Origin of the sequence: Agrobacterium sp. LY4 (assembly GCF_001526585.1) — a bacterium.
GTDB classification, from domain to species: domain Bacteria; phylum Pseudomonadota; class Alphaproteobacteria; order Rhizobiales; family Rhizobiaceae; genus Agrobacterium; species Agrobacterium leguminum.
On sequence record NZ_ASYA01000043.1, the window covers coordinates 1 to 326,126 of the forward strand.

Below are 326,126 nucleotides of genomic sequence, written 5' to 3' on the forward strand. Positions count from 1 at the left end.
GATAGGTAACTGATTGTAAAAGGGAATTTCGTTTTCATGAGCTTATCGGCATAAAAAGACGCCAACGTGCTCCTGGTTTTGCACAGGAGAACAGGCCGCCGGGCATCAAGCCAGGGCTCGCGCCTTCTTTTAGCCCCCTTCCTCGCTAATTGCTTCGTCAACGAAGCGTTAATACGAGACATGCCTGCGCGTGTCCTTATATGGGCTGCTGCGACATGTCCCGCTGGTGCGTCGACCGATTTGACTCCCAGCTTTGAAAGTTGCACACCTTCGCCTGAAGTTTCTGGAGAGCGCATGACCGACGGGGCACAGCTGGTATGACTGCGGATCGCAATGTGATCCGGTCGCTAGGCACAGAACCGCCAATTCTGGCGGAAGGGCGCCGTGCACCCGATCGTCGCGAAATTTCGCTCCGATGGCTTTCCGGCACGTTCCTCACCGGCATTACCTCTTCCATATTGATGGGCGTGGCGCTGTTTGCCGCTCTTGACGGTCGCCAGCAGCTCGCCATTCCCGCCGAAGCCTTCGCCAAGGCGGATATGGGCAACAATGCCACGGAAGCCGCCCGTCGCGGAACGCGCCTCGTCGCACCGAATATCGCGGCCCGGCCGTCCGACCGGTCGATCATGGAAGTTTCCACCGTCATCAATGAAGGCGACAAGGAAGTGGTCCGCAAGGTTCCCTTCTCCCACGTCAAGATTCCGCTGGCGTCAAATTACGCCAAGCAGGATGACTATCCCGCCTTCGACCCCCTGAATATTTTTGCCAGCAACGAGGACAAGGACGCATCGGCACCCGCGCCTAGCCGGACGGGAACGATCTATGGCTCCGAAGTTGAATCCGAAGTCAGCCTGAAGACTGTCGCCTTTCCCGTACAGCATTCCAAATATGCCTTCGCCGGCTCATTGAGCTTCGACGAGGTCGAGGAGGCGGTGCGCTCGAACGGTTCGATCCTGACGGATGGCAACGAGCAGTTGGCAGCGCTCTATTACATCGACCCACGCCGTTTCGATAATGACGACGGCGATGTCGACATTACCGCGGGCCTTGCCGCCCGTGTCGTCGAACAGAACATGTCGGTCTCCACCCCGCAGTCCGCCTCGGTGCCTGTCAAGGAATATGCCGACGACGTGATCCCTGCCCGCCAGACCGAAACCATCGAGGCCGCCCTTTTCGGCGCCGGCTATTCGAAGGCGCAATCCTCGGAAATCGCCGGGCTGCTATCGCCGCAAATCCAGTCGAACAATGTCGAAAGCGGCGATGTGCTGCGCGTCGGCATTATTCAGGAAGACGAGAAAAGCGACATCGTGCGCGTCAGCCTTTATCGCAAGGGCCGCCACATGGTCACCATGGCCATCGATGACAGCAAGCGTTTCATCAAGGCCAGCGAGCCGCCGAAGCTCGATGCCGTGGCGACCGCCTTCGACAGCACCCCGGCGCCTGCCGCCGGACGCGATCTGCCGAGCGTTTATGACGGGGTCTACCGCGCGGCCCTTGCCTACGGCATGAACCAGGGCATGGTTTCGCAGCTCATCAAGCTTCTGGCCAGCAGCGTCGATTTTCAGGCGCAGCTCAAGCCGGCGGATACGCTCGAAGCCTTCTTCTCAGTGGAAGACGCGGATGGCAAGGCGACGGACAAGTCGGAACTGCTCTACGTCAACGCCAAGTTCGGCGACAACGAGACACGTTTTTATCGTTTCCAGAACCCGGACGACAACAGCATCGATTATTTCGATGAAAACGGCAAAAGCATCCGGCAGTTCCTGTTGCGCAACCCGGTTCCGAACGGCCGCATGACATCGGGTTTCGGTATGCGCCGTCACCCGGTTCTGAAATTCAGCCGCATGCATACCGGCACAGACTGGGCCGCCGCCCGCGGCACGCCGATCATCGCGACGGGCAACGGCACTGTCGAAAAGGCCGGATGGGCCTCCGGTTACGGCAACCAGACGCTGATCCGCCATGCCAATGGCTATGTCTCTTCCTATAACCACCAGAGCGCCATCGCCAAGGGCGTCACCGAAGGCGCAAAGGTCCGGCAGGGCCAGGTCATCGGTTATGTGGGATCGACCGGCCTTTCGACCGGCGCGCATCTGCATTACGAGCTGATCGTCAACGGCACCAAGGTGGACGCGATGAAGGTGCGCCTGCCGGGCGGCAAGTCGCTTTCCGGCGAGGCGCTGGCGCGTTTCTCCGATGAGAGAAAGCGCATCGACAATCTGCTGAATATTGACGAAAAGCCCAATCAGGTGGCGAGCCGCTGATCTGCGGAGAGACCCGAACGACAATCCCGGTCATGTGAAAAGGGCCCGGTCATATAAAAAGGGCTCCGTTTCCGGAGCCCTTTCATTTTATGCCGCATCGGCCGTTTCAGCTTCGGCCTCGCCCTTTGCGGGCTTGACCTTGAACAGCAGCCGGTCCGTGCCCGAGGTCACCTTGACCCGCGATCCATCCGGGACTTCGCCGCCGAGGATCATTTCGGCAAGCCTGTCCTGAACCGCCTTCTGGATCACCCGCTTCAGCGGACGTGCGCCGTAAGCCGGATCGTAACCCTTATTGGCAAGCCAGTTGCGGGCATCCTCATCCAGTTCGAGCGAAATCTTGCGATCGCCGAGCAGCGAGATGAGGCGCTTGAGCTGGATTTCGACAATCGCACCCATTTCGTCGCGCCGCAGGCGGTGGAACAGGATGATATCGTCGATACGGTTGAGGAATTCCGGCCGGAAATGCGACCGGACCCGCTCCATCACCAAATCACGAACCGAATCCACATCGTCATTGTCACCCATCTGCGTCATGAATTCCGAACCGAGGTTCGAGGTCATGATGATGATGGTGTTCTTGAAATCGACGGTGCGACCCTGACCATCCGTGAGGCGGCCGTCATCCAGCACCTGCAACAGGACGTTGAACACGTCCGGATGCGCTTTCTCGATCTCGTCGAACAGCACGACCTGATAGGGCCGGCGGCGAACCGCTTCCGTGAGCGCCCCGCCCTCTTCGTAACCGACATAGCCGGGAGGCGCACCGATCAGCCGGGCAACGGAGTGTTTCTCCATATACTCCGACATGTCGAGGCGAACCATCGCGGTTTCGTCGTCGAACAGGAAGCGAGCGAGCGACTTGGTCAGCTCGGTCTTGCCCACCCCCGTCGGGCCGAGGAAGATGAACGAACCGATCGGCCGGTTGGGATCCTGAAGACCGGCGCGCGAACGGCGAACCGCCTTGGAAACCGCCTGAACGGCCTCGCCCTGCCCGACAACGGACTTGGCAAGCTCGTCTTCCATGCGCAGCAGCTTTTCGCGCTGACCTTCCAGCATCTTGTCGACAGGAATACCGGTCCAGCGGGAAACGACATGAGCGATATTGTCCGCCGTCACCACTTCCTGAACCATCGAGCCGGCACCGCTACTATCGCGGGCTTCCGCCGCAGCCAGTTCCTTTTCGAGACCCGGAATGATGCCATAGGTCAGCTCACCGGCGCGCTGGAACTGACCGTTGCGCTGGGCAATCGCCAATTCGTTGCGGGCTTCGTCCAGCCGCTTCTTGAGGTCTGCGGCATGGCCGAGCTTCTGCTTTTCCGCCTGCCAGCGGGCCGTCAGCGCATCCGCCTTTTCTTCCGTATCGGCCAACTCGTCCTCGAGCTTCTTGAGGCGGTCGGCGGACGACTGGTCCGTTTCCTGCTTCAAGGCTTCGCGCTCGATCTTGAGCTGAATGATGCGACGATCCAGTTCGTCCAGTTCCTCCGGTTTTGAATCCACCTGCATGCGAAGACGCGAAGCGGCTTCGTCCATCAGGTCGATTGCCTTGTCGGGCAGGAAGCGGTCGGTAATATAGCGGTTGGAAAGCGTCGCAGCCGCAACCAGGGCCGAATCCGAGATGCGGACCTTGTGATGCTGTTCGTATTTTTCCTTCAGGCCGCGCAGGATCGAGATCGTGTCCTCAACGGTCGGCTCATCCACAAGAACGGGCTGGAAACGGCGGGCAAGGGCCGGGTCCTTTTCCACGTGCTTGCGGTACTCATCGAGCGTGGTGGCGCCGACGCAGTGCAACTCGCCACGGGCAAGAGCGGGCTTCAGGAGGTTGGACGCATCCATCGCGCCATCGGCCTTACCCGCGCCGACCAGCGTGTGCATCTCATCGATGAATAGGATGATGCCGCCATTTTCGGCCTGCACTTCATTGAGCACAGCCTTCAGACGCTCTTCGAACTCACCGCGATATTTCGCACCGGCGATCAGCGCGCCCATATCGAGCGCCATCAGCTTCTTGTCCTTCAGGCTTTCCGGCACGTCGCCATTGACGATGCGCAGTGCAAGGCCTTCGGCAATCGCCGTTTTACCGACGCCGGGTTCACCGATCAGGACGGGATTGTTCTTGGTGCGGCGCGAGAGCACCTGGATGGTGCGGCGGATTTCGTCGTCGCGACCGATCACCGGGTCGAGCTTGCCTTCGCGGGCCTCTTCCGTCAGGTCGCGCGCGAACTTCTTCAGCGCATCGAAGCCCTGTTCGGCATTGGCGCTGTCAGCCGTGCGGCCCTTGCGGATATCGTTGATGACCTGATTGAGCGCCTGCGCCGTTGCGCCGGCCTTCTTCAGGGAAGCCGAAGTGGTGGCGGAGCTTTCAATCGCAAGTGCCTGCAGCAGACGCTCGACAGTAACGAAACTGTCGCCGGCCTTCTTGGCGAAATCTTCCGCGGTCGAGAACACTTTGGCGAGCGGCGCGGTGAGCGAAAGGCCGCCATTGCCGCCGGAAACCTTGGGCAATTTCGCAAGCGCCGCATCATTGGCAAGACGCGCTTCCTTGGCGTTGCCGCCGGCGCGCTCGATCAGCGATGCCGCCATGCCCTGCTCGTCATCGAGCAGAACCTTCAGAACGTGTTCGGGTGAAAACTGCTGATGGTTCTCCGCCAGCGCAAAGGTCTGTGCCGATTGCAGAAAACCACGAACGCGCTCGGAGTATTTTTCAATATTCATAGTCGAACCTCCATAGACCGGCCCGCCCGCTTTCGGCACGGCTCCGGGTGTTAGGGTTGAGGCTCCCTCAAAAGGCAAGCCCCGCCACGACAGCCGTGTTTAAAGGATTTCACGATTGCCGCCTCTCGATGGTCGGTTGCCGGCGAATGCGGCTTCCGTCCGTTCTGCACGAATATGGGAGGCATTTTCATCGGTTTAAAGGGAGAAAAACCCATCATCCGGGAAATTTTCATATGATTTGACAGGCATCAATTCGCCACATGAAACCACGCCGATTGCTGGCTGAATATTTACCGCCAAGCACCAAAAGCAAAAAACTCCGGCAAGCCGGAGTTTTTCGATCGCAGAGTGGTTTGCAGAAGCTGCTTATTCGGCAGCGTTCTCAAGCGTGGCAGGTGCCGCCTCTTCACCGGCCGGCGCATCTTCGCCTTCGGCGCCTTCCGCAGCGGCGGTGCGGCGCGGGCGGCGCTGGCGCGGTCCGGTCGCACGGCGCGTCTTCGGTGCACGTTCGCCAGCCGGAGCTTCCGCCTGCTGCTGCTCTTCCTCGACGGCCACTTCCATGGGCGTGCCTTCGATGACGGGCTGCGGCGCCTGGCTGGCGTCGTAAACCGGCGGCTGCTGTTCGGCGGCTACCTGCGGCTGGCGCGGCTGACGCTCCTGCCGCTCGCGGCGGTCCGGGCGCTCACGACGCTCCTGACGCTGTTCGTTCCGCTCAGTACGCTCCTGACGTTCCGGCTGCTGCGCGCGCTCGGCCTGTTCGGCCTGCTGCTGCGGTGCAACGACGCCTTCATCGCCGTCGTTCACATCCATATCGTCGCCATCGGCAGCATTGTACTCGCCGCGGTCGTCGCGCTGGAAACGTTCCTGCATCTGGGCCTGAGCCGAAGCGATGATGCGGTTATAGTGTTCAGCGTGCTGCAGATAGTTCTCAGCGATCACGCGGTCGCCGGAACTCTGCGCGTCTCGCGCCAGAGCCGCGTATTTTTCCGCTATGTGCTGGGCTGTGCCACGGATTTTAACATCGGGGCCGGAACTGTCATAAGTCCTGGTGAGCGGGTTGCCGCCCTTGCGGTTGAAGTTGTTGTTACCGCCACCATTGTTATTGTTGTTGTTTCCACGCCCCCGGCCGCGCTTGTTTTGCTGTCCTGGCCTCATCAATTGCTCACCTGAATTCTGTTTTGCTGACAATCTGGTTGTTTTCATGCAATTCCGGGCGGAAAACCGCTGGAAATTTTTCCTGAAATTGCTCCATCACGCGCCTTGCCGAAGATAACCCCAGGGCAAGACCTCGCGTATGACGACCGGCTGCGCAAATGCTGCACCGAGCCGCCTGCGAACAAAGTTTACTGATTCACATGCCGGAAACGCCCAGCCTTTCAGGGCTCTTTAAAGAACCCGCTTCGGGACTGACCCATACCCTGACGAATCTGTGTTCGTCCTCAGCCACCCGGCATGTGGCCGCAAACTATCCCGCTTCCTGCGGAAATCCAAGCCTTTTCTTTTGCTGTGCAAAATATCCTTGCAAAAAATCCGCAGACATATCGCGAACAACTATCTCCGGAAGGTCAAAACTCTGTCGTTACCGCCATAATCCTTCACGGCGTCCAGAAGAGAGAAGCCGTGGGAAGCAAATATAGCGGAAACATCAAGCCTTTGATCGAAACCGATCTCCACACCGACAATCCCGTTTTCCACAAGAAAGCGGCCTGCATCGGCAGCGATGAGGCGGTACGGTGCAAGGCCGTCCTGACCTCCATCCAGCGCCGCCATCGGGTCGTGGATACGAACCTCCTGGTCAAGCGTTGCGACGATATCAGTCCTTATATAAGGCGGATTCGACACAATTATGTCAAAGCGGCCAGAGATTTTTTCAAACCAGTCGCTGCGGATGGCCTCGAAGCGCGCGCCGAGATCGTTTCGGGCCGCATTCCGGGCCGCCGTTTCCAGCGCATCGGCGGAAATATCGCTACCGATACCGGTTGCTTCGGGACATTCCTTCAACAGCGCCAGACAGATCGCGCCGGTCCCGGTGCCCATATCCAGAATGCGGGCGCTGCCCTTGGCGGAAACGGCTTTTTTCAGCGCCGGCAACAGCGTATCGACAAGAACCTCGGTATCCGGCCGGGGTTCGAGCGTCTCCTTCGACAAAAGAAGGTCGAGGCCATGAAATTCCCGGTGGCCGAGAATACGATGAACGGGCTCGCCATTCGCCCGTCTTTCGATCATGGTCGCGATACGGGCGCTTTCTTCCGGCGTAACGGCACGATCGGGCTTCATCACGAAATCGGTCAATGAAAAACCGACGACCTCCGCAATCAAAAGCCGCGCATCGAGAAACGGATCGGCGATCCCCGCCGCCTGCAGCCTTTTGCGGGCTGCGGCAAGCGCGTTCGCGACACTCGCTTCAGCCGCCGTGCTCAAAGCTGTTCGCCGAGCTGTGCAAGCTGCCCCGCCTGATAGTCGGCGATCAGCGCATCCACAAGTTCATCGATCTCGCCTTCGATCATCCGGTCCAGCTTGTAGAGCGTGAGGTTGATGCGGTGATCGGTAACGCGGCCCTGCGGAAAATTATAGGTGCGGATACGCTCGGAACGGTCGCCGGAACCAACCTGACTCTTGCGGTCGGCCGAACGTTCGCTATCCACTTTCTGGCGCTCGATGTCGTAAAGGCGCGAGCGCAGAACCTGCATGGCCTTGGCGCGGTTCTGATGCTGCGATTTCTCCGAGCTGGTAACGATCAGGCCCGTCGGCAGATGGGTGATGCGAACCGCGGAATCGGTGGTGTTGACGTGCTGGCCGCCAGCCCCCGAAGCACGCATCGTGTCGATGCGAATGTCTTCCGGGCGGATTTCGATATCGATATCTTCCGCTTCCGGCAGCACCGCAACGGTGGCAGCAGACGTGTGGATGCGGCCGCTCGCTTCCGTTTCCGGTACGCGCTGCACCCGGTGCACGCCGGATTCGAATTTCAGCTTGGAGAACACCCCGCGCCCGCTGATCGTCGCGATAATTTCCTTGTAGCCGCCCGCTTCGCCCTCGCTTGCGGAAAGCACTTCCACCTTCCAGCCCTTGGTCGAGGCGAAACGTTCATACATGCGGAACAGATCACCGGCGAAGAGCGCGGCCTCGGACCCGCCGGTGCCGGCGCGAATTTCGAGAATCGCGCTTTTTTCGTCCGCCGCATCCTTCGGCAGCAGCAGGACCTGCATGTCCTTTTCAAGCTCGCCGATGCGGACCTCGACATCCGGCAGCTCCATTTCCGCCAGGTCGCGCATATCCTTGTCGGTCGACTTGTCGGCCAGCAGCGCCTCTAGATCGGCGGCCTCGGAAACCGCCTTCTCGTAGTCGCGGATTTTCTTCACCACCGGCTCGAGTTCGGAATATTCCGAAGCCAGCTTCACATAGACATCCGCAGCAGGCCCGGCCGACATACGCGCTTCGATCTCACCAAAGCGTCTTTCCAACTCGCGCATTTTTTCGACGGGAAGCTTCGCCACCAGTCACTCCAATAATGAAACAGGTCTTTTAGAGCGTTTTCGCTTTTCTTCGAAAAGCGAAAACGCTCTAACTTTTTGCTTTAACGCATTTCCGGACGGAAAACCGGGGTCCACTTTTCCTGGAAATGCTCTAAACGGGAATGGAATGCGTCGCGGCAAAGCGTAACAACACCTCGCGCGCGCTTTCCAGCGAGTTATGGTCGTCCAGCGCCGCGTTCAGCTCTTCGGCCAGGCGCGCGGCATCGAGCCCGAGCAGCATGGCCTTGACCGGACCGATGGCCGTCGGCGACATGGAAACAGAACGGAAGCCGAGGCCAATCAAAGCCATGGCCGAAAGCGGCTTGCCCGCCATTTCGCCGCACAGCGTGACCGAGGTGTGGTGCCTTTCGCCGGCGCGGACGATATCGCGCAGAATGCGCAGGAACGGCTTGCCGAGATTATCGAAACGATCCGAAACACGCGCATTGCCGCGATCCACCGCCATCGAGAACTGGAACAGGTCGTTCGAACCGACGGAGACGAAATCCACCTCCTGCATCAGCTCATCGAGCTGCCACATCAGCGATGGCACTTCCAGCATGGCGCCGAATTGCAGCTTTTTCGGCAGCGCATGGCTGAATTTGGAAAGATGCTGCACTTCCTTCTGCAAAAGATCGCGAGCGGCGCGGATTTCCGACACTTCCGTCACCATCGGCAACATCATGCGCAGTTCAGCCCCGGAGGCGGCACGGAGCAGCGCGCGCATCTGCGTGCGCATCAGGCCCGGCCGGTCGAGCGACAGGCGGATCGCCCGCCAGCCCAGTGCCGGGTTTTCCTCTTCCTGACCGCGCATATAGGAAACGACCTTGTCGCCGCCGATATCGAGCGTGCGGAAGGTGACGCTCTTGCCCTTCGCCTGCCGCAGAACGGAGCGGTAGAACGCCTCCTGCTCCTCGCCCTTCGGCATGTTGGAGGCGATCATGAATTGCAGCTCGGTGCGGAACAGGCCAATGCCGTCGGCGCCGGATTCGTCGAGCTGCGGCAGGTCCACCAAAAGGCCCGCATTCATCTTCAGATTGACCTTCTGGCCATCCTTGGTGACCGGCTCAACATTGCGCAGCGCGCGGAACTGCTCCTGCCGCTTGGCGCGCAGGCGCACCTTTTCTTCATAGGCACGCTGCAAATCCGACATCGGGCGCAAATGCACCTGACCGTCATCGCCATCGATAATGATGGGATCGTTGTTTTCCGCCAGAGCGACGATACCGGTCGCCTGCCCGATGATCGGAATGCCCATGGCGCGCGCGACGATGACGACATGGCTCGTCACCGCGCCGTCTTCCAGCACCAAACCACGCAGTTTTTCACGCGGATAATCGAGCAGTTCGGCAGCACCCATGGCGCGCGCCAGAACGATGGCGTCGAGCGGGAAGTCCTGCTCCGGCCCACGACCGCCAAAACCGATCAACTGCCGCAGCAGCCGGTTGGCGAGATCGTCGAAATCATGCATGCGCTCGCGCAGATAGGGATCGGTCAGGCGCATCATGCGCGCCTTGGTGTCGCTCTGCACCTTCTCGACCGCCGCTTCCGCCGTCAGGCCGTTGCGGATCGCCTCTTCCATGCGCCGCACCCAGCCCTGATCGTGGGCGAACATGCGGTAGGTTTCCAGAACCTCGCGGTGCTCACCCTCGGTCGGCACATCGCGACGCTGCAGCATGTCATCGATGGAGAGACGCAGCGAGCCGATGGCATCGGCAAGACGCCGGATTTCCGTATCGGCATCTTCATTCAAGAGATTGGTGACGACGATGCGCGGATCGTGCAGCACGACGTGGCCAAGACCGATGCCTTCGCCATAGCCGTCGCCATCGATGGAAACGGCGCGCGTCAGATCCAGCTCCACCCCGGGGCGGGTGATCTTCTTCAACTCGCCGCTCGCCACTATTTCGGCAATGAGCATCGCGGTTGTCTCAAGCGCTTCCACTTCATCCTCCCGGTATGTTCGGCTGGCCTTGTTCTGGACCACAAGAACGCCAAGAGTGCGACCGGAACGCAAAATCGGCACGCCGAGGAAGGAATGATAAATTTCCTCACCGGTTTCAGGAAGATAGCGGAAAGCGGGATGCGCCTGCGCATCGGAAAGATTGAGAGGTTGGGCGGAAGCGGCGATGGTGCCGACAAGACCCTGCCCCATTTTCAGCTGGGCAAGATGCACGGCATCCTTGTTCAGACCTTCGGTAGCGTAAAGTTCCAGCACGCTGTCGGAGCGCAGCACATAGACCGAGCAAACCTCCGCCACCATGTTGCTGGCAATCTGACGGACGATCTGGTCCAGACGGTCCTGCGGTTCAAGGTGCTCCGCCATCATTTCGCGCAGCCGCTTGAGCAGGACGCGCGGACCTGCGGAAAGGTCTCTCATCGCGTTTGCTCCCCGACACTTCCGATCCGAATGTCATAATATTCGAGAATCAAAAGGTCATTTAAAAATTTATAGCGCGAGAAGCGCGTCCCGCAAGGGACACGCTTTCATGAAACGCCACATCGGAAGAACGCAACTCCGAAGAATCGGAGCATCGGGAACCGATGTCTCGGCTTAGCTCTTATCGAGACCGTAGGCGGAATGCAAAGTGCGAACCGCAAGTTCGGCATAGGCGCCGTCGATCAGGATCGAAATCTTGATCTCGGAGGTGGTGATCGCCTTGATGTTGATGTTCTTCTCGGCAAGCGCCTTAAACGCGCTGGCGGCAACGCCAGCGTGGCTGCGCATGCCGATACCGATGACCGAAACCTTGGCGAGACCGGTCTCGTTCTGCGCGACGTCGAAGCCGATCTGGGCCTTGTTGTCTTCCAGAAGCTTGATCGCCTTGGCAACGTCGCCCGAAGGAACGGTGAAGGTCATGTCGGTGCGCGAACCGTCTTCGGAGATGTTCTGCACGATCATGTCGACGTTGATATGCGCTTCAGCGAGCGGCCCGAAGATCGCGGCGGAAACGCCCGGACGGTCGGCCACGCGGCGCAGCGAGATCTGTGCTTCATCCTTGGCATAGGCGATGCCGGTTACGACTTCCTGTTCCACGATTTCATCCTCGTCACAAATCAAAGTACCGGGCGGGTTGATGAGGTCGCCCATGCCCGGCGCATCGGGATCCTCGAAACTGGAGCGAACGAAGGTGCGCACCTTGTGTACCATGGCAAGCTCGACCGAGCGAACCTGCAGAACCTTCGCGCCAAGAGACGCCATTTCGAGCATTTCCTCGAAAGCGATCTTCTTCATGCGGCGAGCCTTGGGCTCGATGCGCGGATCGGTGGTGTAGACACCGTCGACATCGGTATAGATATCGCAACGATCCGCCTTGACGGCGGCGGCAATCGCAACTGCGGACGTATCCGAACCGCCGCGGCCGAGCGTCGCGATGCGATTGTCCGGGCCGATGCCCTGGAAACCGGCGACAACGGCAACCTGCCCTTCACCCATGCGATGGATGATATCCGAACCGTCGATTTCAACAATGCGGGCGGCGCCATGCGCATTGTCGGTGCGGATCGGGATCTGCCAGCCCTGCCAGGAGCGCGCATTGATGCCCATGGATTGCAGCGTGATCGCCAGAAGTCCTGATGTCACCTGTTCGCCGGATGCGACAACCGCGTCATATTCGCGCGCATCGAAAAAGGAGGCGGCGTTGGCGCCGGCCACCTTCGCTGCGTTCTGCACCCAGTCCACCAGCTCATTGGTTTTGCCGGACATGGCGGAAACGACCACGGCCACTTCATGGCCGGCATCCACTTCGCGTTTCACATGCCGTGCGACATTGTGAATGCGTTCGAGGTTCGCGACGGACGTGCCGCCGAATTTCATGACAATGCGAGCCATAGCCTTGACCAGTACCATCCCATTTTCCCGCCGGCTCGTTCAAAGAGCGGACGGACAAGAACAAACCCAGTCGGCTCTTCCTGACAAAGAGCCTCAAGTTGCGGGTCTCTTAGCGAAAAGGCGGGGGGCACGCAATGCCGTTTATGAACCATGCGGTACGCCTTTTTCGCAGCATCGCTTCGGAACAATGGCGGGATGAAAACGTCGAGGGGATAAAGCACCCGCAAAAGAGCGTACCGCAGTGCACTGTACAAACCGGCCCATTCGCAGTATGAGCGCGGCAATGCAACCGGCCAGATGGCCGAAATGGCCCGTATCGGCTGCCCCGGAGACTTTAGGACCTATTGGTTTCGGGCGGATGCGGGCGGCTTCATATCCGAAAGACGGTAGATGACAGACACCCAGGGTATCGCCCCGGCGATCGCGCAGGCGTTGGAAAAACGCGGCTATAATGATTTGACCCCCGTGCAGCAGGCGATGCTTGCACCCGAACTGGCCGACAAGGATGCGCTGGTTTCCGCACAGACCGGTTCCGGCAAGACCGTTGCCTTCGGCATTGCACTGGCGCCGACGCTGCTGCCGGAAAATGGCCGCTTCGGTCAGGCTTCCGCACCCTTGGCGCTCGCCATCGCGCCGACCCGCGAACTGGCCATGCAGGTCAAGCGCGAGCTGGAGTGGCTCTATGAATTCGCCGGTGTCTCGATTGCCTCCTGCGTCGGCGGCATGGATGTGCGCAACGAGCGCCGTGCGCTCGAACGCGGCGCTCACATCGTCGTCGGCACGCCCGGGCGTCTTTGCGACCACATCAAGCGTGGCGCGCTCGATCTGTCGTCCATCCGCGCCGTGGTGCTGGATGAAGCCGACGAAATGCTCGATCTCGGTTTCCGTGAAGATCTGGAATTCATTCTGGAAGAATCGCCGGAAACCCGCCGCACGCTGATGTTCTCGGCCACCGTTCCGCGCAGCATCGCCAAGCTTGCGGAAAGCTACCAGAAGAACGCCGTGCGCATCGCCACCGCTTCCGAACAGAAGCAGCATGTCGATATCGAATACCGCGCCATGCTGGTGACGCCGGCCGACCGCGAGAACGCCATCATCAATGCGCTGCGCTTTTATGAAGCCCGCAACGCCATCGTCTTCTGCTCCACCCGAGCAGCCGTGAACCACCTGACCGCCCGCCTGAACAATCGCGGCTTTGCCGTCGTGGCCCTTTCCGGCGAACTGACCCAGAACGAGCGCACCCATGCTCTGCAGGCCATGCGCGACGGTCGCGCCCGCGTCTGCGTAGCGACCGACGTTGCCGCCCGCGGCATCGACCTGCCGGGCCTCGAACTCGTCATCCATGCCGACCTGCCGACCAATTCCGAAACGCTTCTGCACCGCTCCGGCCGCACCGGCCGCGCCGGTCAGAAGGGCGTCAGCGCCATCGTCGTGCCGATCAACCAGCGCCGCAAGGCAGAGCGCCTGCTGGAAGGCGCCAAGGTCAGCCCGGCATGGGTTCGTCCGCCTTCGGCCGAAGAGATCGTCGAGCGCGATGGCGCCCGGCTTCTGGCTGACCCGTCGCTGACCGAGGCCGTGGCCGAGGACGAGCGCGATTTCGTCACCAAGCTCCTGGAACAGCATGGCGCTGAAAAGGTCGCCGCCGCTTTCGTGCGCCTGTACCACGCCGGACGTTCCGCGCCCGAAGACATCGCCGAAGTCTTGCTTGATAACAATCGCAAGCCGCGCCGCGACAGCTTCGAGACGGTCGAGAACAATGCGCCGCGCCGTGAGCGTTCCGATTTCGCCGACAGCGCCTGGTTTTCACTGTCCGTCGGCCGCAAGCAGAGCGCCGAACCGCGCTGGCTGATCCCCATGCTCTGCCGTTTCGGCAAGATCACCCGCCAGGATATCGGCGCGATCCGCATGCAGCAGACGGAGACCTTCGTGGAACTGGCGGCCGATGCCGTCGACCGTTTCACCTCCGCCATCGGCAAGGATATGACGCTCGAAAAGGGCATCCGTCTGAGGGCGCTGGAAGGCAAGCCGGAAATGACCGGCGGTTTCCGCGAAGACACGCGCCCGGCCAAGGCGCAACGGAAATTCAGCAAATCGGACAATGCGAGCGGCCCCCGCGATGACCGCAAGGGCGACGACAAGCCCTGGAAGAAGAAAAAGCCCTTTGGCGACAAGCCGAAATACGAGGGCAAGAAGGACAAGCCCTTCGAAAAGCGCGGGCCGAAGCCGACGAAGGGCTGAGGACGTCCCGGCTTTCAGGCTTATCGAGATAAAGGTCCCGTTTGCGCGGGACCTTTTTTATTGCGCCATTCTACGACATGACCGCTGCTACCGCTCCTGAGGTCAGTCTTTGGTTGTCACTTCGACAAGCGCCGTGACCGGCTTGCCGTCGACCAGAACAGGCTGATGGTGATCATCTGCCAGCAGAATGCCGATGACGTGCCGACCGGCCGGACTTGGGCAATGTCCGAACCGTGCCTTGATGAGATCACCGCCGAAATCGCTGTTCATACTGTTATAGGCGCGGCCGGGAATGTTGCATGTATCGCCCGAAGGGTCGATTTTCATATGTACATGGCCGCATTGGCCGTCTCCTCCACACTGCCCGGCGGGAAGCAGCTTGAAGTTGCTCTTGACGACGACGCCGATAGCCCGTTCGGGATCATTGCCCAATTCGATCACATCACCGGCCTTTGGCCACACGATTTCCAGCTTCGGGCTGTCCTGCGCATGAGCGGCGGCGATCGGGAAAAATGCAAATGCGAGAGTGATTTTTAAAACCGGGTGCAACATTGAAATCTCCATATCTCAATGTAATCGATGATTACATAAAGCTTCATTCCGACGCAATAAAATAATCAGTGATTACATCCCAATTTGGTGCTACCCAATGGCCTATGGAAAAAGCTCAGGACAAGAAGACGGGACGCGACAGGCCCTACCACCACGGCAACCTTGTCGATGAACTTGTTGCGGCAACAATCGCAATCATCGAGGAACGGGGTGCTGAAAATGTTTCCGTCCGTGAGGCCGCCAAGCGTGCCGGCGTCTCGCCGGGAGCGCCGTTCAGGCATTTCCGTTCAAAAACGGCCCTGATGACTGCTGTCGCAGAGCAGGCGATGAACCGGCTGACCGAATCCGTCGAAACCGCGAGAGCGCAGGCCGGCAATGAGGACCCGCTTGTCGCCTTCGAAGCCATTGGCCACGGTTATCTGCGGTGGGCGCTGGCCAACCCGACACATTTTGAAGTCATAAGTTCGCGAACGCTGATCGACTTCAATTCGTCCGATATTTTACGCGAGCAGAACGATGCCATAAGGCGCTTGATGATAAATCTGCTGATGCAGGCGCGTGAAAACGGCCAGCTCCCCCACGGCCTCGATCTGGATCAGCTCGTACTGGGTGCCCGCGCGCTGGTCTATGGCCTTGCCCGCATGGCAATCGATGGACATTTTCCGGAATGGCATGTTGCCGAGCCCCCTTCGGAGGCAATGCATAAAGTGCTGCATCTATTCATAGGGCAACTCACCAAAAGCTGAGGCCGCCATTAAAAAAGCCCCGCTTTCGCGGGGCTTTCTATTTAACGCAATCACAACACCGGCAATCAGAATTCCAGCGCGCGGTCGCCGTTTTCGTCCTTGATGCGGTTCGGAAGGCCGATCCTGTTCAGGATGTTCAGGAACGGCTTCGGCGGCAATTCTTCGACATTGGCCATCTGCTTCACGTCCCATTCGCCAGTGGCGATGAGCATGGCAGCGGCGACCGGCGGAACGCCGGCGGTGTAGGAAATGCCCTGCGAGCCGACTTCTTCATAGGCTTCCTTGTGGTCGGCCACGTTGTAGATGAAGACTTCGCGTTCCTTGCCGTCCTTGATGCCCTTGACGATATCGCCGATGCAGGTCTTGCCGACGTAATCGGGCGCCAGCGAAGACGGATCGGGCAGCACGGCCTTGACCACCTTCAGCGGCACGACTTCGAGACCTTCGGCGGTCTTGACCGGCTTTTCGGACAGAAGGCCGAGGTTCTTCAGCACCGTGAAGACGTTGATATAGTGATCGCCAAAACCCATCCAGAAGCGCACATCGGCGCCGTCCATGTTCTTGGACAGCGAATGCACTTCGTCATGGCCGGTCATATAGGCCTTCTGCTTGCCGACGACCGGCAGGTCGAATTCCTGGCCGACTTCGAACATCTGGTTCGTCTGCCACTCACCCTTCTGCCAGGAGTAGACGACGCCGGTGAATTCGCGGAAATTGATTTCCGGGTCGAAGTTGGTGGAGAACCAGCGACCGTGGCTGCCGGCATTGATATCGACGATATCGACCGAAGTGACCTTGTCGAAATAATCATCCTTGGCAAGACGCGCATAGGCGTTGACCACGCCCGGGTCGAAACCGACGCCGAGAATGGCGGTAATGCCCTTTTCCTTGCACTCTTCAGCGCGCTTCCACTCGTAGTTTCCGTACCACGGCGGCGTCTCGCAAATCTTGGTCGGATCCTCGTGGATCGCCGTATCCATATAGGCAACACCCGTGTCCATGCAGGCACGAAGAACGGACATGTTGACGAAAGCCGAACCGACGTTGATGACGATTTCCACGCCGGTCTGTTTAATCAAGGCTTTCGTCGCCTCGATATCCATAGCGTCAAGCGCATGGGCCTCAAGTTTCACATCTGTCTTGAGGCTCTTCTTTTCGCGTACGGACTCGACAATCTTGCGGCACTTTCCCAAAGTCCGTGACGCAATATGAATGTCTCCCAATACATCGCTGTTCTGGGCGCATTTATGCGCCACGACCTGTGCTACGCCACCGGCGCCGATGATCAGAACGTTCTTCTTCATTTCAGGTGATGCCTCCTTTTCCCCGCAGGGATGAGCTTCGTTTCATGTTAAAAACAGGGTTTAAGACAGGCTTTGCTCGAAATCGGCAAAGTCGAATTCACGAACGGCGCGAACGGTGCCGTCCAGTTCCTTGATGGCGATGGTCGGCATCTTCACGCCGTTGAACCAGTTCTTCTTGACCATGGTGTAGCCGGCCGCGTCCTGGAAGGAGATGCGGTCGCCGACCTTCAATTCCTTGTCGAAGCGGAAGTCGCCGAAAATATCGCCCGCAAGGCAGGATTTGCCGCAGACCATGTAGGGATGCTCGCCCTCGTTCGGCGAAACCTTGGCGGTTTCGCGGTAGATCAGCAGATCGAGCATATGCGCTTCGATGGAACTGTCGACGATGGCGAGGTTCTTGCCGTTGAACAGCGTGTCGAGAACCGTCACCTCGAGCGTCGTGCTTCTGGTGATCGAGGCTTCGCCCGGCTCCAGATAGACCTGCACGCCGTATTTTTCCGAGAAAGCCGCCAAGCGGTCGCAGAACTGGTCGAGCGGATAATTGTCGCCGGTGAAATGAATGCCGCCGCCGAGGCTGACCCACTCCGCACGCGACAGAAGCGATCCGAATTTCTCCTCGATCTGCGTCAACATGCGGTCGAACAGGGAAAAATCGCTGTTTTCGCAATTATTGTGGATCATGAAGCCGGAAATGCGGTCCATGACCTTGTCGACCTTGGCCACATCCCATTCGCCGAGACGGCTGAACGGACGGGCGGGATCGGCAAGATCGAAGCTCGAGGAGCTGACCTGCGGGTTGAGGCGCAGACCGCGCGTGATGCCGGAGGCCTTGTCGGCGAAACGCTCGAGCTGACCGATGGAATTGAAGATGATCTTGTCCGCATTCGCAATCACCTCGTCGATTTCATAATCGGCATAGGCAACGGAATAGGCATGGGTCTCACCGCCGAATTTCTCGCGGCCGAGACGGACTTCATAAAGCGAGGACGAGGTGGTGCCATCCATATATTGCGACATGAAATCGAACACCGACCATGTGGCGAAGCACTTCAGCGCCAAGAGCGCCTTGGCGCCGGATTTTTCCCGCACATAGGCAATCTTCTCCATGTTGCGAAGAAGTTTTGTCTTGTCGATGAGGTAATAGGGCGTCTGGAGCATGTCGTTTCACATATTGATTGAAGTCAAGGTACGTCTCGATGATGGGCCTTATAGGATGCTTGTGACAGGAAAACAAATGTCCGGCACCGAATTCCTCGAAAATCGCCCCCGAGCCGAAGTGCCATCAAGAAAACCCGTCCCGTTGCGGAACCAAGCCGGCATCGGCGCGTTTGACTGACGGACAGGCGGGTGTTTCGGCCGCCGAAACGAAGCTTCACGGACGGCGGTGATGTGTCGTCGTTCCATCAATGATGTTCAGGAAGGACCTCCCCTATGGCAAGCGTGCGTAGCAGCGTCAGCGACAAGATCCAGCAATCCCTCGAAAACGGCGATGCGGCCGACGTGGCAGCGCAGCTCGCCCAGCTTCGCGAAGATCTGGCTGGTCTTGCCAAGAGCGTGAAGGCGCTCGGCGTCGGCGCTTCGCATGAGCTGAAGGCGCAGGCCGCCCGTGTGGCCGATGACGCCCTCACCGCATCCGGAGAAATGGCCGACAGCGTTCGCAATGAAATCTCCACGCTCAACGACAACCTCACCGACCACGTCCAGAAGAACCCGCTCCAGTCCCTCGGCATCGCCGTCGGCGTCGGTTTCGTGCTCGCCCTTCTGACGCGTCGATAAGGCCGCGCTCATGCTTGAGGCATTGCTGGTCTATCTGGGGGAGACCCAGCGCGAGGGGCGCGTCGTTACACGGCGATTGCGAGCGACCATAATCCTATCGGTTCTGACCGGGATATTCTTCCTGATCGCCTTCATCGCCGCTGTGGTGGCAGGGTCCATCTATCTTGCCCGGCATGTGGGTGCAGGCCCTGCGGCGCTCGTCGTCGCCGGGACCGCATTCCTGCTCGGCGTCATCATGCTGGTGGCGCTGGCGATCGTCAAACGTCCGAGGGTCTATGCCGCACGGCCCGCTGTCGCGCCGTTGACGGCGGCGCCGCTTGCCGCAGCGCCGCTCGCCCTGCAATCGCTGCTGACGCTGGCGATCCAGGCACGTCCCTATGCGACGCTCGCCGTGGCCGTCGCGGCCGGTTTCCTGGCCACAAGGGTCAATACGAAAAAGTCCAAGTAATTTCTTGGCGACACGACAAGGCAAACCGCGCGTCCAGACGATGGATGCGCGGTTTTTTTTATGTTACCCGCGAAGGATAGACTGGTTGATGGCGTTACCCGCCACGCCGCCCTTATTTGAACAAAGTGACATACAGTCTCGGGCAGTCTCGGCGCGTCCGTAATTTTCTGAAAGGCAATTGATGAAGAAGAAAGTCCTTGTCGTCGGCGGTGCCGGCTATATCGGTTCGCACACCTGCCTTCTCCTGTCTGAGCGAGGATATGAACCGGTCGTTTTCGACAATCTGTCCAACGGGCATGAGGAATTCGTCCGCTGGGGACCCTTCGAACAGGGCGATATTCGCGACCGGGCGCGGCTGGACGAAGTCTTCGCCAAACACCAGCCGGAAGCCGTTCTGCATTTCGCCGCGCTGATCGAAGTCGGCGAATCCGTAAAGCAGCCCGTGGCTTTCTACGACAACAATGTCATCGGCTCGCTCAACCTGCTCTCCGCCGCCATCGATGCCGGCGTCACGGCCTTCGTTTTTTCGTCCACCTGCGCAACTTACGGATTGCCGGAACAGGTGCCGATCGACGAGACGCACCGGCAGGCGCCGATCAACCCCTATGGCCGCACCAAATGGGTGGTGGAGCAGGCGCTGAAGGACTACAGCACCTATAAGGGGCTGCGCTCGGTGATGCTGCGCTACTTCAATGCCGCCGGCGCGGATTTCGAAGGCCGCATCGGCGAATGGCACAAGCCGGAGACCCACGCGATCCCGCTGGCCATCGAAGCCGCCCTCGGCCGGCGTCAGGGCTTCAAGGTGTTCGGCACGGATTACGACACGCGCGACGGCACCTGCGTGCGCGACTATATCCACATTCTCGATCTCGCCGATGCGCATGTGCGAGCCGTGGATTATCTGCTGGCCGGCGGGGAGACCGTTGAACTCAACCTCGGCACCGGCACCGGCACCACGGTGAAGGAACTGCTGGCGGCGATTTCGGACGTTTCCGGCCGCCCCTTCCCCGTCGAATATACCGGGCGGCGCGACGGCGATTCCACGACGCTCGTTGCCAATAACGACAAGGCGAAGGAGGTTCTCGGCTGGGAGCCGCGTTATTCCCTGTCGGACATCATCAAATCCGCCTGGGCGTGGCATTCCTCCCGCAACGCCGGGGATTGAACAGCCGGCGAACAAACATAAAAAGACACCGGCCTGTTGGCCGGTGCCTCCTGCGGGACAGCTGATTGAAGCCGGTCCCGCTCCTGCCTCCCAGGGACGGGAATTAGGGCTTGGTGGCGGACGTCGTCGTGCTGTCGGGAGCCGCCGGCATTGCCGCATTCTTTTCGCTGGCCTTCTGTTCCAGCGTCTTGAATTCGGGAGCGGCCTTCAGCGTTTCCGCCGTTTCGGTCGTTGTCAGGCGGATGGTGCCGTCCTGCGCGTTGCGCGTCATCGTTACCTTGTCCATCGGAACGGCGACGTCCTTTGCGCCGATGCCCAGGAAGCCGCCGACGCCGATCACGGCCGCAACCAGACCACCGTCTTCTTCCATAATGAGGTTGGTGACGTTACCGATGCTTTCATCGGCAGCGGTATAGACCGCCTTGCCGATATAATCGTTGGCGCTGACCTGCGTTTCGCCCTGTTCGGTGAGATAAGCGCCGCCTGTCGTTGTGGCCGCGCTGTCATTGGTCGCGGGAGCGGCAGGCGTCATCGGGGTGGCGGGCGGGGTTGCCGGCTCCGTCTGCGCACTCGGATTTGCCGGCGCAGGCTGGGTGGTGCCCTGAGCGATGGCCAGCGGCGCGAAAGCCGTCGTGCCCATCAGAGCGGCAGTGACGAGGATTGTAAGTTTCTTTGCCATTTCGTACCTTCCTTTCATCGTTCTCAACTGGCCGGCGGGGATGAATTTCATGTCCGCTTCTCGGCCGGTTCGTCTGGCAAACGGGTTGGTCGTTGAAATAGTTCCGATTTTTTCAACCGAGCCGGTGCAATTGTGACCTGCCGCAACAACCGAAGGTAAAAATCAGGCATTGCTAAAGGGGGACGGCACGGTATTATCCGTGTCGTAACAATGCCATAACTGCCGGAGTTTTTTGTATGCCTCGACCCGGCAACAGACTGAAAGACATGATCTCGGCTTTGCGTCGGCGCAGTGCGAATTTTTTCCCGACCGCCTCCATCGGCACCTATCTGGTGGTGATGGCTACCGTCATAACCCTGCCGCTCATTCTTTTCGGCGGCTATCTGATGCTGCGCCTCGAGGCGGAAAAACGCGACGACCTGCAACGGGAAACTATCGAGGACGTGCGCGTGGTCTCCCGCAACATCGACCGCCGCCTGCAGGAAATCGCCACCTCGCTCAATCTCCTGTCGCAGTTCCCGGAACTTGAGAGCGGCAACCTTGCCGCGTTTCAGGGGCGCGTCACCGACAGTCTGAAGCGGGAGGGTCTCTACGCCATTCTCGCCACAAAAGATGGCCAGCAGCGCCTCAATACGCGCGTGCCCTATGGCCAGCCGCTCGGCAAGGTGCCGGCGGAAGCCAATCTGGCCAAGGCGATCGACTCCCGCCGCATCACCGTCTCGGACATGTTTTTCGGCTCGACCAGCAAGGAATGGGTGTTCAACGTCACCATGCCGCTCGGCCCGGATCTGGACCCCGCCGGAGACGCCCTGATCCTGACGCAGAATACCAGCGACCTGAGCCGGCTGATCCCCACGGAAAACCTGCCGCGCAACTGGGCGGTCGCCATCATTGACGGCAACAACCGCGTTGTCGTCTCAAGCGCGCCCGAAGAGGCGGAAGTGGGTAAGCCGTTTGTCACCCCCGATGTCCTTTCGGAAATGCAGGCCTTCAGCGGCAATTTTTTCGACGGCAAGGGTAACCTCTATGCCTATGCTCAATTGCCGGGCTGGCAATGGAAGACGGTGATGTGGGGTCCGCTTGCCGCAAGCCAGGCGGCGCTGATAGACACCTGGCGGCAGATGATGATCGGCAGCCTGATGCTGGTGCTGATTGCCATTGGCGGCGCCTATCTGGTCGGCCGGCAATTGCGCAGCTCCATCCGTGACCTGACCCTGATGGCCGAGCGTATCGGCGAAGGCGAGATCGTCGCGCCCGTCGATACCAAGATAAAGGAGGCCAACCAGGTCGCCATCGCGCTCTCCAACGCATCCTTCGACAGAAGCCAGTCGGAAGAGCGCCTGCAATTGCTGCTGCACGAGCTGGTTCATCGCTCCAAGAACATTCTGACGCTGGTTCAGGCGATGATACGGCAATTGGGACGCGAAAATAAAAGCATTCCGGAATTCCAGAAGGAGGTGGATCACCGCCTGCGCGGCCTTGGAATGTCGATCCGGGCCCTGGCGGAGGTTCAATGGCAGGGTCTGCCGATCCGCAAGCTGATCGAGACCCACCTCGATGTTTTCGGAACCGTGGCGCAGCGCATCGTGCTGGTGGGAGACGATTTCATGCTTTCCCCGGAAGCGGCACAGAATTTCGGTCTGGTGATCCATGAGCTGACGACGAATTCCATCAAATATGGCTCATTGTCGGTTCCATCGGGAAAAATTACCCTGCGCTGGCAGTCGCTTGAAAAAGACGGGCGGCAGATGATCCATCTCGTCTGGACCGAAACCGGCGGACCGCCGGCGAGAGAACCGAGCCGCAAAGGCTTCGGCACCACGGTCATCAAAAGGCATGCGGAAGGCGCCTTCGGCGGGCAGGTGCTGACGGAATATCGTGAATCCGGCTTCGAGTGGTCGCTGGAAGCGCCGATGCGTTATTTCACGCCCAAACGATCGGAACAGACGGGCACGCATTGAGGCCGAGACTTGCGGACCTATCCGCCGTGCAGACGACAAAAAGCCGGGGCAAAAATGGCCGGTATTTTGCGCAATGTTAAAAAAATGCATTTTTTGGGAACCGAATCCGGTCGAGCGTGTTTTTACTGCAGGCCAAGCAATTCCCCCGTCCCCGCCTGAAGCTTGGCTGAAAATAAACAGGTTTCGCCCCTGAAAACCTGTCATAAAAATAGCACGGCTCTTTCATGAGCCGTGCTTTTTGTTTTGGTTTTCATGAAATGAAAGAGGAACCCGACGCTGCACGCGATCTTGAGATTTCAGGCATCCGCGCCGTCGCCGGAAGGAAATTTCAGCCGGTAGACGATCCGCTCCGGCGTCAACTCGTATTCGGCGCTTCCCCCCAATGCGGACGGAACCACCTTTTCCAGCACCACGCTGCCGAAACTGCCGCGCCGGGTCTCCGCCGGCTCTTTCGACGGCATCATCGGCTCATTCCATTCAACGATATAAAAATCACCCTCCTGACGACATTGCAGGGATATGGGCGGGTGATAGGCAAGATTGCCGCTATGACTGACGGTGTTGACGACCAGCTCATGGAAGGCGAGCCCGATATAAAGCGCGCCATTCGGATTGAGCAGCAGGTTTTCGCCTTCCATGTGGATGAGGTTCGGATATTCCGGCACGTAAAGATCGAATTGCTGGCGCAGCAACTCGAATATGCGCGCGCCCCGCCAGTCCGAATCCGTAATGAGATCCTGACTCTGGGCGAGAGCGTGCAGTCGGCCGCGGAACTTGCGCAGAAAATCATCCTTAGTCAGGCTGAAACGGGCCGTCTGGCCGGCAAGGCTCTGGATGATCGCCAGGAGATTCTTGGAACGGTGGCTGACCTCGCGCAGCAGCGAGCGCAGAAGCTGTTCGCGCCGCCTTTCCGCCGTTACCTCCCGGATGGTGGTTTTCAGCACCGTCTGGTTCGACTGGTTGAATGTGGAATGGACCTGAAACTGAAAAACCCGATCCTTGCCGGCGTTGACTTCCAGCATGCCGCGGCTGCCGGCCGTATTCATGTCCTTTTTAAGTTCGGCAAGCCTGGCGGAAAGGTCGTTACCGAACAGATTTTCATCGGTCGGATGGGAATCGGCCGGAAGTTTCCAGACATCCGGCAGATTGGCCACGAATATATAGTCGCGGTTCCAGTCCTGCAGCATGACTGTCTCACCCGAATCGAGCAAGGCGAGGACGAGCGAATCGTGAAGTTCGCTTTCGTCCCTCTCCGCGTTATGCCATGCCAGCCGATGCAAATTCGTCTCCTTGCAGAAAGCCGCGGGGCAGTCCCACGACCGTAACCGCCAACGCCCGGGCACCAGAGTGGTTCCCGGTCAGCCTGCGGTTTCGGCAAAATTCACGCCGCGACGCGTGAGCTTTCGTTGAAAAACAGGGCCTGGCTGATAAGCGCTTTCACCATGTCCGGATTAAACGGCTTCGTCACAAGGAAGGTCGGCTCCGGCCGCTCGCCCGTCAGAAGACGCTCGGGGAAGGCGGTGATGAAGATTACCGGCAGCGTGGTCATCTGCAGGATGTCCTTCATCGCATCGAGACCGGAACTGCCATCGGCGAGCTGAATATCGGCAAGGATCATCTTCGGCTGGGTGCGATGGAAGAGATCGAGCGCTTCCGTGTGGGTGCGGGCGATGCCCGTGACGCGGTGGCCGAGATCGGTGACCATCTGCTCGATATCCATGGCGATCAGAGGTTCGTCCTCGATGATCATGATATCGGTCGCCACCTGCCGGGCGATTTCAGACGCTGCCTCGTCGATCAGCTTGCCGACCTGATCCTCGGAGACTTTCAGAACCTCTGCGGTTTCCGAAGGCGTGAATTCTTCGACCGTGGTCAAAAGGAATGCCTGACGGGCCAGGGCCGGCACGGCGGAGAGGTTGGCCGAGGCGCGTTTTTCCCATCCCGAGAGATTTTCGTCGGTCTTAATATTGATCGTGACGGAACTAAAGATCGATACGAACAATTGATAGAGCGAAACGCGATCGCTGCTTGTCTGCGGAAAAATGCTGATATCGGCGATCAGAGCTTCGAGTGTTGCCGCAACATAGGCATCGCCCGTCGATTGTGAGCCGCAAACGGCACGCGCGAACCTGCGCAGATATGGCAGGTGCGGTGCGATGCGTGTAGAAACTGACATGGAATTCTCCCCTTTCATGCGGTCTGCAACGCAAACCCACGATAGCAACGTGCGCATTGCAAAAAAAGTTCCGGAGCGCCGGAACTATTTTTTTCACGGCGCATTCTTTGCCACGACGCAAAAGGAATACCGGACGTTATGAGCATATTTCAATCGGACCAAGATCAGCCGGACAATTCGGCCGCCCCCCAGGTTCCACACTCCGGGCGGGCGGTGATTTCCCGTAAGCTCAGGGAGCTTTATGATGCCGTTCAGGATGAAGGCATCCCTGACAAATTCCTCGACCTTCTCGAAAAACTCGATGAAGCCGAAAGCAGAGCCAAAATGAAGGCTTCGGAGGAATGATGGCGAAAGAGCCGGAGCAGACAGAATACAATTTCAAACGGGAAATGCTGGCGGCGCTGCCGAACCTGCGCGCCTTCGCGATTTCGCTCATCCGCTCGCGGGACCGTGCCGACGACCTCGTGCAGGACACGATCATGAAGGCATGGGCGAAACAGGACAGCTACCAGCCGGGCACCAATATGCGGGCATGGCTGGTGACGATCCTGCGCAACGAGTTCTACAGCCAGATTCGCAAATCCGGCCGTGAGGTGCAGGATACGGATGGCGTCTATACCTCGCGCCTGTCGGTGCCGCCGGAACAGCATGGCTCGGTCGACCTTCAGGATTTCCGCGCGGCACTGGCAAAACTGCCGGACGACCAGCGTGAAGCGATCCTGCTGATCGGGGCTTCGGGTTTTGCCTACGAGGAAGCCGCCGAAATCTGCGGTTGCCCCGTCGGCACCATCAAGAGCCGTGTCAGCCGCGCAAGGCTGCGCTTGCAGGAATTGCTCGGCATCGAAAACGAAAACGAGTTCGGCCCGGACGCGCAGATGAGCGCGGTCACCGCCGCCGCCACGGCGCGTTGAGAGCGCTGAATTCGGACAGTGGCGAACGGGCAGGCCTGCGTCTGCCCGTTAAAACGATGACAAGGGCCGCAAACCTCTCCTCCGTCATGCCGGACTCGATCCGGCATCCTTTCACGGCGCGTCTGCGCCGTGAAAGGACTCTCTCGCGATCAATGACTTGATCGCACTGGACCCCGGATCTAGTCCGGGGTGACGGTGTGCGGATGATACGGCAAGCGCGCGCCTGCCACTGTCTCCGTGTTTCCCCTTCAGATACCCGTTTCCTTGACCGATTGCATGACCACGAAGGTCGAGGTGTTGGCGACGGATGGCAGGCTTGAGATTTTCTCGCCGAGTACCCTTCGATACTTGCGGATATCGCTGGTGCGCACCTTCAGAAGATAATCGAAAGCGCCGGCGATCATGTGGCACTCCTCCACCTCCTTGATCTTGCGCACCGCCGCGTTGAATTCCTCCAGCGCCTTTTCGCGCGTATCGGAAAGCTTTACCTCAGCGAAGGCGATGTGATCGACACCGAGCTTCTGCGGATTGAGCATGGCGCGGAAGCCGAGAATATAGCCCTCATCCACCAGCCGTTTCAGCCGCGTCTGGCAGGGCGTCTTGGAAAGACCGACCCTTTTCGAGAGCTGCAGCACGGACATGCGCCCGTCTTCGCTCAGCGCCTCGAGTATCTTGAGGTCGAAGTGATCCAGATCGTCTGTTTTTTGACTATTTGCCATGTGATTTAACGCCATATCTCAAAAATAAAAGTTCATATAGCCTGTTTTATCCTGAAAATAGGGCCATAGCAATTTCTGCGGTGATGATATTGTCTGTGCCAGGATGACGAGCGGCGGGCGGAGGACACGCTGCCGCCGAAGGTCTGTCTTCAACAGCGTTTTCAGGATTTTCAGAATGGCCGATGGTGCAAGCAACGCCGGTGTAGTGGCGAACGGTATCTTCCAGAATTTTGCGCCGCCGGTGCGCGAGCAAAGCCTGCTGCGCAAGGCGATCACCGCCGCCTATCGCCGCCCGGAGGAAGAATGCCTGGCACCGCTGATCGAGGCGGCGACGGTGACGGCGGAAGAGACGAAAGCCATTCGCGACACGGCCCGCAAACTGATCGAGGCATTGCGCGCCAAGACCAAGGGCACCGGCGTCGAGGGGCTGGTGCAGGAATATTCGCTCTCCAGTCATGAGGGCGTGGCGCTGATGTGCCTTGCCGAAGCGCTGCTGCGCATTCCCGACACCGCTACCCGCGACGCACTGATCCGCGACAAGATCGCGCGCGGCGACTGGAAGTCCCATATTGGCGGCGGGCGCTCGCTTTTCGTCAACGCCGCCACCTGGGGTCTCGTCATCACCGGCAAGCTGACCTCGACGGTAAACGATAGCGGCCTTTCGGCGGCGCTGACCAAGCTGATCGCCCGCGCTGGCGAACCCGTCATCCGCCGTGGCGTCGATATGGCCATGCGCATGATGGGCGAGCAATTTGTCACCGGCGAAACCATCGGCGAGGCGATCAAGCGTTCGAAGCCGCTGGAAGAACAGGGCTTCCAATATTCCTACGATATGCTGGGCGAAGCCGCGACAACCGCGAAGGATGCGGAGCGCTATTACAAGGACTACGAAAACGCCATCCACGCCATCGGCAAGGCGTCTGCCGGGCGCGGCATCTATGGCGGGCCGGGCATTTCCATCAAGCTTTCGGCGCTGCATCCGCGTTACGCCCGCGCGCAGGCGGAGCGGGTGATGGCGGAGCTGCTGCCGCGCGTCAAATCCCTGATGCTGCTCAGCAAGAAATACGATATCGGCCTCAACATCGATGCCGAGGAAGCCGACCGGCTGGAACTGTCGCTCGATCTTCTGGAAGAGCTGGCGCTCGACAGAGACCTCGCCGGCTGGAACGGCCTCGGTTTCGTGGTGCAGGCCTATGGCCGCCGCTGCCCCTTCGTTCTGGATTATATCATCGATCTCGCCCGCCGCTCGGGCCGCCGCATCATGGTGCGTCTCGTCAAGGGCGCTTACTGGGATGCGGAAATCAAACGTGCGCAGGTGGAAGGGCTGGAAGACTTCCCCGTATTCACCCGCAAGGTCCACACGGACGTCTCCTACATTGCCTGCGCCCGGAAGCTGCTCGCCGCGCGCGATCTGGTCTTTCCGCAATTTGCGACCCACAATGCGCAGTCCATGGCGACGATCTATCATCTCGCCGGCCCTGGCTTCAAGCTCGGCGACTATGAGTTCCAGTGCCTGCATGGCATGGGCGAACCGCTTTACAGCGAAGTCGTCGGCAAGAAGAAGCTCGATCGGCCGTGCCGTTTCTACGCCCCCGTCGGCACCCATGAGACGCTGCTGGCCTATCTCGTCCGCCGCCTGCTGGAGAACGGTGCGAACTCTTCCTTCGTCAACCGCATTGCCGATCCCGCCGTGCCGGTAGATTCCCTGCTGGAAGACCCGGTTGCGGTGGTCAAGGCCTATGCCGTTCCCGGCGCGCGTCACGACCGCATCGCCGCACCCGAAGGCCTGTTCGGTCCGGAACGCAAAAATTCCGCCGGCCTCGACCTCTCCAGCGAAACGACGCTCGCCGCACTGGACAAAACCCTGAAGGTAGGCGCTGCGACGGAATGGAAAGCCACAGCACCGCAGGCGGGTGGCAACACGCGCCCGGTTCTCAATCCCGGCGACCACAATGATATCGTCGGCCATGTGACGGAGCCGACTGAAGGTGATGTCGAAGCCGCCATGCAGCGGGCCGCGGCCTCAAGCTGGCCCTCCACGCTGGTGGAAGAACGTGCCGCCTGCCTGGAGCGGGCCGCCGACGCGATGCAGGCCGAAATGCCCGCCCTGCTCGGCCTCATCATGCGCGAAGCGGGAAAATCCATGCCCAACGCCATTGCCGAGGTGCGCGAGGCGATCGACTTCCTGCGTTATTACGCAGCGGAAGCCCGCAGGAACTTCAAATCCGGCGAAACGCCGCTCGGCCCGGTCGTCTGCATCAGCCCGTGGAATTTCCCGCTTGCGATCTTCATCGGTCAGGTGACGGCGGCGCTGGTTGCCGGCAATCCGGTTCTGGCGAAGCCCGCCGAAGAAACGCCGCTGATCGCAGCGCAGGGCGTGCGCCTGCTGCATGAGGCCGGCGTTCCGCAGGATGCCGTGCAGCTTCTGCCGGGCGACGGCAAGACGGGTGCCGCACTTGTTGGCTCACCCCTTACAGCCGGCGTGATGTTTACGGGCTCGACGGAAGTGGCGCGGCTCATTCAGGGCCAGCTTGCCGGCCGGGTTCTGGCCAATGGCCAGCCGGTGCCGCTGATCGCCGAAACCGGCGGCCAGAACGCCATGATCGTCGATTCCTCTGCACTTGCCGAGCAGGTCGTCGCCGATGTCATCGCGTCTGCCTTCGACAGCGCCGGCCAGCGCTGCTCGGCGCTGCGCATCCTCTGCCTGCAGGAAGATGTGGCGGACCGCACGCTGACCATGCTGAAAGGCGCGCTGCACGAATTGCGCATCGGCCGCACCGACAAGCTTTCCGTCGATGTCGGCCCCGTCATTACCGCCGAGGCGAAGGGCATCATCGAAAAGCATATCGAGGGCATGCGCGGGCTCGGCCATGGCATCGAACAAATCACGCTTGCCGGCGAAACCGGCAAGGGCACCTTCGTGCCGCCGACAATCATCGAGATGAAATCGCTCGCCGATCTGAAGCGCGAAGTCTTCGGCCCGGTGCTGCACGTCATCCGCTTCAAGCGCGACAATCTCGACCGGCTGATCGATGAGATCAACGCCACCGGTTACGGCCTGACCTTCGGCCTGCATACCCGCCTCGACGATACGATCCAGCACGTTCTGTCCCGCGTCGCGGCCGGCAATCTTTATGTGAACCGCAACATCATCGGCGCGGTGGTAGGCGTGCAGCCCTTTGGCGGACGCGGCCTCTCCGGCACCGGCCCAAAGGCGGGCGGCCCGCTCTATCTCGGCCGTATGACGCAGACCGCACCGAAGATCGACCGCATCGCCAGCCAGCAGGATCAGGCCGCCGTCGATCTCGCCCGTTGGCTGGATGAAAACGGCGAGACTGTCGCGGCCGAAGCCGCACGGCAGGCGGCGGCACTTTCCGGCCTCGGCTTCGAAACCGAGCTGACGGGTCCCGTCGGCGAGCGCAATGTCTATGCGCTGCATCCGCGTGGAAAGGTTCTGCTGGTTCCGTCAACCGAACAGGGGCTTTACCGCCAGCTTGCGGCAGCGCTTGCGACCGGAAACGCAGTTGTCATCGATAATGCTTCGGGACTGGAGAAATCCATTTACGGACTGCCGGCAAGCGTGACCTCGCGCATCGTCTGGGCGGATGACTGGGAAAAATCAGCGCCCTTCGCCGGCGCGCTGGTCGAGGGCGATGCGGAGCGTATCGTGGCGGTCAATAAAAAGATCGCCGCCCTGCCCGGCCCGCTGGTTCTCGTTCAGGCCGCGGCAACGGAAGCGCTTTCCGGGGAAAGCCAGCCCTATAATCTCGACTGGCTGGTCGAAGAAGTCTCCGTCAGCGTCAACACCACAGCCGCCGGCGGCAATGCCAGCCTGATGAGCATTGGCTGATGATATCGTCCGGCGGGGTCTCGGCCCTGCCGGTTCACGCCTTATCCGTTGGTGTCGCCACGGCCGAAGAGCTGGTTCAGAACCTGCTCTTCCAGCCTTGCGAATTCCGCAGTGCCATGACGGCGCGGACGCGGCAGTTTCACATCGAGATCGAGCGCGATGCGCCCTTCGTCGATGACGACGATGCGATCCGCAAGCGCCACGGCCTCGGAGACATCATGGGTGACTAGTACGGCGGTGAATTTCTGCTTGCGCCAGATGCGCTCCAGCAGAAGCTGCATTTCAATGCGGGTGAGCGCATCGAGCGCGCCAAGCGGCTCATCCAGCGCCAGGATTTGCGGATGGGCCACCAGCGCGCGCGCCAGCGCCACGCGCTGCTTCTGGCCGCCGGAAAGCACATAGGGCCATTCGCCAGCCCGGTCTTTCAGACCGACCTCTTCGAGAATTGTAAGCGCCTGCTCCTGCGCCGCCTCGCCCTTGGCGATGCCGGTCAGCCCCACGGAGACGTTGCTCGCGATACGTTCCCACGGCAGAAGACGCGGCTCCTGAAACATCATGCGGGTGCGGCTCGATGCATCTTTCGAGACGGTTCCGGTGGTCGGCGTGTCGAGGCCGGCCAGAATGCGCAGGAGCGTGCTCTTGCCACAGCCGCTCTTGCCGATGATGGCCAGAAACTCACCTTCCCGCACATCGAGATCGATGCCGCGCAGAACCGGTTTATCGCCGAAGCTCTTCGCCACATTGCGGAAGCTGAAGGCAACCTTGCCTTCTGTCGTCTTCTCGCGTTGTTCGATTTTCCCTTGGGAAGGGAGGGATGGCGGGGCATCCGGGCGTCTCAGCGTCGTCACATTGCCGGTCGACATGGGTTACCTCAGACTTTCTTGAAGGCTGGATGCCATTGCAGGAAGATGCTTTCGAGGAAGCGGGCGAAACTGTCGGCCAGCTTGCCGAGAAGCGCATAGATGAGGATCGACAGTACCACGACGTCGATCAGCAGGAACTCGCGCGCCTGCATGGCCATATAGCCGAGGCCGGACGAGGAAGAGATGGTTTCGGCGACGATCAACGTCAGCCACATGATGCCGAGCGCATAACGCAGGCCGGTGAAAATGGCAGGCAGCGCACCGGGCAGGATGACCCGCCGGAACAGCGTGAAGGGCGACATGCCATAGGTGCGACCCATTTCCACCAGTTGCGGATCGACACCCTGAATGCCGAGCAGCGTGTTGATGTAGATCGGGAAAAACACACCGAGCGCGACGAGGAACAGCTTCGCCTCCTCATCGATGCCGAACCAGAGGATGACCAGCGGAATGAGCGCCAGATGCGGAATATTGCGGATCATCTGCAGCGTCGTATCGGTGAAGCTGCGGGAGAATTTGGAGAGGCCATTGGCCAGGCCGAAGATGAAGCCGATGGAGCCGCCAATGGCGAAACCGGCGAGTGCGCGGGCGGAACTGACGCCGATATTGGCGACAAGCTCACCCGAAAGCAGAAGCCGCCAGAAGGCTTCCGCAACGGCGGAAGGGGCTGGAAGGACATTTCCTGAAATAAGCCCGACGCGGGAGGCCGCTTCCCAGCCTGCAAGAATGATGGCGGGAAGCAGCCAGCCCGTGATGCTTCCAACCTCGATGCGCGTTCTGATGCTCATGGCGAAGTCTCCGGATCGGGGATCAGTTCGTCGCACCCGACCAGACGGCATCCTTGATGCTGATCTGTTTCGGGATCAGGCCGAGACGATAAAAGCGGTCGGCGGTTTCCTGCTGGCTGGCGACGATCTTGTCGTCGATTTTGGTAATGCCGAATTCCGAGCGGTTCGCGGCGAGCGTCTGCGCCTCCAGCGGCACGCCCGTCACCTCATGCAAAGCTGCGGCGACCTTGTCGCGGTTGGCAGCAGACCATTTCGCCGCCCGCCCAGAGCATCGATGGTGATGTTGATCGTATCCGCATTGGATTTGGCGTAATCACGATTGGCGAGGAAATAGGTGCTGACGGCGAGCACATCGCTGGTGCGGGCCAGAGTGACCGGCTTGTAGCGGGTTTCGGCAATCGCATAGAACGGATCCCAGACGGCCCAGGCGTCGATCTTGTCGCTGGCGAAGGCGGCGGAAGCATCGGCGGGGCTGAGATACACCACCTCGATATCGCTGAATTTCAGGCCGTTCTTCTCCAGCGCCGCCACCAGCAGATTATGCGCGCTGGTGCCCTTGCCGACGCCGACCTTCTTGCCCTTGAGATCGGCAACCGACTTGATGCCGCTTTCGGGCTTGGTGAAGATCGCCTCACCCTTGCCGTTCGAAGGAAGGGCCGCGACATAAACGATGGCGGAACCGGCCGCCTGACCGAAGATCGGCGGCGCATCGCCCGTCCAGCCGACATTGATGGAGCCGACATTCAGGGCTTCCACCAGCGGCGGGCCAGCGGTGAATTCGACCCAGGAAACCTTCACGCCCTTGGCCTCAAGCGCCTTTTCGATGACGCCCTGCTGGCGGGCGATCACCGGCAGGCCGGTTTTCTGATAACCGATCTTCAGCTCTTCCGCCGCCTGCACCTGTAGCGGCAGGACGGAGAATGCGGCGGCAACAAAAAGGCTGGCGGAAAGCGCGCGGCGGGTGATGGCTGGCATTTCATCTCCTTATCACCGGCGCTCTTGCCGGGTTGCGATATGGAGCAATGCTAGGATTTTCGATTAAAACGATAGAGAGACGATAATTCAATATCAGCAATATTGCGGGAATAAAATTCCGCGCAAATGCCTCTTTTCCGCAAATCGTCGCGGACCTTCCCGTCTGAGCCATCGAATAGAAATGCCGGCGCGGATGGAGCCGCGCCGGCATGATGGATCAATTTCTCTATAAAGGACGCGTTTATTCGATATCGAACGAAACGCCCTGCGCCAGCGGCAGCGCCTTGGAGTAGTTGATGGTGTTGGTGGCGCGGCGCATATAGGCCTTCCACGCATCCGAACCGGATTCACGGCCGCCGCCGGTTTCCTTCTCACCGCCGAAGGCGCCGCCGATTTCCGCACCCGAGGTGCCGATATTGACGTTGGCGATGCCACAATCGGAACCTTCCGACGACAGGAACCGCTCCGATTCCTGCATGTCGCGGGTGAAGATCGATGAGGAAAGACCAGCAGCGACGGCGTTATGGTCGTCTATCGCCTGATCGAGATCGCTGTATTTCATGACGTAGAGGATCGGCGCGAAAGTCTCTTCCAGCACAGGCCCAGCCTGCTTCGGCATTTCGACCAGAGCCGGCTTGACGTAATAGGCATCCGGCGCACCCGTATCCACGCGGCCGCCGCCATTCACCACGCCATCATGGGCTTTCGCCGCTTCGAGGGCCTTCTGCATGCCGTCGAAAGCCGCCTTGTCCACCAGCGGGCCGACGAGGGCGGATGTTTCCAGCGGGTTGCCGACGGAAACGGAGGCATAGGCCTTTTTCAGACGCGGCACGAGCTGGTCATAAACGCTGTCATGCACGAAGAGACGGCGCAGCGTGGTGCAGCGCTGGCCGGCCGTGCCCATGGCGCCGAAGGCGATGGCGCGCAGCGCCATGTCGAGATCGGCGGAAGGGCAGACGATGCCGGCATTGTTGCCGCCGAGTTCCAGAATGGCGCGGGCGAAGCGTTTCGCCAGACGCGGGCCGACATCGCGGCCCATGCGGGTGGACCCGGTGGCCGAAACGAGCGGCACTTTGGGATTGTCTACCAGAGCTTCACCCACGGCGCGGTCGCCGATCAGCAGCTGCGAAAGACCTTCCGGCGCATCGCCGAAACGGGCGGCGGCGCGCTCGAAGATGCCCTGCACGGCAAGCGCCGTGAGCGGGGTCTTTTCCGAAGGCTTCCAGACAACCGAATTGCCGCAGACGATGGCGAGCGCCGCATTCCACGACCAGACGGCGACCGGGAAGTTGAAGGCGGAGATGACGCCCACGACACCGAGCGGATGCCAGGTTTCCATCATGCGATGGCCGGGGCGTTCGGTGGCGATGGTGAGACCATAAAGCTGGCGGGAAAGGCCAACCGCGAAATCGCAGATATCGATCATTTCCTGCACTTCGCCGAGGCCCTCGGAGGGAACCTTGCCCGCTTCCAGCGAGACGAGACGGCCGAGATCGGCCTTGAAGGCGCGCAGTTCCTCGCCGAGCAGCCGGATCAACTCGCCACGGCGGGGCGCCGGCACATTGCGCCATGTCTTGAAGGCGGCATCGGCCCGGTCGATCACGGCTGCGACACCCTCGACCGAAACGGTCTTGAGATTCGCGACCTGTTCACCCGTCACCGGGCTGAAGGAGGCCATATCGCCGCCGGTATAAAGATCGCGGGCAACGCCCATCCTGTCGAGCAGGGCCGCAGCTTCCTGTTTCACGTCGAGCTTCGTGGTCGCATCCATGTCCATCGTCCTTTTGGCTTAAAAGGGGAGGAAAGGCCGTTTCGATACGGCGCTTTCAACTCCCGTCACTCTTCTTTCCCCGAATTTGCCATTCGTTATGTGAAACTGATGTTTTACACCGTTCCATTCTTTCCCGTAATCATATATGGCCATAATGACCCTTTTCCAATGAGGAAAGCGGGTAAGTTGATGCGAGAATGGAATGGATCCGCGCAGAAGACTGGTCCCCGACATCGTTACCCTGCAGGCGTTCGAATGCGCGGCACGGCATGGCAATTTTACGCGTGCTGCGGAAGAACTCAACCTCACGCAGAGCGCGGTGAGCCGACAGATCGGCGAACTGGAAGCGCAGACCGGAATGCAGCTTTTTGAGCGCATCCGCAGGCGGGTCGTGCTTTCGGAGGCGGGGCGCAAATTCCTGCCCGATGTGCGGCGCCTGTTGCAGCAATCCGAACAATTGATGGTGCGCGCGGTTTCAGCCGGAACATCGCACGCATCGCTTTCCGTCGCGACATTGCCCACCTTTGGCAGCCGCTGGCTGATGCCGCGCCTCCACCGCTTCATCGACGCCAATCCGGACATGACGATCACCATCGGCTCGCGCTCGCACCCTTTCGATTTCGACGAGGAAGGGTTCGATCTCGCCATTCATTATGGCCAGCCGGTCTGGGCGCATGGCACCTGCACATTTTTGTGCAACGAAGTGATCGTGCCGGTCGCAAGCCCCGCCCTGCTACGCCGCGCCAGCGTGAGCAAGCCGCAGGATCTGACCGGGCAACCGCTCCTGCATGTGACGACACGGCCGAAACTATGGACGGAATGGCTGGAGATGAACGGGGTGACGGCGGAGAATGCCTATCAGGGCAGCCGTTTCGACCAATTCTCGATGATCATCGAGGCCGCCGCAAGCGGCATCGGTTTTGCCCTTCTGCCGAAATATCTCATCGAGGCGGAACTTGCCTCCGGCCGCCTCGAAATCGTCTTCGACATCCCCTTGCAGACCGACAAGAGCTATTACGTCGCCCTGCCGGAAGGACGGCAGGACAATGCACTGGCCCGCGCCTTTCAGGCCTGGCTGCTCGATCAGGTCGGCAAGCCGGTCTAGTCCATCATCCGCTCAGTTCGATGGGCGGAGAGAAACGTCATACAGCCCCGGAAGGTCGGGACCGACGGGCACGATTCGGGTCGGGTTGAGCGCCTTGATGGAATAATAACCGCGCTTGATATGGTCGATATTGACCGTATCGCGCACGCCCGGAATGGTCAGCACCCGCATCATATAGGCCTGAAGGGCGGGATAATCGGCGATGCGGCGAAGATTGCATTTGAACAGACCATAATAGGCGGCATCGAAACGAACCAGCGTCACGAAAAGCCGGACATCCGTTTCGGTCAGCAGATCGCCGAACAGGAAAGGCCTGCCTGAGACGAGGCGGCTTTCGAGCTCCCGAAGCATCGCGAACACATCGGCGAAAGCCTCTTCATAGGCGATCTGCGTGGTGGCGAAACCGGTTCTGTAAACGCCGTTGTTGAGGCGCGGATAGATGCGGTCATTGAGAGCGTCGATCTCGTCCCGCAGACCTTCCGGATAGAGGTCCAGGCTATTATCGGCCAGAGCGCCGAAACCGGAATTCAGCATGCGCAGAATATCGGCGGATTCGTTGTTGACGATGGTTTTCGTCTTTTTGTCCCAAAGCACGGGCACGGTGGCGCGGCCGGTATAGTGCGGATCCGCGCTGGTATAGACCTCGTGCATATAGGTGAAGCCGTTGAGCGTATCACGATCCGCGCCCGGATAGTCGCCGAATTTCCAGCCCTCGTCGGAAAGCGCCGGCTCAACCACGGAAACGGAAATCACCTCTTCCAGCTTCTTCAGCTTTCGGCCGATCAGCGTGCGCGATGCCCATGGGCAGATCAGCGCGACGTAAAGATGATAACGGCCGCTTTCGGCCGCATAGCCGCCCTCACCCGTCGGCCCCGCCGAACCGTCAGGCGTCACCCAGTTGCGGAAGCCGGAGGTCTGACGAACGAAGCCGCCTTTCTTGTCGGTCGCCTGCACCGGATGCCATTCGGCGGTCCATTTTCCATCCACGAGCATTTGCGGCTCTCCGTTCATCTAAAGATGAAAGCCTTATGGGCTGGGTTGCCGCCGCTTCACAAGCCGCGCTTCGGTTGACGCACTGTTTCCGATCAAGGGTGAGTTCAAAGCCGGTTGCGGAAAAACGGGTTCCAGCGCACGGTGCCGAGCCTCACCTTTTCGCGGATCATCGTCAGCAGTCCCGATGCGGCGATGACGGCCAGACCAAGCACGGCGACCGCATCCGGATATTCGTGGAAAAAAGCCATGCCGATCGCCACGGCCCAGAGGATTTGCGAATAATGCGATGGCGCGATCTGGCTTGCCGGCGCGATGCGGGTTGCGACCAGAAGGGTGATCTGCCCCGTGGCCGTGCAAAGGCCGATGAAGGCGAAGGCCAGGAGCTGGTGCAGATTTGGCATAACGAATTCGGGGATGGAGGCAATACCGTTGAAGGTGAGGCCGTAGATGAGCAGCACGCCCATGATCGAGGTGCGCTTTTCCTTGCCCGCAAGCGAGCGCAGCAAAACGATGGTCATTGCCGCGAGGAACGCAACGCCGATGGCGGCGAAATGTCCGAGTTCCAGCGTCTTGAAGCCCGGCCGCACGACGAGGATCACGCCGACGATACCCGCCAGAACCGCCGCCCATCGCCATGGACCGATATTCTCCTTCAGCACGACGGCGGAAAGCACGGTCACGAAGAGCGGCGACAGGAAGATCAGCGCATAGGCTTCCGCCAGCGGAATGGTAGTGAAGGCGTAGATGCCGAAAATACCCGCGAAAAGGCCGGAGATGGCGCGCCCGTGCACGGCGAAGGGCCGGCTCATGCGCCAGAATTCACGCCACCTTTCCTCGCGCGGCTTGCTGAAGAAAATGAAGATGCCGGAAAACAGAATGCTGAAGAAGCCGATTTCGAAAACGCTGATCTGCGATCCAAGCGACTTGATGGTGGCATCGCCCATGGAAAAGGTCGCATAAGCGAACAGACCGAGCAGAAAACCCTTTTGCATTTGAACGTCCCCAAACACCGACCGCAATGCAAAGCATCCCCCGGCCGCGTGGAACGCGACCCGGACGCCCCTTCAAGGGACAGACAGTCTGGCAGATTTGATCCTCAGCCCTATGGCTAGACCCGGCTACCTATGAGTGCAAGCCGCAAAAGAAGTAAAATTGCCCGATTGGACCCGGCCAGTGCAAATGGCTGCAAGGTGCGGCAAATTTGTCCCGCCATGGCCATCACATCCCCGTCATGGAAAGAGGTTAGCCGGTGTTGATCGTGGCGCTTGGCGACGGGCATGAAGGCGGCTAAATATTATCGTGCGATTTTCATCCGCCGATTTCCCCGGCTGGTATTGCCGCGTTAACATGGCCTCGCTAACCGAAAGGAAAAAGAATGCGGATTGTGATGATCGGTTCGGGTTATGTCGGCCTCGTGTCCGGCGCGTGTTTTGCGGATTTCGGCCATGACGTGGTCTGTGTCGACAAGATGCCGGAGAAGATCGAAGCCCTGAAAAACGGCCATATTCCGATCTTCGAGCCGGGTCTCGATGTCATCGTCGCCAACAATGCCAAGGCCGGGCGGTTGAGCTTCACCACCGATCTTTCCGCAGCCGTTGCCAATGCCGATGTCGTCTTCATCGCGGTCGGCACGCCCTCGCGGCGCGGCGATGGCCATGCGGATCTCGGTTATGTCTATGCGGCGGCAAAAGAGATCGCCCATGCGCTGGACGGTTTCACGGTCATCGTCACCAAATCCACCGTTCCCGTCGGCACTGGCGACGAGGTGGAGCGTATCATCCACGAGGAAAACCCCTCGGCCGATTTCGCCGTGGTCTCCAACCCGGAATTCCTGCGCGAAGGGGCGGCCATCGAAGATTTCAAGCGGCCGGACCGCATCGTCGTCGGCCTTTCGGATGAGCGCGCCCGCCCCGTCATGACCGAGGTTTATCGCCCGCTCTATCTCAACCAGTCGCCACTGCTCTTCACCACAAGGCGCGCTTCCGAACTCATCAAATATGCCGCCAATGCCTTTCTGGCGATGAAGATCACCTTCATCAACGAAATGGCTGACCTCTGCGAAAAAGTCGGCGCCAATGTGCAAGACGTGTCGCGCGGCATCGGTCTCGATGGCCGTATCGGCCCGAAATTCCTGCATGCCGGCCCCGGTTATGGCGGCTCCTGTTTCCCGAAGGACACGCTGGCGCTCGCCAAGACCGCGCAGGATTATGACGCGCCGGTGCGGCTGATCGAAACCACCATCGCCATTAACGACAACCGCAAACGCGCCATGGGCCGCAAGGTCATCAATGCGGTGGGCGGCGATGTGCGCGGCAAGAAGATCGCCGTGCTTGGGCTGACCTTCAAGCCGAATACCGACGACATGCGCGACAGCCCCGCAATCGCCATCATCCAGACCCTGCAGGACGGCGGTGCGAAGGTGGTCGGTTACGACCCGGAAGGCATGGCGAATGCCCGCCACCTGATGGAAGACATCGAATACGCGGCCGGCCCCTACGAGGCGGCGGAAGATGCCGACGCCGTGGTGATCGTGACGGAATGGAACCAGTTCCGCGCGCTCGACCTGCCGCGCCTGAAGGCGATCATGAAAACCCCTGTTCTGGTGGACCTGCGCAATATCTACCGCACGGATGAGGTCGCCGCGCATGGTTTCATCTATGCCGCGGTCGGTCGTCCGCATGAAGGCGGTTCCGACAAGGGCGCATAGAGGTTTCGTTTTCGCCATTTCATTAAAAGGTTTTCTGCGCTTCGGTCAGACCGCAAACGCACCAAGGGATTCGGGATATAATCATCATGCGTTATCTGGTTACCGGCACGGCGGGCTTCATCGGCTTTTACGTTGCCAAGCGACTATTGGACGCCGGCCATTTCGTGACCGGCTTCGACGGCATGACGAAATATTACGATGTCAGCCTCAAGGAAAAACGCCACGCCATTCTCTCCCGGTCCAACGGCTTCCGGGCCGAAATCGGCATGCTGGAAGATACGGATGCGCTGAAGCGCGCGGCTGAGGCCGCCGAACCTGAAATCATCATCCACCTCGCCGCACAGGCGGGCGTCCGCTACAGTCTTGAAAATCCACGGGCCTATATCGATTCCAATCTCATCGGCTCGTTCAACATGCTGGAGCTCGCGAGAAGCTTGCAGGTCAAGCACCTGATGCTGGCGTCGACCTCTTCCATCTACGGCGCCAACGAGAAAATACCCTTCGCGGAAAGCGACAAGGCCGACGAACCGATGACGCTTTACGCCGCCACCAAAAAGTCGATGGAGCTGATGGCGCACAGCTATGCCCATCTACACAAGCTGCCCACCACCGCCTTCCGTTTCTTTACGGTCTATGGCCCCTGGGGACGTCCGGACATGGCGCCGATCAAATTCGTCGACGCCGTTTCCAACGGCCGGCCGATCGATATTTACGGACAAGGCAATATGAGCCGCGATTTCACCTATATCGACGATCTGGTGGAGGGCATCGTCCGGTTGAGCGCGGTCATCCCTTCCGAGGAAAACCGTGTTACGCAGGAAGGTGTCACCGACACGCTCTCACACCACGCGCCCTTCCGCGTGGTCAATATCGGCGGCGGCCAGCCGGTGGAGCTGATGCATTTTGTCGAGACGGTCGAAAAGGCGGTCGGCAAACCCGCGATCCGCAACATGCTGCCGATGCAGCAGGGCGATGTTCCCCGCACCTTCGCTTCGCCCGATCTTCTGAGGGCATTGACCGGTTACGTGCCGCAAACCCCGGTCGAGGAGGGCATCAAGGCCCTCGTCGCCTGGTATCGCGAGATGCACCCGGCCGAATTACGGGAATAACCTCACAGCGTCGCCAGCAGGCGGTTGGAGATGGTGCCGCCGGAAGCGCTCTGCATGGCGATCTTGGTTTCCACGGCCTCGATGATCGTGTCGCTGAAATCCATCTCCGTGAGATCGCGGATGTTGGAAAGGCCACCCGGGGAAAACACGTTCACTTCCAGTATCTTGTCGCCAACGATATCCAGCCCGACAAGGAACATGCCGTCCTCCACCAGCTTCGGCCGCACCATTTCGGCGAGCGCCACGATTTCATCGGTCACCGTCGCCGCCTCCGCCGTACCATGGGCATGAATATTGGAGCGCAGGTCTCCCTTGGCCGGCACGCGGCGAAGGGCGGCATATTTGCCTTCACGCATCAGCGGGCGGCCATTCATCATAAAGAAGCGGATGTCGCCATCCTTGGCGGCCGGCAGATAGGCCTGCGCGATCAGATAACCTTCGAGGCTCACCGCCTCGAAAATCTGGTTGAGATTGGTCTCCTTGCTGGAGCCGATCTTGAAGACGTTCTTGCCGCCGGAGCCCTGCAGCGGCTTGACGATGACGCCCTTGGGGTGCGCGTCGGCAAAGGCACGGATTTCCTCGACATTGCGCGAAATGATCGTGGTCGGGCGGACAATTTCGGGAAAGCTCTGGAAATATAGCTTGTTCTGCGCGAGCGCCAGACCTTCGGGATCGTTCAGCACCACGACGCCGCGCTGTTCGGCAAGCCGCCCGAACAGGATGCCGGCATGCACCGCCCATGGCCGCGTCGTCTGATCGAGCGAAGGGTCGTTGCGCAGCATCAGCGCATCGATCTCCTCGACATCCATGGTCCGCCGCTCCAGCGCCTTGTCCTGAAGCGTGGAATGGAACGTCTCGCCTTTCTTGACTTTACCCTTCGGCAGCACGGTGGCGTGAATGGTCAGGCTGTCGTCCGAGCGCAACGTGAAATCGCCGGGCGTCAGATAGACCACCTCATGGCCGCGATTGAGCGCCGCCATGGCAAGCAGCCCGGTGGCGTAGTTGGGTCCCTCTGTTTCGATGGAATTGACGAAAAATGCGATACGCATGAAGCCCCTCCTATAATGTCGCCAGTTCGGCAATGGATAATCCCGCCCGTATTTTTTCCAGCCGTTCGTTGGCCTTGGCGGGCAGCAGGAATGCGGGCCTGACACCCGGCGGACGAAGCAGGCCGCGCAGGGCCAGCTCCTGCATCACCGGGAAATGGGCGGCGGCGATCTTGCCCATCCAGAACGGATCGAGCGCCCCGCCCCTGCGCAGATGCTCCAGCACCTCCGCCAGCCCGCGCAGATAGATCGCATCCTTGGAAAGGCCGCCGCCGCGATAGATGCGCAGCACCATGTTGAAGGCCCCGGCCTCATCGAAACCGTGATCGCGGGTCATGATGCGGAAGGTCTCCACGAAGCTTGCCCCATCCAGCATGGCGGCGCAGCCGATAACACGGCCGGCGATCAGCCGCAGGCGCTCGCGCGTCATGCCTCCGGCCAGATGTTCCGCCAGCACCGCCAGCCCTTCCTGCACGCCCTCATAACCGGAAAGGCCGGTGCGGAAGAGGCGCAACCCCTGAAACGAGCCGTTGAAATAGGTGAGAAGATGCACGCCGATCTCATGCGACAACAGCGCCTCGACACGGCGTTGTTCCATGACGGTGTGGCGAGAAATCAGAAGCTTCTCGCCCGTCACCATCAGGCCCGGCGGCAGGTCGTCGCGGATTTCGACGCGCGCCTTGAATTCCGGATCTTCCGCAAGATAGGTCTCGACCATCTCCCGCGACTTCTTGGCGACCGCGTAACAATCGACCATGGCGATTTCACTGGTCTCCTCCCTACGCGGGCAATCCGCAAGCACCCGCAGCGCCAGCTGAAGGAGGGCCGGTTCGACAGCGCCATAAAGGGCGCGTGAAAAATCGGTGAAGGTGCGATGGTGCAGATTGGCGAGCATCGTCAGCTGCAGATCGATCTCCTGCTGTTTCTCCCGGTAGAGATTATAAAGCACCGGGTCTTCCAGATGATCGAAAACGACGGAATAAAGCTTGCGTTTCTGCTCCTCGACATCGACGCCGAGCGGCCGGTAGAGCAGGCGCGGCGCGAACTGAAAGCCGCCATCGCGAAACTCCTCGAAGGCCCGGCGGGCATTGATGGGCGTGACGGAAAGCAGAAAATCGAAGGATGAAACAATATCGTCGACGGACCGGTCGGCACGCCTGACCGCATCGACGAAGGCCTTGCGCCCCAGCGCCCGATGGCTGGTAACCTTGAGCGCGTCCTTGCCCGAAGCGAAGGATGAAAAAGCCTGCAAGCCGGCATCGAAAAGATCGGCGATCATCGTCACCCGCAGGCCCGGATAATCCGCACCGGATTCCGGCTGGCGGTAGATAGGCGCAAAACGCACGCTGATACAGGGAAAATCGAGGCCCGCTTTCTTGAAGCGCTGAACCGGATCGGCATCCGGTTCCGGCCGGGTGATGCGCGGCGTGCGAAAACGTACCTCGGCATCGCAAACCGCCTTGATGAAGACCCGGCGGGCATTCTGCGTTTCGGGTTCAGCCGTCGCCGAGACGGAAACCTCATAATGCGGCAGGAAAGGCGAATCGTCGGCCAGCAGGATGTCATGCTCCAGCTCGCCGATATCGAGGACCATGAAGGCGCCGAAACGCTGCCGCATGACCGTACCAACGGCCTCGATCAGCGGCGCAGCCTCCTGAATGGTCGACGCGATCAGATAGGAGGCATGGGCAGCGGCGATATCGCGGGCGGCTAGATTTTTCGTGCCGCCCGTCAGATGCAGGCAGAGAAACGGCAGCGGCCGGTCGATATGCAGACGGCCGTCTTTGCCGACATCGCGGCGAATGGCCTTGCCGGCCTCGAGGCAGGACACGACGTCATCGACCAGATCGGCGATGGGAGACGGTGCGCTGCGGGCGGGAGAGAGGTTCATCGCCGCGACCTCAGGCACTCTTCGAGTACCGGCTGGAGTGCTGCGATCGCTTGGCGGATATCCGCTACCACACGCGCATCCGGCTTTCCCGTCCACTCGTCCATGAAGAACTTCTTGAACTCGATTGCGATGGCGCAGCCATTTTCGGCGAACCTTTCGTGGATGAAACGGGTCTGCTCCCCCTTGCCCTGAAACGCCACGTTCTCGCGAACATCGAGGCGGCGTCCGCCGATGGTCGCTGACGCGAAATGGTGCCCGACCGCGCTCACGATATCTCCCCAGCGGCTGCGATCCATGGAAAAGGTGCCGATATTGATATCGGGCGCTTCCGCCTGCGCCGTCGGCGGCGCGGCGGCGCCCTGCCGGCGATGATTATAGCTGTGCACATCCAGCACCACGAAAGCGCCGTGCCGCCTTTCGATTGCAGAGAGCACGGTCTCCAGCATCGCATAATAGTCGGCGTGAAAATCGAGCGACTGCCGGATGGCTTCCCGCGCCGGCTCCTCTTTCCAGACCTCAAGCCCCCAGGATTGTTCCGGCTTCAGATAGATCGCCTGATCGGCCGCACGGTTGAGATCGATTTCGAATCGCGAATGGTGAACGACGAGACGGTTCGTCAGTCCCGCAACCATCTCACCGGTGAAAGGGTCTTCCTCCCGCAGCCGCTGTTCCGGGGAAAGGGCGATGAGCCCGGATACGTCCGGTCTAATGCGATGACCGTCGTGAATGGCCGTGCCGATAACCGGTGAATTGCCGAAATCGATCGACCAGAAACCCTTGTTTTCGTTGTTACCGTGGTATTCGCCGTCGCTCTGTCTGGCTGCCATGCTGCCTCCCCTGCATCGGGGATAAAACAGCGGGACATGCCCGTTTGTTCCGGTAAAAAATTGCGCGCGATACATTCGGCTTCGGCAACGACACCGCCGGAAAAAACTGCGGAACCTTACCGGAAAGCTCACGTTGTTCCAGCAGGAGGGGCCGCCGTGTCAAGCGGACGCGATGGCGCTGAAGAACATCGGGATTTTTCCGTTTTCTCCCGGTGGCCAACGAAATGGCAGCCGAGCTTCTTACCCATCCGGCACCCCTCCGTTCCCGCTTTCCACGCACAAGGAGCCGCGACATGGAAAAGACCGAAACACGCAAACTTGCGGAAGAATATTTGCGTCTCGGCGGCACGCGTCAGGTGATGATCGACGACAACAAGACCTTCGTGCGCCAATGGCAGCACGAACCGGCGGAAGCCGAACGGTTCTGGCAAACGCACATCGAAAATCTCGACGCGGAGCGCCTCAAGGACGTGGAATTTTTCCTGCCCTCCATGAATTCCGACAAGGGCAAGTGAACCCAGAAGGAGACAGACATGACTGCCATCAACGCTGCAAAAATCCTCATTCTCGCAACGGACGGCTATGAGCGTTCCGAATTGCGCGTGCCCTATGACCGGCTGAAGGCCAAAGGTGCGGACGTCAAGATCGCCTCCATCAAGGAGGGCGAGATCAGGAGCTGGGACAAGAAGAACTGGGGCGACAGCATCGCCGTCGACCTTCTCGCCAAAGCCGTAAAAACGGAAGATTTTGACGCGCTGGTTCTTCCCGGCGGCCAGATCAATCCGGACGTTCTGCGCCATGACGAGGATGCGATGCGGGTGGTGCGCGATTTCATCAAATCCGGCAAGGTGGTGGCCGCCATCTGCCACGCGCCATGGCTGCTTGTCGAAGCCGACGCCCTGCGTGGCCGCGACGCCACCTCCTATTGGTCCATCAAGACCGACCTCAAGAACGCCGGCGCCAACTGGAAGGATGAAAAGGTGGTGACCGACAAGGGGATCATTACCTCCCGCAGCCCTGACGATCTCGATGCCTTCGTCGCCAAGATCGTGGAAGAGGTCGAGGAAGGCCGCCACGAACGCCGCGCCGCTTAAGACACGCACCCTATTCCCGTGCCGCCGGTTTCCAGGCGACACTTCTATTTGGGAGGAAGACATGAAAAGCAGATTGCTGGCAAGCGGCGCGGAGCGTACCTTCATCCTCGTCATCGATCCCGAGGAAGAAGCATTCGAGGCCATCAGGCGCTTTGCCAAGGTCGAGAACATCAACGCCGCCTCGGTGAGCGCGATAGGCGCCTTCGCCACGGCAACACTCGCCTTTTTCGATCTTTCGACGCAGGACTATAAGGAAATACCGGTCACCGACCAGAGCGAGGTTCTGAGCCTGCTCGGCGATATCACCCTTGACGAGAACGACACGCCCAATCCGCACCTGCATGTGGTTCTGGGCTTTGCCGATGGCTCCACCAAGGGCGGCCATTTTCTAAAAGGGGTGGTGCGGCCGACGCTGGAAGTCGTCATCCGCGAAACACCTGCGGAATTGCGGCGCAGCTATCGCCCGGAATTCGGCATCGCTCTCATCGACCCCGCGAAATAAACCCACGGAACCGGAGAAACGCCATTGCGTTATCGCTCTGGACAGGGGGCGGCATGGTGGCGGCAATCAATCGAAGAGATGCGAACGATGACGAGGTCGGGCAATTTCTGATCGGCCTCGCGCGCGGCACGGCAGGTGCATTGCTGTTTGCCCTGCCCATGCTGATGACCATGGAAATGTGGTTTCTCGGTCTTTACATCAATTCCTGGCGGCTTCTGCTGCTCTGCATCCTCAACCTGCCGCTGCTGCTTCTTCTCGCCCGCCGCATCGGTTTCGAAAATGTTCACTCCTGGAGCCAGGCGCTGCGCGATGCGATAACGGCCTATGGGCTGGGCATTGCGGTCAGTGCCGCCGTGCTGCTGCTGTTCGGCATTCTGAACGACCAGATCACCGCCTCCAACATCGTTGCCAAGATTGCGCTGCAATCCGTTCCAGCCAGCATCGGCGCGCTGCTTGGGCGCAGCCAGCTCGGTCAGCATTCCGACGCGGAGGATGAAGAGGAGGGCGAATATTCCGGCGAGACGGGTTATCTGCACGAACTGTTCATGATGGTGGTCGGCGCGCTTTTCCTCAGCCTCAATGTCGCGCCGACGGAAGAAATGATCCTGATCGCCTATAAGGTGACGCCCTATCACATTCTGGCGCTTTGCCTGCTGTCGATCGCCATCATGCATGGCTTTGTCTACGCGCTTCACTTCAAGGGCTCGCACCAGCTTCACGAAGGGCAGATGTGGTGGCAATCCTTCATCCGCTTCACCCTGCCCGGCTATGTCATCGCCATCGCCATCAGCATCTATACGCTCTGGACCTTCGAGCGCCTCGACCACACCTCGCTGTCGCAGATCATGAATGCCGCCGTCATTCTCGGCGTTCCAGCCTCGATCGGCGCGGCCTCTGCCCGGCTGATCCTGTGAGGACAAGATGACGATATCCAAGGGCCGCAAACATACGGAAAGCCCCGAGCCCCATTGGGTGGAATGGCTGACGGGCGCCATCTGCACGCTTCTTGTCGCCGCCATGCTCGGCTGGATCGGTTATGATATTTATCGCTACAGGCCGGAGGATGCCCGCTTCGAAATCGCCGTTACCGGCGTGGAGGCGCAGGCCGGGCAATACCGGGTGCGGTTCGATATCCGCAACCTTTCCATGACGACGGCGGCGCAGGTGCAGGTGCGCGGCGACCTGCAGCAAAACGGCGCGACGCTGGAGAGCGCCGATGTGACATTCGATTACGTCGCCTCGGAGTCTCGCGACACCGGTACGCTTTTCTTCCGCAACGATCCCCGCAGCGCAACGCTCACCATCAATGTCGCCGGCTATATCGAGCCGTGACACCTTTCAGGATGATTTCATGCCGACATCGGAACTGACGAAAGAACGCGACCTCAGGGATTCAAAGCCCGTGTGGGCGGCTACGCCGCGCATCGGCGTCCGCAGCAGGCACACACCGGAGGCCGACCATTACGACACGATCGTCGTCGGCGCCGGCATCAGCGGCGCGCTGGTCTCCCACGCCCTGCAACGGCCGGGTCAATCCATGCTGATCGTCGACCGGCGCGAGCCGGTAATGGGCAGCAGCGTCGCCAGCACCGCGATGATCCAGCACGAAATCGACACGCCGCTGACACAGCTTCGAAAGATGATCGGCAGGCACGTGGCAGACAGGGCATGGCAGCGTTCCGCCCGCGCTGTCCTGCGGCTGGAGGAAATCGTTTCTTCGCTCGGCATTTCCTGCAGCATGAAGCGCAAACAGGCCCTTTATCTGGCTGGAGACGAAATGGGATCGCGCGCGTTGAAGGCCGAAGCGGCAGCCCGCAAAGAAGCGGGCATCGAGACCCGTTTTCTCACCGCCGCGGAACTGAGAGAGCAATACGGCTTGCACCGGACCGGGGCCATCCTCAGCGATATTTCGGCCTCCGCCAATCCCGCGCAACTGACGGCCGGCCTGCTGCGCCACACGGCGGGCGCCGGCGCCGAAATCGTCTCCCAGCTTGAGATCACCGATCTCAGGAACCTCGGCGACGGGGTTGCCCTTGCCACCGCCGGCGGCAAAATTCTTTCAGCACGCAATGTCGTTTTCTGCACCGGCTATGAATTCCTGAAAATGCTGGAGAGCCCGAAACACCAGATCATTTCCACCTGGGCGCTGGCGAGCAGAAAGGGGCTCGACCTCCCCGACTGGCTGGAGAACCATATCGTCTGGGAGGCCTCCGATCCCTATCTCTACCTGCGCACCGACCGGGAGGGGCGGATGATCGCCGGAGGCGAGGACGAGGAAAACCCCACCGCCTACCAGTCGGAACGCAAGCTCGCCGCCAAGGCCGAGACAATCCGCCGCAAGATCGAAAAGCTTCTCGGCATCGATATGGGAAAACCGGAATATCGCTGGGCAGCCGCCTTCGGCACGACCACCACCGGCCTGCCGCTGATTGGCGCGGTGCCCGGAATGAACAACGTCTATGCCGTGATGGGTTTCGGCGGCAACGGCATCACCTTCAGCCAGATCGCCGCTGAAATCGTGGCCACCGCCGTCAATGGCGGCAAGGATCCCGACGCCGATCTTTTCCGCTTCGGCTGATATCGTTCATTCCTCCTTGATGCCCGCCGCCACCTGTAAGCGGCGCAGCGTCCACAGGACGATAATGCCCATTCCCGAAGCGAGAAGGGCAAGCGGCCACATGCCAAGGCCGGCCGAGAGGCCGATTGCCGCCGAAAGCCACATGCTGGCGCCCGTCGTCAGGCCTTTGACATCGCCTCTGGTATAAACGACCACACCCGCCGCGAGAAAGGCGATGCCCGCCGTCACGGCCTCCACCAGCCGGATGGGGTCGAGCCGCGCGGCCTCATGGCCTTCCGCCATCGTCTCCATCATGTGAATGGTGATGACGCAGAAGGTGACGGCGGCAAGGCCGATCAGCATGTTGGTGCGCAGTCCGGCCGTGTTCTTGTGAAACTCACGTTCCAAACCGATCAGGCCGCACAGGATGACCGCGCCGAACACACGCACCAGCAGCACCTCGAAGGGGATGGAAATATTCATGGAAAATTCTTCTGCAAGGCTCTGGGGCACTGTGGCGTCTCCTCCCGAAATTTCTTCACACTAAGTTCGCAAGAGGCGTGTTGGTTCCGCGCGGCAATATAAACGTTGCGCGCAACCGAGCCGGAACCATGGGCGCAGCAAAGGGTTTGTCTCCCGTGCGCATGGGCGCACGTCATGGATTTTCACACATGGGAGAAGGAACAATGGCCGAGAAAAAGCTCGACGACCTGTTTTACGATACGCTGAAGGATATCTACTACGCCGAGAGGCAGATCCTGAAAGCCCTGCCGAAAATGGCGCGGGCGGCGACCGATCCGAAGCTGAAACAGGCCTTTGAAAAACACAAGGAAGAAACGCAGGGACACATCGAGCGCCTGCAGGAAGTGTTCGAGATCATCGGCAGGCGGGCGCAGGGCAAGACCTGCGAAGCGATCCAGGGCATCATTGCCGAAGGTGAGGAGATCATCGACGATTTCAAGGGCACCGCGGCTCTCGATGCCGGTCTCATCTCGTCGGCGCAGGCGGTCGAGCATTACGAGATCGCCCGCTACGGCACGTTGAAAGCCTGGGCGGAAAAGCTTGGACACGGCAATGTCGTTTCCCTGCTGGACGCCACGCTGAAGGAAGAGTCCAAGACCGATGACGCGCTGACTTCGCTCGCCAAGACTTCGATCAATGCGGCAGCCCAGAAAAAGGCGGCATGACGCTGTCTGCTATGACAACAAAAAACCGGAATGGGCGACCATTCCGGTTTTTTTAGTGTCTTGAAACCTGCGGAAGTTACGGCAGGGTATAGGCGATCACATAGTCGCCCGGCTTGGTTCCGACGGAGCCGTGACCACCCGCAACCATCACCACATATTGCTTGCCGCCATCCAGCGCATAGGTCATCGGCGTTGCCTGACCGCCGGCCGGCAGGCGCGCTTCCCAAAGCTGCCTGCCGGTCGTCAGATCATAGGCGCGCAGGTAGTTGTCGACGGCAGCACCGAGGAAGGCGACGCCGCCCTTGGTGATCATCGGCCCGCCAATGCCCGGCACACCCAGTTTGAAGGGCAGCGGCAGCGGCGTCATGTCATGGACCGTGCCGTTCTTATGCTTGTAGGCGATATCGCCGGTGCGCAGGTCAGCACCCGCGACGTAACCCCATGGCGGGGCCTGGCAGGGGATTTTCAGCGGGCCGAGGAACGGGCCCATGAACACGCCATAGGGCGCGCCGTCGTTGCGGTTCAGGCCCTGTTCGCTACCCTTTTCGTCCTGGCCCTTCGGCGGAATGTCGGCGCGCGGCACCAGCCGCGAGGTAAAGGCGAGGTAGGTCGGCATGCCGAACATGACCTGACGCTCGGGATCGACCGCGACGCTGCCCCAGTTGAAGGTGCCGAAATTGCCAGGATAGATGATCGAGCCATTGAGCGAGGGCGGCGTATAGCGACCCTTGTAGTTCAGCTGATGGAAGCGGATGCGGCAGGCGAGCTGATCGAACATGGAGACGCCCCACATGTCCTTTTCCTGCAAGGGCGCCGGTTTGAAGGACAAAGCTGTTGTCGGCTGCGTCGGAGAGGTGAAGTCCTCCGGGATGGCGCCGCCCGGCGCGGGCTCTTCGGTGATCGGCAGAAGCGGCTCGCCGGTGCGCCGGTCGAGAACGTAGATATCGCCCTGCTTGGTGGGGCCGACGAGAGCCGGCACGGTCTGGCCATCCTTGGTGATGTCGAGCAGCACCGGCTGGGCCGGCACGTCCATGTCCCAGAGATCGTGATGAACCGTCTGGCGCACCCAGCGATCCTTGCCGGTGTTTATATCCAGCGCGACGATGGAGGAGGAATATTTCTCCACATTCTCGCTGCGGCCCATGCCGAGCTGATCCGGCACCTGATTGCCGAGCGGGATATAAACGAGGCCGAGGCCTTCATCGTAACTGAAGACCGACCAGCTATTCGGAGAATTGGTGGTGTAGGTTTCACCCGCCGCAATCGGTTCGGTTTTCGCCGGGTTGCCGGAATCCCAGTTCCAGACGAGCGCGCCGCTGTTCACATCGAAAGCACGGATGACGCCGGACTGTTCCTGCGTGGAATAGTTGTCGTTCACTGCACCGCCGATGATGATCTTGCCCGCCACGATGACGGGCGGCGAGGTCGAATAATAGTAACCGGCAGGATTGTATTTCATGCCCTGCTCAAGATGCAGCACACCCTGATCGGCAAAGGACGTGCAGACCTGACCGGTGGCGGCGTCAAGCGCGATCAGCCGCGCATCCGAGGTCGGCAGATAGACGCGCTCGGCGCAGGCCGTGCCTTGAGCGGCATTCGGCTCGGCATAATAGGAAACGCCACGGCAGGTCTGGTGCTGGCGATCCGGATTGAGACCGACATTCGGGTCGTATTTCCACTTTTCCTTGCCGGTGGCGGCATCGATGGCAATCGCCCAATTATGCGGCGTGCAGATATAAAGCGTGTTGCCGATCTTGAGCGGCGTCACCTGATAGGTGGTTTCACCCACATCATCGGGCAGCTTCACATCGCCCGTCTGGTAACGCCAGGCTTCCTTGAGCTGCGAGACATTGTCCACATTGACCTGGGTGAGCGGCGAATAACGCTGGCCGTAGGGTGTGCGGCCATATTGATGCCAGTCACCGTCAGGCACATTGCCGCCATAGGCGGGCGTGGCGGAGGCCGTTTCCTGAGGCAGGGAACCTGCCGTATCGTGCGGATCCTGCGCCATGGAATATCCGGCCACGACGATGGAGGCGAGGACGGAAAGCGCAAGCGGCCAGGCATTCGGCCCATAGCTAAGCCCGGTCGGGCTCGAAAAACCGAGCGGCTTTCTGACCCATGGAACCAGAAGCCAGAGGCCGATGAGAATGATGATGCCGCCGCGCGGGCCAAGTTGCCACCAGTCGAAGCCGACTTCCCAGATGGCCCAGGCAAGCGTCGCGACAATGAAGACGGCATAGACGTGAAGGGCTGCGCGATTGCGCTTGAACAGCAGAATGGCCGTCAGCAGAAAGGCCAGTCCGGAAAGCACGTAATAAAAGCTCCCGCCCAGCATGACGAGCTGAGAGCCGAAACCGAACAGCGCAAGACCGATCAGCGTGAGAACAACTGCAGTGACGGTGACTGCCATGAATGAAACCCCCGATTCCTGTCACTTTGCGTGAAATGAAATCGGGCGCGATCTGGTTCCATGAAAATTATCACCGGTGCGAAAAAACTTCACGCCATGGTGGTCACGGGTTTTGCGGTGCTCCGGTCGAACCCTGCGGCGCGGGATTTGTCTCTGTCGATGACGGCGGCTGGGCGCGGCCATTCGCCGGATTATTGTCGAAGCTTCCGGATCCGGACGGCTGCTGCGGCACGGGCGCAGTCTCGGTCTGCGGGTTCTGCGGCAGGTTTTCGTCGGGTTCGAAAACCGAATATTCGACAACGGCCCACACCACCAATGCAAGAAGCACGCTGACGATCAGAATGACAAGGACGGGACGTCCGCGCGATCCCTGCCGCGCACGCGTTGCCGTTTCGCTTTTCGGCGCATTCCGACCGTCGAGATAGCTGGCATTTTCTCTGGCCATGTCGTTCACTCCCTGTAACCCTGTTGATCTAATCATTGAGGTCAGGGTTTTGTTCCAGACTTGGAAAAACGACGTTAGCCTCACTCGGCGGGCAAACGCGCCCTGTCACAGTCCGCCATATCCACCGCACTAAAGCTTTGCCCAAGGCCGAGCCAGGAAACCGGCCGCCGCGCTCCATCATCCGTTTCCGATGGATCGTCTGCGGGACTGTCTGAATTCGCCAACGGCAGGAGTGATGGCCGCCTGCGAAATCGGGGGCCGGAAAAGGAGAGGTGTTGTTTCAACGCATGGCGCCATTGGCGACACAGGTCCAGAAAAGCGAGGATTCTCAGCATCATGATTGTCAGGCAATATATTGATAAAAATAACCTGCCCTGTTTGCCACGTCTGGAAGATATGCGCATCCCTATCGCGCCGTAGCCTCAGCGAATGGTCGGATTGTGCCAACAAACCCGCATAAAGTGTCAGAAGGGCATCCGAAAAAGCGTGGTCAGCGGCCGAGCTGCACGATCCAGCGGGTCCATTCCGCGCTATCCGGCTTCACAATATCCGACGTGAGGTCGCGGTTCTCCGAAGCGAAATGCCGCATCTGACGCGGCGAAAGACCGAAGGTCTTCTTGAAGACGCGGCTGAAATTTTCCGGATTGGTGAAACCATAGGACGCCGCCACCTCGGCAATCGTCATATGCGCCGATTGCGGTGCCCGCAGGAAATCCATTGCACGTTCGAGACGCCGATGGGTGATGCAGGCCGAAAACCCACCCAGCGGCTCAAACAGCCGGTAGACGGTGCGTCGCGACACGCCAAATTCACCCATCACCTTTTCCACTGACAGGGCCGGATCGAGCAGGTGATTGTCGATATAGCGCCGGATGGATGCCCTGAGCGCCCGCTGCACGCCCTGCGCATTGTCGTGCCCGACGTGATTGTTGATGGCGGCCGCAGCAAGCTCCAGAAGCGGCGAGACCGTCGATGCGCCTTCACTGGCGTTCATCACGTCGAAATGGCGATAGATGCTCGTCATCGTTTCGCGCAGCAGCGATACCAGCGGCAAACCGGCCGGCAGAACACGTTCATGATGATTGCCGGAACCGACAAGCCTGCCCTCCAGCAGCCGGCGCGGCACGACGAGGCTGAGATGGTCGTGATCGGTCGTTGCAGTGGCAAGCGGCTGCGCCATGTCGATGAGATAGAGGTCGCCGGGGCCTGCGGTCTCGCCGGATCCGCGCCGCGACATGCTTTGTCCGCTGGCGTAGAATTGCAGGAGAAAACCGTCCATGCCGTCGCGGGCAAGCTTGTGGCGCGAACGGTCGAAATCCTGCGCCGAGGACTGGGTGCGGCCGAGCGCGACATTGCCGATGAAAGCCGCATCGACGCTGGCGAAGAAACCGTCATCCTGCGGGCGACGCAGCCGGGCATCGAACAGCACGTTGATCGAATCCCGCCAAAGCCCCATGGCGTCGCGTTTCGGCACCTGGCGCGTATCGAAGCGCGAGCGCGCCAGCGGCGCTTCAAAAGACCCTGTGTTCATCATGATGCTTTTCCGTGAACACGGCGCTGACCCCGCCGTTCACGAAAACTATACAGGATTGAAACCGCTCAACAATGCCGGAAGCCGATGAGACGGTTCGCTTCAAGCGCGTGCGCGAAAATTATTTCGCCGTCCAGCCGCCATCGATCGAAATGGTGGTGCCGGTGATGGAGCGGGCCATATCGCCCGCGAGATAAAGCGCCATTTCCGCCACTTCTTCCGGTTGCACAAACCGCCTGGTCGGCTGCGGCGCAAGCATCACCTTCTTCACCACATCCTCCTCGCTCATGCCATGCACGCGCGCCTGATCGGCAACCTGGGCGGCGACAAGCGGCGTCCAGACATAACCGGGGCAGATGGCGTTGCAGGTGATGCCGAGTTCGGCCACTTCCAGCGCCACGCTTTTCGTCAGGCCCACCACCGCATGTTTCGTCGCCACATAAGGCCCCTTGAAGGGCGAAGCGCGCAGGCCATGCGCGGAAGCGATGTTGACGATGCGGCCCCAGCCTCTTTCCTTCATGCCCGGCAAGGCCGCATGGATGGTGTGAAACGCGCTGTCGAGCGAGATGGCGACGATGCGGGAGAAATCGGCGAAATCGAACTCGTCGATCGGCGCGACCTTCTGAATGCCGGCATTGTTGACGAGGACGTCGATATGACCGAATTCGGCGATGACGGTTTCCGGCAGATGGGCGCTTTCATCGTAATTGGCGAGGTTGGCGGCAAAATAGACCGGCCTGTGCCGCGCCACCTTCGCGACCGCCTCCAGCGCCTGCGTCGCCTCCTCGGCCGTCTCTATGCCATGCACCGCGACCAGATACCCCGCCTCGGCGAAACGCCTGGCGATGGCAAGCCCGATGCCGCTGGTGGAACCCGTGACAAGCACGGTTTTCGGTTGATCCTCCATCGGCCTAGTCCTTCAGCTGCGGCAGGTTGCGGAAAAGTTCGAGCGCTTCGGGATTGGCGAGCGCATCGGCATTCTTCACCGGCCGGCCATGGATGGTGTCGCGCACCGCGATTTCGGAAATCTTGCCCGAACGGGTGCGGGGAATGGCGCTGACGGCAATGATCCTTGCCGGCACATGCCGCGGTGTGGCGCCCGAACGGATGCGGCTGCGGATGGTCTTTTCCAGCTCTTCCGTCAAAACCGCGCCGCCCTTCATGCGCAGGAAGAGGATGACCCGCTGGTCGCCCTCGATATCCTGCCCCACGGCTATCGCCTCTTCGACTTCAGGCACGGTCTCCACCTGCCGGTAGATTTCCGCAGTCCCGATGCGAACCCCGCCGGGATTGAGCGTCGTATCCGAACGGCCATGGATGACATAACCGCCGGAGGGGCGCAGTTCGGCGAAATCGCCATGCGCCCAGATGCCGGGGAACCGGTCGAAATAGGCGGCTCGATAGCGCGAACCGTCCTCATCGCCCCAGAACTTTACCGGCATGGACAGATGCGCATTGCGGCAGACGAGTTCGCCGGCAACACCGCGAACGGAACGGCCCTCATCGTCCAGCGTGTCGATATCCATGCCGAGCATCGCACCCTGCAATTCGCCGCGATGCACGGGCTGCAAAGGGTTACCGCCAAGGAAACAGGCGCAGATATCCGTGCCGCCGGAAATGGAGGCGAGGTGCACGTCGGCCTTCCAGTCGCGATAGATATAATCGAAGGATTGCGGGATGAGCGGCGAGCCGGTGGAAAGAATTGTCCTCAGCGATGAAAGATCGTGGCTTTCGCGCGGCTTCAGCCCGGCCTTCAGGCAGGCGTCGATGAACTTCGCCGACGTGCCGAAAGTGGCGATCCGTTCGGCGTCGACGAGATCGATCAGCCGCGCAGGGTTGGGATAACCGGGATTGCCGTCATAGGTGACGAGCGTTGCGCCGAGCGCCAAACCGGAGACCTGCCAGTTCCACATCATCCAGCCGCAGGTGGTGAAATAGAAAAAACGCTCCCCTTCCTGAATATCGCATTGCAGCTTCAGTTCCTTCATGTGCTGAAGAAGCAAACCGCCGCCGGAATGGGTGATGCATTTCGGCTTGCCGGTGGTGCCGGAGGAATAAAGGATCGCCAGCGGCGCCTTGACGGGCAGGCGGTTGAAGGCGATCTCGCCCGCCGCATAAGGCGCGACGAAAGCTGTAAGCGTCACGCAGCCGAGATCGGCAAGGCTATCGGGAACGGCGTCGCCGATCAGCACGATCTTTTCAGGAATAGCACTTTCCGCCACGGCGCGGATGGTCGGGCCGACATCGATGCGTTTGCCGGCATAACCATATTCCGGCACGGCGATGAGGATTTTCGGGTCAATCTGCGACAGGCGGTCGGAGGCTCCCGCCGGCCCGAAATCCGGCGAGCAGGAGGACCAGATCGCCCCGATGGCGCTGACAGCCAGATAGCTGACAATCGCCTCGATATCATGCGTGACGATGGCGCCGACGCGATCGCCTTCCTTCACACCGGCATGGGCAAGCGCCTGCACCATGCGGGACACTTCGTCGTAAAGCTCTCTGCGGGTAATTTCGCGCCTTGTGCCATCGTCGCGATGGGCGATGATAGCCAGCCGCTCATCGGCATCGCGCAGCAGGTTTTCGGCATAATTGAGCCTCGCGCCCGGATAGAACTCGGCCTCCCGGATCGTCGCGCCCGGTTTGAATGCGGTTTCGCCGCGCGTGCCGATAATGCCGAGTTCGTCCCACAGCGCATCGTAAAATTCATCCGGCGCGTCGATGGACCAGCGCAGCAGGCCGGTATAGTCATCGGCGGCCTGCCCGTGCAGCTTTGCCGTTTTCGTCGCGAAGGCGAAAAGCGCCGAGCGCTCCAGCCTCTTCTCCGGCGGCACCCATAAGATGTCGGATGGCGCGGCGTCCGTCATGCTTCGCTCCCGCGCAGCATTTCGACGATGGCGGAGAAATCACGTCCCCCGCTCCCCTCATCGACGAAGTTCTCATAAAGCGCCGCCGCCGCCGCACCGAGCGGGGTGGAGGCCCCGGCTCCATTCGCCGCCTCCTGCGAAAGCTTCAGATCCTTCAGCATCAGGGCCGCCGCAAATCCGGGCTGATAATCCTTGTTGGCGGGCGATGTCGGCACCGGTCCCGGCACCGGGCAATAGGTGGTGAGCGACCAGCATTGCCCGGAAGAGGTGGAGGCGACATCGAACAGCGCCTGATGCGAAAGCCCGAGTTTTTCGCCCAGCACGAAGGCTTCGGAAACGGCGATCATGGAAATGCCAAGGATCATGTTGTTGCAGATCTTCGCCGCCTGGCCGTTACCGCCCTTGCCGCAATGCACGATCTTCTTGCCCATCGCCTCCAGCACCGGCTTTGCTGCAGAGAAAGCCGCAGCCTCGCCGCCGCACATGAAGGTCAGGGTGCCCGCCGCAGCCCCGCCCGTTCCGCCGGAAACGGGCGCATCGACCGAGGGGCAACCGGCGGAAGCGGCCAGCTCGTGCGCCTTAAGCGCGCTTTCCATATCCACCGTCGAGCAATCGACGAGCAGCGTTCCGGCCGGGATTTTCCGAACCAGGTCGCCATAGACCGACACGACATGTTCGCCCTTCGGCAGCATGGTGATGATCACGTCAGCCGCTTCGATAGCCTCGGCGGAATCCGCCGCAACGGGAACGCCCGCCTCTTTCGCCGCCGCGCGGCAGGCTTCGGAAAGATCGTGACCCCTGACGGCATATCCGGCCTTGACGAGATTGGCGGCCATGGGCAGGCCCATATGTCCCAGCCCGATAAAAGCGACGGTCTTCATCGGAGCGCTCCTTTCAGCGATTATCCGCAAGGATCATGTCGGCGGCCTTTTCGGCAATCATGATCGTCGGGGAATTGGTATTTCCGGATGTGATGCGCGGCATCACCGATGCGTCGGCGACGCGCAGCCCGGCGAGCCGGCGGAATTTCAGCCGCGCATCAACCACGCTTTCCATATCCGACCCCATGCGCAGCGTGCCGACAGGGTGGAAGATGGTGGTGCCGATATCGCCGGCCGCCTTTGCAAGATCATTGTCGTTTTCAAAGGAGGGACCCGGCTTGTATTCCTGCGGCTTGAAGCGCGCGAAGGCCGGTTGGGCGACGATGCGGCGCGTCAGCCGCATGGCGTCGATGGCCACCTGGCGGTCGCCTTCGGTGGAAAGATAGTTCGGGCGGATTTCCGGCTGCATGGCGAAATCCGGTCCTTTCACATGCACTGAGCCCCGGCTTTCCGGCCGCAAATTGCAGACACTTGCGGTAATGGCCGGAAAAGTGTGAACCGGATCGCCGAACTTGTCGAGTGAAACCGGCTGGACATGATATTCCAGATCGGCGGTTTCCTTCTCGGGTGAAGAACGGGTGAAGACACCGAGCTGGCTCGGCGCCATCGACATCGGCCCCGAGCGCGTCAACGCATATTCGAGGCCGATGCGCGCCTTGCCGAACAGGGTGGAGGCCCTTTCATTCAGCGTCAGGACGCCGGAGACCTTGTAGACCATGCGCAGTTGCAGATGGTCCTGCAGGTTCTCGCCCACACCCTGAACCTCCGCCACCGTATCGATACCGGCCGCCTGCAACACATCGCCACGGCCGACGCCGGAAAGCTCCAGAATATGCGGCGAGCCGATTGCGCCGGCGGACAATACCGTCTCGCGCCGCGCCCGCATTGTTTTCAAGACGCCGTCATGGTGAAACTCGACGCCGGTGACACGGCCTTCTTCGATGATGAGGCGCTTGACATGGGCCTTGGTCAGAACCGTCAGGTTCTTGCGGCCGAGCGCCGGTTTCAGGAAGGCTTTCGCCGTGTTCCAGCGCCAGCCCGCCCGCTGGTTGACGTCGAAATAACCGGCGCCTTCATTGTCGCCCCGGTTGAAATCATCGGTCGCGGGAATACCCGCCTCGCCCGCCGCCTTCTGGAAGGCATCCAGCACATCCCAGCGCACGCGGGCCTTTTCCACGCGCCATTCGCCGCCGGCGGAATGCAGATCGCTCTTGCCGCGATAAAAGTCTTCCGACTTCAGGAAATAGGGCAGGATATCGTTCCACCCCCAGCCCTCGCAGCCTAGCTGCCGCCACATATCGTAATCGCGCGCCTGGCCGCGCATGTAGATCATGCCGTTGATGGAGGAGCAGCCGCCAAGCACCTTGCCGCGCGGATAGATCAGCGAGCGACCGTTCAGCCCCGGCTCTTCCGCCGTCTTGAAACACCAGTCGGTGCGCGGATTGTTGATGCAATAGAGATAACCGACCGGAATGTGGATCCAGTGGTAATTATCGTTGCCACCCGCTTCCAGCAGCAGCACGCGGTTGTTCGGATCTTTCGAAAGGCGGTTGGCGAGAACGCATCCGGCACTCCCCGCTCCGATGACGATATAGTCATATTCGCCCATGCTCTTCTCCATACGCCACCCTTGCCGCGTCGTCCCGGACGCGGAGGAGGCCTTGTCTGTGTTTTCAAAAATGTCTAGCTGCGGTGCTGAAAGCCGAGTTTTCTCCCGAGCCGCGACGCGTAAAATTCGCCGATCAGACCGCGCCGGAACACCAGAACGCAGGCCATGAAAACGAGGCCGGTGATGATGGTGACCGGGAAATCGGATGTCGCGAGATAATTCTGTAGCGTGACAACGAGACCCGCACCAAAAATCGGGCCAATCATGGTGCCGATGCCACCGAGCAGCGTCATCAGGATCACTTCGCCGGACATTTGCCAGGTCACATCCGTCAGCGTCGCGAACTGGAAGACCAGCGCCTTCAGACCGCCCGCGAGACCGGCCAGCGTCGCCGACATCACGAAAGCGCCGAGCTTGTAGCGCTGCACGCTGTAGCCCAGCGAAATGGCGCGCTGTTCGTTTTCGCGGATGGATTTCAGGATCATGCCGAAGGGCGAATTGACGAAACGCCAGATAACCAGAAGTGCGAGCACAAAGGCGGCCAGCACCGTGTAATAAATGTTGAGCGGCGCATTGAGATCGAGAAGGCCGAAGAGATGGCCGCGCGGCACGCCCTGCAAGCCATCCTCACCATGGGTGAAGGGCGCCTGAAGGCAGAAGAAATAAAACATCTGCGACAGCGCCAGCGTGATCATGGCGAAATAGATGCCCTGGCGGCGGATGGCGAAGAAGCCGATGACGAGACCGAGCAGCGCCGCACCCGCCATGCCGATGACAAGGCCGATCTCGGGCGTCACGCCCCATTCCTTCACCGAATAGGCGGTGAAATAGGCTGCACCGCCGAAAAACGCCGCATGGCCGAAGGAGAGCAGGCCCGTGTAACCGATCAGGAGGTTGAAGGCGCAGGCAAACAGCGCGAAGCACAGGAGCTTCATCAGAAAGATCGGATAAACGAACATCGGCGCGGCGATGAGGACGGCAAGCCCTGCGAGAATTAGTACGGTCTTGATGGTTCCAGCAGTCGCGGACACTTCCGTCTGCGGTATCGTACCGGCAGTGGGGCTATGGGTGGCTTTGGACATATCAGGCGTCCTTTCCGAAAAGTCCGGCGGGGCGGATGAGCAGCACAAAGGCCATGATGACGAAGATGACGATGTTGGAGGCTTCCGGGTAGAACACCTTGGTCAAGCCTTCGGCGACGCCCAGCATGTAACCGGTGACGATGGCGCCCATGATCGACCCCATGCCGCCGACCACGACCACGGCAAAGACGACGATGATGAGGTTCGTGCCCATCAGCGGCGAGACCTGATAGATCGGCGCGGCGAGAACCCCAGTGAACCCGGCAAGGCCGGCGCCCAGCGCGTAGGTCAACGTCAGGAGAACGGGCACATTGATGCCGAAAGCCTGCACCAGCGTCGGGTTTTCCGTCGCAGCGCGCAGATAGGAGCCAAGCCGCGTCTTTTCGATCAACGCCCAGGTGGCGATGCAGACGATGAGCGAAATGACGACGACGAAAGCGCGGTAATTCGGCAGGAACATGAAGCCGAGATTGGTGCCGCCGGCAAGCTCGCGCGGCACCGAATAGGGTTGGCCCGCCGCGCCATAAAGCCAGCGGAACGTGCCTTCCACCACCAGCGCCAGACCGAAGGTGAACAGCAGCCCGTAAAGCGGATCGAGATCGTAAAGCCGCGACAGCAGGAAGCGTTCGACGATCGCACCGAAAAGCGCCACGACGAAAGGTGTGACGATGAGCGCCACCCAGAAATTGATGCCGAAATATTGCAGGCCGAGGAAGGCGACGAAAGCGCCGAGCATATATTGCGCGCCATGGGCAAAATTGATGACGCGCAGCAGGCCGAAAATGACGGCAAGGCCAAGCGACAGCAGCGCATAAAACGACCCGTTGATAAGGCCCACCAGCAATTGCCCGAGCAGTGCCTGAATTGGAACGCCGAAGATCATCGTCATGGTTAAACTCCCAGCACCTTGTTGAGCTCGCCCATGCGGCCGGAAAGCTCGCTGACCGGAAAATTGCTGACCATGTGGCCGTGATCCATCAGGTAGAAACGGTCGGCGATACGGCTGGCAAAACGGAAATTCTGTTCGACCAGAACAACGGTCATGCCGCGGCTCTTCAGCTTTTGCAGCACCTCGCCGATGCGCTGGACGATGACCGGGGCAAGCCCTTCGGTCGGTTCGTCAAGCAGCAGCACCTTGACCCCGGTGCGCAGGATGCGCGCCATGGCGAGCATCTGCTGCTCGCCGCCGGAAAGCTTGGTGCCGGGGCTGGTGCGGCGTTCGTAGAGATTGGGAAACAACTCGTATATTTCATCGAGCGTCATGCCGCCGGATGCGACGACAGGCGGCAGCTTCAGGTTCTCCTCGACGCTCAGCGTCGCGAAGATGCCGCGCTCCTCCGGCACGAAACCGAGGCCGTATTTCGCCGTACGATGCAGCGGCACCGGCATCAGATCCTTGCCACCCAGCTTGATGGAGCCCTTGCGGTTGCGAATGATGCCCATGATGGTGCGCAGCGTCGTGGTCTTGCCCACACCGTTGCGGCCGAGAATAGTGATGGTTTCACCTTCGCCGACGGTCAAATCGACGCCGTGCAGCGCCTGGCTTTCACCGTACCAGGATTTCAGGTTGGAGACTTCGAGCATTGCCGCCATATCAAGCCTCCTCCGTGCCCATATAGGCCGTGCGCACACGCGGATCGGCGGCAACGGCGGCATAATCGCCCTCCGCCAGAATTTCACCGCGTTGCAACACCGTGACGTGGTGGCAGATATCGGCCACGACTTTCAGATTATGTTCGACCATCAGCACCGCGCGTGTCTTTGCCACCTCGCGGATGAGTTCGGCGACGTGGGAGACATCCTCGCCGCCCATGCCGGCCATCGGCTCATCGAGCAGCAGAACCTTCGGATCGAGCGCCAGCGTAGTGGCGATTTCGAGAACCCGCTTGCGACCGTAAGAAAGATCGGCCGCAAGCGCATGTTTTTCCCGTGTCAGGCCGACTATGGCGATCAGCTCCTCGGCGCGGGCGTTCAGCCTGTCGAGCGAGGAGAGCGGCAGCCAGAACTGCGTTGCAAGGCTGTTGGGCCGCTGCAACGCGACCCGCACGTTTTCCAGAACCGTCAGATGCGGAAACACCGCCGATATCTGGAAAGACCTGACGAGGCCGAGACGCGCCACCTTGTCCGGCGGCGTCCTTGTTATGTCCGTTCCCATGAAGGTGATCGCCCCGCCTGTCGGCTGGAGAAACTTGGTCAACAGGTTGAAGACCGTGGTTTTGCCGGCACCGTTCGGACCGATAAGCGCATGCACGCGGGCATGGTGGACGTCAAGATCGACGTTTTTCACGGCCGCGAATGCGCCGAAGGTCTTGGAGAGACCGCGCGCCGAAAGAACGACGCGAGGTTCGGCCTGCCCGGCAAGGGCGGGAGCGATCGTCATCAAGCTTTCCCCTTTTTATTCTTCTTTACTGCGTTACCAGCGGGCAGCCGCTCTTTGCGGGGTCCATGAAGGCTTCCTTGCCGGGGATGGTGGCAAGTACCTTGTAATAATCCCACGGCTGCTTGCTTTCGTCCGGCTTCTTCACTTCCATGAGATACATGTCATGGATCATGCGGCCGTTGGCGGCCACATGGCCGTCTTTCGAGAAGACGTCGTTGACAGGCATTTCCTTCATGGCCTTGGCGACGGCATCGGCATCGTCAGTGCCGGCCTTTTCGATGGCTTTCAGGTAGTGCAGCACGGCGGAATAGGTGCCGGCATGAACCATGTTCGGCATGGCGCCAGTGCGTTCCTTGAATCGCTCACCGAATTTACGCGATTCATCGTCGCGGTCCCAATAAAAACCTTCCGTCAGCGTCAACCCTTGAGCCGCTTCGAGACCGAGACCGTGGACTTCGGCGAGCGTGAAGAGAAGCGCCGCAAGCCGCTGGCCACCGGCCACGATGCCGAATTCGGCTGCCTGCTTGATGGCGTTGGAGGTATCGAGACCGGCATTGGCAAGGCCGATGACCTTCGCGCCCGAGGACTGCGCCTGCAGCAGGAAGGAGGAATAATCCGTCGTGGCGAGCGGATGGCGCACGGAACCCAGAACCTTACCGCCATTGGACTTGACGAAATTGGCGGTATTTTCTTCCAGCGAATAACCGAAGGCGTAGTCGGCGGTCAGGAAGAACCAGCTGTCGCCGCCCTGCTTGACGAGCGCGCCGCCGGTGCCGACCGCCAGCGAATAAGTGTCATAGGCCCAGTGGAAACCATAGGGGCTGCACTGCTTGCCGGTGAGCTCGGTGGTTGCCGCACCCGTATTGACGGTAATCTTCTTCTTGTCCTTGGACAGCGCCTGCACGGCAAGGCCGACCGACGACGAGGTCAGTTCCATGATCGAATCGACCTGTTCGGTATCGTACCATTGGCGGGCGATATTGGAGGCCACATCCGCCTTGTTCTGGTGGTCGGCGGTCACCACTTCCACCGGCGCATCGAGCACCTTGCCGCCGAAATCCTCGACCGCCATCTTCGCGGCTTCATAAGAGTATTTGCCGCCGAAATTGGCGTAGACGCCCGACTGGTCGTTCAAAATGCCGATCTTGACCTTGCCGTCCGAAATCTCGGCGGCATAAGCGGCGGTGCCAGCGGCCAGCGCCATGGCCGTGGATAAAAGAATACTCTTGCGCATGACTTCTCCTCCCAGAGATGATTGCGAGCCTCAGATTGTCTGTGCAACGGTGAACGAACCGCGTGGGGGACCTACATGCCCTTGCACCTGAACGGTCACACCGCTCTCCTCAAAGCGATGCATCCTGAGCCTAGACTTCTCGAATTCGGCCGTTGACACAAGAGCGGGGCATCATCAAATTGCGAACAGGAACTGTTCATTTTTGAACAGAACTCTTGATGGGAGACGAAAATGGCCACCCCTTTCACCTGGGACGACCTGCAATATTTTCTGGCCGTGGCCCGCACCGGGCAGCTCTCATCGGCAGCCAGAAGCCTGCGCACCAGCCACGCCACCGTCTCGCGCCATATCGACCGGCTGGAATTTTCGCTTAAAACCAAGCTGTTCGAGCGAAACCCGCGCGGTTATGAACTCACGACCGTCGGCCGGCGGCTGGTGGATACGGTCGAGCGTATCGAGGCGGAAGCCGAAAGGCTGCAATCGGATATTTCCGAAAGCGGCAGCCTGCTGCGCGGCGTGGTGCGGCTCAGCGCACCGGAAGGTTTTTCCAATTTTTTCTTCGTTGAAAGGCTGAAGGACTTCGCCATCACCCATCCCCACATCATGGTGGAAATGGTGACGATCCAGCAGATCATGGCGCTATCGAGAAAGGAGGCCGATGTGGCGGTCACGCTCGACCCACCGAAAGCCGGTCCCTATATCAACGAACAGATCATCGATTATACGCTGCATATCTATGCCTCGCGTTCCTATCTCGCCGGGCGGCCGAAAATCACCAAGCGCGAGGACCTGCTCGATCATTTCTTCATCGGTACGTGCAGGACCTGATCTTCTCGCCGGGTCTCGACTATATGCGCGACGTGCTGCCCGGCCTGCGTCCGGGCTTTCAGTCATCGAGTATTTTCGCGCAGCTGACGGCCACGCTGAGCGGCCGGGGCCTGTGCATCCTGCCGAATTTCATTGCCGCGCGTTTCCCGGACCTGCAGATGGTGCTTGCCGGTGAGGTGGAACTACGGCGCGGCTACTGGCTGACGAGCCATCAAGACCTTGCCAATGTGCCGCGTGTACGCTCGCTGATGGACTTCATTCTCACCACGGCGCGCGCGCATGAAAAACTCTTCATCCTCGACCGCAGGACGATGGTCTGAACAGCCATCGTTCACATTTCGGCGACACCGTGTCTACACGCGGCCGGTTGGAGGATGCGCGTGCCAGCCTATATGACTGACAACAACGAAGCCGGTTGGTGAAGACCGGCATCCTCCGACATCTGGAAGGTCATCATGAAAAAAATCGGATTCCTGTCCTTCGGCCACTGGACGCCCTCGCCCCAGTCGCAGACCCGCTCGGCTGCGGACACGCTGCTGCAATCGATAGACCTCGCCGTCGCGGCGGAAGAGCTGGGTGCCGACGGCGCCTATTTCCGCGTGCACCATTTCGCCCGCCAGCTTGCCTCGCCCTTTCCGCTGCTGGCTGCCGTCGGCGCGCGCACGAAAAAGATCGAGATCGGCACCGGCGTCATCGACATGCGTTATGAAAACCCGTTCTACATGGCGGAGGACGCCGGTTCGGCCGACCTCATCGCCGGCGGCCGCCTGCAGCTCGGCATCAGCCGCGGCTCGCCGGAGCAGGTGATCGATGGCTGGCGTTATTTCGGTTACCGCCCGGCCGAGGGCCAGAGCGAAGAAGACATGGCGCGTCAGCACACCGAAGTCTTTCTCGAGCTTCTGAAAGGTGAAGGTTTCGCTGAACCGAATCCGCGCCCGATGTTCCCCAACCCGCCCGGCCTTTTGCGGCTGGAGCCGCATTCCGAAGGGCTGCGCGAGCGCATCTGGTGGGGTTCGAGTTCCAATGCAACGGCGGTCTGGGCGGCAAAGCTCGGCATGAATTTGCAAAGCTCCACCCTGAAGACGGATGAGACGGGCGAGCCTTTCCATGTCCAGCAGGCCCAGCAGATCCGCACCTTCCGGGAAGCATGGAAGGAAGCAGGCCACACACGCGAGCCGCGTGTGTCGGTCAGCCGCAGCATCTTCGCTCTCGTCAACGACCGCGACCGGTCCTATTTCGGTTACGGCAACGAAGGCGACGACAAGATCGGTTATATCGACGACAAGACGCGCGCGATCTTCGGGCGCAGCTATGCCGCCGAGCCGGAAAAACTGATCGAACAGTTGAAAGCCGACGAGGCCATCGCTGAGGCCGATACGCTGCTTCTGACCGTACCGAACCAGCTGGGTGTCGATTACAACGCCCATGTGATCGAGACGATCCTGAAGCAGGTGGCGCCGGCTCTCGGCTGGCGCTAAATTTGGAAAAATTGCATCATCCACACTCCGTCACCCCGAACTTGATCCTGGGCCCAGCGCGATCAAGTCTTTGATCGCGAAAGACTCTTTTCACGGCGCAGACGCGCCGTGGCTGGATGCCGGATCTAGTCCGGCATGACGGAGGACGTGCTTTCCATCCCTTAAAATCCGGGCTGTATACCCCTGCTCATTTCACCGCCTTGCCATAACGGGCGAAGCTTTCAGCCAGCGGCGTGGTGCTGGCGCCGGGGCGCTCCGGGCGTTTGTAAACACCGTCCCGCACATGGATCGGCTCTTCGAAATGATCCTTGATCCACGGAATATATTCGAGAATGGTCGAAGCCGGGTGCCAGTAGCTCAGATGCACATGCACCTGGCTCATCTCACCGGCATGCGGCACCACGGGCAGGCGATGGGCGAGCGCGAGATCGGCAACCTGAATATATTCGGTGATGCCGCCAAGTCGGGTCACATCCGGCTGGACATAGGCAACCGCACCGGCATCGATGAATGAGCGGAACGCATCCACCGTGTAAAGCTGCTCCCCGAGCGCAATCGGAATCGACGTATTGCGCGCCAGCCGCGCATGGCTCGTCACATCGTCATACCAGAGAGGCTCCTCGAACCAGTAGATATCCAGATCTTTCGCCGCCGCGCAGAAACGCTGGCATGTGGGCAAATCCCACTTGCCGTTGCCGTCGATGGCAATGCGGATGGACGAACCGACACGCTTGCGCACTGCCGCAAGGCGGGCAATATCGATATTCGGGTCTTCATGCCCGACCTTGATCTTCAGCCGGGTGAACCCATCCTCCTCCACCGCCCTTGCGCTGCCCGCGAGCAAATCCTCCAGCGTGAAGGAAAGCCAGCCTATATCGGTATTATAGGCCTCCACCGCCGCCGTGCGCGCGCCGCCGAGATAGTGCCAGAGCGGCACGCCCGCCTTTTTCGCCTTCAGGTCCCAGAGCGCAACGTCAACTGCGGCCAGCGCCAGATGGGTGATGCCCGCCCTGCCGACCCATTGCAGCGCCGGATAACGGGCCAGTTTCGTCCACAGCCTCGAATGCTCCGACGCATCCTCCCCCAGAAGCAAGGGCGCGTAACAATCGCTGATGCAGGATGTGATCAGTCTGTCCGACGGCAGATGCGCGTGGGTGCCGGTAAAACCATAGCCCTCAAGGCCATCGCTGGTGGTGATCTTTGCACCGACGACGCCCCAATGGGTGATGCTGTGGGTGGAATCGGAAATGGATTCCGATGTCAGCGGCAGGTGCAGGATGAAAGGTTCGACGGCGGTAATTTTCATGATCGGTCATTCCTCGATTGCTGATTGCTTACGGGGAGGAATAGACGCCGCGTCCCCGCGACCATGGGCCGCGAAGATGGCTTTGGGGAAATTGCCAGACCGCCCTCCTCCAGCAGCCGGCTTCCGCTGACGGATAGAGCTAAAGCAAAAATGGCCTTTGTAAAATAAAAAATTTTTTATTTTTAATATTCAGCCATTGCCAGCCCTTTAAAGCTGGGCAATGATGCCGCCATGAACTCTCTGGTCAAAGTCACGCTCGCCGAACAGGCGCATCAGGAACTGCGCGCACGCATCGTCAGCGGCAGATTGCGCGGCGGCGAACGCCTGCTGCCCAATGAGCTTGCCGCCGATCTCGGCATCAGCCCCACGCCGGTCAAGGAAGCCTGCCTGAAACTCGAGGCCGATGGGCTGGTGGTCAATTCCTCCCGGCGCGGCATGGTGGTGCGCGATTTCACCGTGGAGGACGTGGAGGAACTTTACGCCGCCAGAATGCTGCTCGAAAAAGGCGCGGTGGAAGTGGCCTTCGACGCCGGGCAACTGGATGGAGCGCTGCACGCGGAACTGCTGGAAAGCCTTGCGAAACATCGCGAATTCGCCAAAGGCTCGACGCTCGACGAATTATCGAAAGCGCTTTTTTACGACCGCAGCTTCCATACGACCCTTGTGTCGGCGGCGCGCATTCCGGTCATTTCCGGCTCGCATGAGCGCATTCTCGACCAGACCCACACGGTTTTCGTCTCGATCCTCGGCGACTACGCCCGCTCGGTCGAGGAGCATCAGAATATCGCCGATGCCATCGCCGCCGGCAGCAAGGCCCAGATCGTCGATGCCCTGTGGCGGCATCTCGAGCGCAGCCGCCAGAATACGCTGCGCCAGGTCCGGCTGCTCAAAGAGGCCGGCGCCTGATCATTCCGCATATAGGGGAGGAACTGACATGATGCGCCACAAGCCGGACGTCGCAATGAGAGGGGCGCGAGCCACTATCGTCCCGTTCCGCATGGGGATTTCGCATCGATGACAGACCGGCTTTACGCTGCAACCCTGCCCCGCCTGCCGCAATCCGTCACGACACCCGCCTATAACCGTCAAAGCGTCACGCCCGGCATCGTCCATCTCGGCGTCGGGGCCTTTCATCGAGCGCATCAGGCGGTTTTCATCGACGATTGCCTTAATCGCGGCGAAACCCGATGGGGCATCGTCGCGGCATCGCTGCGCAGCCCGGATACGCGCGACGCCATCGAGCCGCAGGATAATCTCTACACCTTTTGCCTGCGAGACGGTGAGAGCGAGCGCCTGCGCATCATCGGTTCGATTCTCGAAACCATCGTCGCCCCGGAAGAGCCTGAACGGCTGGTGGAGCGGATGGCCGATCCGCGCGTCCTCATCGTCACCCTGACCGTGACGGAAAAAGGTTACCTGACCAATCTCGCCTCCCGCAGCCTGCTGCGCGATCATCCCGATATCGTCCATGATCTCGAAAACCCGGAGCGGCCGCGCTCCATCTTCGGCTTCATCCTTGCCGCCACACGGCGCAGGCGCAAGGAGGATTCCCGGCCCCTGACGCTCCTGTCCTGCGACAACCTGCCCGCCAACGGCCATGTGCTGCAAAAGCTGCTGCTGGAATTTGCGGAACTGGCCGATCCGGAACTGGCGTCCTTCATCGAAACCAATATTGCCTGCCCCTGCTCGATGGTGGACCGGATCGTTCCCGCCACCACGGATGCGGACCGCGAGCAGATTTCGACCACACTCGGCCTCAGCGATGCCTGGCCGGTGGTGGCCGAACCCTATTTCCGTTTTGTCATTGAGGACCGTTTTCCGCATGGAAGGCCGGCGCTCGAGAAATCAGGCGTGGAATTCGTCGGCAATGTCGAGCCATACGAGCATATGAAGCTCAGAATGCTGAACGGCTCCCACAGCGCCATCGCCGCCATCGGCCAGATTGCCGGCCTTGCGACGGTGGCGGATGCTTGGGGTGAAAAGCCCGTGCGCGATTTCATCGACGCCTATTGGCGCGAGATCAAACGGACGCTCGATCCCGCCGTCAACGGTGCGGAATTCGCAGCCGGCCTGCGGCAGCGTTTCGCCAATCCCTCATTGCAGCACAAGACCATGCAGATCGCCTCCGATGCATCGCAGAAAGTGCCGCTGCGCATTCTCGCCCCGTTGCGTGAATTGCTTGCGGAGAAGGCTGAAAGCCGGACGGTCATTTTCGCCGTCGCGCTCTGGATCAGGTCCTGCGCGGACAAGAATGAAAAGGGGCAGCCGATCACCATTCTCGATCCCGCTTTCAAGGAGTGGGATGCGCCGGATCAACTGGCAATGGCGCCGGATGCGGTCGTCGACCGTTTTCTGACTTTCGAGCGCACATTTGGCAGCGACCTGCCCAGGAACGAAACCTTCGTCCCAGCCCTGAAAGCCGCCTATCGTGACATTCGGGAACACGGCGCGCTTGCGGCAATCGCGCGTTTCCTGAAGTCCTGAAAAAGAACAGGCCGGAAATCCGGCCTGTTTTTAACCTCGGTCGTCAGTCTTCAGGCTGTCGCTGCCAGCCGTGCCGCCTTGCGGCGTTCCACGCGGGCGCGGATGGCATCGACATCCGTGATCGGTGTCGCGGCGAAAAGCTGGCGGGTATAGGGATGTTTCGGGTCGGCGAAGAGTTCCTCGCGCGTGCCCTGCTCCACCGCCACACCCTTCGAAATGACCATCACATCATCGGCGATGTAACGCACCACCGAAAGATCGTGGCTGACGAAAACATAGGTCAGCTCGAATTCTTCCTGAAGGTCGGCGAGAAGGTTCAGCACCTGCGCCTGCACCGAAAGATCGAGCGCGGAGACCGGCTCGTCCAGCACCAGCAGCGCCGGGTTCAGCATCAGTGCGCGCGCAATGGCGATGCGCTGGCGCTGGCCGCCGGAGAACATGTGCGGATAACGGTTGAAATGCTCAGGACCGAGACCGACCTTCACCAGCATGGCTTCGGCCCGCTCGCGGCGCTCGGAAGCCGGTATCTTGGTGTTGATGACCAGCGGTTCCATCAGCACGTCGCCCACCTTCTGGCGCGGATTGAGGCTGCCATAGGGGTTCTGGAACACCATCTGCACCTTGGAGCGCATCTCCGTATCGGGACGGCGCCTGGCGATATCGACCGGCTTGCCCTCGATCTTCAGTTCGCCGCCGGACGCCGGGTCGATCAGCGCGATGATGCGGGCAAGCGTCGATTTACCGGAGCCGGATTCACCGACGATGGCAAGCGTCTTGCCGCGCTCGACGGTAAAGTCGATGCCCTTCAGGGCCTGCACCGTCTTGGCGCCGCCGAACAGGCCGCCGGGAACATGATAGTCGCGGGTAATGCCCTTGCCTTCGACAACGATGCTCATTGAACGCCCTCCTTGCCGAAGAAATCGGAAACCGTGGGCAAACGGTCGCCGGTGGCATTTTCCGGCAGGGCCGAAAGCAGTGCCTTGGTATAGGGATGCTGCGGGGCTTCGAAGAGGCTCAAGACATCCGCCTCCTCCATCTTGCGGCCCTTATATTGCACGACGACGCGGTCGGCGGTTTCCGCCACCACGCCCATGTCATGGGTGATGAGGATCAGCGCCATGCCATATTCCGCCTGCAGGTTCATCAGCAGATCGAGGATCTGCTTCTGGATCGTCACATCAAGAGCGGTGGTCGGCTCGTCGGCGATCAGCAGGCGCGGTTTGGAGGCGATAGCGATGGCGATCATCACGCGCTGGCACTGGCCGCCCGACATCTGGTGCGGATAGGCCTTGAGCTTGGTTTCCGGCTCGGGAATGCCGACAGCCCGGAACAGCTCCAGGGCGCGGGCACGCGCAGCAGCGCCGCTCATGCCGAGATTGAGGCGCAGAACCTCCTCGATCTGGAAACCCACCGTGAAGGACGGGTTGAGCGAGGCGACCGGCTCCTGGAAGATCATGGTGATCTCGCGACCGATCACCCTGCGGCGCTCCTGCGGCGACATGGCCAAAAGGTTCTTGCCATCGAAGGTCATCTCGTCGGCGGTGATCGTCGCGGTATCGGGCAGAAGCCCCATGACGGCGAGCATCGATACCGACTTGCCGGAACCGGACTCGCCGACGATGGCCAGCACCTCGTGCTTGTCCACGGAAACATCGATGCCGTTGACGGCCGTGAACGCTCCGGTGGCGGTGGCGAATTTGACGGTGAGGTTCTTGATTTTCAGCAGGCTCATCGCTCAGCTCCGCTTCAGTTTGGGATCGAGCGCATCGCGCAGGCCGTCACCCATGAGGTTGATGGCGAGCACCGAGATCAGGATCGTCAGGCCCGGAAGGGTCACGACCCACCAGGCGCGCAGGATGAATTCACGCGCTTCCGCCAGCATCGTGCCCCATTCGGAAGCGGGCGGCTGCGCGCCCATGCCGAGGAAGCCGAGAGCGGCGGCATCGAGAACCGCGGACGAGAAGGAAAGCGTTGCCTGAACGATCAGCGGCGCAAGGCAATTCGGCAGGATGGTCTTGAACATCAGCCGGATATTGCCGGCGCCGGCCACGCGGGCGGCGGTGACATATTCTCGTCTCAACTCACTCATGACCGCAGCACGCGTCAGACGCGCGAAATGCGGCTGGTAGACGATGGCAATCGCGATCATGGCATTGGTGAGACCCGGCCCGAGGACCGCCACCAGAACCAGCGCCAGAAGCAGCGACGGAAACGCCAGGATGACGTCCATCACGCGCATGATGACGGTATCCACCCAGCCGCCGAAGAAGCCGGCGACGAGACCGATGACGATACCGCCGACAAGGGCGATGGAGACGACGACGACGCCGATGAACAGCGAATATTGCGCACCGTAGATCAGGCGGGACAGCATGTCGCGGCCCACCGCATCGGTGCCGAAGAAGAAGCCGGCGCGGCCGCCTTCCTGCCAGACCGGCGGGACGAGGAGCGCATCGCGATATTGTTGTGTCGGATCATGCGGGGCCAGGATGGGCGCGAAGATCGCCACCAGCACAAGCAGGATGAAGACGGCAAGCCCGATGACGGCGCCGCGGTTCTGGCGGAAATAGAACCAGAAATCGGCAAGCATCCGGCGGCGGATGGCGGCGTCCGAAAGGCGGACGCCGGGGGTGGTGGTCACATCGGTCATTTGTGACGGATCCTCGGATTGATGAGGCCATAGGTCAGATCGACGAGCAGGTTGACGATCATCACCAGACCCGCGATCAGGAGCAGGCCGCTCTGCACGACCGGATAATCACGGCGCGAGATGGAATCGATCATCCACTTGCCGATGCCCGGCCAGGAAAAGATGGTTTCAGTCAGGATGGCACCAGCCATCAGCACGCCGATCTGCAGGCCGATGGTGGTGATGACCGGGATCATGGCGTTGCGCAGCGCATGAATGCCGACGACGCGGGCGGACGACATGCCCTTGGCGCGGGCGGTGCGCACATAATCCTCACCCATGACTTCCAGCATGGCCGAGCGCGTCTGACGCGCAATCACCGCCAGCGGAATGGTGGCGAGCACGACGGAGGGCAGGATGAGATGCGAAAAGGCCGACGCGAAGGCGCCCTTCTGGCCCGAAATCAGGCTGTCGATCAGCATGAAACCGGTGACGGAGGGGAAGAAATACATCAGCGAGATGCGGCCCGACACCGGCGTCCATTGCAGGATGCCGGAGAACATGATGATGAGCAGCAGCCCCCACCAGAAGATCGGCATGGAGAAGCCGACGAGCGCGGTCGTCATGGAAATCTGGTCGAACCAGGAACCGCGACGGATGGCGGCGATGACGCCGACCGGCACGCCGATCAAGGTTGCGATGATGATGGCGACGAGACCAAGCTCGACCGTCGCGGGGAAGAGCGACAGGAACTCGGTGAGAACCGGCTTCTTGGTGACCAGCGAATTGCCGAGATCGCCCTGAAGCAGCCGTCCGAGGAAATGAAGATATTGCTGCCAGATGGGCTGGCTGAAGCCGAGCTGTTCGGCAAGCTGCGCATGCCGTTCGGGTGAAATGCCGCGTTCGCCCGCCATCAGCAGCACGGGATCTCCCGGCAGGACGCGCACGAAGGAGAAGGCGACAAAGGTGATCCCGAGAAATGTCGGAACGAGATAGAGAAGTTTGCCGAGAATGAACCGGATCATGGCTTTTTCCTGAAAAGACGCGCGGAAGAACAGGGTCCTTCCGCGCGTCCGTTGTTTGGGATTATTCCGCGATGTCGACGTTTTCGAAGGTGAAGTCGCCAAGCGGGCTCATGGTGAAGCCGGAAACCTTGGCGGACATCGGAACGAACTGCGTGGAATGCGCAAGCGTCGCCCACGGAGCCTGTTCCTTGAAGATCACCTGCGCCTGCTCGTAAAGCTTGGTGCGCTCGGCAACGTCAGTCGCCTGCTTCGCCTTGGAAATCAGCTCGGAGAACTCCTTGTTGCACCACTGCGCACGGTTCGTGCCGCCTTCGCCTGCCGAAGCGCAGGAGAGCAGAACGCCCATGAAGTTGTCCGGGTCACCGTTGTCACCGGTCCAGCCGAGGATGACGGCGCCGTCGCGGTTCACTTCGGTCGACTTCTTGAGGTATTCACCCCATTCATAGGAGACGATCTCGGCCTTGACGCCGACCTTGGCGAAATCCGCCTGGATGAGTTCGGCGGTGCGGCGTGCGTTCGGCATGTAAGGACGCTGAACCGGCATTGCCCAGATCTTCATCGACAGATCCTTGACGCCAGCGGCTTCGAGAGCCTTCTTGGCCGCTTCCGGATCGTACGCATCGTCCTTGATGCTGTCGTTATAGGACCACATCGTCGGCGGGATCGGGTTCTTGGCAACCTGACCGGCACCCTGGAACACGGCGTCGATGATCGCCTGCTTGTTCATCGCCATGTTCAGCGCCTTGCGGACTTCCGGCTTGTCGAAAGGCGCAACGGTCGTGTTATAGGCGAAGTAGGCGACGTTCAGACCCGACTGTTCATCGAGCTTGAGGTTGGAATCGGCGCGGATGGCGGCAAGGTCAGCCGGTGCCGGATAAGGCATCAGGTGGCATTCGCCGGCCTTCAGCTTCTGCAGACGAACGGCGGCGTCCGGCGTGATCGCGAAGATCAGGTCGTCGATCTTCGGTGCTTCACCCCAGTAGTCGGCGTTCTTCTGGTAGCGGATGACCGCGTCCTTCTGATAGGCGACGAACTTGAACGGGCCCGTGCCGATCGGCAGGTTGTTGAAGTCTTCCTTGGTGCCGGCCTTTTCCAGCGTATCGGCATATTCCTTCGATACGATGGAGGCGAAAGGCATGGCGATGTTGGCGAGGAACGGCGCTTCCGGACGCGTCAGCACGAACTTGACGGTGTAATCGTCGACCTTGACGATTTCCTTGATCAGCGACGGCATTTCCATGGAGTTGAAATATTCGTAGGTGATGCCTGCGATATACTGGTTCCACGGGTTCTTCGCATCGCGCTGACGGTCGTAGCTGAAGATCACGTCATCGGCGTTGAATTCGCGGCTCGGCGTGAACTTGTCGTTGGAGTGCCACTTCACGCCCTTGCGCAGGTGGAAGGTATATTCCAGACCGTCGCTCGAAACTTCCCATTTCTCGGCAAGGCCGGGCTCAACTTCGGTCGTGCCCTTCTTGAACTCGGTCAGGCGGTTGTAGACCGGATGCGCGGAAGCGTCGAAGGTGCCGCCAGCGGTGTAGGGCGACGGATCGAAGCCTTCCGGCGATGCCTCGGAGCAATAAACGAAGGTCTTCGCCATGGCGGGCATGGCGGAAGTGATCGCAATCGCAGAGGCGATAAGCAAACTGCGGGTCAGCGTTTTCATCTGGTGGTCCTTTCCCTCTTTTTCTGAGTTCCTGCGGCCCCATCCGGGGGCCTACCTCTTCTGGTCAGCAGCGACGCGGGAGCCCCGTGTCGCCGTTCGGTCCTTTGCCTCCCGACCAATTACCCGGCGACCGGCTGAAACAACCGGTCGAGGTTCTTCTCCGGTGGGCAGAACCAGCGCGGTCCCGCCTCCGTCATATAGGCTATATCCTCGAGACGGACGCCGCATTCGCCATAAACGCACAGCATCGGCTCGATGGAAAAACACATGCCCGGCTCCAGCGCCGTGGCATTTCCTGCAACGATATAGGGTTCTTCGTGAATATCCAGCCCAAGCCCGTGGCCGGTGCGGTGCGGCAGGCCGGGAAGCTGGTAATCCGGGCCGAAACCGGCCGCTTTCAGGCTGTCGCGCGCGGCCTTGTCCACATCCGAGCAGGCAGCGCCGACTTTGGCTGCGGCAAAGGCCGCCGCCTGCGCGTCGCGCTCGGCGTTCCAGAGGAAACGCTGCCGTTCCGTCGGTTTGCCGAAGACATAGGTGCGGGTGATATCGGAACGATAGCCGTGAAGAATGCCGCCGAGATCGACCAGCACCATATCGCCTTCGCTGAGCGTCTGCGCATGGGGCACGCCATGCGGATAGGCCGTCGCCTCGCCGAACTGCACCGCCACGAAAAGCGGCTTCAGGCCAAGGGCGATATGAGCCGCATTAACGAAATCAGCGACTTCCGTGGTGGAAACACCAGGACGCAGCCCCTCGAACACGGCCTTCTGCACGCCGTAACTCGCGTCCATCGCCGTCTGGATGATGGCGATCTCGGCTGCGGATTTGACCTGCCGCTGGGCGACGATCATCGGCTGGGCGGAAATGATGCGCCCTTCAAGACGCTGCATGAGGGCCGATGCGAAGACGAAGGGGGTAGCGGGATCGATGGCGACAAGATGACCGGGACAGCTCAAGTCACCGATACGTCTTGCCATCAGGTCGAAGGGACTTTCATCCTCTTCCCAGACGGCAACCTCACCCGCAATGCGGATGAGCGTCTGAAGCTTCGGCTCCTCGAAGGTCGGGCTGACATAGACCGGCACACCTTCCGCCGGTACCAGGGCGCCGTGAATGCGCTCGGAAAGGCCAAGCGACAGGCCGGTATAATAGGTCAGCGACGATGATGCATCGAGCCAGACCGCCTTGATATTTTGCTGGATCATTCGCGCCTGCAGGCCGCGTAGTCGCAACCTGAGCTCGTCTTCAGCGATCGATGAAACCGCGATCGGCTGAAACCGCTTCAGCGCCTCTTGAAAGTCTGCCATTCTCTCCCCGCCGCTTTCGGGTCGCAGACACAGGCGTGCCGACAACCTCCCAAGCGTTCTTTTGCCCATGCTTAAACACAGGGCGGGGGGTAAGCAATGGCCCGGCAGGGCACGCCACCACAAAACTGTGCAAATTTATCTAGACATAACGAAAATGTGATCGACGCACGCCTGATTTCAACATTCGTTGCCTTGACGCGGAAATTCAACCCCCCCCGGAAATCCAAGGGGAGACTGCGGACCGTCTTCAGCACCGAGCCGGTGCACGGGAAGTAAACGGCCAAAAATATTCAAGGAAAAGACGCCCAGAAAAGGAAAAAGCCTGCCGCGGGAGGAGGTGCGGCAGGCTTCAAACTTGATCGGTGATTGGGAGGAGGAGTACCACCGATCCACATCGAGCGACGCTGGGAGGAGGAGTGCGTCGCTTCGATGATTTGAATATAGCGGTATCCGTGATTTTTAACAGAGCAAGTCTCGCAATGCAGCATTGCATTTCTGCATAGCTCGAAAATTCCTGCCCGGTTTTTCAGCACTCCCCAAAATCGCGGGAAAATCAGCTGTCCCGATAGACCTGGAAACCGGCGAAGGACTGGTTGACCGGCATGAGTTCGAGGCTGTTGATGTTGATATGTTTGGGCTGCGAGGCGACCCAGTGGATGGTGTTGGCAATATCGTCAGCCGTGATCGGATTGACGCCCTTGTAGAGATTGTCCGAGGCTTCCTGATTGCCGCCGGTACGCACCAGCGTAAATTCCGTTTCGCACATGCCGGGCTCGATGGATGTCACCCGCACGCCCTTGCCATGCAGGTCGGAACGCAAGCCGAGCGAAAACTGCCGCAGGAACGCTTTGGTACCGCCATACACATTGCCGCCCGTATAGGGGTAGTGCGCGGCCACAGACGAGAGGTTGACGACAATACCCTTGCGCCCGATCAGCGTCGGTAGCAGATGGTGGGTGATGTTCAGGAGACCGGTGATGTTGGTGTCCACCATGATCTGCCAGTCTTTCAAGGGCACCTGCGGTGCGGGCGCGGTGCCAAGTGCAAGACCGGCATTGTTGACGAGAACGTCGATATCCCGGAAGCCTTCCGGCAATCCGGACAGCGCCTTTCCTGTCGCCTCCTCGTCGGTGATATCGAAGGCGAGGCCATGAAAGGCGGAACCGAGCTCGGCGGAAAGCGCCTCCAGCCGTTCCGCCCGCCGGCCCGTGCCGATGACCTTCCAACCCTCCTTGACGAAGCGCCGCGCCGTGGCCTGTCCGAAGCCGGATGTCGCGCCGGTGATGAGGATGGTTCCGCTCATGATGATGCCTCCACTCTATTGGTTTTTTCAGGGTCAATCGGTGTCAGTAACTTTTCCGCCGCCGCCGCGAGACAGCGCCTATAGGCCTCGAGATCCGTATACAAAGCCTCTTCGGGAGCATCGCCAACGATGATGATGCCGCCGCGCCGCAAAATCCCGCCATGCAGCATGAGATTGTCGACCATGTCGAAATTCTCGATCGACAGCCCGTCCGGCCCGCGATAACGGCCCGTTTCATCCAGGGTGGCGACGCCGCCATAATGCGCCTTGATGCGGGCGAAGTGATTGGCCGCGACATTGGTATAGGCGAAAACCGGCTTGCCCAGCGCGCACATGAAGCCCAGCTCATAGCTGGTTCCCGTATCGGCGGCGATGCCGCGGAACGGCGTGAGATTGGCGATCACCGCATCCGCTTCCAGCATCATCCGCTCATCGACGGCATTGATGTTGCAGCCGTGACCGACCCTGGTATCCGCCGGCGGAATTTGCAGATCGCCCGGCGAAAGCGGCGTGAAACCGGCTTCCCGCGCCAGCGAGGCCTTGAGGTCGAGCATTTCGCGCGCGTTCGGGAGGAAGACTTCCGGTCCGGCGAGATAGATTTTCTTTGTCATCGGGAATTCATGCGATTTGTCAGGAAAGGATTTCCCGACCCTAACCCGGGGACTTTCGCAAAGGCAAGTGCCAAGGGCATGCAGCGTGACGCACCGGACGAGCCGATAAAACGGTATCGTCCCGCCGCTCTTTCCGTTATAGCCGGAGCAAGAAACTGGAATTTCTGGAGCAGGACATGGCAGCACCCATCCGTTACCACGAAGGCGATATTTCCGCCGAAGATGCCGCGCGTTACACCGGCGCCATCGCAATCGATACGGAAACGCTGGGACTGGTGCCGCGCCGCGACCGCCTCTGTGTCGTTCAGCTTTCGCCGGGCGACGGCACGGCGGACGTCATACGCATCGCCGCCGGCCAGAGGCAAGCGCCGAACCTCGTGCGGATGCTTGCCGATCCCGCCCGCCAGAAGATTTTTCACTATGGCCGTTTCGATATCGCCGTCCTGTTCCACACCTTCGGCGTGACGACCACGCCGGTCTTCTGCACCAAGATCGCCTCGCGACTGACCCGCACCTATACGGACCGGCACGGGCTGAAGGATAACCTCAAGGAAATGCTGGAAGTCGATATTTCCAAGGCACAGCAATCTTCCGACTGGGCGGCCGAGACCCTGTCGCCGGCGCAGCTCGAATATGCCGCCTCCGACGTGCTGCACCTGCACGCGCTGCGCGACAAGCTGACAGGTCGTCTCGTGCGTGACGGCCGCCTCGACCACGCCGACGCCTGTTTCGCCTTTCTGCCGACGCGCGCGAAGCTCGACCTCCTCGGCTGGGAGGAAACCGATATTTTCGCCCATAGCTGAGCGAGCCCGCATCTGGTTTAAGCACTGATTTACCAGAATTGCCTATTCTCGGCCGCAACTTTGGCGGCCGGGGACTTTGAGGGATGATTACTCCGCTACAGCAGACGGCGGGCATTGCAGTCAGCGACCTCATGCGCTCGATGGTCCAAACCATCGAGGAACGCCAGCGCGAAGAGCAGGAAAAGGCCAACGGCACCAAAAAGGACGATGCGGTCAAGACAAACCCGCAGCCGGATGAAAGCCAGCGCGCCGCCAATGAGAAGATAAGCGCCTATCTCTTCGGCGTCATGAAGCCGGATGCCGATGCTTTCGCCTCGCTTGTCTCCCGTTTTTCCTCCGCGCTGGGCATCACACAGGAAAAGGACGAATCGAGCTTTTCCTTCGCACGAAGACTTCAGGATGCGCTGACCCTGACAGACAGCTTCGAAAAAACCGATGCGCAGGGGAAAGCCACGAAGATTTCCCTGAAATCCTTCGGTGTTTCGGAGGCTGAGGTCGTGGACGTGCTGAACAATGGCGTCAACAGCAAGACCGATCCCATGGCCGCCCTTGCCGCCCGCATCGCAAAGGGTGCAGGCCTCACAGGCACGGAAGAGGATTTCGGCGAGCAGATGTCGAAAGCCATCATGGCGGCACGCGCGACCCTGCCGAAAAACGTCGACGATCTGGAAGAATCGACCGGCCTCAAACAACTCGGCGTCTCCGCCCGTCAGATGATCTCCGCCATCGCCAACCCCTATGGCGATGAGGCGCGCGCCGTGAAGGAGGCCTTGGACGAACAGGCGCGGGGCACCCGCTTCATGACGCGTGAAACCCTGAAGGTCATTCAGCGTCTCGAAGATGTCGCCGATCCCAAAACCAGGGAAGAGTTGCAGGCCGAACGCGGCAAGGATCGTATCGGCGAAATCAACGATGCCGAGGTGAAGGCCGAGCGGGAACAGGATATCCAGGCGCGCGATGCGCAGGGCAAGCTTGAAGACGTGCAGGAGCTTCAGGACGTCGTGAAGGAGCATATCGATGCTTCCGGCGACGAAAAAACGGAAGGCGTCGATCCGCAGGCGCCGACCGACACATCGTCGGAAACGGCCCTGATCGCCGTGCTTGCGGCTGCGCCTGCTGAGCAAGCCGCCCCGGCGGAAAACGAAAATGAGCCGGCGGAGACAGACGCGGGCGCCGATCCGGCCGATGCGGAAGACGACGGCGAAAAACTGCTCGATGCGCAGGCGCTTGTCGAAGACACCCGCAACGCCATTTTGCCGATCTCGATCGACGACAATGGCCTTTATGAACTGCTGAAGAAAAAGGCGGCATGATTGCCGCTTCCGATCGTCACTTGAGCGAAACATGATGTGAGTTCAGACATGACCGATATTTCCGGCCTATCCGGCAGCGCCGTTTACGACACCGAACCCAATGCCGCGCAGGCGCTGCTATCCATGGCCGCCCCGTCGCTTATTCCGGATGATGCGGCCTTCACCGCGCCCGCTGAGGAAGACAGCCTCATCGACCCGGTGAACATTCAACCGGAACGAAATCTTCCCAAGGCAAGCTGGCTCGATGCCATGCCGCCGGAAGCTTTTGAGACGGCGCCCAGCGATCCCGACCATATTTCCTCGGTCAATTCCGACGATAACGGTCTTTACCGCATGTTCATCGGCGTTTCGCCCTGACCGGACGCGCAATTCCTTGGTTAGCCAAATCTTAATATCTGCAAGCCAAGATTGAGCTTGATGATTCTGTATGCGCTGCAACCGGCATTGCGGCCAGAGGCGTATACGGCGCTCCCGCATGAGCGGGCGAGATGACACCTGTCCATCACCGGCGCGGCGATTTTTCAACATTCAAGCCAGATGCGGATCACAGAGCCAATGGGGATTGGCCCTTTCGCAGCCAGCGGCGGTCACCGATAGAAACGGAGCGCAGCATGTTACCGCCTGTACCGAAAATTGCGGCAACCGATGCCGCCTATGGAACCACGGTTTCACTGACACCGCGCGAGCAGGTGAAACAGATTGCACCGCCGCAACCGAACACTCCCGCCCCTGAAAACAGCAGCCTTTTTGCCCGCGCGGCAATCGCCTCCCTTACCAGCGAATTTCAGCTCTCGCGCAGCACCGCCGTTCTGGCGGAAGCGCTCGGCAAGCTGATGAACCTGCCCCGGCGGGATGGCGAAGCCATAGAGACCTACGTGACGCGGCTGACGGAGGCGCTCCGCACCCTGCCCGCGCCACAACGCCTGGCGCTGGAACAGCAGGTCGGCAAGGCCCTGCAGGGCCTGACCCTTTCGATGCTTGCCGAAATCCTGAAACAGCCGACCGGACCGGATGCTGCCCGCCTCGCGTTGTTGATCGAGCTTTCCCGTTACAAGGGAACGGATCTTGCGGCAAAGGCGGTGGTTTCCTCCTATCAGCAGAACAATTCCTCCAATCCTGCCCCTGCGCAATCGGCCCAGCCGAAACAGCAGAACGCACAGAGCCAGAATGCGGAAGCTCGCCCGTCTCCGGCCGCGACAGCGCAGGCGGCAAATTCCGCCACCGTCAGCCGGCTCCTGCCGCTGCTCATCGGGCCGCTCGCCCTCAGTGGCGCAGCGATGAAAGCAACGGTGGCGGCGCTAACGGCGCAACTGGACCACCGGCCCACGCTTTCCACTCCGCCTGCCGACACACATGATACGCCGACCGTTGCCGCAAGGCCGGATGGAAGAGCCGAAAACGCGGTACGTCCGCTTCCGCCACAAACCGGCAGCGTGATGAAGGAAGTGTCGGCCGAGGCCCGCCCGGCAAATCCGCTCCGCGCTGAGACCGGCGAAGCCCGCCCTGCCCTTCCGCATCGGGAGACGATGAAGCCGGAGCAGAAAGAAACCCGCACGGGCCTTACCCCGCCATCCGGTTTGTTCGCAGACGACGCCGAGACCGTGAACAGCCTGCTGCTTGCCGCCACCGCCGGCAAACTTCCGCTCAAGCCGACCGGCACGCAAGAGCCTCCGCCCGCGCCGCAGGGTGTTACGCAGCAACCGTCCGATGATCAGCCCGCCGAAAAATCGGCCCTCGCAACAGCCGCTGCCCGCCCCTCGAGTGAGGAAACGGAAACTGCGGCCCATCGCCCCGAAACCCAACCGCTGCCGCGGGCCATGCTGGACCCGGAAGCGAGAATGGCGATGCTGGAGCAATCGGCTTCGCAATCGTTGATCGCCGCGGCTCTGGTAAAAGACGGCACACCGCTGCCGCTCGTCGCCTATCCGCCGGCGGATGAGGACTATGAATCGGAAACGCCGCCGCGCGGAGGCGGCCCGTTTTCCGAGGATGAGAAGGACGGCGAGGCCGAAGCCGGCGCTGATAATTCCGACGGTCAGGACGAAAAAGAAGAGCGCATCGCCGCCAATGACGGGATCGACACGCAGGAAAGCCCGGCGGCGGTGGCTTCCGACGACAGCGCGGAAAATTATTATCTGAAGATGAGCGGCATGCTCTGAATTCGGCGTGGTCAGATTGGAATGTAAGTCGCGCCAATCACGCCGACGCCATCCTCGGGCCTGTCCCGAGGATCTGCGACCGATTGATTTTATTCGACGTGATTAGATCCTCGGCACAGGGCCGAGGATGACGTCGAGAGAAGCCTTACCCTTCGCGCTCAAGCGGGCAAGGCCCGTTGAACCCAACAAAAAACCCGCCGGAAATTCCGGCGGGTTCTTCATTTCAAAGATAGGAGCGATTATTCGCCGCGGTTCTTCAGAGCCGCGCCGAGGATGTCGCCGAGCGAAGCGCCCGAGTCGGACGAACCGAACTGTGCGACGGCTTCCTTCTCTTCAGCGATTTCCAGAGCCTTGATCGAAAGCATGACCTTGCGGTCCTTCTTCGAGAAGTTGACGACGCGGGCGTCGACAACCTGGCCAACCGAGAAGCGCTCGGGGCGCTGCTCGTCGCGGTCACGGGAAAGGTCAGCGCGACGGATGAACGAGGTGAGGTCTTCGTGGTTGACGAGCTTCACTTCGATGCCGCCATCGTTGACGCCGATGACTTCAGCGGAAACGACTGCGTTCTTGCGCAGGTCGCCGGAAGAAGCGGCTTCGCCGACAGCATCCTTGCCGAGCTGCTTGATGCCGAGCGAGATGCGTTCCTTCTCGACGTCAACGTCGAGAACGACGGCCTTGACGACGTCACCCTTGTTGTACTCTTCGATGACCTGCTCGCCCGGACGGTTCCAGTCGAGATCCGACAGGTGAACCATGCCGTCGACATCGCCTTCGAGGCCGATGAACAGACCGAATTCGGTCTTGTTCTTGACTTCGCCTTCAACTTCAGTGCCGGCCGGATGGCTGTAGGCAAATGCCTGCCACGGGTTTTCCAGCGTCTGCTTGAGGCCGAGCGAGATACGGCGCTTGGACGGATCGACTTCGAGAACGACAACGTCGACTTCCTGGCTCGTGGACAGGATCTTGCCGGGATGTACGTTCTTCTTGGTCCAGGACATTTCGGAAATGTGGATCAGGCCTTCGATGCCCGGCTCCAGCTCAACGAATGCACCGTAGTCGGTGATGTTCGTGACCGTACCGGAGATCTTCTTGCCAACCGGGTACTTGGCGGAGATGCCATCCCACGGATCGGACTCGAGCTGCTTCATGCCGAGCGAGATGCGGTGGGTTTCCTGGTTGATGCGGATGATCTGAACCTTGACCTGCTGGCCAATGTTGAGGATTTCCGAAGGATGGTTGACGCGGCGCCATGCCATGTCGGTGACGTGCAGCAGGCCGTCGATGCCGCCGAGGTCAACGAACGCACCGTAATCGGTGATGTTCTTGACGACGCCGTCAACAACCTGGCCTTCTTCGAGGTTCTGAACGATTTCAGAACGCTGCTCGGCACGCGACTCTTCGAGAACCGTGCGACGCGAAACAACGATGTTGCCGCGACGCTTGTCCATCTTGAGGATTTCGAAGGGCTGCGGGTTGTGCATCAGCGGGGTAACGTCGCGGATCGGACGGATGTCGACCTGCGAACGCGGAAGGAAGGCAACAGCGCCGTCCAGATCGACGGTGAAACCACCCTTGACCTGGTTGAAGATAACGCCTTCGACGCGCTCGCCAGCTTCGAACTTGGCTTCGAGCTTGACCCAGCTTTCTTCGCGGCGAGCCTTCTCGCGCGACAGAACGGCTTCGCCGAGAGCGTTTTCGATGCGCTCGACGTAAACTTCGACTTCGTCGCCGACCTTCAGCGTGCCGTCCTTGGACTTCGCGCCGAATTCCTTCAACGGTACGCGGCCTTCAACCTTGAGGCCGACGTCGACGATGGCAACGTCCTTCTCGATTGCCGTTACGATACCCTTGGCAACATAGCCTTCGGCAAGATCGTTGGAGGCAAAGGATTCTTCGAGAAGCGCTGCGAAATCTTCGCGCGTGGGGGTAGATACTGACATGAAATCTCCTGATTGCATCCGCGCTATGGCGAATACAAAAGCGCCGGTGGGCTAGTGTTGTTGATACCCGACCCCATGCCCGCCTTTTCAAAAGGCTTTCCGGCGCAAGGACATGTCTTCGGGCAATTCCGGACTAAACGCAGACGGCAGGAAGCCGTTCCGCGAGAAACCTATCTCTTCAGGGCGGCGTCGATGATCGTCCGCGCGGCCTGAAACGCCGCCTCTATACTCATTTCCGACGTATCTAGCAAGTGCGCGTCTTCAGCCGGCTTCAACGGGCTGTCGGCGCGGCCCATATCGCGCTCGTCGCGTTTTTTCACTTCAGCGAAAATTGCATCATAATCGCCGCTGCCACCATTGGCCAGAATTTCATCGTAACGGCGTCGCGCCCGCACGTCCGCAGAGGCCGTGACGTAAAGCTTCACCGGCGCCTCAGGGCACACCACCGTGCCGATGTCCCGTCCGTCAAGCACCGTGCCCGGCTCCTTTGCGGCAAAACGCTGCTGCGCCTTCACGAGCGCACGCCTCACCGGCGTCATCACCGCGATTTTGGATGCGGCCTCACCGATATCGTGCCGGGAAAGAACGGCGCGATCGAGCCCCGCAAGATCGACTTCCAGCGCGATCTTCTCAGCCACGGCCTCATCATCGAGCGGCAGGCCCGCATCCAGAAGCGCCTTGGCGGTCGCCCTGTAGGTCAGGCCGGTATCGAGATGGTGGAAACCATAGGTCTCGGCAATCCTGCGCGACAGGGTTCCTTTGCCCGCCGCAGCCGGCCCGTCTATGGCGATCGTGAAGGTCATGAAGCTTTCCGCCTGTGCATTCGTCATTCATATAATTAGAGTGCGCAACACCTTCCTATTTATATCGGCATCCCCGCATAGGGGTTGCGCCGAGGCAGGCGGCACCCGAAGTTTGTCTTTGACACGAAAGAGCGCAACGATTAAGGGGACCGGCTATAAATTTTACCGTCTATGCCGGTTTTACGGCGTACACACCGAAACTCATTCGACAATTTGAGGCTTAGACAGTGGCAAAAGCGGAACTTGGTACCAAGCGCACAGACCCCGATACCGGCAAGAAGTTCTACGACCTGAACCGCGATCCGGTCGTTTCTCCCTACACCGGCAAGTCCTGGCCGCTCTCCTTCTTCGAGGAAAGCACCGCCCAGGCCAAGATGGAGCAGGCTGAAGAAGAGGAAGTGGCGGAAGTCGATACCGAAAACACGGAAGTCGAACTCGTCTCGCTGGAAGATGCCGATGGCGACAACAACGGCGACGATATCCCCGATCTCGGCGACGACGATGACGTCGAAATTGATGACGACGACGACACCTTCCTCGAAACCGACGACGAAGATGACGACGACGACATGTCCGGCATCATCGGCGTATCGGGCGACGACGAAGAAGCTTGATTTTACTTGATAATTCGGCCCGACGACAAAAAAATGACGCCGGGCCGTTTTTTATGCTTGCACTCGTCGGAAAGCCGCAGTAGTAAGCCGCCACCGAACGGAACAACAACCGCTTCGGTTCCCGGAACCGGAAGAAATGCCGGAACCCTTATGGGGCTATAGCTCAGCTGGGAGAGCGCTTGCATGGCATGCAAGAGGTCAGCGGTTCGATCCCGCTTAGCTCCACCAAACCTTCCCAGACAAAAATACCTTCCCTTCGGCCAGTGGCTCTTGCGCATCTCGCAAGCCGTTCGATCCGATCGCCTATTGCAGCAGCGCCCGCACATCCTGCCCGTTGATCCGGCACTCCACGGAACCGCCGGCACCACCTTCCTCCACCGTCCGACATTCCAGATATCTGCCGCGCAGCCGGTTCTCCAGCGCCTTGAAGGCGTTGAGGCCGCAGGCGTAACGGCGGCCGTCGGGGCCGGTGCAGACGCGGTTGCGCTCAACATCCTCCACGCCGGCGAGGCGGAATTCCTGGCCCTTGAAAGTGAAGCGGCTGCTGGAGATGACGCGCAGGCGCTGGTCCGCATGCATTTTCAGCGGATAAAGATCGGGAGGCGTCGGAATGCGCTCGTAATTTTGGCTACGCGGATCGACCCGCACCGGCGAGGTCGTCCAAAGCAGTTCCGTATTGGCCGCAAGGCCTGCTGGCGCCGGGGTTGCCTCGCCATTGATGAGCGAGGCGATGCGGATGCCGGCTATACCGAGGCCAATGGCCAGAACGATCTGAAACAGCAAAATTGCGATCTGCCGGACCATGTCACCGCAACATCAAAACAATGAACGAATTAAAATCGATCGGCCGCCGCCTCGCGAAGAGGTCCGCCGCTTATCACATCAATAAAATCTTGCCGGCACTGACATCACGCACCGTGCCCATGGCCATGATCGGGATCCGGTCGCCATCCAGGATCACCCGCCCCGTTGTCCGCAGCCAGCGGAAACCGCCAACTTTGAGCTCAATGCGGTATTCCTGATCATAAAACACGCCATTTGTCAGCGAATTATAGACCGCCTTGGCGACACGCGCCCGCGAGTCGCTTTCGATCTGCGCGATGAAATCTTCGACCGGAATGCCACAGGCGGCTTCTTCCGGCGAAAATTCGCGCAGGCGGGCGGCCACGGCATCCAGATAAACCAGATTTTGCCCGACATTCCAGGTGTAGTAACCCACAAGTGTCTCTTCGAGAGATATGTTTTCCAACATCGGCCTTCTACAGTCTGAAATGCTCGTGCGGGTCTGTAACATATCAGATGACGGACGACTAACCACAAGAATTCATCCTTTTGTCTGATGGCGTCCCGTTTTCAGTCAGACTACTTATCGACAGCCCTTTTCGGCCGCCATGTTGGCGAAGCAACCTTCCTGTGCCAAAGAAGATTGATCTTGCGCCAACGACCAGAGGAGCCGCCGTGACCATCGGGCTTGCCCATGCCGAACTCATCGCCGTCGTCACCGCCATCACCACGGATGAGCCGCGGGTCATGACCGTTCGGGAAGGCGCAGCGCTTCCGTCGGGACCGTTCGAATTCGGGCACAGAACGCTCCAGAGCGGCTTGCGGGAATGGATTCACGAACAGACCCATCACCCCGTCGGTTATCTCGAACAGCTCTATACTTTTGCCGATCGCGACCGCAACAACGACATTTTAGGCGGCAGAACCATCTCCATCGGTTATCTCGGGCTGGTTCGCGAACAGGAAGCCTCCGGCGGCAAACGCCCGCTCTGGCACGGCTGGTACGAATATTTCCCCTGGGAGGATCACCGTCAGGGACGCCCGGAAGTTCTAGGGGGCATCATCGACAGGCTGCGCGCCTGGGCGGATTCCGATCCCGCCTCAAAAAGCCAGCGCCATTTGCGCGCCGATTTCACATTCGGCCTCGATGGCGGCGGCTGGAACGAGGAATTGACCCTGCAGCGTTACGAGTTGCTGTATGAAGCCGGGCTGGTCGAAGAGGCGCAGGGCGAACCGCGGATCAATTTCGGCAGGCCGATGTTTGCCGATCACCGCCGCATCCTTGCCACCGGCATCGCGCGTCTGCGGGCCAAGATCAAATATCGACCGGTAGTGTTCGAACTGATGGCCGACGCCTTCACGCTCCTGCAGCTACAGCGCGCCATCGAGGCGCTGGCGGGGCTTACGCTGCACAAGCAGAACTTCCGCCGGCTGATCGAACAGCAGCAACTGGTGGAAGAGACCGGCGAGATGGCCACCGAAACCGGCGGACGCCCGGCAAAGCTCTTCCGCTTCCGACAGACCGTTCTCGATGAACGCGCCCTTTCCGGAACGAAACTGCCGCTCTCCCGCAATTGACATATGCTCACAATGAGAATATGTCTTTGTCCTAGATATACTCAAAAAGAGTATAAATGGGAGAGCACCGTGAACGAGCAGATTTCCGCCGCAAGCCTTTATGACCGCGTTGCCCGCGTCATTCCCAAGGCCGAATGGATGGGCTTTCAGGACGATGTGGAGGCGATCCTCGAGCTGAAGCGCAAGCGCAACGCCGTCATCCTCGCCCATAATTACCAGACACCGGAAATCTTCCACGGCGTCGCCGATATCGTTGGCGACAGCCTCGCCCTTGCCCGCAAGGCGATGGAGGTGGAGGCGGATGTCATCGTTCTGGCCGGCGTGCATTTCATGGCCGAGACGGCAAAGCTGCTCAATCCGGAAAAAACCGTGCTCATTCCGGATATGGCCGCCGGTTGTTCGCTGGCCGATTCCATCACGCCCGAGGACATCGCGCTTCTGCGCAAGGCCTATCCCGGCGTTCCGGTCGTGACCTACGTGAACACCTCCGCCGCGGTGAAGGCGGCGTCTGACATCTGCTGCACCTCCGGCAATGCCCGCCAGGTGGTGGAATCACTCGGCGTACCGCGCGTGCTGATGTTGCCGGATGAATATCTGGCGAAGAACGTGGCGCGGGAAACCAATGTCGAGCTGATCGCCTGGCGCGGCCATTGCGAGGTGCATGAACTGTTCACCGCCGATGATATTCGCGAATTGCGCGAAAGCCATCCGGGCGTCACCGTGCTGGCGCATCCGGAATGTCCGCCCGATGTCGTCGAGGCTGCGGATTTTTCCGGCTCCACCGCCGTCATGTCGGATTATGTCGGCCGCGAGCGCCCTGCCCGCGTGGTGCTTTTGACGGAATGCTCGATGAGCGACAATGTCGCCGTGCATCACCCGGATGTCGAATTCATCCGCCCCTGCAATCTCTGCCCGCATATGAAGCGCATCACGCTTGGCAATATCCGCGCGGCGCTGGAGGAAAACCGCCACGAAGTGACGGTCGACCCGGCCATCGCTGTCGCCGCCCGCCGCGCAGTGGAAAGGATGCTGGAAGTATGAGCGAACGCCTCCCGCTGCATACGGGCTGGACGGTCATTGTCGGCAGCGGCATTGCGGGCCTGATGGCGGCGCTGACGCTTGCGCCGCAACCCGTGCTGCTTCTGACACGTGGCGTTCTCGGCGGCGAAACGTCTAGCGCCTGGGCGCAGGGCGGCATTGCCGCCAGCCTCGGGCCGGACGATAGCGCCGCACTGCATCTTGCCGATACGCTCGCCGCAGGCGACGGCCTCTGCGACGCGGAAATGGCCGCAGAGATCGTTTCCGCCGCTCCCGCCGTCATCGAGGCGCTGGAGCGGGCCGGGGTGCGCTTCGACCGGGATGCCGAAGGCAGGCTCGTTTTCGGGCTGGAGGCCGCCCATGGCAGAAGGCGCATCCTGCATGCCGAAGGGGACGGGTCAGGCGCGGCCATCGTCAGGGCCCTCGCCGCCGCCGTTCTTCGCACGCCCTCCATAACCATTCTGGAAGGCACGGAGGTTCGCCGCCTGCTGACAGAAGACGGCGTCATCGTTGGTCTCGCCTGCATCGGGCCAAAAGGCTGCTTCACTTTGCCGACAAGCCAGGTCGTTCTCGCCACCGGCGGCCTCGGCGGGCTTTATGAGGCGACGACCAATCCCTCCGGCAATTTCGGGCAGGGCATCATGCTCGCCGCCCGCGCCGGCGCTTTCCTCGCCGATATGGAATTCGTGCAATTCCATCCGACGGCGCTTTCCTCGCCCAGACGGCCGCTGGCGCTGGTGAGCGAAGCGGTGCGGGGCGAAGGCGCACTGCTTCTCAATGAAAACGGCGAACGTTTCATGGCGGGAGTTCCGGGTGCGGAACTCGCCTCGCGCGATATAGTCGCCCGCGCCATCGACCGCGAAATACTGCGTGGCGGCAAGGTCTTTCTCGATGCCCGCAAGGCGCTCGGCTCCGGCTTTTCCGCCCGCTTCCCCTTGATCGACCTGCTCTGCCGCGAAGCCGGGATAGACCCCGCCCGTGAGCTCGTTCCGGTGCGCCCGGCGGTGCATTACCATATGGGCGGCGTCGCCACCGATGGTAAAGGCCGAAGCTCGGTGCCGGGTCTCTGGGTTGCCGGCGAAACCGCCTGCACGGGGCTGCATGGCGCGAACCGGCTTGCCAGCAATTCCCTGCTGGAAGCGGCGGCCATGGGCATGCGCGCGGCGCAAGACATTGCCGGCAGGCCGGCATATGCGGGAAAACAGGCAGCGGATATCGCAACGCTCCCCGTGCCCGATTTCCCGGCAGCCGACCTCTCCCCCGTCCGGCCCATCGTTTCCCGCCATCTCGGCATCGTAAGACATGCGGAAGGGCTGACGGGCGCGATCCGCGATCTTCTGCCACTGGCTGAGCGGAGCGGCCCGGCATCCGATCCTGCCCTTGTCGCGCTGGCCATCGCCGTCTTTGCGGCGCTGCGCACGGAATCGCGCGGCGCGCATTTCCGTGACGATTTCCCTGAAAAACATACAACGGCCACGAGGCGCAGGCTGAACCTCAGCGACGTCCTCACCATCGCCCATGAATTCTCCTCTTCCAGCCATTCTTCGGCCAGCCTTGCGCGGAGCGCCTGACATGACCCTTTCACCCCTGCCACGCCTCATCATCGAACCGCTCGTGCGCAACGCTCTTCTGGAAGACCTTGGACTGGCGGGCGACATCACGTCCGCCGCCGTCATTCCCGCCGATCATCGCTCGGTCGTCGTCATGGCCGCGCGCGAACCGGGCGTTATTGCCGGTCTCGACGCGGCGGAACTGGCTTTCCAGCTCGTGGATCCGGCCATCGTGATGAAACGGCATGTGCAGGATGGGGCCGCCGTGGCGCCCGGCGATATCATCGCAACGATCGAAGGCCCCTCGCGCGGCCTTCTGACGGCGGAGCGCACGGCGCTGAATTTTCTCGGCCACCTGTCGGGCATCGCTTCCGTCACCGCAAAAATCGCTGCCGCCATTGCCGGCACCAAGGCCTCGGTCGCCTGCACCCGCAAGACGACGCCGGGGCTGAGAGCGCTGGAAAAATATGCCGTGCGCGCCGGCGGCGGCATGAACCACCGGTTTGCGCTTTATGACGCCGTTCTCATCAAGGACAACCATATCGCCGTGGCCGGCGGCGTGCGCGACGCCATCCGCCGCGCCCGGCAGGGCGTGGGGCATCTCGTCAAGATCGAGGTGGAGGTCGATACGCTTGCGCAGTTGCGCGAGGTCATGGATGAGGGCGTCGATGCGGTCCTTCTCGACAATATGACATCCGAACAGCTGCGCGAGGCGGTGGGGATCGTCGCCGGTCGCGCCATTACCGAAGCGTCCGGCCGCATCAATCCGCAGACGGCCGCAGCCATCGCCGCAACCGGCATCGATCTCATCTCCGTCGGCTGGCTGACCCACAGCGCGCCGGTTCTCGATATCGGCCTCGACTTTCAAAGCCAGAGCTAAAGAATATGCGGCACACAGTTCGCCGCAGGGAACCAATCGCCCATATCATCGTTATTGCTAGGCCTGAGGTCTATTCAAGGCGGGGGGATCAGTGCGCGCAAAAGCCTGTCCATATGCCTGCGGACCTCTCTCACAAAGGAAAGGCTTGTTATGGAAGACGCACAAGTTGGCTGGATTGCAGCAATCATCATCGGCGGCGTAGCCGGTTGGCTCGCCGAACAGTTCATGAAAAGCAATATGGGTCTTTTCATGAACATTATCCTCGGCATTGTCGGCGCCATCGTCGCCAATTTCCTTCTGGGGCTCGTGGGCATTTCGCTCGGAGGCTGGATTGGCTATCTCATCGCCGGTTTCATCGGCGCCTGCATTCTCATCGCCGTCGGGCGGGCATTTCGCCGCTAAGGGGAGGACACCATGAGCTTTTTCGACAAGATCAAGAACGCCATTTTCGGCAAGGCCGAGGCCGCACCGCAGACTTCGGCTCCGGCCGGCACGCCGGCAGCCACGGCAAGCCCGGCCGCACCCGCTCCGACAGCCGCGGCTCCGGCCCCTACCGGCAATGTTGACGTCGCTTCGATTCTGGATGCGGCGGTCAAGCAGAACGGCCAGAAACTCGACTGGAAACATTCGATCGTCGACCTTCTGAAAGCGCTCAATCTGGACAGCAGCCTCAGCGCCCGAAAGGAACTGGCAGGCGAACTCGGCTATACCGGCGACACTTCGGATTCGGCGACCATGAACATCTGGCTGCACAAGGCCGTCATCAAGAAGCTGTCCGAAAACGGCGGCAAGGTTCCGGCCGACCTTCTGGATTGAACCGATAAACGGGAGCGCCGCGATGGACGACTATTCCAGCCTTCGAGAGCAGATCGGCCAGGACCTCGACACCCTGCACAGGACCGAGAATCCGAAATCGATCTTCGAGATCGCCGACGACTATCTTCTGGGAAATCCAAATCTCAAGAGGGCCATCGTCGAAGACATCATCAAGGAAGAAGCGGACAAGCGCGGCATCGCGATCCACTGACGCCGCGCGTCGCACGCACGGCTGTTTACCCAAAAGGGCGGCATCCCAACCGGATGCCGCCCTTGTATATTTGGCGGAGTTGCATCATCCGCACTCCGTCACCCCGGACCAGATCCGGCATGACGGAGGAGAGGCTTCCGCCGAAGCCCTATTTATCCAGCTTCGCTTCGGCCTTTTTCGCGTTTTCTTCCATCAACTCATACCACATGGCGTTCATGACGGCGAAGATGGCGGCAAGAGGCAGGCCGAGCAGCCAGGCGAAATACCACATGTTCGATCTCCTTCTTTCTCAATCAATAAGCATGACCGCTGTCGTCGCGGATCGCCTTTTCATCCACCTTGCCCCACAGCACGCGATAGACCCATGACGTATAGGCGACGATGATCGGGATGAAGATGAGGGCGACGACCAGCATGATGAACAGCGTCATATGGCTGGAAGATGCATCCCAGACCGTCAGGCTCGACTTCGGATCGACCGAAGACGGCAGGATGAAGGGAAACATCGTCAGCCCCACCGTTGCGATGATGCCGAAAATGGCGAGCGAGCTGGAAAGCAGTGCCAGCACTTCCCTACGGACCCGGAGCAAGACGAAAGCGACGAGTGGGAAGACAAGACCGAGCGCCGGCGCCAGCATCATCCAGGGATGCGCCGCATAATTGGCAAACCAGACACCGCCCGCAACCTCGACCGTCTTCGACAGCGGATTGGACGGACCGTCGGTCACGATCTCCGAGGTGAAACGATAGCCATCGATACCGAGCCACAGAAACACGCCGCCGAGCGCAAAAAGAACGGTGGTGGCAAGCGCCGCAATGCTGCCGAAACTGCGAGCGCGGGCCGCGACCGGACCATCCGTCTTCAGCACCAGCCATGCCGCGCCGTGCATGATAAGCATGGCGACGGAAACGAGACCGCAGAGGATGGCGTAGGGGTTCAGAAGCTCGAACAGCGTCGTGCCGTCATAGAAAATTCTGAGGTCGTCATTGAGGTGGAAGGGAACGCCCTGCAGCACATTGCCGATGGCCACGCCGAAGATCAGCGCGGGAACGAAGCCGCCGATGAAGAGCGCCCAGTCCCAGCCAGTGCGCCAGGCGACGCTTTCACGCTTGGAGCGATATTTGAAACCGACCGGCCGCAGGATCAGCGCAAACAGGGTGGCGAACATCGCCAGGTAAAAACCTGAAAACGACACCGCATAAAGCGGCGGCCAGGCGGCGAAGATCGCGCCGCCGCCAAGGATGAGCCAGACCTGATTGCCCTCCCAGACCGGGCCGATGGAATTGATGACGACACGCCGCTCAATGTCCGTTTTCGCCACGAAGGGCAAAAGCGCGCCGGTGCCGAGATCGAAACCGCCGGTCACGGCAAAACCGATCAGCACCACGCCAAGCAGCAGCCACCAGATAACGCGGAGAATTTCGTAGTCGATGAGTTGGTGCAATATCATGATCGTTTACTCCGCAGCGACGAGTTTTTCAGGAACGAGCGGCGCTTCCGGCTCATGGTCCGGCTCGGGGCCCTTGCGGATCGCCTTCAGCATCAGCCCCATTTCAACGATGAACAGCACCGTGTAGATGGCGATGAAACACAGGAGCGTGATGAGGACGGTGGAGGCGCTGAGGCTGGAGACGGCCGCGGCCGTGGGCAACACGCCCTCGATGATCCATGGCTGACGGCCGAATTCGGCCACCACCCAGCCCATTTCCGCCGCGATCCACGGCAGGGGAATGGCGAAGACCGCCACTTTCAGCAGCAACGGATAATGATCCAGCCGGCGGCGGGCCGAAAGATAAAAGAACGTCGCCGTCAGCAGGATGAAGAAGATGCCAAGGCCGACCATGATGCGGAACGCCCAGAACAGGGTCGGCACATGCGGAATGGTATCCGCCGCCGCCTTGGCGATCTGCTCTTCACTCGCCTGGCGCGGATCGTCGACATATCGTTTCAGCAGCAGGGCATAACCGAGCTCATGGCCGAGTTCGGCGAAGGTGCCGCGCACCTCTTCCGGCAACGCCGCGCCCTTGCCGGTGGCGCGTATCTGCATCAGCGCGTCATAGGCCTTGATGCCGTCGCGGATGCGGGTCTTGGCCTGCTCCACCAGATCGTTGATGCCTGGAATTTGCGTGTCGAGCGAGCGGGTGCCGATGAGGCCCATCACCCACGGAATCTTCACCGCGAAATGCGTTTCGCGCGCTTCCTGATCGGGAAAACCGATGGCCGTGAAGGGGGCCGGGGCCGGCTCGGTTTCCCACATGGCCTCGATGGAGGCGAGTTTCATCTTCTGGTGTTCTGTGGAGAGATAGCCGCTTTCATCACCCAGCACGACGACCGACAGCGCGGACGCCAGACCGAAGGAGGCGGCAACCGTCATCGAACGCTTGGCAAGATCGACATGGCGGCCTTTCAGCACATACCAGGCCGAAACGCCGAGCACGAAGATGGAAGCCGTCACGTAACCCGCAGACACCGTGTGGACGAACTTCGCCTGCGCCACCGGGTTGAACAGGACCTCGAAGAAGTCAGTCACTTCCATGCGCATGGTCTGGGGATTGAAAGCGGAACCCGTGGGGTTCTGCATCCAGCCATTGGCGATCAATATCCATAGCGCCGAGAAATTCGAACCGAGCGCCACGCACCATGTCGCGACGAGATGGCCGAGTTTCGACAGCTTGTCCCAGCCAAAGAAGAACAGGCCGACGAAGGTGGCTTCCAGGAAGAAGGCCATCATGCCTTCGATCGCCAGCGGCGCACCGAAAATATCGCCGACATAATGGCTGTAATAACTCCAGTTCATGCCGAACTGGAATTCCATGACGATGCCGGTGGAAACGCCGAGCACGAAGTTGATGCCGAACAGCGTGCCCCAGAATTTCGTCATCTGCCGCCAGACCGTGCGGCCGGTCATGACATAGACCGTTTCCATGATGGCGATCACCACCGATAGTCCGATCGTCAGGGGAACGAACAGAAAGTGATATAAAGCCGTCACTGCAAATTGCAGGCGCGACAGCGCCACTATGTCGAGTTCCATAGTCCTATCCACCTTTTCCGGAAGGCCGGCCTTCCATTTTCAAGACGACGCCGGCTCTCAAAAAAAATCAGTCCGGGCGCAGTGTCTCCAGTACTACGCCGTATTCCGGGGTGCCGCTTTGACATTCATCAAATTGACGCCCCTCTTTCAGCACGATGATGCGATCGGCAAATTCCGCCTCGCGGCGATTATGGGTGATCATCACGACAGTCTTTCGCTGCGCCCTCGCAAACAGCCGGGTGAGCACGTCACGGGCGGTCTCGCCGTCCAGCCCTTCCGTCACCTCATCGAGAAGCCAGAGCGGCCGGTCGGCGAGCAGGAAACGGGCGAGCGCCAGCCGGCGCGACTGGCCGCCGGAAAGCCCCTGGCCCGCCTCGCCAAGCCTTGTCTCCAGTCCGGCCGGCAAAGATTTGACGTGTTCGGCAAGGCCCGCCGCCTCGAGCGCGGCCCATAACTCGGCCCCGGTTGCGGTGGGTTTCGCCAGCCGCAGATTGTCGGCGATGCTGTCGCGGAAAAGCTGGCTTCGCTGCGTCATCAGGGTGGATGGCAGGGCGTTGACAGTGCCAGCAGCCGCCCGCAATTCACCCGCCAGAAGCTGGATGAGGCTTGTCTTGCCCGCACCGCTCTGGCCGATGATGGCAACCCGTTCCCCGGAGGCGATTGCAAGGTTGATATTCGTCAGGACCGGATTGTCGTTCCCGTCCCGCTCCAGACGCACGTTTTTTAGATCTGCCGCCATGCCGTCGACCGGCGAGGCGGGACAGCGGCCTTCAGCCGTTGCCGAAAGACGCGGCGTGATGCGTCTTGCAGAAAACAATGTGCGCCCAAGCTCCATCGCCCCACGACGCAGCGCCGTGAAAGGCTCCAGCGCGGCAAAACAGACAAGCAGCCCGAGCGCCGCGGCCGGCGCGCTCACCGCCCCCTGTTCCGCAAGCCAGGCCATGCCGAGAAGGGCTGCGCTCAAAAGAACGGCCGCTGAAACCCCGAAGGAAAAACTGGCACTGGTTTCGATACGGTTCAGGGTATCATCGCAGGCAGAGAGGTAATCATCCGCCCGTTTCACCGCCGCGACCTGCGCGGAAAGGCGGCCGGTGGTCAAGAGCTCCGTCTGCCCGCTCACGAGATCGGCCGTGCGGGCCCGAAGGGCCTCCAGCCCGATTGCCCGGCGGCGCGAGAATGTTTCCGCCCGCAAGGCGGCGCGAACCGAAATTCCAAGCCCCGCCGCAATGAGGAAAACCGCCGCCAGAATGCCCGCCAGAGGATGGAGAAAAGCAAGCCCGAGGCCTGTCGCGATTGCGGCAAGGACCGCCACGGCAGCGGGAACCAGCACGCGCAGATAAAGCGAATCCAGCGCATCGATATCCGCCATCAGCCGGTTCAGCAGGCGCGCAGGCCTCGCCTCCAGGGATTTCCGGCCTGCGGCGCGGCAAACCCGCGAAACAGCTTTTCCCGAAGTGCTGCAAGCACGGAAAGCGTGGCGTCATGGGTCGTCATGCGTTCGCCGTAACGGGCGGCGGTGCGCGCCAGCGCCAGAAGACGAATGGCGGCCGAAGGCGCAAAGACATCGAAGGCATAGGCCGTTGCGGGCAGAAGACCGGCAATTGCCGTTGCGGTGATGAACCAGCCGGAAACGCCGAGAAGGCCGATGCCCGCCAGCACCGTCGTTACCGCCAGAACCGCGCCCGCCATCAACATGCCGCGCCGTGCCGACCAGAACAGGCCGATAATGGGTCTCAATATCGCAAAACGCGCGATCATGGCTGCCCCCTCGAATGGATCGCCGTCATATCCACGATCCTGTCCATGCGCGCCGCAAGCACCGGATCATGGGTCGCGACGATCAATGTCCTGCCATTTGCCAGTTGCAGCAGGTTTTCCGTGACGAGAGCAGCCGTTTCCCGGTCGAGATGGGCTGTCGGCTCATCGGCCAGAACAAGCTGCGTTGCGGGGTCTGCGAAAGCACGCGCAATGGCAAGCCGCACCGCCTCCCCGCCCGAGATTCCATATCCGCCATCGCCGATCTGCAGATGCCGGCGTGCATGCGACAAGCCATCGAGCCCGGTGCGGCGCAGCGTCTCTTCCACCATACCATCACTGACAACCGAACGGCCGAAGCGAATATTCGCCTTCAGCGAACCGGCAAAAAAGAACGGCTTCTGGCTGACCCAGCCGATCGTCCTGCGCAGCCCATCCGCCGTCGCATTATCGAGATTGACGCCGCCGATCCTGATCGAGCCCTCTCCAGCCTCGGCCAACCCGGCAATCAAGGAGAGTACAGTGGATTTGCCACAACCGGAAGGCCCAAGAATTGCTACCCGCTCACCCTGCTGAACGGTCAGGTTGAGATTTTGGATGACAGGCGGGGCGTTCGGATAAGCGAAGGAGAGATTATCTATCTCCAGCAGGCCGGGTGTCGGGGATGGGACAGACGCCACATCCGCACCCTCGCCCGCGATGGCCGCACCGCCGGCCGTCAATTTGCCGAGCGCATCAAGCGCCGCTTCGCCGGCCGCGCGGTCGTGCCAGACGGCGGAGAGTTCCCGCAGCGGCTCGAAAAAGGCCGGCGCCAGCAGCAAGATGAAGAGGCCTTCGGCGAGGGTCAGCTTGTGGCCCCAGGCCCCGAAATCGAGAAAACCGAGCAGATGAAAACCGATATAGACGGCGGTCATGGCAACGCCGAGCGCTGCGAAAAGCTCCAGCACCGCCGAGGAGAGAAAGGCGATCCTGAGCACCGCCATCGTCCGCTTCTTGAGGTTCTGCGCATCGGCGCTAAGACGTTCCGCCGTCAGATCGACGGCTTCAAGCGTGCGGATCGTTTCCAGCCCGCGCAGGCGATCGAGCAGGAAGGCATTCATATTGCCCGTCTCGGCAAGCTGCTTTTCGCTGGCGGCCTTGGCCTGCCAGCCGATGAGCGCCATGAAAAGCGGGATGGTTGGCATGGCGAGCAGCAGCACCAGCGCCGCGATCCAGGTAAAGGGCAGGATCGCCAGCACGAAAACCAGCGGCACGAGGGTCGCCTTCATCCGCGCCGGCCGGAAACGGGAAAGATAAGGCACCAGCGCTTCCGCCGCCTCTGCCACGACGCCTGCTGCCTCACCGGAGGCGGTGCGCGACAGATCGAGCGGGGAAACCTTCGCCACAGCCTGCAGCGCTTCCAGCCGCCGCTGCGACAGCGCCGCGCGAGCGGCACGAAACGACAGCCGCGCCGCGATCTTTTCCAGCCATGCCTTGATGAGGCCGAGGATGAGAACCGCGGCCGCAGCCGGCACGATCGCCATCATCGGCGCGCCATCGGCAATTCTTCCGACTGAAAAGGCAAGCAAACCTGCCTGCGGCAGCCAGAGCAAAGCCGCCAGGACATGCAGCAGGGCAACGGATCTACCAACTGCCGGCGAGCGTGTCATTTTCGCCCGCCCGGCGGCTCTGTCGCGAGAGGTTTTGCGATTGGCATTGCTGAAGAAGCGCCGACTCGTCGCGTCGGATGAGACTCCAACCGAAGCGGGACAGACTACCCCGTCACCATCGGCCCCCTGACGGATTTCCACGGACATGCTCACGGCCGATTCTCCTCACCCGTCCTTCTTCGCGCCACGGGGTCTGGCGAGGGAGACGATCTTGTCCTTGGCCTCCAGAAGCTTCGTGACCTTCGAACCGAGCGCCAGAAGCGAAGCCAGCCTTTCCGTCTCCAGCCGCTTCACATCGTCATACCAGCCGGTGAGCTGCTCGATCAGCGTCTTCATCTCGTCGATGCGCTTTTGCGCATGCCGCTCATCTTCATTTTCCGGCGTCGCCATCAGAATTTCGCGCAACACGCTGAGCGTGGGATCGATCTCGCGCTTCTTGCGCTCTTCGGCAAGGGTGCGGAGAATCTGCCAGACATCGTCAGGCGTCGTGAAAAAATCGCGCCGGTCGCCGGGAAAATGCTTGAGAATTGCAAGGTTCCACGCCTGCAACTCCTTCAGGCTCATCGACACGTTGGAACGGGAAATGCCGAGCGCCTCCACAATCTCGTCCGCACACAGCGGCTGCGGCGAAATATAAAGCAAAGCATAGACTTGGCCGACGGTGCGGTTGATGCCCCAACGACTGCCCATCTCACCGAAATGCAGCACGAAGGACTGAACGAGCGGGGACAGGCTGGTCGGCATTTTTACGTTTCCTGAATTTTCAGTAATTTCTGAAATTGCGATAACGCAAAAAACGGCAGACGACAAATCACCTTTTTGACCTGCGTCAAAATGTGCAAATGGGCAGAGGCGACGCCGGTAAAGACGGTCGTGGGTGCAGCCCGGGGCAAAATATGCGGCAGTCGTGTTAGGGGGGATGACAGGCTGGGGCGTTTGCTGGCGTCCGTCACTTTCCCTCCGTCATTCCGGCCTTGAGCCGGAATCCAGCCAGCCCAAGTCCTTGGGCTGAAAGGACTCTCTCGCCGCGCAGACGCGCGCCGGCTAGATTCCGGCTCAAGGCCGGAATGACGTATCTAAAGCAGTTGATGATACCGATAACATCTTCACGAGTCGCCACGGGCAAGAACCCACCGAAAAAAATCGGCGGCGGGGATGACCCGCCGCCAATCGAAACGTCGGCACATTCGCGCGTAGAAACCTTGCTTACGAAAAAGCGATCTGCACCTTCATCGCACGGCTGCGGTCCGAGGCGAATTCGAAGGCCGAGATGGCGTCGGCGAGATCGACGGTCTGGGTGATGAACGGCTTGACGTCGATCAGGCCCTTGCGCATCAATTCGACCCCGGTGGCGAATTCCTCGTGGAAGCGGAAAGAGCCGCGCAGATCCAGTTCCTTGGCGGTGATCGCCATCATCGGCAGGCTCATATCGCCGCCAAGACCGAGCTGGACGATGATGCCGCGCGGACGAAGCGCCGCAATACCGCCGGCAAGCGCCACCGCCGCACCCGAGCATTCATAGAGAACATCGAAGGTTCCCTTGTTCGCGCCATAGGCGGCAAGTGCGTCGGGCTCATCCTTGCTGTTGATGACACGATCCGCACCCGCCTCACGCGCCTTGGCAAGCGTGAAATCGGAAAGATCGGTGGCGACGATCTCGGCCGCGCCGGCCCGACGCGCCGCCAGAATGGAGAGGATGCCGATCGGGCCGCAGCCTGTGACGAGCACGCGTTTCCCCAGCAAATCGCCGGCGCGGCGCGTGGCATGCAGCGTCACCGCCAGCGGCTCCGCCATGGCCGCCTCGCCGGCGCTCAGGCCATCGGCCGGCACGCATTGGAGGGCGTCGGCCACCAGAACCTCACGGAAAGCGCCCTGAATATGCGGGAAAGGCATGGCGCTGCCATAAAAGCGCATGTTGAGGCACTGGTTGTGCAGGCCTTCCTGGCAGAAGCGGCAGGTTCGGCATGGGCGGGACGGCGAAACGGCGACCAGACCGCCGACCTTCAACCCTTCCACGCCCTCGCCCAGTTCTTCGATGACGGCGGAGACCTCATGACCGAGCACCATGGGTTCGCGAAGCCGCACCGCGCCGAAGCCGCCATGGTTGTAATAATGCAGATCGCTACCGCAAATTCCGCCCCGGACCAGACGAAGCCGCACTTCTCCCGGCCCCGGCGCTTCCTCGGGCCGCTCCTCGATGCGCACATCCTTTGCCCCATGGGCAACAATCGCTCTCATAAATATCTCCCGTTCGACATCGCGCTTGAGCGGCGCGACAAAATAATCCGCATCCCTGTCACAGCCGCCTGCCGCGCATTTGCACGTCGTGCGGCCTCCCCGCCCGCCCGATCCGTACCGAAACCGGGCGTTTAAGCCTTGACATCCACGTCTGAAAGGGATGAATGTTATCGATAACATAAACCTGTATGAATGCAATGTCGAGAGACTGGAGGAAACAGTGGGCCTTAAATTGTTCGATCTTTCCGGCCGCCGCGCCCTGATCACGGGTTCGTCCCAGGGCATCGGCTTCGCGCTGGCGCAAGGGCTGGCGGAAGCGGGAGCGGAAGTGGTGCTGAACGGGCGCGACGAGGCGAAGCTGAAAGCTGCCGCCGCCGGCATCAAGGGTGCGAAAACGCTTGCCTTCGACGCCACCGATCATGAAGCGGTGCGCAAGGCCATCGACGGTTTCGAGGCGGAAGTCGGTCCCATCGATATTCTGGTCAACAATGCCGGCATGCAGCACCGCACGCCGCTTGAGGATTTTCCGGCGGATGCCTTCGAGCGCCTGCTGCAGACCAACATCGCCTCGGTGTTCCACGCCGGACAGGCGGCCGCGCGCCATATGATCAGCCGCGGTCGTGGCAAGATCATCAACATCGCCAGCGTTCAGACCGCCCTTGCCCGCCCCGGCATCGCGCCCTACACCGCCACCAAGGGCGCCGTCGGCAACCTGACGAAAGGCATGGCGACGGACTGGGCCAAATACGGCCTGCAATGCAACGCCATCGCACCCGGCTATTTCGACACGCCACTCAACGCGGCCCTGGTGGCGGACGAGACCTTCTCGGCATGGCTTGAAAAGCGCACGCCCGCCGGTCGCTGGGGCAAGGTCGAAGAGCTTGTCGGCGCCTGCATCTTCCTGTCGTCCGATGCCTCGTCCTTCGTGAACGGACATATTCTCTATGTCGACGGCGGCATCACCGCTTCGCTTTAAAAACACCGAAACCGGATGGCCGGCTGCGGCCGCCATCCGGTTTTGAACCGATGACACCACGACACTTTGGGAGGAGGCCGTGAACACCATGACCGAGAAGAACAAAGTCGCCCTGATCGGCGCCGGCGCCATGGGCGGGGCAATCGGCACACGGCTCATCGAGACCGGAAACCAGCTGACGGTTTTCGATCTGGATGCGGAAAAGGTGGCGGCGCTGACGAGCCTCGGCGCGCAGAGCGCGGGTACGGCGGCGGAAGCGGCTTCGGTTTCCGATGTGGTCATCCTCAGCCTCAATTCGCCGAAAATCGTTCGCATCGCCGTCTTCGGCAAGGATGGTGTCGCGGCGGGGGCGAAGCCCGGCACGCTCATCATCGACATGTCCTCCATCGACCCGGAAGCGACGAAGGAACTGGCGGCCGATGCCGCGGAAAAAGGCCTGCGCTGGGTGGACAGCCCGCTTTCGGGCGGCGCGCCCAAGGCGCTCATCGGGCAATTGACGCTGATGGCCGGCGGCAGCGAAACGGATGTGGCCGATGCGCATCGCGTGCTGCGGCATGTGGCCAGCAATTATACACACATGGGTCCCTGCGGCGCGGGGCAGACGACGAAACTCATCAACCAGGTCCTGTGCGGGCTGAACTTCCTTGCGGTGGCGGAAGCAACCCAACTTGCGCTGGATGCCGGCGTCGATGCCGCCAAAATCCCGCAGGCGCTGAAGGGCGGCCGCGCCGACAGCGCCATCCTGCAGGAATATATGCCGCGTTATGTGGCGAAGGATTACCGCCGCACCGGCCGCATCGACAATATGGTGAAAGACCTCAACGGCGCGCAGGATCTCGCCCGGCGCACCAACACGGCCATGCCGCTGACGGCGGTTTGCGCCGAGGTGCACCGCATGCTGACGGCTGCCGGGCTGGGTGGGGAGGATCAGGCCGCGCTGATGGAATATTTCAGCGGCGCGAAACGCACTTTTCCGGACTGATTGCCCGGCAGACATGGATGGCAGGAGCCTGTTGATACAGCCCTAGCGGGCCTTTAACGGCCATTGCGAAATTGTCCTTCAGCGAAGATGATCGGGCGAATCGGCACGGCAGCTGCCCCGATGACCGCAGACGCATGCATGCAAAGGACAATTTCCCGATGACACCCTCCACCACAGGCACGGGGATTGCCGGTCTGACCGTTTCTGGAAACGGTTTCACTGCCGAAATCGCTTACGAGGGCGCGACGCTTTTAAGCTGGCGGCCGGTCTCTGCCGATGGCGGCGAAGGCGAGAATCTTGTCGACGGATATTCGACGCCTGCCGAAATGCAGTCGCAAAACGGCGTGAGAAACGGCATTCTCGCGCCCTTCACCAATCGCATCCCGGATGGTCGGTTCAGTTTTGGCGGGCAGATGCACCGCATTGAGCCGGTGCTTGCCCATGAAGCCCTCGTCTTCCACGGATTTGCCAGAGCCCTGCCCTTCGCGCTTGCGCAGTCTTTCGAGGCAAACGGCGCTCACATTCTCGTCTTCCGCGCCGAAATAGCGCCTGCGGATTTTAAGGGTTATCCCTACCGTCTCGCCATCGAGGTGGAATATCGCTTTTCCAGCCATGAGGTCACCATCGACATACGCGGCATCAATCGCGATGAACGGCCCCTGCCTTTCGCCGCCGGCTGGCATCCCTATTTCCGCCTGCCCGGCACGACGTCTATCGACGACCTTCTTCTCACGCTGCCCTCGCGAACGGCGATTGAAACAGACGAAGACCTGATCCCCCTGCGCAACCCACAGGGCGGGGTGGTCAAACGGGACGACACCCGCTTTCTCCATGCGCCGCTGGCCGGCCATGTGCTCGATGTCTGCTTCACCGACCTCATCGCATCCGAAAACGGGCTTTACGAGACGAGGCTCGAAAACCGGCACGACGGTTCGGGCCTGACGGTCTGGCAGGAGCGCGGGCACATGCATGTCTTCACCGGCGATACGCTCGCCCGCGACAGGCGACAATCCATCGCGCTCGAACCGGTGGAAACGCCGACCAACGCCTTCAACCAGCCGGAACTCGCGGATGCGATTGCGCTGCAACCGGGCGAGACGCGAAGCTTCCGCTTCGGCGTTCGTTTCGAGACGGCGCGCTGATTAAGGCTTGATGATCGCTCAGATATGTGTCGTCGGCAGCGAAGACGACAGCTTCACCGTCTCCATGGAGATATAGGCGGACATGTCGTAAAGCTCGACGCGGCGCAGGATCTGTTTGTAGATCGTGTCGTAATATTCGACATTCGGTAGCACGAGTTTCAGAATATAGTCGAAATTGCCGGTCAGCCGGTGAACCTCGACAATTTCCGGTATGGTGCTGACGGCGGCATGGAACCGGTCCAGCCAGTCCTCTGCATGCAGGCCGGTTCTCACCAGCAGGAAAACCGTGGTCGGCAGGTTGATCTTGCGCCGGTCGAGCAGCGCCATCGTGCCCGTCACATAACCTTCCGCCCGCAGCCGCGTGATGCGGCGCGAACAGGCGGATAGCGACAGCGACACTTCCTCCGCAATGTCGGCGAGCGGCGTTTCTGCATTTTCCTGGAGAATCGCAAGGATTCGGCGGTCACGGTCATCAATCATCGGCAAAGAATGCACAGGTTAACGCAATGGCGCAAGAAATTTGCGACCTCTAGAGAAAGAACGCCCTAATTTTGCATCTACGCCGTGAAATCGCTGCAAAAACGCATGCCGTTTTCGTCCCGACGATGGCATCCTTATTTTCAATCAAACTTGATAAGGGAACTCTTATGAAACGGATCGGCCTGATCGGCGGCATGAGCTGGGAATCCACCGCAACCTATTACCGCATGATCAACGAGGCCGTGCGCGACAGCCGCGGCGGCCTGGTCTCTGCCGATATCGTCATGCATTCGCTCGATTTTTCCGAGGTCGTCGCCCTTCAGAAGGCCGATCGCTGGGATGAGGCCGGTGCGCTTCTGGGCGCTGCCGGCGCGCGTCTTGCCAATGCGGGCGCCGATTGCGTGCTGATCTGCACCAACACCATGCATCTGGTCGCTGACACCGTGGAGAAGATGTCCGGCGTGGCGCTGATCGATATCATCGATGAAACCGCCGCAGCCCTGAAGGCGGACGGACGCCGCAAGCCGCTGCTGCTCGCCACCCGCTACACGATGGAACATGGTTTCTACACCGACCGCATGCGCCGCCACGATGTCGAGGTGGTCGTTCCCGATGCGGAAGACCGGGTTGCGATCCACGACATTATTTTCGGCGAACTCTGCCAGGGCGAAATCAAGTCCTGCTCGCGCGAGCGCTATCTCGCGGTCATCGAGAAGGCCCGTGCACTTGGCGTCGATTCCGTCATTCTCGGCTGCACCGAAATTTCGCTGCTGATCGATCCCGATGCCCTGCCGCTGCCGGGTTACGATTCGACCGCCATTCACGCGAAGGCCGCCGTCGGCTTCGCGCTCGGAAACAAGGCCCTGAACAGAGCCGCATGAATGTGCCGCCTCTTTGCCTATTCCGGTAAACCGGTCTGGCTCGACAGTCTGCTGATCGAGCCCGAAGCATCGCTGGTCAGCCAGTCCATGGCCGCAAGGGAAGCGAAAACCGTCGTCAATGGCGATGGCTGCGGCCTTGGCTGGTATGGCGAACGCGGAACGCCCGGCGTTTTTCGCGATACAAGGCCCGCCTGGTCCGACGCCAATCTGGCGGCGCTTTGCCACCAGCTCCGCTCGGGCATGTTCATGGCCCATGTCCGCTCCGCCACATCAGGCGAAGTGTCCCGCGCCAATTGCCATCCCTTTGCGCATGGGCGATACCTGTTCATGCATAACGGCCAGATCGGCGGTTACGAGCAGATCAGGCGCGATATCGATTCCCTCATCCCCGACGATATCTATGCATCCCGGCGCGGCACCGGCGATAGCGAAGCCATTTTCCTGATTGCCGCCGGGCATGGCCTCGACACCGAACCGGTTCGCGCCATTTCCACCGCGCTGCGGCTTTGCCAGGAAAAGATGATGGCGGCAGGCGTCTCTTCCGCGCTGCGATTCAGTGCCGTTCTTATGGATGGCGATTGCCTGCATGCCTTCCGCTGGTCAAGCGACGACAAGCCGCCGACACTCTACTGGCGAGGGCTCGATGACGGCATCGCATTGAGTTCCGAACCCTTTTCCTTCGATTGCGCGCCCTGGTGCGCCGTTCCCCCCAATACCAGGGTGACGATCCGCGCCGGCGAGATGGCGATGGAACCTTTTCTCCTGCCGTAAACAGCGCCATTGGCGATGATCGCAGCCGGTTTTTACACCCGCGCCACCACAGGTCGGCGCGGCCGCAGCGCTGCCCTGTTTATTTTCATTGAATTTTCACAACCGCGAAGGCTAGTGTGTGATCCGATAGTTCGAAACAGATTTCAGGACCGGTGAACCATTTCAGAAGTATTGCAGCCTCTTCCCCTTTTCCGAGCGATGCCCGGCATCGCAAGGACCAAGAAAATCCGCTGAAGAACGGCGCAGACAGGGCGATCAATGCCTTCGGCGATCCTTTGGGCGCCGAGAAAAACACTTATTTTTCATTGCGCTAAGCTGTTCAATTTTCCGAAAAAATTGCTGTTGCCACGCCTCCATATCGATGCATAAACTGGCATCAGCAAAGGCAAGCCGGATCGACCTCATCAGACCCTCTCCTCCCACCAAGGTGCTGACCGACCAATGATCAATAATCTTAACGCCGCCGATCTTCCCCGTCCCGCCCCGCGCAGTTCCAACCCGGAAATCATGGCGTCGGAAATCATCGAACGCCTCACCTACCGTATCGGCAAGGATGTCAAGGTTGCCAAACCCCATGACTGGCTGACCGCAACCATCCTCGTCGTGCGCGACCGCATCATCGACAAGTGGATGGAATCCACCCGCAAGGCCTATGCCAACAATTCCAAGCGCGTTTATTACCTGTCGCTCGAATTCCTGATCGGCCGCCTGATGCGCGACGCCATCTCCAATATCGGCCTGATGCACGAAATCCGCGATGCCCTGTCCTCGCTCGGCGTCGATCTGGATGTCATCGCCGGGCTGGAGCCGGATGCGGCGCTCGGCAATGGCGGCCTTGGCCGTCTCGCCGCCTGCTTCATGGAATCCATGGCGACCGTCGACATCCCCGCCTATGGCTACGGCATTCGTTACGTGCACGGCCTCTTCCGCCAGCAGATGGCGGACGGATGGCAGGTGGAACTGCCGGAAACCTGGCTGGCGCACGGCAACCCCTGGGAATTCGAGCGCCGCGAAAGCTCCTATGAGGTCGGCTTCGGCGGCTCGGTGGAAACCATCGGCGGTTATGAAGACCCGCAGCGTTTCGTCTGGAAACCGGCCGAACGCGTGATCGCCATGGCTTACGATACGCCGGTCGTCGGCTGGCGCGGCACCCGCGTCAATACGCTCCGCCTGTGGTCGGCGCAGCCGATCGACCCCATTCTGCTGGCCGCCTTCAACGCCGGCGACCATATCGGCGCATTGCGCGAAAGCAACAAGGCGGAAAGCCTGACGCGGGTTCTCTACCCTGCCGATGCGACGCCGGCCGGTCAGGAACTGCGCCTGCGGCAGGAGTTCTTCTTCTCCTCCGCCTCGCTACAGGACATTCTGCGCCGCCATTTGCAGCAATATCCCGATTTCACCTCGCTGCCTGAGAAGGTCTCGATCCAGCTCAACGATACGCATCCGGCCATTTCCATCGCCGAAATGATGCGTCTTCTGTGCGATGTGCACGGGCTGGAATTCGAGGAAGCCTGGAAGATCACGCAGGGCACGTTCTCCTATACCAACCACACGCTTCTGCCGGAGGCGCTGGAGAGCTGGCCGGTGCCGCTGCTCGAGCGTCTTCTGCCAAGACATATGCAGATCGTCTATGCGATCAACGCCAACACGCTGGTCTACGCCCGCAAGGAAAAGAAGATGGCGGATCAGCAGATCCGTTCGATCTCGCTGATCGATGAAGGCGGCGAACGCCGCGTGCGCATGGGCAACCTCGCCTTTATCGGCTCGCATTCCATCAACGGCGTTTCCGCCCTTCATACCGACCTGATGAAGGAAACGGTCTTTGCCGACCTGCACAGCCTTTATCCTGAGCGTATCAACAACAAGACCAATGGCATCACACCGCGCCGCTGGCTGATGCAGTGCAATCCGGGCCTCACCAGCCTGCTGCGCGAGGCGATCGGCGACGATTTCCTCGACGATGCGGAAAAACTCACCGCGCTCGACCGTTTTGCCGACGATGCCGGTTTCCGCGAAAAATTCGCCGAGGTGAAGCGTCTGAACAAGGTGCGGCTTGCCAATACGGTGGCGCAGCGCATGGGCATCCGCGTCGATCCCTCCGCCATGTTCGACATCCAGATCAAGCGTATCCACGAATATAAGCGCCAGCTTCTGAACCTTGTTGAAACGGTCGCGCTTTACGATCAGATCCGTTCCCACCCGGAACTGGATTGGGTGCCGCGCGTTAAGTTCTTCGCAGGCAAGGCGGCGCCGAGTTATCACAACGCGAAGCTGATCATAAAGCTTGCCAACGATATTGCCCGGGTCATCAACAATGATCCGGCCGTGCGCGGGCTTCTGAAAGTGGTGTTTATTCCGAACTATAACGTCTCGCTTGCGGAAATCATGGTTCCCGCTGCCGATCTTTCCGAACAGATATCGACGGCCGGCATGGAAGCTTCCGGCACCGGCAACATGAAATTCGCACTCAACGGCGCGCTCACCATCGGCACGCTCGATGGCGCCAATGTCGAAATGCGCGATCATGTCGGCGCGGAAAATATCGTCATCTTCGGAATGACGGCGGATGAAGTGGCCAAGGCGCGCGCCGAAGGCCACAATCCCCGCGCGATCATCGAAGGATCGGCCGAGCTGTCGCAGGCGCTGTCTTCCATCGCCTCCGGCGTCTTCTCGCCGGATGACCGCTCCCGTTTCGCCGGCCTGATCGACGGTATTTACAACAGCGACTGGTTCATGGTCGCCGCCGACTTCGACGCCTATGCCAATGCGCAGCGCGAGGTGGACGCGATCTGGAGCGATCCGGACAGCTGGTATGCCAAGACAGTGCGCAACACGGCGCGCATGGGCTGGTTCTCGTCCGACCGGACAATCCGCCAATATGCCACCGAGATCTGGAGAGCCTGATGAAAAAACCGCTCAATTCGGCCGAAGAGAAAAAGACTGGCGACATCACGAAGGCTGAAATCGAGGCGATCAAGAGCGGTTTGCATTCCAATCCCTTTGCCCTTCTTGGCGTTCACGAAACGCCGGAAGGGTTTTCCGCCCGCTGTTTCATTCCCGGCGCCGAGGAGGTTTCCGTCCTGACGCTGGACGGAAATTTCGTGGGCGAATTGAAGCGGCTCGATCCGGATGGCTTTTTCGAAGGCCGGATCGATCTTTCGAAGCGACAGCCGGTGCGGTATCGCGCCAGCCGCGACGATGCCGAATGGGCGGTGACCGACCCTTACAGCTTCGGCCCGGTTCTCGGCCCCATGGACGATTATTTCGTCCGCGAAGGATCGCATCTCAGACTCTTCGACAGGATGGGTGCGCATCCGCTGAAGCTCGAGGGCGTCGAGGGCTTCCACTTCGCCGTCTGGGCGCCCAATGCGCGGCGCGTTTCCGTCGTCGGCGATTTCAACAATTGGGATGGCCGACGGCATGTCATGCGGTTCCGCAAGGATACCGGCATCTGGGAAATCTTCGCGCCTGACGTCTATGCCGGCTGTGCCTACAAGTTCGAAATCCTCGGCGCAAACGGCGAGCTTCTGCCGTTGAAGGCAGACCCCTATGCGCGGCGCGCCGAGTTGCGGCCGAAAAACGCCTCCGTTACCGCGCCGGAACTCACCCAGAAATGGGAAGACCAGGCTCACCGGGAACATTGGGCGCAGGTGGACCAGCGCCGCCAGCCGATCAGCATTTACGAGGTGCATGCCGGCTCCTGGCGGCGGCGCGAGGACGGCACGTTCCTGAGCTGGGACGAACTGGCCGCCCAGCTCATTCCCTATTGCACGGATATGGGCTTCACCCATATCGAGTTCCTGCCGATCACCGAACATCCCTATGACCCTTCTTGGGGTTACCAGACGACCGGGCTTTATGCGCCGTCCGCCCGTTTCGGCGATCCGGAGGGCTTTGCGCGTTTCGTCAATGGCGCCCACAAGGTCGGCATCGGCATCCTGCTCGATTGGGTTCCGGCGCATTTTCCAACCGACGAGCACGGCTTGCGCTGGTTCGACGGCACGGCGCTTTACGAACATGCCGATCCGCGTCAGGGTTTTCATCCCGACTGGAACACGGCCATCTATAATTTTGGCCGCATCGAGGTGATGTCCTACCTCATCAACAATGCGCTTTATTGGGCCGAGAAATTCCATCTCGACGGCCTGCGTGTCGATGCGGTCGCCTCGATGCTCTATCTCGATTATTCCCGCAAGGAAGGCGAGTGGATTCCCAATGAATATGGCGGACGGGAAAATCTCGAATCCGTCCGCTTCCTGCAGAAGATGAATTCCCTCGTCTACGGCACCCATCCGGGCGTCATGACCATTGCCGAGGAATCCACCTCCTGGCCGAAAGTATCCCAGCCCGTCCACGAGGGCGGCCTCGGCTTCGGTTTCAAATGGAACATGGGCTTCATGCACGATACGCTGAGTTATTTCTCGCGCGAGCCGGTGCATCGCAAGTTCCACCATCAGGAGCTGACCTTCGGCCTGCTTTACGCCTTTAGCGAAAATTTCGTGCTGCCGCTTTCCCATGACGAGGTGGTGCACGGCAAGGGATCGCTGATCGCCAAGATGTCCGGCGACGACTGGCAGAAATTCGCCAATCTGCGGTCCTATTACGCCTTCATGTGGGGTTATCCCGGCAAGAAGCTGCTGTTCATGGGGCAGGAATTCGCCCAATGGAGCGAATGGAGCGAAAAGGGCTCGCTCGACTGGAACCTGCGCCAATATCCGATGCATGAGGGCATGCGCCGCCTCGTGCGCGATCTCAACCTCACCTACCGTTCAAAACCCGCTTTGCACGCCCGCGACTGCGAACCGGAAGGTTTCCGCTGGCTTGTGGTGGATGACCACGACAATTCCGTCTTCGCCTGGCTGCGCATGGCGCCGGGTGAAAAGCCGGTGGCGGTCATCTGCAATCTCACGCCGGTCTATCGGGAAAATTATTATGTGCCACTTCCGCTTGCGGGGCGGTGGAGGGAGATTCTCAACACCGACGCCGAAATTTATGGCGGCAGCGGCAAGGGAAATGGCGGACGCGTTCAGGCGGTCGATGCCGGGGGAGACATCGGGACAATGCTCGTCCTGCCGCCACTCGCAACGATCATGCTCGAGCCGGAAAACTGACAGACAGAGAGGGAGGACACCATGTCGGAAAAAAGAGTTCAGCCTTTGGCACGCGATGCAATGGCCTATGTCCTCGCAGGCGGCAGAGGAAGCCGCCTGAAGGAATTGACGGACCGCCGGGCAAAACCCGCCGTCTATTTCGGCGGCAAGGCGCGCATCATCGATTTTGCGCTCTCCAACGCGCTCAATTCCGGCATTCGCCGCATCGGCGTCGCCACGCAATACAAGGCGCACTCGCTCATCCGCCACCTGCAGCGCGGCTGGGACTTCTTCCGCCCCGAGCGTAACGAAAGCTTCGATATTCTGCCGGCCTCCCAGCGCGTTTCCGAAACGCAATGGTATGAAGGCACGGCCGACGCCGTCTACCAGAACATCGACATCATCGAGCCCTATGCGCCGGAATATATGGTCATCCTCGCCGGCGACCATATCTACAAAATGGACTACGAATACATGCTGCAGCAGCATGTCGATTCCGGTGCGGACGTGACGATCGGTTGCCTTGAAGTGCCGCGCATGGAAGCAACCGGCTTCGGCGTGATGCATGTGAATGAAAAAGACGAGATCATCGATTTCATCGAAAAGCCGGCCGATCCGCCGGGCATTCCCGGCAATGAAGGCTTCGCTCTCGCCTCGATGGGCATCTACGTCTTCCACACGAAATTCCTGATGGAAGCCCTGCGCCGCGACGCCGCCGACCCGACTTCCAGCCGCGACTTCGGCAAAGACATCATTCCCTATATCGTCGAGCACGGCAAAGCCGTCGCCCATCGCTTCGCCGATAGTTGCGTGCGTTCGGATTTCGAGCATGGCCCTTACTGGCGCGATGTCGGCACCATCGACGCCTATTGGCAGGCCAATATCGACCTGACGGATGTGGTGCCGGACCTCGATATCTATGACAAGTCCTGGCCGATCTGGACCTATGCGGAAATCACGCCGCCGGCGAAATTCGTGCACGATGACGAGAACCGCCGCGGCTCGGCCGTGTCTTCGGTCGTCTCCGGCGATTGCATCATTTCCGGGGCCTCCCTGCAGCGCAGCCTGCTGTTTACCGGGGTGCGCGCTAATTCATACTCCCGCCTTGAGAATGCCGTAGTACTGCCGAGTGTGAAGATCGGGCGTCATGCCCAGCTCAGCAATGTCGTCATCGACCATGGCGTGGTCATTCCGGAAGGACTGATTGTAGGAGAAGACCCAGAACTGGATGCCAAACGTTTCCGCCGCACCGAAAACGGCATTTGCCTTATCACCCAATCGATGATCGACAAGCTGGACCTGTAGAGCCCATGAATGTCCTTTCGGTTTCATCCGAAATCTATCCCCTGATCAAGACCGGAGGGCTCGCCGACGTTGCCGGCGCGCTCCCCATCGCGCTGGAAGCCCATGGCGTCACGACGCGCACATTGATACCCGGATATCCGGCGGTGAAAGCCGCCGTGACGGACCCCGTCAAATGTTTCGAATTTACCGATCTGCTCGGCGAAAAAGCCGATGTGCTCGAAGTGCGGCATGAGGGGCTCGACCTCCTCATTCTCGATGCGCCCGCCTATTACGAGCGCTCCGGCGGCCCCTATCTCGACCAGACCGGCAAGGATTATCCTGACAACTGGAAGCGTTTCGCGGCGCTTTCGCTGGCTGCGGCCCGCATTGCCGCCGGTGCGCTTCCCGGCTGGCGGCCGGATATGGTGCATGCCCATGACTGGCAGGCCGCGATGGCGCCGGTCTATATGCGTTATGCCGAAACGCCCGAGATTCCGAGCCTTCTCACCATCCACAACATCGCCTTTCAGGGCCAGTTCGGTGCGAATATTTTCAGCAAGCTTGCATTGCCCGCCCATGCCTTCGGCATGGAAGGCATCGAATATTACAACGATGTGAGCTTCCTGAAGGGCGGCCTGCAGACGGCAACGGCGCTCAGCACCGTCAGCCCGTCCTATGCCGAGGAAATCCTCACCCCGCAATTCGGCATGGGCCTGCACGGCGTCATCGGCAGCCGCGCCCATGTGCTGCACGGCATCGTCAACGGCATCGATGCCGATGTCTGGAACCCGGCGACGGACCATCTGATCCACGACAATTATTCGGCCGCCAATCTCAAGAACCGCGCGCTGAACAAGAAGGCGGTCGCCGAACATTTCCGCATCGACGATGATGACAGCCCGCTTTTCTGCATCATCTCCCGCCTCACCTGGCAGAAGGGCATCGACCTCATGGCGGAAGCCGTGGACGAGATCGTTTCCCTCGGCGGCCGTCTGGTGGTGCTGGGCGCCGGCGATGTGGCGCTGGAAGGCGCGCTTCTGGCGGCGGCATCCCGCCACCATGGCCGCGTCGGCGTTGCCGTCGGTTATAACGAGCCGTTGTCGCATCTGATGCAGGCGGGCTGCGATGCGATCATCATTCCCTCGCGTTTCGAACCCTGCGGCCTCACCCAGCTTTATGCGCTGCGTTATGGCTGCATTCCGGTCGTCGCCCGCACCGGCGGCCTTGCCGACACGGTGATCGACGCCAACCATGCCGCCATCGCCAATAAATCGGCGACCGGTGTGCAATTTTCACCCGTCACGCTCGATGGTCTGAAACAGGCGATCCGCCGGACCGTCCGTTATTACCACGACCCGAAACTATGGACACAAATGCAGAAACTCGGAATGAAATCCGATGTTTCCTGGGAAAAGAGCGCCGGTCTTTACGCCGCGCTTTACAGCCAGCTTATTTCGAAAGGCCATTGAAACAATGATCAAGACCGTTCAGACGAAGCCCTATCAGGACCAGAAGCCGGGCACATCCGGCCTGCGCAAGAAGGTGCCAGTCTTCGCCCAGGAAAATTACGCCGAGAACTTCCTCCAGTCGATCTTCGACGCGCTTGAGGGCTTTCAGGGCCAGACGCTGGTGATCGGCGGCGACGGCCGTTATTACAATCGCGAAGTCATCCAGAAGGCGATCAAGATGGCCGCCGCCGCCGGTTTCGGCAAGGTATTGGTCGGTCAGGGCGGCATTCTCTCGACGCCTGCCGCCTCCAACGTCATCCGCAAATACAAGGCCTTCGGCGGCATCGTGCTTTCCGCCAGCCATAATCCCGGCGGCCCGAACGAAGATTTCGGCATCAAATACAATATCGGCAATGGCGGTCCCGCACCGGAAAAGATTACCGATGCGATCTATGCCCGCTCGAAGGTCATCGACAGCTATAAAATCTCCGACGCCGCCGATATCGATCTCGACAAGGTGGGCAGCTTCAAGGTGGACGAGCTGACGGTCGAGGTGATCGATCCGGTTGCCGACTACGCCGCCCTGATGGAAGAACTGTTCGATTTCGCCGCCATCCGTGCGCTGATCGCCGGCGGTTTCAAGGTCGTGGTCGACTCCATGAGCGCCGTCACCGGTCCCTATGCCGTGGAAATCATCGAAAAGCGTCTCGGCGCGCCGAAGGGCTCCGTCCGCAACGCAACGCCGCTGCCGGATTTCGGCGGCCATCACCCTGACCCGAACCTTGTCCATGCCAAGGAGCTTTATGACGACGTCATGAGCCCGGAAGGCCCTGATTTCGGCGCCGCTTCCGATGGCGATGGCGACCGCAACATGGTGGTCGGCAAGGGCATGTTCGTCACCCCGTCCGACAGCCTCGCCATCATCGCCGCCAATGCCAAACTGGCCCCCGGTTATGCCGCCGGCATTTCCGGCATCGCCCGCTCGATGCCGACCAGTGCGGCAGCCGACCGTGTGGCCGAAAAGCTCGGCCTTGGCATGTATGAAACGCCGACCGGCTGGAAATTCTTCGGCAATCTCATGGATGCCGGCAAGGTGACGATCTGCGGCGAAGAAAGCTTCGGCACCGGCTCCAACCATGTGCGCGAAAAGGACGGCCTGTGGGCCGTGCTCTACTGGCTGAACATCGTCGCCGCGCGCAAGGAAAGCGTGAAGGACATCGTCACAAAGCACTGGGCCGAATATGGCCGCAACTATTATTCCCGCCATGACTACGAGGAAGTGGATTCGGACGCCGCCAACACGCTGGTCGCAACCCTGCGCGAAAAACTCGCCACGCTTCCCGGCACCAGCTATGGCAATCTGAAGGTCGCGGCGGCGGATGATTTTGCCTATCACGATCCGGTCGATCAGTCGGTGAGCAAAAATCAGGGCATCCGCATCCTGTTCGAAGGCGGTTCGCGCATCGTGCTGCGCCTCTCCGGCACGGGTACTGCGGGCGCCACGCTTCGCCTCTATGTCGAGCGTTATGAGCCGGATGCGGCCCGTCACGGCATCGAAACGCAGGAGGCGCTTGCCGACCTGATTTCCGTTGCCGATACGATCGCCGGCATCAAGGCCCATACCGGCCGCAACGCACCGAGCGTTATTACGTAAGGGCTTGCCGCCCGCTCATGAGGGACGCACTGAAAGCGTCCCTCACTCGGCCTTGCCTCCCTTTTCCATTCTGGAAGAGAAACACCGTTCCCCGGAGAGACAGACCATGCAGACACCTTCCGTTTTCCCCAAAGGTGCAATCCAGACGGAAAACGGAACGGAATTCACGGTCTATTCCCGGCACGCCTCGCAGATCGATCTCTGCCTTTTCGATACCAAGGGCGAAAAAGAAACGGCCCGTTTGCCGATGACGCGCGGTGAAGATGACGTTCACCGGTTGATCATCTCCGACGCCGGCCCTAGCACAAGATACGGCTTCCGCGCTCACGGCATTTACGCTCCTGAACACGGCCTCTGGTTCGATCCTGCGAAACTGCTGCTCGACCCCTATGCCACGGAGATCGACCGCCCCTTCCGGCACGATCCCGCGCTTTACGCCTTTGGTGCGGAAACCGGCGGGATCATGCCGAAGGCGATCCTTTCGCAGCATGAGCCGGTCCGGCGTCAACCGCCGTTTTTTGCCGAAGGCGGACTGATTTACGAACTCGCCGCCAAATCCTTCACCCGGCTGCATCCTGAAGTGCCGGAAGAGATCAGGGGCACCGTTGCCGCCCTTGCCCATCCCGCCATTGTCGCGCACTTGAAAAAAATCGGCGTCGATGCGGTGGAGTTGATGCCGATCACAGCATGGATCGACGAGCGCCACCTGCCGCCGCTCGGCCTTTCCAATGCCTGGGGTTATAATCCCGTCGGTTTCATGGCGCTCGATCCGCGCCTCTGCCCCGGCGGCGTGCGGGAATTGCGGGATACGGTTGCGGCACTGCATGCGCAAGGCATCGGCGTCATTCTCGATCTGGTCTTCAACCATACCGGCGAAAGCGATATCGAAGGTTCTATCCTGTCGTTGCGCGGGCTCGATAACCTCACCGCCTTCCGCCACCCGCCGGGAAAGCCGGGCGTGCTGATCAACGATACCGGCACCGGCAACACGGTCGCCTGCGATCATCCCTATATTCGCCAGCTCATCGTCGATTCCCTCCGGCATTTCGTTCTGAATGCCGGCGTGGATGGCTTCCGTTTCGACCTCGCGCCCGTGCTCGGGCGAACGGCCAATGGCTTCGACATGACAAGCGAAACGCTCGCGGCCATGCATTCGGACCCCTTGCTTTACGACCGCCTGCTGATCGCCGAACCATGGGATATCGGCCCCGGCGGATATCAGCTCGGCAATTTCCCCGAAAGCTTTCTGGAGTGGAACGACCGCGCCCGCGACGATATGCGCCGCTTCTGGCGCGGCGACGCCGGCACCACCGGGGCGCTGGCCGACGCGCTTTCCGGGTCTTCGCCGATCTTTTCCCGCCATGGCCGGTCGAACAGCCGCAGCGTCAATTTTCTCGCCGCCCATGACGGTTTCACCCTGTTCGATCTCGTCAGCCACGAACACAAGCACAATGAAAAAAACGGCGAGAACAATCGCGACGGCCATAATGAAAACCACTCCTGGAACAATGGTTTCGAAGGCCTGACGGATGATCCTGCCATTGTCGCCGCCCGCATTGCGGATGTGAAGGCGCTGCTTTCCACCCTGTTCGTCAGCCGCGGCGTCTTGATGCTGACCGCCGGCGATGAGGGCGGCCGCAGCCAGCATGGCAACAACAACGCCTATTGTCAGGACAATAACATCACCTGGATCGACTGGTCTTCGCTTGCCCCCGAACTGATCGATCACACCGCATTTCTCGCAGCGCTTCGCAAACGCTTCGGCGTCTTTTCCGAGACCGGCTTCTTTTCCGGCAGCGGCGATGTGACATGGCTTGCCCCGGGCGGGGAACCCATGACGGTTGCGGACTGGGAAAACCCGAATGGACCGGCCTTCGCCATGGTGCTGTCAACGTCGGACAGGGAAACGGGCGACGAGGTCGAGCTTGCGGTTCTCATCAATCGCGGTCGCGAAGTCGTTCCTTTCACGCTGCCCGGCAATGGCTGGCATGCGATCGGCACGGATTTCGGCAATCCCGCCTTCCTGCCAGCCCGCTCCGTGGTGTTTTATCTGCGCAGTTGATCCCTTCGCGTCGCCAGCCGTATAAGTCCCTGGAAACAATGCGGACGAGGTAACATGACAAAAGAAATTGCGCTGGCGGAGATGAAAAATCTGGTCGGCACGGAAATGGGCGTTTCCGACTGGATTACCGTCGACCAGACGATGATTGACGCCTTCGGAAAAGCGACGCTGGACGAACAGTTCATCCACACCGATCCGGAACGCGCCAAAGCGGAAAGCCCCTTTGGCGGCACCATCGCGCATGGATTCCTGACGTTGTCTCTGCTTTCGGCGCTGAATTACGATGCCCTGCCCCGCATCCGCGAACAGACCATGGGCATCAATTACGGCTTCGATGCGGTTCGTTTCGTTACGCCGGTCAAAAGCGGTGCGCGGGTGCGCGGCCGCTTCACACTGGCGGAGGCGCGTTTTCGCGGCGCGGCCATGTTGATGACGACCTATGACGTGACGGTAGACATCGAAAACGAGAAAAAGCCGGCGCTTACCGCCCGCTGGACCACCATCAGCCAGTTCAACCCGGAGGACAGGCCGGAAGACGCCTGAAACCGCAGCAAGGGAGAGACCGCATGCATGACGAAGCCGTAAGGAATGCGTTTCTCGTGCAGGCAAGAGCCTGCGACAGCCTCGGCTCGCCCTTTACCGCGCGGCTCTGCCGCACCATGGCAGCAAGGCTCGACCGCCATACCGAGGTGGGCGAGCGGATTTTATCCTGGCCAGGCGATGTCGGCCCCTCGGGCGATTCCGTTCCCCTGCGACTGGCGGGCGCCCTGCATGCACTCGCCATCGAGGAAAAGATCGCGTCGCTTGCCAATATCCCGCCGGAAGACGAAGAAGCGCTCTGGCAGGCCTGCGCCAGCGCCCTGCGTTTTCATTCCGCCTTCATCCTCGAAAGGTTGAAATCACCGCCGCAGACCAACGAGGTTCGCCGTTCCGCCGTTCTGCTGCCGGGCTTTCTTTCGATTGCGGCACTGGCCGGCAAGCCGCTGGTGCTTTCCGAAGTCGGAGCGAGCGCTGGCCTCAACCTGCAGTTCGACCGTTACCGATATCGCCTCGGCGATCTCACCTGGGGTGAGCAATCCGATGTTTTCCTGTCACCGGAATGGCGCGGCGACACCCCGGCCCATGAGCGGATCGAAGTTATCGAGCGCGCCGGCTGCGATCTCAACCCGCTCGACCCGTCATCCGCCGAAGATCGCTTGCGGCTGATGTCCTATGTCTGGGCCGACCAGACAGACCGGCTGGAGCGAACCGCGGCCGCCCTGCGGATAGCGGTGGAGCATGGTCTGCATGTCGAAAAGGCAGACGCGGTCGACTGGCTGAAACGCCGCCTTGCCACGCAATATCCGGGTGCTGTCCACGTCGTCTATCACTCAGTCGCCTGGCAATATTTGCCCGATGGACTGAAACAGGCAGGCGAGGCTGTGATTGCCGAAGCTGGAACCCGCGCCACGCCGGATGCCCCGCTTGCCCGGCTGCAAATGGAAGCGGACGCGACACCGGGCAGCGCCGCCATTACCCTGCAGATCTGGCCGACCGGCGAGAAACAGGAAATCGGCCGAGCCGATTTCCATGGACGATGGGTGGAATGGCGGGGCTGGGTGGCGGGTTAAACCGCCACGTCCTCAGCCGCTTCCTGCAACAGCCCGCCGACATATTCGGCAAAGGAACGCCAGCATTCCACCCGGAACGTATCGTCCGCCGTGCGCAGCAGCACCACTTCCGCCTTGCCGAAAACGGTACGTGAGCAAGCGCCGACAGGGAACTTTGCGAGAGAAATATCCTGCGGGCAGCCGGCATTGAGTGCCGCTTCCGCACCGGCACCGGAGACGATGACGGCCGTATTGCGGTGGGAAATATCGGTTGCAGAAAACAGGCCGGAAACGCCGGAGAGAGCCGCCATCAGGTCGCTTTCGCCCTGATCGATCACCAGCCATTCATCCGGGCCGAGCCACAAAGCGGACCGCAGGCCCGAGGTGACGGAGCTTTTCGGGCGGACAGGCAGGGCAAGACCGAGCGCTTGCGAAAGTGCCGGCAGGGCGCTTTCCCGGGCGCGCAGCGACAGCCGCGATGCGGAAGCCGCGGGCTTCAGCGAAACGAAGGGAGAGCCGCCGTGAAAATCCTCGAGCACGGATTTACGTTTTGCGTGAAGTTTGTCAGCCATTGAGACGGGCTCCTTCCTTGTCGAGGAAGACCATGTCGGTCACTTCGACGGCAATGGTTTTATCGGCGAGCGGAATATAGAGCGTTTCGCCCATGCGCGCCCTGCCATCCGCCACCAGCGCGAAAGCGACGGAATGGCCGAGATTTTCCGACCAGTAGGCGGAGGTGACATGGCCGAGCATGGTCATGGGTTTCGGCTGGTTTGGATCGACAACGATCTGGCCGCCCTCGTCCGGAACGGTCAGCCGGTCTTTCGTCTTCAGCCCGACAAGCTGTTTGCGGCCGGAGCGCGTGAGATCGGGGCGTTTCAGTCCGCGAATGCCGACGAAATCCGTCTTCTTCTTGGAAACGGCCCAGGCAAGCCCGGCATCGTCTGGCGTCACCGTGCCGTCCGTATCCTGCCCAACGATGATATAGCCCTTTTCCGCACGTAGAATGTGCATGGTCTCGGTGCCATAAAGGCAGCCGCCGACGGCTTCCGCCCTTTCGCGGATCGCCGACCAGACGGCGGCGCCATAGTCCGCAGGAACGTTGATTTCGAAACCCAGTTCGCCGGTGAATGACACGCGGAAGAGCCGTGTCGGCACACTGCAGAATGTGCCTTCGGCCACCGCCATATGCGGGAAGGCCTCCGGCGAGAGATCAATGCCCTCGACGAAGGGCGCGATAACCTCGCGCGCCTTTGGCCCCTGCACGGCAATCACGGCCCATTGTTCGGTGGCCGAGGTGAGCCAGACATCGAGATCGGGGAATTCGGTCTGGAGATAATCTTCCATGTGCTGGAGAACGCGCGGCGCACCGCCCGTGGTCGTCGTCACGTGGAAACGGTCTTCGGCAAGACGTCCGACAACGCCGTCGTCGTAAACGAAACCGTCTTCGCGGGTCATGATGCCATAACGGCAGCGGCCGGGTTTCAGCGTATCCCAGGCATTGGTGTAGATGAGGTTCAGGAACTTCGCAGCATCCGGGCCGACCACTTCGATCTTGCCGAGCGTGGAGGCATCGAACACGCCGACGCTTGTCCGAACCGTCTTGCATTCGCGGTTGATCGCCTCATGCATGTCCTCGCCCGCCCGCGGGAAGAACCAGGCGCGCTTCCAGTTGCCGACATCCTCGAACACCGCACCGGCAGCCAGCTCTTCCTCGTGCATCGGCGTCTTGCGGGCCGGGTCGAACAGCGCGCCGCGCGAATGGTTGATGAGCGTGCCGAAGGTGACCGGCGTATAGGGCTGGCGGAAGGTGGTGAGACCGACCTTGGGCAAATCCCGGCCAAGCGCTTCAGATGCGATGGCAAGGCCGTGCATATTGGACATCTTGCCCTGATCGGACGCCATGCCATTGGTGGTGAAGCGCTTGATATGCTCGACGGAATGCATGCCTTCGCGCACGGCAAGGCGGATATCCTTGGCGCAGACATCGTGCTGGAAATCGATGAAGGCCTTGACGCCGGTGCCCTCACCCGCGCCTTCGGCCGCACCGATCATGCCGCCTGTCCAGGTCCTGGCATTCTCGCCGGAAAACTCCACGCCGCCGCCACCGGCGGCCGCGGCCTCGGCAATCAGCGCGGAAAGATCGTCCGTGCCGTTGCAGGCGCCGATGGAAACACCGTTCTGCACATGGATATCTGGCAGGAAACGCTGGTTAGCCGTGTCAAACTTCAGCTTGCCACGCGATTGCGAGAAGAGATGCACCGAAGGCGTCCAGCCAGCGGAAACCACAAGCGCGTCGATGGCGATCTTGCGCTTGTTGGAGCCGCCATTGCGGCCGACGGTCATCGAGGAGACGCGCAGGCGGCCGGCGGTATTGTAAACGCTATGGCCCGCCAGCACTTCGATGCCGAGCGCCCGCGCCTCATCCAGCAGACGCTGATCCGGGTTCTCGCGGCAATCGACGATGGCGGCGATCTTCACCCCGGCCTTTTTCAGATCGAAGGCCGTCTCATAGGCCGAATCATGGGCGGTGTAGACCCCGACATTTTGGCCCACGGCGACGCCGTAATGGTTGAGATAGGTGCGTGCGGCCGAGGCCAGCATGATGCCGGGGCGGTCATTATTGGCAAAGACCATGTGGCGTTCGATCGCACCCGCCGCCAGCACGACCTTTTTGGCGCGAACCTGCCACAGCCGCTCACGCGGCTGGTGTCTGGCGGGCGTGGCGAGATGATCGGTCACCCGCTCGGCCAGCGCCACGAAATTGTGGTTGTAATATCCAAAAGCGGTGGTGCGGGTCAGAACCCGCACATTGGGCAGGGACTTCAGTTCGGCAAAAACCTTCTGCGCCCATTCGTAACCGGGCAGACCGTCAATGACCGTGCCAGTGTCGAAACGCAGCGCACCGCCGACTTCGGCATTTTCATCGACCAGAATGACGCTGGCGCCGGTTTTCGCGGCAGCAAGCGCCGCGGTCAGACCGGCGACGCCTGCGCCGACCACCAGCACGTCGCAATGGGCATAACGGCCGGAATAATGATCCGCATCCGGCTCGCTCGGCGCCTTGCCGAGACCGGCGGCGCGGCGGATAAGCGGTTCGTAAATCCTGTGCCAGGCGGCCTTCGGCCACATGAAGGTCTTATAATAAAACCCGGCCGCGAACATCGGCGACAGGAGGTCGTTGATCGCACTCAGATCGAAGGATAGCGATGGAAAGCGGTTCTGCGAGGCGATGATCGCGCCATCGAACACTTCCTGCACCGTGGCGCGCACATTGGGCTGCTTGCGCAGGCTGTCGCGCGACACATCGATCAGCGCATTCGGCTCTTCCGGCCCGGCGGAAAGGAAGCCGCGCGGCCGGTGATATTTGAACGAGCGGCCGATCAGATGCACACCATTGGCCAGAAGCGCGGAGGCGACCGTGTCCCCCTCCAGCGCCTGATAAATCTTGCCATCGAAGGTGAAGCGCGCGGTTCTGGCCGGGGTGAGACGACCGGCCCCCTTGATACGATAATCGCCGCTCATTGCCCGGCTCCCTTTTCTGCGGAAAGGACCGTCTCAGTATCGGGTTTCGGCTCACCCGCCTTGTAGGTCATCAGGAATTTGTCGCTGACCGAATCGCGGGCGGCGTTGAAGAAGCGGCCGCAGCCGTGAATGTGACGCCAGCGCTCGAAAACGAGGCCCTTGTCATTGTCGCGAATGAAGAAATATTCGGCGAAGGCCTCGTCGGAAATATCGGCGATGTTTTCCGGCCGGGCAATATGGGCTTCGCCCGCCCAGCGGAATTCCAGTTCGGAACGGTCTTCCCCGCAATAGGGGCAATGGATCAGAAGCATCGTCGCTCCACCTAGAGAGAATTTTCCGGAAGCGCTGTTCCGGCGGGTTGGTCACACAGCCGCTTTCCCATGGCTACGAAAGGGGAAAGCCGCTTTAAAAGCTGCTCGAAATTATCGAAAGGGCGTAGCGCCGAGGCCCGGCCCATATTGACGATGGCAACCGCCATCATGTCGGTGTCGATTGCGAAGGGGTAATCCTGCTCGCCATCCTCCTTCTCGCCGACAAAATAAACCATCTTGTTCGCGAGACTCGGAGCACAGAGAAGCAGGCCTTTTTCCGCCACGAAAGGCCAGTCTTTCTCACCGTGCATCTTCGCAATCTTCTGGCTGCGAAAATCCCTGGCCTCGGGAATGACGCTGCCGACGGGCACGGCCAAGGCCGCGCCTGATATGTTGATCGCAAGCATGGCCGCCGCCAGCATCAATGCGCCACCGCGGCAGCGGCAGCCTCATCGATAAGACGGCCGGTACGGAACCGGTCGAGCGTCAGCCCCGCCGCCAGACGGTGCGGTTCACCGCGCGCGATGAGATGCGCGAAGAGGTTCGCCGAACCCGGCGTCGCCTTGAAGCCGCCCGTGCCCCAGCCGCAATTGACGAAGAGGTTCGGCACCGGCGTCACGCTCTGGATCGCCGAGCGGTCGGGCGTGTTATCGGTAATGCCGCCCCATTGCCGCATCATCTTGACGCGGCGGAAGATCGGGAACAGCTCGCAGATGGCGTCGAGCGTGTGGGTGATGATCTGCAGGCCGCCGGTCTGGGAATAGGAGTTATATTGGTCGGTGCCTGCGCCGATGACCAGCTCTCCCTTGTCGGATTGCGAAATATAGGCGTGGACCGTGTTGGACATCACCACGCAGGGGAAGATCGGCTTCAGCGGCTCCGAAACCAGCGCCTGCAGCGGGTTGGAATGCAGCGGAACGCGCACATCCGCCATCTTCATGATGACAGAGGAATGACCGGCGGCGGAAACGCCGATTTTCTTCGCACCGATGAAACCGCGATTGGTCTCCACACCCGTCACCGCCCCGTCCGGCCCACGGCGAATGCCCGTAACCTCGCAGTTCTGGATGATGTGCACGCCGCGGTCGGAGGCCGCGCGGGCATAACCCCAGGCCACCGCATCGTGGCGCGCCGTGCCGCCGCGGCGCTGGAGCGCTGCGCCATTGATCGGATACCGCGCATTGCCGGAAATATCGAGCGGCGGGCAATAGGCCTTCGCCTGCTCCGGCGTCAGCCACTCATTGTCGATGCCGTAAAGACGGTTGGCATTGATATGGCGGCTGAAGGACTGCCGGTCATGGATATTGTGCGACAGCATCATCACGCCGCGCGCCGAATACATGACGTTGTAATTGAGATCCTGGCTCAGGCCTTCCCACAATTTCAGGGAATGCTCGTAAATATCCATGCTCTCTTCATAGAGATAGTTGGAGCGGATGATGGTGGTGTTGCGGCCGGTATTGCCGCCGCCAAGCCAGCCTTTTTCCAGAACTGCGACATTGGTAATGCCGTGTTCCTTGGCAAGATAATAGGCAGCCCCCAGCCCGTGGCCGCCGCCGCCGATGATGATGACATCGTAATCCTTGCGCGGTTCGGGCGAGGCCCATTGCGCATCCCACCCCTTATGACCCCTGAGCGCCTCACGCGCCACGGCAAAAACGGAATATTTGCGCATTCGCAATCTGCTCCTCAAGAACCGGCCAGAGGCCGGAAACATGGCTCCGGCCCTTATCATACACATGGCAAATCGGGATGGGAGGCAATATCCATTTTGCGACGCCGCAATGATTTTGTTTCGACATCGCAGGCAGAATTCCGGGCAAGCCGCATTTTGCTGGGTGATTATGCGCTACCGGCTGGACTTGCTGCAAATGATCTGTTATTGCACGTCACCAATCGCCCGGCTCGACAGCCGAACGAACGATTTTTTATTTGCGTGCGAATGCCTTATTCACATAGCAAATTAACCAAACCAAAGGAACGGGATTCACGTGCAGGTACTAGTCCGCGACAATAACGTTGATCAGGCGCTCCGCGCCCTGAAGAAAAAGATGCAGCGCGAAGGCATTTTCCGTGAAATGAAGATGCGCGATTACTACGAAAAGCCCTCCCAGAAGCGCGCTCGCGAAAAGGCTGAAGCCGTTCGCCGCGTTCGCAAGCTGGCACGCAAGCGTGCACAGCGCGAAGGTCTGGTTGCAGGCCCCCGCGCAGGCCGTTAATAGGCCGTCTTTTGGACGTTTTTGAATGCTTGTTGGGCGGGGGCGATCAATTCGCCGCCGCTCTTTGTGTTTGTGGCCGGAGAACGCTCTTGAAAACGACCGTGAGACCGGCCTGCGAGGGAACCCACACCGAATGATCGCTGTCGACGCCTGTGTTGTGAAAAACTCCGATGCCTCCACGCGCCGGGTGCCATTGAAAAACAACAGAGGGTTCCGCGCTTCTCTGGTCGTCTGTACCGTCCTTGCCGGTCTTTCCGGCTGCGCGACATCCAACCAGACGGAAGATGTGTTCAGGATCGACCGTGCCCAGGGTTCGCAGGAAAACATCGCCTCGCTCACCTCGGTCATCAACGCCAATCCGCAGGATCCAGAAGGCTATAACGTCCGCGGCTCGGCTTACGGCCGCGCCGGCGATTCGCGCCGCGCCATCGAGGATTTCAACAAGGCGCTGCAACTCAACCCGCGCTTTTATCAGGCCTATGCCAACCGCGCGCTGGTCTATCGCAACTCTGGGCAGCAGCAGCAGGCCCTGCAGGACTACAACGCCGCCCTGCAGATCAATCCAAGCTACGATGTGGCGCTGATCGGCCGTGGCAATCTTTACCGCCAGTCCGGGCGTGTGAACGAAGCCTTCAACGATTTCTCCCGCGCCATCGAGCTTGAAACCACCGACGGACGCGCCTGGCACAATCGCGGCCTGATCTACCAGCTGCGCAACCAGCATGCCCAGGCCATCGAGGACTTCTCCAAGGCAATCTCGCTGTCGTCGACCTCGCCGGAGCCCTATAACGGCCGCGGCCTTTCCTATGTCGCCTTGAACGACGATGAAAACGCCTTCGCCGATTTCAACCACGCCATTTCGCTGGATGGCAATGTGGCGGAATCCTGGGCCAACCAGGCGCTAGTCTATGAGCGTCGCGGCGAGATGGCCAAGGCCGCCAAGTCCTATGGCCATGCGGCCCGGCTCGACCCGAAATACAAGCCCGCGCTTGACGGCGTTGCCCGCACGCGCGGCGCCGGCGCTTCCTGATCAAACGGGCATGAACAAAAAAGCCGGCAGGTTTGACACCTGCCGGCTTTTTTTATGGAAAACGCTGAAGCCTCAATGGCTGTCGCGGCGTGCCTCTGGCGTGGCATCGCCCGCCCACAATTCAGCCTGCACGGCGTTTTGAAATTCCATGACCTCGCGCCGCATGGCGGCGTCCTCATAGCCAAGCGCCATCAGACGGGCGGCCAGCTCACGGCACTCCCTGCGCCAGAAATCATTCGCCTCCACACCATGCAGCCGGTCAAGCATGGTTGCACATCTTTTTACGTCGGCAATACGGTTCTTTGCCGGAAAGGCGATTACTTCTGAACTCGTTGTCACGCGGGCACCTTGCTCTTGCTGAGGAATCAATACCGACTTTTTAAAGGCGAGATGGTTAACGAAGTCTGCAGAGGGCGTAAGACAGCCGACAATGGCCGCAAGAGAACGATCTTACGCCTCTCAAAAGCAGGAAATCGCCTGGTAAGGCAGCCCCGATTGGGGGAAGTCATCGATTACCGAGGAATTTACCAATCAAGATTACCGAAATTTCATGCCGCAACCGTTAGAAGAAGTATATGTGTGTTGAAACAGCACCGGTCTCATCGTATATTTCTTGCAAAGAAGAAAAATGCCGCAGCGCAGTCAAAAATGGAGAAATCGTTCTCGGGAGGAGAGCACCATGTATGCACCTCGTGTTTTTTTCAGCATGATCGGTGCATTGCTTACCTTTGCGGTTGCGACATATTTCATCCACGGCTCGTTCTACACGGCATTCATCCAGACCCTCATCTGCGCGGTCATTCTGCAAGTCGGTTATTTTATTGGGATTCTCGTTCTGGTCGCCCGGGAAAAGCGGCGGATGCGCGAAACCTTCGCGCGGGACCGTGGCGCCGAGGCAATGCAGCCGGACGCCGTAAAAAGCCCGCCGCCGCACGGTGCGAAACTGACCGATATGTGAGCTTTCACGCAGCTTCATTTATTGCGTCGCAAAAAAATCGCTTGCATCCACACCCGTGACACTTTCTGCTGGCCAAATCCTGACGGTTGGTCAAAGCAGAAGGACAATACATGGTGAGCGGTTCACAGCCCATTTGCGTCATCATCGCTGCGAAAAATGCATCCGAAACGATCGATATCGCCATACGTTCCGCCCTTGTGGAACCGGAGGTCGGCGAAGTCGTGGTGATCGACGATGGTTCCACCGACACGACGAGCGATGTGGCGCATGCGGCGGATGACGGCACGGGCCGTCTGCGGGTCGTGCGATTCGAGGTCAATCGAGGCCCTTCGGCTGCGCGCAACCACGCCATCTCGATTTCATCGGCGCCGCTCATCAGCATTCTCGATGCGGACGACTTCTTTTTCCGGGGCCGTTTCGCCGCCATGCTGGCCGATGACGACTGGGATCTGGTGGCCGACAATATCGCCTTCATCCAGCAATCGGTCCCCGGTGCATCCTCCATGCAGCCGGTCCGTTTCGAACCGCAGGCGCGGTTTCTGTCGCTGACGGAATTCGTGGAAGGCAATATTTCCAGGCCCGGCGTCGAACGCGGGGAAACCGGGTTTCTGAAGCCGGTCATACGCCGCGCTTTTCTCGACAAACATGCTCTGCGTTACGATGACGGCCTGCGGCTCGGTGAAGATTACGAGCTTTACGTGCGGGCGCTGGCCGCCGGTGCGCGTTACAAGGTCATCCGCCATTGCGGTTACGGCGCGATCGTGCGCGGCAACTCGCTGAGCGGCCGCCATCGCACCGAAGATCTTCGCCGCTTATATGAGGCGGACAAGGCCATTCTCGCCGGCTGCCGGCTTTCGGCAGAGGAAACGGCGATCCTGCGCGAACATGAAAAACACATCCGCGCCAAATTCGAGCTTCGCCATTTTCTCGATGCGAAAAAGCAGAAGGGCATGGGCGGCGCGCTGAGCCATGCCCTTGCGCGGCTCCCCGCCCTGCCCGCCATCACGCGCGGCATCTGGAGCGACAAGACCGCCCGGTTCCGTAAATCCCCGCCGGTGCGGGATGTGCGTTATCTGCTGGACGGTACGCCGGTTTCGTAGGGGAAAAGACGACCTGCGCCAATTCCTCGCCGTCATCCTCGGGCTTGTCCCGAGGATCTACCCGCGTATCGTATGATCGGCCGGTTGCAGATGCTCGAGACAGGCCCGAGCATGACGATAGAGACCCTAGAGGATGGCATCCTCAAGCGAAGGCGGCAGAAAATTCTCTGCCGCATCCACTCTTCGCCCTCAGAGATAGTCCCTCTTCACCGTTTCCAGAACGGCGGCAAAGCGCTCCTTGCGCTCTTCCAGCCGGCCATCCGGGCTGAGGCGCGGCTCCGCGCGGCTTGCCTGCCAGAGCGCCAGCGTGGAAGGCGCGGCCAGCACCTGCTTGGCCAATTTGCGCAATGACCGGGGCTGCGTTTCCTGCGGTCGCACCAGCACGTCACCCTCATGCGCCGGAACGGAACCGGTCTCGGCAATGACGGGGCCGGGCGGCGGCGGGAAGCTCATGCCCCAGAAGCGCGAGCCCTTTTTCGCCGCCTCGGCGCGGGTCGAAACCGGCACATAGCGCGGCTGATATTCGACACCCACGCTGCCGGCCCAGTCGCTCCATTTGAAGCTGTTGATCGACGGCGAGGTACTGACCGCGACCCATGGCACGCGGAAGGCATCGGCAAGGATTGCGCCATGCATGGATTCGGCAACGATGAATTCCGACTGGGCGATGGCGCGGATCACCGCTTTCGCCTCGCCGCGCGGGTCGAGATAGGTCAGTCCCGCCGGTTCGCAGACGGTTTCCCACATGCCGAATTCCGCCGATTCCCAGTGCGGAACGAAGGTCTTCTTGTAGAGCTTCGGCAGGCCTTTGAAATCGGGCATCTCGGTGACCATGACGGCCGGATCGACAATGCCCTTTTCGGGCGCGAGCCCCAGCTTGGCAGCGGTTTTTTCGCCGCGCACGCAGCGAATATCCCAGAACTCGGTGCTGGTATCCGGCACCGCGCCATAACCATAGCCGCTGCCGATCACCAGCTTGCGCTGCTTTGCGGGCAAAAGAACATCGTTCAGCACGGTGCCGACGCCCCGAGCATGACATCGTCATGCACATCGCGCAGGCCCGGAAGCAAAAAATCCCACAGCCACAGGTTGAGATCGTCACCGAAATTTCCGTGATGAGATTCCCAGTGGTAAGGTTTCATGAGGTCACTCCTGGGTGAAAAAACATATAAATTCTTGCGGGCGAGAATTCGCTCATCTGGAGCGGACGATTTTTCCAGCACCGAGCTCGAAAGCGGCGCGCAGCAGTGCCGGATCGCGCATCGCCCACTTCAGGAGCAGCCCGAATTCGGGCGCCTTGCGCCGTTTCAGATTGCCCGCCTGGCTCCACAGCGCCTGTTTGCGCGCCGTGTTTTTATAGGAAGCGATGGAGGCGACATCGTCCGGCCGGCGTGAGAAACGCCCCTCCAGCGTATCGAGCGCCACCCAGGTATTGAACTGCTGGCGCAGGAATTCCGGCGAGGTATTGTCGATGCTGTGGAAGATATTGACCCCCATGCCGCGCATCGCGCCGGCGTCGTCACAGAGAAGCGTGCGCTTCGATGCGAGGATGGAATCGCAGAAAAACAGCACGTCTTCCGCCGCCAGACGAAGCGCCGGGTCAAAGCGGATTTTCTCAAAAAGAGGACGGCCGATCACCATGCAGGAGAGATGCAGGAAGCTCCAGTTGCGCAGCATCACACTTGCCAGATCCGGCAGCTCGATCACCAGCGGCCTCTCGGAAAGCCTTGCCGCACCCTCATTCTTCTCGAGTTCGGAAATGGCAAAATGATAATAAAATTCGTCACTTGCCTGCATGGATGCCCAGTAGCACTCGCCGCCATAGGTCTGAAGCGCAAAGGCCGCATTCTGCAGATGATCGGGTGTCCAGATATCGTCGGAATCAAGAAAGGCGACATAGTCGGTGCCGTCAGGCACATTGTCCAGACCGGTGTTGCGGGCGCCGCCCGGGCCGGCATTGGCCTGTTTAATGACGAGAATCCGGTCTTTCTCACCCTGCGAAAGTTCCGCAAGTTCCTGATTGATCGGGTATGGCGATTCGTCATCGACGATGACAAGATCGAAATCCTGGTAAGTCTGCGCAAAAACCGATGCGAGTGCACGTCCCAAGACACCGTGTTGCTTTTGGTAGTAGGGAATGACGACAGTAAATCTTGCCATTGTTTCGCCCCTTGCGTTGATCAAGAAGTGTCGGGCCCGATCCTAAAAGCGGCCCCGATGGTATCGGCAACTCCCAACCGGCTTTCCTCCCGCCGGCCTCCAGAAACAGGATGCTTGTATGCCCCCAGCGCCAAATGTAAAGACCATCACCACGAATGTCGGCTGGAGCGTTTTATCAAAAACAGGGACATTCGGGCTTAAATTTGTCACGGTCCCAATTCTCGCAAGACTGCTTTCCCCGGAGGAATTCGGGGTGGTTGCGGTAGGACTAACGGTTGTACAGTTTCTGACCATGATCGCCGGCGCGGGGCTGACCTCTGCCCTCATCGTCGAAAAGGAAGAGGATATGGAAACGATCCATACCGTCTTCTGGGCCAATCTTGCCATCTCCTGCACCATGGCCGCCGTCCTCTACATCTTCGCGGAATTTTTCGGCGGGCTGCTGGGCGCGGTGGAAAGCGCTTACCTGCTGCGCATCATGGCCTTCCTCATTCCGCTGCAGCTTGCCGGCGATGTCGCCTATTCGCTGCTCGCCCGGCGCATGAACTTCAGCCAGGACGCGGTGTGGAGCATGGCGTCGGAAAGCATCGCCGCGGTTGTCGCTGTGGCGCTCGCCCTTCTCGGCTTCGGCGTCTGGGCGCTGATCATCCAGCTTTTTGCCGCGGCCCTCATCCGGCTTGTCGGGCTTTATGCCGTTTCGCGCTATTGCCCGCGCTTCGTCATGAAACCGCGCCGGCTGGTGCCGCTTCTCGGCTTCAGTTCGGGGCTGATGGGCTCGGAAATCGCCAATTTCGTTACCTTTCAGTCGCCGATGGTGGTCATTGCCCGACACCTGGGTCTGGCCGATGCCGGCGCCTATTCCGCCTCCAACCGCTTTGCCAGCATTCCCAATCAGGTGGTTCTGTCGGCCGTTATGGGTGTCCTGTTTCCCGCCTTCAGCCGCATGATGGACGACCCGCAACGCCGGCGCGATGCGCTGATGTTCAGTACGCAGGTGCTGACCGTGCTCCTGGCACCGATGATGTTTGGCCTCTGGGCCGTGGCGGAGCCGGCCATGCTTGTCATCTTCGGGCAGAACTGGGCCTATGCCTGGCCGGTCCTCGGTCTGCTCGCCCTCTCCAAAGCCATTCTGACGCCGTGCAGCACCTTCATCCCGTATCTGAAGGGAGCAGGTTACGGCCGCGTGCTGTTCTGGTCGGCGACCATTCGCGCCATCGTCACCACGGTGGCAGTGTGGCTCGCCGCGCTTTATGGCACCCTGATCGACGCGATGGTGTGGCTTTGCATCGTCAATGCGGTAACGCTGGTCGCCTATTCCTGGGCGGTGTTCAAGGCAAGCGATACCCCCTTCTTCCGTGGCCTTTATGTCAGCAGCCGGCCGATGATCGCGGCGCTGGTGATGGCCGTTGCGGTGCGTTATCTGCTTCACGTTCTGGCTGAGCGCGTTCCCAATGCCACGCTTCAGGTTCTCATCGGCGCTGCCGTCGGCGGGCTCATCTATGCAGTGCTGATCCTGCTGACCGAACGGGCGCTGCTCGGGAAAATTCTCGGAATGGTCAAATCGCGGCGCATGCGGGACACTGCAACCCAAGGTTAGTTCAACCGCAGAAAAACGCGCCTCATTTCCGCCGTTAACCGGCCTTTTCCGCGGTGATTTTCCTCGCCGCGGCAGGGCGGGATGGCGGCTCTTTTTGCAGCGCAATATCACGACAAATGACAATTTCACACGGTTGGGCGATTTTTAACGATGGCCAGATTTAGAAAAATACCAGTAATTTCAGATATTTGATTTTTTACAGCAACAGGAATGACCGGAACGCCAGACATTCACCCGCAAAATCTAAGCTTGTGTTTTTCCCGCGTCGCCACATTTTATCCCAAAGTCGAAACCAGACTTTCCAGTGCGGGCCTAAGTTCGCTCTGGTTGCAACGCGGCGTGGGTGGACGCCGCCCAATAGGGGTGACTGATGTGACTGTCGATCAGAACCTATCCTCCCGTATCAATTTGATGCGCATATTGCTGATATCAGGAATCGTGTTCGTCCATGTGCCGCACGATGCCGAAACCAGCCCTTTTCTCGGCCTTTACGGCTTCTTCGACTGGCTGCGGGTTTTTCTGGGCGATGCGCTGTTTCGCATCGGCGTGCCCTGTCTCAGCGCCATTTCCGGCTATCTGCTGTTTCGCCGCGGCATGAGCGGGTTCGATTATCCGGCGACGATCCGCTCCAAGTCGAAAACCGTGCTGCTGCCCTTCCTTCTGTGGAACGGCGCGCTGTTTGCGGCCGTATTGCTCATCCAGCTCTTCGATGTCGGTGTGGGCTATTTCCCCGATCTGTGGAATGCCAGCCCGCGTGAAATCATCAGCCATGGTACGGCGCTCGAAGAGCTGCCGGTGAATGTGCCGCTTTATTTCCTGCGCGACCTCTTCGTCTGCATCCTGCTGTCGCCGGTGCTCGCCTTTCTGATGCGCCGTTTTGCCCTGCCGACGCTCGCCATCCTGCTGCTCATCACAGCCATGCCCGACCTGACGATCTTCATCGTCCAGAAGAAATCCATCCTTTTCAGCTTCTCGCTCGGCATTGCGCTTGCGCTCCACCGCGTCGACGTCAAGGCGCTCGACCCTTACGCCCTGCCGATCATGGCGCTGACCTTTGCCGCCTCGGCCATGCTGGCGACAGGCCTCTATTTCACTGGGCCAGAATTCACCTTCTGGCTCAACATGTCGCGCAATCTGCTCGCTGTCTTCGGCGCGCTCGGCTTCTGGGCATCTTCCGCGCTTTTGATCCGTAGCAGGCTTGGCCGGCGGCTTGCGGAAACCGGAAGCCTGAGCTTCTGGATATTCTGCGCCCATTATCCGCTGCTCGTGATCATGTGGATGGTGTGGAACAAGGGCGGGCCGGATTTCTACCCCGCCTTCTATATCAGCGCCACGCTTTCCGCCTTCGTCATTCTGGTGGTCAGCAACGCCCAGACCCGCAAATACCTGCCGGCCGTCTATGCCGTGCTGACCGGAAGCCGTAGCGGCAAAGGCAAGACGAAGGCCGATTTTGCGGCAAAACGGGCCGCCATGATCGGTCCGCCGACATCCGAAACGCTTTATTCGCAACGACAGAGGTGAACCAATGACAACATTTGTCACCCGCGTTCAGACACGCATTCTTCTCGCCGCGGCCCTTCTGGCCGCACCTTTTGCGACGCCGGGCCAGGCACAGGAAGGCAATGGCGCATCCTTCATCGAGAACTTCGATTCCATGGACAGAAGCTTCTGGTACGTTTCCGACGGCTGGAACAATGGCGCGCATCAGAACTGCACGTGGTCGAAGAAACTGGCGACGGTGGAAAACGGCCAGCTGACACTCGGTTTCGAAGAAACCAAGGCTGGAGACCGCAAATTCGCCTGCGGCGAAATCCAGACCAAGGGCCGTTATCGCTACGGCACCTATGAAGCACGCATGAAGGCCGCCACCGGCTCGGGCCTGAACTCCGCCTTCTTCACCTATATCGGCCCGACCGACAAGAAGCCGCACGATGAAATCGACTTCGAGGTTCTGGGCAAGAACACGGGCAAGGTGCAGCTCAACCAGTATATTTCCGCCAAGGGCGGCAATGAGAAGCTGGTGCCGGTGGAAGGCGGCGCCGATGCCGGCTTCAACGATTATGCCTTCGTCTGGGAGCCCCAGCGCCTGCGTTATTACGTCAACGGCAAGCTCGTCCATGAAGTGACGGATGAGTCGAAAATTCCCCAGAATGCCCAGAAGATTTTCTTCAGTCTGTGGGGCACCGATACGCTGAAGGACTGGATGGGCGCCTTCTCCTATTCCGGCGCAACGCAAATGATCGTCGACCGGTTTGCCTTCACGGCGCTCGGCGACAAATGCCAGTATCCGGAATCCATTGCCTGCGCCCTCAACTGATTTTTTGAACCAAACCGTCATCCGCGGCGTCTCTGACGCATGAACCAACCGGACCCTTGCATGACCCATGTTCTATATCTCGCGCATGATCTGTCGGACCCCGCCATTCGTCGGCGGGTGCTGACCCTGCTTGCGGGCGGGGCGCGGGTGACGCTGGCGGGCTTCCGGCGCGGACAGAACCGACTGGCGGAGATCGAAGGCGTCTTACCCGTCGTGCTCGGGGAAACCGCCGACGGGCAGTTTTTGCAGCGCATGGCGGCGGTGGCGAAAGCCAGCCTTTCGCTCGGCAAGACATTGAGCGGCATCCCCGCCCCCGACGTCATTCTCGCCAGAAACCTGGAAATGCTGGCGCTGGCAAAGCGCGCCATGTCGATCTATGCCGGACAGCCGGCGCTGGTTTACGAGTGTCTCGACATTCACCGCCTGCTTCTCAATAAGGGCAAGCCCGGACAGCTACTGAATGCCGCGCAGCGTTATTTCGCCCGCGACGCCAAGCTGCTGATCACCAGCTCTCCGGCATTCGTGGAGCACTATTTCAAGCCCATGTCGGGCCTCAACCTTCCCGTCCTGTTGCAGGAAAACAAGGTTCTAGCGCTCGACGCCACCGTTGCCGCCACGCCGCAGCCACGCGCCCCCGCCTCCGGCGAACCATGGAAAATCGGCTGGTTCGGCGCGCTTCGCTGCCGCAAATCGCTGGAAATCCTCGCCGAATTCGCCCGTCGAATGGAAGGCAAGGTCGAAATCATCCTGCGCGGCCGGCCGGCCTATTCGGAATTTGCCGATTTCGACGGCTTCGTGGCCGCCGCCCCGCATGTGCATTTCCATGGGCCTTACAAGAACCCCGAGGACCTTGCCGCCATCTATAACGAGGTGCAGTTCACCTGGGCGATAGACTTTTTCGAGGAAGGCCAGAATTCCAGCTGGCTGCTGCCCAACCGGCTTTACGAGGGCTGCCTCTATGGCACCCTGCCGATTGCGCTTGCCGGCACGGAAACCGCCCGCTTCATCGAAAAGCGCGATATCGGCTTCGTCCTGCAACATGCCGGCGCTGACGATCTTGCCGCGCTGTTTAACCGGATGAACCCGCAAACCTATGCGGACGCCTTCAACACCCTCTCGGCACTCGACAGGAAACAATGGCTGACCGACCGCGACGATTGCCGTCTGCTGGTGCAGCAATTGTCCTCTCTCGCCAAATCCGCTTCCGGCCATGCCCGTGAAGCGCAGTTTTCACCCGTGTAGTGCGTAGGGGGCAAATCATGGAAGGTCTTGGTCATTCCGGCATCAGAACGCTGATCGTCATTCCCTGCCTCAATGAGGCGAAGACGATCGAGGGGCTGCTTGTCAAATTCACCGGCGCGATGCAGGGGCGTCTTTTCCGCATCGTGGTTGCCGATGGCGGCAGCACGGATGGAACCCGCGATATCGTTACCGCCTTTGCGGCGGCGGATGACCGCGTGACGCTTCTCGCCAATCCGAAGCGCATCCAGAGCGCCGGCATCAACCTTGCCGTCGCCACCTTCGGCGAGGATTTCGATTACCTCATCCGCATCGACGCCCATGGCGATTACCCGGATGATTATTGCCAGCGGCTGATCGAGGATGCAGAGCGCACCGGCGCAGATTCCGTCGTCGTCGCCATGGATACGGTCGGCCACGGCCTGTTTCAGAAGGCGACGGCCATCGCCCAGAATTCCAAGCTCGGCAATGGCGGCTCGAAGCACCGCGAAGGCGCGAAAGGCCACTGGATCGACCATGGCCACCACGCGCTGATGCGGATCGCCGCTTTCGACGCGGTCGGCGGTTATGATGAGAGCTTCAGCCACAATGAGGATGCCGAGCTGGATTTCCGGCTGCGCAAATCCGGTTTCCGCATCTGGATGACCGACAAGACCCGCATGACCTATTATCCGCGCGCGAGCGTCATGCCGCTGTTCAGGCAATATCTCGCCTATGGCCGCGGCCGGGCGAAGAACCTCCTGAAACATCGCTCGATCCCGAAAATCCGGCAGATGATCCCGCTCGCCGTGCTGCCGGTTTTCATCCTAGCGCTGCTGTCGCTTGTGCATTGGGCGGCACTTATTCCGCTCGGCCTCTGGATCGCCGCATGTGTGGGGTATGGCTTGTGGATGGCAATAGGTCAGAAAAACCCATACGGCCCGCTCGCCGCCTTTTCGGCAATGGTGATGCATCTGGCCTGGTCCACCGGCTTCTGGCTGGAACTCCTGAAATTCCGGGGAAGAAAGGCTGTCTCATGACCGACAACACCGTCACCCGCTCAGATGATTCGAAAACCGTCGATATCGGCATCTGCACCTACAGGCGCCCCGCACTTATCGCCACACTTCTGTCACTCTTCGAGCTGGAGGTGCCGGAAGGCGTGAAAGTTCGGCTGATTGTTGCCGATAATGACGAGGAGCCAAGCGCCAGGGCGAGCGTCGATCGCCTGCGCGAAACCGCCCCCTTCGAGATCACCTATGTCCATTGCCCGAAATCGAATATTTCGATTGCCCGCAATGCCTGCCTGTCGGAATGCAAGGCGGATTATCTGGCCTTCATCGATGATGACGAGACCGCCCCGCCGCATTGGCTCTCCGCCCTTCTGGAAAAGGCCGACGAGACCGGTGCGGAAACCGTTCTCGGCCCGGTAACGGCGGTTTACCGGGACAATGCGCCGGGCTGGATGAAACGCGGCGATTTCCACTCGACCGTTCCGGTCTGGGTCAATGGCGAGATCATCACCGGCTATACCTGCAACACATTGCTCAAGATGGATGCGCCATCGGTGAAGGGCCGGCGCTTCGCGCTGGCGCTCGGCCAGAGCGGCGGCGAAGACACGCATTTCTTCTCGCATCTTCACGCCGCCGGCGGCCGCATCGTTTTTGCGGAAGATGCCATGCTGTCCGAACCGGTGCCTGAAAATCGCGCAAGCTTCATGTGGCTTGCCAAACGCCGCTTCCGCTCCGGCCAAACCCATGGTCGCGTGCTGGCGGACAGGAAACCCGGTATACGCCGCGTGGTGCAGGTGCTGAAAGCGGGATCGAAAGTGCTTTATTGCGCCGTCTTCGCCGCCTTGAACGGTTTCAACGCCGTGCGCCGCAACCGTTATGCGCTGCGTGGCGCACTGCATATGGGCTCGATGAGTGGCGCCTTCGGCGTGCGTGAAATCCGCCAGTATGGCGCGGTGGAGGCGACCTGATGGAAAACCTCACAGCACCGCCCGATATCAGCTTCGTCATCGCCGCCTATAATGCCGCCGATACGATTGAAGCCGCCATTCAAAGCGCACTCGACCAGCAGGGTGTGACGTTGGAAGTGATCGTCGTCGACGACCGCTCCGCCGATGACACCATTGCGCTCGTGGAAGGTATCGCCATCATCGACCCACGCGTCCGCCTGCTTGCTCTTGCCGAAAATCTCGGTCCGGGCGGTGCGCGCAATGCCGGTATCGAAACCGCGACCGGACGCTGGATCGCCGTGCTCGATTCCGACGATGTCATCCGCCCCGAGCGTTCCGCCTGCATGATGTGCCGGGCGGAAGCCGCCAATGCGGCGATTGCGGTCGATAATCTCGATGTCGTCTATACCGACGGCAGGCCCATGGAGACGATGTTTCCGGAAGAATTTCTGGAGGAACGGCCGGTTCTCACGCTCGAGGACTTCATTTCCTCCAACATTCTTTTCCGCGCCACCTTCAATTTCGGCTACATGAAACCGATGTTCCGGCGCGATTTTCTCAATGTCGAGGGACTGCGCTTCCGCGAGGATATCCGCATCGGCGAGGATTATATCCTGCTCGCCTCGGCGCTCGCCGCCGGCGGTCTCTGCGTCATCGAACCGAAGCCGGGTTATGTCTACAATATCCGCGAAGGCTCGATTTCGCGCGTGCTCGAACTTCATCACGTCGAAGCGATGATGCGGGCGGATCAGGAGTTCCTGAGCCATTACACTTTGCTGCCCGCCGCCATGGATGCGCAGCAGGCGAGAGCCCGCAGCCTGCGGCTGGCGCATAATTTTTTGACATTGGTGGAAAACATCAAGAGCCGCTCGGTACTCGGCGCCTTGAAGACCACGATAAGGGATCCTGCCGTGCTGGGGCACTTAAGAATGCCGATAGCGGTGCGGCTGAGGAGGCTGCGGGACGCCATGTTTGCGCCCGCGGCGAATACAGGGGTGAAAAGACAGATTTCGTGAAATTGACGCGTGGACGAAATCTGCGCGGGACTGGGGACAGATCAAACCTTGATGAAGGAGAACGCGATGGACCTGAACAAAACTGTCAGAAAAGCCGTCATTCCCGTAGCTGGCAACGGCACACGGTTTTTGCCCGCCACCAAGGCAATGCCGAAAGAAATGCTGACGATCGTGGATCGTCCGGTCGTGCAATATGCCGTTGACGAGGCCATGCAGGCCGGCATCGAGCACATTATTTTCGTGACGAGCCGCAACAAGACCGCCATCGAGGACTATTTCGACAGCGCGCCGGAACTCATCAACACGCTCACCCGCTCCGGCAAGACCGTGCAGGTGCTGCAGCTGGAAAAGATGCTGCCGGTTGCCGGCACTGTCAGCTATACGCGCCAGCAGGTGCCGCTCGGTCTCGGCCACGCCGTCTGGTGCGCGCGCGAACTGGTGGGCAAGGAGCCTTTCGCCCTGCTTCTGCCTGATATGGTTTCCTATGGCGCACGCGGCTGCATCGCTGGGCTGATGGAGCTTTACGATGAAGTCGGCGGCAATATTCTCGGCGTCGAGGAATGCCTGCCGGAAGAAGTCTCGTCCTATGGCGTCGTCGGCGTCGGCCAGAAGGTCAATCACGGCTTCGCCGTCACCGAAATGGTCGAAAAGCCGGAACCTTCGAGGGCGCCTTCGAATTATTACCTGAATGGCCGTTACATCCTGCAGCCGGAAATCTTCGATATTCTGGCCAAGCAGGAGCGCGGCGCGGGCAATGAAATCCAGCTGACCGACGGTATGAAGCGGCTTGCCGAAAAGCAGTCTTTCCATGCGCAGAAATATAGCGGCCGCACCTTCGACTGCGGCAGCAAGCAGGGCTTCATTGCCGCTAACGTCGCCTTCTCGCTGATGCGCGCCGACATGGAAGCCCAGGTTCTCGCTTCGGTGAAGGAACTGGTGGCGAACCACGAAAGCCGCGTCCAGGCGGCCTGACTTTAATCGCGCCGCCGGGGGAGGCGGCCGGCGCACCAATAACGGGAGGCGGGAAGGCGAGCATTTGTTTGGCTTCCCGCGTACCATTTTAATTCACAAGGTAGGTCCATGCACCACAAGACCTTTAAATCCAATATCGGTTTTCCGGAGTCCGGCAAGGATTCCGACACGTTCATCGACCTCGACCGCCTGTGGGCCGCCGTGGTGCGTCGCGCCAATGTCATTGCCGCTTCGGTCATCGCCGCCGTGGTTCTGGCCGGCCTTTATCTGGTGCTTGCGACCCCCGTTTACACCGCGATGACGCAGGTGCTCCTGGATGAAAGCCTTTCCCGTTATGCGGAAGAGGAATCGCCGGTGCCCGCCGCGCAGATCGTCGACAACCGCATCGCCAGCGCCGTGGAAATTTTGAAATCCAAGGAAATGGCGCTGACGGTGGTCGACAAGGCCAGGCTCGATGAGAACGACACCATCGTCAATCCGCCGATGTCGCCGGTCGAACTCGTCAAATCCTCCGTGCGCGGCATTCTCGATCTCGTCCTGCCGGGCGATCCGCCGGTCTCCGAAGCCGCAATCCGCGCCGGACGCAGAGAAAAGGCCGCCGCCGTTCTGCAGCAGTCGCTGACGGTGGAACGTGTCGGCCGCAGCTCGGTCATCGCCATCTCCACCCGCTCGACCGACCGTCAGCTGGCCGCGCAGATCGCCAAGACCTATGCGCAGGCCTATCTCACCGAACAGCTGAACGCCAATTTCGACGCCAGCGAGCGCGCTTCGGTATGGCTGCAGGAACGCATGACGGACCTGAACCAGCGCGCCCAGGCAGCTGAACTGGCGGTGCAGAAATTCAAGTCGGACAACAACATCGTCTCTTCGCGCGGCGAGCTGATGTCCGAAGGCCAGCTTGCCGACCTGAACGGCCAGCTGATCGCCGCTCAGGCCGATGCCGCGACCGCCTCTGCCCGCTATAGCCAATATAAATCGATCATCGACCGGGGACCGGACGCGGCTGTCGACAATGCCGTGGTTTCGGCCCGCGACACCGATAATTCGGTCATTCAGGATCTGCGCAAACGCTACATCACCATTTCCGACCGACAGCAGGGCATCGTCCAGCAATTCGGCGCTGATCACCCGCAGGCGATCGCGCTGGATGCCGAGAAGAAAGAGGTTTCGCGGCAGATCTATCAGGAACTACAACAGCTGACCGGCAGTCTGAAGAACGAATACGACGTCGCCAATTCCCGCGTGCAGTCCCTGCGCGACAATATCGAAGGTGTTGCCGGCCGCAATTCGCAGGCCAACATCACCATGGTGCAGCTGCGCGAACTCGAGCAGCGGGCAACGGCGCTACGCACCCTCTACCAGTCCTATCTCGGACGCTTCGAGGAGGCTTCGCAGAAACAGTCGCTGCCCATCGCCAAAGCACGCATCATTTCCGAAGCGGGCCTGCCGACATCGCCTTCCAGCCCGAAAAAGACCATGACCATGGCGCTTTCGGTCGTTCTCGGCCTGATGCTCGGTGGCGGTATCGCAGCGCTTCTCGAATTCCGGGATCGCTTCTTCCATACCGGCAATGATGTGCGTGACAATCTGCGCATGCGTTTTCTCGGTTACCTGCCCTTCATCGGTGAAAGGGGCGTGGAAAACGCCAAGGCGGGCAACAGCGCCGCCACCCCCGGCGGCGAGAATGCGACGCTTGACGAAAGCGGGCAGGTCTCGTTCCAGAAAATGCTGCGCCTTGCCGTCGACAGCCCGCGTTCCAGCTTTGCGGAAACGCTGCGCAACGTGAAGCTGACGGCGGACGTCGTCATTCAGGAACGCCAGTGCCGGGTCATCGGCGTGATTTCCTGCCTGCCCAACGAAGGCAAGTCGGTCGTGGCGCTCAATCTCGCCGGGCTGATCGCCTCTACCGGCAAGCGCACGCTGGTGGTGGATGCGGATATCCGCAATCCCGGCCTCAGCCGCATGTTGACGACACGGCAATCCGCCGGTCTGGTGGAAGTCGTGCTCGATGAAGTTCCGTGGACGCAGGCGGTAAAGGTCGATACGCGCACGAAAATGGGCATCCTGCCGGTTTCGACCAGCAACCAGTTCGCCCATTCGAGCGAGCTGCTCTCCTCCTCCGGCATGCGCAAATTCATCGACTCCGCTCGCGAGGCCTGCGATTACATCATCGTCGACCTGGCGCCCGTGGTTCCCGTCATCGACGCCAAGGCCTTTGCGCCGCAGGTGGACGGTTTCGTCTTCGTCACCGAATGGGGCAAGACGCCGATCCAGATGGTGCAGAACCTGATGGCCAACGAACCGCAGATCGCCAACAAGACGCTCGGCATCGTGCTGAACAAGACCGACATGACGGAATTGCAGCGTTATGCCGGTCCCGGCGGTTCGGAGCATTATCACGAGAAATTCTCGGCCTATTACGGCGATGCGAAGCCGCCGGTAAAGGAAGATGCGTAATGGTGGAGATTTAACAGGCCGGTTGCATCCACACTCCGTCACCCCGGCCCCCGAGCCGGGGTCCAGCCAGCCCAAGTCCTTGGGCTGAAAAGAAGTCTTGGCGCCGCGCAGACGCGCGGCGGCTGGATGCTTGATCTAGTCCGGCATGACGGAAGAATCACAAATTCCCCCATTCCACCCATAGTATTGCCCGCCGAAATTGCGCATTGATGGCGTGAAGCTAAAATCGCAAGCAGGATCAGTCCCATGCCATCACCCATCGCCTTTGTTTCACGGATGAATGCGGAAACGGAAGCCGTCTGGAAACAGGCGCTGCGCGCCGCCATGCCGCAGGAGGACATCCTTTCCTTTGCCGAATTGACGGACGAACAGCGACAGGCGGTGGATTTCGCCATCGTCGCCAATCCCGATCCGGCCGATATCGCGGCACTTCCGGGCCTCAAATGGATCCACAGCCTGTGGGCGGGTGTCGAGCGGCTGGTGCTGGAACTGGGCGACAAGGCTCCCCCCATCGTTCGGCTGAAAGACCCGGAGCTTTCCCGCGTCATGGCCGAAGCCGTGCTGGCATGGACCTATTACCTGCAGCGCGACATGCCCGCCTATCGCGAAAATCAGCAAAAGGCGCTCTGGCAGGAGCTGGACTACCGCCACCCCAGCGAGATGACCATCGGTCTCCTCGGCCTCGGAGCGCTCGGCACGGCTGCGGCGGAGCGCCTCATCCATGCCGGGTTCAACGTCGCTGGCTGGAGCCGTTCAGCCAAGGCGATAGAGGGCCTGGAAACGTTGACCGGCGATGACGGGCTGCAGGCATTGCTGGAAAAGAGCGACATTCTCGTCTGCCTCGTGCCGCTTACCGATGCGACGCGCGGTCTTCTTGATTTCACCCGTCTCGCCGCAATGAAACCGGGCGCGGCACTCATCAATTTCGCCCGCGGCGCCGTCATCGTCGCCGATGACCTGATTGCGGCGCTTGATTCCGGCGGACTTTCGCACGCTGTTCTCGATGTCTTCGAGCAGGAGCCGTTGCCCACCGCTTCCGCCTTTTGGCAACACCCCAAAGTTACGGTCCTGCCGCATATTTCCGCGCCGACAAGCCGGGAAAGTTCTGCCCGGATCGTCGCCGGCAATGTTAGCACATGGCGGGAAACGGGCGGGCTGCCGGAGACGGTCGACATGGTCCGCGGCTACTGAACGGCGGGAAGGCGGCCTATTCGGCCGCCACCGACTTGCCCGTATGGGCCTGTTCAACGGCGGAGACGATCTGCTGTTCGTCATAGGGCTTGGTCAGGAGAACCGCGCTTGCCGGCGCTCCTTCCGGCAAATGGCTGTCTCCCGTCGCAAACACAATGGCAAGCCCCGGCTTGCGGCGCAGGGCCTCCACCGCCAGTTCGCCGCCCTTCATGTCAGGCAGGCCGATGTCGGTGACAAGAACGTCGATCTGATCCGCTTCGATAGCCCTCAGCGCCTGCGCCGCATTTCCGGCCTCGACGACGGCAAAGCCGCTCTCCGAGAGCATCTCCGTCGAATTCATCCGGATCAACTCGTCATCCTCGACCAGAAGAACGCGTATGGACCGGTTTTGATTTTCGACCGCCCTGACCGGTTCGGAAGGTTTCGAAGAACCCGGCGCCGATGTCGGCCGCGCTCTCGACAGCGACACCTGTTTGCGGTTGGCGATCACATGGCGAATGCGCCGCGCCAGCGCTTCGCGCGTATAGGGTTTGGAAAGCAGTTCCACCCCGGCATCCAGCTTGCCGCCATGCACGATGGAGTTTTCGGTGTAACCCGAGGTGAAGAGAACGGCGAGATTGGGCAGCCGCTCCTGCGCGCGGCGCGCCATTTCCCGGCTTTTCAACGGTCCGGGCATCACCACGTCGGTGAAGATGACATCGATCGGAATGCCGCTTTCCACCACCGTCAAACCGGCCTGCGCATCGCGGGCGGTCAGCACGCGGTAGCCGAGATCGCTCAAGGTCTCGACGACGGTGTTGCGCACTTCCTCGTCATCTTCCACCACAAGAATGGTTTCCGTGCCGCCCTCCACGGGGCCGGTCGGCATCACCACTTCCCTGTCCTCATCGGCGGCGGAGCGCGGCAGATACATCTTTACCGTCGTGCCCTGCCCCACCTCGCTATAGATGTTGACGTGGCCGCTGGACTGTTTCGCAAAACCATAGACCATCGAAAGCCCAAGACCGGTGCCCTTGCCTTCCGGTTTTGTCGAGAAGAACGGCTCGAAGACTTTTTCGAGAATTTCCGGCGACATGCCCGAACCCGTATCGGTGACTGCGAGCATCACATATTGCCCCGCCGAAACTTCCGAGTGCTTGCGGGCATAATCGCGGTCGAGAACCGCATTTCCGACCTCGATGGTCAGCTTGCCCTGCCCTTCCATGGCGTCGCGCGCATTGATGGCCAGATTGAGAAGAGCGTTTTCCACCTGGTTGGGGTCGGCATAGGTGTTCCAGAGACCGCCCGAGGTGATGACCTCCACCTCGATCGCCTCGCCGAGCGAGCGGCGAAGCAGATCGTCCATGCCGGTTACGAAACGGGCGATGTTGATGACGCGCGGCTCCAGCGCCTGGCGGCGGCCGAAGGCCAGAAGCTGGCTGGCCAGCTTTGCGCCGCGATGAACGCCGGCAAGCGCGTTTTCCAGCCGCCGCTCCGCACGTTCATTGCCGATCACATCCTTTGACAGCAATTGCAGATTGCCGGCGATCACCTGTAGCAGATTGTTGAAATCATGCGCCACGCCGCCGGTGAGCTGGCCGATGGATTCCATTTTCTGCGCCTGCTGTAGCGCCTTTTCGGTCTGGCGGCGCTCGGCCATTTCCGCCTCGACACGCGCCTCGAGGCTCTCGTTCAATTGCCGAAGCTGCTCTTCCGCCCGGATGCGGTGACGAATTTCGCGCTCGAGATTGCTCGCATGTTCCTTGAGGGTGTTTTCGGCCCGCCGCTGTTCGGTGACATCCGTATGGACGCCGACCCATTCGGCAATGGCGCCGGCCTTGTCGAAAATCGGCACGCCACGGATCGCGAAAGTGCGGTAGACGCCGTCATGGCGGCGCACCCGATGTTCCCAGATATAGGTCGACTTTTCCGCGACCGCTTTGTTCCAGCTGTCGACAGACCCCTGCCTGTCCTCGGGATGAACCGCATCCGCCCAGCCAAAACCCTGATAGTCTTCCGGAGTCTGGCCCGTCAAAGCGCTCCAGGCGGGTTGCTCGCCCAGCATCATTCCTTCGGCGCTGTTGGTCCACAGCACGCCGTGCACGGCATCCACCGCAGCACGGAAACGATTGTTGCTGATGAGGATTTCCCGCTCCGAGCGTTTCCGCTCCTCGATATCGATGATCAGCACATAGATGCCGTCGATGGAGCCATCGGCAATGTAACGCGGAACATAGCGGATTTCGGCGGCGCGCGTGCTGCCGTCCGGTCTGCTGATCATGGTATCCGAGACGATCTTCTCGCCGCTGAGTGCACGGTCGAGATAGGTCCTGCGGGCCTCGAAAAACGCCTCGCCGACGATTTCGGGAACGCTGCGGCCGATCACCTCCTCGGCGCGGCGACCGAACCATTCCAGATAGCCGTCATTGGCGAATTTATAAACGTAATCACGGTCGACATACCCAACCAGAATGGGCAGGGCATTGGTAAGCCGGCTCAGTTCCTTGCGGCTCTGTTCCAGCGCCTCCACGGCCTTCACCTTGTCGGTATTTTCAAGCACGGTGCATAAAACGCCGTCTACCGTGCCGCCCTCGTTATAGATCGGCGTGTAGAACAGATCGAAGATCACCTCTTCCGGCAGGCCATGCCGCATCAGCGTCATCGGCTGGTCGCGATAGGCCATGACCTCACCGCGAAAACCGGCTTCGAGAATGCGGCTGTTCCAGTCCCATATTTCCGGCCAGATGCCGGGCACGGTTCCGCCCAGCGCCTGCGGGTGATAATTGCCGGCGATCTCCGCATAGCCGTCATTATAGATCATCACATGATCCCTGCCCCACATCAGCACCTGCGGAATGGGGGAATTGACGACGGAATTGGCTTTCTGCCTCAGATTTTGCGGCCAGTCGCAAATAGGACCGAGCGATGTCTTCGACCAGTCGAAGCGGCGCACAAGCTCACCCGTTTCACCGCCACCGATCGGCCATACCGGGGCAGCACGAAGATTGGTCATTCAACATCACCACAAAAATCGAGAGAAAGTCTCCCGTAATACAGCACGGGATAAAAGTCCAAGAAAACAAAAACTTCCCTTTATTGTTCCCGGCCTTTTTTTTAAATTTCGAAAAAGTTCCATTCGCGCGAAGTATCCGGACGCACTGCCGGAACCGTGACGCGAATTCGGTATCCCGACACCGCAGATCTGGAGATCACATCCGCCAGACCGGATAATTGATTGATAATTGCCATCCTCAATACGCCAGAATCTGCCGCAAACGGAACGGCCACAAAGGAATTATTAAGCCTCAATACGGGCGCTGGCGGTCGCGGTGCCGTCAGCGCCCGGGTCTTCGCCACACCGCGACCAGAGGGAACAACAATGAAAATACTTTTGGGTGCCACAATTCTTTCCGCCGGCTTCGCCTTTTCAGGCGGCGCGGCCTATGCCGCCGACTGTGGAAACGTGACGATCGCCAGCATGAACTGGCAATCCGCCGAAGTCGCCGCCAATCTGGACAAGCTCATTCTCGAAAAGGGCTACGGATGCTCCGCCGAAATCGTCACCGGCGACACCGTGCCGACTTTGACCTCCATGGCCGAAAAAGGCCAGCCGGATATCGCGCCTGAGGCATGGGTCAGCCTGCAGCCGGAAATCGTCAAGCAGGGGCTGGAAGGCGGCAAGGTCGTCGCGGCCGCCAAGATCCTCTCGGATGGCGCGGTCCAGGGCTGGTGGATTCCGAAATATGTCGCCGACGCCAATCCCGATCTCAAGACCATTCCGGACCTCTTCAAACATCCCGAACTCTTCCCCTCGCCCGAAGACAAGTCTAAGGGCGCCGTGTTCAACGGCCCGCAGGGCTGGGGCGGCACTGTCGTCACCGCGCAGCTTTTCAAGGCTTTCGGCGGTGAAAAGGCCGGCTTCACCCTCGTCGACACCGGCTCCGCGGCAGGTCTCGACGGCTCCATCGCCAAGGCTTACGAAGCCAAGCAGCCTTGGGTCGGTTATTATTGGGCGCCCACCTCGCTGCTCGGCAAATATGAGATGGTGAAGCTCGGCTTCGGCGCCGACTACGATGCGGCTGAATGGAAGCGCTGCACATCCGTCGCCGACTGCGCGGACCCGAAGCCGAACGCATGGCAGGTGGATGACGTGCAGACGCTGGTGAGCAAGACCTTCGCCGATCGTGCCGGCCCGGCCATGGACTATCTGAACAAGCGCGCCTGGACCAACGACACCGTCAACAAGCTGATTGCCTGGATGACGGACAACCAGGCGACCGGTGAAGACGGCGCCAAGCACTTCCTGAAGGAAAACGAAGCGCTGTGGACGGGCTGGGTATCTCCTGACGTCGCGGAAAAGGTCAAGGCCGCCCTTTAAAAGCCGGTCCCTGCATATCTGCCCGGCAAACGGCGTCCGCCAGCGGCGACGCCGCGCCCGCATCGGCCCTGGAATGCCTCCCGGCTTTCCGGTGACGATGCGCCGGTTCAACAGAGCGTTCCGCCCTGCGTCCTGACGGATGCGCGGCGCTCTGACGATTTTACTCCCGGAGTGCGGAGGATATCGATCCCCGCCTCCGGTTCGTCATGGAGAACAGGATATGGAATGGCTTTTCAAATTTCCGACCATGAATGACGATGCTCTGCGCGCGCTGAAAAAAGTCATCGACGAGGGGTTCCGGGCTTTCACCCGAACCTATGGCGGCGCAATCGAGGGGTTGTTTACTCCCCTTCAGAGCTTCCTCATCTGGGCGGAAAGGCTTTTGATCGGCGCACCCTGGCCGGTCGTTATTCTTATTGTCGGCGCGCTTGCCTGGTTCGGCAGCCGCAGCGCCACCATTGTTTCGCTCTGTTGCGGCATTCTCTTCGCCATCGGCTGGTTCGGCATGTGGGAAGACACGATGAAGACGGTCTCGATGATCTTCGTCTGCGCCGTGCTGTCCATCGTCGTCGGCCTGCCCATCGGCATCGCCATGGCGCGCTCCAACCGCCTGCAGAGCGTGGTCAATCCCGTTCTCGACGTGATGCAGACGATGCCGAGTTTCGTCTATCTCATTCCCGTCGTCATGCTGCTCGGCATCGGCCGCGTGCCCGGCGTCATCGCCGTCGTCATCTACGCCATTCCGCCGATGATCCGGCTTACCAATCTCGGCATTCGCATGGTCGACCGCGACGTGCTGGAGGCTGCCGATGCCTTCGGCTCTTCGAAGCGCCAGAAGCTTTTCAAGGTGCAGCTGCCGCTCGCACTGCCCACCATCATGGCCGGCATCAACCAGACCATCATGATGGCGCTCGCCATGGTCGTCATCGCTTCCATGATTGGCGTGCAGGGCCTCGGTCAGCCGGTGCTGAAGGCCATCGCCAACCAGTATTTCACGCTCGGCGTGTTCAACGGGCTTGCCATCGTCGGCATCGCCATCATCTTCGACCGCATCAGCCAGGCCTATGGCCTTCGCCTGCAAAAACACCGGGAAGTGGCGCATGGCTAGTCAATCGATCGAAATTCGCAGCCTCTACAAGATTTTCGGCTCCAAAGCGGCCGACTATGTCGAACCCGTCAAGGCCGGCATGTCCAAGGCGGATCTCAATGCCAAACATGGTCATGTGCTCGGCCTGCGGGATATCAACATCACCATGCCGGGCGGGCAGATCACCGTCATCATGGGCCTTTCCGGTTCCGGCAAATCGACACTGATCCGCCACGTCAACCGGCTGATCGACCCGACCGCCGGCGAAATCCTCTATGGCGGCACGGACGTGTGCCGCCTCAACGAAGCGGATTTGCTGGAGTTTCGCCGCCACAAGACGGCGATGGTGTTCCAGAAATTCGGCCTGCTGCCCCACCGCAACGTGCTGCAGAATGTCGTCTACGGTCTCGAAGTGCAGGGTGTCGACAAGCGCGAGCGGGAGGAAAGGGCGGAAGTCTGGATCAGGCGCGTGGGGCTGGAAGGCTTCTCCAGCCATTATCCGAACCAGCTTTCCGGCGGCATGCAGCAGCGTGTGGGTCTGGCGCGGGCGCTCACCAACAATGCCGAAATCCTGTTGATGGACGAAGCCTATTCGGCGCTCGATCCGCTCATTCGCGTCGACATGCAGACGGTGCTGCTGGAACTGCAGAAAGAACTGAAAAAAACCGTGGTCTTCATCACCCACGATCTCGATGAAGCGCTGCGGCTGGGCGACAAGATCGCCATTCTGCGCGACGGCGAGATCATCCAGCAGGGCACGGCGGCCGAAATCGTCATGTCGCCGGCCGACAGCTATATCGAAGCCTTCGTGGAGGAGGTCAATCGCGGCAGGGTCATTCGCCTCGGCGCCATCGTCCAGCCGGAATTTTCCGGCCAGTCGCGGCTTCAGCTCGATGCGGATATGACGGTTGAAGAGGGCCTGCGTGCGCTCGTCCGGGAAAATGTCAGCAGCGCCACAGTCGTCGGAGAAAACGGCAAACCGCTTGGCGCCGTCACCACCGATGCCATCATGCGCTGCCTCGTCAGGACCGCACATGGTGAGGAAGCAGGCGCGGCTGAACGCTTGTCAGGCTGAGCTTTCAAGCCACGCGGCCATGCCCTTTGCGGCGGCCCTGCCGGTGGCGAAACAGGCGGTCAAGAGATAACCGCCGGTCGGCGCTTCCCAATCCAGCATTTCCCCGGCAGCAAATATGCCGGGGAGCTTTTCCAGCATGTAGTTTTCATCAAGGCCGCTCCACGCGATACCGCCGGCCGACGAAATTGCCTCGGCAATCGGTCTCGTCCGCAAAAGCGGTATCTCCGCATGTTTTATTCTCGCGGCGACGAACTCGTCCGGCATGGCCGCGATGTCGGGAAAGATTTCCCGAAGAAGCCCGACCTTCACCGCCGATAAGCCGGCCGCCTTGCGCATGCGGTTTGCAAAACTCTCCTTCCGCCCGAGTTTCGCCAGATCGCGGCTGAGGCGTTCCACCGTACGTCCCGGCGCAAGATCGATTGCAAGCGACACTTTGCCCACCTCTTCCAGCCGGTCGCGCAGCGCGGCGGAATGAGCATAGATCACGCTGCCTTCAATACCATGCTTCGTGATCACGAATTCGCCCTGAAAGGCTCCGGCCGGCGAAATGGTGATGGTGGATTTCACCGCTTCACCCGCAAAACGCGCGCCGAAGATATCGCTCCAGTCAACGTCGAAACCGCAATTGGCGGGGCGGAACGGGGAAAGCACCACGCCTTTCTCCGCCAGCGCCGGAACCCATGCGGCATCGGAGCCGAGACGCGGCCAGCTTGCGCCACCGAGCGCCAGAAGAACGGCATCGGCCTTGATGGCGATCTCGCCCTCCGGTGTCGCGAAAACCAGGTGCTCACCGGAAAAACCCGTCCAGCGATGCCGCGTCCTGATGGTCACCCCCTGCGCCTCCAGCCGGGCGAGCCATGCCCGCAACAACGGCGAGGCTTTCATGACGGAGGGAAACACCCGGCCCGAAGTGCCGACGAAAGTTTCCTGCCCCAGCCTCTGCGCCCAGTCGCGCAGCATATCCGGCGTAAAATCATCGAGAGCGGCGCGCAGCCTCGGTTCCGCATCGCCGAACCGGTGACGGAAGCTGTCGTAATCTTCGGCATGGGTGATGTTGAGGCCGGATTTTCCGGCCATCAGCAATTTGCGCGCCACGGTCGGCATCGCCTCGAACACCGTCACGGCATGGCCTGTGGCCGAAAGCATCTCGGCCGCCATCAGACCAGCCGGTCCGCCGCCGATAATCGCGACCTGCCTCGCCTTTGCCAAAACCCTCTCCATCGCTATCTTCGCCATTCCGAGCCTTATACCGATTTCCGCATGCGAATATATGCGATATTGAAACGCCCATGTTCACGCTCGACAGACCCGTCACCTTTTCGCAGGATATCAAGAAAAGCCGCTTCATCGCCTTTGCCGCGCCGGTGACGGGCGAAGAGGATGCGAAAAACTTTCTGGCGGCGCATTCTGACGTCGACGCGAACCACAATTGCTGGGCCTGGCGAACGGGTCAGACCTATCGTTTCAGCGATGACGGCGAACCTTCCGGCACGGCGGGAAAACCAATCCTTCAGGCGATAGACGGTCAGGCGCTGGACAATGTCGCCGTTCTCGTCATCCGCTGGTTCGGCGGCATCCTGCTCGGCAGCGGCGGGCTGATGCGCGCCTATGGCGGCACGGCGGCAGCGTGTCTCCGGCTTGGAGAAACCTCGCCGGTCATCGCTTATGTCAGCGCGACTTTGAGCTGCCCCTTTTCCGATCTGGCGCTGGTGAAATCGCGCCTTTCCGCCACACAGAACCTGCGGGTGGAAAAGGAAGATTTCACCGGCAGCGGCGCGGATATGCTGCTTTCGGTTCCGGCGGAGGAAGCCGAACGGCTCACCCGGCTTTTAAGCGACCTGACCAGCGGTCGCGTCAATCTCCACATTCCCGACTAGAGTTTTTTCGCTTTTCTTCGAAGCGCGAAAACACTCTAACTCTTTGTTTTGGCGCATTTCCGGACGGAAAACCGGGGTCCACTTTTCCTGGAAATGCTCTAGCGCCTGTCCGAATGCGCAATTCGTGCTAAGGAAGCGACATGTCATCCGAGCTTTCCAATCCCGTCTATCATCCGCCACTCGACCCCTGGCTCACCATCGTGCACCGGGACGACGATCTGCTGGTGCTCGACAAGCCAAGCGGGCTTTTATCGGTGCCGGGGCGCGATCCGGCGCTTTCGGACAGCCTGATGACGCGGGTGCAGAAACAGTTTCCGAAAGCGCTGATGATCAACCGTCTGGACAAGGACACGTCAGGCATCGTGCTGATGTCCCTGAACCGCAAGGCGCATGCGACGATTGCGTCGCAGTTTGAAAACCGCCAGACGCGCAAATCCTATGTCGCGATTGTCTGGGGAGAGGTTGCCGGAGAAGCGGGAGAAGTGGACCTGCCGCTCGCCATCGATCCCGAAAACAAGCCCCGCCACCGCGTCGACCGCGAGAACGGCAAGCCGGCGCAGAGCCTCTGGCGGGTGCTGGAGCGATTGCCGCTTCCGGCAACGCGGCTGGCGCTGACCCCCCTCACCGGCCGCACCCACCAATTGCGGGTGCATATGAAGGCGCTTGGCCATCCGATCCTCGGCGATGAATTTTATGCCGAAGGCGAAGCGCTTGCCGCCGCGCCGCGCCTGATGCTGCATGCGCAGGAGGTCGGGTTCCGCCATCCCGATGGCCGGGACGTCACCTATACCGTACCCTGCCCGTTCTGAGGCCTGCGATGAAAGAAAAAGACGAAAGCTTCGTGGTGGATTTTGTCGGCGGTGCAGTCGGACACCGTTTCCGTTCCGGCGAGGGGCGCGGACAGGCTCTGCCGAAAGCCGCGGGTTTCACGAAGGGCCGCACGCCAAAAATCGTGGATGCGACCGCAGGCCTCGGGCGCGACGCTTTTCTGCTGGCTTCACTGGGAGCAGAAGTAACGCTGATCGAACGCTCGCCGGGAATGCATGCCCATCTTGCGGACGGCATTCGCCGCGCATTGGAGGCGGGCGGCGCCTATGCCGAGGCGGCGGCGCGCATGACGCTGCTTCACGGAGATTCACGCCAGTTGCTGAAAGAGCTTTCACCGGAGGTGGTGATTGTCGACCCCATGCATCCGCCGCGCCATAACACGGCGCTGGTGAAAAAGGAGATGCGGGTGCTGAGGGAACTGGTTGGCTCCGACCCGGATCAGGTGGAGCTGATGGAGGCTGCGTTGGAGAATGCGACGAAGCGGGTGGTTCTGAAATGGCCCCTGCGCGCCGAGCCGATGCCGGGCATTCGCAAGCCTTCGCATCAGATAATGGGCAAGAACACCCGTTATGACGTCTTCATGATATTCGGAAAATCTCTCGACCCGGAGGAGTGATCAGCGGAAGCTCGGCTTGCGCTGCGCATTCATCAAAAGCTCGTGCCGCGAAGCGAACTCGCCGAACAGCTTTCTGAGCCGCGTTTCCTCGGCCTTGTCCAGCCGGTAACGCCGGCAGAATTCCGCGACGTTGAGGATCGGCTTGGTTCTGTTCCCGTCTATGGTCTTGTTGTCGATGATCTGCATGGCGCCCTCCGTGTAACCAAAGGGAAAACGTGACCGCAGGCCGGCGGTTCCTTATGAATTCGCATGGATGAGAAAAGGGCGTGCAGCCTGCACACGGCGTGATCAAGTTTTCTTGAAACTATCGCAGGAAACGAAATCCTCCCCAAATGGTTCTCTGCCTGACGTAAACGATGGAAGGGAGACCCATGTTCCATAACAACCGATTTCTGAGTTCGACGATCCTGTGTGCGCTGCTCGCCATGCCGCTTGCCGGCGTTGCACAGGCCCAGGCCCCGGCCGCCGAAACGAAACGGCCGAATGCGCCGGATCAGAAACCGGCTTTTGAGGGCCAGACCCGCGCGCCGCAGGCCGCCACCCAGCCAAGCGTCGAAAAAACCGTTATCGCGGACGGCCTGCCGCATCTGTGGTCGATGGAGTTTCTGCCCGATGGCCGCATGATCGTCGCAGCCAAGGAAGGCGCCATCCATATCGTCGCCGACGGCAAGGCCGGCCCGGCGATCGCGGGCGTGCCGGAGGTGGCATCCGACGGACAGGGCGGCCTTCTCGACATCGCGCTGGCTCCCGATTTCGAAACGTCGCGCACCATCTTCTTCTCCTTCTCCGAACCGCGCGATGGCGGCAACGGCACGTCGGTAGCCTCGGCGAAACTGACCGAGGAAGGCGGCGCGGCAAAGCTGGACAATGTCTCGGTGATTTTCCGCCAGATGCCGACCTATGACGGCGACAAGCATTTCGGCTCCCGCCTCGTCTTCGGACCGAACAACGAGCTTTACGTCACCGTCGGCGAGCGTTCCGACTCAAAGCCGCGCGTGCAGGCGCAAGACCTGTCGAGCGGGCTTGGCAAGGTCTTCCGCATCGATGCGCAGGGCAAGGCCTTTGAAGGCAATCCTTTCGCCAGCCGACAGAACGCCCTCCCCGAAATCTGGAGCTATGGCCACCGCAACCTGCAGGCGGCAGCGCTGGACGGAGAAGGCAGGCTCTGGACCGTGGAACACGGCCCGCGCGGCGGCGATGAGCTGAACATGCCAAAAGCCGGCCTGAACTACGGCTGGCCGGTCATCACCTATGGCGTCGAATATAGCGGAAGGTCGGTCGGCGAAGGTGTTACCGCAAAGGAAGGCATGGAACAGCCGGTTTATTATTGGGATCCGGTCATCGGCCCCTCCGGCATGGCCTATTATGACGGCGACCAGATTCCCGAATGGAAGGGCGCTTTCATCGTCGGCGGTCTGGTAAGCCAGGGTCTCGTCATCCTGCATATCGATGGCGACAGGGTTGCCACCGAAAGCCGGCTGCCGCTGGAAGCGCGCATTCGCGACGTGAAGGTCGGTCCGGATGGCGCGATCTATGCCGTGACCGAAGAGCGCGGCGGCGGTGAATCGCAGATACTGCGGATCGCCAAGGCCGGCTGATTAAAAAGACCGGCTGAGAAAACTCACGACTGGAACGACAGGCCGCCGGAACGAAGGCGGCCTGTTTTTCGTTTGCCGCAGCGTGAAACCTGCCGGAAAAAACCATGCCACAGCCGCCCACCCGCCTTCTTGCCAAAATCGGACTTGCCTATGTCAACGATCAGGAGCCGGGTATTGCTCGCGAGAAACGCGGACGCGGTTTCTGTTACCGCCTTCCGGGCGGCGAGCTTCTGTCCGACAGCGTCGAACTGAAGCGCATCAAAGCGCTCGGCGTGCCGCCCGCCTATAAGGATGTGTGGATCTGCATCGACCCCGCCGGCCATCTGCAGGCTACGGGTTTCGATGCCCGCGGGCGAAAACAGTATCGTTATCATCCCGACTGGCATGCGCTCCGCGGCGAGACGAAATTCTTCCAACTCAAAAGCTTCGGCAGGGCGCTGCCCGCCATTCGCCGCCGCGCCATCGCCGATATAGAAAAACAGGATCATGGGCAGCAAATGACGCTCGCGGCGCTCACACTGCTGCTCGATGCCGCCTATCTGCGCGTCGGCAACCGCTCCTATCTCGAAACCAACGGCACCTATGGCGCAACGACATTGCTCAAGCGGCACGTCTCCTTCGGTGAAACCATCGAGTTGCGATTTGCCGCCAAGGGCGGGCAGAAGGTGAAACGGCAATTGCGCCACCCGCGCCTGCAGAAAATCCTCGAGGAGATCGCCGATCTGCCCGGCAAGGAACTCTTCGTCTGGCAGGATAGCGAAAACCGCGTGCATTCCGTCGATTCCAGCGATCTCAACGCTTACCTCTCCCGCATCGGCGGGCAAGGCATTTCCGCCAAGACCTTCCGCACCTGGGGCGGAACGCTCGCCGCCTTCTGCAACGCGATGGAACATGTGGCGGCGGGCGACAAGCCGAGTATGAAGGGCATGTGCGAGGCAGCGGCGGCGGAGCTTTCCAACACGCCCGCCATCTGCCGCAAGAGCTATGTGCACCCGGCCGTCCTCGATATCGCGACGGAAGAGAAAGCGCAGAAAAAGCTTGGCCGCATCTTGAAAGTCGGGGCAAAGCCCGTCTCCGGCCTCAGGGCGGATGAAAGACGGCTGCTTGCCTTCCTGCCCTGAAGATCAGCGGCTGCCCGCCCATTCCGCCAGTTCCCGCTCGGCCCTTTCCAGCGCGCTGTAATTCAACAGCTTGCGCAGGAAAGCGACGGTAACGGCGCGGGTTCTGAGATTATATCGGCCTTCCGCCTCGTCATCGCCGGCGGCCTGATGCACATTCAGCTTCTCATAGAGACTTTGCAGCCGGTTCTGTACGCTGCGCAGCGACAGGTTGCGGCGGCGGGCAATCGCCTTGTCGGTAAGGCCGAGCGCGACATCGACAAGGATTTCATATTCGGAATCGGTAAAGCCATGGGCTTTGCCGAGGCTCTTTTCCTGCAGGCCGCGCACTTCCCGGTCGATCACGCATTGCGCCTCGATGAAGATGCTGCGCAGCGCCAGCCGCAGGCGGTCATCGGAGGCGGATTTCAGCACGTAGCCATAGGCGGCCCCTTCCGGCACGATGCGGGAAACACCGCGCACATAGGCCTCGTCGGAATAGTTGGACCAGAACAGGATGCGGGTATCGGGCCTTTCCTTCCAGATGGTGCGTGCCGCCTCGATGCCGTTGCGCTCGTTCATCTGCAAATCCATGACGATATGGGCGGCGCGATTTTCGCGCGCGAGCTTTTCGCCGGTTCTGCCGTTTGCCGCTTCCAGCACCTTGTCGCATTCCGGCAGCGCGGCTCTTACCGCCTCGTTCAGATAGGCGCGGTGCAGCGCATCGTCCTCGACGATCAGCACATCCATGTCACAACTCCTCCCGCCGGTCGAAAGCGCCTGCCGGCAAGGTGACGGTGATGCGGGTTCCTGCTCCCGTGCCATTGCCGCCGATATCGAATTTCGCCGAAATCAGCCGCGCCCGCGTCTTCATATTGCCGATGCCGAGGCCGCCGGAGGCCTCGCCTTCGCCGCCGCCGCTGCCGTCGTCGCTGACCGTCACCCGCAAGCCGCCGTCGATTGCGGTCAGTTTCACGGCAATCGCTTCGGGCTGGGCATGGCGAATGGCGTTATTGACCGCCTCCTGCACGATGCGGAACAGCGAGATGGCCACCGTCTTGTCCAGCCTTTCCACCAGCCCGTCCGTCTCATCCGTCACCGACCAGTCGATTGCAGACCCGCTGTCGCGCACGGAGCGGTCCACATAGGTCTCGATGGCCTCAACGACGCCGAACAATTGCAGGATCGAGGGTTTCGCCTCCTCGATGATCTCGCGCAAATCCTGCATGCAATGCTGCAGGCTGCGCACCACCGGCTCCAGCATCTCGCCCGACAGGTCAGGGGTATGGCTCATGCGCTCGATGCGCCGCGCCAGCCGCGTCAAATCCGCGAGCGTCTGGTCGTGCAGATCCATGCCGATACGCTGCCGCTCGGCCTCAAGCGCCTCGGTCAATTGCAGGGCACCCAGCCGCAGGCCCTCCTCGCGGGCATTGGCGCGCGCCTCCTCGATGGCGGAGCGTTTGGCCTGCTCGGCGGCGCGGATGGCGTAGAAATAGGGCGCCAGCAAATCCGCGACCGCGCGGGCATTCGCCACATCCTCCATCGTATAGGCGTCCGACCGGTGGGAGGAGCAACTCAGCGCGCCGATGATATCGCCATGCACCTTCATCGGCACATGCAGCCGGCTATGCAGATTAAGCTCGATGATCGGGCTTGAAAACGACCCTTCGAAATGAAAGCGCGGATCGGAACAGGCATCGCCGCTCAAGAGGTATTCGACCTCGCCTGACAGCAGTGTCCGGATCGGACTACCGGTCAGAAGGGCGGGCGGCTGCCGGCTCCAGGCGCTGACGAGACCGCTCTCATAGGCAATGTGATATTTGTCATCCAGCTGCTTGATGCAGACATCCATATGGTCATGCGGGATGATATGGCTGATCTCGGTGGCGACCGCCTGGATGATGGCATTAAATTCGAGCTGCCCGGCAAGCAGCCGCGAAATGCCCATATAATGATGAAAAAGAGCGCTTTTCGGCGTATCCAGCATGTGCGGACGCCCTCCCAAGCGCCTGCCTTCGACCATCGCGGCGAAGATTCAATCCCTTGGGCGCCGCATCATTCATTCTGCGCCCGGCAGTGGCGTTTCGTCCTGCGGGTTCCCGCATGCTTTCTGCGGAAACCCGCAGGAAGATTGCCGCGATCCGCCTATACAAGCCAAATCTTCTTGGTCATTCTCGCTTCTACTGGGGAAAGGAGCTCCAGTGCAAAGGAATTCCACCTGCCGCCGAGGAGATTTGCGGCGTGCGAGAATTCCGGGCTCGAAAAGGGCAAGCCACGAGGGAGGAAATCAAATGGCTTTCAGGAAGATGCTTCTGGCATCGGCCGCTGTCGTATGCGCAGCTTTGCCGATCACCGCTCATGCCGATACGTCGGCCAAAAAAATCGCGCTTTCAAACAATTATGCCGGCAATTCCTGGCGTCAGGCGATGCTGACGAGCTGGGACAAGATCACCAAGCAGGCGGTTGCCGACAAGCAGGTCGCCGCCGCTGACGCCTTCACCACAGCCGAAAATCAGGCGACCGAACAGGCCGCGCAGATCCAGAACCTCATTCTTCAGGGTTACGACGCCATCGTCATCAATGCCGCTTCGCCCACCGCCCTTAACGGCGCGGTAAAGGAAGCCTGCGATGCCGGCATCACCGTCGTATCCTTCGACGGCATCGTCACCGAGCCCTGCGCATGGCGCATCGCGGTCGATTTCAAGGCGATGGGCGAAAGCCAGATCGATTATCTCGCCAAGGCCATGCCAAAGGGCGGCAACCTGCTCGAAATCCGTGGCCTCGCGGGCGTTTCGGTGGATGATGAAATCCACGCCGGCATCGCCGCCGGCGTCGCCAAGAACCCGCAGTTCAAGATCGTCGGTTCCGTCAACGGCGACTGGGCGCAGGATGTGGCGCAGCGCGCCGTCGCCGGCATCCTGCCGAGCCTTCCCGAAGTCGCGGCTGTCGTGACGCAGGGCGGCGACGGTTACGGCGCGGCACAGGCTTTCGCCGCCGCCAAGCGCCCGACACCCACCATCGTCATGGGCAACCGTGAAGACGAGCTGCAATGGTGGAAACAGCAGAAGGACGCAAGCGGTTACGAGACCATGTCCGTCTCCATCGCCCCCGGCGTCTCGACGCTCGCTTTCTGGGTGGCGCAGCAAATCCTCGACGGCAAGGATGTGAAGAAGGACCTGACCGTGCCCTTCCTGCGCATCGACCAGGCCAATCTCGAGGAAAACCTGAAGACGACCCAGAAGGGCGGCGTGGCGAATGTGGAATATTCGCAGGAAGACGCCCAGAAGGCCATCGCATCGGCCAAATAGGCCGGATCGGCCCAGAGCCTGACTATTGCGGCGCTCCCGGAACGGGCGCCGCAATAGCCACCATATTATCCGATTTTCACATCACTGGCGTATTTGCTCATGAATGACATCATCGAGGCGGAAGAGGTCGTCGCTGCGCGCGGCGTGAAGGTCGTGTTCGGCGCGGTAAGGGCGCTGGATGGGGCCGATCTCGTCATCCGCACGGGGGAATGCCTCGGGCTCGTCGGCCATAACGGCGCGGGAAAATCCACCATCGTCAACGTCATCAATGGCGGGCTGACGCCGCATGAGGGTTCCATTTCCTATGGCGGCAACGAAAACCGCCACGGCATTGCCGCCGCGCGCGCGAACGGCGTTCGCTGCGTGTTTCAGGAACTGTCGCTCTGCCCGAACCTGACGATCAGCGAAAATGTCCGCATCATGCATGCCGCCACGGGTGGGCGAAACTGGCGCGGCCGTGCGCTGACGACGATCGGCCAGACACTGGATGAAATTTTCCCCGGCCACGGCATCGATTGCGAACTGACCATCGCTGAACTTTCCATCGCCGAACGCCAGATGGTGGAAATCGCCATCAATTTCTGCCGCATACCGCGCGCACCGAGACTGGTGATCCTCGATGAGCCAACGTCCTCGCTCGATGCCGGTCTCGCCGAGCAGCTGATGGATTACGTTCGCCGTTTCGTGCGTGAGGGCGGCTCGGTTCTGCTGATCTCGCATATTCTCGGCGAAATTCTTTCGACGGCCACCCGTATCGTGGTGATGAAGGATGGCCGGGTGGTTGCCGACCGGAAGGCCGCCGACTTCACCACCCGCTCGCTGGTTGAGGCCATGGGCAGCGTCGTCAAGGAACAGGACAGACGACGGGGTGAAAGCCGCAAGGCGGGCGAGAAGGTGCTTTCCATGCCGGCACGCCGGGGCGAAGGCCTTGCGTTCGAAGCCTTTCGCGGCGAGATCGTTGGCCTTGCCGGTCTCGGCGGCCATGGCCAGACCGAAGCGCTTCTCGATCTTTACCTTGCCCGCAACAATAGCTGGCTGCCCGCGCGCAAGACCGATCTCGCCTTCGTGGCGGGCGACCGCAGCCTGAACGGCACTTTTCCGCTGTGGAGCATCCTCAAAAACCTGTCCATCGCCTCGCTCAGGGATATTTCAGCCGCAGGCATGGTGGACAGAGCCAAGGAAACCGAGCTTGGGGCGCAATGGAAAAAGCGCATTGAAATCCGCACGCCCGACATGGGCAACAAGATCCTTTCGCTTTCCGGCGGCAACCAGCAGAAGGTGCTTTTCGCCCGCGCGCTTGCCACCACCGCCAGCACCGTCTTGATGGACGACCCGATGCGCGGCGTCGATATCGGCACCAAACAGGAGGTCTATGACATCTTGAGAACCGAAGCCTCCCACGGCCGCACCTTCATCTGGTACTCCACCGAAATGGACGAAATCCGTCTCTGCGACCGGGTCTATGTGTTCCGCGACGGCGCCATCCAGGCGGAACTCGTCGGCGACGATATTACCGAGCAGAATGTGCTGGCGGCCTCCTTTGCCGGAGAAGACCACGCATGAAACTCTCGGCAAACGCGCTCCGCCTCATCATTCCCGCCGCCTCGCTCGCCTTCCTGCTCGCCGCCGTCTTCTACATGCAGCCGCGCGCCATGAGCTATACCGGCATGAACCTGCTGTTCAATCTGGCCGTGCCGATTGCGCTCGCCACCATTGCGCAGATGCTGATCATGTCGGTCAACGATCTCGATCTGTCGATGGGCACCTTCGTCAGTTTCTGCGCCTGTGTGACCGCCACTTTCCTGCAAACCACGCCGATCCTCGGTATTGCGATTTTTGCCGGTGCGATTGCGGTCTATGCATTGCTGGGCGCCATCATCCATATCCGCGCCCTGCCCTCCATCGTCGTCACGCTCGGCATGAGCTTCGTCTGGGGCGGCCTCGCCGTCCTCATTCTTCCCTCGCCCGGCGGCCAGGCCCCCGCCTTCATCCGGGCGCTTATGACGGCGAAGCCACCGCTCGTGCCGATCGCCATCGTCGCCAGCATCCTGATCGCGGTGGTCGCCCATTACATCGTCATGCGCTCTTCCTTCGGCGTACTGATGCGTGGCGTCGGCGGCAATTTCCGCTCGGTCGAACGCTCCGGCTGGTCGGTCGTCGGCATTCGCGCCGCTACCTTTGCGCTGGCCGGTTTCTTCGCGGTGCTGTCCGGTATCGCCCTTGTCGGGCTAACGACATCGGCCGACGCCAATATCGCGCTGCGTTACACGCTGCTCTCGATTGCCGGTGTCATCCTCGGCGGCGGTGAATTCGTCGGCGGAAGGGTATCGCCCATCGGCGCCGTCATCGGCGCGCTGACGCTGACGCTCGCCGGTTCGTTCCTCTCCTTCATGCGCATTTCGCCGGACTGGCAGATCGGCGCGCAGGGGGCGATCCTCATCATCGTGCTGGCGCTGCGCATTCTGCTCAACCGTCTTGAAAAGCGGGAGAAAAACCAATGAACGGGCTCTCTTCCCTCACCAGAAAACCATGGATCTGGTCCTTTGCCGCAACTATTGCGGTCTGGATCGTCACCGTGCTCTTCACCGGCGGCGCAAGTTCCTTCGGCCTGTCGCATGCCGCACTCACCTTCGCGGCCTTTTCGGTCATCGTCGGCATCGGCCAGATGTTCGTCATCACGCTCGGGCCGGGCAATATCGACCTCTGCGTTCCCGCCACGATGACGCTGTCAGGCACGCTGGCGCTCAAATTCATGGATGTGTCCGATGGACTTATCCTGCCCGGACTGCTGATCGCCATTCTGATCGGCATCGCCATCGGCATCGGCAATTATGCGCTGATCAAGCTCCTGCGCATCCCGCCAATCATTGCGACGCTCTCCATGAGCTTCATCGTGCAGTCCATCGCCATCTGGTCGAACCGCGGCCTGCGCATCAAGCCGCCGGAAACATTGGCCACATTCACCACGTCAAGTTTCTTCGGCATTCCGAACGTCGCCCTCGTGGCCCTGCTGCTGTCCGTCATCGCCTGGCTGCTGCTCGACCGCTCGTTTTACGACGCTGGATTTCCGCCATCGGCCAGAGCACCTTCGCCGCCCGCATGACCGGCATTCCGGTGGACGGTGCACGTTTCGTCACCTATGTGCTCTGCGCGGTGCTGGCGGCGATTGCCGGTTATCTGCTCGCCAGCTTCTCTGGAGGTGCTGCGCTCAACATGGGCTCAGAATATCTGCTGATGTCCATCGCCGTTGTCGTCATCGGCGGAACGGCGGTGGCGGGCGGCGATTCCAATGTTCCCGGCATCTGGGGCGCTTCGCTCTTCATGTTCCTGGTGGTATCGATGCTGAATACCTATGGTTTCGGCGCCGGCATCCGCCTCATTCTCACCGGCCTCATCATCATCTCCGTCATTCTTCTGGCAAGCGGCCCCAAAGCCACGCGCTGAACCCATAACGACAAGCCCCCAAGCGGACCACGCTCATGACCACAGACAAGACCTCCCCTTACGAAATCCACGATGACCGCTTTCGCCATCTGATCGTCGGCAATGCCGAGCTGGAAGAGCTTTATTCCGGCTGCCGCTGGGCCGAAGGCCCGGTGTGGTTTGCCGATCTGAACTGCCTGCTGTTCAGCGATATTCCCAATCAGCGCATGCTGCGCTGGGTGCCGGATGGCGGGATCTCGGTGTTCCGTCAGCCCTCCAATTTCACCAATGGCAATACCCGCGACCGGCAGGGACGGCTCGTTTCCTGCGAACATGGCGACCGCCGCGTTACCCGCACCGAAGTCGACGGCTCGATCACGGTTCTCGCCGACAGCTACGGCGGCAAACGGCTGAACTCACCGAATGACGTGGTGGTCAAATCCGATGGCAGCGTCTGGTTCACCGATCCCACCTACGGCATTCTTTCCGACTACGAGGGCTACAAGGCGGAACCCGAACAGAAGACGCGCAATGTCTACCGGCTCGATCCCGCAACCGGAAAGATCGACATCGCCATCGATGATTTCGTGCAGCCGAACGGGCTTGCGTTTTCGCCTGATGAGACGAAGCTCTACGTCGCAGACAGTTCCTACAGCCACGATGTCTCCCGCCCGCGCCATATCCGCGTCTTCGACGTGGTGGATGGCGTAAAGCTCGCCAACGGCCGGGAATTCTGCAACCTCGACAATGGCCTGCCGGACGGTTTCCGTCTGGATACGGCCGGCAACCTCTGGACCAGCGCCGGCGATGGCGTTCACTGCTTTTCCCCCGAAGGTACGCTCCTCGGCAAGATCAGGGTGCCGCAGACGGTCGCGAACCTCACCTTCGGCGGCCCGAAAAAGAACCGCCTGTTCATCACCGCGACGAAATCGCTTTATTCGGTCTATGTCGCCGCAACCGGCGCGCAAACGCCTTGAGCTACTGAAAAACCGGAGGAAACGGGCCGGGAAGGAACTGGCAAGACGGCTTCACCGCGCTATAAAAGCGGAATGAACGACGATTCCAGCCCCTTCCTGACCGATGACATGGCCGAGGACGGCGACGCGCCGGCCATTGAACCCACCAGCCGGATGCTGTCCTGGGCGCGCAATTCCGCTCTCTACCGGCTGGAACAGCGCATGATGACGGAAAAGCAGCTGCGCGACGCCATCATGCGCAAGGCGCGGGAAAAATTCGAGGATATCAGCCCGGCGCAGGTCAGGGCACTCGGCGAATTTGCCGTAACCTTCGCTTATGGCATCAAGGCGCTCGACGACACGGCTTTCGCGGAAATTACCGTGCGGAGCGGCCAGCGCAGCGGCAAGTCGAAACGCGGGCTCGCGCAGAAACTTCAGATCAAGGGTATCGCCCGGGAAACGGCTGCGGTCGCGTTGCAGGAAACAAACGATCTCGTCGCGGCCGTCATCTTCGCGCGCAAGCGCGCCTTCGGACCGTTTCGCCGTGTAGAACTGGACGAGAAGCGCAAGGCCAGGGAATTCTCCGCTTTCGCCCGTAACGGCTTCGGCTTTGAGATCGGCGCGAAGGTGATGGCGATGACGTTCGAAGAGGCGGAAGAGATTATCGCTGAAGCACCGCTCTGACCGCTATTGCGGCATGGGATGCGTTTTCAGATAGGCGATCAGATCCGCAATATCGGTTTCGCTCCACAGCCCGAAAAAACGCATCGCATTTCCCGGTATCGCCTTCTTGGGGCTGGCGATGAATTTTTGCAGTTCCTCCTCCGACCACACCCCGCCAGCCGCGCCGGCATCCTTCAGCGCCTGCGAATAGTGGCCGTAATCGGTCACGGAAGCCATCGGCCTGCCGACGACACCCATCAGATGCGGCCCCATGCGGGTGCGTGGCGTGTCGACGCTGTGACAGGTGGAACAGCGGCTGAAGACCTTCTCCCCATGGGCCGCATCGCCCTCGGCAAAAGCGGCTGTCGCCAAAAGGAAAGAACAGGCGGTAACCGCCGCGACACTTCTGAATGTGAAAATCATGGCCCGGATAATACAACGCCCTCTCCGTCTGACAACGAAGAGGGCGTGTTTTGAGATGCGACAGAATGCCCGGCCGGGGCCGGGCACTTTGCCGATCAGTTCATGGCCGTGAGCGTCACGGAGGTGCCGGTGGCGGCGAGGTTGAGACCAACCTGACCCGTCACGCTGACCGTCTGCAGCTGGATGGAGCCGGACGTGCCGCCAACGAGAACGTTGGTGCCGACGCCGAGACCGACGGTGACTTCAGCCGTTGCGCCCTGATAAAGGCCGCCGAGCGAACCGCGGTGGTAACCGGCGGTCGGGGCGAAAACGGCCCAGACCAGACGGCCCTGCGTGGTGAAGCCGAGGTCGACACCCATCTTGCGGATGGCGCCGGTGTAATGGTCGGTGCGACGGGCGCCCATGGTGGACTGGAAGGTGCAATCCAGTTCCTTGGCCGAGCCGAGAACGTAACCGACGCCGCCGCCGATATCGCAGGTGAGGTAACCGATCTTGACGCCGTTGCGATCGTCCTGCTCCTGCGGAGCCGGCTCATATCTTGCAAGGTCGGCAGCGAGGACGGATGCGGTTCCGCCGAGGCCCATCGTCAATGCGGCAAAAGTTACGGCAACAGCCTTTTTCATCTGATTTTCTCCTGTTTTATTCCTACCCGCAGCAGCCCTTCTTGCCCTCTCCGGATATTGAATTCCGCACTGTTAACGTTTGTTCCCTGAAATCGATCCAAAACAACTTAATTGGAGGCGATGAAAGCGGAACGGTTAACAATGTCTGATGGCGGTAGGATGCCATTAAGACATTGTTAGGGCGGGAAATGCGTGCGGAATCGCCATCAACAGCCAGCGTTGCCGGCCGTTGTTTTGCTGCAACAACCTCAAAGCGGCAGGGCGACGGGAAAGCCGGTGGCGGCATGGGTCATGACATCCATGCGAACGCCATAGATGCGCTGCAGCGTCTCCGGCGTCATGATCTCCTGCGGCGTTCCCCGTGCAATCAGCTGGCCGGAATGAAGCGCGACGATCTCATCGCAGAACCGTGCCGCCATGTTGACGTCGTGCAGCACAACGATGACGCCGAGACCCTTTTCGCGCGACAATCTCTGCACCAGCGAAAGCACCTCGATCTGGTGCGCCATGTCGAGTGCGGAGATGGGTTCGTCGAGAAGCAGGCTTTCGGCATTCTGGGCCACCAGCATGGCGAGCCACACGCGCTGGCGCTCACCGCCCGAAAGCGTATCCACCAGCCGGTCGCGGAAGGCGACGGTGTCGGTGAGTTCGATGGCTTCGTCCACTTTCTCCTGATCGGCTTTGGTGAACTGCCCAAGCGCGCCGTGCCAGGGATAACGGCCGAGCGCCACCAGTTCCTTGGCCAGCATGCCGGAAGCGGCCGGCGTATATTGCGGCAGATAGGCAAGCTTTCGCGCAAATTCCCGATTGCCCCAGGCGCCGAGCGCCTTACCCTCGAATGAGACCCTGCCCGCCGTCGGCTCCTGAATCCGCGCGAGAATCTTGAGCAGCGTGGATTTTCCCGAACCGTTATGACCGATCAGACCGATGGTCTTGCCGGTCGCAAAACTGGCCGTCAGCGGCTGGAGCAATGTCCTGCCCGGCACTTCCATCGTCACGCCGTCGAGAGAAAAAAGCGGAATATCGTCATAATCGACGGCAAGTGCTGCCTGACCCATGGTTCTCATCTCCGTACATCGTTCAAAAAATTCATCATCGCCTGCCTGAAAGCCAGATCAGATAGGGCGCGCCTGCGAGCGCCGCAAAAAGCCCGAGCGGCAGCTCATAAGGAAAGGTGACTGTCCGTGCGCCAAGATCGGAAAGCGCCATCAGCACCGCGCCGAACAGGAAGGAGGCGAAGAGATGGTCGCGCGGCGTGGTGAAACCGGCGCGAAGCGCAATATGCGGCGCCATCAATCCGACGAAACTCAATGGACCGACGAGCAGCGAGGCAGCCCCGGTGGCAATGCCCGCCACCGCGATGACGGCGATGCGCGCCGCGCCGAGCGGCAGTCCGAGGGAGAGCGGCACATCGCGTCCGAGCGGCAGGATCGTCAGCCAGCGCGTGACCGATAGCGCGCCCGCCAGCAGCACGGTGGAAAGAATGGCGAGAAAGATCGCCGAAGCCGGCGTCGCCGTCGAACCCGAGCCGCTGAGCCAGGCGAGGATCTGCCATGCCCGCTGGTCGCCAATCGCAAGCAGCGCCGAGAGAACGGCCGAGCAGAGCGAACTGATGGCAATGCCCGCGAGCAGGATTTTTTCCGGCGCGAGGTGCCGGCGCATGGAAAACAGCAGGACGAGGATCATGACGGCCGCAGAGCCGATGCCGGCGCCGCAAAACAGTTCGAAAAGACCGGCGGCCGGAAAAATCGTGATGGCGGCGGCAAAACCGAGACCTGCACCGCCGCTGACGCCGATTACTTCCGGGCTTGCCATGGGATTGCCGGTAAGCCGCTGGAGAAGCGCTCCCGCCATGGCCAGAAGACCGCCTGCGGCCACGGCCGCCACCAGCCGCGGCCAGCGGAACGGCAGCAGGCTTTGCAGATCGTCAGCCTTCAGCACCGTCCAGCCATCGGGCCCCTTGCCGATGGCGAGCACTGCAAAAACCAGCCCCGCCATGACGGCCAGTACCGGCAGCAGGGCCGTAAGCCGGCGTCTTGTCGCCAGCTCGACGCCTTCACCGCGATGCACATCGGTCGGCCGGATTTTCGGCAGCAGCCACAAAAGCAGCGGGCCGCCGATCAGGGCCGTTACCGCGCCGGTCGGGAAAACTTCGGCCGTCGTGCTTGCCAGAAGCTGCACGAGACCGTCGCAGAACCACAGCAGCAGACCGCCCAGAAGCGGGGAAACCAGGAGCACCGAAGACGAACGCCGCACACCGAGCGCCCGGGTGAGCGCAGGTGCTGCAAGGCCGATGAAGCTGACGAGACCGACCGCCGAAGCAACGAAGGCGGCCAGCATGACTGCGACGGCGGCGACCGCCAGCCTGATCGAAAACAGCGAGACGCCGAGCGATCGCGCACCGGCATCGCCGAGACCGAGGACCGTCAGCGGCTTAATCAGCAGGCCGGTCAGAACGAGCCCGGCAACAAGCTGAAACGCGAGAGACAAGGCGTTCGACCAGTCCTGCTGGCTGAGCGAGCCGCCGTTCCAGACGACCAGCGACATCAGATATTCGCCCTGTGCCAGCGTCAGCGCGGCGGAAACGGACGCGGCGGTGATGCCGACCAGCAGCCCCGACACCACCATGGTCACCGGTTCGAAGGAGCGTCGCCAGCCAAGAAGAAACACGATGCCGGCCGCACCGGCCGCGCCAGCGAGCGCCACCAAGGCGCGGTTGCCATCCAGCACCGAGGGAAAGAACAGCGTGGCGATGACAATGGCCAGTTGCGCGCCGGCCGAGATGCCGAGCGTCGAAGGATCCGCAATCGGATTGCGCAGCAATTGCTGGAACAACGCACCCGACAGGCCGAGCATCGCCCCCGCCAGAATGGCGACCGCCACGCGCGGCATCAGGCTGAAGGCGAAAATCACCTGATCCATCGACATGGTGGCGGCATCGAACGGCAGGCCGGGCCATGCACCGAAAGGCAGCCGCAACAGCCCGGCATGCAGGGAAAGCCCGCAGGCCAGAACGAACAGCAGCCCGAAGAAAAGCTGGAGAGGCCGCGCCGTCACAGGGCTTCTCCCTGCGCCGAGAGCGCTTCGCTCAGAAGCCGCGCGAAGCGCATGCCGGCGGTGATGCCGCCATAGGGGCCGACATTGCCGAGCGTGACTACCCGGTTTTCCCGCACGGCAGGCAGCGCGCGCCATATGGCGCTGCTGCGCAGGGTTTCCCGCGCCTCGACCGGAATATCGGAGACGATGACGATGCGCGCATTGGGCGAAGCGGCGAGGTTTTCAAGCGGCACCGGGGCCGCGAAGGTGAATTGCGAACGATCCACCCAGGCATTGGCGAGTCCCAGCCGGCCAAGAACATCCCCGAACATGCTATCCGCACCGAAAGCGCGAAAATGCCGGGCGTCGCCGATGTTTATCACATAGGTCGGCCGCGCCGCAAAACCGGCAAGGCGGGTCCGCATGGCTTGCAGCGCCGCTTCCGTTTCGCCCAGAACCCTGCGCGCCTCATCGCCCTTGCCGAGCTTGTCGCCAAGGGCGGAGACCGCCGCCAGCGCCTTTGCGAAAGGCGGCTCGCCCTTCACGTAAAAGGGCAGCGAGAAGACCGGGGCAATCGCTTCCAGCCTGCCGGTATAGCGGGTGTAGAAGGGCGAAATCAGAATGAGATCGGGCCGGGTCAGTTGCAGAAGCTCGAAATTCGGCGCACCGCGCAGGCCGAGATCGGCGACGGTTGCAGGGATTTCCGGCTCGACCGCATCCACCCGGAACTGGATGAGCTCGGTCGCCGCCACCGGCATGACGCCGAGCGCAACGGCGGTTTCCAGCATGGCCCAGTCGATGGCGGCAAGGCGTGGCGTGACCGCCGCGCGCGCCTTGCCAGCAAGAGCCGAAGCAGCGAGCAGGCCTAAAAATTCCCGCCGCCCCCAAAGGGGGGACATCCATCGATCCTTGCGCGTCATGCCCCTGCTGCTTCACTTTGATATGGCGTCACCAACGGTAGGTCAGCTTGCCCATAACCGTTCTTCCGTCACCGTAATAGCATCCGAAAGTGGAGCAACTAGAAATATATTCTTTATCAGTCAAGTTTTGCACCAGAAGCGAGGCGCGGTAGCCGTTCTTCTCGTAATGCACGCCGAGATCGAGCAGGGCGAGGCCCTTCATCTCGAAGGTATTGGCGGCATCGCCATAACGTTTTCCGACATAACGCACACCGCCGCCGATGCCGAAACCCTCAAGGGCGGTATCTTCCGGGAAAGTGTAATCCAGCCAGAGGCTTGCGGCGTGCCGGGGCGTGCTGTCCAGCTCCTTGCCGTTATTCACGCGGCCGGAGACCTCGCTGTCCATGTAGGTATAGGCCGCGCGCAGGTCGAGCCCGTCGGCAAGGCTTGCGACGCCTTCAAGCTCGAGGCCTTTCACATGCGCCTCGTCCATCTGCTGCGTTACGCCGCCCACCGTCGTCGTGACGTTTTTCTGTGTCAGATCGTAGACTGCGGCGGAAAAGAAACCGTCGAAACCCTCGGGCTGGTATTTGACGCCCGCTTCCCATTGTTCGCCGGTGGTCGGTTTCGGCGCATCGCCGACAGCCGGCTGCGGCACCGGTTCGAAGGAGGTCGCGTAGCTGACATAGGGCGCGATGCCGCCATCGAACAGATAGCTGACGCCGACGCGGCCGGTCAGCTTGTGATCGTCCTTGTCGAGCGAACGGTAGGCGGTGCCGTTGAAGGTCGTGCCGCTGGTGCTTGCCCAGTCCTGCCGCAGGCCGGCGGTGATGCGCCAGTTCTCGAAGGCCATCTCGTCCTGCGCATAAAGGCCGATCTGGGAAATATCCGTCTTCACATCGGCATAAAGCGTGCGCGAGGTGAGGCTGATCGGCCCGCCATAGACCGGATTGACGGGATTGAGCGGCGTCGCGGCCCAGAATTCGGTTTTGACGTTATTGTCGAAATAACGGTAGTCCAGCCCGACAAGCAGGGTGTGGTCGATCGGCCCCGTGGAGAACTCCGCCTGCAGGCTGTTGTCGATGTTGAAAGTGTTCAGCAGCTCGTCCTGGAACGTCGCATTGCGGCGGATGAGATTGCCGATCATGCCGCCGCTGGTCGAGGACATGCCGAGCGCGCGGTAGGACCAGTCGAAATTGGAATAACGCGCATTCTGCCGGAAGGTGAAGGTCTCGTCGAAACGGTGCTCGAATTCATAGCCGATATTGGTGAATTTGCGGCTCGACGTATCGAAGGACGGATCGCCGACATAAAAGCTGCGGTCCAGCATATTGCCGGGTCTGAGATAGGTCAGCGCCGGCGGCAGGCCGGAGGGCGAACTCGGATTGTCGTGCTGATAGGAGGCAAGAACCGTCAGCTTCGTATCCTCGTCCGGCTGCCAGGTCAGCGCCGGTGCGATGAAATAACGGTCGTTCTGCAAGTTGTCCGTCTGGGCATGGGCGTTGCGCGCAAGGCCGGTCAGGCGATAGGCGAAACTGTCGCTATCCGCCACCGGGCCGCCAATATCGAACATCGACTGGTAATAGTCGAAGCTGCCGATCTGCACACCGACTTCGCCGAACCGTTCGAAGGTCGGCCGCTTGCTGATGAGATTGATGAGGCCGCCGGGATTGCCCTGACCGAAAAGAACGGAAGCAGGCCCGCGAATGACTTCCACGCGCTCCAGACCGTAAACCTCATAGGAGGGCGCACCGGCGGTGCGCATCAGCCGCAGACCGTTCAGGAACTGCAACTGGTTTCCCTGGAACCCGCGAATGCGCGGCGCATCGAAACGCGGATCCGCCCCAAACGGCTGCGCGACGACACCCGGAACATAATTCAGCGCCTCGCTGAGATTGCGAACGTTCTGAGCATCCATCTGGTCCTTGGTGATGACGGATACGGATTGCGGCGTCTCGATCAGGGATCGCCCGGTCTTGGTGGCGCTGGCGCTGGTTTTCGCCACATAGCCTTTCACGGGCGCCTTGGGATCTTGATTTTTGGCGCCCTCCACGGTGATGGTCTGCAGCACCGTCGTACCGGCCTCCTGCGCAAGGGCGGAAGACGGGGCCAAAAAGGCCACATAGGCGACGACGGCGCAACCGCCAGCCAGAATGGAAATGTGTTTGGTTTTTCCCTGCACCCCAAGACCCTTCATTACCCGCGCCACCATAAGGCGGCATTTTTCTGGAGAATTTAAGTCATCTTATTACGCAAGGGACGGATTGTGATCCAATAAGCGCAGCCGGTTTTTTTCAGAACTATTGATTATGAAAACTCGCAGCGATAATAGCTTGGAATTATTCAAATCTGCCGGAAAGGCCGTGACGATGGGCAGGAAACCGGCAAGCCGGGCAGAAACGTTCGAATTGCGCCACCTGCGCTATTTCACCACGCTGGTGGATGAGCGCAATTTCGAGCGCGCCGCCGCCCGCCTCGGCATTGCCCAGCCGGGTTTGAGCCAGCAGATCATGGCGCTCGAGCAGATTGTCGGCATGCCGCTTCTCGACCGGACGCGCCGCTCGGTGAAGCTGACCACGCCCGGCCAGCTTCTCTACGAGGACGCCCGGAAGATCCTCGCCAATGCCGAGGCGACGCTTGCGGCGCTCAAACGCGTCGACCGCGGCGAAACCGGGCGCATTTCCATCGGTTATGTCGCCTCGGCCGCCTATTCCGGCCTGATGATCCGGTCCATCGCCAGTTTCCGCGCTTCCCATCCCGATGTGGAGCTGCAATTGATCGAAATGGAGATGCGGCTGCAACTGGCCAAGATTGCCGACGGCAATCTGGACTTCGCCTTCATCCGCCCGCCCGCGCCTGTTCCGGAAGGTGTGACAACCCATGTGGTGCTGCGCGAACCGCTGATGGCCGCACTTCCTGAAAACCATCCCCTGGCCTTTGCGCTGCAGGTCGATCTGAAAAACCTTGCCGGTGAGACCTTCATTACTCCTCGGCAACCGCCGGATGTCGGCTTTCATTACAATACGATAGAGGCCTGCAATGAAGCCGGGTTCCAGCCGACGATCACCCCGGAAGGCAGGGACTACACCACGATTGCCAGCATGGTGGCCATCGGCCTCGGCGTCGCGCTGGTGCCGCGCTCGCTTAATTGCCTGAGGCTGCCCGGCGTGCGCTATGTGCCGCTTGCGGCCAGTTCCACGACCTCGGACCTCGCCATCGCCCACCGGAAAACGGAAGCCTCTCCCGCCGTCAGGGCCTTCATTCTCCATATGCGCAATTGAAGCGGGCATCATCCGCCTGCCCGCCGATCCCGTGGACGAAAAATCCGCCATCACCCGTTTGCGCCGCATCGGTAGCAACAGGCGGGGGCGGCGTAACCGCATGGGATTGCGAAAAGAATGACGCGCTTGCGGGCCGGCCGAAAACAGGAACGAAATCCTGTCCGGATATTTCCTGTCCCCGCTTTTCCCCGCGGCCGCAGCGCACCCCATAATCGCGGCAGATTTTAATTTACGGGAGACAGCAATGGCTGAGACTTACGAACACCACGCCGCCGGCCTCGAATCCCCGGCATTCCACGCTTTCGATGTGGTTCCGGACGATACGAGCCCGCTTCCTTCCCCCACCCGCGCCATCTATGTGGGCAATGGCGGCCATATCTGCCTGACCCTGCTTTCCGGGGCGACGGTGACCTTCCAGAACCTGCCCGCAGGCAGCCTGCTGCCGGTCAGGGCCACGCGCATATTTGCAACGCGCACCACCGCCACAGGCATCGTGGGCCTCAATTAAGGCCTCTATCGTCTCGACAATCTCAAACACCACCACCGAACGGCCACGACGGAGTGTGACACTTCCATGACAAGCTTTCAGGTTGATGTCAGCAAAATGACGCATCCGCCATTGATCGGCCCATGCGGCAGCCTGGACGACGGCATTTTCGCCCCGTCTCCGTTGCCGCCGGCCTATTGGAAATCTGGTGGATCTGACAGTGGCTCTTTTTACCGCGAAAGCGACGGGAACAGTAACATATCGTCCGGAAATCGGCAGCGTGCCGCTCAGCCTGCTGACGGCTGCCTATCTGCTGTTTTTCACGAACCGGACATTCTGGTCGAAGGTTCACACCTATCTTTCCGCCTATCCGGTCGCCATTGTCGCGCTTTATGCCGCCATGGCCGCCCTTCTCGGCGCCATGATCATCATTTTTTCCGCCAAATATCTCATCAAGCCTTTTCTGATCGCCCTTATCTTCGCGGCGGCCGCCGCTTCCTGGTTCATGGATCGCTACGGCATCGTCATCGACAGCGACATGATCCGCAACGCCATGGAGACGACACAGGCGGAAGCCGGCAATCTGATCACGCCCGGCTTTCTCTGGCACATGGCGATTTACGGACTGGTGCCGTCCCTCGTTATCGTCGCCGTGCGTGTGCGCCATCGACCGATCCTCGACAAGCTTTTGTGGAACACGATCAGCATCCTGATCTGTCTTTCCATCGCCGGCATCATCAGCTTCGCCAATTCCAAGACCTTCACCACCGCCGTGCGCCAGCACAAGGATATCGTCAAAAGCGTCAATCCATTGTCGCCGATCATGTCGGCCATTCACTATTTCACGCTGGCAGGCAAGGAAGTCGATATTCAGGTCAGCCCGGTCGGCGGGGATGCAAAGGTCCTGCCTTCATTGGGCGGCGTCCGCAAACCTCGCATCACCGTCATCGTTGCGGGCGAGACGGCGCGGGCCGCGAACTTTTCCCTGAACGGCTATGGGCGCGATACCAATCCCGAACTCGCAAAACGCGGCGTGATCTATTTTCCGAACACGACCAGCTGCGGCACCGCGACGGCGATTTCCATTCCCTGCATGTTCTCGAAGTTCCCGCGTTCGCAATATAGCCACAAAAAGGCGCTCGCCAATGAAAACGTCATGGATGTTCTCGTCCATGCCGGGGTCAGCGCGACATGGCTGGACAACAATACCGGCAGCAAGAACGTGGCCGACCGCATCCCCTATTTCGACCTGCCCTCCACCAATGACAGCCGCTTCTGCACCGGCGGGGAATGCCGCGACGATATCTTTTTCGACAAGCTCGACTCCTGGCTCAATAACGTCACCAGGGACAGTGTCATCGTGCTGCACCAGATGGGCAGCCACGGGCCGACTTATTATCTGCGCTATACCGACGAATTCCGCAAATTCACCCCGGATTGCCGCACGGCCGAGCTTGGCAACTGCTCCGACGCGGAGATCGTCAACTCCTACGACAACACGCTTCTTTATACCGACCATTTCCTTTCGACCGTGATCGACAAGCTGAAGGCCCGTTCCGACAGGCTGGCGACGGGCATGATCTATGCGTCTGACCACGGCGAGTCGCTGGGCGAGAACGGCGTCTACCTGCATGGCGCGCCCTATCTTTTGGCGCCCGACCAGCAGACCCATGTGCCGTTTCTCGTCTGGTTCGACGACGACTTTGCGAAATCCATGGGGCTCAACAAAGCCTGCCTCGCAAAAACCGCGGCGGAGGGCGGGCGCTCGCACGACAATTATTTCCACAGCATCCTTGGCATGATGAACGTCTCCACTTCGGTCTACGATCCCTCGCTCGATGTCTTCGGCGGCTGCTCCCAGCGCCAGAACAGCTGAAACACCGTGCTTGACGCTTATCCGGAGAAAGAGATACGCAGGACGAAGCGATAGAGGGAGCTGTCTTGCGGGTTCTGCTTGTTGAAGACGATCATGTGCTGGGCGAAGCGCTGCGGGACCATGTCGCGGCGGCGGGTCATGCTGTCGACTGGTTCAAGACGCTCGGCGACGCCATGGCGGCGACGCTGACGATGGGTTACGGCCTCATCCTGCTCGACATGCGCCTGCCGGATGGCGAGGGCATCACCCTTCTGCAAAGCCTGCGCCAGCGCGACGACGCGACGCCGGTGATCATTCTGACGGCCCATGACCAGGTCTCCGACCGGATCGCCGGGCTGAACGCCGGTGCGGACGATTATCTCGTCAAACCTTTCGATCTCAACGAGCTTTCGGCCCGCATGCTGGCGGTCTCGCGCCGTTACGAAGGACGTTCCGCTCCCGTCATCCGCCTGCCCGGCATCGAGATCAACCAGGTGGCGCGCAATATCACGGTCGATGGAACGGCGCAGACGCTGAGCGCCCGGGAATGGGCCGTGCTGGAAAAACTCGTCGAACATCCCGGCGCGGTCGTCTCGAAAGCACAATTGCACGACACGCTTTATGAATTCGGCGCGGAAATAGAAAGCAACACGGTCGAGGTCTATATCAGCCGGCTGCGCAAGAAAATCGGCCATGACCGCGTCGAGACCGTGCGCGGCGTCGGCTACACCATCCGATAGTCAGAATTACAAGCAGGCAGAAATGGCCAGACCGACCAGCATGACCCGCAAGCTCGTGACGGCGCTGACCAGCGTTGTCGCCATATCCTGGCTTCTCGCCTGCGGGCTGGGCGTCATGGTGATGCAGGACGAATTCGCCGAGATTTTCGACGCCGGCGTTGAGGAAACCGCCGAAAGACTGCTGCCGCTATTGGTGGACGACCTCAGGGAAAACAACACCGCGCCTGCCGCGCAAAAGCTCAACCAGACGTCGGAACGGGCGGAATATCTGACCTATCAGGTGCGCGACCGGGAAGGACAGGTGGTGCTGCATTCGCATGACAGCTCGACGGAGCCTTTCGAGGTTTCGCTCGAACCCGGTTTTTCCGAAACCGCAACCCAGCGCATCTTTACGGTTGCGACACCGGACGGAAACTATTTCCTGCAGGTTGCCGATGCCTTCGCCAATCGCCGCGAGGCAATCGAAGAGGCGGGCACCGCGCTGCTGCTTCCCGTTCTCATCCTCATTCCCGCCAGCATTTTCGCCGTCATTGTCGTGGTGCGCAGAACGCTGCGACCGATACAGACCCTGCGCGACGACATCGGCAAAAAGGACGGCGGCAATCTCGCGCCGCTGCCGACGCAACCCTTTCCGGGCGAACTCCATCCCATTGCCCGTTCGGTCAATCTGCTGCTCGGACGATTGCGATCGGCAATCGAGGCGGAACGGGAATTCACCGCTAACAGCGCCCACGAATTGCGCACGCCGATTGCCGGCGCGCTGGCGCAGGCGCAGCGGCTGCATGCCGACATTCCGCCGGAGCTTGCACCGCGTGTGGAAAACATCGAAAAATCCCTGCAGCATCTCGCCCACCTGGCCGAAAAACTGCTTCAGATGTCGCGCGCGGAAGCGAGGATCGGGGTCACCGACACGGCAAACGATCTCATTCCCGTTCTCGAACTGGTTATCGATGACATGATGAGAACGGCCATCGGTTCATCCCGCATCCGCTTCACCAATCGCTGTGAAGGCGGCCTGTCCTGCAGGATCGGCGCGGATGCCTTCGGCATCATCGTCCGTAACCTCCTCGAAAACGCGCTGATCCACAGCCCGGCGGAAAGCCCGGTGCAGGTCGTCGCCGAAGCGGACGGCACGATCCGCATCGTCAATTCCGGGGCGACAATCGACGCGGCGCTTCTACCCAAGCTGACGACGCGTTTTACCAGGGGCCAGACCACGGCGGACGGAACCGGGCTCGGCCTTGCCATCGTCAAGAGCCTGGTGGAGCAGGCTGGCGGAGAGCTGGTGCTTTCCTCGCCGGCGCCGGGCCGGCAGGACGGTTTTGAGGCCCGCATCGTCCTTCCCGCCGAAACCGCCTGAATGCCGAAAGAAAAAGCCCCGTCGGAAGGACGGGGCTTTTGCCGGTCTGGATGGCGGTCGCTCAATCCTCGTGGATATGGCTGTGATCCCGCGTATCGCGCATCTTCACATAAACCACCAGCGACAGGGCGATCATGATCGTCACATACCAGAAGAACCAGTTTTCGTGGCCGATCTGCTTGAACTTCAGGGCCACGAATTCCGCCGTTCCGCCGAATATGGTGTTCGCCAGCGCATAGGGCAGAGCCACGCCAAGCGCGCGGATATGGGCGGGGAACATTTCCGCCTTCACCACCGCATTGATGGAGGTATAGCCGGTAACGATCAACAGGCCGACCAGCACGAGAGCGAAAGCCATGATGGGATCGGTCGTCGTCGCAAGCGTGCTGAAGATCGCATAGGTGAACAGCGTTCCGAGAATACCGAAGCCGACCATCAGCGGCTTGCGGCCGATCCTGTCGGACAGCGCGCCGGCAATCGGCTGGCACAGCATGAAGACGAAGAGCGCCGCCGTGGTGATTTCCGTGGCGCTTTCCTTGCTGAAGCCGGAGGTGTTGACGAGGAATTTCTGCAGATAGGTCGTATAGGCATAAAAGGCGAGCGTGCCGCCGGAGGTGAGCGCCATGACCATCAGCGCTTCCCTTGGATAGTGCTTGAACAGCGCCCATCCGCTGGACTTCGGCTTGTCGGCAGCGCCGGTCTTGGCATTTTCGAAGGACTGCGTCTCGACAAGGCCACGGCGGATATAAAACACCGCAATCGCCAGAAGGCCGCCAATGAAGAAGGGAATGCGCCAGCCCCAGGAGCCGAGCTGTTCCGGCGTCAGAACCCGCTGCAGCACCAGAAGCACCGCCAACGCCAGAAGCTGACCGGAAATAAGCGTCACATATTGGAAGCTGGAGAAGAAACCGCGGCGGTTCTTGCCGGCCATTTCGCTGAGATAGGTTGCGCTGGCGCCATATTCACCGCCGACGCTGATGCCCTGCAGAAGCCTTGCGAAAACCAGAATGGCCGGCGCGGCAATGCCGATCGCCTCATGGCCGGGCGTAATCGCGATCAGCAGCGAACCGAGACACATCAGCGTGACGGACAAGGTGAGACCGGCCTTGCGGCCCTTGCGGTCGGCATAGGTGCCCATGAACCAGGCCCCGATGGGCCGCATCAGAAATCCGACGGCGAAAACGGCGGCTGCACTCAGGAGCTCGGCGGTCTGGTTTCCGGAAGGGAAAAACACCGGCGCGAAATAAAGGGTGAAGGCCGAATAGACGTACCAATCGTACCATTCGACGAGGTTGCCCGCCGATCCGCCGATAATGGATTTCAAACGGGTTTTCTGGTCCGGCGCGGTGGCGGGACCATTTGCCATAATATTCACGGGTAAACTCCAATTCATCTTCGTCTGGAGATGGAAGGGCGAACGGAAGGTGTGATAATTTGTCGCTCTCGGTGGGGGTATATACCCGTCATGTTGCGGTGCGCAAGTTTATACCGCACCGCGATATTGCCGAAAAACCAGCCATGGCGGCTGAAGCCCTGCCGATTCCCGGCCTTCCGCCACCCTTTTTTCAGCGGATTTTCGGGTGGAAACCTCAAAAGTAAAACCGCCCGACTGTGATCCGCCTTGTAAGCCGCCCGCGCTTAAACTAAAAAATATCAATGATTTACGATATATCGGACGTCCAGATCGAAAAGCTTCTCATTGCCGCCGCCCGTGCCGGAGAGGCGCTGGCGCGGCTGGACGAGCGGATCGACCGGTCACCGATGAAACACGGCTTCATCGAAAGACAGGATTTCACCGATGCGATTTCCTCCATGTGGGTGGATGGCGAGCTCGTCCACATGGAAGATCTGGTGCTGCATGACGCGCATATGGATGTGCGCGCACCAACCCATGAAATGACGGCGGCGCACCGGATTCTCCGCTCGAGACGGCTGATCTTTTCCAATGCCCCCGGCTGGGCGTTTACCGCGCCAGGCCTTTCAAGGCTACGCGGCAGGGCGGCACTTGCCGAAGAGCCAGCGCCTCCCAGACAAGCGCTCGACCACTCCCGCGATGAAGACACCGACACGGAGGAAGAAACATCGCTGGATGGCGCTTTTTCCGAGTTGGACGCGCTTCTGGCGCGAAGCGCCGCAACGCTCGATGCGATCACCACCGGCAGCGCGCTTCCGCCAATGCACAGGGAGGAAAGCCATGCGATCATCAACGAACCCGACTGGGACGAGGATGAGCGGCTGAAAGAATGGTGGGACGTCCATGCGCGGACGGAGGAACTGCCGACGATTCTTCGCACCGCCATCCTTCTCGACGCGTGGAACATGATCGAGGTGCTGCAACGCAGCCCCTGGCTCGGCCGGCTTCTGGCCTCCGCCTTTCTGCGCGACGGCGCCGTCACGCCAGATCACCTGCCGGCCCTCAGCGCCGGTCTTCGCGCGGTCCCACGGGAGCGCCGGCACGCTCGAAACCAGACGCAGCGCGTTCTCGCACTTCTCGACAGCTTTTACGAAGCGGCGCAGGCCGGCATGAAGGAACATGACCGGCTGGCCCATGCGCGAGAACGCATGATGCGCAAGCTGGCAGGCCGGCGTTCCTCCTCGCGCCTGCCCGAACTCGTGGAGCTTGTCGTCTCCCGACCGGTGGTTTCGGCGGCGATGATCGTCAAGGAACTCGGCACCACGCCGCAGGGCGCGATCGGGCTCGCCAACCAGCTGGAACTGCGGGAAGTGACGGGTCGCGGCCGGTTTCGCGCCTGGGGCATGCTGTAGCAAAAGCCGCCACCGCCCCTCGCAAGAGCCCCGAAAAACGGCGGTATCTCGGCCTTTTTCCGGCAGAGGCGTGCCGCAGGAATGCAGCGATCACGAATCTTAACAAAATTTAACTATTGCGTAGGTCGATGAAGCCGCTATGTTCCTCGCTGCGTTGCAGCACCGATTTTCTTCTCCGGCAACGCGGTCGCATTCGGCCCCGGCAACTTTTTTTTGCCGCCCGCATTTAAGTGTCCATTCTGAGGGAGATGCAATAATGACAATTTCAATCTCACAACCCGATTCCGATCACGAAACCGATGCTCCTTTTGCCAAAAAGGTTCTCACCGCGCGCAATCTCGCCGGATATACGGTCGAACAGCTTGCCGTGACCTGCGGCCTGACGACCAGCGAAATACGCGCGCTCGAAGACGGCACGGACAGCGATCCGCTGCGCATCAGACGCGTTGCCGCAGCACTTCATATTCCTGTCGAAACCGTTATCTGATCCGCCTTAGCGATCATCAAAAATCTCAGCGCCGCCGGGGACGATGTTCCAGGGAACATCCGGGCGGCGCGCGTGGCCCGATGCCGCCAGTCCCTTCCGGAACATTTTCCGCGCCCCTCTCTTAACATTTTCGTTATCCGGCACCACATGGGGTTCACGAGCGACCATGTTCGGCCGAGTGCGACATGTGCCCCGCTTGTGCGAGAGCAGCAACAACCTCCGGAATCCTGCCATGACACTAAGTCTCGACACCGAAGAACGGGTTTCTTCAGCATTGGATGAATTGTGGCCAGCGGAAAAGACGGAAATTCTCGACTGGCTGATCACCGGCACCAAGGACGAACGCTTTATCGACGAGATATTCGTCGAGCTCTGCAACAGGCTGCGGGCGAGCGGGATTTCCGTGGCGCGGGGCGTGCTCGCTTTCCGCATTCGCCATCCGCAATGGCTTGGCGCGCGCATTCTGTGGAAAGCCGGCCTGTCCTCCGCCGAGATCGCCACCTATGGCTATGGGTCTGAAAATACGCCCGAATATCTGAACAGCCCCATCAACGACATTCATCAGGGCGCCACCGAAGTTCGTCACCGGCTGAACGGAGAGGACATCGATGAGCCCGGCTATACGATCTACGAAGACCTGCGGGCCGAGGGGCTGACGGATTATTGCGCCTGGCCGATCAAGCACACCTTCGGCAAGCGCCACGTCGCCACCTTCTCCAGCGACCGTCCCGGCGGTTTTTCCGACAGCGAAATCCTCGCCTTGAAAAACCTGCTTCCGGCGCTCGCGCTCGTCAGCGAAATACGCCTGAAAAACCGCATGACGCGCACCCTTCTGGAGACCTATGTGGGGCCGCATGCCGGCGAAAAAATCCTCAACGGCGCTACCACGCGCGGCAGCGGCATGACGGTGGGTGCGGCGATCCTGATCTGCGACCTGCGCAATTTCACCCATATTTCCGACCTTTGGCCGCGTGACGATGTCATCGAGCTTCTGAACGGTTATTTCGACGCCATGTGCGATCCCATCGAGGAATTCGGCGGCGAAATCCTGAAATTCATGGGCGACGGGCTGCTGGCGATTTTCCCGCTCAGCGACCCGCAGGCCTGCGAAAACCTGCTGAAAGCCATCGCCAGTGCGCAGAAGAGCCTCGTTGCGCTGAATGAAATCAATTGCCGCAAGGGCCACGATCCCCTGGGTTACGGCATCGGCGTGCATGTCGGCGATGTCATGTATGGCAATATCGGCTCGAAAACCCGCCTCGATTTCACCGTCATCGGCCCCGCCGTCAATATCGCGTCACGGCTGGAAACGCTGACCAAGGAGACCGGGCGCAATGTGCTTTTCTCCGAAGAATTCGTGCGCATGGCCGGATATCAGGGAAAGCTGGAAAATCTCGGTCCATGGCTGCTGCGCGGCCTTGAAACCCCGGTCGAGGTATATGCCCTGCCCCACAATGCGGCCCTGACAGCTTCGGCCGATTGATTATCGCGAAGGGCTTTAACGACACCGGCCATCCGCGCCGCATGACCTTCCCGAAGGAGTGATTTCGGCCGTCTGGATCATCGTCAAAACGCTTGACACGTCTGCGATGTCGATCTAGCAAAATGGAACATATATTCCATATCGAAACATTGCTTGCATTCATATTCTGTCTTTCCGGGAGTGAGGGACGGGTGTGAGAAACCGGAGGAAAGATGGTTACGAAATTGGCACTGCTCGGCGCTGGACGGATCGGCAAGGTCCACGCCAAGGCGATCACCACCGACAGCCGTGCGCAGTTGGTGGCCGTTGTGGACGCCATGGCCGGTGCTGCGGAAGCAATCGCCCGCGAGGCGCAGTGCAAGGTCAGCACGATCGATGAGGTTCTGGCCGACAAGACGATCGACGCCGTCATCATCTGCACCCCGACCAACACCCATGCCGACCTGATCGAGCGTTTCGCCCGCGCCGGCAAGGCGATCTTCTGCGAAAAGCCCGTCGATCTCGATGTCGCCCGCGCGGAAGCCTGCGCCAAGGTGGTCGAGGAAACCGGTGCGAAAGTGATGCTCGGTTTCAACCGCCGTTTCGACCCGCATTTCCAGGCCGTTCACAAGGCAATCGACGATGGCCGCATCGGCAAGGTGGAAATGGTGACCATCACCAGCCGCGACCCCGGCCCGCCGCCGGCCGAATATATCAAGGTCTCCGGCGGCATTTTCCGCGACATGACCATTCATGATTTCGATATGGCCCGTTTCCTGCTCGGCGAGGAAGTGGAGAGCGTATTCGCCACCGGTTCCGTTCTCGTCAATCCGGAAATCGGCGCGCTGGGTGACTTCGACAGCGCCAGCATCATCCTGACGACGAAAAGCGGCAGGCAGGCGATCATTTCGAATTCACGCCGCGCGACCTATGGTTACGACCAGCGCATCGAAGTGCACGGTTCGCTCGGTTCGGCAGCGGCCGAAAACCAGCGTCCGGTTTCCATCGAAATCGCCAATGCGGATGGCTACACCCGCCCGCCGCTGCATGATTTCTTCATGACGCGTTACACGGCCGCCTATGCCGCGGAAATCACCGCCTTCATCGACAGCATCGAAAACAATGTCGCGCCGTCGCCTTCCATCAAGGACGGTCTGATCGCGCTGAAACTGGCCGACGCCGCGCTGAAATCCGCGACCTCGAAGACGGCCGTGAAGATCGGCTGAAGTTAAGCGCGACGCTGAGCGTCTTGCTGAACCTTCTGTCCGCCGCGCAATCGTTGACGGCGGACAGCCCTGCCTGTCCCAAAGCCCTCGGCAACGGGCCAATATCATCAAGGCTTTACGTCGACTCGAAGCGCGTCGCACCTTTCAGATTCCACAAGTCGCGCCTCTAAGATTCCATAATAGGTCGGCACACCCCACCGCCCTCATTCCTGTGCTTGTCACAGGAATCCAGCCGACGCGTGTCTGCGCGGCGAGAAAAACTCCTTTCAGCCCAAGGACTTGGGCTGGCTGGATCCCTGTGACAGGCACAGGGATGAGGAGAGAATGCAGCAAAAGCATGTACCAGCAATCGCCCCTTTAAAAGGCAGCTTCCACACTTGCATGGCAGCTATTCGGAAAATAAGGTTGTCTGACAAGGTACGGCCGTAACATATGGCTGTTACCCACCTCATTCACCCCGAATACTCTTTTGCCGGCGGCAGTCGGATAGCGGTTTTTTCATGCCATCACCCAGGACCGGCTTTCTTTATGCGCTTGTCGCTTTCACGATCTTTGCGGCGCAGGATGGCATATCGAAACATCTGGGCAGCGCCTATCCGCCGGTTTTTATCGCCATGCTGCGATACTGGGCCTTTGCCGTCTTCGTTCTTTTGATGGCCGCAAGGTCTGCGGGCGGCATTCGGGGCGCCGTCATGGCCAATCGTCCCTGGCTGCAGATCGGCCGCGGCGTGCTTCTCGCCGTACAGATCGTTATTTCGATCTTCTCCTTCGCCGTCGTCGGGCTGGCGCACAGCCATTCCATCCTTGCCTCCGCACCGCTGATCGTTGCGGCGCTGTCCATGCCTTTGCTGGGAGAACATGTGGGCTGGCGGCGCTGGAGCGCCATTTTTGTCGGCTTCATCGGCGTTCTCGTCATCCTCAAGCCGGAGGGCGACGGTTTCGATAACCGGCTGATGATCACCTTCGTGGCCACCTTCATGCTGGCGCTCTATAGCGTCCTGACCCGCCTCGGCAGCAAAAGCGATTCGGCGATGACAAGCTTCTTCTACACCGGCGTGGCCGGTGCGGCGGCCCTGACGCTGGTCGGTCCGTTTTATTGGGTCAGCATCGAGCCGCAGGATTGGGGCTGGATGCTGGCGCTGTGCATTACCGGCATGAGCGGCCATTATTGTCTGATAAAGGCGTTCGAACTGGCGGATGCAGCCTCCGTGCAGCCCTTTTCCTATTATCAGCTGGTGCTCGTCTCCATCATCGGCGTCACCGTCTATGGCGAGGTGGTGACGTCCAACATGGTCATCGGTGCAGCGATCGTCATTGCCGCCGGCCTCTTCACCATCTGGCGCGAACATGTGGTTGCCCGCAAGAACCGCCGGGAGACGAAATAGGCAGCCGGCGCTGGAAAGACCCTAGACGAGCGCCGCCTCACACCGCAGCAGCATCCCGAACAAGTCACGCGGCTCATCCGGGTCGGCCAGCAGATCGAGCTCCGTATAAAGCCCGGTGGATGGCAGCTTCGAGCGCACGTAACGCAGTGCCGAAAAATCTTCCGTCGCGAAGCCGACGCTGTCGAACAGCGTGATCTGTCGATCACTTGCCCGCCCCTGCTTTTCACCGGTTATGACCTGCCAAAGCTCGGTGACGGGATAATCCGCCGGCAATTGCTGGATTTCACCTTCAATGCGCGTCTGCGGCGGATATTCGACGAAAATATCGGATCGAAGCAGAATATCCCGGTGCAACTCCGTCTTGCCGGGACAATCGCCGCCGACGGCGTTGATGTGAATGCCGGGACCGACCATGTTGTCGGTCAGGATCGTCGCATATTGCTTGTCGGCAGTAACGGTGGTGATGATATCCGCGCCTTCGACCGCCTCCTGCGCACTATCGCAAATCTTGATGGCAAAACCCTGCCCGGCGAGATTGCGGGCGCATTTTTCGCTGGCGGACGGGTCGATGTCGAATAGCCGCAGCGTGTCTATGCCAAGAATCGCCTTGAAGGCGCGCGCCTGGAATTCGCTCTGGGCGCCATTGCCGATGATGGCCATGGAGCGGGAATTCTTGCGGGCGAGATATTTCGCGGCGACGGCAGAGGTGGCGGCGGTGCGCAGCGCCGTCAGGATGGTCATCTCGGTCAGAAGCAGCGGATAACCGTTGCCGACATCGGAAAGCACGCCGAAAGCCGTCACCGTCTGGCGGCCTTCCCTCATGTTCTTCGGGTGGCCGTTGACATATTTGAAGCCGTAAAGCGTGCCATCGCTGGTCGGCATCAGTTCAATGACGCCTTCCTTCGAATGCGAGGCGATGCGCGGCGTCTTGTCGAAGCTTTCCCAGCGGCGGAAATCCTCCTCCACCGCATCGGCAAGCTCGCGCAGGAACGTATCGATGCCCACGCGCAGCACGAGTTTCATCATGTGATCGACGCTGACGAAGGGCACGATATTGAGGTTCGGTATCACGGTCATCGCATCACCCCTTTCAGCCGGCCCGTGTCGGGCGGTCCATAACCCGCTTGCCCATCAGGCTGGCGGCGAGATCCACCATCAGCGTCGCGGTTCTGCCGCGCTCGTCGAGAAACGGGTTGAGCTCCACCAGATCGAGACTGCAGACCAGCCCGCTATCATGCAACATTTCCATGACCAGATGCGCCTCGCGGAACGTCGCGCCGCCCGGAACCGTGGTGCCGACGGCCGGCGCGATGGACGGTTCGAGAAAATCGACATCGAGGCTGACATGCAAAAGCCCGTTTGCCGCCTGAACCCGCGCCAGAAACGCCCGCAGCAGAACGGCGACGCCATGCTCGTCGATCGAGCGCATGTCGTGCACGGTGATGCCGCTCTTTTCCAGTGCGGCCCTCTCCGCCGGATCCACACTGCGGATGCCGATCATGCCGATATTGTCTTCCGGAACCGCATGGGAAAGCGGCGGGAAATAACCGGCAAATCCCTCACGACCACTGAAATAGGCGACCGGCGTGCCGTGCAGATTGCCGCTGCGCGTCGTCTCAAGCGTATGATAATCGGTATGGGCATCGAGCCAGAGCACGAAAAACGGCCGGCCGGTCTCGGCCACCCGGCGCGCCATGCCGGCGACCGTCCCAGCGGAAATCGCATGGTCGCCGCCGAGAAAGATCGGCACGGCATCCGCGCTTTCACGATAGGCAGCCTCCGTCAGCGCCTCGGTCCAGGCCACGGTTTCAGACAGATGGTGCACGGCGGGATTGGGATGGTTAAATTCGCGGAAGGTCGCCGGCGTCACATTGCCGGTATCGACAACGCGATGCCCCAGTTCTTCAAGGGCATGAGCAAGCCCCGCGACGCGATAGGCGCTCGGCCCCATTTCGCATCCCAATTGCCCGGCCCCGATCTGCAGCGGCGCACCGATCAACCTGATTTCCATTCCCGTCCTCGCTTTCCTGCCAACAAGCCCAGTTCACCACAGTGATCTGGCGAAATGAACATCAAATATTGGCAATATTATCGAAATAAGCTATCGATCTGGTAAAATTGATTTATCGAATTGGTCATCATGGATAATCTCGACGAACGGCTCATCACCCTTTTGCGACACAATGGCAGGCGCAGCATTTCCGATCTCGCAATCGAGACGGAAACCTCGCGCGCCACGGTGCGCTCACGCATCGAAAGAATGGAGAATGACGGCACCATCATCGGTTACACCGTCATTTTGCGCGCTGATGCGGTGGAGGCCGCGATCCGCGGCATCATGATGATCGAGATTGAAGGCCATGTGACGGACCGCGTCATCCGCACCCTTGGCGGTTTTCCGGAAATCTCCGAAATCCACAGCACCAACGGCCGCTGGGATCTCATTGTGGAACTCAACGCCGCCACGCTCAGCGATTTCGACGCGGTATTGCGCCGCATCCGCCTGGTGCCCGGCATCACCGGCAGCGAGACCAGCCTTTTGCTCTCCACCCCGCGCTCCACCCGGGCACGGCTCTGAACCGGGGAGCAAAACGCAAAACAGGGATAAAACGCATTTTTCGATTTTTTCGACTTGCGCCCCGGAATAAATCATCTATATGACGACCCACCAAAGCGAACGCGCCACGCGCTTTAAAGCTTTTGGGGAATAGTTCAATGGTAGAACAGCGGACTCTGACTCCGTCGATCTTGGTTCGAATCCAGGTTCCCCAGCCAAATTTCTCCAAATGAAATCAGCTTCTTGAGTTTTGAATATTGTACGGCATCGGGACGTCCCGTGCCCGGCATCGTTCACCCACGATAAACGATCGCTCCACCCGTCATACCAGCGCCGGCGGCCGTCAAAAGCAGGGTTTCGCCTTCCGCGAGAGGCCTTTCGGCATTGGTGACGGAGAGCGAAAGCGGAATGGTGGCGGCGGAGGAATTGCCGAAGCTTTCTATGGTGCGCACTGTCTTTTGCCTGTCAATGCCGAGATTGCCGCAGACGGCGTCGAACATGCGGGCATTGGCCTGATGGGGCACGAAACGGTCGATATCGGCTGCCGTCATTCCGGCTTGATGCAGCACCCTTTGCGAGGTCTCGGTCATCAGCGTCACGGCACGGGAGAAGACTTCGCGGCCGTCACGCATCGTCATCAGCGCCTCCTCGGCGGATGTCTCGGCTGAGAAGGGCTGGCTGCTGCCTCCTGCCGCTATCTGGATCAGATCGTAACCGCCGCCATCCGCAACGAGATCGGCCGACAAAAGCCCGCGCTGCGCCTCGCGGCAGGGCTTGAGTACGACGGCGCCGGCGGCATCGGCGAACAGGACCGCGCTTGCCCTTTCCGCCGGATTGATACGACGGCTCAATATATTGGCGGCAACGATGAGGACGGCGCGGCCGTGGGTGCGGACAAAGCCATCCGCAAGGGTGAGCGCATAAAGAAAGCCGGAACAGGCCCCGGCGAGATCGATCGCACCGGATCGGGCGAGGCCCAGCCTGTGGGCGAGCAGCGGCGCCGAGGGCGGCAGAAGGTGATCCGGCGTGGAAGTCGCAAGCAGCGTCAGCGCGATCTCGTCGGAGTCGATTTCCGCATCTTCCAGCGCCATGCGGCCGGCTCTCACCGCAAGGCCACTCAGAGTGTCACCCTCTTGCGCCCAATAGCGCGTGCGGATGCCGGTGCGCCGCTCGATCCAGCCGGCTTCCAGCCCGAGGCTGTTCTCTATCTCGGCATTGTCGACGCATCGTGACGGAACGGCATGACCAAAACCGGCCATGCGGGAAGAACGGGTCTGCATTGTCAGGACTTTCGGAGACGGTTCTGGAACAGGCTGAACATGACCGCACCCCGTTTTCACGCGATGCCGAGCGCGCGCGATTTTAGCGAAGCGGTTTCGGTGACGATCCCGGCCACTTCATCGATGGTGTCAAACGCGCTGGCCAGATCTTCCGCCGTCGAACAATAGGGCGGCATCAGGTAAAGCACATTGCCGAGCGGGCGGATGACGAACCCGCGCTCGCGGAACAATTGCCGCATGCGCGGCCCCGCCTCGGCGAGATAACCGCCGGCGGGCACCACGAGATCGAGCGCCGCGATGGTTCCCATTTGCCGGATGCCGGTGAAACGCCGGTCCTCCGCAAATCGCCGGAGATTGTCGCACAGCACCTGTTGCAATTGCCCGATGCGTTGAAGCACGGGCTCATCCCGCCAGACCTGAAGATTGGCGACAGCGGCAGCACAGGCAATCGGATTGGCCGTGTAGGAACTGGAATGGAAAAAGGTCTTGCGGCGATCCGTCGAAAAATGGGCATCAAAGATTTCCGCGCTGCACAGCGTTGCCGCCAGCGGCAGGGAGCCGCCGGTCAGGCCCTTGGAGGTGCAGAGAATATCCGGTGAAATGCCGGCCTGTTCGCAGGCGAATATGGTTCCGGTTCTGCCCCAGCCCGTCATCACCTCGTCTGCAATGACGAGGCAGCCATGGCGTTCGGCGATCTGTTTCATCCCGGCTAGAACATCCGCGCGGTAAGTTCTCATGCCGCCCGCCCCGAGCACCAGCGGCTCGACCAGCAGGGCGGCGATACGGCCTGAACGGCAGAAATTTTCGAACATGTCCAGCGTGTGCTGTTCGCTGCCCGCTTCCGGAAAAGCCAGCCGGTCGACGCCGAAGAGCAGCGGTTCGTAAGCGGCATTGAAGACACCGCGCTCACCGGTCGACATGGTGCCGATAGTGTCGCCGTGATAGCCATGCTCCATCACCACGATACGGTCGCGCTTTTCTCCGCGATTGTGGAAATATCCCAGCGCCATTTTCAGCGCCACCTCAACCGCCGTCGAGCCGCTATCGGAATAAAACACATGGCTTAGCCCGGCGGGCGCAAGCTCGATCAGCCCGCGCGCCAGCGTTTCGGCGGGTTCATGGGAGAACTCGGCGAAAATGATCTGATCGAAGGCCTCTGTCGCGGCGCGGATGGCCGCCATGATCGCCGGATGCCGGTGCCCGTGGGTGATGACCCACCAGGAGGAAATGGCGTCAAACAGGCGATTGCCGTCCTCATCGACGAGAAATGCGCCTTCCGCAGAAACGACGCGTTTCATCGGCAGTTCCAGCCCATGCTGGGTGAAGGGATGCCAGACAGGGGAACGGCTCATGCCGGCGCCTCCAGAAAATCAGCGAGATTGAAGTGTCGGGCAAATGCCCGATGCAGCGCCTCTGATGTCATCTCCGGCAGGCGCGGCAGGCGGCCGAGCGGGCGAACGGCGCCGATATTGGCGATGACGCGCTCATTTTCCCGGTTCTCGTCGCCGATGAAGACCACGCCCTGCACGGGAACGGCGCGGTGCCGCAACGCCTCAAGCGAGAGCAGCGTGTGGTTGATGGTGCCAAGCGATGTCCTTGCGCACAGCACAAGCGGAATTTGCCAGATGGCGAAGATATCGGCGAAGAGCACCGTGTCCGTCAGCGGCACCAGAAGTCCGCCCGCCCCCTCGATCACCAGCGGTCCATCCGTTTGCGGCGGCAGCAGCAGCGTGGGATCGATCGTTACATTCTCGAGGCGGGCCGACAGATGCGGCGAAGCCGGCATTTTCAGGCGATAGGCCTCCGGCAGAATGCGCCCGCGCGGCACGCCACCCAGCCGTTCCACCGTCTCGCTGTCTGTTTCTTCCTCCAGCCCGGATTGCACGGGTTTCCAGTAACAAGCCTGCAGGGCATGGGTCAGCGCTGCGGAAAAAACCGTCTTGCCGATGCCCGTATCGGTGCCGGAGATGACGAAACGAGGGCTCATCTCCGCTCCTCCGCCAGCGAAAGGGCAAGCAGCCCGATCATATCGGCGATCTGGCTCTCATCCACATTGAGCGTGATGGCGATGCGCAGCCGCGCCGTGCCCTCCGGCACCGTCGGCGGGCGGATCGCGCGCACATCGAAACCGCCCTCCCGCAGATGCGCGGCGATACGAAGCGAACGGGCATTGTCGCCGATCATCACCGGCAGGATCTGCGAACCGCTGGGCGCAACGCCGAGCCGGGAGCGAAGCTCCTCGCCGGCAAAGTTTACCAGTTCCGCCAGCCGCAGGCGTCGCCATGGTTCATCGGCAACGATGCGCAGGGCTTCCCGCACAGCGGCCGCCATCAGCGGCGAAGGCGCGGTCGAATAGATGAAACCGCGGGCGCGGTTGACGAGGTAATCGGCAAGCACCGCCGGCAGGCACAAAAGCGCGCCTGAAAGACCGAGCGCCTTGCCGCAGGTGTGCAATGCCACCACATTGCCCCGGCCTTCCAGCTCCGCGGCAAGGCCACGCCCGCCGGGCCCGAAAACACCGGTGGCATGGGCCTCATCGACGACAAGGAAACCTCCGTGTTTCCCGGCAAGATCAGCCAGGGCCGAAAGCGGCGCACGGTCGCCATCCATGGAATAAAGGCTTTCGACGGCGATCCACGGACGGCCCCGGCCACCCTCCTGCCGCCAGCGGATTATTTCCCGTTCGAATGCCTCGACCTGATTATGCGGCACGGCGATCGCCTTCGCCTTGCCGGCTGCAATGCCGTCATGGACGCTGGCATGGATCAGGGCGTCGTAAAGGACAAGGTCTTCCCGCAGCGGCAATGTGGAGAACAGCGCGACATTGGCGGCAAAACCGCTGCCGAAATAGATCGCTTTTTCCGCCCCGAAAAGCGCCGCCGCTTCCGCTTCCAGCGCCTCATGTTCGCGGTGGTTGCCACGCAGCAGCCGCGAGCCGCCGGCCCCCACCGGCACGCCCCTTCCGATGGCGTCGGCAATTGCCGCCTTCAGCCGGGGCGAATCGGCAAGGCCAAGATAGTCATTGGAGGTGAAATCGATCCCCTGTTGAGGAGCGAGCGCGCGCAGCCGCGATTTACGTTGCAGGCCGGCAAGCTTCGCCTCATAGGGGGAGAACGCCGCGAGGTTCACCGGCACCCTCCCGCCTCCCCAGACTGCAATTCCGTGGACTGCAGTTCCATCGGCTTCAGCCCCAGACGGCGGAAAAGCGCCGTGTCGTGGTCCTCACCCGGATTATCCGCCGTCAGCAGCGTCTCGCCGATGAAGATGGAGTTGGCGCCGGCCAGGAAACAGAGCGCCTGTGTCTCATCGCTCATCTCCGTGCGTCCGGCCGAAAGCCGCACATGCGAACGCGGCATGAGGATGCGCGCCAGTGCGATGGTGCGGATGAAATCGATCGGATCGACGGGATCGGCCTTGGCCAGCTTCGAGCCGGGGATCGGGATCAGCATGTTGATCGGCACGCTTTCCGGCGGTACCGGCAGATTGGCGAGCGTCACCAGCATCGAGATCCGGTCTTCCACCGTTTCCCCCATGCCGAGAATGCCGCCGGCGCAGACCTTGATGCCGGCATCGCGGACATTGGCAAGCGTTTCCAGCCGGTCCTCGAAGGTGCGGGTGGTGATGATCTGCGAATAGAACCGCTCGGAAGTGTCGACGTTGTGGTTGTAGTAGTCGAGGCCGGCATCGGCCAGCCGTTCGGATTGCTCCGGCGTCAACATGCCGAGCGTCATGCAGGTTTCCATGCCGAGCGCCTTCACGCCCTCGACCATGGCCACCACGGCCTCCATGTCGCGCTCCTTGGGATTGCGCCATGCAGCACCCATGCAATAACGCGTCGCGCCGCCCTCCTTCGCCTTGCGCGCTTCAGCCAGCACCCGCTCCACTTCCATGAGTTTGGAGGCCTTGAGGCCGGTGGGGTTGCGGGCGGACTGGCTGCAATAGCCGCAATCCTCCGGGCAGCCGCCGGTCTTGATGGATAAAAGCCGGCTCATCTGGATGGCATTGGGATCGAAATGACAGCGATGCACCTGCTGGGCGCGGAACAGGAGATCGTTAAAAGATAAATTATAGATAATTTTGGCTTCTTCGAGCGACAAGCCGTTGCCGAAACCCGCAATCGGAGCTGGATTTCTGTCTATTTGCGTGACGATCTGGTCCATCTGTCGATCTTTCCCTCAAAATAAATAGATAGAAGTTCTTTTTATCTATTTTTTTCGAACTGCTTTTTGCAAGCGTTTTTTTCGAGAAAAATTTTCTGACAGGGGAGATGGCGGCATATGCGGGGATCGGAATCGCCGGCTTTAAACGCTGAAATTCATTGAATACGCACGTGCTCACGGAAAAGATCGGGCCGGCCCATGGCGTGAAAAGTCCGCACTTGCTAAGGGTGAGGCATGATCACACTTCGTCCCTCCGAGAGCCGCGACGCTTCCCGCATCCTCGACATATGGAGCAGAGCAGTCGACGCCACCCACGGGTTCCTTCTGCCGGCGGATCGCGTCGCGATCGGGGAGGAAGTCGAAGCTTTTCTGCCGCAGGCGTCGCTCACGCTGGCGGTCGATGTTTCTGACCGCCCCCTCGGTTTCATGTTTCTGCATGAAGGGCATATGGAGGCGCTTTTCATCGATCCGGACCATCATGGCCAGGGCATCGGCAAGGTTCTGGTCCGGCGGGCGCTTGCGCTCCACCCCGCATTGACCACGGACGTCAACGAACAGAACGCCGGGGCCATGGGTTTTTATCGCCGGCTGGGATTCGAACCGACGGGACGCTCCGACCTCGACGGACAGGGGCGACCCTATCCGCTCGTCCATCTTCGATTTCGCGCAACGGAAAAATAGGCCGCCGGGATCGTCGGGGAGGATCAAGCCACGAACACCATAGTCCGCTTCGCAACCGACGATTTTCTGCCCAAACACCGCTTCGACCAATGGCGCGAAGTGCGTGGCAAAAGCCTGTTTGGTGTGACGATCGAGCTTGCGCGGGACCTTCGCCACAGCTTCCGGGGTTCGTTTCAGGCGCGCGCCGTCGCCGGCGCCGTGGTGACCGAGATGCGCGCTTCCTCTTACCGGGTGAACCGCACCGAAGCAGATATTGCCCGCATTGCCGGCGACAGCCTCTGCATCGGCCTGCAGGTCAGGGGCTCCGGCTTTCTGCATGCCGGCAAAAATCAGGTTCACGCGGTCGGCGGCGGCGATATCACCATCAACTATTCCGACTTGCCCTATGATGCGATACCGGGAAACGAGGCGGATTTTCACTACAGGATGCTGAAGATTCCCGTGGATTACGAGGTCATGCTCGGTCAGGCCACCGATGACCTGTTTGCGACGCGTTATGCGGAAAACAACAGTTTCTCCCTGCCCTTCCGGGCCCTTTTCAACGCGCTGAACGCCGACCCCGGCAGACTCATCGATCCCGCCCGCGATGTCACCCATATCGCCCGGCTTGCCATGACGGCGCGCGGGCGGCTTTCGTCCGCCATGCCGGAGGTGCGCGCCGCGCTGAGGACCGGGCTCTGTTATGCGGCACAGGACATCATGATACGGAAAAAATCCCGGCAGAACCTCACCCCTGCCGCCGTCGCAAGGGAACTGGGCATTTCGCTTCGGCAATTGCATGTGGTTTTCGAGGGTGCGGAACTGTCGTTTTCCCGCACGCTCTCCTCCATGCGGATCGAGGAGGCGAGACGGTTGCTGCTGGCATTCCCCGCCCTGCCGGTCACGCAGATCGCCTATGGCTGCGGCTTCGACAGCCTCGCTACTTTCTACAGGATCTTTGCCGGCACCTATGGCATGACGCCCGGCGACGCCCGCGCTGCGGATATGCCGCCGGCTTAAAATTTCACCTCTGCGCGCAATGAGAAGACGCGCCATTTCAGCTCCTGTAAGGCCGATTGGATCATCCCATCCCGGAGCGCGGCCCATGACCAATTTTTTCGACTTTGCGATTTCCCGGTTGCCGACCGCGACAGCCGATTGCCGCAGGCCAGCGCCCGGCGAAATAGAGGCGATGCTGCAAAAAGAACCCTTCGCGGCGGCGCTGCGTCTGCTGGCGGGAAGTTTCATCGCCCTCTACGAAGGCTCGCCCGAGATGACCGCGCTTTTTGCGACGCGCCAGAGCCGGCTTCTGTGTCACGCGCTTCTGGCGCTCTATTTTCAGAAATGCGGCGCCTGTGAAACAGGAGAGGGAGAAGCCGTGCTGACGCGGGAAGATTTCGGCCATCTGGCGCTTCGGCATGGCCTCGCCAGCCATAGTGTCGCTCATGCCTTCTTCAGAGAGGCGCTGAAACGCGGAATGACACGCCCGGCAGACCGGTCCAGCGACGGGCCGGACAATGGGCCTGGCAATGGGCCCGGCAAAGGGATCGTGCCGTCAGCCCCGGCGCTGGCGATGCTCGCCCAATGGTACGACGTGCATTTTCAGGCGCTGGATCTGCTGGATGAGGGCTTCAGGGCATCACGTTTCATCAAGCGGTCAGAGGCCATGCTTCCCCATATCCACCCCCGCGTATCGCAGGCGTTTCTGTCGCATCCGGAGGTGCGCTGTCCCGGCCCGCTTTCCATCATCTTCAACTGGTTCGATGCCGGCGGACTGTTGATGGACCGCCTTATCGCCGGCATCGACTGGGAAAGGCCGGCCGAACAGGGCAGGCGCCTGACCGATGTGGAAACCGTGACGCAACTGGCGACATCCCTCTCCCTGTCGCGTATCCACATCGGCCGCAAGCTTGCGGCGGCCGAACTGATCGGCGGCATCGGCTGGAGCGGACGACGCGGCCGTTCCGCACTCTGGATTTCGCAGGGTTTTTACGAGGAATATGCCCGCATGCAGGCCCGCAAACTCCTTATTCTCGATGAAGCCTTCATCGACTTCGTGTGAGGTGCGGGCAGGCTGCAGCCCGTCCGTTGCGCGTGCCGGCCTCGCTACGCGTGAATGCGACATAACGGCTTTCGTCGATGGTTATGAGGGATATCCATTGACAAATCACAGGACTACAGCTTTTCTACGCAACATGCGTGAGATGTTGCGAACATCGAAATTGCTGGCCCTGTTGTTTAGACTGGTGATGATACTGTCACTGGCTGGCTATAGTGTTTCCACCGTCAATGCCGCAATGCATCCTGCCGAAGCCGGCGGAATGCAGCACGATCAGTCCGCCATGATGGATCACGGCGCGACGATGGACCATGGCGGCTCGGCCATGATGTCCGACAGTCACGATCACAACGATATGGCCGAACAGGACGGCGGCGTCAAAAAGCCCGTCAAGCCGCAATGCTGCGGCGATTTCTGTCTCGGCATGGCGGTTCTGATCGGCCACGACACCATTGGCAGACCCGTCGTCAACAGCATCCGTTCCTTCCTCGACGACAGCAAGGCGCTGGGCGAGACCCCGCTCCTTCACCGCCCCCCGAATATCTGAACAGGCAAAGCCCGCCTTTGGGCAATGACCGTGCGTGAGCGGCTTTAGCGCCGTCGCGCCGTTGCATCTCCTGTTCGGAAAATACCCATGAACCCAATTTACATTGTGGTTGCGGCGCCCCTGCTTCTGGGCGGCTGCACAGCCACATCCATGATGAACGACGCCGCCTCCTATGACGACGCGGCAAACCCGTCGCTCGGCGCGGCCCCCATCCGCTATCAGACCCCGGTCGCGGGTTACACGCACCGCGCGCCGGTGGACCCGAAGCCCTGGCGTAACCAGAACGATGCGCAGGCTCCGAAAGGAGACGCATCATGACGATACTTACCTTCAAACTCGGAGCGAAAATCGCGACCGCCCTTTGCCTGCCGTTTCTTCTCGGCGGCTGTGTCACGGCCGCCCAATATGCGTCGCGTGACGCCGGTTTCACCAATGTTTCGGCCAGGACATCCGAGGCGACAGGCAAGCAGGCGGTCTGGGTGCAGAACCGGGCCGAGGCGCAGGCGACGCAGGCCCGCGTCAAATCGCTGATGGCCGCCGGCAAAAGTCTCGATGTCGAGACGGCGGTGCAGGTTGCGCTCCTGAACAACAAGGGCCTTCAGGCAGCCTATGCCGATCTCGGCGAATCCGCCGCCACTGCATGGCAATCGACCATGCTGGTCAATCCGCGGGTCGGCATCGGGCTGACGGGGATCGGCACGCCGGGGCTCAGGGCCTATCAGGCGATCGAGGGTGTCGTCGTCACCAATATTCTGGCGTTGGCTACCCTCAAGAAAAATGTCGAGATCGCCGATACCGGCTTCCGCAAGGCGCAGCTTGGCGCCGCGCTGAAGACGCTGCAACTGGCGGCCGATACCCGCCGCGCCTGGATTACCGCGGTGGCGGCATGGGAAAATGTCGGCCAGCTGGCGCAGGCGCAGACCGCGGCGGATGCCGCCTCCGAACTTGCCGTGAAACTTGGCGAGGCGGGTTCGCTCAACAAGGAGGGCCAGGCCCGCGAGCAGGTCTTTTACGCCGAGTTGACCGGCCAGATCGCCAGGGCGCGGCTTGAGGCCCGTCTTGCCAAGGAGGAACTGACCCGGCTGATGGGGCTGTGGGGAGCGGATATCGAATATACCATTCCCAACCGTCTGCCCCCGCTTCCGAAGGCGCTTACCAAACGGGACATGATCGAGGCCGAAGCGCTGCAGCGCCGCGTGGATCTGCAGATGGCAAAGCTCGATCTGGAGGCGACCGCCCGGTCGTTCAAGCTCACCGAAGCCACCCGATACGTGACCGATCTCGAAATCCGTTCCGGCTTCGAGACCGAGCGCGAGCTGGAAGACGGCGAAATCCACAAGCAGACCACCGGCAATGCCGAGCTGGAATTCGTCATTCCGATCTTCGATTCCGGTCAGGCGCGCATGCGGGAATCCGAACTCGCCTATATGCGCGCGGCGAACCTGCTGGCGGAAAAGGCGGTCAATGTCCGCTCGGAAGCCCGCTCCGCCTACCAAGCCTATCGCTCGAACTATGACATCGCCCGGCATTACCGCAACAGCGTGGTGCCGCTGCGCACCAAAATCGAGGAGCAGTCGTTGCTGACCTATAACGGCATGATCACCAACACCTTCGAGCTTCTGGCCGACAGCCGGGAAAAGGTCAATTCAAGCCTGCTCGCCATCAACGCGAAACGTGACTTCTGGCTCGCCGAGGCCAGCCTCGCTCCCGCCATTTACGGCGGCGGCACGGGTGCTGCGGCGGGCGCGGAGACCGAGGTTGCCGCCGCTGGCGGCGGCGGTGGCGGACACTGAGAAAGGAAACGACCATGTTTAACAGAAGAAACTTTCTGGGTGTCGGCGCCGCAATGGTCTCCTCGGCGGCCTGGGCGAAAACATCCAATACCAGTCTGCCGGAAGCGGCAGTGATGGAAACAGCTGCGACCCAGGCCCCGGTCAAGCCCACCACCGGCCCGGATTATAACCCCGTCGTCACCTTGAACGGCTGGACCCTGCCCTTCCGGATGAACAACGGCGTCAAGGAATTCCACCTTGTCGCCGAGCCGGTGGAGCGCGAAATGGCGGAGGGCATGACCGCCCGCCTCTGGGGTTATAACGGCCAGTCGCCCGGCCCGACCATCGAGGCCGTCGAAGGCGACCGGGTGCGTATTTTCGTCACCAACAAGCTGCCGGAACATACGACGATCCACTGGCACGGCATGATCCTGCCGTCCGGCATGGACGGCGTCGGCGGGTTGTCGCAACCGCATATCCCGGTTGGCAAAACCTTCGTCTACGAGTTCGATCTCGTGAAATCCGGCACCTTCATGTACCACCCGCATTCGGACGAGATGGTGCAGATGGCGATGGGCATGATGGGCTTCTTCGTGATCCATCCGAAGGACCCGGCCTTCATGCCGGTGGACCGCGACTTCGTGTTCCTCATCAATGCCTTCGACATCGATCCCGGCTCCTATGTGCCGAAGATCATGACCATGACCGACTTCAATCTGTGGTCATGGAACAGCCGGGTGTTTCCGGGCATCGATCCGCTGGTGGTTTCCAAGGACGACCGGGTGCGCGTGCGCGTCGGCAACCTGACCATGACCAACCATCCGATCCACATGCACGGTTACGATTTCGAAGTGACCTGCACGGACGGCGGCTGGGTGCGGCCCGAGGCGCGCTGGCCAGAGGTGAGCATCGATATCCCCGTGGGTGCGATGCGGGCCTATGAATTCGACGCCAAATATGTCGGCGACTGGGCGATCCATTGCCACAAGTCGCACCATACGATGAATGCGATGGGACATGACGTCCCGACCTTCATCGGCGTCGACAAGAAGACCGTCGCGGAGAAAATCCGCAAGGTGCGGCCGGAATATATGCCGATGGGCACCGCCGGCATGGCCGATATGGGCGCGATGGAAATGGAAATCCCTGAGAATACCGTACCCATGATGACGGGTTGGGGTCCGCACGGCCCCATCGAGATGGGCGGCATGTTCTCCGTGGTGAAGGTCCGAGAAGGCATCTCCGCGGGCGATTACTCAGATCCCGGCTGGTACGAAAACCCGCCCGGAACCCAGGCCTGGGAATGGACCGGCGAGTTGCCGGATACGACCAAGACCAATGACCCCAAAACACAGATCACGCCGAAACCGATGAAACACGGCTGATCGCGCAGACCCAACCCCCACAAGAACCCCCACCAAAATCAAGGAAATATGGAATGACCAAACTGAAACTTGCACTGCTAATTGCCGCTCTCGCCACGCCCGCCCTTGCATCGGGCACCCACGGCGGCGGCCATGAGGCGATGGCGATCGGCGAACCGGGCGACAAGGCCAAGGTGACCCAGACCATTCAGGTGACGATGAAGGAAACGCCTGACGGCAAGATGCTGTTCACGCCCGCCAAGTTCGACTTCAAGAAAGGCAAGACGGTTCGCTTTGTCGTGAAGAATGTCGGTGAACTGGACCATGAATTCATTCTCGACGAACAGAAGGCCAATCTGGAGCACAAGGCCGCCATGGAGAAGGCTCCGGAGATGGAGCATGACAATCCGAACGCGATCAGCCTCGCGCCCGGCGAAAGCGGCGAAATCATCTGGAAATTCACCAATGACGGCATGTTCGAATTCGCCTGCCTGAAACCCGGACATTACGAGGCCGGCATGCGCGGCGATCTCAAAGTTTCTGCAAAGTAACCCGGCAACAAAGGAATCTGACCATGAAGACCATCGTTAAAATCACCGTTGCAGCAGCACTCCTGCTCACCGCTCCCCTCAGCGCATTCGCAGAGGAATTCACCAAGGGAACGGTAAAGAAGGTCGATGCCGCAGCCAAGAAAGTCACCATCATCCATGAAGAACTGAAAAACCTCGACATGCCGGCCATGACGATGGTGTTCCGCGTCAAGGACGATGCGATCCTCGCCAAGCTCAAGGAAGGCGCCAATATCGAGTTCGTCGCCGAACGCGCCGACGGCAAACTGGTCGTCGCCCAGGTGAAATAAGGCCATCTGGCCGCTCGGCAAGAAGCAGTAGGGGCAGCGGTTTTCCGCTGCCCTTTTTGATATTGGGCGGAGGGGATTCCCCTCCGCCTTATTGTTCCGCAAATGGCCTTGTTTCCGCAGCGGGCGGTATCCCGTCGACCTTGCGCGAGAAGGCGGCGTCTATCGCCTGCCGGTTGTTCATGAACGGTCGCTGGAGCAGAAGGAACACCGCGAGCATCAAGGGCCATGCAATCAGGACATCGGAGAGAAAGTGAGCGCCCATTGCCACCCTGTTCAGGGAGACAATCACGATAAATGGCGCCAATATCGCGATGCCGATCAGGCGAAATTTCTCTGGCAGGAGAATGGTGAAGGCCAGAAGGGCGGCTGCGGAAGCGCTTTCACCGGAAGGAAAAGAGCAATTTCGGGCGCAGCCACCGTCAAGGGAAAGAACCGGTGTAAACAACAGGTCTCCCCCGAACTCGCCAAGATGGCGCGGTCTTGCCCTGCCAAACGCGTTTTTCAATATATGAACCGAGGCGCCCGGTCCCAGAGCAAAAAAGACGCCGATAAACAGCAGCTTGTGCGGTGGAAAAACCCGGAGCAGGCCGCCCGAAAATGGCATGAGGACAAGCATGCACACCAACCCGGACAATAAAACCGGCGGAAGCATGCGGTTCAGATCTCGGACGGAAACGAGGAACTCGTCCTCGCCAAGGTGGAAACGGTCCGTCCAGAATTGCCGGCTCACCTCAAGATCGATATCCGACCTGATCGTGAAGACGATCATCATCGCAAGAGCGACCAGAAGAGCCAGCAGGGAGGAACTGCCGGAGGCACGTAAAAAAGCCTGACGGGCGACATGGATGGCGCCTGCGCGAAATTTCGACCTCTGGGTCCAATTCCGCTTTTTCCGGTCGGTTTTACTGGCGAGAGGCTGGTGCATGGCCAGTTCTCTTCCGCAGAAATGTCAAGGCTTTGCGGAGAAAGAGACAAGACTGCAAGGAAAGCGGCACCGATAGTGTTTATTCGGGGATGGAGGCTCTTGCCCGATGTTTCGCATCCGCTTAGCGTCCCCGCGTTACCACGGCTTACAGAAGCAGATTTGCGGATCGAGTATGGACAAAGGGCTTATTCTGATCGTCGAAGACGACCCCGATATTATTCAGATTCTGGACGCCTATCTCATTCGCGAAGGATACAGAACCGTCAGGGCGAGCGACGGAGAAATAGCGCTGACGCATTTCTCCATGTTGAGACCGGATCTGGTTCTGCTCGACATTCGCCTGCCGAAGTTCGATGGCATCGAGGTGTTGAACCGCATCCGGCGGGAACGGGATACGCCTGTCATCATGGTCACCTCCCTTGCGGAGGATATGGACAAGCTGACCGGCCTTCGCCTCGGCGCTGACGATTACATCGTCAAACCTTTCAATCCCCACGAATTGATCGCGCGGGTGAATGCCGTGCTGAAACGCACGCGACAGCCGGCCGCCGGCGGGGTCTTGCGCTTCGGGGCCATCGAAGTGGACACCGAAGCCTATGTCGCGGCCGTTTGCGGCGATGGGGGACGGACCGTTCTGCCCCTGACGCTGAGCGAGTTCAGGATACTCGCCCATATGACGCGCCGCCCCACCCACGCCTTTCAGCGCGCCGATATTCTGGATGCCTGCCTGCCGGAAAGCGATGCGCTGGCGCGCACCATCGACACGCACATCGCCAATCTGCGCAAGAAACTGGCGGATCATGGCGCCTGCGGTTATCTGGTCTCGGTGCGCAGCGTCGGTTATCGGCTGGCCGGGGAGCAGAAACCATGAAACTCTGGCGACTGCGCCTGCGCACGATGACGGCGATCACGATCACCACGATGCTCATCTTTGCCGTCGCGTTGGTCTATTTCGGCGTTTCCTGGTATGCGGACAATATTGAAGAGCGCATCATCGCCCAGCTTTCGCCCGATGCCTCCAAGGCCTTCTCGGATATCGACCGGGGCGTGATGCCGGACCAGCGCCAGCTTGAGGCCCTTATCGAGGTTTTGCCGGGTCTGGAGGACGAGGCGGATAACGAGCTTATCAAATCGGTGTTCGTCTTCGGATTGCTCGGTGTCCTTCTGTGCAGCCTGCTCGGTTACTTCATCTCGCGGCGCATTGCAGCACCTCTCGGCGAACTTGCAGACGCTGCGCGGCGCATGGCGACCGGCGATTTCAGCGGAGGCGCAAAGATCAAGGCGAACCCCATCGCCGAAGTCGCATTTCTGGTCGACAGTTTCGAGAGCCTGACGCGGGAGCTCCAGATGATGGAGCGCCGGCTGAAGTTCAACACGATGGCGGTGGCCCACGAATTGCGCACCCCGCTGACGATCCTGCAGGGCCGTTTGCACGGCATCGCGGATGACGTCTTTCCCCTCGACAAGCAAGCCATTCGCCACCTCATCGTCCATGTGGAAGGGCTGGCGCGTCTTGTCGATGATTTGCGCACACTTTCCCTGGCGGAAACCAACAGCCTCGTCAAAGACACGCAGCCGCTTGATCTTGCCGCCGAATGCGCGGCCGTGGCTGAAGCGGCGCGGCCGCTGATGGATGAGGCCGGCATTGATATCGATATGTCGCTGGAGCCCGCACCCATTTGCGGCGACCGTCAACGCCTTCGGCAGCTATTGCTGATCCTGATGGACAATGTGCGCCGCTATGCGGCGAGCGGCAAGTTTCTGCGCTGTTCGACCGGGCTTCAGGATGGGCGTCCCTTCGTCACGATCGAGGATAAGGGGCCGGGCTTTCCCCCTGGCGTCGAGGCGCACGGCATCGAACTCTTCTGGCGAACGGAGCCGTCACGCGCGCGCAAGACCGGCGGCACCGGGCTCGGCCTGTCGATTGCCCGCGCGATCGCACGGGCGCATGACAGCGATCTGCAGATAAAGACGCGACCGGACGGCGGAACCATCGTGACGGTTCTCTTCGCGCAAACGCCCTGAAAAATTTCCGCGGGCAATCCGCTGCGGCAACGAACCGGTCTTCATGGAAGACAGGCTGTTTCTCGACAGAATCTCGACAATTCCGGCGCATGCCCCGGCTGAACGCTCATGTTCTGCCGGAAGCCCATGTATGTCGCGCATTCAAGATGCTGCCGTTCTGGCAGCGAAACGCCCGGTCACCGATGAGGTGGTCCAGACGGTTTCGGAAACACCTCATTTTTTGTTGTTCCGGAGAATTGTTACCTTTGCCGGACGTGCCCACTGGAAGCGGGCAGTCCTTTTCTGGATGCGTTTTGCAGCCAATCCATTGGTCACCTTTCGGTGGTGGTGGTTTCTGGCCGGGTTTTCAGCGGAACGAGAATTACCGCTCCCGCATGACGACCTTCTGCAAAAACCCCTGTCGAAATTCCTGATCAATAAAGTTTCCCGGAAGAGACGGCTGGCTTTTCTCATGAATAATTTCGCAATTGCGGACCGGCATTTTCCCGGAAGCACCATGGCCGGGCTGTGGGCGGGAAAAACCATGGACATGGGTACCGTTCGCGGCCGGAACGATGAATATCGATGCATCCTGGCGTTGGCGGATCGTTGCGGCGGCCGGCACGAGGGCGCTTTGGCTGTCAGGCTCGTGCGCGACCATGACAACGCTGTTCTGTGGACGGCGACATTTACTTTTCTGGAAGGATGCGAAACGCAACACCACACGATTGTCGTCGGAGGCATGCAGGGTCCGCGCGCCGCAAAAGAGCAAATGGTGTCGGTGACGCGCGATCTCTCGGGACTTCGCCCCAAGGAAGCAGCGCTGATGGTTCTGCAAGGTCTCGCCTGCGAGGGTGCGCTCAGCTACTTCGCTGTCGCCCATTCCAGACACCCCATCCGCTACCGTCGCGCCCGGCGGCAAAAAATGATGGTTTCAGACATCGATGCCTTCTGGCGGGAACGCTCCGGCGAACCGGACAAGACATTCGGTTTCAAAGTGCCATTCTCCAGCCTCGAGGGGAGAGACAAGCGCAGCCACATGAAATTGTCTTTTTTCAACCTCGGCAAACGCTTCCGAGAGGGCAAGGCAACCGAAAGCGCCTAGGGATATCGTGGAGAAAGTCTTGCGGGGAAGGGTCGGGAGGCTCCGCCCATGCCCATATTTTCGCGCCGCATCGTGGTGCGAAAGTTACAGCCGATAAATATGATAAAAAAAATCATCTTTATCGGCTCGGCCGTCTTGCTGCGCGCGGATGGCCGGTGTTATCCAGAGACCATGCAGCAAATTGACAGCCCGGATCTTCTGGACGCGTTTTTGAATGTGAAGAGCAAGCTTGCCGCGGCGATCTATCACCGCGTACGTTGCCACGCGACCACCTTCGATCTCGTGCAGGACACGTTCCTGCGATTGTGGGAGCGGCGGAAGCTGCTTGGCCTCACGGGCGATCTTTGCGGTTATGTCATCATCACCGGCAGAAACCTTGCCATAGACCATGAGCGGCGCAAGCGTATCGCCCCGGTCTTTACCGGCATCGAACATCTTGCTTTCGTCGCCGATCCCTCGCCCACGCAGGAAACCTGCATGATCGGGCGGCAGGAGCTGGAACGCCTGCAAATGCTTGTCGATGCCCTGCCGCCGCGATGCCGGGACGTATTTCTGCTTTCGCGCATCGAAGGCCTGACCTTCGTGGAAATCGGCCAGCGGCTGCATATTTCGCCGAAAACCGCTTTCGGCCATATGGTCACCGCTCTTGAAAAGCTGAAGACCGGCATGACGCCGCCGGGCGAGAGATGAAGGTGGCCGGAGGCAAAGATGCGACTGCGGAGACGCCGGCCGGCCGCGAAACCGCAGCCCAAGGTGACGAAGCCGCAATAGCGCATGCGGCGGCAAGCTGGTTTGCGCATTTTCTGGAGCCCGGTGCAACCGCAGCCGACGAAAGCAAATTCCGTCGCTGGATCGAGGCCGACGAGCGGCATGCTCGCGCCTATGCCGATATCGAGCGCATATGGCTTGGCGCCGGCATGGCGCCGCAGCTTGCACAGGCGCAGCCGCTTGGCCGCCGTCGGTTGCTGAAAAACGGCGCGGCGGGACTTCTGCTGATCGGCGGCATCGGAGCGGCAGCCTGGCAGACGACACGCCCGGCGGGTGACTATGAAACCGCGATTGGCGAGACCCGCAGCATCGCACTTTCCGACGGTTCGACCGTTGAGCTTTCCACATCGAGCGCCATTTCCGTGAATTTCACCCCGCAACGGCGGCAGATCACGCTGCTGTCGGGTGAGGCGTTCTTCCGGGTCGCGCCGGATCGGAACCGGCCATTTTCCGTCATTACGGAAGACCTGGTGACCACGGCGCTCGGTACCGCCTTTTCCGTCTGTCGCGCGGGTTCCTCCGTCTCGGTTTCGGTGGCCGAACATGCCGTCGAGGTCGCCGCCAGACAGTCGCGGCAGGCGGTGGAGGCCGGTTACAGCATCTCCTACCGCGACGGTGTTCTCTCGCGACCCGAAGCAACCGATATCGAAACACGGCTTGCCTGGCGGCAGGGCAAGCTGGTCTTCATCTCGACGCCCCTCAAAGAGGTCGTCGCGCGACTGGAGCAATGGCGTCGCGGCCGCATGATCGTTCTGGGCGATGCGCTCGGCAGACAGCCGGTGACGATGATCGTCGATGTCAGACGCCGGGAAAAAATCGGGCAAATCCTCGAAGAGGGCCTGCTCGTCACGGTCACCGATTACTCCCCCTGGCTGTCGGTCATCCGCCAGCGCTAGAGCATTTCAAGGAAAAGCGGCGCGCGGTTCTCCGTCCGGAAATGCGAAAACACTCCAGGGGCATTGCCTGCACACGCGCTTAAAAAAATTTTGTCCGGGGACCGAGGTTTTGCGCAAACGGAATCGTACTCGTGTTTTGAGGCCGTCATTGCGGCAACAGGAGCAGGGGAAGGTATATTACCGTGTCTAAGCGTAAAAATCATTTCAGCCACCGTCATTCAGCAACCGGATCATTTCGTATCCTGCTTCTCGCCACCGTCGCCGGCCTTGCCCTGACCGGCCCTCTGCCGGCGGCCGCACAGACGGCGACGCAGGCAAGCGCGCTGCAATTTTCAATCGCGCCGCAACCGCTCTCGAGCGCGCTGGTGCGTTATTCCTCCATCACCGGCGTCGATGTCGTGTTTAACGGCGAAATTCCGGCGACGGTAAGGACGGCGGGTGTCACAGGTGCGTTCAGCCGCAAGGATGCCCTCACGCGCCTGCTTGCCGGAACCGGCCTTTCCTACACCTTCACCAGCGCCAACACCGTGCGGCTCAGCAACCCTGGCGCCGCCGCAGCGCCGGTTGCGGGCTCCACCCTGCTCCAGCCCATCGAACTGACAGGCAACAGGAGCGGTGGTGACAACGCCACCGTGGCGGCCAAGAACAGCTCCGGCGCCACCAAGCTCGATACGCCGCTCATCGAGACGCCCCGCTCGGTCGCGGTCGTCACCAAAAAGGAAATGCAGCAGCGCGGCGTGCAGGACATTATCGAGGCCGTGCGCTACTCCGCCGGCGTCACCACCGGCACCGCCGCCGGCTTCGATCCGCGCTTCGACCAGATCTATATTCGCGGCTACGACGCCACCACCATGGGCGACTACAAGGACGGGCTGCGTCAGCCCTATTTGAACTACGGCATGTTCCGCACCGATCCCTATTCGCTGGAGCGTGTGGAAATCGTCCGTGGCCCGATCTCGGTGCTTTATGGCGCAGGCACGCCCGCCGGCATCGTCAACAAGACATCGAAGCTCGCAAACGGCACGCGCATTCGCGAGGTTGAGGCGCTTTACGGCACGGAAACCCGCAAGCAGGCCGCCTTCGATATCGGCGACACGATAGACGCTGACGGTACATTGTCATACCGCGTGGTCGGACTGGCGCGCGCCGGCGACACCAATTTCGATATTGCCGACGACCGCTATTTCCTTCAGCCGTCCTTTACCTGGAAGCCGTCCGACCAGACCAGCCTCACCGTTTACGGGCTCATCCAGTCCACCGAAACCGACGCTTCGGTCGCAGCACTGACCGATCCGGCCGGCAATGTCCTGCGGCTGCGTGGAAGCGATCCCGACTACGACTATCAGAAGATCCGCCAGCAGCAGGTGGGCTATAATTTCGAGCACGAATTCAACGATACCCTGACCTTCAGGCAGAATCTGCGTTATTCGCATATGGATCTGCGCAGCCGTTATCTCGGCGTATCGAGCTGGACTGGCACCGTCGCCCATCGCGATCCCTGGGCGATCCGCGACGACATGAAGGCCTTCCAGGCCGACAACCAGCTTGAATGGAGCTTCGACACCGGCCCCGTTTCCCATACGCTGCTGACCGGCCTCGACTACAGCAATGTGAAGTCTTCATTCGCCTATGGTTATGCATCCGGCGGCTCCGCCTTCGACTTCGATATCGCCAATCCGCGCTACGGTTTCTCCGGGCCGACACCCGCCTACAGCGCCTATCAGTCGGAAGCCGATCTGCGGCAGGTCGGGCTTTACGCCCTCGACCAGATGGAACTGGACAAATGGCGTTTCACCCTCGGAGGCCGGCAGACCTGGGTGGACCAGACCCGGCAGGGACCGGTGACGGAAGACGTGCAGAAGGACGCCTTCACCGTTCAGGCAGGCGCACTCTATGCCTTTGACAACGGCGTTTCGCCCTTCTTCAGCTATGCCACCTCCTTCGATCCGGTTACCAAGCTTTCCGCCACCGGCGAAACGCTGAAGCCCACCGAAGGCGAACAGTTCGAACTGGGCGTGAAATATCAGCCGCCCGGAACCGACATCATGCTTTCGGCGGTCGCCTATCATCTGGCGGAAAAGAACAAGCCCGTGGCGATCGATCCCGCCGGCCTGATATTCCGCTCGCTCGGCGAGGTGACCAACAAGGGCTTCGAACTGGAGGCGAAGGCCAATATCGCCACCGGCTGGGATGTGATCGCCGCCTATAGCTACACCCACTCCAGGATCACGGCGGGCGACGATGCCGGCAATACACCTTCCTCGGTGCCGACCCATGTGGCCTCTCTCTGGGCGAACTATACCTTCCAGGAAGATACGCCTCTCCATGGCCTCTCGGCCGGAGCAGGCCTGCGCTATGTCGGTGAAAGCTATACCAGCACCAAAAACATCGCGAAGAACGATGCCGCCATCTATCTCGACGCCGCTCTTTCCTACGATTTCGGCGCGCTCGACAAAGACTATGACGGCCTCGTCGCGTCCTTCAACGTCCGCAACATCGCCGACGACCGCAATGTCGCCTGCACGGACGGCTATTGCTATCTCGGACAGGGCAGGAACATCACGGCGTCCCTGAAATATCGCTGGTAACCGTGGCGACCGCAGGCGGCAACCCGGTGGCGGGGCGCATGGCGAAGACCATTGCGCCCTGCCCGCAATCCGCGCATGAAGAGCTGCCGGACTTCGCGTCCGTCGGCTCTTTCGGCTATTGCACGGACAAGTTCCTGCTTGCACCGCCCTGCGGTGCGGAGGTTCTGCCCTGCCGGCAGCTTGTCTGCGAAGATGTTTTTTGCGGCTTGATGACCCGCCACAACGCTGCCCATCCGGACGCCGACCCGAGAGCCACGGCATCGCTCTGGACACTTTATTATTTCAGCCTGCTGACCATCACGCCCACCGTCTGCCGCCTCGTACACGGCCGCCGCCTGCCCCTGGCTCTCGGCGATCTGAGCGTGATCATCGATGCGGAAAACGCCCTGCCGGTGGCATTCCTGCTCCCCCACGCCGGCGATCAGGCCGGCAAGGCATCCGCGCCCGAAGATTTGCATGGGCTTTTGCGCGATCACCTCGCGGCACTCATTCCCTCCATCGCCAGGGCTTCGAAACTTGCTCCCAAATTGCTGTGGAACAATGCCGCCGTCTATCTGTCGTGGATCATCGGGGAAATCGAGACGCAGGCCGATCCGGCGCTCGCACGCGCCTGCCGGGCGGTTATCGACGATGCCCTGTGGCCGGATGGCAGCCGCAATCCCATGTCCGGCATAGTGGTTAAAGGCAACAGGCGCATTTGCTGCCTGCGATACATGATCCCCACCATTGGCGGATGCGGCGCAAGCTGCCCTCTACCCTGCGGACAAAACCGGGACACGCATGATGCCTGACCATTCGCCCACTCGCCGGCTGCTGATGGTCGCAGCGCTGACCCTGCCATGGCAGAGCGTGGCGAAAGCGGCGATGCCGAAGGGTGGCATCGTCTCGCTCGATTACGGGCTTGCCTCCACCCTGCTCGCGCTCGGCACCGCGCCGACGGCCATCGCCGCACGCGCGGACTGGGACACATGGATGGTGGAGCCTGCCATGCCGGAAGGCGTGGCCGACCTCGGCTTGACCGCCGAAATCAATTTCGAAGTGCTGGCGAGGCTGAAGCCCGACGTCATCCTGTCAACGCCTTTCCTTGCCTCGCTTACCCCGAAATTACAGTCGATCGCTCCGGTGATGGAGTTTTCCATCTATACACCGGAGAGCGACGCCCTGACGGCGTCCTACGCCGCGACCCGCAAGCTTGCCGCGGCCCTCAACAGGGAACAACGTGGAGAGGATTTCCTCTCACGGGCCGAAGCCTGCTTTGCCGATTGCCGCCGCCGGCTTGAAAAATTGCGGCCGCCGCCGGTCGCCGTCATCAATTTCATGGATGAGCGCCATGCGCGGGTCTATGGCGGCCCCGGTCTTTATCAGGGCGCCATGGAAAAGATCGGTCTGGCCAATGCCTGGCCGGGAAAGACCAATTATTGGGGGTTCGAAACCATTGCGCTGGAGGCGCTGGCCGCCCTTTCGGCGGATGCCCGGCTCATCGCCTTCGAACCGCTGACACCGCCCGACATTCTCTCGCGGCTCGATCAAAGCCCGCTCTGGAGCAATCTGCCCTTCGTCCGGGCGAGCCGGGTCTCCACCCTTCCCGGCGTGCTGATGTTCGGCATGGTGCAGGAAGCCATGCGGTTTGCCCGTCTGGTGACCGAGCATCTGGAAAGCCACGCCTGATGCCGCCGGTCCTCCTGCGCCTCCTCACCCCCGCTGGTGTTGCCGCCAGCCTCTTCCTCCTCGGCGCCATCTTTGCCGTCAGCGATATCTGGCCGGATCTGCATCGATTGAGCGGCGACGGTGCGCAATATGATGTTGAGCGGCTCATGCTGCTCTATTCCACCCTGCCGCGCATGGCGACGGCGCTTCTGGCGGGCGCTGCACTGGCTCTGGCCGGCGCATTGTTGCAGCAGGCCTTGCGCAACCCCCTCGCCTCGCCCTCGACGCTCGGCATTTCAGCGGGCGCCAATCTTGCCGTTGCCGCAACCATGTTCGCCTTTCCCACCCTGGAAGGCATCAGCCGCGATGTGGTGGCGATGGCAGGCAGCGCATTGGCCGCCCTTGCGGTGTTTTCCATCGGCGCAAGACGCGGATTCTCACCGCTGTCGCTCGTCCTCGCCGGCCTGATGATCGGCATCTGGTGTGCCGCCGCCTCGGCCATTCTCGTCCTTCTCAACGAACGGTATCTGAGCGGCCTGTTCATCTGGGGTGCGGGGTCGCTGTCTTTGCAAAGCTGGGCCGTTCCCGTCACCCTCTTTCCGAAAATTGTGGTCCTGGCCGCGCTTGCCGGGCTGATCATGCGGCCTTTATCGCTGATGGAACTGGGGGATGTCAGCGCCGGAGCGCTCGGCCTTTCCGTCGTGCGGCTGCGGGTTCTTGCGGTATCGATCGCGGTCTCCTTGGCCGCGCTTGTCACCAGCGCCGTCGGCGTCATCGGTTTCGTCGGCCTTGTCGCACCCGCCATAGCGCGGCTTGCGGGCGCCCGGCGCATCGCCCAGCAAATCCTCTGGTCTCCGCTCATCGGCGCAGGGCTGCTGCTTCTGACGGACGAAATCGTCAAACGCCTTTCGGATATCACCGGCGGGCTGATACCGACCGGCGCCATGACGGCCCTGTTCGGCGCGCCGCTGGTGCTGTTTCTGCTGCCCCGCCTGAGAGCCATGCAGAGGGAATTGCCCGCTCCGCCGCCGGGCATCGTTAAACAGCGTCGCCTTTCCCCCATCATGGTCCTGTCTTTCGTTAGCCTGCTGGCTGCGGGCGTAACGGCCGCCATTCTTTTCGGCCGCGCGCCGGATGGAAGCTGGGGTTTGCTGCCCGTCGGTGAATGGAGCGAAATCCTACCCTATCGCTGGCCGCGGGTCGTCGCGGCCTTCGCAGCCGGGAGCCTGCTTGGTGCAGCCGGCGCCATTCTCCAGCGCCTGACCGGCAACGAGATAGCAAGCCCGGAAGTGCTTGGCGTTTCAGCCGGTGCGACGCTGGGCATGGCCGTCGCGCTTTTCGCCTTCACCGCTTCCGGGCCGATGCTGCAACTGGGTTTTGCGAGCGCCGGCGCCGCCGCGGTTCTTTTCGCCATCCTGTCGCTCGGCCTCAGGTCAGGCTTCACGCCCGAGCGTGTTCTTCTGACCGGCGTGGTGCTGACGGCCATGCTCGACGCCGTGATCGGCGTGCTGGCGGCCGGCGGAGACCCGCGCGCCATGATGATCATTCGCTGGATGGGAGGCTCGACCTATCTCGTCGATGGTTTCACCGCCCGGATCGCGGCCGTCTGCGCGGTGGTTTTCGCAACCATGGCCATTCTGGCGCATCGGTGGCTTACCCTGCTGCCGCTCGGCGCGGGCGCAGCGCGGGAACTCGGCGTCCATGTTCCTTCAGCACGGGCCGCACTGTTCATTCTCGCGGCCGCCATGACGGCGGCGGCGACGCTCATCATCGGCCCCTTGAGTTTTGCCGGGCTGATGGGGCCGCACCTTGCCCGTGAAATCGGATTTCGGCGCGCCGGCCCGCATCTCATCGCCGCGGCACTCGCCGCCGGCTGCCTGATGGTGCTTGCCGACTGGGTGGGGCGGATGGCAGCCTTTCCCTACCAATTGCCCGCCGGCCTGGTTTCCGCTCTCGTCGGCGCACCGCTGCTCATGCTCCTGCTGGGGCGAAGGAAATAGCCTTCCCTTTGCGGCCGTCGCCCTAACCTTGGGCAGGCTTTCGCGCCGGGCCGAAGATCATGAAGCTGATGGCGGCGAGCAGCCAGACACTGATGCCGGCATAGAGCATGACGAGGCCGAACCCGTCCGCAAGCGCCCGATGGACGAGTTCTTCCGAAACGCCCTGCGCCGAGGCGCCGGCAGTTCCCGCCGCGATCTTTTCCGCCAGCGACTGTAATTCATGCACATCCGCACCGGGCTGCGGGTTCGCCCGAAGCGAAGCCCGGACGCCCTCCACCAGAATAAAGCCCATGATCGGGATGTTGATGGCGAGCGAAATCATCCGTGCGCTCATGTCGATGCCCGAGGCCATGCCGGAACGGGCGGGGGAAACCGCTCCCGTGGTGGTGTTGGTAACAGGCGTATTGGTCAGCCCGAGCCCGATACCGGCGAGGATGCAGCCGGGCTGCATGGTGAGCCAGTTCGCATTTTCGATGCCGCTTCCCAATTTCATCAGCATGAAACCGAGGCCGATGGTGAACAGCCCGGCCGGAATGACGAGGCGCGGCTGGTAGCGCAGCGACAGGCGCTCCGCCAGCGGCGGTATCACCAGCGCCGGCAGCGTATAGGCAAGCAGGCCAAGGCCGGCGGTGACGCTGTCATAACCGAGGCCCGCCTGAAACCAGATCGGCAAATAGATCATGAACGGCCAGAAGCTGATATTCATCGCCGCCGAACCGATGATCGCCCCGGAAAAAGGCCGAATGCGAAACACGGAGAAGTCGAACATCGGTCTTGAACTAAGCTTTTCAGCAATCACGAAGGCAATGAAGCTCGCAGCCGCGACGCCGAGGATCAGAAGCGCCGCCGGGCTCACAAAACCGAGCGCGGGTCCCTGCGTGATGAAAAAGGCAAGGCAAAAAACGGCGGCCGAAAGGGTGACCATGCCGGCAAGATCGAGACGCGCCGCCTCCGGATCGGGCGATTCTCCGACGCCACCCGTGGCAAGCAGCCATGTTCCCGCGCCAAGCACGACGTGAACGAGGAACACCCATTCCCAGCTCCACAGCGCAACGATGGCGCCGCCGATGATCGGGCCGAAGCCCAGCCCTACGCCCGAGACGATGCCCCACCAGCCGAACGCCATGCCGCGTTCGCGGGCCGTGCGAAACTGATGCGACAGGATGGCGATCTGGCACACCAGCATCGCCCCGCCGCTCAGCCCCTGAAGGAAACGGGCGCCGATCAGCACCGAGACGTTTTCCGTCATTCCGCAGGCCAGAGAGGACAGCGCGAAAGCGACGATGCTGGCGATAAAGACACGTTTGCGGCCGAAGCGATCTGCCAGCGCACCCGTCGCCATCAGCACCATCGTCACGCCGATGGTATAGGCGTTCATGATCCACTGAAGCTGGCGGAAATCCGCATGCAGCACCTGTTCGAGTGTTGGCAGGATCGCCGGAACGCTGGAAATTTCCAGTCCGAACATCAGGGCGGAGAGACAAACGGCAGCGAGCGCCATGGCGCTTCTGCTGCTTGCTGGTGCGGCAACGGCAAGGGTCATTCTTCAGCCTTTCATGGGTCGGTTCGCACTTGCGAAAACCGATCTGTGGAGGAGGCACGCTAGACAAAGCTTGACCATAACTGAATTGGATGATTGGCTATTTCAGAGACAACAAGTTGGAATAATCGACATGAGCACGCTGGATGTGGAGGCGGTCGAAGCCTTCGTCACCATCGCCGATATGCAGAGCTTCACCCGCGCTGCCGAAGCGCTTGGCACCACCCAGGGTGCTATCAGCGTCAAGCTCAAACGACTGGAAGACAGGCTCGGCCAGCGGTTGCTCGAACGCACGCCGCGCTCAGTACGGCTTTCAGCACAGGGCGCGGTATTTCTGGCGCCCGCCCGCGAGTTTCTCGCCGCGCATGACCGGGCGCTGGCGGGTCTTTCCTCCCCGCGCCGCCGCTTCGGCCTTGGCATCGCTGCCCATGTGGCGGGACCGGAGGTTCCGACCCTGCTTGCACGCCTCAACGACCATGACCCCGGGCTTACGATTGAAGTCCGCATGGATCATTCCCGATCCCTGCTTGATGCCTTCGACCGTGGGGAGATCGATGCGGCAATCATCCGGCGCGAGGACGACCGGCGCGACGGCGAGGTGCTCGGGCCGGAACATTTCGGCTGGTATGCAACCCCGCAATTCGAACACCGTCAGGGTGAACCGCTGCGGCTGGCGGCGCTCTCGCCCGCCTGTGGCGTGCGTGACATCGCCACCCGCGCCCTGGATGCGGCTGCGATTGCGTGGACGGAGGTGTTTCTTGGCGGCACATCGTCGATGGTGACCGCCGCCGTCTCGGCCGGGCTTGCGGTTTCCGCCTTCTCTTCCCGCCTTGCACCGCCCGGCACCGTGGAGGTCAGCCAGCGTTTTGGCCTGCCGCCCCTGCCCTCCACGGAAATCATCATGTTCTCGACCCTGACGGACAGCAGATCCCGGGAAGCCTTACGCACGCTTGCCGCCGCTTTTCGCGAACATCGGCCGGGATCGTGACGCAATCCCGCCTGACACCGGCTAAACGCCGAACGCTTCCGGCGTCAGTTTTCCGCCCCTCAGCAGATGTTGCAGCGTATAGGAAACCGAAAGCGCATCATCGAGCGCATCGTGCCCCTGCAATGGCGGATGCTCGACGCCGTAATAATCGGCCAGCCTGTTGCTCGGCGTTTTTGCCAGGTCCTCCACCGGCATTCCCGCTGCAAGCAGAAGTTTGACGGCATTGTCGAAACGCCCGGCAGGGATGGGCGGCTGGATGCCGGCGACATAACAGCTGATCGCCACCATATTCAACTCGTCCTTGCCCCATGACCAGCATTGGGCACCTTCCGTGAAACTGTCGAAGCTTGAAAGGGCCTCCTGCAAGGGCACGCCTTCCGCATCGATGATCTCCCCGGTGATACCCGTCAACCCGGTGAAGAACGGATCGATCGCATATCTTCCGCCATGACGGTCGACCGGACATATATAGGCCTTATAGGTCCCCAGAAGCGGAAAATCGCCCTCCAGCCCAAGCCTGACGGCACCAATCTGCGCAATAACCGGATCGGGATCATGAGCCGCACACCAGAACCTGCGCTGGGAACCTTCCAGGCAGAGGAACTCGCAGTCAAATATGATTGCTTTTTTCATGAACCAACCTCTCCTTTCGCAAGGGTCATACCTTGAAAGCACAAATGAAGTGCTTTATATATTTCGCATGAGCACGAAGCTTTTGTCCAACGTTGTCCTCGCACTGAATCTCTCGGAGGGGAACCGCTCTTCTCTCGAAGAGACGCTCCTTGCCTATCGGCGGGCGATGGCGATCCTTGACCGGACTGAAGGCGCCAATCTCGTAGCCTTGCATGCGGCAGCTTATGAAGAGATCAGGGTCAAGACCAGCCTTCCTTCCCGCATGGTGACGCTGGCTCTGCGCGACCATAGCCAGCGCGATCCACAGGAGCCGGTGCGGGACATTCCGCTCGACAGCAAGCTCTTTTCGGTCAAGGGGCCGGATACGGTGAGCATCGCCACCCTCTCGGGCCGCGTCGTGGTGCCCTATACCGTCCGTGGCTATCACGACGGCTGGAATGACTTTTCAGAAGCGCGCCTCGTGTTCGAGGGCGAAACCATCAGCATCCATGCCGGAATAAAAACCGGCTTTCAACCAAACAGGGAGGCTTCGATGAACAATGAAGGTATTCTTGGGCGACTCGGGCGTGTCATCGCCGGTGTCATGAACAATGCTGTCGATGCGGCGGAGGCGTCCAATCCGGTTGCGGTAGCGCAGCAGGCGGTGCGGGAAATCGCTCAGATCGCCGATGAGGCCCGATCCGCGCTTGGCGTGGCGGTCGCAGCCGGCCATCGCTTGAAAGCCAAGGCCGCCGATCTCGACGAAGAAATTCGCGACCTCGACGACAAGATCAGGATCGGACTTGAAAACGGCCGCGAGGATTTGGCCCGCGCGGCAACCGGGCTGCAGATCGATCTGGAAGCGCAGCGGGAAGCGCTGAACAAGGCGATACTCGAGAACGCTGCCGAAATTGCCGAGGCGGAAACCACATTGCGTAGCATCGCTTCCGCAAAGGCGGATGCGCAAAAGCGGCTTGAGGACGCCAAGCGCGCCGAACGCATCGCACCGGCAACCGATACGACCCCATCCCAGCGCAACGACCGCCGTCTGGCTGATGCGCTCGACGCCATCGAAAGAGTAACCGGCACCCCCGCCAAGCCCAATAATGGAACGGCGGAGGTTGAAGAACTCGGCCGGATGCAGCGCCAGAGCGCCATCGAAGCACGACTCAAGGCATTTCGTGAGGGGCAGCGCTGATGGAGAGCATTGTCCAGCCAGGCACTGCTCCCTTCTGGATCGCCTTGCTGACGGTCTTCGGCCTCGGCATCGTCGAACTCGTCTCGGTCCTTCTTGGTGTATCGGCTTCGGGACTGCTTGACGACAACTTCAGTTACCACGCGCCCGGCGATGCCGAGGCGGGGTTACTCGGCAGCTGGATGTCCTGGCTTAATGCGGGCGGCGTGCCGCTTCTTGTTCTGGCAGTCATCCTGCTCTCGGCTTTTTCCGTCGCCGGGTTCTTCATTCAGGGGATCGCTTCCGCAACGCCGCTCGGGCCCTTGCCACCCTATCTGGCCATGACCGGTGCCATTGCCGCCGCCCTGCCGGCCACGCGGTCACTCAGCCGCGCTGTTGCGAAGGTCATTCCACGCGATGAGACAAACGCGCTCGAGCAGACCGATTTTCTGGGACTTGTGGGCACGGTCACCATCGGGCCTCTCGATCAGGGCAAGCCCGGCACCGTGCGGGTCAAGGACCGGCACGAGAATATTCACTTCCTGCGCACACAGGCTGCATCCGGTCACACGATCGATACGGGTGCGCAGGTATTGATCGTCGACGGTGCGGACGGGCTTTTTCAGGCCATTCCCGTACCGACGGACCTGGAAATTCACCATAGCGGGCATCATAGGGGCTAACTCACCATGGATTTCTTTTCTCTGGGCCTGATTGCGGGGGCCATCGTCACGGCCATCGTCGTCATCGGCATCATCATGACATCGCTCTACACGCGGTCGACACGCGACAAAGCCTATGTAAGGACCGGCCTCGGCGGTAAGAAAGTCGTTCTCGATGGCGGCGCCATCATCCTGCCGATCTTCCATTCCTATTCCTGGGTCTCTCTCAGCACATTGCGGCTGGAAGTGAAAAGATCCGAACATGAATCCCTGATCACCAAGGATCGCATGCGAGCCGACATCACTGCCGAATTTTACGTGCGGGTTAAACCCGATGCAGAAAACATCGCACTTGCCGCCCAGACACTCGGCGACCGGACAAATGATGCCGATGCGCTGAAGTCACTGGTCGAAGCGAAATTTGTCGACGGTTTGCGCTCGGTTGCCGCGACCATGTCGCTGCGCGATCTTCAGGAGCAGCGTGCCGAATTCGTCAAATCCGTACAGGCGGCCGTCGCGCACGATCTGCAGTCCAACGGTCTGGAACTGGAATCGGTCTCGCTGACACGGCTCGATCAAACCGATATCAAGCACTTCAACCCCAACAACTCGTTCGACGCGGAGGGCCTGACGGCGCTCACCCGGATCACCGAAGAGCGTAAACGCGAACGCAACCAGATTGTCCGCGACAACGAAGTCGAAATTGCCACGAAGGACCGCGAAGCGGTGCTGCGGCGCTTGACCATCGAACGCGAACAGCGCGATGCGGAGCTGACGCAGGAGCGCGATATCGCCAACAAGACGGCGGAAACGCGGGCGGAAGCGGCAAGGGCCGAGCAGGCGGCCCGCCTCAACGAGGAAACGGCAAAGCTCGATACGGAACGCGGCATCGCCGAACGGGATGCTCAAGCCCGCCAGGCGCGTGAAACTGCCCGCATCGAAGCCGAGCGCGGTATTGCCGAACGCGAGGCGGAAGCGCGCAAGATTACCGAAACGGCGCGAATCGAAGCCGCTATCGCCGTGGCACAGAAGGTGGAGCAGGAACAGGCCGCCCGCGCCAAGGCGGACGAAGCCAAGGCTTCCGCCATCACTGCGGAAGAACAGGTGGCAACAGCCCGCGAAGTGGAAATCGCCGAACGCGCCAAGCGCATCGCCGTGATCGACGCACGCAAGGCGGCAGAGCAGGAGGCGACGGCCATCACGGTAAAGGCGGAAGCCGAACGGCAAGCCGCCGAAAACCTGGCTGCCGCCACCAAGATCGGCGCCGAAGCTGAGGCACAGGCCGCGAAAATCCGTGCCGAAGGCGTCATCGCTCTCGGCGATGCAGAGGCGCAGGCGGAACGTGCAAAGAACGATGCTCGCAATGCGCTATCGGGCGACATCATCGCATTCGAACTCGCCCGTGCAAGGATCGCCATCATTCCCGAAGCACTTTCCGAGGCGATGAAACCCATCGAGAAGATCTCCGATATCCGCATCTTCAGCGCCGGTAATCTGGCCGGCGCCCTCGGTGGCGGCGGCGACGTCAAAAACGGCAATGGCCTCGGCGATCTTTCGAGCCAGCTTCTCAGCTTCACTGCGCAAAAGCCGGTTCTTGACGAAATCCTTGCGCAGGCCGGCTTCAAGGGTACGGACCCGACACAGGCTTTGTTGGCTGCATCAATCGCGAACGCCACGGATCAGCCGGCATCGGGAAAAAAGCAACCTAAAGAGACGTAAAACAGTCCTGTCTCTCCTACGGCAACGACAACAAGCGCAGCCAGCCTGAAGGCGGCCGCGCTTTTCATTTACTCCGCAGCATTCAGTAATCAGAAGCACCGATGGCTCCGATCAGGCCTCTGCGTGAAAACGCGCCGGCATACGCCTAGGCAGACTGACGCAGGCTGCTCTCCAGCGTTTCGAACGATGTCAGGTCCTGACGGGCCAGCGAAACAACCCAAGCGCCCTGCAGCCCGATCACCAGTCTTTCGGCATCGGTCTGCGGATCGTGACTGCCCAGACGCCTTGCCTGAGCTGCGATCCTTGCGGTCCAGTCGCTGAGCACATCCGCACCGATCTGGCGCAAATCGGGCTTTTCATCGCCGGCCTGAATGATGCTGAGCACCGGGCAACCCATGATGCGGCCACTTTCCTGCGAGAGGCGGACGATCGCACGGCACAGCGCCACCGAGCCCGAAGCGAAGCTCTCCGCGCCCTCGAAACTCGCATCGATCAGCTCTGCCACCTTCCGGCCCGCCCATCGCGTCGCCTCGGCGGCAAGCTGCTCCTTGCCACCGGGAAAATGATAATAGAGAGAGCCTTTCGGCAGGCCTGTCTCCGCAAGAATTTCAGCCAGTCCCACACCCGCATAACCGCGCCGCCGAAACAGCGCGGAGGTGGCCCGTATCAGAGCGTGGCGGTTCTTGCTTTCGTCCATTCGCCTGTTTTAAGCGCTGTAGACCGTTTGGTCCAGAGATGTTATTAGACCAAACGGTCCAGGAGGAGGAGGAAGGGATGGATGACTGATATTGCAGAGAGCCGGGAGATCGACATTGTTTCGGAAGGGCACAGGCTCGCCGGCCGGTTCTTTCCGCCCAGGGGGCCAGCCCGCGCGCATCTTGTCCTTCACGGGGCAACAGGTGTTCCGGCGCGCTATTATCGCGCCTTCGCCACATGGGCGGCCGCTCAGGGCGTCGGTGTCCTGACCTATGATTATCGCGATTTCGGCGCATCCCGACAACGCCCCGTTCGCGAAAGCCGGGCCACGATGGCCGACTGGGGAATTGCCGATCAGACAGCGGCCGAGGCCGCACTTTGCCGGATAGCACCGGAAGGCCCCCTCTGGCTGCTCGGCCATTCCCTCGGCGGGCTGACATTTCCTTTTCGACGCCATGACGAACGGCTTGAGCGTGTCATCACCATCGGCTCGGGCTTTGCCCATGTCAGCGATCACCCATGGACCTATCGGCCCACGGTCATCGCCTTCTGGTATCTGCTCGGGCCTGTCAGCACGACACTCGCCGGCTATCTTCCAGGCCGAAGGCTGCTGCTGGGTGCGGATCTGCCCGCCGGAATCTACTGGCAATGGCGGCGCTGGTGCACAAGCCGGGATTTCTTCCGGCACGATATCGGCAAATCATTGCCAGAACCGGATTTTTCCGCCACCCGCTTCGATCTGCGCATGATGACGATGGCGGACGATGTGGTGGTGCCGCCCGCCGCCGTCTGGCGTTATGCAGATGTTTTCCCGCAGGGAAGCGTCAACCGCAGAACCCTGCGCCCGGAAGAATTCGGTCTCACCTCGCTGCGCCATATCGAGGTCATGTCAGAGCGTGCAGCACCGGCATGGCCGGCGATATTGGGGCTGGAAGAAACGCCCACCGGGAAGGATACGCATTGATTTTACGGCGCCCGAATAGCCGTGTTCCGGTCCGCGACCGTATCGTCCAGCCGGCATAAACCGGGCGTGGCTCCGCCTCGACCGCAAATTTACCCCTCTGCTTGTCGACAATTCCGGACGGAAAAATTAGCATCACGCGAAACACCGCAGCGGAGCAATCATGTCACTTCCCCAGAAAATCGGTTTTATCGGAACAGGAGCCATCACCGATGCGATGGTCAGGGGCCTGCTCGCCAGATCTGCCGCCGTGCCGCATGTCATGGTGTCCCAGCGCAGTGCCGATATCTCGGCGAGGCTTGCCACCGATTTCCCGCAGGTGATCGTCTCCGGCGATAATCAGGCAATCGTCGATGGCTGCGATACCGTCATGCTGGCTATCCGGCCGCAGATCGCTGAAGAAGTCATCCGGCCCCTGCGGTTCCGGGACGGGCAGAAGATCGTCAGCGTCGTTGCCGCAACCGGCCGCGAGGCGCTTCTGGACTGGATGGGCGCGGATGTGCGTCTCAGCCAGGCGATCCCGCTGCCCTTCGTTGCCCGGCGCAAGGGCGTCACCGCCATTTATCCTGCCGATACGGATACGGCTGCCATCTTCAACGTGCTCGGCAATGCGGTGGAATGCGAGACCAAGGCGGAATACGATCTTCTGGCCGCCGCCAGCGCTTTGATGGCCACCTATTTCGGCATCATGCAAACGACGACGGAATGGCTTGCCGAGAAAGGTCTGCCGGAAGAAAAGGGGCGCGCTTATCTCGCGCCCCTCTTTGCCGGCCTTTCCGAGGTGGCCCTGCTTGCCGGCAGCAGGACGGATTTCATCGATCTCAGCCGTGAATTCGCCACCAAGGGCGGCCTCAACGAGCAGGTGCTGCTGGATTTCGACGGCAAGGGCGGATCAGGGGCGCTGAAAGATGCGCTGAGCCGTGTATTGGAGCGGATCACGCAATAATCGGACAATCGCATGGCAACAACGAAAAAGGGGCCTTTTCGGCCCCTTTCCGTTTTACGCCTTCCCCGGCCGGTTGATTGTGAGGAAGTGCCGCACCACCGGCTTTTCCAGCCCAGAATGATAAGCCAGCACCTTGCCCTGCAAATCCGCATCCGCGTGGGAAACCCGCTTGTGCTGGCGCAGGTGCTCGGCCCAGGATTCCACCATGAACCATTCGACGATCTTCTGCGGATCGGCGGAGTCCTCCGTCACGCCCCAGCCATAGGCGCCGTCGCGGCGACGCTCCTGGGAAAGCTCATCCAGTGCATGCAGGAAAGCGGAGCGGTGATGTTTTTCGACATTATATTCGATGAGGATCAGAACCGGGCCGCGATCATGGGCTACCGGCTCGGCCACGAGCGGTTCGGGCCAATGGTTGGACGGCACCATATCCGCATCGCCCGCAGGCAGCTTCAGGCGGTGCATGACGAGACCGGCAATGAAAAGGCCTGCCGCACCGATGAGCAGCGTGCCCGGCACGCCCGCCGCTTCACCCACCGCACCCCAGCCGATGCTGCCCGCTGTCATCGCGCCGTTGAAGACGGTGAGATAGACGGCGAGACCGCGGCCGCGCACCCAGTTCGGCAAGATCGCCTGGGCTGCGCCATTAAGCGTCGTCAGCGCCGTGATCCAGGCACCGCCGAGAAACAGCAGGATGACGATGGCAAGCCATTTTGGCGGCGCGAAGGACAGGCCGGCCATGACGAGCGCGGTGGTGAGAGCCGCACCCAACAGCAGGGCATCGGCATCGAAACGGTCGCGCAATTTCGGCATGACCAGCGCACCGCCGATGGCGCCGGCCCCGACAGCGCCGAGCAGGATACCGTAGAAGCTTGCGTCTCCGCCGAGCAATTGCCGGGCGACCAGAGGCAACAGCGCCCAGACGGCACTGGCGAATGCAAAGAAGATCGCAGCCCGCAACAGGACGACATGCAGCGGCCGGCTGGCGCGGGTGTAACGGAGGCCCGCCCGGAATGCGCCGAAGAAACCTTCCGCCAAAGCATCATTGGCGTTCTTTGCCCGCGGCCACCATAGAAGCGCGGCGATGACCACGAAATAGCTTGCGACATCGGCACCATAGGTGAATGCCGCCCCGAAAGCTGCAAGCAGGATGCCGCCGGCGGCAGGACCGATGGAGCGGGCGATATTGATGCCCAGCGAGTTCAGCGCCACGGCGCTCTTGATATCCTCACGCTTCACCAGTTCCGGCACGATGGCCTGCCAGGTCGGCCCCATCAGCGCAGCGCCGATACCGCCGAGGAAGGTTAGCCCGATCAGCGCGCTGACGGACAACAGGCCGGTATGGGAAAGAACCATGAGGGTGACGCTGACCGAGGCCAGCAGAAGCTGCACGGCGATCAGGAACTTGCGGCGGTCGAGAATATCAGTCAGCACGCCGGCCGGGATCGCCAGAAGAAAGATCGGCAGGGTTCCGGCCGCCTGAACCATGGCGACGGCCGCCGGCGAGGCCGAAAGATCGGTCATCAGCCATGAACTGGCGACATCGCGCATGAAGCTGCCGGTATTGCCGAGCACCGTCGCCGCCCAGAGGACCGCGAAAACCGGTTGTGCAAGGGGAGCAAAGCTGCTCGCGGAGGATTTTGCAGCACTCATTTGCCTGTTCCTTTCGTGAGATCGATTGCGGCGACGATGATGAAGGCACCGGCAAGGCCAAGATGCTCGAAGAAGGCGTTGGTGGCCATCATGCGGTCCATGCCGGGCGCCATTTCCCAGAAGCGGAGAGCGATGAAGGTCGCGAGAAGCGTGAAGCCTGCAAGCGCCAGAGCACCGACCCAGCGCAGGAATCCCGACACCACCAGAGCGGAGGCGGTGAGTTCGAACAGGATGACGACGACAGCGAATGCGACCGCCGGCTGAAGGCCAAAATGGTTCATCTCGGCAATCGCGCCGGGGAAGTCGAAGATCTTGGTCAGCGGCCCCTGAATATAGGCCGAGCAGAGCGCCAGAAGCGCAAGGGTTTTTGTGGCGGGTGCGGCAACGATATCGGCGAGAAGCCCGCGAAGGCGAAGGGTTGAAGACGGCTCAGTCATTTTCTGCTCCTGCGATCTGGCCGGTCGGTTCGAGCGGCGCTGCGTTCATCTGATGGAGCGATATTGGCGCAAAGGATTATCGCCAACAATTGCATCAATAGTTTCGATATAATTGCGTATTTCGCAATATTCTCGAGTGCACCGGGCATCGGCGATCCGCTGCCCGGTGGATTTTTCTGCTGGCCGGGCTCAGACTGCCCAGCAGGAGCAGCCCAGCGCTCCGAAGAAGCCCTTCAGATCGGCAATCGGCAATTTCGACGTCCATGCGCCGGCATGGTCGTGGCCGTGAACGCCGCAATCATTGTCGCAGCCGCATGAGGAGATCGCAGCCCGTCTGAGCGAGTTCTTTCCAGCGCCCTGCGGCTCCCCCCAGGCGGCATAACCGCCGAAGGTTCGCACAGGCGACCAGTCGGGCATCGCCGGCGGAATATTGCTTTCATCCAGCGTTCTGAAGTCGCCGGCGCCATAAACGACCTTGCCGCCCACCATGGTCAGTTCAGAGGTGAGGAAGGAAATCTCATCTTCCGCGCAGGAGAAATAATCCTTGTCCGGCACCACGAGATCGGCGAACTGGCCTTTTTCGATGCGGCCCTTCTTGCCTTCCTCATTCGAGAACCAGGTGACTTTTTCGGTCCACATGCGCAGCGCCGTCTCGCGGTCGAGGCAATTGGCGCGCGGATAAAGCTGCATGCCGCCGACCGTCTTGCCCGTCACCATCCAGAACAGCGACACCCATGGATTATAGGAGGCGACGCGCGTTGCATCCGTGCCGGCCGAAACGTTCACGCCCTTTTCCAGCATCCGCGCAATCGGCGGTGTGGCTTCCGCCACGCCCTGACCGTAACGCTCGACGAAATATTCGCCCTGATAGGCCATGCGGTGCTGGGTGGCGATGCCGCCACCGAGGGCGGCAATGCGGTCGATGGAGCGGTCGGAGATGGTTTCGGCATGATCGAAGAACCAGTTCAAGCCTTCGAGCGGGATATCCCGGTTGACCTTTTCGAAGACATCCAGCGCCCGCGAAATCGTCTCGTCATAGGTGGCGTGCAGACGCCACGGCCAGCGGTTTTCCGCCAGAATCCGGACGACGTCTTCGAGCTCACCTTCCATTTCCGGCGGCATGTCCGGCCGCGACTGGCGGAAATCCTCAAAATCGGCAGCGGAAAAGACCAGCATTTCGCCTGCGCCATTGTGCCGGAAATAGTCGTTGCCCTGCTTGTATTTGACCGATGACGTCCAGTTGAGGAAATCTTCCTTCTCCTGTTTCGGCTTCTGCGTGAAGAGATTGTAGGCCAGCCGAACCGTCATCTGGTTCTCATCCGACAGTTTCTGGATCACCTCGTAGTCATCAGGATAATTCTGGAAGCCGCCGCCCGCATCGATCACGCCGGTCACACCCAGCCGGTTCAGCTCACGCATGAAGTGGCGGGTGGAATTGACCTGATAATCGAGCGGCAGCTTCGGCCCCTTGGCAAGCGTCGAATAAAGAATGCCGGCATTCGGCTTGGCGAGCAGCAGGCCGGTCGGATTGCCGTTCGCGTCGCGAGTGATCTCGCCGCCGGGCGGGTTCGGCGTGTCCTTCGTGTAGCCGACGGCGCGAAGGGCTGCGCCATTCAGTAGGGCCCGGTCATAAAGATGCAGCAGGAAGACCGGCGTATCCGGCGCTACCGCATTGATCTCCTCGATGGTCGGCAGGCGCTTTTCGACGAATTGATGTTCGGTGAAGCCGCCGACGACCCGCACCCACTGCGGCGCCGGGGTGATCGCCACCTGACGCTTCAGCATGTCCATGGCATCGGCAAGCGAGCGCACACCGTCCCAGCGCAGTTCCATGTTGAAGTTCAGGCCGCCGCGCACGACGTGGGTGTGGTTGTCGATCAGGCCGGGCAGAACCCGCTTGCCCTTCAGGTCGATGATCTTCGTGTCCGGCCCGGCAAGGGCCATGACTTCGGCATCGCTTCCCACCTCCAGAAACAGGCCGTCCTTGATGGCGACTGCCGTTGCATTCGGATTGCCGCGGTCGAGCGTCGTGAAGCGGCCATTGTGCAGGATCGTATCTGGATGCATGGAAGAACCTCCGGTCTTGATGGGATCAGCGGCCTTAGCCGGTGAAAACAGATTCGGAAAGGCAAGGCTCGAAGCCGCGCCAAGGAAGGTGCGTCGTGTCGGCATCAGCTTCTCTCCCGCTCGGTCGGCTGTTTGACTTCGGCGAGACCCGTGGTTTCAGCGCCACCCTTCGGCATATGGCCGAACATGTGCGGCTTGATCTGGTTGATCCACGAAACGACGGCCGGTTCCTTGCCGGCGATCGTCTTCGCGAAAGGAATGATCTGCTCCCCAACCAGGATGCCGAGCAGGCCGACGAGAGCGATGACGGGCGGTGCGGGAGAACGCACATTGAGCAGGCTGTAGACGATGCCGACCAGCAGGCCGGCGCCGAGGGACAGAAGATAGACTTTCATGGGAACCTCCTCGATGGGTGAAAGCCGCACCGGGCTGGATATCGATCCTGCCGGCGCGGCGCGGTTGAAAGCTTATTTCTTGGCCGGGTTGGGGCCGATGCGCTTGCCGTGCTTGACGCGCTCTTCGCCGCCATGGACATGGGTGACGGCATAGTCGATGCCCATGCCGTAGGCGCCGGAATGTTCCTTCACCAGCGAGGTGACGGCGTCATAGGTTTCCTTGCGTGCCCAGTCGCGCTGCCATTCCAGCAGCACCTGCTGCCAGGTGACGGGAATGATGCCGGCCTGCACCATGCGGTCCATGGCATATTTGTGCGCATCGACAGAGGTGCCGCCGGAGGCGTCCGCCACCATGTAGATCTCGTAGTCTGCGACATCGTGGAGCGCGGAGAGCGCAAAGGTGGTGTTGCACACTTCCGTCCAGAGGCCGGAGACGACGATCTTCTTGCGGCCGGCCGCCGCATTCTTCGCCAGCGCATCGCGGACATTCTGGTCATCCCAAGAATTCATCGAGGTGCGCTCGAGAATGTCGTTTTCCGGGAAGACCGCGAGCAGCTCCGGGAAGGTGTTGCCGGAGAAGCTTTCCGTTTCGACCGTGGTGATGGTCGTCGGGATATTGAAAATCTTTGCCGCCTTGGCGAGGCCGACGACATTGTTCTTCAGGGTTTGCCGGTCGATAGACTGCACACCGAAAGCCATCTGCGGCTGCTGGTCGATGAAGATGAGCTGGCTGTTGGCGGGGGTAAGGACTTCGAGCTTAGACATTTTCAGTTCTCCGTTCAGGTGGTGGTTGCCGATCTGCGGCGGTGGAAATTGAGAAGGCTTCGCCGGCCGGCTCCCCGGCAGGGGCAGCCGTCTTGAAAAGCGAGGATCTATCTTGGTCAGTGGATGCGGATCAGAGATCCGCTTTATGCCGCAAGCGGCGCAAGGTTCGCCTCGATCTGATTGCGGAAAGGCTCGTAGCGGTTCGGCAGCTTGAGCGCTTCGCCCAGATGCGCGGTATCCTCGTCACGGTCGAAACCGGGTTCATTGGTGGCGATCTCGAACAGGATGCCGCCCGGCGTGCGGAAATAGATCGCCCAGAAATAATCGCGGTCGATGACGGGGGTGACCTGATAACCCGTATCCATCAGCGCCTTGCGCACTTCCAGTTGCTTCTCGCGGTTTTCGACTGCGAAGGCGATATGGTGGACCGAGCCTGCTCCCGACCGGGCAAAGGGTGTCTTGGGCAAGGCTGCAAGATCGATCGTATCTGCCCCGTTGCCGCCGGGAATGACGAAGCGCGTCACATTGCCTTCAACGTCAGTCCGCTCATAACCCATGAAACGCAGCAGTTCTTCGGTTGCGGCAGTGTCATGCAAATTAAAACGTGCGCCGGTGAAACCGCGTATGGCGTTGTCTTCGGAAATTCCCTCGGCCAGCCAGGCAGCACGGGCGTCATCGCCTGTTTCGATCAGTGCAAGGCCATCGCCATCGGGACCGGTGAAGCGCAGGCGATTGGCGCCGAAGACCGTGTCGGCCTGAATGCCGGCGGCGCCTTTGGCAAGGAGACGCTCTTTCCAGAAACCCAGCGAACCCTTCGGGATGGAAAACTGCGTCTCGCCCACTTCGCCGACGCCGGGACGGCCGGCCATCATGTTGGCGAAGGGAAAATAGGTCATGACCGTGCCGGGCGTTCCCTTTTCGTCGCCGTAATAAAGGTGATAGACGCTGGGTTCGTCGAAGTTGACGGTTTTCTTCACCCGGCGCAGGCCGAGCGTATCGGTGAAGAAACTGTTGTTCTGCCGCGCATCCGACGCCATGGAGGTGACGTGGTGCAGGCCCTTGATATCCTTGATCATCGTCGGCGCCTTTCGTCTTCGGTGTGTCCGTTTCGATGGACAAAGATGTAACCCGCTTGATTGCATCGCGGAATTGCAATATTTTTCTCGAATGAATTGCGATTTTTGAAATAATGGCGATGAACGATCATAAAGCTCTCAAAACCTTTCTGATGGCGGCCGAAAAGCGCAACTTCGCGCAGGTCGCCCGCGAACTGGGCATGACGGCGGCTGCCGTCACCCGTGCGATTGCCGCGCTTGAAGATGATCTGGGTGTGCAATTGTTTGTCCGCACCACCCGCCAGGTGTCGTTGACGACCGACGGCGCCGTCTTCGCCGCACAGATCCAGCCGGCGGTCGAGGCGCTGGAGAACGCCCGGCGCGATGTCCGCAACGCCCATAAGGCCGATGAGGGGCGTCTGAGGATCAGCGCGCCGACATGGCTCGGCAAGACGGTGCTGCCGCCGATCCTGTCCGGGTTCCGGGAACTCTATCCGAAAATGTGCTTCGAGATTTCGCTCTCGGACGGCCTGATCAATATCGTGGATGACGACTACGATCTGGCGATCCGCATTTCGTCGGCCCCATCGGACAAATTCACCATCTGGCGCAAGATCAGGGCCGTGCCAAGAATATTGGTGCGGCCCCGGGCAGCCGGTTTACGCAGATGGGACATCCGAGCGAACTGACCCCTGACGATTGCCTTGCCTATAGCGGTGAAAGCCGGCGGGAGAACTGGGTGCTGTCGGACGGCGGATCGAGCATCGCCATCTCGGCCGGCCGCGCATTCAGCGCCAATAGCGGTGAGGTTCTGGCCGATATGGCGGCGGAAGGCGCCGGTGTGGCCATGCTGCCAGGATTTAATATCGCCGAACATATCCATAGCGGCCGGCTCGTTCATGTGCTGCCCGGCTGGGCGCCGCCCGAACTCTGGCTGACGCTTTATTATCCGCCCTATCAGGCGCTGCCACCCCGCATTGCGACTTTCTCGAAATTTTTCGAAGAACAATTGCCGGCGCATATGGTGATGCTGGATTAGAGCCGGCAGCCTGACACTGCCGACGCGCACGAGCGCGCCGGCCTGAGGCATGAAATAATGTGACGGCAGCAAAGGCTGGCAACAGCCACGGCTGCCGTGACGTTTTATGGTCGTCTTCTACGCCAGATGCTGGTTGAAGAAGGCGGCGATCCGGTCGAACGGGATCTTGTCGGCGCGATCATAAAGGTCCGTATGGTTGGCATCCGGAATGATCACGAGCTCCTTCGGTTCGGCAGCCGCAGCGAAAGCGGTCTCGCTGAAATAGCGGGAATGCGCTTTTTCCCCATGGATGAACATCACCGGGCGCGGCGATATTTCGGCGATATAGGTCAGGATTGGCATGTTCATGAACGACAGGGGTGTCGTCTGCGTCCAGGCATTGCCGGAGTTGACGGCACGCGCATGGTAACCACGCGGCGTCCGGTAATAGTCGTGATAGTCAATCAGGAACTGCGCTTCGCCACCCTTGAGATCGTTATAAGGGGGTTGATAGGCGGGGCTTCCCTTTTCCGCATCCTGCCAGCGCTGCCGGCTCATCTGCTCCAGCGCCTGCGTGCGCTGTTCGAGGGTAACGCTGTCGTTGTAGCCTTTGGACATCATCCGCGTCATGTCATACATGGTGGTGGCCACGACTGCCTTCACGCGCTTGTCCACCGCGACGGCATTCAGCGCCATGCCTCCCCAGCCGCAGATGCCGATGACGCCGATGCGCTCGCGATCCACATAGGATTGCAGCCCGATATAGTCGACCGCGGCACTGAAGTCCTCGGTATTGATATCCGGCGACGCGACGTTTCGGGGCACACCCCCGCTTTCTCCGGTATAGGACGGATCGAACGCCAGCGCGGCAAATCCGCGCTCTGCCATGGTCTGTGCATAAAGGCCGGACGACTGTTCCTTCACGGCACCAAAGGGACCGCTGATGACAAGAGCAGCCAAAGGCGCAGCTCCGCGGTTCTTTGGCAGGTAGAGGTCGCCTGCCAGGGTAATGCCGTATCGGTTCCTGAACGAGACCTTCTGGTGGTCGACATTGTTGCTCTTCGGGAAGACCTTGTCCCACGAAGAGGTTTGGGCGAAGGCCTGTGTCGCACCCGCCACCTGCACCATGCCCATTGCGGCGACGGCGATGCCCGTTGCCTTCATCAGGTTGCGCCTGCCGGTATTGCAGGTTTCACTCGTTTCGATTGGCTTGCTCATGCTGGGAACTCCTGTGGTTCGGTTCAATGGACGCGTTCAATGCGCAGCGGAAATTCCCCAGGGATATGAAGCGCTTCATAGCCTTGATCGAAGCGTCCCAGCCGGATGAGGCCGGGATGCCTGTAGTCGGCATAGAACATCGCGAGATTGCCCCAGGGCATGTAATAACAGAGGTCGTAAGGCCGCTCGTTGTCGAACGGGCCATGGCCTTCGACTGTCAACTTTCGAGGGAGATAGGCGATCTTCTCGTTGGAGCCGAAGTCGGCGATCTTGAGATCGAGCGGAAGCATGGATGCAAAATCGCGCGCCGACGGATTGTCGTAGAGCGTCGCCATCATCGTGTATTTTCCGAAAGTCAGTTTGATCTTCAAATCGGTCTTCTCCTGATTGTCGGCACCGCTTTTGCTGAGGGCTCGCCCGGGCAAGATGAACGCAGTGGCCATCGCCAGCAGGGTGCGTCGGGCAGGAACCAGCGGGCGAACATTCATGATGGCCTCCGCGCCAGCCGCCAGGCGATAAAAGACGCAAGCGAGGAGCCGCAGAGCAGCAATGCGCTCAACGTGAAGGCGGACCACCAGCCGAAACTGTCGAATAAAATTCCACCGATCGAGGCCCCCGCTGTGATCGCCAGTTGAATGACCGCAACCTGCAGGCCGCCGCCGGCCTCGGCATCATCGGGCAGAATGCGGCTCAGCCAGGTGCCCCAGCCAACCGGTGCGGCGGTTCCAAGAAAACCCCAGCCGACAAGGGCGGCGACGACTGGACGTTCCGCTTCGCCAAAGACGACCATGGAGAGCGCGATACCGGCCATCATCATCGGAATGACCACAAGAATGCTGAAGAGACGGCGTTGCAGCAGTCGACCGATGACCCATGTTCCAACCGCCCCGGCCAATCCCATAATCAGCAGCAGCAGTGACAGCACCGTGATTTCGACCCGCGTGATCTGTTCGAGAAAGGGCCGCAGATAGGTGAAAAGTGCGAACTGGCCCATGAATAACAGCAGGATCGCGATCATGCCCGCTGCGACGGCTGGACGTCCAAGCAGCCTGAAGACATTCGTGGATGCGCGGTCGCGCCGCGGCGGGAGTTCCGGCAGGACGATCCATTGCCATAGGAGTGCAAGCAGGCCGATCGGCACGACAAGAAAGAAGGCGCCGCGCCAGCCGATATAGGCGCCCAGCAGGCTGCCGAGCGGGGCGGAAACCGTTGCCGCAACCGCATTGCCGGCATTCAGCAGGGCAAGCGCCTTCGGCACCTGAGCATGGGAAACGAGACGCATCACGATGGCGGTGGACATTGACCAGAAGCCGCCGATCGAAATGCCGAGCAAGGCGCGGCCAAGCATCAAAACCGGGAAAGACAGTGCAAGGGTGACCACGATCCCGGACAATATCAGCAGCGCCGTCAGGCCGAGCACGACAACGCGCCGGTCGAGCCGCCGGGTCAGGCCGGCAATGAACAGGCTGGTGATGACCGCAAAGATGCCGGAGACGGAGATCGCCTGCCCCGTATTACCTTCCGAAACACCGAGATCGGCGGCGATCGGCGTCAGCAGGCTGACGGGCATGAATTCCGAAGCGATCAATACGAAGGCGCAGAGCGTCATGCAAAGCACGGCGCTCCATGCCGCGCGCCTGCTGCCCATCTCTTCGTCATAAGTGAGTGCCATTCGCCCAGATCCCACTAAAATCCCGGTTTCTTTCAATGGCGGCAAGATATTGCCGGGCGACTTTGCGGACAATCCGTGCTAATCCGCATGAACTTATCGAAATTCAATATTAATCAGGGAGGTTTGATGCAGCGAGAGGACATGAAGAATCTCCTCTGGTTCATGGAGGTTGCTAAAGAGCGGAGCTTCACAAAGGCTGCGGCAACGCTTGGAACATCGCAGTCGACATTGAGCTACACAATCAAGCAGCTGGAAGCCCGGCTGGGCGTGCGGCTCCTGACGCGGACGACACGCAGCGTGGCCACCACGGAAGCCGGCGAGCGCCTGTTTTTGTCCATCGCTCCGCGATTTCAGGGGATCGAGGCGGACCTGGCGAACCTCGTCGCCTTTCGTGAAAAACCCTCAGGCACCGTGCGCCTCACATTGTCCGATCACGCCCTGCAAACGACCGTCTGGCCGAAGCTGAGCCGCGTGCTCACCAACTATCCTGACATCCATGTCGAACTCTATAGCGACAATGGCATGCGCAATATTGTCGAGGAACGCTTCGATGCCGGCGTGCGACTGGGCGAGAGCGTCGACAGGGACATGATTGCCGTCAGGATCGGTCCGGACTGGCGTCTCCGGGCCGTGGCTTCGCCGGACTACTTCGCCAGACACGGCGTCCCTGCCACACCCCAGGATTTGGTCGGCCATGTCTGCATCAATACGCGTCAAGCTACCTGGGGTGGATTTTACACCTGGGAGTTTGAAAAAGACGGGCGGGAACTGCGGGTCAGAGTTGACGGGCAACTCAGCTTCAACTCATCGATCTCCCAGATCGACGCGGCGATGAAAGGCTACGGGATTGCATATGTTCCGGAAGACCTTGTCGAGGCGCACATCGCCGAGGGGAGATTGCAGGCGGCTCTGGACAATTGGAGCGCGCCCTTCACCGGCTATCACCTCTATTATGCCAGCAGGCGTCAGATGTCTCCGGCAATGAAGGTAATAATCGACGCCCTGCGCCATCATGCCTGATACCGGGGATTGAGTCTTACCAGGTCAGCTGGGTCAAACCAAACCAGCCCGTCATTGATGGCGGGTCATCGCGCGTTGGACACACGTTTTCCCCCATAGACACATCGCCGAATCATCGCTCGACCCGTGCCCGCCCGTCCGAAGCATTGCCGTGGCCCGGAAACCGGAATAACAGCTTCCGTTTCAAAAAAAACAACTACACGGCACCCGAAATAAAGGCGACAAAGCAAAGCATTGTCCGATTCTGGCAGCCGTTACATAGGTGGGTCAGCTCCCGGCAAGAATCGCGGGACAGTTTTAGACGAAAATAACGGTCAAACCCTTGCGCTCTCGCCCCTCCAAACGGATACTACTTATCCGGGAGCGGTCACGTCTGATTGCCCGCAGTGGAAGCTGATCGAATCGATAGTTAGCTTCGTAATTTTATACTCTATAAGACTCTAAGATACGCAAACATCAAGAATAAAATGCACCGCCTCCAAATATTAACTAGGCTTTAAATGTTGGCCTGATATGACACGCACGTCGCGAAAATCTTAAGCGGCAGAAATTATTAAGCGGCATTCGCACAAGCTAGCGTGGAAAATCCGGGCCCCCTTCTCCGGCTCGAATTGCATGATGCGTTTCCAGCGCAGGTTCACATGAGCCATGTTCTCCACAATTTCGCTTTATTTGCGGATGTCGGACCGCTGTCATCACGGGCAGTGTCTGGCAGCAGATAGGCGTGACCAGTCGCCATCCGGTAAAGGACACGTTCATGACTTCGATTCTCTCCTCACTGTCTGCTGTGCAGATTTCCAAGCTTTCCACCTCCACGATCGCCAGCCTAACCTCGGAAGACGTGAATGCGCTGGACAGCACCAAGATCAAGGCCCTCTCGTCGTCTCAGATCGCTTCTTTGAGCACAGATAACCTTGCTCTTTTCAGCTCTGAAGATCTCCGGGCCATTTCGGTAAGCGCCTTCAAGGGCCTGACGCTGACCCAGATCGCAAAGCTGAGCTCCGCTCAGATCAGCGGCCTGTCGGCGTCTCAGGTTACGGCGCTTTATACCAGCCAGATCGACGCCCTCTCGACCGACCAGATCAAGGCTCTCAACTCGGCTCAGGTCGCCGGTCTCAGCTCCGCACAGGTTGCGACCCTGAACAGCAGCGAACTGGCACTCTTCTCCTCCGACGAGATCAAGGCCATCAGCGCCAACGCCATCGCCGGCCTGTCCGCAGCAGCGCTTGCTGCTCTCAGCACCGAAAACGCCGCCGCCCTGACAAAGTCTCAGATCGCCGCCCTGTCTTCGACGCAGCTTAACGCCCTGTCCTCCGATAGCCTTGCCACCTTCTCCGCCGACGAGATCAAGGCCATCAGCACCAAGCTCCTCGCCGGCCTCGACGTCACCAAGCTGAGCACCGGCAACGTCGCCGCCCTGAGCAGGACGCAGATTTCGGCGCTTTCCTCGGCACAGTTCGCAGCCCTGTCGACGGACCAGATCAAGGCCCTCAACTCCGATCAGGTCGCCGGTCTCAGCTCCGCTCAGGTCGCAACCCTGAACAGCAGCGAGCTGGCATTGTTCTCGACCGATGAAATTAAGGCCATCAGCGCCAATGCTGTCGCCGGCCTTTCCCTGGCTGGTCTCGGCACTGAAAACGCCGCCGCCCTGACCAAGACGCAGATCGCCGGCCTGTCTTCGACACAGCTGAACGCCCTGTCTTCCGAGAGCCTTGCCACTTTCTCCACCGATGAAATCAAGGCGATCAGCACCAAGGCCCTCGCCGGCCTCGACGTCACCAAGCTGAGCACCGGAAACATAGCCGCCCTGAGCAGAACACAGGCCGCAGCACTGTCCTCCGCACAGTTTGCAGCCCTGTCGACCGACCAGATCAAGGCCCTCAACTCCGATCAGGTTGCAGGCCTCAGCTCCGCGCAGGTTGCGACCCTGAGCAGCAGCGAGTTGGCACTCTTCTCGACCGACGAGATCAAGGCGATCAGCGCTAACGGCATTGCCGGTCTTTCCGCAGCAGCGCTCGCTGCTCTCAGCACCGAAAATGCCGCTGCCCTGACAAAAACGCAGATCGCTGGCCTGTCTTCGACGCAGCTCAACGCTCTGACTTCCGATAGCCTTGCCACCTTCTCCACCGACGAGATCAAGGCCATCAGCGCCAGAGCCCTTGCCGGCCTCGACGCCAGCAAGCTGAGCACCGGCAACGTCGCCGCCCTGAGCAGAACACAGGCAGCGGCCCTGTCCTCGGCACAGTTCGCAGCCCTGTCGACCGACCAGATCAAGGCCCTCAACTCCGATCAGGTCGCCGGCCTCAGCTCCGCGCAGGTCGCGACCCTCAGCAGCGCTGAACTGGCTCTGTTCTCGACCGATGAAATCAAGGCGATCAGCGCTAACGCCGTTGCCGGCCTTTCCGCAGCAGCGCTCGCTGCTCTCAGCACCGACAATGCCGCTGCACTGACCAAGACGCAGATCGCCGGCCTGTCTTCGGCACAGCTCAACGCCCTGACTTCCGATAGCCTTGCCACCTTCTCGACCGATGAAATCAAGGCCATCAGCACCAAGGCGCTTGCCGGCCTCGATGTCACCAAGCTGAGCACCGGCAACGTCGCCGCCCTGAGCAAAACGCAGATCACGGCACTCTCCTCGGCACAGTTCGCAGCGCTGTCGACCGACCAGATCAAGGCCCTCGGCTCGGAGCAGGTCTCCGGTCTTAGCTCCGCTCAGGTCGCGACCCTGAGCAGCGCCGAACTGGCTCTGTTCTCGACCGACGAAATCAAGGCCATCAGCGCCAATGCTGTCGCAGGCCTTTCCCTGGCTGGTCTCGGCACTGAAAATGCTGCCGCGCTGACCAAGACGCAGATCGCCGGCCTGTCTTCGACGCAGCTTAACGCTCTGTCCTCCGACAGCCTTGCCACCTTCTCGACCGACGAGATCAAGGCCATCAGCACCAAGGCGCTTGCTGGCCTCGACGTCACCAAGCTGAGCACCGGCAACGTCGCCGCCCTGAGCAAAGCACAGGCAGCAGCGCTCTCCTCTGCACAGTTCGCAGCCCTGTCGACCGATCAGATCAAGGCCCTCGGTTCCGAACAGGTATCCGGTCTCAGCTCCGCTCAGATTGCGACCCTGAGCAGCGCCGAACTGGCTCTGTTCTCGACCGACGAGATCAAGGCCATCAGCGCCAACGCCATCTCCGGTCTTACCCTGGCCGGTCTCGGCACTGAAAACGCCGCCGCTCTGACCAAAACCCAGATCGCCGGCCTGTCTTCGACGCAGCTTAACGCTCTGTCCTCCGACAGCCTTGCCACCTTCTCGACCGACGAGATCAAGGCCATCAGCACCAAGGCTCTCGCCGGCATCGACGCCACCAAGCTGAGCACCGGCAACGTCGCCGCCCTCAGCAAAGCACAGGCGGCAGCGCTCTCCTCGACGCAGTTCGCAGCCCTGTCGACCGACCAGATCGCAGCTCTCAACTCCGATCAGGTCTCCGGCCTCAGCTCCGCGCAGATCGCGACCCTGAACAGCACTGAACTGGGCCTCTTCTCGACCGACGAGATCAAGGCCATCAGCGCCAATGCCATCGCAGGCCTTTCCACCGCTGCCATCGCTGGTCTCAGCAGCAGCCAGGCCGGTGCGCTCTCGGCCCAGCAGCTGAAGGTCATGAACGATGCACAGGTCGAGGCGGTCATCAAAGCCTACAAGGCAGTATAAGCCTTAAACGACCCGACAAAACCTACGACGCGGCTCAGGCCGCGTCGTAACATTTTAATTGCAGAATGCCCCAGAGGACATTCAGTATCCGTCATGGCAAAAATATCCGTCATCATCCCGGCCTACAACATGGCCAGTCTTATCGGCGAGACACTCGACAGTGTTCTGCGCAATGAAACCGATATGGATATCGTCGTCGTCGACGATGCCTCCACCGACAATACCTGCGACATCGTCGAGCAATACATCGCGCGGCACGCCAATATAAGGCTGATGCGCAGCGAAACGAACACCGGGCCGGGCGTTGCCCGCAACAGGGCGCTGGCGACCATCGACAGCCAATATTGCCTGTTTCACGATGCTGACGACCTCCTGCATGAGGGAGCCGTCGATACCGTTCTGCCCTTGATGGATGAGACGAATATCGATGTCGCCGCATTCAGATATAGCGTGCTGAGAACGGCCGATGGCCCTGCCGGCGAAATGCCGCCTATCGACAAGAATATCTGGGATAGCGTCCTCGGCAGCCGCGACAGCGCAATGATCGACCTCGACTCGACCGCGCAATTCCTGGTGACGATCAATTACCCATGGAACAAGATACTGCGGACATCTTTCATTCGCCGGACGAACTGGCGTTTCTCCACGGCGCGGATCAACGAAGATATCCTGCCGCATTGGGCGGCCTATATGAATGCCGGACGGTTTCTGGCCATTAACACCAGCCTGACAACACACCGCCTCGTCCCGGGGCGGGAGCAGCATACGAGCACGTTCGACGAGCGCCGGCTTGAGATGTTCGCGGCGCTGAAAGACATCGAGAAGCTTTTCCTGGACAATCCGATCTTCAGGGCAAAATATTACCCGATCTTCATCGTCTTCAAGGCGGGTTTGCTGGAATGGGCGGCCAAGCAGATGCGGCAGGACCTGCACGGTCTTTTCCGCGAATATGTCGCACATTCATATCAATACTTTACAGATGAAGACTTCGACAGTGTCTATCGGATCAACCCGTCGATCGCGCTGGCGAGCTACAGGATGAAATACTCTCATCGCTAGACATGAGAGCGACCCTTACTGCGGCATGACAGCATCAATCTCTCGGAAGCCGACGCCTGATCGGGAGGAAACTTCCCTCGGCCACGCCACCGGCTGATCCGGGCAAGCAACCCCGCTTCAAACACATCCAGCCACAGGCAAGTTACCTGCGATAGCTAAGGACGGCCCATCAACAGGCTGTTCTTATCTTCGACCCTTTGTCGCTTGCCGCAGGATGTCATGACCGCCAATCCCGTCTCACCTTCAAACGACGCCGCCGCTCCCAGCGCCCTTGATCTTGCGCGGAACCAACGGATGAGTCTCATGGATCTGCTGAGCGTAACCGAAGCGCTCAGTGCCGCCGGTCAGCGAGCCGCGGCTGCGGAACTCTACAAGACCTGGGTTGCGTTCAACGACAACAATCCCGTCATTCATCTTGCCTATTTCAACTATGCCGTTGCGCTCAGCCAGCTTGGCGACCGTGCGGGCGCTGTGCAGGCGTTCCGCGCCTGTTTGAAGGCCAATCCGCAATTCGCTCCCGGTTACATCAATCTCGGTCGTGTCCTCGAAGATAGCGGGTTGATCGGTCAGGCCGTGGAACAGTGGTCGCATTATGCCGAAACGACGAAGCACCTCGACGCCGAAGCGATTGGCCACCGGCATATGGCCCTGCAGAACATCGGCCGGGTTCTCGAAGGCGCCGGAAAGCTCGAGGACGCTGAAACCGCTCTGCTGCAGGCATTCGAGCTGCGGCCGGAATTGCCGGAGGCAGGCCAGCACTGGGTGTCGTTGCGGCAGCGCCAGTGCAAGTGGCCGGTGCTTGCTCCTTCAAACCACGTCCCCGCCCGCAAGATGCTCGATGCGATGTCCTCGCTGACGCTGAGCTGCTATGCCGACGATCCGATGTTCCAGCTGGCCAAGGCATATCGCTACAGCAAAACGGTGGTCGGCACGCGGCCGGACCTCAGCCGTTTTCCGCGCAGGTCGCCGAAGCTAAAATCCGGAACCGGTGAGCGGCTGCGCGTCGGTTACCTATCGTCGGATCTTCGCGATCACGCCGTGGGCTTCGCTCTCTGCGAGGTTCTGGAGTTGCATGACAAGGACAGCCTTGAGGTCTTCGCCTATTATTGCGGTAATGTCCGCAACACGGACAGCACGCAGGAGCGGATCAAGGCAGCAGTCCATTGCTGGCGGGATATCCACGGCCTGGACGATGCCGCAGCGGCATCGCAGATCATCTCCGACGAAATCGATATTCTGATCGACGTGAACGGCTACACCAAGGACGCGCGCACGAAGATTTTCGCCTATCGCCCCGCGCCGGTCATCGTCAGTTTCTGCGGTTACCCCGGATCGATGGGAAGCCCGTTCCATCAGTACCTGATTTCGGACGGTTACATGATCCCGCCGGAGAACGACATCTATTACTCCGAAAAGGTCCTGCGTATCGCCTGTGACCAGCCGCTCGACCGCAAGCGGCCCATCGCCGCCCGGCCAAGCCGGGCCGAGGTCGGATTGCCGGAAGATGCGTTCGTCTATGCCAGCTTCAACGGCATGCAGAAGATTACCGAAAGCTGCTTTGCGCGATGGATGACGATCCTGTCGCAGACGCCGGGCAGCCTGTTGTGGCTGCTGGCGGGCGATGAAGACGTCAATCAGCACCTGCACGCCATCGCAGAAAAAAGCGGCGTCTCACCTGACCGGCTCGTCTTTGCGCCGAAGGTTCCGAACCCGCAGCACATCGCCCGTATCGGCGTTGCCGATCTGTTTCTGGACACGTTCCCCTATGGCGCTCACTCCACGGCCGCGGACGCCATAACATCCGGCCTGCCCGTCCTCACCATGTCCGGCAAGACATTTGCGGCGCGCTTCTGCGGCAGCATCGTCACCGCAGCGGGTGTTCCGGAAATGATTTGTTCTTCGCCGGAAGACTATGTCGCCCGCGCCATCGGCTTCGAACGCGACCGGAAGAAGCTTCTGGAGGTCAGAGAATCGATCGCCCGGCAGCGGGATACCAGCGTATTGCGGGATATTCCCGCTCTGGCGCGCCGTCTGGAAGAGCTGTTCTGGCAAATGCAGGGCGAATGCGAACGCGGCGAGACGCCGGTGCCGGATCTCAGCAATCTCGATCTTTATTACGAGCTAGGCGCGGAATCCGTGTTCGAGAACGTGGAGTTCGAAGACGAGCAGAGCTATCGCAATCGCTATCTCAAGAAACTCGCCCAGTGGCACGACTATTCGCCAATTCCCTATGACAATCGCCTCTGGCGGAAACCGGATAACTGAGCACGCGATAGTCTCAACCGGCCGGGGCATGCGCTGCACGGCACCTCTTCGATGCAAATCTCGACCGCCCGCCGGGCGACATATGAACGGGACTGATTGCCAATGTTCGCGGACGAAAGAATTGTGATTGTGGGCGCCGGGCTTTCCGGCGCGGTCATCGGCCGGGAACTGGCGCTGGCAGGCCACAGGGTCGATATCGTCGATGCCCGCGATCACATTGCCGGCAATTGCCACACCGAACGCGACGGTGAGACCGGCGTTATGGTGCATGTTTACGGTCCGCATATTTTCCACACCGACGACAAGGAAGTCTGGGACTATGTGAACGGCTTTCAGACATTCATGCCTTACAAGAACCGGGTCAAAACGACGAGCGGCGAGCGCGTCTATTCGCTGCCGGTCAATCTGCACACGATCAACCAGTTCTTCGGCAAGAATTTCCGGCCCGATGAAGCCAGAGCCTTCATCGAGGAAAAGGCCGACAAGTCGATTACCGATCCACAGACTTTCGAGGAGCAGGCGCTGCGCTTCGTCGGCCGCGATCTCTATGAGGCCTTCTTCAAGGGATACACCGAGAAACAATGGGGCTGCTCGCCGACGGAACTGCCGGCCTCGATCCTGAAACGCCTGCCCGTGCGCTTCAACTATGACGACAACTACTTCTTCCACAAATATCAGGGCATGCCGGAAACCGGCTATACCGACATGATCGAACGCATCCTCGATCATCCGAACATCAGCGTCAAACTTGGCACACATTTCCAGCGCGCCGAAGCGCCGGCCTCTGCACACGTCTTCTATTCCGGTCCGCTCGACGGCTATTTCGACTTCGAATTCGGCCGTCTGGCATATCGGACGCTCAACTTCGAACGCTTCACCTATGACGGCGACTACCAGGGTTGCGCGGTGATGAATTATGGCGACGTTTCGGTGCCCTTTACCCGCATCACCGAACACAAGCACTTTTCTCCGTGGGAAGACCATGCCGGCTCCGTCTGCTACAGGGAGTTCTCCCATGAATGCGGCCCGCAGGACATTCCCTACTATCCCATCCGGCTGGTCGAGGACAAAGAACAGCTCGCCGAATATGTGGCGCGTGCCGAACGGGAAGCGTCGGTAACCTTTGTCGGGCGGCTCGGGACCTATCGTTATCTCGACATGGATGCGACCATTCGCGAGGCGCTCGATACCGCCCGGCTCTATCTCGCCCGGCGAGCGGAGGGCGCTCCCATGCCGGCATTTCTGCATTCACCCGTTTGAGCCGGATACGTTCGTTCTCTTCCATGAATGCAGGCAATTAACGCTCCGGCGGGCGAAGCGTAGCAACTTCAGGTTCAGGCAAGCCCGATTGCGTACTCAACATCTGAAAAATGGTGGACCTGAGTAACCGATGCCCCTCCGGGGGCTCGGGCGGAAAATCCACCTGTTGGGCCTGGACTTTAGGATTTTTCAGACATGACGTCGATCATCTCTTCCCTGAACGTCAATCAGATCAGATATCTTTCGACAGAGGCGGTCGCAGCCTGGACAACCGACGACGTGGCGTCGCTTTCCACAACGCAGATCAAAGCGCTCTCGTCGGCCCAGATCGCGGCACTGGATGTGGAGGATGTCAAAGTCCTCAACTCACAACAGTTGAGCGCCATTTCGCAGGGCGCCATCGTTGGCCTGACGCTGGATCAGCTCAATATTCTCGATCAGTACGCCATCAAAAGCCTGAATTCGAGCCAGATTTCTGCGCTCACCACCACGCAGCTCCATGCCCTGACGACGGAACAGGCGGAGGCTTTGACCTCGTCTCAGGTGCGCGCCCTCAATGCGACGCAAATTGCCGCGCTGAGCGCGGAAGATATAGCGACATTCTCAACCGCCGACATCGCCGCAATCACGAGCAAAGCCATGCCGGGCTTGAGCACGGAGGTGATCGCAGGGCTGACCCCGGATCAGATCGCGGCCCTGAGCACGAGCGCCGTTGCGAGCCTGACGACCGACCAGATCGCGGTCCTGAACCCGGATCAGGCCGAAGCCCTGTCGCCGGCGCAGGTCAAAGTGCTGAGCTCGATGCAACTCGCTGCTCTCGGCACGGACGATATAGCGACATTCTCGACTGCCGACATCGCGGCGATTACCGTCAAGGCCATGCCGGGCCTCAGCACCGAGGCAATCGCAGCGTTTAGCCCGGATCGGATCGCCGCCCTCAGCGCAAGCACGATTGCCGGTCTGACGATCGACCAGATCGAAACCCTGAGCACCGCCCAGATCGCCGCATTGACGACGGCGCAGATTGCCGCACTCAAGACGACGCACATTGCCGCCTTAAGCACCAGCCAGGTCGAAGCCCTGTCGCCGGAACAGGTGAGGTCGCTGAGCGCGGCGCAATTCGTGGCCTTAAGCGCGGAAGACATCGCGACATTCTCAACCGCCGATATCGCGGAGATCACCGGCAAAGCCATGCCCCGTCTGGGCACGGAGACGATCAGCACGCTTACCAAGGAGCAGATCGCCGCATTGACGACGGCCCAGATGAACGCCCTCGGCGTAGCGCAGTTCCAGGCCTTGAGCGCTGCTCAGATCGAGGCCCTGTCAACCGCTCAGATTGCCGCCCTCAGCACCGGCGTGGTCGCAAACCTGATAGCCGACCAGATCGAAGCCTTCAGCACCCAGCAGGTCGAGGCCCTGTCCTCGGCACAGGTGAAGTTACTGAGCTCGATCCAGCTTGCGGCCCTGAGCGCCGAGGATATAGCAACATTCTCGACCGCCGATATCGCGGCGATCACCGGCAAAGCCATGTCCGGCCTGAGTGCGGACGCAATCGCGGCGCTGTCCACCGCCCAGATCGCCGCCCTGACCACCAGCGCCATTGCCGGCCTGACGGCCGATCAGATCGAAGTTCTGAGCACCGAGCAGGTCGAGGCCCTGTCTCCGACGCAGGTGAAGTCCCTGAGTTCAGCGCAGCTCGCAGCCCTGAGCATCGAGGACCTGGCGACATTCTCGACCGCCGATATCGCAGCGATCACGAATAAAGCCATGTCGGGCTTGAACACCGATGTTATCGCGGCCTTCACCACGGCTCAGATCGGCGCTCTCACCACCAGCGCCATTGCCGGCCTCACCTCCGATCAGATCGAAGCCCTGAGCGGCAATCAGGTCAGCCTTCTATCCACCGCGCAGATCAAGGCGTTGAGCTCGGTTCAGGTCGCCGCCCTGGGCAACGATGTGGCCGCCCTGTCCACCAGCCAAACGGCCATGTTGAGCACATCGGGTATCAAGGGCCTGACCAGCGATCAGGTTGCGGCCCTCAGCATCGATCAGTTCGCGGCCCTGACCACGGCCCAGATCGCGGCTTTCGGCTCGGGGCAGATTGCGGCATTGAGCACGGACAATATAGCATCGCTTTCCGTGGCCCAGCTTGCGGCAATGAGCACCTCCGGCATCCTGGGACTTTCGACCGGTCAGATCGCCGCCCTCAGCACCGATCAGGTTTCCAAGCTGTCGACCAAGCAGATGGCGCGGTTGAGCGCGGCACAAATTGCCACCCTCGGCACAGACGACATAGCCGCTCTTTCGACAGCCCAGATCGCCTCCCTGAGCGCTGCGGGCATTACGGGACTAAGCGCGCAGCAGCTGGCGACCCTCACCACCAGCCAGGCCGAAGCCTTGACGAGCGCGCAGATCGTCAATCTCGGCTCCACACAGATTTCGCAGCTGGGGACGGACGATCTGGCGAAATTCACGACCAAGGACATCGCCGCGATCACGTCCAGCGCAATCGCAGGACTGTCGGCAGAAACCCTCGCTTCCCTGACGACAGCCCAGATTGCCGCCCTGAATGTACAAAGCATCGGTGCGTTGAGCACCGCGCAGATCGCCGCCTTGAGTATCGCCCAGGTCGAAGCCTTGACCACCGCCCAGGTCGGCGCGCTCAGCTCGAAACAGATCGCCGCCTTGAGCGCGGATAACATTGCGACATTCTCGACCAAGGATATCGCCGCGATCAGTTCCAGTGCGATCGCCGGATTGTCGGCAGAGACCATCGCCTCCCTGACGACAGCGCAGATTGCCGCCCTGAACGTGCAAAGCATCGGTGCGTTGAACACCGCGCAGATCGCCGCCCTCAGCACCGCGCAGGTCGAGGCCTTGACGAGTGCTCAGGTAAGCGCTCTCAGCTCGACGCAGGTAGCGGTCCTGAGCGCGGAGGATATGGCGACGTTCTCGACCAAAGACATTGCCGCCCTCAGTTCGAATGCCATCCCGGGCCTGTCCGCGCAAACCATAGCGTCGCTGACCACGGCCCAGGTCGCAGCGCTGAGTACGGCTGGCATTGGTGGGCTGAGCACCGGACAGGTCGCAGCACTGACAGGCGATCAGGTGGACGCCCTGACCAGTACCCAAATCGCGGCACTCACCTCCAAACAGGTTGCGGCCTTGAGCGTGGCTGACATCGCCTCGCTGTCAGCAGCCCAGATAGCCGCCCTCAGCACGGCGGGCATAACGGGCCTGACCACTGACCAGATCGCGGCCCTCGACACCGCGCAGGTCGAGGCTTTGACCGATACACAGGTCGGTGCTCTCAGCTCGAAACAGATTGCGGTCTTGGGCACGGACGACATGGCAACGTTCTCGACCAAGGACATTGCCGCGATCAGTTCAAATGCCATCCCGGGCTTGTCAACGGAGACCATAGCGTCGCTGACCACGGCCCAGGTCGCAGCCTTGAGTGCGGCTGGCGTTGGAGGGCTGAACACCGGGCAGGTCGCAGTCCTGACAAGCGATCAAGTCGACGCCCTGATCAGTATCCAGGTCGGCGCCCTCACCTCCAGACAGGTTGCCGCCCTCAGCGTGGCCAGCATCGCCTCGCTTTCGGCAACCCAGATAGCCGCTCTCAGCACGGCGGGCATAGCGGGCCTGACCACCGATCAGATCGCCGCTCTCAACACCGCTCAGGTCGAGGCCTTCACCAGTGCTCAGATCGGCGTCCTCAGCGCAAAACAGATTGCGGCCCTCAGCGCCGGTGGCCTTGATACATTCACTGCCGCCGAGCTGGCTGTCATCAGCTCGAGTGCGATCTCGGGCCTGTCGACAGCGGCGATCGCTTCGCTGACGACGGCGCAGATCGCAGCCCTCGGCGCGGCGGCGGTACCCGGCCTGACCACCGCCCAGATCGCGGCCCTCGGCACCGGTCAGGTAGATGCCCTCACCAGCGCCCAGATCGCCGCCCTCACCTCCAAGCAGGTTGCGGCTCTGAGCGTCGCCAGTATCGCCTCGCTCTCGGCAGCCCAGATAGCCGCCCTCAGCACGGCGGGTACGGCGGGCCTGACCACCGATCAGATCACGGCCCTCGACACCCTTCAGGTCGAGGCCCTGACCAGCAGTCAGATCGGCACTCTCAGTTCGAAACAGATCGCGGCCCTCAGCGCCGGCGATCTCGATACATTCACTGCCGCCGAGCTGGCCGCCATCAGTTCGAATGCGATCTCGGGCCTGTCGACAGCGACCATCGCCTCGTTGACGACCGCTCAGATCGCCGCGCTCGGCGCGGCGGCAATACCGGGCCTGACCACGGATCAGATCGCGGCTCTCGGCACCGATCAGGTAAGCGCGCTGACCAATGCCCAGATCGGCGCCCTCACCTCCAAACAGGTTGCGGCCCTGAATACGGCCGACATCGCCTCCCTTTCCGTCAGCCAGATAGCGGCTCTGGACGCCAAGGCGATTGCAGGCCTTGGCAGCGCACAGACCGGCGCGCTGAACATTGAACAGGTCCAGACATTATCCACCCGGCAGATAGCATCGCTGAATTCGGATGCACTCAAGGGCCTGTCCGCGGAGATGCTGGAGACCTTCTCGACGGAGGAACTCGCGGCTATCGGCTCAAGCGCGATAAAGGGACTGTCCACGGACTTTATCGCCGCTCTTTCCACCGCCGAGGTTGCGGCCCTGAGCACGGCTGGCGTCGCCGGATTGACCGGCGATCAGATCAATGCCCTCGGCAAGGACCAGATCGAAGCACTCTCCACCAGCCAGATCGCTGCATTGAGTTCGGCTGGACTTGCGGGATTGACGGCGGATGATCTGGATACATTCTCGACCGGGGAACTCGCCGCCATCAGTTCGACGGCGATAAAGGGACTGTCCGCCACGGTCGTGGCCTCCCTGTCTTCTCAGGAGATCGCCGCTTTGACGACAGGCCAGGTGGCTTCGCTGAGCTACGGTCAGGTCGCGGCCATGGGGTCCGCGCAAATCGGAGCGCTGTCACTGTCACAGGTCAGCGTCCTCAACGCGCTGCAGGCAGCCGCGCTTGGCGGCGACGACCTGACGGCATTTTCCACCGAACAGATCATCAGCCTGAGTTCGAGCGCGATCTCGGGATTGGGCACCGGTACGCTCGCTGCCCTGACGGCATCCCAGGCGGCAGCCTTCACGCCAGGTCAGGTCGCCGCCATGACATCGGCGCAGGTTACGGCCTTGAACAGCGCCAAGACCACCAACAGCTCTGTCCAGGATATCGCCTCCCTGATCTCAACCACCGATGAGACGACTTCGACCCAGGACAGCGCGACCAGCACCTCAGTGGAGGCTTCGAGTGAAACGCAGGAGGCGTCCGACGTCGCTGCAACCATTTTGTCCTATCTGGACGTCTGACTTTAGCCTGCGAATAGAGGGAAATAACCGGGCCGGGATAGCTGCCATCGCCTGATGGCAGCTGCCATTTCGCCGGCTCATCAACGCCGCGTCAGTGTGCGTTCAGACCGGGGCCGGGCTGCTCGTCACTGGCGCAAGGCTCCGTGCGATTTCTCCGGCAACGAAGATCGCGTGCTCGGTAACCTGGGGCAGGCCCATCAGCTCACCGAAGGTTCCGCGCGCCAGCGGACCGCCGATCAGCAGCGTTTCAATGGTCTGGCCGCGGCTGTCGATGGCGCGCGATCGCTCGTCGCAGTGGATGCCAAGCCCTGTCGGGCAAAAGGTCAGAAGACCCGCCTGCTCCAGACCGGAAAGAAAAGCCTGCGATTTCAGAATTCCACCATGGGCGGGACCGGTCGTCACGATAATCGCATCGACGTCGAGCCGCGCGATGTCCCTTTTGCCACGAAACCGCAGATCGACATGCAACGAACCGTCTTCGCCAGCCTTTGCGGACACAAGCGATCCGGCGACGATCTGTAGCTGGCCCGAAATTATGGCCTCATCCAGAAGTTTCTCCACCTGCGGCGCGATCCTGAACCGGTGCGCGTCCCAGAAGGGCCGCAGCCACCGCACCACCCTTCGCTTTTCGATCAGCGGAAGGTTCCGCCATATGTCGCGTCCCTGCAGGCGAACGGCGTCCAGAACGCCATGCCAGCTCGCACCGCCCGCTTGCGACACTCGCACAGCCTCTCGAATCCGCCGTAGCAGTTCCGACGCGCTTTTGGACGGCGGATCGACAAAATCGCCGTAGGGTTCCTGCGGCAAGGCCGGATGGCCACGCGACCGCAAGCCGCGGCGCGACAGCGAAACGACCCGCGCATGATGGCCGCGCCGGTGGAGCGCGGCAAAGGCATCAGCCGCGGTCAAGCCATTGCCGACGATCAGAATGCGGTCACCCGCGACGATATTTTCCAGCGCAGCGTCCGCATTCAAGTCCGCCACCAGTTTCGGATGACCGGCAAGCGGTTTCAACACCTGCGGAAGCGCCGGCGGCGGATGGCTTGTCGCAACCACCACGATGTCCGCGAAGTGGCTATCGCCGTCTGCGGTTTGCAACTCCCAGCCATCCGCATGGCGGGCCACATGTTCCACCGTGCTGCGCCTGTGCTCAACGATGCCAGCATCCAGCAAAGGCGCGATTTCGGCCGCGACATAGGCGCCGAAGACCCTGCGTTGCGGATAGGCCTGCCCATCAGGCAAAACCGCTGCTGCATCGCCCGCAAGCGCGTTCGACCTGTCGAGATAATGGAGGAAATTATCCGGATCATCAGGATAAAGCGTCATGCGCCCGGCCGGTACGTTGATCCGGTTGGCCGGCTCCGGCGTGGAATAGGCAAGCCCCGCACCCAACACCGCTCTCGGCTCGAACACGACGATCCGCACATTTTCGAACGCCCCAGCGGCTCGATGGAGATGAAGGGCAATCGCTGCCCCGCTAAATCCACCGCCTATGATGGCGACAATGGCATTCTTCCGGCTCACTGACATTTCAACTCACGCGATCTCGGCGGCACGCCCCGAATAACGTCCAATTTTAGCAGCCGGGATGAAAAATTGACAGCGATGCGTGTCAGGCCGCGCAGGTTCGAACGCATGCGTCCAGTCCGGTTCGGCTGCGGCACTTTCGGCGGATCAGCGGCAAAGGCCGCCGCTCCACCTTTTCTGCCTGCGTTATTCGGCTGCAATCGCCGCGCTTTCTTCGGCCTCTTCAAGTGCGCGCACCAGCGGAATGACGTGCTTGCCGAAATACTCGACCTCCTCCTGGAAATGCAGGAAACCGAGCAGGATGAGATCGGCGCCGGCGCGCTTCAGGCGCACGATGCGTTCCGCCACCTGTTGGGGGGTGCCGATGAGGTTTGAGCGGAAACCGTCATTGTACTGAACGAGATCTTCGAAGCTGGATTTCGCCCAGTTGCCCTCTCCTTCCGGGGAGGCCTTACCGGCATTCTTCACCTCATGGCCAAAAGCGTTGACCGCTTCCGGATTGGCCTTCTCGATGATTTCGGCAAGCACGGCCTTTGCCTCTTCCTCCGTCTCACGCACGATGGCGAAAGCATTTACGCCGACCTTGACCGAATGATTGTTCTCAGCCGCCTTGGCACGGATGTCATCGACCTGCCTTGCGATCTCTTCCGCGGTGTTACCGTTGGTGAAGTACCAGTCGGAAACGCGGGCCGCCATATCGCGGGCTGCGCGCGAAGAACCGCCCTGAAAGATTTCAGGCTGCGGATCGATCGGCTTCGGCTTCAGGGAATAATTGTTGAAGCGATAGAAATCGCCGCGGAAGGTGAAGCTGTCTTCCGTCCAGATGCCGCGCAGTGCCCGGATGAACTCCTCCGAGCGGCGATAGCGCTCGTCGTGGTCGAGCCACGGTTCGCCAATGGCATGGAACTCGCCGCGAAACCAGCCGCTGACAATGTTGACCGCAACGCGACCATTGGTGAGGTGGTTAATCGTGGCGATCTGTTTTGCAGCGAGCGCCGGGTTCCACGGCCCCGGCAGAATGGCGGCGATGACCTTCAGCGTCTTTGTCGACTCCAGCAGGGAATGGCTGAAAGACACGGATTCATGCTGGAACTCGGCGCCGTAACCAGCCGTGAAGCGAATCTGGCTCAGCGCATAGTCAAAACCGCTCGCCTCAGCGATCTGCGCGAGCTTGCGGTTATAGTCGATGGTCCAGCTGGTGCGTTGCTCGATATTCGAGATGACGAGGCCACCGGAAACATTCGGTACCCAATAGGCGAATTTAACGGGCTCGGCTGTGCGTGCGGTCATGATAAATTCCTCTCTTGCAATCTCAGTTGGCAGCCGCTTCGCGTGAAACGACGGAAAGGGTCGGATGGTGATCGCCGCCACCAAGCGCTTTGGCGGGCAGAAGCTCGAACAGATCGGCGACGGCGCGCTCAATGCGCGCTTCGACGGCCGGGTTTGAAAGCGTGTATCCGGTAAAATCCGCCTCGACGGCATAAACCGTGGTCGGCACGGTGACAGCACCGAAGAAGCCAAACAGCGGACGGAACTGGTGTTCCAGCATCAGGCCATGCAGCGGCGAGCCGCCGGTCGCGGCAAGGATCACGCGTCGACCCTGCAGGGCACGGAAATCGACGAGATCGAATAAATGCTTGAGCGCGCCCGTATAGGAGGCGCGATAGACCGGCGAACCGACGACGAGCACATCGGCAGCCTCGACGGCATCGACAATCGCACGCCCGGCTTGGTCGAGCTCATCTGCGCGCAATGCCCGAAATAGAACCGGCGCGGCATCGGCAAGATCGATGAGGTCGGTTTCAACCTTCGCCGTCCGCCCGATCGCGGCAACAATTCGTTCAACGACATGCGCCGTGCGGGATGGCCGCTTCACGCTACCGGAAATGCCAAGGATCTTCATATCCGTTCGCCCTTCTTTTGTGTGTATTTTCTATGTTTTTAATAGGCTATCAAAGACGCTCATTCCAAAAGCCGCATATTTTGAGAAATGCTTTCGCGTATTTGGGCCAAAGCGCCGACTGTTTCACACGGGGCAAGGCGGTCGCTGCAAGTGCCGAAGGGGAAAGCACTCATGCCCTCAACGGGCGGATATTGCCAAAAAGCAGGACACCGGGGATCGGAGTCCAAAACCTCCGATCCCCGGTGCCAATATTTAGAGCGATGCTTTCAGCGCCTCAATTGAAGGCGACGTAAAGGCAGGGCAAGGATCAAAACTCCTCCCAGTTGTCGGGGGCGGTATTCAACGCGGCATTCCCTGAAAACGCCGCCCTTATCCTGCCGCCAAGCGCACGCGCGGGAGATGCTGCGGGCCTGTCGGCAACCGATGCCGTGCGCACGGGGACAGAAGCCTCGCCATAACCGCCTTCGGACAGTTTGAACTGTGCGATCAGCCCGTTCAGCGAAGACGCCTCGCGTGCAAGCCCGTGGCTGGCGGCCGTGCTTTCCTCCACCATGGCGGCGTTCTTCTGGGTGTCCTGATCCATCTGGTTCACGGCCGTATTGATCTGCTGAAGACCGGAGGATTGCTCCTGTGCCGATTCCGCGATGGCGGCGACGTGCCGGTTGATTTCCTGCACTTCCGTCACGATCAGTTCCAGCGCCTTGCCGGTTTCACCAACCAGCTGCACGCCCTGCTGAACCTGACCGTTGGATGTCGTGATCAGGTTCTTGATCTCCTTGGCCGCACCGGCGGAGCGTTGCGCCAGTTCGCGAACCTCCTGCGCAACGACGGCAAAGCCCTTGCCCGCCTCACCCGCACGGGCAGCTTCAACGCCGGCATTCAGCGCCAGAAGGTTCGTCTGGAACGCGATCTCGTCGATCACGCCGATGATGTTGGAAATCTCATTGGCGGATGTCGCGATCTGCTCCATTGCCGCGACGGCCTGCTGCACCACTTCTCCGGATTTTTCAGCGCCGACTTTAGCACGGCCGACGAGGTGACCCGCTTCCTGCGCCCGTTTCGTGGCGTCCTTCACCGTCGTGGTGATCTCTTCCAGCGCAGCCGCAGTCTCTTCAACGGCGGCAGCCTGCTGCTCCGTGCGCCTCGCCAGATCGTCCGCCGCAGACCTTATCTCGTTGGCGCCGGCGTCGATGCCGCGCGCGTTCTGCGCCACCTGGCTCAAGGTCGACTGCAACTGTTCCGCAGCCCGGTTGAAATCGCCGCGGATACCGTCAAGACCGGAAACGAACGGCTGAACGATCCGGTAAGTAACGTCGCCCTGGGCGATCTTCGAAAGGGCCGTGGCAAGATTGTCGACGGCAAACTGCACGTCGGCAGCTTCCCTGGCCTTCTGTTTCTCGCGCTCGATCCGGTCCTTTTCGGAAGTCGACCGGTTGGCCTCCGTTTCATTCTCAAGCCGGAGGCGTTCGATTGCGCTTTCGCGAAACGCCTGAACCGCAGCAGCCATCTGGCCGACTTCATCCCTGCGATCCATCCCGGAAATTTCGCTTGCCGTATCACCGGCCGCGAGCGACTCCATGCGCGCGCGAAGCCGCGCAATCGGGGTGGTGATGCCCCGGGAGGAAATGAGCAGGCCAAGTGCGATCACGGCCAGCGAAACGAGCGCGAGCGTAATCAGGCCCGTCCAGATCGTCGTATTGGTGCTGGCTGTAAGGCGTTCTCTCCCCTCATTCATCACCTGGATGAGCTGCTCATTGCCGGCGCTGATCTTTGGCGAGACTTCGGCAATTTTCCGAAGCACGTTGAGCGCCATCTGTTGCGCTTCAGCGCGTTGCCCTGCCTGCATGAGGGCGATGACCTGATTGCCGATCTCCTCGACTTCGACAACACCCTTGAGGATATCGCGGGCGGCATCCGTGCGCGCCGGCACCAGCTCCATGATCTTGTTCTGGCGTTCCTCGAGCTGCTTACGGTCGGCTCTGAAGGTCTTGACGGCAGCTTCGAAATCAGCGCTGGCCGGATCGTTAAGGCTGGCGCGAAGCATCTGCATGCCGAGTGCATTGAGGTTCCCGCTGGTTCTGGCGTTCAGAACCGCAGCAAGGGCCTCATGGCCGATGAAATCGCTATAGACGCTGTCGGTGCCTTTATATTGCAGGCTGACGTAGCTTATTCCGGAAAGCGACATCAGGCTCATCAGAGAGATGACAAAAACGACCTTCGTTTTTATCTTGGTATTGTTCAGGAAAGACATGAATGGCCTCAAGGCAAGCACTCCTCCAGCCGCCCTCTCGGGAGGCCGGGGAATATATAATGAAACATCGCGGGTAGCTGTTGCCCCTCCTCATAGGGCGACAAGCGGATGCCTTTTTCGAGCCGCCGCCGGGCGGGTCGTCATGGGTCCGCTTGTTCTACCGGCTCCGCCGATGAAACCTTGGAACCTGCGTATTTTAGATTTCACAAAATCACTAAATGAAGTGTTACCCGGGATAGGCAAGTGCTGACAATTCGCCGCGCCGCAGACCGGTTCGAGCATCGTTTTCAAGCCTGGCAGCAGCCGGTGCCGTTATGCAAACCTGTAACCTACGCGACAACGGCCGTGCCCGCTCGGGCAATCAGGCTATCATGCCTGCAATGGGCCGGGACTGGATCGTTCGGCCCGATAAAACGAAGCTGCAGATGAAGATGCAGCCGCGCCTGCAAACGCTCAAACAGCCGCTTGCAGGCGGAAGCGTTCCTGTCCTCCTCGCCGGTCAATTTGCCGACGAGGCGCATGAACCAGCCGTCATAGGCCTGCACATAAAGGAACCATCGTGTCGGGTCCGGCGCACCGGGCGGCGTGTCGCGGCAGAGCCAGATGGCATGCGCATGCTGAAACAGCGGATGAAGGGTGCCTTGCAGCAGGGTGAGTTCGGATGCTTCCAACCCGTGAGGATGGAGACCGGTATGGTTAGCGGCGGATCGGACGGCATCTTCGCTTGTCCACAGGCGGTCGGCGATCTGCCGATGCTGTTCTGCCGCCGGCCTGTCTCCCACTCGCAGGCAGAGTTCGCAGAGGTGGCGATGGAGCCGATACCTGGAGAAAGAGGGATTCCGGCCGATACGGTGCCACAAGGACATTGCTCCGTGTATGTCTCCGGCTTTCTCCATATCCTCTGCCCGTAGCTGTAGAAGCGTCGCCTCTTCAGGCGAATACCGCAATCCTTCCGCGATCGCCTCGGCGCGCAGCATGCCTGACGGATCGAATTTCTCTGAAAGCAGCGCCAGTTGCAGCCAGTCCTGCTCGTCGAACATCTGTTGTTCGCGACGCTGCAGGAGCCTTGAGAAGTCGCTGTGCTGACGGATATGCCAGTCTTTTGCGTCCTGCCAGCCTCGTGCGGCATTGTCGCGCCAGTCTGCATCAAGCCGTGCAGCGATGCCGGGGGCTTCTTCCCCCAACCATTCGGCGGCGGCGGAAGTCTCTTCGAGACGCCAGGGCAGATGATCGGGAAGCGGGCCTGCCGGATCAAACCCCGTCGCGGCAATGCGCTCCGACAAAACGGGATGGGTGCTATGACTATCCGGTTTCTGGCAGAGGTCTTCATGCAGCCAGACGGCCGCCTGCGCGCTATCTCGCGGGCGGCTGTTCTCCGGTTCCGCCAACATCAGGGCAAAGGGTCGCGCCTGGGCGATGTCATCCTTGTCTGCCCCGGCAAACATATCCCGCCAGAATTGGCTGGACAGGGCTCTTTGCCGCAATGTGAGAGCGATTTCCGTCTCAAATGCGATGTCGGCGCCGCAAACCGTGATCGCCCGAGCATCGGCAACCGCCTCGCAGCGACGGGAAAACTCCAGCGTCTCGCGCATCATGCTCGGCACATACCAGGCAAGAAACAATCTGAGCGGCGCGGTGACCAGCCGATGATTGCGCTCATGCAATTTACCGAGTGCCGCCCAGCGTTGGCGAGCCACATAGGCCCAGCGCGCGAAATGACCGTGCAACCGGGAAATATGGGCGTATTCATGCACGATGACGGCCGCGGCCTGCCGTCCCGTCAACAGGGCGAGAAGCGGCAGGCCGAGCACCAGAACATGCCTCGGCTGGCCGCCACGGGAGCCCGTCTGATAGATCGACGCGTTAAGCTCTGCATTGATATAGACGGCCGTGAAGGCTGGCGCATCGCAAGCGAGGCGCAGTCGTTCAAGCTCTTCGGCAAGGGCGGGAACCTTGTCGGCCTCCAGCAATATTCCATCCGAAACCGGTGGGGGCGGCACCGCCGCATAGGCTCGCAGGACCATCAGCCCGTAAAAGACCCATGACAGCGCCGGCAAGGCAAGAAGCACCAGCAGAAGCCGCGAAGGCACCAGCAACACAAACAAAAGAGGCGACAGGATCAGCGCAAGGCTGCAGGCGAGTAAGAACATGTCGCCAAAGGCGAGCCAGGCCAGGGCTCGCCATCTGCCTTCGCGCGGTGACTGGAGGGGGCTCGCCATGCCGACGCTTATTTCGGTGGGAGATGGTCGCTTGAAAGTTTCTTGCCGAGGAAGAAGGCCTTCAACGCCCGCCCGGCCATCTGCAATCCGCTCGATCCATAAACTTGCGTTTCCATCCACTCCAGTGACGAATGATCGGGGAAGAGTTCCTTGTAACGGTCGAACCATTGCATGGCGATAAACTCGCTTTTGGGAACGCCATCGCCATATTTATAGGCGAGAACGACCTGGCCATAAGCCTCTCCGGCAATGTGGTCGTCATGATAGTCGATGAGGGATTTCATATTGGCGACGGCCTGCTGTTTTTCCTCCGCAGTGCCATGCCGGCGATCAACGCTCGCCAGTCGAATGAGGGATATATCCACGCCGCCTTCCATCGCGCCACGGTAATATTCCTGAACCCGTTCGAAATTTTCCCGCAGCGACAGATCGAGATTGTCGACATTTTCCAGCCGCCAGGCATAGTTATAAAGTGCGACCGGTTCACCCTCTTCGACGGCCTGCTGAAGCCAGCGCCCCGCTTCGTCGCCGTCGAGCAGTTGCGGGTCTGTATCGGGCCGGAAGCCCGTTGCGATGTCATACATGCTTGCCGCGGCCGAATAGACGCGCCGTTCAGCGAATGCGCGGGTCAACCAGGCCGACTCCTGCTGGAATCCTCCATCCCAGATCATCCGGCAGGCATGCATCGGCGTGAACTCATCGGGCTCGTAGAGCGGTTCGAGTTGCGCGACCCGGTCGACCAGCTGCGTGGCGATGGCCGGGTTCGCCTCTATTCCCCACATGCCGAACTGCCAGGCGAATGCCGCCATTGTCAGCATGGTCGGCTCATCAAAACGACGGACGGCCGTTTGCAGCACGTTTGCATAGGCGCCGTCGTGATCCTCGAAATGCTGGATCAGCATCAGATTGGTGAAGTCCCGGAACGGGCCGTCAATGGCCGGATAGGTTCCCGGCGCCTTGCAGTAACGGATGGATTCGACATGGCGCTGGTGCGCCAGTTTTTCGTCCTGGAGAGAATAATGGGTGAAATTGGCGTATTTTCCGAGGGAAACGAAACGCAGGCGATCTGTGAGATCCCGCGCCAGCCAATTCTTGAAAATCCTCTCCCGGGCGGCAATTTCGCGGGTATCGCCGGGTTCGGGATAATCGGGTATGGTCAATGCATCCTGCACCCCCGGCCAGCGCACGGAATTGCGCTCCTGTTCGCTCAGCGCGGAACATAAGGGACCTTTGGCGAATTTTTCGACCTCGCCATCATCGCCACCCCATCGCGGGCTCAAATATTGCGCGTAAGAAACCAGAATTTCCGGCCAACGGGGCCGAAGCGAAAGGCAGTAGCGCAACCAGTAATAGCCGGGATTTTGGGCGTCCCCGTGCTGCAGGGGTGGAAGCGAGGCAGGAAGCGTCGCCGTTATGATACCGGGCGGTGTCAATCCGTGTCTGGCAAGCCAGGCGCATGCGGCTTCGTAAAGCTCCGGTTCCAACTCATCGCTCGTTACCGTCTTTTCAACCGGCGTACCCAGAAACAGCGCATCGACGAAATCCGGCTGCCCGAGATACTGGCTCATCTCCATCATGGTTTCCGCAGCAAGAGCAGGCCGCGCGGAAAGGGCCATCGCCTTCAGCAAATGCTCTGCCGCAATTATGCAGGCCATGTGGGCGGCGGTCCACTGGTCTTCCCCAACATCCGATGCCCAGGTCGCCGTTCGGATGTCGCAGGCCCGGCGGAAATAATAGTGACCGGCGACCTGCCTTGCATGATACGAAGCCGGGTATGCCTGCCTCCAGGCATCGAGCAGTTCCAGTCTGAGGGCCGCATGCACGCTGGCGCTGTCGAACAGGCCCGTGTCGGTCGAAAGATGGATATAGTGATCGTCCGCCAGATCGTCGGACTGCCACCATGCCGCCTCAAGCGCCGCGAGTATACGCTCGACCTCGTCAAAGCGCCGTTCAAGCATCGCCTTTCGCAATTCATCCTGCTGACGGAATCTGCCCCATTGCGGACCATCCAGTGGCAGGGGAGACGAACTTGTGACTGTTTTCATGAATGGCTCCTCAGCGGATACGTCCTTCCTTGGAGCACCAAAGAACCCCCCGTGTCGAGATATGTCAGGAGACTTTTCCCGGCACTTTTACAAATCTCACCGCCAGGAACACAACACCGACCCGGCACTCAATCAGCAAAAGCCACAAGCCCCACGCCTCGCTTCGCAGCCCGTTCCAGGAGATCACGCATCGAATTGAACGCGGCCAGCGCGTGTTCGTTACCTTCAAGAACATATTCGTTTGTCAGGAGGATGCTCAGCAATATCACGACCTGCTCCGGTTCAAGCAACGTATCGTCGAAATATCTGAGATCGGCGCCGGCCTGCCGGGCCTTGTCGAACGGGGCCGCAAGTAAACGGTGCGCATCAAGATCGATGGAGCCGGCGAGTTCCAGGCAGCCCGGATCCGAGGGTATGACGGTGGTGTCGAAATCAGCGTAGTAGATATCCAGCATGTGCAATTTGTCCAACGAATGAAGGATTTGGACGTCCCCATTTCGCTTGCAAGGCTCAGCCATTTAAAAAGGGGCGATCACGGACCGCCCCAACGGAAATAGTCTTGTTGCAGTCCGCTTACGCGGGACGCTCCTCGCCTGCATTGGGTCGCCAGGTAATCAACCTCTTCTCCGCAAAATCCAGAATGAGGTCAATAACAAGAACGAAGACCGCCAGAATGATGATGCCTGCGAAGACGCCGACCGCATCGAAGTTGCCTTCCGAGCGGGCGATCAGATAACCGAGGCCGGCGGAAGCTCCCAGATATTCGCCGATGATTGCGCCGACCACTGCAAATCCGACGGAGGTGCGCAGCGACGACAGAATCCAGCTCGCCGCCGCCGGGAAATAGACGTGACGCAGCAGATCCGAACGCTTGGCGCCAAGAATGCGGGTATTGGAAAGCACGACCGGGTTCACTTCGCGCACGCCCTGCATGGCATTGAAGAAGGTGACGAAGAAGACGAGCGTAACCGCAAGCGCAACCTTCGACCACAGGCCAAGACCGAGCCAGAGCACGAAGATCGGAGCCAGAACGACACGCGGAATGGCGTTCACGGCCTTGATGAACGGATCGAGCACCCGCGCGACGAAGGGGCTGAGGCCCAGCCAGACGCCGGCGCCGACACCGAGACCTGTACCGATGAGATAGCCCAGCACCGTTTCGCTCAGCGTGATGCCGACATGCTTGTAAAAACCGGCATCGGCAACCCAGTCAATCACCTGTTTGACGATGTCATAGGGTGCCGGAAAGAAGAAGCGGTCGATGGCGCCCGAGGTCACACCGAGCTGCCACCCGCCCAAAAGCACGACCAGAAGAGCGATCTGGATGATACGAACATTAACGGCTTGCATAGCTTTTCTCCACTTCGCCACGCAGGGACGCCCAGATATCGCGATAGAGCGTCATGAATTTTGGATCGAGTTTGATTTCCGCGACGTTGCGGGGCCGCTCGAGATCGACAGGGAAGCTCTCGATGACGCGGCTCTTCGGGCCGGCAGCGAGAACGACAACCCGGTCTCCGAGCGCAATCGCCTCTTCCAGATCATGGGTGATCATGACCACCGCACGGCGGTCCTCCTGCCACAGGCGCAGCAACTCGTTCTGCATGAGGTGGCGGGTGTGGATATCCAATGCCGAGAAGGGTTCGTCCATCAGGATGACCTTCGGCTCGGTGATGAGAGCCTGCGCCATCTGCACGCGTTTGCGCTGTCCACCGGAGAGCTGGTGCGGAAAGCGGTCTCCGAAGCCCTTCAGGCCAACTTTTTCAAGCCAGGCCTGAACCTTGGCGCGCCGCTCATTTTCGGGAACGCCGCGGAACATCAAGCCAAGCTCGACATTCTGAAACGCTGTCTTCCAGGGAAGAAGCGCATCCTGCTGGAACAGATATCCGATGTTGTTCTGTACGCCCTTGACGAGCGAACCGTCGATGGAAACCCTGCCCTGCGCTGGCTTCAACAGGCCCGCGATAGCGTTGAGAATGGTGGACTTTCCGCATCCCGTCGGCCCAACGATGGAGAGAAACTCGCCATCGCCGACCTTGAGATTGACGTTTTGAACCGCAACAAACGAACCGAACGCCATGGTCACGTCGTCGATTGCCACCATCGGCTGGGGTTCGAGTTCCGTCACGGGTTCTAGCTTTCTGGCTGGCGAAGACATGGCGGCCTCTCAGTTTGCGGCCTTCGAGGCTGCGGCCTCGACGAACTTGTTGGTGTAGGTGGTGTTGAGATCGATCGTCGCCTTGGCGACCGCATCATTGAAGCTTTTCAGAACGGCGAGCGGCGTTTCGAGATCGGCAGGCTCAAACTTGCCATCTTCGGAGAAGATCGCCTTGGCCGCTTCAACGGCCTTGATGTAGGTCTGCTTGTCGCCGGACACGAAATCATCGGGAAGCTTTGCGACGATTTCCTCCGCAGAATGCTGCTTCATCCAGTGCAGCGCCCGAACCGTCGCATTGGTGACCTTCTGGATCACTTCCGGATTGGCATTGATATAGTCCTGCGTGGCGTAAAGGACCGAGGTGGGATAGATGCCGCCATAGACATCCCTTGCGCCCTGGTCGCTACGGGCATCGATGAGGATCTTGCCCAGCCCGCGCTCCACGACGATGGTTGCGGCAGGATCGTAATTGACGAGCAGATCGATCTTGCCCTGCTGCAGGGCGGCAACGGCCGCAGCGCCCGAACCGACACCGATGATGGAGATGTCATTGTCGCTGAGATTATGCTGCTTCATGTAGTAGCGAATGAAGAAGTCCGAAGAGGAGCCAGGCGACGTGATGCCGACCTTCTTGCCCTTGATCGTCTCCGGCTTGGCCGGATCGAAATCCGTGTCGTTCTTGCCGGCGAGAACCAGGCCCGAGTTGCGGGCAAGCTGCACGAAGCCGACCACGTGCTTGTTCTGCGACTGCATCTGGATCGTATGATCGTAGAAGCCTACGGCAACGTCCGTGGAACCGGCAACAAGCGCCTGCAGAACCTTCGATCCGCCCTGGGCAAAGTTCTCGGTCGTTACATCAAGGCCCTCCTCCCTGTAGAAGCCAAGGCTCGCCGCCACGGGGAAAGGCAGGTTGTTGAGGTTGTACGAGCCAACGCTCATCCTGACGGATTCGGCATTGGCAGATGCCGCCAGCGCACAGAGCGCCGCGGTTGCAAGCAGATATTTACGCATAAGGGTTCTCCTCCCGGTTTGACTATATTTTGCGCCACTATGGCCGCGTCTAGGCTGCGTCTTCAATCGCAGCGGTTGGTTTGGCGAAGGCGAAGCCTTCGAAAAGCCTGCGCGCCGTTCTCACGAGTCCGGCCGTTATTGCGCCGTTTCGCATCTCCAGCTGCACATCGAGGCAGCCTGCGGGATGTTCGATGCGGATCTGGGTCGGCACCGAAAGGCCTCCGGCCGCATCATAAGCGATGGAGCCTTTGGTGACAGCCGCGGTTGCGATGCCAACGGCACCAGTCGTCGCCAGTGCAGGATGACACTCGTTGGGCATGAAATACCGTACCGAGAGAGTGCCGCCTCTGCGGGCCGGTGCAATGAGCACCGGTTTCGGAATGACCATGTCTTTCACATCACCCATTCCCATCAACTTTCCGGCCTCGATGCGGATGCGGGTCATCCGTGCGATGAGATCCTTGTGAGCGCTCAAGGTTTGCGGATCCTCGTACCCCGTCACGCCGAGATCGGCTGCGCAGATGAGAACCATCGGAATGGCGCAGTCTATGGCCGTCACATTGACGCCATCGATCAGATCAACCGGCTTTCCGGTGGGCAACAGCTTGCCGGTTTTCGCACCTGCCGCATCCATGAATGTCAATGCGATGGGCGCCGCCAGACCCGGAACACCGTCGATCGAGGCGTCGCCGAGATAAATAACCTCGCGGCCGCGTGTCGGAACCTTCGCCTCGATCAGCTTGCCGGTATTCACGTTATGGATCCGCACGAGAGTATCGCTGCCCTGCGCTTCGACAAGCCCCGCTTCGATGGCAAAGGGCCCAACGGCGGCCAGCATGTTTCCGCAGTTTGGCGAATAGTCGACATACTGCCTGTCGGTGCGAACCTGTGCGAACAGATAGTCGATGTCAGCGCCCCTGACCGTGGAAGGGCCGATAATCGCAACTTTGGACGTGACCGGATTGCCCCCGCCAATGCCGTCGATCTGCAACGGATGGCCAGACCCCATGATGGAAAGAAGGGCCGCGTCCCGGTCTGCCCGATCACGGGGAAGATCGGATGCGAGAAAGAACGGTCCACGCGACGTTCCACCGCGCATCAGCACACAGGGTATCTTCAGCAGATCGTTCATGGGTTGCCTCAATATTGCATTTGGCGGATCAATGCGCCGTGTTGTTGCAATATGAGCAAAAGAGTCTAATCTGTTAAATGCAATTTTTTGGAGTTTTATTGCGGTATGAGCATCAATTGTGAAATTCTGGATTTGCGAGCGTTTCAAGCGGTGGTTGAACTGGCCAGTTTCCACAGGGCCGCCGAGGCACTACATATCTCGCAACCGGCGCTCACCCGCCGTATCCAGAAACTGGAGCAGGCCATCGGCGCGCCACTTCTGGAAAGAACGACGCGCCACGTCGCACCCACCGCCATGGGGCAGGAAGTCATGCCGCTCGTTCGGCGCATGCTCGAGGAATTTGACGGATCGCTTTTTGCCATGAAGGACGGCGCGCAACGGCGCGGGCTTATCACCATGGCCTGCGTTCCCACCGCCGCCTTTTACTTTCTTCCCACCGTCATCAAGACCTTCAGCCAGCAATATCCCCATATAAGGCTGCGGATCAGGGATCTGACAGCCAATGAGGGTCTGCAGGCGGTCGCCAGAGGCGAGGTGGAATTCGGCATCAACCTGATGGCAATTCCGATCCCGAGCTTTCATTCGAGCCCCTCATCGATGACCCCTTCGTGCTGGCAATGAGGAAAGACCACCCTCTGGCAGCTTTCGAAACGATCGAGTGGGACCAGCTGGAGGCCTATCCGCTGGTCGTCGTGGACCGTTCGAGCGGCAACAGGACGCTTCTCGACAGCGCGCTTGCACGGCACAATTTAAAATTGAACTGGTTTTATGAAGTGACGCATCTCAACACGTCGCTCGGTCTCGTCGAAGCCGGACTTGGCATTTCCGTCCTGCCGCGGCTGGCAACGCCGCAGGACGATCACCCATTCCTTATCACCCGGCCAATCGTCAACCCGGTGGTCTCCCGTACGATAGGCATCGTGCAAAGGCGAAGCAGCGCTCTTTCCCCAGCCGCCGAAAAATTTGTGCGGATGCTGCTCGAGACCTGGAAAACACAGTGATCGCTTGAGAGAGATGCTTCTAGAGCATGCTACAGCCAGTGACGGCGCGAACCGCAGGCGCAGGCAAACAGTCTCTGATTTGCAGATCGCTCGAATGAAAGAACTGCGCCAGAAGCTAAAGACGGGCCTCGATCTCCAGCACCAGCTTTTTCAGCAGCGCCGCGAGGTTATCGCGCTCCTCCGGACTGAGCCCCTGCAGGAAACTCAGTTCGCTTTTCATGTCCTGGCGAAACGCCTTTTCCGCCAGCTCGATGCCCGCAGGCATGAGGCACACAACGACACTGCGCCCATCGAGCTTCGATTTTCTGCGCTCGATGAGGCCGGCCTTTTCCAATCGATCAAGCCGGTGCGTCAGGCCGCCTGAGGAGAGCATCAGCGTCGTATACATTTCCGTCGGCGTCAGCTGGTAGGGTGGTCCGGACCGGCGCAATGTCGCGATGACATCGAACTCGCCGCGGTCGAGACCGAAGACGGCAAATGTCTCTTCGATTGATGGCGCGAGAAGGTTGCTGAGCCGTTTGGCGCGCCCGAAGATGGCCATCGGTTCCGTGTCGATATCAGGCAGTTCCCGCGCCCACTGGGCACGGAGACGGTCGACATGATCTTCCCTGTCAGCTTCCATCGTCCGATCCGTCGTTGTGTCCGGCATCGCCTGCTTCATCTCATCACCCCATCAGCACTTCGAAAACCATATACGGCTTTGCCTGCTCCGTGAATATATCTTTGCGAGAAGATAGATGTCTTGACAGGAAGATAAATCGCTCATATATCTTCTCGTGAAGATAGTTTTATCTCAGGGAGGAGACCAGATGTTTTCCATTCGCCGTCATCAGGAACCGAATCCGGGCCAGAGCCGGACGGTGCGTTATGAAGGATGCGAATACGGAAGCGCCGTATCCATCTTTCTCGTCAATGCCGATCCGGGTCGCGGCCCTGATCTGCACGTCCACCCCTATGCCGAAACCTGGGTGGTGCGCAAAGGCGAGGCCGAGTTCACAATCGGCGATCAGCGGGCACGTGGCTCGTCGGGAGACATCGTCGTTGGGCCTGCCAATGTCCCCCATCGCTTCGAAAATATCGGCACTGACCGGCTGGAGATCATCTGCATCCATCCGAGCGAGACCTTTCAGCAGACCTTCCTGTAACCCCGTTCCACCATGAGGAGAAAGACAATGGCCAAGATGATTTTCCTGAACCTGCCGGTGAAAGACCTGGCCGTTTCGACCGCCTTCTATGAGGCGATCGGCTGCGTGAAGAACGAAGAGTTTTCCAACGAAGACGCAAGCTCGATGGTGTGGTCGGAGACCATCACCTTCCAGCTTCTGCGGCACGATTATTACAAGACCTTCACCGCCAAACCGATCGCCGATGCCCATACGACAAACGGCATGCTGATCGCCCTTTCGCGCGACAGCCGCGAAGAGGTCGACGCCATGGTTGGCGCCGCCGCAAAAGCGGGCGGGCAAGCGGATGTCCGGGAACCGCAGGATCTGGGCTTCATGTATCTCCGCACCTTCGCCGATCCCGATGGCCACGAATTTGAACCCGCTTACATGGATTTGAGCAATGCGGGCTGACGTCATCATTCACGCGCGCGACGAGGCGAACTTGTTGATGGGCTGGAGCGGAACTGCCCAAAAGCGACGGGGAACCGCTACTCAACCTAGTCGCCGGTGCCGGATACGGCTGCGGCCAGGGCTCTGATCGCCGATGCATGTGCGGGCGTTCTTGCGCGGGAAAGAAGAACGATATCGGAAGGCGGCAATGAAGGCAGCCCCAGTTCCACACCCCTGTCGGGCAGGCCACGGGCGCTAATATCGCCCATTGGCGCGACACCCGCGCCTGCAAGAATTCCTTCATGGAGTACCGAACAGCTTCCGGCGGTGAAAGCATCGCGCCACTCCACGCCAGCTCTTCTAAGCTCCGACACCGCAATTTCCCGGACACCGCACGCAGACCCCAGCGACACCAGCGGAATGGCGCTGTTGGAGCGTGGCCGCCAACCCGGGGCGGCCCGCCATCCCAACCTGTCGGTACGCAGGATTTCGCCGTCTGAGCCACCGCCGTTACGACGGATAATGGCCGCGTCGGCCTGTCCGGACGCGAAACTTTCCTTCACGTACCGGGAAAAGCCGATATTCACGTCAATCACCGCATTGGCGGGGAGTGCCGCGCGCATCGCCCGTATGGCCGTCGAAAGGCGGCCCCCAATCGCGTGGTCACTGGCGGCCAGGCTAAAGTGCAGCGGCGGTTCATGACCGAAGGTCAGTGCTTCCTCGTGTTTGGCGAGCAGCTCGCGAGCCTTCGGCAGGAACACCTGGCCATCCTCCGTGAGCCGCAGATGCCGCGGCGAACGGTCGATCAGCCGCCTGCCGACACGCTGCTCCAGCATCTTCAATTTTTGGCTGACGACCGGTTGCACGGTTCCTGCCGCCTCTGCCGCCTTTGTCAGGCTGCCTAGCTCGACGGAGAAAATGAACAGGCGAACGCTTTCGAGGTCAATCATATAAAATCGCTATGTATGGAATATCCAATACCATATTCTCATTATGAAGAAATTTGCGCAAGGTGTCTCGGCAACAAGGAGACAAGACCATGCCCATGATCAAAGCGCGCTACACCAAACCCCGGAACGGACGCGACCCAAAGCTGGAAATCGCGGCTCTGCTTTCTCGCCTCACGGCGGAAATCCTGCACAAGGACCCCGCTGTCACCGCGGTTCTCGTCGAGAGCGCCGATCCCGATGACTGGATCATCGCCGGAGCGAGCGTCGCCGACCAGAAGGTCGGCAGCTTCTATGTCGAGGTTTCGATTACAGAACACACCAACATAAAGGACGAGACGACGGAATGGGTCCGGCGGGTCTATAAAGAGATGAACACCCTGCTGGGGCCTGTGCACGAGGCAAGCTATGTGCTGGTTCACGCCGTCGATGGCGATGCCTACGGTTATGGCGGGCAAACCCAGAATCTGCGGTGGGCACGCAAACACGGCTAGTATTGGCAGGCGTCAGGCGAAACTGCCCGACGCCGCTCGTCCAGGGATATTTGCTATGCCTGCATCAAATCCGCGCACCGCCCGTCGCATCGATCATCTGTCCAGTCGTCCAACGGGCATCGTTCGAGGCAAGGAATGTGATGACGTCCGCAATATCGTCGGCGCGTCCGACACGTGAGAAGACGGACAGGGCTTCAGCACCTGCGCGGGCTTCCGGCATTGCCAGCCATTCGGCGTTCATGTCGGTTCCAGTGACACCCGGCAGAACCGAATTGACCGTAATTCCGCGTCGGCCGAATTCCGGGGCGAGCGCCAGTGTCAATGTCTCAAGCGCCCCCTTGGACGCCGCATAGGCGGGATGTGTCGGCGCCGCGATGCGCGTGAAACCGGTCGAGACATTGATGATGCGGCCATTGTCGCGGAGATGATCGGCAACGGCCTGAATGAGAAAGAATGGCGCCTTGAAATTGATCGTCATCAACTCGTCGAACGCGGCTTCCGTTGTTTCCTTCAACGGTGTCGCCGGGGCAATGCCCGCATTATTGACGAGAATATCAAGCGATGGCGAGCCGGTGAAAGCGACAGCGGCTTCCCTGAACTGCTCCCACAAGCTGTCCGTCGCCGCTTTCCCGGCCCGCAGATCGGCATTGAGAGCGACCGCCTTCGAACCGAGAGCCTCGATCTCGCGGACCGTTGCCTGTGCCGCCTCGGGGTTCGCGCCATAATGGACGCCGATAAGACCTGCACCCTCTTTGGCAAACGCCAGGGCTGTCGCACGGCCGATGCCGCGGGAACTGCCCGTTATGAGGGCGACTTTGTTCGATAGTTTCTGAGACATGGATCACTCCGTTGCGATTTAACTAGCGATCGTTATAATAAAATCCGGCCACAACCTGTCAATATTTTTATAGTGATCGATATAAAAATGTCTGAAATGACGCGAAAACAACGCGGTAGACCGCGCCTGCTTGATCGGAATGCCGGGCTCGACGTCGCAGCCCGGCTGTTCTGGGAACACGGCTATGAGGGAACCTCGATAGCGGACCTCACCCATGCGATGGGCATCACCCCGCCGTCCCTCTACGCGACATTCGGTTCAAAGGAAGAATTGTTCCGGCTGGCGCTTGATCATAGCATTGCGCAGCAAAGCGAACGCCGCGCCGAAGTGCTGCAGGCGCAAATACCCGCCTATGAGGCGCTCGCCTCTTACCTTTACGATATTGCTGAAGGACATACCCAGCCCGACAAGCCGCGCGGATGCATCGTTTCCACCGCCGTTCTCCAGCATTCGGAAGCAAACGCCTCTGTCGCCCGCACAACGGCAGGATTGCGCGAGGCGGCAATACAGATTCTCAAGACACGGTTCGACCGCGCCGTCAGCGAGGGCGAACTACCCACGCAAACCGACACGGATACGCTCGCACGCTTTTACGGCGCCATCATCCAGGGCATGTCTGCGCAGGCTTGCGACGGCGCATGTACGGCCAGGTTGAAGGCTTTGGTCGACGTCGCGCTGACAGCCTGGCCCGGAAAGCGTGGAGCCGCTGGCCCTCAAGGTTGAATCGCAACCTCTTGAACGGATCGTCCGAGGACCGGAGACGAGCAAAACGGCATTCGATCATGGGGACTTAGGCGTATATTTACACATCATGCGGTGTTGACCCAGCCGTCCAAAAGTTCTCGACGTGCCTGAATGCGCGTGTCACCGCATCTCTCGGCGGCGCTGCGGCCGGGTCCTGTTCGGCTTCCACCACCAGCCATCCCTGATAACAGCTGTCCCGCACGAATGCAGCAACGGGCTGGAAATCGATCACGCCGTCGCCCGGAACGGTAAACATCCCGCTTCGCACCGCGGCATTGAAACTGAGATCGTGGTTCCGGACATTTTCCATGACAGCGCCGCGGACATCCTTGAGATGTATGTGAGCGACACGGTCACCGAAACGCTCGATGAGACGTTGATAGTCAAAGCCCGCAGCAACAGAATGGCCGGTGTCCAGAAGGAGCCCGGTCTCGCGACCAACCCTGTCGAACAGAAGAGAAATCTCATCGAAAGTTTCAGCAACCATCATGAGATGATGGTGATAGGCGAGCTGCAGGCCGAAATCCCCCGCCAGGCGTTTGGAAAATTCCGTGAGGCGCAGGGCATATGCCGGAAAATCCTCTCTGGGCATGACCAAGCGCTGTGACATTGGCGTGTCCAGCGGTGAGCCTGGAGACATCATCGCCACCTCTCCGTAAACCATCACCTTGCAACCCATCAGGCGCAATAATTCCGCATGAGAGAAAACGTCCAGCATCTCCTCTCCGGCGCTTTGCTCGGCAAGCTTGCCCGAGTACCAGCCAGACGCCAGAGCCAATCCGTGATGCTGAAGCAAAGGTCGCAGAACAGCCCCATCACGCGGAAATTTCCGCCCGAGTTCGATGCCCTGATACCCCGCATCCGCAGTGTCCGTCAGGCAGCTCTCCAGTGAGATGTCCGCTCCAAGATCCTCAAGAACGTCATTCGACCAGGAAAGTGGGCTGACGGCGAGCCGAACCCCCGCCGGCAAAATCTCGCCAATATTCATTTTCTTCTCCACCGCGCAAAACCTGCGACGTTCACTTTCACAGGGCAAAATCTATAGAAAATTCTTTATGTTACGCCCCTTTCCTTCCGACAGTACGTGCGTGCGAAAAACCCGCCTGAATTGGCTGAACCTATCAAAGCCCAGCGAGTTGGCGACACGGACGACGGTGGATGGAGACACGGCGCATTCGCTGGCGAGGGAACCGATCGTTCCAAAGGCGACGATATGCGGACGAGCCAGAATGGTTCGCGCGACATGGTCCTGCTGCTGCGACAATCGCAGGCTCCCCGTTACGATCAGACCTTTCATGTCCTGAATGCTGGTCGGCGTTTTAAAGGTCTGCCGCGTACGCATGGAGCCTGCTCCTCGTCGATCGAAAAGCACGCCGGCAAGCCAGCGCGCATGGGGTTCAGTTCAGGGCAACCGGCTGTTTCCGGGATACCGATTGAATAGCGGCAAGGGCGACCGCCAGTGCGTTGCGTGCATCCTGGCCCGTCGGCCCTTCACTCATTGCCCCCTGACGGACGGCGGTTATGAAAGAGGCGAGTTGCGCCGTGTAACCATGGACAAAGTGATCGGTATCGCGACGCCAGGTCTCATTCGAGACGCCGCAGCCATCGAACAGCGTCATGCTTGAACGACGCACATCGCCCATCGTCACCATGCCGGCCGATCCAAAAACCTCACCGCGAATGTCATAGCCGTAGAGCGCCGAAAAATTGGCTTCCGCAACGGCTATGGAGCCGTTGTCGAAACGGATATTGACCACCGCCGTATCCAGAAAGCCTTCACCTTTTGCGTCAGGGCGGACAAGCGCATCCGCCATGGCGAAGACTTCGACGGGTCTGGCGCCGGGGTTCAGCCATAACAGCGTGTCGAAATCGTGGATGAGGGTCTCGTAGAAAATCGTCCAGAGCGGAATACGGCCAGGGTCTGCGGCGAATGGGCCGGGATCACGCGTCAGCGAGCGGATGAGCTGCGGCGCGCCGACCTTGCCGGCGTCGATCGCGGCCCGGCCTTCCGCAAAGGCCTGATCCCACCGGCGGTTAAAGCCCACCTGGAGGGGAACACCGGCCGAGCGTGCCGCGGCAATCGCCCGATCGGCATCCTCCAGCGTTAGCGCCATCGGCTTTTCGCAGAAAATCGCTTTTCCCGCCTCGGCAGTCTGAACAAGAACATTGGTATGGAAACGGGCCGGCGTTGCGATGATGACGGCGTCGAGACCGGGATGTGCAAGCAATGCAGCAATGTCGGTATAGGCGGCGTCGACGCCGAGTTTTTCCGCAAGACCTGCTGCCGCACCCGGTGCGGGATCGGCAATGGCGACGAGTTCGGCATCGACCAGTCGCCGGGCGACGGTTTCACCGTGGAAAGAGCCGATGCGGCCGGCGCCGATGAGACCGACATTGACGGGTTTTATCTTGGGCATGGGGATCGTCCTATGGGTTTATGTTGTCAGATTGTGAATGCAGCGCGGAAAGCCGAGAGCGCTGCGTCGGCATCGCTGGATGCCCAGGCCTCCATGCCGACCGGCCCGGCATAGCCCATCGCTTTCAGCGCCCGGGCAATGCCGTTCCAGTTGACTTCGCCCGTACCGGGCTCGCAGCGGCCGGGCACGTCGGCAACCTGAATCTCCCCGATCCACGGCAGGGCCCTGCGGCAGAGTTCGATGAGGTTTCCTTCGCCGATCTGGGCGTGGTAAAGATCGAGATTGAGGCGCAGACGCGGGTGGTTGATGCTGGAAACCAGCGCCAGCGTATCTTCCGCGCGCGCAAACGGAACGCCGGGATGATCGACGGGAAGGTTGAGGTTCTCCAGGGTGAAAACCACATCCTCTTCTTCCGCCAGGTCAACGATACGGCAAAGCGTGTCACGCGCCTTGAGCCACATGGCGCCCGTAACCACCTCGACAGGCTGCACCGGCAGCCCGCGATCTCCAAGGCCCGTGCCATGCAGGTTCAGCCGCTGAACGCCAAGGCGTTTGCCCACCCGGGCGGTCTGGCGGGCCGTGCTGAGCAGTTCCTCCGCGCCTTCGTCATCCGTAAGCCGGCCGGTGAGATAGCCGTTCATGATGGTGAAGGTCGCACCGGTCGCTTCAAGTCTGCTGATATCATGTTCCGGCCAGTTCCACAGGCCGACACCGAAGCCCAGATCCTTGAGCCGGGAAGCGCGCCATTCGATGGGCTTGTCACGCCACAACATCTCGGCGCACGCCGCCAGTGGGAAGGAGTTCGCAGAAGCGCTCATGGGTAATACCTTGCTGATGAGTATGAGGGGTCGTGGCGCGGCGCGATCGCGCCGAACCGGATATTCGTTCGGGAATGTCTAGTCAGATGGTTCCGCCCAGCTCCTCGGAGATAGACTGCAACTCCTTGCCGCCTGCCATCAGGTTCTGCAGATCGTCGATGCCAATTTCACTCTTCGAATAGGTTCCGAGGGTCTTGCCGCGATTCAGCGCCGTGAAGCGGTTACCGACGGCATAGGCGTGGCGGACATTATGCGTGATGAAAATGACACCGAGCCCGTTATTGCGGACCTGGTTGATATATTTGAGAACCATCGAGGTCTGCGCGACGCCGAGCGCCGACGTCGGCTCATCGAGGATGAGCACCTTCGCCCCGAAATAGACAGCGCGCGCGATGGCGACGCATTGCCGTTCACCGCCCGACAGGGTGCCCACCGCCTGATCCGGCTCACGCACATCGATGCCGATCTTGCGCATCTCCTCACGCGTGACCCTGTCGGCAAAATCCATGTCCATGCTTTTGAAGGGGCCGAAACCCTTCAGAGGTTCGCGGCCCATGAAAAAGTTCCGCGTCACCGACATCAGGGGGATCATCGCAAGATCCTGATAGACAGTCGCGATGCCAGCATCGAGCGCATTCCGCGGACCGTCGAATATGCGTGGCTGACCTTCGACGAGGAATTCTCCCGATGTCGGCTTGAACACACCGGACAGGGTGTTGATGAGGGTGGATTTGCCGGCGCCATTGTCTCCGAGAAGGCAGAGAACCTCGCCGGCATTGACACTCAGCGATACACCGTTGAGCGCGATGATGGAGCCGAAATATTTGACGAGGTTCCTTACCTCGACGATTGGCGTCTGAGATGTGCTCATCAGCGTTCTCCCGTGACGCGTTTGCGGATCACATTATTGAAAATGACGGCCGTCAGCAGCATGCCGCCGAGGAACACGAGATACCAATCCTGATCTATCGACGTGTAGGTAAGACCGATCAGCACCATGCCAAAGACAATCGAGCCGAAGAACGCGCCGATCGCCGAACCGTAACCGCCTGTCAGAAGGCAGCCGCCGATGACGGCCGCGATAATGGCCTCGAATTCCTTCTGAAACCCACGGCGGGCATCCGTGGAGCCGGCATCCAGCACGGTGAGGATCGCTACGAGCGTGGCGCACATGGCCGTTATAATAAAAAGGGTGGTTTTCACGCGCGCCACTGGCACGCCCGACTTGCGCGCCGCACGCGGGTCACCGCCGGCGGCAAATATCCAGTTGCCGAAACGCGTCCGCAGAAGCATCCAGGTAGCAAGCAGGGCGATCAGGACGAACCACAGGATCTCCACCGGAATGCCGGGGACCTTCGGTGTTCCATTTGGAAATGTCTCGATGATGCCCCGGCTGCCGAGCCAGGAGAACAGGCCGGTAAAGGCGTCGCCGGAAAAAATCGGGGCAAGCGGGCTGTCGGCGGCGGCTTCCTTCATGCCGCGAAGCTGTGTCGCTCCGCCGCTTGCCCATTTGAGGCCAACCAGCGTGAGGCCACGCAGAATGAAGAGGAATGCAAGCGTGACGATGAATGAGGGAAGACCCGTTCGCATCGTGAGCTGGGCATTCGTGACGCCGATGACCACGGCAAATCCAAGCGCAATCAGGATCGCCACGCTGAGCGGAAGATTGAGAACCACCAGCGCCGTGCCAAATACGAGACCGGCAAAGGCGACCATCGATCCGATCGACAGATCAAATTCACCGCCGATCATCAATAAAGCGGCGCCGATGGCAAGAATGCCGAGCTGGGCAGCCGGGGCCATGAAATTGACCACGCCGGCCAGCGTGAACATAGCCGGATTGGCGGTGAAGAAAAAGAAGATGGTGACGAGCACCAGCCCGGCAACAGCGCCGAGTTCCGGACGACGCAGGAGAGCGGTCATCATCGAAACCTTTTTTAGCCGCTCGTCGGATCGGGTCTGGGACCCGTTCTGTTCGTTGGCCAGCGTCATGGGTTCGTTCCTCAGATTGGGTGTCAGCTTTGCGCGCAACGGCGTTCGGCCGAAAAGATCGCGCATCGAGGCAAAAGTTGCGTTCGGAGTGGTTCCCGCTTTGGCGGGAGCCACGCTTCCATCCGGCCTAGCGGATGCCCTGGGAGGATTTTTCGATGACTGCGGCGGCCGTGTCCTTCTCGACGAAGCTTGGGCCGGAGGCAACGTTGCCCGCCGGAATGGTGCCGTAACGTGCGTTCAGCGCAAGAAATGTCACAGGTAGATAACCTTGCAGGAAAGGTTGCTGATCAACCGCAAAGAGTGCCTTCCCGTCCGCGACCGCCTTCAGAAAACCCGCCGACAGATCGTAGGATGCAACCTTGACCTTGTCGCCGACACCCAGCTTTTCGACGACTGCAACCGCGCGTTCGCCGACCAGCGGCGCAGAAAGGCCGAGAACAACGTCCACCGAGGGATCTGAGGTGAGCGCCGCCTGAATCTTGGCTTCGATTTCCGCCGGGTCGGCTGTCGTCGGCAACACCGTTACCTTGCCGCCTGCAAAACCCTTTTCCGTTCCAGCGCAGCGCTGGTCCAGAGCCGCATTGCCCACCTCCTGGTTGACGCAAAGAACATGCTTCAAACCGAGAGACTTCAGCTTCTCCCCAACCTTGACACCGGCAGGCAATTCATCCTGACCGACATGCAGCCTGATGCCGAGCTTTTCCGTGGCCGAAATGCCGGAGTTCATCGAAATGACCGGAATACCCGCGGCAACTGCTTTTTCAATCGCTGGACCAAGGGCATCTGGGTCCGGATTGGAAATCACTATCCCTGCCGGGGTCTGGTTTGCAGCCGCATCGATGAGTTGACCCATCGCGACCATGTCGAAGGTCTCGGGCGCGCGATAATCGACCCGGACATTGCTGTCCTTGCCCGCCTGCATCATGCCATTTTTGACGATAGACCAGAAAGGATCGGACGCCTGACCGTGGGTGACCGCGATGATGGTCAACTGATCCTGCGCCCTGGCCGTTGCAGAGCATGACACGGCTATTCCGGCGACGAGCGCGCCATGGGCGAGTTTCCTGAGAATAGATTTCATGTGGTTCCTCCTCCTTGCACCGGCCCACTCCTCAAGCCGGCAAAATGTGAATGCTACCGGGTGCAAATATCTTGCTACCGGGTGCAAGCAGGTGCATCATAGCCGCGAATGGGTTAAAAGCAAGCGTTCATTTCATCGGAATCCAAAATGGAATGTTCGTTCCATTTCGGTTGGAGGCACTATGCGCAAGCGGGAAACTACCAGGAGAGCGACGGCGAAAGAGGTGGCGACCGCAGCAGGCGTATCGAAATGGACCGTTATCCGGGCTTTCACACCCGGTGCGTCGATCACCGAGGAAAGCAAACGGCGCGTGCTGGAATCGGCCGCTGCCCTGAATTACTCGCCAAATCTTCTTGCCCGGAGCCTTGCCACCAATCTGACTCATCAGGTCGCCGTCTTCGTCGATGATTTCGCCAATCCCCAGAAACTACCGTTTCTTGAAACACTGACGGAGCGTCTGCAGGCCGCCGGCCTCGTTGCCATGCTCATCAACATCAATAACCACTTCGATCACGTGCACGCCCTGCTGCATGCCGACCAGCGTCAGGTTGACGCCATCATTCTTTTTGGCACCGCATTTCGCGATGAAACGCTGACGGACCGCCAGCTTGGCCACGGACTGCCGCCCATGTTCGTTCTGGCACGAGATAGCCAGATCGACGGCGTGCCCGCCGTCGTATGTGACGCCGAACTGGCGCTGAGAGACATCGTCAACCATTTATACGAACGGGGATATCGAAGGCCCGGCTTCATGAGCGGCGCGACGGCGCTTTCGACGGCGCTCAGACGCCGGCAGCACTTTACAGATTCCTGGGCGGAAAAAGGCGTCGGCGAGATCGAGCTCCTGTCTGCCGAAAAATACAGCGCCGCAGCGGGAGCAGCCTCCGTCCGCGAATATCTCTCGCAAACTGCACCTTCCGAACGCGTCGACGTCCTTATGTGTGAGAACGATATCCTGGCTTTCGGCGCCATGGATGAAATTCGCGGTAACTTCGGCCTGAGAGTGCCTGAAGACATGGCTATCGTCGGCTTCGACAATTATGAACTCGGAGGTTCACCCGCATACGGTCTCACCACGTATGAACAACCTCGCCACGAAATGATCGAGGCCATCATCGGAATGATCACCGGAGCCATTGAAGCCGAAACAGTCACCTTGCCCGGTAAAATGATCGTCCGGAATTCCACGTGACAACAAAAAAACTCCCGGCGCGTTTGCTCCGGGAGTTTTGGATGTTTGGTTGCAGGCGCCTGAGTCCACAGAGACTTGTGAATTCGCAGCGAGGGCTTAGATATACAGTCGCTCTAATGAATTGCGGTCGGAAACGGCAAACTAACCATGCAAAAAATAATCCCATCGGAGGCAGAACTCAGCAAATCGGCTTATTGATCTGCGTGTTTTCGGGATTGCCTGATCAGCCAATCCCTGAACAACACGACATTGGGGTTGTTCGCTTTTCTTTCCGGGTAAACGACATAATAGGAATCGTCGGAATGCGTGGCATCACCGAAAGGCATGTGCAATAAGCCATTTTCAAGTTCGTGCTCGATGTAAAATGTTGGTACGACAGCGACGCCAAGTCCGTTTACGGCTGCATTGATGATCGTCTCATAGTGAGAAAATCTTATTCCCTGAATGCGTCCGCTATAGGATAGTCCGGCAAAACGCAGCCAATTCAGCCAGAGGCTGGGCCGGCCGGCATTTTGGATCATCGGGAAATTCGAAAATTCGAGTGGTTCAAGTTTCTCACCCAATGGGATAAGGCTCGGTGCGGCCACAACAGCAAGTTTCTCAGGGAAGAGTTCAATTGCACGGGCATGGAGCCACGTACCAGCCCCCCGCAATACCGCAATGTCCAAACGTGTCGTTTCGAAGTCGGTCGCGGGCGTTGCTAACGTGAACTCCAAGGGTATGTCCGGAAATGCCGAAATGAAAGTATAAAGCCGTTGAGGCAACCAACGAGATGCAAAAGTTGGATGCGTTCCCACCATCAAGGAGGAATCAACACTACGGCCACGGACCGCATCGATAGAGATTTCTTCAAGCCGGTCCAGCGTGAAAGCAAGATCGCGATAGTAGTTGGCTCCAACTTCTGTCAGCACCAAACGTGGGCCTGAACGGTGAAAAAGGGTAGTCCCCAGAAAATCCTCCAGATTACGAATCTGCCGACTGATCCCGCTCTGCGTGAGACCGAGATCATCAGCGGCGCGCGTGAAGTTCATATATCGGGCCGCAGCTTCGAAGGCATGCAGCGCCGAAAGTGATGGAAGATACCGCCTCATTGCCCAAACCCCTCATCATGACTAAAACTCATGCAAGGCGGATTATTCGATGTTTTGTTTTAAATGCAAGATCGTCAAGACTGACTCATCCGGCGAACGTGCCTGTAACCCGAAGGGAAAAGGCAATTGCCGAGACTGCGACGCGGATAACTGGGAACCCGCAGAAGCAAGAGTACCGTCAAATAATGTAAAAAAGGGGATGACATGAACAGACGTAATTTTGGAAGCCTCCTTGGACTCGCCGGCGCGGGCGCGGTTGCAACCGCTCTTGCTACACCTGCAGTCGCTCAGGCACCCGCTGCTGGTTCGACATTTGAACGCATACGCAGCAGCAAGAAACTGCGTGTCGCCGGGATCGTTGGAACCGAACCATATTATCATAAGGATATCGCGACTGGTGAGTGGTCTGGCTTTTGTATGAGCATGGCCCGCGATCTCGCGAAGTCGCTCGAGGCTGAAGTCGAAATCAGCGAAACCACCTGGGGCAATGCGGTTCTCGATCTTCAAGCCAACAAGATCGACATCATGTTTGGCCTTAGCCCCACACCGTCACGTGCACTGGTGGTCGAATTCACCCGTCCGATCATGCAGAATACCTTCACCATCATCGCCAAGCCGGGCCTTGAACCGAAGACCTGGGAAGAGCTGAACAAGCCGGAGGTCCGCATTGCGGTCGATATCGGATCGACACACGATCTTTTCGCCCGTCGCGTTCTGCCAAAGGCAACACTCGTCGCGCTGAAGACTCCCGACGAGGCAACGCTCTCGGTTCAGACCGGTCGCGCTGACGCTGTCATCCAGGTCGCAATGCTGTCACTGGTAACTGTCAAGAAGAACGCGAATGTCGGCAAAATCGTTGTCCCCGGACCAATCGTGCGTCAACCGACCTGTGCTGGCGTTCGTGCAGAGGACAGCTCACGATTCCGGACTTTTGTAGACAACTGGCTTGAATTCAATCGCTCTTCCGGCGTGGTGACGAGCTGGATTACCTCAAGTCTCGATCTGGTCGGCGTCCAGAAAGAGGATATTCCGGCCGATATTCAGTTCTGATGATCGGGTGTGGACAGGGTCACCCGTGATCCTGTCCCTGTTTCCAACAGGAGCTACCGTTGCGTGACGCACGGCGGCCATTGTATTTTTCGGTGAAACCATGGCCAGCTCGCTTGGTATCATGATGCTTGACACGACGTTTGAGCGTCCTTTGGGTGACGTGGGTAACGCTGGCAGCTGGCCGTTCCCCGTCGTCTACAAAACTGTCAATGGCGCAAGCGCCAGAACGATCGTCAATGGCGAAGACGATGCGGTTTTGCTCGATGCCTTTGTGGCTGCCGGTGAAGAGCTGGCGAGAGAAGGCGCCTGTGCATTGACGACATCATGCGGTTTTCTGGTGCTGCGGCAAAGCGCACTCGCAAGCCGCCTCACGCTTCCTGTTGCAACGTCCAGCCTGCTGCAAATTCCGCAGATCACCGCCTTTCTTCCCGCTGGAAAGAAAGTCGGAGTGATTACATATGATTTCAACTCTCTGACGGACTGTCATTTCCGGGAAGCGGGCGTCATGGATGTCCCTCCGGTTGCCGGACTGCCCAAAGGCGGAGCGCTTCACCAGTTGATCGAGGGCGACAAGCCCTATGACCGCGAGGCCCTCAGCAACGAGTTATTGCAGACCGTTCAGGATCTCGTCGACAAGCAGCCTTCCATCGGCGCGCTCGTATTTGAATGCACGAACTTGCCGCCTTTTTCAGCGGAGATATCGAAGCGTTTTGGCCTTCCGGTGTTCGATATCCTCACACTTGGCCGGTGGCTTCATGCAGGAGCCTCGATTGGTGAAGCGCGATAAATAAAAAAGTGGGAACGATATGCAATATCAATGGGATTTCAGTTTTCTCATACAGTACCAGAGCCTGATCTGGACGGGTGTACTTTATACAATCGGGTTTACGATTGGCACTGCGGTTTCAGGCTTGATTGTCGGTTGTCTGGTCGCCCTTGCTCGCCTCTCAAACGTAAAAATCCTCGGCGCGCTTATCACGGGCTTCATCGAGATATTCCGTTGTACGCCGGTCCTGGTCCAGCTTGTGTGGTGCTATTATGCGTTGCCGATCCTGACCGGAATAGAATTGTCTCCGGGTTCGGCAGCCTTCATCACGTTGACGCTTTACGGCGCATCATTTTTCGGCGAAATCATCCGCGGAGGCATCATTTCGGTTGATCTTGGCCAATGGGACGCGGGACGCGCACTCGGCATGAGGCGACATCAGCTCATGGCGCGCGTGGTTTTACCCCAGGCATTTCGCCGCATGATCCCGCCCTTGATGAACCAGACAGTTCTACAGCTGAAAAACACTTCGCTTCTGTCGGTTCTGGCCGTTCCGGATCTGCTTTACCAGGGCCAGTTGATCACGTCCGCAAGTTATCGGCCGCTGGAAACCTACACGATGATCGCAGTCATCTATTTCATCCTCCTTTTCCCGCTGACACGCTTCGCTCACAGGCTTGAAGCGCGTGCAGGCCGCTGATCACGAAAGGCTTATCATCATGTCAGAACACAATATGATCGAGCTTTCCGGCGTGAAAAAATCCTTCGGCGACTTCGAGGTCCTGAAGGACATCACGCTGAACGTGAAGAAAGGAAACGTCGTTGCACTCATTGGCCCCAGCGGCTCAGGAAAATCGACGTTGCTGCGAAGCGTCAATCTGCTGACGGTTCCGGAGCAGGGCTTCATTCGCGTGGGTGATCAGGCAATTGACTTTTCCAGCACGCGGAAGCTGCCCGGGGACAAGGCGCTTGCCGCCTTCCGCGCAAGGACAGGGATGGTTTTCCAGAGCTTCAATCTTTTCCCGCACATGAACGTCGAGCAAAATGTGATGGAAGGGCCGATCACGGTTCTGCGAAAATCCAAAGCCGAGGCGCGGGAGATCGCCCGCGGACTGCTGGAAAAGGTAGGGCTCGCCGATAAGTCAACGGCTCCCCCCGACAGTTTGTCCGGTGGACAGAAGCAACGCGTCGCAATCGCTCGGGCATTGGCGATGAAGCCTGAAGTCATGCTGTTCGATGAAGCGACCTCGGCGCTCGACCCCGAGTTGGTGGGAGAGGTTCTATCCGTCATCCGCTCTCTTGCCGCCGAAGGCATGACGATGCTGCTGGTCACGCATGAAATGGCATTTGCCCGCGACGTGGCGGACCGTGTCGTCTTCATGCGTGATGGATGTGTCGTTGAGGAAGGCGAGGCGCGCCAGGTGATCGACAATCCCGTTCAACCGGCGACGCGATCCTTCCTGAGCCATTTCCATAATGGTCTTGGTCCGAACTGATTGTGCCGACCGCCCCTCCTGCCGGGTCCTGGTTGGTACGTAAACTGAAAAACAGGTCATCCCGGTTCTGCCCCGGGGTCCATTAAAGTGATCGACAAGCGATGAACCCAACTCCCGCGTCACAGCAGGAGACGAATTTTTGCGCCCATCGATCAGCAATCGTCTAACCGTTGTAATGCTCGGGAATGATAGACATGCACGTAATCGTAATTGGCGCAGGCATAGTGGGTGCAAGTACGGCGCTGGAATTAATCCGTGACGGCCATCAAGTTACAATTCTGGAAGCCGGCGAGCCGGGCGGGCGTCAGAGCGCCAGCTATGGACACGGCTGCTGGATCAGCCCTGCGTCGGTCGTACCCATGTCGATGCCGGGTCTGTGGAGACAGATTCCGAGCTATTTGTTGAATCCCAAAGGCCCACTCGTCATCCGTTGGCGGCATATTCTCAAGCTCCTGCCATGGCTGGTGAGATTTCTCATCGCAGGCTCGACGGTCGCGCGGGTCGAAAAAACCGCGCATGCGCTGGCAACCCTCCTTGGAGACAGCCCGCAACGACACCTCAAACTGGCTGAAGAACTGGGCCTCAGCCATCTCATTCGTCAGGAAGGCCTGCTGTATGCTTATCCGGGCAGACAGGATTTCGAGGCGGAGAAATTATCATGGCATCTGCGCTCCATGACAGGCTTGCGCTGGAAAGAACTGGATGCTGGGCAACTGCACGCACGGGAACCACAGCTTTCCCATCGCTACAACTTCGGGGTTCTGGCGGAAGATGGCGCCCATTGCGTCGATCCCGGCGCTTACGTTGCAGCGATCGTTTCGACCGCAATCGCCCGTGGGGCCACTCTTATGAAAGCGCAAGCCAACGGTTTCGTTTTTGACGATAACAGTCTGATTGCAGTCGAGACGGATAACGGCCGCCTCAACTGCGACAGGGCCGTGATCGCATCCGGTGTCTGGTCCAAAGCCCTCGCACGCGAGGCTGGCGACCGTATCCCGCTCGAAGCCGAGAGGGGCTATCATGGCGTTGTTGTTTCCGAGGAGAACGGGCCTTCGCATCCAGTCATGCCAAGCGACGGCAAGATGGCGAATACGCCGACCTCGAAAGGTCTGCGCCTCTCCGGACAAGTCGAACTGGCATCGGTGGAGACTCCCCCCAACTGGAAGCGCGTCGACATTCTGATCGAGCACGCCATTGCCACATACGATCACTTGACTCCACGCACGGAGATGAAGCTGGACCGCTGGATGGGCCATCGCCCGTCCACACCGGACGGTTTGCCGGTCATTGGCACGTCCTCCCGCTCGAATAACGTTTTCTACGCCTTTGGACACGGACATGTCGGCTTTGCATCCGGTCCGATCACTGGCCGGATCGTCGCAGACATGGTTAGCGGCAAAACACCCACCTCTGGTATCGAGGCGTTTTCGCCAAGGCGTTTCGCCTGAGTGAGGCCGGCTCATGAAAGTTGGGAGAACATCCCATCATGCTTCCCGCAGCATGGGCCGGTCACAGTGATCATCCTCAAAACCACTGTCAGGTTGTGATTGAATTTTAAAGTAACGAAAGGAGACCGTCGTGCGCGGCGCAGATATTCTGGTGGACATGCTGATCGGATATGGGGTCGAAGTGATATTCGGCGTACCGGGGGACACCAACGTTCCTTTTTATGAGGCCTTGCAGGAGCGAGAAGACAGGATTCGCCACGTTATGGCACGCGACGAACGCTCTGCCGGTTACATGGCGGATGCCTATGGGCGCTTTACCAGCAAGCCCGGCGTCTTCGAGTGCCCATCGGGCGCAGGCGCCATGTATTCACTGCCTCCGGTAGCTGAATCGAACTCCTCCTCGGTTCCGGTCATTCTGCTGACGATCGACATTCCCCTCCCCGGTGAAGGCCGTGGCGTCTTGACCGAGCTGGATTGCGCTCGCCTGTTCGATCCGATCACCAAAATGTCAGTGCAAGTGAAATCGGCGGAAAAATTGCCGGAAATCATTCGTCGTGCATTCCGCGTTGCGTGCTCTGGCAAGCCAGGTGCGGTCCATCTCCAGATTCCAGAGGACATGCTTATCGCTGAGGTGGATCCGGCACGTGTATCGCTTCACGTCGAGGCCGAATGCAGGCAGTTCCCTGCATATCCTACGCTTCCGCCTCAGGACAAGTTGGATGCCGTGATGTCGATGCTGACGAGCAGCAAGAAGCCGTTGATCGTTTCGGGTGGTGGCGTCAACCGCTCTTGCGCCGGACCGGAGGTGACGGAGCTGGCTGAACGGCTGAATATTCCGGTCTGCACCACGATGACGGGCCAAGGTACAATGCCTGACGATCATCGGCTGGCGGTCGGCGTTATTGGCGACAACGGATTTCATCCACATGCCAACTGGTCTCTGGAACATGCCGATTTCGTCCTTTTTGTAGGATCAAGGATGGGCTCGGTCGTTACCATTGGCTGGACCTTCCCGAAAATTACGCTCAACAAGCGTGTGGCCCAGATCGATATCGATCACGAGATTATGGCCAACAACTACGAGAATGTGCTGTCGGTTCAGGGCGACGCCCGCCTGGTCCTTCAACGCCTCATTGAAATGGCACCTGCTGATAATGATGCGGCCCGGACACAGGAATGGGTCGATGAATTGAACGACTTGCGCGCTAACTTCTGGGAAAATGCCGAGAAGCTTTTAAGCTCTGAAGCCGCCCCGTTGCGACCCGAACGCGCAGTTCGATGCTTCAACGAAGCGCTCGAAGCTTACGGCAAACCGGCTCATATTTATTCTGACGCCGGAACGCCAACGCCGCATATGACACGTTTTCTGAAGTTGAAAGATCGCAGAATCCGCTTCGCGATACCACGCGCTTTCGGCGGATTGGGTTCTGCGCTGCCCGCTACGGTTGGTGCGTGGTTTGCCAACAAGGATCGCCGACCTATCGGCATGTTCGGCGATGGGTCATTCGGGATGACGGTCGGCGAACTGGAAACACTCGTTCGCCTTCAGGTTCCGGCCATTCTCCTGCTGTTCAACAACGGCACCTTCGGCTGGATCAAGGGGCTGCACCGGCTGAAGGGACATAACCAGTGCTTCGGCGTGGATTTCATGCCACCGCGTGGGCAGGCAATTGCGGAAGCATTTGACGTCAAGGCCTGGACCGCCACCAATTCGAAAGAGCTCGACAGGGCGCTCGCTGAAGCCTTTGCCTACACATCCGGCCCATGCCTGATCGACATTCACGTTGAATCAATTGCCGATCGCGTACCGCCGGTCTATTCGTGGCTGACCAAGCGCGGTAAAGACCCGCTGAGCATCGAGGCCGAGGAAGTTCGTTACTTTTGAGCGAATAACAATAATGGAGCGTCAGCTTTTCGCTGGCGCTCTATCAAGGTGATGTATTCACGGTCAAAGAATGGTCGAGGACAAGCTCGCGCCTTACGCCCTTCCCACATCAATCTGTGCACAACACCTCAAGAAAAACCGAAACGCCCGGATGAGCGCATCCGGGCGTTTCGCGTTACAGTTCGTCAGCCCAACTTTATTGGTCGGTCAGACGGTCTATGACTTCAAGCGGGTGTGGCAGGAATTTCCCGTCTATTGCCTTCGCCTGCGAACGACAGGAATAGCCAGTGGCCATAACCACGTTATCCCCGTTTGCCTTCGCTACGGGCGCGGCCCAACTCATGTCATAGAGTTTTTCCGAGGTGGCGCGGTTGCGAGCCTCATGACCAAACGTTCCCGCCATGCCGCAGCAACCGGCATTGACGATATCCAGCCTCACGCCTAGCCGTTCGAACACCTGTTTCCAATGACCAGCCGATGCCGGAACGTTGCTGCGCTCCGTACAGTGGAGCAGCAGCCCAAAGCTGGCATGTTTTATTGGCGATATGCTGGCGGAAAGCCGCTCCGACTGCGTGGCCAGCCACTCCTGTGGCAGCAGGACGGTCGCTTTCAATGGCGCATCAGACAGAGATTTGTATTCGCTGCGAAATGTCAGGGTCATCGAGGGATCAAGCCCCACAAGGGGCACGCCAAAATCGGCAATGGACTGGAGACTATGGGCCGTGCGCGCTGCCGCCGCCTCGAAACGCCGCAGATACCCATGCACATGCAGCGCCTTGCCATTGACATGCGGCTCGGCCAGAAGAGGCACCAGCCCTATTTTGCGGGCCAGCCTGATAGCGGCAAGTGCTACAGCCGGTTCGAATGAGGCGGTAAACGCATCGGTTACGAAGACCACCGCCCTTTCACGCTCGGATTGCGTCATCTTTCGGATGTTTTCAATGGTTGCTATGGTGGCACCAAGCTTGCGCGCATGGTCGGCAAGAGAAACAGCAGGCAGCAATGGCAATGCCGTCAACCCGGCAACACGCATCAGCCTGCGACCCGGTCCTGTTCCTGCAAGGAGATTATAGAGTGGCCTTGCCCGCCTCATGAGCGGCAATGTGGTCTCGATAGCGGCAACCAGCGGGTCTTTCAGCGGGCGCAGATAACGACCGTAATACATCTCCAGAAATCTAGCGCGGAAAGCAGGAACACTCACTTTGACAGGACATTGACCTGCACAGGCTTTGCAAGCCAGGCAATTGTCCATCGCCTCTCGAACTTCATGGGAAAAGTCGTACCTGTTTGCCGGATCGAGCGAGTTCAGCACCCGACGACACAGCGCCAACAGACGTTTGCGCCCGATACGCAGCGCCTCCGCCTCGTTGCGTGCGTCCCTTCCATTTTCTGCAAGCAGCCGCAACCATTCACGCATCAGCATCGCCCGGCCTTTGGGCGAATAGCGTCTGTCGCGTGTAGCCTTGTAGGAAGGACACATCGGACTGGTTTCATCGAAATCAAAACAGGCACCATTCCCGTTGCAATAGGCGGCATTGTCGAAGGCGGAACGAATGTCGTTACCGATGATCCTGTCAACTCCCCCTCTCAGTGGCACCTCGTCAATTTTCAGCAGGGACTTTGAAGCCGGAGCCGCGATCTTGCCCGGATTTAGACGATAATCGGGGTCAAAGACCTGTTTTATACGCTGCAAATCCGGGTAAAGATCCTGAAAAAACTCCGGCACATATTCCGAGCGCACGCCCTTGCCGTGCTCTCCCCATAATACGCCACCATATTTGCGGGTCAGCGCCACCACCGCATCACTGATATGACGGACCATAGGTGTGTGGTCATCACGGCTGAGGTCGAGTGCCGGGCGTACATGCAGAACGCCCGCATCCACATGACCGAACATGCCATAGGACACACCTGCATCATCAAGCAAAGCGCGAAACTCACGAATGTATTCCGCAAGGTTCTGCGGGGGTACAGCGGTATCTTCCACAAAGGCCACTGGCCTCACCGGCCCTTCGACATTGCCCAAAAGGCCAACAGCACGCTTACGCATGGCCCATATTGCTTCCGCATCGTGATGTCCACGGGCAATGGTGTATCCACGGTGACTGCTATCTGCGTCTAGCGCTGCGATCACCTGCGCCAGATGACGCTTCAACTCATCCTCGTCGTCGGCAAGCAGTTCGACAATATTGATACCGTTGGCTGAACCGGCTGTATCGTCCGGAAAGAAACGGGCGATGCCGTTCCAGACAATATCGCCCTTCGCCAGACCCAAAACCTTCTCATCAACTGTCTCGACGGAGGCGACTTTAAGTGCCGTCAACGCACGTGCGTGTTCCAGCGCGGTGTTGAAATCGCCATAGCGGATATTTACCAGCGCCACATGGCCAGGAATGGGAAGCAGGTTGAGTTCCGCCTCGCCGATCATCGCCAACGTACCTTCCGAGCCGCACAAAATAGCGTTGAGGTCGAAATCACCGTTATCACGCCGCACATGAGCGAGGTCGTAGCCGGTCATATAGCGATTGAGATCGGGAAAAATCTCGCGGATACGATCTGCCTTTTCACGGGTAATCTTCTCGACCGTGCGGTAAATTTCTCCTGTAAGGTCACTCCGGGCCATGGCCTCATTCAACGCCGCGCTGTCCAGCGGGCGTGACCACAGGTCCGAGCCATCCATCAGCAAAACGCGTAGGCCAAATACGTGGCCGGAAGTCTTGCCATAAAGGCATGAACCCTGACCGCAGGCGTCGGTGGAAATCATGCCACCGATCGTTGCGCGGTTCGATGTTGAAAGCTCAGGCGCAAAAAACAGGCCATAAGACTTGAGTGCGCGGTTCAACTGATCCTTGACCACGCCCGCCTCGACACGGGCCATCCGGCGGACCGGATCGATTTCGAGGATACGGCACATGTGCCGGGAGCAATCGACAACTATGCCGGTTGTCAGCGACTGGCCGTTGGTGCCGGTGCCTCCGCCACGCGGAACAATGACGACTTTCCGAAATGCAGGCTCCGATAAAACCCTTGTAATTGTCTTCAGATCATCGGTATCTTGTGGAAAAAGCACCCCGGCAGGTTCCATCTGATAGATGGAATTGTCGGTAGCGAGAACGATGCGCGAGGCCGCGCGTGTCTCGATGTCGCCCCTGAACCCAGCCTCGATGAGACGCTCAAAAAAACCGGGTGACAGGCATGGTTCTCCGCAAGATGACTTCAGACGGGGGATCATCGGCTTTTAAATCCCATGCCTGATCAATCTTGCAGGGCAGCACATGCCCGCGCGATGCGGTCAAGCGCCTCTGTCAGTTCCGCCTCTGAGGTCGCGTAGGAAATCCGGAAGAACGGCGAAAGACCGAATGCCGAGCCGGGAACCACCGCCACATGGACCTCTTCCAACAGATAATCCGTGAAGTCGTGATCGGCCTCTATCCGTTTGCCCTTCGGTGTTACCTTGCCGATGACACCCGCACAGCCAGAAAACGCGTAAAAAGCTCCCTCCGGCGTGCGGCACTCCAACCCCTCGATAGTGTTTAGACGTGACACGACGAGATCGCGGCGGCGGCGGAAACTTGCCTGCCTTTCCTTCAAGAATTCCTGAGGGCCGTTAAGCGCTTCGACAGACGCCGCCTGTCCAATGGACGAAGGGCATGATGTCGCCTGACTTTGGATAACGGCCATGGCCTTTATCAGCGCCTTCGGGCCACCGGCATAACCGATCCGCCAGCCGGTCATGGCATAGGCTTTCGATACGCCATTTATCGTCAACGTCCGTTCCTTCAGGCGCGGCTCCATCGCCACCGGCGTCACGAAGCGGAAATCGTCGTAAACGATGTGCTCATACATGTCATCGACCATCAGCCAGACATGCGGGTGGCGCAAAAGCACATCGAGCAATGGCCGGTAATCGGCTTCGCTATAGGCTGCACCCGAGGGATTGGAAGGCGAGTTGAGAAGTACCCAGCGGGTTTTAGGCGTAATCACCCTCTCAAGCTGCTCTGCCTGCAAACGGAACCCAGCGCTTGCATCGCAGGGGATCAGGACGGAGGTGCCGCCGCAAATTTCGACGATATCGGAATAAGATGTCCAATAGGGCGTAGGGATAATCACCTCGTCGCCCTTATCGAGCGTCGCCATGAAGGCATTGAAGAGTATCTGTTTGGCCCCCGTCCCTACCGTCACCTCGTCAACAGCGTAGTCAACGTGGTTTTCACGGCTGAATTTCGCAACGATCGCCTTTTTTAGAGCCGGCGTTCCGTCAAGTGCCGTGTATTTCGTCTCGCCCGCATCGATGGCTGCCTTGGCGGCATCCTTGATACTCTGCGGCGTATCGAAATCCGGCTCGCCGGCACCGAGCACGATGACCGGGTGCCCATCGCGCTTCATCGCCGCAGCCCTTGCACCGATCTGAAGAATTTTCGAAACGCCGACCGAGGCGATCCGCGAGGCGGGTCTGAAGCCCGCCTCCACTATGGCGGTGGAAATTGTCATGAGCACACCTCAGTCGATATCGAACGAAACGCCCTGCGCGAGCGGCAGTGATTTCGAATAGTTGATGGTGTTGGTGGCGCGGCGCATGTAAGCCTTCCACGAGTCCGAGCCGGATTCACGTCCGCCCCCGGTTTCCTTTTCGCCGCCGAAGGCTCCGCCGATCTCCGCCCCCGATGTGCCAATATTGACGTTGGCGATACCACAATCTGAACCATCGGCCGCAAGGAAGCGTTCCGCTTCGCGCATGTCGAGCGTGAAGATCGATGACGAAAGACCGGCGCCAACGGCATTATGGTCTTCGATCACCGCATCGAGATCGCTATATTTCATGACATAGAGGATCGGTGCGAAAGTTTCTTCCAATACCGGGCCTTCGTGTTGCGGCATTTCGACCAGCGCAGGCTTGACATAAAATGCCTCCGCGGAATCGCAATCGACGCGCTCGCCACCATGAACCACGCCGCCATGCTGGCGGGCCTCGGCCAATGCCTTCCGCATTCCATCAAACGCCAGCCGGTCGATCAGCGGACCGACAAGGGCAGAACCATTCAGCGGATTACCGACAGAAACACTGCCATAAGCCCTTTTCAGACGCGGAACGAGCTGGTCGTAGACGCTTTCATGTACGAACAGGCGGCGAAGCGTGGTGCAACGCTGACCGGCCGTGCCCATGGCACCAAAAGCGATGGCCCGTAGCGCCATGTCGAGGTCGGCGGAGGGGCAGACGATACCGCCATTGTTGCCGCCAAGCTCCAGAATGGCGCGGGCAAAGCGCGCCGCCAGACGCGGACCGACAGCCCGCCCCATACGCGTGGAGCCGGTGGCGGAAACCAGTGGCACCCTGGGGTGATCCACGAGGATTTCACCGATTTCGCGATCACCAATCAGCACTTGGGAAAGACCCTCCGGCGCGTCGCCGAAACGGCTGATCGCCCGCTCCAGCACCGCATGCGCCGCAAGCGCGGTCAGCGGAGTTTTTTCCGAGGGCTTCCATACGACGCTGTTACCGCAGACGATGGCCAGCGCCGCGTTCCACGCCCAGACGGCGACCGGGAAATTGAAAGCCGAAATAATGCCGATAACACCAAGCGGATGCCAGGTTTCCATCATACGGTGACCGGGGCGCTCGGTGGCAATCGTCAGGCCATAAAGCTGACGGGACAGCCCGACGGCGAAATCGCAGATATCGATCATTTCCTGCACTTCGCCAAGGCCCTCAGAGGGGATTTTCCCGGCTTCGATGGAAACGAGGCGACCGAGATCGGCCTTGGCGGCACGTAGTTCCTCGCCCAGCAGACGGATCAGTTCGCCGCGCCGTGGGGCCGGGACCAACCGCCATTGGCGGAATGCTTCATCAGCCGTGTCGATTGCCGTCGCCGCTTTGGCCGGCGTTACGGTTTTCAGCTGACCTGTTTTCTCGCCGGTTACCGGCGAAAACGAATCCATGTCGCCTGCGGTGTACAGCGACTTTTCGACACCAAGGCGTTCGAGAATGGCGGCGGCTTCTGCTGCAACGGATGTGGATTTCACGGTGATGTTCATGGTTCAAAACTCCGGTTCGGAAATCTGGAAACTGCGGGCGCGGCTGGTCAACCGGCCATGGCACGTCCCGCCAATGCGGTAAGGCAGGCATCGACAGACGCCCTTTCGATGCCTGCGTAATGGTCAAACTCGTTGAGCACGCTTGCCCCGAGGTCGGCCTCAAACCGTGTCTGGTTGGGGCTTGCGACAAATTCCTGCTGCGCACCATCGCCGAGATTGGACTGGAATATACCCGCCGCGCTCACCGGCAGAAAGTCTTCATAGACAATCGGGTCGAAGCGAACGAGCCCGTCTGCGATGAGCGTCTCAAGATCAGGCGCGGAGGCAGACACGGCATCTGTTGCCCTGGGGGCCAGAGAGTAGCTGAAATATCCCAGACCGTCCTTGCGGATTTGTGCCCAATTATCGGGGAACGCCTCAAACGTCTTTGCCAGGGCAGCCTCGTATTCGCGCGCGTTGGAGCCATCGGCAGCCGGGCGAACCACTTTTCGCGTTTCATCGAGCAACCGGTCGTAGAGCCCTCGTCCCTTCGGGGTCAGCGCAATACCACGCTGCTCTATCTCGCCGAAGCGTGCGGTATGCGAACCGGTTTTCCACGCGCCCTTGCCATCGGGGAACGAAACGGCCTCTTCGAGCGCCTTGAAAGACGTCTGGCGCAGCAGAATGGGGCATTCGCGGGTCGGCGGCCCCTCGACAACGGCCTTGGGGGCGATATCGTAGGCCGGCATCAGCGCCTGCACCGCATCAATATCCAGCGTGCGTGGCGTGAGATGGTTGATGTGCGGTCCCCGGAAGGAAACCACGTCTGCAATCAGGCGATGCGCATCGTGCAGTCGATGGTACATGTCCACATCGACATTGGCCTTGTCATGCCAGCGAAATGTTTCCAGCACTTCCGATACGAAACGGTCTGCATCCTCTTTCGACAGGCCGCCGTCACGCTCCGCCTTCTCCGTAAGTGCGATAGCTCCGACAGTAAATATCCGGCGTTGCTCCAGAATACGGGCGGCTTCAGTGCGTAACACCTCATCGGGTATCAGGTCGAGCCGCAGCAGCGAGGTGAATACACGAAACGGGTTACGCTTCAGCGCCTCGTTACCGACCGGCCGAAAAGCGGTGGAATGAACCGGCACACCCGCCGTCGAAAGGTCATAATAGCCGACCGGATACATGCCCATGACAGCGAAGACGCGGCGCATGGTCGCCAGTTCCTCTGCGCTGCCAAGGCGAATTGCCCCATGGCGCTCCTCGGAAATGCGCTCGAGACTATCGGTTGCAGCAAGGCGCTCCTTAAGCTCCGGCTTCTTCGCCAGCGCCTCATTATTGACCCGGGCAACCAGTTCCATCAGCGTGCCGTAGGCCGGAACCTCATCACGGTACATTTCCGACATGGCGCCCGAGAAGATTGCGCGGATTTCGTTGGTAGAGACATAACTGGACATGCTGGCACGATCCTCTGAAATTGTGCGACATCATTCTTGAAATGCACTATAACCGGTTAATTCTTGCCGCAGTTGTGAGAGATTTCGCTAAGTTGATGCTAAATTGGAATAGATATGCGTAGAAGCTTGATACCGGACATCGTCAATCTCCAAGCGTTCGAATGTGCCGCACGCCATCAGAATTTCTCCAGGGCTGCGCAAGAGCTGAACCTTACGCAAAGCGCTGTGAGCCGCCAGATTGCCGAACTCGAACAGCAGACCGGCTTACAGCTCTTCGAGCGCATTCGCCGCCGGGTGATCCTTTCGGAGGCGGGGCAGCGTTTTTTACCGGAAGTGAAGGAATTACTGCTTAGATCGGAACGGCTGATGATCGGCGCAGTCGCTGCGGGACAGATGAAATCCTCGCTGCGGATAGCCACATTGCCGACATTCGGCACCAAGTGGCTGGTGCCCCGCCTCGGCCGCTTCCTGCACAAGTACGCTGACGTGGCAGTTACCATAGAATCCCGTTCAAAACCTTTCAGCTTTGCGGAGGACAATTTTGATTTGGCTATTCACTACGGCCAGCCAGCCTGGGCGGGTGGAGTTTCTACATTTCTCTGTCACGAAACGGTGATGCCGATGACAAGTCCCGAACTTGCACGCGCGATCAGCGCCGATAGCCGCCCGCCGCCGGGCAATGCCCGGCTTCTACATCTGACGACCAGGCCGAAACTATGGGCGGAGTGGTGCCGGTTCCATGATGTTGCGGTGGACAACGCCTATCCCGGACCGCGCTTCGACCAGTTCTCGATGCTCACAGCCGCTGCCGTCGCCGGGCTTGGCGTCGCCCTGTTGCCGACATATCTGGTGGAACACGAAGTCCGTTCCGGAGCGCTGGCTCCGATCACAGATGCGCCCATGTCGACAGAGAACGCCTACTACATCGTGCGCCCCGAGCAAAAGCAGACCCACCCGAACGCCGATCTTTTCCAACAGTGGCTTGAATCCGAAGTGGGAACCGCTGCACCATCATCGGAACTCCTGACATAAAAACGAGCTTCCTCTCAAGTACAGAGCCTATGGTGCCGAATGCCCTGGAAAGAGATGCGCCGCCGGCCGGAGCCGGATCATCGAATTTAGGAGCTATGAAAGTGGATCAGATCCTTCTTTGGAGTTTCAATCTATCTGACAGATCAATGCACTGGCAAATGCCGAATAGGGGCATCGAGGGAATTGACCTGCTGGATTATCTTGGAGTTACCGAACCCGAGCCCGTAATAGAGACAGGTGATGGATTCGGGGCGATCAAAATCGGGGCCTTATTATCATCGGCATACACTCGAAGGCATTTTTCCGGAAAGATATTAACATGGTCCGGTCAGCATATATTCGATGGAGCTGTGATCATAGGCTGCCTGGACGGGAACATGGCGAGCGGTGCCGTGCACTACAAAGCGCCGGCTGGAACTCACTTGAATGATCCAATCGCCTCTCACCCAATTTACGCCGGCGATCCGGACAAGCCCGAACCCAGTGGGGACCAGATAGCAACGCTCGAAAAAGCGCAACAAACGGATCCGAATTTTACCCGCGTCCTCATCGAGGCAATTGAAGCATTGCCGGAGGCTTTCGTACTTTATGGCCCAGATGACCGGATGGTCGTCTGTAATGAACAATATAGAAGACTTTATCCGACGGTGGCCGATATGATGGCTCCGGGTTTGAGTTTTCACGACGTCATGCGCGAAAGCCTGCGACGCGGCGTTTTCCAGTTGAACGAGGATGCCGAACAATGGTCTCGAAAACGCCTGTCATTTCATCACGCGAATATCGGTTTCTTCGAGCAGCACCTTTCCGATGGGCGGTGGATACAGGTCAGTGAGCGAAAAACACCGTCGGGCGCGATCAGCAGTATTCGCGCCGACATCACCATATTGAAGGAGAGGGAAGCCGATCTTCGTGCGGCCCTGGATGAGGCAAAGAACGAACTCGCCGCGCGTACCCGCTTCGTCGCCAAAGTTGGCCACGAGCTGCGCAATCCTCTAAATATCGTCTATAACATTGCACAGCTGTTGAAGGACGAGAGAGGCTCGGCATCGCAGCAGCAAACATTCGACACACTGTTTGGCGCAGCCAGTGCAATGCGCGATGTGCTGGGCGATTTTCTGGACGTTACCAGTTTGCGTTCGGGACAGTTCAACATTGACACAAGGCCAACGGACACCCGCGCCCTCCTGCGGGAAATAGTGGATTTCGCTCGTCTGATGGGACGACAAAGCATGGTCTCGTTTCGGTCGCACACGGCGCGAGACATTCCCCGCCAGGTGCTGACGGATCCGCGTCGGATTCGGCAGATCATGTTCAATCTTCTAGGTAATGCCTTCAAGTATGCACCGGGCGGTTCGGTCGTGCTGGATACCTTCACACTGGAGGTCGATGACCTGCCAGTCCTGCGCGTGAGCGTGACCGATACTGGCAAGGGAATCGGTGGTGAGCTGGGTGCACAGTTATTTACCCCCTACACACGAAATCGCGAGCATCGTTTGTCAGGAATAGAAGGGCTTGGTCTCGGCCTTGCCATAAGCGAGGAGCTGGCGGCGGCCCTTGGCGTCTCACTCGGCGTGGCGCCTGTTGTGGAAGGTGGCACCCAGGCATGGATCGATATTCCGATCGTCAGCGCTGACCGGCTCGTGCAATCGGCGCCGCGCGGTTCGGAGCCACCAGTTTCGACAGGTATCGGGCCGACGATGGACGTCCTCGTGATCGATGACGAACCGGCGAACCTGATCGTCGCCGAATCGGTGCTCAAGCGTCTGGGACACAAGGTAATGACGGCTCAAACCGGGCAACATGCACTGTTCCTGTTGACGGAGCATAACTTCGATGCGGCCTTGCTGGACATATCGATGCCAGAAATGTCCGGGGTGGAACTCGCTCATGCGATCATTGCCGGAGGCTTTGCCTCGAACGGCATGGGGATAATTGCAATGACCGGCAATGTGATGCCGAATGACATACGGCACTACTTTGATGCCGGCATTACCGGATTTGTAGAGAAGCCCGTGGATATCCAGTCGCTCGCGGAAGCCTTGTCCGCGGTGCGCAAGGGGGGCGGAGGCCAATCCTCGCTCGAGCCGCAGGAGCGCGTTCGGTTTTCGCGGCGAGAAAAGACCAGCACGTTCGATCGAGGTGGGCTCGACCGCATGCTCGAGGACATCGGTCATGAGAATGTCATGGCGATCGTTTCGTCGAGCGTCGTGACCATGCAGGCGGCCCTTGCCATTGTGAAGCGCGGCAGTTTCAGCACCGACGAACTCTATCGGGCGCTTCATAAAGTCGAATCTGTTGCGGGCCTGCTCGGCTTTGAACAGTTGGCACGGTCGACTCATACCGAGACGCCGACAGCTTCCCCCGGAAGCTTGCAACTGGCGGAATTGCGAGAGGAACTGGCATCTGCGATCATGCAACTCAAAAGTTATACCGGAGAGCTTGGTTCCGAACCCATAAGCCGTTAATTCAACAAGGCGGCGGGGCCTCTCAGGACGCAAGCTTGTAGCCGCTCCCATGAACGGTCCGCAAATCCTCCGGCTTCAGGCCGATCATCGCGAACCTCTTGCGCAGCCGTGAAATGCGAATATCTATGGCCCGCTCGGAATCGGGAGGCTCCGATCCGGCGATCGCGTCGATAATCTGTGCGCGGGTTATGACGCGATTTGGGTTTGAGGCTAGAAGACGGACAAGTCTGTAGTCCTTGGCTGCCAGCTCTAGCATTTGGCCCGACGGCGATACCAGTGTGTGGCCGGCAATATCCAGTACACCGCCAGCGATGGGAAGATGTGTTCTATCCGTACCATCCTGGCGACCGCTGCGGCGCGCGAGATTATTCAATCGCAACACGAGTTCCTGAGGCTCGAAAGGTTTGAGAATGAAATCGTCAGCTCCGATCTCGAGAGCGGCCAGCCGATCTTCGCGGGCGTGGCGACCGGTCACCACAATGATCGGTACCATCGTTCTGGCTCGCAACATACGTATCAGTACCAATCCGTCTTCATCCGGAAGAGTAAGATCAACGATGATGGCCACCCAGCCCGAGGTGGACAAATATTGCAGCCCATCGCGCGCGGAGGCAACGCGGACCGTCACATAGCCTGCCGTGCGAAAATAGGCGGTGAGCAACACTGAAAAGGTCTCGTCGTCTTCTATCAGAAGAATCTTTTTCATACCACCGCTCCAAACACCGGCATATAATCGCATGAAATATAGATGAAACATTTTTGAAACAACACGGAAAAACATTGCTCATATAGAAGGCAGTGCCCTCGAAAGGGCAAAATAAACAGAAGTGCGGCCATCGACTCCTGGCTGCTAGAAAACAAAGAGGTGGACATTGAGCGAGCATAATAAATTCGGCTTTCAGCCGACCCGCCGTCAATTCATGGCCAGCACTGCGGCATTAGGGGCCGCGGCGCTGATGCCATCCCTGGCTGTTGCAGCGCCGTCCGGAGATTTGGTGGTCTCCAACTGGGGCGGCGACTGGAACAATAATATCGTGACGGGTTTCGAAGCGCCAGCCTTCGGCACGTCTGGCCTGAACATCATTCACGATCTGGCACCCGCGTCAGAGCGCAAGACCAAGCTTCTGGCCGAGCGTCGCCTGCCACGCAGCAGCGTCGATGTCACCTGGCTTACGGATGCCGATGCCTTCGAGATGAACAGCCAGGGCGTTCTCGAGGAGATTGACGCCTCCCTGATCCCGAACAGCCCCCACGTGCTCGACAAGCTCAGGACCCCATACATGGTGCCTGCGATCTACGGTGGCCTTGTCATCCTCTACAATCCGGCGAAAATTCCTGAGCCGCCGAAGAGCTTCGCGGAACTCTGGAACCCGGCCTATGCCGGCCGCGTCGGCGTTATCGATGCTCTCCACTTCAACTATATCTACGCGGCCTCCCTTTCACATGGCGGCTCGATGAGCGATGTCAGCAAAGCTTTCCCTGCCCTGCTGGAGATGAAGAAAACCGTGCAACCGCGCCTATATCCATCGCTCAGGCACTGGCAGCAGGCTTCCAGTCCGGCGAAATCTGGATTTCCGCCAACTACAGCGCGCGTGCGATCCAGTGGGGCAAGGATGGTCTGCCGATCAAATGGTCCTACCCCGACGAAGGTGCGGTATTCATCGCTTTCGGTGCAGCGATCACCAAGCGTGCCCGCAACCGCGAAGCGGCCTATGCCTATCTGAACGCCATGCTGGAACCCGCGCATATGGGGGCGATCGCCGAATCCACGTCCTATACCGTCTCCACGGATAACGCCGCTCTCTCGCCCGAGAGCAAGCGGTTGCTGGAATTCACGCCTGAACAGATCGATAAGCTACATATGGTCGACTATCCCTATGCCGCGAAGAGCGACCCTCAATGGCTCGACTGGTGGAACAAGGAGTTCAAGGGGTGATCGGGCTGGCCACGACATCGAAAGGAGAGCACCGGAATTCCGGTGCCTCCCCGCTCCTCCGGTCAGCCGAACTGCTGCTCCCCTCGATGCTGCTCATTCTCTTCGGCCTGGGGCTCCCGCTCGTTCTGATGGCGCGCTACAGTCTGGCGATCTTCGAGCCCGGCGCCTACGACATTTCCGGCTACAGTCTTATAAACTATACTTCCTTCTTCTCGGACCCGTTTTATCTGCAGATACTTGGGCGCACATTGCTCGTGGCCTTTTGTTGCACCGTGCTCTGTCTGGTTTTCGGCGTTCCGGCAGCCTATCTGATTTCGCGCATCGGAAGTCGGTTCCTGCGCACGATACTGCTTCTGGCCATGATCATCCCGCTGTTGCTTGGCAACGGCGTCCGTTCCGCCGGCTGGATGATGCTTCTATCCGACGGCGGTATGATCAACTCGCTGCTGCGAGGGATCGGACTGGTCGATGAACCTATCCGCATGCTTTACACGGGTTACGCCGTCGTCATAAGCCTTCTTGCCCTGACATTGCCTTTCATGATCATCAGCCTGCAAAGCGTCTTCGAATCGCTCGGACGGGCCTATGAGGAGGCGGCGCTGACAATGGGTGCCGGACCCTGGCGCACGTTTTTCCGCGTGACCCTGCCGCTGGCCATGCCCGGCATTTTCTCCGGCTGTCTGCTGTGTTTCGTGCAGGGCATGAACGCCTATGCCAGCCCGGTTCTCCTTGGCGGCCCGCAGTTTCAGATGATGGCGCCGAAAGTCTATGAGCAGGCCATCAAGATCAACAACTGGCCGCTTTCGGCGACGCTCGCTTTCGTCCTGATGGGTGTAACGCTGATCCTCACCGTCATCTCCAGCCTGCGCCTGCAAAAACGCTACGGAGCCCTGTGACATGAACGGGAATTCCTATTTCTCCGCCCGGATATTCTGGCCGATCATGATTGTAGTGGCAGTGGTAGCCGTCGTGCTTGTTCTGTTGCCACTCGTGACGATCATATGGGTGAGCTTCTTCGACAACGCAATCATCAGCTTCCCGCCACAGGGCTATACGTTGCGGTGGTACGAGGCCGCCTGGACTATGACGCGTTTCAGGGAAGGCCTGATCGCCAGTCTCGAACTCGCGATCTCAGCCACCGCTATCAGTCTGCTGGTCGGCATTCCGGCATCCTTCGTTCTGGCGCGCGGGCCTTTTCGCGGACGCGAGATGATCCAGTCGATACTGATCGCTCCGCTGATTGTACCGGGCATCGTCGCCGGTGCTGCTCTCTACATGTTTCTGATCGAGGTCGAGATCACAACTGAATGGCCGCTCTCGGGTTCGTTCCTTGGCTTGTTGATCGCGCACAGCCTGATCGCCGTGCCGTGGACCGTCCGCCTGGTGACCGCATCTCTCATCGGCATGGATCGACAGCTGGGGGAAGCCGCATCCACCATGGGCGCACGTCCTTGGACGACCTTCCGCCGCGTGACATGGCCGATCATTCGTCCCGGAGTGATGGCAGGCGCGCTGTTCTCGTTCATCATATCCTTCATCGACCTGGAAAAATCGCTCTTTCTGGTGGCACCCGGCGAGACGACACTGCCCATTGAGATCGTAAACTATCTCGAATGGAGCGTGGACCCGACCATCGCAGCAGTTGCCGCGGCGCAGATCGCGTTGATTACCGCGGCACTGCTCGTCACCAATCATTATTTCAAGCTTACTCGCGCGTTCTGACGCGTTCGGAGTCAAACATGTCTGCAATCACTCTTGAAAACATCGTCAAGCGGCACGGGGCGCTGACCACCGTAAGCGACGTATCGCTCGACATTCGCCAAGGCGAATTCATCGCTTTCCTCGGCCCGTCCGGTTGCGGGAAAACGACGACGCTGCGGATGATCGCCGGCCTTACGGATGTCAGCGAAGGCCGCATCTTGTTCGGCAATCGCGACGTAACGGCCATGCCACCTTACCTGCGCAATGCGGGGCTGGTGTTCCAGGGCTACGCGCTCTTTCCGCACATGACCGTCGCGCAAAATGTCGCCTTCGGCCTCGAAATGCGCAAGGTCGACAAGGCCGATACCGAAAAGCGGGTGATGGATGCGCTGAAGCTCGTCAAGCTCGACCATCTCGCCACCCGCATGCCCTCGCAGCTTTCTGGCGGCCAGCAGCAGCGCGTCGCCCTGGCACGCGCTATCGCCTACGAGCCGGATGTCCTCCTGCTCGATGAACCGTTGTCGGCGCTTGATGCCAAGCTGCGCTACGAAGTCCGCACCGATCTGCGTCGTCTGCAGTCCGAACTCGGCCTGACGACGATCTTCGTAACCCACGACCAGGACGAAGCACTCAGTATCGCCGACCGTATCGTGGTGATGTCTTCAGGTCGTATCGAACAGGTGGGCACGCCGGAAGAAATCTACGACCGTCCCGCAACCCTTTTCGTGGCGGAATTCATAGGCGCGACCAATATCTTTACCGGCAGCCTCGAAAGCACGGATCTGTTCCGCACCGGAGACGGCATGACCTTTGCCGTGCCGGCAGGCACTCGCACCCACGCCTCGGTTGCCAACATGGCGGTGCGCCCCGAGCATGTGCGCCTGGTACCGGTCAGCGATACCGCGCCGGACGCACCGTCGATCGAGGTTTTGGTGGAGGACATCGTCTATCGCGGCGCGCTGACGGAATATGTCCTGCGTAGTGCCTCAGGCGCCTCGGTTCTTGCCCATTGCCAGAATGTCGAGGGCGGTCGATCTGACTTCAAGCGGGGAGATAAGGCCCTCGCCAGCTGGCCGGCCTCGGTCACCATGCTTTTCTGAAATTGGTGGCTCCTGGCGGAGCTGCGGATAGCGACAATGGAACGACATCCAGGTTACTGTACCCTATGCCGCTCGCGGTGTGGATCATACACGCTCGTCGAAAATGGCCGGATGGTCGGTGTGGAACCCCGCCCCGACCACCCGACCGGTGGAGCACTTTGCGCCAAGGGACGCGCCGCACCGGAAATGGTGCATAGTCCGCGCCGCCTGACCGTGCCGTTGAGACGGACAAATGGCAGGACGGAGCCTGTTGCAGAATGGAAGGAAATCGGCTGGGACGAGGCGCTTGACGAGATCGTAGAAAAACTCCTGGGCATCCGTGGCCAGTCGGGTGCGGAGGCCGTCGCCTTTGCCCTCACCACACCCAGCGGTACCCCGATCATTGACAGTTACGAATGGGTCGAACGGTTCATCCGCGTTTTCGGCAGCCCGAACCTGCTTTATGCGATTGAGGTCTGTGGCTGGCACAAGGATTATGCCCATGCCCTGACATTCGGTCGGGGACTCGGTGTTCCCGAATACGACAAGGCCGATGTCATCGTCCTGTGGGGGCACAACCCGGCGCGCACATGGCTGGTGCAGGCCGGACGTGTGGCTGATGCGAAGGCCCGCGGCGCCAAGGTGGTCGTTATCGACCCAAAACCCGATGGCTCGGGGCAGCAATCCGACCTGTGGATGCGCATCCTGCCCGGCACCGACGCGGCATTGGCCATGGGTGCCATCCGCCATCTTCTCGAAACCGGCCGGTTCAACGACGCCTTCGTGCGCCATTGGACGAATGCCGCTTTCCTCATCGACAGAGCGACCGGGCGTTTCCTGACCGCAGCCCAGCTGGCTCCGTCTCAAATCGATGGCGACTTCCAGCCCTCCGACTGGCTGGTTGCCGGCGAAGACGGACGAGTCATAGCCTGGGATACGCGGCGCGCCATGCCCTCCCCGGAACGGATTGGCTTACAGGCCGAGCTTGCCCTTGAAGACAGCGACGGAAAACCGCGCCAGGCGGCAAGCGCGCTTGCCCTTCTGCACCAGCGGGCGGCAAGCTTCACGCCGGAACGTGTGCGGGACATAACCGGCGTGGCGGAGCCCGAGCAGGCGGCATTCTATGCCCTGCTCGAGAACGCTCCAAAACTTGCCTATTACAGCTGGACGGGGGTAGGCCAGCAGACCAATGCGACCATGACCGAGCGCGCAATCGGCAGCCTGATGGCCCTGATCGGCTCATGTGACAGCGAGGGCGGCAATATCTGGACTGTCGCACCACCCTGGCGTTCGTTGGGCGACTATTCACTCCTGTCAGATACCCAAAAGTTCAAGGCGCTCGGCTTGCGCGATCTTCCGCTCGGCCCACCGGCATATGGCTGGATCAATGGCCGCGACTTCGCGCGCGCGGTCTTGCAAAAGGAGCCCTATCAGGTGCGCGCCCTGATGAGCTTCGGTACCAATTTTGCCGTGTCGCAGATCGACACGCCGCGCAATCTGGCGGCACTGCGAGCGCTCGAATTTCATGTCCATGCGGACATGTATATGAACCCCACGGCCGAATGCGCCGACATCGTTCTCCCGGTCAACATGCCCTGGGAACGCGATGCATTACGGCCAGGCTTCGAAATCACTCAGGAAGCGGCGGAAACCGTTCAGCTGCGACGCCAGATGCTGAAACCGGCCGGAGAGAGCCGCGCCGACTACGACATCGTCATGGCCCTTGCCCGGCGGATGGGCATGGAGGACGCATTCTTCGGCGGCAACGTGGAAGCCGGCTGGAACTGGCAGCTTGAACCGCTCGGCATCACCGTCGATAATCTTCGTGATCTGCCGGATGGCATGCGTTTTCCCCAGGCCTTCTCCTACCACAAGTTTGCGGCAGAAAATGCCGATGGTGACATCAGCGGCTTCAACACCCCGACACGCCGGGTGGAACTTTATTCACAACAATTGCTCGATCATGGTTACGATCCGCTTGCCGATTTCATCGCGGCGGCGGATGCGCCGGGTGGCATGAATGCACTGCCGCTGGTGCTGACGACGGCCAAAAGCGGCTGGTTCGTGCACACGTCCCACCGTCATATCGCCTCGTTACGCAAGAAGTCACCGGAACCTTCGGTGGAAATCTGTGGCGAGCTGGCCCGCGCGCGCGGGTTGGCGGAAGGTGAATGGGCGGACGTACGCACCCATCAGGGTGTCGCCCGGCTCCGCGTCCACATCAACGACCGGCTCGATCCGCGCACCGTGATCGCCGAATTCGGCTGGTGGGAGGCTTGCGAGCCGCTCGGCCGCGACGGCAAGCCTGCCGAGGGTAACGGAACCGCCAATATCAATGCGATCCTGAGCGACGAGGCGCGCGATCCGATCAGCGGTTCGGTCCCCCTGCGAGCAGTCACCTGTGACATTGCCCGTGCTGTGTCCGTCAATAACGGTCTCTGGAATGGCAAGAGGCGCTTTCGCGTGGCCGAGATACGCGGAGAAGGGCTCGATACCTCGGCATTATCCCTTTCACCCTGCGATGGCGGTCATGTGCCAGATTTCCTGGCCGGCCAACATGTCTTGTTCGAAATACCGGGAGTGGCAGTTAGCCGGGCCTATTCCCTGACGGCGTCGCCGATCTCTGCATCCATGCTTTCGGTTGCCGTCCGCTGGGACAGCTCGCGCGGCAATCCGCCAGTCTCCCTGTCGCGTGAAATCCAGCAGCTGAAGGTCGGTGATGAGGTGACGCTTGCGCCTCCGGGCGGTAATTTCACCATTCCACTCAAAAGCAGCCGGCCCATTCTGCTGCTTGCCAACGGCATCGGCATCACGCCTTTCATCAGTTATCTCGAAGGGCTCGCCAAGCTCAAGGGAGAAGCGATACATCCGGTATGGCTCATGCATGGGTGCCGCAATGGCCACGAACATCCGTTTGCCGGCCGTCTCGCAGAACTGGCGTTGCACATCCCCTCCCTTAACTGGATCACCGCCTATTCCGCGCCCACCGAGGTGGATCACCGAAACGCAAACTTTCAGCAGACCGGGCGCCTCAATCTATCACCTCTCGAAGTGGCTGTCGCCCAACGTCCCCTCGCCTATCTCTGCGGCTCACCGTCCTTCAACAGCACGATGATCGCCCGGCTGATCGCAATGGGGATACCGCGCTTCGACATTTTCGCAGAGTCCTTTTCCGCAGCCGCATCCGTACCGCAAAAACTGGAAGCACAGACAGTGACCGTCGCCGGCAGCGGCCAGAGCTTCCGTTGGGATGCATCGCAGGGTTCCCTTCTCGATGCCGCATTGGCCGCTGGCGTGGCACTGCCCAGTGGCTGCCGTGTTGGCCAATGTGAAAGCTGTGTCGTGCGCGTGGTTGAAGGACATATCGTCCATCTGGTGGAAACCGAACTTGAGGACGGGCATTGCCTGACCTGCCAAGCCGTACCACTATCCACCCTGAAGATTACCGTTTAGGGAAACGAAGTTGCCCGCGGCATCTTCACCGCTGGAAAATAAGGTGTTGGTTTTCACGCGACATCGCCCAGCTTTTGAACAAGGAGGGCGTCCGGGTTCGCGCGGCCGTAAGTGGCGTGACATCGCCATCCGCGGCCACGTCAGCCGTGGCACCGGAATTCTCAACAACGAGAGCTACATCGGCCGCATGGTCTGGAACAAGCGTAACTACCGCAAGAACCCGGAGACCGAACGCCGCACCACGCGCGTCAACGATGCAAGCGAATGGGTGCTGATTGATGTGCCCGAGATGCGCATCGTCTCCGACGACCTATGGCAGCGGGTGAAGGAGTGTCAAAGGAGATCGGTGAGCTTTGCGATTTCGGGCAGAGTAACCGGCTGAACGCAACGCACCGCCCAGGATACCTGCTCAGTCGCCTGCTTGAATGCGCGGAATGTGGCGGCCCCTACGCCATCAGCGACAAGGATCGCTATAGCTGCACCAACCGCAAGAAGCGCCTCCCGATTGACGAGCTTGGTGGCTCCTACTGCGGCAACAGCAAGACGATCACCCGCCAGGAACTGGAGAGCCGCGTTCTCGATTGTCTGCCGGTTTCCGTAACTCGCACGATGCCACTACGTCTGGTCGGCGAGATAGCCGCGTACTTCAGAGACCTCCGTGCGCGAATCCATGATCACGCCGACCCGCTGGTGAATCCCGGTCGGATCGATGGCCAGGATGCGCTTACCTCCATCGAACGCTAATCCTCCAGCGGCCTCTAGGATCATGCTCATGGGGTTGGCTTCGTAGAGCAGCCGAAGTTTCCCTGGCTTCGCATCCGAGGTGCTTGGGTACATAAGCAAACCGCCACGGAGTAGAATTCGGTGAACCGACCATGGAGCCGACCCAACGCATGTTGTATCGTCTTCCAAGCGGCCCGGCTTCACCAAGCTCGCAATCGCGGACAAAGTCCTGGATGGCTTGTGGCCACTCTGATCTACGGCTGCCATTGATCGAATATTCGCCGTTGCTTTCCGGCATGATGTGCTTTCGGCTGTGCTCGTCCCCCCGCGGGTGATCAGCCCGCTCCTTAGCCCCAGCCGGCCGCCGACCTGAGCGCCGTAAAGGTCTACTCCAGCACGGCCGATGGTGATGACGTCGAGCGCTTTCTGCATGTTCGCGTCTCTGATACGTGTTGAACCGCGCCCGCCTAGGCGCAGACGACCTTCTGACGGAAGCGTGCCGCCGGCAGCGAATTGATCTTGAGCAGGGGCCCGATTGGCGGCTACTAGATCGCCTGCGGTTTGAAGTCGCTCTTGGCGACTGGCATGACGGCTTGGAGCAGCGCCACAGACTTCTCCAGACCCTCGAGGCTGTTCAGAAGCACGTCCTCATGCTCGATCGACAACCAGCCGTCGTCGTAGCCCGCCATCTTCAGCCGGTAGCAGAACTGCCGCCACCATTCCTCGCCGTGGCCGAAACCGAGAGTGATATAGGACCAGCTCCTGGCGGGAATGTCCATCAGGCTCCCGTTCTCTAGGAGGCTGCCTACGGCCTGTTTCGGGGAGTTCAGGAATGTGTCCTTGGCATGGACGTGATAGACGGCCTCGCCTAGCGCTTCCGCCGCCACAAGAGGATCGGCGCCCATCCAGAAAAGATGGGAGGGGTCCAGGTTTGCACCGATGACCGGGCCCACCGCCTCCCGCAGTCTGAGCAGGGACGGAACGTTGTAGACACACTGGTTGCCATGAAGTTCCAGCGCGATGCGTTCGACCCCGTGTTCCTTTGCCAGCGCAGCGATCCTCGTCCAGTACGGGATAAGTTTCTCCTCCCATTGATACCGGAGTATGGCCTGCGTTTCGGGAGGCCAGGAGGAAACCACCCAGTTCGGCATGGTGTCCGTTGCGTTTCCGGCGGGGAGGCCCGACATGGAGCAGACAGTACTAATCCCGAGCTCGCCGGCCGCTCGGATCGTATCCTCAAGGCCCTGCCCTTGCGCGGGGTCAGTCGGATGCAACGGGTTTCCGTTGGCGTTGAGGCTGATGACCTCCAGTCCACGGTCGGTGAAGGACGCGAGGAAGTCCTTCCGCACGTTGCCGTCCTTCAATATCCTCGGCAGGTCAAAGTGCGGAGCGGTGGACCAGCCGCAGGTGTTGACTTCCACTCCGGAAACCCCGAGCCGGCGGGCATGGTCGAGCATCTCGTCGAACGGCAGACCACCCAAACTGTCTGAAACAAAACCCAGCTTCATGCGTAGAACTCCGGTTTCATGATCATCTCCACGGGCATCTTGTGTCCCTTGTTCAGCGCTTGCACTCCCGCCTCGGCGACGACTGCGGCGCAGTACCCGTCCCAGCTGCTGGACGCCGTCTCTGGGAACAAGCCGCTCTCCGCGAAGCGCAGGAATGCCCTGTTCTGACGCCGGTAGGCCTCATGGTAGCGGCCACGCCAGTCGGCCTCGTAACTCGTGCTCTGTCCCAGATCGCGGTCCACCCGCGTGTAGTTCACCGGGTTCATCGCTATGGTCGCCTTTTCGCCCACCAGTTCGGCACGAACATCGTAGCCATAGGCTGCGTTGTTGTTGATCTCGATGTTGACAAGCTGGCCATCCGCCGTCTCAAGCACCATATGAACGGGCGCGACGAGGGAGTCGGAGCGCTTCGGCTGGAACGCAGAAATCGAAATGTATTCGGTGCCAAGGACATGGCGCACCACGTCGAATTCATGGGGTGCCGAATTGGTAATAGCCATCGCACCGGTAAAGTCGGCAGCCGGGGTCGCCACGTTGCGGTGGAAGTTGTGCATAATGAGGGCTCGGCCGATCGCGCCATCCTGCACGGCTCGCTTCATCTCGACATACGACTGATCGAAGCGGCGCATGAAGCCAAGCATGATGAAACGTTCGCCAGCCTGCTCCTCCGCCTTGAGGATATCGAGGCACTCCGATGACGATTGTGAAAGAGGTTTCTCACAAAGGACCCGCTTGCCCGCCTTGATGCAGGACAACGAAAGGGTCGCGTGGGTAAAGTCCGGGCTCGCGATGATGATCGCATCGACGTCCGGTCGTGCCGCGATACGATCCGGGTTTACGTCCACATCCTGAGCGCCGTAGCGGTCAGCGACTTTCCTCGCCCGATCAGCGTCCATGTCGCACACGACCTGGAGCGTTGCGCCCGGCAGATCTTCCGCCACGATCTTTGCATGGTCTGCCCCCATCAGTCCCGCCCCGATGATTGCGATCCTGGTACCCATTTTCTATGATCTTCCTGTAACTGATGAAAGGGATGGCCTGCGCCAGCAGAGCACCGGCCTGTGTCGTTGCGTGCCGGGCCTCGTTTCCCGACACGCTTCCCTTGGGAGGGTTATTTCTTTGCGTACTGATCGACGTTTTCCTTTGTGATCGAGGCAAACGGAACCAGCTTTTCCGCCGGCGCCTGTTCGCCCTTCTTCAGACCCTCAACAACCTCAAAGGCAGCCTTGGCCTGCCCTGCTGCGTCCTGGAAGATCGTCTGGGACATCGTGCCGGCCTTGATGGCGTTGCGCGCGTCGGCCGTGCCGTCGACGCCCGAGATCAGTACGCCCTTAAGGCGATTGGCTCCCTGGAGTGCTTCGAGAGCACCAAGCGCCATCTGATCGTTGGCAGCAACGATGGCATCGAAGTTCGGGAAGCTCTGAATCCAGTCTTCCGTGACCTTCATGCCCTCGGCGCGATCATAGTTGCCCGAGAGGCTCGCGAGCGTCGTAACATCCGATCGGCCGAGCGCATCCTCAAACCCCTTCTTCCGCTCCTGCGTGTGGGAGAGACCCGGCGTGCCTTCGAGATAAAGAATCTTCGCATCTTTCGGCAGATTCGCCTTCATGTATTCGCCCTGAAGACGGCCAGCATCGATGTTCTTTGAGCCCACAAATGTATATTTGCCGCCAGCAGACTGGATCCCGAGAGCGATCACGGGAATGCCCGCCTCATTGGCCTTTTCAACTCCAGGCACAATGCCCTGATAGTCGACCGGCACGACAACGATGGCATTGACCTTCTGCGCGATGAAATTATCGATCTGGTCGAGCTGCTTGCTGACATCGTTATTCGCGTCAGAGAAATTGACCATCACTGCCGGGTCAGATTTGGCAGCCTCGATGAAAGCGTTCTTACGTGCCATGACGAACACGTCGGTGTCGGCCATGTTGGCATAACCAACGACGAACTTGTCGGCTGCTGTTGCGGCGGTTGCGGCGGTTGCGGCGGTTGCGGAAAGCGCGGCCAGAGAGACTGCGCAGGCGAAAGCAAATTTTGCGATAACTTTCATGGTTTCCTCCCAATGGGTGTGTGTTGGTGCAGGGGCGGAAATCCCGCCGACACAGAGTTATTTCCGGGACCGGAGGTCCCTGGAACGGGTTTATGCCTTCTTCTTGCCGCGGGCTGATTTCGTCCAAACATCAAGGATCACCGCGATCGCAATGATCAGGCCCTTGATGATCTGCTGCCAGTAGGAGCTGACATTCATGAGATTGAGGATGTTGTTAATAACGCCGATGATCATGGAGCCAATGATCGTACCGGTGATGGTTCCGGTCCCCCCCATCAGACTGGTGCCACCGACAACCACGGCCGTGATCGCGTCAAACTCGTAGCCAACGCCGCCTGCGGGCTGGCCAGAATTGATGCGCGACATCAGAACGATGCCGGCAACGGCACAGAGGACGCCATTGAAAATGAACGCCTTGATGACGATGCTGTCGGGGTTGATTCCGGAGGCAAGTGCGGCGCGCTGATTCCCGCCGACGGCATAGACGTATCGACCAAACTTGGTTTTGTTGAGCAGAAGCCACGACAGGACGACCACTACCGCCAGAATGAGCACGGAGATGGGGACTGGGCCTAATGTACCCTGTCCTATGACCTTGAAATCACCGAGGCCAGTTACGGGCGACCCGCCCGTATAGAGCAGAACGGTTCCGCGTGCGACCGTCGTCATGGCAAGCGTCATAATGAACGAGGGGATTCGGAAGAACGTGATTACGAAGCCGTTGATCGTGCCGGTTATGACACCCACGACAAGACCGGCTGCCACCGCAAGTACGATGCTGCCGGTCATCGACATCACACTTGCCGCGATTACCCCGCAAAGAGCAAGAACCGAGCCGAGGGAAACGTCGATATGCCCCAGGATGATGACGAAGGTGATGCCACACGCCAAAAGACTGACAACGACCACCTGTCTCAGGACGTTAGTGAGATTTGCTTCCGTCAAAAACGTCGGACTCAACATCGAGGCCAGGATGCAGATGCCGACGAAGATCAGGACGGTGCCGTACTTGCGGTAGATCTGGGAGAAGCTCATCTCCCGCACACCCCGCAACACCCGTCCCTCCCGCTTTTCTGCTCCTGCTACTGGATCTATACTCATCAATGTCCTCCCGTGGCGAGGCGCATGATGCTTTCCTGCGTCGCCTCGCTCCTTGTAAGTTCACCGGTCAGCCGGCCTCCGCTCATCACCACCACGCGGTCGCTCATCCCAAGAATTTCAGGCAGCTCGGATGAGATCATGATGATCGCCAGCCCTTGGCGGGCGAATTCGGTCATGAGCCTGTGAATTTCCGATTTGGATCCCACGTCGATCCCGCGCGTAGGCTCATCGAGAATGAGAAGCTTCAGATCGCCCAGCAGCCATTTCGCAAGAACGATCTTTTGCTGGTTGCCGCCGCTCAAGTTCTCCACAGTCATCGCTGTGTTGGGCGTCTTGATCTGCAGCATCTTGATCATGCGCTGCGCAGCGCTTTCCTCCTGCCGTTCGCTGATGAACAGCCGCGAGGTGAACTTCTTGAGGTTTGCCAGAGAGATATTTTCGCCCACAGACCGGCACAGAACCAGGCCCTCCGACTTGCGATCCTCCGACACCATGGCAATGCCGCTGGCGATCGCGTCCCTCGGCGAGCCAAGCTTCAAAGCAGCGCCGTTCAGTCGGACCACTCCGGCGTCGGCGCCATCAAGTCCAAAAATCACGCGCGCGACCTCGGTTCGGCCGGCACCTATGAGACCCGATAAGCCGACAATCTCGCCAGCACGAACATTGAAGCTCACGTTTTCGAAGACGCCGTGGCGAGTCAGGTTTTCGACCGACAGGACGACCTCGCCGATCGTCACTTCTTCTTTGGGAAATACCTCGGAAATCGTCCGCCCGACCATCTGAGAGATAAGCGTGCCTGTATTGTATTCGCTAGCCGGTCCCGCAGCGATATATTGACCATCGCGCATGACGGTAATGTCGTCGGCTATCTGGAAGATCTCATCCATCTTGTGCGTGATATAGATGATGGCAACACCAGCGGCTTTCAGCTCGGCGATCTGCCGGAAGAGCATCGCGACTTCGGTGTCGCTGATTGCTGATGTCGGCTCGTCCATGATGACGAGAGAGGCTTCGCGCGAGATTGCCTTGACGATCTCGACGAGCTGCATGGTCGCGATCGACAGTTCGCGCATTTTCGTTTCGGGGCTGTAACGCAGGCCTACACGGGCGAGCAGGACCTTTGTTTCGTTGTTCATCCTGTCGAAGTCGACGAACTTGGAAAGGAGCCCGGTTTCGGCGCGGACAGGTTCGCGACCGAGAAAGATGTTTTCGGCGATCGTCATATCGAGCACCGGGCTGAGCTCCTGATGAATCATGGAAATACCGCGATCGAGTGCCGCTGCGGCATTCTGATGATCGAGCTTTTCACCCCGAAAATAGATCTCGCCGCCATCGATCGCGTACATACCGCTCAGAATCTTCATAAGGGTCGATTTGCCCGCGCCGTTCTCGCCAACGAGCACGTGCACGGTGCCGGCACGGACTTGAAGGTTCATCTCGTCAAGCGCGAGCACACCGGGGAAGGCCTTGGTGATCGACCGCATCTCAAGGACAAAGTCGTTTTCGTCATTTATAGGCGCGCGAGCGCCGTCGCCGCCCGATAGCGGCGCCACCTTCAAGGTTGCGGACATGAAAGGTTTTCCTCCAAATGAAAGGACTCTCCCAAGTCCTCTCTGCCTTAACGGCCGTATTTCATGAGGAACAAATCACTAAAACTGGCCTAGTTGTCAACTTAGGGATGGATTTTACTCTCAAATACTCTCATAATTAATTTCATTTTATGAGAGGCTTCGATGTCCCGACCGACTATCCCAGATCTTGCGAAAGCTGCCCGCGTGAGTATTTCAACGGTCGATCGCGTTTTGAATGGCCGCGACCCAGTCCGCTCGCAGACCGCCGAACGGGTTCTCAATGCCGCCCGGGAGATAGGCTATCACGGAGTCACGGCGATTGAGCGGCGGTTGGAACACGACAAGCCAGTTATCAAGTTCGGTTTCCTTCTCAAGCAGTCGCATCGAAAGCTTTACCAGATGTGGGGGGAGCTGCTGACGGCGGCCGTAGAAGCTTTTCCGGATGCGCATGGGCGACCGATCGTGAGGTTTATTAACGATCTCGCACCAGACAAAGCTGCAGAGGCAATTTACTCCCTCAGCCGGGAGGCAGACGTGATTGGGATAATTACGTCAGATCATCCGCAGGTGAACCACGCCGTAGACGGTCTTGCCGCCGAAGGCATTCCCGTCGTGACGATGATCTCTGACCTCTCAACTGCCGCGCGCGCGGCCTATGTCGGCAACGACTGCGTCAAGAAGGGCCGGACCGCCGCTTGGTTCATAGCGGGACTCAATGCCAACGGCGGCAAGGTCGCTGTCTTCGTTGGCAGCCATCGGTATCTGGCCCAGGAGCTCAACGAAATGGGATTCCGGTCGTATTTTCGAGAAAGCGCGCCCGGCTTTCAAATGCTGGAAACGGTCGCCACTCTTGAGGAACCCGAGATCGCATATGAAGCCACTTGCCGTCTTCTCCAAACCGAACAGGATTTGGTCGGACTTTATGTCGCCGGCGGCGGCATCACCGGCGTGATGCAAGCCCTTCGCGAGAACGGCGGGCCTGTGGCAAAACGCCTTGTCGTCATTGCTCACGAGTTGACGAACGAGACGAGGGCAGGTCTTGCGGAGGGGTTGATCAAGGTGGTCCTATCCCATCCTGCAAGGTTACTTGCGGAGACTCTGGTCCGAGCCATGGCAGAAGCGCTTGACGCTGATAGACCAACTACTCTTTCTCAGCACATTCTTCCCTTTGAGTTTTATTCAGCGACAAACATCTAGTGCAACATTCATTGCTGGCGCCGGCGATGATCCGTCCGCGTTGCAATCCGCGGGATGCATGGGAGACTTTTTTTATGCAAGCGCGTGACCATCGACGCCAAAGCGGTAAACCGGGCCCTTTGGGCCGATCGCCTCGACGTTTCAGGGTCCGATCGGTGTCTTGCCCTTCAGGCGCACAGTCATCGACTCTCCGCCCTCGGAGCTAAAGGTAAGCAAATGTGTCCGAGACAAGCCGTGAAGTTTCCGAATACCGTACGCACTACTTTCTGTTTGTGGCGCGCAAGCTCCGCGAATGCTTACAGCCTGGAGAGCCCAAACGTCTTCCTGATGCCGCTATCCAATGCCTTGGCTGGAACAAACCGCTTCAGGCGACTGAGAAGCGTAGCCTGTTTTCCAACCGGCCTGCGCATTTTGTGAGGGCCTGTGATTGCTGCCATGATTTCGGCAGCGACAGTCTGAGGACTGCTTGCTGTCTTAATGGCGGAAAGAACGGCCTGATTGGATTTGGCTAATTGATGAGCGTAGTCGTCAATGCGCGTCTCCGTCTGCTTCGCATTGACATCGAGACTTGTCCTCGTGAACGTTGGCTCGACCAGGACAGAGCGAATATTGAATTGCCGAACTTCATGGTCAAGCGTTTCAGATAGTCCCTCCAAGGCATGCTTGCTGCTGGCATAAAGGCCCATATAAGGTGCGGGGAGGAAGCCGAGGACCGAGCTGACATTGACGATCAGACCGGACTTTTGCTGCCGCATCGCGGGCAATACCGCTCGTATCATGCGCAGTGGGCCAAAGAGATTGGTTTCAAAAAGGGCCTTCGCCTCATCGTCCGACGTGCTTTCGACCGGCCCGACAAGAGAGACGCCTGCATTGTTCACCACGACATCAATCCGGCCTGAACGGGACAGAACCCAATCGACGAATTGCCTCACCGACTCGTCATTGTCCACATCGAGACGTCCGTACTCGACACCAGGTACCGGTCCACTTTTGTCCGGATTGCGCGATCCTGCAAATACCTTGAACCCATTCTGTGACAGCAACCTCACGGTCGCCTGCCCTATACCGGAGGATGCTCCGGTCACCACAACAATCTTGTCTGTGGACATCTACGCTCTCCAAAATTAGCGTTGGATTAGAAATCAATTTAGATTTCGTTTGTAATCTATAAATCCGTTAGATTGCAAGCGAAATAAAACGCATTTGCAGAAATTGAGGAGGCGGATGGTCAGTCCCCACGACACGTGGGTTAGTCGCCTCGACGCGGGAAACATCGGTTGAGTTAATGCGGCGGTTCTTGCCTGAGGAGTGACAGGTGTGACGGATGCTTATGCCGTCAAGTCACGCCGTTCGCCTGTCCGCTGGTGGATTGCCGAGCGCGCGCTGGAATGCGGATCGTTGCTCGCCTCTTTCGACGTAATCCTGCAAGCCTGGGCTATCCAGCAGGATATCCGAGTGCTTGAGCGGCCGCAGTACGCTCACCATCATAAGATCACCGGCGCCGAATTGAGCCCCCTCAAGCCACTCTTTCCCTCCAAGCGCATAGCTCAGTTGCTGGAGCCGCTGACTGAGATGACCCACGCTGCCAGAGGCGATACAGGGTTCGATCGTATTGACCGCTGCAAACATCCACATGATGGAACGCGAGCGCGCATTCGCTTCATCGGGAAGGAGGCCGGCGAAACGCTGTGCTATGTGAAGCACGATCGCACCGGATTCGAAAAGAATGAGATCGCCCTCCTGGTAGATCGGCATCTGGCCGAATGGCTGCATTTCCAGATATTCGGGGCGGCGCATCTCGGAAAAAGTCAGGTGCCGTAGAGTGTAAGGCTGGCCGACTTCCTCGAGAGCCCACCTGACGCGCATATCCCGGTGATATCCTCTACCCCCGTCCGGAGGATGTTTGAAAATGGATACGACAGGGTTCATGTCAAGGCCTCCTCATTGGCAGGATTGAAGCGGGACGAAGGCATGGCTTCCGGAAGGGTCCAGTAGACACGCAAAACACACGCCACCGCTCGCCAAGCAGTATGATCCCTCCGCAGCATCATCTGCTGCGGAGGGACGAGTTGGCTATTCCGCAGCAAGCGAATGCTGAGCTGTTTCCGCGTTTCCGTGCTCCGTCGAATCCATGTCTGTCTTGGGTGGCTTGATGCGGAACCATGCAACATAGAGTGCCGGCAGGAAGAGCAGGATGATGAGCGTGCCCACCGCGGTTCCGCCAATAAGTGTGTAGGCCATCGAACCCCAGAAAACCGAATGCGTCAGAGGAATGAAGGCGAGGACCGCGGCAAGCGCCGTCAGGATGACGGGCCTTGTTCGCTGCACCGTAGCCTCAATCACGGCATGATAGTCGTCCAGACCCGCGGCCTTGTTCTCCTTGATCTGCTCGGTGAGGATCAACGTGTTGCGCATGAGGATGCCCGCCAGGCCGATAAGACCCAGGATCGCGTTAAACCCGAAAGGCTGGTTGAACAGGATCAGGGTGGGCACGACGCCTGCAAGACCGAGCGGTGCTGTCAGCATCACCATCGTCATCGTCGACAGACTGCGTACCTGAAGGATGATGACGATCAGGGTCGCTGCGATCATCAGTGGGAACACCTTCACCAAGGCAGTATTCGCCTTGAGGGACTCCTCGATATTGCCGCCCATCTCGATTGTGTAGCCAGCAGGCAGAGATGCAACGAGTGGCTGAAGAGCGGTCATCACCTGTTGCGAAACCTCCGGCGGTTGGGTCGCCTCGTTAATGTCGGATCGGACCGTCACCACAGGCGTTCTGTCACGACGCTTGAGGATCGGCTCTTCGAAGCGCACCTCCGTGTGGCCGATCTGATCGAGCGGGATCGCACGGCCGTCTCTTGTCACGAGCGAGAAGTCGGCGAGTCTTGCAGGATCGAGGCGGATTTCACCGGCACTTCTCGCCACGACAGGAACGTTTCGGATGTTCTCACGAACTTGCGTGACGGGAACACCACTTAGCAGGAGCTGTATCTGCTGGGCAGCCTCGGCGGACGACATGCCGATGAGGTTCAGGCGATCTTGATCAGGAACGAACCGGACAACGGGTGTGCGGTTACCCCAGTCACGGTTAGCATTTCTGACGTCAGGTACCGAGCTCATGAGAGCAAGTGCCTGTTCGGAGATTTTGTACAGCTCTTCGGCGTCCGGTCCTTTGATCCGAAACTCGACGGGGAATGGAGTGTAGGGGCCAAAGACGAGTTGCGTCACACGGACGAATGCCTCGGGCGCCAGCCCTTGCGCAACGGCTTCCCGCAGACGAAGTTTCAGCACCTCACGCTCATGTGCGTCAGATGTCAGCACAACGATCTTCGCAAAGGCAGGATCGGGTAGTTCTGGCGCCATGGCGAAGAAGAAGCGGGGCGCACCCTGGCCGATGTAGCTGGTCGCGATCTTCGTTTCAGGCTGCTGCTTCAACCACGCCTCGAGCTTCTTGACCGTGGCTGTCGTCGTTTCGATGCTCGTGCCTTCTGGCATGCGGACTTCGACAAGAACCTCAGGACGGTCCGATGTCGGGAAGAACTGCTGCTTCACCGCGCCCATTCCGACAACGGAGAGAGCCATGACAACGCCGACAATGGCGCAGGTCAGGAACTTATGCTTGACGGTGAATTCGATCGCACCGCGCAGGCGTCTGTAATTCGGCGTATCGTAAATCGCATGATGGCCGCCTGCCACCGGCTTGATATCGGGCAACAGCTTTACGCCGAGATAGGGCGTAAAGATCACCGCCACGAACCAGGAAACAATCAGTGCGAAACCGACGATCCAGAAGATATTGCCCGCATATTCACCCGCTGCAGAGGCGGCAAAACCGACCGGCATAAGGCCGATAATGGTCACGAGCGTCCCCGACAGCATCGGTGCCGCAGTGTGGCTCCAGGCATAGGCAGCCGCCTTGATGCGGTCCATACCCTCTTCCATCTTCACGACCATCACCTCGATGGCGATGATTGCGTCGTCGACAAGCAGGCCAAGTGCCAGGATCAATGCACCGAGCGTGATGCGGTCGAAGAAGCGCCCTGTCTCGAGCATGATGATGAAGACGACAGCCAGCGTCAGCGGAACGGCCAGAGCCACAACGATGCCCACCCGCCAGCCGAGCGCAATGAGGCTCACAAAGAGCACCACGCCGAGGGCCATGGCGAACTTCACCATGAATTCACCCACCGCCGCGTCAATGTTGACAGCCTGATCACTGACCTTCGTCAGCGTTATGCCAAGGGGTAACGACTGTGCGATCCGGCTGGAGCGCTCCTCGAGAGCCTTGCCAAGCTCCAGACCATTCCAGCCCTGTTGCATAACCACACCGAGCATAATGGCAGGCTCGCCGTCATGACGGATGACATAGCTTGCCGGCTCCTGATAACCCCGGCGTACCTCAGCAATGTCGGAAAGCTTCAACGCACGACCGGAAGCGACGATGGGCGTATCAGCGATAGACTGAACACTGTCATAGGCACCATCGAGACGAATAAAGACCTGCGGACCCTGCGTATCTATCGAGCCAGCGGGCGTAACGGTATTGCGCCGTTGAAGGGCTGCGGCAATGTCCTGAGGAGATATGCCGAGCGTGGCGAGCTTCTCATAGGAGAACTCTACGAATATCTGTTCCGGCTGCTCACCCAGAATATTGATTTTCTTTACGCCGGGAACATGAAGCATGTCCTGCCTGATCTTTTCGGCTTCCCGGACGAGATCGCGCATCGGCATGCCCTGCGCCTTGAGAGCGTAAAGGCCGAAGCTGACGTCGGAATATTCATCGTTCACGAATGGTCCCAGAACACCCTGCGGCAGGTTTCTGGCTTCATCGCCGAGCTTCTTGCGCGCCTGATAAAATTCTTCGGCGACGGCGCTTGGCGGCGTATTGTCCTTGAGCGTGACGGTAAGATAGGCGAAGCCCGGGCGCGTCGTTGTCTCGACACGGTCGTACCAGGCCAATTCCTGAATGCGCTTCTCCAGCGGCTCGGCAACGAGATCCTGCATCTCGCGTGCGGTTGCGCCCGGCCAGACAGTCGTGACAGTCAATGTCTTGATGGTAAAGGAGGGGTCTTCAGCGCGTCCCAGCTTGACGAAGGCATAGACGCCGGCGAGAGACAGAAGGACGATAAAGAACAGCGTGACGGCGCGTTCGCGAACCGCAAGGGCGGACAGATTGAGGTTCATCAGTTTGCCGCCTCTCTTGTCCCAACACTGGTGCGAACTTGCGCTCCATCCTTCAGAAGATGTGCGCCAAGCGCAACGACCTCCTCTCCCGGCTTGACGTTAGTGACGACCACTTTCTCTTCGCTTACCCGCTCTACTTTCACATCACGAAACTTCACGACGGACGATTGCTGATCGATCACCCAGACGCCAGTGCGCGCCCCGTCATCCAACAGAGCACCTATCGGCAGTTCGGCATGATTCTGCACATCCCTGTTCTCGATTTCGATGGTGACGGTCGCCCCCAGGGGCGCATTTGCAGCCCCCCCTTCAAGCACCCAGCGCGTTTCATAGGTGCGGGTCTGCTGATCGGCAGAATCGGAGATCTGGCGCAGCTTGGCCTTTTCCGCATTGTTTCTGCCATAAACCGATGCGGAAGCCTGAACTCCAATGTCAGGACGCATGGTTTCGGGAAGCCAGACAATGGCTTCGCGCGGACCAGACTTCGCGAGCCGGACAACCGGCTGCCCAGCGGTTACCACCTGGCCCGGTTCACCGAGCGTCTCGACAATGGTTCCATCTGCATCGGCAACAAGAACCGTATATCGGGCCTCGTTTTCGGCAACATTCGCCTCAGCCTGAGCGGCGGCCAACTGTGCCGTCGCCGTATCCAGCAGGGCTTTCGATCGTTCATATTGCTGCGTCGAGGCAGCAGAGGTCTTCACCAGAATGGCAAAGCGTTTCTCATCGGCTTTCGCTTGGACAAATGTCGCCTGTGCTGCAATGACAGCGTTTCGCTTGGCGGTCAGAGCAAGACGAAGGTCAGTCTCGTCAAGCCTCATCAATGGCTGTCCAGCGCTTACCTGCTCCCCGACGTCGACAAAACGTTCAACGATCTTACCGGGCACGCGAAACCCGAGATTGCTCTGGACCCGGGCACCAACGGTTCCCGTAAAGCTGCTGCTCGAATTGCCAGGAAGCCTGGCCGTCGCGAGGTTGACCAGTGGCGCCAGGGTCCGGGGATCGGCAGCCTTTGCCTCAGGCGCCTGCGCCGGAAGCAGCAGTGCTGCGGCTCCGCCTGCGGCCAGCGCCAGCACTGCTGCTGCAGTGACAACAAGTTTCCGTTTCATTTCATCGTCCCTTCTTGACGGCCTATCCAAAAATATTAGATTGCATCTTAACTCTAAAAGACATATAGATGTCAAATGAAATCTAATTGGAGGTCCACATGAGAGTGAGCCGCGTGCAGGCAGAGGAAAACCGGGAAAGGGTGATCAACGTCGCCAGCCGGTTGTTTCGAGAGCATGGTTTCGACGGAATCGGCCTGAAAGACCTGATGAAGGGTGCGGGCCTCACCCAGGGTGGGTTCTACAAGCAGTTCGCATCCAAGGACGATCTTGCGGCGCTCGCATCACGGCGTGCTCTCGAGAGCGCCACCAGGAGGTGGTCTGATGCCGCAGCAGACACGTCAGATCCGCTGGAATCGATCATCAGCTTCTACCTCTCCAAAGATCATAGCGGCGAGAAGGCAGAAGGATGCCCGCTTGTTGCTCTCGGCTCCGACGCTGCGCGTCAAACTGCCGAAGTTCGGCGCCCGTTTGAGGATGGTACCCGGGCGCATTTCCAGGTGCTCGAAGAACTCATCGGAGATGGTGACGATAGAGCTCGAAGCGAAAAGGCCATGGCAATATTGTCCATGATGGTCGGTGCGGTGACGCTGTCCCGGATCATCGAGGATGAACTGCTGTCGACGAGTGTACTCGATGCGGCAGCGAGCGAGGTCCGGCGCATTGCTGGCCGCGATGGCAGCGACTAACAGGCAGTTTTGGATATTCGTCGCCGATAGCTGGCAAAGCTCAGCGCCGCACGCGTATCAGAAGAGAATAGCGCGAACCGCATGTCCAAAGTTCACGACCAGTCATTCGGTCGGACGCCGAAGGCATGCCAAATTTTTGATCCTAAACAGGTGGAAATGCAAATGCGTCGTGTCGTTGTCACGGGAATGGGAGCCGTCAGCCCCCTTGGTGCGAATGTCGATATCTCCTGGTCCCGGCTCCTTGCTGGCAAAAGCGGGATCCGGCGACTGGGTGACGACATCGTCGGGGATTTGCCTTCAAAAATCGGAGGCGTGGTCCCGTCACTGGCAGAAGATCCTGAAGGAGGATTTGATCCGGACAAGACCCTGCCCTCGAAGGATCAACGTAAGGTTGACCGCTTCATCATCTTTGCGCTGGCAGCGGCGGAAGAGGCTCTCGCGCAGGCGAACTGGAAGCCAGCTTCCGAAGAAGAAAAACTGAGAACGGCGACAATCATCGCATCGGGCATTGGTGGCTTTCCCGCGATAACGGAGGCGGTGCGTACCGTCGACCAACGCGGCGTCCGCCGCCTCTCGCCCTTCACCATTCCATCCTTTCTCGTGAATCTCGCTGCCGGACAAGTCTCTATCCGGCATGGCTTTAGAGGCCCGCTGGGAGCGCCGGTGACGGCATGTGCTGCCGGCGTTCAGGCGATTGGCGATGCAGCGCGACTGATCAGGTCCAATGAAGCCGACATTGCGGTTTGTGGTGGCACTGAGGCCTGTATGAACATTGTCAGCCTTGGTGGTTTCGCAGCGGCAAGATCACTATCGACAGGCTTTAACGAGACCCCGGCCAAAGCGTCACGTCCTTTCGACACCGCCCGCGACGGCTTCGTTATGGGTGAAGGCGCAGGCATCCTCGTCATTGAAGCGTTAAGCCACGCCCTTGCTCGTGGTGCGACGCCGATAGCAGAACTCGTTGGATACGGAACGACGGCCGACGCCCATCATATTACCTCCGGCCCGGAGGACGGAAGCGGCGCCCGCAGGGCAATGCAAATAGCCATCACCCAGGCGGGTATCGCGCCCCACGAAATCGGCCATCTGAACGCGCATGCGACATCGACCCCGGTTGGAGATCTCGGAGAGCTCAGAGCGATCAAGAGCCTCTTCGGCCAAAGGAAGTCGATCGCGGTCAGCGGGACGAAGTCGGCGACGGGGCACCTGCTGGGGGCCGCCGGCGGCCTTGAGGCTATTTTTACGATCCTGGCGCTCCAGCACCAGATCGCTCCCCCGACCTTGAATCTCAGTTCACCGGACCTTGAGGCCAATGGCATCGACTTTGTCGCAAACGATGCCCGACCCCTCGATGTTGAATATGCGATATCCAATGGCTTCGGCTTCGGTGGCGTCAATGCCAGCGCAGTGTTTCGACGCTGGCCGAGGAGAGGCAGTCGTACGCCACTAGCTGATTAACCCCCGCGCGTGGTCCCCTTTGAACAAAGTCTCCACCAGGACGCTCCCACTATGCAACCAACGACTGTCGTTTCACCGCCCAGCATAACACTTCTCAAGCCAAGGATTGCCGTCATCGGCGTCGGCGGTGGCGGCGGCAATGCTGTCAACAACATGATCATGCACGATCTCGAGGGCGCGGAGTTTATCGTTGCGAACACCGATGCCCAGGCTTTGTCCATGTCAAAAGCGCCACGGCTTATCCAGCTTGGCCCGACCGTCACGGAGGGACTTGGTGCCGGATCATTAGCCGATATTGGACAGGCGGCAGCCGAAGAGTCGATTGACGAGATCATGGATCACCTCCACGGAACCCATATGTGTTTCGTGACGGCGGGCATGGGGGGCGGAACGGGAACAGGTGCCGCACCCGTTATCGCCCATGCTGCGCGCAAGGCAAGCATACTGACGGTCGGCGTCGTCACCATGCCCTTCACATTCGAAGGTACCCAGCGAATGCGAACAGCTCGGCAGGGGATCGAGCGTCTTAGCGAATGCGCAGACACGGTGATCGTCATCCCCAATCAGAACCTGTTCCGGGTTGCCGATGCGAAGACGACCTTCGCGGATGCATTCGAAATGGCAGATCATGTGCTGCATGCCGGGGTCAGTTCCGTCATAGATCTGATCGTCAAGGAAGGATTGATCAATCTCGACTTCGCCGATGTAAGGTCAGTCATGCGTGACATGGGCCGAGCGGTCATGGGCACGGGCGAGGCAACGGGAGACGCCCGCGCCCGACATGCCGCCGAGGCAGCGATTGCCAATCCGCTGTTCGATGAAGCGTCCGTCAGGGGAGCGAAAGGCCTTCTCGTCTCGATCTCCGGCGGACCGGACATGACCCTTTTTGATGTCGACGAAGCTGCAACACGTGTTCGCGAGGAAGTCGATGACGACGCCAATATCGTCGTCGGCGCGACATTCAATGACGCGCTTGAGGGGCGGCTGAGAGTCTCTGTTGTCGCCACCGGATTGAGACAACCGGCAGAGGTGATCCACCTTTCGGAGCGAATGGCGTGATGCTCGCTCATACTGTGGGGCCTGCAAGCGCCGATTTGTAAAATTGATGGCCATGGAGATTTGAAATGTTGAAGCGTTTTCGAGAAAAATGGCGATCGTGGGAAGATGCCGTCCTGGGTATCGACGATCCGCAGGGAGACTACCTCATCGCGCTGGAAAAACGGCTGGATCGGCTGGAGACGGAAGTGGCTGGATTAAAGGCACAGCCCCGCGAAGAGGTAGTGTGGGAAGAAAGCTCCGAAAACAAGGGGTGATGGCTGTATCCTTGCAGTCGGCCGCGCGGCCTACGTCAAGCGCACGCTGTTGATAACTCGCTAAGCGTCCGGCACAGGCTAAGAGTATTCTGCGTCCCGCCAACCTTTTTCATCAGCGCGTCTCCAAGTTCCTGAAGACGCTCAAATGCCATTCCAAGCCGCGCGCTCCCGTTGTCGGTGAGCAGAAGTCTTCGTGCCCTGCGATCATAGATATCCACGGACATCGTCACCCAGTTCTTCCTCACAAGGGGTTTAATATTTGAAACGACGGTTGAGTGGTCGAGGCCAAGAAGTAGCGAAACCTCCGATATTCTAGGGGAACCTGCCTCACCAATCGCTGAAAGAAGAAATATCTGCTCCGCGGTTAGTCCTATCGAACGCAATGCATCGTTGATCTGGCGGGAAATGATGCGGTTTGTCCGCTGCACAGCAAAGCATAGATTCCCGGCAAGCGGGTTTTCCACCATTTCAGCTTTTATCGATCCTTGATCGGAAACATGGGTTTTGAACACCTGCACGGGCTCCGGTCTCACGCTCGGAAATGATATTTTAGATTGCGTATGAACTCTATATAATTTAGATTTTAAAAACAATCTATTTTCAAATTCTGAGAACCGGTTGCGAGCCCATGGCCTTGGGAACGGAGCAGAGCCTCGGAGAACTTTTTAGGATCAGCCATGGCCGATATGCCTGACAGCAAAAATTCTCATGTCTCAACAATTTCACAGAAGACACCACATGGAATTCTTTATGGACCAATTACAGCCACGCTGTTCCGGCTGGCATTGCCCACAGTCGTCGTTCTCGTCGTCCAGACCTTTGTTGGGGTCGCCGAAACCTACTTCGTCAGTTTCCTTGGGACTGAGGCTTTAGCAGGTGTGACCCTCGTCTTTCCCGTCCTCATGCTGATGCAAATGATGTCGAATGGCGGGATTGGAGGCGGAGTTTCCTCGGCTGTGGCCCGAGCGATGGGAGCCAACCGCCACGCTGATGCCGATGGGCTTGTCTGGCATTCGATTGTTCTGGCTACGGCATTCGGAGCCATTTTCTCAGTCGCTGCAATCCTCTTTGGACCCCTGCTCTACCGCTCAATGGGAGGGACTGGAGAAACCCTTAGGGCCGCCCTCATCTATTCAGGAATTGTGTTCGCAGGCTCTATTCCCATCTGGATCACGGCTTTGCTTTCGGCAGCCCTGCGGGGCGCTGGCAACGTGAACGTGCCTGCTCTCGTCATCATCTCCGGCGCGTTCCTTCTCCTCGTCTTGTCGCCGCTGTTGATTTTCGGCTGGGGCCCCTTCCCGGAGCTCGGCGTGGCAGGCGGAGGCGCTGCGGTCTTCATTTATTATCTCATCGCGGCACTGGTGCTTGCCCTATACCTGCGCTCGTCAAGCAGCCCGCTAAAGTTCAAAATTGTTCCGCTGCAAGGTCGACTGTTCAAGGACATTCTGGGTGTCGGCCTGCCTTCCGCAGTCGGCACGATCCAGGTCAATCTGACGGTTACGTTCGTAACGGCAGCCGTCGGCCATTTCGGCGCAGACGCGATTGCGGGGTTCGGCATTGCATCGCGGCTTGATTATCTGCAAATTCCCATCATCTTCGGTCTTGGAACCGCTATCGTCACCATGGTTGGGATTAATATCGGAGCGGGCCAGATCGAACGCGCCCGCCGGGTCGCCTGGGTTGGCGCAGGTATCGCATTCGGCATCACGCAGACAATCGGCATTCTCGCCACTCTGTTCCCCATGACCTGGATGAGATTATTCACGGCGGACCCGGATGTGCAGCAGCTAGGCTCCCAGTATCTGCAAATTGTCGCACCGGCTTATGGCGCAGTTGGATTGGGACTGGCGCTTTATTTTGCAAGCCAGGGACTGAAGCGCGTTTTACTCCCGGTTCTTGCCGGAACAGTCAGGATGATCCTGGCAGCTTTTGTCGGATGGGCTTCGGTGATCTGGTTTCAGGCAAGTCTCAATTCCCTTTTCCAGATCGTGGCGGTGGCGGCCATCGCATACGGGGCACTAACGGCCCTTGCCGTGCTGCCACGCCGGATATTCCATCGTGGCAGGCAACAGAATGCTCAAACTGACGGGTAGAGACTTCGACTGTCCAAAAAATCGCCGTCGCACAGGCATCAACCGCCTGATATCCCCGAGGATGTCGAAAATCGTATCGAGATAAACGGAATTTCACCGCTGATGAACTGTCGACAACACGTGCCACCCCAGTCAACGAGCTTGCCTGTACTGCTCCGCCTGCGCCAGGCAAACCGCTACGTAGTTGTCGTTCGGAAAGACGAACGCACGATAAGCTCGAAACCGTTCTGGAACGAGTTGCAAGCGCTTTTGACATTGGGAATATCCAACGAATTTTGGCCATACGTCCGAACGGAGGTGCTCTCAATGATCCACCACAACGACCTACCGCCTGGAACGGTTCTCTTTGCCAGAAAAAACAGGCGCGGCGATGTCCTTAGCGCCGTCGCCTGGCTCGCTGAAGGCATCGATACTGAGATTTACACTTCAATTGAAGAGGCTTTGGCTGCCGTGAATGTTAAAGATGCCGCGAAGAGGCCATACGCCAAGACTTTGGCCAACGATATTGTCCGGTGAGAATGTGTGCTTCTATACGAGCGGCGAGACACGGGCCAAAAAATTTGGCAATAGCAGCTTCCCCTCGCGGTAGGTGCGCGGCGAGAATCAAGAATTGATACCCTATCTGTGGGTTGCGTTGACTTTCACGTGCTGCCAGAAAACGCGTCTGAACTCGCGATAACTCTCAAACCCAAGAGAGATTGCCAACCGAACCACCGTCGACTGGGTGACGGAACAACGAACAGCAAGGGAATTGGCTGTATCGAAGGCGACGACTTCCGGGCAGGCGACAGCAGTTTGAACTGATCGGGTGGATGCCCTCCCCCTCCCCCAAGCTCGCACAATCATTAAGGAAGTAGCTACCTCCACAGCGTCAAACCACAAAGGCGCCCGGTACGCGTCCAGTTGAGATCAACCGTATGGCCAGTACATTCGAGCACGATGATTTGCAGCGAGCGCGAGCCTTGTGACGAAAACCTTCCTCGACAGTTTCGATTACCAGCTCCGCCCCGGCATCCAGAACTTGATGGCGCATGTGAAGCGCGACCGCATTGATGTCGTGCTCTGCGTGACCGTCGATCGACTGTCGCGCGACATCGAGCACAGCCACAAGATTCTCAAGGATTTGCGCTATCGCGATGTCGACCTCTGGACGGTCCACGCTGGCTCGCCGGTAACGGACATGGAGATGTCGTTCCGCGCAATGCTCAGTCACGAGCTTGTCGGGCAGATCCGCTACCGGACCCGGGAGGGAATGAAGACCGCCGTGCGCAAGGGCAAGGCATCCACTTGCCTGGCCTATGGCTACATGATCTCGCAGCAGCGCGATGTGAATAGTGATCGCATCAAAGGCCTGCGCGAGATCGATCCTGCGAAGGCCGATATCGTTCGCCGCATCTTCACGCTTTATGCCGACGGCATGTCACCACGCGACATCGCCCAGCTTTTGAACAAGGAGGGCATCCCGGGCTCGCGCGGCCGCAAGTGGCGCGACACAGCCATCCGCGGTCACGTCAGCCGTGGCACGGGCATTCTCAATAACGAGAGCTACATCGGCCGCATAGTCTGGAACAAGCGCAACTATCGAAAGAACCCGGAGGCCGCCGGGTTTGAGGACGCGGTACATCTCGGCAAAGGCGGGTTTCAGCCAGTCGCCGTTATCATCGTTGGCGACGGTTCGCCCCCGGCGATCCTGATAGCGGACAACATACGGCGGGTCGGTCAGGATGAAGTCCACGGCCCCGCCCGGAAGGCGCTGCATCAGGGAGACGCAGTCGCCGTAGAGGACGGTGTTGCGAACGGGACGCATTACGCGTCATCCCGTTCGGTTTTCGGCTTACGAATGGTCAAGCGCCCGTTGAGCGGCACGGCTGCAAGCGTGATGTTAAAGCCCTCGCCATCGCTGTGTGACCAGCCCGCGCCTATTTTCGTCCAGTGGGCTTTGTCGCCCTCGCCTTCCACGACGTAAACGGCGTAATCGGGTTTGCTCTTTTGGGTCGGTTTCATGATCGGTTCTCCCGTTGGTTATCCGGCTGCGCCTGTCGCGGCCGGTCGGGGGATTTTTGCGAACGTGTTTGCGAGCCGAAGGCGACCGCAGGCAACGGCAACACGGGAGCGCAGCGAAGGAGCGGGCAGCCGATTGCCGGCGGCGAAAACCGGGCGCATACCCCGACCGTTCCGGCCGTGTAGCGCAGCCGGTAACGGGGACCGACACGAACACGCTCAAGGCAAACGCGCGTGTCTTTAGGCTGGGAAGAGCACCAACGACAGTTACCCATCTGGCCGGAATACCGCCGGATTTGTCAAAAGCACGGACTGATGTACAGCCCTTCTGTCAAAGACACTAATGAATGGCGTCTTCTGCCGTGACGGCTGAGAGAGCATGCGCGGCAACATCAATGTTCAACGCCATCGACAGAACCCTAAACGCGGTCTTCGAGCAGGCTTTGGGCATCACGCCCGCCATAAAAGACACCGAGGATGTGAACCACATCCTTTTGCACCACAAAAGCGATGCTTACGCGCCGACGGTATCCGATGATACGAAGGTCCGGTACTTTGCCTTGGCGGAGACTGCCACGCTCGGGAAACATGCGAAGCCCGTCAATCAGATCGTAAATGCCGCCGACGTAGGTTCCGGCAATGGCGGGACCAGCCTTGTCACGGAGCAGCTCATAAAGTTCATCGATCTCGGCTTCGGCTCGCGCGTGGAATGCAATGCGATGAACCATGTCCTACTTGGCTTTCGCCAAGTCTGATTTGTGCTTCGCCTCGAACCGGGCACGAGACGTCTCAAAGGGGATGCCCTTGGAAGGGTCACGCTTCAATTCCTCGTACCGGCTCGGAATCTCCTCGTTCAGCCACTTCTCGCGGGCATCTTCGTAGTCTTCCAGCATTCGCAGTCCAGCACGGACAACCTCGCTGGCATTGTTATAGCGGCCGGATTCGAGCTGCTTTTGAATGAACTTCTCATAGTGTTCGTTGAGCGCATAACTTGGCATGGCATGGGACCTCCTGTTACTAGGATTATAAGTCTCGCCATCAAAATTAACAACTGTTATCAATTATTGATACTTTTCTTGTTACTAAAACCGGCCGACCACGCCGGAGGCGTGGCCGGTCTTGAGAAGGCTAAACCTTCTATGAGCGCCCCGCCAAGCGGGCGCTTCGAACCGCCAAGCGGTTCGTTTGGACACCCGCTCGGGTGTCTTTACGAGGCTGTGGTGCCTCGTGTCCGTGGAGGGGCGGCGGTGCCGCCGCCCTCGGCATCTTCCGTGCACGGCCCGCCCGCTGCTTGGGCTTGCGGGCGTTGATCACGGAAGCGTCCAATGTGGTCTTGATATGCGCCGCATAGAATTTCTCGATCATCTCGACGCTCGTGCGGCAGTTTTTGGCAATGGCGTAAACATCTGCCCCTTCCATGAGCCGAAAGCAGATATAGGTGTGACGTAGGCTGCATGCTGTTCGGGGCTTGCCGTCCCGGTCCAGCTTGAGATGTTGTGCTTCAAGAAGATTGTTGAACATCTTGAGATAACTGCCGGGGAACAACAGATCGGTCGGAACAGGAAGCGTCGCGGCCACCTCACCATCCCCTTTCCCCCGCACAGGCTTCGCCCGCTCACACAGACGCTCATAGGGTTTCACCGCGCCGGGCATGGATTTGCACCAGCCGATGCCGCGCTTACCACGCACTTCGATCTCAAGGATGCGCTGACGCGACTCCGGGTCTTCCACGATCGTCACGTCACGATGCTGGAGCTGCTTGGCCTCATCCGGCCGCAGGCCGGTATTGCCCATGAACAGCACAAAATCGTGAAGTTGCTCGGCCTCCCACCGGAAGTAAGGGTTCTTCGGCTCCTTGGCGTTCTGGCGGGTAGCCTCGTAAAGCTGCTTGTACTCGGCCGGGCTGAACCACGGCCGACGGGTAATCTTGCCTTGCGTCTTGTAGGGCGGCGACAAATCAGGAAGGTGGCCCAGCCACTTGTGGCGGATGGCGGTTTTGAGAACCTGCCGGAGCGTGCCAACCTCATCATGAAGCGTGCTGCGCGCGGGAGCTCTACCCGTCGTGGACGTGCTAATGCGGTGAACGCGGTAATCCTGCACGGTCCCGGCCGTAATCTCGGAGAGCCCCATCTTGCCGAAGAACGGGATTAAGTGGAGCCGTAGGCGGATACTGTGGCCCTCAACCCATTTGGGACTGCGCTCACCTTCAGTGATAACGGCGTACTCCTGCTCGAACTTCTTGGCGGCCTCGGCAAGGGTCTTTTCGGTTTTCAACAGCCCGGCGGCCAGCTTGCCGCGAAGCCCGAGATACCAGTCTTCCGCAAATGCCTTGGCCTGCGCCAATCCAGTTTCCTTGGTGCTGGTGCGGTACTGCTGGCCATTTACCGATGCCGAGCAATGCCATGTGAGACCCCCGCGCCGGTAGACATTGACCTTTCCTCCGAGGATTTCATGGCTCGCCATACCGGCCCCCTGTTTGTTTCCGTCTTCGATATGGGAACAGGGAATCACGGCCTCAAGGGAACAGTCAAATCGGCCTCGATATTTGTGCTAGCGTTGTGTTAGGCCCAAAACGCACGAAAGCCCTCTGCGATGAGAGGGCTTTCGTGTTGAATTTCTTCGTAAATTTTGGTTGCGGGGGCAGGATTTGAACCTG

278 protein-coding genes, 2 tRNA genes and 9 pseudogenes are annotated in these 326,126 nt (G+C 60.1%); 150 read left to right on the forward strand and 139 right to left on the reverse strand.

The genetic code is table 11. The features are described from left to right. Nucleotides 1-317: 317 nt before the first annotated feature. Entirely contained in the window at nucleotides 318-2,264 is a 1,947-nt protein-coding gene (locus tag L904_RS22030) for a M23 family metallopeptidase (protein WP_020811299.1), read from the forward strand. A gap of 87 nt (nucleotides 2,265-2,351) precedes the next feature. Here L904_RS22030 and clpB read toward each other — a convergent pair whose 3' ends face one another. The 6 genes from clpB to L904_RS22060 form a co-directional block, all read right to left on the reverse strand. Next, complete coding sequence (gene clpB / locus L904_RS22035) at nucleotides 2,352-4,976, reverse strand: ATP-dependent chaperone ClpB (protein WP_020811300.1); 2,625 nt, start codon at nucleotides 4,974-4,976, stop codon at nucleotides 2,352-2,354. Between the two features lie 366 nt (nucleotides 4,977-5,342). Continuing rightward, entirely contained in the window at nucleotides 5,343-6,131 is a 789-nt protein-coding gene (locus L904_RS22040) for a DUF4167 domain-containing protein (protein WP_003522542.1), read from the reverse strand. A gap of 396 nt (nucleotides 6,132-6,527) precedes the next feature. Further along, nucleotides 6,528-7,397, reverse strand: coding sequence for a peptide chain release factor N(5)-glutamine methyltransferase (gene prmC / locus L904_RS22045; RefSeq protein WP_059762679.1), 870 nt, complete (start codon nucleotides 7,395-7,397; stop codon nucleotides 6,528-6,530). Next, on the reverse strand, nucleotides 7,394-8,473 hold the full coding sequence (gene prfA, locus L904_RS22050; RefSeq protein ID WP_020811675.1) for a peptide chain release factor 1: 1,080 nt from the start codon (nucleotides 8,471-8,473) through the stop codon (nucleotides 7,394-7,396). Before prfA ends, prmC begins: the two co-directional genes overlap by 4 nt. Before the next feature lie 130 nt (nucleotides 8,474-8,603). After that, nucleotides 8,604-10,871 carry a phosphoenolpyruvate--protein phosphotransferase gene (gene ptsP / locus L904_RS22055; RefSeq protein ID WP_059762677.1) on the reverse strand — a complete coding sequence of 756 codons (2,268 nt, stop codon included), beginning with the start codon at nucleotides 10,869-10,871 and terminating at the stop codon, nucleotides 8,604-8,606. A gap of 174 nt (nucleotides 10,872-11,045) precedes the next feature. Continuing rightward, nucleotides 11,046-12,323, reverse strand: coding sequence for an aspartate kinase (locus L904_RS22060; RefSeq protein WP_035263550.1), 1,278 nt, complete (start codon nucleotides 12,321-12,323; stop codon nucleotides 11,046-11,048). A 390-nt stretch (nucleotides 12,324-12,713) separates the two neighbouring features. Here L904_RS22060 and L904_RS22065 point away from each other — a divergent pair, with 390 nt between their 5' ends. Continuing rightward, nucleotides 12,714-14,561: a DEAD/DEAH box helicase gene (locus L904_RS22065; RefSeq protein ID WP_035263546.1), complete on the forward strand. Its 1,848-nt coding sequence runs from the start codon at nucleotides 12,714-12,716 to the stop codon at nucleotides 14,559-14,561. A 102-nt stretch (nucleotides 14,562-14,663) separates the two neighbouring features. On the opposite strand, the gene L904_RS22070 is transcribed toward L904_RS22065, so the two are convergent. Next, nucleotides 14,664-15,113: a hypothetical protein gene (locus L904_RS22070; RefSeq protein ID WP_020811605.1), complete on the reverse strand. Its 450-nt coding sequence runs from the start codon at nucleotides 15,111-15,113 to the stop codon at nucleotides 14,664-14,666. Nucleotides 15,114-15,217: 104 nt separating this feature from the next. Between L904_RS22070 and L904_RS22075 the strand changes: the two genes are divergently transcribed. Further along, complete coding sequence (locus L904_RS22075) at nucleotides 15,218-15,859, forward strand: TetR/AcrR family transcriptional regulator (protein ID WP_020811604.1); 642 nt, start codon at nucleotides 15,218-15,220, stop codon at nucleotides 15,857-15,859. 65 nt (nucleotides 15,860-15,924) lie between these two features. Here the strand turns inward: L904_RS22075 and L904_RS22080 are convergent, their stop codons facing one another. Then, on the reverse strand, nucleotides 15,925-17,163 hold the full coding sequence (locus L904_RS22080; protein ID WP_035263547.1) for a saccharopine dehydrogenase family protein: 1,239 nt from the start codon (nucleotides 17,161-17,163) through the stop codon (nucleotides 15,925-15,927). Nucleotides 17,164-17,223: 60 nt separating this feature from the next. After that, complete coding sequence (gene nspC / locus L904_RS22085; protein ID WP_020811602.1) at nucleotides 17,224-18,321, reverse strand: carboxynorspermidine decarboxylase; 1,098 nt, start codon at nucleotides 18,319-18,321, stop codon at nucleotides 17,224-17,226. Nucleotides 18,322-18,594: 273 nt separating this feature from the next. Here nspC and L904_RS22090 point away from each other — a divergent pair, with 273 nt between their 5' ends. The 3 genes from L904_RS22090 (at nucleotide 18,595) to galE (ending at nucleotide 20,552) form a co-directional block, all read left to right on the forward strand. Further along, entirely contained in the window at nucleotides 18,595-18,939 is a 345-nt protein-coding gene (locus tag L904_RS22090; protein ID WP_020811601.1) for a YqjD family protein, read from the forward strand. Nucleotides 18,940-18,949: 10 nt separating this feature from the next. After that, nucleotides 18,950-19,387 carry a hypothetical protein gene (locus tag L904_RS22095; protein WP_003508754.1) on the forward strand — a complete coding sequence of 146 codons (438 nt, stop codon included), beginning with the start codon at nucleotides 18,950-18,952 and terminating at the stop codon, nucleotides 19,385-19,387. Nucleotides 19,388-19,568: 181 nt separating this feature from the next. Beyond that, nucleotides 19,569-20,552, forward strand: coding sequence for a UDP-glucose 4-epimerase GalE (galE, locus tag L904_RS22100; protein WP_020811600.1), 984 nt, complete (start codon nucleotides 19,569-19,571; stop codon nucleotides 20,550-20,552). 103 nt (nucleotides 20,553-20,655) lie between these two features. Here galE and L904_RS22105 read toward each other — a convergent pair whose 3' ends face one another. Further along, entirely contained in the window at nucleotides 20,656-21,231 is a 576-nt protein-coding gene (locus tag L904_RS22105; RefSeq protein ID WP_035263548.1) for a PRC-barrel domain-containing protein, read from the reverse strand. 236 nt (nucleotides 21,232-21,467) lie between these two features. Between L904_RS22105 and L904_RS22110 the strand changes: the two genes are divergently transcribed. Then, nucleotides 21,468-23,192 (forward strand): sensor histidine kinase, encoded by a 1,725-nt coding sequence (locus tag L904_RS22110; RefSeq protein ID WP_020811598.1) that lies wholly within the window; start codon nucleotides 21,468-21,470, stop codon nucleotides 23,190-23,192. A gap of 296 nt (nucleotides 23,193-23,488) precedes the next feature. Here L904_RS22110 and L904_RS22115 read toward each other — a convergent pair whose 3' ends face one another. After that, nucleotides 23,489-24,472 carry a sensor histidine kinase gene (locus L904_RS22115; protein ID WP_020811597.1) on the reverse strand — a complete coding sequence of 328 codons (984 nt, stop codon included), beginning with the start codon at nucleotides 24,470-24,472 and terminating at the stop codon, nucleotides 23,489-23,491. A 101-nt stretch (nucleotides 24,473-24,573) separates the two neighbouring features. Beyond that, the gene (locus L904_RS22120) at nucleotides 24,574-25,368 is read right to left on the reverse strand and encodes a response regulator (RefSeq protein ID WP_003522529.1); all 795 of its coding nucleotides are present in this window, start codon (nucleotides 25,366-25,368) and stop codon (nucleotides 24,574-24,576) included. Nucleotides 25,369-25,506: 138 nt separating this feature from the next. On the opposite strand from L904_RS22120, the gene L904_RS22125 reads away from it, so the two are divergent. Continuing rightward, complete coding sequence (locus L904_RS22125) at nucleotides 25,507-25,713, forward strand: NepR family anti-sigma factor (RefSeq protein WP_003522527.1); 207 nt, start codon at nucleotides 25,507-25,509, stop codon at nucleotides 25,711-25,713. Next, the gene (locus tag L904_RS22130) at nucleotides 25,713-26,279 is read left to right on the forward strand and encodes an RNA polymerase sigma factor (protein ID WP_003508744.1); all 567 of its coding nucleotides are present in this window, start codon (nucleotides 25,713-25,715) and stop codon (nucleotides 26,277-26,279) included. Before L904_RS22125 ends, L904_RS22130 begins: the two co-directional genes overlap by 1 nt. A gap of 248 nt (nucleotides 26,280-26,527) precedes the next feature. Here the strand turns inward: L904_RS22130 and L904_RS22135 are convergent, their stop codons facing one another. Further along, a complete protein-coding gene (locus L904_RS22135; RefSeq protein ID WP_003522526.1) occupies nucleotides 26,528-26,998 on the reverse strand; it encodes an Lrp/AsnC ligand binding domain-containing protein in 471 nt (156 codons plus the stop codon). A gap of 175 nt (nucleotides 26,999-27,173) precedes the next feature. Here L904_RS22135 and putA point away from each other — a divergent pair, with 175 nt between their 5' ends. Beyond that, on the forward strand, nucleotides 27,174-30,848 hold the full coding sequence (putA, locus tag L904_RS22140; protein ID WP_020811556.1) for a trifunctional transcriptional regulator/proline dehydrogenase/L-glutamate gamma-semialdehyde dehydrogenase: 3,675 nt from the start codon (nucleotides 27,174-27,176) through the stop codon (nucleotides 30,846-30,848). 41 nt (nucleotides 30,849-30,889) lie between these two features. On the opposite strand, the gene L904_RS22145 is transcribed toward putA, so the two are convergent. From L904_RS22145 to L904_RS22160, 4 genes and pseudogenes are all read right to left on the reverse strand, one after another. Beyond that, complete coding sequence (locus L904_RS22145) at nucleotides 30,890-31,711, reverse strand: ABC transporter ATP-binding protein (RefSeq protein ID WP_020811555.1); 822 nt, start codon at nucleotides 31,709-31,711, stop codon at nucleotides 30,890-30,892. Nucleotides 31,712-31,719: 8 nt separating this feature from the next. Further along, entirely contained in the window at nucleotides 31,720-32,499 is a 780-nt protein-coding gene (locus L904_RS22150; RefSeq protein WP_020811554.1) for an ABC transporter permease subunit, read from the reverse strand. Nucleotides 32,500-32,521: 22 nt separating this feature from the next. Beyond that, nucleotides 32,522-33,474 (reverse strand): annotated as a pseudogene (locus tag L904_RS22155) (aliphatic sulfonate ABC transporter substrate-binding protein). Nucleotides 33,475-33,715: 241 nt separating this feature from the next. Beyond that, complete coding sequence (locus L904_RS22160) at nucleotides 33,716-35,245, reverse strand: aldehyde dehydrogenase family protein (protein ID WP_031234134.1); 1,530 nt, start codon at nucleotides 35,243-35,245, stop codon at nucleotides 33,716-33,718. A 202-nt stretch (nucleotides 35,246-35,447) separates the two neighbouring features. Between L904_RS22160 and L904_RS22165 the strand changes: the two genes are divergently transcribed. Beyond that, the gene (locus L904_RS22165; RefSeq protein WP_020811550.1) at nucleotides 35,448-36,350 is read left to right on the forward strand and encodes a LysR family transcriptional regulator; all 903 of its coding nucleotides are present in this window, start codon (nucleotides 35,448-35,450) and stop codon (nucleotides 36,348-36,350) included. Nucleotides 36,351-36,362: 12 nt separating this feature from the next. Here the strand turns inward: L904_RS22165 and L904_RS22170 are convergent, their stop codons facing one another. After that, nucleotides 36,363-37,343, reverse strand: a complete 981-nt coding sequence (locus L904_RS22170) for a glutathione S-transferase family protein (protein WP_020811549.1) — start codon at nucleotides 37,341-37,343, stop codon at nucleotides 36,363-36,365. A gap of 104 nt (nucleotides 37,344-37,447) precedes the next feature. Next, on the reverse strand, nucleotides 37,448-38,335 hold the full coding sequence (locus L904_RS22175) for a DMT family transporter (protein ID WP_003522518.1): 888 nt from the start codon (nucleotides 38,333-38,335) through the stop codon (nucleotides 37,448-37,450). Nucleotides 38,336-38,718: 383 nt separating this feature from the next. Between L904_RS22175 and L904_RS22180 the strand changes: the two genes are divergently transcribed. Continuing rightward, nucleotides 38,719-40,050, forward strand: a complete 1,332-nt coding sequence (locus L904_RS22180) for a UDP-glucose/GDP-mannose dehydrogenase family protein (RefSeq protein WP_020811547.1) — start codon at nucleotides 38,719-38,721, stop codon at nucleotides 40,048-40,050. An 86-nt stretch (nucleotides 40,051-40,136) separates the two neighbouring features. After that, entirely contained in the window at nucleotides 40,137-41,159 is a 1,023-nt protein-coding gene (locus L904_RS22185; protein ID WP_020811546.1) for an NAD-dependent epimerase, read from the forward strand. Nucleotides 41,160-41,161: 2 nt separating this feature from the next. Here L904_RS22185 and L904_RS22190 read toward each other — a convergent pair whose 3' ends face one another. The 3 genes from L904_RS22190 to L904_RS22200 are packed head-to-tail and all read right to left on the reverse strand — an operon-like array spanning nucleotide 41,162 to nucleotide 44,923. Next, complete coding sequence (locus tag L904_RS22190) at nucleotides 41,162-42,208, reverse strand: glutathione synthase (RefSeq protein ID WP_020811545.1); 1,047 nt, start codon at nucleotides 42,206-42,208, stop codon at nucleotides 41,162-41,164. Nucleotides 42,209-42,218: 10 nt separating this feature from the next. Beyond that, nucleotides 42,219-44,096 (reverse strand): flavohemoglobin expression-modulating QEGLA motif protein, encoded by a 1,878-nt coding sequence (locus tag L904_RS22195; protein WP_020811544.1) that lies wholly within the window; start codon nucleotides 44,094-44,096, stop codon nucleotides 42,219-42,221. Beyond that, the gene (locus tag L904_RS22200; protein ID WP_020811543.1) at nucleotides 44,093-44,923 is read right to left on the reverse strand and encodes an N-formylglutamate amidohydrolase; all 831 of its coding nucleotides are present in this window, start codon (nucleotides 44,921-44,923) and stop codon (nucleotides 44,093-44,095) included. The genes L904_RS22195 and L904_RS22200 overlap by 4 nt, the downstream gene beginning before the upstream one ends. A 293-nt stretch (nucleotides 44,924-45,216) precedes the next feature. Between L904_RS22200 and L904_RS22205 the strand changes: the two genes are divergently transcribed. From L904_RS22205 to L904_RS22230, 6 genes are all read left to right on the forward strand, one after another. Beyond that, nucleotides 45,217-45,438, forward strand: coding sequence for a hypothetical protein (locus L904_RS22205; protein ID WP_020811542.1), 222 nt, complete (start codon nucleotides 45,217-45,219; stop codon nucleotides 45,436-45,438). An 18-nt stretch (nucleotides 45,439-45,456) separates the two neighbouring features. Next, a complete protein-coding gene (locus L904_RS22210) occupies nucleotides 45,457-46,017 on the forward strand; it encodes a type 1 glutamine amidotransferase domain-containing protein (RefSeq protein ID WP_020811541.1) in 561 nt (186 codons plus the stop codon). A 61-nt stretch (nucleotides 46,018-46,078) separates the two neighbouring features. Further along, the gene (locus L904_RS22215; RefSeq protein ID WP_020811540.1) at nucleotides 46,079-46,519 is read left to right on the forward strand and encodes a PPC domain-containing DNA-binding protein; all 441 of its coding nucleotides are present in this window, start codon (nucleotides 46,079-46,081) and stop codon (nucleotides 46,517-46,519) included. 53 nt (nucleotides 46,520-46,572) lie between these two features. Further along, nucleotides 46,573-47,433 carry a TIGR02587 family membrane protein gene (locus L904_RS22220; protein ID WP_020811539.1) on the forward strand — a complete coding sequence of 287 codons (861 nt, stop codon included), beginning with the start codon at nucleotides 46,573-46,575 and terminating at the stop codon, nucleotides 47,431-47,433. 7 nt (nucleotides 47,434-47,440) lie between these two features. Continuing rightward, on the forward strand, nucleotides 47,441-47,851 hold the full coding sequence (locus L904_RS22225; RefSeq protein ID WP_020811538.1) for a TIGR02588 family protein: 411 nt from the start codon (nucleotides 47,441-47,443) through the stop codon (nucleotides 47,849-47,851). A gap of 19 nt (nucleotides 47,852-47,870) precedes the next feature. Continuing rightward, nucleotides 47,871-49,097, forward strand: coding sequence for an FAD-binding oxidoreductase (locus L904_RS22230; RefSeq protein ID WP_031234132.1), 1,227 nt, complete (start codon nucleotides 47,871-47,873; stop codon nucleotides 49,095-49,097). Between the two features lie 6 nt (nucleotides 49,098-49,103). Here L904_RS22230 and L904_RS22235 read toward each other — a convergent pair whose 3' ends face one another. After that, nucleotides 49,104-49,589, reverse strand: coding sequence for an MgtC/SapB family protein (locus tag L904_RS22235; RefSeq protein ID WP_020811536.1), 486 nt, complete (start codon nucleotides 49,587-49,589; stop codon nucleotides 49,104-49,106). A 173-nt stretch (nucleotides 49,590-49,762) separates the two neighbouring features. Between L904_RS22235 and L904_RS22240 the strand changes: the two genes are divergently transcribed. Then, nucleotides 49,763-50,263 carry a ferritin-like domain-containing protein gene (locus L904_RS22240; protein ID WP_020811535.1) on the forward strand — a complete coding sequence of 167 codons (501 nt, stop codon included), beginning with the start codon at nucleotides 49,763-49,765 and terminating at the stop codon, nucleotides 50,261-50,263. Between the two features lie 76 nt (nucleotides 50,264-50,339). On the opposite strand, the gene L904_RS22245 is transcribed toward L904_RS22240, so the two are convergent. The 12 genes from L904_RS22245 to L904_RS22300 form a co-directional block, all read right to left on the reverse strand. Further along, nucleotides 50,340-52,676 carry a glucose/quinate/shikimate family membrane-bound PQQ-dependent dehydrogenase gene (locus L904_RS22245; protein ID WP_035262702.1) on the reverse strand — a complete coding sequence of 779 codons (2,337 nt, stop codon included), beginning with the start codon at nucleotides 52,674-52,676 and terminating at the stop codon, nucleotides 50,340-50,342. A gap of 103 nt (nucleotides 52,677-52,779) precedes the next feature. After that, nucleotides 52,780-53,121 (reverse strand): hypothetical protein, encoded by a 342-nt coding sequence (locus tag L904_RS22250; protein WP_020810492.1) that lies wholly within the window; start codon nucleotides 53,119-53,121, stop codon nucleotides 52,780-52,782. A gap of 490 nt (nucleotides 53,122-53,611) precedes the next feature. Beyond that, nucleotides 53,612-54,655: a helix-turn-helix domain-containing protein gene (locus L904_RS22255; protein ID WP_020810491.1), complete on the reverse strand. Its 1,044-nt coding sequence runs from the start codon at nucleotides 54,653-54,655 to the stop codon at nucleotides 53,612-53,614. A gap of 118 nt (nucleotides 54,656-54,773) precedes the next feature. Next, the gene (locus L904_RS22260) at nucleotides 54,774-55,559 is read right to left on the reverse strand and encodes a 3-hydroxybutyrate dehydrogenase (RefSeq protein ID WP_020810490.1); all 786 of its coding nucleotides are present in this window, start codon (nucleotides 55,557-55,559) and stop codon (nucleotides 54,774-54,776) included. A 4-nt stretch (nucleotides 55,560-55,563) separates the two neighbouring features. Next, nucleotides 55,564-57,519, reverse strand: coding sequence for an acetoacetate--CoA ligase (locus tag L904_RS22265; protein WP_020810489.1), 1,956 nt, complete (start codon nucleotides 57,517-57,519; stop codon nucleotides 55,564-55,566). Continuing rightward, nucleotides 57,516-58,400: a 3-hydroxyisobutyrate dehydrogenase gene (gene mmsB / locus L904_RS22270; protein ID WP_020810488.1), complete on the reverse strand. Its 885-nt coding sequence runs from the start codon at nucleotides 58,398-58,400 to the stop codon at nucleotides 57,516-57,518. Before mmsB ends, L904_RS22265 begins: the two co-directional genes overlap by 4 nt. A 13-nt stretch (nucleotides 58,401-58,413) precedes the next feature. Continuing rightward, nucleotides 58,414-60,009, reverse strand: a complete 1,596-nt coding sequence (locus L904_RS22275) for a GMC family oxidoreductase (RefSeq protein WP_031233946.1) — start codon at nucleotides 60,007-60,009, stop codon at nucleotides 58,414-58,416. A 74-nt stretch (nucleotides 60,010-60,083) separates the two neighbouring features. After that, the gene (locus tag L904_RS22280) at nucleotides 60,084-61,091 is read right to left on the reverse strand and encodes a branched-chain amino acid ABC transporter permease (RefSeq protein WP_020810486.1); all 1,008 of its coding nucleotides are present in this window, start codon (nucleotides 61,089-61,091) and stop codon (nucleotides 60,084-60,086) included. A gap of 1 nt (nucleotide 61,092) precedes the next feature. Beyond that, nucleotides 61,093-61,980, reverse strand: coding sequence for a branched-chain amino acid ABC transporter permease (locus tag L904_RS22285; protein WP_003522496.1), 888 nt, complete (start codon nucleotides 61,978-61,980; stop codon nucleotides 61,093-61,095). A 2-nt stretch (nucleotides 61,981-61,982) separates the two neighbouring features. Beyond that, the gene (locus L904_RS22290) at nucleotides 61,983-62,684 is read right to left on the reverse strand and encodes an ABC transporter ATP-binding protein (protein WP_020809105.1); all 702 of its coding nucleotides are present in this window, start codon (nucleotides 62,682-62,684) and stop codon (nucleotides 61,983-61,985) included. Between the two features lies 1 nt (nucleotide 62,685). Further along, nucleotides 62,686-63,471, reverse strand: a complete 786-nt coding sequence (locus tag L904_RS22295) for an ABC transporter ATP-binding protein (RefSeq protein WP_020809104.1) — start codon at nucleotides 63,469-63,471, stop codon at nucleotides 62,686-62,688. A 25-nt stretch (nucleotides 63,472-63,496) separates the two neighbouring features. Next, on the reverse strand, nucleotides 63,497-64,705 hold the full coding sequence (locus tag L904_RS22300) for an ABC transporter substrate-binding protein (protein ID WP_020809103.1): 1,209 nt from the start codon (nucleotides 64,703-64,705) through the stop codon (nucleotides 63,497-63,499). Between the two features lie 231 nt (nucleotides 64,706-64,936). On the opposite strand from L904_RS22300, the pseudogene L904_RS22305 reads away from it, so the two are divergent. Together L904_RS22305 and L904_RS22310 are read left to right on the forward strand one after the other, a co-directional pair. Continuing rightward, nucleotides 64,937-65,853, forward strand: a pseudogene (locus tag L904_RS22305) (LysR family transcriptional regulator). Nucleotides 65,854-65,988: 135 nt separating this feature from the next. After that, the gene (locus L904_RS22310; protein ID WP_003522491.1) at nucleotides 65,989-67,011 is read left to right on the forward strand and encodes an LLM class flavin-dependent oxidoreductase; all 1,023 of its coding nucleotides are present in this window, start codon (nucleotides 65,989-65,991) and stop codon (nucleotides 67,009-67,011) included. Between the two features lie 187 nt (nucleotides 67,012-67,198). Here the strand turns inward: L904_RS22310 and L904_RS22315 are convergent, their stop codons facing one another. Then, a complete protein-coding gene (locus tag L904_RS22315; protein WP_020809101.1) occupies nucleotides 67,199-68,317 on the reverse strand; it encodes a mandelate racemase/muconate lactonizing enzyme family protein in 1,119 nt (372 codons plus the stop codon). 231 nt (nucleotides 68,318-68,548) lie between these two features. Here L904_RS22315 and L904_RS22320 point away from each other — a divergent pair, with 231 nt between their 5' ends. Both L904_RS22320 and L904_RS22325 read left to right on the forward strand, forming a co-directional pair. After that, nucleotides 68,549-69,223, forward strand: a complete 675-nt coding sequence (locus L904_RS22320; protein WP_020809100.1) for a GntR family transcriptional regulator — start codon at nucleotides 68,549-68,551, stop codon at nucleotides 69,221-69,223. A gap of 108 nt (nucleotides 69,224-69,331) precedes the next feature. Further along, nucleotides 69,332-70,801 carry a mannitol dehydrogenase family protein gene (locus L904_RS22325; RefSeq protein WP_020809099.1) on the forward strand — a complete coding sequence of 490 codons (1,470 nt, stop codon included), beginning with the start codon at nucleotides 69,332-69,334 and terminating at the stop codon, nucleotides 70,799-70,801. A gap of 50 nt (nucleotides 70,802-70,851) precedes the next feature. Here the strand turns inward: L904_RS22325 and L904_RS22330 are convergent, their stop codons facing one another. The 8 genes from L904_RS22330 to L904_RS22365 form a co-directional block, all read right to left on the reverse strand. Continuing rightward, entirely contained in the window at nucleotides 70,852-71,697 is an 846-nt protein-coding gene (locus L904_RS22330) for an ATP-binding cassette domain-containing protein (protein ID WP_003522486.1), read from the reverse strand. After that, entirely contained in the window at nucleotides 71,694-72,533 is an 840-nt protein-coding gene (locus tag L904_RS22335; protein ID WP_003522485.1) for an ABC transporter ATP-binding protein, read from the reverse strand. Before L904_RS22335 ends, L904_RS22330 begins: the two co-directional genes overlap by 4 nt. A 3-nt stretch (nucleotides 72,534-72,536) precedes the next feature. Beyond that, entirely contained in the window at nucleotides 72,537-73,451 is a 915-nt protein-coding gene (locus L904_RS22340; RefSeq protein ID WP_003522484.1) for an ABC transporter permease subunit, read from the reverse strand. Continuing rightward, the gene (locus L904_RS22345) at nucleotides 73,448-74,455 is read right to left on the reverse strand and encodes an ABC transporter permease subunit (RefSeq protein ID WP_003522483.1); all 1,008 of its coding nucleotides are present in this window, start codon (nucleotides 74,453-74,455) and stop codon (nucleotides 73,448-73,450) included. The genes L904_RS22340 and L904_RS22345 overlap by 4 nt, the downstream gene beginning before the upstream one ends. 61 nt (nucleotides 74,456-74,516) lie before the next feature. After that, complete coding sequence (locus L904_RS22350) at nucleotides 74,517-76,121, reverse strand: ABC transporter substrate-binding protein (protein ID WP_020809098.1); 1,605 nt, start codon at nucleotides 76,119-76,121, stop codon at nucleotides 74,517-74,519. A gap of 119 nt (nucleotides 76,122-76,240) precedes the next feature. Continuing rightward, entirely contained in the window at nucleotides 76,241-77,428 is a 1,188-nt protein-coding gene (locus tag L904_RS22355; protein WP_020809097.1) for a Xaa-Pro peptidase family protein, read from the reverse strand. A 553-nt stretch (nucleotides 77,429-77,981) separates the two neighbouring features. Further along, nucleotides 77,982-78,731 carry an SDR family oxidoreductase gene (locus L904_RS22360; RefSeq protein ID WP_031233481.1) on the reverse strand — a complete coding sequence of 250 codons (750 nt, stop codon included), beginning with the start codon at nucleotides 78,729-78,731 and terminating at the stop codon, nucleotides 77,982-77,984. Next, the gene (locus L904_RS22365; protein ID WP_035263277.1) at nucleotides 78,728-79,342 is read right to left on the reverse strand and encodes a nucleoside 2-deoxyribosyltransferase; all 615 of its coding nucleotides are present in this window, start codon (nucleotides 79,340-79,342) and stop codon (nucleotides 78,728-78,730) included. Before L904_RS22365 ends, L904_RS22360 begins: the two co-directional genes overlap by 4 nt. Before the next feature lie 176 nt (nucleotides 79,343-79,518). Between L904_RS22365 and L904_RS22370 the strand changes: the two genes are divergently transcribed. From L904_RS22370 to L904_RS22385, 4 genes are all read left to right on the forward strand, one after another. After that, a complete protein-coding gene (locus tag L904_RS22370; protein ID WP_035263279.1) occupies nucleotides 79,519-80,145 on the forward strand; it encodes a ribonuclease D in 627 nt (208 codons plus the stop codon). A gap of 83 nt (nucleotides 80,146-80,228) precedes the next feature. Then, complete coding sequence (locus L904_RS22375; protein WP_035263281.1) at nucleotides 80,229-81,458, forward strand: hypothetical protein; 1,230 nt, start codon at nucleotides 80,229-80,231, stop codon at nucleotides 81,456-81,458. Between the two features lie 48 nt (nucleotides 81,459-81,506). Continuing rightward, on the forward strand, nucleotides 81,507-81,815 hold the full coding sequence (locus L904_RS22380) for a hypothetical protein (protein ID WP_035263283.1): 309 nt from the start codon (nucleotides 81,507-81,509) through the stop codon (nucleotides 81,813-81,815). A gap of 254 nt (nucleotides 81,816-82,069) precedes the next feature. Next, the gene (locus tag L904_RS22385) at nucleotides 82,070-83,617 is read left to right on the forward strand and encodes a hypothetical protein (RefSeq protein WP_035263285.1); all 1,548 of its coding nucleotides are present in this window, start codon (nucleotides 82,070-82,072) and stop codon (nucleotides 83,615-83,617) included. 239 nt (nucleotides 83,618-83,856) lie between these two features. Here L904_RS22385 and rpsA read toward each other — a convergent pair whose 3' ends face one another. Together rpsA and cmk are read right to left on the reverse strand one after the other, a co-directional pair. Continuing rightward, on the reverse strand, nucleotides 83,857-85,557 hold the full coding sequence (rpsA, locus tag L904_RS22390; RefSeq protein WP_003522474.1) for a 30S ribosomal protein S1: 1,701 nt from the start codon (nucleotides 85,555-85,557) through the stop codon (nucleotides 83,857-83,859). Nucleotides 85,558-85,727: 170 nt separating this feature from the next. Beyond that, nucleotides 85,728-86,387: a (d)CMP kinase gene (cmk, locus tag L904_RS22395; RefSeq protein WP_035263287.1), complete on the reverse strand. Its 660-nt coding sequence runs from the start codon at nucleotides 86,385-86,387 to the stop codon at nucleotides 85,728-85,730. Between the two features lie 200 nt (nucleotides 86,388-86,587). Here cmk and L904_RS22400 point away from each other — a divergent pair, with 200 nt between their 5' ends. Further along, on the forward strand, nucleotides 86,588-86,974 hold the full coding sequence (locus L904_RS22400) for a TIGR02300 family protein (RefSeq protein WP_003522472.1): 387 nt from the start codon (nucleotides 86,588-86,590) through the stop codon (nucleotides 86,972-86,974). A 152-nt stretch (nucleotides 86,975-87,126) separates the two neighbouring features. After that, nucleotides 87,127-87,202: transfer RNA gene (locus tag L904_RS22405), tRNA-Ala, on the forward strand. A gap of 75 nt (nucleotides 87,203-87,277) precedes the next feature. Here the strand turns inward: L904_RS22405 and L904_RS22410 are convergent. Together L904_RS22410 and L904_RS22415 are read right to left on the reverse strand one after the other, a co-directional pair. Then, nucleotides 87,278-87,778 (reverse strand): hypothetical protein, encoded by a 501-nt coding sequence (locus L904_RS22410; RefSeq protein WP_035263289.1) that lies wholly within the window; start codon nucleotides 87,776-87,778, stop codon nucleotides 87,278-87,280. Between the two features lie 73 nt (nucleotides 87,779-87,851). After that, nucleotides 87,852-88,226 (reverse strand): PAS domain-containing protein, encoded by a 375-nt coding sequence (locus L904_RS22415; protein WP_035263291.1) that lies wholly within the window; start codon nucleotides 88,224-88,226, stop codon nucleotides 87,852-87,854. Nucleotides 88,227-88,432: 206 nt separating this feature from the next. On the opposite strand from L904_RS22415, the gene L904_RS22420 reads away from it, so the two are divergent. From L904_RS22420 to L904_RS22450, 7 genes are all read left to right on the forward strand, one after another. Further along, nucleotides 88,433-89,335 carry a membrane protein gene (locus tag L904_RS22420; protein ID WP_035263305.1) on the forward strand — a complete coding sequence of 301 codons (903 nt, stop codon included), beginning with the start codon at nucleotides 88,433-88,435 and terminating at the stop codon, nucleotides 89,333-89,335. A gap of 69 nt (nucleotides 89,336-89,404) precedes the next feature. After that, nucleotides 89,405-90,376: a quinolinate synthase NadA gene (gene nadA / locus L904_RS22425; RefSeq protein WP_035263293.1), complete on the forward strand. Its 972-nt coding sequence runs from the start codon at nucleotides 89,405-89,407 to the stop codon at nucleotides 90,374-90,376. Continuing rightward, nucleotides 90,373-91,944 carry an L-aspartate oxidase gene (locus L904_RS22430; protein WP_035263295.1) on the forward strand — a complete coding sequence of 524 codons (1,572 nt, stop codon included), beginning with the start codon at nucleotides 90,373-90,375 and terminating at the stop codon, nucleotides 91,942-91,944. Before nadA ends, L904_RS22430 begins: the two co-directional genes overlap by 4 nt. 1 nt (nucleotide 91,945) lies before the next feature. Beyond that, nucleotides 91,946-92,803, forward strand: coding sequence for a carboxylating nicotinate-nucleotide diphosphorylase (gene nadC, locus L904_RS22435; protein ID WP_035263296.1), 858 nt, complete (start codon nucleotides 91,946-91,948; stop codon nucleotides 92,801-92,803). Nucleotides 92,804-92,953: 150 nt separating this feature from the next. Then, on the forward strand, nucleotides 92,954-93,205 hold the full coding sequence (locus L904_RS22440; protein ID WP_003522465.1) for a GlsB/YeaQ/YmgE family stress response membrane protein: 252 nt from the start codon (nucleotides 92,954-92,956) through the stop codon (nucleotides 93,203-93,205). Between the two features lie 12 nt (nucleotides 93,206-93,217). Continuing rightward, nucleotides 93,218-93,619: a DUF3597 domain-containing protein gene (locus L904_RS22445; protein WP_035263298.1), complete on the forward strand. Its 402-nt coding sequence runs from the start codon at nucleotides 93,218-93,220 to the stop codon at nucleotides 93,617-93,619. Nucleotides 93,620-93,641: 22 nt separating this feature from the next. Beyond that, nucleotides 93,642-93,830, forward strand: a complete 189-nt coding sequence (locus tag L904_RS22450) for a hypothetical protein (protein WP_003522463.1) — start codon at nucleotides 93,642-93,644, stop codon at nucleotides 93,828-93,830. A gap of 148 nt (nucleotides 93,831-93,978) precedes the next feature. Here L904_RS22450 and cydX read toward each other — a convergent pair whose 3' ends face one another. The 8 genes and pseudogenes from cydX to L904_RS22485 form a co-directional block, all read right to left on the reverse strand. Next, nucleotides 93,979-94,101 (reverse strand): cytochrome bd-I oxidase subunit CydX, encoded by a 123-nt coding sequence (gene cydX / locus L904_RS22455; protein ID WP_003508602.1) that lies wholly within the window; start codon nucleotides 94,099-94,101, stop codon nucleotides 93,979-93,981. Nucleotides 94,102-94,123: 22 nt separating this feature from the next. After that, nucleotides 94,124-95,281, reverse strand: coding sequence for a cytochrome d ubiquinol oxidase subunit II (gene cydB, locus L904_RS22460; RefSeq protein WP_035263300.1), 1,158 nt, complete (start codon nucleotides 95,279-95,281; stop codon nucleotides 94,124-94,126). Nucleotides 95,282-95,287: 6 nt separating this feature from the next. Then, nucleotides 95,288-96,865 (reverse strand): cytochrome ubiquinol oxidase subunit I, encoded by a 1,578-nt coding sequence (locus tag L904_RS22465; protein ID WP_035263302.1) that lies wholly within the window; start codon nucleotides 96,863-96,865, stop codon nucleotides 95,288-95,290. A 67-nt stretch (nucleotides 96,866-96,932) separates the two neighbouring features. Continuing rightward, nucleotides 96,933-98,623: pseudogene (gene cydC / locus L904_RS22470) on the reverse strand (thiol reductant ABC exporter subunit CydC). Next, nucleotides 98,620-100,416 carry a thiol reductant ABC exporter subunit CydD gene (gene cydD / locus L904_RS22475; RefSeq protein ID WP_035263417.1) on the reverse strand — a complete coding sequence of 599 codons (1,797 nt, stop codon included), beginning with the start codon at nucleotides 100,414-100,416 and terminating at the stop codon, nucleotides 98,620-98,622. Before cydD ends, cydC begins: the two are co-directional and overlap by 4 nt. An 18-nt stretch (nucleotides 100,417-100,434) precedes the next feature. Next, nucleotides 100,435-101,013, reverse strand: a complete 579-nt coding sequence (locus L904_RS22480; RefSeq protein ID WP_035263416.1) for a GbsR/MarR family transcriptional regulator — start codon at nucleotides 101,011-101,013, stop codon at nucleotides 100,435-100,437. 2 nt (nucleotides 101,014-101,015) lie between these two features. Next, nucleotides 101,016-101,222, reverse strand: a complete 207-nt coding sequence (locus L904_RS27930; protein ID WP_155272879.1) for a hypothetical protein — start codon at nucleotides 101,220-101,222, stop codon at nucleotides 101,016-101,018. A gap of 253 nt (nucleotides 101,223-101,475) precedes the next feature. After that, the gene (locus tag L904_RS22485; RefSeq protein ID WP_003522159.1) at nucleotides 101,476-102,507 is read right to left on the reverse strand and encodes an L-idonate 5-dehydrogenase; all 1,032 of its coding nucleotides are present in this window, start codon (nucleotides 102,505-102,507) and stop codon (nucleotides 101,476-101,478) included. A 220-nt stretch (nucleotides 102,508-102,727) separates the two neighbouring features. Here L904_RS22485 and L904_RS22490 point away from each other — a divergent pair, with 220 nt between their 5' ends. The 3 genes from L904_RS22490 (at nucleotide 102,728) to L904_RS22500 (ending at nucleotide 105,607) form a co-directional block, all read left to right on the forward strand. After that, the gene (locus tag L904_RS22490; RefSeq protein WP_003522158.1) at nucleotides 102,728-103,483 is read left to right on the forward strand and encodes an SDR family oxidoreductase; all 756 of its coding nucleotides are present in this window, start codon (nucleotides 102,728-102,730) and stop codon (nucleotides 103,481-103,483) included. A gap of 88 nt (nucleotides 103,484-103,571) precedes the next feature. Beyond that, nucleotides 103,572-104,465 (forward strand): NAD(P)-dependent oxidoreductase, encoded by an 894-nt coding sequence (locus L904_RS22495; protein WP_035263414.1) that lies wholly within the window; start codon nucleotides 103,572-103,574, stop codon nucleotides 104,463-104,465. A 158-nt stretch (nucleotides 104,466-104,623) separates the two neighbouring features. Next, entirely contained in the window at nucleotides 104,624-105,607 is a 984-nt protein-coding gene (locus L904_RS22500) for an aldose 1-epimerase (RefSeq protein ID WP_035263421.1), read from the forward strand. Nucleotides 105,608-105,625: 18 nt separating this feature from the next. Here L904_RS22500 and L904_RS22505 read toward each other — a convergent pair whose 3' ends face one another. Next, nucleotides 105,626-106,087 (reverse strand): Lrp/AsnC family transcriptional regulator, encoded by a 462-nt coding sequence (locus tag L904_RS22505; protein ID WP_003522155.1) that lies wholly within the window; start codon nucleotides 106,085-106,087, stop codon nucleotides 105,626-105,628. Nucleotides 106,088-106,254: 167 nt separating this feature from the next. On the opposite strand from L904_RS22505, the gene L904_RS22510 reads away from it, so the two are divergent. The 10 genes from L904_RS22510 to L904_RS22555 all read left to right on the forward strand — a co-directional run bounded on the left by L904_RS22510 (nucleotide 106,255) and on the right by L904_RS22555 (nucleotide 120,887). Next, on the forward strand, nucleotides 106,255-106,968 hold the full coding sequence (locus L904_RS22510; protein WP_035263412.1) for an aspartate/glutamate racemase family protein: 714 nt from the start codon (nucleotides 106,255-106,257) through the stop codon (nucleotides 106,966-106,968). Continuing rightward, complete coding sequence (locus L904_RS22515; RefSeq protein WP_035263410.1) at nucleotides 106,969-107,739, forward strand: class II glutamine amidotransferase; 771 nt, start codon at nucleotides 106,969-106,971, stop codon at nucleotides 107,737-107,739. It begins immediately after the preceding gene. A 441-nt stretch (nucleotides 107,740-108,180) separates the two neighbouring features. After that, on the forward strand, nucleotides 108,181-110,643 hold the full coding sequence (locus L904_RS22520; protein ID WP_035263409.1) for a glycogen/starch/alpha-glucan phosphorylase: 2,463 nt from the start codon (nucleotides 108,181-108,183) through the stop codon (nucleotides 110,641-110,643). Beyond that, nucleotides 110,643-112,850: a 1,4-alpha-glucan branching protein GlgB gene (gene glgB, locus L904_RS22525; protein ID WP_035263407.1), complete on the forward strand. Its 2,208-nt coding sequence runs from the start codon at nucleotides 110,643-110,645 to the stop codon at nucleotides 112,848-112,850. The genes L904_RS22520 and glgB overlap by 1 nt, the downstream gene beginning before the upstream one ends. Nucleotides 112,851-112,871: 21 nt before the next feature. Then, entirely contained in the window at nucleotides 112,872-114,134 is a 1,263-nt protein-coding gene (gene glgC / locus L904_RS22530) for a glucose-1-phosphate adenylyltransferase (protein ID WP_003522150.1), read from the forward strand. Between the two features lie 5 nt (nucleotides 114,135-114,139). Next, nucleotides 114,140-115,582, forward strand: a complete 1,443-nt coding sequence (glgA, locus tag L904_RS22535) for a glycogen synthase GlgA (RefSeq protein ID WP_035263405.1) — start codon at nucleotides 114,140-114,142, stop codon at nucleotides 115,580-115,582. Nucleotides 115,583-115,586: 4 nt separating this feature from the next. Then, the gene (locus L904_RS22540; RefSeq protein WP_020809756.1) at nucleotides 115,587-117,215 is read left to right on the forward strand and encodes an alpha-D-glucose phosphate-specific phosphoglucomutase; all 1,629 of its coding nucleotides are present in this window, start codon (nucleotides 115,587-115,589) and stop codon (nucleotides 117,213-117,215) included. 106 nt (nucleotides 117,216-117,321) lie between these two features. Continuing rightward, on the forward strand, nucleotides 117,322-119,277 hold the full coding sequence (glgX, locus tag L904_RS22545; protein WP_020809755.1) for a glycogen debranching protein GlgX: 1,956 nt from the start codon (nucleotides 117,322-117,324) through the stop codon (nucleotides 119,275-119,277). A gap of 54 nt (nucleotides 119,278-119,331) precedes the next feature. Then, on the forward strand, nucleotides 119,332-119,820 hold the full coding sequence (locus L904_RS22550) for a MaoC family dehydratase (protein WP_020809754.1): 489 nt from the start codon (nucleotides 119,332-119,334) through the stop codon (nucleotides 119,818-119,820). A gap of 23 nt (nucleotides 119,821-119,843) precedes the next feature. Next, the gene (locus L904_RS22555; RefSeq protein ID WP_020809753.1) at nucleotides 119,844-120,887 is read left to right on the forward strand and encodes a DUF2332 domain-containing protein; all 1,044 of its coding nucleotides are present in this window, start codon (nucleotides 119,844-119,846) and stop codon (nucleotides 120,885-120,887) included. On the opposite strand, the gene L904_RS22560 is transcribed toward L904_RS22555, so the two are convergent. From L904_RS22560 to L904_RS22580, 5 genes are read right to left on the reverse strand one after another with little or no spacing between them, the layout of a single operon-like run. Beyond that, entirely contained in the window at nucleotides 120,884-121,438 is a 555-nt protein-coding gene (locus L904_RS22560) for a sarcosine oxidase subunit gamma (protein WP_020809752.1), read from the reverse strand. The genes L904_RS22555 and L904_RS22560 overlap by 4 nt on opposite strands. After that, complete coding sequence (locus L904_RS22565; RefSeq protein ID WP_020809751.1) at nucleotides 121,431-124,391, reverse strand: sarcosine oxidase subunit alpha; 2,961 nt, start codon at nucleotides 124,389-124,391, stop codon at nucleotides 121,431-121,433. Before L904_RS22565 ends, L904_RS22560 begins: the two co-directional genes overlap by 8 nt. Then, the gene (locus L904_RS22570) at nucleotides 124,388-124,702 is read right to left on the reverse strand and encodes a sarcosine oxidase subunit delta (RefSeq protein ID WP_003508553.1); all 315 of its coding nucleotides are present in this window, start codon (nucleotides 124,700-124,702) and stop codon (nucleotides 124,388-124,390) included. Before L904_RS22570 ends, L904_RS22565 begins: the two co-directional genes overlap by 4 nt. Before the next feature lie 11 nt (nucleotides 124,703-124,713). Then, nucleotides 124,714-125,124 carry a hypothetical protein gene (locus tag L904_RS22575; RefSeq protein WP_020809750.1) on the reverse strand — a complete coding sequence of 137 codons (411 nt, stop codon included), beginning with the start codon at nucleotides 125,122-125,124 and terminating at the stop codon, nucleotides 124,714-124,716. After that, a complete protein-coding gene (locus L904_RS22580) occupies nucleotides 125,124-126,377 on the reverse strand; it encodes a sarcosine oxidase subunit beta family protein (protein ID WP_003522141.1) in 1,254 nt (417 codons plus the stop codon). Before L904_RS22580 ends, L904_RS22575 begins: the two co-directional genes overlap by 1 nt. Nucleotides 126,378-126,693: 316 nt before the next feature. On the opposite strand from L904_RS22580, the gene rpsU reads away from it, so the two are divergent. Both rpsU and L904_RS22590 read left to right on the forward strand, forming a co-directional pair. Further along, nucleotides 126,694-126,921 (forward strand): 30S ribosomal protein S21, encoded by a 228-nt coding sequence (gene rpsU, locus L904_RS22585; protein WP_003508541.1) that lies wholly within the window; start codon nucleotides 126,694-126,696, stop codon nucleotides 126,919-126,921. 133 nt (nucleotides 126,922-127,054) lie between these two features. Continuing rightward, on the forward strand, nucleotides 127,055-127,951 hold the full coding sequence (locus L904_RS22590) for a tetratricopeptide repeat protein (protein WP_003508539.1): 897 nt from the start codon (nucleotides 127,055-127,057) through the stop codon (nucleotides 127,949-127,951). Between the two features lie 72 nt (nucleotides 127,952-128,023). Here the strand turns inward: L904_RS22590 and L904_RS22595 are convergent, their stop codons facing one another. Then, nucleotides 128,024-128,290 carry a DUF6074 family protein gene (locus L904_RS22595; protein ID WP_035239160.1) on the reverse strand — a complete coding sequence of 89 codons (267 nt, stop codon included), beginning with the start codon at nucleotides 128,288-128,290 and terminating at the stop codon, nucleotides 128,024-128,026. 340 nt (nucleotides 128,291-128,630) lie between these two features. On the opposite strand from L904_RS22595, the gene L904_RS22600 reads away from it, so the two are divergent. Continuing rightward, nucleotides 128,631-128,909 carry an exopolysaccharide production repressor protein gene (locus tag L904_RS22600; RefSeq protein ID WP_003522139.1) on the forward strand — a complete coding sequence of 93 codons (279 nt, stop codon included), beginning with the start codon at nucleotides 128,631-128,633 and terminating at the stop codon, nucleotides 128,907-128,909. 110 nt (nucleotides 128,910-129,019) lie between these two features. Next, complete coding sequence (locus tag L904_RS22605) at nucleotides 129,020-130,009, forward strand: glycosyltransferase family 2 protein (protein WP_020811960.1); 990 nt, start codon at nucleotides 129,020-129,022, stop codon at nucleotides 130,007-130,009. Nucleotides 130,010-130,198: 189 nt separating this feature from the next. On the opposite strand, the pseudogene L904_RS22610 reads toward L904_RS22605, so the two are convergent. Together L904_RS22610 and L904_RS22615 are read right to left on the reverse strand one after the other, a co-directional pair. After that, a pseudogene (locus tag L904_RS22610) lies at nucleotides 130,199-131,151 on the reverse strand (polysaccharide pyruvyl transferase family protein). Between the two features lie 52 nt (nucleotides 131,152-131,203). Further along, nucleotides 131,204-132,169, reverse strand: a complete 966-nt coding sequence (locus tag L904_RS22615) for a glycosyltransferase family A protein (RefSeq protein ID WP_031234228.1) — start codon at nucleotides 132,167-132,169, stop codon at nucleotides 131,204-131,206. Between the two features lie 118 nt (nucleotides 132,170-132,287). Here L904_RS22615 and L904_RS22620 point away from each other — a divergent pair, with 118 nt between their 5' ends. The 10 genes from L904_RS22620 (at nucleotide 132,288) to L904_RS22665 (ending at nucleotide 144,897) form a co-directional block, all read left to right on the forward strand. After that, nucleotides 132,288-133,766: a lipopolysaccharide biosynthesis protein gene (locus tag L904_RS22620; RefSeq protein WP_035260307.1), complete on the forward strand. Its 1,479-nt coding sequence runs from the start codon at nucleotides 132,288-132,290 to the stop codon at nucleotides 133,764-133,766. A gap of 372 nt (nucleotides 133,767-134,138) precedes the next feature. Continuing rightward, nucleotides 134,139-135,287, forward strand: a complete 1,149-nt coding sequence (locus tag L904_RS22625; RefSeq protein WP_035260310.1) for an acyltransferase — start codon at nucleotides 134,139-134,141, stop codon at nucleotides 135,285-135,287. Nucleotides 135,288-135,291: 4 nt separating this feature from the next. After that, nucleotides 135,292-136,083: a glycoside hydrolase family 16 protein gene (locus tag L904_RS22630; RefSeq protein ID WP_035260305.1), complete on the forward strand. Its 792-nt coding sequence runs from the start codon at nucleotides 135,292-135,294 to the stop codon at nucleotides 136,081-136,083. Nucleotides 136,084-136,143: 60 nt separating this feature from the next. Next, nucleotides 136,144-137,325: a glycosyl transferase family 1 gene (locus tag L904_RS22635; protein WP_035260302.1), complete on the forward strand. Its 1,182-nt coding sequence runs from the start codon at nucleotides 136,144-136,146 to the stop codon at nucleotides 137,323-137,325. A 17-nt stretch (nucleotides 137,326-137,342) separates the two neighbouring features. Then, nucleotides 137,343-138,341, forward strand: a complete 999-nt coding sequence (locus tag L904_RS22640; RefSeq protein WP_035260301.1) for a glycosyltransferase family 2 protein — start codon at nucleotides 137,343-137,345, stop codon at nucleotides 138,339-138,341. Continuing rightward, nucleotides 138,338-139,282 carry a glycosyltransferase family 2 protein gene (locus L904_RS22645; protein WP_059762673.1) on the forward strand — a complete coding sequence of 315 codons (945 nt, stop codon included), beginning with the start codon at nucleotides 138,338-138,340 and terminating at the stop codon, nucleotides 139,280-139,282. The genes L904_RS22640 and L904_RS22645 overlap by 4 nt, the downstream gene beginning before the upstream one ends. Next, on the forward strand, nucleotides 139,282-140,277 hold the full coding sequence (locus tag L904_RS22650) for a glycosyltransferase family 2 protein (RefSeq protein ID WP_035263635.1): 996 nt from the start codon (nucleotides 139,282-139,284) through the stop codon (nucleotides 140,275-140,277). Before L904_RS22645 ends, L904_RS22650 begins: the two co-directional genes overlap by 1 nt. Nucleotides 140,278-140,343: 66 nt before the next feature. Next, nucleotides 140,344-141,249, forward strand: a complete 906-nt coding sequence (locus L904_RS22655; protein ID WP_035263633.1) for a UTP--glucose-1-phosphate uridylyltransferase — start codon at nucleotides 140,344-140,346, stop codon at nucleotides 141,247-141,249. Between the two features lie 108 nt (nucleotides 141,250-141,357). Beyond that, nucleotides 141,358-143,706 carry a polysaccharide biosynthesis tyrosine autokinase gene (locus tag L904_RS22660; RefSeq protein ID WP_035263631.1) on the forward strand — a complete coding sequence of 783 codons (2,349 nt, stop codon included), beginning with the start codon at nucleotides 141,358-141,360 and terminating at the stop codon, nucleotides 143,704-143,706. A gap of 246 nt (nucleotides 143,707-143,952) precedes the next feature. Further along, nucleotides 143,953-144,897 carry a glyoxylate/hydroxypyruvate reductase A gene (locus tag L904_RS22665; protein WP_035263629.1) on the forward strand — a complete coding sequence of 315 codons (945 nt, stop codon included), beginning with the start codon at nucleotides 143,953-143,955 and terminating at the stop codon, nucleotides 144,895-144,897. 16 nt (nucleotides 144,898-144,913) lie between these two features. Here L904_RS22665 and L904_RS22670 read toward each other — a convergent pair whose 3' ends face one another. Further along, nucleotides 144,914-147,889 carry a PAS domain-containing protein gene (locus L904_RS22670; protein ID WP_035263627.1) on the reverse strand — a complete coding sequence of 992 codons (2,976 nt, stop codon included), beginning with the start codon at nucleotides 147,887-147,889 and terminating at the stop codon, nucleotides 144,914-144,916. Nucleotides 147,890-147,990: 101 nt separating this feature from the next. Then, nucleotides 147,991-148,278 carry a hypothetical protein gene (locus L904_RS27935; RefSeq protein WP_155272883.1) on the reverse strand — a complete coding sequence of 96 codons (288 nt, stop codon included), beginning with the start codon at nucleotides 148,276-148,278 and terminating at the stop codon, nucleotides 147,991-147,993. Between L904_RS27935 and L904_RS22675 the strand changes: the two genes are divergently transcribed. From L904_RS22675 to L904_RS22685, 3 genes are all read left to right on the forward strand, one after another. Continuing rightward, a complete protein-coding gene (locus L904_RS22675) occupies nucleotides 148,256-149,254 on the forward strand; it encodes an ABC transporter substrate-binding protein (RefSeq protein WP_035263625.1) in 999 nt (332 codons plus the stop codon). The genes L904_RS27935 and L904_RS22675 overlap by 23 nt on opposite strands. A gap of 220 nt (nucleotides 149,255-149,474) precedes the next feature. Then, the gene (locus L904_RS22680; protein ID WP_035263623.1) at nucleotides 149,475-150,362 is read left to right on the forward strand and encodes a proline/glycine betaine ABC transporter permease; all 888 of its coding nucleotides are present in this window, start codon (nucleotides 149,475-149,477) and stop codon (nucleotides 150,360-150,362) included. Beyond that, complete coding sequence (locus tag L904_RS22685) at nucleotides 150,355-151,416, forward strand: glycine betaine/L-proline ABC transporter ATP-binding protein (protein ID WP_035263621.1); 1,062 nt, start codon at nucleotides 150,355-150,357, stop codon at nucleotides 151,414-151,416. Before L904_RS22680 ends, L904_RS22685 begins: the two co-directional genes overlap by 8 nt. Here L904_RS22685 and L904_RS22690 read toward each other — a convergent pair. After that, nucleotides 151,408-152,652, reverse strand: coding sequence for a TIGR03862 family flavoprotein (locus tag L904_RS22690; RefSeq protein WP_051671904.1), 1,245 nt, complete (start codon nucleotides 152,650-152,652; stop codon nucleotides 151,408-151,410). The two genes, L904_RS22685 and L904_RS22690, sit on opposite strands and share 9 nt — an antisense overlap. Before the next feature lie 53 nt (nucleotides 152,653-152,705). Here L904_RS22690 and L904_RS22695 point away from each other — a divergent pair, with 53 nt between their 5' ends. From L904_RS22695 to L904_RS22705, 3 genes are all read left to right on the forward strand, one after another. Continuing rightward, nucleotides 152,706-153,293 carry a YigZ family protein gene (locus L904_RS22695; protein WP_035263619.1) on the forward strand — a complete coding sequence of 196 codons (588 nt, stop codon included), beginning with the start codon at nucleotides 152,706-152,708 and terminating at the stop codon, nucleotides 153,291-153,293. A 140-nt stretch (nucleotides 153,294-153,433) separates the two neighbouring features. Then, nucleotides 153,434-154,102, forward strand: coding sequence for a pseudouridine synthase (locus L904_RS22700; RefSeq protein WP_035263617.1), 669 nt, complete (start codon nucleotides 153,434-153,436; stop codon nucleotides 154,100-154,102). Between the two features lie 8 nt (nucleotides 154,103-154,110). Further along, a complete protein-coding gene (locus tag L904_RS22705) occupies nucleotides 154,111-154,737 on the forward strand; it encodes a class I SAM-dependent methyltransferase (protein ID WP_003522119.1) in 627 nt (208 codons plus the stop codon). On the opposite strand, the gene L904_RS22710 is transcribed toward L904_RS22705, so the two are convergent. Next, a complete protein-coding gene (locus L904_RS22710; RefSeq protein ID WP_003508485.1) occupies nucleotides 154,738-154,923 on the reverse strand; it encodes a hypothetical protein in 186 nt (61 codons plus the stop codon). A gap of 185 nt (nucleotides 154,924-155,108) precedes the next feature. Here L904_RS22710 and L904_RS22715 point away from each other — a divergent pair, with 185 nt between their 5' ends. Together L904_RS22715 and L904_RS22720 are read left to right on the forward strand one after the other, a co-directional pair. Next, the gene (locus tag L904_RS22715; RefSeq protein ID WP_035263615.1) at nucleotides 155,109-156,335 is read left to right on the forward strand and encodes a PQQ-dependent sugar dehydrogenase; all 1,227 of its coding nucleotides are present in this window, start codon (nucleotides 155,109-155,111) and stop codon (nucleotides 156,333-156,335) included. A gap of 104 nt (nucleotides 156,336-156,439) precedes the next feature. Further along, nucleotides 156,440-157,456: a DNA topoisomerase IB gene (locus L904_RS22720; protein ID WP_035263614.1), complete on the forward strand. Its 1,017-nt coding sequence runs from the start codon at nucleotides 156,440-156,442 to the stop codon at nucleotides 157,454-157,456. Nucleotides 157,457-157,459: 3 nt separating this feature from the next. Here the strand turns inward: L904_RS22720 and L904_RS22725 are convergent, their stop codons facing one another. Together L904_RS22725 and L904_RS22730 are read right to left on the reverse strand one after the other, a co-directional pair. Continuing rightward, nucleotides 157,460-158,182: a response regulator transcription factor gene (locus L904_RS22725; protein WP_003522116.1), complete on the reverse strand. Its 723-nt coding sequence runs from the start codon at nucleotides 158,180-158,182 to the stop codon at nucleotides 157,460-157,462. Between the two features lies 1 nt (nucleotide 158,183). Continuing rightward, nucleotides 158,184-159,419 (reverse strand): sensor histidine kinase, encoded by a 1,236-nt coding sequence (locus L904_RS22730; RefSeq protein ID WP_035263612.1) that lies wholly within the window; start codon nucleotides 159,417-159,419, stop codon nucleotides 158,184-158,186. 304 nt (nucleotides 159,420-159,723) lie between these two features. On the opposite strand from L904_RS22730, the gene L904_RS22735 reads away from it, so the two are divergent. From L904_RS22735 to recX, 6 genes and pseudogenes are all read left to right on the forward strand, one after another. After that, nucleotides 159,724-160,740, forward strand: coding sequence for an ABC transporter substrate-binding protein (locus L904_RS22735; RefSeq protein ID WP_035263610.1), 1,017 nt, complete (start codon nucleotides 159,724-159,726; stop codon nucleotides 160,738-160,740). A gap of 99 nt (nucleotides 160,741-160,839) precedes the next feature. After that, a complete protein-coding gene (locus L904_RS22740) occupies nucleotides 160,840-162,303 on the forward strand; it encodes an ATP-binding cassette domain-containing protein (RefSeq protein ID WP_035263608.1) in 1,464 nt (487 codons plus the stop codon). Continuing rightward, nucleotides 162,300-163,241 (forward strand): ABC transporter permease, encoded by a 942-nt coding sequence (locus L904_RS22745; RefSeq protein WP_035263606.1) that lies wholly within the window; start codon nucleotides 162,300-162,302, stop codon nucleotides 163,239-163,241. Before L904_RS22740 ends, L904_RS22745 begins: the two co-directional genes overlap by 4 nt. Beyond that, nucleotides 163,238-164,184 (forward strand): annotated as a pseudogene (locus L904_RS22750) (ABC transporter permease). The gene L904_RS22745 and the pseudogene L904_RS22750 overlap by 4 nt, the downstream one beginning before the upstream one ends. Nucleotides 164,185-164,219: 35 nt before the next feature. Next, nucleotides 164,220-165,140, forward strand: a complete 921-nt coding sequence (locus L904_RS22755) for an SMP-30/gluconolactonase/LRE family protein (protein WP_035263602.1) — start codon at nucleotides 164,220-164,222, stop codon at nucleotides 165,138-165,140. A 72-nt stretch (nucleotides 165,141-165,212) separates the two neighbouring features. Further along, a complete protein-coding gene (gene recX, locus L904_RS22760) occupies nucleotides 165,213-165,803 on the forward strand; it encodes a recombination regulator RecX (protein WP_035263600.1) in 591 nt (196 codons plus the stop codon). Nucleotides 165,804-165,806: 3 nt separating this feature from the next. Here the strand turns inward: recX and L904_RS22765 are convergent, their stop codons facing one another. The 6 genes from L904_RS22765 to L904_RS22790 form a co-directional block, all read right to left on the reverse strand. Beyond that, nucleotides 165,807-166,205, reverse strand: a complete 399-nt coding sequence (locus L904_RS22765; RefSeq protein WP_035263598.1) for a cytochrome c family protein — start codon at nucleotides 166,203-166,205, stop codon at nucleotides 165,807-165,809. Between the two features lie 95 nt (nucleotides 166,206-166,300). After that, entirely contained in the window at nucleotides 166,301-166,828 is a 528-nt protein-coding gene (locus tag L904_RS22770) for a DUF992 domain-containing protein (protein WP_035263596.1), read from the reverse strand. Nucleotides 166,829-167,076: 248 nt separating this feature from the next. Further along, nucleotides 167,077-167,886, reverse strand: coding sequence for an ATP-binding cassette domain-containing protein (locus tag L904_RS22775; RefSeq protein WP_035263594.1), 810 nt, complete (start codon nucleotides 167,884-167,886; stop codon nucleotides 167,077-167,079). Between the two features lie 34 nt (nucleotides 167,887-167,920). After that, a complete protein-coding gene (gene fhuB, locus L904_RS22780; RefSeq protein WP_020809225.1) occupies nucleotides 167,921-169,885 on the reverse strand; it encodes a Fe(3+)-hydroxamate ABC transporter permease FhuB in 1,965 nt (654 codons plus the stop codon). Continuing rightward, nucleotides 169,882-170,784, reverse strand: a complete 903-nt coding sequence (locus tag L904_RS22785; RefSeq protein ID WP_020809224.1) for an iron-siderophore ABC transporter substrate-binding protein — start codon at nucleotides 170,782-170,784, stop codon at nucleotides 169,882-169,884. Before L904_RS22785 ends, fhuB (L904_RS22780) begins: the two co-directional genes overlap by 4 nt. A 28-nt stretch (nucleotides 170,785-170,812) precedes the next feature. Then, the gene (locus L904_RS22790) at nucleotides 170,813-172,975 is read right to left on the reverse strand and encodes a TonB-dependent siderophore receptor (RefSeq protein WP_020809223.1); all 2,163 of its coding nucleotides are present in this window, start codon (nucleotides 172,973-172,975) and stop codon (nucleotides 170,813-170,815) included. Nucleotides 172,976-173,132: 157 nt separating this feature from the next. Here L904_RS22790 and L904_RS22795 point away from each other — a divergent pair, with 157 nt between their 5' ends. From L904_RS22795 to L904_RS22815, 5 genes are all read left to right on the forward strand, one after another. Then, the gene (locus L904_RS22795) at nucleotides 173,133-174,044 is read left to right on the forward strand and encodes a LysR family transcriptional regulator (protein ID WP_031233533.1); all 912 of its coding nucleotides are present in this window, start codon (nucleotides 173,133-173,135) and stop codon (nucleotides 174,042-174,044) included. 244 nt (nucleotides 174,045-174,288) lie between these two features. Beyond that, complete coding sequence (locus L904_RS22800; protein ID WP_020809221.1) at nucleotides 174,289-174,552, forward strand: hypothetical protein; 264 nt, start codon at nucleotides 174,289-174,291, stop codon at nucleotides 174,550-174,552. Nucleotides 174,553-174,739: 187 nt separating this feature from the next. Further along, nucleotides 174,740-176,407, forward strand: coding sequence for a phosphoethanolamine transferase (locus L904_RS22805; protein ID WP_035264551.1), 1,668 nt, complete (start codon nucleotides 174,740-174,742; stop codon nucleotides 176,405-176,407). 65 nt (nucleotides 176,408-176,472) lie between these two features. Further along, the gene (locus tag L904_RS22810) at nucleotides 176,473-177,126 is read left to right on the forward strand and encodes a response regulator transcription factor (RefSeq protein WP_020010073.1); all 654 of its coding nucleotides are present in this window, start codon (nucleotides 176,473-176,475) and stop codon (nucleotides 177,124-177,126) included. Nucleotides 177,127-177,148: 22 nt separating this feature from the next. Then, entirely contained in the window at nucleotides 177,149-178,486 is a 1,338-nt protein-coding gene (locus L904_RS22815) for a HAMP domain-containing sensor histidine kinase (RefSeq protein WP_020809220.1), read from the forward strand. Between the two features lie 61 nt (nucleotides 178,487-178,547). Here the strand turns inward: L904_RS22815 and L904_RS22820 are convergent, their stop codons facing one another. After that, a complete protein-coding gene (locus tag L904_RS22820; RefSeq protein ID WP_020809219.1) occupies nucleotides 178,548-179,852 on the reverse strand; it encodes an MFS transporter in 1,305 nt (434 codons plus the stop codon). Nucleotides 179,853-180,142: 290 nt separating this feature from the next. Here L904_RS22820 and L904_RS22825 point away from each other — a divergent pair, with 290 nt between their 5' ends. From L904_RS22825 to L904_RS22845, 5 genes are all read left to right on the forward strand, one after another. Then, on the forward strand, nucleotides 180,143-181,252 hold the full coding sequence (locus tag L904_RS22825) for an RHE_PE00001 family protein (RefSeq protein WP_020809218.1): 1,110 nt from the start codon (nucleotides 180,143-180,145) through the stop codon (nucleotides 181,250-181,252). Between the two features lie 256 nt (nucleotides 181,253-181,508). Then, nucleotides 181,509-181,739: a helix-turn-helix domain-containing protein gene (locus L904_RS22830; RefSeq protein ID WP_003522093.1), complete on the forward strand. Its 231-nt coding sequence runs from the start codon at nucleotides 181,509-181,511 to the stop codon at nucleotides 181,737-181,739. Nucleotides 181,740-181,971: 232 nt separating this feature from the next. Next, nucleotides 181,972-183,222: an adenylate/guanylate cyclase domain-containing protein gene (locus L904_RS22835; RefSeq protein ID WP_035264547.1), complete on the forward strand. Its 1,251-nt coding sequence runs from the start codon at nucleotides 181,972-181,974 to the stop codon at nucleotides 183,220-183,222. 212 nt (nucleotides 183,223-183,434) lie between these two features. Next, the gene (gene iolG / locus L904_RS22840) at nucleotides 183,435-184,427 is read left to right on the forward strand and encodes an inositol 2-dehydrogenase (RefSeq protein WP_003522091.1); all 993 of its coding nucleotides are present in this window, start codon (nucleotides 183,435-183,437) and stop codon (nucleotides 184,425-184,427) included. 500 nt (nucleotides 184,428-184,927) lie between these two features. Then, on the forward strand, nucleotides 184,928-185,812 hold the full coding sequence (locus L904_RS22845) for a DMT family transporter (RefSeq protein ID WP_035264546.1): 885 nt from the start codon (nucleotides 184,928-184,930) through the stop codon (nucleotides 185,810-185,812). 21 nt (nucleotides 185,813-185,833) lie between these two features. Here the strand turns inward: L904_RS22845 and L904_RS22850 are convergent, their stop codons facing one another. Together L904_RS22850 and rocF are read right to left on the reverse strand one after the other, a co-directional pair. Further along, the gene (locus L904_RS22850; protein WP_035264544.1) at nucleotides 185,834-186,889 is read right to left on the reverse strand and encodes an ornithine cyclodeaminase; all 1,056 of its coding nucleotides are present in this window, start codon (nucleotides 186,887-186,889) and stop codon (nucleotides 185,834-185,836) included. Nucleotides 186,890-186,902: 13 nt separating this feature from the next. After that, entirely contained in the window at nucleotides 186,903-187,823 is a 921-nt protein-coding gene (rocF, locus tag L904_RS22855) for an arginase (protein WP_035264543.1), read from the reverse strand. 129 nt (nucleotides 187,824-187,952) lie between these two features. Between rocF and L904_RS22860 the strand changes: the two genes are divergently transcribed. Continuing rightward, complete coding sequence (locus tag L904_RS22860) at nucleotides 187,953-188,390, forward strand: Lrp/AsnC family transcriptional regulator (protein ID WP_003508428.1); 438 nt, start codon at nucleotides 187,953-187,955, stop codon at nucleotides 188,388-188,390. 123 nt (nucleotides 188,391-188,513) lie between these two features. Then, nucleotides 188,514-188,587 (forward strand) — tRNA-Gln (locus L904_RS22865). 75 nt (nucleotides 188,588-188,662) lie between these two features. On the opposite strand, the gene L904_RS22870 is transcribed toward L904_RS22865, so the two are convergent. The 5 genes from L904_RS22870 to bioB are packed head-to-tail and all read right to left on the reverse strand — an operon-like array spanning nucleotide 188,663 to nucleotide 193,809. Continuing rightward, nucleotides 188,663-189,649, reverse strand: coding sequence for a beta-ketoacyl-ACP synthase III (locus L904_RS22870; protein ID WP_035264541.1), 987 nt, complete (start codon nucleotides 189,647-189,649; stop codon nucleotides 188,663-188,665). A gap of 56 nt (nucleotides 189,650-189,705) precedes the next feature. Further along, complete coding sequence (locus tag L904_RS22875; RefSeq protein ID WP_035264539.1) at nucleotides 189,706-191,001, reverse strand: adenosylmethionine--8-amino-7-oxononanoate transaminase; 1,296 nt, start codon at nucleotides 190,999-191,001, stop codon at nucleotides 189,706-189,708. Continuing rightward, a complete protein-coding gene (gene bioD, locus L904_RS22880) occupies nucleotides 190,998-191,636 on the reverse strand; it encodes a dethiobiotin synthase (RefSeq protein ID WP_035264536.1) in 639 nt (212 codons plus the stop codon). Before bioD ends, L904_RS22875 begins: the two co-directional genes overlap by 4 nt. Beyond that, nucleotides 191,633-192,778: an 8-amino-7-oxononanoate synthase gene (locus tag L904_RS22885; RefSeq protein WP_035264560.1), complete on the reverse strand. Its 1,146-nt coding sequence runs from the start codon at nucleotides 192,776-192,778 to the stop codon at nucleotides 191,633-191,635. Before L904_RS22885 ends, bioD begins: the two co-directional genes overlap by 4 nt. Continuing rightward, nucleotides 192,775-193,809, reverse strand: a complete 1,035-nt coding sequence (gene bioB / locus L904_RS22890; protein ID WP_035264533.1) for a biotin synthase BioB — start codon at nucleotides 193,807-193,809, stop codon at nucleotides 192,775-192,777. Before bioB ends, L904_RS22885 begins: the two co-directional genes overlap by 4 nt. Before the next feature lie 234 nt (nucleotides 193,810-194,043). On the opposite strand from bioB, the gene L904_RS22895 reads away from it, so the two are divergent. From L904_RS22895 to L904_RS22935, 9 genes are all read left to right on the forward strand, one after another. Then, on the forward strand, nucleotides 194,044-194,490 hold the full coding sequence (locus L904_RS22895) for an acetyltransferase (RefSeq protein ID WP_035264531.1): 447 nt from the start codon (nucleotides 194,044-194,046) through the stop codon (nucleotides 194,488-194,490). A gap of 99 nt (nucleotides 194,491-194,589) precedes the next feature. After that, a complete protein-coding gene (locus L904_RS22900) occupies nucleotides 194,590-195,489 on the forward strand; it encodes an AraC family transcriptional regulator (protein ID WP_035264528.1) in 900 nt (299 codons plus the stop codon). An 85-nt stretch (nucleotides 195,490-195,574) separates the two neighbouring features. Then, entirely contained in the window at nucleotides 195,575-196,531 is a 957-nt protein-coding gene (locus tag L904_RS22905; protein WP_035264527.1) for a hypothetical protein, read from the forward strand. Between the two features lie 133 nt (nucleotides 196,532-196,664). Beyond that, a complete protein-coding gene (locus L904_RS22910) occupies nucleotides 196,665-197,075 on the forward strand; it encodes a hypothetical protein (protein WP_035264526.1) in 411 nt (136 codons plus the stop codon). 87 nt (nucleotides 197,076-197,162) lie between these two features. Continuing rightward, nucleotides 197,163-197,393, forward strand: a complete 231-nt coding sequence (locus tag L904_RS22915; RefSeq protein WP_003522077.1) for a hypothetical protein — start codon at nucleotides 197,163-197,165, stop codon at nucleotides 197,391-197,393. Beyond that, complete coding sequence (locus tag L904_RS22920; RefSeq protein ID WP_035264524.1) at nucleotides 197,390-198,868, forward strand: TolC family protein; 1,479 nt, start codon at nucleotides 197,390-197,392, stop codon at nucleotides 198,866-198,868. Before L904_RS22915 ends, L904_RS22920 begins: the two co-directional genes overlap by 4 nt. A 14-nt stretch (nucleotides 198,869-198,882) precedes the next feature. Continuing rightward, a complete protein-coding gene (locus L904_RS22925; RefSeq protein ID WP_035264521.1) occupies nucleotides 198,883-200,232 on the forward strand; it encodes a multicopper oxidase family protein in 1,350 nt (449 codons plus the stop codon). Nucleotides 200,233-200,285: 53 nt separating this feature from the next. Continuing rightward, nucleotides 200,286-200,762 carry a plastocyanin/azurin family copper-binding protein gene (locus L904_RS22930; protein ID WP_020809423.1) on the forward strand — a complete coding sequence of 159 codons (477 nt, stop codon included), beginning with the start codon at nucleotides 200,286-200,288 and terminating at the stop codon, nucleotides 200,760-200,762. A gap of 23 nt (nucleotides 200,763-200,785) precedes the next feature. Next, nucleotides 200,786-201,070 (forward strand): copper-binding protein, encoded by a 285-nt coding sequence (locus L904_RS22935; RefSeq protein WP_003522073.1) that lies wholly within the window; start codon nucleotides 200,786-200,788, stop codon nucleotides 201,068-201,070. A gap of 88 nt (nucleotides 201,071-201,158) precedes the next feature. On the opposite strand, the gene L904_RS22940 is transcribed toward L904_RS22935, so the two are convergent. Next, nucleotides 201,159-201,722: a phosphatase PAP2 family protein gene (locus tag L904_RS22940; protein WP_245267280.1), complete on the reverse strand. Its 564-nt coding sequence runs from the start codon at nucleotides 201,720-201,722 to the stop codon at nucleotides 201,159-201,161. Nucleotides 201,723-202,167: 445 nt separating this feature from the next. On the opposite strand from L904_RS22940, the gene L904_RS22945 reads away from it, so the two are divergent. The 9 genes from L904_RS22945 (at nucleotide 202,168) to fhuB (L904_RS22985) (ending at nucleotide 213,003) form a co-directional block, all read left to right on the forward strand. Next, nucleotides 202,168-202,866 carry a response regulator gene (locus L904_RS22945; RefSeq protein ID WP_003522071.1) on the forward strand — a complete coding sequence of 233 codons (699 nt, stop codon included), beginning with the start codon at nucleotides 202,168-202,170 and terminating at the stop codon, nucleotides 202,864-202,866. Beyond that, nucleotides 202,863-204,020, forward strand: a complete 1,158-nt coding sequence (locus L904_RS22950; RefSeq protein WP_020809421.1) for an ATP-binding protein — start codon at nucleotides 202,863-202,865, stop codon at nucleotides 204,018-204,020. The genes L904_RS22945 and L904_RS22950 overlap by 4 nt, the downstream gene beginning before the upstream one ends. 130 nt (nucleotides 204,021-204,150) lie before the next feature. Further along, nucleotides 204,151-205,104, forward strand: a complete 954-nt coding sequence (locus tag L904_RS22955) for a DUF535 family protein (protein ID WP_020809420.1) — start codon at nucleotides 204,151-204,153, stop codon at nucleotides 205,102-205,104. Between the two features lie 171 nt (nucleotides 205,105-205,275). Then, nucleotides 205,276-205,794, forward strand: a complete 519-nt coding sequence (locus L904_RS22960) for an RNA polymerase sigma factor (protein WP_035264557.1) — start codon at nucleotides 205,276-205,278, stop codon at nucleotides 205,792-205,794. Then, nucleotides 205,791-206,768 (forward strand): FecR domain-containing protein, encoded by a 978-nt coding sequence (locus L904_RS22965; RefSeq protein ID WP_020809418.1) that lies wholly within the window; start codon nucleotides 205,791-205,793, stop codon nucleotides 206,766-206,768. Before L904_RS22960 ends, L904_RS22965 begins: the two co-directional genes overlap by 4 nt. Nucleotides 206,769-206,950: 182 nt before the next feature. Further along, the gene (locus tag L904_RS22970) at nucleotides 206,951-209,356 is read left to right on the forward strand and encodes a TonB-dependent siderophore receptor (RefSeq protein ID WP_020809417.1); all 2,406 of its coding nucleotides are present in this window, start codon (nucleotides 206,951-206,953) and stop codon (nucleotides 209,354-209,356) included. Nucleotides 209,357-209,394: 38 nt separating this feature from the next. Beyond that, nucleotides 209,395-210,147: a siderophore-iron reductase FhuF gene (gene fhuF / locus L904_RS22975; RefSeq protein ID WP_245267279.1), complete on the forward strand. Its 753-nt coding sequence runs from the start codon at nucleotides 209,395-209,397 to the stop codon at nucleotides 210,145-210,147. Continuing rightward, on the forward strand, nucleotides 210,137-211,024 hold the full coding sequence (locus L904_RS22980; RefSeq protein WP_020809415.1) for an iron-siderophore ABC transporter substrate-binding protein: 888 nt from the start codon (nucleotides 210,137-210,139) through the stop codon (nucleotides 211,022-211,024). The genes fhuF and L904_RS22980 overlap by 11 nt, the downstream gene beginning before the upstream one ends. Further along, nucleotides 211,024-213,003 (forward strand): Fe(3+)-hydroxamate ABC transporter permease FhuB, encoded by a 1,980-nt coding sequence (gene fhuB / locus L904_RS22985; protein WP_020809414.1) that lies wholly within the window; start codon nucleotides 211,024-211,026, stop codon nucleotides 213,001-213,003. Before L904_RS22980 ends, fhuB (L904_RS22985) begins: the two co-directional genes overlap by 1 nt. 22 nt (nucleotides 213,004-213,025) lie before the next feature. On the opposite strand, the gene L904_RS22990 is transcribed toward fhuB (L904_RS22985), so the two are convergent. Next, complete coding sequence (locus L904_RS22990) at nucleotides 213,026-214,546, reverse strand: MFS transporter (RefSeq protein ID WP_035264519.1); 1,521 nt, start codon at nucleotides 214,544-214,546, stop codon at nucleotides 213,026-213,028. 130 nt (nucleotides 214,547-214,676) lie between these two features. On the opposite strand from L904_RS22990, the gene L904_RS22995 reads away from it, so the two are divergent. After that, a complete protein-coding gene (locus L904_RS22995; protein WP_003522061.1) occupies nucleotides 214,677-215,531 on the forward strand; it encodes a LysR family transcriptional regulator in 855 nt (284 codons plus the stop codon). A gap of 21 nt (nucleotides 215,532-215,552) precedes the next feature. On the opposite strand, the gene L904_RS23000 is transcribed toward L904_RS22995, so the two are convergent. Beyond that, nucleotides 215,553-216,164, reverse strand: coding sequence for a 3'-5' exonuclease (locus L904_RS23000; RefSeq protein ID WP_020811312.1), 612 nt, complete (start codon nucleotides 216,162-216,164; stop codon nucleotides 215,553-215,555). 82 nt (nucleotides 216,165-216,246) lie between these two features. Between L904_RS23000 and L904_RS23005 the strand changes: the two genes are divergently transcribed. From L904_RS23005 to L904_RS23015, 3 genes are read left to right on the forward strand one after another with little or no spacing between them, the layout of a single operon-like run. Beyond that, nucleotides 216,247-217,341, forward strand: coding sequence for a PspA/IM30 family protein (locus L904_RS23005; RefSeq protein WP_137396280.1), 1,095 nt, complete (start codon nucleotides 216,247-216,249; stop codon nucleotides 217,339-217,341). Further along, complete coding sequence (locus tag L904_RS23010) at nucleotides 217,341-218,000, forward strand: OB-fold-containig protein (protein ID WP_020811314.1); 660 nt, start codon at nucleotides 217,341-217,343, stop codon at nucleotides 217,998-218,000. Before L904_RS23005 ends, L904_RS23010 begins: the two co-directional genes overlap by 1 nt. A 6-nt stretch (nucleotides 218,001-218,006) precedes the next feature. Beyond that, entirely contained in the window at nucleotides 218,007-219,698 is a 1,692-nt protein-coding gene (locus tag L904_RS23015; protein WP_020811315.1) for a flotillin family protein, read from the forward strand. Between the two features lie 145 nt (nucleotides 219,699-219,843). On the opposite strand, the gene L904_RS23020 is transcribed toward L904_RS23015, so the two are convergent. Further along, nucleotides 219,844-220,395, reverse strand: coding sequence for a TetR/AcrR family transcriptional regulator (locus L904_RS23020; RefSeq protein WP_020811316.1), 552 nt, complete (start codon nucleotides 220,393-220,395; stop codon nucleotides 219,844-219,846). 81 nt (nucleotides 220,396-220,476) lie between these two features. Here L904_RS23020 and L904_RS23025 point away from each other — a divergent pair, with 81 nt between their 5' ends. Next, nucleotides 220,477-221,358: an alpha/beta fold hydrolase gene (locus tag L904_RS23025; protein ID WP_020811317.1), complete on the forward strand. Its 882-nt coding sequence runs from the start codon at nucleotides 220,477-220,479 to the stop codon at nucleotides 221,356-221,358. Between the two features lie 160 nt (nucleotides 221,359-221,518). After that, complete coding sequence (locus L904_RS23030; RefSeq protein ID WP_020811318.1) at nucleotides 221,519-222,301, forward strand: pyrroline-5-carboxylate reductase; 783 nt, start codon at nucleotides 221,519-221,521, stop codon at nucleotides 222,299-222,301. A 54-nt stretch (nucleotides 222,302-222,355) separates the two neighbouring features. Here L904_RS23030 and L904_RS23035 read toward each other — a convergent pair whose 3' ends face one another. From L904_RS23035 to L904_RS23060, 6 genes are all read right to left on the reverse strand, one after another. Further along, nucleotides 222,356-223,954, reverse strand: a complete 1,599-nt coding sequence (locus L904_RS23035; protein WP_020811319.1) for an MFS transporter — start codon at nucleotides 223,952-223,954, stop codon at nucleotides 222,356-222,358. After that, nucleotides 223,951-224,391 carry a DoxX family protein gene (locus L904_RS23040; RefSeq protein WP_020811320.1) on the reverse strand — a complete coding sequence of 147 codons (441 nt, stop codon included), beginning with the start codon at nucleotides 224,389-224,391 and terminating at the stop codon, nucleotides 223,951-223,953. Before L904_RS23040 ends, L904_RS23035 begins: the two co-directional genes overlap by 4 nt. 189 nt (nucleotides 224,392-224,580) lie before the next feature. After that, nucleotides 224,581-226,563 carry an amidohydrolase gene (locus L904_RS23045; RefSeq protein WP_020811321.1) on the reverse strand — a complete coding sequence of 661 codons (1,983 nt, stop codon included), beginning with the start codon at nucleotides 226,561-226,563 and terminating at the stop codon, nucleotides 224,581-224,583. Beyond that, on the reverse strand, nucleotides 226,563-226,853 hold the full coding sequence (locus L904_RS23050) for a XapX domain-containing protein (RefSeq protein ID WP_003523921.1): 291 nt from the start codon (nucleotides 226,851-226,853) through the stop codon (nucleotides 226,563-226,565). Before L904_RS23050 ends, L904_RS23045 begins: the two co-directional genes overlap by 1 nt. A gap of 72 nt (nucleotides 226,854-226,925) precedes the next feature. Further along, nucleotides 226,926-227,618 carry a hydrolase gene (locus L904_RS23055; RefSeq protein ID WP_020811322.1) on the reverse strand — a complete coding sequence of 231 codons (693 nt, stop codon included), beginning with the start codon at nucleotides 227,616-227,618 and terminating at the stop codon, nucleotides 226,926-226,928. Between the two features lie 143 nt (nucleotides 227,619-227,761). Beyond that, on the reverse strand, nucleotides 227,762-228,694 hold the full coding sequence (locus L904_RS23060) for a VOC family protein (protein ID WP_003523923.1): 933 nt from the start codon (nucleotides 228,692-228,694) through the stop codon (nucleotides 227,762-227,764). Nucleotides 228,695-228,813: 119 nt separating this feature from the next. Between L904_RS23060 and L904_RS23065 the strand changes: the two are divergent. Beyond that, nucleotides 228,814-229,712, forward strand: a pseudogene (locus tag L904_RS23065) (LysR family transcriptional regulator). A 117-nt stretch (nucleotides 229,713-229,829) separates the two neighbouring features. Here L904_RS23065 and L904_RS23070 read toward each other — a convergent pair. Genes L904_RS23070 through L904_RS23080 form a run of 3 tightly spaced genes read right to left on the reverse strand, consistent with a single transcriptional unit; the run spans nucleotide 229,830 to nucleotide 232,581 of the window. Further along, nucleotides 229,830-230,909: an alpha/beta hydrolase gene (locus tag L904_RS23070; RefSeq protein WP_020811326.1), complete on the reverse strand. Its 1,080-nt coding sequence runs from the start codon at nucleotides 230,907-230,909 to the stop codon at nucleotides 229,830-229,832. Nucleotides 230,910-230,932: 23 nt separating this feature from the next. Continuing rightward, on the reverse strand, nucleotides 230,933-231,397 hold the full coding sequence (locus L904_RS23075) for a cyclophilin-like fold protein (RefSeq protein WP_020811327.1): 465 nt from the start codon (nucleotides 231,395-231,397) through the stop codon (nucleotides 230,933-230,935). Next, nucleotides 231,394-232,581, reverse strand: coding sequence for an MFS transporter (locus L904_RS23080; protein WP_020811328.1), 1,188 nt, complete (start codon nucleotides 232,579-232,581; stop codon nucleotides 231,394-231,396). The genes L904_RS23075 and L904_RS23080 overlap by 4 nt, the downstream gene beginning before the upstream one ends. 126 nt (nucleotides 232,582-232,707) lie before the next feature. Here L904_RS23080 and L904_RS23085 point away from each other — a divergent pair, with 126 nt between their 5' ends. From L904_RS23085 to L904_RS23110, 6 genes are all read left to right on the forward strand, one after another. Then, nucleotides 232,708-233,601, forward strand: coding sequence for a LysR family transcriptional regulator (locus L904_RS23085; RefSeq protein WP_031234086.1), 894 nt, complete (start codon nucleotides 232,708-232,710; stop codon nucleotides 233,599-233,601). 757 nt (nucleotides 233,602-234,358) lie between these two features. Next, complete coding sequence (locus tag L904_RS23090; RefSeq protein ID WP_059762671.1) at nucleotides 234,359-237,301, forward strand: hypothetical protein; 2,943 nt, start codon at nucleotides 234,359-234,361, stop codon at nucleotides 237,299-237,301. Nucleotides 237,302-237,394: 93 nt separating this feature from the next. After that, entirely contained in the window at nucleotides 237,395-238,360 is a 966-nt protein-coding gene (locus tag L904_RS23095; protein ID WP_020811331.1) for a glycosyltransferase family 2 protein, read from the forward strand. Nucleotides 238,361-238,663: 303 nt separating this feature from the next. Next, entirely contained in the window at nucleotides 238,664-240,625 is a 1,962-nt protein-coding gene (locus L904_RS23100) for a tetratricopeptide repeat protein (RefSeq protein ID WP_035260209.1), read from the forward strand. Nucleotides 240,626-240,727: 102 nt separating this feature from the next. Then, nucleotides 240,728-241,885, forward strand: coding sequence for a UDP-galactopyranose mutase (gene glf / locus L904_RS23105; RefSeq protein WP_020811333.1), 1,158 nt, complete (start codon nucleotides 240,728-240,730; stop codon nucleotides 241,883-241,885). A gap of 195 nt (nucleotides 241,886-242,080) precedes the next feature. Continuing rightward, nucleotides 242,081-247,267, forward strand: a complete 5,187-nt coding sequence (locus L904_RS23110; protein WP_020811334.1) for a hypothetical protein — start codon at nucleotides 242,081-242,083, stop codon at nucleotides 247,265-247,267. A 102-nt stretch (nucleotides 247,268-247,369) separates the two neighbouring features. On the opposite strand, the gene L904_RS23115 is transcribed toward L904_RS23110, so the two are convergent. The 11 genes from L904_RS23115 to L904_RS23165 form a co-directional block, all read right to left on the reverse strand. Further along, nucleotides 247,370-248,797 (reverse strand): FAD/NAD(P)-binding protein, encoded by a 1,428-nt coding sequence (locus L904_RS23115; RefSeq protein WP_031234087.1) that lies wholly within the window; start codon nucleotides 248,795-248,797, stop codon nucleotides 247,370-247,372. A gap of 183 nt (nucleotides 248,798-248,980) precedes the next feature. Beyond that, nucleotides 248,981-250,084 (reverse strand): dimethylsulfone monooxygenase SfnG, encoded by a 1,104-nt coding sequence (gene sfnG / locus L904_RS23120; RefSeq protein ID WP_020811336.1) that lies wholly within the window; start codon nucleotides 250,082-250,084, stop codon nucleotides 248,981-248,983. Nucleotides 250,085-250,106: 22 nt separating this feature from the next. Next, nucleotides 250,107-250,697: an FMN reductase gene (gene msuE, locus L904_RS23125; RefSeq protein ID WP_020811337.1), complete on the reverse strand. Its 591-nt coding sequence runs from the start codon at nucleotides 250,695-250,697 to the stop codon at nucleotides 250,107-250,109. 307 nt (nucleotides 250,698-251,004) lie between these two features. After that, the gene (locus L904_RS23130) at nucleotides 251,005-252,948 is read right to left on the reverse strand and encodes a methyl-accepting chemotaxis protein (protein ID WP_020811338.1); all 1,944 of its coding nucleotides are present in this window, start codon (nucleotides 252,946-252,948) and stop codon (nucleotides 251,005-251,007) included. Nucleotides 252,949-253,277: 329 nt separating this feature from the next. Beyond that, nucleotides 253,278-255,167, reverse strand: a complete 1,890-nt coding sequence (locus L904_RS23135; protein ID WP_020811339.1) for a M48 family metallopeptidase — start codon at nucleotides 255,165-255,167, stop codon at nucleotides 253,278-253,280. Nucleotides 255,168-255,175: 8 nt separating this feature from the next. After that, nucleotides 255,176-257,212 carry a DUF4034 domain-containing protein gene (locus tag L904_RS23140; RefSeq protein ID WP_035263436.1) on the reverse strand — a complete coding sequence of 679 codons (2,037 nt, stop codon included), beginning with the start codon at nucleotides 257,210-257,212 and terminating at the stop codon, nucleotides 255,176-255,178. Nucleotides 257,213-257,340: 128 nt separating this feature from the next. Beyond that, nucleotides 257,341-257,667 carry a hypothetical protein gene (locus L904_RS23145; RefSeq protein ID WP_020811341.1) on the reverse strand — a complete coding sequence of 109 codons (327 nt, stop codon included), beginning with the start codon at nucleotides 257,665-257,667 and terminating at the stop codon, nucleotides 257,341-257,343. A 118-nt stretch (nucleotides 257,668-257,785) separates the two neighbouring features. After that, nucleotides 257,786-258,562, reverse strand: a complete 777-nt coding sequence (locus tag L904_RS23150) for an ABC transporter permease (RefSeq protein ID WP_003523941.1) — start codon at nucleotides 258,560-258,562, stop codon at nucleotides 257,786-257,788. Continuing rightward, a complete protein-coding gene (locus tag L904_RS23155; protein ID WP_035263442.1) occupies nucleotides 258,549-259,316 on the reverse strand; it encodes an ABC transporter ATP-binding protein in 768 nt (255 codons plus the stop codon). Before L904_RS23155 ends, L904_RS23150 begins: the two co-directional genes overlap by 14 nt. Before the next feature lie 63 nt (nucleotides 259,317-259,379). Beyond that, the gene (locus L904_RS23160) at nucleotides 259,380-260,381 is read right to left on the reverse strand and encodes an ABC transporter substrate-binding protein (protein ID WP_020808390.1); all 1,002 of its coding nucleotides are present in this window, start codon (nucleotides 260,379-260,381) and stop codon (nucleotides 259,380-259,382) included. A gap of 49 nt (nucleotides 260,382-260,430) precedes the next feature. After that, nucleotides 260,431-261,513, reverse strand: a complete 1,083-nt coding sequence (locus L904_RS23165) for a 4-oxalomesaconate tautomerase (RefSeq protein WP_020808391.1) — start codon at nucleotides 261,511-261,513, stop codon at nucleotides 260,431-260,433. A 105-nt stretch (nucleotides 261,514-261,618) separates the two neighbouring features. Here L904_RS23165 and L904_RS23170 point away from each other — a divergent pair. Continuing rightward, nucleotides 261,619-262,514: pseudogene (locus tag L904_RS23170) on the forward strand (LysR family transcriptional regulator). A 115-nt stretch (nucleotides 262,515-262,629) separates the two neighbouring features. On the opposite strand, the gene L904_RS23175 reads toward L904_RS23170, so the two are convergent. Further along, the gene (locus L904_RS23175) at nucleotides 262,630-263,175 is read right to left on the reverse strand and encodes a MarR family winged helix-turn-helix transcriptional regulator (protein WP_020808392.1); all 546 of its coding nucleotides are present in this window, start codon (nucleotides 263,173-263,175) and stop codon (nucleotides 262,630-262,632) included. Between the two features lie 148 nt (nucleotides 263,176-263,323). Here L904_RS23175 and L904_RS23180 point away from each other — a divergent pair, with 148 nt between their 5' ends. Further along, nucleotides 263,324-263,659, forward strand: coding sequence for a cupin domain-containing protein (locus L904_RS23180; RefSeq protein ID WP_020808393.1), 336 nt, complete (start codon nucleotides 263,324-263,326; stop codon nucleotides 263,657-263,659). A 27-nt stretch (nucleotides 263,660-263,686) separates the two neighbouring features. Then, a complete protein-coding gene (locus L904_RS23185; protein ID WP_020808394.1) occupies nucleotides 263,687-264,091 on the forward strand; it encodes a VOC family protein in 405 nt (134 codons plus the stop codon). A gap of 86 nt (nucleotides 264,092-264,177) precedes the next feature. On the opposite strand, the gene L904_RS23190 is transcribed toward L904_RS23185, so the two are convergent. Further along, the gene (locus L904_RS23190; RefSeq protein WP_020808395.1) at nucleotides 264,178-265,020 is read right to left on the reverse strand and encodes a LysR family transcriptional regulator; all 843 of its coding nucleotides are present in this window, start codon (nucleotides 265,018-265,020) and stop codon (nucleotides 264,178-264,180) included. A gap of 89 nt (nucleotides 265,021-265,109) precedes the next feature. Here L904_RS23190 and L904_RS23195 point away from each other — a divergent pair, with 89 nt between their 5' ends. Then, on the forward strand, nucleotides 265,110-265,511 hold the full coding sequence (locus L904_RS23195; protein ID WP_020808396.1) for a 4-oxalocrotonate tautomerase family protein: 402 nt from the start codon (nucleotides 265,110-265,112) through the stop codon (nucleotides 265,509-265,511). A gap of 64 nt (nucleotides 265,512-265,575) precedes the next feature. Here L904_RS23195 and L904_RS23200 read toward each other — a convergent pair whose 3' ends face one another. Beyond that, nucleotides 265,576-266,349 carry an SDR family NAD(P)-dependent oxidoreductase gene (locus L904_RS23200; RefSeq protein WP_020808397.1) on the reverse strand — a complete coding sequence of 258 codons (774 nt, stop codon included), beginning with the start codon at nucleotides 266,347-266,349 and terminating at the stop codon, nucleotides 265,576-265,578. 87 nt (nucleotides 266,350-266,436) lie between these two features. Between L904_RS23200 and L904_RS23205 the strand changes: the two genes are divergently transcribed. Beyond that, entirely contained in the window at nucleotides 266,437-267,072 is a 636-nt protein-coding gene (locus L904_RS23205; protein WP_031233304.1) for a TetR/AcrR family transcriptional regulator, read from the forward strand. Between the two features lie 79 nt (nucleotides 267,073-267,151). Here the strand turns inward: L904_RS23205 and iolE are convergent, their stop codons facing one another. The 7 genes from iolE to L904_RS23240 form a co-directional block, all read right to left on the reverse strand. After that, nucleotides 267,152-268,081 carry a myo-inosose-2 dehydratase gene (iolE, locus tag L904_RS23210; protein ID WP_020808399.1) on the reverse strand — a complete coding sequence of 310 codons (930 nt, stop codon included), beginning with the start codon at nucleotides 268,079-268,081 and terminating at the stop codon, nucleotides 267,152-267,154. A 51-nt stretch (nucleotides 268,082-268,132) separates the two neighbouring features. Next, entirely contained in the window at nucleotides 268,133-268,435 is a 303-nt protein-coding gene (locus tag L904_RS23215) for a MurR/RpiR family transcriptional regulator (RefSeq protein WP_020808400.1), read from the reverse strand. Nucleotides 268,436-268,490: 55 nt separating this feature from the next. After that, nucleotides 268,491-269,510: a Gfo/Idh/MocA family oxidoreductase gene (locus tag L904_RS23220; protein WP_020808401.1), complete on the reverse strand. Its 1,020-nt coding sequence runs from the start codon at nucleotides 269,508-269,510 to the stop codon at nucleotides 268,491-268,493. 26 nt (nucleotides 269,511-269,536) lie between these two features. After that, nucleotides 269,537-270,328 (reverse strand): TIM barrel protein, encoded by a 792-nt coding sequence (locus tag L904_RS23225; RefSeq protein ID WP_031233306.1) that lies wholly within the window; start codon nucleotides 270,326-270,328, stop codon nucleotides 269,537-269,539. Nucleotides 270,329-270,410: 82 nt separating this feature from the next. After that, nucleotides 270,411-271,199, reverse strand: a complete 789-nt coding sequence (locus L904_RS23230; RefSeq protein ID WP_003523955.1) for an ATP-binding cassette domain-containing protein — start codon at nucleotides 271,197-271,199, stop codon at nucleotides 270,411-270,413. Further along, entirely contained in the window at nucleotides 271,199-272,320 is a 1,122-nt protein-coding gene (locus tag L904_RS23235) for an ABC transporter permease (protein WP_031233308.1), read from the reverse strand. The genes L904_RS23230 and L904_RS23235 overlap by 1 nt, the downstream gene beginning before the upstream one ends. 127 nt (nucleotides 272,321-272,447) lie before the next feature. Then, entirely contained in the window at nucleotides 272,448-273,401 is a 954-nt protein-coding gene (locus tag L904_RS23240; RefSeq protein WP_003523957.1) for a sugar ABC transporter substrate-binding protein, read from the reverse strand. Between the two features lie 181 nt (nucleotides 273,402-273,582). Here L904_RS23240 and L904_RS23245 point away from each other — a divergent pair, with 181 nt between their 5' ends. After that, nucleotides 273,583-274,593 (forward strand): LacI family DNA-binding transcriptional regulator, encoded by a 1,011-nt coding sequence (locus L904_RS23245; RefSeq protein ID WP_031233310.1) that lies wholly within the window; start codon nucleotides 273,583-273,585, stop codon nucleotides 274,591-274,593. 191 nt (nucleotides 274,594-274,784) lie between these two features. Here L904_RS23245 and L904_RS23250 read toward each other — a convergent pair whose 3' ends face one another. After that, nucleotides 274,785-275,684 (reverse strand): LysR substrate-binding domain-containing protein, encoded by a 900-nt coding sequence (locus L904_RS23250; RefSeq protein WP_020808405.1) that lies wholly within the window; start codon nucleotides 275,682-275,684, stop codon nucleotides 274,785-274,787. A gap of 204 nt (nucleotides 275,685-275,888) precedes the next feature. Between L904_RS23250 and L904_RS23255 the strand changes: the two genes are divergently transcribed. The 6 genes from L904_RS23255 to L904_RS23280 all read left to right on the forward strand — a co-directional run bounded on the left by L904_RS23255 (nucleotide 275,889) and on the right by L904_RS23280 (nucleotide 282,329). After that, entirely contained in the window at nucleotides 275,889-276,734 is an 846-nt protein-coding gene (locus L904_RS23255) for a transporter substrate-binding domain-containing protein (RefSeq protein WP_031233311.1), read from the forward strand. A 100-nt stretch (nucleotides 276,735-276,834) separates the two neighbouring features. Beyond that, nucleotides 276,835-277,521, forward strand: coding sequence for an aspartate/glutamate racemase family protein (locus tag L904_RS23260; RefSeq protein ID WP_020808407.1), 687 nt, complete (start codon nucleotides 276,835-276,837; stop codon nucleotides 277,519-277,521). A 19-nt stretch (nucleotides 277,522-277,540) separates the two neighbouring features. Then, nucleotides 277,541-278,200 carry an amino acid ABC transporter permease gene (locus L904_RS23265; RefSeq protein WP_020808408.1) on the forward strand — a complete coding sequence of 220 codons (660 nt, stop codon included), beginning with the start codon at nucleotides 277,541-277,543 and terminating at the stop codon, nucleotides 278,198-278,200. 19 nt (nucleotides 278,201-278,219) lie between these two features. Further along, nucleotides 278,220-278,996 (forward strand): amino acid ABC transporter ATP-binding protein, encoded by a 777-nt coding sequence (locus L904_RS23270; RefSeq protein ID WP_031233313.1) that lies wholly within the window; start codon nucleotides 278,220-278,222, stop codon nucleotides 278,994-278,996. 194 nt (nucleotides 278,997-279,190) lie between these two features. Then, nucleotides 279,191-280,444, forward strand: coding sequence for an FAD-binding oxidoreductase (locus tag L904_RS23275; RefSeq protein ID WP_031233315.1), 1,254 nt, complete (start codon nucleotides 279,191-279,193; stop codon nucleotides 280,442-280,444). A gap of 130 nt (nucleotides 280,445-280,574) precedes the next feature. Next, nucleotides 280,575-282,329, forward strand: a complete 1,755-nt coding sequence (locus L904_RS23280; RefSeq protein WP_020808411.1) for a thiamine pyrophosphate-binding protein — start codon at nucleotides 280,575-280,577, stop codon at nucleotides 282,327-282,329. 196 nt (nucleotides 282,330-282,525) lie between these two features. On the opposite strand, the gene L904_RS23285 is transcribed toward L904_RS23280, so the two are convergent. Genes L904_RS23285 through L904_RS23300 form a run of 4 tightly spaced genes read right to left on the reverse strand, consistent with a single transcriptional unit; the run spans nucleotide 282,526 to nucleotide 289,804 of the window. Then, complete coding sequence (locus L904_RS23285) at nucleotides 282,526-285,561, reverse strand: FAD-binding and (Fe-S)-binding domain-containing protein (RefSeq protein WP_020808412.1); 3,036 nt, start codon at nucleotides 285,559-285,561, stop codon at nucleotides 282,526-282,528. A 23-nt stretch (nucleotides 285,562-285,584) separates the two neighbouring features. Continuing rightward, on the reverse strand, nucleotides 285,585-286,820 hold the full coding sequence (locus L904_RS23290; protein WP_020808413.1) for a pyridoxal phosphate-dependent aminotransferase: 1,236 nt from the start codon (nucleotides 286,818-286,820) through the stop codon (nucleotides 285,585-285,587). Nucleotides 286,821-286,829: 9 nt separating this feature from the next. Further along, nucleotides 286,830-288,362 carry an aldehyde dehydrogenase family protein gene (locus L904_RS23295; RefSeq protein WP_020808414.1) on the reverse strand — a complete coding sequence of 511 codons (1,533 nt, stop codon included), beginning with the start codon at nucleotides 288,360-288,362 and terminating at the stop codon, nucleotides 286,830-286,832. Between the two features lie 47 nt (nucleotides 288,363-288,409). After that, nucleotides 288,410-289,804: a VOC family protein gene (locus tag L904_RS23300; RefSeq protein ID WP_020808415.1), complete on the reverse strand. Its 1,395-nt coding sequence runs from the start codon at nucleotides 289,802-289,804 to the stop codon at nucleotides 288,410-288,412. Nucleotides 289,805-289,912: 108 nt separating this feature from the next. On the opposite strand from L904_RS23300, the gene L904_RS23305 reads away from it, so the two are divergent. Next, complete coding sequence (locus L904_RS23305) at nucleotides 289,913-290,836, forward strand: LysR family transcriptional regulator (RefSeq protein WP_031233316.1); 924 nt, start codon at nucleotides 289,913-289,915, stop codon at nucleotides 290,834-290,836. A 101-nt stretch (nucleotides 290,837-290,937) separates the two neighbouring features. Then, nucleotides 290,938-293,301, forward strand: a complete 2,364-nt coding sequence (locus L904_RS23310) for a response regulator (RefSeq protein ID WP_196248057.1) — start codon at nucleotides 290,938-290,940, stop codon at nucleotides 293,299-293,301. Nucleotides 293,302-293,323: 22 nt separating this feature from the next. Here the strand turns inward: L904_RS23310 and L904_RS23315 are convergent, their stop codons facing one another. Then, entirely contained in the window at nucleotides 293,324-294,007 is a 684-nt protein-coding gene (locus tag L904_RS23315) for a response regulator transcription factor (RefSeq protein WP_020808418.1), read from the reverse strand. 487 nt (nucleotides 294,008-294,494) lie between these two features. On the opposite strand from L904_RS23315, the pseudogene L904_RS23320 reads away from it, so the two are divergent. From L904_RS23320 to L904_RS28635, 7 genes and pseudogenes are all read left to right on the forward strand, one after another. After that, nucleotides 294,495-295,237: pseudogene (locus L904_RS23320) on the forward strand (PotD/PotF family extracellular solute-binding protein). After that, nucleotides 295,234-296,133, forward strand: a complete 900-nt coding sequence (locus L904_RS23330; protein WP_020808420.1) for an ABC transporter permease — start codon at nucleotides 295,234-295,236, stop codon at nucleotides 296,131-296,133. Before L904_RS23320 ends, L904_RS23330 begins: the two are co-directional and overlap by 4 nt. 1 nt (nucleotide 296,134) lies before the next feature. Then, nucleotides 296,135-296,959 (forward strand): ABC transporter permease, encoded by an 825-nt coding sequence (locus tag L904_RS23335; protein ID WP_020808421.1) that lies wholly within the window; start codon nucleotides 296,135-296,137, stop codon nucleotides 296,957-296,959. 17 nt (nucleotides 296,960-296,976) lie between these two features. Then, nucleotides 296,977-298,038: an ABC transporter ATP-binding protein gene (locus L904_RS23340; RefSeq protein ID WP_020808422.1), complete on the forward strand. Its 1,062-nt coding sequence runs from the start codon at nucleotides 296,977-296,979 to the stop codon at nucleotides 298,036-298,038. Between the two features lie 36 nt (nucleotides 298,039-298,074). Beyond that, entirely contained in the window at nucleotides 298,075-301,470 is a 3,396-nt protein-coding gene (locus L904_RS23345; protein ID WP_031233320.1) for a molybdopterin-dependent oxidoreductase, read from the forward strand. A 10-nt stretch (nucleotides 301,471-301,480) separates the two neighbouring features. Further along, nucleotides 301,481-301,852 carry a recombinase family protein gene (locus L904_RS28450; RefSeq protein ID WP_059762667.1) on the forward strand — a complete coding sequence of 124 codons (372 nt, stop codon included), beginning with the start codon at nucleotides 301,481-301,483 and terminating at the stop codon, nucleotides 301,850-301,852. Continuing rightward, the gene (locus tag L904_RS28635) at nucleotides 301,783-302,214 is read left to right on the forward strand and encodes a zinc ribbon domain-containing protein (RefSeq protein ID WP_323131567.1); all 432 of its coding nucleotides are present in this window, start codon (nucleotides 301,783-301,785) and stop codon (nucleotides 302,212-302,214) included. The genes L904_RS28450 and L904_RS28635 overlap by 70 nt, the downstream gene beginning before the upstream one ends. Here the strand turns inward: L904_RS28635 and L904_RS28640 are convergent. The 6 genes and pseudogenes from L904_RS28640 to L904_RS23380 all read right to left on the reverse strand — a co-directional run. Further along, nucleotides 302,164-302,491 (reverse strand): annotated as a pseudogene (locus tag L904_RS28640) (fructose-bisphosphatase class I); the annotation flags it as partial. The gene L904_RS28635 and the pseudogene L904_RS28640 overlap by 51 nt on opposite strands. A gap of 247 nt (nucleotides 302,492-302,738) precedes the next feature. Continuing rightward, the gene (locus L904_RS23360; RefSeq protein WP_020808424.1) at nucleotides 302,739-303,701 is read right to left on the reverse strand and encodes a sugar phosphate isomerase/epimerase; all 963 of its coding nucleotides are present in this window, start codon (nucleotides 303,699-303,701) and stop codon (nucleotides 302,739-302,741) included. After that, nucleotides 303,698-304,702 (reverse strand): Gfo/Idh/MocA family oxidoreductase, encoded by a 1,005-nt coding sequence (locus tag L904_RS23365; protein WP_020808425.1) that lies wholly within the window; start codon nucleotides 304,700-304,702, stop codon nucleotides 303,698-303,700. Before L904_RS23365 ends, L904_RS23360 begins: the two co-directional genes overlap by 4 nt. A 110-nt stretch (nucleotides 304,703-304,812) precedes the next feature. After that, the gene (locus L904_RS23370) at nucleotides 304,813-305,631 is read right to left on the reverse strand and encodes a sugar ABC transporter substrate-binding protein (RefSeq protein WP_245267257.1); all 819 of its coding nucleotides are present in this window, start codon (nucleotides 305,629-305,631) and stop codon (nucleotides 304,813-304,815) included. 213 nt (nucleotides 305,632-305,844) lie between these two features. Then, nucleotides 305,845-306,855, reverse strand: coding sequence for an ABC transporter permease (locus tag L904_RS23375; RefSeq protein WP_031233325.1), 1,011 nt, complete (start codon nucleotides 306,853-306,855; stop codon nucleotides 305,845-305,847). Next, complete coding sequence (locus tag L904_RS23380; RefSeq protein WP_020808428.1) at nucleotides 306,855-308,426, reverse strand: sugar ABC transporter ATP-binding protein; 1,572 nt, start codon at nucleotides 308,424-308,426, stop codon at nucleotides 306,855-306,857. The genes L904_RS23375 and L904_RS23380 overlap by 1 nt, the downstream gene beginning before the upstream one ends. Before the next feature lie 162 nt (nucleotides 308,427-308,588). Between L904_RS23380 and L904_RS23385 the strand changes: the two genes are divergently transcribed. Continuing rightward, nucleotides 308,589-309,623: a LacI family DNA-binding transcriptional regulator gene (locus tag L904_RS23385; protein ID WP_020808429.1), complete on the forward strand. Its 1,035-nt coding sequence runs from the start codon at nucleotides 308,589-308,591 to the stop codon at nucleotides 309,621-309,623. 296 nt (nucleotides 309,624-309,919) lie between these two features. Here the strand turns inward: L904_RS23385 and L904_RS23390 are convergent, their stop codons facing one another. The 4 genes from L904_RS23390 to L904_RS23405 form a co-directional block, all read right to left on the reverse strand. After that, complete coding sequence (locus L904_RS23390; RefSeq protein WP_020808430.1) at nucleotides 309,920-310,732, reverse strand: oxidoreductase; 813 nt, start codon at nucleotides 310,730-310,732, stop codon at nucleotides 309,920-309,922. Nucleotides 310,733-310,964: 232 nt separating this feature from the next. Continuing rightward, the gene (locus L904_RS23395) at nucleotides 310,965-311,552 is read right to left on the reverse strand and encodes a glutathione S-transferase family protein (protein ID WP_020808431.1); all 588 of its coding nucleotides are present in this window, start codon (nucleotides 311,550-311,552) and stop codon (nucleotides 310,965-310,967) included. A 144-nt stretch (nucleotides 311,553-311,696) separates the two neighbouring features. After that, nucleotides 311,697-314,810, reverse strand: a complete 3,114-nt coding sequence (locus tag L904_RS23400; protein ID WP_020808432.1) for an efflux RND transporter permease subunit — start codon at nucleotides 314,808-314,810, stop codon at nucleotides 311,697-311,699. After that, nucleotides 314,810-315,919, reverse strand: coding sequence for an efflux RND transporter periplasmic adaptor subunit (locus L904_RS23405; protein ID WP_020808433.1), 1,110 nt, complete (start codon nucleotides 315,917-315,919; stop codon nucleotides 314,810-314,812). The genes L904_RS23400 and L904_RS23405 overlap by 1 nt, the downstream gene beginning before the upstream one ends. A 98-nt stretch (nucleotides 315,920-316,017) precedes the next feature. On the opposite strand from L904_RS23405, the gene L904_RS23410 reads away from it, so the two are divergent. The 4 genes from L904_RS23410 to L904_RS23425 all read left to right on the forward strand — a co-directional run bounded on the left by L904_RS23410 (nucleotide 316,018) and on the right by L904_RS23425 (nucleotide 319,376). Continuing rightward, nucleotides 316,018-316,605: a TetR/AcrR family transcriptional regulator gene (locus tag L904_RS23410; protein ID WP_020808434.1), complete on the forward strand. Its 588-nt coding sequence runs from the start codon at nucleotides 316,018-316,020 to the stop codon at nucleotides 316,603-316,605. A 162-nt stretch (nucleotides 316,606-316,767) separates the two neighbouring features. Further along, complete coding sequence (gene fabF, locus L904_RS23415; RefSeq protein ID WP_080657418.1) at nucleotides 316,768-318,063, forward strand: beta-ketoacyl-ACP synthase II; 1,296 nt, start codon at nucleotides 316,768-316,770, stop codon at nucleotides 318,061-318,063. 51 nt (nucleotides 318,064-318,114) lie between these two features. Beyond that, complete coding sequence (gene ftsZ / locus L904_RS23420) at nucleotides 318,115-319,122, forward strand: cell division protein FtsZ (protein WP_020808436.1); 1,008 nt, start codon at nucleotides 318,115-318,117, stop codon at nucleotides 319,120-319,122. A 65-nt stretch (nucleotides 319,123-319,187) separates the two neighbouring features. Further along, nucleotides 319,188-319,376 (forward strand): hypothetical protein, encoded by a 189-nt coding sequence (locus tag L904_RS23425; protein WP_020808437.1) that lies wholly within the window; start codon nucleotides 319,188-319,190, stop codon nucleotides 319,374-319,376. Between the two features lie 35 nt (nucleotides 319,377-319,411). Here L904_RS23425 and L904_RS23430 read toward each other — a convergent pair whose 3' ends face one another. Then, nucleotides 319,412-319,888 carry a MarR family winged helix-turn-helix transcriptional regulator gene (locus L904_RS23430; protein ID WP_137396244.1) on the reverse strand — a complete coding sequence of 159 codons (477 nt, stop codon included), beginning with the start codon at nucleotides 319,886-319,888 and terminating at the stop codon, nucleotides 319,412-319,414. Between the two features lie 165 nt (nucleotides 319,889-320,053). Here L904_RS23430 and L904_RS23435 point away from each other — a divergent pair, with 165 nt between their 5' ends. The 3 genes from L904_RS23435 (at nucleotide 320,054) to L904_RS28560 (ending at nucleotide 323,435) form a co-directional block, all read left to right on the forward strand. Then, entirely contained in the window at nucleotides 320,054-321,469 is a 1,416-nt protein-coding gene (locus tag L904_RS23435; RefSeq protein ID WP_020808439.1) for an MATE family efflux transporter, read from the forward strand. Between the two features lie 306 nt (nucleotides 321,470-321,775). Then, on the forward strand, nucleotides 321,776-321,985 hold the full coding sequence (locus L904_RS27950) for a hypothetical protein (protein ID WP_155246231.1): 210 nt from the start codon (nucleotides 321,776-321,778) through the stop codon (nucleotides 321,983-321,985). A 448-nt stretch (nucleotides 321,986-322,433) separates the two neighbouring features. Further along, a complete protein-coding gene (locus L904_RS28560; RefSeq protein ID WP_020808441.1) occupies nucleotides 322,434-323,435 on the forward strand; it encodes a recombinase family protein in 1,002 nt (333 codons plus the stop codon). A gap of 454 nt (nucleotides 323,436-323,889) precedes the next feature. On the opposite strand, the gene L904_RS23450 is transcribed toward L904_RS28560, so the two are convergent. The 3 genes from L904_RS23450 to L904_RS23460 form a co-directional block, all read right to left on the reverse strand. Then, the gene (locus L904_RS23450) at nucleotides 323,890-324,198 is read right to left on the reverse strand and encodes a type II toxin-antitoxin system RelE/ParE family toxin (protein WP_020808442.1); all 309 of its coding nucleotides are present in this window, start codon (nucleotides 324,196-324,198) and stop codon (nucleotides 323,890-323,892) included. Between the two features lie 3 nt (nucleotides 324,199-324,201). Further along, nucleotides 324,202-324,468 (reverse strand): type II toxin-antitoxin system ParD family antitoxin, encoded by a 267-nt coding sequence (locus L904_RS23455; protein WP_020808443.1) that lies wholly within the window; start codon nucleotides 324,466-324,468, stop codon nucleotides 324,202-324,204. Nucleotides 324,469-324,607: 139 nt separating this feature from the next. Next, the gene (locus tag L904_RS23460) at nucleotides 324,608-325,933 is read right to left on the reverse strand and encodes a site-specific integrase (RefSeq protein ID WP_245285042.1); all 1,326 of its coding nucleotides are present in this window, start codon (nucleotides 325,931-325,933) and stop codon (nucleotides 324,608-324,610) included. Nucleotides 325,934-326,126 lie beyond the last annotated feature (193 nt).

What these genes read in the sequence shown, in the direction of transcription:
- L904_RS22700 (WP_035263617.1), top strand. Translation starts at nt 153,434, where the DNA reads ATGTCATCCGAGCTTTCCAATCCCGTCTATCATCCGCCACTCGACCCC.
- glf (WP_020811333.1), top strand. Translation starts at nt 240,728, where the DNA reads ATGTTCGCGGACGAAAGAATTGTGATTGTGGGCGCCGGGCTTTCCGGC.
- L904_RS23090 (WP_059762671.1), top strand. Translation starts at nt 234,359, where the DNA reads ATGACTTCGATTCTCTCCTCACTGTCTGCTGTGCAGATTTCCAAGCTT.
- L904_RS22650 (WP_035263635.1), top strand. Translation starts at nt 139,282, where the DNA reads ATGGAAAACCTCACAGCACCGCCCGATATCAGCTTCGTCATCGCCGCC.
- L904_RS22695 (WP_035263619.1), top strand. Translation starts at nt 152,706, where the DNA reads ATGTTCACGCTCGACAGACCCGTCACCTTTTCGCAGGATATCAAGAAA.
- L904_RS23000 (WP_020811312.1), bottom strand. Translation starts at nt 216,164, where the DNA reads ATGAAAAAAGCAATCATATTTGACTGCGAGTTCCTCTGCCTGGAAGGT.
- L904_RS23130 (WP_020811338.1), bottom strand. Translation starts at nt 252,948, where the DNA reads ATGTCTTTCCTGAACAATACCAAGATAAAAACGAAGGTCGTTTTTGTC.
- L904_RS22785 (WP_020809224.1), bottom strand. Translation starts at nt 170,784, where the DNA reads ATGACGCGCAAGGATCGATGGATGTCCCCCCTTTGGGGGCGGCGGGAA.
- L904_RS22875 (WP_035264539.1), bottom strand. Translation starts at nt 191,001, where the DNA reads ATGAGCCGTTCCCCTGTCTGGCATCCCTTCACCCAGCATGGGCTGGAA.
- L904_RS22090 (WP_020811601.1), top strand. Translation starts at nt 18,595, where the DNA reads ATGGCAAGCGTGCGTAGCAGCGTCAGCGACAAGATCCAGCAATCCCTC.
- L904_RS22515 (WP_035263410.1), top strand. Translation starts at nt 106,969, where the DNA reads ATGTGCCGCCTCTTTGCCTATTCCGGTAAACCGGTCTGGCTCGACAGT.
- L904_RS23250 (WP_020808405.1), bottom strand. Translation starts at nt 275,684, where the DNA reads ATGAGGCGGTATCTTCCATCACTTTCGGCGCTGCATGCCTTCGAAGCT.
- L904_RS22570 (WP_003508553.1), bottom strand. Translation starts at nt 124,702, where the DNA reads ATGCTTCTGATCCATTGCCCCTATTGCGGGGAAGACCGTTCCGAACTG.
- L904_RS22560 (WP_020809752.1), bottom strand. Translation starts at nt 121,438, where the DNA reads ATGGCTGACAAACTTCACGCAAAACGTAAATCCGTGCTCGAGGATTTT.
- L904_RS23190 (WP_020808395.1), bottom strand. Translation starts at nt 265,020, where the DNA reads ATGATTGACCTCGAAAGCGTTCGCCTGTTCATTTTCTCCGTCGAGCTA.
- L904_RS22600 (WP_003522139.1), top strand. Translation starts at nt 128,631, where the DNA reads ATGTATGCACCTCGTGTTTTTTTCAGCATGATCGGTGCATTGCTTACC.
- L904_RS22355 (WP_020809097.1), bottom strand. Translation starts at nt 77,428, where the DNA reads ATGGCAGACTTTCAAGAGGCGCTGAAGCGGTTTCAGCCGATCGCGGTT.
- L904_RS23275 (WP_031233315.1), top strand. Translation starts at nt 279,191, where the DNA reads ATGCACGTAATCGTAATTGGCGCAGGCATAGTGGGTGCAAGTACGGCG.
- L904_RS22380 (WP_035263283.1), top strand. Translation starts at nt 81,507, where the DNA reads ATGACCGATATTTCCGGCCTATCCGGCAGCGCCGTTTACGACACCGAA.
- L904_RS23405 (WP_020808433.1), bottom strand. Translation starts at nt 315,919, where the DNA reads ATGAAACGGAAACTTGTTGTCACTGCAGCAGCAGTGCTGGCGCTGGCC.
- L904_RS22990 (WP_035264519.1), bottom strand. Translation starts at nt 214,546, where the DNA reads ATGACCCTTGCCGTTGCCGCACCAGCAAGCAGCAGAAGCGCCATGGCG.
- L904_RS23025 (WP_020811317.1), top strand. Translation starts at nt 220,477, where the DNA reads ATGACTGATATTGCAGAGAGCCGGGAGATCGACATTGTTTCGGAAGGG.
- L904_RS22640 (WP_035260301.1), top strand. Translation starts at nt 137,343, where the DNA reads ATGGAAGGTCTTGGTCATTCCGGCATCAGAACGCTGATCGTCATTCCC.
- glgA (WP_035263405.1), top strand. Translation starts at nt 114,140, where the DNA reads ATGAATGTCCTTTCGGTTTCATCCGAAATCTATCCCCTGATCAAGACC.
- L904_RS22745 (WP_035263606.1), top strand. Translation starts at nt 162,300, where the DNA reads ATGAAACTCTCGGCAAACGCGCTCCGCCTCATCATTCCCGCCGCCTCG.
- L904_RS22310 (WP_003522491.1), top strand. Translation starts at nt 65,989, where the DNA reads ATGAAAAAAATCGGATTCCTGTCCTTCGGCCACTGGACGCCCTCGCCC.
- L904_RS23055 (WP_020811322.1), bottom strand. Translation starts at nt 227,618, where the DNA reads ATGTCTAAGCTCGAAGTCCTTACCCCCGCCAACAGCCAGCTCATCTTC.
- L904_RS23260 (WP_020808407.1), top strand. Translation starts at nt 276,835, where the DNA reads ATGGCCAGCTCGCTTGGTATCATGATGCTTGACACGACGTTTGAGCGT.
- L904_RS22765 (WP_035263598.1), bottom strand. Translation starts at nt 166,205, where the DNA reads ATGATTTTCACATTCAGAAGTGTCGCGGCGGTTACCGCCTGTTCTTTC.
- L904_RS22820 (WP_020809219.1), bottom strand. Translation starts at nt 179,852, where the DNA reads ATGGCAAATGGTCCCGCCACCGCGCCGGACCAGAAAACCCGTTTGAAA.
- L904_RS22615 (WP_031234228.1), bottom strand. Translation starts at nt 132,169, where the DNA reads ATGGCAAGATTTACTGTCGTCATTCCCTACTACCAAAAGCAACACGGT.
- L904_RS22165 (WP_020811550.1), top strand. Translation starts at nt 35,448, where the DNA reads ATGGATCCGCGCAGAAGACTGGTCCCCGACATCGTTACCCTGCAGGCG.
- L904_RS23050 (WP_003523921.1), bottom strand. Translation starts at nt 226,853, where the DNA reads ATGAAAGTCTATCTTCTGTCCCTCGGCGCCGGCCTGCTGGTCGGCATC.
- L904_RS22205 (WP_020811542.1), top strand. Translation starts at nt 45,217, where the DNA reads ATGGAAAAGACCGAAACACGCAAACTTGCGGAAGAATATTTGCGTCTC.
- L904_RS22655 (WP_035263633.1), top strand. Translation starts at nt 140,344, where the DNA reads ATGGACCTGAACAAAACTGTCAGAAAAGCCGTCATTCCCGTAGCTGGC.
- L904_RS23150 (WP_003523941.1), bottom strand. Translation starts at nt 258,562, where the DNA reads ATGCAAGCCGTTAATGTTCGTATCATCCAGATCGCTCTTCTGGTCGTG.
- L904_RS23060 (WP_003523923.1), bottom strand. Translation starts at nt 228,694, where the DNA reads ATGATCAAGGATATCAAGGGCCTGCACCACGTCACCTCCATGGCGTCG.
- L904_RS22950 (WP_020809421.1), top strand. Translation starts at nt 202,863, where the DNA reads ATGAAACTCTGGCGACTGCGCCTGCGCACGATGACGGCGATCACGATC.
- L904_RS22920 (WP_035264524.1), top strand. Translation starts at nt 197,390, where the DNA reads ATGACGATACTTACCTTCAAACTCGGAGCGAAAATCGCGACCGCCCTT.
- L904_RS22720 (WP_035263614.1), top strand. Translation starts at nt 156,440, where the DNA reads ATGCCACAGCCGCCCACCCGCCTTCTTGCCAAAATCGGACTTGCCTAT.
- L904_RS23270 (WP_031233313.1), top strand. Translation starts at nt 278,220, where the DNA reads ATGTCAGAACACAATATGATCGAGCTTTCCGGCGTGAAAAAATCCTTC.
- L904_RS22415 (WP_035263291.1), bottom strand. Translation starts at nt 88,226, where the DNA reads ATGTTGGAAAACATATCTCTCGAAGAGACACTTGTGGGTTACTACACC.
- L904_RS22060 (WP_035263550.1), bottom strand. Translation starts at nt 12,323, where the DNA reads ATGGCTCGCATTGTCATGAAATTCGGCGGCACGTCCGTCGCGAACCTC.
- L904_RS23165 (WP_020808391.1), bottom strand. Translation starts at nt 261,513, where the DNA reads ATGAACGATCTGCTGAAGATACCCTGTGTGCTGATGCGCGGTGGAACG.
- L904_RS22150 (WP_020811554.1), bottom strand. Translation starts at nt 32,499, where the DNA reads ATGAGCATCAGAACGCGCATCGAGGTTGGAAGCATCACGGGCTGGCTG.
- iolE (WP_020808399.1), bottom strand. Translation starts at nt 268,081, where the DNA reads ATGAATATTGGCGAGATTTTGCCGGCGGGGGTTCGGCTCGCCGTCAGC.
- L904_RS22965 (WP_020809418.1), top strand. Translation starts at nt 205,791, where the DNA reads ATGAAGGTGGCCGGAGGCAAAGATGCGACTGCGGAGACGCCGGCCGGC.
- cmk (WP_035263287.1), bottom strand. Translation starts at nt 86,387, where the DNA reads ATGACGAATGCACAGGCGGAAAGCTTCATGACCTTCACGATCGCCATA.
- L904_RS22930 (WP_020809423.1), top strand. Translation starts at nt 200,286, where the DNA reads ATGACCAAACTGAAACTTGCACTGCTAATTGCCGCTCTCGCCACGCCC.
- fhuF (WP_245267279.1), top strand. Translation starts at nt 209,395, where the DNA reads ATGGCGAAGACCATTGCGCCCTGCCCGCAATCCGCGCATGAAGAGCTG.
- L904_RS23395 (WP_020808431.1), bottom strand. Translation starts at nt 311,552, where the DNA reads ATGAACCCTGTCGTATCCATTTTCAAACATCCTCCGGACGGGGGTAGA.
- L904_RS22635 (WP_035260302.1), top strand. Translation starts at nt 136,144, where the DNA reads ATGACCCATGTTCTATATCTCGCGCATGATCTGTCGGACCCCGCCATT.
- L904_RS22200 (WP_020811543.1), bottom strand. Translation starts at nt 44,923, where the DNA reads ATGGCAGCCAGACAGAGCGACGGCGAATACCACGGTAACAACGAAAAC.
- L904_RS22175 (WP_003522518.1), bottom strand. Translation starts at nt 38,335, where the DNA reads ATGCAAAAGGGTTTTCTGCTCGGTCTGTTCGCTTATGCGACCTTTTCC.
- L904_RS23425 (WP_020808437.1), top strand. Translation starts at nt 319,188, where the DNA reads ATGTTGAAGCGTTTTCGAGAAAAATGGCGATCGTGGGAAGATGCCGTC.
- L904_RS23045 (WP_020811321.1), bottom strand. Translation starts at nt 226,563, where the DNA reads ATGCCGACACGACGCACCTTCCTTGGCGCGGCTTCGAGCCTTGCCTTT.
- L904_RS22450 (WP_003522463.1), top strand. Translation starts at nt 93,642, where the DNA reads ATGGACGACTATTCCAGCCTTCGAGAGCAGATCGGCCAGGACCTCGAC.
- L904_RS22705 (WP_003522119.1), top strand. Translation starts at nt 154,111, where the DNA reads ATGAAAGAAAAAGACGAAAGCTTCGTGGTGGATTTTGTCGGCGGTGCA.
- L904_RS22440 (WP_003522465.1), top strand. Translation starts at nt 92,954, where the DNA reads ATGGAAGACGCACAAGTTGGCTGGATTGCAGCAATCATCATCGGCGGC.
- L904_RS22540 (WP_020809756.1), top strand. Translation starts at nt 115,587, where the DNA reads ATGATCAAGACCGTTCAGACGAAGCCCTATCAGGACCAGAAGCCGGGC.
- putA (WP_020811556.1), top strand. Translation starts at nt 27,174, where the DNA reads ATGGCCGATGGTGCAAGCAACGCCGGTGTAGTGGCGAACGGTATCTTC.
- L904_RS22410 (WP_035263289.1), bottom strand. Translation starts at nt 87,778, where the DNA reads ATGGTCCGGCAGATCGCAATTTTGCTGTTTCAGATCGTTCTGGCCATT.
- L904_RS23020 (WP_020811316.1), bottom strand. Translation starts at nt 220,395, where the DNA reads ATGGACGAAAGCAAGAACCGCCACGCTCTGATACGGGCCACCTCCGCG.
- L904_RS22325 (WP_020809099.1), top strand. Translation starts at nt 69,332, where the DNA reads ATGACAGACCGGCTTTACGCTGCAACCCTGCCCCGCCTGCCGCAATCC.
- L904_RS22935 (WP_003522073.1), top strand. Translation starts at nt 200,786, where the DNA reads ATGAAGACCATCGTTAAAATCACCGTTGCAGCAGCACTCCTGCTCACC.
- L904_RS23220 (WP_020808401.1), bottom strand. Translation starts at nt 269,510, where the DNA reads ATGCCCAAGATAAAACCCGTCAATGTCGGTCTCATCGGCGCCGGCCGC.
- L904_RS22240 (WP_020811535.1), top strand. Translation starts at nt 49,763, where the DNA reads ATGGCCGAGAAAAAGCTCGACGACCTGTTTTACGATACGCTGAAGGAT.
- L904_RS22690 (WP_051671904.1), bottom strand. Translation starts at nt 152,652, where the DNA reads ATGGCGAAGATAGCGATGGAGAGGGTTTTGGCAAAGGCGAGGCAGGTC.
- L904_RS22370 (WP_035263279.1), top strand. Translation starts at nt 79,519, where the DNA reads ATGGCAGCACCCATCCGTTACCACGAAGGCGATATTTCCGCCGAAGAT.
- nspC (WP_020811602.1), bottom strand. Translation starts at nt 18,321, where the DNA reads ATGCTCCAGACGCCCTATTACCTCATCGACAAGACAAAACTTCTTCGC.
- L904_RS23455 (WP_020808443.1), bottom strand. Translation starts at nt 324,468, where the DNA reads ATGCCAAGTTATGCGCTCAACGAACACTATGAGAAGTTCATTCAAAAG.
- L904_RS23245 (WP_031233310.1), top strand. Translation starts at nt 273,583, where the DNA reads ATGCGCAAGCGGGAAACTACCAGGAGAGCGACGGCGAAAGAGGTGGCG.
- L904_RS23370 (WP_245267257.1), bottom strand. Translation starts at nt 305,631, where the DNA reads ATGGCCGACACCGACGTGTTCGTCATGGCACGTAAGAACGCTTTCATC.
- L904_RS22645 (WP_059762673.1), top strand. Translation starts at nt 138,338, where the DNA reads ATGACCGACAACACCGTCACCCGCTCAGATGATTCGAAAACCGTCGAT.
- L904_RS22915 (WP_003522077.1), top strand. Translation starts at nt 197,163, where the DNA reads ATGAACCCAATTTACATTGTGGTTGCGGCGCCCCTGCTTCTGGGCGGC.
- L904_RS23315 (WP_020808418.1), bottom strand. Translation starts at nt 294,007, where the DNA reads ATGAAAAAGATTCTTCTGATAGAAGACGACGAGACCTTTTCAGTGTTG.
- L904_RS22245 (WP_035262702.1), bottom strand. Translation starts at nt 52,676, where the DNA reads ATGGCAGTCACCGTCACTGCAGTTGTTCTCACGCTGATCGGTCTTGCG.
- L904_RS22660 (WP_035263631.1), top strand. Translation starts at nt 141,358, where the DNA reads ATGCACCACAAGACCTTTAAATCCAATATCGGTTTTCCGGAGTCCGGC.
- L904_RS23300 (WP_020808415.1), bottom strand. Translation starts at nt 289,804, where the DNA reads ATGTCCAGTTATGTCTCTACCAACGAAATCCGCGCAATCTTCTCGGGC.
- L904_RS22725 (WP_003522116.1), bottom strand. Translation starts at nt 158,182, where the DNA reads ATGGATGTGCTGATCGTCGAGGACGATGCGCTGCACCGCGCCTATCTG.
- L904_RS22565 (WP_020809751.1), bottom strand. Translation starts at nt 124,391, where the DNA reads ATGAGCGGCGATTATCGTATCAAGGGGGCCGGTCGTCTCACCCCGGCC.
- msuE (WP_020811337.1), bottom strand. Translation starts at nt 250,697, where the DNA reads ATGAAGATCCTTGGCATTTCCGGTAGCGTGAAGCGGCCATCCCGCACG.
- bioB (WP_035264533.1), bottom strand. Translation starts at nt 193,809, where the DNA reads ATGGACCAGATCGTCACGCAAATAGACAGAAATCCAGCTCCGATTGCG.
- L904_RS22510 (WP_035263412.1), top strand. Translation starts at nt 106,255, where the DNA reads ATGAAACGGATCGGCCTGATCGGCGGCATGAGCTGGGAATCCACCGCA.
- L904_RS22670 (WP_035263627.1), bottom strand. Translation starts at nt 147,889, where the DNA reads ATGACCAATCTTCGTGCTGCCCCGGTATGGCCGATCGGTGGCGGTGAA.
- nadC (WP_035263296.1), top strand. Translation starts at nt 91,946, where the DNA reads ATGACCCTTTCACCCCTGCCACGCCTCATCATCGAACCGCTCGTGCGC.
- L904_RS23215 (WP_020808400.1), bottom strand. Translation starts at nt 268,435, where the DNA reads ATGCGTACGCGGCAGACCTTTAAAACGCCGACCAGCATTCAGGACATG.
- L904_RS22430 (WP_035263295.1), top strand. Translation starts at nt 90,373, where the DNA reads ATGAGCGAACGCCTCCCGCTGCATACGGGCTGGACGGTCATTGTCGGC.
- L904_RS23225 (WP_031233306.1), bottom strand. Translation starts at nt 270,328, where the DNA reads ATGAGCGCTTCTGCGAACTCCTTCCCACTGGCGGCGTGCGCCGAGATG.
- L904_RS22790 (WP_020809223.1), bottom strand. Translation starts at nt 172,975, where the DNA reads ATGGTGGCGCGGGTAATGAAGGGTCTTGGGGTGCAGGGAAAAACCAAA.
- L904_RS22860 (WP_003508428.1), top strand. Translation starts at nt 187,953, where the DNA reads ATGGATAATCTCGACGAACGGCTCATCACCCTTTTGCGACACAATGGC.
- L904_RS22960 (WP_035264557.1), top strand. Translation starts at nt 205,276, where the DNA reads ATGCAGCAAATTGACAGCCCGGATCTTCTGGACGCGTTTTTGAATGTG.
- L904_RS22905 (WP_035264527.1), top strand. Translation starts at nt 195,575, where the DNA reads ATGACCAATTTTTTCGACTTTGCGATTTCCCGGTTGCCGACCGCGACA.
- cydD (WP_035263417.1), bottom strand. Translation starts at nt 100,416, where the DNA reads ATGTCCGTGGAAATCCGTCAGGGGGCCGATGGTGACGGGGTAGTCTGT.
- L904_RS23290 (WP_020808413.1), bottom strand. Translation starts at nt 286,820, where the DNA reads ATGACAATTTCCACCGCCATAGTGGAGGCGGGCTTCAGACCCGCCTCG.
- L904_RS22550 (WP_020809754.1), top strand. Translation starts at nt 119,332, where the DNA reads ATGACAAAAGAAATTGCGCTGGCGGAGATGAAAAATCTGGTCGGCACG.
- L904_RS22290 (WP_020809105.1), bottom strand. Translation starts at nt 62,684, where the DNA reads ATGGCGGCAATGCTCGAAGTCTCCAACCTGAAATCCTGGTACGGTGAA.
- L904_RS22065 (WP_035263546.1), top strand. Translation starts at nt 12,714, where the DNA reads ATGACAGACACCCAGGGTATCGCCCCGGCGATCGCGCAGGCGTTGGAA.
- L904_RS22210 (WP_020811541.1), top strand. Translation starts at nt 45,457, where the DNA reads ATGACTGCCATCAACGCTGCAAAAATCCTCATTCTCGCAACGGACGGC.
- fabF (WP_080657418.1), top strand. Translation starts at nt 316,768, where the DNA reads ATGCGTCGTGTCGTTGTCACGGGAATGGGAGCCGTCAGCCCCCTTGGT.
- L904_RS22555 (WP_020809753.1), top strand. Translation starts at nt 119,844, where the DNA reads ATGCATGACGAAGCCGTAAGGAATGCGTTTCTCGTGCAGGCAAGAGCC.
- L904_RS22145 (WP_020811555.1), bottom strand. Translation starts at nt 31,711, where the DNA reads ATGTCGACCGGCAATGTGACGACGCTGAGACGCCCGGATGCCCCGCCA.
- L904_RS22130 (WP_003508744.1), top strand. Translation starts at nt 25,713, where the DNA reads ATGGCGAAAGAGCCGGAGCAGACAGAATACAATTTCAAACGGGAAATG.
- L904_RS22870 (WP_035264541.1), bottom strand. Translation starts at nt 189,649, where the DNA reads ATGCAGACCCGTTCTTCCCGCATGGCCGGTTTTGGTCATGCCGTTCCG.
- L904_RS23075 (WP_020811327.1), bottom strand. Translation starts at nt 231,397, where the DNA reads ATGAATGTTCGCCCGCTGGTTCCTGCCCGACGCACCCTGCTGGCGATG.
- L904_RS22265 (WP_020810489.1), bottom strand. Translation starts at nt 57,519, where the DNA reads ATGACGGACGCCGCGCCATCCGACATCTTATGGGTGCCGCCGGAGAAG.
- L904_RS23255 (WP_031233311.1), top strand. Translation starts at nt 275,889, where the DNA reads ATGAACAGACGTAATTTTGGAAGCCTCCTTGGACTCGCCGGCGCGGGC.
- L904_RS22350 (WP_020809098.1), bottom strand. Translation starts at nt 76,121, where the DNA reads ATGAAAACGCTGACCCGCAGTTTGCTTATCGCCTCTGCGATTGCGATC.
- L904_RS22190 (WP_020811545.1), bottom strand. Translation starts at nt 42,208, where the DNA reads ATGCGTATCGCATTTTTCGTCAATTCCATCGAAACAGAGGGACCCAAC.
- L904_RS22800 (WP_020809221.1), top strand. Translation starts at nt 174,289, where the DNA reads ATGGCTGAGACTTACGAACACCACGCCGCCGGCCTCGAATCCCCGGCA.
- L904_RS22850 (WP_035264544.1), bottom strand. Translation starts at nt 186,889, where the DNA reads ATGACCGTGATACCGAACCTCAATATCGTGCCCTTCGTCAGCGTCGAT.
- L904_RS23030 (WP_020811318.1), top strand. Translation starts at nt 221,519, where the DNA reads ATGTCACTTCCCCAGAAAATCGGTTTTATCGGAACAGGAGCCATCACC.
- L904_RS23110 (WP_020811334.1), top strand. Translation starts at nt 242,081, where the DNA reads ATGACGTCGATCATCTCTTCCCTGAACGTCAATCAGATCAGATATCTT.
- L904_RS27950 (WP_155246231.1), top strand. Translation starts at nt 321,776, where the DNA reads ATGATCCACCACAACGACCTACCGCCTGGAACGGTTCTCTTTGCCAGA.
- recX (WP_035263600.1), top strand. Translation starts at nt 165,213, where the DNA reads ATGAACGACGATTCCAGCCCCTTCCTGACCGATGACATGGCCGAGGAC.
- L904_RS22105 (WP_035263548.1), bottom strand. Translation starts at nt 21,231, where the DNA reads ATGGCAAAGAAACTTACAATCCTCGTCACTGCCGCTCTGATGGGCACG.
- L904_RS22910 (WP_035264526.1), top strand. Translation starts at nt 196,665, where the DNA reads ATGCGTGAGATGTTGCGAACATCGAAATTGCTGGCCCTGTTGTTTAGA.
- L904_RS23375 (WP_031233325.1), bottom strand. Translation starts at nt 306,855, where the DNA reads ATGAGTATAGATCCAGTAGCAGGAGCAGAAAAGCGGGAGGGACGGGTG.
- L904_RS23410 (WP_020808434.1), top strand. Translation starts at nt 316,018, where the DNA reads ATGAGAGTGAGCCGCGTGCAGGCAGAGGAAAACCGGGAAAGGGTGATC.
- L904_RS23010 (WP_020811314.1), top strand. Translation starts at nt 217,341, where the DNA reads ATGGAGAGCATTGTCCAGCCAGGCACTGCTCCCTTCTGGATCGCCTTG.
- L904_RS23085 (WP_031234086.1), top strand. Translation starts at nt 232,708, where the DNA reads ATGCAGCGAGAGGACATGAAGAATCTCCTCTGGTTCATGGAGGTTGCT.
- L904_RS22360 (WP_031233481.1), bottom strand. Translation starts at nt 78,731, where the DNA reads ATGAGCGGAACCATCCTCATCACCGGCGCGACATCCGGCTTCGGACAG.
- L904_RS22375 (WP_035263281.1), top strand. Translation starts at nt 80,229, where the DNA reads ATGATTACTCCGCTACAGCAGACGGCGGGCATTGCAGTCAGCGACCTC.
- L904_RS22710 (WP_003508485.1), bottom strand. Translation starts at nt 154,923, where the DNA reads ATGCAGATCATCGACAACAAGACCATAGACGGGAACAGAACCAAGCCG.
- L904_RS22195 (WP_020811544.1), bottom strand. Translation starts at nt 44,096, where the DNA reads ATGAACCTCTCTCCCGCCCGCAGCGCACCGTCTCCCATCGCCGATCTG.
- L904_RS22500 (WP_035263421.1), top strand. Translation starts at nt 104,624, where the DNA reads ATGACACCCTCCACCACAGGCACGGGGATTGCCGGTCTGACCGTTTCT.
- L904_RS23100 (WP_035260209.1), top strand. Translation starts at nt 238,664, where the DNA reads ATGGATCTGCTGAGCGTAACCGAAGCGCTCAGTGCCGCCGGTCAGCGA.
- L904_RS22630 (WP_035260305.1), top strand. Translation starts at nt 135,292, where the DNA reads ATGACAACATTTGTCACCCGCGTTCAGACACGCATTCTTCTCGCCGCG.
- L904_RS22485 (WP_003522159.1), bottom strand. Translation starts at nt 102,507, where the DNA reads ATGAGAGCGATTGTTGCCCATGGGGCAAAGGATGTGCGCATCGAGGAG.
- L904_RS22280 (WP_020810486.1), bottom strand. Translation starts at nt 61,091, where the DNA reads ATGTCCAAAGCCACCCATAGCCCCACTGCCGGTACGATACCGCAGACG.
- L904_RS22520 (WP_035263409.1), top strand. Translation starts at nt 108,181, where the DNA reads ATGATCAATAATCTTAACGCCGCCGATCTTCCCCGTCCCGCCCCGCGC.
- glgB (WP_035263407.1), top strand. Translation starts at nt 110,643, where the DNA reads ATGAAAAAACCGCTCAATTCGGCCGAAGAGAAAAAGACTGGCGACATC.
- iolG (WP_003522091.1), top strand. Translation starts at nt 183,435, where the DNA reads ATGGTTACGAAATTGGCACTGCTCGGCGCTGGACGGATCGGCAAGGTC.
- bioD (WP_035264536.1), bottom strand. Translation starts at nt 191,636, where the DNA reads ATGAGCCCTCGTTTCGTCATCTCCGGCACCGATACGGGCATCGGCAAG.
- L904_RS23140 (WP_035263436.1), bottom strand. Translation starts at nt 257,212, where the DNA reads ATGAAAACAGTCACAAGTTCGTCTCCCCTGCCACTGGATGGTCCGCAA.
- L904_RS22110 (WP_020811598.1), top strand. Translation starts at nt 21,468, where the DNA reads ATGCCTCGACCCGGCAACAGACTGAAAGACATGATCTCGGCTTTGCGT.
- L904_RS23435 (WP_020808439.1), top strand. Translation starts at nt 320,054, where the DNA reads ATGGCCGATATGCCTGACAGCAAAAATTCTCATGTCTCAACAATTTCA.
- L904_RS22040 (WP_003522542.1), bottom strand. Translation starts at nt 6,131, where the DNA reads ATGAGGCCAGGACAGCAAAACAAGCGCGGCCGGGGGCGTGGAAACAAC.
- L904_RS22345 (WP_003522483.1), bottom strand. Translation starts at nt 74,455, where the DNA reads ATGATCCGGTTCATTCTCGGCAAACTTCTCTATCTCGTTCCGACATTT.
- L904_RS22120 (WP_003522529.1), bottom strand. Translation starts at nt 25,368, where the DNA reads ATGTCAGTTTCTACACGCATCGCACCGCACCTGCCATATCTGCGCAGG.
- L904_RS23335 (WP_020808421.1), top strand. Translation starts at nt 296,135, where the DNA reads ATGAACGGGAATTCCTATTTCTCCGCCCGGATATTCTGGCCGATCATG.
- L904_RS22505 (WP_003522155.1), bottom strand. Translation starts at nt 106,087, where the DNA reads ATGATTGATGACCGTGACCGCCGAATCCTTGCGATTCTCCAGGAAAAT.
- L904_RS22030 (WP_020811299.1), top strand. Translation starts at nt 318, where the DNA reads ATGACTGCGGATCGCAATGTGATCCGGTCGCTAGGCACAGAACCGCCA.
- L904_RS22940 (WP_245267280.1), bottom strand. Translation starts at nt 201,722, where the DNA reads ATGCTTCCGCCGGTTTTATTGTCCGGGTTGGTGTGCATGCTTGTCCTC.
- L904_RS22285 (WP_003522496.1), bottom strand. Translation starts at nt 61,980, where the DNA reads ATGACGATGATCTTCGGCGTTCCAATTCAGGCACTGCTCGGGCAATTG.
- L904_RS22815 (WP_020809220.1), top strand. Translation starts at nt 177,149, where the DNA reads ATGGCCAGACCGACCAGCATGACCCGCAAGCTCGTGACGGCGCTGACC.
- L904_RS22895 (WP_035264531.1), top strand. Translation starts at nt 194,044, where the DNA reads ATGATCACACTTCGTCCCTCCGAGAGCCGCGACGCTTCCCGCATCCTC.
- L904_RS22125 (WP_003522527.1), top strand. Translation starts at nt 25,507, where the DNA reads ATGAGCATATTTCAATCGGACCAAGATCAGCCGGACAATTCGGCCGCC.
- L904_RS22680 (WP_035263623.1), top strand. Translation starts at nt 149,475, where the DNA reads ATGGAATGGCTTTTCAAATTTCCGACCATGAATGACGATGCTCTGCGC.
- L904_RS22955 (WP_020809420.1), top strand. Translation starts at nt 204,151, where the DNA reads ATGTCGCGCATTCAAGATGCTGCCGTTCTGGCAGCGAAACGCCCGGTC.
- L904_RS22755 (WP_035263602.1), top strand. Translation starts at nt 164,220, where the DNA reads ATGACCACAGACAAGACCTCCCCTTACGAAATCCACGATGACCGCTTT.
- L904_RS22135 (WP_003522526.1), bottom strand. Translation starts at nt 26,998, where the DNA reads ATGGCAAATAGTCAAAAAACAGACGATCTGGATCACTTCGACCTCAAG.
- L904_RS22575 (WP_020809750.1), bottom strand. Translation starts at nt 125,124, where the DNA reads ATGCTGGCGGCGGCCATGCTTGCGATCAACATATCAGGCGCGGCCTTG.
- L904_RS22365 (WP_035263277.1), bottom strand. Translation starts at nt 79,342, where the DNA reads ATGACAAAGAAAATCTATCTCGCCGGACCGGAAGTCTTCCTCCCGAAC.
- L904_RS23390 (WP_020808430.1), bottom strand. Translation starts at nt 310,732, where the DNA reads ATGTCCACAGACAAGATTGTTGTGGTGACCGGAGCATCCTCCGGTATA.
- rpsA (WP_003522474.1), bottom strand. Translation starts at nt 85,557, where the DNA reads ATGTCAGTATCTACCCCCACGCGCGAAGATTTCGCAGCGCTTCTCGAA.
- L904_RS23345 (WP_031233320.1), top strand. Translation starts at nt 298,075, where the DNA reads ATGGAACGACATCCAGGTTACTGTACCCTATGCCGCTCGCGGTGTGGA.
- L904_RS23180 (WP_020808393.1), top strand. Translation starts at nt 263,324, where the DNA reads ATGTTTTCCATTCGCCGTCATCAGGAACCGAATCCGGGCCAGAGCCGG.
- L904_RS22250 (WP_020810492.1), bottom strand. Translation starts at nt 53,121, where the DNA reads ATGGCCAGAGAAAATGCCAGCTATCTCGACGGTCGGAATGCGCCGAAA.
- cydX (WP_003508602.1), bottom strand. Translation starts at nt 94,101, where the DNA reads ATGTGGTATTTCGCCTGGCTGCTCGGCCTGCCTCTTGCCGCCATCTTC.
- L904_RS22070 (WP_020811605.1), bottom strand. Translation starts at nt 15,113, where the DNA reads ATGTTGCACCCGGTTTTAAAAATCACTCTCGCATTTGCATTTTTCCCG.
- L904_RS22330 (WP_003522486.1), bottom strand. Translation starts at nt 71,697, where the DNA reads ATGAGCATCGTTGTCGAAGGCAAGGGCATTACCCGCGACTATCATGTT.
- sfnG (WP_020811336.1), bottom strand. Translation starts at nt 250,084, where the DNA reads ATGACCGCACGCACAGCCGAGCCCGTTAAATTCGCCTATTGGGTACCG.
- L904_RS22335 (WP_003522485.1), bottom strand. Translation starts at nt 72,533, where the DNA reads ATGAGCCTGCTGAAAATCAAGAACCTCACCGTCAAATTCGCCACCGCC.
- L904_RS23400 (WP_020808432.1), bottom strand. Translation starts at nt 314,810, where the DNA reads ATGAACCTCAATCTGTCCGCCCTTGCGGTTCGCGAACGCGCCGTCACG.
- L904_RS22215 (WP_020811540.1), top strand. Translation starts at nt 46,079, where the DNA reads ATGAAAAGCAGATTGCTGGCAAGCGGCGCGGAGCGTACCTTCATCCTC.
- glgX (WP_020809755.1), top strand. Translation starts at nt 117,322, where the DNA reads ATGCAGACACCTTCCGTTTTCCCCAAAGGTGCAATCCAGACGGAAAAC.
- L904_RS23205 (WP_031233304.1), top strand. Translation starts at nt 266,437, where the DNA reads ATGTCTGAAATGACGCGAAAACAACGCGGTAGACCGCGCCTGCTTGAT.
- L904_RS22835 (WP_035264547.1), top strand. Translation starts at nt 181,972, where the DNA reads ATGACACTAAGTCTCGACACCGAAGAACGGGTTTCTTCAGCATTGGAT.
- L904_RS22685 (WP_035263621.1), top strand. Translation starts at nt 150,355, where the DNA reads ATGGCTAGTCAATCGATCGAAATTCGCAGCCTCTACAAGATTTTCGGC.
- L904_RS22620 (WP_035260307.1), top strand. Translation starts at nt 132,288, where the DNA reads ATGCCCCCAGCGCCAAATGTAAAGACCATCACCACGAATGTCGGCTGG.
- L904_RS22315 (WP_020809101.1), bottom strand. Translation starts at nt 68,317, where the DNA reads ATGAAAATTACCGCCGTCGAACCTTTCATCCTGCACCTGCCGCTGACA.
- L904_RS22320 (WP_020809100.1), top strand. Translation starts at nt 68,549, where the DNA reads ATGAACTCTCTGGTCAAAGTCACGCTCGCCGAACAGGCGCATCAGGAA.
- L904_RS23145 (WP_020811341.1), bottom strand. Translation starts at nt 257,667, where the DNA reads ATGCTGGATATCTACTACGCTGATTTCGACACCACCGTCATACCCTCG.
- L904_RS22830 (WP_003522093.1), top strand. Translation starts at nt 181,509, where the DNA reads ATGACAATTTCAATCTCACAACCCGATTCCGATCACGAAACCGATGCT.
- L904_RS22925 (WP_035264521.1), top strand. Translation starts at nt 198,883, where the DNA reads ATGTTTAACAGAAGAAACTTTCTGGGTGTCGGCGCCGCAATGGTCTCC.
- L904_RS22580 (WP_003522141.1), bottom strand. Translation starts at nt 126,377, where the DNA reads ATGCGCAAATATTCCGTTTTTGCCGTGGCGCGTGAGGCGCTCAGGGGT.
- ftsZ (WP_020808436.1), top strand. Translation starts at nt 318,115, where the DNA reads ATGCAACCAACGACTGTCGTTTCACCGCCCAGCATAACACTTCTCAAG.
- glgC (WP_003522150.1), top strand. Translation starts at nt 112,872, where the DNA reads ATGTCGGAAAAAAGAGTTCAGCCTTTGGCACGCGATGCAATGGCCTAT.
- L904_RS22590 (WP_003508539.1), top strand. Translation starts at nt 127,055, where the DNA reads ATGATCGCTGTCGACGCCTGTGTTGTGAAAAACTCCGATGCCTCCACG.
- L904_RS23265 (WP_020808408.1), top strand. Translation starts at nt 277,541, where the DNA reads ATGCAATATCAATGGGATTTCAGTTTTCTCATACAGTACCAGAGCCTG.
- L904_RS22185 (WP_020811546.1), top strand. Translation starts at nt 40,137, where the DNA reads ATGCGTTATCTGGTTACCGGCACGGCGGGCTTCATCGGCTTTTACGTT.
- L904_RS22160 (WP_031234134.1), bottom strand. Translation starts at nt 35,245, where the DNA reads ATGGATGCGACCACGAAGCTCGACGTGAAACAGGAAGCTGCGGCCCTG.
- L904_RS28635 (WP_323131567.1), top strand. Translation starts at nt 301,783, where the DNA reads ATGGCAGCGGGTGAAGGAGTGTCAAAGGAGATCGGTGAGCTTTGCGAT.
- L904_RS23040 (WP_020811320.1), bottom strand. Translation starts at nt 224,391, where the DNA reads ATGACTGAGCCGTCTTCAACCCTTCGCCTTCGCGGGCTTCTCGCCGAT.
- L904_RS23015 (WP_020811315.1), top strand. Translation starts at nt 218,007, where the DNA reads ATGGATTTCTTTTCTCTGGGCCTGATTGCGGGGGCCATCGTCACGGCC.
- mmsB (WP_020810488.1), bottom strand. Translation starts at nt 58,400, where the DNA reads ATGAAGACCGTCGCTTTTATCGGGCTGGGACATATGGGCCTGCCCATG.
- L904_RS23340 (WP_020808422.1), top strand. Translation starts at nt 296,977, where the DNA reads ATGTCTGCAATCACTCTTGAAAACATCGTCAAGCGGCACGGGGCGCTG.
- L904_RS23360 (WP_020808424.1), bottom strand. Translation starts at nt 303,701, where the DNA reads ATGAAGCTGGGTTTTGTTTCAGACAGTTTGGGTGGTCTGCCGTTCGAC.
- L904_RS23230 (WP_003523955.1), bottom strand. Translation starts at nt 271,199, where the DNA reads ATGAGCACATCTCAGACGCCAATCGTCGAGGTAAGGAACCTCGTCAAA.
- L904_RS22225 (WP_020811538.1), top strand. Translation starts at nt 47,441, where the DNA reads ATGACGATATCCAAGGGCCGCAAACATACGGAAAGCCCCGAGCCCCAT.
- L904_RS23160 (WP_020808390.1), bottom strand. Translation starts at nt 260,381, where the DNA reads ATGCGTAAATATCTGCTTGCAACCGCGGCGCTCTGTGCGCTGGCGGCA.
- L904_RS22845 (WP_035264546.1), top strand. Translation starts at nt 184,928, where the DNA reads ATGCCATCACCCAGGACCGGCTTTCTTTATGCGCTTGTCGCTTTCACG.
- L904_RS22260 (WP_020810490.1), bottom strand. Translation starts at nt 55,559, where the DNA reads ATGGAGGATCAACCGAAAACCGTGCTTGTCACGGGTTCCACCAGCGGC.
- L904_RS23035 (WP_020811319.1), bottom strand. Translation starts at nt 223,954, where the DNA reads ATGAGTGCTGCAAAATCCTCCGCGAGCAGCTTTGCTCCCCTTGCACAA.
- L904_RS23385 (WP_020808429.1), top strand. Translation starts at nt 308,589, where the DNA reads ATGTCCCGACCGACTATCCCAGATCTTGCGAAAGCTGCCCGCGTGAGT.
- L904_RS23235 (WP_031233308.1), bottom strand. Translation starts at nt 272,320, where the DNA reads ATGACGCTGGCCAACGAACAGAACGGGTCCCAGACCCGATCCGACGAG.
- L904_RS22295 (WP_020809104.1), bottom strand. Translation starts at nt 63,471, where the DNA reads ATGACGATCGCTCCCGCCCTTGCCGGGCAGGCCGAACCTCGCGTCGTT.
- clpB (WP_020811300.1), bottom strand. Translation starts at nt 4,976, where the DNA reads ATGAATATTGAAAAATACTCCGAGCGCGTTCGTGGTTTTCTGCAATCG.
- L904_RS23200 (WP_020808397.1), bottom strand. Translation starts at nt 266,349, where the DNA reads ATGTCTCAGAAACTATCGAACAAAGTCGCCCTCATAACGGGCAGTTCC.
- L904_RS22775 (WP_035263594.1), bottom strand. Translation starts at nt 167,886, where the DNA reads ATGGGTCAGGCAGCACTTGCCGTCGATTATGACGATATTCCGCTTTTT.
- L904_RS22300 (WP_020809103.1), bottom strand. Translation starts at nt 64,705, where the DNA reads ATGCGCAAGAGTATTCTTTTATCCACGGCCATGGCGCTGGCCGCTGGC.
- L904_RS23095 (WP_020811331.1), top strand. Translation starts at nt 237,395, where the DNA reads ATGGCAAAAATATCCGTCATCATCCCGGCCTACAACATGGCCAGTCTT.
- ptsP (WP_059762677.1), bottom strand. Translation starts at nt 10,871, where the DNA reads ATGAGAGACCTTTCCGCAGGTCCGCGCGTCCTGCTCAAGCGGCTGCGC.
- L904_RS22480 (WP_035263416.1), bottom strand. Translation starts at nt 101,013, where the DNA reads ATGCCGACCAGCCTGTCCCCGCTCGTTCAGTCCTTCGTGCTGCATTTC.
- galE (WP_020811600.1), top strand. Translation starts at nt 19,569, where the DNA reads ATGAAGAAGAAAGTCCTTGTCGTCGGCGGTGCCGGCTATATCGGTTCG.
- L904_RS22095 (WP_003508754.1), top strand. Translation starts at nt 18,950, where the DNA reads ATGCTTGAGGCATTGCTGGTCTATCTGGGGGAGACCCAGCGCGAGGGG.
- L904_RS22675 (WP_035263625.1), top strand. Translation starts at nt 148,256, where the DNA reads ATGAAAATACTTTTGGGTGCCACAATTCTTTCCGCCGGCTTCGCCTTT.
- L904_RS23460 (WP_245285042.1), bottom strand. Translation starts at nt 325,933, where the DNA reads ATGGCGAGCCATGAAATCCTCGGAGGAAAGGTCAATGTCTACCGGCGC.
- L904_RS23450 (WP_020808442.1), bottom strand. Translation starts at nt 324,198, where the DNA reads ATGGTTCATCGCATTGCATTCCACGCGCGAGCCGAAGCCGAGATCGAT.
- L904_RS22495 (WP_035263414.1), top strand. Translation starts at nt 103,572, where the DNA reads ATGACCGAGAAGAACAAAGTCGCCCTGATCGGCGCCGGCGCCATGGGC.
- L904_RS23365 (WP_020808425.1), bottom strand. Translation starts at nt 304,702, where the DNA reads ATGGGTACCAGGATCGCAATCATCGGGGCGGGACTGATGGGGGCAGAC.
- L904_RS22180 (WP_020811547.1), top strand. Translation starts at nt 38,719, where the DNA reads ATGCGGATTGTGATGATCGGTTCGGGTTATGTCGGCCTCGTGTCCGGC.
- rocF (WP_035264543.1), bottom strand. Translation starts at nt 187,823, where the DNA reads ATGGAAATCAGGTTGATCGGTGCGCCGCTGCAGATCGGGGCCGGGCAA.
- L904_RS23135 (WP_020811339.1), bottom strand. Translation starts at nt 255,167, where the DNA reads ATGGCGAGCCCCCTCCAGTCACCGCGCGAAGGCAGATGGCGAGCCCTG.
- L904_RS22075 (WP_020811604.1), top strand. Translation starts at nt 15,218, where the DNA reads ATGGAAAAAGCTCAGGACAAGAAGACGGGACGCGACAGGCCCTACCAC.
- L904_RS23155 (WP_035263442.1), bottom strand. Translation starts at nt 259,316, where the DNA reads ATGGTGGCAATCGACGACGTGACCATGGCGTTCGGTTCGTTTGTTGCG.
- L904_RS22605 (WP_020811960.1), top strand. Translation starts at nt 129,020, where the DNA reads ATGGTGAGCGGTTCACAGCCCATTTGCGTCATCATCGCTGCGAAAAAT.
- L904_RS22740 (WP_035263608.1), top strand. Translation starts at nt 160,840, where the DNA reads ATGAATGACATCATCGAGGCGGAAGAGGTCGTCGCTGCGCGCGGCGTG.
- L904_RS23080 (WP_020811328.1), bottom strand. Translation starts at nt 232,581, where the DNA reads ATGGCACTCACTTATGACGAAGAGATGGGCAGCAGGCGCGCGGCATGG.
- L904_RS22170 (WP_020811549.1), bottom strand. Translation starts at nt 37,343, where the DNA reads ATGCTCGTGGATGGAAAATGGACCGCCGAATGGCATCCGGTGCAGGCG.
- L904_RS22340 (WP_003522484.1), bottom strand. Translation starts at nt 73,451, where the DNA reads ATGACCGATGTGACCACCACCCCCGGCGTCCGCCTTTCGGACGCCGCC.
- L904_RS23240 (WP_003523957.1), bottom strand. Translation starts at nt 273,401, where the DNA reads ATGAAATCTATTCTCAGGAAACTCGCCCATGGCGCGCTCGTCGCCGGA.
- fhuB (WP_020809414.1), top strand. Translation starts at nt 211,024, where the DNA reads ATGCCGCCGGTCCTCCTGCGCCTCCTCACCCCCGCTGGTGTTGCCGCC.
- L904_RS22465 (WP_035263302.1), bottom strand. Translation starts at nt 96,865, where the DNA reads ATGGAACTCGACATAGTGGCGCTGTCGCGCCTGCAATTTGCAGTGACG.
- L904_RS22730 (WP_035263612.1), bottom strand. Translation starts at nt 159,419, where the DNA reads ATGCTGGATACGCCGAAAAGCGCTCTTTTTCATCATTATATGGGCATT.
- L904_RS22995 (WP_003522061.1), top strand. Translation starts at nt 214,677, where the DNA reads ATGAGCACGCTGGATGTGGAGGCGGTCGAAGCCTTCGTCACCATCGCC.
- L904_RS23295 (WP_020808414.1), bottom strand. Translation starts at nt 288,362, where the DNA reads ATGAACATCACCGTGAAATCCACATCCGTTGCAGCAGAAGCCGCCGCC.
- cydB (WP_035263300.1), bottom strand. Translation starts at nt 95,281, where the DNA reads ATGATATTGCACCAACTCATCGACTACGAAATTCTCCGCGTTATCTGG.
- L904_RS22770 (WP_035263596.1), bottom strand. Translation starts at nt 166,828, where the DNA reads ATGAAAAAGGCTGTTGCCGTAACTTTTGCCGCATTGACGATGGGCCTC.
- L904_RS23175 (WP_020808392.1), bottom strand. Translation starts at nt 263,175, where the DNA reads ATGAAGCAGGCGATGCCGGACACAACGACGGATCGGACGATGGAAGCT.
- L904_RS22715 (WP_035263615.1), top strand. Translation starts at nt 155,109, where the DNA reads ATGTTCCATAACAACCGATTTCTGAGTTCGACGATCCTGTGTGCGCTG.
- L904_RS22445 (WP_035263298.1), top strand. Translation starts at nt 93,218, where the DNA reads ATGAGCTTTTTCGACAAGATCAAGAACGCCATTTTCGGCAAGGCCGAG.
- L904_RS22230 (WP_031234132.1), top strand. Translation starts at nt 47,871, where the DNA reads ATGCCGACATCGGAACTGACGAAAGAACGCGACCTCAGGGATTCAAAG.
- L904_RS22255 (WP_020810491.1), bottom strand. Translation starts at nt 54,655, where the DNA reads ATGATGAACACAGGGTCTTTTGAAGCGCCGCTGGCGCGCTCGCGCTTC.
- L904_RS23115 (WP_031234087.1), bottom strand. Translation starts at nt 248,797, where the DNA reads ATGTCAGTGAGCCGGAAGAATGCCATTGTCGCCATCATAGGCGGTGGA.
- L904_RS23380 (WP_020808428.1), bottom strand. Translation starts at nt 308,426, where the DNA reads ATGTCCGCAACCTTGAAGGTGGCGCCGCTATCGGGCGGCGACGGCGCT.
- L904_RS23070 (WP_020811326.1), bottom strand. Translation starts at nt 230,909, where the DNA reads ATGAGCAAGCCAATCGAAACGAGTGAAACCTGCAATACCGGCAGGCGC.
- L904_RS23195 (WP_020808396.1), top strand. Translation starts at nt 265,110, where the DNA reads ATGCCCATGATCAAAGCGCGCTACACCAAACCCCGGAACGGACGCGAC.
- L904_RS22220 (WP_020811539.1), top strand. Translation starts at nt 46,573, where the DNA reads ATGGTGGCGGCAATCAATCGAAGAGATGCGAACGATGACGAGGTCGGG.
- L904_RS22385 (WP_035263285.1), top strand. Translation starts at nt 82,070, where the DNA reads ATGTTACCGCCTGTACCGAAAATTGCGGCAACCGATGCCGCCTATGGA.
- L904_RS22080 (WP_035263547.1), bottom strand. Translation starts at nt 17,163, where the DNA reads ATGAAGAAGAACGTTCTGATCATCGGCGCCGGTGGCGTAGCACAGGTC.
- L904_RS22945 (WP_003522071.1), top strand. Translation starts at nt 202,168, where the DNA reads ATGGACAAAGGGCTTATTCTGATCGTCGAAGACGACCCCGATATTATT.
- L904_RS22980 (WP_020809415.1), top strand. Translation starts at nt 210,137, where the DNA reads ATGATGCCTGACCATTCGCCCACTCGCCGGCTGCTGATGGTCGCAGCG.
- L904_RS23285 (WP_020808412.1), bottom strand. Translation starts at nt 285,561, where the DNA reads ATGATCCCCCGTCTGAAGTCATCTTGCGGAGAACCATGCCTGTCACCC.
- L904_RS23185 (WP_020808394.1), top strand. Translation starts at nt 263,687, where the DNA reads ATGGCCAAGATGATTTTCCTGAACCTGCCGGTGAAAGACCTGGCCGTT.
- L904_RS22275 (WP_031233946.1), bottom strand. Translation starts at nt 60,009, where the DNA reads ATGGGCGAATATGACTATATCGTCATCGGAGCGGGGAGTGCCGGATGC.
- L904_RS22795 (WP_031233533.1), top strand. Translation starts at nt 173,133, where the DNA reads ATGGGCAGGAAACCGGCAAGCCGGGCAGAAACGTTCGAATTGCGCCAC.
- L904_RS22665 (WP_035263629.1), top strand. Translation starts at nt 143,953, where the DNA reads ATGCCATCACCCATCGCCTTTGTTTCACGGATGAATGCGGAAACGGAA.
- L904_RS22825 (WP_020809218.1), top strand. Translation starts at nt 180,143, where the DNA reads ATGATTTACGATATATCGGACGTCCAGATCGAAAAGCTTCTCATTGCC.
- L904_RS22735 (WP_035263610.1), top strand. Translation starts at nt 159,724, where the DNA reads ATGGCTTTCAGGAAGATGCTTCTGGCATCGGCCGCTGTCGTATGCGCA.